Origin of the sequence: Beijerinckia sp. 28-YEA-48 (genome assembly GCF_900104955.1) — a bacterium.
Classification (GTDB): Bacteria; Pseudomonadota; Alphaproteobacteria; order Rhizobiales; family Beijerinckiaceae; genus Terripilifer.
In genome coordinates, this window is record NZ_FNSI01000001.1 from 389823 (window position 1) to 839594 (window position 449772).

A 449772-nucleotide genomic window follows, 5' to 3' on the forward strand; every position below is an offset into this window, starting at 1 on the left:
CCGGCAAAGTGGTGCCGACGTGGAATTATGTCAGCGTGCAGGCCCATGGCCGCGTCGAGTTTTTCGACGATGTGGAGCGGCTGCGCGATGTTGTCACCCGCCTGACTGATTTGCATGAGCGGGAGCGGGTTGAGCAGTTGGACAGTGCGCCTGGGGCAGAAGCGCCCTGGAAGGTAAGCGATGCGCCCGCCGACTATCTTGCCAGTCAGTTGCGCGCCATCGTCGGCTTGCGGCTGCCCATCACGCGCCTCGAAGGATCGCGCAAGATGAGTCAGAACCGCAGCGTGGAAGATCGGGCCGGGGTGGCTAAGGGCCTTGCCGCCAGCCCGCGTGAGGGCGAAAGGGCGGCGGCAAAGCTGGTGCCGAAGTAGAGCGGATGAAGCTCGCCTAGATTGGACGATCTCTTGTCTCGCTGGCGATGATGACGGCCGCGAGCGAGATGGCTGAGACGACGGCGAAATAAATCAGCACATAGGTCAATCCACCGCCCCAGGCCAGCAGGCTCGCCGCGACGACGGGCATGATGCCGCCGCCGAGGATGGTGCCAAACTGACGACCGAGAGACACGCCACTGAAGCGGACGCGACTATCGGAAAACAGTTCCGGATAGAAGCTCGACGTGACGCCGATCTGCATCGGCTGCAGAAGAATGCCGGGGATGGCTATGGCGAGGGCGATCTTGAATGTATCGCCGCTTTGCAACAGCGGAAAGAACAAGAAGCAGACATATAGCGCTGCAAGCAGGAAACTGGCGCCCAGAATGAGGCGGCGGCCAACTCTGTCGGAGAGGGCGCCCATGAACGGCACCATGGCGATGGCCAGGACATTGCCGATCAGGACGCCGTGCAACAAAGTCGCCTGGTCGATGCCCAATGTTCTGCCGCCATAAGAGAGGCCGAAAATCGAGGTCAGATAGAACACGCCGGATTCCGATAAGGCGCAGCAGAAGACGATGAGAGCCGGTTTCTTGTATTTGGCGAGCACCGTCATCAGAGGCACCCGCAGTGGCGCCGTTGTAGAGCGGAACACCGGAGATTCCTCGACTTTGAAGCGCACATAGACGCCAAGCCCGACGAGAACAACGCTTAACAGGAACGGAATCCGCCAAGCCCAGGCGAGCAGGTCGGTTTCAGGCAGGCTGGCAACAGCTGAAACCGCGATCGTGGCAGCAACGACACCAGCGAAATTTCCCGATTGGGCAATCGATGAAAAAAAGCCACGCTTTCCTTCAGGCGCGCTTTCGAGCATCAGCACGGGCGCGCCAGTCGATTCGCCGCCGAGCGCGAAACCCTGCAAGAAACGCAAGGCCAATAGCAGTACCGCCGCCCAGATGCCGAATGTTGCATATGTTGGCAGGAGGCCAATAGCGGTGGTCGACAGGCCCATCAGGATCAAGGTTGTGGCCATCACCGGCTTGCGACCGATCCGGTCGCCAAAATGGCCGAAGAACAGGCCCCCCAACGGCCGTGCCACAAAACCCACCGCGAAAATGCCGAGCACAACGATGCTGCTGACCACCGGATCAAACTTGGGGAAGAACAGTTTGTCGAAAACAATCGGCGCGAGGAAGCCGTACAACATGAAATCGTACCACTCTATCGCCGATCCGAGGAAGCAGGAGAGAGCGACTTTCACGCGAGAATGGCTATCGCCAGCGATCGCTCCTTGCGCAACCTCAATAGTCATGTGCTTCTTCCCTCCCGATTCATTGTGCGCAGCCTTGTTGTGCCCAGCCTTGCCTGGCTCAGTCGCCAAGGACGGCGGGCGGGAACATGAGGAGCGGTGGTTGGCGTGTCGATGACCATTTGGGCAAGCGGTTTTGTCTTTCCGGCAAATGGGTGACGTGCCGCCGGCGCGAGGACCGCTATGTGTGGTGGCAATGGTCTTGATTTAAAAGGGGGACGGGTGCTTGATCGGCGCCCGCCGGGAAGCTGCGAAGGCCATGATTTGGCTGGGCCTGGTCTGTAGACCGATGTGGAATTTGGAGGGGAGGCGGGCTTGAAATGGGAAGCTCTGGACGATCAATTGACGCCCAGAACGTTGCGTCTGATCGCAGCCATCGGCCGCTTTGGCCATCTTTCGCGTGCCGCCGAGGAATTACACATCGTACCTTCAGCTGCGAGCCGAAGGGTTAGTAAACTCGAAGATGTTTTGGGTACGGATATCCTCAACCGCCAGTCGAACACGTTGAGCCTGACCAATGTTGGCTTGGCGATAGCCGAACTCGCCCGCCATCGCGCCGAAGAGATCGACGCTTTGCAGGCTGATATTGCCCGTCTCAAGCGCGGTTCGACTGTCGATCTCAAGCTTGCCGTCAGCGGACCGGTTATCTTCGGCGGGCTTCCTGAGCAGTTGCGCGGCTATTTGCGTGCCAATTTTCAGGTCCGTTTGTCCGTCATAGAGCAGACCACCGACACCATTATTCAAGGCTTGCTCGCGGGCGATGCCGATATTGGCATCGTGCTTGGTTTCCATCCCTCTCCCAGCCTGGATTTTGTATTGTACCGAGCTGACCGGCTTGGGGTCGTGGTGCCACCCGATCATCCTCTGTCCCGCAAAGCGGCATTGCATCTGAAGGATATTGTGAGCGAACCCCTGATCGTCCCGCATGCGTCGATGATTGCCGATCTGCTGGAAGCGAAAGCCAGCGAAAGTGGCGTTGGACTGCAACACGGTATCGCGGTCAGCGATTTTGCCTCGATCTGCCGGGTAGTCGAAGGTGGCCTCGGGATCACTGTGTTGCCGATGGGCATATCGGCGAGCGAGGTTGCTAAGCGGGGACTCGTCTGCATTCCAATCGACGAAGACTGGGCGCGTTGCGATATCTATCTGGTCACTCGCAACAATGTGGAGGCGGGCAGTGATATCGCTGGCCTGAAGCAGACGCTTCTTGCGTAACGTGCTGCACAGCGGCCCCTCGGCGAGTTTCTTGCTATTTTAAACTGATTGGTTTACTTTTTGCTGGGCCTGGGAGGGCTTGTCTGGCCTATGCAACGGCGGAGGGGTTGATGCCTGTTACTTTGCTCAATGTGTTCATTGTGCCGGAAGACAAGGAAGAGGAGTTCCTGCAGCATTGGCGCAGGACCACGGAAGTCTTTCGCAAAAAGAAAGGCTTCATCGAGACGCATCTGCACCGCAACACTGGCGTCGGCAATCAGACTTTTCAGTTCATCAACATAGCGAAGTGGGAGAGCGCTGAAGCTTGGCGCTCGACGCATGACGACTACCGGCCGACCGAATACACCATCGAGGGTGTGCGGGGACATCCCGCCATATTCGAGGCCATCGTCAACCTTCACTATGATGGCGAGGCGCCGCAGCCGAGGACAGACTGGTCGTGGTGATTTAACGACGAGGCAGGCGTTCGCTCGTTGTTCTCGCTATTTACGCTTCAGCGAGCCGCCTGTCGCTTTTTTGATGAACCGAATTTTCTCGCGAGGGGAGAGGCGCTGCCAGTGGCCGGCGCGCACGACGAGATGGACGCGTGAAACCCACTCGAGCTTAACGCCGCGGATCGGCGGGGCGTTGTAGCTCTCAAGGTCGAATGTACCTTTCTTCTGTCCCTGTAGAATGCGCTTAAGATAGCGCCTGCCGTCGGATGTACGCACCGCGGCTTCCCAGCCGACAATTTCATTCGTACTCGTGGGTTCGCCCCAGCAGATCACCACGTCGCCGGCGTCATAGCGCGGGAACATGCTGTCGCCTTCCACCTGTAGCGCGACAGCGCCCTCAGGCACAGGCACCAGCACGTCGATGTCATACAGCCCGTCTGGAATCTGCTCGTAGTCGGGCATGATTTCCGCACCGGCCCCGACGAGGCCGGCGACACGCACCACGGTTTTGGAGGGGGGCGCGGGATCCGGCCTTATCTCTGCGTCCTCCCACGACAATTCGTCGAGCGAAACCCCGAGAAACTCCGCGAGCTTCATCACCTTTGGATATTCGGGCGTAGTTTCACCCTTTTCCCATTGCGAAACCGCTTGCACCGAAACGGCGAGCGCTTCGGCGATGTCCTTCTGAACAAGGCCACGATCCTTGCGCAGGCGTCTGAGGTGGGCGGAAAAGTGACTCGCGTTCATGGGATGATTGTAAAGCCTAACTTGAAAAGATAAAGCAAGCATTACTTGACTTATTAATCAAGTTGCGCTTGAATATGGTTATGGACGGATAGCGATGCGAATCTTCCTTATCAGGGCCTGAGCCGCCGCGGCGGCTAGGCCAGCGCTCACCAAACAGCAACGAAAACAGCGACGCGGAAGCGGCGCATGGACCGGCTTTGCCCGGCGAAGCGGAGGCACATGTTCACCCACGATTTGCGCTATGAAGACGCCTATCACGACCCAGATCGTGCCCGTGTAGGCGACGGCGATCTCGTTACCGTCAGCGGCTGGGGCTGCGGCGAAGATATTCGGCCCGGCGATTACATTCTGATCGGCAGCGATGGGGCTGGCCTGCGCTACAAGGTGGTGCGGATTACCAGCCGATTTGCGCGCGGCCTGTTCTTCTGGACGGCCGCTTGTTTGAGCGCAGGTGGTCCGCAGGATCCCGATCCGGAGCGGATGGCCCTACATCTGGTGCCGCGATGAGCGCGCCGGCCAATGCGCGCTGGGGCGTCGATGAGGATGCGATCCTGCGCACCCTTTGGGCCGAACATCTGCCGACGGCTGAAATTGCTGCGCGGCTTGGATGCAGCCGCAATGCGGTGATCGGTCGGGCCAGCCGGCTTGAGCTCCCAGCGCGTCGCGCGTCGAACAAGGTGGCTCGATCAGTTCAATCGGAGGGAGATGACATGCCGCGTCCACGCGTTCCTATTCCGATTGCCAAGCCGCGTCGCGAGGAGGTCGAGGATTCTATACAGCTCCCGGCGGCGCGAGCCTCTGGGATGCCGACACGTTGGGCTGATATGGCGCCCGGCCAATGTCGCAACATCATCGGCGAAGAGGAGGATGTGTTCGACCGCTTGGTCTGCGGCAACGTGGCGGTGCTTGGTTCGTCCTATTGCCCAGCTTGTCGATCGCGCATGTGGTGCACGCCCGACCAGGTGTTGAGGGTCCTCAAACGAGCCTCCACGCGTAGCAGTGGAGGGACTGCATGAGCCTCGATGCTGACCGGCCACCCTACAAGATTGCCTACAAGCGTCCTTCGTTTTCCGTGCAACCGGTGATGCGTGAGGGGCGGCTGATGATGGTGCGTATTGAGAAACGCATCATTCCCTCTGCACCGAAGCCGGAAGCCGAGCCTTTTGTTCGGTCGTCCAAGAAATCCGCACGTCTACAGGGCCGTCTGGCGCAAGACGTCGCGCATCTGCTGCGCACGAGACCGAGCGCGCTGTGGGACAATAAGACATGAAAGGTCCGGTGGTGAACCAACAAACATTGCCGCAGGAGGCGTCTTTGGCTCCACCGGTGGAGGCACATCCCATATCGCGGCGCTGGCCGATGCGGCGTATCGCCTGGGCCTGCTTCCTTTGCGGCCAGGGCGTTTCCTATGAGGCGATTGCGACCGATCCTTGGGTCCGATCTTCCGCAGCTTCCGTCCGCCGCCAGCTCAATCGTCTTGGCGTGCGTATCCGCGACGTCGTCGGTGGCGACGTCCGCTTCAATGCGTCGAAGGCCGCGTTTGCCGTGTTCGAGGTGGCGGCTGCGCGCCGTGGCGTCACCCCTGCGGAGCTGATGCGTCGCACGGTCGAGATTCTCGGCCGTGATGCTGCCTTGCTCGACAATGTTCTCGATGACCAGAATTGAGGAGACAATATGCGTGCTTATTCGGTCTCTGAACTCGCAGCCCTTCGGGTCAATAGTCTTGAGTATCCTTACGTCGCACAGGTTGAGCCGATTCCGGAATTGTGGACACCTGATCATCTGTCGCGCCGACTTGTGGAGGCTTTCGCGGTTCTTCGTCGTTTGCCGCGGGTGAAAGGCCCACGCGTGCCCGGCAATCATGGCCCCGCCTATATGCACGACTGGGCCGATCGGCTGGCGCAGGTGGAGGATCCAGAAATCCTGAAGGAGCATCAGGCTGAGCAAAACCGCGATCGCTCGCAGCCGTCTGCTCTGGAAATCCAGAACATGGAACAGTGCAACGAATTCTTGCGCGCCTTCCGCGACCAGGACGCGCTGGGCGCGCAGGTTCTGGCCCGCTGGGCCATGGCCTCTGCCTTCGGTCAATCCGTCGCCAAGAAGGCGCAGGCGTTGGGAATGGCGAAGAGCTCTTTCTATGCGCGTCGCGAAAGCGGATTGAAGGCTTGTGCAGCCATGCTGAACCGGCGCGGAATAGGGGTGTTCTGAAGGGGAAGGCTTTTAGGATATTGCCGCTTTGGCCCGGGAACGTTGATCAGAGGGCGGTCTGGCGTTTTGCCAGCTGGCAAATCCGGTTATAGGCTAGACAGTCCCTCCCGTCCCCCTGACAACGATGCGCACCGCCAAAGTCGTAAAGAAAATGCCGTCAATGCCTGCCGATGTGGCTGCGGTTTTCCGGAGCTATCCGTCGCAGGTCAGTACCTGCCTGATGGAGGTTCGGCGGTTGATCTTCATCACGGCTGCTACGATTGAAGGCATCGGCGTGCTCACCGAAACCCTGAAATGGGGTGAGCCGGCTTATCTGACGGAGGCCTCCAAAAGCGGCAGCACCATCCGACTTGGGCGGGTCCCCAAGCAGCCGGACCGGTGCGCCGTCTATTTCAATTGCAAGACAACATTGCTGGACAGTTTTCGGGCCCAGTTCGCAGATACGCTCACTCTGGCTGGTGACAGGGCGATCATTCTTGATCCAACACGCAACCTGCCAGAGACACCGCTGCGGATATGTTTGGCGATGGCGCTGACCTATCATCGCGCCAAGCGAGTGATGCTGGTACCCGGTTAGCGCCAGATTTCGTCCGCGTCCTCGCTTCTCGTCGGTGTATCGCTGCGGCTTACCGCGACGATGCTGAGGATGGAAGCCAGAAGCGCGATGGCGACACGCAGCCAATGCAGGTTCAGCCATGTGTCGAGCATGGCGGGTACCTTATCCGAGGTCATGGTCCGCGACAGAAGCTGGCTGCTTACGGGAAGATGCCAGGCAAAGGTGATAATAAAAATACCGATCATGCAGGCGTAGACACCGAGCCACAGGCCTCGACGCCATGAATCATTCCAGTCGTACCACAGCGAGCCAGCGAGGCCGATGAAGCTGACAATGACAAAAAGCGGGATTGTGCGGCCGACGAACGGTGCATAGGCAGCGAACCATTCGAGAAAGGTTGTCGGTGGCAGACTCTGCCAATAAGCGCCAAAGGAAAAGCCAATATGCGCCATGATGCCTGCGAACATGGAGATGCCGCCGACGGCGAAGACGTTGAAGACAAGACGCGCGGACACGGGGCTCTCCTGCGGCGAATCGCGCTGCTGCCGATAGCGGGGAATGAAAGCACTAAAAGTGCAGGAAGCCGGGTTGGCCGTCAATGGGACGGTCTCGTCAAAACGCGAATATATTCGCAGCCGTAGGGGCCTCTCGTGGGGTCGGAAACGGGACATCTGCGCCCCAATGCGGGCGGCAGGTGGGAAAGGGCTGATGGCCGGAAAGCTCAATCGCGGGTCGATGAAGAGAGCCCTAAGGCATTGTATTGCAAGCCCTGTCTTCTTTTGCCAGGCTGATCAGTTGGAGCAATGAGCTACGATCGGAGCTGGCCGGGGCGTTGACGACGGACGGGTCTGGAATGCTATACGTGCGGGGGTGAGAGGCGCACTGCGTTCGCGCTGACGACGCTATCAAACAAGTCTCATTTATCAATCTGTCCTAATGGATTGCCTGATCCGCGTGAAGAAGCGCGCGGCGATATCGGCAGCAATTTGGCAGCGTGATGCACCAATCTTTCCGTACTGTGCCATCATGATGTGGCTGAAGGACGCTTGCGAATATATTCGTGGCCATCGGCTGAACGGAGCCTCCAAGGGAGGCTTCGCGAAGGCTGTGATGAAGCCAGCGGAGCAGAGCGATAAGCTCACTATAAGATGGATAAAAGTAAGAGAAGTCGCTGTATCGCAGTGTATTTCTTCATCATCTCATAACCCCGGTTTGAGCAAAGTGTCGCGGCGGATATGCGCCATGGCGTTGACGATGGACCGGGTTGGAATGCTATACGTGCAGGGGGTGAGAGGCGTACTGCGCGCCGCGCCGGGCACGGTTGATTTCACTCAGAGGTGCCCATGAAAGACGAATGCACGTCCTGCCGGTTCTGGCGTCGTTTCCGTGAGACTCATGTGGATGGCTCTTGCCGGCGGCGCAGCCCACAACCATCGATGCTGATGGTTGAACATATCGCCGATATGCTGGGGCACATTTCGACTGCGCAATATACGGCTGTTGGAACCAATCCCGACGAGGTCGACGACTATTATCCGGTGCCGAGCGAAAGCAGTTATCAAGCCCAGTGGCCCACGGTCCACCAATCGGATTGGTGCGGTGAGTTTGAAATGGCGCCCTTAGATGCCGCGTAAGCGTGCCGCAGTTGCTGCCGCGCCGACGCAAGATCGTGTTCCGCTTGATCCTGCAACGCAGGGTCTTTCGCCTCTGGATGTCATGCTGCGCGCCATGCGTGAGCATGCGGCTCGAGGCGATTGGGATACGGCCGCCGCGCTCGCCAAGGATGTCGCGCCCTATATGCATCCTAAACTTGCCTCGTTGCAGCATTCGGGCGCCGATGGCGGCCCGATTCAGACCCTCGATTTGAGCCATGCGACGGAAGAACAGCTCGCGGCGCTCGAACAACTCTTCGGTCCGATTGTCCAAGATTTTGAACAAGACCTTGCCTTCGCCGAAGTCGGTGATGGGCGCGGTGAGGGCGGAACGGGTGCGTCGGGCAGCCGAGAAACAGAATGATCATTGGCAGACCGAGATAGCGACCTGTGGCGCCGACATCCTGCATTGGTTCGACCATTGGGTGTGGACCTATGATCCACGCCTCGTCGGCAAGGCCGGTGGCGCTTTTGTACCGTTGAGGTTGTGGCCAAAACAGCGCGAGATCGTGTTGTGGATGCTGGCGCGTATTCAGGCTGGGGAAGAAGGACTCCTCGAAAAGAGCCGTGATGTCGGCGCGACCTATCTTTGCGCTGGCGTCGCTTTGCATCAATGGCTGTTCATGCCCGGCTTCAAGGCGACCTTCGGTTCACGCAAGGTCGATTATGTTGATCGGCGTGACAACCCAGACAGCATTTTTGCCAAATTGCGTCTGATGCTGCGCCGCCTGCCCCGGGCGATGCTGCCAGAGGGGTTTAACTTTGCCCGGCACGATACGTCCATGCGCTTGGTCAATCCGGCCAATGGCGGGGTGATTTCAGGCGAGGGCGGCGAGGACATGGGGCGCGGCGGGCGCTCGTCGGTTTATTTTCTCGACGAGGCTGCCTTCGTGCCCCATGCCGATACGGTGGAGCGGGCGCTGTCTGGCAATAGTGATTGCGTGATCTGGGCGTCGTCGGTGAATGGCATGGGCAATCTCTTTGCCCGCAAGCGTCATTCGATCCTCAAAGCGCATCAGATTGCCCGGCTGCATTGGCGCGACGATCCCCGTAAATCGGAAAGCTGGGCGTTGGCAAAGCGGGCGAGTTTCGCCGATCCTGCCGCCTGGGCGAGCGAATATGACATCGACTATGCCGCCTCACTAGAGGGGGCATGCATTCCAGCGGTTTGGGTTGAAAGCGCCAAACGGTTGGGGCTGCTTGAGCCGGGGCTCGTCGCTGAAAGCGCCATTGTCGGTCTCGATGTGGGGGCCGGCAAGGCAAAGTCGGTGGCGGTCACGCGGCGTGGTGCTTTCGTCGATCCGCCTATTTCACGCGATGATCCGGATACGACCGACACGGCCTTGTGGGCGCTCGATATCGCTCGGTGCGCCGATGCGCGGGTTCTGAGTTTCGATGCGCCTGGCGTTGGCGCCGGGGTCGCCTCTACTCTGATGAAGCAGGATGTATCGGGTCGCCTTGCCATTGCGCCGATCAACACAGGCGCCTCACCATCGCGCCGGCGCTGGCCGGACGGGCGTCTGTCGAGCGAGATGTTCGGCAATCTGAAGGCCGAGATCTGGTGGTTGTGCCGCACGGCTTTGCAGCGCACCCACGAACACGTGCAGTTTCTGCAAGGTAACAAGGGGAGGGCCCATGCCCGCGCTGATCTCCTTGCTTTGCCGAGTGGTGACGCGGAATCGGACGCGCTCTGCTTGCAGCTCTCCCTGGTGAAATGGGAGCGCAACGACAAAGGACGCATCGTCATTGAGGGGAAGCCGGCATTGCGCCAACGCGGCATTGCCAGCCCCGATCATGCCGATGCGCTGATGCTTACTTTTGTGGAACCCGATCTTTATGGCATGCTGGAGGTGGTTTGAGCGATGCTTTTGTTTGACCGCCTCAGTAATCTGGTCACCGGGCTTGGCACGGGTAAGGACAAGTCGACGGCGCAGGCCTTCAGCCTTAAATTGCTCGGCCGTGACGAACTCGATGCCATGTACCGCTGTGATTGGTTGTCGCGCAAGATTGTCGATATCGTCGCTTTCGACGCGACACGGGAATGGCGTTTGTGGCAGGCGGCGCAAAGCGAGATCGACCGGATCGAGCGCGAGGAACAGCGACTGAATCTGCGTGAGAAATGTACCAGGGCCTTGCAGTTGGCGCGGCTCTATGGTGGTGCGGCGGTCTATCTCGGCACCCGCGATGGCGATGTCGCCGCGCCGCTTGATGTCGAGCGTCTCGGTCTTGGCGGGCTCACCTATCTGCATGTGCTAACGCCATTTCAAGTGCGTTGCGGTGAGATCGACCGTGATCCGCTGTCGGCTCACTTCGGCGAGCCGCTTTACTATGAGCTCGCTGACGGGCGCGGCCAGGCGGTACGGGTCCATCCCTCGCGCATGGTGCGCTTCGTCGGCGCCCCGCATCCTGAGCCGATGTCCTCTCTGTCGGCGGCGGGTGCACAGGGCTGGGGCGATCCGGTGTTGCAGATCGTCTATGATGCTGTGTGTAACGCTGCATCGTCGCAGCAGCATGTGGCGGCGCTTTTGCCGGAGCTGAAGATCGATATCGTCAGCGTTCCGAACCTGCAGAACACGCTGGCGACGGAAGAGGGGACGAACCGGCTGGCGGCGCGCTTCTTCAATGCCAATCTGCTCAAGAGCCTGCATAGCGTGCTGCTGCTGCAAGGTGGCGACGAAGCGGTCGCCGAGCAATGGCAGCAGCGCCAGATCGATTTCACGCAATTTCCAGAGCTGCTACGCCAGTTCCTGCAAGTGGCGGCCGGTGCCGCCGACATTCCAGTGACGCGGCTCGTCGGCCAAGCGCCAGCCGGCCTCAATGCCACGGGCGATGGTGACATCCGCAATTATTACGATCGCATCGCCGCCCATCAACGTGTCGATCTTGCGCCACGCCTGGAGCGCATCGACCAATGCCTCATTCGCTCGGCGCTCGGCTCACGTCCATCAGGCATCTACTACGAATTCACGCCGCTCTGGCAACTTAGCGCCGTCGAGAAAGCCGATATTGCGCTGAAACTCAGTCAGGCGGTGACTGCGCTTAAAGAGAGCGGGCTTGTCCCGACTGAAGTGTTAGCCCTGGGACTGCGCAATCGCCTGATTGAGGACGGGATGTTTCCGGGGATTGAGGCGGCCTACGGGAACGCGGCCGTCGGTCGAAATTAATTCATAGGACTCTTACATCATGCATCTGACAGACAGAGTGCCGCTCGGCGACGTGCGGGAGACGGTGGACGGCTATCTGGTCGGCGACGCCAAAATCGCGCGGGCCGGCGTGCAGATCTATGCTGGCCACGAGGTCGGGCAGCCGAACCGTGAACGGGTTCGTGTCTGGCGGCCGGAGGCGGAAGTGTTTTCGGCTGCCGCCATGACCTCTTTCGCGCACCGGCCGGTCACTGACGATCATCCCGATGAGCCCGTGTCGGCGTTGAATTGGAAGCGCCATGCGGTCGGCATGACCGGCGACCAGGTGGCGCGCGACGGTGGTTTCATCCGCGTGCCGATGATCCTGATGGACCGGGCGGCGATATCAGCTGTGCGCGGCGGTAAGCGCGAACTCTCCTGCGGCTATTCCTGCGATCTGCGGTTCGAGACAGGCACGACGCCGGAAGGCGAACCCTATGACGCGGTTCAGCGCAACATCAGAGGCAACCATCTCGCGATCGTCGCCATGGGTCGGGCGGGTGCTGCCTGCCGGCTCGGCGACGGACAGGAGCGGCAATCGGAAGAAGAGGATCTGATGAAATTACAAAGGGTGATCCTTGACGGCGGTACCGTCGACCTGCCGGAGGTCGCAGCAATCGCTGTGGCCGCTCTTCGGGACGGGCTTGAGGAGGCACGGCGCACCTTGGCGCTGCATGACAAAGCGCTGGCCTCGCGCGATGCCGAGATCGAGAAGCTGCGCGCCACACAGATTGATCCGGCGCGCTTCGACGCGCTCGTCACTGAACGGGCTGAACTGATCGGGCGCGCTCGCGCCATCGTCGCCGACCTTGACGTCAATGGCCTTGATGCGTCCGCCATCCGTCGCGTCGTGGTGACGCGGGTGTTGGGCGATGGCGCGGTGGCGAACCGATCCGACGACTATGTCGAGGCACGCTTCGATCTTATCGGCGAGCGAACTGGAGATCCGGTTCGTCCCGTCATTTCCAATGGCATCCAGAGTGATGCTTCCACCGTCGGCAAGGCCCATCGCGGCATGGTCGATTTTGTTCAGAGCGCCTGGAAGGCGCCATCGCAGAAGGGAGCGGCTTGATGCCCGCAGTTCAAACCACTTATACCGCCGTCCATGCCGCCGCAGTTGAAGGCATGATCGCCAATTCGGAACCGACCATCATCGTCTCGAAGATCGTCGAGGATGCGGAAGGCGTCGGCTTTGGTAAGGTCTGCGTGCAGGGCGACCAGGACAATACGGTGACCGATGCGGAAGCGGCGAAGAAATTCGTCGGCATTGCGGTACTTGATCCGACGCAGGCCGGCGATACTTATGCTCAGAACGCCACCGTCGCGGTGATGAAGAAGGGCGTGATCTGGGTCCAGGCCTCGGTCGCTGTCGCTATGAACGACCCGGTCTATTTCGTGCCGGCGACCGGCGTGCTCACCAATGTCGCCGCGTCCAACACGCTGATCGCCAATGCAAGCTGGGACTCTTCGGCTGCTGGCGCTGGCCTGGCCAAGCTCCGCCTCGCCTAAGCATCGCCCTTTCGAAAGGATCCTTCATGACCATGCATATTCTCGACGCGCCGCAGAAAGCGCTGGCCTTTCTCGTCGCCCAGGCGGCACTGATCGAGCCGACCATCTATGAGGCGCGTTATCAGGACATCCAATATCCGGCGCTGCTTCCCGTCGATATTTCGGCACCGGAGTGGATCAGTTCGGTCACCTATTTCTCCATGGACGGTGTTGGCAAGGCGGATTGGTTTTCCGGCAAGGCACAGGACGTGGCGCATGTGGAGCTGACGCGCGAAAAATTCGAGACGACGGTGGCGATGGCCGCCATCGGCTATCGCTATGATCTCGATGAACTCGGCAAGGCGCAATTGCTGGGCATGAATCTCTCCGCCGATAAGGCCAATCTCGCCCGCCGTGTTGCCGAGGAGAAGATCGAGCAAGTGGCTTTCGCTGGCGACACGGCCAAGGGCTTCACGGGCCTCGTCAATGCCACAACGCCGACGGCGACGACAGCGCCAGCTGACGGCACCGGGTCGGCCACCACCTTCGCGTCGAAATCACCGGATCTGGTGTTGCGCGACATCAATGCGCAACTCACCGGCATCGCCAGCGGCACATTGGGGCGTGATCTCGCCGACACGTTGCTCTTACCTTACACGGTGCTGCTCGATCTTTCGACGCGCCGGCTCGACATGGTCAGCCCGACGACGATCCTTGATTGGATCGAGCGCAACAATATCTATACCCGCTCCACCGGGCAGCCGCTTACCGTGCGCGGCATGTTTGGCTTTCTCGACACAGTGGGGGCTGGTGCCACCAAACGTATGGTCGCTTATCGCCGCTTGCCGGAGGTGGTCAAGCTGCATATGCCGATGCCCTTCCGCTTCCTGCCGGCCTGGCAGGCGGGGCCGATGCTGTTCGAGGTGCCGGGCATTTTCCGCCTCGGCGGCGTCGATATTCGCCGGCCGAAGTCAGTGCGCTATCTCGACGGCATCTGAGGACGCATCATGCTTGTGACGAACCTGCAGAAGGGCCCGCGCGGCTTTTACGCGCGGGACGAGTTGGTGTTGTTGGAGCCGGGCGAACAGCGCGAGGTCGCGCTGTCGGCAGTGGAGCTCAAAGTCGCCAGGGCGACGGGCTGGTTTCAGTTCGATGTCCAGGCATCGGATGCCGGGACGAACGATAACAAGCCGAAGGGCCGCAGGAACAGCGCCGGTTCTTAGTAGGGCTTGCTGTCGGCAGCGCGGACGAGGCCGCGGATGACGCGATACAAGTGCCAAACCGCCAGAAGGAACAAGATGACATAGCCGATCAGAGCAAGTGCCGTGATGACACCGACGATAGCGACGCCGAGGCTGATCCAAAATGTGCTGATTGCCGACCGCATATGCGATGCGAACGGTGTGCCTTCCAGATCTTTCCGCTTCATATAGGCAATGACCAGTCCGACCAGATAGGTCAGAAAGAACGTCACATAAGAGGCGAGATACAGGCCCCAAACAATCAACGCCCATGTTCTCGGCTTGACCGACGTTTCGGCCACTTCAGTACTGTCTGTCACTCTATTCCCCCAGGATTTCGTCAGCCCTCCACTCAAGCACAAGTGGTGAGTGCGTGACAATGCGAAACGGGGGCATCCTATCGACATTCTCGCAGGAGCCATTCCATGCCGCTGCCTTTCATCAGCGCCGCCGATCTAGCGGCGCGCTATCCGGCCTTTGCCGGCGTCGATCCGGCTTTGGTCACGCTGGTCCTCGACGAAGCCCGTTCAGCGGTCGCCGACACTTGGATTGCAGCCGATCAAAAGCCGGCGTTATTGGCCTATACGGCGCATCGATTGGCGCTGGAAGGCCATGACGGTGGCCTGGGTGATGGCGGTGGCCATAGCGTACCCATCGGCGAAGAGACGATGAGCGTCTCTGGGCCGGTGGAGACGGTGGAGGTTGGCGACACCAAGGTGAAGTTTGCCGATGCGAATGGCGCGACCATGCCGGGCGCTGCCGCCGTCACGGGCAGCGGCTTCGAGGCCACCATATATGGCCGCTATTATCTCGAACTGCTGCGCCGCTCGCAGCCGGCGGTGTGGGTCGCATGATCTCGATCACCACCAAAATCCAGCGCCGTGGCGATGCCGACAAGGTGCTGAGGCAGCTGCGGGCGGCGCTGGAAGGCGCCCAGACCGTCAATGTCGGCCTGATCGATGCGCCGCCAGCGGTGATGGAGGTCGCCCAGCGTCTTCACGAGGGCGCGGGCGCCGACAACCCGCCACGGCCTTTCATCAGCACAGCGATGTTCGACGGTCGCTCGGCGCTCAAGGCGCAGCTGCGAGCGCAGGGCAGGGCCATCCTGGCGGGCGACGAAACGCTGGCTGACGCGCTCCCCAAGCTGGGTGAGGCGGCGCAGCAGATGATCCGGGATCGGATCGCCGCCGAGAAGGTGGCGGATAGCTTGGCCATCGCCGCCGTCGTGACCTGGAAGATCGAACCATGAGCGCCACCGCTCTGTCAGCCCTGGCGCTGCGCTTCTATGCCCGGCCGGCGACGCGCGAGCGTATCGATGGCTCCTGGCAGGGGGGACGTTGGACCGAGGGCATCCCCGTGCGCGAGCCGATCCGCGCCGTCCTGCAAAGCACCCAAGAAAAAGATTTATCGCAACTGCCGGAAGGCGAGCGGGCCGAGATCTACCGCGTCATCTGGAGCGAGGCCGAGCTGCGCACCAGCGACGACGGCAGCGCCCGGGCCGCCGATATCGTGATCACCGAACAGGGCGATCGCTACCGCATCATTCAGAGCGTGCCGCGCCGCGAGGGCGGCTTCACCCGCGCCATCGGAGAAAAGGTGGATGACCGAGGACGACGTATCGGCGGCCGTTGAAACCTATCTGATCGCTATCAATGACGAGCGCCGTTTCATCGATCCGCTCTATCAGCCGCTGGTCGGCATCGTCAGTGCCTTCCAGAGCGCGCCGCGCCCCGATGGCCCCTATGCGCTGGTGACGCCGCTTGGCCTCATCGACAATGGCGAAGCCGATCATGTCACCTATGGCGAGGCGGTGATCCTGTCCCGTTCGCATGGGGCGACCAATCCAGCGTTGCAAGCGCAGCCGGTTGTCACCGAGCGGCGTATCCGATCGATCCTGGCCAAGGTCAGGATCGATGTCTTTGCCGCCAAGGCCGTCGATTATGCGCAGGTTCTGCGCAGCGCGTTCCTCTCCTGCCGCGCCTCGACGGATCTTGGCGGCATCCTGCCGCGCACGGTCGGCAATATCGATTACCAGCCGCAGCTCATCGGCCAAGAGTGGGAAGGCCGGGCCAGTTTCGAGGTCGAACTCGCCGGCCTGACTGGCGAGGCCAATGCCATCGACGTGATCGAAAGCGGCAGTGTCGGCGTCGAAGCCGCCGGTTTCTCGCTGCGCACCGCACCATTCACCTACCAGAAGGATTAGCCTATGGCCCGCATTCCCTATAGCCGCGTCGTCGATGTGACGGTGACGCGGGAAGATCGCTTTGCCTCGGCGCAAGGCTTTTCCACGGCGCTGCTGCTGACGCCGACCACCATTACCGGCCAGCTCGATGCCACCCGCCGCACCAAGCTCTATGCGACGATCGAGGAAGTCGCCGTGGATTGGCAGCCCACCACCGAGGAATACAAGGCGGCGCAGCGCTTCTTCCAGGCGCGCGTCCGCCCGCCGGCGCTGAAATTCGGCTATTTCAATCCGGCCGGCACCTTTGCTGCTGAACTCGACACGCTCTATGCCGCCGACCCCGATTGGTATTGGGGCCTGCACCTGAAGGCGCTGAACGATACGGTGAACCAGCGTGCGCTCGCCGATTGGGCCGAGAGCCGCAACGTCATCTTCGGCCTCGATTCCAACGATATCGACACCGAGACACCGGGCACCGTGGCCGACAGCAGCGCCACGGTGACAATGACCATCGCCTCGCCTGGCGTCGTCACCTGGAACGCTCATGGCCTTGCCGCCGGCGACCTCGTGCGCCTGGCCACCACGGGTGCGCTGCCGACGGGCCTCCTCGCCGGCACGCTCTATTATGTGGCGGCCACTCCCACGCCCACCGCCAACACCTTCTCTCTCGCCGCCACCCTCGGCGGCACGGCCATCGCCACCACGGGCACCCAGAGCGGCACGCATACGGCAACAGCGCCGAAATTCGGCGGCTCCATCGCCGAATATTGCGAGAGCAAGAGCTATGATCGCTCGCCGGTGTTCTATCACACCGATCCCGACAGCTATCTGGCCGCCGCCGCCTGGGGCTATGCCGCCGGGCGCAATCTCGACCGCTCGAACTATGCGCTGGCGCGGCGCGGGCGCATCGACAGCGGCCAAGCCTATACGTTGAAATTCAAGAATCTGCCTGGCGTCGTCGCGCTCAACAAATCCTCCGCCGTGGTGCAGGCGATCACCGGCTTCGTGCCCTCGCTCGGCGTGCAGGGCGACGCGGGCCATGCCGCCAATTGCTATGTCAACATCGGCGGCCTCGACATGCTGCTCGAAGGCACGGTGCCGAGCCGCGCCTTCATCGACGAAATTCACGCCACTGACTGGATGCGGGCGCGCATGCAGGAGAGCGTTCTGTCGCTCCTCGCCAATGCGCCGCGCGTGCCGATGACCAATACGGGCGTCGGATATCTGATCTCGGGGGGCGTGGAGCCGCCGCTGCGCCGCGCCTTCGCCGCCGGCATCATCGCCGACACGGTCGATCCCGCTTCCGGCGATCTGGTGCCGGCCTTCGAGACCGAGGTGGACGACGTTCTGTCGATCCCCGTGGCGCAGCGGCGCAACCGCATCGCGCCCGACATCAAGGTGCGCTTCCGCTATGCCGGCGCGGTTCATTTCGCGTCCGTCACCATGACCATGCAGTTCTAAGTTTAAGGAGAAGAGGCAATGGCCCAGGATAGCGCGCCGTTTGGCACGTATAGTATGGACAATGTGGCGCTGCACATCGATGGCGCCCGCGTCACCGGCTTTGGCGATGGCGACGATGTCATCAACATCGAGCGCAACACCGATCTCGGCACGCCGCAGATCGGCGCCGATGGCGCTTCGGTGCTGTCGATCTCGGCCGATCGCAGCGCCAAGCTCACCTTGAAACTTTTACAGACCAGCCCGATGAACCAGTTTCTGCAGAACAAAGTGGCGCGCATGCGCGCCGGCGGCCTGACGGCGCTGACCTTTCCCGTCGGCTTCGTCGACATGTCGAACGGCGAAAGCGGCGGCTGCACCCAGGCCCTCGTCATGCAGGAAGGCATGCCGCAGAAGGGCAAGAACGCGAGCGAGCGCGAATGGGTGCTGTTCTGCCCTTGCTGGGAACCGGGCAGCGTTGACGTGGTGAGGGGCTGATGGCTGAGAAGCGGATTGGGAAACACGTTTATAAGTTCGATGAAATCTGCGGCTGGGACGCGTTCGATCTGGCCGATCTGGCCGTAGAAATTCTGGTGCCTTTCGCCGATATCATCGAGTCCATGGTGAAGAACGACAAGGCCTCCGCCCCGGAGGGGGAGGCCGCCTTCGTGCGCGCCTTCTCGCTGGCGATCCGCAATCGCAACACCCCGGCGATCCGGCAAATCATGGAGCGTCTGCTCGCCGATTGCCGGGTCGATGGCGAACCGGTGGTGGTGGGCGTGAAGCCGGCGACCTTGGACGAGATCATCGCCGTCAGCGCCTTTGCGGCGGAGGTGCAGTTCTCCCGTTTTTTCGCCGCCGGCGCGCTCAACAAAGTGCTTCAGCAGGTGGGGAAAGCCTCCTGACGGCCGATGAAGCGCGCCGGATCGCTCCGAACGCTGCCCATCGCATCATGGCCTGGCGGCCGATCATGGCCGATCCGCCGCTCTACAGCGTGGCGGACGTGCGGACATTGACGTTGAGCGAAATGCTCGACGCCAATGAAATCCTCGATCTCCGCAATGCCCTGTCCGCGCGGGCGATGGAACGGGCGCAGCGAAAGGGATGACTTGATGACGTGTGAACCTTGCGCGCGCGCCCGTCGGGCCTTGGCGGAGGCTGGCCGCCACGCCAAGGCGGGGCATTTGGGGCAGGCCTTGCGGCACGTGCCCGAGATTGCCGATGCCTTGGCGGAGAAGATCGAGGCTCAGCGCGTGCGAAGCCAGTTGCGGCAACTGCTCCGTGATAAGCGGTAAGGAAATAGGAGCGGCAGGTGGTCGTTGAAGAACTCGTCGCCAATGTCGGTTTCAAAGTTCAGGGCTTGGGCGAGCTCAGGCAATTTGAAGATGCGTTAAAGTCGGTCGCGAACCTGGCGAAGGGCCTTTCGGGGGCGTCGGGCTCCGGTGGATCGAATTCCGGCTTTGCTGGATTGAGCCAAAAACTTCAGAAAATTGGCGCGGCGCTGGACAAGTTTGATGTCTCGGCAATCACCGGCCTCGCGGGGCGCCTCCGAAACGATATTACTACGATCAAATCTGCATCCGGCTCTTGGGCTGGAATTGGCAATATTGCGGGGCAGATCGTCCAAAGATTTGGTCCTGGCGTTGCGGCGGTGACGCAACTCGTGACCGAGCTTACGCAAGCGGGAATCGAAGCGGCGACCCTACGTAGTCGGTTGCAGATCAGCGCTCAAGGCAAGGGCACAAGCGCTGCCCAGCTCGATGCTCTGTCTCGCACGTATGAGTCGATGGGGCTGACGGCGGCCGATGCCGAGAAGCAGTTTGGGAGCTTCGCGAGTGAGCTAAATCAGAGCCTCGATAATGGCAATATACCCGACTTCCTATCGAATTTGGGCATCGATCCGCGAAGCGGAAATGAGCGGCGCGATACCGCTGAAGTGATGAAGGAGACGCTTTCTGCTCTAGCCGATCGTATCGCTAAGAATCAGGAAGCTTCGGCTCGTCCCCAATCGGCCGAAGAAAGCAAAAGACTTGCGGACGAACGAGACAAGCTTTGGAAACTCATACGCTCGAAGTTCGGTGAAGAAACGCTCGGGATAATGAAAAAGGGAGGAGGGGCTGCCGCTTGGGAGCAAGCCAGGAAAGAAGGAACATCTCGTCGGCCGTCAGAGACAGAAGCGGACAGGGAGCAGAACGCCCGTGTCAGCGCAGCGGCAGCGAAGTTGCAGCAACAATTGGGTGCGTTCGCTGACGCGTCGCAGAGATTTGCCATTACGATCGCGGACAATCTTCTACCGCCTGTTATTGCTGTTATTGATAAGGTGACGTGGGTAGCCAAGAAGCTGGGATTGCTTCGCGAAACCGAGGAAGAACAAAAAGCCGAACGAGAAAGAAAGGTAACAGAACTGCAACGCAGAGATAATGTTGGTGCCGCGGACGTAGAATATTCTGGAGCGGTGGGTCTCGCGCGGAAACTCTGGGGAACGCGTGAGACCGGAGCAAAGGAAGCCAGCGCAGTTGTTGATGCAGCAAGGCTGGTTGATCAAGCGAAGCATCAGCTAACGTTCTTTGCAAAAACTCCTGAAAAACGCGCCGAGCGAGAGGAAAATTTGCGTAGCTCTCTCCAGACACTTCAAAATGCGATTGAAGTATTTCGCTCTGTTCGGCCAGACGCAATTCGGGGCATTAGTCAAGACACGATCGGTAGGAAGGCTGAGGTGAGCAACAGCGATTTTGCTAACGATCAGCGCGTTACAAGTGTAACCGTAACAGCCAACTATAATGAAAAGGATGTTGCGACGGCCGTACAACGCGTGGTTATGGCGAGTGGCGCCAACATTCCCAAAGGCTGGAATGTCGCGACGCTCGGCAGCAGTTTGACAGCCTGATCCGCACTGTCCTTCCGCTTCGTCGAGCCGTCGTTCGGTATCGATCGTCGCTGATGTAGTGAAGCGTAAAAAAGCCTTTCCGTTTACAGTGGTTCGCGTTATGTTCTTCTGGGGCTTGGAGGGCTGACATGCGCGGAATTCTTGCGGTCGTTTTCATCTTGGCGGCGTTTGGGGCTGGCACTGCCCGAGCGCAACAACCAGTTCCGAAAGAGGAACTGAAGGTATTGTTGAGTACCTTGATGATTACTGTTGTATTTTCTTCCTCACAAAATAGCGAGGCTGATGCTTGTCTCCGGAAGACGTCTGAGGTGGGTAAAATCGTCTGCTTGAAAGAAAAGATTGATGGAGACAAGGCGCAGTACGCGGTGATGTTGGAAAAAGTTGCGAAGTCTAAGCAAATATCAATATCGAACTCGGGTCTTCTGAAGGGCGCTTCTGAGGCGGTGAACGAGATTTTTGCAGGCGCCAAAGATGTTCGAGAAGAATTGGAATTTTGTCTCAAAAAACTGGTGGCTAGGGACCAGCTTGCGTGTGTTGAGGAGACGAGCGCCCAAGGTTTTGTTGGTACCGTGTTCAAGCTGCCCTTGGCTGTGTCGATCGCCACTATGCTCGAGTCTCTTGTGCAATAAAGACATTCATGAGCGGATGTTGATACGCAACAACTTGGGGGCTGACATGCGCGGAGTTTTGGTAATCGTTTTCATGTTGACGGCGTTTGGATCTGGTTCAGCGCAAACGCAACGGTCTGTGCCAACACAACAGATTCTCTTTACGAGTTTAATAATCGAAAAGATGGTCAATGAAGCTGAGAAGTTTCGATCATCGATCAAGACGTGTTTGGACCTGAAGTCAGTAACGCCAAAATTCGAGTGTCTTCAACGTTTCGTTCTAGCAAGCAAGCTTGTTGTTGATCAAGCTGATCAAGCGATCGATGCATTCTTTGAAATCTATAAACCGGAGAAGATTTTTCCACGAGCCTCGTTGGATGTCATCACCGACTCGCAGGCAGCGGTTTCCACCTGGCGTGACTGGGTCGCAGATTGTTTGCGAGGTTCTTCAACGATTGAAGTGAAATCGAGCTGCGTAGATCTTCTTTGGCAAAGTCAATCTTCGGTCATGGAACAGCGAGCGGAAGGGGCGAAAACTGTTTCCAGTATTTTGCAGGAGCTAGCGAGGCAGTAGTTCGCCTGTCTGTTGTGTTAGACGACGGAATCCCATTATATTTCAATAAGATTGTGCTTAATCTTATACTATCGAAAATGGGGAGCTGGGATGCGAGTATTGGTGGGCTTGGTCTTTGGAATACTGGTGGCATGTTGGATTGGCGTGGCTCAGGCGCGTGACGATTTCGGCTGGACGCTGGACGACGCGAAAGCGCTGGTCAAAGATCTCACAGGCAGAGCGTTGGAGTTGAAGGGCTGTGTTCCAGGAGTTGTGCATGACGGACAGGATTGCGCCTTCTTTGGCAAAGGCCCAAGTCAGTATCAGACCAATTGGGAATTTGAAGTGTCGCCTGAAGGAAACGTTGCCGGTGTAGTATTACGTTATTTTACCGACGATGGATTAGATTTGGGCAGACCCAGCGATGCAAGATTCCCGGGGCAGGCGATCGCGGGAGTGGTCGCCGTTGCCGCAGGCAAGGTGATACGGGTGCGCTTTTGAAGTACCTTCTGGCTATGTTTAACAAAGAGGTGCTTCCGCCGAAGCCGGCGGGTCTGATGATCATGCCGCAATTTTTAGGGGATGGGCTTCGGCTATCGATCAAGACCCCATATTTTGGCTCGTCACGCCGATAAATGATCGTCTCTTACATCTCTGCCGTGCTCGAATGCGCCCATTCGGGCATGATTTGGTGCCGTGATAGCAAGTGTCACTCTTCATTGAGGCTGTTGAGTATCTGCAAGATTCACTTTTCGCGATATTCGTCTCCGGCCGTTTCAACCACCGTAGGCGCACGTGCGCCAATCCATAAGAGGTCTCATGCCCTGCGTCATCTTGCGTGACATTGGCGGCGTCGTGGTCGATGTCGTGCTGAAAGAGAGCATCGAGGCGGCCATGGAAGTACCGGAACATCCGGTCGAGAGTGGCGCCAAAATCGCCGATCATGCGTGGCGGACGCCGACTTCGGCGAGCCTGGAATGTGTCAGCCTCGACGTGATGGGCACCTATGAAGCCCTCTTCGCCGTGATGAAAGAGGCCGAGCCGTTTTCCATCGTCACTGGCTTCACCGTTCTCGACAATATGCTGATCAACAAGCTGGCGCACGAGCGTGAGCCGGCCACGGGGCAGGTGCTCAAGTTCACCTGTTCCTTGAAGGAAGTGATCCGCGTTTCCTCGCAACGCACGCAGGCAAGCGGTGGCGGCAGCAAACGCAGCGGCACCCCAGGGCCTGGCAGCGATCCGCGTGGTCAGCGCCAGAACAATCGTGGCCAGGTGCAGGCGCTGGATATGACGGGTGCCTCTCAGACACTCGCTGGACCGCCGCGCGCCTTTGCCTGATCCGAACATCGGAAGGGTTTCATTGTGAGCAGCTACGAGATACCGATCATCGATGTTCCCTATCAGCGCCTGAAAACCTTTCTCAATGGCGTCGACGTGGCGCTGTCGCTGAACTGGAACGACTGGCTCGGCCGCTGGTCGCTCGATGTCGAAATCGACGATGAAACGCGGGTCGCCGGCCTGCGCTTGGTGCCAGGCACCGATCTTGTGGCCGGCTTCAATCTTGGCATCGGCCGGCTCGTGCTCGTCGACTGGGCGGGCCGGGGCGGCAATCCCGGCCGGGCGGATCTGCCCTCGGGCACCTTTCGTTTAATTTCGATGGCGTAGCGGCGGGCCGTAGGCTGTTGCAAGGTCTTCCGTGTCATCCTCGACGCGCCGCAGGCGCGAGCGAGGATCCAGGGGCGAGTGGTAAAGCGTTGCGCTAGATGCTGCCGCGCAGCCTTCCGACACTCTACCGCTCGCCCCTGGATCCCCGCTCAGCCGCTGCGCGGCCGTCGGGGATGACACTGAGGCCCTTGCAACGATCTGCTAGGGAACCTTGCCCGCCTTTCCGACTAACGCGGGGTCTCATGCTCAAATGGAAACGCAAGGTGCGCCTGACCATCTCAGGCGTCGGTGGCGGCGCCGTGTTCGAAGGCTCGCAGGCGCCAGAGGATGGTTTCAAGATCGATTTCAGCGTCAAGAAAACCTTAGGCTCAAAGCAGAACAGCGGCACGGTGACGATCTGGAATCTGACCAAATCGAACCGCGAGAAACTGGGCGAAGAATTCAAAAAGCTCACCCTCGAAGTTGGCTACGAGGACGGCGGCATGGCCGTTTTGGTGGAGGCCGACATTCGCGATGTCGAGCACGACAAATCTTCGCCCGACATTTCCTCGCAGATCTCTTTCGGCGATGGCGACAAGGGCGTGAACAAGGGCGCGGTGTCGAAGACCTTTCCCAAGGGCACCAAGCCCAAGGAGGTCATCCAGCATGTGGTCAAGCAGATGCCCGGCGTCGAACTGGGCAAGACCAAGGGGCTTGACGATCTGCCGGCCTATAAGCGGCCGATCTCCGTCTATGGCTGGGCCTTCCGCGCGCTCGACGGCGTTGGCCGCGAGCAGAAGCTTTATTGGAATATCGACCGGGGCAAGCTGAACATCGTCAAGAACGACGAGCACCTGGGCCAATGCGCCGTGATCTCGAAGGAGACCGGCATGATCGGCGTGCCGCAGGAGACCGACAAGGGCGTGAAGGTGAAAGCCCTGATCGAGCCCGATGTGGTGCCAGGCTTCATGATCAAGGTGGAAAGCAATTTCCTCGACCTGTCGTCGGGCCGCGACAAGCGCCAGTCCGACGCGGGCGGTGGCGAATTCCGCGTCAATGCGGTGACCTTCACCGGCTCGACCCGCGACGAGGAGTTTTACATGGAGATCGAGGGCAACCGGGTGCAAGGCGGCAAGGTGGTCAAGTAATGGCAGGCTATCAGGGAACCGGCACGCGCTTCGACGAGCATGAAAGCCTCGGCGCGATGATTGAGGCGGAGCGGCGCGAGCACAATGGGCCGACGCTGGGCAAGGTCATCGCCTACGACGCCAAGCGTCAGAAGGCGACCATTCAGCCGCTGCTGACGCAAAGTTTCGACGGCGTGAAACTACGGGCGCCGGAATTGCAGGAAGTGCCCGTGCAGGTGCCCCGCGCCGGCGGTCTCGTTTTGCATAAGCCGCTGAAGGCCGGCGACGAGGTGATGCTGCATTTCGCCGGCCGCTCTATGGACGGCGCCTGGGACGATGGCAGCGATGTCGATCGCCACCCCGGCCGCATGTCCGATCTGTCCGATGCCTATGCGGTGCCGACCTCGACCTCCAAATCGAAGGAGATGGCGAACCTGCCGGGTGATCGCCTGCACATTGGCACCGAGGATGGGCAATCGGGCTTCCAGATGAAGGATGACGGTTCGTTCGACATCAAGAAGGGTGGCGACACGTTTCTGTCGATCTTCGTCGATTTCCTGAAGGCCTATAAGGACCACAAGCACGGCGGCGTGCCGATGGATCCGCCTGATATCGAAAAAGCGAACCTGCTCCTCCAGCGGGCGCAAGCCATGAAGGCGTCTTGATATGCAACGCGTCGGCATCGCCATGATCCCGCATAACGACATCGGCCTCGACGCCAGCGGCAATCTGGCGCTGGTTCGTGACGCTGAAGCCGTGGGCCAGCACGCCCGTCAGCGGCTCTCGTTCTACAAAGGCGAATATTTCCTCGACACCAATGTCGGTGTCGACTGGCTTGGCACTGTTCTGGGGCAACAGCCCCGCGCTGTTGTTATCGCCGAGGCGATGGCCAAGAAGGTCATTCTCGATACGCCTGGTGTCACCGGCATTCTCGAATTGCAGTCGGATTTTGATCGCTTGCAACGCGGCGTTTTCGTCCGCCGCTGCCTGATCGAAACCGAATACGACGCAATCTCACTCCCGATCTGAGGTTCCATGACCACCTATGGTGTGACACCCGCCGGCTTCGTCAGGAAGCCGCTGGCGGCGATCCTTGACGACCTCGAGGCGCGGGCCGCGTCGCCCGACGTGTTCGGCGCTGGCGTGATCCAGACGCCGGAAAGCCCGCTCGGGCTGCTGAATGCGCATCTGGCCTCGATCGCGGCCACCGCTTGGGAAATCGCCGAGGCGACGTATCAAAGCTTCGATCCAAACCAGGCGGAGGGCGCGCGCCTCGACATGCTGGCCAAGCTGCGCATTCTGGCGCGCGCTGACGGGGAGCAAGATGTGACCCTGCGCGCCGACATGCTGAATGCCGGCCGCGCCAACATCGACATCTCCGATCTGGTGCGCGCCGTGCGTGGTGTGGCCGATGTGATCTGGTCGCAGGTGTGGGTGAACGACGGCGCTTATTTGGACACGAACGGCCAGGAGCCGCATTCCATCTGCATCGCGGCATTGGGCGGCGCCGATGATGCGCTGGCGGCCATCTTCCGCAGCTATGTCGCGCCGGGGATCAGCTCGCATGGCAATAGCCCGATTCAGACGGTCGTGGACGGCTTCTGCCAGACCTTCCGGCTGATGCGCCCAACAGAGCTGCGCATTGGTCTATCGATGCAAATCCGGGCCTATGTCGACCGCAACGGCTGTTCGCCGCCCTCCAATGCTCAGATCGCACAGACGCTGGCCGCCTTTTTTGCCAGCGCCGACCGGCCGGCGAACGGGGCCGATATCACTTTGCCTCTGCTCAATCAGGTCATCGCGCGCCTGTTCGCCAACATCGAGATCGTCGCGGCGCATGTAACCTATCAGGACGTTTCCTATCCACTCCCCTATGTGATCGCCTTCGACCAAATCGCGTCCGTCGGCTTCGACAATATCGCCTTGTCACGGAGCTGATCCATGATCCAGGCGCGCTATGCCTTTGGCGAGGACTTCCGGTTCTCGCGCTTCCTAGACCTGCCGTTTGGCTATGTGTGGCGTGCGGCCGCGACGTTGCGCGATGAGACCGGCGCCGCCATCGGGCCACTGAACTGCCAGATAACGGGCATCGAGCCGAGCGAGATCGTCGTTTCAGCCACGGCCGCCGCGGTTGCGAGCTGGCCTCGGCCGGCACCAAGCGGCGAGCGGACGTTCTATTTCGACTATGAGGTGTCCGAGACGGATGGCGGTACGGTCATGTCGTCGGAAACCGCCCAGCTGCTCGTCGAATATAACACGGCCTTCGTAGGGGACATCGTTTCGCGCGAGTTCCAAACCATCCCGACCGAATACCGCGAGGCGCACAAGCTGCTCGGGTATATGCGGGCAGTGTTGGCGGAAGTCGAGGCGGCAGCGCAGGCCACCGCACGGATCCCGACCTTCTTCGATATCGACAGCGCCGTCGGCGATCAGTTGACGATCATCGGCAAATGGCTGGGCTTCCCGCGCTGCCACTGCATCTGCATTCCCAATCCGGTGTTCGGCTTCGATTGCGGCGGAGCGGATGCCTTTCCTGGTCCCATCGTCGGCTTCTGCGACGGCGGCAACTGGCTCGGCTGCGATGGTGGTTCCCTCGGCGAGTACTGCATCGCCGATGACGAGGTCTATCGTGGCTTCCTGAAGGCCCGGCGCTATCAGATGCTCGGCTTGTTCGACCGCGAGAGTCTGACAGCGGCTATTCGTCATGTGTGGGGGCCGAGCGCCTACATTATTCAAGCCGATCGCTGCCGCGTCGTCGTGGCACCCGGCCGGCCGCTTGGCCCAGACGAAGTGACCCGCAATCAGATCCTCGCGCGCATCCTGCCTGTCGCGCCGGGACTCTCGCTGGCCTTCTGGATTGATCAGCGCCCGGTGTTCGGCTTCGGCGACGGCTGGGCCGGCATGTGCGACCCGCCCCAGAACCCGACGAAGGTGTTCGGTTTCGATTGCGGCGGCGACTACGCCTACAACATCACCGGTTTCTGCGCCACAGGCAGCACCTGGGCGAACTGTGTTCCGCCGGCCGCTGGCCGGGGCGTCTGGCTTTGTCCGGACGATGCCAAAGCAACCTGCTGAAGGACATCCAAATGAAAGCAGCCTTTTCCAGCCCGTGGGCCAATGTGCCCACGACGCAGCGCCGTGAGCCGACCAGCACCGAGATTGCCAACGGCTTCCCCTGCGGGCCAGCCGACCAGCAGCTTTTCAACGAGCTGTTCTATCGCGAATCTCAGATGATGAAGGAGATTGAGAACGTCATCGCAGGCGCTGGAATGGCACCGAATGATGCTGTTCTGACTCAGCTACGTGATGCGATCCGGACGGAGATCGGCACTGCGGCGGGGACAGCCATTTTCTATATTCACGCGGCGAGTGGCAACGATGCGAACGCAGGCACGAATGCTGCGCCACTTCAAACCCTTCATGAAGCGTTCAATCGCGGCAAACGCTATCGTGCTGTCACCTGCCTTTTGAAGTCAGACATTACTCTGTCGACACGTTTACCACCCATGATGGGTTCTCAGATTTACATTTATCCAGACGCTCCAGGTATGCGCACGCTGACCTTTGGATCAACGGCCTGGGGCGAAGACGGGGACGGCATATATTACTCTCTTCGCACGATCGGTGCGGCCGACATTTACTTCGACAGAATGAACATTGTGAACAACATCACTGAGACATCGGTCACGGCGCTGATGATGCTTGGGGGAGGGCAAATCGCGGTAGGAAATGGCAGTTACTCCGTGGTCTCAGCTGCCGCTCGTCCCCTCATTCGTGCGACGAACGGCTTCAGCTTCAACTGGGTATCGATGTCGTACAATACGATGGCTGGCGATAAGTTGCTGTTTGGATTGTCTAGCGGACAGAATCCAAATGTCTGGCCAATTCGCAGCAATCTGACGTCGATCTGATGCAGGCTGTCCGCTTCAAAGCCGGCGACACTTTCTCGTTTGTCGGGCAGGTAAACGTCGCCGATGGCGTCTCCTGGGCCGGGCGCGGAAAAATCCGCAAGGCCGACGGCGACGAAGTGGGTAGCCTCGACGTCTATCTCACAGGCGACCTGCAAAAGTGGGTCGTGATCGAGAAGACCGCGAGCGCCACGGGCGCCTGGCCAAAACCCACAACGCCCGGCGCCACCGTCGAACTATTCTTCGACTATGAATTTCTCGACCCGCTTGGCGACACAGTGTTGTCGTCGGAAGCCGTGCGCGTGATCGTCGAATATGACCCTACAAGAGGATAACGATGGCTGATCTTGCCCCGCAGCTCCTGGCCGCCATGAAAGGTGACAAGGGCCTCTATCCAGATGGCGTGTTCACGCTGATCAAGTCCTATCGCAAGGACTCCATCGTCAAATGGGATGGCAGCCAGTGGCGTGCGCTGCAACTCGTTCCGGCAGGCACGATGCCGGTTGTCGGTGCCTATTGGGAACGCTGGATCGATGGGACGCCGGTGGCCGATGCTGCCCAGGTCGCCTCCGATCGGGTTCTGTCTCAGGCTGCCGCGGCGACGGCCTCGGCCGCGATGGACAGCGTCTCGGCGCTCGCGCTCCAGGTCGCCGGCTATACCAGCGCCGCTCAAATCGCGGCGCAGTCGGCGGCGGCCGTGTCTGGCCTCGCGAACTTGTCGGCGGCCTTGCGCGCGATCCTTCTCGATCCGAATACGGTTGCAGTCCATGTCTATGACACTCGCCGCGACGCGGACGGCGGCGGGTGGGTCCGCGTGCTTAACAACTCGATCATCAACGAGCCTTTGAATACCGCGACTCGTGGATCGCGCAGAGACCTGCCGACCCTGATCTATGTAGTGGTGACGAGTACGGCGGTTAATATCTTGGATGGGGATGACCCGAGCGCGCCCATGTGGGCCATTTGGCAGGCACTTGGTGCCGGTGCTACAACCAACTTCTTTTCGGGCGGAGGGCTCAGCGGCGGAACGGTCAGTGTGACGGCTTGCCAAGGTGCAATCGGCATTGGTCACTCAGCTTATGGCCTTTGGATCATCGACTTGATTTCCGAACGTTGCTCGCGCGTTGTTGCGGGGTCGAGCGCGGTAGTTGGACTGTATCTCGGAAATCTAGCCGATAGGAATGCTGGTAAGGGCTTTGATGGAGTGAACGGACTTCACTTTGAGGGCACCCGCATTGCTCTCACCAGTTTTAATGTGAATCATGTCGCGATGACGGTTATTCCCCAGACGCTACCAAATTCGAACCGCTTCGGTTTGCCGAACCCGACGATTTTTGTGGCGACGGAGTCCGGGACGAATGTCATTCGTCCGGACGGCACCGTAGTGAATTCGGTCAACACGGGTCAGGTTAAGCGTGTTGCTATTACCGACGATAGCACTTTGTACATGAAGTTCGGCGGCGGCGACACGTCACTCATCATGATCCCGTACCCCAACTATCTAACCGCGTCGTTCACGGGGACTCTTCTCTCGGCCGGCACCGTTCCAGCCACCATGTACAATCTTTGGAGAGTCGGAAATAACGGCGCGATGGTACCGTTGAGCAACGGCCGAGTTGCCTTTGCAGCAAACACGTCTGGAGGAATTAGTATCTTCGATCGTGACAAGGGCTCTATCGTCAGGAGTCTTGTCACCTATATCGATGATTATAGGAACTCTGGTTGGCTCCCCACTGGGATCAAGGCTGCCTTTGCGGAGAGCACGAAGGTGTCGGCTCAGCTAACCGGAGCAACGATCTTCTTCGACTATTTCAGTGATAATGATGCGTCAGATTGGTCGTCGACGTTCGGCGCTGTTATCTCCGGTGTGGGAGGAGAACTAAGCGTCGCCGTCGGCAGCATGTCGGCGACCAACTATGCTCGAAAGACTATCTCGGGGTTCACTATTGGGCAGTCATATGCAGTCATCTTTAAATATAGAACTGACGGAACCCATGGCGCACGTTTCAGCGTCTTCGATGGGGTCAATACCAGCCTTGGGCTGGCGACCGGTGCCACCTCATCGGTCACATATGTGACCGGCCGCTTGTCGTTTACGGCTGTGTCCACCAGTGTTGAGCTTCGCTGCATCGTTGATCACCCCACTCCGACGATGGGAGCGAAAACGAGTTTCGGCGATATTGTGGTCAAGGAGGTTGTTGGAGACCGATCGGTTGCACGCATTGATCTGCCCGGCAACTTCGCCGAACTCGCCGGCTCGGTGAACCGGGCCGCTGTTGCGGTAGGTGCGGAGCTGGCTTGCTACAGCAACTTGAACGCGAGCAATGGCTATCTGTTTGTGACGAACACAGGTGGCATGTTTAATGTCGGAACAGGGGATTTCTGCGCAGCTGTCTGGTTCCTCCGTACAAACGGTGCTGCCAGCGAAAGCATTTTCCATTTTACCGATCAAGCCGGTGGCGCGAGCGACGGCCGAGGGCTTAATACAAATTGGAATCTGTACATCCCAAATACCGGGGTAGTCACCTGCGCCACCCGAGATCAAGCCGGAGTAATTGGCGGCGGTGTAATCACAGACTCATTGGTCGTCGGTGCTTGGTCCTTCATCGTCATGCAGAAGCGCGGGACGCGCCTCGAATGTTACGTCAACGGGCGACTCGCCGGCTTCTGGAGCGTTTCAGGAAACCTCACAAACTCAGCCGCCAACCTGCTTATTGGCGCTATGTTTTACAATGGAGTTGTCGGATATCGTCCGCAGGGTTCAATTGCCCTGCCGCGCGTATCGATTGGAAGCGCCCCGTCATCGGATCAAATCGTCGCAATGTATCGCGACGAGATTGGACTTTTTCAACCGAACGCCAAGTGCCTGCTACAGGGGGGCTATGTGGTTCAAGATCTTTCCCGTGATCGCGATACAGATCTTCTTTATGTCGCCAAATCGATCGGTGGGACGGACGTATTTCAGGGTCTGGTCAACAAAGGAACGATCCTCAGTACGGCGTCGAGCAATCTTATCCCCGGTTCGGGTAGACTCGCTTGCTGGACCACCACCAGCGGCTCGTCAATAGGCGTGCCTGTCGCGAGCAATATCAATTGGGGCTCCGGCAAACTACTGCCGCTGATCGAAACGTCGGCGAATGTTGCCCATTATATTGCTGTTGAGAACGTTACGATTCCCAATGTCGTCTGCGCCATGATCATACCTATCAAGTCTGCCGGACGTGGGTTGGCCTGGGTGTCCTCCACTGCAATCCCCGCGTCCTTCTGGGTCAATTTGGCGACAGGAGCACTCAGCAATCTAGCAGGATGCACCGCGTTGCCTACTATCGACCTCGGCAATGGGATCATGGGCGTTCAAGTTAACGTGACGGGCAACGGGGTGTTGGGCTCAATCCGTACCGGTGCCTCCACCATTGTCAATGCAACTATCTATGCCGGCGTGGACGGTCAGACAGCAACTCTCGTTGGCGATCCAGTGATCCGTACCGGTGCGGCTGCATTCACTGCCAACGATTTCGTCCCATCCTTGTCTAGGAGCGACAATCACAAGTTCGTCTCAGCTCATGACGGCAACGTCCTGATCGGTACCGCTGCCGGCGCAGACATCATCATGCCCGCTTTGCCGCTGCGCAGTGGTGTCCGTGCCCGGCGTGCTGTGGCGTCCTATGATCCTAACTTCAGCGAATTCGATGGTCGTGGGACGTCTGATGTTACGCCGACATACCTTGGTAATCCGTTCTATGTGCCGGAGGGAGGTAAGGTGCATTTTCATATTAACATTAACGGAATGGTCCCAGGTGGTACGGCGACTGATCGCGCTACACGCCCTGTCGTGGGGTATGCCTATCGAAACGTTGGCGATGCCAACGCTACCGTGGTGATCCCAACTGGTGGAATCCCAATCGATAAGACCTCCGGCACCATGGACGCAGGTGTGGTCGCGGGTTCGGGAGGTTGGGTCTATCCTTATGGCAGCGGTAAGGCTGCAACCCAGCTCGAATGGTTCGGCAACCAGCGGCTCAAGAGGGGAGCGGCATGATGGATATGATGGACCTCACCAGCGGTGGCCTCGTCTATCGCTGGACCCTTGTTGCTGGCTATCCGCGCTGTATCGAGGACGCCATCCGACCGACCGACGCCGCCCTACCGGCGCTACAGCGCAACGCGGCCATCCGGACCGCGTTGCCGGTGGTCACAGCCTATGAGGTCGCACAGGCGTTCGTGGTGCGCGGTGAGCCGGACAATGGCGAACCGAAACTGATCCAGGCGACCGGCGAGGACGGCGAGCTTGACTTTGACGAGGACGGTAGGGCGATTCTGATCGACAACCCGACGTGGGCGTTGGCGGCGCGCACCGTAACGCGCACGGACGCGGAGGGCCAGGAAACTGAGGAGCCGGAACCGCGCTGGGTCGTCTACGACGCAGCTGTGGCGTTGATCGCCGGCGCAGCGCCGCTGACGGTGGCCTGGGCCACCTGGCGCCAGCCGGAGCCGTCCGAGGACGATCCTGATCGTCTCGATTGGCTAGCTGCCGGCCAGCTCGTCGAAGCCTCGATTGACGTTGCGGCCGAAACGCCACTTGCCGATGATCCGCGTCCGCTGCCGCTGTCGGTGACGGTTCGGCAGTTTGCGCAGGCGAGCGCGATGCTGGGGCATATCACCCAGACCGAGGCCTTGAACTGGGCAACGCGGCGTTCGCTGCCGGCGCAGATGGAGGACATGCTCGACAGCGTTCCGGAGCAATATCGTTGGGATGCGCGGATGCTGGTCGAGGGCGCGTCGACCTATGAGCCGAGCAACGATTTCATGTCGATGTTCGCCATCGTCGCGAACATTTCGGAAGACCAGCAATTCGCTATCTGGCGCACCGCAGCTGCGCTGGCCTAAGCAAAAAGGGGTCGCCGCTAGTTTGGGTACGACGGGACGCGGCGGCCTCCCTTAAGGGGGCCCATCTTCTCTGGCATTTGAAGGCTAGCGGCATCGCGCGTTGCCGAAAAGCGGTTCCGCTGCAGACAGTTTCCCATCCGTAAATCCAAAGGACGAAAGACCATGAACGTTGAAGCGATTCAGCGCGCGCTTGTGCGCGCCGGTTTTGAGCCTGGTCTGATTGACGGGAAGCTCGGCCCCAAAACCATCGCGGCCATCAAGGCTTTCCAAAAGGCGCACGCTTTGCTGGTCGACGGCATCGCCGCCCAGATAACGCAGGCCGCTTTGTCCGCATATGCGGTGCCGAGTAACTCCATCCCATCGACCCTGCGCCTGAGCCTTGTGCCGTCCGAATGGATGCCGGCGGCGACTATGAAGCGGGTCATCGTCCATTGGACGGCAGGTGCTCATAAGGCGTCGGCGCTCGACATGTCCCATTATCACGTGCTGATCGAAGATGACGGGCGGCTGGTTCGCGGCAAGCCGTCAATCGTGCTGAACGATGCTCACGGCACCAAGGCCGGCTACGCGGCGCACACGCTCAACTGCAACACCGGTTCGATTGGCGCTTCGCTCTGCTGCATGGCTGGCGCGATCGAAAGCCCGTTCAAAGCTGGTTCGGCGCCGATGACCCGCGTGCAATGGGAGCAGCTTCCCCATGTCGTGGCTGATCTCTGCCAGCGATATCAGATCCCGGTGACGCTGCAGACAGTGCTTTCCCATGCCGAGGTGCAGGGCAATCTTGGCATCAAGCAGCGGGGCAAATGGGACATCTCGCGTCTGGCGTTCGATCCGTCGCTGGTCGGCGCCAAAGCCTGTGGCGACGCGCTTCGCACGGCGGTTTCGGTTCTTCTTGATTAAGCGCACCGGCGGCTTCCGGCAGTTCCAAATAGCAGGTGGATGATGACACAGGATCAATTCCTGGCTGTCTTGCGACAGCTTTTGAGTTTTGCGGGTGGCTTTGCTGTCGCGCGCGGCTGGCTGACCAATGAGCAATTGACCGCTGTCGCCGGGCTCGTTCCACCGCTGGTTGCCATCTGGTGGGTCTGGCGTCGCTCGAGCCCAGGTGGCCAGATCGCAGCCGTCGCCGCCAATCCCGATGTGAGCCAGATCGTCGCCAAGGCGGAAGTGGCCAATGCGTCGCCCTCAGTAAAGGTGGTGCCGCAGTGAAGCGATTGATCATTATCGGTGCACTGGCGGCTATGCTCGGCGGCTGTTCCATCACGCCAAAGTCAATCCTCGACGATCCCGCTTTCGCAACCGCGGTTGGCAAGGCCACCTCCGTCACAAAGACCGCTGCCGAAAAAGCCAACGAGACGCTCGATGGCATCTGTGCAAACTACAAAACCGCCGACGCCGCCTTTCAGCTTGTGGTCTTTGTGGTCGGTGATCGCATGCCGAAGAACGTCATCGAGTCTGAGAGCGCTGCGGTCGCTTATCTCAATGACCTTTGCGCGAATCGACCGACCGATGCTCGCACCGCCTTGGAAGCAGCGCAAAAGGCATATGGCGTGATCGACACTTTGCGCACGCGCTTCAAGTCGTAGCAGGGGAGGGCGGCACCTTGAGCGATCCACAATCCGAACTCAGGGCGATTGAAAAGCTCAAGAACGCCGCCGACTGCGGCCTTCCGGTCTCTTTCACGCCAGAGGAGGCCGAAATCCTTCAGCGGTTTGCACGCACCCTTATGGGCTTTGAAGCCTTGGGGCGTGTTGCCAAGTTGCTGCGGGCTATTCTTACCTACATCGGCTGGGCCTTCGCCGCTTATCTGGCTTTCAAAAGTGGGTTGTTTGGTTGGATCAGAAGTGGCCTCTAGGGAGGCCTATTCGAATGAAATTGATGTTCGATGTAGCTTGATCCAGGCTCGCGCAGAAATTGAGCAGCGAATATTGCGCGCTAAAGCCCCGCTCCGGTTCGCCGGAGCGGGGCTTTTTTGCGTTGATCTAGCTATTTGCCGAGTTTACCAAACCAATCGTTGATCTCTTTGTCGGCCTGTTCCTTGGTGTATCCGTAGCGCTCCTGAAGGCGTCCGACGAACTCGGTCTGCTTTCCTTGGATCACGTCAAGATCATCATTGGTCAGTTTGCCCCATTGCTGCTGGGCTTTTCCGCGAACCTGGTTCCAGTTTCCTTTGATCTGATCCCAATTCATGATTGTTCTCCTTCAGTGCGTTGAGACGTTGAAGTGCATGGCTTGCAGGATTAACGTCGGCAGCGTGAGGAGGTTCCACACGATCTGGGAAAGCCGTTTCGCGGGCCAAAGATACGCCCATTTATTCAATGTGTTCATACGTGCCTGGATGATGATTTCTATCAATATGCAACGATGATATTCGCGATGAGAGCCGATACCGAGCTGTTGAATTGGGGTGTTGTCCATTTGATAGTTATGAATGTTGGGCCAGTGCCGGTGCGGCGGCGGTCTGTTTCGCTCTCATGGAAGCGAAGAGTTCGGTGATGGAGCGGGTGCCAACTTCGACAAGACCGAATTCTCTGCCGAAAGTAAGCCAGTCTGCCCACAGCCCGCGCATCATGGCGCCAAAGACATGGGCTGCGGTTTCCGGTGTCCAGTTCTGTGCCAGTTGCTTTTTCATATGGGCCATGCGGAAGAGCTGGGCGATATGGAGGCTCATTTTCTCGCTGGCTTGTTTTTGGCGCTCAAGGGCTTGCGTCATATCTCCGACGTATTCGCAGCGCATCAGCAATATTGTGTAGACGTGTTGCATGCGCGTATCGCTGGCAAGCGTGTGGACGCAGTCGATCGCTATATCTTCCAGGAAACGTAGCGGATCTGGGTGGCCTTCGTTGGCCGTGTTCAGAATAATGTCTTCTTGGGGCAGGCGGACGCGCTGATGCATGGCCTGAAAGAGTTCGATCTTGTCGGCAAAGTGCCAATAGATCGCGCCACGCGTCACGTTGGCCTCCTCGGCGATGCGTTCAAGCGATGTCTGGGTGACACCGAGCTCAAAGAACAGTTTCTCGGCGGCGTCGAGGATTCTGCTCTTGGTCTCTTCAGCTTCGGCTTTGGTGCGGCGCGCCATTCTGCCTGCCCCTTTACATACGTTCATGTATGTATATATAATCTGTCCCAACTATAAAACCCCCAAAAATCCATTTTTGACTGGCGCCGCTATGTGCTTGAAAGCCAACGCATTCCGTATTGTATCTGTGCTGACTGCCACATTTATGCTGGCGGCCTGTAACAACGCAGCAAGCCCGCCGGCGGCTCCTCCGCCGCCCAGCGTGTCCGTGACGGAAATCAAGCCGCGCGAAGTGCCGCTGCGCTTTCAATATGCTGGTCGTGTCGCGGCCTTTCGTGAGGTGGAGATCCGTGCGCGCGTCTCCGGTGTACTGAAAGAGAAATCCTTCATTGAGGGCTCGACGGTAAAGGCCGGGCATGTGCTGTTCCGCATCGATCCGGTGTCGTTCGAGATTGAGGTGGCACGGGCCAAGGCGCAATTAATGGAAGCTCAGGCGCAGGTGTCGCGCACTCAGCGTGACGCGGAGCGTGCCAAAACGCTTTACGACCGACAGGTGGGCACGCTGAAGACGCGTGACGATGCGCTTTCCGCCTACGAGCAGGCGCAGGCCGCGCTGGCGGGCGCGCAGGCGCAACAACGCGCCGCCGAGATCAATCTTGGTTATACGACCATCGCTGCGCCGATTTCCGGCGTCACCAGTTTGCGGATCTTGCCCGAAGGTAGCCTTGTCGGCACGGGCCAGAACGACAGTCTGCTGACGCGCATCAGCGAGATCGAAAAGGTTTATGTCCACTTCTCGTTTCCTGAAAGCGAGTTGACGGAAATTCGTCGGATGATTGATAGCGGCGAAGCCAGTGGGCCGACTGGCGGTCGTCTGTTAGCGACGATCATGTTGAGCGATGGTACCCGCTACGAGCATCAGGGCTATGTTGATTTTACCGACAGCGGCGTTGACCTGCAGACGGGCACGGTACGCGGGCGCGCGCTGGTTCCCAATCCGGACTTGAAGTTACGGCCGGGGCAGTTCGTGCGTATTTCCGTCGAAGGCGTGACGCGCAAGGATTCCGTTGTCATTCCGCAGGCAGCGGTGATGCAGGGGCCGCAGGGCCAGTTCGTCTATACGATTGATGACAAGAGTATGGCTTCGGTCCGCCCGGTTTCGGTCGGCCGTGATGTGGCAGGTGGCTGGATTATTGAACAGGGTCTCAAGTCCGGCGATCGCGTTGTGACAGAGGGCGTTATCAAGGTGAGGCCGGGGTCGCCGGTGTCGGCCACCATTATGAAGGCCGACGGCACCGATCCGGCGTCGAAAGTGACGCGCTGATGGCCATCAATCCATTCATCAATCGTCCGGTTTTCGCGGCGGTCATTTCGGTCGTTCTCGTGCTCGCCGGACTGGTCGCCATGCGTGTTCTGGCCGTCGAGCAATATCCGCAGATCGTTCCGCCACAGGTCGTCGTGCAAGCGACCTATCCGGGTGCCAGCGCCGAGACCGTGGCACAGGTCGTTGCCGCGCCGTTGGAACAGCAGATCAACGGCGTCGAAAACATGCTGTATATGCAGTCCACCAATTCCAGCGCGGGCACGATGCGGCTGACGGTGACGTTCCGGATAGGCACCAATCCGGATCAGGCCACCATCAATGTGAACAACCGCGTGCAGCGTGCGGTCTCGATTCTGCCGGCAGAGGTGACGCGCCAGGGATTGATCGTCAACAAGCAGTCGAGCGCCATTCTGGCGCTGGTGACCATGTCGGCGACGGATAAACGCTACGATTCGATTTTCGTCAGCAATTATGCGCTGCTGAATGTGATCGATGAGCTCAAACGTGTGCCGGGCGTTGGCGATGCGTCGCTGTTTGGCGCCAAAAATTATTCCATGCGGATCTGGCTGCGGCCGGACAAATTGGCGCAATATAATCTGACGCCTGGTGACGTGGCCGCCGCCATTCGCGAGCAGAATGCGCAGTTCGCCGCAGGTCGTTTTGGCGAGGAGCCATCGCAGAACGATCTGGCTTTCACTTATTCGGTGAATACGGAAGGACGTTTGCCCGACGCAAAGGCCTTCGAAGACGTCATCATTCGATCCGATGAGAACGCCGGGACGCTGCGACTCAAGGACATCGCGCGTCTTGAGCTCGGTGCTCAGAACTATGCCTTTAACGCGACCCTTAACAGTGAGCCGGCAGTGCCGATCGGCATCTATCTGCAACCGGGTGCTAATGCACTTGGTACGTTCGCGGCCATTCAGACCCGTATGGCCGAACTACAGAAGAGCTTTCCAGCCGGTATCGACTATGCCATTCCCTTCGATACGACGCGTTTCGTGCGTGTCTCGATCGAAGAGGTCGTTAAGACGTTCGCCGAGGCGATGGTACTGGTGATCGTCGTCGTCTTTGTTTTTCTGCAGAACTGGCGTGCGACCCTGATTCCGATCCTCGCCGTTCCGGTCTCGATCATCGGGACTTTCGCTGGCATGTATGCGCTGGGCTTTTCGATCAATCTCCTGACGCTATTTGGGCTGGTTCTGGCCATCGGTATCGTCGTCGACGATGCGATCGTCGTTCTGGAGAATGTCGAACGTATTATGATGCAGGACAAGCTTCCACCGAAGGAAGCGACGATCAAGGCTATGTCGGAAGTGACAGGCCCGGTCGTGGCCATTGTTCTCGTGCTCTGCGCCGTGTTTGTGCCGGTCGCCTTTATGGGCGGTCTGGCGGGCGAAATGTATCGACAGTTCGCGGTGACCATCGCCATTTCGGTGACGATCTCGGGCATTGTCGCGTTGACGCTGACGCCGGCTTTGTGCACGCTCATCTTAAAACCTGGCCATCACGAGCCGATGGCGCCGTTCCGTTGGTTCAATCGCGGTTTCGACGCATTGACCAGTGGCTATACGGCAGGGGTTCGCTTCTTTCTGAAGCGCGCCATATTGGCCGTTACCATGTTCGGGCTGCTGCTGGGAGCCACCGGCTATCTGTTCATGCGCCTGCCGGGTGCCCTGGTTCCGGAAGAAGATCAGGGCAGCGTCTTCACGGTGGCGATCCTGCCGGCGGCGGCGTCCCTGTCGCGCACGCAACAAGCCATGGACACGTTGAATAAGTGGATCATGGACAAATCGGCCGTCGCCGATGTGATCTCTTTCACCGGCTTCGACCTTTTGGCAGGTGTGCAAAAGTCGAGTGCCGGCGCATCCTTTGTTCAGTTGAAGGATTGGAAAGAGCGTCCTGGCGCGGCTGAAAGCTCGGCGGCATTGGCGCGCAGTTTTTTTGCCTTCAACGGTCCGATCAAGGACGCCAATATCCTTGCTTTCACGCCGCCGCCCATCATGGGCATGAGTAATACTGGCGGTTTCGAAGCTTTCGTGCAGGATCGCGGTGGTGCCGGTTCGCAGGCGCTTGCGGATGCGGCGCAAAGGCTCGTCGAAGCGGCGTCGAAGCGACCGGAACTTGCAGGCGTTCGGTCGACTTTCGTGACCGATGTTCCTCAATATCGGGTGCTTCTCGATCGCGAGAAGGCAAAGGCGCTCGGCGTGCCGATCTCGGCAATTTTCGAGACAATGCAGAGCACGTTCGGCAGTCTTTATGTCAACGACTTCACCTTGTTTGGGCGCAATTATCAGGTCAACCTGCAGTCGGAAGCGAATTTCCGCGAGCGGCCTGAGGATCTGAAACAGGTCTTCGTCAGATCGAGCTCCGGCAGCATGATTCCAATCGATACGCTGCTGCGTGTCGAACGTATCGTTGGTCCCGATCAAGTCGATCGCTTCAATGCTTTCGGAGCGGCCAAGGTCATGGGCAATCCGGCGCCTGGATTCTCGTCCGGGCAGGCGATCAATGCGATGCGGGAACTCGCGGGCGAACTCCCCGCAGGGTTCCAGCTGGCATGGACCGGTTCGGCCTTTCAGGAAATCGCCACCAGCGGCACGGGCAGCCAAGCGCTTATATTCGGCCTGATCATGGTCTTCCTGATCCTGGCCGCGCAATATGAGCGCTGGTCGCTACCTCTGGCGGTTCTTCTCGCGGTTCCCTTCGCACTGTTTGGCGCGTTGGTGGCCATCTGGCTGCGCGGTCTCAACAACGACGTGTATTTCCAGATTGGCCTCGTGACCTTGATTGGCCTGGCGTCGAAGAATGCCATTCTCATCGTCGAATTCGCGGTGTTGAAACGGCAGGAGGGTCTCAGTGCGAAGGATGCGGCCGTGGCTGCAGCCACCTTGCGCTTCCGGCCGATCATCATGACGTCGCTGGCCTTCATCCTTGGTTGCGTGCCGCTGGCGATCTCCACGGGTGCTGGTGCGGCGAGCCGTCATTCGATCGGCACCGGCGTGATCGGCGGCATGCTGGGCGCGACATTCATCGCGATCTTCTTCATTCCGCTCTTCTACAGTCTGATCTCAGGACGCAATCGACCGGCAGCGCAGACGGAACCGGAGAAGGTGCATAACATCATCGCTTAGGATATCGGCGGTCGCTTAGGCCTCTCCGAAACAAATTGGCCCGCTATCGGTTCGCCGGTAGCGGGCCCTTTTTCGTTGGCGCGAAGCCCTTGAGGGCCGCGATTCCAGCGATTGTTCCAGTTAACCAAGCAAAAGAATGGCTTGCTTATCGGAGATCCAAAGGCTGGAGGTTCCCTCCTAGGTGTTGCGCCAGGGCGAGATTTGCGGGAACCGCTTTCCATTACCGGGAGGCGATGGGCGTGTGGGCGATGGAACTTGCGGGAACCAATCCGTAAGCGTTTTGGGCCATGCTGGTCGCTTGGCGCGCCGCGAAACTCGCACATGGGAACCGGTCGCATATTTGTTCGTTATCCGGTTGAGAGGGTGGGGTTTCGTGAGGGCGTGTTCTTTTAGGAACTGGCCTTCTAGGAACCAGAGTGTGAGAGCGCAGTCGCATCATGGATAAGAGCGCGGGATACACGGCGGAGAATCGATTGGAGACGGAGAGGCCCTCCGTCGGCTCCGGAACCACCTCCGTTGTCCTCGTGGTTGAAGACGAGCCCTTGCAGCGTATGATGGCTGTCGACATGGTCGAGGAAGCAGGTTTCGCGGCGGTGGAAGCTGTGGATGCTAGTGAGGCAGAGCGCATCCTTGAGAGCCGCTCAGGTATCCGCCTGGTTTTCAGCGATATCGATATGCCCCATGGTATCGACGGCATGCAGCTCGCGGCGCGCGTTCGGGATCGTTGGCCGTCGATCCATATCATTCTCACGTCAGGTCATGTCTTGCGTCGCGACGTGGTGATGCCATCCGGCACCATCTTCTTTCCGAAGCCCTATCGGCCAGCCGATGTTGTGGCCCAGATCCGGCGGTTCATGACGGAGGATTAATGTGGATCAATTGGTGGTTTCGATCGCCGATCCGTCGTCGCTGTTGTCCATCCAGTAGGGGATCGCTCCGGCCAGAGCTGCAACGGCGATAACCGCAGCCAAGAGCAGGATCAGGGATCGAGAGAGGCGGAACGGCCGGAACATTGGCTTGTGGTGGAAATAGCGCATCTAGCCTCACAACAGATTGCGATCAGCGACGGTGCGAACCATCCGCAGTTTACGGGCCAATGTGGCATTTTAATGCGCTGGTTTTTAATGCGTCTGTCAGGCCTTGAGCGCCACGAGCACCGTGCCACTGGCGATCAGCGCTACGCCGAGCCAGTTGATGCTGGAAAGCCGCTCGCCGAGGAAGACGACGGCGAATATGGCCACCAGCACCACGCTCATCTTGTCGACGGGTGCCACCCTTGCGGCATCGCCCAGTTGTAGGGCGCGGAAATAGCAGATCCACGATGCGCCGGTGGCAAGGCCGGACAAGACCAGAAAGCCATAAGTCCGGCCGGAGATCGTTGCGGGTGATTGCCAGTTGCCGGTCGCAGCCAAGATGATCGCGAGGACACCGATGATCACCAGGGTGCGGATGAAGGTGGCAAAGTCGGAATTGACGTTCTGCACGCCGACTTTGGCGAAGATGGCGGTTAGCGCCGCGAACCCGGCCGACAACAGGGCCCATATGATCCAGGATGTTTCCGATTTCATGCCACGCTCCGCTTCTGGTCGATGCCCTGATTCTAGCGCATCTAGTGTCGTGATGGGCGATTTTGATCGGAAGTTGCGGGACTGACCGGTGCAAGGAATTGGGCTAGGCTGCGGCGGAAGACAGGAAACGGCGCGTGGAGCCTACGTGATGACCGGATCATTCTCATCCACTTGGCAGGCTCAGTCGCAGCGGCTTGATCTGGGCGCCTGCACCGTTGAGCTGGTGACAGCCAGGTCGCTCAATCGCCATCGTTTCTTTTACGAGGGCGAGCGGGCGCTGGTGGCGATCGGTCTGTCAGGGGAGCGGCGGGGCGGCGAGACACGGACGCGGCATTTTTCCTCGTCCCATCGGGCTCTCGGCGGCTATGTGATGGCCTTGCCAGCGGGGGCGAGCGTCTCGAGGGATGGAGCGAGCCGGCGACCCGTTGTTCGTGGCTGATCCTGTATCTGCGCTCGGATTATCAGCTTGGGGGCGGGCTAGCTCTGCAAGAGCTTCTTAACCGGCCCTATGTGCGCAGCAACGCCTTTGAACTGGTGTCGTTGGCGCGCCGAGCCCAAATGCTGATGGCGCGCGGATCAGATCGTCTGGCAGCTTATCTGCAAAGCCTGATCACGCTCATCCTTCTCGACGAAGACGATGACGTGGCAGTACCGGCCGATCCAACTGACGGGCCGCTTGGCAAAAGCCGGATCGATCGAATCAGACGTTATGTAGATGCGCGCGCGCCTGGCACCGTGACGGTGAGCGATCTCGCCGGTGAGCTGGATATGTCGCCCGATGGCTTCATTCGCGTCTTTCGGCGTACCTATGGCGTCACGCCGCACCAGTATTTGCTGACGCGCCGGCTGGCGGCCGCGGGAATGTTGCTGCGCACCACCGATCATTCTTTGACACGGATCGCGATGGAAACCGGCTTTGCCAGTTCCAGCCATTTCTCGGCGGCATTTCGAGGTGAATTTGGCCTGACGCCGAGCCAGTATAGGCTGGCGCGCTGCTGAGCAGCTCGCTTTTCACAAGTCGCTTTTTCGCAAGCGGCGTCGATTTCATGAAAGCGCCAGTTGCCGTTGTCTGCGCAACCTCCGGCAGGAAGCAATCTCCACGGAGGTTATGTCATGCCGCAGTATAATGCCGACCTACAGCGCCCACGGAAAGACCGTCCAAACGGCAGCTACGAAAAATACCAGGTCATCGACAATGTCGTTCAGCAGACGCGCTCGGGCGCGCCAGGCGCTGCCGAGATGGCGCTGGCCATGGGGCTCGAAAGCGCCTTCCGCGATGGGGTTGCGACCCTGCCTGCGTTGGTCTCCCATTTGAATGCTGCTGCCCTTGTTTCGCCTGCGGGCCAACCGTGGGACGAGATGTCGCTCGTGCGCTTTCTCGAACAGAATGGAGAGTTGGCGTGAGCATCAGCGTTACGACGGAGGTGCGAGAAGCGCGGATCAATCTTGGCTTGCGGCAACTTTGGTATCCAGTTCTGGCGAGCTGGCAATTGGGCCATGAGCCGCGTGGCATCCTGCGCCTTGGTCAAAACATCGCGGTGTGGCGCGATGGGACGGGCGGTATTCGGGCGATCGAAGACCGATGTCCGCATCGCGGCGCGCGGTTGTCGCTTGGCTGTCCGCGTGGCGAGCGGCTGGCGTGTTGGTATCACGGTGTCGAAGTCGACGCGGATGGTGTAGTGACCGATGTGCCAGCCACGGATCAGTCGGCCATGCGCGGTAAGAAGATGCTACGATCTTATCCGGCGCAGGAGGCCCAGGGCGCGATCTTCCTGTGGTTCGGTGATGGACCAGCACCGCCGCTGCGGCTGCCCGAACAACTGACATCAGAATCCTTTTCCGGCTTTTTGTGCACGGCGGTCTGGCGCTGCAATTACCGCTATGCTCATGACAATCTGATGGACCTCATGCATGGCGCCTATTTGCATGCCGTGTCGCATTCGATGGCGGGCGGCGCGAAACAGGCGCGCATGGAGGTCGCCGACACGCCCGATGGTTTTCTGTTTCGTAAGACTGATCAGGCCGATCTCAACTTCGATTGGGTCGAGTTCTTGGACATCGACGCGCATTGGATGCGCGCAACGGTTCCTTACAGCCCTGAAGCGGGGCCCGGCGGCCCGTTCTGGATCGTCGGCAATGTCGTGCCGATCGATACCGACACCTGCCAAGTATTTTTCTGGCGCTTGCGCGAGGTCTCCGGCTGGCAACGGGCAGCTTGGCGGTTCTCGTATCGTACAAGGTTGGAGCTCAAGCACTGGAACGTGCTCGAACAGGATAGGGAGGTGCTGGAGGGGCTGGTTTCCGGCGCTCGTACGCAGGAGACGCTCTATTCGCATGACGCCGGTCTTGTCCGTCTGCGCCGCCTCCTCAATCAGGCGGCAATGCGGGAGTTGGACAAAGTTCTCTAAAGTTCTTCCTGTCTGACGCTGTTGCTATCGGATTTGAATAGCCGCAGGATGGCGAGCGTTGTGTTCGCCATCCCAAGGCCAAACGGCCTTGTGCTGTCTCACGCAACGGCGGTCACACAATCGCCGCAGCAGGACTGGCTAATCGCACGAGGCGATGATGCTGGATCTGGCGACAGAATGGAGAGCCGATGACAACCGTTGATCTCCCCCATAAAGCGTATCTTCTGGTCTGTGATGGTGCCAAGGCTCTGTTCTTGTGCAATGTCGGCAATGCGCTGCGGCCGCAGCTTTCGGTCGAGCGCGAACTGCATGGGGATACGGCGCGGAACGGAGAGCTCGCCAGCGATAGGCCAGGGCGGATGAGCACGCCGGCGGGGCCCAAGAGCGCGATGGAGCCGACAGACCTGCAAACGCTTGAAGAAGAGGCGTTCGTGAAAAATGCTGTGGCAGAGTTCGAGATCCATTGCCGCGCGCATAAAGTTAAACAGGTGATCATCGCGGCGCCGCCGAAATCGTTGGCGATCATCCGCCAGATCGCCTCAAAGGAATTGATGGATCGTTGCGTGGCGCAGGTGGCGAAAGATTATGTCAGCCACCCGATGTCGGACCTCGTCCGACTTCTGTCACGCTGATCGAAAGGAACGTGTCATGAGCAATGACGATAAACGCAAGGCGGAGAAAGCTGAAGCCGACCGAGAACTGACGGAAGAGTTGAAACAAACTTTTCCGGCGAGCGATCCACTGAGTATCACGCGTCACCCGGCTGACCGGCAGCATGTGGAGAGCGAGACGGCGGAAAAGAAAAAGAAGAAGCACTAGCGTTGGCGGCCTTCAGCCCATTCTGCGGATGGAATGGGGCTGCCGACACTGCTTCCCACTTCGCGCAACCGCATGGTGACGAAGTCTAGAAACTGGCTTGCCGCCGCGCTGAGTGCGCGCCGGCTCGGGAACAGAGCGAAGATGTTGGCGTCCGGCGGGCTCCACTCGGGCAGGATGCGGACCAGCCGCCCATCGGCAAGCTGATCTTCGCAGCCGGGCAGGGGCAGGGCGGCAATGCCAAGGCCGCGTAGCGAGGCGGTGTGCAGGGCCGACAGTTGCGTACTGGAAAAGCGCGGCGCGAAGCGCACGCTTTCGGTCTTGCGGCCCTTGGTCAGGCTCCAGCGCCAGTCCATGGTCTTGCTGCCGAAGCCGAGGCAGTCACACTTCGTCAAGCCTTGCGGATCGCTAATGAGGGGCTGGCGCGCGGCACAGCCCGGGCTGGCGACAAGGCCATAGGGTGTCGTCAAAAGTTTCTTGGCGGTGAGGTCGGAATCGGGCAGCTCCGACAAAGCACCGTAGATGATCATGTCGGCGGCAACGGCGCGGGGATCGAAAATCGCCGTCGTCGCATCGAGATGCAGATGCACTTTTGGGGCGATCTCGGCGAACTCGACCGCCCATTGCTCAATGAACATGTGGCTGAGCAGTGGTGGACAGATGACATGCAGGGAGCCGGAGGGTTCGGCCGCGTTGCGATCGGCGAGGGCGAAAATGCCATCGGCCTGTTCCGCCAGCTTGACGCAATGGGCATAGCATTCCTGACCGAAGGCGGTCAGTGCGAAGCGTTTGCTGCTGCCGCGGTGCAGGAGTGGTGAGCCGAGCTGGCGTTCGAGCTCGGCGATGCGCCGCGCGACCGTCGATTTGGGCTGATGCAGGCGTCGGCTGACGGCGGCGAAACCGCCGTTGTCGACGACGAATTTGAACAGATAGAGGTCATCCAACCCGCGCATCATCGTCCCGATTTCGGTTCAAAATCGTCCCGAAATTAGTCCGATTGCGCCGAAACATCAATGTTAGGCTCCACTCAACTCAAAGGGTGGGGAGCAAGCGGGTGGATCCGACGATCGTTGAAACGCCGTTCGGGACGGTGAAGGGTGCGAAAACTGGCGATGCCATCGCCTTCCGCCGGGTGCGTTATGCGCCGGCCCCCACGGGCACGGCGCGTTTTGCCTTGCCGGGTGAGCCGGTGTCGTGGACCGGCGTTCTCGATTGCACAGCGCCAGGGCCAATCCCGCCGCAGAGCCCGTCGCGGCTCGCTAAGGTCATGGGCGATTATCCGGCGGCACAGGACGAGGATTGCCTGCATCTCGACATCTGGGTGCCGGCTGCGCGGCCACAGAAGGCGGCGGTTCTCGTCTTCATTCATGGCGGCGCCTTCATGACCGGCGGCGGGTCGGTTTCTTGCTACGACGGTGCGGCGCTGGCAGCTCGCACCGGTGTCGTTGTTGTCAATATCACCTATCGCCTCGGCGCTTTGGGCTTTTTGCCAATGGAGCCGGGTTCGCCGACCAATCTCGGGCTGCGTGATCAGATCGCAGCGCTGCGTTGGATCCAGCAGGCGATTACCGCGTTCGGCGGCGATCCGGAGTGTGTGACGGTCGCTGGTCAGTCGGCCGGTGCTTACAGTATCGCCGTGTTGATGGCGGCCGGCGCGAAACTGTTCAAGCGCAGCATCGTGATGAGCGGCCCGCTCGGACTTGCGGCGCCAGATGGCGAGAAGGTCGCAGGCCTCCGCCATGCCTTTCTGCAGGCGCTTGGATTGGGCGCGAACGATGGCGCCAGATTGCGCGATGTTCCCATCGATCAGATTTTGCAGGCGCAGATCGCACTGCTGCGTCGCCCGGCGAGTGCTGCAGGTGACGTCACGCCGCCATTCGTGCCGATCCTCGACGACGATCTCATGCCGCGCGATCCGTTGCCGGCGCTTCTCGATGGCGCCGGAAAATGGTGCGAGACGATGATCGGCTGGACCCGCGAGGAGATGGCCGCTTTCTATGTCGATGACGAACGGCCGAGAGCGCAAGTGGACGAGATCGTCCGTGCCGCTTTCACGCAGCGTTTCGGCGACAAGGGGCTGACGATCTATCAGCAGCTTCTCAACAGCCGCGCGCCGTCCTCGCCGCTAGCGGCGCTCGGCGATCTGCGCGCATCGGACATGTTCATCGCGCCGAGCCTTGAAGTGGCGGCGGCGCAACGCGCACACGGCCAGCCTGCCTATGTCTATCAGTTCGACTGGTCGGCCGCGCAGAGCGGTGTCGAGGCCTGTCATTGTATCGACCTGCCATTTCTGTTCGGCGATTTCGGACACTGGGATGCACGCATGCTGAAGGGCGCGTCTCTCGAGGAGATGCAGGCTGTGAGCGCCGCCTTCCAAGACGCGTTGACAGGCTTCGCAAAAACGGGGGCTCCCAATGCCGCGGATCGGCGGGTCTGGCCGACGCATGGAGATGTGGGCGAAGTGATGCATTTTGGTCGGCTGATCGCCGCGACGCCCGTGCGTGGCGCAGATCTGGCCGTCACGGGGAGGGGGATCGATGGCTGACCATATGACCGCACATCTTGCCGGCGAAACTGCATCGCAGGCGCAGAAGATCGCAACACTCGCGGTCTGTTTCACCATCGTCACGCTCGATGGTCTCGACACCACGTCCATTGCTTTCGTGGCGCCGGTGCTGTCGCGGGCCTGGAATATCACGCCGGCGGCGTTCACTCCGGCCTTTGTGGCCACCAGCGTCGGCGCGGTCATCGGCTATATGCTGAGCGGCCCGGTGGCGGCGCGTTGGGGCAAGCGCCAGGCGGCGATCTGGAGCGTGCTGGTCTTCGGCCTGGGCACTTTGGCGACGGTATTGGCGACGGATATCGTCAGCATTTCGATCATTCGCCTCATCACGGCCATCGGCCTTGGCGGCTGTCTGCCGATCGCGGTTGCAGCCGGCGCCGACATCATGCCGTCGCGCTATAAAGAAACTGCGGCGATGCTGGTGGCGACTGGTCTGTCGGCTGGCTCGGTCATCGGTGGCTTGATCGCCTTGCCGCTGATCCGCGACCATGGCTGGACGTCGATCTTTATCGTTGGTGGCATTGCGCCGTTGCTGATCCTGCCATTGTTTGTCTGGATCTTGCCGAAAGAAACCGAGGTGGCGAAGGGCGGCAATCCGGTGCTGGCTTTGTTCAGCGACGGATTGGCGACATCGACCATTCTCCTGTGGGCCTTTGCCTTTCTGGTGTTCATTGACGCTTATGCGCTGATGTTTTGGATTCCGACGCTGCTGGTCGATTTCGGCTTCGAACCGTCACAGGCGCCGCTGGCGACAGCGGCGTTTGGTACCGGGGGGTTGGTTGGGAACATCATTCTGATGTTGCTGGTGGCGCGCTTTGGCATCAAGCCGCTGTTGATCGCCATCTGCCTGTTCGCCATCGCTTGCATTGTCGCCTTGAGCAAGGCTGCCACCGCTTCGATGCTGCTGCCGCTGATCGCCGGGCTTGGCGCCGGTTTCATCTGTTGTTGTGTTGGCCAAGCCGCGCTTGCGGTCTCGCTTTATCCGCCAGCGCTACGCACCACCGGCGTCGGCTGGGCATCGGCGAGCGGTCGTGTTGGTTCGATCTTCGGCCCGGCGCTGGGTGGTTTGATGGTGTCCTTGGGCTGGGCGCCGCGCGACATCATCCTGACCGCAATCGCGCCTGCGGTTCTGGCCATCGTGGTTCTGCTGGTGATGCGTGGCATCGGGCGCCGGACGGCGTGAGAACGTCGATTTTTATCGTTCGGCCTGTTCGCGTCCGATCTCGGTGAGACGGAAGACGGACAGGCCGACGCGTATTTCTGAAGTATCCTCGATGATGTAATCCCAGCGCAGCAAGTCGTCGAAAATATCCGCTGCCACATAGACCACCGTGCCGCTGACCAGTATGGGTGCCCAATCGGTGGTGCAGACGGAAATCAGGTTTTCGTCGAGCATGAGGAAATTGCCCTCGTGGTCGGCGAGTAGGCGCAAGATGTCGGCGGACGAAAGCTGCATCGACGCTCTCCTGTGAGCGGCGTCTCCAGAGCGTTTTGACGTTTGACGGAATCGTCAAACGTCACAAAGACGCGTCCAAACAAAGACCCCAGGCAAAATTGCATTTCTGCCGAAACGCAATTTGCTCTTGGGCTGGGGGCCGGCGCGAGACCGCGTTCGGGCGGGCTGGCACCCTAAATCATGAGACTGACATTATGTCGTCTTCGCGGCGTAAGTGCTTGCCGGGGTGGTTCCAGGCACCCGACTGACTTCACATTCTGGCCGGGATGGCGCATGGGAGGGGGAATTTCGACCGCCGGAGCTCCCATGGCCCTCGACCCGCATATCGTGAAGACGCTGAAAGGCGTCTCGACCGCGACGATCACCACCGTGATGCTGAAAAAGGGCCTGCGTAACCTTTGGATTCGCGGTGCTATGCCGCTGAAATCAGATCAAGAACGGTTGGTAGGGCCGGCCTTCACTCTACGCTTCATCCCGGCGCGAGAAGACCTCGCCACCCCAGAATCCTGGGGCAATCCGATCTCGACCCGCACTGCCGTCGAGGCGATGGAGCCTGGCGATATCGCGGTCATCGATGCGATGGGCGTCACCGATGCGGGTTGCTATGGCGACATCCTCATCGCTCGCATGGCCAAGCGCAAGGTTGCCGCTTTGGTGACCGACGGGGCGGTGCGCGACATTGAGGGGATCACCGGCACCGGTCTGCCGGTCTGGTCCCAGGGCTGGGCCGCGCCGTCCTCGGTGCAAGGACTCACCTTCGTCAATTGGAATGAGCCGATCGGCTGCGGTGGTGTCGCGATCTTTCCGGGCGATGTGATTGTCGCCGACAAGGATGGGGCCATCGTCATCCCAAAAGCTTTCCTCGACCACGTGCTCGACACGGGGCCGGAGCAGGAGCGGATGGAGGCGTGGATCATGGGTGAGGTCGAACGCGGCGAAAAATTGCCGGGCCTCTACCCGATGAATGCGGAAACCAAGGCCCGCTACGACGCCTGGAAGAAGTCACAACACGATTAGCCTCAAAGGTTTATTCTATGTCTTTCGATCAAAATGCGCTTGAAAATGCCTTTGGTGTTTACGCAATCGCTGCTACGCCGTTTCATCCCGATGGTCGGCTCGACCTGGCTTCGGTCGCGACGATGACCGATTTCTATCTGCGCTGCGGCGTTTCCGGCCTGACCATTCTTGGCATCATGGGCGAAGCGCCGAAGCTTGATCCTGATGAATCCATGGCCGTGGTGAAAAGCGTTATCGCGCATGCCGCAGGTATTCCGATCATTGTCGGCGTCTCTGCGCCGGGCTTTGCGGCCATGCGGGCTTTGGCGCGCTCGTCGATGGAGGCGGGGGCTGCCGGGGTGATGATCGCGCCGCCGCCGCATCTGCGCACCGACGATCAGATCATCACCTATTATCGCCAGGCGGCGGAGGCGATCGGCGCTGACGTGCCTTTCGTCATCCAGGACTATCCGCTGCTGCTTGGTGTGGTGATGACGCCGAAGGTCATTCGCCAGATCGTCATGGATCACCCCTCCTGCCGCATGCTCAAGCATGAGGACTGGCCGGGGCTGGAAAAGATCAGCACGCTGCGTGGCTTCGAAAAAGACGGGTCGATGCGGCGCACGCCGATCCTGTGCGGCAACGGTGGCCTGTTTCTCGATTTCGAGATGGACCGTGGGGCCGATGGTGCGATGACCGGTTATTGCTTTCCCGACATGCTGGTCGACGTGGTGCGTCTGGCTCGGGCGGGCGAGCGCGACAAGGCGCATGATCTCTTCGATGCGCATTTGCCGCTGGTGCGCTACGAGCAGCAGCAGGGCGTTGGCCTGGCGGTGCGCAAATATGTGCTGATGAAGCGCGGCGCCATCGCTTCCGATGCGCAACGTAAGCCCGGCAGCGCGCTCACCGCCCAGGCGCGGGCTGAGATCGATTATCTGCTGCAGCGCCTGGCCCGGCAAGATCCCCGCGCGGCCTTGTGACTGTCTCTTGGCGCGAATCAGCGGTAGATTCGCACCCGAGGACGAAACGATGAGGATTGAACGCGCGGCGTTGGAACAATCGGCCTCGGCTCCTGGCCGTGGGGCGGGTTGGTCTGCGCCGGCGGCCGAGGAGGCGGGATTGCCGCGTTTCTTTGGTCTGGCGCGGGCGGCCTTTGTGGTTTTCTGCATCGCCATCGTGCTGCGCGTGATGATCGGCGACGGCATCCTCAATCTGGTCGAGCGCTATACCAGCGAGGGTGGTAGCCTGATCGAAAAGATCCATCCGGCCGTCTATGTGATGCTGCTGTGTGGCTTCGTCATCTATGCAACGGTGGGGTTGCGCTTTCTGCCGCAAGAGCGTCCGGAAGTGCGCGCGTTCCTGATGTTGGCGGGGCTGTTGGCTCTGATCGGGACCATTAACATTCTGGTGGGCCGTGGTTCCTCGGCCGGCTATGTCATCGACAGTTATATTACGACACTGCTGATCGCCGTCTTGCTCTATGCCATGCCGCACAGCTGGCGTGGGACGGTGGGCCTGTTGGTCATTGGCGCCATCGCCTTCAACTCCGCCTTCATGATGCTCGAGTTTGGCCTTGGTCGGACTTTGGTACCGGCAGCGATGGAAGCAGCGGAATTCCGCCCCGCTGGCTTCCTTGGCACGCCGCTCACGGTGGGTGTGCTCAATCTTGCGACGGCGATCCTGGTGGTTTCCCTGCCGATCAACACATTGATCAAGGCGGGTACTATCGCGCTGTTGGTTTTGGGTATCCTCATTGCCGGCGCGCGCACCGCTATGCTGTTGACGAGCGTGGTGATCCCGGTGGCGCTCGTCCTTGCTGCCTGGCAGCGGCGCTCCGGAATGAGTGCGGGCGTAACGGCAGTGACGATCCTGCTGGTGGCGATTATCGCTGGCCCGCTCATCTTCGTCGCCGCCAACGAACTCGGCTTTCTGGCGCGCTTCCAGAGCGGCTATATCGACGACAGTGCCCAGACGCGCATCGAAATCTACCGTGTGTTCGACTATGTGAGCTGGAAAGAGATTCTGTTCGGCAGCGATCTGCTGACGCTGAAGAAAATCGTCAACGATAAGCTCGGCATTCAGTTCATCGAGAGCGCAATTGTCTTTTTTATATTCGATTTTGGCCTGATCGGCTTTATCGCTTTTTCGATTTTGTTCGGCTGGCTGCTCTATGTGCTGAGCCGCGGTTCGCACATTCTGCTGCCGCTGGCGACGCTATGTTTTCTCGGGCTTGCTCTCACCAACAATACGCTGGCGACCAAAGTACCATCGCTTTTTGCGATGCTCGTCATGCTTATCGGTGTTCGGGCTATCCACCTGCGTAGCGACCGGGGGCAGCTCGACTGACGCTTGTGCTGGCGGTCGGTTGCCGGTGATTGACACCAGCTGCGGATGCAAGCTGCTAGCCCGGCTGACGGCGTCGAACACGGCTTCGATTTTCGTCGCGTCGGCCTCGTTGGCATCGGTGGCGATGATACAGTCGGACGCCGCTTCCGCCAGAAGTCCAATGAACGGATTGGAGACAGCAAGGCCGGCGTCTATGACGAGCATGTTGACGTTGGCGCATAGCCGTTCGAGCCGATCCACCAGGTCACGCCGCACTTCGCGGGACACGGGCTTGTCGTCCGCCATGGCGGCGGACAGGAGATGTGGCAGGCCATTGCGCTTCCACTGCACACTGCCTTCGATGTTCATACCCTGGTCGAGCTGGTCATAAAGGCCAGCCTTGCCGGCGGAACCGCTCAACTGCGACAGGCCCATTGTCGTGATGTCGCCATCGACGGCGATGACGTCGAGACCCTCCCAGGCGAAGCTGCTGGCAAGCGCCAGGCTGAATTCGCTGCCGATCTCGCTATCGTCGACGGAGCAGACGAGGATAATGCGCAGCGGGTCATCCGGCGCGAGGCGTTTGATGAGGCCGGCGACTTCGTTCAAAGCCGGCGGTGGGGCCAGGGCGCGCTGGAATTTGCGCTTCGCTACGTATTGATGGACGTAAGCGCGATCGATTTCTGCGAAAATCGGAATCGTCGTGCGCTGTGTCTGCTTCAGGAGGGGCGCGCCCGGTCGCGGCCTAGAGCCGCTTACCGCGCCGCCTGCTGCACCACTTGCTGCACCGCCTGCCACACTGGCTGCGAAGAAATGCGTCAGCAAGGCCAGGCCGACGCCAAGCGGCAAGCCGGCAATGCCGCCGAGAATGGTGAGCATCGGCGCCGAAAGGCCGGTCGGCGCTGCCGGCTCGTTGGCCGGGGAGATGATGCGCGTCTGATTGGGCTGGAAGCCCGCCTGCTCGGTGATTTCCCGAGCGCGAACCAAGAATTGTTCATAGACCTTGCGGTTGGCGTCGGCGGCGCGTTCAAGTTCACGGATGCCGATGAGCGATTGGCCAGCGTCGGTGGTTGCCTTTTGGGTTCGGTCGAGCTGGGCGACGATGGCCTTCTCGTTGTTGAGTGATTGGGTGAGTTCAAGTTCAGCCGCTTGCCTGCGCCGCGCGACTTCCTGATCGATGGCGCGTCTCGCTTCGGCGACGCGGGCGGTCGCGGTCGCCAGTTCCGGATGCCGCGGACCCAGGCTCTGGCGTAAATCATTTTCCTGCCGGGTCGCTTCAGCGAGGCGCAGGCGCAATTGCACGATGGCGGCGGAATCGAGCACTTCGGCCGCTGCTTCTTGCGAGGCGCGGCTGCCGAGGCTGCGGATCTGGTCGACCCGGGCGCGGGCGCGAGCGGTGCGGCCGCGCGCTATGTTGAGCTGGGTAGTGAGTTCGCCAGCATCTTGGTCGAGCGTCAGTTTGCCGTTGGAAAAGACGAGGTTGTTCTTGGCCTTGTAGTCCTCGACCCGCTTTTCCGCAGCTTCCACTTGGGTGCGTAGATCCTTCAGGCGCGCAGCAACTTCCTCGCCGAGACGCTTGGTGACGAGTTGGCGGGTGTTGACCTGTTCGTCGATATAGGCTTCCGAGACAGCCTGGGCGAGGCGTGCCGCCTTTTGCGGTGTGCTGGCGGCGACAGCGACGTCGACGACGAAGCTGCGTTCCGAACGCCGCACGGTCAGCGCCTTTTCTAGAACGGCGGCGGCCATCGCTTCCGGATCGGCGGTGCCTGCGGGCCGTCCCAGAACCATTGCGCGCAAGCGGCCGAGAAGGCCGGGGCGTGGCACGTAATCGGGATCGTTGGTGAGATGCTCGCGATCGACGACCGTGTGCAGCACCGCATTGGACGTTAGAATGCGAAGCTGGCTTTCGAGGTCGGCATTCAGAGTATCGGCGTTTTCAAAACGCTGGTTGATGTCGCCCTCGATCACCTTGAGGCCGCGCGTGTCGATCAGCAATTGGGTCGTGGCGATATAGCGCTTTGGTGCGGTGAGGCCGTAAATGCCGGCCGCGATGGCCAGAGCGGCGACGCAGAAGGCGATCAGCGGCCAGCGGAGCCGCAGGATATGGAGCAGTTCGCGCAGTTCGAAGATCGGGGCTGGTGCGGACGCGGCAGCCGTCCGCACAGGTGCGGCGTCGGCTCGCGTGGCGCGAAACCAATCCTTCGCACCCAGATAGGCCGGCCCATATCTGTCATCCATGGTCGAAACCGATGTCCGCGATTATCGTGAAAACGCCGATGGTTACGCGCCCCAGGCAATGGGGTCGTTAATAATCCAGAAAGGTTAATTTTTATTTCTGAATTACGTCGGAGACGGGGCGAACCGTGGCCGGGTCCAAGAGTACTGTCATGACGGCCTCAGCGGCCTCGGCCGAGCGGGGCCAGGCGTAGCGGGCCGCGTTATGACGGGCGGCGGCGGACAGGCGGCCGTAAAGGGCGTCGTCCTGGACAATGGCGCCGATGGCGTCGGCCAAGCCTGCCGGATCGCCCAGGCTAACCAGGAGCGAGCCTTCCGGGGCGACCTCGCGGAAGGCTGGAATGTCGGTGGCGATGACCGGCGTGCCACGATCCTGGGCCTCGATCAGGGGCAGGCCGAACCCCTCATAGCTGGAACAGGAGACCAGGGCGCGGGCCTTGCTCAGGATCGTGTCCAGCTCGGCATCGCCAATCGCCCCCAACGGGGTGATGAGGTCTGCGGCACTGGCCAACACGTGATCGGGGTCGCGGCCGACATGGTAGGCGGCGACCGGGGTACCGCGCTGGCGCAATTGGTTCAGCGCTTCGATCAACAGGCCGGCATTCTTGTTGGGCGTCAGATTGCCGAGCAGCAGGACATAGGGTTGGTGCAAGCTTGCGGGCAGGGGCGCTTGCGGCTCGAAATGCGCCATCACGCCGGCGCCGGGCACCAGCCGCGTCTTGTGCGCAGCGCCACGATGAAACCGCCGGACGTCGTTTTGCGTGTTGTGTGAGACGCAAGCAATAGCGTCGGCGCCGCGTGCGGCGAGGCCGAAGAACAGCGACCACCACAGGCGATGGCGGAAGCCATACATCTGCGGCAGGGTCTTCATGTAAAGATCATGCGCCGTAACGACGGTCGGAACGCCGGCTGTCGGAGGACACATCGGGTTGATCGCGTAGACGAGGCTGGCGCCTGTCGTCGCTACCGCCTGGCGCAGCATGGTACGCTGGCGCAGGTAATTCAGTGGTGTCGACTCGATCAAAGGAAAGGTCAGGACCTTTTCGAGCCGGGACGCGATCGATGCGGGCAGTTGTTCTGCGGTGAAAGTGGAGGCGAGCGCATAGCGATAGGTGCCGCGATCGAGCAGCGCCTCGATCAGGCCGAAAGCATAACGGGTGATGCCGGTGATGCGGTCCGCCGGTTCGACTAGATGATTGACCAGAACAAGGGGACGGGCGGTGAATGTCCGCGGTGCGGGCGCGCTGGCCGAAGAGGGCGGTATGGTGATCGCACGGCTTTCGAAGGCGAGCGTCATGGCTGCTGCCCCGCGAACAGATGGTGCTCCCACGGGGCGGCGATGAAACGGCGCAGATCGAACCGAACGATCGCGACCAGCAAGGCGAAATAAGCGCCGCCGTAAATGACGCCGCCGACGACGAGTTGCAGCCAGGCGTTTTGCGGCAGCAGCGCCTGGGCCGCAAACACGATGGCGGTAGCTGTGATGGTGCAGGCAAAGACGCGCAGGATCGACTGCACGGGAATTTGGAACGGCCATAGTCCACGCGAGACCAATGCCGACGCGAGAACCGCGGCGCAACTGCCGATCATGAAGGACACGGCGGCGCCGACTGGGCCGTACATTTTCACCAGGGTGATGGACAGGGCGAGTGTCGCCAATGAGACGCCGCTCAGATAGGCGAGCAGCAACCAGTTGCGTCCATAGGCATGGAAAATATTGTCGAAGACGACATGTTTGATGCCCAGAGCAACGGCGCCGATGGCAATAGGTCCAATGAGTTGGACCGCGATCGCACGGTCAAAACTGGGCAGCACGCAATCGACGATGGGGCCTGCCAGCGCAATGCAGGCGCCGGCGGCGCCGAAGCCGAGGATGCAGCTCGCGACCAGATAGCCAGCGATCTTGCGGTCACCCTCGCCGCCTCGGTCCTGGGAGAGGAGCGCGGGAAAGGCTTGTTGATTGAGGGCGAAGAGAACGAGGTCGACCGGCTGCCGGGCGACGGCGGTGGCCGCCACATAAAGGCCCACCATGCTGGGGCCAAGCCAGGTTTGCAGGATCAGGCGATCGACCCAGCCGAACTGGAAGGTCAGCGCGGTGACGAGAATGGTCGGGATCGCGATGGCCTTGAACGTGCCGGCAGCGAGGTGTTTCGACAGGATTTGGCGGAAACTACCGCCCAACACGGGCAGGGAGATCAGGATCGAGAGGCCGGCGGCCAGCGAAAAGGCGATGGCGGTATGGAAGAAGCTGCCCCAGCCGCCGAGAACGGTGCCAAACACCAAAACCAGCATGGCGACGCCGCGAATGCTTTCAACCAGGCCAAACAGGCCCTGCCGGTTCAGCGCCTGCAACAGGGTCAACACCAGGCGCAGGATGGCGAAATTGACCACATAGATCGAGACCGCCACGCTCAATTCGAAGTCCGGTGCATCCGGCATGAGGGGCGCGATGAAACAGGTGGCGATGACGCCGATGAGGATCGTGCCGATGGCCAGGGTCGAAAAACTGAAGCGGGTTGTGGGCACCTCTGGTGCAGCCGGCGCGCTGCTCTGGACCGACTGGCGGATGAGCAACAGGCGGAACCAGTTCGCCGCCGTCATCTCGATGATTTCGCCGAGGGTGATGACGAGCGCGAACAGGCCGTAATTATGCAGGCCGATATAGGAGGGCAGCAGAATGAGGACCGCGAGGGTAGCCAGCCGCGAGCTCACGCTGCCTGACAGCGTGAACAGGTATTGAACGCGTTCAATGCGTTCGAACAAACCGTGGCGGCCTGAGATGAGGGCCATTGTCATGGTCAGCCACGCGGAGCGGGCTTGCCTCCTACATTCGGCAGGTTGGAACGGGAGCGTGCCAGCGTGCGCGCTATCATATCCTTCACCAACAGGCCCGCGAAGATAGTATTGGTCGTTAGGTAACGTTTCCACATACGCCGGGGCTCTTGCAAGAGCCGATAGAGCCATTCGAAGCCGGATTTCTGCCAAGCGATGGGCGCGCGCTGCACGAGCCCGGCGGCGACATCCAGAGTCCCACCAATGCCCATCACGAAGGGCACGTTCATTTCGGTGCGGTAGGCGGCCATGAACCGTTCTTTCATCGGGGTCGGCATGGCCAGGAACAGGCAGTCGGGCTTGGCGGCCTTGATTGCATCGACGATTTCGCGCTCACGGCCCTTGAAGTAGCCATTTTGACGGCCAGCGATCTGGAGGGTCGGATGGCGCGCTTCGATCCGGCGGCAGGCTTCCGACAGCACTTCTTCGGTGGCGCCGAGCAGATAGGGGCGAAAGCCCTGGGCGGCGCAGGCGGTCATCAGGTGATCGAAAAGGTCGACGCCGGTGACGCGCGGGACATTGCCGTGACCGGCGAGTTTGAGCGCCAGCGCGATGCCGGCGCCATCGATGCCGATGATGTCGGCTTGGCGCACGTCGCGGTCGAGCTCTTCGTTGGAGCGTGCCGACACGAGTTTGGCGACGTTCAGCGCCACATGTTGCACAGGCTGGCGCTCGCGCATGGCGGTGGTCGCCGCGTTGATCGTCTCGTCAAGGGTCAGGATATCGACCGGGCAGTTCAGAACCGTCGTGCGCATGCTGAGCCTATTTTTCCATAACCGCGACGCATTCGCCGCAATAGCGGCGCAGGCTGGGGAACGCGCCGAGCAGGACATCGTCAGCGCCTTTGAGTGCGCGCAAGCCGGCGCGTACCACCGGATTGCCGGTATGGGCTTGGACGATCCGCTTGCCCATGAACAAGAGCGACATCTGTTCGAGCCGATAGGAGCGAAAACCTTTGCTGAAATCGGCGATATCGGCGGGCTCGAGAATGACGTCGCCCTTGGCTTCTTCACCACGCATGCTGACCTTGCGCATCATATCGAGAACGGCATTGCCGCGCAGGGTTTCGCTGATGATCACTTGACCGCCGGGCTTCAGCACGCGCAGCGTTTCCTCACGCACACCCGGGTATTTGATGGCGTGATGCAGGACTTCGTGGAAGAGGATGATGTCGAATTCCTCATCCGCATAGGGCATGGCTGTCGCATTGGCGACCTCGAACCGGCAGGTGTCGGCGACGCCATTCTCACGCGCCAGTGCATTGCCAGCCTCGACGCCGACCGGCGACAAGTCGAAGCCGCGCACGTCAGCGCCTTTCAGCGCGAAAAAAACACCATACTGACCGATGCCACTGCCGACATCGAGAACCTTCTCGCCCTTGAGATTGTCGACATCCATCAACTCGAAAACCCGCCGCGTGCGGTGACCGCGATCGGGACGGGCTCCCGGTTTGAAACAGTAGTCTTCCCATTTCAGTACATGAGCAGGATCGATCCGGCGCGAGCGCTGGCCGAAGGGCATCATACCGTCATAGACACGGTCATGTTCCTCGCGCTCGATGCGCTCCCATTCATCGGGGGAAATCGCATTGATATCAGCAGGACTGGCACTCATTAGATCGACTCCGGTTCCTGGCTCTGGCCAGGTTGAATGACGGGGCGGCGCAGGAGCAGGGGCGCCTTGCCATTCGGTTCTCTTACTGGTCGATCTACGAGCACGAAGCGTGCCGGGATGTCAGGGGGGAATTTCAGGGAAAGATTGCTCTTGATCGCCGCGATCGTGGCCGGGCCATAGCCCTCGCTCGGGGCGATATAAAGGGTGAGGCTCTGGTCCCGCGTATAGTGAAGCTGGATCGAGGCGGCGCCGCGCACGCCACGCTGAATATGGTTGAGACCGATGATGCGGCGGCCGTTCGGTAGATCGATATATTCGCTGTTGCGCCCGTCGATGGCTTCAAATGCCTGATGCCCGGCAGCGATCCGCGCGAGAACGTCGGGGTCATGGCTCGGCACGCGGACCCGATCGCCTGTGTCATAGCGCACGAAAATCTGGCCATGGTCCCAGAGCGAGGTGGCGATGATGCGGGCCAAGCCTTCTTCGTCGGGCACCAGTTCCACATGGCCGTAGAAGGGCAGGAAGCGGCAGCCCTCATTGTCGATGTCGGCGGCGGCGACGATGCGCTCGGCATGGCCGTAATAATTGACGATACGGGCGCCGAGCATTTCGCGCGCCAATTCGGCGGTCGCTGGCGGCAGCGTTTCGGACGATGCGAAGATCACCGGGATGTGCAGGCCCGAGTCGATGGGCAGAGCGTGCAGCAGCGCGCCGAGCGAAGACGGGTAGCAGAACAGGATATCGGGCGCGAAGTCATGCAGCGCGCGGATATAGGCACCGATACTGTCGCGGTTGAGATGATGCGCCGAGAACAGGCGTTTGCGCCGTCCTTCGTCGACCCAGAAGGGCGGCGACATATCGACCGGATTCTTGATGGAATCGCCGCGCAGCACGGCGACGCGCGACAGTGCGCAATCGGCACCGGCCTTGCGGCACAGCATGTCGATGGTGGCTTGCTCGAAGACGACGCCAGCGGCGGTACGCGTCACCTGCATCGGCTGGCCGGTGGTGCCGCCGGTCGCGCCGTTGGCGCGGGGGAGGACGCCACGGGTGGCGAAGAGCTTCTCGCGTCCGATCAACTGCGGCTTGGTGAGGATCGGCCAATCCTGCAGGCGCTGGCTTGTCGATGCCGGCGTATAGCCGGGCAGGGTGCGCGCTCGGTTGAGGATGGCGGTGATGCGCGTTTGCGCCCAGGCGGCCTGTTCTTCAGGCGTAAGCGTGGACACACGCGTGATGGTGCGTCGCGCATAGTCATAGAGGCCGGGCGGCCGGCGCAAAAGCCGGTCGGTGAGCGCCGTATGCTTGAGCGTGTCAATAATGCTCATGTCTGTCACGCGATCGCCCGGAGGGCTCGAACATTATGCTCGAGTAGATAGAACGCCCACAATTTGTCGGGAATATTGGCGCGGCCGCTGAGATGCCAATCCACCATCTTGTCGAGGGCGCCGGGGCGGAAATAGTCGCGCTGCCAAGTGCTGGCGAGGGAATCCATCAGCCGCTCCTTCAACGAGGTGCGGAACCAGCGTGACAGCGGCAGATCGAAGCCGACTTTGCGCCGGTCGATGCAGGAGGCCGGAATGTGTCGGCGGGCCAGTTTTTTCAGGATTACCTTCTGCGAGAAGCCGTTGATTAGGTGGTGATCTTCGAGGCCGGCGGCGAAATTGGCGACCGAGCGGGTGACGAAGGGCACGCGCGCTTCGACGGAGGCATGCATGGTGGCGCGATCGGCCGCCGTCAGCATGTCGTCGGGCAGGCGATACTCCTGGTCGAGCAGCAGGGCTTTACTCAAGGATTTGGCGAAGGGTGCTTCACCCACTGGCACCGCGAACAGCTCCGGCGCGAGCCAGGGTTCGACGATCATGCTGGTGCCATGGAAGGTGCAGTCGCCGGTGGCGAGCCGCGCCGCATGGACGAGACGGGTGCGGTGGGGCGCGAATCTTTCCAGGCCGTGGGCGATGGCGGAAAAGTGGCGCGCCGCTGGATTGAGCTTGCGTGCCATGGCGAAGCGCCACTGCTGGTGATAGCCGCCGAAAAACTCATCGGCGCCTTCGCCGGCCAGCAAGACTTTGTAGCCAGCTTCGCGGGCGAAACGCGACAAGGCGTAGAGCAGGACGGTGGAGGGATTGGCCACCGCATCATCCATGATCAACGGCCAGTCGGCGATCAGGCCGATGAACTCATCGTCCTCGCAATACATGACGTGGTGGCGCAGGCCGTAGCGTTGCGCCACGGCGGCGGCATGCTGGCTCTCGTCATAAGTCTTGTCGCGGAAGCCGATGGTGAAGGCGGCGAGATGATTGGTGTGGCGCGCGGCGAAGGCCGTCATCAGGCTGGAATCGATGCCGCCGGAAAGGAGAGCTGCGACCGGCACATCGGAGATCAGATGGCGCTTTACCGAGGCATCGAGAATCTGTTCAAGCTGATCGAGCAGTTCGGCTTCGGTTCCACGCACCGGATCGAAGCGGCGCGGCTCCGCCCATTTCAGGCTTTCCAGGGTCCAGGTTTCGAGATCGAGCACGAAAGCATAGCCGGGGGCGACCTCGACCACATCCTTGAAGATGGTGTGTGAGGAGCGCATGCCGCGCGAGGTGTAATATTCGACGAGCGAGTCAGGGTTGATCTCCTTCTTCGACAGCGCCATCAGTGGCGGCAGGGTCGAAGCGAAGGCGAAACGCTCGTCGTCCTTATAGAAATAGACCGGTTTGATACCGAACTCGTCGCGGGCGATGACCAGGCGCTTGCGGGCCTCGTCGAGATAGCCGAAGGCGAACATGCCTTCCATGCGGTTGAGCGCCGGCAGACCGCCGGTGCCCATGGCCTGCAGCAGGACTTCCGTATCCGAGGTTGTGCAGTAGCTAAAGGCGGGGTCGCGCTGTTCGCGGAAATTGTAGATCTCGCCGTTGAAGACGATCGCGCCTTTGGTGTCAGCCATCGGCTGCGCGCCGCCGGCAAGGTCGATGATCGACAGCCGGGTGTGGATCAGATCGACCTCGACGCCGGGCAGCGGGCGATAGGTCTCGTGGCCATGGGCATCGGGACCGCGCAAGGCCAGATGGTTGAGGGACAGGCGGACGAATTTGTCGCGCAAGACCGGATCAGGTTTGCGCAGCGCCAATCCCGCAATTCCACACATGCCCACAATCCCGTTTGGCTTCTTGACCGGAGGCATGCCCGTTCGGCGACGGCGGACCAGTCCACCCCGCTTTTACACACACCCTGTTCCCGGAGACCTGTTTCAAAATGAAACACGGTTTGGTCTCCTCGTTTTTCTTCCAAGTGTTGTGCCATACCTCTCATTTACAGAATGCTTCTACGATCTGAGAAAACAGGCCCTTTTGGCCCTGACGAGGATTTTTGGGCCGATGTGGGATCGATTGCGTTGGTATGGCGCGCGGCTTTCGACGATGAGCGTGCCGGAAATTGGCCATCGCGTTCTTGAACTGGGCCGTAAATCCCGGTTTCGTGCCGAAAAGCGCGGCTGGGATGCTATTGCTGCCGGCTCCGACGCGCCGTTTGCCGTGCTGAGCGAGCTGCAAACGCGGCTGCGTCAGGTGCCGGCGTCCTGTGGCGTGGGCTTCGATCCGGCGTTGGCCTTGGGCCGGCGCTGGCCAGCCTCTCATTTCGATGGCGCGCGACCGCGCGACAGCCTGTGGCGTTTCGATCCCATATCGGAACGAGCTTGGCCCGGCGCGGAGCAGGCGGGTTTTGACATTGATGTTCGCTCCACCAACGCCACGCCGGATGATCGGCTTCGCACCGGCGACGTTAAATTCGTCTGGGAGCCGGCGCGACTCCAGGCCTTGCAGTGGCTGGCGGTGCGTGCGGCGCAGGGAGATCGCGCGGCTTTCGAAGATGGCATGGCCTGGGTGCAATCGTGGATGTCGGCCAATCCGCCGTGGCGGGGCGTGCACTGGACCTCGGGCATCGAGATCGCGCTGCGTATTGTTTCCGTCGTCTTGCTGATTGCGGGCGACGGCACGGCGGCTGCAGAGGCACCGCATCGCTCAACCTTGCTGCGCTTTCTCAAGGCGCATGCCATTTGGCTGGTTCGCTTTCCTTCCCTCCATTCCTCGGCCAACAACCACCGGGTCGCCGAAGGGCTCGGCCTGTTTTTGGCCGGCATGGTTCTGCCTGCCTCGCAGGAGGCCACGGCCTATGCGCGGGAAGGGCGGCATATTCTAGAGGTTGAGGCGTCCCAGCAGATTCTGCCTGATGGCGTTGGCGCCGAACAATCGCCGACCTATCAGGGCTTCACCATGGAGATGCTGGCTTTGGGCCAGCTTGTGGCGCGTGCGCTCGGCGTGCCGCTGGCAGCGGTTGTCGACGAGCGGTTGCGTCGGGGGGCTGCCTTCCTGGCTGCTTTGCAAGACGACGCGGGGCGGGTGCCGGCGATTGGTGACGATGATGAAGGCCGGGTCGTCGCCAGTTCGGGTGTCGCCGAGCCGCTTTACGTCGCCTCGATTATCCATGCGGTCGCGGGTCTTCTGGGTGAACCGAGCCAGTCCTGCGTTGCGCCTGGCTATCTGCGCGAGGCTTTGTTCGGCGCTCTTGATGTGGTCGCGTCCGCGCCGCGCCGGTCGTTCAAGGATTTTGCGGCAGGTGGTTACGTCGTCGTTCGCGACGAGGCGGCGAACCATCGCTATCATTTGATCTTCGATCGCGGGCCGCTGGGCTATCTGTCGCTTGCCGCCCATGGACATGCCGATGCGCTGGCGATCTGGCTAAATGTCGATGGCCAGCCGCTATTCATCGACGCCGGCACCTGGCTTTATCATTCCGGCCGAGAAACGCGGCGTGAGCTGCGCCGTTCGCAAGCGCATAATACTGTGTCAGTGCAAGGCGGATCGCAAAGCGAGCCGTCGAGCGCGTTTTCGTGGAAGAACGCCGCCAAGGCCGAAGCCTTGTTCACCTCGCCGCAAGCTTGGTCGGTGGAAGGGGCGCATGATGGCTATCTGCGTGCCCTCGGTGTGCGCCATGCGCGGCGGATCACGCGTGCCGCCGATGGCTTCGTCATTCAGGATCGTTTGATCGGTGCGAAGAGCGCTCTTCCCTGCACTTGGAACTTCCTTCTCGCGGAAGAGGTTGAGGCTGAAATCGTTGGCGATAAAATCCTGCTGTCGCAGGCGGGGCGTTTTCTCGCTTCGATCGCTGTGCCGGCCGCGTTAACCGCGTCTGTTGAACGCGGGCGTTATGCGCCGCAATTTGGCATGTTGCGCGATACCTGGCGTATTGCGCTCGCCGGTGACATCGGCGAAGAGGGATGTATGATCGCCGTTTCATTTGTCGCGACGACGGAAAATTCATGACCGAAGCCGCATCCGCTTCCCCGAAACGCCTGCTCATTGTCTCGCCTGTCGGCCTTTTCGGGCAGGGCGGGATCGATAGGCTGTTATTCTATTTCCTCGATGATTTGCGCGAAAGAGGTCAGGACATGACCTTCGATCTCGTGGGCGCGCGCGGCGATGCCAAGGGTTGGCGGTGGGTGCCGCATTTCTGCCTGGCGCTCGCGCGCTTCGCCTGGCTGCTGATGACCCGCAGCTATGGCCTTGTTCACATCCATGTCTCGACCGACGGCAGTGCTCTGCGCAAACAGGCGTTTGGCGCCGTCGCTCGATTGTTCGGCGTGCCCTATATCATTCATTTTCACGGCATGATCAGCAATGAGACGATCGAACGCAATCCTCCATGGTTGCGCGCGCTCGGTCGTCTGGCGCGCGGCGCCGATAGTGTGATTGTGCTAGGCGAAGCCTTTCGCCGGCCTTTCCGGGATGTACTTCGCGTCGACAATCATTGTATCGAAGTCATTTACAATGGCGTGCCCGATATCCGCTCGGATGCAGTCATCCCGCGTCCCTATGACGGTGTGCTGTCGCTGTTGTTCTGCGGCGAGATCGGCAATCGTAAAGGCATGGACCTGTTGATTGGGGCTCTGTCGCTGCTCAAATCCGACGGTTGGGAATGCACGATCGCCGGTAATGGATCGATGCAACCTTATGAAGCGGCCATTGCAGCGGCCGGGATGAGTGATCGCCTGGATATCAGGGGGTGGTTGACCTTGCCCGAGGTGCATCAGCTGATGCAGCAAGCGGATGTCGTCATTCTGCCGTCTCGCGCTGAAGCGCTGCCTCTGTCTCTCATCGAAGGCGCTTGCGCTGGAACAGCGCTTATCGCCACCAATATAGGGGCGGTGGCGGAAGTGGTTCAGGAGGGCGTCAACGGCCTGCTGATTCCACATGATCCGGCCACCATTGCTCAAGCGATCAAGCAACTCATGCAAGAGCCGATGAACCTGGCCGGGATGCAGGAGCAGTCGCGCGTTCTCTATGAAAAAAGATTCACCGTGCCCGTTTTCGTCAATGCGATCCTGGCGATCTATCGCCGCTATGGTGTCGTCTGACGCGGCGGGCGTGATGATAGCCCCAACGCGCTGAGCGTGCCGTCGTGCAGCGGCAATCGATTGCGCTGCTCGACGAGGCCCATCTGGGTATCGTTGATATCCCATAAGGCCCAGCCGAAACCGCGACGTTCCGCGGAGGCGCGAATGGCCCGCATCCAGGCTTCGCGATCGTGGGATTTGGCGCCTGGCTGTTCCGGCGTCTCGCGCATGATGCCGAATTCGCCGAGATAGATGCGCTCGGATGCGATACCGTTGTCGCGCGCCCAAGCCTCGACCTTGCCAAAATCGGCTCTGATACGATCCTCGGAGAATTTTGACTTTTCGTATTGTTCGACCGCGTCGAACGCTTCTTGCTTGAGGCGCTCACGATCGGCGATCGGCGGGCGCGGATCGACGTCGATCTTGGCGGCGATTAACGTCGTCACAGCTTGAACATTGGTGCGATCCGCTGGCCAGGCGAGACCGGAGAGATAGCGGAAGTAGAGCATGTTGGATTGGGATGTCACGACGCCCTGATGGGTGAAGACATGCGGATCGTAGTAGTGGAAGGACCAGAACAGATTGGGATCGTTGAAGTCACTTGGCTGGAGCGACAAAAGCCCGGGGATGCCGCCGCCGGCAGCGCCGGAGATCACCAGTGGTAAAGCCGGATTGACCTGCCGAATGGCGCGATGCATGGCAGACAGCATGCGCCGCCAGCGTGCCGCTGTGAAACCGTCGTAGCCGTAGGGCGGCTCGTTCATCAGTTCAAGCGCGACGCGGGTCGGATCAAGTTCCTTCATCGCCTCGGCGACCGAGGCGAGGACGACGACGTAAGCTTTGAACAGGGCGCCGGTCTCGTTGGCGACGATGCGTTCGGGCCCGAAGCGCTCGACCTGTTGGGTCGGATGGAAATCGACCACCACTTGCAGGTCCTCGGCCAGGATTTGCCGGCAGCGTTCTAGCAGGATCTGGTTCGCCTGTTTCAACTGTTCCGGATCAGCCTGCAGGAAGGGGCCGGAATCGATGGTCATGCGGATGTGATCGAGGCCGCATTGCCGGTAGGCCCGCAGCAGGCCGGCACCGATGTTGAAATGCGGAGTGCTGAAGGGCGGCCAGGCATAGCGTTGCGGATCACCGGGCTCGACATCCGCCCAGTTCATCATCGTATGGATTGAACCGCCGCGGCGCAGACGTGGCGCGGGCGATGCGGCAAGCGGCGGACCAGCGCCTATCAAAGGCAATGCCGCGACGCAGGCCGCGCCGGCGGCGGAGGCCAGCACAATGCGGCGCGACAGGAGCTTCTTGTTTCTCATCTGTCCACTTCCCGGATCGGCATCATGGTGAATGTTTTGAAATGGCACAGATACGTGCCGCTTCCCATATCACTGGCCGCTGTTCCCCAGAGGGAGCAAGGCGCGCGCCGTTTGGTTCTACCTTAATGAGAACCGAGAATTTAGGTTACCGGCCGATCGGCGAGCGCTGCCTTTTGCAACAAGCTCCTGCGGCTGCCGCGCTCGAAACGGCTCATCAGCATATAGATTAAAGGTGTCGAATAGAGCGTCAGGATTTGCGAAATCAGAAGTCCGCCGACGATGGCGATGCCGAGCGGCCGGCGCAGTTCGGCGCCGGGGCCATGGCCGAGCGCCAGGGGCAGAGCGCCGAGCATGGCGGCCATCGTGGTCATGAGGATTGGGCGGAAACGCTCGCGACAAGCTTCGACGATCGCCTCGGTGGGCGTGAGGTCGCGAGCGCGGCGGGCGGCGATGGCGAAATCGACCATCATGATGCCGTTCTTCTTGACGATGCCGATCAGCATGATGATGGCGATGAAGGCGACGAGCGATAGTTCCGTCTTGGTGACATTCAGCGCCAGCAGCGCGCCGAGGCCGGCCGAGGGCAGGGTTGAAATGATCGTCAACGGATGGATGAGGCTCTCGTAGAGAATACCGAGAACGATGTAGACGCAGACCAATGCGGCGACGATGAGCCAGATCTGGCTTTGCTGGTTCTCGCGGAAGGCCTTGGCGTCCCCGGCGAAGTCGGCGGTGATGGTATCGGGCAAATGCAGTTCGGCAACGGCTTGGCGCAGCACCCGCGTACCTTCGTCCAAGGTCACACCTGCCGCCAGATCGTAGGTGATGGTGATGGCGGGGAAGGGGCCTTGGTGGTTGACGGACAGCGCGGTCTCGCCGCGATGAACGCTGGCGACCGCCGAGAGGGGCACTTGGGTATTGTTGGCGCCAGGCACGTAGATGCCGGAAATGTCGCTCGGGTCGCGTTGGCGCGAGGCTGTTACCTCGAGAATGACTTTATATTGATTGCGTTCCGTATAGATCGTCGCGATCTGGCGTTGGCTGAAGGCGTTGGACAGCGCAGCGGTGATGCTCTGGATATTGACGCCCAGGCGCGCGGCGGCGGTACGATCCACCGCGATATTCGCCTGCAGGCCACCGTCGTCGCGGTCGCTCTCGACATCGACCAGTTGTGGTGTCCGGCGCAAGCGCGTCAGCACTTGTTCGGCGGCGGCGTCGAGCGCGGTGAGATCGCTGCTCCAAAGGGTGAATTGATAGGTCGAGCGCCCCTGCCGCCCGCCGATGCGCACATCCTGCTGGGCGATCAGAAAGGTTTGCATGCCGACGACGCGGGCCAGTTGCGGGCGCAGGCGCGCGATGACCGCCTGGGACGAGGCGCTGTTCGGTCCGCTGGTGCGCACGGAGATGTTCAACCGGCCTGAACTTGCGGAGCTGCCGGTGCCGATGAAGGAGGCGACGGCCTCGACCGCTGGATCGGCCTTGATGATCTCCGCCACGCGCTGCTGCAAAGCGAGCGTGGCTTCGAAAGAGGAATCGTCGGAGGCGCTGGTCCAGCCGCCGAGCAGGCCGGTATCGTCCTGGGCCAGCCAGCCCTTTGGCGTCGTGCGATAGAGGTCCACGGTGAGGCCGATGACGACGAGAAAGACCAAAAGACCGGTGATCGGATAGCCCAGGGCGAAACGCAGGCTGCGCTCATAGGCGCGTAGCACCCAGGCGAAGAAGTCTTCCATGGCCTGATCGATGCGGCCGCGTTGGCCATGGATCGGTGGCATGGTGTGAGCGCAGAGCATTGGCGTCACGGTCAGCGACACGATCATCGAAACGACGATGGCGAAGGACAAAGTCACCGAGAATTCGCGGAACAAGCGCCCCGGAATGCCGCCCATGAACAGGAGCGGGATGAACGCGGCGATCAGCGATATGCTGATCGAGATGATGGTGAAGCCGATCTGCCCGGTGCCGGCGAGCGCCGCTTCCAGCCGGCCCATCCCCGCTTCCATGTTGCGGTGGATATTCTCGACCATGACGATGGCATCGTCGACGACGAAGCCGACCGCGACCGTGATCGCCATCAGCGACAGATTGTCGATGGAAAAGCCGCAAAACCACATGGCGCCGAACGTGCCGGCGAGCGACAGCGGCACCGACACGGCGGCCGCCGCCGTGGATGAGACGCGGCGCAAGAACAGGAAGACCACCATCATCACCAGGCCGATCGAGATGGCGAGGGTCAGCTGCAGGTCGAAGATCGAGGCGCGGATGGTCTTGGAGCGGTCCGACATGATCGAGAAGTCGACGCCTGCCGGCATCCATTTGCGCAGTTCTGGCAAAACCTCCTTCACGCCCTCGATCGTGTCGATGATATTGGCGGCCGCTTCCTTGGTGACGTTGATGATGACAGCGGGCTGGCCATTGTACCAGCCGGCGGTGCGACTGTTGCGGACGCCGGGCGCAACAGTGGCGACGTCGCCGACGAGCACCACCCGGCCGTTCTGCAGGCGGAGAGGAATGCGGGCATAATCCTCGCTGGTCTCGAGTTGGCCGGCGATGCCCAATGTTTCCGCCCGTCCCTCGCTGTCGAAGGCGCCAAGCGGCGAGGTGACGGACGCATTCACGATGGCGGTGCGGATATCGTCGAGCGCGATACCCATGGCGGCCAGGCGTGCGGGATCAGCACGGATACGGATCGCCGGTTGTTCGGCGCCGCTGACCGTAACCCCACCGACGCCGCGCACCTGGGCGATCCGCTGGGCGACCAGCGTGTCGGCGATATCATAAAGTGCCGATGGCGGCAGATTGTTCGACGTCATCGCGAGGATCAGCACCGGCTGCGAGGCCGGGTTGAACTTGCGCATGCGCGGGAAGCTCGGCAGGTCGGACGGTAGATTGGTGGCGGCGGCGTTCAAGGCCGCCTGGACGTCGCGGGCGGCGCTCTCGACTTTCCGGTTGAGGTCGAACTGGACGACGATGTTCGAGGATCCGAGCGCACTGGTCGACGTAATCTCGGTCACGCCGGCGATCGAGCCCAGCGCGCGTTCGAGCGGCGCGGCGACGGACGAGGCCATGGTTTCTGGATCTGCGCCCGGCCGGTTGGCGCTGACGACGATCGTGGGGAACTCAATTGACGGCAGGCTGGCGACCGGCAGGAAGGCATAGGCGACAAGGCCGGCTATCATCACCGCCACGGCCAGAAGCGATGTGCCGATGGGGCGGGCGATGAAGAGGGTGGAGGGGTTGAGGCCGGAAGTCATGTGGCTGCCTCGCCCTTGCGGGCTTCCGCCAGAGCCGTCTCGGCACTGATCTTACGGCTGCCGCCGAGGCGCAGGCGCAGGCCCTCCACCGCCAGATAGACCACTGGCGTTGTGTAAAGCGTCAGCAGCTGGCTGAGCAGCAGGCCACCGATGATCGAGATGCCCAGGGGCACGCGCAATTCGCTGCCGATGCCCGTATCGAAGGCGAGCGGAATGGCGCCGAGGAGGGCTGCCAGCGTGGTCATCATGATCGGGCGAAAACGCAGCTTGCAGGCGCGCACGATCGCATCGGTCGGCGACAAGCCCTGTTCGCGCTCCGCCGATATGGCGAAGTCGATCATCATGATCGCGTTTTTCTTGACGATGCCCATCAGCAGCACGATGCCGATGAGCGCGATGACCGACAGATCATGTCCCGTCAGAATCAGGGCGAGCAAAGCGCCGACACCGGCCGAGGGCAGGGTGGTCAGGATCGTGAACGGATGAGCCAGGCTCTCATAGAGGACGCCGAGAACGATATAGATCGAGATCACGGCGGCGAGGATCAGCCACGGCTGGTTGGACAGAGCGCTTTGGAATTCTGCCGCATCGGCGTGGAAGCTGGCCGAGATATTCGTCGGCAGATCTATGGTGCGCTGGGCGCGGGCCATCGAGGTCACCGCATCGCCCAGCGAGGCGCCCGGGCGCACGTTGAAGCTGATGGTGGCGGCCGGGAACTGATCCTGGTGGGCGATGAGCAGCGGTGCGGTGGTGCGGACGATGCGGGTGAAACTGTCGAGCGGCACCTGCACGCCGCCGACGCCCGCCACATAGAGCCGCGACAGCGACGAAGGATCGTCCTGATAGGCGGGCGCTGCTTCGAGAATGACACGATACTGATTGGCCTGGCCGTAGATGGTCGAAATCTGTCGCTGGCCGAACGCGCTGTTCAGCGTGTCGGCGATCGACTGGATGGAGATGCCGAGGCGCCCCGCCTTTTCACGGTCGATGTCGACGAAAGCGCGCAGGCCACCGTCCTGGCTCTCGTTGGCGGGATTGCGGATGATCGGATCGTTACGAAGTGCGTTGAGCAGGCGCTGGCTCCAGCGGTCGACTTCGGCCGGATCGGCGCCAGACAACGTATATTGGAATTGCGACCGGCTGCTGCGTGTCGAAATCTGAATATCCTGGACCGGCTCAAGATAGATATTGGCGCCGGCGACTTCGGTGACGGAGGCACGCAGGCGCGCCGCGATCTCCGTGGCGGAGTTGGTTCGCTCCTCTTTCGGGCGCAGGACAACGGTCATTCGGCCGGTGTTGCCGGTGGCGTTCAGCGGCCCGATGCCGAGCACGGACACCACATCGGCGACATCCTTGTCATCGCGCAACTTGCGGGTGACGACAGCCTGTAGATTGGTAATTTCGCGGAACGAGGTGTCGGGCGCGGCTTCCAGCACGGCGCTGATCAGGCCGGTATCCTGGGCCGGAATGAAGCCCTTGGGCATCACTGCGTAGAGATAAACGGTCAGCCCGAGGGTCGCGATCGTGATCAGGATGATCAGCAGCTGATGCTGCAAGGCGCGATCGAGCGTGCGTTCATAGACATTCGACATCCATTCAAGCGGCGCCTCGACCAGGCGCATGAAGGCATTGTGCTTCTCGTCGTGAGCGCCGGCTTTCAGCAGTTTCGCCGACAACATGGGTGTGATGGTGAGCGAAATGATCGCCGAAACGACGACGGCGATGGTCAGCGTCAGGGCGAATTCGCGGAACATGCGCCCGACAAGGCCGGTCATGAACAGAAGCGGGATGAAAACGGCGATGAGCGAGAAGGTCAGCGAGACGACGGTGAAGCCGATTTCGCGCGCACCATCCAGCGCCGCATCGAGCCGATTCTTGCCCTGCTCCAGATTGCGGACGATATTTTCGATCATGACGATGGCGTCGTCGACGACGAAACCGGTGCCGATGGTGAGCGCCATCAGCGTGAGATTGTTGAGACTGAAGCCCGCCAGATACATCACGCCGAAACTGGCGACGATCGACAGCGGCAGGGTGATGCCAGCGACGATGGTGGCGCGCAGCGAGCGCAAGAACAGCAGCACGACGAGCACCACCAGGCAGATGCTCAGCACTAGAGTGAACTGCACTTCGTTGACGGACGCCCGAATGGTTTTGGTGCGATCCTGGACGACGGCAATTTCAACCCCGGCCGGGATCAGCCGCTGCAGGCGCGGCAGTTCGTGGGTGATGCGGTCGGCGGTCTCGATGATATTGGCGCCGGGCTGTTTCTGTACGTCGAGGATGACGGCCTGGCGGCCGTTGTACCAGCCGCCGACCCGGACATTCTCCAGGCCGTCGACCACCTCGGCGACGTCGCGCAGGACGATCGAGACATTGTTGCGCGAGGCGACGACGATGTTGCGATAGGCCTCGGCTGTGGCGATCTGGTCGTTGGCGGAAATGATCCAGGATTGCGAGGCGCCGTCGAGCGTGCCTTTGGAGCCGGCGACATTGGCATTGGTGATGGCCAGGCGCAGATCGTCGATGCCGATCTTATAGGCGGCAAGCCGGGCGAGATCGGCGCGGATGCGCACGGCCGGACGCACGCCACCTTGGACGGAGACAAGGCCGACGCCGCTGATTTCCGATAGGCGCGGCGAGATCAGCGTATCGGCCAGATCGCTCATGACGCGCAGTTCGACGTTTTCCGACACGAGCGCGATAGAGACAATCGGCGCGTCGGCCGGATTCACCTTCGAATAGATTGGCGGATAGGGCAGGGTTCTGGGCAGCAAGGCCGAAGATGCGGAGATGGCGGCCTGTACGTCCTGCGAAGCGGCTTCAATGTCGCGATCGAGGTCGAACTGCAGGGTAATCTGGCTATAGCCGAAGGAGGATTGCGAGGACATTGAGACGAGCGAAGGGATCTGCCCGAACAGTCGTTCGAGCGGCGCCGTCACGGTGGAGGCCATGGTCTCCGGGTTGGCGCCCGGCAACTGCGTCTTGACGAGAATGGTCGGGAAATCGACCTGCGGCAGCGATGAGACTGGAAGCCGCGCATAGCCGAGCAGGCCGCACAGCAGGATGGCGACGGCCAGCAGGCCGGTCGCGACCGGTCGCAGGATGAATGGCGCCGATATGTTCATCTCACCATCGCGAAGTTGTTGCCTTTGGGTGTTGGTTCTGTGTCGTTAGTCCAAGTCAGCCGCAGTCCAAGTCAGCCGCAGTCTACCTCAGCCGCGGCGGCCGCCGCGTCGCCGCTGTTGCTGCGTTTCTTCAGCGGCGGGTGTTGGCTGGACTTCGTCGGCGTTGGTGGCCGCGACCTTTGCTTGATCGGTCAAACGGCCGAAGCCGGTGACAACAATCTGGGTACCGGCCTCGACGCCTTTTTCGATCACCGCCAGCTTTTCGTCCTGCCGGGAAATGGTCACGTCGGTCATTTTCACCGTGCTGTCGTCGCGCAGCACATAGACATAAGCGCCGCGCGGGCCGCGTTGGATTGCGGCGGAAGGGGCTGTCGTCACGCCGCGCAACACGTCGATATAAGCGCGCACATTGACGAACTGCCCAGGCCACAGGCGGAGTGCTGGATTGGCGAATTGCGATTTGATGCGCACGGTGCCGGTGGCCTGATCGACCTGGTTGTCGATGACTTCCACGGTGCCGGTCTCGATCACCGTTGTATTGTCGGGTTCCAGCGCCTCGAGCACGATCTTGTCGCGCGCCTGGGCGGCATTGAGGGCGCGCAATTGCTGCTGCGGCAGGTTGAAGAAAATGCTGAGCGGACGCAGTTGCGTCAGCGTGACGATACCGGTCTGGTCGGATGAGCGGACGATATTGCCGGTATCGACCAGACGGATGCCGGTGCGCCCGTCGATTGGCGAACGGACTGACGTATAGTCGAGGGTGATCTTGGCGCTGTCGATCAGAGCCTGATCGACGCGGACCTGTGCTTCGAGCTGGGCGACGAGGGCGCGCTGCGTGTCTGCCTGTTGTTTCGAGCCGAAATTGGTCTGCGCCAGCCGGGTGTATCGTTCGAGATCGAGACGAGCATTGGCGAGCTGTGCTTCGTCCTGCGCCTTTTTGGCGACGGACTGATCATATTGCGCCTGATAGGTGCGCGGATCGATGCGCGCGATAACGTCGCCGACTTTTACGTCCTGGCCTTCGCGGAAGGCGATCTCCATGAGCTGGCCGTCAACCTGCGCCCGCACGGTGACAGTGTTGAGCGCCTGTACGGTGCCAACCGCGTCGGCCGTGACCGGGACGTCCTCGGTCTTGACGCGGGTGACGAGGACAGGGATCGGCTGGCCGCTCGCGCCGCCAAAGCCACCCCGCCCGCCGCTGTTGGACGCTTGTTGGCTACGTTGTGGAAGCCAGCCGCCGAGCGGGGCCGGCAGCTCGATCCAGCGGGTGAAATGCGCGTAGACAAGCCCGATGGCAATAACCACGGCGATGGCGATGAACCGTTTCATGGCGTCACCGTCGCGGCCTGGTCGATGAAGCGGGGGGAGGCGGTCATGGCGGGGTCGGCGGCCAGCATCGGGTCGCTATATTCACGGGTGAAGCCGCCGCCGAGCGCCTGGTAGAGGCTGACAACAGCTAGCAGACGCTGATAGCGCACAAGCGTCAGCGCGTCCTGCGCCGAGAACAGATTGGTCTGAGTGGTGAGCAAGACCACGATGTCGATAACCCCTTCGTTCAGGCGTTGCTGGCTGATGTCATAGGCGCGACGCGCCGCCGTCACCGCCATGGCTTGCAGGCGCTCCTGCTCGGCATATTTGCGCACCCCGATCAAAGCATTTTCGACGTCGGTCAGGGCGCTGACGATGGATTTGCGATAATTGGCCAGCATTTCATTGCGCTGGCCGCGCCGGTTGTCGAGCTGGCCTTGCAGATTGTAGCCGTCGAAGATCGGTTGGGCGAGGCTGTCGGCGACCGAAAGCGCGAGTGCATCGGCGCGCAGCAAATTCTTGAGTGCCAGGCTGGCGAGGTTGGCATTGCCTGTCAACGTAATCGACGGCAGGAAGGCGGCGCGGGCGGCGACGATATTGGCTTCGCCGGCGAGAAGGCGCGCTTCGGCGGCGGCAATGTCTGGGCGGCGCAGCAGTAATTGCGAGGGCAGGCCGGGCTTTACCTGCGGCAGCGCCAAGGCATTGAGCCGGCCGCCTTTGACGTTGACGCTTTCGGGTGTGCGGCCGAGCAGGAGGGCGACGATATTCTTCTGCTGCTGAGCTTGGCGTTCCAGCACCGGAATATTGACGCGCAGATTAGCGAGCACGCTTTCCTGCTGCGCGACATCGAGCGCCGTCGCGGTGCCGACATCGACGCGGGCGCGGATGGCACCCAGCACATGTTCGGCGGCGCGGATGTTGTCGCGGGCGTAGAGCAAGCGATCCTGTGCCACCAGAATCTGGAAATAGGCATTGGCCAATGTGGCGAGGGTGGTCACCACCAACGTATCGTAGTCAAAACGGCTGGCCACTGCGCCGATACGTCCGGCTTCAGCAAGGGAGGCATTGCGGCCCCAGAAATCGACCACATAGCTCGCCGACAAGCCGACGTTGAAATTGCTATTGTAGTTGGGCGAGAACGGGCCGGTCGAGGACCCCAAAGTGCCGGGCGAGCGGCTGCGCGAGGCGCTTTGGCCGCCATTGATTTGTGGATAGAGCGCCGCACCGGCGATCATCATCTGTGCTTCCGCCTGGGAGAGGCGTGCGAGCGCGGCGTCGAGATCGAGGTTGCCCTCTAGGGTCATGGAACCGAATTGGGCCAACTCGTTCGAGCGAAAGGCGGCGAGCCAATCCTGGCTGATGGCTTTGGCGGAGCGTTCCGGCGCGGCGCGATACCGTGCGGCGAGTTCCGGGCCCGCGGCACCAATGCGCTCAGAATCGAGCGCACAGCCGGAAACCAGAGAGGCCGACAGCATGATCATCAATGGCCCCACGGGACGCGCGCGCCTTTGGAAGAAAGACCTAAAAAATCGCCACACCACGCCTGAACCTGTCCCCTTTGGACCGCCGATGCCTACTTCGAACGCCTGTTCGATTCCCGGTGCAGCGAGATTAGTCTTAATGGAAGCGAACTTGCCGCGAAACTGATGGGGTGCCCGACCGCTGACAAGTTACAACTTGGTCATGCATCCGCCTGTCAGCCGGTATGCGACTTTGTCGTCAGTGTTGTGACATTGCGGCAACACTGAGTGGCGATTTTCCCCCGATCCTCATCAGCACAACCTAGGGCGTAGGACTGCCTAGAGGCGATGCCGCAGAAGCGCGTCCGAGAATGTCCTTGTTTCGCAGGGCGCTGAAGCTCTGATTCAATTTAGAAGAATTATAAAAAAGGCATTTCCGGGGCGTTCAAATTTAGAATCAGAATAAATATGATCGTGGCCCGCTCCATTGACAGTAAAACCTGACTCAAACTAGGTCGAATTACGTCAAAAATACGAAAATACTAGTGTTTTTGCTTTGATTCTAAATTTTGGAGGCAAGAAAGTCGATGAGCGCGCCGTCAATTCCCGCGTCGTTACGTCCACTCCCACTCGTTACAGGGGTTAAATCGAAGCGGAAAATGGATATTCCGGCGCGCGCCATGACTGCGGCCGCGATTATTGCTGCAGCACCTGTGGCTCCGGCCCTGGCGCAGCAGGCCGGAAGCTCGGCCTTGCCCTCCGTCACTGTTGACGCACCCCAGCAGCGCGCCCGTCCGGCTGCCGTGCAGGCGACCCAGCGTCCGAGCCGTGCCGCAGCCGCGCAGCGCCGGCGTGCGCCGCGCGCCACGGTGGCCGCTCCGGTCATCGCTGCGCCTAATCCTGCGGGCGCCGGCGCGCCGACCGTCCCCGTTGAGGCTGATGCCAATCCTTATGCCCAGCCGGGCGTGCCCTATAAGGTGAACCGGCTGGCCTCGCAGAAGTTCGTCGAGCCGATCGTCAACCAGCCGCGCACCATCACGGTCCTTTCCAAGGAAGTCCTGGCCGACAAGGGCGCGACGTCGTTGCGCGATGTCGTCCGTTCGACCCCTGGTCTGACGCTCGGCACCGGCGAAGGCGGCAATGCTTTCGGTGACCGTATCCTGATCCGCGGCTTCGATGCCCGTTCCGACATCTTCATTGACGGCGTGCGCGATCCCTCGATCGGCATTCGTGAAAACTTCAATGTCGAGCAAATCGAAATTCTCAAGGGGCCGGCCTCGAGCTTCGCCGGTCGCGGCACTGCCGGTGGCGCGCTCAATCTCGTCACCAAGAAGGCGACCGATGAGAGCTTTCGCCGCGTCGATGCCACGTTCGGCAATGGCCGGACCAAGCGCGGTACGATCGATATCAATCAGGTGATCACGCCCGAATGGGCTGTGCGCATGAACGTGATGGGTCAGAAGTCCGGCGTTGCCGGCCGCGATTTTGTCGAAGACGATCGGCATGGCGTCTCGCTGTCGACGACTTTCAAGCCAAGCGATCGGCTGAAGTTCGTTGCCGACTACACCTATGTCCACTTCGATGGCTTGCCCGATTGGGGCGTCCCGTACAATCGCACAGCTTTGACGCCGTGGACCGAAACCGGCGTTCGCCGCAGCAACTACTATGGCCTCGTCAACCGCGACTTCCAGCGCTACACGACGTCCGCTGGCTCTTTCTCCGCCGAAGCGAAGTTGACCGACTGGATCACGCTGAACTCGCGCTTCCGCGCTGGCAAGTCGATCCTTGATTATGTCGCGACGCCGCCAGAATCGGTTAACACCAGCAATCCCAATCCGCTGCTGTGGACCACTCAAGGCAACCCGAAAAGCCGCTATCAGCGCACGAACTTCTACACCAATCAGACGGATGTGACCTTCAAGTACGATACTGGCGGCGTACGCAACACGACGATCGCCGGTGTCGAATATTCACGCGAAGAGACCATGCGTGATAGCTATACCGGCTTGGCATCGGAGGCGTTCCCGTCGCCGACGACCGCAACTGGCTCGTATACGTTCAACCTCTTCAATCCTTATAACAGCGCGCCGTTCCCGAACGCGCCGCAGCGCGCATTCGCGCCGACGGCGATCAATATCGATACCAAGGCCGCCTATATCATCCACAACGCCAACTATAATGATTACATCATTGTGAATGCTGGCGTGCGTTACGACGACTACACAGTTGCTCTCCAGCCACCGCTGGCGGCCATTCCCGCGCAACAGCAGCCGCGGTTGTCGCGTCATGACGGCCTCGTCAACTACAATGCCGGCATCACCTTCAAGCCTCTGCCGAACGGCAGCATCTATGCGGCGATCGCGACATCGTCCAACCCGGTTGGCGCTGACGTTGACGGTGGCGCCAACGACTACGGCGGTCTCGTTGCTGGCAACGTTGCGGCCGGCCCAGAGCGCAATACGGCGCTTGAAGTCGGCACCAAGTGGGAGTTCTTCAATCAGAAGCTGCTCGCCACCGCAGCCTTGTTCCAGACAACCAAGGACAACGCGCGTGAGCAGATCAATGCTACAACTGTCGTAGGCTCGGGCGCTTACCGTATCCGGGGCATCGAGCTCGGCCTGAACGGCAAGATCACCGATGATTGGAGCATCTACGGCGGTCTCGTCTTGATGGACTCGAAGGTGACGAAGACGGCGATCGCGGCGAATCTCGGCAAGCAGCTCGCCAACGTTGCGCATCAGTCGTTCAACCTGATGACGAAATACAAGATCAACCAGTATTTCGAAGTCGGCGGCCAGGCGACGTATATCTCGAAACAGTATGGCGGCACGCTCGCAGCGACTACCGGCAACGTCTTGCCGTCCTCGTGGAAGTTCGACGTCTTTGCTGACGTCCACATCAGTAAGATGTTCGCGCTGAAGTTCGCCGTCTACAATATATTCGACTCGCGCGTGTATGACGGTTTCTACCGCAGCAATGTGCCGTTCACGTATATCGCGCCTGGACGTCTGGCGACGGTGACCGCGACGATGAAGTTCTGATTTTTCGCGACAACCCTATTGGACGCCGGGCCTCACCGCCCGGCGTCTTTTTTATGGCGCGCGCAACGCCTGTTCCATATAGGCCTCGACCCGCGACCAGGCGCCACCCGCGCTCAGCGCGTCGCGATAGGATGCGACGATCTTGGCCGTCAGAGGGCTGGCCTTCGCCTTGTTGTCGAGGACGATGGCTGTTTTCTCGCGCGCGTCCTTGATGAAGTCGGCCGGGAAGGGCGTGATCTTGGCGCCGAGCCTTGCGAGTTCGACTATGGCAATCGCATTCAGCTGTTCAGCTTCCGCAAGGCCAGCGGAATGTTCGGCGGCGCAGGCGGTCTCGATGATGCGCTGTAGATCGATCGGCAATTTGGCGAAGGCCGAGAGGGAGATCAGCGCTTCACCGGCGCCATTCGGTTTGTTGAAACCGGGCATGTAATAGAAGGGGGCGATGCGGTGCAGGCCAAGCGGCAGATCGTTCACCGGCGCTAGAATTTCCACCGCGTCGATGGCGCCCTTTTCCAGTGACGTATAGATGTCGCCAGGCGGAATATTTTGCGGTGTCGCGCCCATGGCGGCATAGACTTCGCCACCCATGCCGGAAACGCGGATGCGCATGCCGGCGACATCACGGCTGCTTTCGATAGGCTTGCGGAACCAGCCACCCATCGACGGCCCGGTATTGCCGGCAAGCAGGCCACGCACGCCGCGCGGCCGGTAAAGCTCATCCCAAAGCTGTTGGCCGCCGCGATGTTCAATCCAAGTCTGATGGGCGAGGGGGCCCAGGCCAAACGGCGCGGTGGTGAAGAAGGCTGCGCCGGGTAATAGACCGTCCCAGAAGAAAGAGGCCGTATGGCCCATTTCGACGGCACCGGAGGCGACGCCATCGAAGACGCCGAAGGCGGGCACGATGGCGCCGGCGGGAAAAACGTCGATGCGCAACCGGCCGCCGCTCATCGTCGTGATGCGCTCGGCCAGTCGATCGGCGGAGACGCCAGGGCCGGGCAGGCCTTTCGTCCAGGACGTCGCCATGCGCCAGACGATCGGTGTCTGCGCGCGCACGATGGCTGGTGCGGCAAGTGGCAGGCTGGCGGCGCCGGCGAGGAGGCGTCGTCGTGTGGCGGACATGGATGCAATCTCCCTAGGGCCTGAGTGCGGGCATCATCCGGCTCGGCTCGTTATTGGTGGTTCGCATGCCCGGCCGGTGCCGGGCATGCGTATATTTTATTGCTCGACGTAAAGCTTGCCGCCGCCTTCGAGGAATTCGCGGCTCTTTTCGGCCATGCCTTCCAGCGCCGCCTTCTCGTTGTCGAGCATGGCCGCAGCTTCCACCCGCAGATCCTGCGTGATTTTCATCGAGCAGAATTTCGGGCCGCACATCGAGCAGAAATGCGCTGTCTTATGCGCGTCCTTCGGTAGCGTTTCGTCGTGATAGGCGCGTGCCGTATCGGGATCGAGGCCGATGTTGAACTGGTCATCCCAGCGGAACTCGAAACGCGCCTTGCTCATCGCGTCATCGCGGATCTGTGCGGCCGGATGTCCCTTGGCGAGATCGGCCGCATGGGCGGCGATGCGATAGGTGATCACGCCGGTCTTCACATCGTCGCGGTTGGGCAGGCCGAGATGTTCCTTCGGTGTGACGTAGCAGAGCATGGCCGTGCCGAACCAGCCGATCATCGCCGCGCCAATGCCCGAGGTGATGTGATCATAGCCCGGCGCGATGTCGGTCGTCAGCGGCCCGAGGGTGTAGAAGGGGGCCTCGTGACATTCCTTGAGTTGCTTCTCCATATTCACCTTGATCTTGTGCATCGGCACATGGCCGGGGCCTTCGATCATCACCTGGCAACCCTTTTCCCAGGCGATCTTGGTGAGTTCGCCGAGGGTTTCCAGCTCGCCGAATTGAGCGGCGTCATTGGCATCGGCGATGGAGCCGGGGCGCAGGCCGTCACCCAGGGAGAACGACACATCATATTTGCGCATGATGTCGCAGATGTCGCCGAAATGCTCGTAGAGGAAGCTTTCACGATGGCCGGCCAGACACCAACGCGCCATGATCGAGCCGCCGCGTGAGACGATGCCGGTGACGCGCTTGGCCGTCAGCGGAACATATTTCAACCGCACGCCGGCGTGGATGGTGAAATAATCGACGCCCTGTTCAGCCTGTTCGATCAGCGTGTCCTTGAACACTTCCCAATCGAGCTTCAGCGGATCGCCGCCGACTTTTTCGAGCGCCTGATAGATCGGCACCGTGCCGATCGGCACCGGCGAATTGCGGATGATCCAGTCGCGGATGTTGTGGATGTTGCGGCCGGTGGACAGGTCCATCACCGTGTCGGCACCCCAGCGGATCGACCACACCATTTTCTCGACCTCTTCCGCCACCGAGGAGGTAACGGCTGAATTGCCGATGTTGGAATTGACCTTCACCAGGAAGTTACGCCCGATGATCATCGGCTCGACTTCTTGGTGATTGATGTTGGCCGGGATGATGGCGCGTCCACGGGCGATCTCGTCGCGGACGAATTCTGGGGTCACGAAGGCAGGAATCGCGGCGCCGAAGCTTTCGCCGTCGGCGAGCTTCTCTTCCGCGCCGGCGAGCATTTTCTCGCGACCGAGATTCTCACGATGGGCCACGTAGACCATTTCTTCGGTGATCAGGCCGGCGCGAGCGAATTCATATTGCGTGACATATTTGGCGTTCTCGCCGGAGAGCGGCTGCGTGTTGGCGGGGCAGGCCGGCACCAGTTTGTCGCCAGTGACGCCGCCGTTATCGACATCCAGAACGCTTCGGCCTTGATAAGACGAGAAGCCGCGTCGCGCCATCCACGGCTGGCGAATTTTCTTCAAACCCTTCGATAGGTCGACGCCAATATCGATCTCCGTATAGGGGCCGGAGGCATCATAGACGCGCAGGGTTGGTTCATTGGGGTCGGTCAGGATGATCTCGCGCAACGGCACATGCACATCGGGATGACCCTGCGGCGTATGATAAATCTTGCGCGAGCCGGGCAGTGGGCCAGTGGTCACGGTTTCTGGAATCAGCGAATTGGGTTTGGGCTGGATGTTCATGCGGCGTCTCCGTGACGCCAGACCACGGGCGTCTTTTGTTCTCAACGAACCCGGAGGTAAGAAGGAGTCCTGCCCTGAATAGGCTTCGCCCGCTCGCCGTCCCTCCGCTGGTGCAAACCAGATCAGGTTCTAAGGGTGTGATCTCAGCCGCCGGCAATCCGGCAGCACCCCTGGCTGGCGCAAAGCTAGCGGGAAAGCGGGGCGGGAGCAAGAGTGGCGTATTTGAGGCCTGCATCCGATCACGCCGGTTTGACGAGCTATGGCCGCGATGGTCCCGTAAGGTGACGCGCATGGGCGGAAAAGCCTCGCGGCAAATGCTGCGATTAAACAATGAGAAGGCATAATCCATGACGACCAAATCCATGTTTCTTGGGGCGCTCCTCGCTCTCACAATGACGCCTGTGCTGGCGCAGGGCAGCAATGCCATCAACGTTTCCGGTACCGTGGACAAAATCGACGCTAATTCGCTCGTGATCACGGTCGATAGCGGTACGCCGCAGACCTTCGCCTTGTCGCCGAACCTTGTCGTTCTGCAGAACAAGGCAGCCACCCTCGCCGATATCAAGCCGAACGATTTCGTGGCGAGTGCTGCAGTGCCGAAAGAAGATGGCAAACTGCACTCGACCGAACTGCGCATCTTTCCCGAAGCCTTGCGAGGCTTGGGCGAAGGCCAGCGTCCGATGAATGATGCGCGTCAGCAGACAATGACCAATGCGACGGTTACCGGCGCGGCGGTGGTCAACGGCAGCAACAATATTAAGGTCAAATTCGCGGGCGGCGAGTCCGAGCTTGTGCTTGATCCGGGCGTTCCGGTGACGCGGATCGATGCGGCCGATAAAAGCCTGCTGAAGAGTGGCGTGAAAGTCCGTGCCCAGGGCGTGCGCGGGGCCGATGGTGCAGCCATTACTCGTATTACGATTCTGCAGTAGGCGTTGACGATGTTTGAATGGCGCGCCTGGCCGCCGCTCGTTCAATATCAGACGACCGCTATTTCTTTTTCTTCCGGCCGTAAGGCGGGGCCGGGATGTTGAGATGCGCCTGCCGCAGCGCCGTCGACCAGCGATCGCGCAGATCGTGGAAATAGGGATCGGTATTGTCGATGCGGGTGTCGAGCTCCAGTTCGATGGCGTCGCGTTTCAGCACCGCCATGTCGATGGGCAGGCCGACGCTGAGATTGGAGCGCATGGTCGAGTCCATCGAGATGAGGCTGAGCTTTAGGGCGTCGCTGACATTGGTCTCGTAGTTGACCGCTCGGTCGAGCACCGGCTTGCCGTATTTCAACTCGCCGATCTGCAGGAAGGGCGTGTCGGTGGTTGCCTCGATGAAATTGCCGGCGGAATAGATCATGAATAGGCGCAGGCGCCGGTCTTTCATCTGGCCACCGAACAGCAAGGTGGTGCTCGACGAGACATTTTCCTGTTCGAGCATTTCGCCGTTCACCTGGCGTACTTTGCGCACGGCGCGCCCGATCATCTCGGCGGCAGCGAACATGCTGGTGCAATCGAGCAAGCGCTCGATCTCCTTGGTTTCCGGGTTTTCCATGCCGTCGGTGATGTAATTGACCACCGTCTGCGTCAGCGACAGGTTGCCGGCTGTGGCGAGCATCATCACCTTTTCGCCGGGCTCTTGGAAAATATGCAGCTTGCGGAAGGTCGAAATGTTGTCGATGCCCGCATTCGTGCGGGTGTCGGCGATCATCACGAGACCTTCGCGAACGAGTACGCCGCAGCAATAGGTCATGGCGAAACCTCCGGACCGCGATGGGCCTGAAACTATTGGTTTTGGCTATCGACGACGTTGATGCGTACGTCAAGGGCTTCGCCCACACCGCCGGTCTGGGCGCCGCGCACGGAGGCGGCCCCGAGATAGTCGAGGGCGCAGGCGACACGCACATGACTTTCTTCCGGGCATTTGCCGAGGGCGGGGTCGAAACCGACCCAGCCATATTCGGGAATATAGGCCTCCGCCCAGGCATGGGCAGCGTGGCGGACGCCGCTGTCCTCGGGCAGAGCAATATGGCCGCTGACATAGCGGCTCGGCACGTTCATCTCTCGGGCGCAGGCAATGAAGATATGGGCGAAATCGGCGGCCACGGCCGCGCCGGCGGCATAGGCCTTGGCCGCGGTGGTGACGCTATGGGTCGGGTCGGTGTCGAAATCGAGCTTTTCGTGCAAAATATCGAGAAGCCCATGCATTCGCGCGAGATCGCTGTCGCCCTCGATCGACGCCGTCAATGTTCTCAGATGTTCGTCGGCGATCGCGAGCGACGATGAGCGCAGATAGAACTCCGGCGGAAACCGTTCGATCGTGTTGCGGACGAAACCGGAGGTGTCGAAGGTCTCGACCTCGCCTTCGGCGCTAACCGCAAGCTGAAGAATGGGGCCCATGGCGGAGAAGGTGTGGACGAGATTGCCGAAGCCATCCTCGGAGCGCTTCAAGACGCAGTTGGCGTCGACGTCGAGCCGCCAGTCGATCACATGCTGGCCTTCATGGTTGCGCGGTGTCATCCGCAGCACCTGGATCACCGAACGAGCCGGCGTCGCATATGTGTAAATCGTCTCATACTGGATGCGGATGCGCATGGTGTCTCAATGATGCAGATATTGCTCGGCGACCAGAGCGGCGAGCCGGTTGTTGTCGTCGATGAATTTGGTCACGAATTCATGAAGTCCCTGCTGGAAAATACTTTCCATCGATGAACTGTCGATGCGCCGCAGGACGTTGCGGGCATGGCGCTGAGCAATGCCCTGCTTGCCATAGGCTTTGCCGAGGTTGTCGAGGAAACGCGTCAGGCCATCATAGCAATAGGCGAGCGAGCGCGGCATTTCCTTACGCAGGATCAAGAGGTCGGCGATCAGCCAGGGTTTGACGCTCTCGCGATAGACCCAGTGATAGGCGGTATGGGCGGAAACCGCGCGCAGGATCGCCGTCCACTGGAAATAGTCGAGCGAGCCGCCGACCTCCTCGGTTTTCGGCAAAAGCACGTTGTATTTGACATCCATTAAGCGAGCGGTGTTGTCAGCGCGTTCGCAATAAAGGCCGATGCGGTTGAACCAATAGGCGTCGTTGCGCAGCATGGTCCGATAGGAGGCGCCGTCGAAATCGAGCGAGACGGCTTTCACGAATTCCAGGAAGGGTTGGATGCTGTCGGCGCCCGAGTATTCGCCACCGCGCCGCTTTTCCTCCATGGCCTTCAGCTCAAGCCAGCCGGCATTGATCGACTGCCACATTTCCGCTGTTAGCGCCGTGCGGATGGTGCGCGCATTGATGCGGGCCTGTTCCAGGCAACGGCGGATCGATGACGGATTGGCTTCGTCGAAGGTCAGGAAGAAGACAACATTGCTTTCGGTCGCTTCGGAGAAGCTGGCCTTGAAACTGTTGAGGGCGCCGACGGCGGCCAGTGCGCTTTCCCATTCTCCGCCGGTGCGGCGATAATTCTGCGGCAGGGCGGCGAGGCGCGCCGTGACTTCGATGACGCGCGCGGTGAAATCGGCACGCTCCACGTAGCGCGCCAGCCAATAGAGATTTTCTGCGGTGCGAGCGAGCAAGGATCACGCTCCCTTTTCTGAGGGTGTGTCCTCGATGATCCAGGTGTCTTTGGTGCCGCCCCCCTGGCTTGAATTGACGACGAGTGAGCCGGCACGCATCGCCACTCGCGTCAGGCCGCCGGGCACCACGTGCACGCCATTGGCGCCTGAGAGCACGAAGGGCCTGAGGTCGACATGGCGCGGGACGATGGCATCGTCGACGAAGGCGGGGCAAGTGGACAGCGCCAGGGTCGGCTGAGCGATATAGTTGGCCGGATCCGCCTCCAGCCGCTTAGCGAATTCATCAATCTCGGCGCGGCTGGCGTGGGGGCCAACCAGCATGCCATAGCCGCCAGAGCCGTTCACTTCCTTGACGACCAGTTCGTCGAGATGTTCGCGCACATATTTATAGGCGTCGGCCTCACGACAGCGCCATGTTGGCACATTGGCGAGTCTCGCCTCCTGGCCGGTGTAGAATTTCACAATCTCCGGCATGTAGGAATAAATCGCCTTGTCGTCGGCGACACCGGTGCCGACAGCATTGGTGATAGCGACATTGCCGGCATAATAAGCGTTCATCAATCCGGGTACGCCGAGGGCGGAATCCGGATTGAACGAAAGCGGGTCGATCCAGTCGTCGTCGACACGGCGATAGATGACATCGACACGCTTTGGGCCTTCAGTCGTGCGCATATAGACGACCTCGTCGCGCACCGAGAGGTCGTGACCTTCGACCAGTTCTATGCCCAGCCGGTCGGCCAGGAAGGAATGCTCGTAATAGGCGGAATTGTACTGACCGGGGGTGAGTAAGACTACGGTCGGCTCGCCGCGCGTTGACAATGGTGTCACCGAGCGCAGGGCGGCGAGCAGGGCGTCGGCATAGTTGTCGACTGGCGCGATGCGATAGGCCGAGAACAGATCCGGCATCAGCCGCATCATCACTTCGCGGTTTTCCAACATGTAGGAAACGCCGGAGGGGGTGCGCGCATTGTCCTCGAGCACGAAGAATTCGCCTTCGCCGGTGCGCACCAGGTCGATGCCCGCGATATGGACCCAGATGTCGTGAGGCACACGGCGCCCGGCCATTTCCGGACGAAAATAGGCATTACGATAGATGATATCGGGAGGTAGCACGCCGGCTTTGAGGATTTCACGTGCGCCGTAGATGTCGGACAGGAACATGTTGAGCGCATTGACCCGCTGAACCAGGCCGATTTCGAGCGCGGACCATTCCGACTGGCTGACGATGCGGGGAATGATGTCGAAGGGGATCAGGCGTTCGGTGTCGTCATTGCCGCCGTAAACGGCGAAAGTGATGCCGATGCGGCGAAACATCAGTTCCGCCTGGGCCCGGCGCGTGGCCAGAATATCGGCTGGGGTTTTCTTCAGCCAGTCGGCGACACCAGCATAAAGAGCGCGGGTGGTGTCGCCATATCCGTTCATCTCGTCAAAAAATCTGGTCTTGCTCATGCGCGCTGGAGACCCCCGTGACCGTTGGTTCGGCCGGAGCAATCATCGTACCAGCAGCGCGTGAGCGCAATATCCGCAATTTGATGAATGCGCGGGCGTTTGTGCCCGCGCAATAGCCAAGTCGCCTAGGGTGAGTGCAATTCTTCGGGTGGCGATTACTCGGCGGCGGCGCCGGCGACTTGCGGGCGTCGCGTGCGCTGACGACGGCGGAAGGTGCGTCGGCCCCAAATGATCAGGCCGGTGGTCAGCAGCAGAGCGAAAGCAAGCGACAGAATCAAATTCATCACGCCGCCCCACATGCCGAAGAAGACACCTTCGTGGAACGTGCGCGGCAGGTTGAGCGGCGCCGGCTTCAACCCTTCCGGCGTGACGAGATACGTGCGTTGGGTCGTGCCGTCGCTGATCCGCGCCATTTGGCGGCCGCCGCGTTCGCGAATGAAGTCGAGGCCGGAGAGATCGTGTTTGGCGGCCAGCATGCGCACGGCGTCACTGATTGGCACCGGTTTGCCACGCGGCAACGGATCGGAGAAGGTCAGGCCAAGCGCCATGAACAGGCCGCTCAGGGCACTGAGGGCGAGCAGTGGCAGCAAGATCCAAGCAGTGATTTTATGCCAACCCGCCATGGTGTTAGCCATGCGTGGCAGGCCCATGAATGTGCCGATCACAATGATGAAGAGCATCGCCACCGTGGACCAGGTGACGACCCAGCGCTGGTCGAACAGGAAATGTTCGTGGAGGCTGCGCGACGAGCGGATGATCTCGCTCAGAGTATCCCGGTCCGCCGTTTCGGCACCAGTGCGGGTGTCGATCACGGTGCCTCGGTCGCCTCGGCCGCCGCCGAGCGTGAGAGTGCTATTGTAGGTGTCGATGGAAAGCGCCCGCGCCTTGCCGTCCGCATCGTATTTCTGCATCCAGCCCTCGATCTTGTCCAAGGTGATCGAGGCGGGTTTGACCGAGGCGGCCTGGAGAAGCGGCTGGAGCGACAACAGCAGGCCAGTCACGATGATGATCGCCAGCGGAATGGCGAAAATCACCGCGATCCAACGGTGCAGGCGCAACAACAAGGCTTTCGACATCGGGACCTCCGGTTCGGTCTCCCTGGATGCCAGAGCTGATAGGTCTGTGCAAATAACTAATATGTAATTTTACCCTTGTATTTCCTCAGTTTAGAGCGATTCAAAATTATTGATCTCGGTGCCAATTGAGCCCGCGCGGAGGTCGTGCTGTCGAGAAAATTGGCTTTCGCCGACGGATGGGATATGGCAAACGCCTTCCCTGGCTGCCCTCCGGCACCTTTTCCCATTCACTTTCAAGCTTTTGTCATGACCGATCCCGTCAGCCGTCGGCGTACCTTCGCCATTATTTCCCATCCTGATGCCGGTAAAACCACGCTGACTGAAAAGCTGCTGCTGTTCGGCGGCGCCATTCAGCTCGCCGGTGAGGTGCGCGCCAAGGCGAACCGCCGGCAGACCCGTTCCGACTGGATGGGTATCGAGCGTGAACGCGGCATTTCGGTCGTCACTTCGGTGATGACGTTCGAATATGGCGATTGCGTCTTCAACCTGCTCGACACGCCGGGCCATGAAGACTTCTCCGAGGATACCTATCGCACGCTGACGGCGGTCGATTCAGCTGTCATGGTCATCGACGCCGCCAAAGGCATCGAGGATCGCACGCGCAAACTGTTTGAAGTCTGCCGCCTGCGCGATATTCCCATCGTGACCTTTATCAACAAGCTCGATCGCGAGACGCGCGACCCGTTCGATCTGCTCGATGAGATCGAGAAGACCCTGGCACTCGACGTGGCGCCGATGACCTGGCCGATCGGCCGTGGCCGGTCGTTCGCTGGTACCTATGACATCCAGGCCAGCGCGGTTCGCTTGGTCGAGGGCGAGCAGGAATTGCGGCCGGTCAACGGTCCGGAAGACCCCTCCATCGCCGCATTGTTACCAGGACATGAGCGCGAGGCTTTCTCCGAGGAATTGATGTTGGCGGTGGAAGGGCTCAAGCCGTTCGACAAGCAAGCCTTTCTGGAGGGGCATCTGACGCCGGTCTATTTTGGTTCGGCGCTGCGAACGTTCGGCGTCAAGGATCTTATCGATGCGATGGCCGCTTTCGCGCCGCCGCCGCGCGGGCAGGAATCGGCAACGCGTGTCGTTGCGCCGCGTGAGCCGAAAATGAGCGGCTTCGTCTTCAAGATCCAGGCGAACATGGACCCGAACCACCGCGACCGCATCGCCTTCATGCGCGTCTGTTCCGGTAAATTGGCGCGCGGCATGAAAGCCAAGATTGTGCGCACCGGTAAGCCGATGGCGCTCAATTCGCCGCAATTCTTCTTTGCCCAGGAGCGTGCCATCGCCGATGAAGCCTATGCGGGCGACGTGGTCGGCATTCCTAATCATGGTGTGTTGCGCATTGGCGACACGCTGACCGAGGGCGAGGACATCGTGTTCCGCGGCGTGCCGAGCTTCGCACCGGAAATCTTGCGTCGGGTCAAGATCGGCGATGCGATGAAGGCGCGCAAACTACTCGAGGCTCTGCAGCAGATGGCGGAAGAAGGTGTGGTGCAGCTCTTCCTGCCAAGCGACGGTTCTGGCGCGCTCGTCGGGGTGGTCGGCGCCTTGCAGCTTGACGTTCTGAAGGAGCGGCTGGCGGCCGAATATGGTTTGCCCGTGAGTTTCGAGAACAGCCGGTTTGAGCTTTGCCGCTGGGTTACGAGTGAAGACAAAACCGAACTCGAAAAATTCATCCGCGCTTTCCCCTCGTCCATGGCTGCTGATTTTGACGGGGCGCCGGTGTTCATGGCCGCCTCAGCCTGGGCCTTGAATTACGAGCAGGAGAAATGGCCGAAGATCGCCTTTTCTGACATTAAAGATTATCAGAAGAAGGCTGCTTAGTGCCGGACGCGAGAGTGGGCGAGAGTGGTATGACTCAAATTTTACCAGTCGTGGTGTGTGGTGGCTCGGGCACGCGCATCTGGCCATTGTCGCGTGAAAGCCTGCCGAAGCAATTCCTGCCGCTGGTCGGTACGCAATCGACCTTCAAGACGCTGCTGTCGATCCTGGCGTCGGATGAGGCTTTCGCGCCGCCGGTGGTGATTTCCAATCACGACTATCGTTTTCTGGTGGCCGAGCAGATGGCCGAGGCGGGGGTCGAGGGCGAAATTGTTCTCGAAACCACGCAACGCGATACCGCAGCCAGCGTTGCTGTGGCGACCGAACTGGCGTTGCGCCAGGCGCCGGAGACGATTGTCGCGGTTTTTGCCGCCGATCACGCGATCGCCGATGCACCGGCTTTTGCGGCGCTGTGCCGCCGGGCGGCGGCTGCCGCATCGACCGGGGCGCTTGTCCGGCTGGCGGTGAAGCCAGCCTATCCGGCGACGGAATATGGCTACATGCAACCTGTCGGTCCGGTGGATGCCGGCCTTTGCAAGGTTGGCGCCTTTGTCGAAAGGCCCGACACGGCGACGGCCACTCGTCTTATTGACGAGGGCTATCTGTGGAACTCCGGCGACCTGTTTTTCCGCGCCGATGTGATGGCCGGCGAAATCGCCGCCCATACGCCCGCGCTTGCTGAGGCGGCACGTGTCTCGCTCGACCTCGCCAAGCCGGATCTGCAGTTCTTGGTTCTGCCGCGCGAGCCGTTCGAGACAGCGAGCGCCGAGTCGATCGATACAGCGGTGGTGCGCAAATCCGCCCATGCGGTGATGATCGCCGGTGATTTCGGCTGGGCGGATACAGGCAATTGGCCATCCGTCCATGCGCTGTCGCCGCGCGATGAGCATGGCAACAGCGTGCGTGGCGACGGTATCGTGCTCGACGCCTCGAATGTCTTCATCCGTTCCGAGGAAGGGCTGACGGCGGTCATCGGCGTCGACAATGTGGTGGTGGTGACGACGGGCGACGCGGTTCTGGTGACCAATGCCGAACAGGCCGGCAAGATCCGTGACCTTGTTGAGCAGATGAAGCGCGCGGGCCGCCGCGAGCCGCTGGAGCACAAGCGCATCTATCGTCCGTGGGGCTATTATCAGAGCGTCGATCATGGTGCCCGTCATCAGGTCAAGCGCATCAGCGTTAAGCCCGGTGGGAAGCTGTCGTTGCAGAAACATTTCCACCGCGCCGAACATTGGGTGGTGGTCAAGGGCGTCGCCGAGGTGACGCTCGACGACAAGATCACGCTGCTGCAGGAAAATGAATCGATCTATCTGCCGATCGGCTGCGTGCATCGCCTCGCCAATCCCGGCAAGATCGACCTCGAAATCATCGAGGTACAGACCGGCGGTTATCTCGGCGAGGATGACATCGTGCGGATCGAAGATATCTACAATCGCAACTGATCGGTTTCGAACGTTTGTGGTCCGGCCTGCTTCCTGCGCTCGCTATGGCGGTCGTCCGTTCGCGCAGGCTCTAGCCGGCGTTGCTATAGGCCTTGCGCGAGAAGACGGTCAGCAACATGATTTTGACGTCGAGCCATAGCGACCAGTTGTCGATATAGGCGAGGTCGTGCTCGACGCGGGCGCGCATCTTTTGCTCGGTATCGGTTTCGCCGCGATAGCCGTTGACCTGAGCCCAGCCGGTGATGCCAGGTTTGACATTGTGGCGACGGGCATAGAGCGCGATGTGATGAATATAATGCTGGTCATGCGCCATCGCATGCGGCCGTGGGCCGACAAGCGACATGTCACCACGCACCACGTTGAGCAGTTGCGGCAGTTCATCGATGTTACAGCGGCGCAGGATACGACCGAGACGGGTGATGCGCGTGTCGTTGGCGGTTGCCTGCTGGATGCTGCGGCCATTGTCCATGGTCGTCATCGAGCGGAACTTGATGATGTTGAACGGCATCTGATTGAAACCGTAGCGGCGCTGCAGAAAGAAGGCAGGGCCGTTCGAGTCCAACCGGACCGCGATTGCTACGAGCAGCAGGAGCGGGCTCAACAGAACCAGCGCCAGCGAACCGGCGACGATATCGAACGCGCGCTTGGTGACGATTTCCAGGGTTGAAAGCGGCCGGCGCACCAGATGCAAGGTCGAAATATTACCGATCCGCTCGATGTGCACGTCGCGGAAACGATCGAGAACGCGTTCGGGGCCAAGATGAATGGCAGCTGGCACGAGCATGAAGGAACTGATGCATGCCTCAATGGTTTCCCGGTTCGACCAGGGTACGAGGATGAAGACTTCTTCTGGCCGCAGGACGCGGGCCGAAGCGGCGGCGAGCGCCAAGTCGTCTCTGAGGCTATCGGGGCCGCGCAGGACAGAGGCGGCAACGACCCGCATGCCGATGTCGCTGGGTTTGTAGGTTTCGTTGAAGCGCTCGATCTCTTCCTCGAAGCCGACGAGATAGATTCGCTTCTGGGCGACGCTGCCGTTACCCGAACGATCGGCGACAATGCGCACCAGGGCGAGGCGCATCAGCAACACCGAGCTGAGGCCGCCGACGTAGAAAAACACCATGGCGCCGCGCGAAAAATCGGCGCTGGTCTTGGCCAGAAAGGCCAGCATGATCGTGCTGGCGAAGGCAACGTTCCACAAAACGACAGTACGTCGCAGATGGCTGCGGAAACCGAGGTAGTTGGAGAACATATATTCGCGCCGCATCATGTTGGACACGATGAACAGCGCCGCCATTACATAGCCCTGCGCGCCGAGCGGGGGGATGGCTTGGGCGTGCGGATAGGCCAGGTAATGATACAAAACCCAGGTGACGACGGCGCTGGAGAGGATCGCCAAAGCGTCGCACGCGCCGGCGACGACGGAGAAAACGATTCGCACCACCGCCGGAGAAACGATGGAACGCGTCGCGCCGCGCCAGCGGACCAGGGAGCCTGTCTCCCGATGGAATGTCGCATAATCCTGCGTAGACACCGATGCCTGCCTCAAAATGACACACCAGCGCTCCGTCCTGACACAATCGGACCTGCTTTCGCCGGGTTTGCGCCTTTGGCTGCAAGGCGCGCGCCCTGGGTGGGTGTCGGGGCGTGAAAAACCGGGGTTGAGGCTGCGTTTCTCTTGACCAGCTGGCGCCAGTAGCGGCATCGTCAGGCATCATTTCAGCGGTTTGCGCAGGGGTTTTGCGATGGCATTCACATTCGGAAAGCTTGCCGGAAAGTTTGTGTTGGCGGGCGCGGTGCTCGCGGTCCTGGGGACGGTGCAGCCGACCCTGGCGCGGCCGCAATTGCCGGCCGAATATCGCTTTCAGCCCTACACGGGTTCGCTGCCGGCCTGCGAGGACGGGGGGGTGCTGGGCACCATCCAGAGCCGTTTTAGCTCCAAGGAATCGGAATACTGGAATTCGTCACTGCAGATCGTCGGTTACGACCGCATCCGCGAGACCGGCTATCGCAGTAATGGCTCCGACTACATCCCTCGCCGCTATTGTACCGCGCGGGCCTATATGAACGACGGTCGCTGGCGCCAGGTGACCTATTGGGTCGGCGAAAATCTCGGCTTCATCGGTTGGGGCTGGGGTGTTGAATGGTGCGTCGCTGGTGTCGACCGTAACTACGCTTATGGACCGGCCTGCCGGGCGGCGCGACCCTGACCATCCGGTTGATGCTCATGCTGGTGCGGTCGATTTTGATCCTGCTGCTGGCGGCATTTAGCTTGCCAGCATCCGCCCAGTTTCGTGGCGGCAACGACGATTGCGTTCTCGATCGCTGTCAGGATCGGCAGGATAACGGCAATCGCACGCAGGGCCGTGGGCGCTCTGGCCCGGATGACCGCAGCCAAGATAATAGTCAGTCGCGTGGCTGGTTTGGTGGTCCGCGCCGCGATCAGGCGACGACGGTGGCGCCCGGACGGTTCGACTTCTACGTGCTGGCGTTGAGCTGGTCGTCCAGCTTCTGCGCTTCGGGCAATAATGACGATCGCGACCAGTGCCAGATCGGCTCGAGCAAAGGGTTCGTCGTTCATGGCCTTTGGCCGCAATACGTGCGCGGCTTCCCTTCCGATTGTCCGAGCTCGGTGCGCAATCCGCCGGCCAGCGCCATGCGGGACGCCGAGGGTGTGTTCCCGGATATCGGCCTGGCCCGCTATGAATGGCGCAAGCACGGCACCTGTTCCGGTCGGTCGCCGGTGGATTATTTCGCCGACGTGCGCCGCGCCCGTGACAAGATCGAAATTCCGCAGGAACTGCAGAAGCCGCGTTCAGCTCAGACCATGTCGCCGCTCGATATCCAACGTGCTTTCATCGACGCCAATCGCGGCCTGCGTCCCGGTATGATGGCGGTCGCCTGTCAACGCGGCCAGTTGCAGGAAGTGCGCATCTGCCTGAGCAAGGACCTGCGCGATTTCACACCTTGTCCGGAAGTGGCACGCCAAGCTTGTCGCACGCAGCAGATCAATGTTCCACCAGTGCGCTAGAGCTGGTATGAACCGCATTGGCCGCGCGCCATGAACTATCGCCACGCTTTTCATGCAGGCAATTTCGCCGATGTGTTCAAACACGCGATCGTTGCGCGCATCCTGCTCTATTTGATGCGTAAGGATGCGCCCTTGCGCTATGTCGATACGCACGGCGGCACGGGCCTCTACGATCTTGGCGACGAACGCGCCGTGCGCACGGGCGAGTGGCGCGATGGCATTGCCCGCGTTCTCACCGCCGCGCGAACGCCGGTCATTGAGGCTTTGCTGGCGGACTGGCTTGCTGCTGTCGGCCCTGGCGACAAGGAAGGGCGTCCTCTCGTTTATCCTGGCTCGCCGGCCTTGGCGCAGCGGCTGTTGCGCGCACAGGACCGCCTCACCGTGTGCGACCTGCATGAAGAGGACGTGCGCACGTTGGCGCGCAAACTCGGGCGCGATCGCCGACTGAAGGTGATCGGCATCGATGGGTATACGGCGTTGAAAGCCTATGTGCCGCCGGCTGAGCGACGTGGTCTGGTTCTCGTCGATCCGCCGTTTGAGGCGACGGACGAATTCAAACGTATGGGCGCGGCGGTCGCCGCGGCTTGGCACAAATGGCCAACCGGCACTTATGCGCTTTGGTACCCGGTGAAGGACCAGAATGTCGTCGATGACTTCTACGCTGGTCTGGCAGAGGCGGGCGTGACGCGCCTGCTGCGGGCGGAGCTTGATGTCGGGCGTGCGGACCAGACATCGACGCGGTTGTCAGGCTGCGGCATGGCGATCATCAATCCACCGCACACCTTGCCGGCGGAGATCGAGGCTTTGGCGCCATGGCTGGCGCATGTGATGGCGCAGGGAAAACCGCGCTGGACGTGTCGGTGGGCTGTCGGCGAGACAGCGTGATCGCAAAGAAAAACCGGCGGCCGAAGCCACCGGTTCATCGTGTTTAACAGTGTTATCAGAAGCGATAGTTCAGGCCGGCGCGGATGATCGAGCCGCGATAACCAGCGTTGCTGACGGTCGGAAGCGTCCCGCCGTTGTTGTTGTTGCCGACCTGCGTGTAGAGATATTCGGCCTTGGCCGAGATATTGCGGTTGATGGCATATTCGACGCCGCCACCGATCACCCAACCGTTACGCCAGGAATTGGCGGAATAAGCGGCCGGCACGGTGGTGTCGGTGATTGTCGAATTGATGTTGCCGCCCGCGTAACCGCCGGTGATGTAAAGCAGCGTGCGGTCGAAGGCGACGACGCCGGCGCGGGCACGCACCGTGGCAAAGCTGTTCATCTTGGCGCGCATGAAGATCGGTCCGGGCAAGGTGTGATTGCCGGTCATGCCCGCCCAGCTCATGTCGCCTTCGAGGCCGACGACGAACATATTGTTGACCTGATAATTATAGCCGACCGTACCGCCGACGAGGCCGCCATTGGCGGAGCCGAAATCATTGGAGCCGCGACCGAGACGGCCAAATGCGCCGCCACCGGAGAGACCGGCGTAAAAACCTGTCCATGTGAAAGCGGGCTGCTGCGTGAAAATGGGTGCCGGCGGCGGGGGCGCTTCCGAGCGGCGTGGCAGGTCGGCGGCCAGTGCAGCACCGCTGATCATCACAAGTGCGATCGCAGCCGTCGCAACCGAATATTTTTTCATCGCAAGTCTCCAATTCCGAATCCACATGTGGCCCGTCTGCACCTGTCATTTGGCCTGTTGAATGTGTCGCTGAATCGGTCGCAATCGTGCGGGTTCGAGGAGATTTCGTGCCACCTTCGCCTTGGATGGGGCCGCTGGCCTCACATTTGTCGCCCTGCAAGATGGGAAAAATTGCCATAGAGTGACATCCTGCCCATCTTCATTGTCGAATTCACCGCGCTTGCCGCTATTGTGGCTCCGTGATGGTGGAAGATGGGAAGGCGTTAGGAGCATTTTCGAGCGTCGGTTCGCGCGAAGAAAATGCGTCGAGGCAGAAAAGGGTGATTGTGGAGCAAACAACTTCGGCGGGCGTGGCGCTCGTCACGGGCGCGGCACGACGGATCGGCCGCGCTATTTCAAAACGGCTGACGCAGGAGGGGTACGCCCTGGCGCTGCATGCCTCGCAACGTTCGCGTGAGGAGGCGCAGCTGTTGGCGCGCGAGATCGCCGACGCGGGCGGCCGTGCCGAGGTGGTCATCGCTGATCTGATGGACATGCAAGCGCCGGCGCAGCTGTTCGAGGCGGCGCGTCGACTGGGAGCGGTGACGCTGCTGGTGAACAATGCATCGTTGTTCGAGCAGGATACGCCTGACACCTTTGACACGGATTTCTTTGATCGCGCGATGGCGGTCAATCTGCGTGCGCCCTGCGCGCTCGCGGCGCTCATGGCGCGGGCCCTGCCGAAGGGCGCGAGTGGCGCCATCGTCAATATTGCCGATCAGCGCGTGTGGCGTCTTAATCCGCAGTTTTTCAGTTACACGCTGACCAAAGCAGCGTTGTGGACGGCGACGCAGACCATGGCGCAGGCTTTCGCGCCGCGTCTTCGCGTCAATGCGGTGGGGCCTGGTCCCGTCCTGCCGAACACGATGGATGGTGATGATGGCTTTCAGCGTGAAGCCGCGAACATCCCGCTCGAACGGGCGGTGGCGCCGGAGGAAGTGGCTGAGGCCGTGGCCTATCTGGCGCAGGCACGTAGCGTGACCGGGCAGATGATCGCCGTCGATGGTGGCCAGCACATCGCCTGGAAAACGCCCGACGTGATTACCGACCTTTAGAGCTGTCCGCGTCGCGCCAGCCGATGCTGCGTTCCGGCGATAAGGCGCGGCGACCGCGGATCCGTTCGAGGATCAGCGCTTTATCGGCAGGCGCGGCGGCGCTCTCGGTGAAGGATAGGAACATTTGTTCCAGAAGGTCTTGTTGCGCGTGGCTGCCGCCGAGCCGGTGCATCATGCCCAGGACCGGGCGCATCAGGTCGAGCGCTTCGATCGGCCGTTTGTCGGCCTGAGCCAGGATCGCTTTGCAGATCGGCAAAGCGATATCGCGCACCAGCGGTGACAGATCGCCAAGATTGCGCAGGGCGAAATCCTCTATTCCCTTGATGAAATGCACGGCCTCGCCGTGGTGGCCGGCACGGGCCAGTGCCAGGACCCAATGGGGCAGGGTGAACGGACTCCGGCCATCCCCGATGCGCGGTTGCGCCTTTGCCGCAATCTCCTGCCAGCGATCACCGACGTCAACACCGTGGCGCTCGAGACGCCAGAGTGCCGAGGCGGCATTCTGGATATCGATGTAAAGATCCGGCATGGCCGTGGTGGTGACGGAGTTGAGATCACGGAAGCGGCCGTCATAGAGTTTGAGCGCCGTCTCGAATTCCTCGCGCTCGATATGATACAGCGCGCGGTGCCACCACAGATGATGCAGCAGATTGTTGCCGCCTTCCCAATGCGGCTCCATCGCGGTGAGGAAGGCGATGCCCTCAGTGCGGCGGCCCTGCATTTCGAAAACATGGGCAAGGGCATGGGTCGCCCAAACATCGGATGGGTCGATGGCGATGGCTTCGCGGGCGCAATTCTCGGCCACCAGATAACTGCCGCATTCCTCATGGGCGAAAGCGCGGCAGGCGAGTACTGTGCCATAGGCTGGGAGCTCCCGGCCATAATGCGCCAGAGTCGTTTCCGCTTGGGCCAGCAGTAATTCTGGCTGGCCGCACCAGAAGCCGAGCAGGTGATGCATGCGGAAGGCGAGAATGTCGTGCGGCCATTGCGTGGCGATCGCGCCCCAAGCCGCCAATGTGCGGGCGTGTTCGCCCGCGATCCAGTGCGCCAGGGCGGCCACATGAGCTTGCTCGCGCGGACTGGTGCGCGGGGCGAGCGCTTGCGCCTTGGCAAGCGAGGTGCGGGCGAATTCGACGTTGGCCTCATTGAAGGACATCATCGAAAAGGCGCTGCGCAGCACATGCGCCATGCAGAAATCGGGGTCTTCGGCGAGGCAGGCTTTCAGCCGCTGCGAAACGTTGAAGCGATTAAGCAGATAGCCGTCGATGGTATGGTCATAGGCCACTGCGGCGGTGGTGGAAGCGCAGGTGAGTTCGAGCCCATGCGAATCGCGGAACATCCGCTTTAGTCCGCTGTCGGCAGTCGCCGAATGGTGAATTCGATACGGCCGTCGTCGAGTTCGCGCCAGAATTCGATCTCGGTCATATAGGCGGCCTTGGGGAAACGGTCGAACCATTCGCGCGCTTTGGCGCGCGCGTCGGAGCGGGGCATGGTGAAGGTGTCGCGCCGCCAACCGCCGGCGCCTTTCGACCGATCGCCCAGCGCGCGGGCGATCTCGCCCGGCGACTTTCGCTGTACCCGCATACTCAACTCCGCGTTCAACGTCGCAAACATAGCGTGCCTCACCGGTTGTTGCGAGTCGCAGCAGGGTGCGAGACCGATACGACCGGGGCGTGACGCGCCTGGCGCGTATTTCCTGGGAACGGAAAACCGATTCGCCTGAAGAAAGGGTGTCAAAACGGAGAATCGAACCCGGTCGGAATTGGGCTCTAGCGGCGCGAATCAGCGATCGATTCGTCGATAAGGCGGGCCAATGTTTCCGGATCCTGCGGAAAACCCGCGCGAATCCAGCGGGCTTGCAGATGTTTCAGGGTGACGCCGATGGCGGGCCCTGCGTCGATACCGCGCGCCAGGATATCGGCGCCGCTGACGGGCAGGCGGATTTCTGGGGTGTCGCGCAGGAAATGCAGGGCCGAGCGCCAAGCCGAATCGTCCGCCGGTGCCGGGCTTGCTGCTTGCGCCAGCATCAGGCCGTCGAGGGCGGCCCGTCGTCCATGGACGTAGAGGAAAGCGCCGAGTTCGTTGTGGGGGGGCGGCGCCAGGCGCCCGTGCAAGGCCGTTGACGCGGCCGCGGCCTGGGACAGGCGTGTCTCCTGCTGGTTCGAGAGCCGTAACCGGTCGCGCAGCCGCGCGGCATCCTCCGCGATGAGAACGCAGGCGGCCGCGAGACGGAGGGTGGCATCGCCCGGCAAGTCATGGAGCTGTTCGATGGCGATGAAGCGGGCGAGCGGCGTCGCGTTGACGACACCGGCAACAAGGGCTCCGAAAATGCCGGCCTGCGTCATCTCGGCCACCACATCGGCGGCGCGCCGGGTGAGCAGCAGTTTCAGGATCTCGGCCTGGATGCGCTCACGCGACAAGCGCTCAAGCCCATGGCGTTCGGCGATGGCGGCCGCCATCGCTTCCCGGTCTGGCGGCCCCTCGCCATAGGCGGCGTGAAAACGGAACAGGCGCAGGATGCGCAGATAATCCTCGCGGATACGCTGCCTTGCCACGCCGATGAAGCGCACATGACGGGCGCCGATGTCACTCACCCCATCGGTATAATCGTGCAGCTTGCCGGCGGCATCGACGGACAGGGCATTGATGGTGAAGTCGCGGCGCAGCGCGTCGGCGCGGAAGTCGCGACCAAAGCGCACGACCGCATGGCGGCCATCAGTCGCGATGTCCTCGCGTAGGGTCGTCACCTCGAAAGTCGTGCCCTCGATGAGGACGGTGACCGTGCCATGTTCGATGCCGGTCGGGATGGTGCGGAGCCTTGCCGCATGGCACCGCTCCTGCACGACAGTTGGCAGCGCCGTGGTCGCCAGGTCGAGCTCGTGCACAGGCTCGCCCATCAAAGCATTGCGCACAGCACCGCCAACGACGCGGGTTTCCTCGCCATCGCCATTCAGAATGTTGAGCAGGTGCTGCAATTTCGGATCATTTAGGAAGGCAGCGCCTTCGATCCGGCCGTTGACGATCAGTGCCGCTGGCTTGGCATTGGCATGGTTGGTACTCGCGTGGTCGGCGCTCACGCGTAAAGCCTTTCGTAGAAATTATACATGATGCCGGCAGTCGCGCCCCAAATGTAATGTTCGCCGAAGGGAATGGCATAGAAAGAGCGCATGATGCCTTCGAATTCGCGATGGTGCAGCTTGCGGTTGCCGGGCTCCATCAGGAATGCGAGCGGTACTTCGAATGCGGCGTCCACCTCATCGGGGTTCAGGACATAGGTCAGGTCCGGTTTGATAATGGCGACCACCGGTATGATGCGATAGCCCGTGCCGGTCTGATAGGGATCGAGATAACCAACTGGTGTCGCATCAGCCGGCTGCAGGCCGATCTCCTCATAAGCTTCGCGCAGCGCCGTATCGATCGGTGTCGCGTCTTCCGGGTCCATGCGGCCGCCGGGAAACGCGACTTGTCCGGCGTGGGCGCGCAATTTGCTGGTGCGCTGGGTCAGCAGAATGGTGGCGCCCTGTTGATGGGCGATCACTGGCACAAGGACAGCGGCGGGTTTGCCGAGGCCATCATAACTGAAGCTCTCGCGGTTGAGGTTGTGATCGCCTCGTCTTGGTAAGGCGCGCGTGAGGGCGTCGTGGGGCAGATCCAGACTCAGCTTGTCACGTCCGCGCGCTTCAACCTCCGCCGCCGTGAAGGCGGCGATCTTTTGCGCCTGTGCCTTGTCGATGTGGTCGTCCATCCAACGTTCGCTCACACCAAATTCTCGATCTCTTGCGCCGACGCCATCGGAAAGAACGCCCCGGCCGAGGCGACCCCGAACATGGCCCGGCCATCGATATCGCGGGTCTCGCCCCGTTCGACAAGATCATAGAAAATCGGCCGAGTGACCAGTGCCCAGAGGCCGCCACGCACCAGCACATAGGGTTTGACCCCTTCCGAGGGCCCACGTTCGAAACGCAGCGGATGGTCGGCGTCGGCGTTGACCCAGTCGTCGACATTGGTGCGAAACGCCAAGGCGCCGTTGCTTTCGGTGCATTCGACAGCCAGGAATGGTGCATCCTCGACCGCGACGGCGACCTTTTCGACCGGGGTCACCAGCATATGGCCTTCCGGGTCCTTGCGCAGGACTGAGGCGAAGAGTTTCACCAGGGCGGGGCGGCCGATGGGCGAGTTCTGGTAGAACCAAGTGCCATCGCGGGCGATGCGCATGCCGATATCGCCGCAATAGGGCGGGTTCCACAAATGGACCGGGGGCAAGCTGCGTTTATCGCCGCTATCGCCGGCCAGGCGCGCGGCGGCTGCCAGATTGTTCAATCCCGCCGCTGTTTCGCCGCCTGTTATTGCCTTCTCCGCCATATTCCCGCGCGCTTTCAGTGAACACTGCCAGTTGAATCACGATTTGGCTTGGATGCCCAATCCTGGATGTCCAATTGGGAACCAATCTTGCTAGCAGAATATGCTGAGAATTCGATCTATCGCATTTTCCTGTGGCAAAGGGCGCAATGCCGGTGGTCGCGCGCTACAACTGCCGGGATTGTGAAGTCCCGGTCATCGACAACCGGGAGCGGGCCTCTAAACTGGCCTAAATCTCGTATCCGGTGGGCCAATCGCGGTCCGCTTTGTCTGAAGGAGGCACAATGAGTGCGGTGACGGAACAGCAGCCGGTCTCCATCGAAGAGGCAGCGGTTCGGCAGGCCGAACAGGCGCTCGAAAAAGTCGCCGCCGCCCGCGCCGCCATTGGGACGGTCATTTTCGGCCAGACCCAGGTGGTGGAGGAGACGCTGGTGACTTTAATCGCCGGCGGCCATGGCCTGCTCGTCGGCGTGCCCGGTCTTGCTAAGACCAAGCTGGTCGAGACCTTGGGGACGGTTTTGGGCCTGGATGCGCGCCGCGTGCAGTTCACCCCCGACCTGATGCCGGCGGATATTCTCGGTTCCGAGATCATGGAAGAGGCGGCTGACGGCAAGCGCGCCTTTCGTTTCGTGCGCGGCCCGATCTTCGCGCAATTGCTGATGGCCGACGAGATCAACCGCGCCAGCCCCCGCACCCAGTCGGCGCTTTTGCAGTCGATGCAGGAATATCACGTGACGGTGGCTGGCGAGCGTCATGATCTGCCGCGGCCCTTCCATGTGTTGGCGACGCAGAATCCGCTGGAGCAGGAAGGCACCTATCCGTTGCCGGAAGCCCAGCTCGATCGCTTCCTGATGCAGATCGACGTGTCTTATCCTGATCGCGCCGCCGAGCGCCGCATTCTCATCGAGACGACGGGCGAGAGCGAGACGACACCGCGCGCTGTCATGACCGCTGACGATTTGATGGCGATACAGCGGCTGGTGCGCCGGTTACCGGTCGGTGATCGCGTCGTCGAAGCCATTCTCGATATCGTCCGCGCCGCCCGTCCTGGCGAAGGCGATAAGGAAATCACCCAGCACGTTGCCTGGGGGCCGGGACCGCGCGCCGCACAGGCGTTGATGCTGGCTTCGCGTGCCCGGGCCCTGGTCGGCGGCCGGCTGGCGCCGTCGCTCGACGACATCAAGGTGCTGGCCGAGCCGGTGCTGAAACACCGCATGGCGCTGACCTTCGCTGCGCGGGCGGAAGGCGAAACGGTGACCGGTGTGATCAAGCGCCTCGTGGAAAGGATCGGCTGACGGATGGTCGATGCCCGCCTCCTCGACAGGCAGGAGGGCGCGCTTAGCGCCATGCACAGCCACGACGCGCTGTCCCTGGCGCGGCGTCTGCCCAGTCTCGTCGTTGCCGCCAAACAGGTCGCGGCGACAGTGATGCATGGCGTGCACGGACGCCGGCGCGCCGGTATCGGTGAGACGTTCTGGCAATTCCGGCCCTTCGTCTGGGGCGAATCGACGACGCGTATCGATTGGCGCCGCTCGGCGCGTGACGATCGGATCTATGTGCGTGAGCGCGAATGGGAAGCGGCGCACACGATGTGGATCTGGGTCGATCGCTCAGCCTCCATGGCCTATGTCTCGTCGCTGGCGGCGCAGTCGAAGATCGATCGTGCCGTGGTTCTTGGCCTTGCCGCTGCGGATCTTCTGGTGCGTGGTGGCGAACGGGTCGGCATTCCCGGTCTCATGCGGCCGGTGGCGGCGCGTAATGTGGTCGATCGTTTCGCCGAGACGATGATCGAGGAAGAAAAGCGCAAGAGTTATGTCGCGGCCGAACTGCCGCCGCATGACGCGCTGGCGCCGCGTTCGCAGGCGATTGTCATTGGTGATTTGTTGTCGGACCCCGCTGAAATCGAAGCCAGTGTGCATGGCATGGCGGCTCGTGGCGCCATGGGCCATGTGGTGATGATCGCCGATCCGGTCGAGGAGACCTTTCCTTTCGCTGGCCATGTGGAATTTCTCGACGTCGACAGCTCGGCGCGGCTGCGCGTCGGCGAGGCACAATCGTTCAAGGCCGATTATGTGGCGCGGCTGGCTGCTCATCGCGACAGGGTGCGCGCTATTTGCATTTCGCGCGGCTGGAGTTTCGCCATTCATCGCACCGATGGCCCGGCATCGCAGGCACTGCTCGCTTTGCGGCTGCGCGTTGAAGCGGCGCAGGGAGGCGGCTGATGCTCGGTCTGCCGCTGGCTTTCACCGCACCGCTGGTTCTGGCTTCGCTCGCGCTGCTGCCGTTGCTTTGGTATCTGCTGCGCATCACGCCGCCGCGGCCAAGGCCGATTGCTTTTCCGCCGCTGAAACTGATCCTCGATCTGCAGCCGAAAGACGATACGCCGGCGCGCACGCCCTGGTGGCTGATGTTGATGCGGCTCTTGTTGGCTGCTGCCATCATTTTCGCCATGGCTGGGCCGATCTGGAATCCGCGCCCGACGACGGAGACCGGCAAGGGGCCGCTTCTGGTGATCGTCGACGACGGCTGGCCGGCGGCGGTACAGTGGAATTTACGCGTGTCGGCGGCGAGCGAGGCGATCGCTTCGGCGACGCGCCAGGGCCGGGCAAGCGCCGTTGCCGCCGTGTCGGAAGGGGTGCGCGATATCGCCATCAGCGATCCGGCCAAGGCGACGGAACGGTTGCGCGCCATGAAGCCGGTTCCCTATATGCCGGAACGCGCAGCTGCGCTGACGGCCATCCGCAAATTCATCGCGGCTAATCCGCAAAGTGACATTTTCTGGATCGCCGATGGCGTCGCCACCGGCAATGCGCGCGGCTTTGCCGAAGGTTTGATCGATGCTGCAGGCGACAGCGCCAGCGTGCGGGTGCTCACCGCCACACAGACGCCTTTGGCGCTTGGTGGGGCGCAGAATGCCGCCGGTGCACTTGACGTGCGCGTGCTGCGGGCAGGGCCAGCCGGCGCGCCGCAGGGCCAGTTGCGCGCCTATGACCTCAAAGGCTTGCCAGTCGGCGAAGCCGGATTTGCTTTTGCCGGCGGTAGCAATGAAACCAGCGCCCGGTTCGAATTGCCGATCGAATTGCGCAATGAGATCGCGCGGATTGAGATCGATCAGGAGCATTCGGCAGGCGCCGTGACCTTGCTCGACTCGCGTGCCAAACGGCGGCGTGTCGCCATTGTCACCGGCGTGACGGCCGATGTGGCGCAGCCGCTGCTGTCGCCGTCTTATTATGTCATGCGGGCGCTGGGTCCGTTCGCCGATGTGCGCGAGCCGCGCGCCGGCACGCGCGATCCGGTGAGCGCGGCGTTGGACGATCAACCCTCGGTTCTGGTTTTGGCCGATGTCGGTGTTGTCGGTGGCGCGGTGCAGGAGAGGCTGCGTCAATATATCGAAGACGGCGGTGTGCTCTTGCGCTTTGCCGGCAGCCGTCTGGCGGCTTCGACCGATGAGTTCGTGCCGGTGCGGTTGCGCCGTGGCGGCCGCGTGCTGGGCGGTTCGTTGTCGTGGGACACGCCGCGCCGGCTGGCGCCCTTTGATCGCGAGTCGCCGTTCTATGGCCTGCCGGTCAGCGAAGAAGTGACGGTGAGGCGGCAGGTGCTTGCCGAGCCCGAGGCTGGTCTGCCGGGCAAAACATGGGCGGCGCTGGAAGACGGGACGCCGATGGTCACAGCGATACGGCGCGGCAAAGGTATGGTGGTTCTGGTGCACGTCACAGCTGACACGACATGGTCGAACCTGCCGCTGTCCGGTCTGTTCGTTGATATGCTGCGCCGGATCGTGGCCATGTCGGGCGAGAGCGCGGCGGGTACGGAGAGCGGTACAGCTTCCGGCGAAGGGCAAGTGAACCGCGCCGAGACGGCGGCGCCGACGCGTACCCTCGATGGCTTTGGCGTGCTTGGCAATCCGCCTATCACCGCCAAGCCGATCGCGCTCGATCATGATGGCATTGGCAGCGCCGATCACCCGCCGGGTTTCTACGGCCCGATCATGGCGTTGATCGCGGTGAACACGTTGTCGCCGAAGGACAAGTTGGAGGCCGCGAATTTCAGCGGCCTGCGGCTCGAAACCCAAGCCTTACGGCCGGCCGATCCGGTGGATCTGCGGCCCTGGCTCATCGCGCTCGCCTTTGCGCTTTATTTGGCCGATGCGCTGGCGTCGATCTGGCTCGGTGGCGGTCTCGCCGCCTTGCGGCGCGGCGGCAAGAAAGTCGGCGGTGCGGCGGTCGCCAGTTGTCTGCTGCTGCTTGCCCTCGCGGCGATGCAGATGGTGCAAAGCGTGCCGGCTTCGGCGCAGGCGCAGTTCAGCCCGTCGCCATTTCCTCGACCTGATCTGCGCTTTCCAAGCCAACGGATGCAGATGCCGGCCACGCTCGGCGATATTCATCCGGCGCTGGTCACACGTCTCGCTTATGCGGTCACGGGTGACGCGCGGGTGGACGAGGCCAGTCGCGCCGGACTGATGGCGCTGTCGCGGGCGCTGGCGGCGCGCACGGCGTTGACGCCAGGCGATCCGATGGGCGTCAATCCGGCCAAGGACGAACTTACCTTCTTCCCGCTTATTTATTGGCCGGTGGTTGCCGCGGCGCCGCAGCCTTCTCCGGAAGCGGTGGCGCGTATTTCCAACTTCATGAAACAGGGCGGCACGATCGTTTTCGACACGCGCGATGCGATGACCAGCCGCCCGGGGGAAGCACCGACGCCGGAAACGCAATGGCTGCGCACGCTGCTGGCCGGCGTCGACGTGCCGGAGCTGGAAGTGGTGCCGCGCGATCACGTAGTGACGAAGACGTTTTATCTGCTCGACAATTTTATCGGCCGCACGACGGTGGGGCAGACCTGGATCGAGGCTTTGCCGCCGCCGACGGAAGATCCGGCGCAGCGCCCGGCGCGAGCTGGTGACAGCGTGTCACCGATCATCATTACCTCGAACGATCTGGCGGCTGCCTGGGCGATGGATAACAGCGGCCAGCCGCTCTATCCGCTTATTCCCGGCACCAACCGGCAGCGGGAAATGGCGATCCGGGGTGGTGTCAATCTGGTCATGTATACGCTGACCGGCAATTACAAATCCGATCAGGTGCATGTGCGCGACCTGCTTGAACGACTGGGGCACTGACCATGACCCAGTTCAACATCGCCCTTTCGCCTCTGGTTCCGACCCTCGTTCTCGTGCTGTTGGCGCTTGGCGCCATCATCGTCATTGGGCTGAGCTTTTGGGCGCGGCGCAAGGGCGCGTGGCTGCGTGCGCTGGGACTCGGGCTGATCCTATTCTCGCTCGCCGATCCCTCGCTGGTGCGCGAAGATCGCGATCCGCTGAAAGACGTGGTCGCCGTTGTTCTGGATCGCAGCGCCAGTCAGTCGATCGGTGAACGTACCGCGCAGACGGACCAAGCCAAGGAGCAGATCGAAAAATCCCTCGCGGCGCTCGGCAATGTCGAAACCCGGGTCGTCGAAGCCGGCGGCGGCGATGCGGATGTCGACGGCACGCGCTTGTTCTCGGCCCTGTCGTCGGCGCTGGCCGATGTGCCGCCGGAACGCGTCGGCGGCGCCTTTATCGTCACCGATGGTGTCGTGCACGATATTCCGGCCCATCCGGATCTGCTAGGCTTTAAGGCACCGGTGCATGCGTTCATCACCGGTCATGAGGGCGAGCGCGACCGGCGCATCGAACTGGTCGAGGCGCCGCGGTTTGGGCTTGTAGGCAAGGATCAGACGATCACCGCGCGCATTCTGGACTCCGCCGACCGTGGCGAGCCGGTCGAATTGGTGGTGCGCCGTGATGGCGCCGAAATCTCCCGGCAGCGGGTGCGTACCGGCGCAACGATTCGCGTCAACGTGCGCGTCGAGCATGGCGGCCCGAACGTCGTCGAGCTGGAAGTGGCGACGCTCGACGATGAACTGACGGCGCTCAACAACAAGGCCGTCGTCACCATCGAGGGCGTGCGCGACAAGCTGAAAGTGCTGCTCGTTTCGGGCGAGCCGCATGCGGGTGAACGGACGTGGCGCAATTTGCTGAAGGCCGACGCCAACGTCGATCTCGTGCATTTCACCATTCTGCGGCCGCCGGAAAAATCGGGCCTCGATGGCACGCCGATTTCGGAGTTGTCGCTTATCGCCTTTCCGACCGCTGATCTGTTCGGCCGCAAGATCCGCGAGTTCGACCTGATCATCTTCGATCGCTATTCGAACCAGACGGTATTGCCGCCAGTTTATTTCGAGAACATCGTCCGCTTCGTGCGCGAAGGGGGCGCGCTGTTGATCGCCGCCGGGCCTGATTATTCAGGGCGCGATGGCCTGTTCTTCTCGCCGCTGGGCAAGATCGCGCCGGCACGGCCAAGCGGCGATGTGATTGAGCGGGCGTTTCGGGCCCATATCACTGCCATGGGCAATAAACATCCGGTGACGCGCGGCCTGCCGGGCGGCGCGCAAACGCCGCCGGCCTGGAGCGAGTGGTTCCGCCAGGTCGATGCCGAGCCGTTGCGTGGCACGTCGGTGCTGTCGGGCGTCGACGACAAGCCGCTGCTGCTGCTGTCTCGCGAGGAGAAGGGCCGCGTCGGCCTCTTGCTCAGCGATCAGATCTGGCTGTGGGCGCGTAACTATCAGAACGGCGGTCCGCACCTTGAATTGCTGCGCCGGCTGGCCCATTGGCTGATGAAGGAGCCGGAGCTCGAAGAGGAGGCGCTGCGCGCCACGGCGCGCGGGCGGGAAATTTCGATCGAGCGTCAGAGCCTGAAGGATGTGATCGAGCCAGTGACGGTGACGTCGCCCTCGGGCAATTCGCAGATCGTGACCTTGAAGGAAGGCGAGCCCGGCCTGTCGCGGGCGCAGGTTCGTGTCGGCGAGCCGGGCCTTTACAAGCTCACCGATGGCGAGCTGACGGCGCTGGTCAATGTCGGCGCCGAAAATCCGGTCGAATTCCGCGAAGTGGTTTCGACCATGGATAAGCTGCGGCCCCTGGTCGAGGCGACGGGCGGCACCATCAGGCGCATCTCTGCCGGCAGTGGCGATGCGATCAGCCTGCCACGCTTCACGAGCATGCGCGACAGTCCGCTTTACGGCGGCTCTGATTACGTGGCGATCCGGCGCACGGGCGCCAGCGTCGTCACCGGCATCGGCGTCGCGCCGCTGGCTATCGGCTTTCTGGGTCTGCTGGCGCTGCTTGGCAGCGTGTTGATCGGCTGGCTGTGGGAGAGCCGTCGGCGCGGGCCGGCATAATCGGCATCTGGCCGGTTTCGGAAACTCAAAGAGCCGCCGCTGGCTGTAGCCGGAGAGTGCCCATTTGACTGAGATATAAGTTATGACTTATATAAGTGAAATCTTCAGTCTGAATGGTCGAGGTATCCACGATGTTTGAGGTTGCCAATCTATTGGGCGCGGAAGTGCGGACGGTGGTGAAGCGCGAGCATCAGGGCAAGCCGGCCAATGTGGTCATCGCGACCGTGACCTATGACACCGATGTGGAGGATCTGTGGGATGCGATCACCACCGCTGAACGTATTCCACGCTGGTTCCTGCCCGTCACAGGAGACCTGCGGTTGGGCGGCCGCTATCAGCTGGTTGGCAATGCTGGCGGCTCGATCGCCGAATGTGAAGCGCCGAAGCGGCTGGCCCTGACTTGGGAACATGGCGGAACGGTAAGCTGGGTAAATGTGGACCTCGCTGCCCTGAGCGACGGCCGTGCCTCCCTTCGTCTTGAACACATCGCCGAGGCCACAGGCGATTTCTGGGATAAATATGGGCCGGGTGCCGTCGGTGTCGGGTGGGACCTCGCATTGAGTGCGTTGACCAAACATCTTGCCAGCAAGGCGGCGGTTGATTCCGCTGCGGCTCACGCGTGGATGGCGAGTGCTGAAGGCAAGGCTTACATTACGGCGAGCAGTCTCGCCTGGCGTGACGCGGCTCTCGCTGCCGGCACGCCACGTGCGGCGGCAGAGGCCGCCGCCCAAGCGACGACCGCCTTCTATACGGGCGAAGGATAAGACGATCGATGCACGCGTTCGATGTTCTGGGGGACCCGGCGCGCCGGCGAATTTTGGAATTGCTGGCGGATGGTGAATTGACCTCCGGCGCGGTGGTGACGGTCATCCAGAGGGAGTTTGGAATCACCCAGGCGGCGGTATCCCAACATCTGCGGGTGTTGCGCGAGAGCGGCTTTGCCGTCTCGCGTCCCGAAGGCGCGCGGCGCCTCTATTCTGTCGATCCGGCGCCATTGCGGGAGGTCGATGCCTGGCTCAATCAGTTCCGACATTTCTGGACGCGCCAGTTGTCGGCGCTGTCGACAGAAATCGCCCGTGGCAAGAAACAGCGTGCCGAAGACCCGAAGCCCTAGACAGCTCGTCCGATCCTGCCGCTCAACGCGGCGAAGGCGTCGGGCTGCAATTCGCAATAGAGCAGGCGTGCCGGATCTACCGGGCCTGGCAGGGTGATCTTGCCCATGGGCGCTGGCTTAAAGCCAAGACGGGCATAATAGGGCAGGTCGCCAACCAGGACGATGACGCCGTGGCCGGCGGCGCGGCACGCCTCGATCGACTGAAGAGCCAGGGCCTCACCGATGCCGCGCGAGCGATAGGCGGGTTCGACAGTCAGCGGCCCGAGCAGAACCAGTTCCTGATCACCACAGCGAGCCAAGGTCATCAGATTGGCGCCGATGAGCAGGGAGCCGACATAGGCGACGCGGGACAGATTGAAATCCGGCGCTACGCCTTCGCGCAGGCGGTAGGCGGAGCGGGTGAAGCGGCCAGGACCGAAAACCCGCTCGTCCAGGCGCTCGATGAGCGGCAGGTCAGCAGGGCGCAGAGGCCGCAGATCAAGGGCGGCAAGGTCAGGCGGCGGAACGGAAGGGGTGGCGGAGCCGAGATCGGACATGCGGTTCCCATAGAGCAATTTAGGGCTCGATAGAACCGCCAATTGCTCTCTCATCTTTGTTTTAAAGCGTCTTTACGACGCTCGCGCCGTCAAGCGCTCTGGAACATTTCGGTAGCGAACGGTAATCGTTACCAGTATGCCGCCGGCGGCTTGCCTTGGAAAATCTCATCGAGGCGCTCGCGGGTGCCGCGCGTCGTCGCTTCAGGCAGGTCGTCGAGGGGGAAGAAGCGGGCCTCGACGATTTCCATGTCGGGCAGGCGGGGGCCGATCACAGTGAAGTCGCGCACGATATAGAGCAGCACATGATCGCGGCGTGAGGCCCGGTTGTTGAAGAAAATGCCGTGCAGGACTGGGGGACCGTCGAAGCGGATATTGCCTTCCTCAAGCACTTCGCGGCCGAGCGCGTAGAGGGCAGTTTCGCCGGCTTCGACGCCACCGCCGGGCATATGCCAGCCGGGAACGTAGGAATGGCGCACCAGAAAAATCCGCCCCTCCGCATCGATGATGGCACCACGCACGCCTAGGGTGATGGGCCGGGAGAACCGAAAGAAAAGATGAAAAAGCCGGCCTCTCAGGGTGTTAAGGCGATTTGTCCAAGTCATGATTCATCTGCTGCGTGCGGAGCCCTATGCCATCCGCCCGAGATTCGCGGCGAGAGCAAGTCATAAGCGCAAATCATGAACCGGGTTTCTCCTGCACAAGGCTATGGCTCCCATTCTATCTTTGAATTAGAATTATTCTAAACTATAGATGGTGCGTCGACCAAAAGTGGCTGCGTGTGCGGCTTCCGGTCTGAAGCGATCCTGTTGGAGACTTGATTTTGAAAGCTTTTGCCGAGCTCAGCGAGCGTGAGCTGCTCGCGGTGGCCATTTCTTCGGAAGAAGAGGACAGCCGGATTTACATGTCCTTCGCCGAGGATCTGCTGGAGCGCTATCCCGCGACCGCCCAGGTCTTTGTCGACATGGCGGAGGAGGAGAATCAGCACCGCCGGCAGCTCCTCGATATTTATGAGGATCGGTTTGGCCTGCATTTGCCGCCGATTCGGCGCGAGGATGTGAAGGGGTTTCTGAAGCGTCGCCCGGTCTGGTTCAGCAAGAATCTGCCGCTGGAAACCGTGCGCAAGGAAGCCGAAACGATGGAATTGCAGGCGTCGCGCTTTTACACCCGCGCCGCCGAGCAGACGACCGATGTCGGCATCCGCAAATTGTTGGGCGATTTGGCGCAGGTCGAAAAGGAGCACCGTCAGATGGCGAGCCGGCTTGAGCGGGCTCATCTCACCGAAGCGGCCATCGCGCGGGAAGACACGACCAAGCGACGGATGTTCGTCCTGCAATATGTGCAGCCGGGCCTGGCCGGCTTGATGGATGGTTCGGTTTCGACCCTGGCGCCGCTGTTTGCGGCCGCTTTCGCGACCCATAGCAATTGGCAGACATTTTTGGTCGGCCTCGCCGCGTCGATCGGGGCAGGCATCAGCATGGGGTTTGCAGAAGCCCTGTCGGATGATGGCTCGATCACCGGGCGGGGCTCGCCCTGGCTGCGCGGTGGCATCTGCGGCCTGATGACGGCCCTGGGGGGGCTTGGCCACACCTTGCCTTATCTGGTGCCGGACGCGTGGCCCAATGCATTCTGGATCGCCACCGGCATCGCCAGTTTCATTGTCATGATCGAGCTTTGGGTGATCGCTTGGATCAGGGCGCGTTTCATGGATACGCACTTCCTGCAGGCAGCCTTCCAGGTGGTGCTGGGCGGCGTCATCGTGCTGATGGTGGGGATATTGATTGGCGGGGCCTAAAGCCGTTTTTCGTTTTGCTGGAATCGGAACGAGGCTTTTGTTCAGGCGGCTTGTGAAAACGCCGGCGCATTGGCGCCGGCGTTGGAGAGTGTGCTGAGCGCTTGCTTTAGTAGCAGACGCGGACCGCCCGGCGGACCATCCCATAGGGCGACGGCACCATGCGGTATTGAATCGTGCAGCGTGGCGGCCGGGGACGCATCATCGGCGGTACGAACTGCGGGCGTCCGGGGCCCCAATTGCCTTGCGGAGGCCGCGGCTGCTGCCACTGGCCCGGCGGGCGGCCGGGATAACTAGGGGTCGGCCGGGTGACTGGACCGCCCGGTCGCATGCCCGGCTGACCACCCGGACGCATCCCGGGCTGACCATATTGCTGCGTGGTCGGATAGCCCTGGGCGAAGGCATCGCCCGCCACGGCCAGTCCGCCTGCCACGATCGCGGCGGCGAGAGCCAATTTGCGAAATTCGATAGCCATTCTGCCAACTCCTTGATTCTCTTCTCATCTCTGAGCGTACAGCAACAATGTCGATGTTCGACTGAATAAGGGTTGAATTCCCCGTTCAACTCCTGTTCATATATGTTAATCAGGCGCTTAGAAGTTTTATCCCGAGCGGGTGGAACTCCTTCATTCTTCACGCGTTTTGTCTTTAACAGGGGCTTTCAGGCGATCACAGGTCGCCCTACGAACAAAAAGCGCAAAAGCCGCTTTGGCTGGCAGTCAGGAGCAGAAGATGACGATAGCAGGACTTACTGCTGTTCTCCCTCTCCAACGTTGGGCGCGGGCGTCGCAGAAGGCGACGGCTGAAGCAGACCCTCCGTTGCACGATTGCGCCACCACCTATGTGCTGCGGTTTCTCGGCGCCATGACCGTAGCCATCGTCTTTCTGGGTGTCGCGGCCTTCTTCGTCTAAGGGCCGCGTGGGAGAAGGCATTCCTACAGGGTCCCCAAATCGACGCGCGCTTCGCTGCCAGTGGAGCGCGCGTTGCCGTGTCTGGCCGCGGCTCACGAATTCTAGGGGAGGGGCAAGCGCTGGTGCCGGATGAGGGGATTGAACCCCCGACCTTCGGTTTACAAAACCGCTGCTCTACCGCTGAGCTAATCCGGCTGCCGGAGCGATCAGCTAGCAGTGCTTGGCCGCCGGTGCAATCGGGGGTGAGGCAGTTTTTCCAAAGCCATTTGAGAAATCGAAACCCTCCGGCTTGCGGCGGCAGCCGGAGGGTTCTTCGTTGAGGCGGGAGGAGAGGGCAGTCTGACCCGCCGTCACGAAATCAGTAGCAGACGCGCACCGGGCGGCGGTAGCCGACGACTTCGCCCCAGGAATTGTAAATCGGGCGCTGGCGCAGTTCGCAGCCGCCGTAGCCGTAGGCGGGAGCGGCATAGGCGGGCTGGGAGGCGGCGATGGCGCCACCGACGATGGCTGCGCCGAGCAGGCCGACAGCAAGACCGCCGCCATAACCGTAACCGTGATGCTTCCAGCCGGCCGAGGCCGGGGTGGAGGAAACCGCGAAGGTGGCAGCCAAAGCGAGGGCGCCGACGGTGGCGGTGAGGGTCTTCTTCGAAATCGCGTTCATGATGCTCTCCCACAAATCTTGGCGTTGAGATCAATCCCGAGCGCCGATGATTGCAGGATAGGCGTCTTGTGGGCCGGTGAATGTGCGGGCGCGCACGCAACAGGCATAACACGCACGTTGCAGGCGCAAACAAAAGCCCCGCGGTTTCCCGCGGGGCTCTCGCTGCGCTGCCGTTTGCTTGCGGCGATTACCGCTTGCCGTCGTCCGCGTAGATGTCGCGGTTCTTCGTCTCCGGTAGCAGGATGAGACCGATCACGAAGGTCATGAGTGCGACGATGATCGGATACCAGAGGCCGGCGAAGATATTGCCGCTGGCCGCCACGATGGCGAAGGCGGTGGGCGGCAGGAAGCCACCGAACCAGCCGTTGCCGATGTGATAGGGCAGCGACATGCCAGTGTAACGGATGCGGGTCGGGAACAGTTCGACCAGCAAGGCTGCGATCGGCCCGTAGACCATCGTCACGAAGATGACGAGGATGAACAGGATGCCGGCGGCTGCGAGAGCTCGGCTACTGCCGAACAACTCGCCGATCGACGGCGTCTTCAGGATGGTCGGATCATTGACCGTGGGATAGCCGGCCTTGATCGCTGCCGCGACCAGATCGGCTGGGGCCGACGGAGCCTCGGCGCCATTGATCGTTGCTTTCATCGGCGAGCCGGCGGGGCCTGGAACAAGATCGTAATGGATCGAGCTTGTCGCCAGGGTCCGGCGCACCACGTCGCAGGGCTTGGTGAAAGTGCGCACACCCACCGGATCAAAGAGCAGGCTGCACTCGGCCGGATCGGCGGTGAGGCTGAGTCTGACGTTCTCCGTCGCGTTGATGAGCTTCGGATTCGCTGTTTTGGCGAGCATGCCGAACAGCGGGAAGTAACTCAACGCGGCGATGAGGCAGCCGGCCAGTAGGATCGACTTGCGGCCGATCTTGTCCGACAGCCAACCGAAGAAGATGAAGAATGGCGTGCCGACCAGAAGCGAGAGCGCGATCAAGAGATTCGCCGTCGTGCCATCGACCTTCAACGTCTGGGTGAGGAAGAACAGAGCGTAGAATTGGCCCGTGTACCAGACCACCGCTTGACCGGCGGTGCCGCCGAACAAGGCGATGAGGCCGATCTTGGCGTTTTCCCAGCGGCCGAAAGCTTCCGTCAGCGGCGCCTTGGAAGCGGTGCCTTCGGCTTTCATCTTCTGGAAGGCCGGCGATTCAGCGAGCTGCAGGCGGATCCAGATCGACACCCCGAGAAGCAGGATCGAGACCAGGAACGGAATGCGCCAGCCCCAAGCGTTGAAGGCCTCCGGCGTCATGCTGAGACGCAGTGTCAGAATGACGATCAGCGAGAGGAACAGGCCGACGGTCGCCGTCGTCTGAATCCACGATGTATAGAAGCCGCGCCGTTCTTGCGGTGCGTGTTCGGCGACGTAAGTCGCGGCGCCGCCATATTCGCCACCGAGCGCGAGGCCCTGCAGCAGGCGGCAGATGACGAAGGCGGCGGGCGCGAGATAGCCGATCGTATCGTAACTCGGCAGAAGGCCGATGACGAACGTGGCAAGGCCCATGATCGTCATGGTGACGAGGAAGGTGTATTTGCGGCCAATTAGGTCGCCCAGGCGCCCGAAGAACAGGGCGCCGAACGGGCGCACGGCGAAGCCGGCGGCGAAGCCGAACAGCACGAAGATGAATTTCGCGGTGTCGTTGGTGCCAGGCACGAAGGTTGCCGCGATATTCGCGGCCAGCGAGCCGGCCAGATAGAAGTCATACCACTCGAAGACGGTACCGGCGGAGGAGGCGACGATGACCTTTCGTTCCTCCTTCGTCATCGGCCGGGCCTTTCCATCGGCCGCGATGCTCGCTGTGCTCATTTTTAGCTCCACTTTCTTTCGCGCAGGCGACGGCTGGCTTGGTGTGTGCGCAGGCTGTCGCGTGCGGGCCCTCCACTTGAAATTCGGCGATGGCGCCGGAACGCCGTTTCAACTGAAGCGAAGCGGGGGCGGCGCTGGTGCGCCGCGATCCCGAGACCTTCGATTCAACCCAGCCTTATGACGCCGGGCGTCATCTGCTTTACGACTGGGCTGCGCGAAGTCCATGCATCACGATTAAATACTTCGTCTAATGCGCGTATGATTTGTCCGGCGACGAGGTAATTTTATCGCTGTGGCGCAGTCCTATTTTCGATTCACTCGACTTTTGTCGAGTGTCAGGTCGGAACCAAGGCTTCAGGCCTATTCTTGGGGGTGGAATAGAGCGCCGGCCTGTTCTTGTTCGCCTAAAGTCTAGGGAGACGACAACTATCAGTAGATCGATTGTGGCGTGATCGCGCGGGGGTATCCGACCTTCACGGATTGCTGCCCATGGGCATGGCGAAAAGATAATTGCCAACAGGGCGGTTCATCGCGCTAGAATGGTGTCGAGGAGGCCACCTCGCGTCGGAGTTTGCAATGCGAACCTCTTCCACGATGGCTACTGCCATGGGCGTGATCGTGCTCGCCCTATCCGGTGCCGTAGGGGCGAAATCCGCTCCAGCCGCGCCCATGGCCGCGCCTCGTCCCGCACCCGCCCTTCTGCCGCGCATCGGGCCGGCGCCGGCGCTCCATGTCCAGCCGGCCCATCGGCCGCCATCGATGCAGGGCCAGTTCCGCCCGCCAATGGGTGGTCCTCATAGGCCGTGGCCAGGGCGTCGATTCGTCTACGGCGCGCCTTTCCCAGCCTATGGCGTCTATCCGTCCGGATTGGCTGAGCCACCGCTGGAGATGTCTTCAGAGCCGCCGCTCGATGCGGGCTTGCAATATGGCGGGTACTACAAGGTCCCGACGCTTTGCGTGCCGCCGACCATCATCATTATCGGCAGCGGCATGAAGGGCGCCATTACGCCGCCGGTGGCGCGTGCCGGCGGCTGCACCGCGCCGCAGGTCGTCTATCAAAAACGCGCCGACATGCGGCCGCAGGCGATTGAACGCGAACCGCGTCGTGGCAAAAAGCGGGCGCGCTAATAGGCAAATCGCGTTTCCGTAGAAACGCTTTTTACTTCAGCGAGAGAGGCTGACACGTATCAAGGTCAGCGCCACTGCGCAGGCATTGGAGACGTTCAGGCTGCGGATCGCACCGGGCATGTCGAGCCGGGCGAGGACATCGCAGTTCTCGCGGGTCAAACGACGCAGACCCTTGCCTTCGGCGCCCAGCGCCAAAGCGATCGGCGTGCGCAGCGGCGTTGCTTCGAGCGAGGCGGGGCCGTCGGAATCAAGTCCGACGCGCAGAAAACCCTCGCGACCGAGATATTCCATCGCGCGGGCCAAATTGACCACGCTGACAATCGGCACATGTTCCAGAGCGCCCGAGGCAGCCTTGGCGAGAATGCCGGTCATCGCCGGGGAATGACGCTCGGTGGTGATCAAGGCTTGGACGCCGTATGCAGCGGCCGTGCGCAGGATGGCGCCGACATTGTGCGGATCGGTGACCTGATCGAGTATGAGAACGATGCCTTCCGGCACCAGATCGGTGATGTCGAGCGGCTCGAGCGCGCGACCCTCCACCAATATGCCCTGATGGACGGCATCGGGCGCCAGCCGGGCGGAAATCTCTTCGGCCTCGACGACGATCGGCGTCAGCTTGCGGGCCGACAGCTCCTGTTCAAGGCGCTGTGCTGCTGCCGCCGTGGCATAGACGCGGACGATTTTACGGCGCGGGGCCTTCAGGGCCTCGGTCGCTGCGTGAAATCCGAAAATCTGGACGATATCGGGATCGGGGCGGTGGCCTGGCGGGTGCGACCGGCTGCCGCGCTCCTGATGGCCGCGGCCCTGGCGCGCAGGAGGGCGGCCCTCGGGATTCGGGCCGCGTCGGCCTTCACCGCCTTTGGAGCCGCCTTTATTGCCGCTGAAATTTTTAGCCAAACCGTCCTCGCACTGTGAATTCGGTGGGTCTCTTCTCATGGGCGGCCCGGATAAGCAATGGAAGGCCCGCGAGGGGTTGACAGGCGCGGGTCGTCTTTCCATAAGCGGCGCACACGGAGACGCCCCGTTCGCGGGGTCCGTCAGCCGGCCTAGGCCGGCACGCCAGTCCCCCGGGACAGGATGGCTCCGGGGGAATGTCCCGAGCGGCAAAGGGGGCGGACTGTAAATCCGCTGGCTATGCCTTCGCAGGTTCGAGTCCTGCTTCCCCCACCACCATTCTCAAGAGCTTCGGCTGTGAATGGATCGGCGGTTTACATCAAGCTGCGATGCCGGCGAAGCGTTTGCGATACTCTGCAGGCGTGACACCGACGTGCCGCGCGAAGGCGCGTCGTAAGGTGTCGGCATCGGCAAATCCGCAATGCGCAGCGACCTGCTTGGGCGCCTCACTCCCTTGTTCGAGAAGCCGCCGCGCCGCGCTCACGCGCGCTTCTTCAACCCAGGTTGCCGGTGTGATGCCGACCTCGCTGCGAAACAGACGCGAGAAGTGGCGCGGGCTCAGATCCATGCGCTTGGCAAGGTTCGCCACGCTGTGATCGAGCGCAGGGTTGGCAGCGACCCAGCGCTGAAGCTCCTGTAGCGCGGCCCGACCAGCCGGCATGGCTTCGCCCTTGCGGCTGAACTGCATCTGCCCGCCGGGCCGCTTGAAAAACATCACGAGCTGGCCGGCGACTCGCATGGCGATGTCGCGACCGAGATCTTCCTCGACGAGCGCGAGCGCCAGGTCGAGCCCCGCTGTCACGCCTGCCGCGGTGCGCAGCGGCCCGTCGCTGACCAGGATCGCGTCCTCATCCACGGTTACGTTGGGGAACTGCTGCGCGAGCCGCTCGGCAACCGCCCAATGCGTCGTTACGCGCCGACCATCGAGCAAGCCCGCCGCAGCAAGGAAGAAGGCGCCACTGCAGACCGAGCCAAAGCGCCGGGTCATTGGTGCCCGTCGCCGCAGCCAGTCGATAACGAGGCTATCCGCCGGGACCTCGGCCGCGTTCGGGCATCCGGCGACGAGAAGAGTGTCGATAGCCTCTTCGAAGTCGCGGTCTAAAATCCGGTCCGGCATCAGTTGAACACCAGATGAGCTGCGCATCGGACCCGGCGCGCCAGCCGCGACGATAAGTCGATAAGCCTCATGGCCGGTCTGTGCGTTCGCTTCGGCGAAGACGTCGAGAGGCCCGCAGACGTCGAGTAGCTGCACGCCAGGCAACGCCACCATCACAATCGTTTTTGCCTTCATGCGCATTCGCGTCCGCCTCGGTCTGGTTTTGTCCGTTTATGACGTATTCAGTTGATTGCAGACAACGTACCCCGATTTTATCCTGCTGACGACTGAAAAATGCAGGAGAAAGCAATGGGGACTATCGTCAAAGACGCTGCGATTCCAGATAGTAAGCTGGCGCGGATTATCACCGAGTTCATCCGCGACAACGAAACGGAATTGCTCTTCAATCATTCGAGCCGCGTCTATCATTTCGGCGCCCTGGCCGGCATCCATCGCGGCCTGAAGTTCGATCGAGAGCTGCTCTATGCAGGCGCGATGTTTCACGACATCGGGCTGATGCCTAAACACAGCAGCCAGGACGAACGCTTCGAGGTCGACGGCGCCCATGCGGCGCGCGCCTTCTTGCAGAACCACGGGATATCGGAGGCGGACGCCACCACGGTATGGACCGCGATCGCACTCCACACCACACCGGGGGTGCCGCAGCACATGCACCCCGTCGTCGCCCTCGTCACCGCCGGTGTCGAGATGGACGTGCTCGGGCTCACTTACAAACAATATTCCGATGCCGAGCGCGAAGCCGTCGTCCGCGCCTTTCCGCGCACACCGAAATTCAAAGAAGATATTATTCAAGCCTTCTATGACGGCATCAAGCATAAGCCGGACACCACCTTCGGCAACGTCAAGGCCGACGTCATCGCCGACAAGGAGCCGCATTTCCATCGCGGCAATTTCTGCAGCGTCATCCGCTGCTCGCACTGGCACGGCTGACCCTATCCGCCACCCGAACCGCGCTTCATCGACGCGTGTGCAGCGCCACCAGAAGGAGTATGTTCATGACTGATAAACAGCCAAATCTGACTCATGCGACCGGTGCACCGGTCGGCGACAATCTCAATATTCTGACGGCGGGGCCGCGTGGCCCAGCACTCTTGCAGGACATCTGGCTGATCGAGAAGCTTGCGCATTTCGATCGCGAAGTGATCCCGGAACGGCGCATGCATGCCAAGGGCGCAGGTGCCTTCGGCACGTTCACCGTGACCCACGATATCACCCGTTACACCAAGGCGAAGATCTTCTCCGAGATCGGCAAGGTGACGCCGATGTTCGCGCGCTTCTCGACTGTCGCGGGCGAACGCGGTGCGGCCGATGCCGAACGCGACATTCGTGGCTTCGCGTTGAAATTTTACACGGAGGAAGGCAATTGGGACATGGTTGGCAACAACACGCCCGTCTTCTTCTTCCGCGATCCATTGCGTTTCTCCGACCTCAACCATGCCATCAAGCGTGACCCGCGCACCGGCATGCGCTCGGCCGACAACAATTGGGATTTCTGGACGCTGCTTCCCGAGGCACTGCATCAGGTCACGATCGTCATGAGCGAGCGTGGCATTCCAAAAAGCTTCAGGCACATGCATGGTTTTGGCAGCCACACCTTCGGCTTCATCAACGCCGCCAATGAGCGCACCTGGGTGAAGTTTCATTTTCGCACCCAGCAGGGCATCGACAATCTGACGGATCAGGAAGCGGAAACCGTCGTTGGAAAAGATCGCGAGACGCATCAACGCGACCTCTTCGAAAGCATCGAACGCGGCGATTTTCCACGCTGGACGCTGTTCGTCCAGGTTATGAGCGACGAGCGGGCGAAGGCATTTCCCTTCAATCCATTCGATCTGACCAAGGTGTGGCCCAAGGCGGACTTTCCGCTGATCGAGGTCGGTATTTTCGAGCTGAACCGGAATCCGGAAAATTTTTTCGCCGAGGTTGAGCAAGCAGCGTTCTCACCGGCCAATATCGTGCCGGGAATTGGCTTCTCGCCGGACAAGATGTTGCAAGCGCGGTTGTTTTCTTATGGCGACGCGCAGCGCTATCGTCTTGGCGTCAACTTCAATCATATTCCCGTCAACGCACCGAAATGCCCATTCCATAGCTATCACCGCGATGGTGCCATGCGCACGGACGGCAATCTCGGTCGCACCTTGAATTATTTCCCCAACAGCCGAGGCGAATGGACGGACCAGCCCGATCTCAATGAGCCGCCGCTCGAGGTCGATGGCGCGGCTGCCCACTGGGATCATCGTGTCGATGACGATCATTATCAGCAGCCGGGCGATCTCTTCCGCAAGATGAACTCCGCCCAGCGCCAGCTGCTGTTTGACAACACTGCTCGAGCGGTTGGTGGGGCTGCGATCGATATCCAAGAGCGTCACATCGTCAACTGCACCAAAGCCGATCCTGCTTATGGGGCCGGCGTCCGCGAAGCTCTGTCGCGCCTGGCCTCCATCCGTCCCGTGAAGAATGACACGGCGGCTGAATGACGGTCCTGATATCTATGAGATGGCCGGGAGCGACTGCCACCACAATGCGTTGATCGGCGGTCGCTCCGTCCTACGATCGGTTCAATAGCTAGCCCGCGGAAGCCTCGACGGCCTCGGCTGCAGCCTCGATCAACTCCGCGACCCCACCGGGGTGGGACATGTAGATCGCATGGCTGCCGTCGAGTTCCACGACAATGGAACCTGCGCGCTCTGCCATGGCGCGTTGAGCATCGGACGGGATCATTCGGTCGTCTTTGGCGACCAGATACCAGCTCGGCTTCGTCTTCCAGGCCGGAGCTGTGGTCGCATCATTCAGAGCTTCAATGCCCCAAGGACGCTGGGAAGCAGCCATGAAGGTTGCCTTGTCAGGGTCGATATCCGCCGCGAAGGCATCAGTGAATTTCGCTTTGTCTAGCAGAAGAAAGCCATTTCGCTGCGACACAATCGGAGCGACAGGCGCGCCCGGCGAAGGATTTGCGATCAGTATCGCGACGGACTCGCCGGCTTCAGGGATGAATGCCGTGACATAGACCAATCCGGCTACCTTTGGATGGTTGCCTGCTTCCGTGATGACAACGCCACCGTAGGAGTGGCCAACGAGGAGGACGTCGCCGGAAGCGGCTGCGATGGCGCGTTTGACGCCGGCAACATCGTCGGCCAGAGAGGTCGTTGGATTTTGGACGACGATTACTTCGTAGCCGTCGCGCTTGAGGATGGAATAGACGGCCTGCCAGCCCGATCCATCGACAAAACCACCATGCACGAGGACAATGGATTTCACCCCCACAGTGTCCGTCTTCGGAACAATCGGCATCTGATAACCCCTCCCGAAACGTTTCCGGCGGGGACCATAAGATCTAGACGTGCCGGATTCTCATGGCGCCCAACTACCGCATAGTCGCGCGTCGGCGCTCGCTTCCAAGTGTCACCTTTGCAAGTGTTTCGTCTTGCAAATGTTTCGTCTTGGTCACGAGCGCCGACATAGCTTCGGTCTGGCCGGTTACTTGGCTTCGGCGGCAGCGGCTTCAATGAGTTTCGCCACCGCTGCGGGCTGCGAGACGTAGACGGCGTGGCTGCCTGCCTGATCGATAGTCTTGGCGCCGGCGCGCTTGGCCATCATGCGCTGTGCGCCGACAGGGATCATCTTGTCGTCGGTCGCCACGAGATACCAGCTGGGTTTGCTCTTCCAGGCGGGCTCGGTGACCGTGCCATTCAAGGCGTCAAGGCCCCAGGGAACCTGGGAGTCGGCCATGAAGGCGGCCAGGTCAGGCTTCACATCCGCAGCGAAAGAAGCAGCGAATTTTGTCTTGTCCAGATACAGGAAGCCATCCTGCGGCGGGAGGATCGGCGGTACCGGCGCCCCGGGAGGAGGATTGGCAATCAGCGACGAAACAGATTCGCCCTTATCGGGCGCAAACGCGGTTACGTACACCAGCCCGGCCACTTTGGGGTCGGTCCCGGACTCGGTAATGACAACGCCGCCATAAGAATGACCGACGAGGATGACGGGTTTTGTTTGGGCGCTGATGGCGGCTTTGGTCGCCGCGACATCTGCTTTCAGGGTCGTCGTCGGGTTTTGAACGATGGTGACGTCATAACCCTCCTTTTTCAGGATCTTGTAGACTCCCTCCCAGCCCGATCCGTCGACAAAGCCGCCATGGACGAGGACGATCGCCTTATCTGTTCCTTTGGCCTGGGCCGATCCGAGTGCGGAGATCGCTGCCGCTGTCATTGTCGCTCCTACGAGTAGTTTGAGTATCGTCTTCACGCTTCCCTCCATCGGGTGGGGCTGCTGACCGGCGGAATGCTGCCCAGTTCTCACTTGCGGCGATCAGCCAAGACATCGACTGGGTGCGCTGCTGAATGGAAAGGGCGAACGGTCGTAACGTGAAGGAGTGTGGCGATGGCGACCGCTGGCGTATTGAAGGGGCGTCGAATAATATCCGAACAATTCCCGAAGCCGTTGCGGTTCAAAGTCATATGCAGGGACAGCGTTTCACCTTCGGTCCATTTTTACTTAATCTCGACAATGGAACGCTGCTGCGGAAAGGTGGGCGCGTGGCGGTTGGGCGCCGCGGCATCTTGCTTCTGGAAACACTGCTCAAGCGGCAGGGTGAGATTGTCACCAAAACTGAGCTGATGGATGCGGCATGGCCTGGGACGGCTGTCGAGGAGAGCAATCTCTCGGTTCAGATCGCTCTGCTGCGCAAAGCGATCGACCCCGCGCCCGACGGGGAAGAATGGATCACCACCATTCCGCGCATCGGATATCTTTTCAAAGGTTCCGCTGGTGCGGCTGAGGAAGCTCTCAACGCTCCTGCGCCAAGGCCGTCACTGGCAATCCTGCCGTTCGCAAATCTCAGCACCGATCCCGATCAGGATTTCTTCGGCGACGGGCTGGCCGACGAGATTATCACCACCTTGTCGAAGATCCCGGGCTTGGTCGTGATCTCTCGAAGCTCCAGTTTTGCCTATAGAGGCATGGCGACAGACGTGCGTCGCATCGCCAGCGATCTGGGCGCCCGCTATGTCGTAGAGGGGAGTATTCGCAAGAGCGGTGCCCGTCTCCGCGTGGCCGCACAATTGAGCGATGGTGTCAGTGGTAATCATCTGTGGGCCGAACGGTATGATTTGGAACCTCACGACCTCTTCGCCGTCCAGGATGAGGTCGCTCGCAAGATTGTTGCCGAACTCAGTGCTGCGCTGAACCCGGTTGACTTAACTTCATGGCCCGGCATTGCGCCGAGTGGAACAACGCATGTCGAAGCCTATCAGTCCTTCCTACGGGGGCGGGTGATACAGCGTGGCGTGACGCAGAATGTTGCCATCTTCGAGCGAACGCGTGACCTGTTTCGGCGAGCGATCGCCCTCGATCCGGGCTATTCGGCTCCCTATGCCGCTCTCGCCATGGCACTCGCCCATGCTTACTACAATCGCTGGACCGACGATCCCGAATGCGCGCTCGCGGAAGCCGACGCACTGGTCAATAAGGCGATTGAGCGTGATCCTGGCGAACCGTTCGCGCATGGCGTGGCTGCATTGGTCGCGATGTACAGGAAGGACTTCGGACGCTGGGCTTGCGAAGTCGACAAGGCGCTCTCGCTCAATCCGAACTTCGCCCCCGCGCTGTCGTTGCGTGCGACACTCAATATCTATTCGGGCTTTCCCCGTGCGGCCATTCATGACCTAGAGCGGGCCATGCGCCTCGACCCGTACTTCACTCAGGCCTACCTGCATCATCTCGGTGTGGCCTATATCGTGGCCGGCGAATATGAAACGGCTGCCGCGATCCTCAAGGAACGTATTCTTCTTGTTCCAGAGACGGATATGAGCCGGCCCTATCTCGCTGCGGCGCTTGGCAACCTCGGCTATCTTGATGAGGCAAGGCACGTCTGGGATGAACTTATGACCATCAACCCAGGCTATTCTTTTGCCGATCGCGTTAGCGCTATGCCGTTCAAGAATCCGGAGGATCTCGCCCGGATCACTAAGGGCCTCGAGAGGGCCGGATTGTTCATTCGTTCCGAAGCTCTTCCCTAAGGTTGTGCGGCACAGCTGGGGCCGTATAGCCGCTTCCAGCCGTTTGAGACGGTGGCTCCCCGAGCTTTACCTGGGGACGTAATGACGCTGCCACGAAGCCAGGCGTTCCTCGAATATAGCCTGTAGAATCAATGCGCTCGCTTCAAACGAGGAACGCATTCGATCGGCCTCGAAATCCATTCCAGCCATAATTGCCACGCCGGTTGAGGGCGGCATTCTATTTTGTGCATATAAATATTATTTTGCGCAAAATAATTTTTGTGCAAATATATCTTGATTTTGCCGGAAACCGGCAAGTCGGCGGGCTCGCTTGCTCGTTTTTCCTGGGGAGGCAAAACTTATGATGCTTATGAGGGGGTTATTGTTGGGCTCGTCCGCGGCTCTGGTGGCGGCGACGGGCGCGCAATCTGCGGATCTACCGTCGCGGAAGGCCGCACCGGTGGAATATGTGCGTGTCTGCGACGTCTATGGCGCAGGCTTCTATTGGATTCCTGGCACGGACACCTGCTTGAAAATCGGTGGCCGTGTCCGTGTTGATGCTTGGTACACGCCGGCAAAGAGCGCAGTTGTTCATCGCTCGACGGCAAGCGCTGCCGCTGCGGCGAATACCTACGTGAGCTCGAATGCCGTTGACCAAAACGGCTGGTTTGCCCGCGGCATCGTGAGTATGGACGCCCGTACGCAATCGGCTTGGGGAACGGTTCAGACCATTTTCACGCTGCGTTTGGCTGCGGCGTCGGGCCTCTCCAACAGCCCGCCGGGCTACACCGGTGGTGTTTTCTCAGCTGGAAATGCCAACAGCTCGACGGTCGAGGCGGCCTACATTCGCTTCGCGGGCTTCACGGCGGGCCAGGCGGCTTCCAACTTCACCTTCTTGGCGCCGCTTCAGTATCACTCGATGTTTAACGCCGGTTTTGTGAACGGCATTCGGCAATTGGCTTACACTACAACGTTTGGTGGTGGCTTCTCGGCCACCCTCGCTTTGGAAAACGCGGGCGAGTTGGCCAATGGAACCACAGCGAACACGCTCGGCGCCAATCCGTTTACCGCTACAGCGGCGACGACTGGGCCGATTGCGACGCGTTTGCCGGCCTTGGTCGGAAACGTCCGTGTCGACCAGTCTTGGGGCGCCGCCATGCTCTCTGGCGTTGTCCTCGAGAACACGGCCACATTCGGCAATGCCAATCTCGCGGTTGTCGGCAATGCCGGTCCGCAGATTCGCAGCACCGGTTGGGCGATGAGTGCCGGCCTCAAAATCAATCTGCCGATGCTCGCCGCTGGCGATAACATCCAGGTGTGGGCCGTCTATGGCGCTGGCGCGCTCAATTATGTGGTCAATCAGGGCTTCAACTCGAATCCGGTCGTTACGAGCAACTGGCTGGGTGGGTTCCTGCGCGTCGACCGCAATCTCACCCTGTTCTGCGTGAATGCCGCTTGTACGGTTGGCGGCTCCGAGCAGACCAAGGCTTGGTCAGTCGCCGGTATCTTCACTCATTATTGGTCTCCGACCATCCGGTCCGACCTGATGGCCTCATATGCACGCGTGACACCAGGCGCCGTGACTCGCAATACAGCCTGGTCACAAGGCGGTCTGTCCGAGGCGTCGGTCTGGGGCGTTCTAGGCAAAGTGGTTTGGTCGCCAGTGCGCAATTTCGATATCGGCTTTGAATTGTCGTACGCGAAGCTGACGCAGAGCCTGCCTTTGGGTGTTGCTGGTTTCGCGCCGGCGCAAGCGCTTCTCGCCTCTTCGGCGAGCGTCAGCCCAAGCAACTGGACCGGTCGTGTTCGTTTCGAGCGCACGTTCTGAGTTCATGAAGTTCCGGCCAGGAGCCCCAAAATCCTGGCCGGAATGGCCGTCAATCTGCATCCAGGCGCCATCGGTTGAAATCCTCCCTTCCTTCAATCGGTGCCTTCTGGACAACAGATCTGGAGCGATTGACGGCCTCAATCTTTTAGGCGCGGAGCCGTCCAAGTCAGTCGTCCAAGTCACGGGGAATGAAATGACGATGTTGCGTAAAGCGATTGCGGTAGCTGGTCTTTGGTTCGTCTTCTGTGCACAGCAAGCGCCAGCGCAGACAGTCAATGAGGTTAAACCATTCTCACTGTCCTCACCGAGCTTCGAGGATGGGGGCTATCTCGCGCTCAAATATGGCGGGAACAACCCGAGAAGCCCGAACTGCTTGGGCGCGAACGTGTCGCCTCCGCTCCACTGGAGCAATGCTCCGGCCGGAACCAAGAGTTTCGCGCTGATCATGGTCGATCTGCAGGGGCGGGCAGGTCAGGGACTGACGCACTGGACCATCTACGGCATTCCAGCTTCCGTCAGTGCGTTTCAGGAAGGCGAACTCGGCAAAGCCTCAGGAAAATTCGTGGGTGGAAAAGGGCTGACAACGGATGGCACTTATATGGGCCCCTGCGCACCTCCCAATTCCGTACGCCACTATTCCTTCACGCTGATCGCTACGGATCTTGAACCGTCAGCTCTTGCGCCCGGACTCACGCGGGAAGAACTGCTCGCGAAGCTTGAAGGGCATGGCAAGGAAGCGACGGTGTTGATCAGCGTCGCCAAACATCCCGGATCGTAACCTCTGACGTATCGGAGATAGCATGCACTCTCAGTCAAATACGCAAGCGCATATCGTTGAATATCTCAGTATCAACGGCAGAAATGTTGACGGATCCGATCGTATTGAAGTCAGAAATCCTGCACGGCCGGATGAGGTTGTCGGAACGATCGTTCGTGGGACACCGGATCACGTCAACGAGGCGGTCGCTGCGGCGAAGGCGGCTCAACCGGCTTGGGCCGCTCTGACCTTTTCGCAGCGAGCATCTGTCTTGCGTCGGGCCCTGGCTCGACTGGAGAGCGATATCGATCGGCGGGCAGCTGTGTTTGTGCGCGAGAATGGCAAACCTCTGGCTCAGGCGCGCGCCGAGCTGTTGGGTGTGCCGCAGCGTCAGAGCATGGCGCTCGACTATGCTGCGCAACTCGACGACGAGCGCAGATATGTCGCTGCCAATGGCAGAACATTCGTTGCGAATCGGCCGTACGGTGTTGTCGTTTCCATCGTACCTTGGAATTCGCCGGATTCTCTAGCCTTTACCCAGATTGTGGCGGCCCTTCTTGCCGGCAACTGCGTTGTCCTCAAGCCGCCGGAAAGCTGCCCACTGACGCTGACTCAGTCGGTTCGGATGTTTGCGGAGGAACTCCCAGCGGGTGCGATCAATATCGTCACGGGATTGCCGGCCGAGATCGGCGATACGCTGACGATGCATCCAGATGTTGGCAAGATCGGGTTTACGGGCAGCATTCCGTCGGCCAGACATATTATGTCCAACGCAGCCCAATCGATCAAAGGCTTGACGCTGGAGCTAGGCGGCAACGATGCCGCGATCGTTCTCGACGACGCGGAGTTTAATTCCGCCATGCTGTCGCGCATGTTCGGGGCGACATTCAGGATGAGCGGCCAGGTCTGCATGGCCATCAAACGCATCTATGTTCCAGAAAAACGGAGTGCGGAGTTTCTCGAAAAGTTTGGCCAAGTCGTTGATTCCATCGTCGTGGGTGATGGGCTTGAGCCTTCGGTCACGATGGGACCGCTGCATACGCAAACGGCGCGTGCCCGGGCCGGCGACCTTGTCGAAGACGCAAAGCGCCGTGGCGCGACGGTGCGGGCGCTCGGCAAGGTCGCGGATGAAGCAGTCTTTTCGGCGGGATATTTCATGCGGCCAACGGTCGTCGCCAATCTCGCCGACGATGCTCCCCTGATGAGCGAGGAGCAATTCTGTCCCGCGATTCCGGTTGCCACTTATGGCTCGGTGGACGAGGCGATTGCCCGCGCAAACAATACGGCGTTTGGGCTGAGCGGCTCTGTATGGGGCGGCGATACCGAAAAGGCGGTTGCCGTAGCCCGGATGATCGAAGCCGGGCAGGTTTGGGTCAATACTCATGGACCTCAGGCGATCAACCACCTGGCGCCCTACGGCGGGGTTAAACAGAGTGGCATCGGCAGGAAGTCGGGAATCGAGGGCATTTTAGAATATCTGCAGAGCCAGACGATCACCACACACGAAAATGCGTAATGACAAGGCCCATCTCGAATTTCGGGATGGGCTCACCAAACCTGTCAGGATCTGACACGCTGCCTCAAGTCTGAAGGCGTCATGTCGTGCGCCCTTCGAAATACGCGATTGAAGGTCACAAGGTTACGAAAGCCGCAGGCAAAGGCTATGTCGATGATGCGGTGATGTTGAAAATGAGGATCACGTAACATGGCTGTGACCTTCTCTAATCTTTGTTCGCGGATATAGCGCCCAATGGTGAGACCGCCGCGCTCAAAATCCTTTCGCAACTGGCTGACCGACACGCAGAGATGGGCAGCAATGTCTTCCTCGTCCAGATAGGGATTGCCAAGACATTGGGAAATATATCTGCGGGCAGATAGCAGGCGCCCGCGACTTAGAACTCCAAAGGAAGAGTTGTCCTTCTCCAGCACGTTGTCGCTGGGCGAGATGGCCGCAGCTATGAGATCCGCCATATGTTCGGGCGCAAATTGCTGTATGAGGGGAGAGATGGATTGCTGCGATCCAATCAAGACGTCCACATAGGCTTGCACCAGGCTGCCTGCCATCGAGGGGCTAGGCACCACCATCATCAAACGATTTTCGAAGCTGGCGCACCGTTGGCGAATTCGCTCGCGTTCGGTCTGGACGGCGATGAGATCGCATTTGCCGTCAGTGACTCTAATCAGTGAGGGTTCACACTGCTCGATCAGTACGGATGCCCCAGAAACGAGCTCAACACTGCGGCCGGATTGATCAACACAGAGGGGCGATTCCCCCGCATTCGAGAGCAACACCACATTGTTGGTATTCTGCGCGGCGATATTATCAGCGGCGCGTGATATTGATTTTACCGAGCCCCGGATTGTTCCGACGGCAACTTCGTTGGTTCGAGCGATTCTCAGTTCCCCTCGGAATAAGATGTCGTCCGTGGGGTCGGCGTGCAAATGAACATACCCAGACGACAGCGAAGAAATCCATTGCTCCTTGCGCAACGCTTCGTCGCCGATCAGGTCATGGGAGCTGTAGACGATTTTTTGCACAGATCACATCTGCGTCGCAGATGCAGCATCTGCTTGGAGTGAGACCTGAATATATCGGTCAAAATCCATAGGCACGATCGTCAAAACCTCACTGCGACACCGCAACTGGACAGGGCAACCAGGGCCGGAAGTGTGCGTGTCACTCCCAAGCTAGCAAAATCGCGGAAACCCCTCAACTGACCGCTCCAATCGCGTGGCCGCGGTACAGCAGGGGCTGCGCAGAGGGTCATGACTGGCGCCGCGATGGGTACAGGACGACTGGCATGATCCCAAGAAGTGGCAGTTTTGACTATTAAGTTTGACGTTTTCGATAAGATTGCTCGAGCGCCATTTTCTATCGTCCTGCGGCAACGGCGATCCTTTTGGGGCGAGGGCGGCTCGATGTTTCTGTGCTCACAGCGCCCGGCTTTGCCCGGATGTGCAATCGTAACCTTTACCATTGTTCCGTTGTCTTACGGCTTAGCTTCGACGGCCGGCCACACGATCGGAACGGACATCGCTGGCGCGCTCAATACCATCGTCACCATTCTCTGCGGCCCACCGATAGGTGAATCGAGGACTTTTTCTATTGCCTGAGAAGACGATCTTTTCTTCGAAAGACTTACCGCAACATCTTAACGAGAGCGCGCGGTTCGCTCTTTGGCAAGATATTCACGTTGCTGAGATATGGTCGGTTGAATACGACATATCGAATAATCTGCCCTTCGAGGCACAGATCGAAGCCACCGCCGTTGGCGAACTTGTTTTGGGTCAGATGGCCGGGACGATCCAAAATGCGACCCGGAAGGCGCGTAACATTGCCGATGATGGGCGCGATGGCTATCTGCTGTTGGTCAATCGGGCCGATACGGTCCTTACAGGAAAGCAGGCCGGCCGAGAGTATGGCGTCGGCCGTGGGGAAGCAGCTCTCGTATCGGCATCAGAACCTCTGAGAATGATTGGCGCCGAAAAGAATGTTTGGACGAACGTGGTGATTCCGCGTGCCATTCTTACGAAGGCCTTTCCCAACATGGATGACCGGCTGGCGTTGCCGATCGATGCGCAGAACGAGGCCCTGACACTGCTGACACGATATTGCCATCTTCTTGAGACCGGTCGTCCGCTCATCTCGCCGGTTCTCATCGCGCACGCGACCGACACAATCGTCGATCTGGTCGGTTTGGCGACGGGTGCCAAGGGCGAGGCCGCTGAACTCGCCGGCCTGCGTGGTTTGCGTGCCGCCAGACTGCAGGCTGTTATAGCAAAGATGCAGGAAAGTTTCACCAATCCCGCCGTCTCCGCGCAGGGCGTCGCACAAAGCCTGGGATTATCTGTGCGCTATGTTCACGATCTTCTGCAGGAGACAGGGCTAACGTTTGCCGAGCACATTCTCGAACTTCGCCTGCAACGCGTTCTCCGGATGTTGTCCGATCGACGATATGATCGAAATCGCATCAGCGAGATCGCAATGATCAGCGGGTTCAGCGACGTGTCCTATTTCAATCGCTGTTTTCGCCGCCGTTTCGGCTGTTCTCCTGGCGGGGCCAGATAGAGATCTTTCTTCTTCTGCTTCGGCGATAGTTTCTAAGCCGCCGGCCGCGTTTCCGAGCCTGCGATCCGCTGATTCGATAACGGCTGTGATCAGCGACTTGCCTCTGCATGATGGTTACAAGGCGTTGCCGAAGACCAATGGGTGAGCTGATGGCTCGCTCCTGCTGGCGCTCACCGTCGCAAAACGACAACAGCCCGTGGAAAAATACGGCAGCGCGTTCCACGACAATTGCATTGCACTCCGGCCCAAGACGATGGCGACGGACTCTGCGACACACGAAGCGATTGCTATCAAATCGCTGGGGTACATTGATGTCGTTGAATACCATTGGAGAAAACGCGACCGCAGTTGCTCGGCGTCAGTGTCATTTAAATAGCTCAAGCTATCTGGTAAATAGCTCAAGCTATCTGGCAATGACGCTGGCGATCGGTGCTACCGCGTTTCTTGGTGCTGTGTTGTCGACATCGGCAGAAGCGGCCGATTGGACGGGAGCAACCTCTAACGATTGGTTCACGGCCGGAAACTGGAGCACCAGCGCTGTTCCCACATCGAGCATCAATGCCATCATTGATACGACATCGCCAAATCCGACGTCGGTGGATGGAGCCAACGCAGTCGCGCAAACTCTTGATATTGGTCATGCCTCGGGTGGTGTAGGTTCGCTGACAATTTTGAACGGCGGCACGATCAACAACGGTAAGGGCTCGATCGGCGTGAACGCCGGCTCCAGCGGTACTGTGACGGTCGACGGTGTGGGCTCGGCATGGGTCAACAGCGGTATTCTATCTGTCGGGGACTTTGGCACCGCGAAACTGGACATCCTCAATGGCGGGGCAATCTCCAGTAATCAGGGCTTTCTTGCTTTTAATGCCGGCTCGAACGCCACGATGACGGTCGATGGCATCGGCTCGACTTGGACCAACGCGGACTATGTTTATGTCGGCGCCAATGGTGTGGCTTCTCTGACAATTTCGAACGGCGGAAAAGTTCAGAACACGTTTGCCTTAGTCGGTGCAGGGAATGGTTCTGGAACAGTCAACGTCACGGGAACCGGATCGACCTGGACAAATAGTGGCGATCTAACCGTCGGCGCGCTCAAAACCGGAGCGCTGGTGATTACGAGTGGCGGTACGGTCAGCAGTACCAATGGCGTCCTGGGCAATGTTGCGGGTTCGACCGGCACAGCGACGGTCGACGGCGCGGGGTCGATCTGGACCAATAGCGGTAGTCTTATTGTCGGTAACGTCGGTGTGGGTACGCTGACGATCTCGAATGGTGGCAAAGTCAGCAATAGCTGGGCCCATCTTGGCGGTTCGGCCGGCTCGACCGGCACGGTGTTGGTGGACGGCGCCGGCTCAACCTGGACAAACAGTTCCAACCTGTTCGTTGGCAATCAGGGCACGGGGACGCTGACCATCTCGAGCGGCGGTGTGGTCAGCAATGCCTCGGGTCTTGTAGGCGCGTTTTCGGGCTCGATCGGAACAGTGACGGTCGATGGTGCGGGTTCGGCTTGGGTCAACAGCTCGGACGTGTTCGTCGGTGGTATCGGCAAGGGCACGCTGACGATCTCGAACGGTGGCACGGTCAGCAATGGCTGGGGCTATGTTGGTGAGGGAGCCGGCTCGACCGGCACAGTGTCGGTGACGGGCGTTGGCTCAGCCTGGGCCAATACTGGAGATATTACTGTCGGCAACAATGGTACTGGCACGCTGTTGATTTCTAATGGCGGTATGGTCAGTAACAATTTTGCTATCCTCGGCAACGTTGTGGGCTCTCAGGGGACGGTGGTTGTCAATGGCGTCGGCTCAACCTGGGCCACTAGCGCGGATCTTTCCATCGGTTGGAATGGTGTGGGCGCACTGACAATCGAGAATGGCGGTACGGTAAGCAGCGCTTTTGGTGGTCTAAGTGTGAATATCGGCGCTGTCGGAACAGCTGTCGTCGATGGCGCTGGTTCGACTTGGACTAACACTGGCAATCTCATCGTCGGTGTCCGCGGGATTGGTATTTTGACGATCGCGAACGGTGGTGTAGTTAGCAACGCCGATGGCATTTTGGGGTACGATCCAGGCGCGACCGGAACGGTCACGGTCGAGGGATCGAATTCGGTCTGGACGAATAGTGGCAACCTCACTGTTGGTCGCGACGGCGCGGGCACGCTGACGATCGCGAACCGTGGCGTCGTCTCGGCGAGTGGCGTGGTGCTGATCGCGAGTCAGGCCGGTTCGATCGGCACGCTGAACATTGGTGGTGCGGTCGGAGCACTGGCAACCGCCGCTGGCACTCTGAACGCCGCCAATCTGGTGTTCGGCTTGGGCACCGGGGCGATCAACTTCAACCATACCGATACCAACTACACCTTCGCTCCGGCGATCAGCGGCGTCGGCACGATCAACCAGGTCGCCGGCAACACGGTCCTGACCGCCGATTCCAGCGGCTTTGCTGGCGCAACTACTATCACCGGTGGCCGGCTGGCGGTGAATGGCTCGCTCGCCAACTCGTTGGTGACGGTTTCTGGCGGCGGCATTCTGGGCGGTAACGGCATCGTTGGCGGCATCGTCGCCAATGCAGGCGGCATCATAGCGCCGGGCAATTCGATCGGTACGCTGAACGTCAACGGCAATATCTCTCAAGCGGCGGGCTCTACCTATCAGGTCGAATTGACCTCGACCGGGCTCTCCGATCTCGTTAAAGCGACCGGCACCGTGACGATTGCCAACGGCGCGACGCTTAATGTGATCAAGCTGGACGCCGCGCCCTATGCGCTTGGCACCCACTACACGGTGCTGCAAGCTGATGGCGGTGTCAGCGGCGCCTATACGCTCACCGGCGACACATCGCTCTCAGCCTTCATCGGCCTGATCGCGAGCTATGATCCGAGCCACGTCTATCTCGACGTAGCGCAGACCAAGTCGTTCGCGTCGGCGGGCCTCACGCCCAACCAAGTCGCCACCGGCGGCGGGGCCGACAGTCTTCCGCTTAGCAACCCGCTGTTCAATGCAATCGTCTGGCTGCCGACGAACGCGGTGGCGCGCTACGCCTTTGACCAACTCTCAGGCGAGATCCATGCCTCGGCACGGACCGCGCTGATCGAGGATAGCCGCTTCGTCCGCAATGCGGCGAACGACCGACTGCGCGCCGCCTTCGACAGCGCTGGGAGCTCGACAGCCACGGTGGTGACCTATGATGCTCATGGCCGTCCGCGTGCGACCGCCGCTAACACCGACCGCTTCGCCTTCTGGGGGCAGGGTTTCGGCTCCTGGGGACGCACCAATGGTGACGGCAATGCGGCGCGGATCGAGCGTTCGACCGGCGGCTTCCTGATCGGCGCGGATGGCCAGCTGCCAGACACTTGGCGCATTGGTGTTCTGGGTGGCTACAGCCGCACAACGTTCAACGTGAAGGACCGCCATTCGTCGGGGGCGAGCGACAACTATCATCTCGGCCTCTATGGCGGTACCCAGTGGGGCGATTTCGCCTTGCGCACGGGCATGGCCTACACTTGGCACGACATTTCGACGTCGCGGAGCGTGATATTTCCAGGCTTTGTCGACAGCCTGAAGGGTAACTACAATGCTGGCACGACGCAGATCTTTGGAGAGCTCGGCTATGGTATCCGTGCCGGCAGCTTCGCCTTCGAGCCCTTCGCCAACCTCGCCTATGTGAACCTGCATACCAATAGCTTCCGGGAGACGGGCAAAGCGGCAGCGCTGACTGGGGCTGGGGCATCTACAAGCACCACCTTCACCACGCTCGGCCTGCGCGCTACAACCAGCTTCACGCTGGGCGGCACCACCGCGGCGCTCAGAGGGATGCTGGGCTGGCGTCACGCTTTCGGTGGCACTGTTCCGCTCACGACAATGGCCCTTGCCGGAAGTGGCAGCGCCTTCACCATTGGTGGCGTGCCGATTACCCGTGATGCTGCGGTGATGGAAGCCGGCCTCGACTTCGCGCTCTCTCCCAACGCCATCCTCGGTGTGTCCTATGGCGGCCAGTTCGGCTCGGGCCTCTCTGTCCAGTCCGTCAAGGCCAACTTCAATCTGAAATTCTGAGGGAGTCGCGGCGTTAACGAAAAGGTCCATCTCGCATTCTCGAGATGGACCTTTATCTTCTTGAAAAGACCGCTGCACAGTGGTCATTCGCCTCGGCGATGATGGCTATGCTTTATATATTGAGCTGATAGCTGTGGGGAACCCAGACATGCCCGCTTCCCCTTCGCTCGATCAATCCGATGCCGGGGAAGGGCATGTGATAGCCAAAGACGAAAAGCTCGTCCGCCGCCGCCATGTTGAGCAGTCTGCCGCGCGTTGTGGCGGCTTTCTCTTTGTCATCGTCGACATCAAGATAAAGATCGGGCCGTTGGATTGATATGGCGTAGTGGCCGCAGGTGTCGGCCCAATTGAGAAGGCGTTTTCCGCCGCTTTCTATCAAATAGGCCATCATGCCGGCAGAGTGACCGGATGCATCCACAGCGCGGATACCGCTCACGACGTCCTCGCCCGGGGATATGAAGCTCGTTTTTTCGGCCAATGGGCCGACGATTTTCATAAAGAGTTCCCGGTTGAATTTGCGGGCATCGCTGACATTCTCGCCGCGCTTCCAAAAATCATATTCGGCGGCGCCGACAACGTAGGATGCCTTTGGGAAGGTTGGCTGTCCGTCCTGCATCAGGCCACCGATATGATCGAAATGGCCATGGGTGATCACGACGACATCGACGTCTTCAGGGGCGTATCCGATCTTGCGCATTCTCTCGACAAGGGCTCCTGCGGGTAACCGGCCGCGGAGTGGCTCATAATCGCGGGATAAGGTGCCGCTGCCCGTATCGAACAGGATCACCTGCTTGCCTGTGTCCACGACCATCGGGGTGAAGGGATGCTCATACCGATCCGGATCGATGTGATTGAGCTTTGCCAATGCTTGCACGGTTTCGGAGGCATCTTGGCCTGAGTAGCTCAGGCCAAGCCCTTTCCGAATGACCGTACCGTCGAGAAAAATTGTGATTTTGAGTTCTCCAAAGGAGAACTGATAGCGATTGGGTCTGGTGTCATCTGTGGTTGATGCTGACATCCGATGGGTTCCGTTTTCCACTTGTTGTTTGCTGTGTGACCGGCGGCTCAGTCGATTATTATTGATCGGCTTTCCTAGAGAAAACCAGGAAGATTGCGAGCGACAGTGCTGCGAGCAGGGGAGCAGCGGAGCTGATCTGGAACAATTGTGCCGGGGAAAAGCCCGCTGCAACCAGAGAACCGCCCACAAGCGGGCCAATGAGTGATCCGCTTCGTCCAACGACCTGCGACCAACCGATGCCGGTGCCGCGAATGGCGGTTGGATAGTAGCCGGCGATCACTCCCTGCAGCGAGAGTTGAACACCGATGACCAGGAAGCCGCTTAGGAAAACTGTAGCCATGATCGCGCCAAAAGTCGGTCCGACCAAGCCGATCGAGGCCACGGCAATCGCGCCCAGGAAATAAACCGCGATCAATATGATCAGCCCTTGTTTTCTGTTGCGGTCGATAAGCCAGCTGCAGGCGATGCTGCCGAAAATGCCGGCCAGGTTGAAAATCACCGTGCCGAGCAAAGCATTTTGTAAGGACAGCCCCGAAGCGCGCAGAAGCAGGGGAATCCAGTTTAGAAAGAGGTAGACGAGGAGCAGGCTCATGAACAACGCCAGGCACAAGAAGATGCTTCCCAGGGCTAAACCATTCTGAAAAATGGCGGATATTTTTGCTTCCGAGAGTTTCTCGTTGCGAACGGTATAGGTATCGTCCGCGCTATAGGTGCCCTGCGGATTGATCCTGCGGACGATCGCCGCGATGGTTGAATTGTTCTTGGGCGACAAGCTCAGGAATTTCACGGATTCGGGAAGCTTCCAAAGGATCAGCGGCGCCAGGATCAGTGGCAGGAGGCCGCCCAACACGAACACGGCATGCCAGCTTAAGGCCGAGATCAGCGGAATGCTGACAAGGCCACCGAGCACTGCTCCGAGCGCAAACCCAGCCCACGTGACTGAAATGAGAGTCGCGCGTCTCTTCTCAGGCGCATATTCCGACACCATCGCAACGACATTGGGTATGGCGCCGCCGAGGCCCAGCCCGCAAATGAACCGGAAGATCACAAAAGTATCCGCGGTCGTGGCGAAGGCGGTCGCCAGGTTGAAGATACCGAACCATGCGACACAGGCCGCCAGGATATTCCGACGTCCCAGCCTGTCCGATATGTACCCCAACAAAAAGGCGCCGATAATGGCGCCGAGCAGGACTGAGGAAAACATCGCGCCCAAGGTTCCGGGGCTCAGCTTCCATTCGGCCATCAATGTGGGAGCGACGAAAGCCGCGGCTTGCGTATCGAAGCCGTCAAGCATCATCACCAAAAAGCAGATTGCAAATATTCCGCCGCGAAAGCCATTGATGGGCGTATTATTGATGATCTCTCCAACATCTCGCACGTTACCGGTCATGTTACCCCTCCAGTTATCATTATGAACGTGTTGCGATAGAGCGCGACACCAATTGATTTCTTGTCGTTGCAGAAGCGTCGGTCGCCGAGCAGTTGTTTGCTAGATTCAAGGCCGATCATTCATGGCGTCTTGTGGAAAAGCTGGGACGAAGCCAGGTGCAAGTGGCAGGTTCATCGCGTATAGGCGTTCATAGACGTGCTCCGCGAAGCGCCAGCGCCCGTCGTGACCGCGACGGCAAAGCGCGCGCAGATTGCCGACCCACATCTGTACCTCGGTCTCGCTGACCCGTGGTTCGAAGATATAGTTTGTCAGTACGGCGCGAAGGCTTACTTCATCTTCATTAGCTGCTGTCCGTTCGACATTGGACCAAAGGTGGCGGGCGATCCGGCGTGGGTCGGCCAATCTGGTTTCATAGAACGCTAGAATCGCGGGCCGACCTCGCAGCTCCGGCGCGCCTAGCCGGAACACGCCGTCTTCGGTGAACAGTTCTGCGATGGTGTGTGGCTGACGCCAGTCCACTGCGTCGGCGAACCGGTACAACACCAGTTGCGCAGCTTCGGCCCCGCCAATGGGTGCGATGCTATCGACGGCCATCGGAGACCGCGGACTTTGATGCAGGAGGTGTGCGGCCGGTGTAGCGAAGAACCCAGATGCCTTTCTTGCTGCCATCGCTGACGAAGGCATTGCCGCGCGTATCGACGACAACATCTTCAAGGCCGCGATCACCGGTTTCCCAAGCGCCGACGAAAGGCAGGAACCAGCCGGCTTCGCGCGGCTCGTAAGGGTTGCTCACGTCATAGACCCGCACGCCGGCAGTAAAGTAGGTCATGTAAATAAGTGGCCCAGGCGTTTGCAGGGCGGGGGCGTGGATTTCTCCGTTGACATTGTGTGGGCCGAAGCGGCCGCCTTTGTCACAGAAGCTGCGATAGGGCGCGCCTTTCGGCGGCACAGGACGGGGATAATAGGAGACCAGCCGAGGATGGCTGGGGTCGTTGTTGTCGACGATCGCCGCGAAATGCGCGTTTTCTTTATCGCACCCTTGTTTCGACGGCTCGGTGTTGACATGAACCATGCCGCCTGGAAGCGGAATGCCGGTGTGCAGAGCCTGGGCGCCAACCTGGGCCAATGGCGAGAAATCCAGTTTGCCGATGAGCTTGGGCTGGCTGGGATCACTAATGTCAAGATTGACGAGCGACGGTGTGTAAGCCGTCGTCAGACGTTTGCCGTCAGGGCTTATCGTTGCGGGCCCATGATAGCCGTTGGGGGGAGCGCGATCAGGCTCGCCGTCTTTCTGACCTGGTTGCCACCAATGCCCGACCTCGACCGGCTTGCGTGGATCCGACACGTCGAGAATTGTCAGTGTGGCCTGGCCTTTGTAGCCAGGAATCCATGCCGACATGTAAGCATAACGCCCGCCGGGATAAACATTGCGATGGGAGGCCCAGCCTTCTCGTTCCCAGCTCGATAGCCGCGTCGGCTGACGTGGATCGCTGATGTCGAAGAACGTGGCGAGGCTGCGGGTTTCATTGGGAACGCCAGCGAAGGCGTTTTCCTGCGGCGAGTTCCGCGCATAGGGCACTTGCTGCGCGATGATCAGGAGATTGTCGTGCAGTGTCAGCTGGCCGTTGCTGCCGGGGACTTGAACGGCGGTGACGCGAACGGGCTTGGCAGGATCGGTGACGTCGATGACTTCGAAGCCACCGCCGTCGCGACCGCCGGTGGCCGCGAACAGGTACCAGCGATCGTCGACGCGCTTCATGCTCATCTTGAAAGCGCGAGTGCTGTTGGGGGCCGCCTGGATATAGGCGAGTGGCTGCATGTTGCTGGCCTGCCAACCGGCCGGAAGCGCGTTCGTCGCGCGGGACTTGGTGAGTGGCGCGGCATTGAGATTGAACGAACTGCCCATAGACACCGCAGCCATCAGCACCGCAGCGAAGCAAATCTTGGTCTTGTTCCCCACTTGTCGCCCTCCCAGGCCCGTATTGATACTAGATAACTGGTGTCTCGATCGTGAGGCTATTTCTATGGAATATTTGGCGCCATGGCAAGATATCAGATAACTGTTGATTTGCGGGCTGCGTGGGATATCTGAATGTCCGCTGCGCGGGATCAGGGTTTCCGCGCTCGTCAGAAACCATCGATCTTCAGAGGCGTCCTATGTCGTCCGCCCACGTCCTCCGCAGCCTTCTGTTTGCTCCAGGCAATCGGCCTGAATTATTCGCCAAGGCCACTGCCAGCCCCGCCGACGCGGTGATTTTGGACATGGAGGATTCCGTGCCGCCGGCCCAGAAGGCGCTGGCGCGGGACCATGTTGCCGCCGAACTCGCCGCGCGAACTGATCGATTGACCTTCATCCGCATCAATCATCCCGATCGAGGAGAACTCGCGGCTGATCTTTCGGTGCTCGCCGGTCATGAGAATCAGGCTCTCATGATTCCGAAAATCTCGGAGCCTTCGCAGTTGGAGGAGATCGACCGGCAGCTCGCCGCGTTCGAGGCACGGGCCGGGTTAGCCCGCGATGTCTTGAGCATGATGCCGGTCGTTGAAACAGCACTTGGCGTGCGCAATCTATTCGACATTCTAAGCCGCTTTCCTCGCGTGCGCGGTGCAGGGCTTGCCAGCGCTGAGCAAGGCGATCTGATGGTCGAGCTCGCAGGTCAATGGACTCCGACCGGCGAAGCCATGAGCTACGCCCGAGGCAAGTTCGTTTGCGATGGGCGCGCCGCGTGTGCCCGATGGTTGATTGATGGCGCCTTCATGAATCTAGCTGATGACGCGGCCCTTGAAACGGAGACACGGCTCGGGCGCGTCATGGGATTCAACGGCAAAATCGCTATCCATCCCCGCCAGCTTGCGACCATCAATCGTGTCTTTTCGCCAACGGTGGATGAGGTAGAGCGCGCCAAGGCGGTTATTGCTGCGTTTCGCGAAGCCGAGGCCGGCGGTCGCGCCGCGGTGAAAGTCCGGGGCATGATGGTCGACTACGCCAACGTCCGTTGGGCAGAGCAGGTGCTTGCCCTCATCGATGTCCGTATCGACTAAACAAGTATGATCTCGTAAGCCACGGCATATTGGTTCATCGCTCCGTCGATCATGGTCTTTAGCCGAGGATATTCGGTATCCTCGGCTAAAACTCTGATGGACACGAGCGAGCCATGGGTCGCGTGCGGCTGTACGACGACTTGCAGGTTGGTATCGGGACAGGCGTCGGCCAGCGCCGCGCGAAAAGCGCGCTCCGCCGCGTCTTGCCGCAACGCTGCCTTGATGGGCTTGCCTACGTCGGTCAGCGGCATCTTTTCAAGAATGATGACTTCTTTCGGCACGGCAGGTCGTTCGTTCACGCGAGCGGCGGCGAAGGCGATCAATTCCGCCTCTGTGGCGGTCGCGCCGGGAACGAGTTGCACATAGGCGATTGGCAGTTCACCCGCATAGGCGTCCGGCTTGGCCACGGCTGCCGCGTGAAGGACGGCGGGTGAGCGCAGAAGTGCCTCTTCGATCGGCCCTGGATCGATATTGTGCCCACCACGAATGATCACATCCTTGGCGCGGCCCGTGACGTAAAGCATGCCGTCTTCATCGATGCGGCCGAGATCGCCGGTGATGAGCCAGCCATCGCGGGTACGGCTGGCGGCCGTTTGCACGGCGTCAAGATAACCCAGAGTGATGCCTGGGCCTCGCACGTGAATCATGCCCGTCTCCTGCGGGCCGCTGAGACGCAACGTGTCATTGCTTGCGCCAAGCGCCACAATGCGGACCTCCGTGTAGGGAACTCGCATGCCCGAACTACCTTGCTTGGGGATGCCATCGCGAGGCTCGACGGCGACCGTGGCGGTATTTTCGGTCAATCCGTAGGAATTGAGAATACGAACGCCGGAAATCCGCTCGAACTCTTCACGCACTGCGAGAGGCAAGGCGGTTGAGCCGGTCATGAAATTCGGCTGCAAGGATGATAAATCCTCTCCTTGCGGCGGCGCTTTGGCGAGCGCGGCAAACATGGTCGGCACACCCGACAGCCGTGTGATGCGGAACTGTTCGACGAATTTCCAGTAGTTCGCCATGTAGCGCTTGTCGCGCGCGCCGAGGATGCTGGGGATCACCAGGCTGGCGCCGCTCGCCAGCATTGGTAGGGAACGTCCTGCCAAACCGCCCACATGAAAGATCGGCGTGTCCTGCAGCATCACCTCGCCGAACTGGATTTGCTGGGCAAGCTGCAATGTCCAGTGACGATAGGAAATATTGCGATGGGCGAGGCGGACAATTTTCGGCAGGCCTGTCGTGCCGCCAGAATGCAGATAGGCGGCGACGTCTTCTCCCGTCGCCGGTATTGATACGTCTTCAGTGGCACTGGTCGCGCCCAAGCGATTGATCGCTAGAGCGAGATCGCTCCCGGGCAGAACCTCGCCCCCAGGACCCGGCACGGTCCAGATGGGCAGATCGGGCGGCAGCCGATCGCGGATCGCCGACAGCGATTCCCAGATTTTGAATCCGGGCGTCGGCCCGAGCGCGATGACGGCTTTCACGCGCGCTTGAGACAGCAGATCAAGAACGTGATGCGGTTCAAGCATCCAATTAAGAGGGAAGGGGATGGCGCGCGACATCGTTCCGATGATCGACCAATAGATCGCTGGCACGGTCGGCAGGAGGATGGCGACGACATCGCCACGGCCGATCCCATGGTCGCGCAGCAACGTTGCTGTCAGCGCGATGTTGCGACGGAGCTCACCAAACGAAACCGTTTCCGACACCGCTTGGGGATCGCCATCGGCTACAAAGGAAATTGCCGTGCGGCCCGGATCGTGCGCCTCGAGTGCCAAGGCGATACGGCGATAGAAATTCACAACTGATAGCCGCTCGTCGAGCGGCACCCGCTCAATCTCTTCGATATCGGCAGCGCCGCGCAAAGGGCGCGCCAGAAGTTCAGCGTCGGCTGTTTGTGCGACCACCGGCATAGATGGAATGGTGGTCTCGGTCGATTTTTTCATCATCCTTCCCCAGTGGCCGTCGTCGGCCACCGCCCAGGTTCCGGACGGTTCAATGGCTTACGATTGACAGAGCCGGACGCTAGGATCACAACAGATATCTGTCAACTGGTCACTTGGGTAAGATGGAGATTGGGGTGAGTGACTTCGGGCGAGGATCGGCTTGTGGATGCAGCCGGATCGACGTGCATCATCATTTTTTGCCGCCGGCGTTCGCTAAAGCGGCAAGCGAGCGCAGTTTACTGAATCCGATGCTGCGTTCTCTCGATATTGCCCGCTCGTTGGAGGAGATGGATCGAAATGACATCGCAAGCGCAGTACTGTCCATTCCCAATCCTGGCGCTTGGTATGGTGAGGCCTCGTTTGCAAGATATATCGCGCGAGATGCCAACGAGTATGCTGCCCGTGTCGTCGACGAGCACAAGGGGCGCTTCGGCTTCTTCGCCACGTTACCGCTGCCCGACGTGGAAGGGGCATTGAGCGAAGCGGCTTATTCTCTCGATGTCCTGCATGCCGATGGTATCCATATGTGGACGAGCTATGGCGATTTCTGGCTCGGCGATCCGCGCCTCTCGCCCTTGCTTGAAGAGCTGAACCGGCGACATGCGGTGGTGTACACCCATCCGACCATGCCTGGATGCTGCGGATGCACCGTGCCGGAAGCGCCGATCACCATGATTGAATATGGCACCGACACGACGCGGGCGATCGCCAGCCTAGTGCTCTCGGGGGCGGCCAGCCGTTATCCGGATATTCGTTGGATATTCTCTCACGCCGGCGGAACGATGCCGTTCCTTCTCGAGCGTTTCCTCCTGCAGGAGAAAGTTCAATCGCGCAGCCCCGAGGGCGCTACCAAAATACCGAACGGCGTCCTCTATGAATTGCAAAAGTTGCACTACGACACGGCTCAGTCGTCCAACGCCAATGCGCTAGGGCCGTTGCTGCGCATTGCGCCGGTTAGCCAGGTTCTGCTCGGGAGTGACTTCCCGTATCGGGAGATAGCTGACAATGTCAGCGGTCTGGCCGCGTGCGGTCTGTTCGATGCGGTTGCGTTGCGAGCGGTGGAACGCGACAATGCGGCACGTCTGCTGCCGCGTCTGATGTGCAACTAACGCGCCTGCACGCGTTTCACCGCGCGTCGCATGGCCGCGTCGGCGTCTTTCGGGCCAGCCGCCAGCCCGTCGGCGACCAGCTGCTTGGTATGGGCATGATATTCGGTTGTGAGTGCCGTCGCGCGGGCAACGTCTCGGCTACGCAGCGCCTCAGCCAAAAGGTGTCGGCGCGGGCCCAGTTGTGCGGCGACTTTCTTCCAGCGATCGCCTAAACCGATCTGCTCATCTTGAACGATCTCGATCAGCAGGTCGGACAGGAAAGTAACGAGTGTTGAAATCAGCGCATTGTGCGAGGCCTGGGCCATCAACTTCAGGAACTTGCCGAGATAGGCCGCCAAATTCTCATTGGTCTGCGCCTTGTCCAAGTCATCCAGCACGGTCACGAGTTCGCTTAACTCTTCGTCCGTGCCGTTCTCGCAGGCCAGAACGGCGGCCTTGCCCAGCAGTGCTTCCATGATATCGAGAATGTCGAGCAACCGAACGCGTTCGAGCTCGATCAAAGTGCTGGCCGCCATCGCGAACATCATGTCGGCGGCGGCCGTTACGTAGATCCCCGTGCCGTGCCGTGCTTCGACCAAGTGGACGGCCGATAAACCGCGAATAGCTTCGCGCACGGTCGGGACGCTGACCTTGTACCAGGCGGCGAGCTCCCGTTCCGAGGGAAGCTTGGAGCCTTTCGGATAGCGGCCTTGAAGGATTTGGTCGCGCAGATCGGCGATGATCTGCTCGGCCGCATTGCCTCGGGCCAACGGGATTGGAGATGGCTGCTTCGAAGACTCGGTCATTCAGCTCTCGTATCAAATCCACGCCGGCGGATCAGAAAAAAATAGCTCTAACTGGCTAGTTACTCGTAAATCACCACCACACCGCCGGCTCCCGCCTGCCTTCTTGGTCCAAAACCGCGCCAGCCGGCAACTTGCCGGCTGGGCGGTTGTGGCGGCTCAGCCTATGGGCTGAGCCGCATTCGCCCTGGCCAACCTCGGCTTGATGGTCAGGACCGCGAGGGCGGAACCCAAAGCGACGGCGGCTGCTACGAGAAACAGCGCCTGAATCGATATCTGCATGCCGATCAGAATGCCGCCGGCGATCGGTCCGACAACAGCGCCGACCCGACCTATGCCGAAGGCCCAGCCGACCCCCGTCGAGCGGATAGAAGTCTCATAGAGGTGGGACGACAGGGCGATGGCACACATCTGGGCACCGACCGTGAACAATCCGGCCAGGAAGGTGATGACGAGCAAGCCGAGATTTGAGTGACCGATCATGCCGATGAGCGAGATCGCCACGGCGCCCAAGACATAAGCGGCTGCGATCGGCTTGGCGGAGGCGGTGCGATCACAGAGCCGGCCAATGACAAAGCCGCCGATGATGCCGCCCACGTTCAAGGAGGTGATTGCCAATACGGCGGCCTCCATGCCGAGGCCGGCCTCCCGGGCTAGCAACGGCAGCCAACTGGCCAGGAACACGGTCAGCAGCAGGCTGAGAAACAGAGTCGCCCACATCAGCGCCGTCATCCAGGCACGGCCTTGCCGGAAGAGCGTGAACACCGAAGCCGATTGTTCCTGAGCGCCAGACTGAGTGGCGCCGCTCCACGTCAAGGCGCTGCCCATTCTTTCAAATATTCGCCGCACCGCATCGCGCTTGCCGCGCAGGGCCAGGAAGCGTGCCGACTCCGGGACGAAGAACAGAAAGAAAGGGAGGAGAAGCAGGGGAAACAGTCCTCCGCCCCAGAAGAGGCTCTTCCAACCCAGGAGAGGGATGATCTTGGCTGAGATGATGCCACCGATCGCCGATCCCAAGGGGAAGCCGCAGAACATGAACGCCACGATATTGGTGCGATGGCGCTTGGGAGAGAATTCCGAGGCGATGGAGATGATGATGGGCAAGGCGCCGCCCAAGCCTAAGCCTGTGATCAGTCGCACGATCATCAGCTCGGTAACATTTTGGGTCAGACATGTGGCCAGAGAGCCCAGCGAGAAGAGCAAGATCGCGGCGATCAGGACAGGCTTGCGGCCCCAGCGATCGCCCGCCTGGCCCATCATGAGGGCGCCGATCATGCCGCCAAACAGCCCGGACGAGAACACAGGGCCGAACAAGGTGGGATAGACATTCCATTCCGCGGCGATGGCGGGGGCGACCATGCCGATCACCTGGGTGTCGAAACCATCAATCATGGCCACGATGGCGCAAAGCGCGACGACGCTGATCTGAAAGGCGCCAAATGGAGCAGAATCAATGACCTCGTCGAGGTCTGCCGTTTCTCGCATAGGGGCTTCCTTCCCTCAAAGAACTCTGTTAACTGGTGACTAGCCCACTTAGCCGCGGTTGTCTACCAATGTTGCCAGCGCGCGAAAACACTTGAGAGGGGGAAGGAGACGAGAATGGCGAAATGGAAACGCTACGTGCTGACATCAAATGCGGAGGGGCGCTCCTATGTGAAGTCCAGCGAAGCCGATATGGTGAAGGAGGAAGCTGGCGCCTATTACCGGGTCGAGCTTTGGACGACGCGGGAGATGCCCGTCGACAACAGTATCGAGGATGACCGGGCGCGATCCTCCGTTTCGCGGGAGCCTCCCCCTGGCGGCTCGACATTTCGGATGCTGGAAATTTTTCCAGACCTCGACGATCCGCAGGAGCAGCGCCGCAAGATCGAAAAACTCCACCGGGAGACCCAGCAGAAACACGTGCCGACCGAGCAAGACTACGCGCGGCATCCCTCGATGCATCGGACCGATACCTGTGACGTCATCTTCTGCGTCAGCGGCGAGATCTATCTGATGACCGACACCGATGAGGTGCTGATGCGGCCTGGCGACTCGACGGTCATTCGCGGCGTGAACCATGGCTGGAGCAACCGTTCCAACGCGCCTTGCCTGCTGGCCGTGACCATGCACGATGCCAGCTTGCCGCCAGCTTGAACTCGAACGACCTGAAGCTCCGCCCCGTGACCAGCTTAACTGGCGCGGGGCCAACTCAAACCCTCACTCAGATCACCGCGCTTTATCTTTGCGGAGCTGGCGGGCGGCATGGCGAAGCTCGCGAATGGCATACCGCGCTGCGGTGGATGGCGTGCTTTTCGCGCGTCTTATAATGCCGGTTGGCTGACTGGGAAGCTTGAGCCCGAGATCGAGCGTCACGAATGTTTGCTGCAACCAGCCGATACGAAAGAGTTCATGCGGCGCCACGCCAAGGAGATCAGTTTGTGAGATGACCGTTAGCATCGTCATGAAGCTATCGCTGTCCATGACACATTTAGGTGCGAGGCCGGTCTTCTCATAAAACGTGCGCTGCAATGCGGTTCTTGCTGGGCTATCGTTGCCTGGCAGGAACCATTCGTATTTTTCCCAATCAATTTTGGACAATCGCTTTTCTTTGGTCAGCGGATGGTCTCGCCGTGCAAAGACAACGAGGCTATCATTGAAAAGAACATCGATGTTGAATTCATGAGGATCGACATCATCGAAGATGCGTCCGAAAGCGAAGTCGAAATCTCCTTGCCGCAATCGGTTCAAGAGGCCGGCGCCGATGCCGTCGCTGACGGTGACACGCAGGTTGGGCCGCGCTTTCTTGATTTGAGCTAACACCATCGGCAGAAGGCTGAATGCCGCCACCGGGGTGGCGCCGATCCGTAGATCGCCCTGCGTCGCAGCGCGTAGATGCGCGATGTCGTCGCGCGCCTGGCGCAGCTCGGCCTCGACAATTTTGCTGCGCAGGATCAAAGCCTTGCCATAGACGGTCGGCTCGACCCCGAGAGCCGTGCGATCGAGAAGTTTAACGCCGACCTCGAGCTCAAGCTCGCGAATGCTGCGACTGAGGGCTGGTTGCGACAGGTGCATCTTGTCGGCTGCGCGGCGCAAGCTCCCCGTCTCAGATGCGACCACAAGGGCCGCCAGCTGGTGTAATTTCATAAATCCACCCGATAACTAGACTCTATCACGTTCTACCTTTTTCTCATGCTCTCATCATCACCATAAAACCGTATACTTGCAACCAAGTGTGAAGCGATGGGAGTGATGAAGTGAAGATCGTCTCCGACGATTCAGTGCCGTGGTTGAAAGATCACCCGACTGGATCTCTTGCCTTCAAATATCTGCTGACCGGTGACGAAGACGCGGCGGACAATTTCGTTCTGCTTCTTGCGCGCCAGGACGCGGACTTCACCACTGAACGCCATCGTCATAACTTCGATCAGTTTCGCTTTCCCCTGTGCGGCGACATGAATGTCGGCCAGGGGATTAAATTGCGCGAAGGTCAGCTTGGATACTTCACCGAGGGTGCACCCTACGGCCCGCAAGATGATCCACTTGGGGCGAGCGAGCCCGGCAGCCGGTTTCACTTGACCCTGCAGTTCGGCGGATCTTCAGGTTATGGCTATCTCGGGCCAGACCGCTTGCGTGCCTGTCGCGAGGCTTTACGCCAGGAAGGTGAATTCATTGACGTTCTCTACCGCCGACGCGATGGCAAAATGATGGGCGGCCTTGATGCGGTCTGGCAGCATGCCTTCGGTACGCGGCTCGAATATCCCAAAGCACGATATCCAAGTCCTATCATCATGGACCCAAAATCTTTTCGTTGGATTCCCGATCCTGGTTTAGCCGGGGTCAATCACAAACATCTGGGGACCTATACGGAACGTGGGACTTGGGCGGAAATCGTCCATGTTCAAGCCGACGCACGATGGATCGCGCAGCGAAAAGATGCGCGCGTTCTCATCACGGTTCTATCGGGAACGGGACGCTGCGAAAATACGAGCTTGTCGCGCCTTTCCACCATTCAAGCCGAGCCGGGCGAGCTTGTCGACGTCGTCGCCGAGAGCGATCTGGAACTGCTCATCTTTGGCTTGCCTCTACTGAACAACGACGCTCGTCGGGCTGCGTGAAAAGATTCATCGAAAATTGTGCCTGGGGGAGGGCATCATGCTTATAGTTCGAGTTATTACGGGTCTCGCGATGGGACTGGTGGCGACATCGGGTTTTGCTCAGGACTATCCGAGTGCCAACGTAAGGCTGATCGTCAACGTGGCGGCCGGCGGAGTGACGGATGCGGTTGCCCGCGTCATCGGGCAGGGCTTGTTTGAGAAGTGGGGCAAGCCGGTCATTGTTGAGAATCGCGTCGGAGCGAATTCCGCTGTTGCCGCCCAAGCCGTGGCTCGCGCCCCCGCCGACGGCCATACGCTCTTCGTGACCGCGGATGCGCCATTCACATCGACCCCCTTTATGGTCAAAGAGCTCAATTTCAATGTGAGCGAATTTGCGCCCATAGCGCTGATCTGCCGCCTGACGCCGGTCATTGCCGTTCAAGCGTCGCTGAAGGTCAAAACATTGGAAGAATTCTTGGCTCTCGCGAAGTCCAAGCCGAACGTACTTAACTACGGTTCTCAGGGCCTGGGTACTTACGGCCATTTGGGCATGGAGGATTTCATGCGTCGCGCGGGTATCCGCATGACCCATGTACCTTATCGCGGTGGCGCTCCGGCTATTGAAGGTCTGGTCCGTAATGATGTGAATGCTCTCATCATCAACTACTCGAATATTTCTCCGTTCGAGCAGTCCGGTGATGTTGTCATCCTGGCCGCAGCGAGTGAAAAGCGAGCATCTGTTCGCCCGAACCTGCCGACTGTCAGCGAATCTGGTGTGCCAGGTTTTTCAGTGAGCTCCTGGTTCGGTATTTTCGGACCCTCGCAGATGCCTCCAAATCTGATCAATAAGATCCGCGATGGAGTGGGAGAGGTATTATCTAACGAAAAGTCATCCGGCTTCTTGGGGCTCAATAGTTGCGAACGTGAAACCGCAACACCGCAGGAATTCGCACGTCTGATCGCCGCGGATGCCGAACATTGGAAAGCGGTCATTCAATCGGTTGGCATCAAGCCAGAATAGGTTCTGATCTGAAGACTACGGTTTCGAAGAACATCGAGTGGCGAAATATTTTTTAACATGACTCAAATGGAGACGAGCTAGGCGTCGTGTATATCTAAAGTTCATCCGCCGATTGTCGAAAGTGGATCATGATTGTGAAGCCATGAATCACAAGATTCTCATCATGGGGCTTCCGGGTTCGGGCAAGACCACTCTTGCCCGTAAATTGGCGCCCCTACTTCATGCCGTGCACTTCAACGCTGATGACGTGCGGCAAAATCTCAGCAGAGATCTTGGGTACAGTCTTGATGATCGCATTGAGCAGGCCCGTCGGATGGGCTGGCTGTGCGATCAGGTTGCGAAGGTCGGCGTCTGTGCTGTCGCCGACTTCGTCTGCCCGACGCCCGAAACGCGGACCGCGTTCGATGCACGGGGAAAGGCCTTCATCATATGGATCGATCGTATCGAAAAAGGTCGGTATGAGGATACCAATCGCATGTTTGTCCCGCCGGATCGCTTCGATACACGTGTCACGAGCGAAGGGACGGCGGAATACTGGGCTGATTTTATCGTTGAGCAACTGGCAAGCTTGATGGTCGACAAACTGCGAGCCGCAACCAGTCGCGAGAAAGTTTATTCAGATCCGCTCCTATGGTGACATTCGCGGTTTGCTTGGCAGTTTGATATGCACGCGCAATCCGTGTGGCTTGCGATCGCAGAGATCGATCTGACCGCCATGGGCCTGAATAATATCGCGAGCGATTGAAAGGCCGAGGCCGAAGCCGGTTCTATTGAGGCCGGATCTCGAAGGGTCTCCCTTGAAGAACGGCTTGAATACCTTTTCCTTTATGTCTGGAGAAATACCAGGTCCATTGTCGGCAATCTCAATACAGACATCGCTTTCCAGGTATTTCAAACCGACGACAACCTCGGAACTATACTTTGTTCCATTCTCAATGAAGTTTGTGATGGCTCGCTTCAACGAGGCCGCGCGGCACACATATATTGCTCGATCGATTCCCTGATAGGACACATTAAATCCTGAATCGATATAGGCCGTGCAAATGGTTTGCAGAAGGCTTGGCAGATCCACCGAGCTGAGTGGTTCGGAATGACTGTCATCTTTTAGATAGGCAAGTGTGTCGCTGAGCATATTGTCTATGATCGTGATCTCGCGAACCATTCGATTCCTTATCACAGCGGAATCGACCTGCTCCGCATGCAGCCTCAGTCTGGTAAGCGGCGTGCGGAGATCGTGGCCAATGGCGGCGAGCATCAAAGTTCTTCGTTCCACAAGCTCGCGGATACGGTCGCGCATTTCGTTTAATGCGCGCGCAACCAACGCGATTTCGCGGGGGCCATCTTCGCTCAACGCATAGTCCGATTTCGGAGAGCGGCCAAATGCCTGAGCGGCGGCGGCAAACGACGAAAGCGGCGCGATGACCCACCTTGCTGCATAGAACAGCAGAACAACAGAAAAGGTGGTGACGGCGATGAGAACGAACATCAGAGGCACCCCCATAAATCTCGGTACCCGTCCTGGTGGTGGCGTCCAATTGGCGGGCATTCGGAGTTTGAGGGAAACCTTATCCAGGACGACGATGAGGGCGTTGTCGCGAAATGCGATTTTTTCTATTCCGTGGATGTCCAGGGGCCCACCAAGACGGCGAAAATATCTCGCCAAAACCGACCGTCCCTCGTCGCTCAGGTTCTCCAGGGATTTCGGTGTATCGATCTTTTCGACAGGGATCCCCGCTCGATTTGCATGGGCGAGAAGGGCATCGATCTCGGCATCGGATTCTGAACGTTGCGCCAGCTGCACGATTGTCGTTGCTCTAACGAGTGCGCTCGCTTGCCCCAATCTCGCCAGCGGCTCCGGCTGGATGAAGTGGAGAGCAATAGCCGTCATTATGCATGAGAGCGTGAGCGAGATCGCAATCAGAACGGTAATCTGTGCCACGATTGTCCGAGGCCAGGCCCGCGCGATCTGCTGCCTCATATCAGCTCCACCAGTGGGGTGAATATATATCCGGCGAGCCGGACAGTCTTGATCAGTTGCGGAGCGGCTGGGTCCAATTCTATTTTTTGCCGTATCCGGCTGATGTGAACGTCTATGCTGCGTTCTATTGGACCGGCGAGGCCACCATGGGTCAATTCGAGCAATTGTTCGCGGGACAGAATCCGCCTCGGATTAAGGCAAAGGGCGGCCAGAAGATCGAATTCGGCGCTGGTCAATGTCACCATCGCACCCTCCGAGTTATGGAGCTGGCGAGCGGTGGGATGAATTATCCAGCCGGCGAAACGTCTGGGGGCGTTTTCGGAACTGGCTACAGGTTGGCGAATATTGGACCGACGTAAGAGAGCTCTGATTCTAGCGATCAGCTCACGCGGATTGAAGGGCTTCGTGATGTAGTCGTCGGCACCTATTTCAAGTCCTATGATGCGATCGATGTCTTCCTTCAGCGCGGTCAGCATGATGATCGGAATTGTTGATATCGATCGCAAGCGCCGACAGATGCTGAGGCCGTCTTCGTCAGGGAGCATGATGTCGAGAAGAACGAGATCGATCTGTTCTGTTTCGAGAGCGGCGTCCATTCTCTGACCAGAAGCCGCAGAAACGATTGTGAACCCGGCGTCTTCGAGTACATCCGACAGGATGGCGGATATTCCGGCATCATCTTCAACAAGTAGGATGGTGGCTGAAGAATTCGGAAGCGAAGGCATTGTATCCATTTGTTCTAAGACCACTGGTCAGCGCCCGGATAGGATGATGTTGCGACCGAATATGGCGGCAAGTTGTCGTATTTCACGACTGGCCTGACTTCGCGGAAAGTTTCGTATCCCGCAATATTTCTTAATATCACTTAATCCTGCTGCACGGCTGGTGAGAGTACACATAGGCTCGGTTAGGCTTCCGCCTATCTCGGTTTAGAAGTCAAAATCTCTGTCCACTGATGCATGATCAATGCCATCAGGCGCATGCAGCGCGCCTGTGCTTGGGCGGTCTTGACGTTCTCGAGCCGATGAAAATGGAGGCAGAATTCTTGAGGCAATTTGATGGGTTCGGCAGCTGTGTATTTCCTACCACACGTCCCGAAGTGTGCAGGGTCGACGATCATCAACCATATGCGTCTACATCGTGATCAGGTCGTGATCATAACTGAGAAGTCGCAGCGCCATTCCGTTGACATCAGCGAAAGATCCACATTGGAGAATGTCCGGTTCTTCGCGGGGCACTATCTTCCGAGAACCGCAGTCAAGATCTTTCTGGGGCAAGAGATTCGAGAAATTGGGCTTCTGAGAGATCCAGTTGGCTACTTCCAATCTCTGTATGCGTTCAACATCAGGACATCAGCTCGCCGCGATCGGGCCATGACGATGGATTTTGACTTCTGGTATCGGTGTCATCGCAAGAATCCGATCAGTCATTTCCTGCTTTCCCGATATTTTCGCATGCCTGCAGTCCAGGAGCTGCTCATGTCGCAGAACCAAACCTTGGATTTCCTGTCCCGGCAATTGGATCGGTTTTGGTTCGTCGGCTCGTATCGCCACTGCAACCTTCTGCTCGATGCTTTGTCCGAGGAGTTTCAGATCGGGCATGCGGTTGAAGACAAGAACGTGAGCCGGGACAATTTTGTTTTATCGCGCCGGCGTCGGGATATGATCCGGGACGATAATCGCCTCGATCAAGCCCTCTATGAGATATGGGCCGATCGATGTTGGCGCGGCGGTAATGTAGCGCGGAGCGCGGTCGGTTTATCATCGTGGAACAGAAAAATGGTGGATGAAGCGTCTGTGTGCGTGGCGCGAATTGAGCGCCATCTGATCGCGTGAAGACTGTACAGTTGGCCGGGTTATAAAGGGCACAAAACGGCCGGGCATTTACCCGGCCGTTTCGTTTTGTTCGGTGTGGTCGGGTCGAGGGAATGCGCCACGCGTTAGCGGACGCCACCGGTGTTTACCACGGGGCCCGTATACTTCTCGAAACGGGCCCTCAGTTCGGTCATGAGCGCGTCATTGGAGACGAGCTCGCGATAATTGTTTGCCAGGCGATAGGACGAAAGCGGCTGGAAGCCTTCCGGCGGTCCGACATCGGTGCGCGCCGAAAAGCTACCTGTCCGGCGCTGTTGCTCGGGCGCCATATACCAGTTGAGAAAGAGCTTCGCCGCATTGGTATGGGGCGCATCCTTGAAGATGCCGGCGGTCAACGTAAAGGCCGGCGTTTCGTCCTGTTCGGATACAAACATTTCGACCGGCTGGCCTGCCTTTCTGAGGTCTTCAACGTTGATCGTCGCGTCAAATGTTGCGGAGCTCGAGCCATCGGCGAGGCCACGAGCAACACCGAGATGGCCCTGAACGAACTTCGGCTTATTGGCCATATAGCGATCCATATAGTTCCAGCCGTATTTTTGAACGATCGTGTAGAAGACGTAGAGCGTCGCATCATCATCGGCGGGATAGCAGGTGATGAGCTTGCCGTTGTATTTCGGATCAAGGAAGTCGAGCGCGGATTTCGGACGCGCGTTTCCCGCGATCAAGTTTGTGTTCGAGCCGTAAGTCAGCAGGCTCACGCGTGTCGTCGTGAATGCGCCATCGGGATCGCGCAAGGCAGGAATAATCTGCTCGTATCCATCGGGCTTGAAGTTGAGGAGGACGCCGTCCTTTTTCCAGCCTACAAGATCCTGCACGGTCTGAAAAATTGCCAGGTCCACTTCCAGCTTCTTCGCCTTGATCTGGCTGTTGATTTTCTCGTTCAGGACGTTGCTGAAGCCGCCGACGACGGTCACGGAAATGCCCGGATAGGCTTTCTCAAACTCGCGCGCGAATTTTTCGTTTGGGGCAACGGGGCCGCCAGCGTAGATCACGAGCGATTTCTCTTGCTTAGCTGCTTCGTAGCGCTCGGCATCGGTCTCTGCGTGGAGAGTGCCTGAGGTCAAAACGCCTAACGCTAAACAAAGAGACTGAAATAGTGATGCTTTCATCTTACCCTCCACAGATGATCGACGGTGTGACTGACTTCATCGCTATTGGGGCGTCAGTTGCGCAGCGGCGACGAGCGGAGGCCAAATCGCGATTTCGTCGGCCAGGCGTTTGCTGGTCTCTTGTGGTCCGCCTAGAAGTGGATTCGCCGCGATTTTGTTGAGAAACTCTCGCGTTTCATCGCTCTTGGCAATTTCCTCGAACCATTTCGACAACTGGTCGACAATGGGTTGAGGTGTGCCGCTCGGTGCCCAAGCCGCCCACCATGGCGCAAAGGACACGTCGATATTGAGTTCTTGCATTGTTGGGACATCGGGGAGAAGGGCCACACGATCGTTCGATGTGACCGCGACCGCCCGCAAATTGCCGGATCGCACCTGACCTGCCGCAAACGTGCTATCCATGAACATGAAGTCCAGATCGCCATCGATGACGTCGCGCAACCCGTCCGGCGAGGTCTTGTAGGCGACGCCGCTGGCCTCGATCCCGCTCACTCGCTTGTAGAGTTCAGCACATATGATGCTGGTCGGGTTCGTATAGCCGAAGGTCGCCGTCTTCTTGGTTTTGAGTGCGGTCGTCATCTCGGCCAGGTTGCTTTCCTTCCTGCGTGGTGAAGTCACAAGCACGAAGGCAAGTTGAGCGATGGTCCGTATCGGTACGAAGTCCTTCCGCGGATCGAATCCTGGGTCTTTGAGAAGAAACCCCGGGCCGATCATGCTGGAGCTTGAATTGAGGCTGATCGTATAGCCGTCTGGCTTCGCGCGTGCCGCGTAGACCGTGCCGATGTTGGCGCCGGCTCCAGGCTTGTTCTCGATGATGACCGGTGATTTGCAGGCGATTTCGAGTTGTCGCGCATACCACCGGCACATGACGTCGGCACCGCTGCCAGCAGGGAAGCCGACAACGATGCGTATATGCCGATTGGGATAGCTGTCTTGAGCCCTCAGCAAGTTGGGCAGGGAGGTCGCGACGCCAACAGCGGCGACGGCCTTCAACATTGTACGCTTGGAAAGCATGGAAAATCCTCGATATCGAAGAGATTTCTCTCTCAGTCCGTTGTGACCGGTTTGAGGTTTCGCAGGTATCCGATGAGCGCTGTCAGATCTTCGTCCGTCATGGCGGCATACATTTCGAAGTCCATGACCGGGACAAGCGGCGTTCCATCCGGCCGTACCCCTTTGGTGATGATTGTCTTCACCTGTTCATCCGTCCACTGAACAATGCCGTGCTTGTTGCCGGGTGTCAGATTGGCGGCCACCATGGTTCCGCCGCCCGGCACCGCATAGGGCGTGCCGCCGGCTCCGGCGCGCGTCATATCCGGCGTGAGGCCGACGCGCGGCGTGTGGCATTGCATGCAATGAGCCACTGCCTCGGCGAGATATTTCCCGCGTTCCGCAGGAGCTGGCTCGGGTATGGTTGTGGTCAGATCATAGCTCTGATCGGGCCGGGTCGACGGAAGCCGCTCCACGTGGTTTTTGATTGGCGGGATGCTTTTGAGGTAAGCAGCGATCGCGTGGGCGTCTTTATCCGAGAGGTGTCGGTAGAAGAAGATGCCCATCGGAAAGCGAATGGGCTCGCCGCTTGGCCGCTTGCCATTTCTTAACGCGTCGACAATCTGTGCCTCGGTCCAGCTACCAAGACCCGTTTCTACATCGGGTGTCAGATTTGCCGTATTGTATGGACCGGACCGTTTTCCGCCTGCCAGATGCATGCTTTGATTAAGGTGGCCGTCAGCATTCGGCTTGGTATGGCACGAGGCGCAGACGCCGATCTCAACCAGATACCGGCCGCGTTCGACGTCGCCCTTCTCTTGCGCCCAAGTTCCGTTCGCCCATGCCGATACCGCGGTTAAGATAAACAACGCAGAGAAATGCGTCCCTGTCACTCCCATGGTTCCCTCCCTCTCAGTGCGTTATGCTGCGGCCTTGGCGTCCTGGCAGGCGCCGATCAGACGATCGATTGCCGCCAGAGCGAATGTGATGCTTGCCGCGTCGGCGAGCCTGTCTTCCTGAATCTTGGTTGCGATGCTGCCGATGACGACTTGCGGACCAGAAACAATATTGGCCTGACAGGAAATCAACGTCTCGTTGGCTTGCGTGTGAGCGCGGGCGCCCCCGGTGAAAGCCGTCGAGTTCGAGATGACAAGAACGGGTTTGTCCTTGAGGCAGGACTTGCCGTTGGGCCGCGACGCCCAATCAAGCGCGTTCTTTAAAACACCGGGAATGCCGTGATTATATTCTGGCGTCGCAATCACGACGGCATCGCTGGCCATGATCCGGTCGCGTAGATCACGCACGCTTTGCGGTGTCGCGGCGCCGTCGTGATCGAGGTTGTAGAGAGGCAGATCAAGATCAACGATATCGAGCTTGATGCTGAGTCTGAGAGCCGCCTGTAGCCCTAGGAGAACGGCCCGCGAATGAGACTGCTTTCGCAGGCTCCCCGTCAGTCCAATAAGTTGGATTTGTACATCGGAATTCTGTCGCATCGTATATTCCGTACTGCTTTCTAGTTCTGCCAATCGCGGGAGAGTGATCGCTCACGGGCCTCCGCAGACCACGTTAAGAACGACTTGGCGCTTCTCATTGCCGATGACCTTGAGGGAACGCTCGAGCGCTGCTTCCATATGCGCGGGATCCTCGACAGTTTCGCCGTAGCCGCCGGCGATTTCAGCCGCCTTGGAAAAATCGAGTGCTGGGTCGAAATAAGTTAGGGGTTCACGATTGCTGCGCGCGGCGAAGCCGTCGGGGTAGACTTCTCGTGTGTTACGCTTCACGGCGCCCCACATCTGATTGTTGAAGACGACGGTGAGGATCGGCAATTTTTCGGCTGCGGACACGTAGTGAGCCGGAATTGGATTGCCGAACATGTAGGCGCCGTCACCGACAGTGCAGATAACCAGTTTGTCCGGTGCCGCCGTCTTGACGCCTAACGCGGTTCCGAGCCCCCAGCCGAGGCCGCCCGCTGCACCAATTGAATACATGGTCCCGGGTTTGGTGAAACGCATCTGCTCGAGCTGCAGCGGCGATTCCTTGATGACAATTCCATCTTCGCCCTTCACGGCATCAATGCAATGACTGATCCAGGCTGGTGACATCGGTGTATTGTTGCGGGCTCGCTTCAGTGCTTCCCGCCACTTGTCGCGCTGGGCCGTCCGCTGCTGTATGAGCCGAAGACGTCGCTCTTCGATACTATCGATCGCTGCAGTTTGCCGTGTGGCGAGCGCTTGCGTCAGTTGCGTCAATGTTGCGCTCAGAACGCCTGTAATGGCGAGGTCACAATCAAATGCGCGCATCGGATAATGGGAAAAGAGCGGATCGACGCCGATATGGATGATCTTGGCGTCCTTCGCCGGGCTCTGCTTGAAAGGAACCCACGGAACATCGCATTCGATCACGATGACAAGGTCCGCCGCCGCCAGCATGCTGTCGGGATCGTAGCCAAGATGCATGGCGTGATCGGTGGACAGCGCCGTGTAACGAGGCTTGCGTTGGGTCACGGGGATGGCAAAAGCATCGGCGAGGGCGGCCAAGCGCTCCGCATCGCCTTCGTCACGACCGGCGCTGGACGTAATGATCAACGGATTCTTAGCTTTGGCGATCATATCCGCCGCTTCGTCGATGGCGCGAAGATCCGGAAAGGGCGGGGAAGCCGTGCGGTGGCGGCTTGGTGAATGATAGCCGATGCCGTTCGCAGGCGCGGCAAGAACCTCACGGGGCAATGTCAGATAGATGGGGCCCTTCGGCTCGGCGCTCGCCATATTGATCGCGCGATCGACCGTGTTTTCCAGAACCTTACCGTTGGGAAGCTGATAATCCCATTTGACGAATTCACGCAAAATCGACGCCTGATCGCGCATTTCCTGCGGCCAATGGATTTCGCCTGACCTTCCCCCGGGCACATCGCCGCTCTCGGTAAACGGCGTGCGACCGGCGGAGAATAGAACTGGAATGTTGGCGCGCGAGGCATTCATAACGCCGCAAACCGAATTGGCGGTTCCGACATTGACATGCACCATCACCAATTGCGGCCGGCCCGACTTCAGATAGTGTCCCATGGCCATGGCGACCGCGACATTCTCATGCGGTACCGTCACCGGCTTTGGCACCTTCGCGCCTTCGGCTTCAGCCTTCGCATAGGCTTCGATCAGCGGCGCGAAGTCCGTTCCAGCATTGGCAAACAAATATTCAACGCCACGATCGGCCAGTATGCGCAAATATACGTCAGCAACGGTGGTGTCATTTTCCAAAGTCTGCACGTTCTCACTCCTACGGAGGCTTGAAGCCGGGAATAAAGGCAAAGGGGTTCCATCACGCGGCTTGGCCGCGCGTTCACAGTTCACTGGTTGGTTCGTTTTAGTTTCTGGCTAAGCGCTTTACTGAATGCCCGCTGCTCGCAGATACTCCAGGTCGATAAATCGCTCTGGGGCTGGCAGCGGCTTCTGCAGCAGGCTTGCCGTACCGAGAAGTTCGATCACCTTGGCGACGCCTTCGACATTGATTTCGCCGCGCTTCGGCATCACGCCTTTATTGGGCTCGTAATAGAGTTTGTAGATTTCACGGGAATCCTCGGCTGAGGCGCCGGTGGCTTCAACGACGATTTTGACAACTTCCTCGCGATTGGCGGGGTTTGCCGTGAACGCGTAGGCCTCCTCGATGGCTTTGGTAAAGCGCACGACTACGTCCTTGTTCTTCGCAGCCCAGGGCTTGCGCGCCGCAAAGACGGTGAATTGCATCGTCGGGGTAACTTCGTGGGAGTTCCCTAAAACGCGATAGCCTTTGCGGAGAAAGCTTAAATCCTCCGGCTGGCTGAGCGGCGCGGCAGCGCATTCCGCGCTCTCCAGACATTTTGATCGAAGGGGCGTACCGATCAGCTCCTTGCCGGCATAATCCTTCTCCTGAAGGCCGTGCTTCGCCAGGATCATGCGCGTCGTGATGGAGATCATGTCCTCAGGCAGGGATAGGGCAACGGTTTTGCCGCGCAACTGTTCCATGGAGGTGACCTCTGGCCGACCGACGATGTTGTAGATCGTATTGGCCGGTCCGCCGATGATCGCGGTTGCGTCGGAGCCATTCAGAACGGCTTTGACCAGATAGGGCGTTGCCACCATGCTGATATCGACGGTGTCCTTGTCCAAAGCATTGGTCATATGCTCGACGCCGGGTAGGGGAACGACGTCTACCTTCAAGCCCTGTTTTTCGAACATGCCCTTGCGTTGGGCGATATGAATGCCCGCAGACTGAAAGAGCCGCATGGAGGCTGCTATCACGCCGAATCGAACGGTGGCAGGTTCTGCCGCGATCGCGATCGATGGCAGCGCCAACACCAAAGCTGTTGCATATAAGACGGCTGTGCCGTTCTTCATGACGTCCTCCACTCGAACTGAAATCTATTGCGAGGCATCGGATCTTGACGCCCGATGCCTCGATCGATCATTTAAGGATAACCTTCGAAATTGCCGTGAGATCCGAAGCCCCATTGACTGCGCAGGGTCGACTTGTCCCAGACTTTCGGGCGGAGCGGTCGTTCTTGATGCCAGGGCCGCGGCTCCCAATAGCCGAGGTCCTCGTCCAGCATCATATCAAGCTCGGTGAAGAGCTCGACGCGGATATGGTCGGGATTGCGGTGATAGGCGGCGATGTTGTGGCCGACAATATGTCGGAGCGGCCCCCAGACGAGCGGGATCTTCTTCTTGTCCAAAAAGTCGCACGCGTCGCGGATGGAGCCCCAGTCGCGGAGTTCGAAGGCGATGTGGTGCAAAGCTTCTTCTTCGTAGCGAACGAAATTGATCGTATGGTGATCGACGCCGCAGCGCAGAAACGAGAAATGATCACCAAGCCAATCGGAGGCGCGAAAGCCGAGGACATCGCAGTAGAAGGCGGAGAGCTTCTGAACGTCTTTAACTCGATAGGCAACGTGACCGAATTTCTGCGGCTGAATGCCATTGTCCAAGTTGTCACTCGGCGCAAAATTATAGTCGGCGTAGACCTCGATCAGCGTGCCTTTTGGATCGTAAAAGGCGATAGCGTTGGATACGCCAGGTGAAATATCCTTGCGCATCTCGCTTTTGACGCCATGTTTTTGAAGGTTGGCCGCCAATTCGCCGAGATCGCTGCCAGGTTTGACCTGAAAGGCGAGGCGCTGAAGATGACCTTTGTCCTGACCGCGCTCAAGCGCAATGGATTCCTGTCCCAGGCGGGTGGCGAGAAAGGCATGGTCCTTGCCGCGTTCAACAAGCGAAAGGCCAACGACTTGGGTCCAATAGTCGATCTGCTGCTCAAGATCGGGCGTGCTGAACGTAGCGTGCCCGAGACGCTTTACCTGAATCATCCCAATTTCCTTTTTTTAAACTGTTAGTTGAGAGTTTTGGCCAAGAGGTCGATGACGTTCTGTGGCACTTTGTCGACTTCGGTCACGAGGTCGGCAATGGCTTGGCCCGATACCGGATCGACTTCGACGCCGATGCGCCGAGAGTCCTCGATGAATTGCTTGTCCTTCATGGTTTCCATGAAGGCGGCACGCAGCGCTTCGACGCGATCTTTCGGAACTTCCGGCGGCAGCATGAAAGGGTAGGCCGCTTTGAATTTGACCGAATAGGTTCGCAGCGCTTGCTTGATGTTTTCATCCGTCGCCAGCTCGATAGCTGTCGGAACATCTGGTAGCTCCGCGATGCGGTCGGCACCGAACTGGATGAGGATTCGCGCCTTCTTGTCGCGCATCCAATCGCTCTTGCCGGCGATGCTTGAATAATTGACGGTTCCCCCGTCCAGTTCACCGCGTTCACCAGCGAGGAAAACATCGTTGACGGCTTTGTAGCCGGTCACCACGTTGAATTTCGTGCCGAGAAGCGCATTGGACATGACCGGCAGGATGTAATTGTCGCCGCCGAACGATGTCGCGCCGACAATTGCCTTTTGGTTTCTGAGGTCGTCGATGCCGGTGAATGCGCTCTTGTGCCAGACCCAAAGAATTTGAGGCTGTTGAGTTGGAGAGCCAACAAAGATCATCTTCCGAACGTCGAAATTTGTTGCGCCGCCTTCGCGGGACAACAACTTCAGGCGGGGTTCTAGGACAATGCCATTGATCGGAAGACCCATCACAGTGCCGTCGCGGGGCGCCCTGTTGTAGAGCGTGTTCACGGCGACGAGGCTGCCGGCGCCTGGCATGTTCTCGACTACGATGCTCGGCGAACCTGGGATGTACTGGCCCAGATGGGCCGCCAGAGCGCGGCCAACGAAATCATATGCGGCTCCAGGGGCAGCGGCGACGATAATCTTGACCGTTTTGCCACGAAAAAACTCGGCTGGAGTCTGAGCTTGCGCTGCAGCGACGCAAATCATGAGCGAGGTACAGAAACTACCCCACTTGATAGCCAGCAGCCGGTCTTTATGTCTGTTCGTAAGAGCCGACGAGTTCGTTCGCTCGAGCCAGGACAAACGCATGGACATCCTCTGAGGTTCGTTGAATGTGCTTCTTGATGAGTTCGCTGGCCAGGTCGGCGTCGCGTGCCAAAGCTGCTTCCATGAGAGCCTTGTGTTCGCCGCCGGTATCGCGGGCCTCGCGACGCTTGACAGCGCAAACACGGCGGTAGCGCTCGGCATGATCGAACAAATTCCAGCTCTGCATGAACAAGCGCTGGGACGGGCATTGCGAAATGAGCGCCATATGGAATTTTTTGTGGCGGGCCGTCCAATCGTCGTCGAACCAGATCTCGGGCCGTGGAACTCTTTGCTCCGTGCGCTTCAGCCCATGAAACGTTGCAACAATCCGTTCCTCCCACTTGTCGTTGGCGGCAGCAACGGAACTTGCCATGGCGGCGGGCTCGACAAGGAGGCGCATCATGGTGACGTCGTGGAAATCTTCTTCCGACATCGGCGCAGCACGAAAGCCGCGATTCTCGTCCATCGTGACGAGGCCTTCAGCGGCCAATCTGTTCAAGGCTTCGCGCAGGGGGCTGCTTGAGAAGTCATACTCGCGCTGCAGGACATCCATCTTCAACTTGCTTCCCGGCTGAATGACGCCGTGAAGGATCTGTTGTCGCAACAAGCGAAACGCGCGCTCTGAAAGCGACGCCGGTTCGCCGCTTTCTGTCTTCGCTATCTGCATTTCGTACGCGTTCATTGGATTGAGACCTCTGTTCTGGGGCGGTGGCAGCATCGCTTCCGATTGCGCACATTGTTTCCTCTTCTCCACATGCGCAACCGCTCCGCAGAGTTGTTTCATCTACGCATAAAAATATTTTTGTGCAAGATATTATTTTTGTGCAAATTATCTGGAAATATGCTATTTGCGCAAAATGAGATTTTCTCCCGCATAGGAAAAGCGGGATGAAACCATTTTAATTCAAATGGTTGTGTTGAGTTAAGGCGCTCAGCCAAGGGGAAGCGAGATGGAGAGCGCGGTACAGGAGCAAACCCGCAGTCATCCGAAATCGAACAGGGATGGCCTTCGGGATTTGCTAGTGGACTTCGAGGCCATGGGAGAATTGGCTCACGTCAACGGCGCCGACTCACATTTGGAAATGAGCGCCCTGGCTGAAACTGTCGCCGCCCTGCGTCCAGGCGAGGAGCCCGCGCTGCTGTTCGACAATATTCCAGGATATCAGCCGGGCTTTCGCGTGCTGGCTGGGGCCGCCAATTCCTATAAGCGCTTGGCTCACGTCCTTGGCCTGCCGGCACCGCGCGAACGCCTCGATATTGTCCGCGCTTATAAAGCGCGGATGAAAGAGAAATTCGAGATGACGCTTCCACGGGTCGTCTCCACGGGGCCGGTGTTAGAAAACACTTGGCGCGACGAACAGATCGATCTGACGAAGTTTCCCGCACCCTTCGTGCACGAGCTTGATGGCGGGCGCTATATCGGCACCGAAGATATCGTGATCATGCGTGATCCAGATAGCGGTTGGGTCAACGTTGGTACGTATCGGATTGCTGTCCACTCCAAGAACACAGTTGGAATTTGGATTTCGCCGGGCAAACATGGGCGCATGATCCGCGAAAAATATTTCGCGCGGGGCCAATCCTGTCCGATCGTTATCTCGTGTGGCCAGGATCCCTTGCTGTTCCTCTGCGCGAATGCCGAAATGGCCGAGGGCGTGTCGGAATATGACTATGCCGGTGGCCAGCGTCGCCAGCCGTTCGAGGTGATCGAAAGCGAACTCTACAAACTGCCATTCCCCGCGGCGTCGGAGATCGTCCTTGAAGGCGTCATGCATCCGGGCGAAACGCAGCTTGAGGGGCCTTTTGGCGAGTTCATGGGCTATTATGCCAGTGAAGCCAGTCAGCAACCCGTGGTGCACATTCAGCGGGTCCACTTCCGCAACAATCCGATTCTGACACTTGCTATTCCCTCACGGCCGCCATCGAACTTCACTGTCGCGCGTGCCGTCGTCAAAGCCTCGATGATCTGGGACGAGTGCGAGAAAGCCGGCCTTGCCGGCATTCAAGGGGTTTGGTGCCATGAGGCGGGCGCTGGTCGTCTGTTCAATGTCATCTCGATCAAGCAAAAATATCCCGGGCATGCGAAACAGGCGGGCATGCTGGCCGCGAATTGCCAGTCTGGCGCTTATGCCGGGCGTTGGGTTGTCGTTGTGGATGACGATATCGACCCTTCCAATATCCACGATGTGATCTGGGCCATGGCGACGCGGTGCGACCCGCCCAATGACATAGACTTTGTGCGTCGCCATTGGAGCACGCCCCTCGACCCTATGCTTTTTGGGCCGCCCTGGGAGAACAACCGGGCCGTGGTTGATGCCTGCAGGCCGTGGGGAGCGCCATTCCCACCGGTTGCCGAGGCAAGCCCTGCTTTGAAACGGCAAGTGATGGAGAAATGGCCGCATCTCTTCGGCTTCTGAGCTGGAGATGAGGCATAGCGCGATAGCGGGCGGCGACATCGCAGGCTTGCTTGGCACTGACCCCGCCCGGTTCGCCGTGCCACAGAAGATCTGCTGACGAAACGAAGTTGCGAGGGGAGAACGCGATGGCAACCTACGAACTTTCCATCAATGGCCAGTCAATGAAAGTCGATGCGCAGCCTGACACGCCGCTTTTGTGGATCGTGCGCGAGCATATCGGCCTGACGGGTACGAAATTCGGCTGTGGAGCAGGCCTTTGCGGTGCCTGCACAGTGCATGTCAATGGCGAGGCTGTACGCTCCTGCCAGACCCAGGTGTCGCAACTTGCCGGCAAGAAGGTGACGACCATCGAGGGACTATCGGCCAATGGTCTGCATCCTATGCAGAAGGCCTGGATCGCTGAACAGACGCCGCAATGCGGCTATTGCCAGTCAGGCCAGATCATGCAGGCGGCAGCCTTGCTCACCAAAACGCCGAAGCCGACGCGCGAACAGATCGTCGAACATATGGATGGCAATCTTTGCCGTTGCGGCACTTATCCACGGATCGTTCGCGCGGTGGAACGCGCTTCGCGGGAGGGTTAGGCTCATGAAGACGAGACCGCACAACGATCGACAGGTTCTGGAAGTCTCCCGCCGTGGCATTCTCGTGGGCGCAGCTGGATTGTCCTTTGGCTTCGCATTTCAGTTGGCCCCACAAGCGGCGGCCCAAAGCGGCCCTTTGACCTTCAATGCCTTTGTCCGAATTGCACCCAATGGCACGATCACCATCGTGTCGCCGGCCATCGAAATGGGGCAGGGGGTGAATACGTCTCTGCCGCTGATTTTTGCTGAAGAGCTCGATGCCGACTGGTCAAAAGTGGTGATTGAAACGGCGCCGGTGGCGGAGGTTTACAATCACCCTGTTCGACAGACGCAGGTTGTGGTGGGCAGCCTGACGATCCGCGGCTATTGGATGGCGGCTAGGACAGCGGGGGCGCAGGCGCGCCAGATGCTTATCGAGGCGGCGGCTACGCAGCTCGGCGTGCCAGCAAGTGAGTTGAAGACCGAGCCGAGTCTCGTCGTCCACGGTACGAGCGGTCGCAAGCTCCCTTATGGCGAAATTGCCGCAGCGATGAAGCTGCCGGAGAAACTACCCGACATTAAACCGGACCAGCTCAAGCCCGTCGCCAATTTTCGTCTGATCGGCGCCGACATCCCGCGTATCGATATCGCGGAAAAATCAACGGGCCGCATGATTTATGCCATCGACGTGCGCGTTCCGGGCATGGTCTATGGTACGATCGCGCGCTCGCCGGTGCGCGGCTCGGGGCCAGTCTCCTTCAATCGAGAAGAGCTCAAGGGCCTGCCGGATATTATCGAAGCTGTTGCTTTTGATCATGGTGTCGGCATCGTTGGTCGGACCGTGGAAGCGGTTTTCTCGGCGCGCAGCCAATTGAAAGCGCAATGGCGCGCGGCGCCGGGGTCGAACACCGATTCCGATACTGCGATGCAAATCGCGTTGGATCGTGCGCGCGACCCGAAGGTGCAAGGCGTGATCGGCCGTTCCGCCGGAGACATCGCAGCCGCTTTCGTGGCAGCGGCGAAAGTCCATTCCAGCGAGTATATGACCGACTATGTCTATCACGCGCAAATGGAGCCACATGCCTGCGTCGCTTCCGTTGAAGCGCAGAGCGTTGAAGTCTGGTCGGGAACGCAATGGCCGACGCAGGCCCGAGACGAGGCTGCGAAGGCGACTGGCCTCGGCAAGGAGCAGGTGAAATTCCATCTCATGCAAATGGGCGGCGGCTTTGGCCGGCGCGTCTCAGTGGAATACGTCATCGATGCGATTATGCTCTCCAAGGCTGTCGGCAAACCGGTGAAAATGCTGCTGAGCCGCGAGGACGATGTGGCAACCGGCCGCCTGCGTCCGATGACGGCGCAGCGCATTGACGTGGCTCTCGACAATGCGGGCAAGATCACAGGTTGGCGACATCGTATTGCCGCCGACACGGTCGTTCCCTACCTTTATGGCAAGGGCCGGCTGGAAGCGCAGAAGGGCGTCGACCATATTGTCATGGCCGGCGCCGAGATGCCGCACTACGACATCTCGGCGATGACCGCCGAACATATCTATGAAGAGCGCGGCATCCGCACGGCGGCTTTTCGGGGCATCGGCGCTGGTCACAACAATTTCGCTATCGAAGCGGTGATCGACGAGCTGGCCCGTGCGGCAGGGAAGGATCCGGTCGACTATCGACTTATGGTTCTTAAAGACCCGCGCGCCAAAAAGATTATCGAACATGTCGCCGGCATGGCTGATTGGAAGAAGAAGCGGGATGGACGCGGCCTGGGGGTCGCATTCGCAAAGTTGGGAACGGCTCAAACCGGCTTTTCTGTCGCGGGAACGGTCGTGGAGGTATCTATCGAGGCGTCCACTGGTAAGCTAGCCATCCATAATCTTTGGTGCGCCGTTGATGTGGGCTTACCAGTTCAGCCGCGCAACGTTATCGCGCAGATAGAGGGATCGCTTCTCTACGCTCTGGGAAGTGCGTTGAAGGAACGCGTGACCATCAAGGGGGGGGCCGTCGAGCAGCAGAACTTTCATGATTATGAATTGATCCGGCAATCCGATGTGCCGCCGATGCATGTCGAGATCGTTCGCAGCGGCGATATTCCAATGCCGGTGGGTGAGCTTTCGATCTCAGGTGTCATACCGGCGATCTCAAATGCGGTTTTTACGCTCACTGGGAAGCGGTTGCGTCATGCACCGTTCAGTCCGGACCGCGTCAAGGCTGGGCTTGCCTAACGGAGTTTGGCTGGCGCTCAGGCCGGTGTTGTGTACGAAACGATCCAGGGGGAGAAAGTAATGGAACGGCAGTCTACAGAAAAAATTATGATTTTGTATTTTCGCGTCGTTATGGCCTGGACCTTTTTATATCCAGGCATTCGGCAGGTGCTGGCTCCGGAATTCAGTGTTTCTGGCTTTCTCAGTCACACCAAGACATTCAACGGGCTGTTCTCGCTATTGGCCTCCCCACCTGTCTCTTCAATTGTGTCCTTCCTCGTCGCATACGGCCATCTTCTCATTGGTGTGTCGCTTTTGCTCGGCTTTATGGTCCGCATCAGCGCGCCTTTGGGCGCGCTGATGATGATCTTGTATTGGATGGCCCACATGGACTGGCCCTATATTGAGAACAAGACGAACTTCATCGTCGATCAGCATCTGGTTTTTGCAGGATTGCTGATTTTCCTGGCTATCGTTCAAGCCGGCCGATTTTGGGGGCTCGATGCCATGCGAATGCAGGCGAATAAATCCGGCGCGCCTCAGAGCTGATACTTTGCAGCATAATGAATGGAACTTCGCCCGCTAGAGCGAAGCCACTGGCAGGCCGGTGACTTGCTGTCTGGGCATCGGCTCTTTCGATGCTCGGTTCCATCTACTAACTTAACCCGCTGTCTGGCCTGGCCGGCGGCGGGTTTTTCATGCAGGATCGGTTGATCCTAACGATCGAGTTCGCGAGCCGTTTCGAGCATGAAATTGCGCATCCAGATCGTCGATTTGTCGTGATGGCGCAAACGATGCCATTGCAAATTCTCGACCAGCGCTGGCACTGCGATAGGAACGGGAAAAATCTTTAGCGGCAGGGTGGGGGGTAGAAGGCGCGCCATTCTCTCATGGATCGTCGCCAGATAGGGCGTGCCGACGATGCATTCGGGCAGGAGCACGAAGTTCGGCAGCGCCACGGCCACTTTCAGTTCGATATGATGTTCTTTGATGAAACGCTCGAAATGGCTGTCGCGGCCCTGCACGCCGAAGGCGGTGGTGATGTGCGCTTGAGCGAAATAGGTCTTCGCATCCAAGGTGTCGCCGATATCAGGATGATCGCGCCAAGCGATACAGACGAATTCGTCGCGAAAGAGCGGCGCATAAGGATGCTCGGTATCGAGCACCATGTCGGGCGCGACACAGAAATCGATCTCGCCGCGCGCGAACATGGCCTCCGAAGCGGTATCGATCATGATGAAGCGCAGGCTGATGCCGGGGGCTTCCACCGCCAGGCGCGGCAGCACCTTGGTGAACAGTACGCGGATCACGAAATCCGATGCGACGACCGTGAACTCCCGCTTGGCCGAACGCGGGTCGAAGTCCGGGCGGATCTGCGCGAAGCTGCGCGTTTCATTGAGTAGACGGCGGGACAGTTCGAACAGGTGTTGACCGAACTCGGTCGGCACCATCTGCCTGTCCGTCAGAATGACGATGCGATCATTGAAATGATCGCGCAGCCGGCCGAGCGCCCGGCTGATCGCCGGCTGGGTCAGGCCGAGCTCTTCGGCCGCGGCGCTGACAGAGCGATGGCGGACGATGGCTTCGAGCGCGACGATGAGATTGAGATCGAGATTATCGATGCGCATGGCATAGCATTACCAAAAATCATTTAAAATATTAAGCCTATTCATTTGACCTATACAAGCCTCCCATTCACCTTGCGCGCGAAGGGGCCGCAGGATGCTGCGGCGTACCGGGAGGACGTGGTGTTGAAATCCGCCAACGCGCCGTCGGCTATCGAGTCCCCGATAGTCGATCTGGTGACGCGCCAACCGATGACGCCGGGGAAAGCAGAGGCTAAGTCTCTGGTTTCCTTGCGTCAGGTCGGCTTGAACTTCGGCCCGATTGAGATTTTGCGCGGGATCGACCTCGACATCCGACAAGGCGAGTTCGTCTGCGTGGTGGGCCCCTCAGGCTCCGGCAAGACGACCTTGCTGCGTATCCTGGCCGGTCTTCTGCCGGCAACCGCTGGGTCGGTTACCTATCGCGGCGTGGCCCATGGGGCGCCGGCGCCCGACATCGCCATCGTCTTCCAGGATTATGCCAATGCGTTGCTGCCGTGGCGAACGGCGGCGGGCAATATCTCGCTGGCGCTGGAGGCCAATGGCGTGCCGCGCCGGGAGCGCGACGGGCGGATCGCCGAACTTCTCGGCAAGGTCGGGCTGTCGCGCCATGCCGAACGTTTTCCAGGCGAGATGTCGGGTGGCATGCAGCAGCGTTTGCAGATCGCGCGCTGCCTGGCGCAGGAGCCAGCGGTACTTTTGATGGACGAACCGTTCGGCGCGCTCGATGCCATGACCCGTCAGCGCCTGCAGGATGAAGTTCTCTCGATCGTCAGCGACGCGGGTGTCACCGCTTTCTTCGTCACCCACGATCTTGAGGAGGCGATTTATCTTGGCGACCGGGTCATCGCGCTGGCGCCGCATCCTGGCCGCATCGCCGAGGTCTTCGACGTGCCGTTGCCACGTCCGCGCAATCAGTTGGCCACCCGCGAAATGCCGGAATTCCTGCAATTACGCCGGCAGCTGTTCGATTTCATCCAGCGTTACGAATAACGATGATCACCTCCGCCAAAGCGCTCGCGCTGCCGATTGGACTGCTGCTGCTGTGGCAGGCGATCTGGGTTGCCGTCGGCGTACAGAGTGACACGCTGGCCGCGCCAAGCGCGATCCTGGTCGCGCTCAGTCATGGCTTCGCCGATGGCTCGCTGCTGTCGGCAACCGGTGAGACGCTGGCCGCTGGCGGCATTGGCCTCGCGCTCGGGACGGGGCTGGGCATGATCTTCGGTGTTGTCTTTGGTCTGATCCCACCCGTGTCACGGCTCATGGGACTGACCATCGAAATCCTGCGCCCGATCCCTTCGATCGCCATCGTGCCGATCGCAATCCTGATCTTCGGCTTTGGTTATGCGCTGGAAATCGCCATTGTCGCCTTCGCCTGTTTCTTTCCGATCCTGCTTCTGACGGAAGCGGCGATCCGGCAAATTACGCCACGTCTCCTTGAAGTGGCGCGCGTGTTGCGTCTGTCGAGCGCGCAACAGGTCTACAAGATCGTTCTGCCGGCAGCTCTGCCGCGCATCTTCGTGGCGTTGCGGCTGGCGGCGGGGATTGCTTTGATCGTCGCCGTCACAGTCGAAATCGTCGCCAATCCCATCGGCCTTGGAACGCGGCTGATGCAGGCTGGATCGTCGCTGCGGCCAGCTGACATGTTCGCAACCTTGCTTTGGGTTGGCTTCCTCGGCTGGTTTCTCAACTGGATCTTGGTCAAGGCCGAACGCGCCCTCTTTCCATCTTATGCAATGAAAGGGCCGGCCCAATGATAAGGAATGGCCATCGCCTCCTTTGGCTCGCCGGCAGCCTCGTTGTTCTAGTCGGCATAGTGGGGCTTTGGAGCGCCTTCTCCAACTCCGGCATTCTGCCGCGCGCTTTCTTTCCGGGTCCAGAGCGAGCCTGGGCCGCGCTTGTCGCCGGCGTGATGCAAGGCACGATGCTGGTCGAGACAGCTGAGACCATTCTGCGCATGGTCTATGGCTGGGTGCTGGCCTCCTTCATCGGGATCGCGCTTGGTAGCATCATCGGCATCTCGCCTTGGGCGCGCACTTATGTTGCGCCGATGCTGGAGGCAATCCGGCCGCTGCCGGCTTCGGCCGTCGCACCGGTTCTCATCGTGCTGTTTGGCATGACCAATGAGATGATCGTCATTCTGATCGCCTTCGGCTCACTCTGGCCCATGCTGCTCACCACGGTTCATGGTTTCGCCAACGTGCATCCGCGCTTGCGCGAGGTCAGCCGGTCGCTGGCCATTTCGCGCTGGGATTTCGTGCGCAAGGTGGCGCTGCCCAATGCTTTGCCCGACATCATGACCGGGCTACGGCTTGGTCTGACGATCGCGCTCATTCTGGCGGTTGTTGGCGAGATGATCACGGTGCAGGGCGGGCTCGGCAGCCGCATTCTCATGGCCGCCCGCAGCTTCCGTTCGCCAGATATTTTCGCCGGTGTGCTTCTGCTCGGCCTCATCGGCCTTGCCAGCAATGTGCTTCTGACGGTCGCGGAACGCCGTCTTCTCCGCTGGCGGCCCCACTGACCATTCTTAATCAAAACCATACAGAGCGAGGGGAATCGTGATTTACAAGGCTCTTCTGAAAGTGATCGTATCGGGCGTCGTCATGATGCCCCTGGCAACCTTCGCCCAAACGAAGGTCAGTCTGATGTACACGGCGGCGGCGCCATTCGTGACGGCATTCGTGGCCAAAGATCAGGGCTTCTTTGAAAAGAACGGCGTCGATGTCACCTTACAGCTTGCCGCCAATGGCTCGGTGATTGTGGCCGGTCTGGTCTCTGGCTCAGCGCAGGTGGGGTTGCCCACACCCACGGTCGCTTTCCAGGCGATCGAGAACGGGTTGGAGCTGAAAGCCTTCGCATCGAGCAATATCTTTCCGGACACGACAGCCGCTGGCGTCGTTGTCGGCGCTGACAGCGGTATCAAGACCGCCAAGGATCTGGAGGGGAAGAAGATCGGCGTGCCGGGTCTTGGCGGCCTGCTCGATGTGACCATGCGCAAGTGGCTGACTTCCAACGGCGCCAACTTGTCGAAGGTCAATATCGTTGAAATTCAGTTGCCGCAGACAGCGGATGCTTTGCGCGCCAAGCAGGTGGATGCGGTCGCGAGTCTCGACCCGTTCGTTTCGCGCGCCGTCGATACGGGCGTTGGCGTGCTCATCGGCAATTATTTCGACATTATTCCGGATGGCACCGCGGCTGGTATTTTCGCCACCTCGACTGCCTGGGCCAAAGCTAATCCAAAAGCGATCCAAGGCATGCAAATCGCACTCGATCAGGCGGTGGTCTTTATCACGGCGAATGAGAAATCGGCGCGCGACAGCATCGCCAAATATACGACCTTGCCGCCGCCGGTCGTTGCCAACATGCGCATCACCAATCTCAGCACGCATCTCGATCCGCAGAAGAGCTTGGGCTTCTGGAACAGGCTTGCCAAGGAGCAGGGGCTGATTAAGAGCGATATCGATCTCGACGCCTTCGTCATCAAATACCCGGGCGAATAGCCGCCCTCACATCCTTAGTCTTCGATCAACGCTCAGGAGATTGCCTTGGCGCGCCATTTTATCGACATTTCCGTGGCTATCAAAAATAACGTCAAGTCGGACCCGCCCGGTTTGGTGCCGAAGATCGTTTATCGCGACCATGTCTTCGGTGCCCGCGAATTCGAGGACATGGCGGGCATACCAATCGACAAGCAGATCGACGGCGAGGGCTGTGCAGCAGAGGAATGCGTGCTCACGACCCACTCCGGCACCCATCTCGACGCGCCCTGGCACTATCACTCCACCATGAACAATGGCGAGCGAGCCTGGACGATCGACGAGATTCCGCTGGAGTGGTGTTATGGGCCTGGGGTCAAGCTCGACTTTCGCGATAAAGCGGATGGCTATGTCTGCACGGCTGGGGATGTGGAGGCGGAGCTCATCCGGATCGGCCATGTGCTGCAACCAGGCGACATCGTACTGGTCAACACGGCGGCCGGCGCGCGCTATGGCCAGGATGATTTTCTCGATCGCGGCTGCGGCATGGGGCGCGAGGCGACGCTCTATCTCACCCGTCGTGGCGTTCATGTGACAGGCATCGATGGCTGGAGCTGGGATGCACCATTTTCCTTCACCCGTAGGCGTATTCAGGAGACCGGTGATTATTCGTTGTTCTGGGAAGGGCACAAAGCCGGCATGGAGCGTGCCTATTGCCACATGGAAAAGCTCTCTAACCTGGAAAAGCTGCCCTCGACCGGCTTTGAAGTATCCTGTTTCCCGGTGAAGATCGAAGGCGCGTCCGCCGGCTGGTGCCGCGCCGTGGCTATTCTAAACGACTGATGTCGTTGGTTGCTGATCGCCTTGGGGGAGATATGAACATGGTTGAATCCGCGCGATCGCCCCTGCCGACCGGCCCGCAGGCGCGTGCCGCAAACACGCGCATTATCGACATTCATGGGCATACCTTCGCTCCCGAAGTTGAAAAGCTGATCGCCGACCGGCCGGAGCGCGCTGCCGAGATGGCGGCCATGGCCGTGGCATCGGGGCCGGACTCGCACCAGCATAATCTCACCGACATGCTGCCCAAAGCGGCAGAGCGGATGGCATCGCTGGAGAAGCGCCTGCGGGACATGGACTGGATGGGCATTGATCTGCAGCTCGTCTCGCCATCCCCCACGCAATATGGCTATTGGGCCGACGCAGTGCTGGCAGACGAGATCGTCGCAGCGACCAATGCGGCGGTCGCCGCTTTGGTGGCCCGCAGTCCCGACCGATTGGCAGGGCTCGGCACAGTGTCATTGCAACATCCCGAACGCGCCGCGGCGCAATTGTCTGTTCTGGGTGATAGACATGGTCTCAAGGGCATCCAGATCTCGGCTTCGGTCGGCGAACGCGAGCTATCGGATCCTAGCTTCGAACCGTTCTGGCAGGCCGCCAATGCCAGAAAGCTCCTTGTTTTCATTCATCCGATGGGATCTTCGCTCGGGGCGAGGCTCGATCGGCACTACCTCTCCAACACCGTGGGTCAACCGATCGAGACGACAATCGCGCTCTCCCATCTGATCTTCTCGGGCGTGCTCGATCGCTATCCCGATATTCGCTTTCTTGGCGCCCATGGTGGTGGCTATCTGCCGGCCTATATCGGCCGCTCCGACCATGTCTGGAAGGTCAGGCCGGAGGCGCGGCGCTGTCGCGAACGCCCCAGCGCGTATCTGCGACGCATCTGGGTTGATACCGTCGTTTTTGATGGCGATGAACTGACACGGTTGATCGATGTCATGGGGGCGGACCGTGTTCTGTTCGGCACGGACTATCCCTACGACATGGGCTCTTACACGCCTGGTGCGCTGCTGAAGCAGGCCGGGTTGGACGATACCGCGCGCCGAGCCGTTCTGGCAGATAATGCGATGGCATTGCTTGGCTGATGATTTCGGCGCGATGCGCCGCAGGAGAAGACAGATGAAACTTTCCACCATGAGTGACGGCAGCAAAGACGGCCGGCTCCATATTGTCAGTCGCGACCACAGGTTCTGCGCGCCGGCAGCCGCAGCCAAAACCATGCAGGAAGCGCTGGAGAGGTGGAGCACCGTCGAAGGAGCGTTGAGCCAAGAATATGAGGCGCTGAATAAGGCCGGCGGTGCCGCTTTCGACCCGGTGCGGGCGCTCGCGCCGCTGCCGCGCGCCTGGCAATGGCTCGATGGTTCTGCCTACGACAGCCATGGTAAATTGATGCAGCAGGTCTTCAAGCTTCCGCCGGTCGATACGCAGGGGCGACCGCTGATGTATCAGGGGATCAGCGATCGCTTCTATGGACCGCGCGACGATGTGCGGCTGCCGTCGGAGGATGACGGGATCGATTTTGAGGGTGAGTTCGGCATCATCACGGATGCTGTGCCGATGGGGATCAGTGCCGGCGACGCGGGCCAGCACATCCGCCTCATCGTTCAGATCAACGACTGGAGCTTGCGCCGGATCGCTCCGATCGAAATGAAGACCGGCTTTGGCTGGATCCACGCCAAGCCCGCCAGTGCCATGGCACCTGTCGCGGTGACGCCTGACGAACTCGGTGCCGCCTGGCGCGATGCGCGCGTTGACTTGCCCCTGAACGTGGAATTGAACGGCGGCCGCTTTGGCGCAGCGAACGGCTATCACATGAGCGTCGGGTTTGACGAACTTGTCGCGCATGCTGCTTATTCGCGGGATCTGGTCGCTGGAACCGTCATCGGCTCAGGAACGGTTTCAAACGAGAATTACCGAGAGGTTGGATCGTCCTGTATTGCCGAACGGCGCGGGATCGAATTGCTCGATCTTGGTGAGCCAAAGACGAGCTTCATGTCGTTTGGTGATCGCGTCCGTATGGAGGCGATCCTCCTGGATGGCACACCGCTTTTTGGAGCGATCGACCAGAAGGTCGTGAAGCACTAGCTGCTTCGGAAGAGCTGCGAGGGGCGGGAGCTATTGCATTTCGCGGTCGGCGTCGCCTTGGATCCAGTCGCTCGGAGAAGCACGTAATTTCGAGAGAGAGTTAGCTCGCTCGATGGCTCGGGCCTTTTTGAACGTGGCGATGCGATCCGGTGCTGGTCGATGAGACGCGTTTCGGCATGGTGGTGGCTTTCCTCGCCATGCTGTTCCTGACCAGTCTGACCGGCTCGCGCTTCCCGTGTTCCGTGCAACGTCAGCGATGGGACCGCTGCTGGCCGTGCTTCTTGGCGTCGTCTTCGCGCTGTTCTTCATTATGCCTTATGGGAAATTCGTGCTCGCCTGTCATATCCGCCGGGCTATACCCACTCCCGAAAGATCATATGGCGCGTGTCGCAAACTAACGCGCTGTTTGATTGACGTTGCCGAAACAGAATGCGCATGATGTGAGCGGAACAGTCCGCTGATATTCAAAAGAAGCATTGTGGGGAGGCGATGGCATCACACCGCAAAATATCCGACGGCCGCGTCATCATTCTTACCGGCGCCGCCGGTCTGCTCGGCAATGCCATGGCGCTAGCCTTGTTGGAGGCAGGGCATCGCGTGCTACTCACCGACCTGAATGAAGCGCCGCTGCGGCAGTTAGCTGAGGCCAGTGGCGCAGACCAGGAGAAGGTCGCGGTTTGCGCTGTGGATGTGACGACGGCATCGGGGCCCAAAGCGATAATGGGTGCGGCTCTGGAGGCTTTCGGTCAAGTCAACATGCTGATCAATAACGCGGCGCTCACGGCCTTCGCGGCCTGGCCAGAGGGCAATACGCGGCCGAAGCCGTGGGAGCTGGAGACCGCCGCGGTACGTCGCTTTTTCGAGATCAACGTTCTTGGACCGCATGCGCTGACCAGCCTGGTCGTGCCTGGCATGATCAAGCAAGGATGGGGCAGAGTGGTCAATGTCACCTGCAGTTATGATACGATGCAGGCCATTTTCCCTTATGGATCGACCAAGGCGGCGCTCGAAGCCTATACGGCGGCGTTGCAGATTCAGCTCGCCAACACCGGCGTGACCGCCAATACGATCAATCCCGGCGGTCCGGTCGCGTTTCCAGCGCATGTGGCGTTGAATCCCGGCCGCAAATGGGTGGAGCCCGAGGTGATGAACGCGCCGATCCTGTGGCTCGCGTCGGAAGCGTCCGATGGGATCAACGGTCGCCGCTATATCGGGCTGAAATGGGATTCCGCTGCGCCTTGGGAGACGGCCTTGCAGCAGGCAGGCGGCCCCATGACGTGGAAAGGCGGCGATGAGGCGCTGAAATAACTCTGCGAACCGTCAAGCCAGGGGGTTGCCTTCGGCCTGTTCGCTCAGCCCTGTTTCTCGATATTGGCGATCCGAACGAACTCGCCCCAGTCCTTGATCTGATCGCGCATGAAGGCCTGCCCCTGTTCAGGAGTCTGTAGCCAGGGATCGGAGGCAATGCTGGCGAGGAATTTTTTGCCGTCCTCACTAGAGACGACTTCGCCAAGCAGCTTGTTGAGTTCATCGATGATCGGTCGCGGTGTGCCGCTCGGCACCAGACCAGCCCACCAGCCGACCACGCTCATAGGATAGCCGAGTTCGGTCATAGTCGGATAATTGGCCGCCGCCTGAATGCGCTGCGGTGTGCTGACGGCGAGAACGCGCATGCGGTTTTGACGTTCCTGTGTGACAGCGAAAACATTGTCCGCGATGACGAAGTCGATCTTGCCGCTGGCGAGATCGTTGAGGTAGTCGAAACTGGCGCGATAAGCGATCTCGACAGCCTTCAGGCCAGCCTTCTCCAGATAGAGCGCGCCAACGACCTTGACGGCGCCGCCGGCAGCGAAGCCATAGGTTGCCTGATCGCCCTTTTCCTTCATCGCGGCGGTCAGTTCGGCCATCGATTTATAGGGCGAGTCATTGCGAACCGAGATCATATAAGGCGATTTGTTGATGGTCCCAAACACCTGCAGCGCGTGGGTGACATCAACGGTCGGGGTCTTTAAGATGTGTTCGTTGGCGGCCAGAACGCCGGCGCTGGTGACATAAAGTGTGTGTCCATCGGGCTTGGAGCGGGCGACATATTCGGTCGCGATATTGCCGAGCGCGCCGACCCGATTTTCGACAATGACGTTGCGGCCGAGCAACGGGCGCATTTTTTCGGCGAAAAAGCGCACAGTGATGTCGGCGCCGGAACCCGCCGCGAAGGCGCAGACGAACATCACGTCCCGGGTTGCGTAAGATTGTGCCCGCGCGCTGCGAACACTTATGAGGCCCGTGCCGATGGCCGCCGGTAAGCTGGCGTTAAACGTGCGTCTGGAAATTTTGCTCAAGACGTCCTCCCCCGAGAACTATATGGCGCCTGACGTGTGACGCACGCCGTTGCGTTCCCTCTCGCAACCGACGGTCCAGCCGTCGGTGTGTTCCCCCAAAATTTTCGCGCACTTAATACGGTGCGATTGGCTACCGCCCTTCATTGTGAGGCTGAATATAGCGGTGCGTCCATGCTCGACCACCCCTTTATTACCTATACCCGTTCTGCCTGTCAGATATGGCGGTGCCCCATTGATGAGGCGACCCTGTTGAATTGGCTATATCCCGCTTTCCGAATCATTCGTATCGGTCGATGTGGTCATCTCCTAGAATGCGTCGATGCGCTGGTTGGCGCCGTGCGGCTTTGGGAGGGCTGGTCCGATGAGCAATGACTTTACGTCGCGTGAGCGCGCGAACATGTACAGCGCCAACAGATTCAAAATCGGCTTGTTCGCCGCCAACAGCTCGTCGGGACGCGCGGTCACCTTGGTGCCTGAGCGCTGGTCGGCAAGTTGGGAAGATAATGTGCGGCTGGCGCGTATCGCTGATACAGCTGGGCTCGATTTCCTGCTGCCGATTGCGCGTTGGAAGGGCTATGGTGGCGAAACCGACTTCCAAGGCGCCTCGCTTGAAACCTTCACCTGGGCTTCCGGCCTTCTGGCCTCGACCCAGCGGATCACTGTGTTCGCCACCGTGCATGCGCCGCTCTTTAGCCCCGTGATCGCCGCCAAGGCCTGTGTGACAGCCGACCATATCGGCAATGGCCGCTTCGGGCTCAACATGGTGGTGGGCTGGAACGAAGGTGAATTCGAAATGTTCGGCGTGCAGCAGCGCGAGCACGAGAAGCGTTACGAATACGGTCAGGAATGGCTTGATGCGGTCAAGCTGATGTGGTCGCCCGAGAACGACTTCGATTTCGAGGGGAAGTATCTCAATCTCAAAGGTATCCGCCTTAAGCCAAAGCCTGTCGGCGGGGTTCGGCCGTTGATCATGAATGCGGGTGCGTCTGGCGTCGGCCGCGCCTTCGCGGTGCGCAATTGCGATGCGTTTTTCATCCAGGCCTCGCGCGTTGCGAACGAGGAGACCGCCAGCAATGTGCAGGCTGCCAAAGATCTGGCCAAGGAACAGGGACGTTCTCTCGACGTCTACTCGGTTGGCTCGATCACCTGCCGGCCGAGCCGAAAGGAAGCGCAGGACTATTATCATCATGCCATTATCGAAAACGCCGACTTCGGTTCGATTGACGGCCTGCTCGCTCTGCGCGGTGTCACACCGCAGAGCAAGGGCATTGAGGAGTTCGAGCGCCAGCGGCGGTTCTTCGCCAATGGGATGAGCGGCCTGCCGCTGATCGGCGATCCTGATGACATTGCTGAAGCTTTGGCGCAGCTCAGCGCAACCGGCCTCACGGGCATTGGATTGTCGTTCATTAATTATCTCGATGAACTGCCGTACTTCTGCGAAGAGGTTCTTCCCCGGCTGGAGCGACTGGGATTGCGGGAGCCCGGGCGAGCACGAGCATCGATCGCTTAAGCTGCGTGCAATGGCGACGTTAGCACCCTATAACAGGTAGCCTATATCCCCCTCGCTAGATCAACAGTGCCGTTATGGTGATTTCCAGATACGGTCGATGGAATTTTCTCGCTTCGCTGCGGCGGAAGCTGATGGCGAGACGCAGAAAAACGAAAGGCACGTCTGGCGCCATTGCGCCGCCTTTCGTCGAAGATCAGGGGAGGGATGGATGAAATACGGCGCTAGCATCGCACTAGGCCTTATCTTCGCGTTCTCGCAGACCATACCAGTTTACGCGCAGCCAAAGCCCAGTCTAAAGACCGTCGTGCGTGCGACGGTCTCGACCACCGCCGTGGAATGGCCGGATATTATCGCCAAAGACAAGGGCTTCTATGAAAAAGAAGGGCTGAACGTCGAGCATATCATGACGTCGCCGACGACCATTACGCCAAGCTTGATCGGCGGCACGACGCAATTTGGCTTTATCAACGCCTCGCAACTCGTCTTGGCGATCGAAGGCGGGGCTGATCTCGTCGCGATCGGCCAGGGAGCGGATCCTTCGCCTTATTCCTTGATGGCGTTGTCCTCGATCAAGAGCGTCAATGATCTTAAGGGCAAGACCATTTCGCTCGCCGAGCCTGGGGATGTTTATGCCGAGGCAACCAGGGACATTCTCAGAAAGGCGGGTTTGGATCCGGCGAAAGACGTTATCTTTCGCTATGGCGGCAATTCAAACCAGCGCATGGCAGCGATCATGGCGGGCGCCGTCGATGCAGTTCCGGTGGTTCCGCCGCAAGATCGCATGCTGATCGACCGGGGCTTTAACGCGATTGCCTTTTATCCAGACTACTATCCAAGATTGGCATTGAGCCTGACAGCGGTCCGGCGTCCTTGGGCGCAGCAGAATCCTGAATTGGTCAAGGCTTTCCTGCGTGCCCAGGCTGCAGCCATTCAATGGCTCTATGATCCCGCTAACAAGAAAGAAGCGCTGGAGCTTTTAGCGAAGGAAACGCGCAGCGATGTTGTGGCCGCGGAACATGGCTACAACGTCTATGTGACTAAGCTGCGGATGTTTCCGGAGAACGGCTGTATTCAAGCGCCGGGCATGGAAGTCTTGATGCAGGTGCTGAGCAGGGTGAATAAGAACGTCAAAGCGGATCAGCCAGTTAATAAATACATTGATACGCAATGGTGCCCGTGACTGGCTATCATGTGCGTCGCGCGGCAATATTCATTCATGTGGCCTAACAAAGGACCTATATCCCCCTTCGCTAAATCGCCACTTCCGTTATGGGGACTTCCAGATACGGTCTTTGAAACAGTCTCATCTGCTGCCGGGAGGTTTCCTGTGGAGCGATGAGATGAAGGGAGGCAGCGCATAGGCGGCGTCACGCGCCAGGCCGTCCTGAATTTCCTTCGCGGCAATTTCCATAACCGCGCTGATGAGGTCCATCCATGCTGACGCAAGAGCAAAATGAAATTCTGACGCGGGTGGGGCCGGGCACGCCGATGGGTGATCTCATGCGGCGCTATTGGCACCCGGTTGCGGCGAAGGGGCAGTTGCTGGAGCGCAAGGTGATGTCGGTGCGGATCTTCGGCGAAGACCTTGTTCTTTTCGTCGATGAGCAAGGGCGGATGGGCCTGGTCGGCGATCGCTGTGCTCATCGTCAGGTCAAACTCGATTGCGCTTACACCACGGACAAGGGGATTAAATGTCCCTATCATGGCTGGACTTTTGATGCGCAGGGACGTTGCGTCGATCAGCCAGGTGAGCCGGCCTCGAGCCGGCTCAAGGATCATGTGGGCATTCCCTCCTATCCGGTGGAAGAGCTGGCGGGGCTGATCTTCGCTTATCTCGGCCCGCAGCCGGTGCCGTTGCTGCCGCGCTGGGACCGGCTTGTCTGGGACAATGTTTACCGGGTCATCGGCTTTGTGAAAATTCCCTGCAACTGGCTGCAGTGCATGGAGAACACGCCCGATCCAGTGCATGGCGTCTATCTCCACGGCCATTACTTCAAGCATTGGCTGAAAGAAAATGGGATCGAGGAGGAGAAGCTTCATCGCCTTGCTGATGGCTTTTCCACGCCCGTTATCAAACATGAATATGCGATTGGAAAATATGGCGTGGACCGGCGTTGGTTGCTGGAAGGCCAGACCGCCGAAAAGGATGTTTGGTCGGAATCGCTGCCGCTGGTGTTCCCCGATATTCATTGCACCTCGGGCAGTGGCCGTCACACGTTTGGCTGGCGCATGCCGATCGATGACTACAATACGATGGAAGTGTTCGTGCGCGCCTTCGATCCGGGACAGGATATCGATATCCCGAAGCAGGACCCGGTGCCGTATTGCGAAATTGAGATGGTCGATAAAGACGGTAGGTATACCGCGTTGCAGTCGGTCACCGGCCAGGACGTGATGGTGTGGGTGGCGCAGGGGCCGATTATGGATCGGACCAAGGAACATCTGGGCACCAGTGATCGTGGCATCGCCATGTTCCGGCAATTGCTGTTCAAAGAAATCGAGCGCGTTCAGAACGGCGAAGACCCGCTGAACACGTTCCGTGATCCGACGGAGAACCAATGTATTGCTTTGCCGGTTCCATGGGACCGTGGCTATGCCTGGGGCTATGCCAAGGATGGTTCTTATAAGCGGGGATCGGCGACGGCCGCCGATATGATCCCGCAACACATCAAGGACGAGGTCGAAGAGCTGTATATGCGCGCGGCGGAGATCCGGGCGCGTGCGGAACCCGCAGGTGTTAAATGAAGTTTGGTTGCATCGCGCCGTCCGTGATTCAGCTTCCGTGGGATCTGCCCGCGCTGTTGCCGGACGAGGTGCAGGCGCTGACGGTAACGCTGAACGTGCGCAACGGGCTGCCAGGGGAGCATGAACGTGCGCTGGACGCCATGCGCCGCGCCGCCGATGTTTTGATCGATGAAGGCGCCAAGGCGATTGTCGTCATGGGCGTGCCCGTGGCGGCCCGCCGTGGGTTTGGCCCGGATCGCGCGGCGCTCGCTGCCCTGATGGCGGAGCGCGGTGCCATTCCCATTATTTCATCGCTTGCGGCATCGGCGCTGGCGCTGGCCCATGCCGGCGCGAAGCATCCACTTTTCATCACACAATATAATGCCGAGGTGAATGCGCAGATCGTGGCCTATTGCCGTGAAGCCGGCGTAGAGGCAGCTGGTATCGTTGGCCTGGGGGCAAGCAATGCCGCGCAAGTCAATGTCCTGACGGTTTCCGATTACGATACCCTCACCAAACGGGCGCTTGAGGAGCATCCGGAAGCGGATGGCATTTTCTTGAGCGCGCGCGGAAACCTGCTGAACCTGTCGCGGGAGCTTGCAGTGTCGTTTCAGCTTCCCGTCATCGAACAGATCAAGGCCAGCGTCTGGTGGTCGCTGTCGCAGCTTGGTGTTGCACGAGATATCATTCTCGAGGATCGTCATCATGTCCGACGCACGTTCAAGACTGCTCGATAATTTCGCCCATCGCCCGGCGATCGAATCCTTCACAATTGAAAGTGGGCCAGCCTTTTTTGAGACGACGAAAGGCGAGCGCACCACCGGATATGCCACGGTGCTGGTGTCACGATCGTCCATGACGATCCGCTTTGCCCCAGACGCATTCTTGGCCGTCACCAAAGCCGCCTATGGCGAAGCCAATGGCCGGATCGGCGCCGTGAACGGCGCCTGGCTGGCCCGACGGGTGAATGATGCCAGGCGGTCCGCCGCCGGGGATCAGTTATTTGTCACCCAGGAAGTGGCGATGGACAAGGGCGCTGCGCAGGACGCGGTTGCCACTCGCCTGATCTTCGCCGGCGCAGCCTGGCGGGGAACGGAGCTTCTTGACGGCCGCAAGGTCATCATCACACCGCTCTCCAAGGAGCCGGTGAACCATCATGATGCCAGGGTCTCGATCACGGTCGAGGGCAGCCTTGACGAGGCGACGATTGAAACGATCGGACGCGCCAGCAGTTTTGTGGCGGGGATTGATCTCGAGCTTTTGCGGGTTGAGACAATCTCGGCGCAAGGAGACGTGGTTGGTGTCCGGCATCTACGCGGCTTCCGCCGCGTTGGCCGTGGCCCGCATTGCCCCTTCACCGATGTGGCGGACGAGCATCGGATGCGGGCGTGGGTTGCTCTTGTGCAAACCATACCGCGGCTGGAGAAAGAGGGCTTTCCGATCGTTGCGATGATCAACTACATCGCTTCGCACAACCTTGTCGCCGAGATCAATTCGTCAGCACCGTTGCTTTTGCTCGCCTCTCATGTCGCGGCCTACCATTTCGGGCATGGTTCGGCGCTGTTGGATGGCGCCATTTCCCGCCGGCCGGAAATGCAGCTTTTGAATCGCGAACTGAATCTGGGTCTCAGGGACGAGGATTTGGATCGGTACGAGAAGCTACGCATTGAACTTCTCGATGCGGGCTATTTTCATAAGCCAGGTTATGAAACCGGCCGGCCGCAGAAGGATATCAAGTTCTTGCGTGATATCGCGCACAAGACCGTGCTGCGGCTGTGCGGCTACTCAGGTCCGTTCTACGGCGCGGAGACATTCGTCACGCAGGTTCTGGCCGAGCAAGTGTCTTAAGCCTGTTCAGCTTGCCAATCCGACGAGATCGCTATCCGCTGATGGTACGGATCTCGCGACGGCACGTGCGGTTTCGATGAAAATTTCGGCGACCGAACTCAAGCGTCGATTTTTGAGCTTGATGATGCCGATGGAGGCTGGCTGCTGAGGCAGAGATACGGGCAGTATCTGTAGGGACGCCGTCTTCGTCAGTGAAGGCAGGACGGAAGCTGGTAAAAGCGTGATGAAGGGGCCTTCTTCCAGCAGTTTGTGAGAGAGTTGAAACGACGAGGTCTCGACGGTACAGCGCGGCACATCGAGCCCGCTCGCCCGGAACACTTCCGCCATGCGCTGCCCGCGTGCGCCCGTTGGAGAGGGCAGGATCCAAGGCTCGTCGATCAGTTCGGCCAGTTCGATCCGGCTGCGGCGGGACCAGGGATTGTGCCGGCCTGCCACCAGGAAATAGCGCTGCTGGAACAGCAGTTCGGTTTCAAAATCCCGATCCGACGAGGCTTCCGTTATGCCGCCAATCGTAAACTCTATTTTGCGCTCATAAAGCTCCCGGCGCTGCTCGGTGAAGGTGTTGACCAGGGTCAGCTGGATGAAGAGGCGCGGGTGTTTGCGCCGGATTTTTTGGATAATGGCGGGAACAATCCCCAAGGTCGAAGCTTCGTTGCTGCCGATTGAAAGCTCGCCGGCGGCGGGGTCGGTCAGATGTTCGATGTCGATCACGCCCTGGCGCAGTTCATCGAAGATCGCGTAGCTGGAGGCGAGAAGCCGGCGCCCGTAGATCGTCGGTTCGACGCCGCGTGGGCTGCGATCGAGCAGGCGAACACCGAGCATTTGCTCCATGTCAGCGATGACTTTCGACATGACGGGTTGCGAGACGGATAGAAGCGTGGCCGCCTTGGCCATGCTGCCGGCCTGGACCACCGTCAGCAGATAATGCAGGTCGCGCAGCTTCAGGCGTCGGCCTATCTGTGCATTCCACCGCATGTGGCGACACTCCTCTCAGGACGTTTCTCGTATTTCGATCGCAACAATCAGTTGCTTCCCAATCTTTCGGCGCTCGGCGAAGCGTGCGCATGCACCGAGCGGTCTTGTTCGCTTCTCCCCTGCATGGCCGGGCTCCCCGCTGTTCTTCATTTGGCGCTAGCGGGACCCTTCAATAATTCCTACTATAATTTAAAGAGCTGGCAAGGCGCCATCGCCATTGCAGCCGGGTTATGATCGGAGAGGTCATGGACTGGGAGGAACGTATCGGCCGCCGCTTGACGTTGCGGGATTTGAGTATCCTGCTGACGGCGGTCGAGACGGGCAGCATGTCGAAGGCAGCCGATCAACTGCGGATGTCGCAACCGGCGATTTCGAAAACCATTACCCAGCTCGAGCAAGAGATCGGCGCGCAGCTGGTCGTGCGCAGCTCCCGTGGCATCGAGCCGACGGAACATGGGCGTGCTCTGCTCACGCGTAGTCGTGCGGCACTGGATGAGTTGAAACATGCCGTTGAGGCGATGGATGTGCTCGCCGATCCGAAACTCGACAAACTACGCATCGCCGCGAATGAAGTCGGGTTATCCGGGGTGGTGGGGACGGTCATCAACAGGCTGCACGCGCGCTATCCGGGCATCGTGGTCGAAGTCGTCCCGGCCTATACCCATGCGACTCAGATTCATGAGCTTGAGCAGGGTCATGTTGAACTGGTGGTCGGCCATCTCGCGTGGTCCCATGATGAGCCTGGCCTGGAAGCGGATGAGCTGTTTCAGGAACAACTTGTGATTGGTGTGGGCGCCCGCAACCCTTGGGTGCGTCGCAAGAAGATCGAACTGGCCGAGCTGATGGATCGGCCCTGGGTTTTCCCGCCGCTGAACACGATCAGCGGGCGGTCGATCGAGCAGGCGTTCCGCGCCCATGGTCTCGAACTGCCGCAGATCATGGTCGTTGCTTCCTCAATGCAGTTCTCCCGCCGTCTGATCATGGACAATGAATTCCTGGCGGTCTTTCCCAATTCCGTCGTCCGCTCTACGCCGGGGATTTACGCGCTTCCCGTGAGTATCAACGCGCAGTGGCCGCTTGGCATTCTCACCGTCAAGCACCGCACCTTGAGCCCGCTGGCGAAACTGTTCATCGAATATGCTCACAGTGCCGTGCGCGACGTCGGCGGTTCCGGGGGCACGCGCTACTAGCGTTCAACGCGGGCAGAATTTGAACTGGCAAAAATGCCGGTTCCGGAGCTCTCTCGGAGAGATGAGGCGCTGCTCCTTCGGCATAACGAAAGAGCTATAGCACCCCCCTCGCATTTGCGGCTTCCGTCATGACCCCTACTTGCATTTAAAGTTATTAAAACCAATGGGAGGAGGGTTTGTCTGGTGAATAGGCGCATCAGCGACTCGGACCTTGTTCACACCGGGCCAGACACCATCGGCGGCCAATATATGCGCCGCTTCTGGCATCCGGTTTATCGTTCACAAGACTTGCCGGCGGGCCAGGCCAAGCCGGTTCGCATTATGAGCACCGACTTTACGCTCTACCGGGGCGAGACAGGCACGGCGCACGCGGTGGATTTTCGCTGTTCCCATCGCAAGGCGCAGTTGTCGATTGGTTTCATCGAAGGCGATTGTATCCGCTGCTTCTACCATGGTTGGAAGTTCGACGCGCAGGGCCACACGGTGGAACGCCCTGGCGATGTCGAGCATGAGCGGCCAGCGACGCGCATTCGCGGCTATCCGACGGAAGAGTATCTTGGCCTCATCTTCGTCTATTTCGGCGAAGGCGAGCCGCCACCATTGCCGCGCTTCAAGGAGATGGAGGAGCCGGGTATTCTCGATGCCATCGTCGACGAGCTGCCGTGCAATTTCTTCTTTTCGCTCGAGAACGATGCGGTTCACTTTGCCTTTGCCCATCGCGATCTGCTGCCGGAACGCAATCTGAGCGGCATTCCGAAGGTTTGGGCGGAAGAAAGTGATTGGGGCGTCACCATGTTCGACCAATGGCCGAACAGCAATCGCATAGGCATCGCGCAAAAGGGCATGCCCAACGTCGGATATATCGTGCCGACAGCCATTCTTCTGGCCAAGGGTGCCAGACATGCGTTCCATGTATCGTGGCGCGTGCCTGTCGATGACACCAAGCACGTGACTTTCCGCGCTAATCTTCTCACCGTCACCGGGGAGGAAGCGCGTCAGGTGCTCGAAAGCCGTTCGCCGAGTTATTACGACCGCTCGAATCTTGGCAAGTTGGGGGATGCGATACTGGCGGGTGAGATCCGTCTCAGCGACATTAAAGACCGCACCCATATCGAACATATTCAGGACTATATCGCCCAGGTCAGCCAGGGCGACATCTCCATGCGGCAAAACGAACAGCTGTCGCCCGCAGATATCTGTGTCGTCACGTTTCGACGGGTCTGGAAACGCGAATTGCAGGCCCTGGCTGATGGGCATGAATTGAAGCAATGGCGGCTGACCGAAAAGGTCGTGCCTCCCTTGTCGACGATCTAAAGAATCGTGCTTGTGCCTCGGACGGAGCGCTGAGGCAAGACGTGGTTGGGCGAGACGTGATTGGGGAGGAGATCGCCGGTGGCAAGTCTGACTGTCGTAAAATCCAATCGCCCGACGCGCTTCCGTTGGAAGGTGAAGCCCGCTTTATGGCGCGGTGTTCTCTCCCTGATTTCAGCCGCGATTATCTGGGAGCTTACCGCCACCTATCTGATCAAGAACCGGCTGTTCTTCGCGCCCTTGTCGGCGGTCGCGGTGCGGCTGGTCGAGATGTATCAGGAGGGCATCCTTCAGACCGATATTCTCGCCAGCATGCAGACATTTGTCGTCGGCTTCGTTCTGGGGTCGACCGTGGCGATCTTGCTTGGCGTGCTGATGGCTCTTTCGGATTGGGCCCGCGACTTCCTCGATCCGTGGATATCGGCGATGTATGCGACGCCCTATATCGCATTGGCGCCGCTGTTCGTCCTGTGGCTAGGCATCGGCCTGGCTTCCCACGCCGCCGTGGTGTTTTTGGGCGTGTTCTTTCCGGTTCTGATCAACACCTATAGCGGCCTCGCGACGACCGACCGGATTTTGCTGGAAGTGGCGCGCTCCTACAATGCCAATGAGCGGCAGCTGTTCACCAAGGTGCGCTTCCCGGCCGCCTTGCCCTATATCATCACAGGCCTGAGGCTTGGCGTGGCGCGCGGTCTCGTCGGCGTTGTCGTCGCGGAAATTTTCGGTGCTAGGGCCGGCCTCGGCTATCGCCTGCTCATCTCCGGCAACTCCTTCGATACCGCAGGTCTGTTTGCCGGCATCTTTTTGTTCGCCTTTGCTGGCGTCATCAGTGTTGAGATTTTGAAGATCGTCGAGCGGCGCCTCGCTCCCTGGCGGTTCCAGGCGAATGAGGAGTGACATCGTGGCCGTTCCCAAGCTGACGACATCGCAAATATCCAAAGTTTTTCGCAAGGGCGAAAACGAGATTGAGGTGCTGCGCGACATTAATTTGTCGATCAATGACGGCGAGTTCGTCAGCATTGTCGGTGCGTCAGGGTGCGGCAAGACCACGCTGTTGCGCATCTTAGACGGTCTCATCCGGGCGACGTCCGGCTCTGTCATTGTCAACGATAAGGAAGTGACGGGACCCGGGCCAGAGCGCGCCTTCGTGTTCCAACAAGATGGATTGATGCCGTGGCGGACGGTGGAGGCGAACGTCTGGCTCGGTCTTGAGATACGTGGCGCATTGGACGAGGCAGCGCGGAAACTTGCCCATGATCATATCCGCCTCGTCGGATTGGCCGGATTCGAAAAATACTATCCGCATGAACTCTCCGGTGGCATGCGCCAGCGCGTTAATATTGCGCGCGCCCTGACGGTCAATCCCGATATCCTCCTTATGGACGAGCCGTTCGCGGCGCTCGATGCTCAGACGCGCGAGATCATGCAGGCAGAGATGATGCGCATCTGGCAGCAGGCCAAGAAAACGGTTTTGCTCATCACGCATCAGATCGACGAAGCGGTCTTCCTCTCCGATCGCGTCATCGTGTTCACGGCCAGGCCTGGCCGCGTCAAGGAGGAGATCGTGGTCGATCTGCCGCGACCACGCGAGCTGTCGGTCAAACGCACGCCGGAATTTACGCAACTGACGGAGCGGATCTGGAATTTGATCGAGCAGGAAGTTCGCGAAGGCATTCGACATGAAGGCCTTGCTGCCCTGAAAGCTCGCGCCGGGTGAAAGACGCGCCGTCTTGATGCGGCGCCACTAGGCGCCTCCCGCTATCCCATTCGAAATCAGGCGGAACTGGCGCAGCGTGCGGCCAGGACCGTGCAGGCCGAACTTTGCTTAAGGAGATCATGATGCCCATCGACGAACGTCAATGTTCCCCCATCTCGCGTTCCGAGCTCGAACGCCGTTGGGCGCTTGTTCGTGATATGATGCGCGAACATCGTATCGATCTTCTGTTGTGTCAGGCCGCGAACATGATCACCGGCATGGGCGGGCATTTCCGCTGGCTGACCGGCATTCCGGTGCAGAGCTCATACCCGCAAACGGTCATCTTTCGGCGCGAGGGGTTGAGCACGATCGTGATGCATGGCGATTTCGATGCTGTAGCCCAGCTCGATGACAAGGACCCGGCATCGCCGGGTGTTGGGGTTCGGTTCACGGCCCCGAGCTTTCCAGCCGTCAATTATGTTGCCGACTATGACGCGGAACTGGTCGCCAAGGAATTGCAGAAGAGCAAGCTCCAGCGTATCGGCATTCTGGCGCCGAACACGTGGTTTTCCAGCATGACGACTGGGCTTCGAAAACTTCTCGGTGATGTCGAGTTCGTCGACATCACATCGCAAATTGACGAAGCGAAGGCGACCAAGAGCGCCGAAGAGATCGAGCTGATCCGCCGCACGGCCGCGATGCAGGACGCGATCCTTGAGAAGGTGCGGACTCATATCAAACCCGGTATGCGGGACTTTGAAGTGATGGCTTATGGCCAATATGTCGGTCAGATGATGGGCAGCGAGGCCGGTTATTTTCTGGGATCATCGGCGGCCGAGGGCGATCCCATTCTCATTCGCCGCCGAATCGAGCATGGCCGCGAGCTGCGCGAAAATGACGTTATGTATTTTCAATGCGAGAACAGCGGGGCAGGGGGCGAGTTTACCCATGTCGGGCGCTATTTTGCCTTGGGCAAAGTGCCTCGTGAACTTGAGGATGTATTTAGCGCGATCATTGAGGCGCAGGAGTTCACCATCAGTCTTTTGAAGGTTGGCGCGTCGTGCAGCGAGATATTCGCGGAGTACAATGCCTATATGAAGGCGCGCGGCTTTCCGCCAGAGCGCCGTGTTCATTGCCATGGCCAGGGCTATGACGTGGTGGAGCGGCCGCTGATTAGGCAGGATGAGACCATGAAGCTTGGGCCCAGCATGAATATGGGTCTGCATCCTCTAGTGATGCGCAAGGGCTTGTTCGTCACTTGCAGCGATAACCTATTGATCACGCCACAGGGCAAGGTCGAACGGTTGCACAAGACGCCGCGTGAGATATTTCGTCTGGGATGAATGACAGAACGGGATTTTCGGTTGGACATGCGGTTCACATGGCAGGATAGGGACAGGATATGAGTATCGATCAGGATGCGCAGCGGAAGGAGGATCTCGTCACGGCTTACCGGGTTCTCGTGAACGAAGGCATTCTCGACAGTTTCGGCCATGTCTCTTTCCGTTCGACCATGGATCCAAATGTTTTCCTGGTCCCGCGTGCGATGCCGCCGGCGCTTGTCGAGAAAGACGATATTCTTGAATTACGCGTGGCGGACAGCCAGCCGATCGATCCACAGGGGCGCCGCGTGAATGGCGAGCGCTATATCCATGGTGAGATTTATAAGGCCCGGCCGGATGTGATGTCGGTGATTCATTCCCATTCGCAGGCGGTGATCCCGCTCAGTCTGACCGACATTTCGATGCGGCCGGTGATCGCACAGGCCGGCTTTCTGCCGCCGGAGACGCCGAATTTCGAGATCAGGGATGCTTGCGAGCCTGGCTATCGCGGATTGCAGATCACGGATATGGCGAGAGGCGCAGCGCTGGCCCGTACCTTGTCGTCGCATCCAGTTGCCTTGCTGCGTGGGCATGGCAATGTGGTCGTCGGTGGTTCGATCAAACAGGCCGTGGTCTATGCCGCCTTTGTCGACATCAATGCCCGCATGCAGATGCAGGCGATGATGCTGTCCCCCAGTATCGTTCCTATGAATGCGGCGGAATTATTCACGCCGGAGGAGTTCGATATCAATCGGCCGTGGGAGCATCTGCGGTTGAAGGCGCTTGGGACGGAGAACCGCGACAAAGTCGATCGCGCTCAGTTCGGCCTCGATCAGACCCAGGCGAAAAAATAGCCGCTTGTTGTCTTCAAACAAAAGACCATGGATCTGGTCGATCCAAAGTCTCATTAGGCGTTTCAGATTTGACCGGCGCTGCAGGCCGGTTCCGCTTAGCGGGGTCGGACCAGCATCATGCCGTCACCGACAGAAATGAGGACGCGGTCGACCCGTTCATCGGCTGCGATCTTGGCATTGAGCGCGCGGATACTGGTCACGCTGCTATGGTCGACGGAAGGGTCGGCGACGCGACCTTCTCGGAACATATTGTCGAGAACGATCAAACCGCCCTGACGTACCAGAACGAGGCAGCTCTCATAATAGACATCGTAGCTTTCTTTGTCCGCATCAATGAAGGCGAGGTCGAAATGGCCGGTCTTGCCTTCCGCCTCGAGCTTCTTCAACGAGTCGACGCCAGCGCCGAGGCGCAGCTCGATCTTGTTGGCCACGCCACCGCGCTTCCAGGCATCTTCGGCGATGCGGGTCCAATCGGCACTGCGATCGCAGGTGACGACTTTGCCGTCCGCAGGCAGAGCGAGGGCCATGGTTAGCGAGGAGTAGCCGGTGAACGTGCCGATTTCGAGCACATTGCGCGCTTGAACCAATTTGACCAGGAAACTCAGGAAATGGCCTTGCTCGGGTGCGATCTGCATGCTGGCGCGCGGCATTTCTTTGGTCGTGGCGCGCAGGTGAGTGAGTTCCGCATGTTCCGGCGGGCAGCTGTTCACGATGTAGTTGAGCAGAGTGGAATCGATGGCAATAGACGCACGGGTCATATGGAACCTCCCAGTGTGGCGACTATAGTTTCTTAAAAGGCGTGGGTGATCGCACAATCCCGATATATCGGGCATAACATTGGCGTTATGGGGCTAAAATCTGTCGTCTCGCGCGAATGGAACTCTGACGCGCGTTCCGCTCCGATTTTTCCGATAGGTATGTGACGAAAGTCATAGTGGCACGGCAACTATGTAATGTTGGCGTCAGCTCTCGATGTCATGAAGGGGCGATATTATTCTGGCAGAATCGACAGTTGTGCCGCTGCATGAGTGGCGCGGCGCGCGGATTGATACTTGTCAAAGTCAATTTGCATGGGAGCACGAGTTTCGCAGATATACGACCTCGGAAATGCGGTGCGAGCGCGGTACTCCGTGGATTTTCACTTTTGGTTAAAAGGCCGAGCCTATATGTTGCGATGATGATGCATCACGTGCTCGTTCCCAATTGCGATAAGGATCAGCCATGAGAAATCTGAACGACGACAAACTGATGTGGCTCTGCGTCGTTGTGTTGGGCGGTTTCGCGCTCACGTTCATTTCGATCCTCTACATCTATCCGCTTGAGTTCTGACAAAGTCAGTCACTGTCCGACGAGATAGGGAATTCCAGCCGCATTGAACTCCGCTGGCGACGGCACGCCCCAGAGATTGCGCACGAGGCTGGTCTGCAGATCCCAGGTGCGCGGTTCGTACAATTCATCATTCTCGATCCGGGCCAATCCTACCGAAGTTTCGACGGCGCAGCCGTTGGGATCGCGATAATAGGAGAAGATGTTGTCGCCGGCGCCATGTCGGCCGAGGCCCCAGAGTAGCGTGCGGCCTTTCACCGACAGATTATCGGCGATGCCGGAAAGATCTTCCAAGGAATGAGCGTCGAAAGCATAATGATGCAGATTGTTGCCACGGCCGGCAGCGATCGTGTGATGAAAGCCGTCCCAGCCGCGAAACCAGATCAGCTCGTCATTGCTCGTGCGGTCTGAGATCTTCATGCCAAGTGCGCTGGTGAGAAAATCGCGAAAGCCGGGCATGTCGGCAACGCGTACATTCACATGTTCGAGGCGGCGCGGACGGTTGCCTGGTCCAATATAGCGTGCGGCCTTGTTGCGCGGCACGGGCGTGTGGATCTCAAACACCGGGCCGAAAGGCGTGGCGAAGCGGAAGGCGCGGGCAATACCAGGCAACAATGGCTTATCGTCGAGGATGCGGAAACCCGCAGCCTGCACACGCCGCTGTGCCTCCCCGACGGCGGCAGCATCCATGGCTTCGAGACCAATTGCCATCACGCCCGCTTCTTCGGCCTGTCGATAGACCACCTCATACTGGCGCTCATTTGAGGACATATAGACCGTGTCGGCTTCACTATGGGTGACGCGCAATCCGACAATGTCCGAGAGATCAGCGGCTGACTCTTTCAGCTTTGTCGTTGCCATCAGGATATGACCCATTTGGCGGATCAGATGTGCCATGTAATTTCGTTCCCCATCTATCGCGGAATAATTGTGACTGCACCCAACGGTGCTATCGCTTCTCGATCTGCTGCTGTTCGACCGTTCGGGTCCACAAGGCGATCTCTTGCTCGATCTGGTTCCGCATTTCGTCCGGGCTCGAGGGATCGGGCATGACGCCGAGGCGGCTGAATTGCGTTTCGATTTCCGGCATGGCGAGCACGGCGCGCGTCTCGCTATTGACCAAATCAATGATCGCCGGCGACGTTCCCGGTGCCATGGCGAAGCCGAGCCAGGACATGGCTTCGACGCCGGGCAGGGTTTCGTTCATGGTCGGGATATCGGGCGCCAGGCGATAGCGCGTTGGCGCGGAGAGCGCGAGTGCGCGCAACTCGCCTTCGTGAATGCGCGCGAAAGACGATGTCGCGGTATCGAACATCGCATCGATACGGCCACCCAGCAGATCGAGGATCGAAGGCGGACTGCCTGGATAGGGCACAGAGACGATCGAAATGCCGGCTTCGTTGCTGATCAATTGCGCCAGCAGATAGTGAATGCTGCCGACAGTGTTCGTGCCCCAGGACAATGTGCCGGGTCCCGCTTTGGCGCGGACGATGAGGTCGTCGAAGGATTTGATAGGCGAGTTCGGTTTGGTCAACAGCACCATCGGATAGGCGACGACCTTAGTGACCATGGCGAAGTCATTCACGGGGTCGTAAGGCAGGGACTTCCGTGTCGCGACCGTGCCGGGGTGGGACGCCGTCAACATCAGCAGCATGTGGCTGTTCGGTGGCGCCTTGGCGACCATGGCATTGGCAACGGTGCCGCCGCCTGCGGGCACGGATTCGACGACGATGCGCTGGCCGAGGCGGGGCCCGAGTTTGTCGGCGACGATCCGGCCGATGATGTCGGGGCTTGTCCCGGGGATAAAGCCGACGATCAGACGGATGGGCTGCGTCGGCCATTCCAGGGCTTGCGCGGTTTTAGTGAGCCCGGTGGTGGCGGAAAGGATCGCCAGTGCGGTCAAAGAGCTGCGCAGAAAGTGGCCTACCGAACGGCGATCGCGTGCCATGGATTGTCCCTCCCTATGTGTGATGTGCTTGTCGCAGTGCGCGTTTGTCGGGCTTGCCAAGCGGCGTGAGTGGAATTTCCTCAACCACGGCCAGAGACTTCGGCGCATGCACCGGGCCCTTGTGCTGGCGCACAAGCGCGATCAGTTCGGTGGTCGAAACCGTGGCGCCGGCATGCAGCCGCACGCAGGCGGTGACGGCCTCGCCCCATTTTGGGTCTGGTATGCCGTAGACGGCCGCAGCGGCGACATCGGGGTGCTGGGTCAAGACATCTTCTATTTCACGCGGGTAAACATTGAAGCCGCCGGAGATGATCATGTCCTTCTTGCGGTCGACGATGAAGTAGAACCCGTCGGCGTCGCGGTAGCCGACATCGCCGGTGTGCAGCCAGTCGCCTTTAAGGGTTTCGGCTGTCTGCTCCGGTTGTTGCCAATAGCCGCTCATCACCAGGGAGCCGCGCACGCAGATTTCGCCGGCCTGGCCATCGGCAACGGGATTGCCGTCATCATCAAGCAGCGCGACCTGCACACCCGGATAGGGTTTGCCGGCGGAGCTGAGACGCGCGATGTCGCCGCTGACGTGATCGTTCTGGTTCAGCATCAGCACCGTATTGGGCGCTTCTGTCTGGCCGTAGGACTGGATCAGCACGGGGCCGAGCATGTCGAGGGCCTCGCGCAAGCGGGCGGGCGCGGCCGGCGCTGCGCTATAGACGAGGGCACGAATGCTGGCGAGGTCGCCAGCGCGGTCTTTGGCCTTGTCGATGAGGTCATAGATCATGGTTGGCACAAGCCAGGTCAGTTCCGGCTGATGCTTCCGCGCGGCGTCGACGAATGTTTCGACGTTGAAGCCGCGCAGCAGAATGGCGCAGCCGCCCCGTGCCAGCGTCGAAAAGACCAGCGAGCCGGCGCCGTGTGACACCGGAGCCGGGCAAAGATAGCGCACGCCATCAGGTAGCGGGATGCCGGCCAGCCAGCTCAACGTATTGGTCATCAAGGTGCGATCCGACAGCATCACACCCTTGGCGCGTCCGGTCGTGCCACCCGTATAGGCGAGGCGTATGATATCCTCGGATGATGTCCGCGCTTCCAAACGTGTGGTCGGGCAAAGGGCTGCCTCGTGCCAGAAGCTGGGAATGGAATCGTCAGCGTCGTGCGAATACCAATGGGGGATCTGCGGGCTCTGCGCCTGTAGATTGCGCACACGTTCCGCGTAGTATTTCTCGCCGATGAACAGTTTTGGGCCGCAATCGGCGAGGACATGCACGTGGTCGGCGATGCCGGCTGTGGCATGCAGGGTCACGGATCGCAGCCCATAGATATAAGCGGCGGCGATAATGGCGACCACGTCCGGCCGGTTGCCGGAAAGTTGCGCCACGGGGTCTCCTGGTTGCAGACCGAGTTTTTTGAATAGGCCGATGGCCTTGGCAATCTGAGCGCCAAGGTCGCGATAGGTGATCGATCGATCATCCTGGATGAGGACGATGCGCTCGGCATAGCGCTCGATACAGTCGACGATCAATGCGCCGATGGTGCCATTACTACGGATCTTCGCCCAGTCCATGGTCAGGCCCTCACGACCGGCTCAGGATGGTGACAGCGGCGACCGCTTCCTCGCCATCGTAGAAACCGCCGCCGTTTTCGGCAATGGCGATGCGGGCATTGGGCACTTGGCGTTTGTCCGCTTCGCCGCGCAATTGCGTCACCAGTTCATGCAGCTGGATGGCGCCGGTCGCGCCGATCGGGTGGCCCTTGCAGATCAGGCCGCCGGAGGTGTTGACGGGGATGCGCCCACCAAGCTTGGTTTCGCCGCGCTCGGCGCACCTGGCGCCTTCGCCAATCGCGCACAGGCCCAGATTCTCGACATGGCGGATTTCGGCGAAGGACGTGGCATCGTGTACCTCCGCGACCGAGATGTCGGACGGGCCGACACCGGCCTGTTCATAGGCTTTCTTGGCGGCGATGCGGCCGACGTGATTTTCGTAATCGTCAGGTGCGCGCTTGCGGCCGCTGGCAAGCTGCGTCGCTAGAACGCGGATGGCGCGCTTGCGATCGAAACGGTCGAGGGCGCTTTCGGCGCACATGATGATGGCGCCCGCGCCGTCGGAAATCGGTGCGCACATGGAGCGGGTCAGCGGCCAGCTCACCATCCGGTCGGCGAGCACTTCGTCGGCTGTCATTGGATGGCGATATTGCGCCAGTGGATTGAACTGCGAGACCCAGTGGTTCTTGGCGGCCACCGCTGCGATCTGTTGTGGGCTGGTGCCGTAGAGCTTCATGTGATGGCGCGCCATGGCGGCGTAGCTATCCATAAAGATGCTGTGCTCGCCCGTATTGGCCAGCGGTGCCGGTGCACCTGGGAGGTCCGCCGAGAGCGCCAGGAGTTGTTTGATCTGATCGCTGGCGATCTCGCGGTCCATACCGCCGAGGAAGGCTTCGAACATCAGCTCGCGCTTTTCCGGATAGTTCATCTTCTCGGTACCGACGACGAGGGCAACCTCGCTCAGGCCGGCGCTGATGGCGGCGAATGCCTGATTGACGCCGGTGGAAGAGCTGGCGCAGGCATTGTCGCAATTGACGATCGGGATTTCCTCAAAACCCATGGCACGCAGGGCGCATTGGCCGCGAATGCCATGTTGTCCCTCCATCACCCCTTGCCGCGTGTTGGAAAACCATGCTGCTTCAATCTGGTCTTGCCGGGCGCCGGCGTCAGTGAGGGCGGCGTTCACCGCCATGGCAGTCAATTGTTTGACCGATTTGTCGAGATGCTTGCCGAGAGGCGTCATGCCGACGCCGATGATGTAAACATTGCTCATGGTTCTGTCCGGCCATCCATGTCGGTGGGGGAGGGATGATCCATGTTCTAACCTTGCAGGAGCTTTGGCAACCACAGAGCGATTGCCGGAAAGAGCGTTAGAAGCAGCAGCAACAGAAGATCCGCGGCAATGAACGGTGCGACGCCACGATAGATGGTCGAGAGCGAAATCTGCGGCGCCATGCCGTGCAGGATGAAGACAATGATGCCGATCGGCGGGATGATCATCCCCAGTTCGATCACCACCACATTGATCACGCCCCACCAGATCACGTCATAGCCGAGCTTGTCGATCACCGGCAGGACGAAGGGCAGAGTGATGAGCATGGCGGCAATCTCGTCGAAGACCGAGCCGAGGATGAGATAGACCACCAGCAGCGACAGGATGATGGCGATGCCGGGCATTTGCGCGGCATTGATCATCTCGATCAAAGCTTCGGGCACGCGGGCCAGGGAAATGAAATAGGAGAAGATCGAGGCGCCGATGATGATCGTATAGATCATCGCCGTGGCGCTGGCGCATTCGCGCATGCCGAGCCATATGGAGTCGAGGCTCAAGCGGTTGCGCATGAGGGCGAAGGCGAGCGACAGCACCGCCGCGACGGAGGCTGCCTCGTTGACCGTGAAGATGCCGCTATAGAGCCCGCAGAAGATGATGAGCATCAGCAGGCCGACAGGGGCTGCGCGGCGGATCAGCGGCCAACGTTCCGACCACGGCATTTTGGCGGAGACCGGCGCGATCTTTGGTTGCAACCGCACAATCAGCGTGATGGTGGCGACGTTCAGGGCGATGGCGAGCAGCGCCGGCACGAGGGATGCGACAAAAAGATCGAAGATGAAGGCTTTCGCGGCGATGCAATAGAGGATCATCACGATCGACGGCGGGATCAGTGATTTCAACGTTCCGCCGGCCGCGATGGTGGCGGCGGAAAAGCCTGGCGCGTAGCCGCGCCGGATCATTTCGGGCAGGGCGGCTTTGGCGAAGGTCGCCGCTGTCGCGGTTGATGAGCCGCAGACGGCGCCGAAGGTGGCGCAGCCACCTATGGTTGCATAGGCGAGGCCGCCGCGCCGATGGCCGACGAGCGCTGCCGCCGCATTATAGACATCGGCCGAGAAGCCAGCCGCGGTGGCGAAGGTGCCCATCAATAGAAATAGCGGCACCGAAGCGAGATCGAGGCTCGACAGTAGGCCGGATGGTTCGCTGGAGAGAAAAGTCAGCGCCGGCGCCCAGCCAGCCTGTAGCGCGAAGCCGGCAACGCCGACCACGATCATAGCGATGCCGATGGGGATTTGCAGCAGCATCAATACGAGCAGCGCGGCGAGCCCCAAAGCGCCGATGGCGAGCGGACTCAAAGCACGGCCTCGGTGGAATCGGTGTGATTGTCCTTGCGGGGTGTGCCGATGTGGTAGACCTCGAGGACAATAACGATCGCTTGGACGCAAACCGAGAGCCATAGGATGGCTGCGACCACATACCAGAACGGCGCCACGGGGATTTTCAGCACCCAGGTCGTCTCATGCGCCTGCGCCATTTTGCCGGCGAAGGACGTGAACTGCCAGGCGAGCGCGATATAGACGACGCCGGTGACCAGAGCGGCAAAGGCGTCGAGAATCCGGCCGATCACAGGCGCGCCGAGCGAGTTGAGGAAGTGCAGCGTGATATTACTGCGCTCCATCAGTCCGACGGGCAGGCAGGCGGCGACACCGATGGCCACCGCCAGGCCGCCCATGTCGCGCACACCGTCGATCGGTGCATTGGCCAGCCAGCGCAGCAGGCCATCCGCCAGCGTCATGACCGCGAGGAACATCAACGCGGTCAGGCCGGCAATCGAAATCATCCGCGTGATACGCAGACCAAACTGCTCGATACGGTCGAACAACAGCGACCTCCGCTATTTGCCGGCGCGATAGGCGGCTGTTTCCTTGCGGACGAGGTCGAGCAATTCCTTATTGCGCGGCTGTTTGGCCACCCAGGCGTCGATCACTGTGTTGAAGATGGGTTGCGCTTGATCGAGTTCTGCTTGCGGCGGGATGACCACCGTGCGCTTGGGGTCGTCGGCCAAACGCTTCATCAGCAGGTCGTTATAGGCGGTAATGCCATCGTTGAAGCGCTCCGCCGTCCAGTCGCCGCTGTATTTGCGGATGACGTCCTGGGCCGCTTTCGGCAGGCTGTCGAATTTGGCGCGGTTGAGCAGGATCGCCAGCGGCACGACGCCGAGGCGGATGAAATAATGCGCGTTGGTGACGCGGGCGATGCCGAAGTCGAAGAGCGGCGAGGGATGAGACGTGGTGCCGTCGATGGTGCGGCGGCTGATGGCTTCCGGGATCTCGACCGTGGTCATGCCGATGGGCACGGCGCCAAGTGCCTTGACGGTCTCGCTCTCGATGGCGCCAGCGGCGCGGATTTTCTTGCCCTTGATGTCGGCGAGGGTGCGGATCGGCTCACGGGTATGGATCGAATAGGGCGCGGTGCCGAATACGCCGATCGGGAAGAACTGATCATAGCCCTTGATCTGGCCTGAGTTGATCAGCCGGTTCATGACGATCGTCGACTCTTTCAAATCGCGGAACAGGCCGGGCAGTTCGAAAACTTCGTTCTCTTGAAAGCGCCCTGGTGTGTAGGAGGCAACGACCCAGGCGATGTCGGCGACACCATCGAGCACCATCTGCGCTTGCTGCGCTGGATTGCGGCCCAAGGCGCCATTGGGAAAGAGCTCGATTTCGACGCCGGCGTTTTCCTTGTTCACCGCTTCGGCGAAAGGTTTGAAGACCGTGAGATAGGTCTGCTCGGTGTCGGGGGAGAAGATTGCGAAACGGAGTCTGACCGTTTGCGCTTCGGCAAATGCGGTCATGGCGATCAAGCCGGCGCAAGCTGGAATAAGCGCCTTCAGCGCACGTCGCGTGATGTGCATGGCTCCCCCCTTTGAATATCTCGCCGACAAAAGGGCTCCCCTCGAGCGCTTGGTCAACGATCTGTCGTCAAAGATAGACAGGAATCATTGAATGTCAAATAATGATACTGAGGAACAAAATTGACTTGACGATTGCGAGTTGAGAGATTGTATTATCAATATATGAGACAACGAAATAAGTCGTCAGAGGAAACGAAAGCTGTTTCGCCGCCGCGGGATGAGCGGCCGGCTGCGCGGCGCGAGCGGCCATCGAGCAGTTTGTCGCGCACCTTTGCCTTGCTGGATTTGTTCACGCCTGCGCGCATGGTGTGGAGCGCCGAAGCGATGATCGACCATTGCGGTTATTCGCGCCCGACAGGCTATCGCTACATTCGCGAACTGGTCGAGACCGGGCTGCTTGTGCGTTTCGGCGACGGCTTTTATTCGCTCGGGCCACGAGTGGTCGAACTTGATCTGCTGATCCGTCAGGCCGATCCGCTGTTGTCGGCGGGCTTGCCGATCATTCGCGACATCGTCGCGCGCACGGGCGTCGATATCAATCTGATCCGCCGCTATGACGAGCGTATCGTGACGATCCATCAGGAAAGCGGGGGCGATCATCTGCTGATTTCCTTCGGGCGCGGGCGGCAGTTGCCGGCGCTGCGCGGAGCGGGATCCAAGGTCATCATCGCGCATCTGCCCCGGGGCCGTTTGAAGCGCATCTATGACAGCGATCCGGAACTGGCGGCCCAGGTCGGCTATGGCGAGAACTGGCTGGAATTCCGCAACACGATGAGCGCCATCAGGCGGACCGGATTTGCCTTGTCCTATGGTGAGCTTGATGACGGTCTTGCCGGTGTTGCAGCGCCGATCTTTGGTATCGATGGGGTGGTTATCGGCTCTATCGTCGCGGCTTTGACGCAGCAGCGCCTGGCGCTGATCCAGATCGACAAGCTGACCGATACGATCAAGACGGGTGCGGCGCGCATCAGCGAGGAAGTCGCCATTATCAGCGATCCGGCGCGGCACATTGGGGAAAAGATGGGGGCGGAGATTTGAACGCGCCAGAGGCCTCCACTCCATCCATGGTCGATGTCGCGCTTGTCGGCTACGGGCCGACGGGTGTTGCGCTGGCCAATATGCTGGGTCTCTACGGGCTGTCCGTCGCGATATTCGAACGCGAGGCGGAGCCGGCCCATCTGCCGCGTGCGGTCCACTTCGATGGCGAAGTGATGCGGATATTTCAGTCGATGGGGGTGGCCGACGCCTTGGCGCCCCATGTTCACATTTCGAAAGGCATCAAATATTTCAACACCGAGGGGCAGTTGCTCCTGGAGCGCAAGCCAGCGCATGAGATCGGCCTGCATGGTTGGGCCAACAATTTTCTTTTCCATCAGCCGGATCTGGAGCGCATTCTGCGCGCGGGCGTTGCTCGTTTTCCTTCTGTTCGCGCCTATCTCAATCACGATGTCTTGCAGGTCGTCGACAGGGAAACCCATGTCGAGTTGCGGACGCAAGAGACGGTCAGCGGGACGACGTCCACTCACTTGGCCCGTTGGGTGGTCGGTTGCGACGGCGGCCGGTCGATGGTCCGGCAAGCGATTGGCCCTGACTTCGAGGATTTCGGCCTGCATCAGCTCTGGCTGGTCGTCGATGTTCTGTTGTCGAGAGATATCAACTTACCCGATGCGACGGTGCAGTTCTGCGATCCGGCGCGACCGATTACCTGCGTGCGGGGCACGGGGCGTCGGCGCCGATGGGAGATCATGGTCATGCCCGGTGACGATCCGCAGACGATCGATCGTTCGGAAAATGTGTGGCAACTGCTGTCGCGTTGGGTCACGCCTCAGGATGGCGAGCTGGTGCGTCGGGCACTCTACACTTTTCATTCCCTGATCGCCGAGAAATGGCGCGGCAACCGCTTGTTGATTGCCGGCGATAGCGCTCATCAGACGCCGCCGTTCCTGGGCCAGGGATTGTGCGCGGGCATTCGCGATGCAGCGAATCTCGGCTGGAAACTGGCGCGTGTGGTGAATGGCGCCTCCGAAGGCTTACTCGACAGCTATCAAAGCGAGCGCCACGCCCATGTCCGCGCCTACATTCAGGAGGCGGTGCGGCTCGGTTCCATCATTCAGACGACCGATCCGCAGGTTGCCGCTGCCCGTGACAAGGCGCTGCTCGAAACCGGACCAGAAGAAATGGTCAACCTCTCACCACCGCTCGGGCCAGGCCTGCATCAGGGCAAAGGTGTTGCCGGCACAATCTTGGCGCAGCCACGGTTGAGCGATGGCAGACTGATCGACGATGTCGCTGGAAAAAATTTCGCGTTGGTCGGTGAGGCAGCGATCCCGCCGCATCTGTTCAAATCCGTTGAAGACATTTGCGCGGCTGTCGGCATGGTGTCTATCGCCGATGCTGCGCTCGCCCCATGGCTTGCGCAGGCCGGAGCGCGTTGGATCGTCCTGCGGCCGGATCGATATGTTTTTGGAACGGCCAACAGTCCTGACGAACTGGATGAGCTTGTCAGGTCGCTGCCGGCGGCCCTTGAAGCACGGACGTTGCAGCACGTCTTGAACTAATGGTCCGCAGATCTTGGAGGGAGAAAGCGATGAACCGTAAGCCACTCAACGACATTAGCGAAAGTGATATCAAGAAATTCAACGAAGACGGCGTTATCTGTCTTCGTGGCATGTTCGATCAGGATTGGATCGAACGCATGAATACGGCGATCAACCGGACGATGGATGCGAGCCATCCCGATGCCCGGCAGCGCGAAGTCACCAAAGCCCTGGGAGGGGACAAGGGACGTTTTCACATCAATTCTTTCGTCTGGCGCTGGGACGATGATTTCCGCGCCTTCGCGCTGGACTCGCCGTGTCCGCAGATCGCGGCTCGGCTGATGGGCCTCGACAAGGTGTCGCTGTTCTACGATCAGGTTTTCGTCAAGGAACCGGAGACGGCGGAGAAGACGGACTGGCACCACGATCTGCCGTTCTGGCCTCTGCGGGGCGCCAATATCCTATCGGTCTGGGTGGCGCTGACCTCGGTCAACAGCGAGAATAGCGCGCTTGAATATATTGCGGGCTCCCATAAATGGGGCAAATTCTATCGCGCCGCGATCCCCGACAACGATCCGCATTTCAAAAGCGACTTTGAGGAATGCCCGGATTTCAGCAAGGAACGAAGCGATGGCAAACACCGCTTTCTGAGCTGGGAAATGCAGGCCGGTGATTGCCTCGTACATCATCCGCTGACCGTGCATGGCGCCGAGGGCAATTTCTCGCCAAGTCGGCGACGGGCGGCGATCTCCGTGCGCTATATGGGCGGCGATGCCGTGTGGGATCCGCGCCCGGCAACGATGCGTATCCCTGGCGATCCGCAATATCCGGCAGGGCAATTTCCTGACATCCCGGACGTGTTTCCGCAGGCCTGGCAGGCTCGCTAGTCAAACATCGAAGAGCGGACGGGTTTGTTCCCGTCCGCCTCATGAACGCTGCGGCGCATCGCCGTGGCGCGGGGAGTTCTGTCATGCAACCGCACACGAAATCGCACGTAGGCATTTTCGATGATCCGCGTGAAAGCTACGGGATCTTCTCGGCGGAGGCCGTGCAGAATCCCTATCCGGTCTATCAACGTTTGCGCGAAACCGAGCCGGTCCATTGGTCGGAGCGGGCACAGGCCTGGTATTTCACCCGTTACGAAGATGTCTTCGCATTGCAGACGCGTGGCGATCTCAGTGTCGATCGGCTGGAAACGCTCTATTCCTATCTGCCGCGCGCCAATTCCGAGCGGTTCAGTGCCATTGTCGAGCACTATAATCGTTGGTTGCTCTATCGTGATGATGTCTATCATGATCGCCTGAAGGCGCTGTTCATGAAGGCGATGACGCCGCGCGCGGTCGACCAATTGCGCCCGAAGATCGAGGCGCGGGTCGATGCACTTTTTGACAGTCTGGCCGAGCAGGATGGCTTCGACGCTTATCTCGACTTTGCGGCGCGCATTCCCGTCCAGGTAATGCTCGATCTTCTCGGCCTGCCACAATCGGACGAGGCGATGGTCCGGCATTGGAGCGACCGTTGCTCGAATTTTCTGTTTCAGCCGGTCAATCCAGACTCTGAGGCACTAGCCGAGGAGCAGCGACAGATTCTCGATGCGCAGCAAGACTATTTGATGCCGATCATTGCCCAGCGGCGGCAGCGGCCGCGCGCCGACATGATCAGCGCCATGGTGCAGGCCACCGTCGATGGCGAGAATCTGTCAGATCTCGAAGTGCTGGCGACTTGTAATATGATGCTCACGGCCGGGGGCGGAACCTCGCGGAGCGCCATTTCCATGGCGCTGTGGCGGTTGCAGCAATTTCCCGATCAGCTCGAAAAGCTAAAGGCCGATCCTTCCCTGATCAACCTCGCTGCGGAAGAGTTCTTGCGCTACGAGGCACCGACGCAGCGGGGCATTCGTACCGCGCGAACGGGCTTTGAGGTCGATGGCCATCGCATTGAAGCGGGCCAGACCCTGCATTTGATGCTGGGCGCCGCCAATCGCGACCCGGCGCAGTTCGAGGCACCAGATGAATTGCGCGTTACGCGGAATCCCAACCGGCATGTCACGCTTGGGCATGGCGTTCACTATTGCCTCGGCGCCAGCCTGGCGCGCATGGAGCTTCGGATCGCTGTCAGCAAATTCCTGGCACGCTTTCCGAACTATCGATTGGTGTCCGACAAGGTCGTTTTCATGAACAGAACCGCCAGCCGCCGGCTGGAGGCTTTGCCGATCATGACGCAGTGAGGAACTGTATGTCGAAGCGTGTGCGGATCGAACAGTTTGACCGGGAAATCGTCGTCGAGGATGGCGATACCATCCTGCAGGCGGCGCTCGATGCCGGGCTCGACTATCCGTTCATGTGCCAGCAAGGGCAGTGCGGGGCGTGCAAGGCGCAGCTGATCAGTGGCCAGGTCGATTTGGGCACCTATTATAATCCGCTCGTGCTGACCGAGGAGGAGCGCGTCGGCGGACAGATTCTCGCTTGCCAGGCCGAACCGCAGACTGACTGCGTCATCTCCATCGGTGTTTTGGATGGCGAGGTCAGCCATGTGCTGCGAGATCTCGATTATGAGGTCCTATCCGTTTCGCCATCGACCGATTTTATTGCGCTTCGTTTGCGCAATCGCTCCGCCGAGCCGTTCCATTTTAGCGCTGGTCAGTTCGCGCGACTGTCGTTCGATGGTTATCCGCCGGTGGAAGCGGGTATGGTGAACCGGCCAGATGACGAGGAGTTGCTGTTTCACTTGCCCCATGTTTCCGGCGATCTGTTTTGCCAGTTCGTTGCCGGTCTGGCTGAGGGCGCGATCATTGGCGTAGAGGGGCCGTTCGGCTCGGCCTATCTGCGCGAGGAGCATTTCGGGCCGATCCTGCTGGTGGGGCTCGGTGCCGATCGCGGCAAGTTGCTCTCCATCGCCGAAACAGCTTTGAAAAGCGGCATGGCGCAGCAGATTGTTTTCTTCGGGGACGCTCGTGCAGATGCGTCGACGGCTTCCAGAGTGTCGGATTTACAAAACACGTACCGTAATTTTCAGTGGCGCGCTGTTGCCATTGATCTGGCAGCCAGCGCTTCCTCGCAAACTGGGGAAATGCGGACGTCAATTGGAAATACCTTCGATGATTTCCAAGGCTTTCATGTTTATCTGGCCGGGTCGTCAAGCTTCTGCGCTTCGATGTGCGAAAGTTTGGTCGCGCAGGGGCTCGAGCCCGGCAATTGCTATTTCGACCCGATCGAAACACATGCCTGACGCAGCTGTTAGGGCGGCTTTGCGCTCGTGGGGAATTTCCGCATAATTGCCAGACTCATCCGGGAAGAAACGTCTGGGGCTTGGTGTGTCGGGAATTCAGCAGGCAGTTTGCCGGCTTCTGGTTCTGGTTTGCGGGTTGTGCTGCACGCCGGCGTTCGCTGCCGAACCGCAGCTTGATGGTCGAGCCGTTGGCGTTGTCTGGGTGCTGCCTTTCGTTGGCATGCTGCTGTCTATCGCCTTGATGCCCTTGGCGCTGCCTACTTTCTGGCACCATCATTATGGCAAGGTTTCCGCCTTCTGGGCGCTGGCCTTCCTGCTGCCTGCTGCCGTCCTTTTTGGTCCGGGTCTGACGGGGCATGAGCTGCTGCACACGCTGGCGCTGGAATATATCCCCTTCCTGATCCTCATCGGCACCCTCTATTGCGTGACGGGGCATATCCATATTCGCGGCAATCTGCATGGATCGCCGCTGTTAAACACCGGTCTGCTCGCGCTTGGTACTGGGCTGGCGAGTGTCATGGGGACGACGGGTGCCTCCATGCTGTTGATCCGACCGCTGATCCGCGCCAATGACGACCGCCGCTACAATGTGCATGTGGTCATCTTCTTCATTTTCCTGGTCGCGAATATCGGTGGATCGTTGACGCCGCTTGGCGATCCGCCGCTGTTCCTGGGGTTTCTTCAGGGCGTCCATTTTTCGTGGACCTTGGTGCATCTGTTGGCGCCCATGGCATTCACCTGCGCCATTCTGCTGGCGCTCTTTTTTGTGATCGATTTCTATCTTTATAGGAAGGAAGGCCGCACCCGGCCGGACCCGACGCCGGATAGCGCGCTGTCGATCGAGGGCACCCGCAACCTGTTGTTGATCCCAGCCGTTCTTGCAGTGGTGCTGGCGAGCGGCAGCTTGAAGCTGGGCGAACTCCATTTTCTGTCGGTGACATTGGAGGTGCAGAATGTTCTACGCGACGTACTGTTGTTGCTGATCGCCTATGTCTCCTTCGCGACCACACCGCATGGCACACGTGTGGCCAATGGCTTTGATTTTGAGCCGGTGGTCGAAGTGGCGAAGCTGTTCGCGGCGATCTTCATCACTATTGTGCCGGTGATCGCCATGTTGAAGGCCGGGCGCGAGGGCGCTTTGGCCACCGTCATCGGGTTGGTGACCACGCCGGACGGACTGCCGATCAACGGCATGTATTTCTGGCTGACGGGTGCATTGTCGAGCTTCCTCGACAATGCACCGACCTATCTGGTGTTCTTCAACGCTGCCGGCGGCGATGCGCAACAGCTGATGGGACCTCTGGCCTCGACCCTGACAGCGATTTCCGCTGGTGCGGTGTTCATGGGCGCCAACAGCTATATCGGCAATGCGCCCAATTTTCTGGTCAAGTCCATCGCCGAGAGCCGCGGCATCCCGATGCCAAGTTTCTTTGGCTATATGCTGTGGTCTGGCTGTCTGCTGTTGCCGATCTTCGTGCTGCTGACGCTGATCTTCTTCAGCTAGGCATTGGCAAGCAGTTTGGGCGAGCAGCTTGCGGCTGCTTCAGCTCACTTCTTGCCCGAACGCTTGATCGATTTGATGATCCGGGGCGGCTGGCCAGATTGAGCCGCGATTTCCCGATCCTGGGCCTCGATAATGGTTTTGGCCGGGCTGTCGCCGTCGAGGCCGCCCACAGCGGACGAAGGGACGCGACGGTTCGAGCGGATGGCGCCGTCCTCATAGGTGACGTCGAACAGTACGAATTCGCTGTCGCTCGATTTTTTGTTTTTGCTTGCCAAGGTGGAGCTTCCAGAAAAGACGACCGCAGGAGCTGTGTCGTACAAGGATTGAAGGGAAGGCGCTCGCGCCGCCGGGGAGAGGTGTAGGCCTGTCCCGTCCGGCGAGCAAGCGGCCTGGTGTTCCGGTGTGCAGCGGGACGATATCCTCCAGCCTGCCAAGGTACAGCGATCAACCGACCAGAACATAGTCTAATGACAGTAATTTGTTTTATTTCAGTCTATTGAGCTATTTTGTGCACCGCCGTGCGCAGGGACTGAATCCGCCGGATTGGGACTTGCTGAATCGGTTCGGCAGGCGCATGTATAGGGGCATGACTAATCTTCCTGAACTGAAACTGATCGAGGCGCTGAAACAGGTCGATGCGCACGGTGACGTTGCGCCTCCCCATGTTCAGGACCCGACCACGATGGTGATCCGTCAGCTCGCCGTGCAGGCCGACCTGATGCGTTGGGATGGCGACCGCGGCCGCTTCGTGCTGACCAGCACGGGCCGCAGCCGCATCAGCAAGCGCGCCAGTTCGACCGGAACCGTTCTGCGCTTCCGAAGCCGGGAAAAAGACGGCTCGTCGGCCCGCCAGAAGGTCTGATCCGGCTCGTTACGCTCGGCCATTGTGCTCGATCGTCGCCCGTGGCTGGCTCGCCTTGAGGCGTCCGCCAGTCTCCCAAGTTTGCTCGTGAATTGCCAGCAGGCGTGCCGCTCTGCATAGTGCTGTCGATGCGCATGGAGGGTGGGCGTCGATGGGTGAGATTGTTCTCGCGGCGAAGATCACACACGTACCTTCGATCCTGATTTCGGAACGCCCGGGGCCACTGTTTGGGCAGCGTGCGGAGGCCATCCATTCTTTGCGCGAACTGGGCACACGGGCCCGCGCCCGCACGGCCGATACCTTCCTCATTTTCGATGTGCATTGGATCTCGAATTTCGGCTGTCACATGAACGCCAATGCCCGGCATGTCGGCACATACACCTCACATGAGGCGCCGCACATGATTCAGGACATGGCCTATGATTATCCCGGCAATCCTGAGTTGGGGGAAGCGATCGCGGCGGAAGCCAAGAAGGATGGGCTTGACGTCATGGCCCATCATGTGCCGACCCTGCCGCTGGAATATGGCACGATCGTTCCGATGCACTACATGAACCAGGACGGGCACTTTAAAGTGATTGCCGTCGCGGCGCCGATCTTCTCCACATGGCAGGAAAATCGAAAGTTCGGCATGGCGGTGCGGCGGGCGGTCGAAGCCTCGTCCCATCGGGTGGCGGTGCTTGCCAGTGGCTCCCTTTCACACAAGCTCGTCAGCAACGAGCAGGTGGGCGACGGCCAATGGGATGTGGTCGGCAGCGAATTCAACCGGCAGGTTGATCTGCGCGTCCTCGATCTGTGGCGCGAGCGCCGTTACGCCGAGTTCTGTCGGATGCTCCCGGACTATTCGACCAAGTGCAACGGCGAGGGCCTGATGGTCGACACGCATATGCTGTTTGGTGTGTTGGGTTGGGATAAATATGCCGGGCGAGCTGAAGAGCTGTGCCCGTATTTTCCCTCAAGCGGCAGCGGCCAGATCACCGTCGAATTTCATCTCGACGCATAATTCCAGTGCGGTTTTCAAACGCAATTTGCTTTAGGCGGCGACGATCGTGCCGAAACCGCGGGCTTGCCGAGTGGCGATGCAGTTGCGGCCGGCATTCTTGGCTTCGTAGAGGCTGAGGTCGGCGGCTTCGAGCAGTTTGCGCGCATCCCAATTGGTGTCGGCTTTGTCGACTGTCGCCACGCCGATGCTCAGCGTCAGCATGCCGGTGACGCCATGGCTATGCTGGATCTGCTGTTGGGCGAGGGCATCGCGAATGCGCTCGGCCACCGCACAGGCGCCATCGGCATCGGTGTCGGGCAGGATCAAGGCGAATTCCTCGCCGCCATAGCGGGCCGCGACATCGATCTGGCGGCGTGCTTCGGTTTCGATGATACGCGCGACGCGGGAGAGCGTGCCGTCGCCAGCGGGATGGCCGTAGTGATCGTTATAGGCTTTGAAATGATCGATATCGATCAACAGGAGCGAGAAGGGCGTGCGCTCGCGGTGGTGGCGCGCCCATTCCCGTTCGAAGGCGAGGTCGAAACTGCGCCGGTTGGCGAGACCAGTGAGGCTGTCCGTCAGCGACAGATGTTCGAGCTGGCGAGCGGCTTTCTGCAACGCCAGTTCTGCCTCCCGGCGCCGGTCAAGTTCACTGGAGAAGCGCAACAGCAGAATCGCGGCAAGGGTGAGGAGCAGCACCATCGCCAGCACGATGATCATGGCGCGCCATTTCCAATCGGCCAGAATCTCTGACTTGGATTCTGAAATGGCCAGAACGATGGGCAGTTTATCCAGCCGGGCATAGGCATAGAGGCGATCTTCGACGGGTGATTTGACTTCGAAGACGCCGCGGCTTTCGCGGGCGACGATTTGCAACAGATCTTTGGCGGGAAGGCTGATCGTGGTGTCGGCGATGTTCGGCGAGCGCACTAGCAAAGTGCCGTCGGTGCGCAGCAGCAAGACGCTGCCGCGCCGTCCGAGATCAAGCCGGTTCAAGAGGTCTTGCAGGTAGGACACCTTGAGGGCGCCAGCAACAACCCCGCCAAAGCCACCATCGGCGGCAGTGACGCGCTGGGAGAACATGATGACCCATTCTCCCGTCGTGCGACGCTGGAACGGCTCGCTGACATAGAGTCCAACATCGTCTCGCTTGGCGTGAACCTCGAAGAAATTTCGATCCTGCAATGTTGCTGTGGCCAATTCTCCTTCGCCCAGGCCCAAGGCTTCGTTGCGCGAATTCATGATCACGCGCCCGTGCGCGTCGAGGATGGTGATCCCACCGAATTGCGGCGCCAGTGCCGACCGATCGAATAGAATCGCGCGCTGAACGGCTGGCGGATAACTGGTGATGTCGAACTTCTCCAGCCCAAAGACGACAGCGTCGAGCGAGAGTTCGAAGGAGTGAATGAGGCTATCCAGGCTGGTCTCAGCGGTCGAGCGCAGATTGCTCAAATGCAGCTTGGCGCGGTCGACAGCATCGGACCGTTCCTGAATCAGGATGAGGCCGATCAAGCCGACGAAGCTCGCGAACAGCAAAATCACCGCTATGATAAGCAGTGCTGTTTTACGTAGCTTTGTGAGACGTTCCATCGGCAGACCTCAGAACCGTCAACTTAAAGCAATCGCCGCTTGTATAGGTTAAAGGAAATCAACTACGTAAGAACATCGAAAATGAACTGTTACCGCAATGGCCACACTATGCGGGCTGGCCTGTGCCCGGCAGGGTCAGCGCGGAGGGGTGCTCAAGCAATTCCTTGATGGCTGAAACGAAATCCGTCCGGTCGGCTTCCGATAGCGGACTCAGCCCATGCATTTCAAGTCCACGCAGGCCCTCGACGGCTAGCCAAGCGAGCAGGACCGCCTGGGGGTTCTCCGCGTCAGCCATGAGCTGGCCGTAGGATTCCTCAATGGTGTGACGGACGGGAGACAAAAGTTCGCGCCTTTCGGCCGAGGCCGCCAGAATTCCCAGGGCCAGATCTTCGGTTTCCGGCTCCTGCAGCTCCAAAAGCACGGTCGTCACCACGCGCGCTTCAAGATTTGGCCCAGATTTCAACGTACTGCGCAGATGGTTCTTGCGCGCGCAGACTTCGTCGACGATTCGCTGGATCATGCCCTGGAGCAGGGCATCCTTGGAGGGGAAATTATATAAGAGTCCGCCTTTGCTGACTCCCGCGCGCTGGGCCACAGCGTCGAGGGTGAGCCGGCCCGCGCCAACCTCCCGGATGATCTGGGCGGCGGCGTCGAGTATTTTTGTGCGCGAGTTGATACGCTTAGCGGTGGGAAAAGGTGGCATCGGTCCCTTGTGGCTTTACCGTCCGGTCGGTATAGGAACCGCTCTGTGCTCGGTCAATAACGTTCCTGTCCAATCAAATTCAACGTTACCTCTGGAGTTGCGACGGCTATGAAGCGGCGTCTTGTTGTATCCGCGGTTTTCCTCCTTGTAGCGCTGACCTGCGGCGGGCTGATCTGGTTCAACTTCTTCAAAGCGAAGATGATCGCCCAATTCTTCGCCAATATGCAGCCGCCGGCCCAGGTGGTGGCGACGGCTAAAGTCGACCGGAGTGCCTGGAATCCGGTCATTCCGGCCATTGGTACGGGCCGCGCGTGGAACGGCGTCGATCTGGCGGTACAGGTCCCCGGCGTTCTCAAGAAAATCAACTTCAAACCGAACCAGCGCTATAATCAGGGCGATCTGCTGCTCCAGGTTGACGACACGGTCGATCAGGCAGACTTGGCCAATGCGCTGGCGTCCGTGAAGCTCTATGAAGCCAATTACGAGCGTTCCAAGACCCTGTCTAATCGCGGTTTCGCTTCGGATGCGACCCTCGATCAGGTGGCTTCGCAACTGGCGACGGCCCGTGCTCAAGAAGCGCGCGCTCGCGCCGTTATCGATCTGAAGGCTCTGAAGGCGCCGTTCCCCGGCGTGATCGGCATTTCGCGCGTCGATGAAGGGCAATATCTGCAGGCTGGCACCAGCGTCGCGACCTTCCAGAATCTTGATTCGATGAGGATCGACTTTACCGTTCCGGAACAATCGGCGGAGCAAGTGAAGCTCGGGCAGCAGGTTCGCGTCGGCACCAAGGAAGGCGATCTTCCCTATATGTCCAAGGTCATTGGTATCGATCCGAAAGTCGATCCGAAGACGCGGCTCGTCTCCGTGCAGTCGCTGATCGAGGACAATCGCAAGATCGGCATTCTGCCGGGCCAGTTCTTGCAGGTTGAAGTGGTGTTGCCGGAGCAACCCAATGTTCTGACGGCGCCGCAGACAGCGGTCGTGACCTCGCTCTATGGCGACTACGTCTTTGCTGTCGTCGAAGAAGATAAGAACGGCCAGAAACAGCTGACAGCGCGTCAGATGTTCGTGAAGACCGGACGTCGGCAGCGTGGATCGATCGAAATCATTTCGGGAATCGAGCCCGGACAGCAGGTGGTTGCGGCCGGTCAGAACAAGATCCAGTCGGGAGCGCCGATCAAGATCGACAACTCCGTCGACGTGACCAAGTTCAATCCTGACTCCTTGCAGTCAGCAAAGTAGGCCCAGCATGAGCCCGATCGAACTTTTTATTCGCCGTCCGGTTCTGGCGACGGTCGTCAGCCTTCTCATCCTGCTGCTGGGCGCACAGGGGTTGAAGAGCGTTCAGATTCGCCAATATCCCGAAATCAAGGAAACGACGGTCACGATCACCACGGCTTACGTGGGCGCGAGCGCCGACCTGATGCAGGGCTTCATCAGTAATCCGATCGCCAAAGCGGTATCGAGCGCGGAAGGCGTCGACTATGTGACGTCGTTGAGCCGGCTTGGTACCAGCACGGTGTCGGTGCGTATGCGCCTCAACACCGATCCCAATGCGGCGCTGACGGAGGTGATCGCCAAGGTTCAGCAGGTGCGGGCCTTGTTGCCGCCCGACGCACTCGATCCCGTGGTGGTGAAGGGCACCGGCCAGACCTTCGCGCTGATGTATCTGACCTTCGCCTCGACGGAGATGAATCCCGAAGAAGTGTCGGAATATCTGACGCGCGTCGTGCAGCCACGCTTCGCGACGCTGCAGGGCGTTGGCTCCGCCGACATCCTTGGCGGCCGCGACTTCTCCATGCGCGTTTGGCTTGATCCCGTGCGTCTGGCTTCGCTGGGCGTCACCGCCACCGACGCGGTCTCGGCGATCAACACGAGCAATTTCCTCGCCGCGCCGGGCAAGACCCAGAACGAATATGTCGCCTATGCGCTGCAAATGCAGTCGACCTTCCAGACACCGGAAGCCTTTGGCGCGCTCCCGGTTCGCTCCGATGGCGACAAGGTGATCCGTCTGCGTGATGTGGCTGACATCAGCCTCGGGCCGCGCAGCATCGATGTGCGCGTCGCCTTCAACGGCAAAGAAGGCACGTTCATCGGCATCGTGCCGTCGCCGTCAGCCAACCCGCTCGACGTGGCGAAGGAAGTCACGCGCTCGATCAACGAAATTAAGAGCACCTTGCCGAAAGGCATGTCGGTCGAAATCGTCTATGATGCTTCAAGCTTCATTTCGGCATCAATCTATGAAGTGTTCAAGACCATTGGCGAAGCGGCGCTCATCGTCGTTTTCGTCATTCTCTTGTTCCTGGGATCGTTTCGATCGGTTCTGATCCCGATCGTGACCATCCCGCTGTCGCTGGTCGGCGTCTGTTTCGTCCTTTTCTTATTGGGATATTCGATCAATCTGCTCACCCTTCTGGCCATGGTGCTGGCGATCGGCCTTGTCGTCGACGACTCGATCGTCGTCGTCGAGAATATCCATCGCCATATCGAGGAAGGCTTGACGCCGGTTGACGCGGCGATCGTCGGTATGAAGGAAATTTTCGTACCAATCGTTTCGATGACGATCACGCTGGCGGCGGTCTACGCGCCGATCGGCTTCGTGCAAGGCCTGACCGGTTCGCTCTTCCGAGAGTTTGCCTTCACGCTGGCCGGCGCCGTGATCATATCTGGCATCATCGCCGTTACTTTGTCGCCGATGATGTCGTCGCGCTTGCTGAAGGCGCATAGCGCTGGCGTTCAGACCGGCTTTGCTGGGACAGTGGATCGTTATTTCACCAAGCTGGAAAGCTGGTATGCGCGCCGCCTCGCGGGCTCGCTGGTCTACCGCTGGGTGACATTGGCGATGGTCGGCATCCTCTTGGGGACGACCGCTTTCTTGTTCATGAAGACGCCATCCGAGTTGGCGCCGGAGGAAGATCAAGGCGCCTATTTCGGTCTTGCTCTCACCCCGCCTTACGCGACGGTCAATTACACGGCTGCTTTCGCGGAAAGCCTGCTGCGGCCGTTCGAGCGTATTCCGGAGGTAGATGCGACCTTCTTGATCTCGGGTATCAATGGCGATGGCAGTGGCTTCATCGGCTACAAGCTGAAGGAATGGAGCCAGCGCACGCGTAAAGGTCCGGCGATCAAGCAGGACATCCAGACCATGTTGAACGAGAACCCCGGTATCCAGGCGTTCGTGTTCGCACCGCCGTCGTTGCCTGGCTCGAGCGGTGGTCTGCCGATCCAATATGTGCTGCGCACCACCAACGATCCGTCGCAGGCCTATGAAGTGGCCGAGCAGGTTCGCCTGAAGGCGATGGCCACCGGCAAGTTCATCGTCGTGCAGAACTCGGTGACCTATCAGACGCCACGGGCGCGTATCATCGTCGATCGCGACCGTGCTGCGGCACTCGGCGTGCAGGTGCGCGAAATCGGCAATACGCTCAACGCCCTGGTCGGCAACGTGTTGACGGCGCGCTTCGACCGCGATAACCGCAGCTACGACGTGGTGACCCAGGTCGAGCAGATCGATCGTCTCAATCCGGAGCAACTCGGGACTTATTATGTCCGGTCCGCGAGTGGCACGATGGTGCCTCTGTCGGCGCTCATCACCGTGCGGACGGATGCTTCCCCGGCGGCGATCGAGCAGTTCAACCAGCTCAACTCGGCGACGCTCTCGGCCTTGCCTTTGCCTGGCTTGACGACTTCCGAAGGTCTGGCGACGTTGCAGCAGATCGCTCGCGAAATCATGCCGACCGGCTTCTACGAGGATTATGCTGGCCAGTCCCGTCTGGAGGTGCAGGAAGGCAGTTCGCTGCTGATCACCTTCGCGCTGGCCATCATCATCATCTACCTGGTGCTGGCGGCGCAGTTCGAGAGCTTCCGCGATCCTTTCATCATCATGATGTCGGTGCCGCTGTCGGTGTTCGGGGCGATGGTCTTCCTCAATTTGGGGCTTGCCACGTTGAACATCTACACGCAGGTGGGTCTCATCACCCTCGTCGGGCTGATCACCAAGCACGGTATTCTACTGGTGGAGTTCGCGAACGAGTTCAAGCATAAGCACCGCGTCTCGAACATGCAGGCGATCCAGGAAGCGGCACGTGTCCGTCTCCGGCCGATCCTGATGACGACGGCGGCCATGGTGCTTGGCGTCGCGCCGCTCATCTATGCCTCGGGGGCGGGCGCGGCGGCGCGCTTCTCCATGGGCCTGGTGATCGCGTCGGGCATGTCCATCGGCACGATCTTCACGCTATTCGTGGTGCCGATGTTCTACACCTTCATCGCCCGCGAATTGCCGGCGGAGGAATTGCGCAAGGGGCCGTTGGCCGATCCGGCCCCGGCGCATTGAGATAAGGGAGCCGTCAGTCGATCTTAAAGTCTGACGGCTTCCACGGCATTTTGGGATATTTCAGACCCATATTTTCCAGCGTATCGCGGACGATAGCGGCGATGATCACGTTGCGCGCCCATTTGCGGTCGGCTGGTACGACATACCAGGGTGCGTGCTTGGTCGAGCAGCGCGCCAGCGCCACTTCATAGGCAGCCTGATAATCGTCCCACAATCCACGGTCTTCGAGATCGGCTGGATTGAATTTCCAATTCTTGGTCGGATCGTCGAGGCGGTCCCGCAGGCGTTCGCCTTGTTCCTTCTTGGAAATATGCAGCATGAATTTCAGCACCGTGGTGCCGCTTTCAACCAGCAGTTTCTCAAACGCATTGATCTGATCGTAGCGCTGCTCGATGATCTCCTTCGGCGCCAGCTTGCGGACTTTCCCGATCAGCACGTCTTCATAGTGAGAGCGGTTGAAAATGCCGATCGAGCCGCGACGCGGGCACGCCGCATGCACGCGCCACAGGAAGTCATGCGACAACTCAAGATCGTTCGGCTTCTTGAAGCCGTTGACCGACATGCCGAGCGGGCTTGTCTTCGAGAATACGGCGCGGATCGTTCCGTCCTTGCCGCTTGTGTCCGTCCCCTGGAGGATGACGAGGAGCGACTTGCTGCCGTCCGAGAACATATGGTCCTGCAGCGCGTCGATCGCGACAACATCCTCATCGAAACGCGCTCGGGCGTCCTTTTCGGGCCCAAGAAAATCGACATCGCGCTGGTCGATTTTCTTTAGAGCCGGCTTGGTGCCGGGTTTGACACGTATCTGCTCGGTGATCTTGTCGGCGAACTTTGACATAACAGCCTCCTCGTCGATCAAGCGGGGTCCCAACGGTCTTGTGCCTGAGCTTCGCCGACGGCGATGGCCGTCATATTGACGATGCCCCGCACGGTGACCGAGGGCGTCAGGATATGAGCGGGCTTGGCCGTGCCCATCAGGATCGGGCCGACGGGCAGGGCGTCAGCCAGCACCTTGACCAGCTGAAAGCCGATGTTGGCTGCTTCAAGCGAAGGGAAGAGTAGAACATTGGCTTCGCCCTTGAGGCGCGAGTTCGGCAGCACATGGTCGCGGATGGCCTGCGACAAAGCACTGTCCGCCTGCATTTCGCCGTCGACTTCGAGTTCGGGCGTCGCGTGGCGGATCATGCCGAGGGCCTCGCGCATTTTCAGCGCGCCGGGTGAGTTGAGCCCGCCGAAATCGCTGTCGGCGAGCAGGGCCATTTTTGGCTTCAGGCCAAAGCGCTTCACATGTTCGGCCACTTGGAGCGCCATCGCCGCGATCTCGTTGGCGGAGGGATTAGCCGTCACATGGGTGTCGGCGAAGAAGAAATGGCCGCGCGACGTGATCAGGAGAGAGAGTGCTGCCATGGCGCGGGCGCCCGGCGCCAGGCCGATGATATCGCGGATGAGGCGCAAGCGCGTATCGAACCGGCCTTCGAGGCCACACAGCATGGCGTCGGCATCGCCGCGCTGCACGGCCAGCGCGCCGATGACGGTCATGTTGGTGCGCACCATATTGCGCGCCGCATCGGGCGTGATGCCTTTACGTCCGGCGATCTGCTGCAAGGTTTGCACATAGTCGCGGTAGCGATGGTCATCCTCTGGATTGATGACTTCGAAGTCGCGACCGGCAACGATGGACAGGCCGAACCGTTTGATGCGGCTTTCGATCACCTGCGGGCGGCCGACCAGGATTGGCACCGCCATGCGCTCTTCGAGAACCGCCTGGGTGGCGCGCAACACGCGCTCATCCTCGCCATCGCAATAGATGACGCGGCGGGGATCTTCCTTCGCCTGGGCGAAGATCGGCTTCATGATGAAGCCGGAGCGGAAGACGAAGCGGTTGAGGCTGTCCTCGTAGGCGTTGAAATCGGTGATCGGCTTGCGGGCGACGCCGCTGGCCATGGCCGCCTTGGCGACGGCAGGCGCGATGCGCAGGATGAGACGCGGGTCGAACGGCGAGGGGATCAGCGAGGCCGAACCGAAGAGCGGCGCGGAGCCGCCATAGGCCTTGGCGACGACGTCGGAGGGGGCTTCACGGGCGAGCTGGGCGATGGCCTCGACCGCTGCGAGCTTCATTTCCTCGTTGATCGCCGAGGCCGACACGTCGAGTGCGCCACGGAAGATGTAGGGGAAACACAGGACGTTGTTGACCTGGTTGGGATAGTCAGAGCGGCCGGTGCAGATCATCGCATCGGGGCGCGCTTCCTTGGCGACTTCCGGCATGATCTCGGGTGTCGGATTGGCGAGCGCCATGATCAGCGGCTTCTCGGCCATGGCCTTCAACATCTCTGGCTTCAACACGCCAGCGGCAGAGAGGCCCAAAAATACGTCGGCGCCAGGAATGACATCGGCGAGGGTGCGCGCCTTGGTGTCTTGCGCATAGACCTCTTTCCAGCGGTCCATCAGGGTGTTGCGGCCCTTGTAGACGACGCCGTCGATGTCGCTGACGAAAATATTGCTGCGCGTGGCGCCAAGGGCAACGAGAAGATTGAGGCAGGCGAGCGCTGCAGCGCCAGCGCCAGAGCAGACAATCTTCACATCGCCGATTTTCTTGCCGGCCAGTTCCAGCGCATTGCGGACGGCGGCGGCGACGATGATGGCGGTGCCGTGCTGGTCGTCATGGAAGACGGGGATCGCCATGCGCGCGCGCAGCTTTTCCTCGACCTCGAAACATTCCGGGCCCTTGATATCTTCAAGGTTGATGCCGCCAAAGGTCGGCTCAAGGGCTGCGATCACATCGACCAGGCGGTCGACGTTCTTTTCCGCCACTTCGATGTCGAACACATCGATGCCAGCGAATTTCTTGAACAGAACCGCCTTGCCTTCCATGACGGGCTTGGAGGCGAGGGGGCCGATATCGCCCAGGCCAAGCACGGCCGTGCCATTGGTGATCACGGCGACGAGATTCTGGCGGATGGTGAGGTTGGCGGCCTCGGCTTCGTCGGCAACGATCGCCTCGCAGGCGACGGCGACGCCAGGGGAATAGGCCAGTGCCAAGTCGCGCTGGTTGCCCAGGGGCTTGGTGGCTTGGACCTCGAGTTTTCCAGGTTTCGGTAAGCGGTGATAGACGAGCGCGCCGGTGCGCAGGTCGTCGGAAATGTTGTTCGCCATGGTCTCCTCATGCGCCGCTTTTGATCGCGGTAAAACGCGATCGATTCCATCGTGTAGAGCGGGATTTTCCGCGAAGAATCGGTACCCGCTTTTCGCATCCCGCCCTGGCGGCTGCGGGCGCAGTTAAGGCGAGGTGGGCCGGAGGTACAAGGCCTCTTTTCAAACGCGGGTTTGAGGTGGCCGAAGGGAGGATTCTCGGAAGGTTATATAAAACAGCTGTTTAGCTTGGCTGAGAGGTCTTGCGCCAAGTCCAGAGCCAGTAGAGCGCCGCACTGGCCGCGACAATAAGGATATTGGGCGGCCATTTGCCTGGATTGAACGAACTGAGGGAGGGCATGTGCAGCACATAATAGGCAAGTGCGACGGCGATCGCCAAAGCGATAAAAGTAAGAAAGCGCGAGATATCGAGAACGCGAGCGAAAAACCAAATCACGATCAGAAATGCGACCGTCGCCCAGATGCTCGCCAACGATCCGAGTGCGAAAATGTAGAAAACCTCTCGCAGCACGAGTTCGCCGTCAGCGATTTGCCTGAACAGCATTGTCAGAAGTGAGATCGGCATCACTCCAACGGCGATCAGAACAATGGGTGTCAGAACGATCTGCGCAAGGCTCGCGGCCAACAGGGCCGCGAAGGACAGAGGGACACCACGGTTCTGCGTTGCATCGACAAAGGGCCACATCGCATTTCACCCGCACTTGCGCGTTTTGGGTTGCTGAGCGTCGCGAAGAGCTTGCTTCACCTGCGGTCCAGAATTCGGGCCAAAATCGGCGGCCGACAGATAGCCTGTCTCGATCAAGTTTTTTAGATTTTCGAAGGCTTCTACGTCCTCGGGGCCATCCCAATTGGGGTGAAGGTCTGCAAAGAAAGGCTGATCGGCAGCCAAATTCCGGGCCTTAGTATGCTCGTAAAATGCATAGAAGTTGACGAGGTCGGCACGTTGGGCTGCGTCGCACAATCTTTCGACCTTTTTCGCTGCGTGGCAGTTGAGAAAGGCTACGACGTCTTTGTGACGGCCGCTGACAAAGCCCGATTGAATACTGTTTTCGGACGCTCGAGGTCTTTCTTCTTCATTTTTATTTTTGGCGCTGATCACTTCGGAGGTGCAGTACTGCATCATTTCTGCTTGCGGGCTGCCGAGCATCATGCGTCCGCCAAAGGTCGCCATCGCGAATTTGGGGTCGCCCCCCGAGCGATGAAATTGCGCGGCCGACTTCGCGATAGAGTCCCAGACCCTTTCAGTGTCAAGGTTTCTGGCCCTATTGGCATCTTCCGTTTTCGGGCTTGGGGGGCCGAATTTGGATTCGACGTCTGAAAATTTAGATTGAACGGTTGGAAATGAAGCCGAGGAAGCAAGCAGCCAGCTCGTGATCACGTAGCCGACGATCACTAGAGCCACAAACTGCATGAAGACGACTTTGAATGCGCTACCGGACATTTGCTTCCTCGGAGCCAATGTCTGGGCAGCTTAGAGGTTGGGCCGTTAATAGGTCGCCAATCGACTTCCTTAACAAAGCGCAATCGCTTTGCTTCTGCTTTGATGTTTTCGGGTGAATGGCGTCGCTTTGTCTGAGCGCGCAATCAGACCGGCGCGGGCTTAAACCACGCCCCCAGGCGAATGGCTGTCAAAAGGGACAGGCCATGGACGACGAAGCCGATGGCGATCGCGACAAACAGCCACGTCAGCGAGCCTGTCAGGCGCAGCGCGATCCAGCCGCCGAGTACGGCGATGGCGAGGCGGAAAAAGCCTGTGGCGAGCGGCCAGAGCAGCCGGCCCGCACCCTGCGAGGCGAAATAGAGTCCCATGGCCAAGCCGAAAAAACCATAGGCCGGGCCGACGATGCGCAGATAGGTCGCGCCGGTCTCAATGACATGGGGGTCTTGGCTGAATTGTGACATCCACGCTTCCGGCCAGATCGCCGCCGACAGGCCGACGATTTCCGTGGCCACGAAGGTGATGGCGCCGCCGATATAGGCGATGCGCAGCGCGCGTTCCTTTTGGCCCGCGCCCATATTGACGCCGACCATCGCCACCAGCGGCGCGCCAAGGCCGAAGGAGAGCGGGACCAGCAGATATTCAAGCCGTGCGCCGGTGCCATATCCCGCTGCTGCCGCGGCGCCCGCCGTGCTGGCAGCCAAAGCCGTCGTCAGCGCGATGATGACATTGGTTTGCAACGACGTGATCGAGGCCACGGCGCCGACCGACAGAATAGCCTTGAGCATCGGCCAGCGCAGGCGTGTCCAGCGAAACCGCGCCGGATTGCGGCCCGACAGGACATACCAGCCCAGCGCGATGACAGCGCCGACGTAATACAGGGTGAATGCCAATCCACCACCGGCGACACCGAAGGCGGGGATCGGTCCGAAGCCGAAAATCAGCACTGGCGACAGGGGCACGAGAACGATCACGCCGAAGCCCGTCACCATGGCGGGGACCACCATGTTGCCGGTGCCGCGGATGACGCTGGCGAGGCCATTGGTCAGCCAGAGCAGAATATTGCCGGCGAAGATGACGTTGGAATAGGCGAGCGCCGCATCGAGTTCAGCTCCAGAACCGCCGAGCAGACGATAGATGTCGCGGCCAAAGAGCAGCATGGTCACGGTGAAAAACAGGCCGATGGCGGCATTGATGAACAGGGCGTGCAGGACGAGCGCGTCGGCATCGTCATGGCGGCCGGCGCCCAGGGCCCGGGCGATGGCGGAGGAGATGCCGCCACCCATGGCGCCGCCCGAGATCATCTGGGTCAGCATGACGCCGGGAAAGACCAGGGCCATGCCGGCCAGGGCGTCAGTGCCGAGTTTGGCGATAAACCAGGTCTCGATCAGGCCGGTGGCGGCCTGGGCGATCATGACCACCAGATTGGGGGCAGCCATCATCAGCAGGGTCGGCAGAATCGGGCCGTGCAGCAGCCGTTGGGTGCGGGCGTCCATGGTCCGCGCGGCTGGAGCGGCGGCGATTTCGCGGGGGTGAACGGTCATGCCGGACCTGCGGAACGCGACTTTGTCTCGCCGGTGGACAAGTTTTTGACGAGATAATGAGGCGCCTGGATCGGCTCGCGGGTCGCCGGATCGACGAAGATGGGCTCAACCGGCTTGCCGGTACGGGTGTCGATGACGGTCACTCTGGGGCCTTCAGGTGCGAAATGGCGGTTGCCCCAGGACATCAGGGCGAGCAGGACGGGGCGGAAATCGCGACCACGCTGGGTCGGCGCATATTCGTGGCGCAGGGGTCGCTCGCTATAGGGCCGACGTTCCAGCAGGCCGGCCTCGACGAGGGCATTGAGCCGACGCGTCAGCATGTTGGGGGCAATCCCGAGGCTGGACTGGAATTCGTCGAAGCGGCGCAAGCCGTTGAGGGCATCGCGCATAATCAGCATGCTCCACCATTCGCCGACGTGTTCCAGGCCACGGGCGATCGGGCACGACATATTGGCGAAGCTTTTGTGTTGCATGAAGCCTGGTACGCCACTAACTAGCATCATGCAAGTCACGAAGGGGTGAGACCATGTCTCAGGCTAAGTTGGAGCCTATGTCGGGTATTCGCGCGCCGTATTATCTGGACGATTTCCAGGTCGGCCAGCGTTTCGTCACCGAGAGCCATGCGCTCGATGCAGCGCAGATCAAGGCTTTCGCGGGTGAGTTCGACCCGCAGCCTTTCCACCTCGACGAGGAGGCGGCGAAGAACACTCTGTTTGGCGGCTTGGCGGCGAGTGGCTGGCACACGATGGGCATCACCATGAAGCTGCTGGTTGGGTCTGGCGCGCCGATCGCTGGTGGCATTATCGGCGCCGGGGCGGAAGTCGCCTGGCCGCGTCCGACACGCCCAGGCGACGTGCTGACCGTGGAAAGCCACGTTATGGAGGTCACCCCGTCGAAGTCGCGCCCCGATCGCGGCATGGTGTTGATGCGCAACGAGACGAAGAATCAGAAGGGCGAGATCGTTCAGGTGATGACGGCGAAGCTCGTCGTGCCAAGACGGTCGCAATAAAGGCGGCAGGAATAACGGACATATAGTTCACCCTTGACCGCTGCGGTACGTGTCCTAGAACGGCGCCAGCAAAGCTGGTGTCGCGAAACAAGAATTGGAGGAATACGCCGTGGTGGAGAAGGTTCTCGCAGCTGTCAGAACTGCGCCAAGCAAGACCGAGATTCTTGAATATCCTATGCCCGACGTGCCCGTCGACGGCGCCTTGATGAAGATGGAAGTGGCTGGCATCTGCGGCACGGACGTGAAGCTCTATGCGCATCCGCCGACCAAATCGCCGGTGATCATGGGCCATGAGAACATCGGCTACATCGCCAAGGCTGGGCGCGAGTTCACCAGGCGCAAGGGTTTTAAGGAAGGCGATCTCGTCTTCGTCGAGCATTATGTCATGTGCGGCAAGTGCGAATGGTGCCATCGCGGCGAATATCGTCATTGCGAGAACACCGATTGGCGCAACAATCCCGACAGCATTCGCTATGGCTATACCTCGGCCGAAAAGGCGCCGCATCTGTGGGGCGGTTTCGCGCAATATGTCTATCTGCCGTGGAATTCGGTGGTTCACCATGTGCCCAAGGGCGTCTCGCCGGAACTCGCTGGCCTGGTAACGCCCATGGCGAACGGCATTGAATGGTCACTGTTTGAGGGCGGCGTCGGCTATAATTCGACGGTGCTGATCCAGGGGCCTGGCCAGCAGGGCTTGTCGCAGACGGTGATCTGCAAGCAGGCGGGCGCCAAGAACATCATCATCACCGGCACGTCGAAGGACGGCGCGCGTCTTGAAGTGGCCAAGAAGCTCGGCGCCGATCATACGATCGACGTGCAGAAGGAAGATCCGCTCGAAAAGATCATGCAATACACTGAAGGCAAGGGCGTTGATGTCGTGCTTGATTGCACGGCGGGCGCGGGCACCGTGCCGATCCTGCTTGGCATCGAAGCGTTGAAGCGCAAGGCCGGCGTCATGGTCGTGCAGGGGGAAATGCCGGAGTTTCCGAACTTCCCGATCGGCAAGATGACGACGAAATACATCACTTTGCGCAGCGCCCGTGGCCACAGCTACCGGGCTTGCGAACTGGCGCTGGAGCAGCTTGCTTCGAAGCGCTTCCCGCTGGAACTGGTGACGACCCATAAGTTCGGCCTGAAGGATGTCGATCTAGCCATCCGGTCCGTCGGCAACAAGGACGGCGCCGTGAAGGATGTGATCCATGCTTCGCTGATGCCGTGGATGTGATCGACTGAATTTATCCAACTGGCTCGAACCACCGTTCACAGGTGGTTCGAGCCTATCTTGATATCTGTTTGGTTGAGGAAACCCATGTCCGAACCCGTCACCATTCCGATGCTGCAGCAGATGAAGCGCGACGGCAAAAAGAGCATCGGCGTTGTCGCCTGGGATTATCCGACGACACGTTTCGCTGAACGGGCCGGGGTCGATTTTATCTCGATTGGCGATTCCGTCGGCGCCAATCTGTGGGGCCACAGCAATCCACTGCAGGTGACGCTCGATGAAATTCTCGTCTGCTGCAAGGCGGTGCGGCGCGCTGCGACCCGCGTGCTCGTGTCCTGCGACATGCCCTATGGGCCGCTGCAGGAGGGGGTCGACAGTGCCCTGAAGGCGGCGGTGCGCATCGTCAAGGAAGGCGGTGCCGATATGATCAAGCTCGACGGCGCGGCCGATTATCCGGAGGCGGTCGACGCGTTGACGCGGGCTGGGATTCCGGTGTTCGCGCAGTTCGGCCTGACGCCGCAGACGGCGCTGAAACTTGGTATTCCCTACAGTGCGCAGAATTCCGCTGATGCACAGGCGAGCGCCGAAGCGGCGACGCGTCTGGTCAAGGAGGCGAAAATGCTCGAAGAGGCCGGCGCAGCCCTTCTTGACTTCACCAATTCCGGCCCGATGGCCGGCAAGGCCGTGGTGGACGCGGTGAAGATCCCGGTGATCGGTGGTTTCGGCGGCGGGCCGTGGCTCGATGGTCGTGTGCGTTTGGCACAGACCGTTCTCGGCTATGGCGAGAAATGGCTGACCTCGAAGACCGATACCTATTTCAACACGGCACAAGGCACGGTCGATGCCTTCGCGGCACTGGTTGCCGACGCTCGGGCGGGCAAGCAGATCAAGGGTTGAAGGCAGGGGTTGAATGAATGCATACCGTACTCATTGACGGCATCGCGACGCGTTATCAGGTTATCGGTTCCGGAGATCCCCTGCTGATGTATGCGCCCGGTGGCTTCGATGCCACCTTGGAAAAATGGTCGACGCAGGGTGTCTATGCGAAGATCAAGCCGGTCGATCATCTGTCACGCCACTATTCCTGCATCATCTTCGATCGCCGCGAATGCGGCCAGTCGGGCGGGCGGGTCGAGAAGGTCGGCCTCGCGAGTTACGTCAAACAAGGCTTGGGCCTGCTCGATCATCTCAAGATCGACAAGGCGCATCTAATGGGCGGCTGCATGGGCTGCTGTCCGGTGGCGGCTTTCGGTGTCATGCATCCTGAACGCGTGCGCAGCATGGTGCTGTTCTGGCCCGTCGGTGGCGCGAAATATCGTCTGTCGAGCCAGCAGCGCTTCGCCGATCATCTGGCTTTCGTGCGTGCCAACGGTCTGCAAGCTGTGGTCGATCTGGTGAAAGCCGACGGCAAGGCCTTCAATGCCGATTCACGTGGCGGCCCTTGGGCTTCCGTACTCAAGCACGATGCGAAATTCGCTGCCGACTATGTGCAGCAGGATGTCGGTCGCTATGCACTGATCGTCGAAGCTTTCGGCCGCACCATGTTTGATCGCGATACCGCGCCCAGCGCTGAGCCGGAAGAGCTGTTGGCCTGCCAGGTGCCGGCGCTGGTCGTGCCGGGTCATGATGCCGCCCACGCGACATCGGCCGCATGGTATCTGCACGAATGTCTGCCGAAGTCGGAATTCTGGAACGTGCCGGTGTCCGAGCAGACCGAAGAGGCGACCAATCCGGTTCTGCTCGACTTTCTGAAGAAAGCCGCTTGAGAGACGAAGGCTTAAGCCTTCGTCTCCGGTAGTCCCAGAGCCGCGAGCGCCGCCTGGGCGACGATCACGTCTTCTTCCGGCTTGGCGCCACCGGCGCCGATGCCACCGATCACCTGGCCGTTGACAACTATCGGAAAGCCGCCGGGCATATTGGTGAAATCGCCATCCATGCGAATCTGCATGCTGAGCACCTGATCTGGTGGCGCATAGCCGCTCGGTAGGCGCTGTGACGCCGCCGTCATGGCTTTTTTGGTGGTGGTCCGGGCGGCGAAGAACCGCGCGCCATCCATCACCAGATAGCCGAGAAGCTGGCAGCTTTGATCGCAGACCGCGAGGGCGATCTTGACGCCGATCTCGTCGGCCTTGGCGACACCGGCGGCGAGCATTTTCATGGTCGCCTCATGGGTGAGGCGATGGGTGGGGACGATATCTGGCATTATCCGACAAGCCCGGTGGTGCCCTTGGCGAACAGGTCTTCGGCTTTGACCTTCTGCTTGATGATGCCTTGCGTCAGTGCATGGTCGATGAGGGTTTCGATGACCTTGCGGTTCGGCTCGAGGCCATAGGGCAGGGGCTCGCCGGTGATGTCGAGGACGCGTTTGTGGACCTCATCGACCTCGGTCATTTTCTCGATCTGCCCAGCTTTCAGTTTCTCGACATAGAGCCGCTTCGACTCAGCAAAAGCGTTGAACACGTCGGTCGCGAGTTCCGGATGTTGTTCCAGCAGTTCGTCCTTGATGACGACAAGATGGTTGATGGGATAGTGACCGCGCTCGCGCAGGGCCTTCAGGCCCGCTTCCAAGGCATTGGGAATAAGCGGTTGGACATCGGGATGTTTGACATCGACGCCGATCGCAGCAGTGAGTTCGCCCGAGATCAGCATGTCTTCCATTTTCTTGCCGGCTTCGATCGGCACCACATTGGCTGGCGCCACATATTCAGCCACATGCTCGTCGCCGGAGAGAACCCAGGTGATCTTCGACAGATCGACGCCATGCTCTTCCTGCAGGATGGCGCGGGCCCACACGCCGGTGGTCACCGTATAACCGCGATTGACGCCGACCTTTTTGCCTTCGAGATCTTTCGGCGTTTTGATGCCGGCCTTGTTGTTGACCAGGATGGCGCCGTGATGGAAGGCGCGCACCAGCGGTGTTGCCACCGCGGTCATCTTTTTCCCGTGCGCCTTGGCGCAGATATAAGTGGTGATCGCCATCTCGCAGATGTCGAATTCCGAGGCGCGGACCATGCGGCGGAAGCCGGCAATCAGCGGTTCCACTTCGACAAAGTCGAATTCAAAGGTCTGCGGCCTCACCGTGCCGTTTTTGACGGCGGCATTGTTGCCTTGGAGGCGGGTGACGGTTTTGAGTTTAGGGCCGGTCATCGGGCGTTTCTCTCCATTTGTCTGTTTTTTGCTGTGTGGCCGGTGTTTTATGTCAAACATGGCCATGGGGAAAGGGGTTCCGGCGGCGGTTTTGCCTGGATAGCAGTTCATGCTAGGAGGCGCGCACCCCTGATTTTATGGAATCCCGATGTCTGAAGAACTTCCCGACCACCTGTCCACCAATCCGCAGAGCCCGTTCTATAATGAGGCCGTTTTGTCGCGCGACGTGGGAATTCGCTTCAACGGTGTCGAGAAGAACAACGTTGAAGAATATTGCATTAGCGAGGGCTGGATCCGCGTCTCCGCCGGCAAGGCCAGAGATCGCTACGGCAATCCGATGACCATTAAGCTGACCGGGACTGTCGTGGCCTATTATCGCGAAGCAAAGTCCGAGAGCTAAGGCTCGTTAACAGCAATCGCAGCCGAAACTGTCGTGGATGATGAGCGCCTTCTTCATCCAGCGCGGCGGTAAGTCGTCCTCGGTCACGTCGAGCGCTGGTTTGAAAATCTTGATGTGATGGCGGTCGGCGCCGTCGTTCGTCCAGAAAGCGATGACGGTTTCAAGCGGTGGGCAGCCGGGCTGGGCGCAGGCGAGTTCGGCGACGACGATGGTTTCGTCTTCGCCGAGCTGGAAGCGCTCGCGGGTCCATTGTTTGATGTGCCGCAAAGCGGAACGCTGCGCCGGGTTCTTGCGCAAAGACATGCCGCCGCCGTGGCCGGTCGGGTCAAAGCCTTGCCACAGCGCCAGTTTCTCTCTGTCCTTGCTTCTGTCCTCGACCAGATCGTCCAACTTCTTTCTCCGACGAAAAGCTACAGCAAATCGCGTTTCGGTAGAAACGCGATTTTGCTTCGAATCTCCATTTCGACGCGTCTTCGTGGCGTTTGATGCTTCCATCAAACCACGAAACGCTATGCCTGCTTTTCGTCGAAAAAGCGATTTGACGGGCGCGGCAAGTCGAGATTTTCGCGCAAGGTCTTGCCTTCATATTCCTTGCGGAAAATGCCACGCCGCTGCAGTTCCGGGACGACCGTGGTGACGAAGTCTTCCAGGCCGCCCGGCAGATAGGGGAACTGCACGGTAAAGCCGTCGGAACCTTCGGTGACCAGCCATTCTTCCATGGCATCGGCGATCGTCTTGGGCGTGCCGATAAACTGCAGGCCGGTGTGGCCACCGAGCCGTTGGGCGAGTTGGCGCACGGTCAGGTTCTCGCGGCGGGCGAGTTCGATGGTGCGCTCGCGGCCGCTCTTGCTGGCATTGGTGTCTGGAATGTCCGGCAGGGGGCCATCGAGGTCAAAGCCAGAGGCGTCATGGCCGAGCGCGATCGACAGCGAGGCAAGGCCGCTGTCGTCATGCACCAGGCTGTCGAGCAGGGCGCGTTTGCGCTTGGCCTCGTCGACCGTCTCGCCGACGACGACGAAGGCAGCGGGCAAGATTTTCATGTGATCGGGTGAGCGACCGAATTTGGCCATGCGGCCCTTCACGTCCTTGTAAAAAGCCTGGCCGACCGCGAGGCTTGATTGCGCCGTGAACACCGCTTCGGCGGTTTCAGCGGCGAGCTGGCGGCCGGGTTCCGAAGAGCCGGCCTGGACGATGACCGGCCAGCCCTGGATCGGCCGGGCGATGTTAAGAGGCCCGCGCACCGAGAGAAACTCACCCTTGTGGTCGAGCACATGCATTTTGTCGGGATCGAAGAAGACGCCGTTTTCGACATCGCGTACGAAAGCGTCGTCAGCCCAGCTGTCCCACAGGCCAGTGACGACGTCGATGAATTCACGGGCGCGGCGATAGCGGGCGCCGTGTTCCATGTGTTCGTCCATGCCGAAATTCAGCGCCGCATCGGGATTGGACGTAGTGACGACATTCCAGGCCGTCCGCCCGCCGCTGATATGGTCGAGCGAGGCGAAGCGCCGGGCGATGTGATAGGGCGCGTCAAAGGTGGTGGATGCGGTCGCCGCGAGGCCTAGCCGTTCGGTCGCCTGCGACAGGGCTGAGAGCAGGGTGAACGGCTCGAACGAGGTCGACGTATGGCTGCGCTTCAGGGCCTTCGTCGGCATGTTGAGGACGGCCATGTGGTCGGCCATGAAAAAAGCGTCGAACTTGGCCTGTTCCAGCCTTTGCGCCATCTGCTTGATCTTGGCGAAATTGAAATTCGCATCGGGCCAGCCGCCGGGATAGCGCCATGCACCGGTATGGATGCTTGCTGGGCGCATGAAGGCGCCGAGGCGCAGCATTTTCTTATCAGTCATAAGATTTCACCGTAAGAATCTGGAGGTTTGATCGTTAGCCAAGCTCCACACGGTGAAGCTGTCAATGCGTGCGTAAGCGCCATGACGGCCGGTGGTGCGTGAGGATGATATTCAAGGCCGATCAAATCATGTTGAAGGCGCGCCTTCATCAGCTGTCCCGCAGTGTGGGCATGGTGTTAGGCAGGACTTGCCGCGTTGATTGGTCGTTCGAGGGCGTCACTTTCCGCTTTGCGGACCGTCGCCAAATTCCGCCTTGCGGCTCATCCCGGAAAAGTGCCAGCATGCCCGAGAGGGCAGGCTGCGCGAGCGGCCTGAGAGGGAGGGCGCTGGGAAACCGTCATCTGCACGGGGCGTCCTTAAGGGAGAAGGACATGCTTCCAGTAAAATTGTCATCGGGAAAATTGCTATTTGCCCTGGCGTCGGTGGCGACGCTCGGATCCGCGACCGTTGCCTCGGCGCAAACCATCAAGATCGGCTGGGTCAACAGCTATTCAGGCTTTCTCGCCCAGGCCGGCGATCAGATGGAAAAAGGCCTGAACCTTTATGTGAAATTGCATAGCAAGGATTTACCGCCGGGTGTCAAGGTCGAGTTCGTCCGCCGCGACGACACCGGTGCGCCGGAGGTCGGCAAGCGCGTCGCGCAGGAACTGATCACGCGCGAACGGGTGCAAATGCTCATGGGGGTTGTCGCCTCGCCGGTGGCGGCGGCGATCGCGCCATTGACGGCCGAAGCCAAGATCCCATTCGTCATCACCAATGCGGGCGGCGTCTCGATCCCGCGGATTTCGCCTTACGTGGTGCGCTTCTCCTTCACGCTCTGGCACACCGCTTTGCCGATCGGGACATGGTCGGTGAAGCAGGGGTGGAAGCGCGGTTTCTCAGCCGTGGCAGACTTTATTCCCGGGCACGATGCGGAAGGCGCCTTCATCAAGGGCTTCACCGATGCCGGCGGCCAAATGCTCGGCTCGATCCGCTTCCCGCCCGCTTCCGCCGACTATGCGCCCTTCATGCAGCGCATCAAGGATGCAAAGCCGGATGTGGCCTTCGTTTGGGTGCCGGCGGGACCGGCCGCGACTGCCATTATGAAAGCGATTAAGGACCTTGGTCTGCGTGAGGCGGGGATCAACATCGTCTCGGCCCACGATCTTCTGCCGGACGAGGAACTGCCGAATATCGGTGCTTTCGGCGCTGATATCGTGACGGCGGGTAATTATTCGACGACGGGCGTTCGCCCTGCCAACGCAGCTTTCCTGAAAGCCTGGGACGAGGAATATAAGGGCAAGGCTATTCCCAACTTCACGTCGGTTGCCGCCTGGGATGCCGCGCACGCCGTTTTTGAGATGATCAAGACGACGAAGGGCAAGTTTACTGGTGATGAAGCGATGAAATTCTTCAGCACCTGGAAGGATCCCGATAGTCCGCGTGGTCCGATCGCCATCGATCCAGCGACGCGCGACATCATCCAGGACATCTATATCCGACGCAGCGAAATGAAGAACGGCAAGCTGGTGAACACGGATATCGAGACCATCAAGGCGGTCAAGGATCCGTGGAAGGAACTCAATCCACCGAAATAATTGCTGCCGAAATAATTGCCCTGCGGCTGGCGGATCCATTGCGAACCGCCAGTTTGCCACCTGCTTGGCCGGTTGAGAACATCCATCGAATGGCTGATCTTGTTTCTTCGATTGTCAGCGTCGGCTTCCACGGCCTTGCCCTGGCCATGGTGCTCTATCTGATCTCTGTCGGCTTGTCGGTGACGATGGGGCTGATGGGCTTCATTAACCTTGCCCATGGCGCCTTCGCCATGCTCGGCGGCTATCTGATGACCTGGCTGATGAGCCGCTACAATGTGCCGTTCGCTCTGGCGCTCGTCTGCGCAGTCATCGGCGTGGTGCTGATCAGCATCATTCTCGAGCGTCTGTTGTATCGGCGCTTTTACGGTGGCGAGGAGCTCGATCAAGTGCTTCTCACCATGGGCCTGATCTTCATCTCCATCGCCTCGGTCACGTACATCTGGGGGCCGGTGACGCAGCCGATGCAGCCGCCGGCGGCGCTCAGTGGGCAGATCGATCTCGGCTTTCGCACCTTTCCAACCTATCGCAGTTTCCTGATTGTCTGCGGCGCCGTGCTTGTCACTCTGTTGTGGCTGGCCTTGGAGCGCACTCGCTTTGGCGCGCAGGTGCGGGCTGCCGTGGACAATCTGCGCATGGCGCAGACCATTGGCATCAATACGTCGCGGCTGTTCGCCAGCACGTTTGCGCTGGGCAGTGGTCTTGCCGCACTTGGTGGCGGGCTGGGCGCGGAAATCCTGCCGATCACCACCTTCTACGCGCTCGATAATCTCGTCTATTTCCTGATCGTCGTTGCCGTTGGCGGTCTTGGCAGTATTCGCGGGCCGTTCGTCGCGGCGCTTTTGGTCGGCATGTCCGACACCGCCTTCAAATACATCGCGCCCGAATTCGGGGCTTTCTTCATCTACGCGCTGACCATGGCGATCCTGCTGTGGTTTCCACGCGGTTTGTTTGGTCGCACCTGATGTCGCATGTCACGCCTTCCGCCGCTCAGCGCGCGGCCGATATCGCTGCCTTCTCGACGCGGCACCGCTTCCATTGGTTCGAGGCGCTGCCCTGGCTCGTCGCCATCGCCGCCTATTTCATCTTTCCCAACTATCTGGCGCTGGGATCGCAGATTCTGGCGATCATTCTGTTCGCGCTCTCGGTCGATCTGGTTCTGGGTTACGCCGGCATCGTCACGCTTGGCCATGCCGCCTTCTTTGGCGTTGGGGCTTACAGCGCCGGCCTGCTGGCGGCGAATGGCTGGGGCGAACCGCTGACGGGCCTGCTGGCTGCGGCGATCGTTGCGGCCTGTATCGGCTTGGCCTCGGGCTGGATCGTTTTGCGCACCACGGGTTTGACCTTGCTGATGCAGACCCTCGTGGTCGCGGCCATGCTCTATGAATTGGCCAACAAGGCCTATCGCTTCACGGGCGGTGCGGACGGTTTGCAGATGTCGGTCTGGCCGATTTTTGGCACGTTCCGCTTCGATATGTTCGGCAACACCGCTTATTTCTATTGCCTGATCGTGCTGTTTCTTTGCTGGCTTGTGATGCGCAACACGGTCAATTCGTCGTTTGGGCGATCCTTGACGGGTATCCGCGAGAACGTTGGGCGTATGCATGCTATCGGCGCGCCGGTCGGCCAGCGCCGACTGATCGTCTACGCGTTGTCGGCGGCTATGGCTGGCGTTGCCGGCGCGCTGACGGCGCAGACGGCGCAATTCGTCGGGCTGAACGTGCTCAATCTTGAGCGCTCCGGCACCATACTTGTGATGCTCATTATCGGTGGCGTTGGTCGACTTTACGGCGCGTTCATCGGCGTGCCGCTCTATATGATCGCGCAGGATCGGTTCGCCGAGGCCGATCCGACCTATTGGTATTTCTGGATTGGCCTCGCCATGGTGTTCATCGTCGTATTTCTGCGCGGCGGGATTTTCGGCGTTGTCGAGCGGCTCTTGGCGCGGAGCCGCAAGCGATGAGCGGAAGCGGCCTTCAGACGATCGCGCTGTGCAAGAATTTCGGCGCTCTTACGGTCTCGAACAATGTGGATTTTCGTCTCGAAGCGGGCGCGCGCCATGCGCTGATTGGCCCCAATGGCGCGGGCAAGACGACATTCGTCAATCTCGTGACCGGCGTACTGCGGCCGACCTCCGGCCAGCTTCTGCTCGATGGTGCTGATATTACGACACTGCCGCAGGCGCAGCGCGTCAAGCGCGGGCTGGTGCGCACGTTCCAGATCACGGCTTTGTTTCGCAAGCTCTGCGTTCTTGAAAACGTCGTGCTCGCGATTTCCGAGCGCGAAGGTATCGGTGGCGATTTCCTGCGGCCCGCTGGCCGGCACCGCGCCATTATCGAAGAGGCCTATGACGTTCTGGAGAAGATGGGGTTGGCGGGGGATGCCATGCGGCCGATCACCGAATTGGCCTATGGTCGCCAACGCATGGTCGAGATCGCGCTGGCACTGGCGCTAAAACCGTCCGTGTTGTTGCTGGATGAACCGGCCGCTGGCGTGCCGGAAGGCGAGAGCGTAACGATCATCGAGGCGATCGAACGGCTGCCGGAGCGGATCGCCGTTCTATTCATTGAACATGACATGGAGCTGGTCTTCCGGGTGGCACAACGCATCACCGTTTTGGTGCAGGGCGCGGTGCTCGTCGAAGGCACGCCGGCCGAAATCGCCGCCGATCCGCGTGTGCGGGAAGTCTATCTTGGGGAGGGGCGGCATTGACGGACGCAGCTCCCAATCGCGGTCTGAGCCTCCGCGGCGTCAAAGCCGGCTATGGCGAGACGGTGGTGATCGACGATATCGATTTCAGCCTGCAACCAGGCGCTACGCTCGCTGTGCTGGGCCGCAATGGTGTCGGCAAGACCACTTTGCTGGCGACGATCATGGGGCAGACGGCGCGCCATGGCGGCCAGATCCACTTCAATGGTGCCGATATCTCCACTTATCCGATCTACCGCCGCTCGGCCGCTGGCCTTGCGCTGGTGCCGCAGGAGCGCGAGATTTTCCGGTCGTTGACGGTTGAGGAAAACCTCATTGTCGCGGCGCGGCCAGGACGCTGGACCTTGGCGCGCGTCTACGAGTTTTTTCCATCGTTGGCCTCGCGCCGGCGCAATGGTGGCGATCAGTTGTCCGGTGGCGAGCAGCAGATGCTGGCGATCGGTCGCGCGCTGATGGGCAATCCTACATGTCTGTTGATGGACGAGCCGATGGAAGGGCTGGCGCCGGTGATCGTCGATGCGGTTTTGGCGGGTCTCGATCGGCTGAAGCGCGAAGATGACATGGCGATGATTTTAGTCGAACAGCATGCGCGGTTGGCGCTTGAGTTTGCGCAGGAGTGCATTGCGTTGGATCGTGGCCGTATTGTTCATCGCGGGCCGAGCCGGGCTTTGCTTGACGATCCGCAATTGCTCGCTGAGCTGGTCGGCGTCGGTGGCGGTGATCGCAAGCCTTGACGTGTTGCAAGCCTTGAACGTGTTGTTAGACCCGGCGGCTTGCGCCGCCGGGTGTTTAATCGCTCAGTTATAGCGAGAGAAGTCGTAACCTTCCTTGGCAGCGATTTCGAGCAGGAAGGGTTTGCCCTTCTGCGTCTCTGCGATGGCTTCCTTGATCTTCGGTGCGATCTCGGACGGCTTTTCGACGCGATAGGACGCAACGTTCAGGGATTCCGCCAGCTTCATGTAATTGCCGCCGATATCGAGCGCGTCATATTTGGCGGCTGACTTCGGCAGCGATACCCGTTCGCAAGCCATCATGGCATTGTTGAACACGACCGTCAGGATGCCGATGTTGTTGCGGGCGGCGGTTTCGATATCCATGCCGCTCATGCCGAAGGAGGCATCGCCCATCACGTTGATGCAGAGCTTTTCAGGCGCCGCCAGCTTGGCGCCCATGGCGAGGCCTAGGCCATAACCAAGCTGCGTGGTCTTGCCCCAGCCGAGATAGCCGAAGGGTTTGGTTGATTCCCACATCGGCAGCAATTGCTCACGCGGGCTGCCGGCTTCGTGGGTGATGACGACATTGTCGCGATCGGCAGCCTTCATCATCTCGTTGATGACGCGATACTGATTGATCGGCGTTTCATCGGAGTTGAGCTGCTTTTCCCAATCGGCGCGCCATTCCTTTTTGGAGGCGGCGATCGTCGCTTTCAGATTTTCCAACCGCGTCGCATCCGGCTTGGCGCGCAGGCGGCCGATTTCTTCGATCAGCGCCGCGATGATGAGCGCGGCATCGCCGACGAGGCCGAGATCGGCGCGGATGTCCTTGTTGATATCGCCGGCATCGTTGGTGGCGTGGATGATCGTCTTGCCGACCGGCAGCGCCGGGCCGAAGGGCGTGCGTGTCAGGCTCGAGCCGATGGCAAAGACAAGATCGGCGGCGTTCATGCAGTCGGCATACATTTTCGGCCGCGATGCGGTCGACGCGCCAAGCGCCAATGGATGGCTTTCAGCGATGGCGCTCTTGCCGGGATTGGTTGCCGCGACCGGCGCGGGGATGAGCTCCGCCAGTTGCGTCAACAATTCACCGGCTTCCGCATAGTGGATGCCCTGGCCGGCCCAGATCAGCGGCGACTTGGCGGCGAGCAGCATGCGCGCGGCAGCTTTCACCGCGTCGGGATCGGGCGCCGAGCGCAGAACGGGAACCGGCTGATAGTCGATCGCACCGGTGAATTCGGCGGCGAACACTTCGTTGGGAATTTCGAGCAGAACGGGACCGGGCTTGCCAGAGCGCATGGCTTGGAAAGCGCGGCGCATCAGATCGGGCAATTCTCTGACATCATGAGCGAGCGCTGACCATTTGCTGACCGGTGCGAACACATCGGCGGCGCGGAACGTTGGGCGGGTATATTGCCGCTCGAGGCTCGACGCGGCGGGGATCACCAGCACTGGCACGTTTTCGGAAAAGGCCTGTGCCATGCCCGGAAATGCATTCTCGATGCCGGGGCCATGTTGGGCGGCGAAAACGCCGTTCTGGCGGCCACGACGCACACGGCTATAACCGTCCGCCATGGCGACGCCCATCCGCTCCTGACGGCACAGGATCGGACGAATGTTGATGTCAGCGCAGGCTTCGATCAGCGGATTGCGTGGATAGCAGGCGAGGAAATCTGTTCCTTCGCGCTTGAGGATTTCGGCAACGACATCTGCACCGTTCATGTGGGCTTCCTACCAGCTATTTGAATTATGCTGGCAAGGGCGCGGATGAAGCACAGGTTGTCAAGCCGGATATTCTGGGGGCATGGCGAATATCCGGCTGTTTGCAAAAATGGCAAACCTTAGCTGGCCAACAGATAGCGAATGGGCCGACCGATGGTCATAGCTTGAGCAGCGGCGATGATGCCGTGGGTATCGATGCCAAAATAGCGATAGAGTTGCGCGATCGATCCCGTCTGTCCAAATCTGTCGACGCCGAGCGCGCGCGTGCGATGGCCTCTGACCGCGCCCAACCAGGCCAAAGTGGCGGGATGCCCATCATGGACGGTGACTATGGCGCAGTGGGACGGTACACGGGCCAGCAGCTGTTCGATATGCGAGGTGGCGGCCATGTCGCCGTCCTCGCGTGCCTTGGCCGCCTCGGTCCAGCCCGCGTTCAGGCGGCACGGCGAGGTGACGGCGAGGAGCCCGACGTCGCGGCGATCCTCGGCGAGCCTACCGACGGCGGCGATGGCTTCCGGCGCCACGGTGCCGCAATAGGCGATGACGATTTCAGCATTGGGGCCAGGCTCGCGCATCCAATAAGCCCCGTCGATGATATCGGCGGTTTTTTGTGCATCGAGCTTACGCGTCGGCTGTTCCAAGGTGCGTGTCGACAGACGCAGATAGAGGGCGCCGCCCTTGTCGTTGTGCATCCATGAGGGGCGCGCACTGTCGCGCTGCTCGGGCGTCAATGCTTCCCATTGCAGATAGTGGAAACCAAATCGCATGATGGCGGCGAGTTCATCGACAAAGGCGGGCTCGTAGCTGGCTAATCCGTCCTGCGCCATGCCGATGAGCGGCGTCGACATTGATTGATGGGCGCCACCTTCACCGGCGAGCGTGATGCCCGAAGGGGTTGCCACCACCATGAAGCGGGCATCCTGGTAACAGGCATAGTTCAGCGCATCGAGACCGCGTTGAATGAACGGATCGTAGAGCGTGCCGATCGGCATCAGGCGTTCGCCGAACAGGGAATGCGCCAGACCGAAGGCTGAAAGCGCGAGGAATAGATTCATCTCGGCGATGCCGAGTTCCAGATGTTGGCCTTTCTCAGAGAAATGCCAGTTGAAGGTCGAGGGAATGCGCTCGGTGCGGAACGTGTCGGCCATCTCCCGGTGGGCGAATAGGCCGCGCCGGTTCACCCAGGGGCCGAGATTGGTGGAGACCGTCACGTCGGGCGATGTAGTCACGATCCGTGCTGCAAGCGGGTCGCTGCCTCGTGCAAGTTCGTTAAGCAAAAGGCCGAAGCCTTGCTGGGTCGACAGTTCAGCCTGGGAGAGCGGGGCCAGTGCATCGGGGATAGTGATGGCGGGCGCGGCATGCCGCCGACTTTTGCCGGCGTTGAACGGCACATCTTTGAGGAAGCGCGTCAGCGCCTTGTGATCGATATCGAGACCTTCGAACTTCTCCCACTCATGGCCTTCGCGGATGCCGGCTTCCGTTCTAAAACCTGCCATCTGTGTCGGAGTCAGCATGCCGGCGTGATTGTCCTTGTGGCCGGCGAGCGGCAGGCCAAAGCCCTTGATCGTATAGGCGATGAAGACGGTAGGGCGGTCATGGTCGATCCGCTCGAAGGCCTCGACCAGGCTCGGCAGGTCGTGGCCGCCGAGGTTGGTCATCAGGCGCGCGAGTTCCTCGTCGCTCCGCTTTTCGATCAAATGGCTGACGTCGCCCTGATCGCCGATTTCGTCGGTGAGGCGCTTCCGCCAGGCCGCGCCCCCCTGAAAGGTGAGCGCGGAATAGAGTTGATTGGGCGCATTCTCGATCCAGGTTCGCAGCTTGTCGCCACCCGGCTCGGCAAAAGCGGCTTGCTGCAAAGCGCCATGGCGCAGGACAACGACATCCCAACCGAAGGCGCGGAAAATGTCTTCGAAGCGGGAGAACAGACCCTCGTGGATGACAGCATCGAGACTCTGGCGATTGTAGTCGATTACCCACCAGACATTGCGGACATCATGTTTCCAGCCTTCGAGCAAGGCTTCGAAAATGTTGCCTTCGTCCATCTCGGCATCGCCGAGCAAAGCGACCATGCGACCAGGAGGCGTGGCCGCCGCACCATGGCTGCGCACATAGTCCTGGGCCAGGCTGGCAAAGATCGTCTGGGCGACGCCGAGGCCGACGGAGCCGGTGGAGAAGTCGACATCGTCCGTATCCTTGGTGCGTGACGGATAGGACTGGGCGCCCCCAAAGCCGCGAAAGTTTTCCAGCTTGTCGCGCTCGATCAGGCCGAACTGATAATTCAGCGCATGGAAGGCTGGGCTGGCGTGGGGTTTGACGGCGACGCGATCTTGCGGGCGCAGCACTGCGCCATAAAGCGCCGTGAGGATCGCCGCCGAGGAGGCCGAAGAGGCCTGATGACCGCCGACCTTCAGACCGTCGTCGTTCGCTCGCAGATGATTGGCGTTGTGAATCATCCAGGTCGACAGCCACAGGGTCTTGCGGGCGATGGCGTCGAGGAAGGGCAGGCGGTTGTCGAATTTGGTTGGCACGGGCGCTCTCCTCGGTATGGCTGCCATAAAATGCCAAAAAGAGCGGCGATACTTGCTAAACTGAGCCTTATTTCTCCTTTCTTTGGCTATTTATTTCGTATTATAATCAGGAAATGGCAGAAAATACCAAAAAGCGGCTGGATGAAATCGATCGCAAGATTCTGGCGAATCTGCAGCGCGACGGGCGGCTCACTGTGCAGGATCTGGCGGCGCGTGTTGGACTGACCATTTCGCCCTGTCTGCGACGGGTGCGGATGTTGGAGGAGGCTGGCGTCATCCGCGGCTATTCCGCTGTGGTCGACCAGGCCAGTATCGGCCTGCCGATCAGCGTTTTTGTTCAGGTTAAGCTAGAGCGCCAGCGCGAGGAGGAACTGCAGCGTTTCGACCGGGCGCTGGGACGCTTTCCCGAAGTGGTCGAAGCCTATCTGATGACCGGCGTGTGCGATTACCTATTACGCGTGGTCGTGGCCGATCTGCCTGCCTATGAAGCTTTTCTGCGCGACAAGCTTACGCGTGTCGAAGGCGTGCGATCGATTGAATCGAGCTTTGCGCTGAAACAAGCCAAAAGCACCCTGGCGTTGCCGATGGGATGACCTGTCAGTGCGACGCATGCGTGAGGCTTAGGTTTTCGCGGGCTCCCCTGGCTTCTGCGCGCTTGACCTTCACGCCCAACAGAAGCAGTTCACCTTCGATCGCGCCCTTCAGCAGTTGCATGCGAAACTCCAGCGGGGCGTGTGTTCGCGTGACTTCGAAGGAGACGTCGATGGCGTAGGTGCCGCGACGAGGCAGGCGCAAGGAAACGGCCCCTAGGATCTCGCCGTCGAATACATCCACCATGGCCATCGTATCGGTCCGGCAATCGTTGAGTTCGATCTGGATTTCGCAATCCCAGCGGCCTGGCGGCAGGTGTGCGTGTGGGCCAAAAAAGAGTATGCGGGCAGGGCCGTTAAGAGTTTTAGGGCCCGTCAATTGACGATCTGACGCGTCGCCATCCTGGAAGCAGCGACGCGTCCAGTTCACCGCCTCCATGGGGTGTCTTTTCGTCAACGGGTCATAACCTTTGGCAACGCTCTCCAGGGCGAGCCGGTCCTCGTCGGAGAGTGTTTCTATGAAGCCGGCGGTCGACTGCCATTGTGGAAATTCTGCGGCGATGAAATCGCGGAGTGTTTTGCTTTTGTCATTCCCCAATCGGGTCTGAAGCCTTTCCCATTGTTGGGCGTCTTGCCGAATGTTGAAGAAACGCATGATCTCTTCAGCAAGCTCTGTGATCGGGGCATCATAGCGGTCGGGGCCTATGAAGAAATTCCTGGCATGTATGAGCTGTGACCACTGCACCACAGTGTACGTCGCTAGCCGCAAGGCAATCATAAATTCCTTGCTGCCATTGAGCATGTCGAAAGCAAATATTTCTTCGAAATTGTCGTTGCTGAGGACGATGGGAATATCTGAATCAATCAGTAATTTAATCATCGATGCTTGCGGTGCATCACTATATAAAAGCATAGATGTGCGTTTTTCTTGGGGTATATTTTTCCATGCGTCTCTGAGCTGTCCTACTTCGACGGCATGGATATGCTCGGGCACGCCGATCGTTTCTTCGGCGATGATGGAAACAAGCCGTCTTGTCGCTATTGAAATCGGCGACAGAGTGCCGCAAACACTCAAAAGCATAGGAATATTATCCTTGTATTCCGCGAATCGCGCGAATGAGGTGGTGTCGAATTATGGGCGATTCAGGCACGGACAGGTGCCATATTCCAAATTGCCAGCGATTGCCGACGCTTTCACACGATAGTGTGTCTGAAGTTGGTTTCCATAATTTGGCGCAAAGCCTCAATATTTGGCCTTAGAAACGAGGTTTTACCCCCTCCGGAGCCTTAGATGGAATTTTGCCCTAATTGGGGGTAAAAGAAAGGGTATCAAAACCTTGCGACAATCATTTTGGAACAATAGCTGTTTGGCGGCGCGATATGGTTGCCAAAAGTTGCAGGCTGCCGTTCGCATGCCTCCAAAGGAAGCCGACTGAATGAGCCTGAATTTGCCAGATGTGGTTGCCGGCTTTTCGAGGCCAAAGGCGCTCCTCGCGCCTGGTTCCGTCAATCAGATTCTGAATAAAGCGGAACGTCGGGCCCGACTCATCAAGAAGCTCATTCTGGCGGTCATGTTCGTCCCGCCGATCTTCGCCGTTTTCTACTACGGGCTCTTCGCGGCGGATCGGTATGTCTCGGAGACGAACATCATCGTCCGAAGCGTCTCCAGCAAGAAAGCGGCTGGCGGCTTGGATATGGTGCTTCAGACGTTCGGTATTTCACGAGCTGTCGACGATACCAACGCCGTTCAGAACTTCATGCTGTCGCGCGACGCGGTGCGCGCGCTCGAAAGCCGGATCCCGCTGCGCGAAATTTTTTCCAATTCCAATGCCGATATTTTCACGCGGTTTCCGCGCTTCTGGCTATGGAAGAACGATAGCTTCGAGCGGCTTTACGAATATTACCTCGATCGGGTGACGGTCGTCCAAGATGCTTCGAAGGGTATCACGACGGTTAAGGCTGTTGCTTTCCGGCCCGAAGATTCTCTGCTCATCATTCAAGGGCTGCTGAAAATTTCCGAAGAGCTGGTCAACCGCATGAACGTGCGGGCGCAGTCGGACACTGTTAAATCGGCCCAGATCTCGGTTGATGAGGCGGGCAACCGATTGATCGAGGCGCAGAAGGAGCTGACCCGGTATCGCAATCGCGAATTGATTGTCGATCCGGCAAAGTCGTCCCAGTCACTGCTCGAAACGATTACAGCGCTTGCGACCGAATATGCGCAGACGCAAGCGCAGGTTCAGGAAATGACCCGGTTGGCGCCCAACAATCCGGCTATTGCCTCGCGTCAGGCACGGGCGGACGCGCTGCGGGGGCGCATCGCAGACGAGCGGAATAAGCTTGCCGGCGGCGATGCAGCCTTGGCCAAGAAGATCGAGGGCTATGAGCAATTGTCGGCTCGGCGCGACATCGCGGAGAAAGCTCTCGCGAACGCCAGCAGCTCTCTGGAAACGGCACGTCAGGAAGCGCGTCGCCAACAAATTTACATCGAACAGATCGTTTCGCCGAATCTGCCCGATCAATCGACGGAACCAGAGCGGTTGCGAATGATCCTGACCTATCTTGTCGTTTCGTTCATGCTGGGCGCCATCTTCTGGTTGCTGAATGCCGGTACGCAGGAGCACGCAGGCTGATGTTTTCGGATGTGCTCTCTGCTTTCGATAAGCGTTCTCGTAAGGCCTCTCTCTTCGTCGGTGCCAAGGTGCAGGCGCGGATTATTTCGGCCTTGATGATCCGTGAGGCCATGGGGCGCTACGGGCACGACAATCTCGGCTTCTTCTGGGTTATCGGTGAGCCGCTGCTGTTGACGTCGGGCGTCATGGTGTTGTGGAGCCTTACCCACGTGTCCCATGATGCGTCGGTCGGTGTCGTGCCCTTCGCTCTGACGGGCTATTCCATGTTGACGTTGTGGCGCATGATCGTCTTCCGCTCGCTGCATGGCATGCGGTATGGAGCGGCGCTGACGTTCCATGCCAACGTCAAATATCTCGACATTCTGTTGGCGCGTTCACTCCTGGAAACCGTAGGCATCATATCGGCATTCACGGTCGCTTATGTACCCTTGTATCTTCTGGGCGCTTTGCCACCGATCAACGATCCGCTCCTGCTTTACGGCGGGTGGCTCTTGACAGCCTGGTTTTTTACCGGCTTTGGACTGATCATCGCCGCCCTGACAGAACTCAGCGACATCCTGGAGCGGTTCATCCATCCGGTCATGTATCTGACGCTGCCGATTACAGGCACGTTCTATATGGTCGATTGGATGCCGCTGAAGCTCCAAAAGTATCTTTTGATGTCTCCTTTGGTGCACGGAATTGAAATGTTTCGAGCAGGTGTGTTTCCGCCAAGCGTTGTCACCCACTATGACCCGTTGTTCCTGGCGCTGTGTGCCCTGATTTCGACGGGGATTGGCTTTCCGTTGATGCTGTATGCTCAGCGTCATGTCGAGCTTTGACCTTTATGACTGATACCAAAACTGATACCCCTCTCGTCGTCCGTCAGATCGAATTGCGACCGTTGGAGTCGCGGGGCTATCTCACGCCTATCGATGAGATTTGGGTCGAACCTAAGCCGCAATCGTTCTTCCGCCGCCATGCGCTTTTCCTGCTGACGGTGGTCGTGCCGGTTTTCCTTGCTTTTGTGTATTTGTTCTTCATTGCGTCCGATCGCTATGTTTCCGAGGCGCGCTTTATCGTGCGTACATCGTCCGGCGGTTCGGGATTGGAAGGATTGGCGTCGCTTGTCTCGACACAGGGCATGTCCCGCGCCAATGATGAAACCTTCGCCGTCAATGAATACATCATGTCTCGTGATGCGGCTGACCTCTTGATCGCTCGCAACGGGTTGCGCGATGTTTTGAGCCGGCCGGAAGCCGATATCTTCAACCGCTTTCCGAATTTCTTCACGCGCGACAGTAAAACCAAGCTGTACAAGCAATATGAGAACATGGTGACGGCCGAGATCGAAGGATCGACCGGTATCAGCACCCTGGAGGTTACGGCCTTTCGGCCGGAGGATGCGCAAGTCCTGGCGCAGGCTCTGCTGAAATACGCTGAAGAGCTGATCAATCGCCTGAACGAGCGCGCTCATCGCGATGCGCTGCGCTATGCCAAGAGCATCGTGGACGATTCCAAGTCGGACTTTGTGCAGCTTGAGCGCCGTATCTCAGAATGGCGCAATCAGTCCGGCACTGTCGATCCAGGTAAAGAATCCATCGCGGGCTTGGAACAGATCGGTAAAATGAGTATGGAGCTGGCGACGATGGAAGCCAGCCTGGCTCAAACGATTGCTGTAACGCCGGCCAATCCTTCCATTCCGGCTATGCGCGAAAAGGTGACGTCGTACCGAAACACAATCGATAAGCTCCGTCAGAGCATTGTTGGCAACGACGCTTCGGTTGCCAACAAGTTGGCCGCTTACGAGCAATTCACCGTTGAGAAGGAAATCGCTGGCAAGGCCATGGCTGCAGCGGAGCTGAATTATCTGAAGGCCCGCCAGGATGCGGAACGGCAGCAGCTTTATCTGCAGACGATTGTCGAGCCCAATTTACCCGATCAGCATACCTATCCGCGCCGGTTCCTCTATTTACTCGGGGTGATCGGTATCTTTGGTCTCATCTATATGATCATACGTTCGCTCACTCAGATCGCGATGGAGCACTCGGCGTGAGCATGATCGGACGCGTTCGCGATCGGCTGATGCCGCAGGCCATTCGGGGCGGGCGACGGATGTACGAGTGGGCGGAAAACGAGATCGAAGCGGCCGGCTTTGCGATGCGTCAGCGCCGCGAGGAGCGGGCGGCGGTTGTAAAACCGCGAGATCGCGCGATCCGGTTAACCAATATTGTCAAGGAATATCATACCCCGATTGGTCTTCGCAGGGTGCTCGACGACGTCAACTTCGAAGTCAATCCGGGCGAGAAGGTTGCCGTTCTAGGTCGCAACGGCGCTGGTAAATCGACCTTGGTCAAGTTGATCGGCGGCGTCGAGCCCCCGACTTCTGGCGATATTTACAAGGGCCTTTTTATGTCTTGGCCGCTGGCGTTCAGCGGCGGCCTCGAAGGTCAGATGACGGGGATCGACAACATTCGCTTTATCGCGCGTGTCTATGATCGGCCGGTCCAGGATGTGGTCGCGTTCGTCGATAATTTCGCCGAGTTGGGCAAGCAGCTGTTCGTGCCGGTTAGAAACTATTCGTCGGGCATGAATATGCGTTTGGCGTTCGGGCTTACGTTGGCGATCGACTTCGAGTGTTTTTTGATCGACGAGGTGTTGTCCGTCGGCGATCAGCGCTTCCACCAGAAGTGTTACGATGAACTGTTCGTCAAACGCGCTGATACGGCGATGATCCTCGTCAGCCACGACGTCGCCATTCTGAAGAAGTTTTGCGATCGTGCCGTGATCCTAAAAGGCGGCCGCAGCCGCGTCTTCGACGACGTCGATTTCGCGCTGAGCATCTATCACACCTTATGAAGTGGGGTTAGAGGGCCTCGGTATCGCGCCAGGAAGCGAGAAGATTCTCGAGTGTCTGACGTAGCGGAATTACCGGTTTCCATCCGGTTCTCTCGCGCAGCCTGCGGGACGTTCCACTTGCCTTTGGAATGTCGGAGGGGCGCAGGCGTGCCGGGTCTATCTGGATTTGGAGCGAAGCGTGGGCGGCGCTTCTGAGGAGGGCCAAAGCCTCTTCGATAGCTAGCGGCGCTTCGGAGGAGATATTGAGGATATCGCCGGTGGGGAAGGCTGCGGGATTGGCGAGGATCGCGATATAGGCCTCCACCACATCGCGAACATCAAGAAACTCCCGCACTGCCGAGAGATTGCCGACTTTGAGGATCGGCGGCTGCCGGCCCTGTTCGATTGCCGCGATCTGAGCGGCAAAGGCTGGCAGGACGAAGCGCTGATCCTGTCCAGGGCCAGTGTGATTGAACGGGCGTACCGTGATCAGTTTCGTCGCTGGCGGTAAAATGTCGGCGAGAGCCATTTCCGCGGCAAATTTTGAGCGGCTGTAAGCGCTCATCGGGCGCGGTGGCGTATCCTCCGATGCTGGTCCATCACGAAAGCTGGCGCCGTAGACTTCGGACGTGCTGACATTCAGGAAGACGGCGTTCGGCACGTGCCGTGCGCTGGCCATGGCAAGGTTGATGGAGCCGCCGAGATTGGCATCCCAAGTCAGGGCGGATTGTTCGAAAGAGGATCCGACCGAAGCCTGGGCAGCAAGATGTATGATGAGGTCGGGGCGCGTTTGGGCCACGGCCTCGTCAAGACTATCTCGATCACCGAGATCGCTGATGATGGGCGTCCAACCGTCTCGTTCCACCTTGTCGGCGGACCGGCGCAACAGAAACAGTTGCGCCTTGGGCCATTGCTGCGCGAGACGGGGCGTTAACCAGCCGCCAACGAAGCCGGTTCCTCCGGTCAGAAGGATGCGTTGATAGCTGCCACCCGACGATGCGTCCGCCGACATTGTCCTAGTTGTCCACGGCTGTGCGCCAACGTTGTAGATCGGCGTCGACCATTTCTTGGATCATATCCTCGAGCGAGGTTTCAGCGGACCATCCGAGCTTCTGATTGGCCTTGGCAGGATTACCAAGAAGAACGTCCACTTCCGCCGGCCGATAGAAGGCGGGATCGATGACCACATATTTGTTCATGTCGAGCCCGACATGCTCGAAAGCGATTCTGCACATGTCACGTACCGTCGTGGTTCGGCCGGTGGCAACGACATAGTCGTCGGCTTTCTCTTGCTGAAGCATGGCCCACATGGCTTGCACATAGTCACGTGCATGGCCCCAGTCGCGCTTGGCATCGATGTTGCCGAGCCGCAGTTCCTGCGCCTTGCCGAGTTTGATCCGGGCGACACAGTCGGTCACCTTGCGTGTCACGAACTCTGTCCCGCGCAGCGGGCTCTCGTGGTTAAAGAGGATGCCGGAGGAGGCATGAAAGCCAAAGCTCTCTCGGTAATTGACGGTGATCCAGTGACCATAGAGCTTGGCGACCGCGTAGGGTGAACGCGGATAGAAGGGGGTCTTCTCGCTTTGCATTTCCTCTTGGATAAGGCCGAACATTTCCGACGACGAGGCCTGGTAGAAATGCGCGTCGGGTTTGGCGATGCGCATAGCTTCCAACATGGTGGTGACAGCTACCGCCGTGATGTTGGCGGTGAGGAGCGGTTGCTGCCATGAGGAAGCAACGAAAGACTGGGCCGCCAGATTGTAGATTTCGTCAGGCATCACCTGCTGCACGATGCGAACTATGCTGGAAAGATCGGCCAGATCACCGTCGAGCAGCGTGACTTTGTCGGCGACCCCGAGCCAACGCAGACGATGGTCCTCAACGCCGCGGTGCGACGAGCGGCGGATGACGCCGAAAACCTCGTAACCTTTCCCGAGCAGGAATTGCGACAGGTAGGCGCCGTCCTGTCCGGTAATACCAGTAATGAGCGCGCGTTTAGCCATGGTAAAGGTGCCTTGTTAGACGGTTAGACAGCAAAGAAACGAGACGCCGAGGCTTGGCCTCTCAGGCGGGAGAGATATATCGGTCTGTGATATAATCTGGCACTTGCCGCGTAATATCGATTTTTCAACCCTGAGCGCCACTGAATGATGCCCGGCTTCCTCAATAATCTGCCAGCGGTGCCCCGGTTGGCGCGGACCTGCAGATTTTCAAGAGTCCCTTCGGACATGGCATGATCGGCCTCGATCGCATCTGATCCGAAATCTGCCTTATTTTCTGGCACCATTAGCCCGCAATCTTCTCCTATAGGAACCTGACGGGAAGCGCGCCAAGTCAGGGCGTTGGTAGACCATGAGGTCATTTTTGTCTATTTCTGAGCTTCACGATTTTAGGTGATTTGGGTGCCCTTTCAGATGTTTGATGCCTATGATTCTTGGCGAAATGCATTGTTTCGGCTAGGGATCGGCCGGCACGCTGATTTTCGCCGGCAGGCGGAGGCGTTTTGGCGGGCCAAACAGTTCGGCAAGGCTGCGACTTGCTACCGCTTGCATCTGTCCCATCATCCAGAGGATTTTACCTCCTGGTTGGATCTCGGCTTCTGCGAGGCGTATAGCGGACGACGAGACCGTGCAGAGCAGGCTTATGCCGCCGCCCGATCGGCCGCCCCGCAGTCAGTGACCGGGATTTTATCGGTGGCGCGTGAGCGGGCCATCAGCGAACGTCCTTTGAGTGCCTTTGCCTATTATCGACAGGCGGTCCTCGCAGATCCGCAGCGTGAGATGGGAACCGAGGATCGGCCCTTTGTCGGCGAGGGCTTTCTGCCAGAAGCGCTGTCTGATCGTTCTCTCGTCGGTCGCCGCATGTTGCTGGATGTCACCGATCTCTTGCGGTACCTGCGATACAATCCGCACGGAACCGGAATCCAGCGCGTTCTGCTGTCGATGATTGCGGCTTGGTTTCGAAAATTTCGCTATCAAGATGTGGTCTTCGTCTTCTGCCGCGAAGGTCGAAGTGAGGTTTTCGAGATTGCTGAACAGGAGCTAGCTGCTCTGGTCGACGCGACCGAAGACCCCGCCACTACGGTCAAAATCTATCAGCCTTACATTGACAAAATTTATGCGGAATCGCCGCGCGTCGAATTTAGGCCCGGTGATGCCTTTGTGGTGATGGGGGCATTCTGGAGCTCCATCGATTATCTTCGAACTCTTGTCGACCTGCGTGCGCGTGGTGTGCTGGTAGGAGCCTACATCTACGATCTCATTTCGATCACGCATCCCGAGTTCATCAACAAATCTGATTTGAATAGCGTTCTTGATCGCTTTGGCGACCTTCTTTCCGAGGTCGATTTCGTCTGCGCCATTTCCGAATTCGTGGCGGAAGAGGTGCGGGATGTATTACGTGATCGGCTGGGACGTTCCGTCCCTGTGGTTGCAGTGCCTTTGGCGCACGATCCGCCGCGCAGCGGAGACGGGCAAATCGAAAGCACGTTTCTGAAAACTCTTCCGGCCGAATATGTGCTGTGCATCTGTACGATCGAGGGACGCAAGAATCATCTTCTGTTGTTCGAAGTCTGGCAACAGCTTCTGGCGAAATATGGCGATGCAACGCCGCCATTGATTGTCGTTGGACGATGGGGATGGCGCGGCGAAGCGTTCAAAAAGCGACTCGAAGAGACGCAATCGTTGTCGGGTAAAATCATTGTTCTCGGCAATCTTTCGGACGCGAAGATCGATTATTTGTATCGTCATTGTCTGTTCACGGTTTTTCCGAGTTTCGTCGAAGGCTGGGGTTTGCCGGTCGGCGAAAGCCTGGCGTGCGGCACGCCCTGTATCGCCTCAAATGCGACTTCGATCCCTGAGGTCGGTGGCGATCTTGTTCGCTACATCGACCCGTACGATGCCCAAAGTGCATTCGCTGTTATCGAAAAGCCGTTGATAGATCGGCAGAATCTTGCGGAGTGGCGCTCGAAAGTGGCGTCAACGTTCCAGCCGAGAACCTGGATTGATGTCGTCGACAATTTCCTAGTGCAAGTGGAGTACTGTGCTCGGTCGGTGAAGCCGCAGCAGGCGACCGAGGTCGTACCTTTGATTGCGGGGCGTACTTACCATTTCAGCACAGATACAAACGATTCTTTGGCGAACTGGCGCGATCGTGCGCATAAATTTATATTTTTGGACGGTTGGCATGGCATCGAAAGCTGGGGCATATGGTCTTCGAAGCCAATTGCGCAATTGTCCATTTTAACGGAGCTGGCTTCTGAATCTCGGGTGCGTGTCCGTTTTTTGATCCGAGGCGCCCCTCCCAAGCGCGAAGCTCGGATCGGTCTCAGAGATTTGCTCGGAGGCGCGATGAAGTGCATCACCGTTCCAACCGATAAGGCTGTGTGGGTAGAGACAACAGCGGTTGTCGATGAAACGCATAAGCTCCTGTTGAACCTTGAACGGATTGACGGCGATTATGCTCAGGCAGAGCTCGAACGTGATCTCTATCTGGGGTTATGTGCCATGGTTTACGATGCCGAGCAGACGACAAACACCCCTGTCTTGTTGAGTTCAAATGATCTTGAGCGAGCGGCGCAGCCGATTAGTGGTGGGGCCTCCTCGTCATGAAAATCTCTCTCATGGTGCCTCTACGAGCAGTCCGTAGACAAATCGTGCATCAAGCGCTCAGACTTTCGGGAGAAGGTGTCGAGCGTGGTGATAAGCGCTACCAGGCCGGCGATTGGCGGCGTGCGTATCGCGCCTATCGGACACATCTGGTCGATCGTCCGCAGGATGGCAAAGTTTGGGCGAAAGCGGCCGATTGCGCCAGGCGCGCGGGTGATTTTTCCGGCGAGTTCTACAGTCTGCGACAGGCACTCCTTTTGGAGCCGAATGACGTTGCCATTCTCGTTGACGCTGCCCGTCAATACAAAGATCGAGGTTATCTACTGACCGCGCGCGCCTGCCTTGCATCTGCGCGGCGCGTAGATCCGATGCTTCCGTTTGAGGCCTTTGAACGTGCGGTCGCGCCTTTGTCGGTAGAGAGCGGACATCGATTGTTGCTTGATGTGACCGATATGTTTGCCTTCTTTCGCTTGAACGTGCGCAAGACTGGCATGCAGCGCGTGCAGGCGCAGGTCATGACCTCTCTCCTCGAGCGTCATGTCGGCGGTGATATTATTTTCACTTTTTATAATGAATTACTCCGCGAGTATAAAATCGCATCAACTCTTCTGGCTTGCGAACTCGTTGATGCATCAAATGCGGATGAGGTAACGGTTGAGCAGCTTGCCGTCATTCTCAATCAGATTTTCATCGATGCTGAACCGCTAAAGTGCAGGAAAGGTGATTTCTATCTTGTGTTGGGGGCATTCTGGTTCGGTAACGACTATCTGGCGCGCCTCGAGGATTTGAGAAAAGACGGCGCTACGGTTGGGATTAATTTTTTTGACCTCATCCCGTATACGCATCCAGAATATGTCGACGTGGCAACCCAGCGCGACTTCACGGGTAAGCTTGAAGAGGCTCTCGCCAGTATCGACTATGCTTGTACCAATTCGGCCTTTGTCGCCGACGAGTTGCGGAGACTTCTGGCATCTCTAGGGCGCGAGAATGTTCCTGTTGGGCCAGTTCCATTGGCGCATGATATTACCGCTTCGGATAGCGAACAGGTTGTATCTGACACTTTCAAACAATCCGTTCCGAAGGACTATGTCCTTTGTGTCGGCACGATAGAGCGCCGCAAGAATCATGCGCTTCTTCTTGAGATTTGGAAGCGCCTGTATGCCCAGCATGGAGATAAGACGCCTTCGCTCGTCATTGTCGGGAAGTGGGGGTGGCGTATCGAGGAATTTCGCGAGGAACTCGCCGCGTCCAAGAATGTCCATGGGAAGATCATGATAAGAGAAGGGCTTGCCGACAGCGAGCTCGAATATCTTTATCGCAATTGCCTTTTTACCGTCTTTCCGAGCTTCACCGAAGGCTGGGGCTTGCCGGTTGGCGAAAGCCTTTATTTTGGCAAGCCGTGCATTGCTTCGAATTCAAGCTCGATCCCAGAGGTCGGCGGCGACCTTGTCCGTTATTTCGATCCCATGAACACCAACGAAGCCTATCGGGTCATTGACGCGGCTTTGTCGGATCGTTCCGATCTTGCGGTCTGGACCGAGCAGGTTCGCAACCATTTCAAGCCGCGTTCATGGGATCAGGTGACCGACGACCTCATGCAACAGATTTTTAAACTGTCAGCGATTGCTAAAAGTCTTCCCATGGTCTGAAGACGAGTATGCCGGCTGCGCAGCTGTCGGGGATGAGGCCTAGGTTCTTCAACAACCTGCTAGGCGGACTTCCGCTCTCTCGATAATGTTGGTTTACCTGCGACGACCGATCTCGTCGCAAAGGCCAAATCGGAGAGGGCGGATGCAGGGTGGGGCAGCATTGGACGAGGAACGTCTGCGATCCTATCTGGAAGTGGCCATCGCACTGCGCGGGCCGCTGCAGCTTCAGCCGATCGCCGGCGGACAGTCCAACCCGACCTATTTTGTCACGGGTCCCGAGCGCTCCATTGTTTTGCGCAAACAACCAGACGGGCCTCTGCTGCCATCGGCGCATGCGATTGACCGGGAATATCGCGTGCAGCGGGCGCTCGCGGAGGCCGGTTTTACAGTGCCGCGCATGCTGCATTTCTGCACCGATCCAGCGGTCATAGGCACGCCGTTTTATGTGATGGAGCGGCTCGACGGCCGCGTACTCCATGATTGCCGCTTGCTTGACGTCGCTCCGGATCAGCGCCGGGCGATGTATCGATCGGCGGCAGAAACCTTGGCGCGGCTGCACGCGATTGACTGGCGGGCGATAGGCCTTGGTGATTTTGGCCGACCGGAAGGCTATTTCGAGCGGCAGGTGGCGCGTTGGTCGAAGCAATGGCAGCTCTCACGCACACGCGAAATTCCTGAGATTGATTTTCTGCAGCAATGGCTCCCCCAGCATATGCCTGCGGCCGGCCTGGCGACGATTGCCCATGGCGACTATCGCATCGGCAATCTGATGTTCCACCGGGAGGAGCCGAAGGTGATCGCGGTTCTCGATTGGGAACTGGCGACGCTGGGAGACTCAGCTGCCGATATCGCGCACTTTGGGATGATCTGGTACAGCGCGCCGGAAGAATATGGTGGCCTGCTGGGCGAAGATCTGGACGATCTTCGTCTGCCCGACTTTCAGGAGTTTCTCGCGACCTACGAGGAAGCGGCACAGCGGAGCGTCGGCTTCGTGCCTTTCCATATGGTGTTCGCGCTGTTCCGCTTCGCCGTGATCTTCGAGGGCGTGGCGGCGCGCGCTAAGGCTGGCAATGCCGCAGGCGAGAATGCCGCCGCTGTGGCGCATCTGGCGATCAACTTCGCCAGGCGCGCAGCGGCACTCGCGCGGCAGAGCTAGTTGTGGGCTGGGATGGGCCGCTGTCCGCCTATTTGGCTCGGGCGGCGGCGATCCGATCGGCGATTTTTTTCTGGTAGTCGGCGATGGGCATATAGCCTTCACAGGAGCGGCAGAACTGCTCCGATTCAGCTCGAATGTCTGCCGCCGGCTTGGACAGATCGAGATCGTCGATCCGCGGCTGCGGGATGTACCATTCAGAATCGGCGAAAACCTCGACCCGATTGCCCTCCGGGTCGAAGAAATAGGTCGACCAGGCATTGCCGTGATTGGTGGCATAGATGCGGCCTACGCCAGGCGCATCCTTGGCGCGCCGCCACGCTGCCTGCACATCTTCCAGCGCCGGGACGCGGAAAGAAATCTGATTGATCTGCGAGAAGGAGTCTTTCGGCCGCCCGCCGACCAGGACGAGCTGGTGATGTTCGCGTGGGTCGCCACTCAGGAAGACGAGGGGATTGCCGCGGGCTTCGCCCCGGTCGGTCACGATGAAACCGAGCATCCGGGTGTAAAACTCTTCCATCATGGGCAGGTCGGTGACGTAGATGCCGAGGTGGCTGAAGCTCATACGGCCGGTTGCATCTTGCTGGGCCACTGTATCCTCCGTCTTTACCGGGTCTGACTGTCCCAATAGGCAAGCGGTAGCGTGGGCGCCGGGACAAGGCAATATCCGACAATTGACAGCGCCGCGGTCGTTGGCGCAAGAGCCTGTCTGGGCGGCTCGATCTTGGATCAAACCAAGCGAGCCTAAGCGAATGGCGAGGAAACACGATGGCGGAAGGCATTATCGTCAAGAAATCGGACGATCTCCTGGAAATCACGCTCAATAATCCGGAGCGGGGCAATGGCCTCTCCGATGAGCAGATTGTTTTTCTAGGCGATACGTTCATCAATGAGCACGACAAGGTGCGCCTGATCGTTCTGCGCGCCAATGGCGATGATTTCTGCATCGGCCGCGCCGGAATGGGGACCCGACCGCAGACGCGGCCCGAGGCGCTGGCTCTGCGCAAGATGAGCGATATCGTGTTTCGCTGCTACGGCGCGGTGCGGGCATCCAAGGCGCCGGTCCTGACCATGATACAGGGCAGGGCGCTGGGCTTTGGCTGCGCGCTCGCCTGCGTGTCTGACATAACGATTGCGGCGGAGAATGCCTCCTTCGCCATTCCAGAATTCAGCCATAACATCATGCCGACAATGGTGATGTCGTCGCTGGTCGATCGGGTGCCGCTGAAGTCGCTGATGTATCTGGTCTGGACCAGCAAGGTGATTTCGGCTCACGAGGCCCAGCGGATCGGCGCGGTGAGCGACGTGGTGCCGCGGGCCGATCTTGAAAAGACGACCCAGGCGCTGATCGACAGGCTGATGAAAGCGCCGCGTCCGGCGGTTCTGGCGGTCAAGGAATATGCCCATGGCTCCATGACCATCGACACCGCGAAGGCGATCGACTTTGCCCGCAACATCCACAGTCTGATCAATTCATCCAGCGAGATGGACGTCAAGAAGTAGGCAAAATCGCGTTTCTCTCGAAACGCGATTTGCTCTAGCGCGCGGTGGCTCCACCATCGATGGGAATGACCTGTCCGGTGATGAAGCTGCCGGCGCCCGATGCCAGGAGCAGTGCCAGCCCCTTGATCTCGGAGGGGTCGGCCATGCGCTTCAAGGGCACGGAATCGCCCATGGCCTTGGCGCGCTCGGGCTCGCGAAACAGGCGGCCGCCGGCGATATTGGTCATGAATGGTCCTGGCGCGACGCCGTTCACGTAGACATTGAACGGCGCGAGTTCGAGCGCCGCCAGGTGAACCAGATGGATTACGGCGGCCTTGGTGACGGTATAGGGATAGCCTGAGACTTCCGACGTTCGCAGGCCCGAGATTGATGCGGTGACGATGATCCGGCCGCTGCGTTGCTGCTTCATGATCGTAGCGGCTGCCTGCAATGTGGCGAAGACACCGGTCTGGTTGATCTTCACCACGTTGTTCCAGACATCGAGATCAATGTTTTCAATATAGCCGGCTTCTTCGCTGATCGGGGCGCCGCCGGTGATCCCGGCATTGGCGACGACGATGTCGAGCTTGCCATAGTGATTGGCGGCATTCTTCACGGCTGTGCGGATCGCGGTCGGTTCGCGAACGTCGAGTTCGATCGCGGTGGCCTGGTGTCCGGCGGCGTTGAATTTGGCTAGGGCCTTGTCTAGGCCGGCGCGATCGGCATCGGCCAAAGTGACGAGGGCGCCATGCTCAGCGAAGCCCTCGGCCATCGCATAGCCGAGGCCGCTCGCGGCTCCGGTCACGAAGGCGGTCTTGCCGGTGAGATCAAACAGTTTGCTCATAAATATTTCCTGGGATTCTTTTGCGAGGTCTGACAATTCAATTAGTGCATCACGCTGCCGCCATCGACGACGAGGGTTTGCCCGGTCATGAAATCGCTATCCGGGGAGCAGAGAAATACCAGCGTTCCAGTTAGATCTTCCGGTTGCTGCTCTCGCTTGAAGGCGCGGCTGTTCACGGTGGCGTTGAAGCCTCCGCTGTTCATGTCGGGATTAGCCAGCACGCCCTCGCTCATGGTGAAGCCGGGTGCAATAGCATTGACGTTGATGTTGTAGTCGCCGAGTTCGCGCGCGACACAACGGGTCAGGGCAACAATGGCACCCTTTGACGCGACATAATGGGTGATGCCGGTCTGTCCTTTGAAAACCGTGCCCGAGGCGATGTTGACGATCTTGCCGGACTTCTGGCGCATCATGATCGGCGCCACGGCTTTGCATAGCAGGAACGGGCCGCGAACGTTCACGGCCATCACATCATCCCATTCTTTCTCGTCGATCTCGAAAAACTTCTGCCGCTTCAGATTGGCGAAAATAGCGGCATTATTGACTACGGCGTCGATGCGGCCGTGGCGTTTGACAACTTCTTCCACGAGGTCCGTGGTGGATTTCGCCGAGGCGACGTCACAGGCGATGAAAGTGGCGCGTCCGCCGGCGGTTTCGATCTCCTGCACCGTGCCGATGCCGTCGCGCACGTCGGAAACGATGACGATGGCGCCCTCGGCTGCGATCGTTTTGCAGAAGGCCGCGCCGATCCCGCGCGCGCCACCTGTCACAATGATGATTTTGTCTTGCAGGCGTCCCATGACCGTTTCCTCATTTGTTCTTTGACCGAAGCCGGCGCCAACTTATGTGGATGTCCAGCTGAATTCAATGTCTTCGGCCGGGCATTGACAGTGGATGTTCCACCTGGTGGGCCGCTAGACGGTCCCGCGAGCGCATGGCAAGAACCGCTTATAGGCGTCGATCAAGAACGGAATGAGGAGGGCTTGATCGACGGGGCCGTCATAAAGGGGGAGGTTATGAACGCAATCGCCGAACGGATCGTCGCGCCAATTTCGACGGGCGAGCTGGAAAGACGCTGGAAGCTCGTGCGCGGGGCGATGAAGGCGCGCAACATTGATGTTCTGATCATGCAGAACAACAATGATTTCATGGGCGGCTATGTCAAATATTTCACCGATATTCCCGCGACAAACGGCTATCCGCTGACCGTGATTTTTCCGCGTGACGATGAGATGACCGTGATTATTCAGGGTCCCTTCGGCATGGATACTCCTGTTGCAGCTGGCGATCCATTGTATCGCGGTGTCAAACGCCTCATGGGCGTGCCCGGTTATGCCAGCGCATCCTATTGCAAGCACTATGACGCGGAACTGGCGGAGAAGGCGCTGTCTGCCCACACGCGCGCCACGATTGGGCTCGTGGGCACGTCATCCATGCCCTATGCCTTCGTCGACTATCTGCAGCGCGGCAAGCTGTCGAATTCGGTCTTCGTCGATGCAGCCGATCTGGTCGATGAAATCCGCGCCATCAAAAGCACCGAGGAAATCGCCGTAATGCGGGCGACCTGCGCCATGCAGGACATGCAGATGGAGGCGGCGTTCAAAGCCGTCGGGCCAGGCAAGAGGGACATCGAGGTGATGTCGGCGGCCCGCCACGCGGGCACATGCGTGGGCAGCGAACAAGGCTGGTATATGAGCGCGTCGGGCCCGGTGGGGACGGCTGCGGTGATGTCGCCACCGCATTTGCAGAACCGCATCATCAGGGCCGGCGATCAATATACGATCCTGATCGAAAACAATGGTGCCGGCGGTTATTACACCGAACTGGGCCGGACTTGCGTGCTTGGTAAAGCCTCTCAGGAGATGAAGGACGAATTTGCCTTCGTCCTGGAGGCGCGCCAGCACACGTTGAACCTGCTGAAGCCAGGCGCCTCCTGCAAGGACATCTGGGAGGCGCACAACGCCTTCATGAAGAAGAATGGCCGGCCGCCGGAAGAGCGGCTTTACTGTCACAGCCAGGGCTATGACATGGTCGAGCGGCCGCTGGTACGCTTTGATGAGACCATGACCATCGAAGCCAATATGATCGTGTCGGTGCATCCTACCTATGTGACGTCGACGACCTACAGCTGGGCTTGCGACAACTTCCTTGTCACCGACAAGGGCACTGAGCGTCTGCATAAATCCCCGGAGAAGATCACCGAGCTCGGCTGAGCTCGGTGGGATTATTTAACGAGCAGCTTTTTCATGCGTTCGCGGAAGTTCAGCAGCGCCTGTTCAAGGACAGGCCGCTGCTGGGCAAAACGCTGTTCCGGGACCGGGATTGAAATGGCGACTGGGCGACCGAAACTGTCGAGCAGAGCGGTGCCGACGGCGTTGATGCCTTCGCCATGCTCGCCGAGGTCATAGGCGAGATGGCTTTTACGCGCGCGATCAAGTTCGCGTAGCAACCCCTTGCGATCTGTAAGGGCGTAGTTTGTATGTTCGGCGACGCTGCGATCGATCAGGTCGTTCATGTCTTCGCCAGCGAAACAAGACAGAATCGCCTTGCCATTCGACGTGCAATGCAGGGGGAAGCGTTCGCCCACAGCTGAGAGGGCGACAAGCCTCTGCTTGCCTTGCACCTGATCGACGAACATCGCCGATGCACCTGACAGAACCGAAAGATCGACGGTCTCGCCGACCTCATCGCCCAACGCGCGCAGATGCGGCGCGATGATCTCGGTTGTCGTGGAGCCTGCTGTCGCCGCCAGGCGAACGAGACCGGGGCCGATGCGGACACCTGAACCAGTGCTGCTTGTTGAAACGAAACCTTCCGCGGCGAGAGCGCCGACGATGCGCTGTACCGTGGAGCGGGCCAGGCTGACACGCTTGGCGATCTGTCCGAGGCTCAGGCCATCGGGCTTGTCTTCGAGCGTGCGCAGCACGTTCGCCGCGCGGGCGATAACCTGAATGCCACCATGCGAGCGTCGCGCGGTCGCCGGGCTTGTTCGGCCAAAAGACACAGTGGGCATTCCGTTCCTCAGTCATGTCGCGTTGTTGAGTTCATGTACCGCATAGCGAGCGGCAAAATCTGCATGAACCGCTTCGTGGTCATTGACCACTATATGATACACTTGTATCGTATTATGAAAATCGGCTAAACGCCAACTGCATTTTTCAACTCGCGCCAAGAGGGCGCCGTGCAGAGAGGGAGGACTGATCGATGTCGATCACGGTTCGCGGCATTAAGTTCGACAGCAATCTCGACAATCCGATGGGCTTGAAGTTTTACAACCTGTCTCATCGCTTCGGATATCAGTCGCCGAACTGGCCGTATTTCGAAGACGTGAAGATCGAGCGCATCCATTACATGGCGAAGTCGGGCGTGCTGTCGCAGCGCATTACCACCAGCATGCACAATACCACTCACATCGACGCCCCGGCGCATGTGGTGGCGGGCACGCCCTTTATCGATGAAGTGCCGTTGCCGCATTTCTTCGGCTCGGGCATCGTCATCTCGCTGCCGAAGAAGCAATGGGAATCGATCACCTATGACGATCTCGAAAAGGCAGCTGGCAAGATTGTCCGTCCCGGCGATGTGGTGATCGTCAACACCGGTTGGCACCACATTTACGAGGACAACGAAGATTATTTCGCGCGTGCGCCGGGCTTCGTTTCGTCGGCCGGACATTGGTTCGTCGAGAAGAAGGTGAAGGTTGTCGGCCATGACACCCAGGCCAACGATCATCCGTTGGCCACCGCCATCGGCCCGCACCGCAATGGTCCGCTGCTGCCGCACCTGGCTGAGGAATACAAGCAATGGTCCGGCGGTCGCGACTGGAAGGATGACTTCCCGGAATGGGAGCCGGTGCATCGCATTCTGTTCAAGAATGGCATCCTCGGCATTGAGAACGTCGGTGGCGATCTCGACGCGGTGACCGGCAAACGCGTCACCTTCGCGTTCTTCCCGTGGAATTGGGATCGCGGTGACGGCTGCATCATCCGTCTCGTCGCCATCACCGACCCGGGCCAGGCTTATCGGATCGAGAAGGGGGAGGCCTTCTAATGCTGGTCAAGCGCTATCAGGACGCCAAGCCCTATGAGGCGGCCAATCACCGTGAGGTGAAAGGCCTACGCCTGCAAGGATTCGAGAAAGGCGGGCCGACCAATCAATGGGTCGGCCTCTCCCACTTCCTTCCTGGTGGCGGCGCCGGGCCAGATTCGACGCCGTTCGAGAAGATCTATGTGGTCGTCGAAGGCGAGATGACGGTGATCATCGGCGGGCAGGAGACCGTGCTGAAGAAGTTCGACTCTTGCACGATCGCACCCAACGAAGTGCGCGAGATCATCAATCGCACGAACCATGTCTGCGTGATGATGGTCGTCATTCCCTATCCGCCGGGGTACAAGCATGAGTGATTATCTCAAGAATCCGCTGTCGCTCTTTGACGTGAAGGGCAAAGTTGCCGTCATCACCGGGGCGTCGGGCGCCTTCGGTGCGTTGGCGGCGCAGATTTTGGCGGGAGCAGGCTGCAAACTAGTGCTCACCGCCGGCAAGAAAGCCGATCTCGACGCAGTAACGAAAGGCTGCGTCGAAGCCGGTGCCGAAGTCGAGGCGCTCAACGTGCGTCCCTCGACCGAAGCGGCCTGCGACGGCATTATTGCCGCGGCGGTCAAGCGTTTCGGTCGGGTTGATATTCTTGTCGTCGCTTCTGGCAAGAATGACGTGGCGAAGATCGTCGATATGGCGCCCGAGCGTTTTCTCGACGTCATGGATGCCAATGTCACGCAATCCTGGCTGATGGCGAAAGCCTGTTCCAAGCAGATGCTGGCGCAAGGGCAGGGCGGCAAGATCGTGCTGATGTCTTCAGCCCGTGGTCTGCTCGGCCATCCGGCTGGCTATACGGCCTATTGCGCGTCCAAATCGGCGGTCGATGGCATGACCAAGGCGCTCGGCTGCGAATTGGGGCCAACGGGAATCACTGTCAACGCTATTGCGCCGACGGTGTTCCGCTCGCCGCTGACGGCGTGGATGTTCGAAGACAACGACAACGCCAAGGCGGTGCGCAGTGGCTTCCTGTCGCGTGTGCCGAAGGGACGTCTGGGCGAGCCGGAAGATCTCGCCGGTCCGCTGTTGTTCCTAGCGTCGAAGGCTTCGGATTTTTACACCGGGCACATCCTTTACGCTGATGGCGGCTATACGGCGGGGTAGGTCATGGCAGCCAAGCAAAAGATCGCGGTGATCGGTGCTGGTCTTATGGGCCATGGCATCGCGCAGGTATTCGCCGTCGCCGGCCATCAGGTTGCCATTACCGATCCGGTGCCGGCGGCCTTGCAGCTGGCGCCGGAGAAGATCGTCCGCAATCTGAAGGATATGAAGCTTGATCCGTCGGCGGTGGAGCGTATCTCGCTGCATACTGCATTAGCGGATGCGGTTGCGGGCGCTGATGTGGTTTTCGAGGCGGCGCTCGAAAACATGGAGTTGAAGCAGAAGCTCTTTGCCGAAATCGAAGCGGCCGCGCCGCCGGATGCGATCCTGGCGTCGAACACGTCGGTGATGCCGATCACGCAGATCATGGCGAATATTCGCAATAAGTCGCGGGCGCTCGGCACCCATTGGTGGAACCCGCCTTATCTGGTGCCGCTGGTCGAAGTGGTGCGCACCGTCGATGTGTCGGACAAAGTGGTGGCGGAGATGATGGCGCTGCTCGCTTCGGTCGGCAAAACGCCAGTCGAAGTGAAGAAGGATGTGCCAGGCTTCGTCGGTAACAGGTTGCAGCATGCGCTCTGGCGCGAAGCTATTGCCATTATCGAGGAAGGCATCTGCGATGCCGCCATGGTCGACCAGGTGGTGAAAGCCAGTTTCGGTCGCCGCCTGCCGGTGTTGGGTCCGATCGAGAATGCCGACATGGTTGGCACCGATCTGACCTTGGCGATCCACCAGCAAGTGCTGCCCTATATCGACAGCCGGCCGGCGCCATCGCCGCTCCTGGAAGAGAAAGTCAAGAATGGTCAGCTTGGTTTCAAGAGCGGGGAGGGATTCCGCTCATGGACCGAAGCCGAACAGAATGCGCTGCGCAAAAAAGTGCTGGACCATCTGATGGAGATGGACGCGAAGGAGCGCACCGTCAAGGAAGAGTAACGCTAAGCAAGCATAACACTGGTGGCGCTGTCACAAGGAGGGTGGGATGAGGGAGAACGATAAGACGAATACGACGGGCGGCGCGACGCGGCGTCAGGTTGTCCGTGCCGGAGCCGCGGTTCTGGCGGCGCCCGCGATCTTGCGGGCGATTCCAGCCAACGCGCAGAGCCGAACCCTGAAGATCGGTTTCGTCAGTCCGCGCAGCGGGCCACTCGCTGGTTTTGCCGAAGCGGATGAATTCATTCTGGCGCAGGTGCGCCAGATGATCGGCCAGGGCATTACCAACAATGGTGTGCGCTATCCCGTCGAGATCATCGTCAAGGATAGTCAATCTAACCCCAATCGCGCCGCTGAAGTCGCAGCCGAACTGATCAATGGCGACAAAGTCGATATCATCACCGCCATTGCCGCGCCGGAGACGACCAATCCTGTTGCCGACCAGGCGGAAGCCAACGAGATTCCCTGCATCACGACGAACTGCCCATGGCAGCCGTATTTCTTCGGCCGTAACGGCGATCCGAAGAAGGGCTTTGATTGGACCTATCATTTCTTCTGGGGGCTGGAAGACGTGATCGCGGCTTTCCTGAGCATGTGGGATGAACTGCCGACCAACAAGGTTGTCGGCGGCATCTTTCCCAACGATGCGGATGGTAATGCTTGGGGCGATCCCAAGATCGGTCTGCCGCCAGCTTTGGCCAAGGCTGGCTATAAGCTGATCGACACCGGCCGCTATACGCCGATGTCGAACGATTTCACCGCGCAAATCTCGGCCTATAAGCAGGCCGGCTGTGAGATCGTGACCGGCAATATGATTCCGCCGGACTTTGCAACGTTCTGGGCGCAATGCGCCCAGCAGGGCTTCAAGCCGAAGATTGTCACCATCGGCAAGGCGCTGCTGTTCCCCTCTGTCGTCAACAATCTTGGCGACCGTGGCGATGGCTTGTCTTCGGAAATCTGGTGGGGGCCGACGCATCCGTTCAAGTCGAGCCTCACCGGGCAATCGGCCAAGGACCTGACGGATGCCTATATGGCTGCCACCAAGCGGCCGTGGACGCAGCCGATCGGCTTCACCCATTCGCTTTTCGAGGTGACGCTCGACGTGCTCAAGCGTGCCAAGGATCTGAAGAGCCCCAAGTCGATCCTCGCCGCGATCACCGAAACGAATGTGAACACGATTGTTGGCCCGATCAAATGGGGCAATGGTCCGGTGAAGAATGTCACCAAGACGGAGTTGGTCGCCGGCCAGTGGGTCAAGGGGCCGAATGGCTTTGATCTGGTGATCACCACCAATAAGCCGGCGCCGGATATTCCGGTTGGCGGCAAGTTGAAACCGCTGGCCTGACGAACTTGCCGGACGAACAGGAAACGGTGGCGTCGCCATGACTGCTATTCTCACGCTCGAAAAGCTGAGCAAGCGCTTTGGCGCCGTCACCGTGGCGGACGCTCTTGATCTGACCTTGGCTCCGGGCGAGGCGCTCGGGATCATTGGGCCGAACGGGGCCGGCAAGACCTCTTTGTTCAATATGATTGCCGGCGCGATCAAGCCGAACAGCGGCCGTGTTCTGTTCGAGGAACGGGATATCACGGCGCTATCGCCAGCGCAGCGCTGTCGCATAGGTATCGGCCGTTCATTCCAGATCCCGCAACCGTTTTCGGGCCTGACGGTGTTCGAGAATCTTTGCGTGTCCGGCTTCTTCGGCAATACGCGCTCGAACATCGATGTGACCCAGCGCTGTGTCGAGGTTTTGGAACTGACCGGTCTTCTACCAAAAGCCAATGTGGTGGCCGCTTCGCTCTCCTTGCTGGAGCGCAAGCGGCTCGAACTGGCGCGGGCGTTGGCCGGCAACCCGAAGCTCCTTCTGCTCGATGAAATCGCCGGTGGCCTGACGCCGCATGAATGCGAGGAATTGGTGATCGCCATTTTGAAAGTGCGTGAGACCGGTGTCGCCATCATCTGGATCGAACATGTGGTGCATGCGCTGTTGGCGACCATCGACCGGTTGATGGTCCTAAACCAGGGGCGCAAGCTGATGGACGGCGATCCTAAGATGGTCATGGGCAGCCGCGAAGTGCGCGAAATCTATCTCGGGGTCGAGGCCGATGCCTGAGACTAAATTGCTCGAAGTCAGAAACCTCGATGCGTTTTACGGGGCATTTCAGGCGCTGTTTGGCATCAGCCTGTATGCGGCGCGTGGTGAAACATTGGCGATCATCGGCGCCAACAGCGCCGGCAAGTCGACCCTGATGAAGGCGATCGTTGGTCTCGTGACGACCCGCAATGCGGAAATCTGTTTTGGCGGGGGGGAACTCGCCGGCCGGCCGACACAGCAGATCGTGCGTCAGGGCATTGCCCTGGTGCCGGAAGGGCGTCGTTTGTTTCGCTCGCTCTCGGTGGAGGAGAACCTGCTCGTTGGCGGACATCTGCATCGCCCCGGGCCGTGGTCGCTGGCTGCGATTTATGATCTCTTTCCAGTGCTTGGAGAGAAGCGTCATCAACCATCAACGTCGCTCTCCGGTGGCCAGCAGCAGATGGTCGCCATCGGTCGGGCGTTGATGGCCAATCCGGATCTGGTGTTGATCGACGAATTGAGCCTTGGTCTCGCGCCGATCGTCATCCGCGATATCTATGCGGCTCTGCCGCGCGTCACGGCGGCGGGAACCTCCGCCATTATTGTTGAACAGGATACGTCGCAGGCGCTGGCGGTGGCCAATCGCGTCTATTGCTTGCGCGGCGGACGGATCACGCTGGAGGGCACGCCAGCTTCCTTGACGCGCGATGCCATTTCTGCAGCCTATTTCGGGGTGTGATGATGGAATGGGCTAATGTGATCTTGCAGGGCATTCTGGTAGGCGGGCTCTACGCGCTGTTTGCCACCGGCCTGTCGCTGATCTTCGGCGTCATGCGGCTGGTCAATATTGCCCATGGCGATTTGATTGTTCTGGCTGCTTATGTGGCGATGCTGTGTGTGACGCAGACCTCGATCCACCCGCTGGTGGCGATCTTTCTGGTGGCGCCGGTGATGGCGGTCGCCGGTTATGGCTTGCAGCGAATCTTGTTCAATCGGACGCTCGGCGCCGACCTGCTGCCGCCGCTACTGGTCAGTTTCGGTCTGTCGGTGATCATTCAGAACGTTCTGTTGCAGGTCTTCACCGCCGATAGCCGCAAGCTGAACGCCGGCGCCATCGAAACCGCCACTCTGCCGCTCGTCAATGGTCTGTCGGTGGGGGTTCTGCCATTGTTGATGTTCGTCGCTGCGGTTGTGATCATCGCCGCTTTGCAGTTCATGTTCTATTCGCTGCCGATTGGGCGGGCGCTGCGCGCCACGTCGGATGATCCGGAGGTGGCGCGGTTGATGGGCTATGACAATCGCCATCTCTTCGCAGTGGCGATGGCGCTGTCGCTTGCTGTCGTCGCTGTGGCCGGTGTCTTTCTAGCTGTGCGCTCCAATTTCGATCCGGCGCTCGGACCGTCACGATTGATCTATGGATTCGAGGCGGTGATCATCGGTGGTCTCGGCAATCTGTGGGGCACTTTGGCGGGTGGCGTTATCCTCGGTGTTGCCCAGGCCATCGGCGCCAAGATTGATCCGGGCTGGCAATTGCTGGCGGGCCATTTGGTTTTTCTCGCTGTCCTGGCATTTCGGCCGGAAGGGCTATTTCCGAAGGTGGAAGGATGAGCGCGCCGTCCTTTCGTATTTCCCGTTCGACGCCGGAAAGCCGTGTCGCGCTGGTGCTCGGTATCCTCGCGCTTGTGGCGCTGATTGCGGGTCCTTATTGGATCGACCGCAATGGCATGCGCATCGTCGGCGAGTTTCTGATCTATCTCAGCCTCGCCAGCATGTGGAATCTGCTCGCCGGTTATGCCGGGCTCGTCTCCGTTGGGCAGCAAGCTTATGTCGGTTTCGGCGGCTATTTTCTTTTCGCCTGGGCGATCTTGCTCGGATGGCCGCCGCTGCTCGCCATTCCTTTCGCCGGCATTGCCGGTGCGATTGTCGCGCTGCCGGTGTCGCTGCTCGTCTTCCGGCTGAAGGGGGCTTACTTTGCCATCGGCACCTGGGTGGTGGCGGAAGTCTTTCTGCTGCTGGCGGCGCAGATTTCTGTGCTGGGCGGCGGCTCGGGCATCAGCCTGCCGATCGCGGTGGTGCGTTCCATCGCCGAGAGCCGCGATGGCCGCGACATGGCGATTTATTGGTCGACCCTTGGGGTTGCGGTCGTGATCCTGATCGGCACCTACCTCCTGCTGCGTTCGCGTTGGGGATTGGCGTTGCAGGCGATCCGCGATGGTGAACTGGCGGCGGCGACGTCCGGCGTCAGCGTCGCGGCGGCGAAACGACTGCTCTATGTGGTCGCTGGCGCTGGTGGCGCGATGATCGGCACGCTGATTTTTCTCGCTAAGCTGCGCATTTCGCCGTCGGCTGCTTTCAGCGTCAACGATTGGACGGCCTTTGTTATCTTCATCACCGTGATCGGGGGGATCGGGCGCATCGAGGGGCCTATTGTGGGAACCTTCGTCTATTTCCTGTTGCGCGGTGTGCTGTCCGATCTCGGCCCGACCTATCTCATCATTCTTGGCGCCGTTGCTGTCGGCGTCATGCTGTTTGCGCCGAAAGGCCTGTGGGGGCTGGTGGCCGATCGTTTCGGCTGGCAGCTCTTCCCGGTCAGCCGTCGCCTCGTTCTTGACCCATCCGTATCTGTCGTAACCTCAAAAGGAGCATGACATGGCGAAAAAGCCGTCCAGCAACAAAGTCATCATTACCTGCGCGGTCACGGGCGGTATTCATACGCCCACCATGTCGGAATATCTGCCGATTACGCCCAACGAAATAGCCGAACAGGCGATCGCTGCTGCGGAAGCTGGCGCCTCGATCCTGCATTTGCATGCGCGTGACCCGAACGATGGCCGGCCGACGCCAGATCCGAAAGTGTTCATGCAGTTCCTGCCGCGCATCAAGCAGGCCACCGATGCGGTGGTGAACATCACCACCGGTGGTGGCCTACAGATGACCGTCGAGGATCGTCTCGCCGCGCCGTTGCAGGCGTCGCCGGAAATGTGCTCACTCAATATGGGATCGATGAACTTCGCCCTTCATCCTTTGGCGGATCGTTACAGCAATTGGAAGCATCCCTGGGAAGAACCCTATCTGCGCTCGTCCAAGGGCGGCATCTTCCGCAATACGTTCGACGATATTGAGAAGATTTATCGCCTGCTTGGCGAGGGCCATGGCACGAAGTTCGAGCATGAGTGCTACGATGTCGGCCATCTCTACAATCTGGCCCATTGCCTCGACGCGGGCCTGTTCAAGCCGCCGGTGTTCCTGCAGCTTATTTTCGGCATTCTCGGTGGCATCGGCACCGATCCGGAAAATCTGATTTTCATGAAGCAGACGGCTGATCGGTTGTTTGGCGATGAATATCGCTGGTCGGTTCTCGCTGCTGGTCGCTTCCAGATGCCGTTCGCCACGCAAGCGGCGATGATGGGCGGCAATGTGCGCGTTGGTCTTGAGGACTCGCTGTTCATCGGGCGCGGCAAGCTCTCGACGTCCAACGCGGAGCAGGTGAAGAAAATCCGCCACATCATCGAAGAGCTGGGCTACGAGGTCGCCAATCCGACCGAGGCGCGTGCCATGCTCGGCCTCAAGGGTGCCGATCTGGTGAAGTTCTAGAGCATTTTCGAGCGAAGTGGACGCCGGTTCGCGTGAAGAAAATGCGTCAAAATAGAAAGCTAGAGCTCGGTTCTGGACCGAGCTCTAGGATTACTGGCGGTCCGCGGTGCCATCATCGCGGACCGCTTTGACATAGCGGGCGACAGAGCTGCGCACCGCCTCTTTACCGCCTTGCTTGATATCGCGCTCGAAGAAAGCGCCGTAGATGACATCGAAGGCGAAAGGTTCGAGGGCGCGGCCGATCCGTTCGACGGAGGGGGCGGAGAGCGGCAGATAATTGGGATAGCTGCGCATGAAGGCCACGTGCTTGTGGTCTGCAGCCACCTGGGCGATGTCACCGGTCAACAGCGCGCCGCGTCCCGCGCCCCCTTTGGCCCAATGCAGCACCGCGCCGCCAGCGAAGTGACCACCGCAGTGGATCAGGGTTACACCCTCCGCCAGGGCGAGCGTTTCGCCTTCCCAGAAACGGATGGCCGGATCGGGCCGCATCACCCATTGGTGGTCCGCCTGGTGCAGATGGATCGGCGCGTTGAAGGCATGGCTCCAATCCACCATCGTCGAATAATAATGCGGATGGGAAATGGCGATGGCGGCGAGGCCGCCGAGGCCGTTGACGATGTCGATCGTCGCCTGGTCGAGCAGGGGCACGCATTCCCACAAAATATTGCCGATCGATGTGCGCAGGATCTGGGCGCGCTGGCCGATGGCGAACACCGGAGTGGTGGCGAGGCCGAGTAGGCCGTCTTCCAGGGTGCGGAAGGCGTTCATGTGGCGCCGGCCGATCGCCTCTATCACCGTCCATTGCTGGCCGGAGAGGGGAACATATTGCCGCTCGTCCTCGCAGATCGGGCAGTTGCTGGGTTCCCTGTCGCTTGGCGGGAAGCCGGTGCCGCAGGTGATGCAAATAAAGGACTGCATGGAACCCCTTGTCGTTGAGCGAACCGATAGTGCGATGTTGCCGCGGATTTCCCAAGAATTGGTTCTGAAAGAGTTGGTTTCAAAGAACTGGTTTTCAAAGCGCGGATCCGCAGGCTAGAAGGCACTGACGGGTCGATGAACAGACTCAAGAGGAAACGCGAGGCAGGGTTCCATGCGACAGCTGAAGCTGACGATTGCGACGACGGACTATGACCATTTTCGGGATTTTCGCACCGGTGCGGTGCAGGCGGAGGGGATCGACCATACCTGGCTGACGCTCGGCCACCATGAGGTCTTCGCCCGTTTCACGCTCAACCGGGAATGGGATGTCTCGGAATTGAGCTTCGCCAAATTCATGACGCAGGTGACGCGCGAGGATAGCGACATCGTCGGCCTGCCGATCGTCTGTTCGCGGCTATTCCGCTTCAGTTCGTTTTACGTCAACAAGAAGAGCGGCATCAAAACCGTCCAGGACCTGAAGGGCAAACGGGTGGGATCGCCGGAGTGGGCGCATTCGGCCGCCGTCTATATGCGAGGATGGATGCACAACGAGGCCGGGGTCAAGCTGCAGGATGTGCATTGGTATCAGGCCGGCGCCAATGCGCCGGGCCGGGTGGAGAAGGTCGAGCTGAACCTGCCACCTGGTGTCGAAATCACCCGCGTGGCCGACAAATCACTGTCGCAGATGCTGGCATCCGGCGAGATCGATTGCGCCATCATCGCCCGGCCGCCGACTTGTTTCCTGGAAGGCCATCCGGATGTGGTGCGGCTCTATCCTGACTATCTCGGGATGGAGGAGGAATACTACCAGCGCACCAAAGTCTGGCCGATCATGCACATCATCGCTGTGCAGAAGCACATTGTCGATGAAAATCCGTGGGTTGCCCGCAATCTGGTCAATGCTTTCGAGGAATCGAAGCGGCGCAGCGTCGAGCGCCTGCTCGATCCGGCGGTCTCGCGCTATCCGCTGGCCTGGCTGCCGACCTATGGTCGAAAAATGCGCGATATGTTCGGCGGCGACCCGTTCCCGTTCGGAATTGAGGCCAATCGGCCGACTTTCGAGCAGATGCTCCTCTACACTTACCAGCAGGGGATCGCCCATAAACACGTGACGCCGGAGGATCTGTTTCCGAAGGGCGTGATGACCAAAATTGTAGTTTAGGAGGCGTAACCCTTTGGTCGGTCAGCGAAAGAGGGATGTTGATCTGGATAATTACGTTATAAAAGCGTAATATTATATTTTATCCTAAACATAAAAGTGAATTGACGTTATAGTCGTCGGCGCTTAGATGAATGGAACAATTCCAGATTATCTCTGGATTATGGCGTTCCTCAGCCCAGGAGCCTTCGACTATGTCTAATCCGAAGCGGGTGCCGCTTCCGGCCATGCTGTTGGCCAATGACCTGCTGGACGGCGATGTCGTCTTCAGCACCGGTGCTGGCTGGACGCGCGATCCAGCCGAGGCGGTGATCGCTTACGACGATGTGACCGCCGACAAATTGGAAGCTCATGCCAAGGCGGCTTTCGCCGCGCAGCTGGTCGTCGACGCCTATCTCGTTGACGTCGACATTGACGCGGAAGGGCGGCCGACGCCGCGCCATTTCCGCGAACGTTTCAAGACATTGGGGCCCAGCAACCGGCCCGATCTCGGCAAACAGGCGATCTACCGGACGCAGTAATGTGTTCGAACGCTATTGCGCCCGAGATATCAGCCGATCGCAAGGATTGAAAAATGTACCGCTATGATGAGTTCGATGAACGGTTTGTCCGCGAGCGCGTCGCGCAGTTTCGCGATCAGGTCGCGCGCCGGCTCGACGGATCGCTGAGCGACGATGAGTTCAAGCCGCTGCGGCTGAAGAACGGCGTCTATCTGCAGTTGCATGCCTATATGCTGCGGATTGCCGTGCCTTACGGCACCTTGGCCTCGCGCCAACTGCGGCAGCTGGCTTTGATCGCCGATCGTTACGATCGTGGCTACGGTCATTTCACCACCCGGCAGAACATGCAGTTCAACTGGCCGAAACTGCGTGACGTGCCCGACATTCTGGGCCTGTTGGCCGATGTGGAAATGCATTGCATCCAGACTTCGGGCAATTGCATTCGCAACGTTACCGCCGACCATTTCGCGGGCGTCGCTGCCGATGAGCTGGAAGATCCGCGTCCGACCGCCGAACTCATTCGGCAATGGTCGAGCCTGCATCCGGAATTCAGCTATCTGCCGCGCAAGTTCAAGATCGCGGTGACGGGCGCTGAGCATGATCGCGCTGCCGTGAAGGTGCACGACATTGGTTTGCGCATTCTCAAGCATCCGCAGACCGGCGAGATCGGCTATGAGGTCATCGTTGGTGGCGGCCTGGGACGCACGCCGCTGATCGGCAAAGTGATCCGCGAATTCTTGCCGAAGGACGAGCTGCTCGCCTATCTCGAAGCGGCGATGCGCGTTTATAATCTCGAAGGCCGCCGCGACAATAAATATAAGGCGCGGGTGAAAATCCTGGTGCACGAGATCGGCGCCGAGGAATTTCGCAAGCGCGTCGAGGCCGAATACGCCAAGCTCAATGGCCCCTCGATCAATGCCGATCCGGCCGAGGTCGAGCGGATTGCTGCTTATTTCGCGCCGCCGACCTATCAGAAATTGCCAGGCGACTCGAAGGCCTATGCGGCGCAGCGCGCCGCCAACACGGCCTTCGCACAATGGGCCGATGCCAGCGTGTTTCAGCATCGCGTTCCCGGCTATGCGGCGCTGACGATTTCGCTCAAGACCATCGGTGAAGCGCCTGGCGATATCACCTCGGCGCAGATGCGCACCGTCGCCGATCTGGCGGAGAAATATTCCTTCGACGAATTGCGTGTGACCCATATGCAGAACGTGGTTCTGCCGAATGTGAAACAGTCCGACCTGTTCGCGATCTGGAACGCGCTGCGCGAAGCGGGGCTGGCCGAAGCCAATGTCGGGCTTGTCACCGACATCATCGCTTGCCCCGGCCTCGACTATTGCGCTTTGGCGACGGCGCGGTCGATTCCGATTGCCCAGGCCATTGCCAAGCGGTTTCAGGATCAGCAGCGTCAGCGCGAGATCGGTCCTCTCGGGATCAAGATCTCCGGCTGCATCAACGCCTGCGGCCACCACCATGTCGGCAATATCGGCATTCTCGGCCTTGAGAAGAACGGCGTCGAGAATTACCAGATCACGCTCGGCGGTGACGCGACGGAGAATGCCGCGATCGGTGATCGACTGGGGCCTGGCATCGATGCGGACGAAGTGCCGGACGCGATCGAGAGGCTGGTCGAAGTCTATCTGAGCGAGCGCCAGAAGGACGAACCATTCATCGATACGGTGCGGCGAGTTGGTGTTGCTCCATTCAAGGATGCGTTCCTGGCCAAAAGCAAGGAGGCTGAACATGCCGTTGCTTGATCGTTCCGGCTTGAAGCCGGAGACTTTTGCGCGGGCCGAAAGCCTGATTGATGCGGCCGGTGACGTCATCGTGCCGTGGGCGAATGTGCAGGCCGTGATTGAAATTGGCGCGGGCAATCATCGCCTGGGCGTCGATGTGCCGAACAACCTTCCTGTCGATGACATTCTGCCGTTGGCCGATAAGTTCGATCTGATTTCGGTACCTTTCCCGTCCTTCGCGGATGGTCGCGGTTTCAGCATCGCCAGGCAATTGCGGGATCGTGGCTATCGCGGTGTGCTGCGGGCGCAAGGCAAGCTGATTGCCGATCAGTTCGCCTATGCGCTGGCCTGTGGCTTTGATGAGGTTGAGCCGGCCGACGATGTCTTCGCGCGCCAGCCGGTCGAGCAATGGTTGGCGGCTGCGTCGCGCATCACCGCTGTGTATCAGCGCGGGTACAACGGCGCGGCGAATATTCTTGACCAGCGTCGCGCCGCGCGCGCCGCCAAGGTTGCCGAGGTCAGCCATGTCTGAGCCGCGCATCGCGCTTGCCGCGCAACTCGATGAAAGCTTTCGCGCTCTCGATACGCTCAACCGGTTGCGGCTGCTTTGTGATGAAGTTGGCGGTCGGATCGTCTTTACTTCCAGCCTCGGGATCGAAGACCAGGCGCTGACCCATCTGATCCTGGCGAACGATCTGCCGATCGAGGTGGTGACGCTCGACACCGGCCGGCTGTTCCAGGAAACCTATACCGTCTGGACCGAGACTGAAGCGCGTTATGGTCGGCGCATCCGCGCCTATTATCCGCGCCATGAAGCGCTGGAAGAACTTGTCGCCCGTCAGGGCATCGATGGTTTCTACGAGTCCGTCGCGGCGCGCCACGCCTGCTGCGATGTGCGCAAGGTCGAGCCGCTGAAGCGAGCGCTTGAGGGCGCCAGTGTCTGGATCACCGGCCTGCGCGCCGGGCAATCGGCTGGCCGCAGCGCTGTTGGCTTCGTTGCTTTCGATAGCGGCCATGGTGTGTTGAAGGCGAATCCGTTGCTCGATTGGGAGCGGGAGCAGCTGACCGACTTCATTGCAGAGAACCATGTTCCGGTGAATGCGCTGCATGCGCGGGGCTTTCCCTCGATCGGCTGCGCGCCCTGTACGCGGGCGGTGGCGCCGGGCGAGTCGGAACGGGCCGGGCGCTGGTGGTGGGAAAACGAAGACCAGAAGGAATGCGGTCTTCACGTCGATGACAGCGGCAGGCTGGTGCGCGCCAAGGCGCCCGCTACGGCCGAAGGACCATTCAGATGATACAACTGACCCATTTGCAGAAGCTGGAAGCTGAATCGATTCACATCATTCGCGAGGTCGCGGCCGAATGCGAAAAGCCGGTGATGCTGTATTCGATCGGCAAGGATTCCGCCGTGATGCTGCATCTGGCGATGAAAGCCTTTTATCCCGGCAAACTGCCGTTTCCGTTGTTGCATGTCGATACGACCTGGAAATTCCGGGAGATGATCGAATTCCGCGACCAGCGCGCCAAGGATCTTGGTCTCGACCTGATCGTCCATATCAACGAAGAGGGCGTCAAGGCGGGTATTAATCCGTTCGACTCCGGCTCGCGTCTGCACACCGACGTGATGAAGACGCAAGGGCTGAAGCAGGCGCTCGACAAATATGGTTTCGATGCCGCCTTCGGTGGCGCGCGTCGCGACGAAGAGAAGTCGCGCGCCAAGGAACGGGTATTCTCGTTGCGCTCGGCCGAGCACCGCTGGGATCCGAAGAATCAGCGTCCGGAACCGTGGCGGCTTTACAATACGCGCAAGCGGCCGGGCGAAAGCTTTCGTGTTTTTCCGCTGTCCAATTGGACCGAGGCGGATGTGTGGTCCTATGTGGCCTTGGAGAATATCCCGGTCGTCCCGCTTTATTTCGCCAAGGAACGGCCGGTCGTGCGCCGCGATGGCGCCCTGATCATGCGTGATGACGAACGGATGAAGCTGCGACCGGGTGAGGTCGTCGAGAATATGAAAGTCCGGTTCCGCACGCTGGGGTGCTATCCGCTGACAGGCGCCATCGAGAGCGATGCGGAAACCCTGGGCGAAGTGATCGAGGAGATGCAGCAGTCGCGTTCGTCTGAACGCCAGGGCCGCATCATCGACCATGACGGCAATGGCTCCATGGAGCAGAAGAAGCAGGAAGGTTATTTCTGATGGACGCGTTGATCGATGTGCGTCCTCGGGACGAGAACAACCTGGCTTTGGCCGTATCGGAGCTTCCGGCGCAGAAGTCGTTGCTGCGCTTCATCACCTGCGGATCGGTGGACGACGGCAAGTCGACGCTGATCGGGCGCATCCTGCACGATACGGGCGGTGTGTTCGACGATCAGCTGGAGACGTTGGAAAACGACTCCCGCAAGTTTGGCACCCAAGGCGCACGCGTCGATTTCGCTTTGCTCGTCGATGGCCTTTCGGCCGAGCGCGAGCAGGGCATTACGATCGATGTCGCCTATCGCTATTTTTCGACGCCGCGCCGGTCCTTCATCGTCGCCGATACGCCGGGCCATGAGCAGTATACGCGAAATATGGCGACGGGCGCCTCGACCGCCGAACTGGCCATCATTCTCATCGATGCCCGCAAGGGCGTGTTGCCGCAGACGCGCCGCCATTCCTTCATCGTCTCGATGCTGGGTGTGCGCGAAATCGTCGTCGCCATCAACAAGATGGATCTGGTGGCCTGGAGCCAGGAGGTCTACGAGCGCATCGTTGCCGACTACCGCGAGATGGCGAAGCATCTGGGCTTTACCAATGTGGTTTTCGTTCCGGTTTCCGCGCTTGAGGGCGACAATGTCGCCGCCGCTTCGCAGGCGATGCCTTGGTATCGCGGCGTGACGCTGCTGGGGCATCTTGAGACCGTGGTGCCGCAGGTGGCTGCCGCGCGCGACGATGGTTTTGCCTTTCCTGTGCAATGGGTCAGCCGCCCCAATCTCGATTTCCGTGGTTATGCCGGTTGGCTGACCCGTGGCCAGGTCGCGGCGGGCGATGACGTCGTTGCTCTGCCGAGCGGACGGCGCAGCCAGGTGCAAAGGATTGTCACCGCTGACGGCGATTTGCCGACGGCTGTTGCCGGCCAGGCGGTCACCCTGACCTTGGTCGATGAGATCGACATTTCGCGTGGCGACGTATTGGTTTCCGCCGCCTATGCCGGCAAGCCGCGCTCCGAACTGACGGCCAAGCTTTTATGGATGTCGGAACGGTCGCTCGCGGATGGATCGACTTATCTTCTGAAGGTCGGTACCACGACGGCACAGACCAAAGTGAATGTCTCGCGCACCGTCGATATTCATACCTATGAAGAAGCGGCGACGCAGCGTCTCAACATGAATGAGATCGGCATCGCCACGCTGACGCTCGATCGTCCGATCGTCGTTGACGATTATCGGGATGACCGGGAGCTCGGTGGTTTCATTCTCATTGATCGTTGGACCAATGAAACGATGGCGCTGGGCTTGGTCGATTCGAGGCTCGCTGCGGCGCCGCCGGTTGCCGATGGTGAAGCAGCGACGACCGTCTCGCGGTCCTGGCTGGCGCGCACGTTCGACGTGCGTCTGCCACTCAGAAGCCAGGCCAGGCGCGATCTGATCCGGCGCTCTCTCATCGGCCATGGGCCGCTGTCGGTCCTGATCGGCGCGGTTATTTTCGGGCTGACCGGAACCGTCAGCGTGGCTGTTGGCGTCGCCCTGATTGATCTGGTGGCGCGCAATTTGCTTGCCTTTTATGTCGCCGGTGCGGGTCAGCAAGTCACGGACCTGAGCGAAGTCCCGAGCGTCAACGTCGATGGCGACGGCATTTGAACGGACTGTGGTCATGAGTAACAGCACGTGGGCAGATCTTCCGGAACAGGGGCGGCGCATTGATGCGCTGAGCAGCCTGCCGCTGTTCCACAAGTTGCAGGGCGCTTCGGTTCTGCTGGCCGGGCAGGGCGATGCGCTGACCTGGAAAGCCGAACTCCTCGCTGCCGCCGGCGCCCATGTGGTCGTCGTCACCGACGAGACGTTCACGTCACCATCGCTGGTAGACGGGGCGTTGGGCCGGATCGAATGGCGTGAGTACACTTGGTCGGATGAAGACTTTTCCGGCATGCGGCTGGCGATCGGCGCCTTTGACGCGGCTGCCGAAGCCAAGGCCTTTTCGGATGCGGCACGGGCGCGAAATATCCCGGTGAATGTTGTCGATCGACCGGAGTTCTGCGACTTTCAGTTCGGCGCGCTGGTCAATCGCTCGCCACTGGTTGTTGCGATTTCGACCGATGGCGCCGCGCCGGTTTTCGCGCAGGCTTTGCGGGCACGGATCGAGGGATTGCTGCCGAACGGATTCTCCGACTGGGTCAGCACGGCGAAGACCTGGCGGACGTTGCCGGCCTTGCGTGAGGCGAGCGCCAGCTTGCGCCGTAATTTCTGGAGCGCCTATGCGCGGCTCGCCTTCTCGCGCCCGCAGACAGCGCCGTCAGAGGAAGATCGGGAAGTGCTGATGTCTCAGGTTCTGTCTGGCGGTGGCAAGACGGGTCGGGTCAGCCTGGTTGGGGCGGGTCCTGGCAATCCGGAACTGCTCACCCTGAAGGCCGTGCGGTTGCTGCAAGCCGCCGACGTGATCCTCTATGATCATCTGGTCTCGCAAGAGATCCTCGACTTCGCGCGTCGCGAGGCCAAGCGCATGTTGGTCGGTAAGACCGGCTATGGACCCTCCTGCAAGCAGGATGACATCAACCGGATGATGGTGTCGCTGGCACGGGAAGGTCGTCATGTGGTGCGGCTGAAGGGCGGCGATCCCGGTATCTTCGGGCGGGCGGGCGAGGAAATCGCGGCGTGCCGGGCGGCCGGTATCGCAGTCGAGATCGTGCCGGGCATTACCACCGCGCAGGGCGCGGCAGCGGATCTGGGAATCTCCCTCACGCATCGCGATCATGCGCAACGCGTGCAGTTCGTCACGGGTCATGCGCGCAGCGGCACGCTGCCCGAGTCGATTCGTTGGGAGGCCATCGCCGATGGTGCGGCGACGACGATCATCTATATGCCGCGCAAGACCCTTGGCGGATTGCGGGACGCGGCGCTGCAAGCTGGGCTTTCGCCTGACACGCCGGCGGCTGCGGTGTTCTCCGCCACCCGCGAGAACAGCCGCACCTTCATTGCCACGATCGCGACTTTGCCGGAACAGCTGGAGGCGATCGATCTCGACGGCCCGGTGATCGTGATGATCGGTTCGGTGCTGAACGAGGTCGCGGCCTTGGCCGATGATGTGACTGAGTCTCTCGTTGAGACCGTGCCGCAACGGTCCGCGGGCGCGGCATAACCGACTCACAGCTCGGCCAGGAAAGCCTCAATCCCGGCGAAATAATTTGCCCAGGTCGGTGCGACAAAGCGGCGAGCCAGGGCCTTTGCGGCCTGTGTTGCCGCCGAATTCTCATCAGTCAGTTCAAGGATTGCCCTCTGCCATCCGGGGCCATCGAGCGGCGAGAGCAACGTTGCGCAGCCTTGCGCGATTTCTCTGAAGACTGGGATGTCTGAAGCGATCGCAGGCGTGCCGACGGACATGGCCTCGACGATCGGCAAGCCGTAGCCTTCGCCAAAGGTCGGCATCAGCAGGGCGCGGGCATTGCGCACGAGCTGCTGCAGGTGAACCGATGGAACACCGGAGACCTCGGCCACATGGGTCTTGAGCGCCGGCGTGCGCTCAAGCATATCGACCACCTGTTCGCATTCCCAGCCGCGACCGCCGACAATCAGAAGGCGCGGAGCATCAGGGCTTTTTTCCACCATCTCGCGCCAGACCTGCAGCAACAGCAGATGGTTTTTGCGTGGTTCGATGGTGCCGACGATGACGAAATAGGGGTGGCCTCCAGCGATGGTGCTGGTGCTTTGCAGCGCGGCTGTTTCAAGCGGCGAGGGAAAGTGCCCGACATGGATCGGCCGCTGCCGTGCACCCATGCGCGTCAATTCTTCCTGCAGGCGCTCTTTGACGACTTCCGCGGACACCAGAAACGCGTCGGCGTGATGACTGGCTGTCTGCAGACGGCGCCGGAACAGGTCGAGATTACCGGGGCGGAAATATTCAGGAAAGTCGATCGAAAGCAGATCGTAAATATAGAAAACCTTTTTCAGGTCCGGGCGGCTGTCGAGCCAGCGCAATTTCTCCGGCTTTTCGAGAATGTGCTGGGCGATGTTGAGATAGACGGTACCTGGCGGAATCTTGACCTGGGGGCTGTGGGCCAGACGATTCATGGTCATCAGTGCCGAGCGCTGATGTTTGCGCAGGTAAGACTGTCGCGGCGGTTCCCCCTGGGAAATAGCCAGGGGCGCGCCGGGCTTGGAGGCGAGCCATTCCGTCAGGAGGCGGAGGGTATTCTCGTCGCCGGCCCCGGGCTTTTCCTGCCAAAAATGTTCGGCCAACTCGACGAGCCGGTTGGTCCGGCGCAGGGAATGGCGATGAAACGGCCCAAATAGCCCGTAATGCAGCCCTCCGGCCACGTTGGCCTGCCGACCGGGCACATGTTCGGCGGCGAAATGGCGTGCAAAGGCGAGGTCGATCCGGTCGATTCCGGTTGGTGTCGGCACGGTCAGGCGCGAAACCAGGTGGGTGACGTCAAATGTAACGTGGAAAGGAGGGGGCAAGGAACCGTCTTTGGCGCGTGGAATCACAGTCGGAACAATAGATTGCCAGAGAAACTGGTGATTGGCGACCGGGATAGGAGGTAAACTATGGTCATGATTTTTGATGGCCGGGAAGAAGCTGATCGTGTCACTCCAGTAGGCCTTATCTGGACCGTTCGGCAATCTTTTGGTAACGAAAGTTTGGTGGAGATAGGCTGCGTGCAGGGCTACTCCCGCGTGTTTTTTTATGTGTCTTGAAAAGAGGTCTGGGTGCAAAGTCCAGCCGTGCACGTCCGTCCGGCAGCCATAAAGGGCACTCCTTTCAAGCTGTCGCACGCCCTTCCGTGGCTCAAAGACACTGCGTTTGACGTTTGGTCGAACGCGGGCCGCGATCCCAAAGGCGGATTTTTCGAAAGCCTCGACCTGTCGGGGCGTCCCATTGTGGAACCGCGTCGGGTGCGGGTTCAAGCCCGTCAGGTCTACAGCTTTTCCCAGGCCGGGGATTTAGGTTGGGAAGGCGACTGGCAGGCCCAGGTTGAGCATGGACTTGACTATATCGCCCGGCATGGACGCGATGAACAGGGTTACCTGCGCGGCACGATCGCGGCTGACGGAAAGGCCATCGAGGCGGCGCCGGATCTTTACGACCAGGCTTTCTATCTGCTGGCCCTGGCACACGGCTTCCGCGTCACGGGCGATGTGAAATACCAACGCTTGGCGCTCGATCTCTTGCGCCAGCTGCGTCGTGATTTCAGCCATCCGCTGGGTGGTTTCTACGATACGCCCGTCAGTCGGGAGCGACTGTGCGCCAATCCGCACATGCATCTGCTCGAGGCGGCTTTGGCCTGGATCGAGGCAAGCGATAGCCACGCCTGGCGGCAATTGGCGACAGAGATCGTCGACCTGTGCAAGGCCCGCCTGATCGATCGCAAGACTGGTGCGCTGCTGGAACATTTCAATGCGGATTGGTCGCCGGTAGATATCGGCCCTTTGGCATCTATCGAGCCTGGACATCAATTCGAATGGTGCTGGCTGCTGATCCGCTATGAAACGCTGGTAGAGGAAGTTGATGCGTCGGTTTATCGGACGCTCTTCGACATCGGCCGGCACCACGGCGTCTGCGCGGAGCGCGGCGTCGCGATCGACGAATTGCGCCGCGATCTGACCTGGAAACGGGCGCAGGCACGGTTGTGGCCGCAAACCGAGCGGTTGAAAGCAGCTGTTGCTTTGGCTCAATTGTCGTCTGGCGCGGTACGCGCCGCTTATGTGGTTGAAGCGCGCGAAGCCGTTGCCGGGCTTGGCCTCTATTTCAGCGGCGTTCCGAAAGGATTGTGGCGGGACAAGCTTTTGCAGGATGGCACGTTCGTTCAAGAACCGGCACCGGCGAGCACGTTCTATCATATTGTCTGCGCCATCACGGAACTGTCGCGCAGCGATCTGGGCTTTGACAGTCAATCGGCGGACTTGAAGTCCCCGTTCGAGCTGGCGGCATCGACCTTCCGCTGATGAGCGGTTGATTGCGCAGCATTATCCTTTTACGTGGATCGATGTAGTTTACCCAAGGCGCGCCGGGCCTGTCGTGCTCAGCGCTATTCATTGCCGATTTCGTGGAGATAAAAGTGACGATAAGCGCCGCCCAGATCATTCCGGTCGTCCTGAGCGGTGGCAGCGGCACGCGACTGTGGCCGCTTTCGACACCGCAGAAGCCGAAGCAGTTTCATCGTCTCATCGACGACAATACGATGTTCCAGCAGACGTGTTTGCGGGTATCGCCCAGTGTGGACCCGCGCTTCGGCAGTCCCATGGTCATCTGCAATACGCGCCACGAAGACTATGTCATCGCGCAGCTTGAGGAAGCTTCGATCACGACGGGCACGGTGATTGCGGAGCCGACCGGGCGCAACAGTGCTCCGGCGATCGCTATCGCCAGCTTGCATGCCCATGCGAAGGATCCTGACGCTCTCTTGCTTATTCTGCCGTCTGATCATGCCATTCCCGATGTCGAACGGTTCCGGGACAGCATTTTCCATGGCATCGCGGCGGCGCAGCGCGACTTCATCGTGACGCTGGGCATTCGCCCCACCGGCCCCGAGACCGGTTATGGTTATATCAATGCGGGCGAGAAGTTCGACGACCACGCCGCGAAAGTGAAGCGCTTTGTCGAGAAGCCGGATCGCGAAACCGCCGAAGGTTATCTCGCCGCTGGCGACTATCTGTGGAACGCTGGCATGTTCCTGTTCAAGGCGTCGGCCATGCTGGCGGCTTTGCGTCAACACGCACCTGATCTGCTGGCGCAGGCGCAGGTGGCCTATGCGTCGGCCAAGCCCGGCGGCCGACATATTCGCCTTCCGCTTGATCAATTCAGCAAATGTCGCTCGATCTCCATCGACTACGCGGTCATGGAAAAGGCCGACAATGTCGCGGTTGTTCCGGTCGATTTTGCCTGGAGCGATCTTGGATCCTGGGCGTCGATCTGGGAACAATCGAGCCGCGACGGCGAAAACAACAGTCTGCATGGGGCGGCCGTCGCGTCCGACAGTCGTAACAATTTGATTTTTGCTGAGGGTATTTCTGTCGGGGTTATCGGGGTGGAGGGGCTGGTCGTCGTTGCTACGCCCAATGGCGTCCTGGTGGTCCCACGCGATCGCACCGAGGAGGTGCGCAAGATCGTCGATGCGCTGATGCCCAACAGCTAGAGCAAATTGCGTTTCGGCGGAAACGCAATTTTGCCTGGGATCTTTGTTTGGACGCGTCTTTGGGTCGTTTGACTCGGTCAAGGCGCAGACCCTGATAAACCGCAATATTTTGCACTAAACTCTATCCCTCCTTCACGAAATTACGATTTCGCGAGCTTCCACATTCAGGTTAGTCTCATTCCAGAGAGCGCCGGATAAGTCATTGCCGGCGCTCGACCTAGGGAGAGACCGGCATGGCGACGTTGAACGTCAATGGGAAATCGTATGACGCGGATGTTGATCCGCGCACGCCGTTGTTGTGGGTGTTGCGCGATTCACTTGGGCTGACAGGCACGAAATATGGCTGCGGTATCGCCCAATGCGGCGCCTGCACCGTCCATATCGATGGTGTCGCGATGCGCTCCTGTTCCGTCCCGGTGAATATGGTGGCCGGCAAGAAGGTCACCACCGTCGAGGGCCTGGCTGTCAAAGGCGCGCTGTCGAAAGTGCAGAAGGCCTGGCTCGACAATGAAGTGCCGCAATGTGGCTATTGCCAGAGCGGTATGATCATGGCCGTCACGGCTCTGTTGAAGGACAAGCCGAAGCCGACCGACGCCGACATCGATGCTGCCCTCACCAATATCTGTCGCTGTGGGACCTATCAGCAGGTCCGCCAGGCGATCCATGCAGCAGCGAAAGCGTGAGGAGGCGGACATGAACGACATGCTCAGATTCGATCGTCGCAGCTTCCTGGTTGGCACCGCTGCTGTCTCCGGTGGCCTCTCGCTCGGCTTCAGAACCGATGGCGCGTTTGCCGCTGGTGAAACGCCCGAGGTCAATGCCTGGGTCGTGGTGAAACCGGACGACACGGTGGTCATTCGCATCGCGCGCTCCGAAATGGGGCAGGGCTCGCTCACAGGCTTGGCGCAGATGGTCGCCGAGGAATTGGAATGCGACTGGTCGAAGGTCACATGGGAATATCCGTCGCCCGCTCAAAACGTGGCGCGCAAGCGTGTGTGGGGGAATTACAATTCCACCGGCAGCCAGAGCATTCGCCAGTCGCAGGACTATGTGCGCAAGGGTGGAGCGGCGGCGCGCGAAATGCTGATTCAGGCGGCTGCCAATGAGTGGAAAGTGCCGGCTGGGGAATGCAGCGCGGCCAACAGCATCATCACGCACAAGAAGAGCGCTCGTAAGATCAGCTTTGGCAAGGTTGCCGCGGCCGCGGCGAAACTTGAACCGCCGAAAGAGATCGTCCTCAAGGATCCGAAGAACTGGAAGCTGATCGGTAAGGGCGTCAAACGGCTTGATACGCTCGACAAACTCACAGGCAAGCAGGTCTATGGCATCGATATCCAGCTGCCCGGCATGCTGATCGCTACCGTGCGCGCCTGCATGGTCAATGGCGGTAAGTTGACGTCGTTTGATGCTGACAAAGTGAAGGGCATGCGCGGCGTCAAATCGGTGGTGCGTGTCAGCGACGACAGTGTCGCTGTCGTTGCCGATACGTTCTGGAACGCGCGCACGGCTCTGGCGGCTTTGCCTGTGGTTTGGGATCTCGGCGAGAACGCCAAAGTATCCAGCGCCAGCATCGCCGACATGCTGAAGGAAGGGCTGTCTGCCGAACAGGCCTATGTGGGCAATAAACAGGGTGATGCCGCCGGCGCTATCGCCGGTGCGGCGAAGAAGGTGGAAGCCGTCTACTCCTATCCCTACCAGCATCACGTCACCATGGAGCCGATGAATACGACGGCGCTCTATACGGCGGAAAAGTGCGAGATCTGGTGCCCGACGCAGAACGGGGAAGGAGCGCTGGCGGCCGTGGCTGAGGCGTCAGGTCTCCCGGTCGATAAATGCGACGTGCATAAACTCCACCTGGGCGGGGGCTTTGGCCGGCGTGCACGAACGGACTTCGTGAGCCAGGCGGTCAGCATCGCCAAGCAGATGCCTGGCACGCCGGTGAAGCTGATCTGGACGCGTGAAGAGGACATGGGCCATTGCGCCTATCATCCTGTCACGCAGTGCAAGTTCAGCGCCGGTCTTGATGCGGATGGCAAGGTGACAGGCCTGCATATGCGTATCTCGGGTCAATCGATCCTGGCTTCGCTCTTGCCGCAAGCCCTGCAAAACGGCATGGATCCGGCGGTGTTCCAAGGTCTGACTGCGAACAGCCCGGAAGGACATATCGGCTACGATATCCCGAATGTTCTGATCGATCATGCCATGCGCAACACGCATCTTCTGGCGGGTTTCTGGCGCGGCGTGAACTTGAACCAGAACGCGCTCTATCTGGAATCGTTCATGGATGAGCTGGCGAAAGCGGCGGGGCAGGATCCGCTGGAGTTTCGCCGCAAGATGCTGAAGCCGAAACATCGCGCGGTGCTCGATGCGGCGGCCGCTAAAGCCAACTATGGCAAGGCGCCGAAAGGCATCTACCAGGGCGTGGCGCAGATCATGGGTTTTGGCAGCTATGTCGCCGCCATCGCCGATGTTTCTGTGAGCGACGGTGGGCAGCTGAAGATCCATCGTATCGTCGGCGCTACGGATTGCGGCTATGCCGTCAATCCAGCGCAGATCGAACGCCAGATCGCCGGTTCCTTCGTCTACGGTCTCACGGCGGCGATGTATGGTGAAATCACGGTCAAGGATGGCGCTGTCGAACAGACGAACTTCGACAGCTACAACATGATGCGCATTGATGAGATGCCGAAGATCGAATGCGTGATCGTGCCGAGCGGTGGCTTCTGGGGCGGTGTCGGCGAGCCGACCATCGCCGTTGCGGCGCCGGCTGTTCTCAACGGGATCGCGCTGGCGACGGGTAAGCGTATCCGCGACATGCCGTTGATGAACCATAGTTTGAAGAAAGCGTGAACCAACAGGAGGCAGGCCGATGGTCCGCCTTTCGCAATATGTAAAAGTAAGCCTGCCGTTGGCGCTCTTCATGGGCGCCACGGCAGTAACCTCGATCCCGGCGGCCGCCCAGTCCCTGGTGCCGCCGCCGGGAGCCTTGTCGTGTTCGGGCTGTCATCCGATCGATCCTTCGGTCGACAGCCCGGTGACGCGCCTCGATGGTCGCGATGCCAATGAGATTACTGATGCTGTTATCGCCTTCAAGAGCGGCAAAGCGCCGGCGACAGTGATGGATCGGATCGCCAAAGGATTCACTGACGACGAGATCCGCGCCATCGCCGGCTGGTATGCGAAGCGGAAGGAATGAGCGACGCATGACACACGCGATGGACCGGCGAAAATTCGTGACGGGCGCGGCGGCTGGCGCGTCGACGGCGTTGCTGGCGCGCCCGGCGGTTGCCCAGGGCGTCAACGGAAATGTGGTGATCATCGGCGGCGGTTTTGCCGGTGCGACCTGCGCGCGGGTTTTGAGTAGCGTTCCCGGCAACCTGTCGGTGACGTTGGTCGAACCGAACGAGACTTACACGGCCTGTCCGTTCAGCAATCTGGTGATTGCCGGGCTGCGTGACATTCACGATCAGGAGTTCGGCTATGAACAGCTCGCCTTTCGCGGGGTGAAGGTGCTGCAGGCCAGTGCGTCCAATGTCGATGCCGATAAAAAATTGGTTACGCTGTCTGATGGGGCATCGCTCACCTATGACCGTCTCATCGTCGCGCCAGGCATCGATATCCGCTGGGATGGCTTGCCGGGCTATAATGAAGCGGCAGCCAATGTGATGCCCCATGCGTGGAAGGCGGGCGCGCAGACATTATTGCTGCGCAAGCAGCTGGAAGCGATGGACGACGGCGGCCTCGTTGTCATGTCCGCGCCGGAAAATCCGTTTCGCTGTCCGCCAGGGCCTTATGAGCGCGCCAGTTTGATCGCGCATTATCTGAAGACCAAGAAGCCAAAATCAAAACTGCTGCTCTTGGATGCCAAGGATGTGTTCTCCAAACAGCACCTGTTTCAGGATGCCTGGAAGGCGCTCTATGGCGATATGCTTGAATGGGTGTCGCTGTCGTCTGGTGGCAAGGTCATCTCCGTTGATCCGCAGACGATGGTTTTGAAAACCGATTTTGCCACCCACAAGGCGCAAGTCGCCAATGTCATTCCACCGCAGAAGGCAGGCAAGATCGCTGAACTGGCTGGCGTGACCGATCGCAGTGGTTGGTGTCCTATCGATCCGGTGTCGTTTGAATCCCGGTTGCGGCCGGGCATTCACGTGGTTGGCGATGCGGCCATCGCAGGCGCCATGCCGAAATCGGCCTTTGCGGCCAATGCCCAGGCCAAAGCCTGCGCGGTCGCCGTCGCGATGATGCTCGCGGATAAGGCGCCCGTGGAACCACGTTTGATCAACACCTGTTACAGCCTCGTCTCACCCGACTACGGCATCACCGTTGCCGGTGTTTACAAGCCGACCAATGGCCAGCTCATGGATATTCCAGGCGCAGGCGGCACAAGCCCACTCAACGCGCCGGCGGAAACGCGTCGGCAAGAGGCGGTTTTCGCGAATGGCTGGTTCGAAACCATCACGGCGGAAGTCTTTGGCTAGGATCGCGATCAGTCTGACGATGGCAATTGGCATGGGGGCGATTGGCTTGGGCGCGACGGCCGCGCGGGCACAGGAGGTGGTCGTGCCGTTCAAGATTGAGGGCGATGCGATTCCCTTGTCCCTGACGGGTCAGCCTGGCGATCCGATGCAGGGACGTGGTTTGGTGGTGAGCCGGCAGACCGGTCTGTGCCTGCTGTGTCATTCCGGACCATTTCCGGATGAGCGTTTCCAGGGCACACTCGCGCCGAGCCTGGCGGGGGCGGGAACGCGGTTGACGCCGGGCCAGTTGCGCTTGCGGCTCGTCGATGGGAAGCGGTTGAAACCGGACACGATCATGCCATCCTATTATGACCTTGATGGCCTGGATCGTGTGGCGCCAGGCTTTGCGGGCAAGACGATTTTGAACGCGGCGCAAATTGAAGATGTCGTGGCTTTCCTGTCCACGCTGCGCGATTGAGAACAACTGCATGATCGAGACGCGACGCATTTTCCTTCTTCGCTCGGCGGGGTTCGCCGTGGCCGCGAGCGGCGTTGTTTTAGCCGGTGGGCAAGGTCAGGCAACGCCGGAGGCGATGGCGCAGCTCATCGCAGAAATCGCTGCAGGCCGTCCGATCACGAAGGGTAAGGTGACGCTTGATCTGCCGCCGTTGATCGACAATGGCAATGCCGTGCCGATGACGGTGACTGTCGACAGTCCGATGACCGAGCAGAATTATGTGAAGTCCATCCATGTGGTGAATGAGAAAAATCCGCAGCCGCATGTCATCGTCTGTCACCTCGGCCCACGCTCCGGCCGCGCCGCATTTTCGACTCGTATCAAGCTGGCGGATGCTCAAGTCGTCACGGCAATCGCGGAAATGAGCGACGGAACGCTGTGGATGGATTCCGCCAATGTCATCGTCACGCTGGCGGCCTGCCTGGAGGATATTCTCTGATGGCCCGCGCGCTGATCAATGTGCCGCAGCAAGCGAAGCCCGGCGAGATTATCGAGATCAAGGCGCTGATCTCGCATCCGATGGAAACCGGTTTCCGTGTCGGGACGAACGGTCAACTGATCCCCCGCAACATCGTGCAGAGCTTCACTTGCACATATGGCGGTGAGGAGGTGTTCAAGGCTGACTACTCCCAGGCGATTGCTGCCAATCCGTTCATCTCCTTCTTCACGCGGGCGACGCAGAGCGGGGACATCGTTCTCACCTGGCGCGGAGACAATGGTTTCGAAGCGTCCGAAACCGTCCACATTCAAGTCGAATGAAAGCCGCTCTCGTCTTCTCTCTGGTGCTTGCGTCGACGGTGCTTGCTCTTGCAGCGGAGATCGCGCCAAGCGAGCGTAAATCCGGCTTTGAGTTCATGGGGCGGGATACGCAGGCCATGCAGCAAGACGACACGTCCAATCCGGGCATGCTGTCGGTCCTTGATGGCGGTGCGCTTTGGGATCGGCCTGATGGTGCCGACAAGAAAGCCTGCGCTTCCTGTCATGGTGATGCGAGCCGGAGCATGGAGGGTGTCGCGGCGCGCTATCCGGCTTTTGATCCGGCCGTGGGGAAAGTGATTGATCTCGAACAGCGGATCAATCTTTGCCGGAGCGATCACCAGAAAGCGCCAGCATTCGCCTATGAGAGCCCCGATCTTCTGGCGCTGTCGGCCTTTGTCGCACGCCAGTCGCGCGGCCTGCCGATCGCGATTGCATCTGACGCGCGCAATGCTGAAGCTCTGGCGGAAGGGCGCAAACTGTTCACCGCGCGGGTGGGGCAGCTCAATCTGTCCTGCGCGATCTGCCATGACGACAATTGGGGGCAAAAGCTCGGCGGCACGTCGATTCCGCAAGGACATCCCAACGGCTATCCGCTCTATCGGCTCGAATGGCAGGCGATGGGATCGCTGCAGCGCCGGCTGCGCAATTGCATGATCGGTATGCGGGCCGAACCCTATTCCTATGGCTCGACGGAGTTCGTCGCCCTGGAACTGTTCCTGATGCAGCGCGCGCAAGGCATTGCGATGGAATCGCCCGCCGTGCGGCCCTAGAGGGCGACGATTTTCAATCCTGATGTCCAAGGCCGACACGCGCCAAGTTTCCCGGTGCGTCCGGGTTGGCGCGGCTGGCCTTTTGGTTTAACTAGGATATAATTAGCCAATTAAGCGGGCTTGCGGTTCGGCGCATTGGTCCGGAAGTCTGGGGGAGGGATCAGGGATGGGTGTGCTGCAACGACGCCTGTTCCCGCGTTCTGATAAGTCTCGCCTATTCGGCTTAGAAACCGTCCGCACAGGTCTGGCGGAATGCCGGCCGTGACGTCAGATATGGCCTTCGAACACCAGGCTCTTGGCGGACGCGGAGACGGCGACCTCACCGGCCGAGTTCACCATTTCACCTTCGAAACCAACGATATAGCCCTTATGGCTCGGCTTCGGCGTGACCGAAGCCACGGTCCAGCGGATGTGCATGGGTTCGTCGGCGAGAACCGCCCGGCGAAAGCGGTAGTACAAGTCGAGGCCCAGGCTCGCCGTCCGCTGTGTGACGATATTGGCCGTGCGGCCGATCATGATGCTCGACGTTTGGGCGCCGCAGGCGATCAGCCGGCCGAAACGGCTTTGGCGCGCGAAGGCTTCATCGTGGTGCAGCGGATTGGTGTCGCCGACCAGGGTGGCGAAGCTGCGGATGCCCGCCGCGTCGAACGTGACGTCGCTCTCGAACGTCTCACCCACCGCAAAGGGGCAGGGCCAGACCACGTCGGATGTCGCAACCTCGGATTCGGACATCGGAAACCTTTTCAAACTGTCGCGGGAGCGTTGCCCAAATTGGAAGGTGATCAACCTAGCGCCCTGAACGAGCAAGCTCTACTGCTTCCTGGCTCTCAAATATTGCTTAGCTTTAGCTTTGTCGTCAACGGAGGAAACGCATGATTATTGACTGCCATGCCCATGTGAGCGCGCCTGCGGCTCTCTGGGCGTACAAAGCCTCAATTCTGTCGCATCGCGGCGCCCATGGGCGCGGCAAGGTCGAAGTGACCGACGAGGAGATCAAGGCCGCTTATTTCAAGAAGGAAATGGGTCCGGTCGGGCACATTCCGATGATGGAAAAGAACGGCATCGACAAGCAGCTGATCTCGCCGCGGCCGTTCCAGATGATGCACAGCTTCCAGCCGCCGCGTGTCGTGCAGTGGTTTACGGAAGAGACGAACGACGTCATCGCGCGCTCCGTTCAACTGTTTCCGGACAAGTTCTTCGGCGTTTGCGGCCTGCCGCAAGCAGCCGGCGAGCCGATCAAGGCGGTTCTGCCCGAACTGGAACGTTGCATCACCAAGCTCGGCTTCAAGGGCTGTCTGCTCAACCCGGATCCTTATGAGAACGGTGGCCAGGAAGCCCCGGGCCTCGGCGACCACTATTGGTATCCGCTCTACGAGAAGCTGTGCGAACTGGACGTGCCGGCGCACATCCACGCGACTGGTTCTAAGTCTGATCGCACGCCCTACACGCTGCACTTCATCAACGAAGAATCGATCGCCGTTTACAACCTCGTGAAATCCGACGTGTTCAAGGATTTCCCGAAGTTGAAGATCGTTGTTTCCCATGGCGGTGGCGCGATCCCGTATCAGATCGGGCGCTTCATGCGCGGCGGTGATTTCCTCGAAGGCTTGCGCAAGCTGTACTTCGACACCGTGCTCTATACGGAAGCCGGTCTGCGGCTTTTGATCGAGACGGTCGGGGTGGATCGTTGCATCTATGGCGCGGAATGCCCTGGCGTTGGCTCAGGCCTCAACCCGAAGACCGGCACGACCTGGGACGATATCGTGCCGATCATCAATCGGTTCGATTGGCTGAGCGACGCCGACAAGAAGACCATCTTCTCGGAGAACGCGACCAAGGTGTTCAAGCTTTAAGCCACGAGATCGAACCGAATGCGTTGACGCCGGCCGGAATTTTCCGGCCGGCGTTTTTCTTACTCGAGCCGGAAAAGCTTCGCCGCATTGCTCCAGGCGACGGCTGAACGGACGTCTTCGGGCACCTGGACATCGTCCATGAATTTGCCGGCCGTTACCCAATTCTCGAAGGGATAGTCGGCCGAGAACATCACGCGCGATTGGCCGAGCGCCGCGATCGAGCAATTGAACGGCTCGGCCGAATACATGCCGGACAAGGTGGCGTACATATTTTCGCGGATGTAGTCGGATGGCTCGCGCTTCAGTTTCACGCCATAGAGCTTGGCGCGGCTGTCGAGCCGCCACAGCAGGAAGGGCATGGTTTCGCCCAGATGTCCGACAGCAAGAATGGCCTTGGGAAAGCGATCGAACACCCCGCCGAACACCATGCGTAGAACATGGGTGCCGGTCTCAACCGTCCAACCCCAGGTGGCTCGGCGCAGGGCGTCGTAGCCATCGAAGGACTTGTACTGCACTGGCGGATCGGCCGGATGCAGGTAGACGGGCACTTGCAGTTCCTCGGCCTTGGCCCAGAACGGATCGAATTGGCGCTCGTCCAGATAGTGGCCGATGCTATGGCCGTTGATCAAAGCGCCCTTAAAACCGAGCTGCGTGACGCAACGCTCGAGTTCCTTCGCCGCCGCATGGGCATCCTGCAGGGCGATGTGGGCGAAGGCGTAGAGACGATCTTTGTTCGGCGCGATCTGCGCCGCTAGATGATCGTTGGCCTCAGAAGCGGTTTTCAGCGCTGTCGCGGTGTTCGTTTCAACCTGCACGCCGGGGCCGGCAACCGAAAGGATCGATTTGGCGATGCCGGCTTCGTCCATTTCGCGCAGGCGCATTTCGCCATAGTCGAACAGGCGGGTGCGGATGCGTTCATAGATCTCCTTGGGCACGTCGGCCATCGTGCCTTCCCAATAGGCGGCGAGGCCTGGAACCATGCAATGCTCTTCGAGCGCAATCTTCTTCAAGCCCTATCTCCCTCGGTGGGTCCCTCAAACTCCGTGGGCCCGTCAAAATCGGCGCGATTATGCAGCGGGGCGGCCATCTGTCTAGAAGACCGCCATGCGGTGCAGAGACGAAACTGCCACGCTACCAGGCGCAGATCCGCGTGCGGCTTTCGTCGTTGAACCAGCAGGCGAGGTCCTGCTTGTTGCGTTTGAATTTGCCCGGCAGGGAGACGTTGCGATCTGTGCCGAGATTGACGAAAGCGGAGGCTAGGCCGGGCTCCTCCATGACCAGAATATAGCGCGGCTTCCTTTTCGCGCTGATCTCGAAACTACCGTCCTTATCGGTCGCGCGGAAATCGCAGTCGTAATATCCGTCGCTTGTCGTGAAGCAGCGCGCCAGTTTCGCTTCCGCGATCGCGGGCAGAAGCAGCAGGCTAACGGCAGTGCTCAATCGAGAAAGAAGACGAAAGGACATGAGTTCCCCGGACCTCTCTTCGCTGGCTAGAGTAAATCACGTTTCGCTAGAAACGTAATTTTGCTTAGATCCTCTTATTTGGACGCGTCTTCATTGCGCGACGTTTTTGTCGAGCTGTGAAACGCTATAAAGCAATTGAAATAGGAAGTGCGGGGGGAGATCAATAGAGCGGAATTGTGCTGGCGTGGGCCTACGATGGGTCCTTTCGCCGCCGCGGGCGTTAAAGTCTGATGAAACCGCGCGGTAGCTGATGCATCCGCTCGATACCGGTTTCGGTGATGAGCACCATTTCGCCGCTCTGTACGCCAGCCTTACCATCAAGCGTCACCACATTCGGCTGGATGACGACAAGCTGTCCGGCGGCGAAAGGTTGCTCGGGAATCGGCCCGTTGGAGCGTGAGCGGGCGCCGAGCACAGGCGGGAAATAGCCACCGCCATAGCCATGCAGAATATCGTCGATGACAGTGAAGCCGGCGTCTTCGATCAGTCCGGAGGCTTTGACGACATCAGCCGGCAGAGCGCCGGCGCGCAGCACAGCAGCCATCGCGTTGAAAGCGGCCTCCGCCACCGTATGGAGCTCGCGATAAAGCGGCGCCGGTTCTTCGCCGATCGTGAACGAACGCAGGATTTGCCCGGAATGGTCCCAGAACGTGGCGGTGATTTCAGCGAAGACGATATCGCCCATTTGCAGCCGACGCGTTGAGCAATATTGCGTCGGCACGGCCACCTGCGGATCGTGCATCGACGTGGTGCCGATGTAATGGATGACGGTCTGTCCGCCGAGGCCGACATAAGCTCGCTCGATCGCATTAGCGAGTTCACGCTCGCTGACACCTGGTTGGGCTGTATCACGCAAGGCCGCCATGCCGAGATCGGAGAAATAGGCGCCGAGCCTGAACCAATCGAGTTCTTCCGCTGATTTGATGCGGCGCAGATTGACGTAAGCGCGATTCAGATTGACGAGCGGACCGAAACGAGTGCTGAGCACCGCATGGGCATCGAAGCCCAAGGGGCCGATGACGCCGACGCGGCCCGGCTTGGCATTTCGCTTCGCCAACTCTTCGACAAGATTGGCCGCCGTGTTTTCTCCGGCCCAGCGCATATCCGCTTGCGGCGCCATCCGTCGCGCGAGGGGCAGGTGATTGTAATAGTGGATGAAGACCTTGTCCTGTTCGCCGGGCGTGAAGATGCCGGCGGCCTCGTTCGTCACCATCCAATGGGTTAGCCATTGCACGGATGAGCCGGCACGATTGGCGCCATAGAAGATCAGATGATCGACATTGTTCTCAGCCATCGCCTGGGCAACGGCGGCGCGCCGCCGCTGCATTTCGTTGTCCGAGGCGCGGGGATAGTCGGTCTCCAGCAAAGGCCGTAGGCGTTCAGGCAATACAGGCATCATCGGTCGTCTCGCCCTCTGAAGGCTGCTGGATCTCAGGTTCGGTCTTTGACCGTGCGGCGGGGCACCTTGCTGGCGATATCCTGGGGCGGCGCTGTCGAGTTTCGCACCACGAGATCGACCGGCAGAACGATATGCTGCGGCACGGGGCGGCTCGACAGCTCGCGCATCTGCTCGAACAGCAATTCGGCCGCCACATAACCGACCTTGTGCTGCTGAATGCGAATCGTCGTCAGCGGTGGATCGATGCGATCGACCATCGGCATGTCGTTGAAGCCGGTGACGGAGACATCGGTCGGGCAGACAAGGCCACGGCGTCGCAGCGCTGAAATGGCGCCGATCGCCAGGCGATCGTTGGAGCAATGCACAGCGGTGAATTCGATCCCGCGCGCCAGTAATTCTTCCATGCAACGTTCGCCTGAGCTTTCGTTGAAGTCGCTGGCAAAGACGATATTGGACGCATCGGTCTGGATGCCGAATTCAGGGGCGATTTGCAGAAAGGCCTCATGACGGCGCTGGCCGGTGGAGATCGTTTGATCGCCGGCGATGGTGCAAATGCGGCGATGACCGAGCGCTGCAAGATGGGTGAGCATGCGGCGCACGCCATCTTCTTCATCGCTAGTGACGGAGGGAATGGTGGGATCGTCCATACGTCGGTTGACGGTGATCACGGGCGTGCCTTGGGTGGCGAGATCGCGGATGCGGCCATCGTCACGATGCACGGAGGCGATGACCAGACCGTCGACGCCGCGCGCCGCCAAGGCATCGATCATCGCGGCTTCGCGTTCCATGCCGCCATCGGTGTTGACGAGCACGGTCGCATAGCCGTGTTCCATCAAGGCGTCTTCGACGCCACGGATGATTGGTGGGAAGATCGAGTTGGTGATGTCGGGCACGACGACACCAACGATCTTCGTGCGCGTGGTGCGCAGGCTGTAGGCTGCGGTGTTGGGGATGTAGCCCAGCGCACGGCTGGCGGCGGCGATCTTACGGACGATGTCCGAGGTGATGAGGTGGCGCGTTTCTGGATTGAGCGCGCGGGAAACGGTCGACACATGGACGCCGACACTTTCGGCCACGTCCTTCAGGGTTGCACGCCGGCGTTTCAGCATCTGAATCCTGTCATGCTTTGGGGAAACCAGAATAAGCGCGTATGCAAACGTTTGCCAAGTGTGTTTGTAATTTTTGCACCGCACACAAAAAGTTCTCTATTGACAGGGAAGGAGAGGGCATCAAGAATATGCAATCGATTGCACAATAGATCGCGTTGTCGATCAAGCCAGGCTCGGCGTAGCATCGCCGTAGCGGAGGAGAGGCGGCTATGAACATTGCGAACGCGCTGCGGCCCAATATCCTGAAACCCGAGGATCTGTCGCCGAACTGGCGCTGGGAGCGCGCCATCCCCGCCTATGGGCACACCTCCGTCGATTTCGAGCGACGGGTCGATCACGACCGGCTCCGTAAATATCGCCTGGCGCGGGCGCGGCAGGCGCTGAAGAACTCCCAATGCGGCGCGCTGCTGCTCTTCGACGTCAACAACATCCGCTACGTCAGCGGCACCAAGATCGGCGAATGGGAGCGCGACAAGCTCTGCCGCTTTGCTTTGCTGGCGGGCGATAATGAGCCGATCGTCTGGGACTTCGGCTCTGCCGCCATCCACCACAAGGTCTATTGCGACTGGCTGCCGGAGGCGAGCTGGCGCGCTGGTATGCTCGGCATGCGCGGCACCGTGCCGCCGTCCGTCGGGTTGATGAAATTCCACGCCGAGGAGATCATGGATCTGCTGCGGCAGGCCGGCGTCGCCGACATGCAGGTGGGCGTCGATCTGGCCGAGACGGCGATGTTCTTCGAGTTGCAGAAGGTCGGCATGAAGGTCGTCGACGGCCAGCAGATCATGCTGGATGCGCGCGAGATCAAGAACATCGACGAGATCGTGCTGCTCAATCAGGCGGCCGCCATGGTCGATGGCGTCTATCACATGATCCACACGGAGCTGAAGCCGGGCATCCGCGAGAACGACATCGTCGCGCTGGCCAATAAGATGCTCTACGAGATGGGTTCTGACGACGTCGAGGCGATCAACGCCATTTCCGGCGAACGCTGCAACCCGCATCCGCACAATTTCACCGACCGCATCATTCGGCCGGGCGACCAGGCCTTCTTTGACATCCTGCAGTCCTATCAGGGCTATCGAACCTGCTATTACCGCACGTTCAACGTCGGCCGCGCCACCGATGCGCAACGGGATGCCTATAAGAAATGTCGCGAGTGGCTCGACAATGCGATTGCGCTGATCAAGCCGGGCGTGTCCACCGATACGGTCGCGAAAGTGTGGCCGAAGGCGGAAGAGTTTGGCTTCCCGAGCGAGCTGGCGGCTTTCGGCCTGCAATTCGGCCATGGCCTGGGGTTGGCGCTGCACGAGCGCCCGATCATCTCGCGGCTGGTCTCCCTCGACAATCCGATGGAGATCAAGACCGGCATGGTCTTCGCGCTCGAAACCTATTGTCCGGCAACGGACGGCTATTCGGCGGCGCGCATCGAGGAAGAGGTGGTCGTCACCGATCGCGGCTGCCAGGTGATCAGCCTGTTCCCGGCCGAAGAACTGCCGATCGCCAATCGCTACTAAAAACAAGCCGGGAGGTGCGCCGCATGACCGTCGCAGAAGCCATCGTCAATGATGATATCGGCCTCGACAAGCGCCGAGAGCTGTATCGTTCGCAGCTTGAAATCAGACTGTTCGAGAAGCGGGCCTATGATCTGTTTCTGCAGAATCTGGTGAAAGGCACCAGCCATCTGTCGCTTGGACAGGAGGCGATCGCCGCCGGCTTTGCCGGCGCGATGAAGAAAGGCGATCTGTCGTTCTGTACCTATCGCGGCCATGCCCATACTTTGGCGCGTGGCGTTTCGATGGAGAAAGTGCTCGGCGAGCTGATGCAGCGCGACAACGGCCTGATGCGCGGCAAGGGCGGCTCGATGCATCTGACATCGGTCGACCACGGCGTGATGGGCTCCTATGCGATCATCGGCGCGCATTTGCCGATCGCCTGTGGCGCCGCCTGGCGGGCGCAATATCTTGGCCAGGACGATGTGACCGTCTGTTTCTTCGGCGATGGCACAACCAATATCGGGGCGTTTCACGAGGCGGTTAATTTCGCCAAAGTGTGGATGCTGCCGGTGGTCTTCGTCTGCGAAAACAATCTCTATATGGAATATACGCCGATCGGCGATGTCACGGCTGTGGAACATCCAGCGGCTGATCGCGCCGCGGCCTATGGGCTCGAAAGGATTATCGTCGATGGCAATGATGCGGACGCGGTCTATCGCGTCGCGCAGACAGCCTTCGCGAAAGCGCGCGCCGGGCAGGGGCCGTCGCTGATCGAGTGCATGACCTATCGCCATTCCGGTCATTCCCGTGCCGATCCCGGTGCCTATCGCCCCAAGGGCGAGTTGGAGAAATGGCTCAAGCACGATCCGATCAAACTCTATCGCCAGCGGCTCGGCGAGTTCGGCATAGCCGAAGCCGATATCGCCGCCATCGATACGGACGTTGCCAAACAGGTCGATGAGGCGACGGAGGCGTGCAAGGCAGCTGGCCTGCCGCCGGAATCGATCCTCTGCACAGATGTTTATGCCGATGGAGGCTGGGCGTGGCGGAACTGAGCTATCGGGACGCGGTTGCACGCGGCATCGCCCAGGAAATGGAGCGCGACGAACGCGTTGTCTTTCTAGGGGAGGATGTCGCCAAGGCGGGCGGCGTGTTTAAGGCGACGGTCGGGCTTTACGATCGTTTCGGCCCGAAGCGCGTGCGCGATACGCCGATCTCCGAACAGGCCATTCTCGGCGCGGCCATGGGCGCGGCGATGACGGGCTTGCGGCCGATCGCCGAAATCATGTTCTCGGATTTTCTGGCGGTCTGTTTCGACTTCATCGCCAATGAGTTTCCGAAAGTGCGCTACATGACCAACGGACAGCTTGGCTGCCCTCTGGTGGTGCGCACGGGCAATGGGGCTGGATCGCGCTTTGGCGCCCAGCATTCGCAATCGGTCGAAAACTGGTCGATGATGATTCCGGGCCTGAAAGTGGTGGCGCCATCGAGCCCCGCCGATGTGGTCGGACTTCTGGCGGCGGCCGTGCGTGATCCCAATCCGGTGATCTTCTACGAGCACAAGTCGCTTTATGCCGTCAAAGGCGAGGTGCCGGATGGCGAGATCCTCGACACGCTGGGTACGGCGAAAATCCTGCGGCCGGGTCGTGATGCAACGATCGTCGCGCTGGCGCTGATGGTGCCGCGCGCCCTGGAAGCAGCCGAGATTCTGGCCCGCGATCATGGCATTGATTGCGAGGTGATCGACGTGCGCTCGCTGGTGCCGCTCGACACCCAAACAATCCTGGGTTCCATCGTCAAGACTGGCCGTCTGTTCACGGTCGAGGAAAATCCGCGTCTTCTGGGTTGGGGCGCCGAGATCGCCTCAATTGCGGCCGATGAGACCTTCTATGATCTCGATGGACCGATCGTGCGGATCACGACACCGCATATTCCGCTGCCGGCTGCCGATAATCTGGAAGATATCGTGCTGCCGACGCCGGCGCGGATCGTCGAGAAAATCGTTCGCGCGATGAATTGAAAGCGAGGACCCCATGGATGCGAAACCGATCATGGATGTACCCACCGGCCTGTTCATCGGCGGGAAATTTGTCGATGCCTCCGATGGCGGCCGTTTCGACGTCATCAACCCGGCGACCGAGCAGGTTCTGACCTCTGTCGCCAGCGCCACGGTGGAAGACGGCCTGAAGGCGCTCGATGCGGCGGAAGCCGCGTTCGCCGGCTGGGCGCAGCAGACGCCGCGTGCGCGCGCCGAAGTGCTGCGCAAGGCTTATGAGTTGATCATCGCTGATCAAGACCGGCTGGCGCGGATCATCACGCTGGAAAATGGTAAAGCGCTGTCCGATGCACGCGGCGAGATCGCTTATGCAGCGGAATTCTTCCGCTGGTATGCGGAAGAGGCGGTGCGCAATATCGGCGAGGTGATGCGAGCGCCGTCGAGTGGCGCGCGCATTCTGGTGCAGCACAAGCCGATCGGCATCGCCGTTCTGGTGACGCCGTGGAATTTCCCCGCCGCGATGGCGACGCGCAAGATCGGCCCGGCTTTGGCCGCCGGTTGTCCGGTGATCGTCAAGCCGGCTTCGGATACGCCGCTCACGATGCTGGCGCTGATGCCTATTCTGGAAAAGGCTGGCGTGCCGGCTGGCGTCGTCAACGTGCTACCGTCGCGCAAGTCGGGGCCCCTGGTCGATAAGCTTCTGCATGATCCGCGCGCGCGCATCGTCTCCTTCACTGGATCGACTGGCGTTGGACGCACGTTGCTGCATGCAGCCGCCGACAATGTGGTCAATAGCGCCATGGAATTGGGCGGTAATGCACCGTTCATCGTCTGCGCCGATGCGGATATCGATGCCGCGGTCGAAGGCGCGTTGATCGCCAAGATGCGCAATATGGGCGAGGCTTGCACGGCGGCCAATCGCTTCTATGTGCACCACGACGTCCACGATACCTTCGCCGCCAAACTGGCCGAACGTATGCGCAAGATGAAAGTCGGCAATGGCCTAGAGGATGGTGTTGAGGTCGGTGCGTTGGTCAATGCGGAGACGCGCAACAAGGTGGAGCATTTCGTTGGTGATGCTGTCGCCAAGGGCGCAGAGATCGTTACCGGCGGCGAGGTGACGCCTGGCAAGGGCTATTTCTATCCGCCGACGGTATTGGTCAATGTGCCCGATACGGCGGAATGTCTGCGCGATGAAATCTTCGGTCCCGTCGCCGTGTTGCAACGTTTCACTTCGGAAGAGGAAGTGGTGCGCCGCGCCAACGACACGGAATATGGCCTAGTCGCTTATCTTTATACGGCCGATTTGAAACGTGGCCTGGCGCTGAGCGAGAAGCTCGAGTTCGGCATGGTCGGCCTCAACCGCGGCCTGGTTTCCGATCCAGCGGCACCATTTGGCGGCGTGAAGCAATCGGGCATTGGGCGCGAGGGCGCGCACGAAGGCCTGATGGAGTTCTTGGAGACACAATACATCTCCGTTGCTTGGTGATCAGAACTTGGTGATCAGAGAGACAGGGCTGGTTCTATGGACGTTTTGATGCCGCAGTTGGGCGAGACCGTGCGCGAGGGTAAGATCTCGTCGTGGTTCAAGGCGGTCGGCGATCAGATCGTCGCCGGTGATAACCTGTTCGAGATCGAAACCGACAAGGTGTCGATGGAAGTGGAAGCCATCGAATCCGGCATTTTGTCGGAGATCGTCTATGCCGTTGGCGAGACCGTGCCAGTCGGTGCAACTGTCGCGGTGATCGGCAACGGCGTTGCGACAGGAGAGAAGCGCGCCAAGGCGAAAGCCGAAGCGTCTCCGGCCAAGAAAGTGTCGGCGACACCAGCACCGGTTGCGCCAACGCCTGCCGCGCGAAATTCTGCTGTGTCCGCACCCACCGGTGCTCTCGCGACGCGCGGCTTCGCGCCCTTCAATGAAGTGTTCACGCCGACGCGCAACTACGGCAAGGCCCAGGTGGCGCCGGACTTGCGCGCCACACCCCTCGCTCGCCGCTTGATGGTGCAGAACGGGCTCGATCCGGCTCAAGTGGCGACGCACGTGCGCCAGCGTGGTGGCACGCGCGTGGCTGCGGCTGATGTGCACGCGGCAATACAGGCTGGCCCTGCAAGCGGTTTTGCGCCGACAGCGGCTTTGCCGCCGCTGCCAATCACCGGACCGCGCGACCGACACCCCCTTAATAAGGTGCGGCAGCAGACGGCAAAACATTTGACGCGCGCCTGGCAAAGCATTCCGCATGTTCTGCAAACGGTGGAAGTCGACTTTGGTGTGGTGGCCGAGGTGCGCGCGGCGCGCAAACGCGAGTTTGAACAGCAGCACGGCACGAGCCTGAGCTATCTGCCGTTCATCGCCCGGGCGGTGTGCCTGGCAATCCGGCAATGGCCGAAAGTGAATGCGTCGGTCGATGGCAATGAGCTACTGGTGGCGCAGGAAATCAATCTTGGCATTGCGGTTGATCTCAGCCACGAGGGGCTAGTGGTTCCGGTGCTGCGCCATGCGGATCGGCTGAACGTCGTGGGTCTTGCGGCCGGCATCGCCCGTCTGGTTGACGTGGCCCGCGCGGGTAAATTGCGGCCTGACGATCTCGAAGGCGGCACCTATTCGATTTCCAACAATGGCAGTTTCGGCACCTTGTTCACGGCGCCGATCATCAACGCGCCGCAGGTCGCTATTCTGTCGACGGATGCCATTCGCAAGCGACCGGTTGTGGTCGAGACGCAATACGGTGACGCCATCGTCGCGCGTCCGGTCGGCATGTTGGCGCAGAGCTTCGATCATCGGGCTTTCGATGGCGCATATTCGGCGTCGTTCTTGAACGCGGTGAAAACCATCATCGAGACGCGCGACTGGAACGCGGATTTTTAAGAGCCAAAATCCTAACGGCAAGAATCCTAGAGGAATCCCAATGGAGGGGAATATGATTGCGAGCAAAGATCGTTTGGGCTGGATCGGCATGGGCCGCATGGGGACGCCAATGGCGGAGCTTTTGCTGAAGGCCGGCCATGATGTGCAATTGTGGAATCGCACCAAGGCGAAAGCCGAGCCGCTGGCCGCCAAGGGCGCCAAGCTCGTCGATCGGCCGATCGATCTCTCGGGCACCGACATCTTGTTCACCATGGTTTCGACGGGCAAGGATCTCGAGCAGGTCTATTTCGGCGAAGGTGGTGTTGCCACGCGTGGCAAGAACGCTTTGCCGAAGATCTTTGTCGATTGCTCGTCGATCGGCGTTGAGGATTCGGCCAAGATTTCGGCGCGGCTCGGTGAGATGGGCGCGCAGTTTCTGGCGGTGCCGGTGTCGGGCAATGGTAAATGCGTGAAAGCCGGCAAATTGTCGGCGGTGGCCTCTGGTCCGCGCGCGGCTTTCGACGCGGCCAAGCCCTATATCGAAGCGTTCGCGCGCTCGGGCCTGTCCTATGTCGGCGAGGGTGAGCTCGCCCGCATCTGCAAGATCGCTCACAATGTCATGCTGGGCGTGGTCATTCAGAACCTGGCCGAGATCACCATTCTGGCGCAGAAACATGGCGTGCCGCGCCACGCCTTTCTCGACTTCATGAACAACAGCGTCATGGGCTCGACCTTCACCCGCTATAAGAGTAACGCCCTCGTCAATCTCGACTGGACGACGACGTTCACCATGGAACTCTTGCGCAAGGACATGGATCTCGGCCTGACGGCGGCGCGCAAATATGATGTGCCGATGCCGGTCACGGCGGCGACCCGCGAGGCGATCCAGTCGCATTTCGGCGTGGCGACCCTGAAGGCCGATCCGAAGGCCTATCTCGACATGGATTTTGCGACGCTTTTGGAAACCCAGGCATTGGCGTCGGGCGTGTCGCTGAAAAGCGAAGGCGTGCCGGTGCCGACAGGCTTGGAAGTCGACCACTGACTTGCTAGACCCGTCCTGTTGGTCCGCGAGAGCAGGGGCAGGATATGTCGCAACAAGGCGCAAGACTGGCGACGTGCCGTATCGACGGCACGTCCGCATGGGGGCTGGTGCGCGACGACGGTTTCGTCAATCTCGGCGCGCGCCTTGAGGATCGCTATAGGTCCCTGAAGGACGTGGTTGAGGCGGACGCCTTACAGGCGGTCGTCGACAGCGGCCTTAAAGTGGCCGCCGATTTTCCGCTGTCGGCGCTCACCTATCTGCCGCCCGTGTCGCTGCCGCAGAAAATCATCTGCATCGGCGTCAATTATCCTGACCGTAATGAAGAATATAAGGACGGCCAGAACGCCGCGACTTATCCGAGCATTTTCCTGCGCTTTCCAGGTTCCTTCGTCGGGCACGGACAGAATCTGGTGCGCCCGCCCGAGTCAGAGCAACTGGACTATGAGGGCGAGGTGACGCTGGTCATCGGCAAGGCCGGGCGACGCATCGAGCGGGCTCAGGCTTTCGATCACATCGCCGCTGTCACACTTTGCAACGAGGGTACCTTGCGTGACTGGCTGCGCCATTCGCGCTTCAATGTCACGCAAGGCAAGAATTTCGATCGCAGCGGTAGCCTCGGCCCATGGATCGTGCCGTTTTCCGGCGAAGCGCAGATTGCCGATATTCGGCTGACGACGCGGGTGAATGGCGAAGTCCGGCAGGATGATCGCACGTCGCGCATGATCTACGATTTCCGTTATCTGATCTCCTATGTCTCGACTTTCACCACTCTGGTTCCAGGCGATCTGATCGTCACGGGCACGCCGACTGGCGCGGGTGCGCGGTTCTCGCCGCCGATCTGGCTGAAGCCGGGGGATGTGGTTGAAGTGGAGGCCGAAGGCATCGGCCTGCTGCGCAACGGCATCGAGGACGAGACGATCTGAAGGACCGACAATGCTGACACAGGATCAGGTCAAATCCGCCGCTGAGCGTCTCGAACAGGCGGAGAAGACGCGCCAGCAGATCCGCATGATCAGCCTTGATCATCCAGGCATGGATATGGCCGATGCCTATGCGGTGCAGCAGGCCTGGATCGAGATGAAACGGAAGCAGGGCCGCACGATCAAAGGCCACAAGATCGGTCTGACATCCAAGGCCATGCAATCGGCGCTCAATATCGACATGCCGGATTCAGGCGTGCTGCTTGACGACATGTTCTTCCCGGACGCGGGCGATATTCCGACGGATCGTTTCATCGCCACGCGCATCGAAGCTGAATTGGCCTTTGTCCTGAAGTCGCGGCTGGAAGGTCCACATTGCACGCTCTTTGATGTGATCAACGCAACGGATTTCGTTACGCCGGCGTTGGAAATTCTCGACACACGGATTTTGCGGGTCGATCCGCAGACCAAGGCGACGCGCACAGTGTTCGATACGATCGCTGACAATGCCGCCAATGCGGGCATCGTACTGGGCAGCCGGCCGTTCAAGCCGACGGATGTCGATATGCGCTGGGTCGGCGCCATTGTCTTCAAGAATGCCCAGGTCGAGGAGACGGGGCTTGCCGCCGGCGTGCTCAATCATCCCGCCATGGGGATCGCCTGGCTTGCCAATCGCCTGGCTGAGCGCGGCGGGACGCTTGAGCCGGGAGACGTGGTGCTTGCCGGGTCCTTCATTCGCCCCATCGAAGCGCGTAAGGGTGATACGTTTCATGCCGATTACGGTCCGTGGGGGACCGTCAGCTGCCACTTCGCGTGAGGATGCCATGCCGTCGATGACCAACACATTCAAAGCCGCGATCAAGGCGAAAAAGCCGCAGATCGGCCTCTGGCAATCGCTGGCGAGCCCCTACACGACGGAATTGTGCGCCGGCGCTGGCTTCGATTTCCTCGTCATCGATGGCGAACACGCGCCCAACGACATCCCCTCGATCATGGCGCAGCTGCAAGCGATGAAGGGATCGTCTTCCCACGCGATCGTGCGCCCGCCCGTGGGTGAAACCTCGCTCATCAAACAGGTGCTCGATATCGGCGCGCAGACCATTTTGGTGCCGATCGTCGAGACGGTGGAGCAGGCTCAGCAACTGGTCGCGGCCGTGCGCTATCCGCCGCTCGGCGTGCGCGGTGTCGCCGGCCTGACGCGCGCGACGCAGTTCGGCAAGGCCACCAGTTATCTGCAGCGGGCGAATGACGAAGTGTGTTTGCTGGTGCAGGTGGAGACCCGCAAGGGGCTGGATAATCTCAATGAGATCGCGGCGGTCGACGGCGTCGACGGGGTGTTCATTGGCCCGGCCGATCTTTCGGCGGCGCTCGGGCATCTTGGCAATATGTCGCATCCGGAGGTGCGGGCGACGATCGAGGATTGCATGAAGCGGATTGCCGCTGCGGGCAAGGCGCCGGGCATCTTGATGGCTGACGAGGTCTTCGCCCAGCGTTGCCTCGATCTTGGCGCGCTGTTCGTCGCCGTCAATACGGATATCACGCTGTTCGCGCAGAGCGTGTATGCAACAGCGACGAAATACAAACGCGGCTGATCATATCGTTGGAGCCATTTGCGTTTCGAAACGCAAATGGCTCTCTCGCTTGACTAAATCTATGGCGAGAACATCGGCGTGCCGTTGCGTACCGCGTCGGTGATCGCGGCATCAGCTTCCCAGCCCGGACCATCGCGCGTCTGCATGGCCTCGATCTCGGCGAGGATGCGTGGCGCGCCAATGCGGTCGGCCTGGAACATCGGGCCGCCCAACCAGTTCGGCCAGCCATAGCCGTTGACGAAGACGAGATCGATGTCGGAGGCGCGCTGGGCAATGCCTTCGCGCAGCACCTGCGCGCCTTCCTTGGCCATGGCGGCTACGAGGCGGATGCGGATGTCCTCAGTGCTAAACTGGCGCTGCGGCAGGCCACGGGCCTTGGCGGCCTGATCGATCAGGTCGCGGACGACCGCATGCTCCTTGCGTTCGTTGTTTTCATAAAGATACCAGCCAGCGCCGGTCTTCTGGCCGAAATGGCCGGCTTCGCAAATGCGGTCGGCAATGCTGACATAGCGCTCGCTGGGGTCACGCGTCGGCGCGAGCCGTTTGCGCTGCGCCCAGGAGATATCGAGGCCGGACATGTCGAAGACGCGGAACGGACCCATCGGCAGGCCGAAGCTTTCCATGGCTTCGTCGATCTGCCGCGGCGTCGCGCCTTCTTCCAGCATGTATTCGCACTGGCGGCGATACATGGCGTAGATGCGGTTGCCGATGAAGCCCGGGCAGACGCCCGAGACGATCGGCAGTTTGCGCAGCTTCTTGCCCAGAGCAAGTGCTGTGGCCAGAACATCGGGCCGGGTGCGGGCGCAGCGCACCACTTCCAGCAGCCGCATGATGTTGGGCGGCGCGAAGAAATGCATGCCGACCACGCGGTCGGGGCCCGGCGTCACATCGGCGATCAATTCGGGGTCGAGATAGCTGGTGTTGGTGGCAAGGATCGCGTCCGGCCGAACGATTTTCGCCAGCGTCTTGAACAGCGTGCGCTTGACCTCGAGATCGTCGAACACGGCTTCGACGATGAGGTCGCTCGGGGCCAGCGCTTCGAGCGTGTCGCGCACGTCGATGCGTGACAGGCGCTCGGCCGCAGCAGCTTCGCTCAAGCGGCCGGACTTGACCGTGCGGGCATAGATGCCGTCGATGCGGCCCTTGCCGGCTGTCGCCGCAGCCATGTCGCGTTCGGCGACGATCACTTTGTAGCCGGCATCGGCGAAGGCAACTGCAATGCCAGCGCCCATGGTGCCGGCGCCGGCGATGCCGACGGTCGTCACGGGCAGCGCCGCCACACCGTCCAAGCCATCGACCTTGGCAGCGTCGCGCTCGGCAAAGAAAATGTGCCTGAGCGCCATGCCCTGTTCGGAGTGAGTGAGGCGCAGAAAGGCTTCGCGCTCCAGCTTCACCCCGTCGGTCACGGAAACCAGCGGAGCGGCGAGGACGAGGCTTGCGGCTTCCCTGGGGGATTTTTGGCCGCGTGCCTTGCGTTCGATCTCGTTCAACTGGCGCTTGGCTGCTTCAGTGTCGAAAGCCGGCACCGGCCGATCGCTGGTTCGCGTTGGCGCGGTGCCCACACGGCTCTTGGCCAAATCAATGGCGGCTTCAAGTACATCGCCATCCGTGAGAGCGTCGGCGATGCCGAGCGTCTGCGCCTCTTTCGCATCGATCATGCGACCGCTGGAGACAATCTCCATGGCCTTCTCGACACCGGTGAAGCGCGGCAGGCGCTGGGTGCCGCCGGCGCCTGGCACGACGCCGAGTTTAACTTCCGGCAGGCCGAGCTTAGCGTCTTTGCGCAACACACGGGCGTGGGAGGCGAGCGCGATCTCGCAGCCACCGCCCAGCGCCGTGCCATGAACGGCGGCGATCACCGGTTTGGGGCAGGCTTCGATCGCGGCGGTGACTTCGAACAGGATTGGCGAAAGCGGCAGCTTGCCGAATTCGCGAATGTCGGCGCCAGCGACGAAGGTGCGACCGGCGCAGGCAATGACGATGGCATCAACGGCGCTATCGGCGCCGAGACGTTCGATCGCCTCTTTCAGGCCGGCGCGCACCGCCTGCGAGGCGGCATTGACGGGCGGATTGTCGATGGTCGCGATCGCGATGCGATTGCGCGTGCTGACGGAAACGGGTGCGGTCACTGGCCGGCTCGTGAAATCGCGGCCAGAAGATCGCCGGTGCTGCGTTCAAGGGTGGCGCCTGATGTGTCGATCGTCGCATTGGCGCGGGCGTAGAGCGGCTCGCGATTGGTCAGAATGGCGATCAGCTCCTGCATGGCGGTGCGATCGTTCCGATCGCTGGCTGTCGGTCGTAAATCACCCTGATCACGCACGCGTTTCATATGTTCCTCGGGAGTGGTTTTGACCCATACCGTATAGAAAGACGACAGCAGGAGTTCGAAGGACAGGGGCTCGGCGACGATGCCGCCGCCGGTGGCCAGGACCATCGGTTCGTTGGTGTTGATCAGTTCGCGCAGGGCCGCCAGCTCGGCGCGGCGGTACCCATCCTGGCTGTAGAGCCGATAGATTTCGGTGATCGTCAGGCCGAGAGAGCGTTCAATCACCTTGTTGAGTTCGACGAATTTCCAGCCGAGCTTGCGGGCGACGATCTCGCCCAACGTGCTTTTGCCGGCGCCGCGCAGGCCGATCAAGGCGATGCGGTCGGACGGCAGCTTCTCCGCCTGCATGTTGAGCGGCAGGCCCTGGCCCGCGAGGATCGAGCGGGCGCGGGCGATCCGCTCCGGCGCGGCGGTGCGCAGCAGCTCACGCACGGCGAGCCAGTCGGGCGGCGTGTCCATGACGAGATCTTCGACCGGCATGCCCAAAGTGCGGGAGATGCGGCGCAACAGAACAATGGAGACATTGCCGGTGCCGCCTTCGAGCTGGGCGATGTAGCGCTCCGAAATGCCTGATGTCTTGGCGAGCACCTTGCGCGACATGCCGCGAATGGCGCGGATGCGACGGACGCGTTGGCCGAGATCGTTGAGATAGGTTCCATCCGGCACGGTCGCGACCGTCAGCACCGCGGAGGCCGCCGAGGACAAGGACGGCGCGCTGTCCTCTGCTTTCGCAGCAGTCGGGCTACGGGACTGCCCTGGTTTGGGCGGCGCGGAGGAGGGGGAGGAAGGAGGGCTCATGTGCTCAGAAAAATAATACATGTTCAGCCCGGCAGCAATCGACATGTTTGTGTATTATAGTGCGTATCGTCGGTTGCGCGGCGCCGATGTCAGCTCTCCGTTTTGGGCTTTGGATTGTCCGTTCCCGGCTTGAACACATTTCACCTCCCGCCTATAAGCCGGTCACTGCCTCGGCAGATGCGGGTGTAGCTCAATGGTAGAGCAGCAGCCTTCCAAGCTGAATACGAGGGTTCGATTCCCTTCACCCGCTCCAATTTATCTCCATAATTTTAAATGATTTTATCGTCTGGCGGCTGGGGCCGGACGTAAGATGTTTTGCGCCAGGGCGGCACGGCCTTCCGAATCTCTGAGCGGTCTGACATCTCCGCGCGGTCTGGCGAACTCGGCCGACATCGGAGTGTGTGTCCGCTACTGGCCATAGGCGGGTGCGGTCGCGAAAGAGTGACAGCGCTCACGCATCTATTTCTTGCTTTCGCGAGCCATGTCGCCGAGCCTGCGCTCGCTCGGGGGGCACAGGAAGACGGCGCATCATGGTTCTCTCGCCCCGGAGGCTGCTGGCCGGGGGCATTGCCTTGGCCCTGTCGGTACCGGCGTTGGCGGCAAGTCGTTGGAGCATCGATCCCGCCCGCACCACCATCGGTTTTGTGATCGATTCAACAGCTTGGCCACGCACACAAGGCACCTTTAATGCCTTTTCGGGCCGGATTTCGCTTGATTTCGAACATCCCGAGCGCAGTCGGGTCGATTTCACCGTCCAGGCCGCGTCGGTCGAGGTTGGTTCAAACGCCATGAACGATTACTTGCGTAGCGAGGTCTTCTTCAATGCAGCGCGCTATCCGGCCATCAGCTTCGCCTCCACCCATGTCGAGAAACTCGGTCCCCGTCTCGTCCATGTCACCGGCAACCTGACCCTGCTTGGTGTCACTCGGCCGATCAACATCAATGTCGAGGTCGATCAGCGCAAGGGCGGAGAAAGGGTCGGGTTCAGCGCGACCGGCAGCCTGAGCCGCTCCGCCTACGGCATGAATTCGGGCGTGCCAATTATCAGCGACACGGTCCACATCACCGTCGTCACCGAAGCCAGGCAGGATTAACAGCAGCATGCAGTGGCGCAACACCACCGGGCAATGGGGGGCGCTGCCGAAGGGCCAGCATTGGCTCGGCGCCGCGCTGATTCTCGCCATGCTCTATCTCGGCTACGACATGACGCACTGGATCGCCGGTTCGGCGGCGCGCTTCGATGCCTACCAATTGCACAAGTCGATCGGTTTCTGCCTGCTGGCGCTGACGCTACTGCGCGGCCTCTGGTTGCTTTGCGATCCGGGTCCGGTCTTGCCTGAGAGCATCCCGGCCTGGGAGCGTCGTGCCAGCCTTATCGGCCATGGCACGCTCTACGCCTTGGTTTTTGCCATGCTCCTGTCGGGCTGGCTGATGGTCTCCGCCGCGCCGCTGCCGGTCCCGAGCCGGGTTTTCGGCCTCGTCACCGTGCCTAACCTCGTTCGGCCGAATGCGGCCCTGTTTACGTGGAGCAAGACGGCCCATGAGCTTCTCAGCCAGCTGCTGATGACAGCGATCATCCTGCATGTAATAGCCGCACTCAAGCATCACTTCATTGATGGCAACGATATACTCAAGCGTATCCTGCCCTTCGGGGGCCCCGGCGGGGCAGGCTGAGCCGTGACGTCGCCGGCAATCAGCCGCCGAACATTGTCGGCCTTGCGCAAGAGGGGAAAGTTTTCTCGATCCGGTCTGGCACGCAATCAGCCCTTTGCCCTTGAGCAAAAGGCTGCCGATCGGTCATCCATTCATTCGGCTGTCGTGGTTAGTGAGATGGCGTTTGGCCGTGCCATATCACGGCTTCTTCCCTTGAGGCGTTTGGATCTTCGACGACGCGGGCGCAGCGCGCATATAGTTTTAAAACGCTATCGACTTCGTTGTCGTCGGCTCCGATCAGATAGCCCATGAGCTTGAAGGCGATTTCTTCTCTTTTGGTGTTGGCTTCCGGTTCGGCATCGTAAGGCATTAGACAGGCCCCCGATGGTTGTTGGCATTGAAGTGCAACACAAGCTTCCCAGATTCGGCGCGCTCATGGGCGGCTCTTTTCTGGTGGGCGCCAGGCCTGCGTGAGAGGCGACACGTTCCAGTGGCGCATCACGGTCTTGGCCTGAGAGCGGCTCGGTCAGCCCACTCTCATATTTTCAATACATTAGATCTGTTTTGGCCTTTAGCCGGACAACAGCTCACTTTTGAACGCTGTGATAGGCAATAAGGACGGCAACCGCAGTTGCCCCGCCGATGAACAGGAAGGAAAACAGGTAGATCGCGAAATCCGTTTCGGCTGAAAAATGCATTTGCGCCACTCTCATGCGCAATCCCCGCTTCTGAAGTCCCTTTATCGGTGGCGGTTGCATAGTGCCGAAGGTCATAGGATCGGGAACTGTCGAAAAATGACCGGATGCCAGTGGAATGTTGTCGAAGGCACTTGCGCCTTCGCACCGATGCGGCAGAATGGGGGTATGATAAAGCTCTCGATCGCCGTCAGCATCATCGCGCTCACGCTCACTGGGTGCGCGTCGTCCCCCCCACCCGCGTCTGCGCCAATCCAAGGTCAGGCCAAGCGGATTCAGCGCGATGGCGGGCAGCTCGTGCTGCCTGACGGTGCGCGTGTGACGCCCGATGCCAGCGGCGGTTTCACCCTGCCGAATGGCGATCGGGTGAATCGCGACCGGAGCGGCGCGCTGGTCCTGAAGACAGGCGCGCGTTGCTTGCCTGATCCGGCGGGCTATAGCTGCCCCTGATCCGCTTCACTCTTCAGCTTCGGACGGGCGCCGCATAGGCCGGCGCTTTGCGCAGGCGTTCCATGGGAAAGCCTGCGACCTCCTCACATAGTTTGAGTAGCGCATCGGACGCGCGGTCCATCAGGATTTCGCCGCGCAGTGCATCCGCTGCCGTGGCATCGCCACAGGCGCCTTCCGTGCAGAGATCCTGCGCTTGCCAGCCAAAGCCGACCGCGCCTTCCGGCGTCAGCAGGCCACCGGCCTTTTCCAGTTCGACGGAGAGAGGCACGAAGTTTTTCGCATATTCCATCCGTACCAGACCGGGATGGATGGCGAGCATGACGCTGGTTTCGATTTCGCCACCATGAATGCCGTGGGTGCGTTCGTGTTTATCGAAGAGATCGTTCTCTTGCGTGATCCGGCCCCACATGGTGCCGACCGCCAGCATGCCATGGCGGATGCGCAGTTCGCGGCAAACCATTTCAACCAGTTGCGGCTGGCCACCATGGGCGTTGACGATCAGCAGGCGCTCGATGCCGGCGCGGTGGACCGAAGCGCCGATTTCCAGCCACATATTGGCGAGTGTTTCCCGAGTGAAGGTGAGGGTGCCCGGAAAGGCGGTATGTTCTTGCGATAGGCCGACGTTCAATGCCGGCAGAAGCAGCACCGGCGTCGTCTCGCTCATCTTGGTGACTGTGCGTTCCACCACGGCATTGATGATGGCGGCATCGACCCGCACCGGTAGGTGTGGGCCATGCTGTTCGACGGCGCCGACCGGGAGCACGGCGACGATGCGGGTCATATCGAGGCTGGCGAAATCGCGCGTGGAAAGATCCCACCACCAATGCGACGGCAGTTTCTGCCTGAGCGGCTGGTTCATGCCATGGCTCCCGCCGCGACAAGCGCCTGAAGATCGGCCTTGGAAATCTTGCCGGTCGGCGTCATCGGCAATTCGTCGACGATGCGAATCTCAAGCGGCGACAGATCGTAGTCGACGCGGCCGGCGATCGCGGCCTTGAGGCTCTTACCATCGGTCGAGGCGTCGTCGGTCACTGTCACGAAGGCGGTTGGCAATTGGCCACTGCCATTGGGGAGGCCGATGAGCGCGGCCTGGCGCACGCCGGCTTGTTCGCACAGAGCTTCCTCGACATCTCGCGGATACCAGGCGATGCCATCGACGGTGATGAGTTCGGCGCGGCGGCTGCGCAGGGTGATGTAACCCTCTGTGTCGATGACGCCGAGGTCGCCGGTGCGCAGCCAGCCGCCACGGGTCGCTTCGGCGGTTTTTTCCGGGTTGCCCCAATACCCTTTCATGAAGCCGCCAGTCAGGGCGATATCGCCGATTTCGCCAGGCTGCGCCGGCTTGTCGTCGGGGCCGAAGATGCGCACTTCCTTGTCGGGCAGGGGCGGGCCGATGCGCACGAGATCGGCGCCATCGGGCACGAGTTCGGGATAGCCCAGCGCCACGAAGCCGCCGAGCTCGCTTTGGCCATAGCTTTCGACGATCGGCAGGCCGAGCTTGTCGCGCCAGGCTGCCTTCAGAGTCGGCGGCAGCGGGCCGCCGCCGGTCAGAGCCATGCGCAGCTTGCCGGGCGAGCGTCTGCGCTTTTCCGATTCACGCAGCACTTCGTCGAGCAAGGTTGGATTGCCGACGAGCACGGTGGCAGCGGCAGCATCGACGGCATCCCAGCCTGTTGCCGGTGTCCATTTGCCCATCACGTGGATGCTGGCACCAGCCGACAGCGGCGGCAGCAGGTTGCCGACAAGCTGGTAAGAGCTGGAGAGCGCCGTCGGCCCAAAGGAAACATCATGGGCGCGGATTTGTAGGCGCTCGGCGATGCAGCGGGAGGCGCGGATCGTTGGCTCATGGCAAAGGCAGGCGCCCTTCGGCTTACCGGTGGTGCCGGAGGTGTAGGAAAGATGAGCGATGGCGCTCTCGTCGCCTGGATCCGGCGGTGGTGCGAAGCCGGCGGCCATCAGCTCAGGTAGCGACAGGGCGCCGGCCTGCGGACCATCCATGCAGATCAGCGTTTTGACGGCGGGCACGGCGCGCTGGGCGCGCAGCACCACGTCATGCAGGTCATGGGTGTAGATCACCACCTTCGGTTCGTGATCGGCCCAATAATATTCGAGATCGTCGGCGAATTTGACATTCACCAGCGCCGCGATCGCGCCGATACGCCAGGCGCCAAGCATGGCGAGGAGATAGTCCATGCCGTTATGGGCGAAGACGCCGACCCGGTCGCCCTTGCGCACGCCGCAATCGTGCAAGAGGCCGGCCATACGCTCCATCTGCGTGACGGCCTGCGCATAGGTAAGGGATTTGTCGCGATCGACCCAGCGCAGGGCCAATTTGTCGGGAGTGCGTTGAGCGGTGTCGCTCACAAGTCGATGCATCAGCATGTGGAATTCGACCCAAGTTAAGCCAGCGCAAAATGGCGCGCGTTCTTACCTCAACCGAAAACCGGGGCTTTTCGCCATATCGTGGCGCCTATAGGCACTATTAAGCACTAGCTAGACAGTTTTTGTTGGCGTTCTCCGGTGGATTTGCGACAACAGGGACAAGCAAGGACGAGGAACCAAGGTCACTGTCATGGGCATTTTGATCAACGGCGTATGGACGGGCGAACGATTGGCGCAGGAGACCGGTAAGTCCGGTGAATTCCTGCGGGCGGACAGCGCCTTCCGCGACCGGATCAGCGCTGATGGCAGTTCTGCTTTCCCGGCCGAGGCTGGGCGCTATCATCTCTACGTGACCTATGGCTGCCCGTGGGCGCATCGTACTTTGCTTTATCGTGCCGCCAAGGGGCTTGAGGAGGCGATCAGCGTCAGCTGGGGGCTGCCCGACGAGCGCACCTATGGCTGGACCTTCGGTCGCCCGCAGCGCTGGCCGGAGTGCAATGGCGATGAGGTGAACGGCTTCACCTATCTGCATCAGGCCTATACGGCGGCGAAGCCTAGCTATACCGGCAAGGTGACGGTGCCGACCCTGTGGGACAAAACGACGGGGCAAATCGTCAACAATGAATCCTCGGAAATCATCCGCATGTTCAATACGGAGTTCCGTGGCACTGCCGGCAATGACAAGGATTTCTATCCGGTGCATCTGCGCGACGCGATCGATGCGATGAACGCGAAGGTCTATGCTAACGTCAACAACGGCGTTTATCGCTGCGGTTTCGCTCAATCACAGCAGGCCTACGAACAAGCCTTCGACGATGTGTTCCGTGTGCTCGACGAGTTGGAAGAGCTGTTGGACAAGCAGCGCTATCTCTGCGGCACGGAGATCACCGAGGCGGACTGGCGGCTGTTGCCGACCTTGGTGCGCTTCGACGTTGCTTACTTCCCGCTGTTCAAGTGCAACCGCCAGCGCATCGCCGACTATCGCAATCTGTCGAATTACATGCGCGAGCTTTGCCAATATCCAGGCGTTATGGCGACCGTGAAGCCTCGTCACTATATCGCCAATTACTATTCCATCACGCGGCTTAATCCGACCGGCATTATCCCGAAGGGAACGCCGGTGGATTACGCGGCGCCTCACGATCGGGCCCGGTTGCCGGGCTGATCTTATTGAAGGATCGTTCATATGGCGGAGCGGAAATCGGCTCTTATCGTTGGGGCGGGAAGCGGGCTCAGCGCCTCGCTGGCACGGCTATTGGCGCGCGAGGGGTGGGCTGTCGGTCTTGCGGCGCGCAATGCCTACAAATTGTCGGCGCTTTCAGCGGAAGCGGGCGCGCGCGCCTGGAGTTGCGATGCGACCGATCCAGCGGCGGTGGCCAAACTGTTCGACGAGGTCGATGCGACGCTCGGGCCGCCCGACGTGGTTGTTTACAATGCCAGCGCGCGGGCGCGGGGCACAATCGCTGAACTCGTGCCGGAAGAGGTGCGCCAGGCGATCGAGGTCTCGGCTTTTGGCGGCTTTCTGGTGGCGCAGCAGGCGGCGCGGCGCATGTTGGCAAAAGGGCAGGGCTCGATCCTGTTCACTGGCGCTTCGGCCAGCGTGAAGGGCTTTCCCCAGTCGGCGGCATTCGCCATGGGCAAATTCGCTTTGCGCGGATTGGCCCAGAGCATGGCGCGGGAACTGGCGCCCAAGGGCATTCACGTGGCGCATTTCGTTATCGATGGCGGTATTGCGCGGGACGGTCGCACGCCGCCTTCGGAGGCGCCCGATGCGCTGCTTGATCCCGATGCGATCGCGCAATCCTATCTGCAGATCATTCGCCAGCCGCGCAATGCCTGGACTTGGGAGATTGAGTTGCGGCCGTGGGTCGAGAAATTCTAACGCTCAGAAAGCGGGTGGCGGCACGTGTCGCGCCGCCACCGTATTCGATTAGTGGGCGGTGGTGCCCCACACGTCCTGCGCCACTTCGGCAACGAGTTCGAGCTTCTTCTTCTCGATCTCTTCGGTAAGGCGATTGCCGGGCGCGCTGGAGGCGAAGCCGCATTGCGGGCTCAGGCACAGCTGGTCGAGCGCGATATATTTCGAGGCTTCCTCGATCCGCTTCTTCAGCACGTCCTTCGACTCGAGCGCTGCTTCCTTCGAGCTGATCAGGCCGAGCACGAGTTTCTTCTTGCCCTTGGGGAAGAAGCGCAGGGGTGCGAAGCCGCCGGCGCGCTCGGTGTCATATTCAAGGAAGAAGCCATCGACTTCGGTGACGTTGAACAGCGCGTCGGCGACAGAATCATAGCCGCCTTCCGCCATCCACATGCTGTTGTGATTGCCGCGGCAGGTGTGCAGCGTCACCGTCAGCTTGTCGTCGCGGCCAGCGATCAGGCCATTGATGATGCGGGCGTAGGTTTCCGGCAGTTTGTCGGGGTCGAGCCCATCGGACACCATCTGCTTGCGCACGCCAGCGTCGCACATGGTGGCGAAGGAGACGTCGTCGAGCTGTAGATAGGTACAGCCGGCGGCGACGAGATCGGCGACTTCGGCGCGATAGGCTTTGGTCATATCGGCCCAGAACTCATCTTGATTGGGATAGGCCGCATCGGCGATCACCTTTTTGCCGCCGCGCATATGCATATAGGTCGGCGAGGGGATGCAGAACTTCGGCGTCTTGGTCGTCACCGACTTCAGGAATTTGAAGTGATCGACCATGATCGGCTTTGAACGACCGACCTTGCCGGTGACGGCGATCATCGAGCTCGTGCTCTCGGTTTCGCCCGCGGTACCCTTGAAGCTGACAGCGTAGTCGCTCTTGGTCGCCTCGATGCCGTCGAAACCGGTGAGGAAATCGACGTGCCAGATGGCGCGGCGGATTTCTCCGTCGGTGATGGCGTGCATGCCGGCGGCTTCCTGTAGTTTCACCACATCGCGAATGGCGTCGTCTTCGACCGCGCGCAGCGCATGGGCGTCGATCTCGCCACGCGCCTTCTTGGCGCGGGCTTCCTTCACCGCCGGCGGCCGCAGCAGGCTGCCGACGTGATCAGCGCGGAATGGTCCTTGAGACATATCAGTTCTTCCCTGTGAGAGAATGTTTGGCGTGAAGCATCACGGCTTCTGGTTCGGATAGGTGGCGAATTCCGCGTGATAAAGTTCGCCATCCTTACGTTCGACGCGGCGGATATAAATGTTCTGTACCGGCTCGCGGGTCTGCGCATCGATGGTCAGCGGACCGCGCGGGCTTTCCCATGACAGGCCCTTGAAGGCTTCGATGAGTTTCGGGCCTGCGCTGTCGCCACTGGTCTTGGTCAGAGCCGCATAGACCGCATGCAGGCCGTCATAGCCGCCGACGGCGATGACATTCGGGCGCGCGTCATTGTTGGCCTTGCGATATTCCGTGACAAACTTCTTGTTTTCGGCTGAGTCATGGGCGGCCGAATAATTGTAGGAGGTGACGGAGCCGAGTACGCCGTCGCCCATAGCATTCAGCTGTTCGTCATCGAAGGCATCGCCCGGGCCGATGACCTTGATGCCAGCTTCCGGCAAACCGCGATCGAGCACCTGGCGCATCACCGAGCCCGCCACGGGCGCCGGTACGAAGAGCATCAGTGCATCAGGTTTCAGATCCCTGGCGCGTTGCAGGAAGGGCGCGAAATCCGGATTGACGAGTGGAGCGCGCAATTGCTCGAGCACCTTGCCGCCCTTCTCCTCGAACTTCGCCTTGAAGGCGTTCTGCGCGTCGAGCCCGGGGCCGTAGTCGGAGACCATCGATACGACGGTCTTGATGCCATTGGCGGCGGCCCATTCGGCGCCGGGTGCAGTCTGTTGCGGCAGAGTAAAGCTGACGCGCACGAAATAGGGCGAGGCGGCGACAATGGAGGCGGTGCCTGCCACCATGATGACAGCTGGAACCTTGGCCTGGGTGATGAGCGGGCCAACGGCGATCGCCAGCGGCGTCAGGCCGAAGCCGCTGATGACGGCGGCCTTGTCGTTGACGATCAGTTCCTGGGCGAGGCGGCGAGTGACATCGGCCACGCCGGTATCGTCGCGCACCAGAAGTTCGATCTTTTTGCCAGCGACCGTGTCGCCATGGAGCGCCATGTAGAGTTTGGCGCCGGCAACCATCTGCCGGCCTGCGGCGGCCTGCGGGCCGGTCATTGGCGCGATCAAGCCAACCTTCACCACGTCTTGTGCTTGCGCCGTTGCACCTGCGGCAATGAGGCTGGCGGCTGCCAGCACAGGGGCGATCATCTGTTTCATCATAGTCCTCGTCTTGGTCAGGGGTATTGTTGTGGAGAGTGTGCGCCGATCAGTCTTCTTCGGGCTGATGGCGCGGTGAAAGGTCGGCGCTGCGCGTCGTTTGGCTGCGCGTCAGCCGCATGCTGCGTTTCTGCGAATAGATATGTTCGCGGAACAACGCTTCGGCGCGGCTGCCTTCGCCAGCGTCGATGGCATCGACGATGGCGTGATGCTGGCGATGCGCATGCCAGAGCGCGTCGAACATTTCCGGCAGGCCGTGTCGGTCGAAGGCTATTGCCGCCGGGGAGGCGAAGGGGATGCGATCGATGCGTTCCAGCGTGTCGCGCGCGAAGCTATGTTCGGCGGCGTCGGTGATGCAGCGATGGAATTTGAGATTGACGCGGCTGTAGGTCGCTTCATCCGCTTCGATCAGATGACGCTTGGCGAAAATCTCGTCGCCCTCGGCCAGGCTGTCGCGCAGGGTGCGCATCAGCGCGCGGGAAGCGCCGCGCTCGGCCACGATGCGCGCCGCCAGGCCTTCGAGCGCGCCGCGCACTTCGACGGCTTCGAGAATTTCCAAAGTGGTGAAGGCGCGCACCGAATAGCCGCGTGCGCCGGCAGGAACGAGCAGGCCTTCTTCGGCGAGAACCGGCAGGGCTTGGCGAACAGGTGTGCGGGACAGGCCGAGCATGTCGGCGACGCCGGCCTCAGCCAGGCGCTCGCCCGGTGCGAGCTGGCCCTGGAGGATCATCTCACGGATTTTCATCACTGCTTGGGACTGCTGCGTCATAGCGCTCCCTCCAGGCCCCGCCCTTTGTTGACGCGACCCTAGGCAATGGGATCCCATTTTGTCAAACGGGGTCCGAATAGGGCGCATGGCCTGTGGACGGGCGGATGGACGAAGCTTGGCGGGAGGGCTATCACGCAAGACAAATCGGGAGGATGTCGTGACCCCAGTCTTATCGCTGCCCCGCCTTTTCCTTAGCGTCGGCGCCGTGCAGGCCTTGCCGCAGGCTTTGATCGAACTTGGCGTGAGCCGGCCGCTCTTGGTCAGTGACCGTAATCTCGCTGCCTGCGGCGTGCTTGGCCATGTCGAGGCCGTGCTGAAGGGCAAGAGCGGCTATGCGGTGTTCGATGCCATCCCGGAAAATCCCACGTCGGCCGGTGTTCTCGCGGCGCTCGCCGCCTATCGCGACAACCGATGCGATGGCGTCGTCGCCATTGGCGGCGGGTCGGTGATCGATAGCGGTAAAATGCTGGCGCTTCTGGCGGTTCAAGGTGGTGTGCCGGAGGATTATCTGGGCGCTGCCGACAAGGTGAAAGCCGTTGCGCCACTGATCGTTCTGCCGACCACGGCGGGCACGGGCAGCGAGGCGTCGCCCGCGTCCAGCATCCATCCGACCGCGAGCGAACGCGGTCTCGGGGTCGCCTCGCTCTTGCTGGTGCCGAAGGTGGCGATCTGCGATCCGGAACTCACCTACACCCTGCCACGACGCCTCACCGCGGCGACGGGCATGGATGCGCTCTCTCACTGCATTGAGGCGCTGTTCGCGGCGCCCGAAAACCCCATAGCTGAGGCCATGGCTTACGACGGGATTCGTCGCGTCAGCGGCTATCTGCGCCGGGCGGTTGAAAATGGACGGGATCCCGAAGCCCGGCTGCAGATCATGGCGGCGGCTTTCATGGGGGGCGTCGCTATCCACAAGGGGCTCGGGCCGGCCCATGCGATCGCCATTGCCTGCGGCGATCAGGACGTCAATCACGGAATTCTCAGCAATATCGGCGTCGTCGCCAGCCTCGATTTTGTGGCGACTCATGCGCCGGAGCGGGCCCGGCGCATGGCCATCGCCATGGGGCTGGCCGATGGGGTCTCCCTGAAGGCGGGTGTTATCGCTCTGTCACAAGATATTGGCCTGCCGCTGACCTTGAGCGCGGCCGGCTACACCGTGCGTGACATGAAAGAGGTTGCCCAAGCGGCTCTGGATACCCATTTTAACCGAACTGCGGCCCGCAAACCGACGCTTGATGATTATCGGGCGATGATCGGTTCGGTCACGTAAATGTCGCAGATCGTGTGGATTGCCCGTTTCTCGGTGGTACGGGTGAGGCGGAAATATCATTTTCCTTGCGATCCGCGCGAAAACTGCCTATCGAACCGCCGCCTTTCCGCCGCGCTCGTGCCATGGCGGATTTTAACTTTTGGGAACACCGGAAAGTACCATGGCGAAGGAAAAATTTGAACGGAACAAGCCGCATTGTAACATCGGCACGATTGGTCACGTTGACCATGGCAAGACGTCGTTGACGGCAGCGATCACGAAGGTTCTGGCCGAGAGCGGCGGAGCGAAGTTCACGGCGTATGATCAGATCGACAAGGCGCCGGAAGAAAAGGCGCGTGGCATCACGATCTCGACGGCGCATGTCGAATACGAGACGAAGAACCGCCACTACGCCCACGTCGATTGCCCGGGCCACGCCGACTATGTGAAGAACATGATCACGGGCGCGGCGCAGATGGACGGCGCGATCCTGGTCGTGTCGGCCTCCGACGGCCCGATGCCGCAGACCCGCGAGCACATCCTGCTGGCGCGCCAGGTCGGCGTTCCCGCGCTGGTCGTGTTCATGAACAAGGTCGACCTTGTTGATGATCCGGAACTGATCGACCTGGTCGAGATGGAAGTGCGCGAACTGCTGTCGAAGTACGACTTCCCGGGCGACGACATTCCGATCACCAAGGGGTCGGCGAAATGCGCGCTGGACAACACCAACCCGGAAATCGGCCATGACGCCGTTCTGGCGCTGATGCAGACGGTTGACGACTACATTCCGCAGCCGGAGCGTCCGATCGACCAGCCGTTCCTGATGCCGGTTGAAGACGTGTTCTCGATCTCGGGTCGTGGCACGGTGGTGACCGGTCGCGTCGAGCGCGGGATCGTGAAGGTTGGCGAAGAAGTCGAAATCGTCGGCCTGAAGGACACCGTGAAGACGATCGTGACGGGCGTCGAAATGTTCCGCAAGCTGCTCGACTCGGGGCAGGCTGGCGACAACGTCGGCTGCCTGCTGCGCGGCACGAAGCGCGAAGACGTCGAGCGCGGCCAGGTGCTGTGCAAGCCGGGTTCGGTGAAGCCGCACACGAAGTTCAAGGCCGAAGCCTACATCCTGACGAAGGATGAAGGTGGTCGCCATACGCCGTTCTTCACGAACTACCGTCCGCAGTTCTACTTCCGCACGACGGACGTGACGGGCATCGTGACCCTGCCGGAAGGCACGGAAATGGTGATGCCGGGCGATAACGTGACGATGGACGTGGCGCTGATCGTTCCGATCGCGATGGAAGAGAAGCTGCGCTTCGCCATCCGTGAAGGCGGCCGCACCGTTGGCGCCGGCGTCGTCGCCAGCATCGTTGAGTAACTGCATCGTCGAATAAATTCGACGCAAGAATGCCGCATATCGCGGATTAAAAGGGGGGCCTTCGGCTCCCCTTTTTGTTTGTTTTGGCGTTGAATGGGGCGGCGGCAAGGGGTCTTCATTTTGAGGCGTCTTTGGGGCGTTTGACACAGTCAAGCGGCGGAACGCTATAGTGGCTGACGGGCAGGAGCTTGTGATGATCGTTTCGACTACCAATGACATTTCCGGTTACAAGGTTGTCCAGCATCTGGGTGTCGTGCGTGGCATCACCGTGCGGTCGCGCTCTGTCGTCGGCAATTTCGTCGGTGGCGTGCAGTCGCTCTTCGGCGGCAAACTGTCGGTCTATGTGAATTTGGCCGAAACCGCCCGGCAGGAGGCTTTCGACCATATGGTTGAGCATGCGACCCAGGGCGGCGCCAATGCCATCATCGGCATGCGCTACGATGCCAATGAGATCATGGATGGAATCACCGAAGTGCTGGCCTATGGCACGGCGGTGCGGGTGGAACCGGCCTGAGCGTGGTTGTGACCCTGGGGGGACTGGGGTAGAGATGCCACTTGTGCAATGCACACGTCATTCGATCGTAGGACCGATGCAGACTGATTTTTTTCGCATGCCGGGACAGGATCCGCACAAGACGCGGGCGCGCGCCATTCTTGCAGCACATCCCGAGGTGCGCAGTCTGTTCGGCCGCAATCCCTGGACGGCGGCGATTACCTTAGGGATCGTCGCGGCGCAGACGGTTATCGCCTGTTACCTGGGCACGTTGGGCCTATCCTATTGGTGGCTGGCTGTGTTGGTGGCGCTGGTGATCGGCGTGTTCGCCAATCATGCGCTCTACGTGGTGATCCACGACGCGACCCACGAAACAGTCTTTCGCAGCCGTTTCCTCAACCGGATCGTGCTGATCGTCGCCGATCTGCCCAATGTGGTGCCAGGCGCCATGGGCTTTCGCGGCTATCATAAGCTCCATCATTCCGGCCGCAGCCACTATGACGGCGATCCCGATCTGCCGAACGAGTGGGAGGCGCGGCTGGTGCGCGACGTCTGGTGGCGCAAGGCGATCTGGCTGTTCTGCTTCCCGTTCCTGCAGATTTCACGGGTGCACCGGGTGCCGCCGGTCAATCTGTTCAGCGCCTGGTCTATCGCCAGCTATGTGGCCGCCGCTGCCTACGCGCTGTCGATCTGGTATTTTTTTGGCCTGAATGGTGTGGTCTATCTGTTCGCCTGTTTCTGGTTTTCGACCGGCCTTCACCCTCTGGGTGCGCGCTGGATTTCCGAGCACTACACGCTCGATCCGAATCAGGACACGTCGAGCTATTACGGGCCGATCAACAAAGTCGCTTTGAATATCGGCTACCACAACGAGCACCACGATTTTCCCCGCGTGCCGTGGAATCGGTTGCCGCAATTGCGGGCCATGGCGCCGGAATTTTACGACAACCTGGCTGTCCACACCTCTTGGACCCGGCTTTTCATCGATTTCCTGTTCGACCCGCGCTACACTTTGTTCGCGCGGGTGGTGCGCTCCGGCTAGCCGACGGTGGTTTTTGGGATCGTCGCGGCTGAAAATGCGCTGGAGCGGCCGCGATCCCCGTTGCAATCCGTCGGCGAATGCGGCAAGAGAAGCCGCCTGACGGCACACAGGAGTGTAGCTCAACTAGGTTAGAGCGCCGGTCTCCAAAACCGGAGGTTGCGGGTTCGATTCCCTCCACTCCTGCCATTGGCTTCTTGCCATTGATATAGTTAAGCTTTCCGCTGATTTTCGTCTCGTAGGTTGGCCCAAGGCCTCGCCAGCATTTGCCGGCGAGGAGCGAGCCTTCGCATCGAGGCGCTTAGTGGTGCCGGTGACCACCGAAAGCGCCACGGGACGGCATGGCCGGACGGACGACGCCACCACCGCGCCAGCCACCACCTCGCCATCCACCGCCATAGACCCGGCCGCCGTAGGGCCGATAGATCGGGCGGTAGCCGCCGTAATATCCATAGCCATATCCGGAACCGTAGACCGGATAGACCGCAGGCGAAGGGCCATAATACCCATAGCCGTAACCAGTACTGTAGCCGCCGTAACCGGGGCCTGCCGGAACGCAGCCGGTGAGGGAAAGAGCGCCAGCGGCGACCAAGGTTACAATGGCGGCGGATTTGATCAGAGACGATTTGATCAGCGGCAATTTGTTCAGAGACATGGCAACGCCCTCACGAACCAAATTAAGACGCTGGGAGCATGATCCCGTGCCGCCACCATGTCCAGCTTGTTGCGCTCGCTGGTTGTTGCAACGCGCGGACGTCGCCGTTCGAGTGTCAGTCTGTTTGGCGACAGAACGCGCCCTGCGGGTTAAAGTAGGGCCGCCATCGCCGAGCTTTCACAAAGCTCCTTGATCAAAAAGGGCCACGGTCATGGGCGGAAAACGCATTCTCGCAAAGCTGGTCTTTGTTGGGGTTTGCCTGGCTTGGTTGCCGGAGGTTTTCGAAAACGGTCTCGCGGCGGCCCCGCTTCACAAGGTCGTGACGTGTCCCTATTTGAAGGCGCCGGATTTGCAGTTCGACGTTCCTGCGAAACTTGGCGACGTGCCGAATATCGAATTTGATTATCCGGCGAAGGTTACACGATTTAGCTTGCGCGACGGAAGTCTCTTGTTGGTGGCTATGGATGAGGGCGAGCCTTCCCGCGTTAGGATCGTGGTTTCAGCTCAGCTCAACAAAGCCAAGAGCACCTATGACGGCCAGATCATGGTCGATATGGGAGGCAATCAGTTGCAGCTCTACAACGGCCCCGTCAGATGCAAGGTCGATGCGTCTGCCCGGTAGAGCGGGGCGGAGTTCTTGCGTTTTTGAAGGGTGCTTTTGTCACGCGAACCGCACCTCTTCACGGCAATCGCACATCGTTCTACGATGCTCTAATCTTCGTCGCCGTCGTCATCTTCATCGTCTTCGCTGGTGAAGTTTTGCGTGTAGGCATTACAGCCAGCGCGGAAGGCGTCGTCGAAGCTGTCGCAACGGTAGCCTTCGGTAACGTGATTGCGCAGTGCCCAGAAGTATCCAGCGGAGAATCCGTCGCCTTGTTCTGGTGCCCACTGGGCGGATGCGGGTTGTACAGCGCTCAAAAGAAGGGACATCGCGGCCGGAGCGAAAACTTTCATCGAGAACCTCAATTGACTTGCCCGCACAGCGATTCTTTAGAGGACCACTAGGGCAACACGATGTCGCTTCGCTGACGGCAGGCTGAATGTATGGCTGTGCCTGCCGAGGTTTCAGGCAAATGGTATTTCTCTCGAAACGCAATTTGCTTTAGTCGCGCTCGTCCCCTCGGACGCGCCGAATGAGTCCGCGACAACTGACAAATAGAACAAAGAAAAAGGTCACAAGCAGGCCCAATATGCCGATGCTTGTGCACACGAACATCAATGTTTCTTGCACTAAGACCACGCGTACTCAAAATCTCGGTGGGGTTTTGGGACTGGGCGGTCGAGAATCAAAATAGCCAAGCGCCCCATGATTGCATGCCTCTTGAACTATGGTCTTCTTGGCGAATGTGTGTCCAGTCGGGGCAAACGAACCTGTGGGGCCGGTCGGTTCGGCGCGGGGGCGTGGATTTAACACCAGCCCGCTGAGCCTCCATCGTGGCGCGAAAGCCAACAATTTTAGTGATTTCGATTTCGCGGTGTTGACGGGTCCTGGGGCATGGTCCAGCGACGACGGAGTTTCTGAATGAAAACGCTGATCTTGCTTGCCGCTGCCGCCGCCCTTGTGTCTGCCACCGTCGCTGAGGCGAAAGGTGGGCGAATCCGGTTCGGTGGACCGCGGGCCTCCGCGCCGGCGCCCAAGCCGCAAGCTTTGCCGCAGCCTGTCCAGCCGCGTGCGTCGGGTTCGTCCGGTGGGTTGATCATTGTGCCGGTCATGGGGTCCAGCCGGGCCTCGGCCGCGCCGTCTGATCAGCGCCGCGGGCTGCAGTCACAGGATTGGCGGGCGCCTGAAGCACGCCAGCAGGCGACACCGGAATGGTTCAAGGCCGCCGCCGCCGAGGCGGCGCGAAGTGCCTCTTCGCGCGAGCAATCGGCGCTTGTGCCGCGCCCGCAGAAGGCGGGTTTCCAATGTCCGCCTGCGCAACTCGCAGGCGGCTTCTGCGTCTTGAACTGACCTCGCCAGCGGCATCGCTGAAATCCTTCTCATCTGGCATGATCGACACAGAGTCGTCGTGCCCGCCATATCTCATGGCGGGGAGAAGGATTGTGCCGGCGCATGGAAATTTTTGAGTGGATCATCATCCTGCTGCTTGGCGCGGCGCTGCTGACCATGTTGGCGCGCCGACTGGGCGCGCCTTATCCGACATTCCTCGCCATCGGCGGTGTCCTGATCGCCTTTGTGCCCAACAGTCCGCAATGGACGCTTGATCCGCACCTGGCGCTGGCGCTGTTCGTGGCGCCGGTGCTGGTTGATGCTGCTTTCGATACGTCGCTGCGCGATCTGCGTGACAATTGGCTGCCAGTCGCCGGACTCGTGCTCATGGCGGTGGTTCTGACGACGGTCATTGTCGCCGTCACCGTGCGTTGGTTGACGCCTGGCATGTCGTGGCCCGTGGCGATCGCCTTGGGCGCCATCGTCGCGCCGCCCGATGCGGCGGCAGCTGCGGCGATCATGCGCCAGGTCAACCTGCCGCATCGGCTGTTGAAAATTCTTGAAGGCGAAAGCCTGCTCAACGATGCAAGCGCCCTTCTGATTTACAAGCTGGCTCTGATGGCTGTCGTTGCCGGCGGACTGTCGGCCAACAGTTTCACGCCTGTTCTGCTGCTGACGCTGTTAGGCAGCGTCGCCGGCGGCTTTCTCTGCGCTGTCGTCTTTCGCCCGTTGACGAGCCGGATCGAAGATGTCCCGACGGCGTTGATCGTTCAATTCGTGGCGACTTTCGGCATTTGGATTTTCGCCGAAAGAATCGGTCTCTCCGGCATTCTGACCATCGTCGTCTATGCGATGACGATCGCGCGGATCGGTGGTGTGCGCATGCCGGCGCGACAGCGCGTGCCGGTCTACGCTGTTTGGGAAACGGTGGTCTTCATTCTCAATGCTTTCGCCTTCGTCCTCATCGGCATGCAGTTGCGGCCGATCTGGGAGCGGTTGTCGGCGGATCTGCGTTTTGAATATGTGGTGACAGCCGCGACTGTTCTACTTGTCACCGTTCTCGTTCGCTTCGCCTGGGTGATGAGCTACAACAAGCTCATTCGCATGCGCATCGCCCGCCGTGGCTTTCATCCGCGCCGGCCGATGGCGGAGCCGACCTTGGGCGGTGGCATCGCCATCTCCTGGGCCGGCATGCGCGGCATCGTCACCCTGGCGGCGGCTTTCGCGATCCCCGAGACCTTGCCCGGTGGCGCACCGTTTCCTTATCGCGATCTGATTTTGCTGACGGCTTTCGGTGTGGTGCTTGGCACGCTGGTGATCCAGGGGCTGACGTTGAAGCCGTTGATCCGCTGGCTCGGCCTCACCGACGACGACCCTGTCGGCCGCGAAGTCACGCTGGCGCGGACGCAGGCCTATCAGGCGGCTCTACGCACGATCGAGGGCGACAAGACGATGCATGGAGCGATCCTGCGCAAGGAATACAATGCCGCTATTGAGTTGAACGAGACCAATTTCGACGCCTCCGGTGAGAGACCTGGCGGACCTTTGCGTCGTGAGGCAATCGCGGCGGCGCGCGAACGCGCTATTGCGCTGCGCCGTCAAGGCGTGATCGGCGACGACGCCTATCACATCCTCGAAGAGGAGTTCGACTGGGCCGAGATGAGCGCCGGCAGAGCTAGAGCAACTTAAAACGTGAGAGGCGGGAAAGTTCCTTTGATTTGCCCTTGCATGGGGTTGTTCCTCAGAATCTCGCGAGCCCCCCCTCTGAACGCGATCATGGGCCCCTCGCCAGCGGTTGCTCCCTAATAGCTCGGCTTTCGATAGTCCGTCCGATCCAAGAGCCTTTCTCCCATGCCGGCCCACGACGCTTGCCGCAGTGAAACCGTGTCCAAAGATACGAAAGGAGGGCGGCGGAATTATGCCGTTATTCTTTATCGAGGTGTCTGCGGCGTGACGCTCTAACGAGCAGTCAGTGCCGCCGACAGATCGAGACCCTTGCCGAGCGCATAGACCGTCCGGCTCACAGGCACGGGCTCGCCGAGCCGATCGGCGATCTCGACGATGCAGCCGAGGAGGCCGTCGATCTCAAGCCGCCGGCCAGCGTCCGCATCTTCGAGCATGGAGGTGCGAAAATTGCCGAGCCTGGCGGTGATGATGAGGCGCTCGGCGGCAGGCATCTGCGCGGTCATGCCAAGGCGACGGCCAACGGCTTCGAACTCGGCCATCATCGCCAGCAGGAGCTCGCGCAGGACCGGTGTTTCCAGCAGCGGCGTCGCCGACAGACGCGTCAGGGCGCTCAGCGGATTGGTGTTGGAATTGCCGGCGAGCTTCATCCAGATCTCAGCGCGGATATCGCTGGTGATCGGACAGGGGGCGCCGCCACGTTCGACGATGGCCGCGAAGGTGCGCGTGAGGTCCGAGGTCTGGCGTGTGGCATCGCCGATGATGAGCCGATCGATTTTGACTGCACGGATCACGCCCGGGCTCTCGACACGGGTCGAGGCATGCACGACGGCGCCGATGGGGTGGCACGGGGCGAAGGCCGTGGCGATGGCGTCATCGGGATCGATGCTGCGCAACGGATCGCCCGCCAATGGGCCGCCGTCGAGAAACCACCAGGGCAGGCCGTTCATCGCGGTCATGATCGCTGGCCCTTTGGCCAGGACGGGGGTGACGCTGCGCGCGGCCTCGGCCAGCGCATGGGTTTTGACGCTGAAGAGGATGAGGTCTGGCGTCGGCAGTTCTGTCGGATTGGCGGCGGCCGCCAGTTGATAGGTTGAGGTCGCCTCGCCCTCGCGCAACGTCAGGCCTTGCCGCCGCACCGCGTCGAGGGTGGCGCCGCGCGCCAGCAGCGAGACATCGGCGCCGCCGCGCGCCAGAACAGCGCCCAGCCAGCCACCGATGGCGCCAGCGCCGACAATCATGATCTTCATGGTGGGCCTATTGACGGTAGCTGTGATCGACTTTGTCGATCTGGCGCACGAGCGCATTGAAAACATCGACGCCGGCGCCATAGGCGGCATCGAACTGTAGGGAGACCCGTGCGCATTGTTCGAGGACGTTGTTTGGGATCGGAAGCAACGGTCCCAACGCTTGCGCGGCGACCTGGATGTCGCAGGCGCGCTGTACGGTCCACAGATAGGAGAAGGCTTGCGGCAAGGTTTCGCCCCAGGCCAGAAGGCCGTGATTGCGTAGGATCAGGACGGGCTTGCCGTCGAGGCTCGCCAGCATGCGCGGCCCCTCGTCGGCATTGACCGTAATGCCCTCGAAATCGTGGTAGGCGACGCGGCCGTTGAGTTGGGCTGCGTAAAAATTGGTCATCGACAGGCCATCTTGGAGGCAGGCAACGGCCGAGCCGGTGGTCGTGTGCGTGTGCATGACGCAATGCGCCGTATCGATATGGCGATGGATGGTCGAATGCGGGGCAAGGCCGGCCGGATTGATCGGATAATTCGAGTCGGAGAGCTTGTTGCCGTCGAGATCGATCTTGATGAGGTTCGACGCCCGGACCTCGGAATAGTGCAGGCCGAACGGGTTGATGAGGAAATGCCGCTCGGGGCCCGGCACGCGCAAGGTGATGTGGTTGTAGATCAGCTCGGTCCAGCCGAGATGAGCGAAAATGCGATAGCAAGCTGCGAGCTGAACGCGCGCGACCCATTCCTCGCGGCTCACGCCTTTCAGTCGTGTCTCGCCATAATCAATACTGATCTCATGCCCAGCCATGCGCCCTCCGTCGATCTGTCTGCTCATAGTTTCACATTTGCGCGCTGATTTCGATGACCGCCTGAGGTCAATCTCTCCTTGCGTCTCGCAAACGTGATGAAAGGCAGGGGATGGCGGCCTGTCGGCATGTTGCATGCTTGGGTGTAGGGACCACATGATGTTGTGGAGGGGCGGTTGGCAGGTGAGTCATGTGCTGCCTGCCCAGACACGAGCGAGGTCGCGAGATGACGCTGCCCAGAATCGCCGCCGTTGCCGCGGCCGTGCTTATGGCTGCCATGCCGGTTCGCGCCGGCGCCATCGAGGGCACGTATCGGGTGGAAGGCAAAAACCCTTCCGAGGGCAGCAGCTATTCCGGCGAGGCGCAGATCAAGCAGACCGGGCAAACCTTCGCGGTGATCTGGCGGATCGGCCAGTTGCGCCAGATCGGGACCGGCGTGGTGATCGATAATGTGTTTTCGGTGGTTTTTCAGTCGATCGTGCCGGGGAGGCCGGCCGGACGACCGGGAATCGCCGTGTTTCAGATCGATAACGACCAGATTCGCAGCGGCATCTGGTCAACCCTGGGGGACGACGTGACCGGGCAGGAGGTCTGGACCGCGTCCGACCGGCATTGATCCGGGAGTGTCGATTCTGGCGCTCAGAAAAGGCGTTCAGAAAAGGCTTGGCGTCGTCCGTAAGTGCCGCTATAAGCCCTCCGTTGTGGCGCGCGACCTCCCGGTCCCGCGCCGCGATCATTTTCGGGAGTCGGCGCGTCAGCACTGGCGTAAAGGCTTCCGGCAGCAGAGATAAGCAATGGCCAATCCGTTTGAATTTCTTCAGCAGGTCCGCTCGGAAGCGTCCAAGGTCACGTGGCCGACGCGCCGGGAAACGCTGATTACGACCGGCCTCGTGCTCTTGCTGGTGGTCGCGTCGAGTTTGTTTTTCGTCGCCGTGGATCAGAGCATCCGTCTGATTCTGGCCTTCATTCTCTCTCTCGGCAAGTGAGCTGGATTTAACCCATGCCTATGCGTTGGTATATCGTTCACGCCTATTCGAACTTCGAGAAGAAGGTCGCTGAATCCATCCGCGAATTTGCCGCTCAGCGCGGTCTCGCGGATAAATTCGAGGAAATTCTGGTTCCGACCGAGAACGTCGTGGAAGTGCGTCGGGGCCGCAAGGTCAACGCCGAGCGCAAGTTCTTCCCCGGCTACGTTCTGGTGAAGTGTGACCTGACCGACAACGTGTTCCATCTGATCAAGAACACGCCGAAGGTGACGGGCTTCTTGGGCGCCGACAACAAGCCGATGCCGATTTCGGACCTTGAGGCCGATCGGATCAAGGGGCAGGTTCAAGAGGGTGTCGAACACCCGAAACCGTCGATTTCCTTCGAAGTCGGCGAAACCGTGCGGGTGGCGGACGGTCCGTTCGCCTCCTTCAACGGCATTGTCGAGGAAGTCGACGAGGGCCGCTCGCGGGTCAAGGTCGCCGTGTCGATCTTTGGCCGTGCAACGCCGGTCGAATTGGAATTCGCGCAGGTCGAAAAGACCTGAGCGGAAACCCTGCCCAGTCGGGCAGGGCAGACGTGGCGGACATGCCTGGAGGCCATCCGGGAGATCATGTCGGACCACGGACTTCAACCGTCGCACGGCCGTGCCGTGACGACATTGTGTGGAGACTATTATGGCAAAGAAGATCGCGGGTTACGTGAAGCTTCAGGTGCCGGCCGGGGCGGCCAATCCGTCGCCGCCGATCGGCCCCGCGCTGGGTCAGCGCGGCCTGAACATCATGGAGTTCTGCAAGGCCTTTAACGCAAAGACCGCGCAGCTGGAGAAGGGGACGCCGATTCCGGTCGTCATCACCGCCTACCAGGATCGTTCGTTCACCTTCGAAATGCGGCAGCCGCCGGTCACCTTCTTCCTCAAGAAGGCGGCGAATCTGAAGATGGGCAAGAAGCCGGCTTCCGGTTCCAAGACCCCGGGCCGTGGTTTCGTCGGTCAGGTGACGAAGGCCCAGGTGCGCGAAATCGCCGAGAAGAAGATCGTTGACCTCAACTGTCACACGATCGAATCGGCGATGTCGATGATCGAAGGTTCGGCGCGGGCCATGGGCCTGCAGGTGGTGGAGTAAGACGATGGCTGATGGAAAGCGCATCAAGAAGGCGCGCGACGGTATCGATCGCGTCAAGCTCTATCCCCTCGACGAGGCGATCAAGCTGGTTAAGGACCGGGCCGCCGCCAAGTTCGACGAAACCGTCGAAATCGCGATGAACCTCGGCGTTGATCCGAAGCATGCGGACCAGATGGTTCGTGGCGTCGTCAATCTGCCGAATGGCACGGGCCGTACCGTGCGCGTGGCGGTGTTCGCCCGTGGCGCCAAGGCTGACGAAGCCAAGGCGGCGGGTGCCGACATCGTTGGTGCCGAAGAACTGGTCACCATCGTCAACGGCGGCACGATCGATTTCGATCGTTGCATAGCCACCCCGGACATGATGGGCCTGGTCGGTCGTCTCGGTAAGGTGCTGGGCCCGCGCGGCCTGATGCCGAACCCGCGCGTCGGCACGGTGACCATGGATGTGGCCGCGGCCGTCAAGGCCTCGAAGGGCGGCGCTGTTGAGTTCCGTGTCGAGAAGGCCGGCATCGTGCAGGGCACGGTCGGCAAGGTCTCGTTCGGCGCTGAAAAGCTGTCCGAGAACGTCAAGGCCTTCGTCGATGCGGTCGCTCGCGCCAAGCCGGCAGGTGCCAAGGGCACCTATATCCAGCGTGTCGCAGTGTCCTCGACTCAGGGCCCGGGCGTGAAGGTCGATCCGACCACCGTCGTGACCCAGGGCACCGTCGGCGCCTAAGGCAAGATGCGTTTCCCCGGAAACGCATTTTTTGACCCATTGTTCGATCTCGCATCTTTTCCGGCGCCACCCCCTTGTGGAGGCGTCGGAATAGGTCTAGATAGGCAATCCGGGGCCGATCGCGATTTGCGGCCCCTTTTCAGATTCAGCTTCCGTGCGTTCGCGCCTTTCCAAAGGACAGGTTCGTGCGCGCGGTGGATAGGCCGGCGGATATCAGGCGATAAGCCAGGTATCATGTTCGGCCATGTCCTGTCCGAGACTGCCGGCGCGGCGAGGTTTACCTAGCTGCTTAATTTCACGACGGTTTCCCCGGATTTTTCCGGAGAACGGTGAGGCCTGCATAGACGGGGAAGACCGGATTTTTGGGCTGCGGCTTTGCTGCAGTCGATGTGATTTGGTTCGAACCTTCTGTCCGGTGGCGAGACCATCGCTCCGGGGACAGGCATCGGATGCCGGATTGATCCATTGCGGGTCGTTCGGTTCATGCAACCGGCGGGGTTCGCCCCGCCAACCGGAGAGTGCAGAGTGGACAGAGCGGGTAAGAGAGAGCTCGTCGCGGAACTCGGCGGTGTCTTCAAGAAGACTTCCGTCGTGGTCGTGGCGCACTACTCCGGCCTGACCGTCGCCCAGCTTCAGGATCTGCGTAAGCGGATGCGTGCAGCTGGAGCCTCGGTGCAGGTCGCCAAGAACCGCCTCGCCAAGATCGCCCTCGATGGCACTGACGTCGCCTCCATCGCGCCCCTGCTCAAGGGGCCGACCCTGATCGCCTATTCGGAAGATCCGGTGGCGGCGCCAAAGGTCGCCGTGGCTTTTGCTAAGGATTTCGACAAGCTCGTAATCCTCGGCGGCGCTATGGGAACGACCGCCCTGAACCCGGATGGTGTGAAGTCGCTTGCGACCATGCCGTCCCTGGATGAACTGCGCGCCAAGATCGTTGGGCTCATCAATGCGCCCGCGACGAAGATCGCTCAGCTCTCCACCGCGCCTGCTGCCAAGCTGGCGCGCGTATTCGGGGCTTATGCCAAACGAGACGCGGCCTAACGAGGCCATCGCCTATTCATCAATGGTTTGAACCAATCTAGTCAAGGAACTGAAATATTATGGCAAATCTCGAAAAGATCGTCGATGACCTGTCGAGCTTGACCGTCCTCGAGGCGGCTGAACTCGCCAAGATGCTCGAAGAGAAGTGGGGCGTTTCGGCTGCTGCGGCTGTGGCCGTTGCTGCGGCTCCGGCCGGCGCTGCCGCCGCCGCTGCTGAAGAGCAGACTGAGTTCACCGTTGTCCTGGCTTCGGCCGGCGACAAGAAGATCGAAGTCATTAAGGAAGTCCGCGCCATCACCGGTCTGGGCCTCAAGGAAGCCAAGGACCTCGTCGAAGGCGCTCCGAAGCCCGTCAAGGAAGGCGTCAGCAAGGACGACGCTGCCAAGCTCAAGGCTCAGCTTGAAAAGGCTGGCGCCAAGGTCGAGCTCAAGTAATTCGACGGGGATCGCCAAAGGTTTTGCCGCAAGGCTTACCTCGCGCGGTCTCCTCTGAACGTCGACGGTCCCGGGGCTTTGCCGCCGGGGCCGTTAATCCTTTCTGGAAAACGCCTTATTCCCGGCGTATCCGGAGCTAAAAGACCGCTTCACCGCGGTGATTCCCGGGGTCCAACCCCAGCCGTGTGCATCTGGCATGCGGGATGTGCGCGGCCTCTCCCAGGCTGCCAACAGACGAGGTACGAGGAGCGATATGGCTCAAGCGTCGGCTCAAGCAACTCAGCAATCCTTCACTGGCCGCAAGCGTATCCGCAAGTTTTTCGGGCACATCCGCGAAGTAGCGGAAATGCCGAACCTGATCGAAGTCCAAAAGGCTTCCTATGATCAATTCCTCATGGTGGACGAGCCGCAGGGTGGCCGTGGCGATGAGGGTTTGCAGGCTGTGTTCAAATCGGTCTTCCCGATTTCGGATTTTTCGCAGACGGCCCTTCTGGAGTTCGTGCGCTACGAATTCGAGGCGCCGAAATATGACGTTGACGAGTGCCGTCAGCGCGGCATGACCTTTGCGGCGCCGCTGAAGGTCAAGCTGCGTCTGATCGTGTTCGACGTCGATCCCGATACCAACGCCCGTTCCGTCCGCGACATCAAGGAGCAGGACGTTTACATGGGCGACATGCCGTTCATGACCTTGAACGGTACGTTCATCGTCAACGGCACCGAGCGCGTTATCGTCTCGCAGATGCATCGTTCGCCTGGCGTGTTCTTCGATCACGACAAGGGCAAGACCCATTCGTCCGGCAAGCTGCTGTTTGCCGCGCGCATCATTCCCTATCGCGGTTCCTGGCTCGATATCGAATTCGACGCCAAGGACATCGTCTATGCGCGTATCGACCGTCGCCGTAAGATTCCGGTGACGTCGCTTCTGTTCGCGCTCGGCATGGACGGCGAGGAAGTGCTGAACACCTTCTACAAGAAGGTGAACTACACCCGTATCACCGACAAGAAAACCAAAGAGCATTACTGGCGCGTGCCCTACGATGCCGAGCGCATGAAGGGCGTGAAGGCGACGGTCGATCTGATCGACGCGGACACCGGCGAAGTCGTTATCGAAGCCGGCAAGAAGATCACCGTGCGCTCCGCACGCCAGCTCGCCGAGAAGGGCGTGAAGGCGCTGCGCCAGCAGGACGAAGATCTGTTCGGCCAGTATCTCGCCGAAGACATCTACGACCCGAGCACCGGTGAGATTTTTGCCGAAGCGGGCGATGAGATCACCGCCAAGACGCTTCCGCTGCTCATCGAGCATGCCGGTAGCGAGTTGGTGCTGCTCGACATCGATCACATCAACATCGGTCCCTACATCCGCAACACGCTCGCGGTCGACAAGAATTCGAACCGCGAAGAAGCGCTGTTCGACATCTATCGCGTGATGCGTCCGGGCGAGCCGCCGACGATCGAATCGGCGGAAGCGATGTTCCACTCGCTGTTCTTCGACTCCGAGCGTTACGACCTGTCGGCCGTCGGTCGCGTCAAGATGAACATGCGCATGGACCTCGATGCCGAGGACACGGTGCGCATCCTGCGTAAGGACGACATCATCGCCGTCGTGCGCGCGCTCGTCGACCTGCGTGACGGTCGCGGCGAGATCGATGACATCGACCATCTCGGCAACCGCCGCGTGCGCTCGGTCGGCGAACTGATGGAAAATCAGTATCGCCTCGGCTTGCTCCGCATGGAGCGCGCCATCAAGGAGCGCATGTCGTCGATCGATATCGACACGGTGATGCCGCAGGACCTGATCAACGCCAAGCCGGCGGCTGCCGCCGTGCGTGAGTTCTTCGGTTCCTCGCAGCTGTCGCAGTTCATGGATCAGACGAACCCGCTGTCTGAGATCACCCACAAGCGTCGCCTTTCGGCGCTTGGCCCGGGCGGTCTTACCCGCGAGCGCGCTGGCTTCGAAGTGCGCGACGTGCATCCGACGCATTACGGCCGTATCTGCCCGATTGAAACGCCGGAAGGCCCGAACATCGGTCTGATCAACTCGCTGGCGACCTTCGCTCGCGTCAACAAGTACGGCTTCATCGAGGCGCCTTATCGCAAGGTGCACGACGGTCAGGTGAGCGAAGAAGTCGCTTACCTGTCGGCGATGGAAGAGCAGAAGCATTACGTGGCGCAGGCCAACGTCGTCATGGACAGCAAGAACCAGCTGACCGAAGATCTCATCGTTTGCCGTCATGCGGGCGATGTCATCATGGTGCCGCGCGATCGCGTCGACTACATGGACGTCTCGCCGAAGCAGCTCGTTTCGGTCGCCGCGGCGCTGATCCCGTTCCTTGAGAACGACGACGCCAACCGCGCGCTCATGGGCTCGAACATGCAGCGTCAGGCCGTGCCGTTGGTGCGTACCGACGCGCCGCTGGTCGGCACGGGCATGGAAGCTGTCGTGGCGCGCGATTCCGGCGCCGCGATCGCGGCACGCCGGACGGGTGTCATCGATCAGATCGATGCGACGCGTATCGTTATTCGTGCCACGGAAGATCTCGACTCGGCTCGTCCGGGCGTCGACATCTACCGGCTGATGAAGTTCCAGCGTTCGAACCAGTCGACCTGTATCAACCAGAAGCCGTTGGTGAAGGTTGGCGACTTCGTGCGCAAGGGCGACATCATCGCTGACGGTCCGTCGACCGATCTCGGCGATTTGGCCCTTGGCCGCAACGTGCTCGTCGCGTTCATGCCGTGGAATGGCTACAACTTCGAAGATTCGATCCTGCTCAACGAGCGGATCGTCAAGGACGACGTGTTCACGTCGATCCACATTGACGAATTCGAAGTCATGGCTCGTGACACCAAGCTTGGTCCCGAGGAAATCACCCGCGACATTCCGAACGTTTCGGAAGAAGCGCTGAAGAACCTCGACGAAGCCGGCATTGTCTACATCGGCGCCGAAGTTCAGGCGGGCGACATCCTCTGCGGTAAGATCACGCCGAAGGGTGAAAGCCCGATGACGCCGGAAGAGAAGCTTCTGCGCGCCATCTTCGGCGAGAAGGCTTCGGACGTGCGCGACACCTCGCTGCGGGTGCCGCCGGGCGTGCAGGGCACGATCGTTGAGGTGCGCGTGTTCAATCGACATGGCGTCGATAAGGACGAGCGCGCTCAGGCGATCGAGCGTGAGGAAATCGAGCGTCTCGCCAAGGATCGCGACGACGAACAGGCGATCCTTGACCGTAACGTCTACGGGCGTCTCTCGGAAATGCTGAACGACAAGAAGGCGATCAGCGGTCCGAAGGGCTTCAAGAAGGAAACCGTGCTGACGCGCGAGATCTTCGAGGAGTATCCGCGCTCCCAGTGGTGGACGTTTGCCGTCGAAGACGATCACGTGATGAGCGAGATCGAAGCAATGCGTAAGCAGTACGACGAAGCGAAGAAGGGGCTGGAAAGCCGCTTCCTCGACAAGGTCGAGAAGCTGCAACGTGGCGACGAACTGCCGCCGGGCGTGATGAAGATGGTCAAGGTCTTCGTCGCTGTGAAGCGCAAGATCCAGCCGGGCGACAAGATGGCCGGCCGTCACGGCAACAAGGGTGTCGTGTCCAAGATCGTTCCGACCGAGGACATGCCGTTCCTGCCCGATGGTACCGCTGTCGACATCGTGCTCAATCCGCTCGGCGTGCCGAGCCGCATGAACGTCGGTCAGATTCTCGAAACCCATCTGGGTTGGGCTTGCGCCGGTCTCGGTAAGCAAGTCGGCGACACGGTGAATGCCTATCTTAAGGATGGCAACGTCAGGCCGCTGCGTGACAAGCTCACGGAGATCTACGGCAAGGACGAGACCGTCAAGTCGCTCGATGACAAGTCGCTGGTCGAGCTCGGCCAGAACCTGCGTCGTGGTGTTCCGATCGCAACGCCCGTCTTCGACGGTGCGCGCGAGAAGGATATCGTCGAGATGCTCGGCCAGGCCGGTTTGGCTTCGTCGGGGCAGGTGACCCTGTTCGACGGCCGCAGCGGTGAGCCTTTCGATCGTCAGGTGACGGTTGGCTACATCTACATGCTGAAGCTGCATCATCTTGTCGACGACAAGATCCATGCGCGCTCGATCGGCCCGTACTCGCTCGTCACGCAGCAGCCGCTGGGTGGTAAGGCGCAGTTCGGCGGCCAGCGCTTCGGTGAGATGGAGGTGTGGGCGCTCGAAGCTTACGGCGCGGCTTACACCTTGCAGGAAATGTTGACGGTGAAGTCCGATGACGTTGCCGGCCGCACCAAGGTCTACGAGGCGATCGTGCGCGGTGATGACGCGTTCGAGAGCGGCATCCCGGAGAGCTTCAACGTGCTCGTCAAGGAAATGCGCTCGCTCGGCCTCAACGTGGAGCTGGCTGTGACCAAAAAGATCGAGGGTTCGACGGCGGAAGCCGCGGAATAACGAACCCGTACCGGTGGCGGCCTTGGCCGCCACCTTTCACGACGCAATATGCTGCGGTCGCCAGGAGATCAAAGAGATCATGGCTGGTCGCAAGTCAGGAGACAGGCAATGAATCAAGAGGTCATGAATCTCTTCAGTCCGGTCGTACAGCCGCAGGCTTTCGACCAGATCCAGATTTCTATTGCGAGCCCCGAGAAGATTCTGTCCTGGTCGTTCGGCGAGATCAAGAAGCCCGAGACGATCAACTATCGTACGTTCAAGCCGGAACGTGACGGTCTCTTCTGCGCGCGTATTTTCGGGCCGATCAAGGACTACGAGTGCTTGTGCGGCAAGTACAAGCGCATGAAGTACAAGGGCGTCATCTGCGAGAAGTGCGGCGTTGAAGTGACGCTGTCGCGCGTGCGCCGCGAGCGCATGGGCCATATCTCGCTGGCGGCTCCCGTCGCGCACATCTGGTTCCTCAAGTCGCTGCCGTCGCGCATCGGCCTGCTGATGGATATGACGCTCAAGGAACTGGAGCGCATCCTCTATTTCGAATCCTACATCGTTCTTGATGCCGGCCTGACGCCGCTCAAGGACCGCCAGCTCCTGTCCGAAGATGAATATCTGCGGGCGCAGGATGAGTATGGCCAGGACAACTTCACCGCTTCGATCGGCGCGGAAGCCATCCGCTCGATGCTGAAGGGGATGGACCTTGAGAAGATCGCGGCGCAGCTGCGCGTCGAGATCTCCGAAGCAACGACGGAACTGAAGCCGAAGAAGCTCGCCAAGCGTCTGAAGATCATCGAAGCCTTCATGCAGTCCGGCAACAAGCCGGAGTGGATGGTGCTGACGGAAGTTCCGGTCATTCCGCCGGATCTGCGTCCGCTCGTGCCGCTTGATGGTGGCCGTTTCGCGACCTCCGACCTCAACGATCTGTATCGCCGCGTCATCAACCGCAACAACCGCTTGAAGCGGCTGATCGAACTGCGTGCGCCCGACATCATCATCCGCAACGAAAAGCGCATGCTGCAGGAAGCTGTCGATGCGCTGTTCGACAACGGCCGTCGCGGCCGCGTCATCACCGGCGCCAACAAGCGTCCGCTGAAGTCGCTCGCCGATATGTTGAAGGGCAAGCAGGGCCGGTTCCGCCAGAACCTGCTCGGCAAGCGCGTCGACTATTCCGGCCGTTCGGTCATTGTCGTCGGTCCCGAATTGAAGCTGCATCAATGCGGCTTGCCGAAGAAGATGGCGCTCGAACTGTTCAAGCCGTTCATCTATTCGCGTCTCGACGCGAAGGGCTTCTCGGCAACCGTGAAGCAGGCGAAGAAGCTCGTCGAAAAAGAAAAGCCGGAAGTGTGGGATATCCTCGATGAGGTCATCCGCGAACATCCGGTGCTGTTGAACCGCGCCCCGACCCTGCATCGTCTTGGCATTCAGGCTTTCGAGCCGGTGTTGATCGAAGGCAAGGCGATCCAGCTACATCCGCTGGTCTGCGCCGCGTTCAACGCCGACTTCGACGGCGACCAGATGGCCGTGCACGTTCCGCTGTCGCTTGAAGCGCAGCTGGAAGCGCGCGTGCTGATGATGTCGACCAACAACATCCTGCATCCCGCCAACGGCCAGCCGATCATCGTGCCGTCGCAGGATATCGTGTTGGGTCTCTATTACCTGACCTTGATGCGCGACGGTGATGTCGGGCAGGGCATGGCGTTCAGCAACATGGCTGAAATCGAACATGCCATTGCAACGAAGGCCATCACGCTGCACACGAAGATCAAGGGGCGGGCCTGGACCTTCGATGCCAATGGCCAGCGCGTTTCGAAGGTGTTCGATACGACGCCAGGTCGCATGATCCTCGGCCAGCTGCTGCCGCACCACGTCAAGGTGCCTTTCGACGTCGCCAACAAGCTGATGACGAAGAAAGAAATCTCGGGGATGATCGACACCGTCTACCGCAACTGCGGTCAGAAGGAGACGGTGATCTTCTGCGATCGCATCATGGCGCTGGGCTTCCGCGAAGCCTTCAAGGCGGGCATTTCGTTCGGCAAGGACGACATGGTCGTGCCGGAGACGAAGCCGAAGATCATCGCCGACACGTCGGCTTTGGCGAAAGAGTACGAGCAGCAGTACAACGACGGCCTGATCACCCAGGGTGAGAAGTACAACAAGGTCGTCGATGCCTGGGCGAAGTGCACGGATAAGCTCGCTGAAGAGATGATGGCGCGCATCTCCACCGTCCAGAAGGACGAAACGGGACGCGACAAGCCGATCAACTCGATCTTCATGATGTCGCATTCAGGTGCGCGCGGTTCGCCGCAGCAGATGAAGCAGCTCGCCGCTATGCGCGGTCTGATGGCCAAGCCGTCAGGCGAGATCATCGAAAGCCCGATCATCTCGAACTTCAAGGAAGGTCTGACCGTTCTTGAATACTTCAACTCGACCCACGGCGCCCGTAAGGGTCTGGCCGACACCGCGTTGAAGACGGCGAACTCTGGTTATCTGACGCGTCGTCTCGTCGACGTTGCGCAGGATTCGATCATCACCTCCTTCGATTGCGGCTCGACGGGCGGCATTCGTATGCGGGCGATCATCGATGCCGGTCAGATCGTCGCGTCCTTGGCGACGCGTATTCTGGGCCGCACCACGGCCGAGGATCTGAAGGAGCTCGACGGCAAGATCATCGTGCCGGCTGGCGAGATGATTCAGGAATGGCATATCGATCGCATCAACGCTGCCGGTATTCAGGAAGTGAAGATCCGCTCGGTGCTGACCTGCGAAGCGACCAATGGTGTCTGCGGCAAGTGCTACGGACGCGATCTGGCGCGCGGGACGCCCGTCAATATGGGTGAAGCGGTCGGCGTCATCGCGGCGCAGTCGATCGGTGAGCCGGGCACGCAGCTGACGATGCGCACGTTCCACATCGGCGGCGCGGCGCAGATCGCCGATCAGTCGTTCATCGAGTCGAACTTCGATGGCACGGTGCGCGTGCGCAACCGTCATCTGGCTCGCAACGGCGATGGCGATCTGATGGTCATGGCGCGTAACGTCGCCATCGCGATTGTCGGCCCGGATGGCACCGAACGTGCCGTGCATCGCGTCCTGTATGGCGCGCGGCTGAAGGTCGACGAGGGTGATGTCGTCAAGCGCGGCCAGCGTATTGCCGAGTGGGATCCCTACACCCGTCCGATCCTCACGGAAGTGGATGGCGAGGTCGCGTTCGAAGATCTGGTCGAAGGCATGTCCATGTCGGAAACGGCGGACGAATCGACCGGTATCTCGAAGCGCATGGTCATGGACTGGCGCCTCAACCAGCGCTCGGCGACGCTCAAGCCCTCGATCATCATCAAGGGTAAGGACGGCAAGGTGGCCAAGCTGCTGCGTGGTGGCGATGCCCGCTACGCACTGCCGGTCGACTCGATCATCACCGCCGAACCAGGCGCGCCGATCAAGGCCGGCGACATCCTGGCGCGTATCTCGCTCGACTCGGCGAAAACCCGTGACATCACCGGCGGTCTGCCGCGTGTCGCGGAATTGTTCGAGGCACGCCGTCCGAAGGATCACGCGATCATCGCGGAGATCACCGGCACGGTGCAGTTCGGCCGCGACTACAAGAACAAGCAGCGCATCTCGATCATTCCGACCGAGGAAGGCGCTGAGCCGGTCGAATACCTGATCCCCAAGGGCAAGCACATCCATCTGCAGGATGGCGACGTTGTGGAGAAGGGCGACTATATCGTCGACGGCAACCCGGCGCCGCACGACATTCTGGCGATCAAGGGCGTGGAAGAGCTTGCAGCCTTCCTCGTCAACGAAATCCAGGAAGTCTACCGACTGCAGGGTGTGATGATCAACGACAAGCACATCGAGGTGATCGTTCGCCAGATGCTGCAGAAGATGGACGTCTCCGATCCTGGCGAGACGGACTTCCTGCCGGGCGACCAGGTCGACCGGCTCGAGTTCGAGGAAGCCAACGAGAAGGCTGTGGCCGAAGGCAGGAAGCCTGCCATCGGTACGGCGGTTCTGCTCGGCATCACCAAGGCGAGCCTGCAGACCCGCTCGTTCATCTCCGCCGCCTCCTTCCAGGAGACGACGCGCGTCCTCACCGAGGCCGCCGTCAACGGCAAGGTGGATACGCTCGAGGGCCTGAAGGAGAACGTCATCGTCGGCCGCCTGATTCCGGCCGGTACGGGCGCGGCGATGACCAAGCTGCGCACGATCGCAACGAATCGTGACGAGCTGATTCTTCAGCAGAAAGCCCAGTCGTCGGAAGGTGAACACGTGCAACTTCCCGCCGCCGAATAAGCGGATCGAAGCTGTAACCTGACTATCAAGGGCCGCCTTCGGGCGGCCCTTTCATTTGCAATCAGCGTCTTAGCAGGGGCAACACGGAACAGCGCGTCGCCAGAAAAACACGAGTCGATTCAATTACTTTTTAGCTTTGAAGGGGTTGACGACTCCATCGGTTGCGACTAATTTCCGGCCAATTCGACAGGCAGTAGTTTTGCATCGTTACGAACGCCTCGTTCCTAACACATTGAAACTAAACGCTGTTGGCCTCTACCGCGACCTTTAAAGTCACATCCTGAATCTCGTTTTTCGAGGGGATGGATTCACGGGGCAAGATCCGGGTTCGTCCTGGGTCCTCTGCCGAATTGCGCGCCGAAGCCTGTAGAGGGCTGAAGGCGTGAATTCGTTTTGCGTACGGTTTCGGCCGTGCGGAAGGCGGAATTGGGACTGAAAAACCCTTTTTCGTCAATGTTTTGGTTCAATTTTCGCTTGTCTGGAAAGGCGAAGGATGCCGACGATCAGCCAGTTGATCCGCAAACCGCGGCAACAGAAAGTGTACCGGGAAAAAGCGCGCCATCTGGCGCAGTGTCCGCAGAAGCGCGGCGTGTGCACGCGCGTCTATACGACGACCCCGAAGAAGCCGAACTCCGCCCTGCGCAAAGTCGCGAAGGTGCGTTTGACGAATGGCTTCGAGGTCATCGGTTATATCCCGGGCGAAGGGCATAACCTGCAGGAGCATTCGGTGGTCATGATCCGCGGCGGTCGCGTCAAGGATCTTCCGGGTGTCCGCTATCACATTCTGCGCGGCGTGCTCGACACGCAGGGCGTTAAGGATCGCAAGCAACGCCGTTCGAAATACGGCGCGAAGCGTCCGAAGTAAGGGGAATTTGCGATGTCGCGTCGTCACAGCGCCGAGAAGCGGGAAGTTATCCCCGATGCTAAGTTCGGTGATATTGTTCTCGCCAAGTTCATGAATTCGATCATGTACGAAGGCAAGAAGTCGGTGGCTGAAGCCATCGTCTATGGTGCTTTCGATCAGATTCAGGCGAAAGCCAAGGCTGATCCGATCGGTGTGTTTCGTTCCGCGCTCGACAATGTCGCGCCGGCGATCGAAGTGCGCTCGCGTCGCGTCGGTGGTGCCACCTACCAGGTGCCCGTCGAAGTGCGTCCGGAACGTCGTCAGGCGCTCGCTATCCGCTGGATCATTTCGGCGGCGCGTGATCGCAACGACAAGACGATGGAAGATCGTCTGTCGGCCGAACTGATGGATGCCGCCAACAATCGCGGTAACGCGGTTAAGAAGCGCGAAGACACGCACCGGATGGCGGAAGCCAACCGAGCTTTCGCTCATTATCGCTGGTAGTTGAACGGCTCGCGCCGACGAGGACAAGACAATGCCCCGCCAATATCCTCTGGAAGATTATCGTAACTTCGGCATCATGGCTCACATCGATGCCGGTAAGACGACGACGACCGAGCGGATTCTGTATTACACCGGCAAGAGCCACAAGATCGGCGAAGTGCACGATGGCGCTGCGACCATGGATTTCATGGAGCAGGAGCAGGAGCGCGGCATTACGATCACGTCTGCCGCGACGACCGCTATCTGGAATAACAAGCGCCTGAACATCATCGACACCCCCGGCCACGTCGACTTCACCATCGAAGTCGAGCGTTCGCTGCGTGTGCTCGACGGCGCGGTGTGCGTGCTCGACTCCAACCAAGGTGTTGAGCCGCAGACGGAAACCGTTTGGCGCCAGGGCGACAAGTATAAAGTGCCGCGTATCGTCTTCGCCAACAAGATGGATAAGACTGGCGCGGATTTCTACAAGTGCCTCGACGACATCAAGGTTCGTCTCGGCGCGCGCCCGATTGCCATCCAGCTGCCGATCGGTGCTGAGGCCGAATACAAGGGCCTCGTCGATCTCGTGCGCATGCGCGCCATCGTCTGGGAAGAAGAGCAGCTCGGCGCCAAGTTCAACGAAATCGATATTCCTGCCGATCTCGTCGACAAGGCACTCGAGTATCGCAACATGCTCCTTGAAGCCGCCGTCGAACTCGACGACGCCGTCATGGAAGCTTATCTCGATGGCAAAGAGCCGGATGAAGCGACCTTGAAGCGGATGATCCGCAAGGCCGTTCTGACCGGCGCCTTCTATCCGGTGCTGTGCGGCTCGGCGTTCAAGAACAAGGGCGTGCAGCCGCTGCTCGACGCAGTTGTCGATTATCTGCCGTCGCCGATCGATCGCGGCGCGATCAAGGGCATCGACTATAAGACCGGCGAAGAGACCGATCGTAAGCCGAGCGATGATCAGCCGTTGTCCGTCCTGGCGTTTAAAATCATGGACGATCCGTACGGCATTCTGACCTTCGCACGTGTTTATTCGGGCACGCTGGTGAAGGGGCAGGCTTTGCTCAATTCGACGCGTGACAAGAACGAGCGCGTCGGCCGCATGGTGCTTATGCATGCCAACAATCGCGAAGAAATCGCCGAGGCTTATGCCGGCGACATCGTCGCGCTGGTCGGCATGAAGGATACGCGCACGGGCGAGACCCTGTGCGATCCGAACAAGGCAGTCATTCTCGAGAAGATGGAATTCCCGGACCCGGTCATCGAGCAGGCTGTTGAGCCTAAGACGAAGGCCGACCAGGAAAAGATGACCACGGCGCTTCTCAAGCTCGCCAACGAAGATCCGTCGTTCCGCGTGACGACTGACCAGGAATCTGGCCAGACGATCATCAAGGGCATGGGCGAACTGCATCTTGACATTAAGGTCGACATTCTCAAGCGCACCCACAAGGTGGAAGTGAATGTCGGCGCCCCGCAGGTTGCTTATCGCGAGAGAGCGACCCGCGACGTCGAATACGACTACGTGCACAAGAAGCAGTCGGGCGGTTCCGGTCAGTTCGCGCGCATCAAGTTCGTGCTCGGCCCCAATGAAGTGGGCAAGGGGACGGAATTCGAGTCGAAGATCATCGGCGGCGCGGTGCCGAAGGAATACATCCCGGGCGTTGAGAAGGGCTTCAAGTCCGTTCTCGGTGCGGGCGTGGTTGCCGGCTTCCCGGTGGTCGATATCAAGATGTCGCTGGTTGACGGCGCCTATCATGACGTTGACTCCTCCGTGCTGGCCTTCGAAATCGCGGCCCGTCAGGGCACGCGCGAAGCGCTGCAGAAGGCGGGTTGCGTGTTGCTCGAGCCGGTCATGAAGGTCGAGGTGGTGACGCCGGAAGAACACACCGGTTATGTCATCGGCGATCTCAACTCCCGCCGTGGCCAGATCCAGGGCCAGGACATGCGCGGCAACGCGGTTGTGGTGAATGCCATGGTGCCGCTCGCCAATATGTTCGGCTACGTGTCGAACCTGCGTTCGGGTACGCAGGGGCGCGCCAGCTACACGATGCAGTTTGATCATTACGCGGAAGTGCCGCGTAACGAAGCCGAAAAGATCCAGGCGAAGTACGCCTAACACAGTCAACGAACACGATAGGTTTGTAAGGAGCTCCGCGATGGCGAAGGAAAAATTTGAACGGAACAAGCCGCATTGTAACATCGGCACGATTGGTCACGTTGACCATGGCAAGACGTCGTTGACGGCAGCGATCACGAAGGTTCTGGCCGAGAGCGGCGGAGCGAAGTTCACGGCGTATGATCAGATCGACAAGGCGCCGGAAGAAAAGGCGCGTGGCATCACGATCTCGACGGCGCATGTCGAATACGAGACGAAGAACCGCCACTACGCCCACGTCGATTGCCCGGGCCACGCCGACTATGTGAAGAACATGATCACGGGCGCGGCGCAGATGGACGGCGCGATCCTGGTCGTGTCGGCCTCCGACGGCCCGATGCCGCAGACCCGCGAGCACATCCTGCTGGCGCGCCAGGTCGGCGTTCCCGCGCTGGTCGTGTTCATGAACAAGGTCGACCTTGTTGATGATCCGGAACTGATCGACCTGGTCGAAATGGAAGTGCGCGAACTGTTGTCGAAGTACGACTTCCCGGGCGACGACATTCCGATCACCAAGGGTTCGGCGAAATGCGCGCTGGACAACACCAACCCGGAAATCGGCCATGACGCCGTTCTGGCGCTGATGCAGACGGTTGACGACTACATTCCGCAGCCGGAGCGTCCGATCGACCAGCCGTTCCTGATGCCGGTTGAAGACGTGTTCTCGATCTCGGGTCGTGGCACGGTGGTGACCGGTCGCGTCGAGCGCGGCATCGTGAAGGTTGGCGAAGAAGTCGAAATCGTCGGTCTGAAGGACACCGTGAAGACGATCGTGACGGGCGTCGAAATGTTCCGCAAGCTGCTCGACTCGGGGCAGGCTGGCGACAACGTCGGCTGCTTGCTGCGCGGCACGAAGCGCGAAGACGTCGAGCGCGGCCAGGTGCTGTGCAAGCCGGGTTCGGTGAAGCCGCACACGAAGTTCAAGGCCGAAGCCTACATCCTGACGAAGGATGAAGGTGGTCGCCATACGCCGTTCTTCACGAACTACCGTCCGCAGTTCTATTTCCGCACGACGGACGTGACGGGCATCGTGACGCTGCCGGAAGGCACGGAAATGGTGATGCCGGGCGATAACGTGACGATGGACGTGGCGCTGATCGTTCCGATCGCGATGGAAGAGAAGCTGCGCTTCGCCATCCGTGAAGGCGGCCGCACCGTTGGCGCCGGCGTCGTCGCCAGCATCGTCGAGTAATAAAGGTTTTCGCCGCGGCGTCGCGAGACGCCGCGGAGAGTTCCGGGGGCCTCAATGCAGGCCTGCTGTCCCGGTTGTTTTGAGAGAAGCGCCGGGACTGACGGCTGCAAAGGAATGAGAAGATGAACGGCCAAAATATCCGCATACGCCTTAAGGCGTTTGATCACCGGATTCTCGATACGTCGACGAAAGAAATCGTTTCGACGGCGAAGCGGACCGGCGCGCAAGTGCGCGGCCCGATCCCGCTGCCGACGCAGATCGAGAAGTTCACGGTCAACCGTTCGCCGCACGTCGACAAGAAGTCGCGCGAACAGTTCGAAATTCGTACCCACAAGCGCGTCCTCGACATTGTCGATCCGACGCCGCAGACGGTCGATGCACTCATGAAACTCGACCTCGCGGCCGGTGTGGACGTCGAGATCAAGCTCTAAGGTTAAACCGGGCACCTCTTCAAGAAATGTGCCCTTAAGGACAAGAACAATGCGTTCAGGTGTCATTGCACAGAAGGTCGGCATGACCCGCGTCTTTACAGACGCAGGCGAACATGTGCCGGTCACGGTTCTCAAGCTCGACGGCTGTCAGGTCGTCGCGCATCGGACCAAGGATCAGAACGGCTATACCGCCGTGCAGCTCGGCTTCGGCCGCGCCAAGGTGAAGAATGTTCCGAAGGCGGAGCGCGAGCGCTTTGCCCGCGCGCAGGTCGAGCCGAAGATGAAGCTCGCCGAATTCCGCGTGCCGGAAGAGCAGCTGATCCCGGTTGGTGCGGAGATCACCGCCGATCATTTCGTTGCCGGCCAGTACGTGGACGTCAGCGGCACGACGATCGGTAAGGGCTTCGCCGGTCCGATGAAGCGTTGGAACTTCGCCGGTCTGCGTGCCACCCACGGCGTGTCTGTCTCGCACCGTTCGCACGGTTCGACCGGTCAGCGTCAGGATCCGGGCAAGACCTTCAAGCAGAAGAAAATGGCCGGCCATCTCGGCGCCGAGCGCGTGACGACGCAGAACCTGCGGGTTGTGCAGACGGACGTTGCTCGCGGCCTCGTGCTGGTTGAAGGCGCCGTCCCGGGCCATGCCGGCGGTTACATCTATCTGCGTGACGCGGTGAAGAAGCCGCTGCCGAAGGATGCGCCGCAGCCAGGCAAGTTCAAGCTGCCGGAAGCAGCCCCCGGCGAAGAAAAGAAGGAGGGCTGAGCCGTGAAAATCGACATTCTGTCCATCGACGGCGCCCAGTCCGGCTCGATCGAGCTCAACGACGAAATTTTCGGTCTTGAGCCGCGTGCTGACCTGATCGCTCGCATGATCCGCTACCAGCTGGCGGCGCGTCGCGCCGGTACGCATGCGGTGAAGAACCGTGCGGACATCAACCGCACGACCAAGAAGATGTACAAGCAGAAGGGCACGGGCGGCGCTCGCCACGGCTCAATGCGCGTGCCGCAGTTCCGCGGTGGTGGTCGCGCCTTCGGCCCGGTCGTTCGCAGCCATGCGCATGATCTGCCCAAGAAGGTCCGTGCCCTGGCCCTGCGTCATGCTCTGTCGCAGAAGATGCGCGACGGCGGCGTGGTGATCTGGCAGTCGGCTGATATCGCTGAAGCGAAGACCAAGGCGCTCGCCGCGTCCTTCGCCAAGGCCGGCCTCAACTCGGCTTTGATCATCGACGGCACCGAGCCGCAGCAGAACTTCTGCCTGGCGGCCCGCAACATCCCGAACATCGACGTGCTGCCCGTGCAGGGCATCAACGTCTACGACATTTTCCGCCGTGAGAAGCTGGTGCTGACCAAGGCGGCGATCGAGGCGCTGGAGGCGCGATTCAAATGAGCCAGGCAGCGCGTTTCGCCGATGCTCGCCACTACGACGTGATCTTGTCGCCGGTTATTACCGAAAAAGCGACGATGGCGTCCGAGCAGAACAAGGTGGTCTTCAAGGTCCGCAAGGAAGCCACGAAGATCGAGATCAAGCTCGCAGTCGAGCGGCTTTTCGACGTCAAGGTCGAAAGCGTGAATACCAATGTCCGCAAGGGCAAGAATCGCGTATTCCGCGGCCGCCGCGGCACGCAGAGCGACGTCAAGCGCGCCGTTGTGACCCTCGCCGAGGGCCACCGGATCGACGTGACGACCGGTCTGTGAGCGGAAAAGGATTGGATCGATGGCACTGAAATCATTCAAGCCCGTCACGCCTAGCCTGCGCCAGCTGGTGATCGTTGACCGCTCTGACCTCTGGAAGGGCAAGCCGGTCAAGACACTGACGGAAGGCAAGTCGCAGAAGGGCGGTCGCAACAACCACGGTCGCATCACGGTGCGGTTCCGCGGCGGTGGCCACAAGCAGACATACCGTCTCGTCGACTTCAAGCGTCGCAAGCTTGACGTCGCGGCGAAAGTCGAGCGGTTGGAATATGATCCCAACCGCACGGCGTTCATCGCGCTGATCAAGTATGCGGACGGCGAGCTGTCTTACATCTTGGCGCCGCAGCGCCTGGCGCCGGGCGATGAAGTCATCTCCGGCAAGCAGGTCGACGTGAAGCCCGGCAATGCGATGCCGCTGTCGAACATCCCGGTGGGCACGATCGTGCACAACATCGAGATGAAGATCGGCAAGGGTGGTGTTCTGGCCCGTTCGGCTGGCACCTACGCGCAGATCGTCGGCCGCGACCAGGGCATGGTGATCATGCGCCTGAACTCGGGCGAGCAGCGTTTGGTTCACGGCCAGTGCTTCGCCACGATCGGCGCGGTGTCGAACCCGGACCACATGAACATCAACCTCGGCAAGGCGGGTCGTAACCGTTGGCTCGGCCAGCGTCCGCATAACCGCGGCGTTGTCATGAACCCGGTCGACCATCCGCACGGCGGTGGTGAAGGCCGTACCTCAGGTGGTCGTCACCCGGTGACCCCGTGGGGCAAGCCCACCAAGGGTAAGAAGACCCGTTCGAATAAGTCGACGGATAAGTTCATCGTGACCTCGCGTCACAAGAGCAAGAAGAAGGGCTAAGCCATGACGCGTTCGATCTGGAAAGGTCCGTTCGTCGACGGCTATCTGCTCAAGAAGGCAGAAACGTCGCGCGCCTCCGGCCGCTCCGAAGTTATCAAGATCTGGAGCCGCCGCTCCACGATCCTGCCGCAGTTCGTCGGTCTGACGTTCGGCGTCCATAACGGCCACAAGCATATCCCCGTGAACATCAACGAGGACATGATCGGTCACAAGTTCGGCGAGTTCTCGCCGACCCGTACTTTCCATGGCCACGCCGCCGATAAGAAGGCGAAGAGAGGCTGATATGTCGAAGCCGAAAATGGAACGTAAGCTCGGCGAGAACGAGGCCAAAGCGGTGGCGCGCATGCTGCGCGTCAGCCCGCAGAAGCTGAACCTCGTTGCCCAGCTCATCCGCGGCAAGAAGGTCGAGACGGCGCTTGCCGATCTTGAGTTTTCGCGTAAGCGGATCTCCGTCGAAGTTCGTAAGGCGCTGCAGAGCGCGATTGCGAACGCCGAAAACAATCATTCGCTCGATGTGGACGATCTGGTCGTCTCAGAGGCGCATGTTGGCAAGGCCATGGTCATGAAGCGCTTTCATGCCCGTGCTCGTGGTCGCGCCGGCAGCATCGAGAAGGCCTTCTCGAACCTGACGATCGTGGTTCGCGAAGTTCCTAGCGAAGCGAAGGCCTGAGGAGAGAACGATGGGTCAGAAAGTCAATCCGGTCGGTCTGCGTCTCGGCATTAACCGCACCTGGGATTCGCGTTGGTTCGCAGGGCGTGGCGAGTACGCCAAGCTGCTGCACGAGGACCTTGCCATCCGCGCGGCGCTGATGAAGGCGCTGAAGCAGGCTGCGGTCTCGAAGATCATCATTGAACGCCCGCATAAGAAGTGTCGCGTGACGATCCACTCCGCCCGTCCGGGCGTGGTGATCGGCAAGAAGGGCGCCGATATCGACAAAATCCGTAAGTTGGTGTCTAAGCTGACCGAATCGGAAGTCGTCATCAACATCGTCGAAGTGCGCAAGCCTGAGATCGATGCAACCTTGGTGGCGGATTCGATCGCTCAGCAGCTCGAGCGCCGTGTTGCCTTCCGCCGCGCCATGAAACGCGCTGTGCAGTCGGCGATGCGTCTGGGCGCCCAGGGCATCCGGATCAATTGCTCGGGCCGTCTTGGCGGTGCTGAAATCGCTCGTCTCGAGTGGTATCGCGAAGGCCGCGTGCCGTTGCATACGCTGCGCGCCGACGTGGATTACGGCGTTGCTACCGCGCATACGGCTTACGGCACGTGCGGTATCAAGGTCTGGATCTTCAAAGGCGAGATCCTCGAGCACGATCCGATGGCGCAGGATAAGCGTCAGAGCGAACTGGATGCCGGTGGTGGTGGCGGTGAACGCCGTCCGCGTCGGGAAGGTCGTGAGGGCCGCGAAGGCCGCAATAACCGCGACGCTGCGTAAGCGCCGGACGGACATCGAGAGCTTTAGTCATGTTGCAACCCAAGCGCACCAAATTTAGAAAGGCCTTCAAAGGCCGCATCCATGGCAATGCCAAGGGTGGCTTCGAACTCAATTTCGGCCAATTTGGCTTGAAAGCTCTTGAGCCGGAGCGTATTACCGCGCGTCAGATCGAGGCGGCCCGCCGCGCGATGACTCGCCACATGCGCCGTGCTGGCCGCGTGTGGATCCGCATTTTCCCGGACGTGCCCGTGTCGAAGAAGCCGACCGAAGTGCGCATGGGTAAAGGCAAGGGCGCGCCGGAATTCTGGGCCGCGCGCGTCGCGCCGGGCCGTATCATGTTCGAGATCGACGGCGTCCCCGCTGATCTCGCCCGTGAGGCGATGACTCTTGCGGCGGCCAAGCTGCCGATCAAGACGCGCTTCGTGCAGCGCATTGCCGAATAAGGGGAACGAGATGAAAACGAATCAACGCGTCTCCGATCTTCGCGCGATGACCGAGGATCAGTTGGTCGACGAAGTGATGAAGCTGAAGAAGGAGCAGTTCAACCTGCGCTTTCAGCGCGCTACCGGGCAGCTCGACAATACGTCGCGCGTCCAGGTCGTTCGCCGTGACATCGCCCGCGCCAAGACTCTAGCGGCGCAAAAGCGCAGCGCCGCAAAGTAAGGACATACGAGATGCCGAAGCGAATTCTCCAAGGCGTCGTCGTGAGCGACAAGCAGGCTAAGACGGTTGTCGTCAAGGTCGAGCGCCGTTTCACGCACCCGCTGCTCAAGAAGACCGTGCGCCGCACTAAGCACTACCATGCGCACGATGAGAATAAGGCTTACAAGGTCGGCGATACCGTCTCCATCGTGGAGTCGAAGCCGATTTCGAAGCTGAAGCGTTGGGCCGTTGTGGAAGCGGCGCCAAAAGCTTAAACGACTGGTCGAGGGAGCTTTGGCTCCCTTCAGGCGTAGTCCGGGGCAGGCAGCTGGTCCGGAAACCGATCTGAGAAGGAAGGCTTGAAGCCATGATTCAGATGCAGACCGCCCTCGATGTGGCGGATAATTCAGGTGCACGACGTGTAATGTGCATCAAGGTGCTCGGCGGTTCAAAACGCCGTTACGCCGGTGTTGGCGACATCATCGTCGTCTCCATCAAGGAAGCCATTCCGCGCGGTCGCGTGAAGAAGGGCGACGTGATGAAGGCGGTTGTCGTTCGTACAGCCAAGGACATCAAGCGCGCCGACGGTTCGGTGATCCGCTTTGATTCCAACGCCGCCGTTCTGATCAACAATCAGAGCGAGCCGGTCGGGACCCGTATCTTCGGGCCGGTTCCGCGCGAGCTTCGCGCCAAGAACCACATGAAGATCATCTCGCTCGCGCCGGAGGTGTTGTAATGGCCGCTAAGATCAAGAAGGGCGACAAGGTCGTTCTGCTCGCCGGTCGCGACAAGGGGCGTTCGGGCGAAGTCGTGCGCGTGATGCCGACCGAAGAGCGCGCCATCGTGCGTGGCGTCAACATGGTTCGTCGTCATCAGCGTCAGACCCAGACCCAGGAAGGCGGCATCATCTCGAAGGAAGCCTCCGTCCATCTGTCCAACCTCGCCGTGGCTGATCCGAAGGACGGCAAGCCGACGCGCGTTGCGTTCAAGATTCTCGACGACGGCCGCAAGGTTCGTGTCGCCAAGCGTTCCGGAGAAACGATCGATGGCTGAAGCTACGACCGAGAAGCCCGCCAAGGGCAAGGCGAAGCGCGGCGAAGCCGCAGCTCCCGCCAACCTGGCGACGGCTGAATCGCTGGCAGTGCCGAAAGGCTATCTGCCGCGCATGCGCAAGCATTACGACGAAGTCGTACGCAAGCAGATGATCGAGGAATTCGGCTATAAGAATCCCCTCGAAGTGCCGACGATCGAGAAGATCGTCATCAACATGGGCGTTGGCGATGCCGTCAACGACACCAAGAAGGTGACGACCGCTGCGGGCGATCTGGCGCTGATTTCCGGTCAGAAGCCGGTGGTGACCAAGGCTCGTAAGGCGATCTCGACCTTTAAGCTGCGCGAGAACATGCCGATCGGCGCCAAGGTGACTTTGCGCAAGACGCGGATGTATGAGTTTCTGGACCGTCTGGTGACGATCGCGCTGCCGCGCATTCGTGACTTTCGCGGCCTGAATCCGAAGTCGTTCGATGGCAATGGCAACTATGCCATGGGCATCAAGGAACACCTGGTGTTCCCGGAGATCGACTACGACAAGATCGACTCGGTTATTGGCATGGACGTGATTGTCTGCACGACGGCCAAGACCGACGACGAGGCGCGCGCCCTGTTGCGCGCATTTAACTTCCCGTTCCGGCAGTGAGGCCTGGGAAATCCCTTTCGGGTCTCAAACGCGGAATCAAGAGGTAGGCTCATGGCAAAGAAGAGCGCAGTACAGAATCAGAAGCGCAAGGAAAGGCTGGTCAAGAAGTTCGCTGGCCGGCGTGCGCGTCTGAAGGAAATCGTGAATGATGAATCCCTCAGCATTGAGGAGCGTTTTGACGCTTCTCTCAAGCTGGCGCAGGTGCCGCGTAATTCGTCGGCAACGCGTTTGCGCAATCGCTGTGAAGTGACGGGCCGTCCGCGTGCTTTCCATCGCAAGATGAAGATGTCGCGTATCGCCGTTCGGGAACTAGGCTCCAAGGGCCTGATCCCCGGACTCGTCAAGTCGAGCTGGTAAGGGAGCGAGATCATGAATGATCCTTTGGGCGATATGCTCACCCGTATCCGTAACGCACAGATGCGTCGCAAGGGCTCGGTCAATACGCCGGGTTCGCGCTTGCGCGCTAACGTGCTGGAAGTCCTCAAGGATGAGGGCTATATCCGCGGTTATTCGTCCACCGATTACGGCAATGGCCGTTCGGAGTTCGAAATCGAACTGAAGTACTACGAAGGCGAGCCTGTGATCCGTCAGATCCAGCGCGTCTCCAAGCCCGGTCGGCGTGTTTACGCCGCCGTTTCGCAGATGCCCCGCGTCGCCAACGGCCTCGGCATCACCATTGTTTCGACTCCGAAGGGCGTCATGGCCGATCATTCTGCTCGCGAGCAGAACGTCGGCGGTGAAGTGCTCTGCCGGGTCTTCTGAGCGAGGACGGATCAACATGTCTCGTGTCGGCAAGAAGCCCGTCACCATCCCGTCCGGCGTCACCGCGAAGGTCGATGGCCAGAACGTCGCCGTCAAAGGCGCCAAGGGCGAACTGAAGTTCGCGGCTCCTCCGGAGATCGCTGTTACCCTCGATGGTAGCGCGATCAAGGTCGATCCGCGTGGCAATTCCAAGCGTGACCGTGCCATGTGGGGCATGTCGCGCGCCATGATCGCCAATCTGGTGACCGGCGTGACCAATGGTTTCGAGAAGAAGCTCGAAATCACCGGCGTCGGTTACAAGGCGGCCGTGGTTGGCAAGACCCTGCAGCTGTCGCTTGGCTACAGCCACGACGTCAACTATCCGATCCCCGCTGGCATCGCGATCGTGACGCCGCGTCCGACCGAAGTGGCGATCTCGGGTATCGATCGTCGTCAGGTTGGCCAGGTTGCCGCTGAAATCCGCTCGCTGCGTGGTCCGGAGCCCTATAAGGGCAAGGGCATCAAATACGCTGGCGAATTCATCTTCCGCAAGGAAGGCAAGAAGAAGTAAGGAGACGCAGCGATGGCGAATACCAATCAGGTCGCCGCCCGCCGCAAGGCGCGCGTCCGCCGCTCGATCCGTGCCCGGGCTTATGGCAAGCCGCGTTTGTCCGTGCATCGCACGTCCAAGCAGATCTATGCGCAGATCATCGACGACGAGAAGGGTGCGACGCTCGTCGCGGCCTCTTCGCTCGAAAAGGATCAGCGTTCGGCTCTCAAGACCGGTGCGAACGTGGATGCCGCTAAGGCGATCGGCAAGTTGATTGCCGAGCGCGCCAGCAAGGCGGGCATCAAGGAAGTCGTGTTCGATCGCGGCTCCTATATGTTTCACGGCCGCGTCAAGGCGCTGGCCGAAGGGGCGCGCGAAGGCGGCCTCGACTTCTAAGTGTTTCCCGCGCCAGGTGGTGCGGGCGATCCCAGCGAGCGGTTCAATGAGAACCGCGCAAGTGACGGAAAGAGAATATGGCAAGAGATTCTGAAGGCGGTGGCCGCCGCGATCGCGATGACCGCGATAGCGAGTTCGTCGACCGTTTGGTGCACATCAACCGCGTCGCCAAAGTGGTGAAGGGCGGCCGTCGTTTCGGCTTCGCCGCGCTGGTTGTTGTCGGCGACCAGAAGGGCCGGGTCGGTTTTGGCCACGGCAAGGCGCGTGAAGTGCCGGAAGCTATCCGCAAGGCGACGGAAGCCGCCAAGCGTGGCCTGATCCGCGTGCCGCTGCGCGAAGGTCGTACTCTGCATCATGACGTGCGTGGCCGCCACGGTGCGGGTCGCGTTGTCGTGCGTGCCGCTCCGGCTGGTACCGGCATCATCGCCGGCGGTCCGATGCGCGCTGTTTTCGAGACGCTCGGTGTGCATGACGTTGTCGCCAAGTCGCAGGGGTCGTCAAACCCCTACAACATGGTGCGCGCCACGTTCGATGCGCTGAAGCATGAAGATTCGCCGCGCACTGTTGCCGCGCGCCGCAATCTGAAGGTTTCGGTTCTGCAGTCGCGTCGCCAAGGCGTCGACGCCGACGCAACTGACGCGTGAGGAGGGCAGTCACATGGCAAACTCTTCCAGCAAGCAAATCACGCTCGAACAGCTTAAGAGCCCGATTGGGCGTCCGCTCGAACAGCGCGCGACTTTGAAGGGCCTCGGCCTGAATAAGATCGGCCGTCGCTCTTCGGTTGAGGACACTCCGGCTGTTCGCGGCATGGTCGCAAAAGTTGCGCACCTCGTGCGCGTCGTCGACGGCAAGTAAGGAGTCCGGGCGATGAAACTCAACGACATTCGGGACAATCCCGGTTCCTCTCAGGAACGCACCCGCGTCGGCCGTGGTATCGGTTCCGGCAAGGGCAAGCAGGCCGGCCGCGGCGGCAAAGGCCAGACCGCACGTTCAGGCGTGCGTATCAAGGGCTTCGAAGGTGGTCAGATGCCGCTGCATCGGCGCCTGCCGAAGCGCGGCTTCACGGCTCCGTTCAGCACTGATTACAACGAGGTCAACGTTGGCCGCGTGCAGCAGGCTATCGAAGCTGGCAAGCTCGATGGCGCCAAGACGGTGACCCTCGAGGCGCTGATCGCGGCGGGCGTTTGCTCGAAGGCGCGTGACGGTGTGAAGCTGCTCGGCAGCGGCGAATTGAAGGCGAAAGTGGCCTTCGAAGTGGCCGCTGCGTCGAAGTCCGCCATTGCGGCCATCGAAAAGGCGGGCGGCAGCGTTAAGCTCTTGAACGAAGCCCCGGCCGAAGGCGCTTGATCCGCAGTTTTGCGGGCTTTTCAATCAAGCTCAGAACCGCCATATGAGTTCGGACGGGGCGTAAGGTTAAGGCCTTTCGCCCCGTTCCCGTGTTCTAGGGTAGATCACGTTTCGATCGAAACGCGATTTGCCGAGAATCTCGAGTTTGACGCGTCTTCATTGCGTTTGGCGATTCCGCCAAACTTTGAAACGCTATAGAGACAAATGCATTTCGACGCCTGTCCTGGCGTCATCGGAGCGAAAATATGGCATCGGCAGCCGAACAGCTCGCAGCCTCCATCAACTTTTCGGCCATCGGCAAGGCCGAGGAACTGAAAAAGCGAATCTGGTTCACCCTCGGCGCGCTGATTATTTATCGGCTCGGCACGTATATCCCGCTACCCGGCATTGATCCGGTCGCTTTCGAACAGAGCTTCACTGGCCGCCAGCAAGGCGTGTTGGAACTGTTCAATATGTTTGCCGGTGGCGCTGTGCAGCGCATGGCTATCTTCGCTCTTAACATCATGCCTTATATTTCGGCATCGATCATTCTGCAGCTTCTGACGTCAGTCGTACCCTCGTTCGAGGCGCTGAAGAAAGAAGGCGAGCAGGGCCGTAAGGTTATCAATCAATACACGCGCTATCTGACGGTGGTGCTGGCGGTTTTCCAGGCCTGGGGTATTTCCATCGGTCTGCAAGGGCAGGAGGGCGTGGTCGCCCATCCCGGTCTGTTCTTCCAGATCTCGACGGTGATTTCGCTGGTCGGCGGCACCATGTTCCTGATGTGGATTGGTGAGCAGATCACCGCGCGCGGCATTGGCAACGGTTCTTCGCTCATCATCTTCGCCGGTATCGTCGCGGCTTTCCCATCGGCCATCGTTTCGACCTTGGAATTGGGTCGGCAGGGCGCTTTGAACACCGGCCTGATCATCTTCGTGATCTTGATGGCGCTGCTCGTCACCGCGTTCATCGTCTTCATGGAGCGGGCGCAGCGCCGGTTGCTCATCACCTATCCGAAGCGTCAGGTCGGCAACCGCATGTACGAAGGTCAGACTTCGTTCCTGCCGCTGAAAATCAACACCGCCGGTGTCATCCCGCCGATCTTCGCCTCGTCGCTGCTGTTGCTGCCAACGACCTTGGCGAATTTTTCAACGCCGGACGCAACCGGCTGGCTGGCGACGGTCAATGCTTATTTTGCCCATGGCCGGCCGCTCTACATGCTGTGCTATATCGGCCTGATCGTGTTCTTTGCCTTCTTCTATACCGCCGTCGTGTTCAATCCGACCGAGACCGCGGACAATCTGAAGAAGCATGGTGGCTTCATTCCGGGCATCCGGCCGGGCGAGCGCACCGCTCAATATATCGACGAAGTGCTGACTCGAATCACGGTGATCGGCGCCGCCTATCTCGCGGCTATCTGCCTGTTACCTGAAATGCTTATTTCCTACGCAGCGCTGCCGTTCTATTTCGGTGGAACGTCGCTCCTGATTGTCGTCAGCGTGACGATGGATACAGTGGCGCATATCCACGGACATTTGCAGGCTCAACAATATGAGGGCCTGGTGAAGAAGGCGAAGCTGCGGGGTAGAAGGCGATGAGATTGATTCTGCTTGGTCCGCCTGGAGCCGGTAAAGGCACGCAGGCTGAGCGGTTGATGAAAAAGCACGGAATCCCGCAGCTCTCGACAGGAGATATGCTGCGGGCGGCCGTGAAAGCGGGGACGCCGGTTGGCCTGAAGGCTAAGGCCCTCATGGATGCGGGCAGTCTGGTGCCCGACGAGATCGTGGTCGGCATCATTGCCGATCGGCTGAATGATGACGATGCTCACAAGGGCTTCATTCTTGACGGCTTTCCGCGCACGGTCGCGCAAGCCGAGGCGCTCGACAAAATGTTGGCGCAAAAGGATATGGCCCTCGATAGCATTGTTGAGCTGAAGGTTGACGAGGCCGCTTTGCTGGCCCGGATCGAAAAGCGGGCTCGGGAGACCGAGGCAGCGGGTGGCACGGTGCGCGCCGACGACAATCCGGCAGCCTTTAAGATCCGGCTGGACGCCTATCGCGATCTGACGGCTCCGGTTTCGGCCTATTATGCCAGTCATGGTGCGTTGAAGGTCGTCGACGGTATGGCCGCTATCGACAGTGTGTCGCAGGCGATCGACGAGGCCCTGTCGGCCAAGGCTTAGTCTGTCTGGCATAACCCGGTTTCCGGGCTTGACAGCCGGCTTTTTGCGTTGACGAGGGCGCTCATAGTCCTTATATGAGCGCTATCATCGAAACCGAATGGTCCGGTGGCCTCTGGCATGAGGCTGCGGGACCGTTTGCACGTTGGAATCCCCTGCATGGGCCGGCCTCCACCGGACGCAGGATAACCCAGTGCCAGCTACGGCTGGCCGATATGGAGAGAGCAATGGCGCGTATCGCCGGTGTAAATATTCCCACGAACAAGCGTGTTATCATCGCGCTGCAGTACATTCACGGTATTGGCGCCAAGAACGCCGGTGAGATCTGCGAGAAGGTCGGTATCCCGGCCGAGCGTCGCGTGTCGCAGCTGACCGACGCGGAAGTGCTCCAGATTCGTGAAACCATCGACCGCGATTACATGGTCGAAGGCGATCTGCGTCGTGAAGTGGCCGTCAACATCAAGCGCTTGATGGATCTGGGTTGCTATCGCGGTCTGCGTCATCGTCGCCAGCTGCCGGTTCGTGGCCAGCGCACGCACACCAACGCCCGCACCCGTAAGGGCAAGGCGAAGCCAATCGCCGGCAAGAAGAAGTAATTTCGTTTTAGCGGCGCCTTTCACGGCGCCGCTTTTTGCCGGTTTACGCCGGCCAACATTGAGCCCTAGCGCCTGGAATCACGGGCGCGCCAGAAGGACAGAGAGTATCCATGGCTAAAGAAGCAACGCGCGTTCGTCGTCGTGAACGCAAGAATATCGCGTCGGGTGTTGCCCACGTGAATTCCACTTTTAACAACACCATGATCACCATCTCGGACGCGCAGGGCAACACGATCGCCTGGTCGTCGGCCGGCACGATGGGGTTCAAGGGGTCGCGTAAGTCGACTCCCTATGCCGCGCAGATGGCGGCCGAAGATGTGGCGCGCAAGGCCTCTGAACACGGCGTGCGCACCGTGGAAGTCGAAGTGTCTGGTCCGGGCTCCGGCCGTGAATCGGCTCTGCGCGCTCTGCAGGCCGCTGGCTTCACCGTCACCTCGATCCGTGACGTGACGCCGATCCCGCATAACGGCTGCCGCCCGCGCAAGCGTCGCCGCGTCTGATTCCAATCTGGCTGCGCCACCGACGGGTGGCGCGGTCTTATTCCCGACACCGTGAGGCCATGGTCGACGGACCGATATGCCCACGGGCCATAGAAAGGCGCAGTCGTGATTCAGAAGAACTGGCAAGAACTCATTAAGCCGACCAAGCTCGACGTGACGCTCGGTGATGATCCGAAGCGTTTCGCGACGGTCGTTGCCGAACCGCTGGAACGCGGCTTCGGTTTGACGCTCGGCAATGCCCTGCGTCGCATTCTGCTGTCGTCGCTCCAGGGCGCGGCCATCAGCTCCGTCCACATCGACGGCGTGCTGCACGAATTCTCTTCGATCCCCGGCGTGCGCGAAGACGTGACCGACATCGTCCTCAACATCAAGGACATTGCCGTCAAGATGCAGGCCGACGGCCCGAAGCGCATGATCCTGAAGAAGCAGGGTCCGGGTGCTGTGACCGCTGGCGACATCACGCTGACCGGCGACGTCCAGGTGCTCAATCCTGAGCTGGTGATCTGCACGCTCGACGAGGGCGCGGAGATCCGCATGGAATTCACCATCAGCGGTGGCAAGGGCTATGTCCCGGCCGACCGCAACCGCGCCGAGGATTCGCCGATCGGTCTCATTCCGGTCGATAGCCTGTACTCGCCGGTTCGCAAGGTCAGCTATCGCGTCGAAAACACCCGCGAAGGTCAGATCCTCGACTACGACAAGCTGACGATGACGATCGAGACCAACGGCGCCATCAACCCGGAAGATTCACTGGCCTATGCCGCGCGCATCTTGCAGGACCAGCTGAATGTCTTCGTGAACTTCGACGAGCCGAAGCGCGAAGAAGCGGCTCCGTCGATTCCGGAGCTGGCGTTCAACCCGGCGCTGCTCAAGAAGGTCGACGAGCTCGAGCTTTCGGTGCGTTCGGCCAACTGTCTCAAGAACGACAACATCGTCTACATCGGCGACCTCATCCAGAAGTCGGAAGGCGAGATGCTGCGGACGCCGAACTTCGGCCGCAAGTCGCTCAACGAGATCAAGGAAGTGCTGGCGCAGATGGGCCTGCACCTCGGCATGGAAGTGCCGGGCTGGCCGCCGGAAAACATCGAAGAGCTCGCCAAGCGCTTCGAAGAACATTACTGATCCCTCTCCACGCAAAGGGCGTGGGGCATAAGGAACGGCCGACCCTTGGCACGGCGGCCGTAAAAACGAAGGAGTAAGCCATGTATCACGGACGCGCTAAGCGCCGCTTCAACCGGACGGCCGAACACCGCAAGGCGATGTTCGCCAATATGTGCCAGGCGCTCATCAAGCATGAGCAGATCGTCACCACGCTGCCGAAGGCTAAGGACTTGCGTCCGGTCGTCGAGAAGCTGGTCACGCTCGGCAAGCGGGGCGACCTGCATGCCCGCCGCCAGGCGATTTCGCAGATGAAGGATGTCGAACTCGTCAAGAAGCTCTTTGACGTGCTCGGCCCGCGCTACAAGGCCCGTAACGGCGGCTATACGCGCGTCCTGAAGGCCGGTTTCCGCTATGGCGACAATGCGCCGATGGCTGTGATCGAATTCGTCGATCGTGATCCCGATGCACGCGGCAAGGACTCCGGTCCGGTCGAGGGCACGCGTGAGAACGCGACGGCGGCTGCCTGATCCAAGTCGATATTGAAGTCGACATGATTTGAGAGAGCGGCCGCTGGCCGCTCTTTTCATTTGAGGAGCGAGCGATGCTGATCAGGCCAGCGCAGTCGAGTGATCAGGCCGATATCTGGCGCATCCTCCAACCGGTCATCCGGGCCGGCGAGACCTATGCTTTGCCGCGCGACATGAGCGAGGCTGATGCCTTGGCCTATTGGCTCAGCGCTGATCGCAAAACCTTTGTAGCGGAAGACGAGGGCGCCATTGTCGGCACCTACTATCTGCGCGCCAATCAGATGGGCGGCGGCGCCCATGTCGCCAATTGCGGCTATGTCACCGATGCTCAAGCGACAGGGCGGGGGATCGCCCGGCGCATGTGCGAACATTCACTGCAGCAGGGGCTGGATCTTGGCTTCCGCGCCATGCAGTTCAACTGTGTGGTCAGCACCAATGCAGGCGCGGTGCGCCTCTGGCACGCCATGGGTTTTGAAACCGTGGGGCGTTTGCCAGGTGCGTTCTCTCATCCGCTTCATGGTTTTGTCGACGCACTTGTGATGTTCCGTGCGTTGTGAACGTCGGGTCGCGATGCGATGATCTCGCTTCGGAGGGACCTGATGAAATTTGTGATCGCTTTCCTATCGGTCCTGTTCGCGCAGGCGGTGATGGCACAACCCGTTTCAACCCAGAGATTGCATGAGGCGGTGACGCGCGGCGACACCAAGGCAATCGCTGCTGCGCTCGACAGCGGGACGGCGGTTGATGCGGTCGATCGCAACGGCCAGACAGCGCTACTGCTTGCCGTTGCTGCCGGGAAAACCGAGGCGGCACGTCTGCTGTTGCAGCGTGGCGCCAACGTCAACGCGCAGGCGGCCAATCAGGATACGCCATGGCTGTTGGCCGGCGCTTTGGGCCGCACTGCCATTCTGGAGCTTATGCTGTCGCACAAGCCGGATCTGTCGCTGCGCAATCGCTTTGGCGGCAGCGCCCTGATCCCGGCTTGCGAGCGGGGTCATGTCGAAACAATCCGTCTTCTCACGACAAAATCTGGTATCGATGTAAACCACGTCAACAATCTCGGATGGACCTGCCTGCTTGAGATCGTGATCCTGGGCGATGGCGGGCCGCGGCATGTGGAGGCGACGCGCCTTGTTGTTGCGGCCGGGGCTAACGTCAATCTGGCCGACCGGGACGGTGTGACCCCACTGACCCATGCCCAACGCCGGGGCCAGACCGTCGTGGCGCAGGTGCTGGCGGCGGCTGGGGCCAAATAGAACCGTTAAGTAGCACCTTCGAGCCCGAACCTTCTTCCTTCCAAGGGAACGCATTTTGCGGCTCCGCGATTGAGCGGGGAGGGGTTCGAACCTATATTTTCACAATCGCTGTTTTTAGGAAGCTGGTCATGTTGTTCCGCGTCGCTTTGCTCCTCTCCCTGTCTTGCGTTGTCTTGCCTGCTCACGCCCAGGCGCCAACGCGCCAGGTTCCAGAGAGCCGCCAGCAATTGGTTCTCTCCTATGCGCCGGTGGTGAAGCGCACGGTGCCGGCGGTGGTGAACGTCTATGCGTCGCGCACCGAGCGGACGCCGACCAACCCGTTGTTCGATGATCCGTTCTTCCGCCAGTTCTTCGGGCAGGGCGGCCGTCCGCAGACCCAGCAATCCCTGGGGTCTGGTGTGATCGTCGATTCGGCAGGACTGGTCGTCACCAACAACCATGTCATCGAGGGCATGACCGATGTGAAGGTGGCGCTGTCCGACCGGCGTGAGATCGATGCCGAGATCGTGCTGCGCGATCCACGTACCGATCTCGCGATCCTGCGCCTAAAGACCGGCAAGGATTTCCCCTCCCTCGACATTGGTGATTCCGATGCGTTGGAAGTGGGAGACGTGGTGCTGGCTGTCGGCAACCCCTTCGCTGTCGGTCAGACGGTGACGCAAGGCATCGTCTCGGGATTGGCGCGGACGCAGGTCGGCATTTCCGACTATGGTTTCTTCATCCAGACCGACGCGGCCATCAATCCGGGTAATTCCGGCGGTGCGCTCGTTGATATGGATGGGCGGCTCGTCGGCATCAACTCGGCGATCTATTCGCGTTCCGGCGGTTCGGTCGGCATTGGTTTCGCTATTCCGGTCAACATGGTGAAGGTCGTTCTCGCCACCGCCAAGGGTGGTGGACGACAAGTGCGTCGCCCCTGGCTAGGTGCGACCCTGCAGAGCGTTTCACGCGAGATCGCCGATTCCATCGGCCTTGATCGTCCGTCTGGTGCTCTGGTCGCCGATGTCATCGCCAAGAGCGCGGCAGAGGACGCGGGCCTGAAGCGGAGCGACGTGATCGTGGCGGTCGATGGTCAAGCCGTGGTGGATCCGGAAAGTCTCGGCTTCCGCCTCGGCACCAAGCCAGTCGGGGGAACCGCTTCCTTGAGCATTCTGCGTGGCGGCAAACCGCTTACTCTGCCGATCAAACTTCAGGTCGCGCCGGAAGATCCGCCGCGTGAGGAAGTCAAGATCAGCGCGGGACGCTCGCCTTTCGTTGGCGCGACCTTGGTCAATTACTCGCCGGCGATCGGCGAAGAGTTCTCCGTGCATGGCGTGCGCGAAGGTGTGGTCGTCATCGATATCGAGGATGGTTCCAACGCGCAGTCGCTCGGCCTGCAGAAGGGCGATGTCATCGTTTCGATCAACGATGTGAAAATGGCTCGCACCAAGGATATGCAGAACGCGACGTCGCAGCGCCGTCTGTTCTGGCAGATCACTGTTGGGCGTGATGGTCAGCTCTTCACCACCGTCATCAACGGTGGCTGAAAAGAAAAAGCCCGGGCGATTAGCCCGGGCTTTAAGCTTTAAGGCTTGAAGCTTACGCCGCCCGGCGGGACGACGCGGTCTTGCCGACGCGCCGCTTGAGCGACGTCCAAAGCTTGCGGATCTCTTCGGCGGCTTCGCCGGAAGGATGCAATTCGGTGACGCCGAGACCGAGGCGAGATGCCTCCTGATAGTCGACGCGCGAAGCGATCATCGGATTGAGCAGGCCGCCCATGGCCTCCAGCGCCTTGGCACCCTGTTCAACACGGGCGCTCTGCTGGGACGGCGGGCATTGATTGAGCAGGAACGCATATTCCTTGCGCAGGGCGCGCAACTGCTTGCGGGTCGTCTCGCTGGCCCACAGATCGAAGGCATTGGGGCGAGCCGGGATGACGCAGAGGTCAGCGACTTTCATCGCCGCTTGCGAGGCGATCGAGTCGGTGCCGGGCGTATCGATGATGACGGTGGTGACGCCAGCCTTTTCCATGGCGGCAACGGCGCTCGACAGTTTGCCGGGCGTAAAGGTGGTGACACCGATGTCTTTTTCTTCACGGACCTTGGCCCAGCGCGCGAGCGAAGCCTGCGGATCCATATCGACGACAATGACCTTTTCGCCACTTTCCGCGGCCGCAACGGCGAGCGAGGAAGCAATCGTACTCTTACCGGATCCGCCCTTTTGGGTGACCAAAGCAATAATTCGCATATTATGTCCCCTGTTTCCTAACATCCCTTGGCGCTAGGTCCCTGGGAGACGGCGCCGCTTCTTTTCGTTCGCACGGAAATGAGCGAAGGAAATATGGTTAACTTGATTAAAGAATCTAACTGAAACGTTAACGAATTGTCGCAAAATGATCCAGCTCCGGTCAAGCCATGTCTGATCTGTTCGCGAAGCCTTCGTCAGAAAGCCTTGCGCCACGGCCACTTGCTGATCGCATGCGGCCGAAGAAGTTGGCTGAGGTTGCAGGGCAAGATCACCTTCTTGGCCCCGATGGCGCGCTGACGCGACTGATTCGCTCCGGCTCTTTGGGCTCGCTGATCTTCTGGGGGCCGCCTGGAACGGGCAAGACAACAGTGGGGCGTTTGCTGGCGCAGGAGACGCACGCCGACTTCGTTCAGATCTCGGCGATCTTCTCTGGCGTTGCCGATCTGAAGAAAGTGTTCGAGGCGGCGCGTCGTTCTCATGGCGCTGGGCGGACGACATTGTTGTTCGTCGATGAGATCCATCGTTTCAATCGGGCCCAGCAGGATTCGTTTCTGCCGGTGATGGAAGACGGCACGATCACGCTGATCGGCGCCACCACCGAGAACCCGTCGTTCGAACTCAACGCGGCGCTCCTGTCGCGCGCGCGGGTGATGACGTTTCGCTCGCTCGACGAGGAAGCGATCGGCAAGCTTCTCGCCCGAGCCGAGAGCCTTGAAGGTAAGGCGCTGCCGCTTGATGAAGGCGCGCGCCACAGTCTGGTGCGGATGGCGGATGGTGATGGCCGCGCCGCGCTCACATTGGCTGAGGAAATCTGGCGTGCGGCTGGCGAAGGCGAGATTTTCGACATCGAGCATCTGGGCGAGATCGTCCAGCGTCGCGCCCCGATCTACGACAAGGGGCAGGAGGGGCATTACAATCTGATCAGCGCCCTGCACAAATCGGTGCGCGGTTCAGATCCCGATGCGGCGCTTTATTATCTGGCGCGCATGCTCGATGCCGGTGAGGATCCTTTGTTCATCGCCCGGCGCGTGGTTCGCATGGCGATCGAAGACATCGGCCTGGCTGATCCGCAAGCGCTTCTCGTCGCCAATGCGGCGAAGGAGGCCTATGATTTCCTGGGTACGCCCGAAGGTGAACTGGCGCTGGCCAATGCGGTTCTCTATGTCGCCTCGGCGCCGAAATCGAACGCCGCCTATGTCGCCTGGCAGAAGGCCACCGCCCTGGCCAAGACCTATGGCTCGCTGATGCCGCCGCAGACCATTTTGAACGCGCCGACCAAGCTGATGAAGGACGAGGGTTATGGCGCCGGCTATCGCTATGACCATGACCAGCCGGACGCTTTTTCCGGCCAGAACTACTGGCCCGAGAAACTGGGGCGGCGGAGCCTTTATGAGCCGGTGGAACGCGGTTTCGAGCGCGAAGTGCGCAAGCGGCTGGAATACTGGGCCAAGCTGCGCCAGGAACGCGGCGAATCCTGACATTCATTCCCGGATTCATTCCTGGATTCTTGCCCTTTTGAAGTGATGACGGGGCCGGTTCCGCCCTCTATAGAGGGGGCATGATGGGTTTTTTGATCGTATTTTTTGGCGCCGGACTTGGGGGCGCGCTCCGCCATGGGGTGAATTTGGGCTGCGCACGCCTGTGCGGGACCGATTTTCCCTGGGGGACGCTGGCCGTCAACGTTCTGGGTTCTTTTGTCATGGGCGGGCTGGTGGCCTGGCTGGCGTTCCGCGCCAGCGAGAGCTGGACGCAGCATACGCGGCTGTTCCTGACGACCGGCATTCTTGGCGGCTTCACGACATTTTCGGCGTTTTCGCTGGATACCATGCAGCTGTGGGAGCGGGGCGAGGTGGCGACCGCCGGGCTCTATGCGCTCGCTTCCGTGGGTGCGTCGGTTGCGGCGCTGGCCATAGGCCTTGCTTTGGTTAGGGCGCTGTCATGAGCGATGGACAGAGCACAGCCGTGCAGACATTGATCGTCAGCGCCGACGAAGACGGCATGCGGCTTGACCGCTGGTTCCGCCGGCACTTTCCCGCGCTTTCGCTCGCCCATCTCAACCGCATCGTTCGCAAGGGCGAAGTGCGGGTTGATGGCAAACGCACCGAGACGTCGACGCGCATCGCCGATGGCAACACCATCAGGGTGCCGCCGCTGAAGCTCGATGCGCCGCCGGCCGCTCCGGCGGTCAAGAAGGCACGGCCGGCTTCGCCCGACGACGTGCGCATGCTGAAAGAGCTTGTCCTGTTCGAGGACAAATATCTGATGGCGATCAACAAGCCCTATGGGTTGGCCGTGCAGGGTGGTTCCGGAACGACGCGCCATGTCGACGGCATGCTGATGGCCATGGCCAACGAGAAGGGCGAACGCCCGGTGCTCGTGCATCGTCTCGATCGGGACACGTCGGGCGTGCTGCTGATCGCCAAGTCGCGCAAGATCGCCTCGGACCTCGGCGAAATCTTCCGCTCGCGCCAGGCGCGCAAAATCTACTGGGCGGTTGTCGAAGGCGTGCCCAAGCCGTTCCAGGGCCGTATCTCGTTGTTCCTGGCCAAGGGGCCGGGCATGGGCGACAAGCGCGGTGAGCAACGGCCCGCTTCCTCCGCGCGCATTGATCCCGAGAAGATGCGCGTCGCCAAACACGGCGAAGAGGACGCGCAGCATTCGGTGACCTTCTATGCCACGGTGGACAAGGTGGCGCCGCGGCTCGCCTGGCTGTCGATGAAGCCGATCACCGGCCGCACCCATCAGTTGCGCGCCCATGCGGAGGCCATCGGCCATCCGATCATCGGCGATCCGAAATATGGGCTCGATCTGAAGAGCAATGATCCGCGCCGCACCGATCCGATGCGCGCCATCCCTGCTGAGATCGAACGCAAGCTGCATCTGCTGGCGCGGCGTCTCGTCCTGCCGCATCCGCGCGGTGGCACGCTCGATATCACCGCGCCGCTGCCGCCGCATATGCAGAAGACCTTCGATTTCTTCGGCTTCGACGTGAAGCAATATGATCCCATCGAGGATGCCCCACAGGAGTAGTTCGTGAGCGAATGTCGTCTGCCCCCACTCGCTGAAAAAGACTTCACGCCCGAGCAGAAGCAGGCGCATGACGAGTTCGTGGCCGAACGCAAGGTTGGATTTTCCGGGCCGTGGCATGTGTTCATCCGTTCGCCGGAACTGCTGACCCGCACGCACCGCGTTGGTGAGTTCCTGCGTTATCGCTGCTCGCTGTCGGGCCGGTTGAGCGAGTTCACCATTCTGATGGTGGCGCGGCACTGGACACAGGATTTCGAGTGGGGCGCCCATCGCAAACATGCACTGGCCGCTGGCGTCACCGAAGAGACGGTGGCGGCGATCCGCGACGGACGCCGGCCGGTGCCGCTGACCAAGGAAGAGCAGATCGTCTGGGATTTCGTTTCCGAATTGCTCGCCACGCGCCGGGTCAGCGATGCGACCTATGAGCTCGCCAAGGTGCAATTCGGCGAGACCGGCGTGGTCGAGCTCTGCGGCCTTGTCGGCTATTATTCGCTGCTGGCGATGACGATGAATGTGGCGCGCGTCGCGCCGCCGTCTGGCGAAACGGCGTTGCCGCGCTTTCCGGAGTGATGATGGGCGACGATCCCAAGCGTGATCCCGAGCGCGATCTCTTGCGCGACCTGCTGCCCACCACCGGAGAGAATATCGATCCGGTGGAAATGGCGCGGCGCGATCAGCGTAAGGCCTTGCCGCGCCGCTTCTACAAGAACGCCGACACGCGCGAAGAAGATGGCCAGTTTACGCTGGTGCTCGACGGCCGTCCGGCGCTGACCCCGGCGCGCAATCAGCTGGCGGTGCCGGATGCCCGGCTCGCGCAATTGCTGGTGGCTGAGTGGGAGGCGCAGAAGGAGGTCATTGACCCGTCCGCAATGCCGCTGACTCGTCTCGTTAATTCGGCGCTCGATGGTGTGGCGCGCGACATCGCGGCCGTGCAGGCTGAAGTGGTCAAATACGCTGGCTCGGACTTGCTGTGTTATCGCGCCGGCGAGCCGGAGACGCTTGCCGCCGCACAGCGCCAAGCCTGGGATCCTGTCATCGCCTGGATGCGCGAGACCCATGGTGCTCGCTTTGTCCTGGCTGAAGGGGTGATGCATGCGGCGCAGCCGGAAGAAACGCTCGCGGCCGTTCATGCGGTGGTGGCGGATCTGACCGGGCAGGGCGTGGCGGCGCCTTTGAAGGCCGCCGCCTTGAACACGGTGACGACCTTGACCGGCTCGGCGCTGCTGGCGCTGGCGCTGGCATCAGGTAAGCTCGCAGCCGATGAAGCCTGGGCCGCGGCGCAGGTGGATGAGGATTATCAGATGCGCGTCTGGGGCGCCGACGCCGAGGCCGTTGAGCGCCAGGCGCGACGCAAGATCGAAATGGATGCAGCGGCCGCGGTGCTGGCCGCGCTCGCCTAAACACCGGGCCCACAGATTAGCCGGAGGATGCTCGTGAAACATATTATTGCTGATCTGAAAGAGCGGCGGGGGAAAGCGGCTCTGGGCGGCGGGCAGGCGCGGATCGACGCGCAGCACAAGCGCGGCAAGCTTACGGCGCGGGAGCGGATCGACCTCCTGCTCGATCACGATTCCTTCGAAGAATTCGATATGTTCGTGCAGCATCGCTCGACCGACTTCGGCATGGACAAGGCCGAGAAGATCCCGGGCGACGGTGTCGTCACCGGCTGGGGCACGGTGAACGGCCGCACGGTCTTCGTCTATGCCAAGGATTTCACCGTGTTCGGCGGCTCCCTGTCGGAGACCCATGCGCAGAAGATCATGAAGATCCAGGATATGGCGCTGAAGAACCGCGCGCCGATCATCGGGCTCTTCGATGCTGGCGGTGCGCGTATTCAGGAAGGCGTTGCAGCACTTGGCGGCTATGCGGAAGTGTTCCAACGCAACGTTCTGGCTTCGGGCGTTATCCCGCAGATCTCGGTGATCATGGGCCCCTGCGCGGGTGGCGACGTCTATTCGCCGGCCATGACCGATTTCATCTTCATGGTGCGCGACACCAGCTATATGTTCGTCACCGGACCCGAGGTGGTGAAGACCGTCACCAATGAAACGGTGACGGCGGAGGAGCTGGGCGGCGCTTCGGTGCACACCACCAAGTCTTCCGTTGCCGATCATGCCTATGACAATGATGTAGAGGCGCTGCTGCAGATCCGGCGGCTGATCGATTTCCTGCCGTCGTCAAACCGCGACGATGTGCCGGAATGGCCGGCATTCGACGCGGTGGATCGCTTCGATTATTCGCTCGATACGCTTGTCCCTGACAATCCCAACAAGCCTTACGACATCCGCGAGCTCATTTCGAAAGTCGCTGACGAAGGTGACTTCTTCGAAATCCAAGAAGCGCATGCGCGCAATATCGTCACGGGCTTCGGGCGGATCGAAGGGCGCACGATCGGTTTCGTCGCCAATCAGCCGATGGTGCTGGCGGGTGTTCTCGACAGCGATGCATCGCGCAAGGCGGCGCGCTTCGTGCGCTTCTGCGATGCGTTCAACATTCCCATCGTTACCTTTGTCGATGTGCCAGGCTTTTTGCCGGGCACGGCGCAGGAATATGGCGGCCTGATCAAGCATGGTGCGAAACTGCTGTTCGCCTATGCGGAAGCGACGGTACCAAAAGTCACAGTCATCACGCGCAAGGCCTTTGGGGGCGCCTATGACGTGATGGCGTCCAAACATCTGCGGGGCGATTTCAACTATGCCTGGCCGTCGGCGCAGATCGCGGTGATGGGTGCCAAGGGCGCGGTCGAGATCATCTTCCGGGCTGATATCAAGGATGCCGAGAAGATCGCAGCGCGGACCAAGGAATATGAAGATCGCTTTCTGTCACCCTTCGTTGCCGCTGAACGCGGCTATATCGATGAGGTGATCATGCCGCATGCAACGCGCAAACGTATCGCGCGCGCATTGGCCATGCTGCGCCACAAGGATCTGGAAAATCCTTGGAAGAAACACGACAATATTCCACTGTAGAAGTCTTAGAAACGCATCATCGCCCCGGCGCGCATGGCGAAAATGGCATTCTTGTCGTTGTGCCATTCGCCTCTGAGATTGGCGAACAGGCTGTAGGCGCCCTGGCCGCGCCATTCGAGGCCGGCAACAGCGAACAGGCCGAGCGTCGTGCGCGGGCCGGTCGGGTCGATACTGACAGCGGAGCCGGCGAGTTGGGCCAACACATCCGAGCCATTGCTTCGGCGTGAGATGACGCCCAGTGTTTCGTAGACATGCAAGGTGCCATCGAGATAGCGATAGATGTGGCTACCGGTGATTTCGGCGCGCATTTCGCTGGTGCGCGTGCTGCGGCCGCCAAGCGTCATGCCGGCGACGGGATCGTTCTCGGTCGTGCCGTTCCATCCGGTCACTGTATAGCGATAGTGGATGGAAGGTTTGATGCTCGTGGTGTCATTGACAGCGATGTCGACGCCAGCGCCAATCTCCGGGCTCAAGAATTTGCCGCTGGTATGACCGGTGACGGTGGCCTGGCCCGTGGCGAGCATGTTGCTGACGACGGTGCGCGTGCTCTGACCTGAGGTGATGCCGCCCGTCACCGCTGCTTCGACGAAGAAGATGTCTTGCGAATAGCGTCCGTAGACACCGGCGACGCCATAGGTCGCCTGGTGCGAGAGTGGGTCGGTGCCGCTGGCTTTCGAATTGCCCATGGCGCCACCGACGAAGGCGCCGATGCGCAGGGGCGCCATCTGGGCGCTTTCGATGCCAATGACCGCGCCAGTGCTGGTTGCCGTATAGCCCGCGGTCCTGGTGGTTTCGCCTTGTCGGCGCGCGCCGCCGAACGGCTCGATGTAAAAGCCGGTATTGCTTTGCCGGCGATTGACGGGTTCGCTGATGCGGCCGAGCGTGATGTCGCGCACCGCGTCGGTTACGTCGCTGACACCGCGATCGGCCATCTGCTGGGTCGTCGTGTCGACCACGACGATGGCATTGCCAGTGCGCTGCCACCCCGGCGCATTGCTGACGTTGATCTGCGCACCTTGCAAGGTGTCGAAAACCAGAACCTGCGAACGATGGCCGCCGGCATCGAGATTGATCGTGTCGCCGCCACCGCCGATCGCGATCAGGCCGCTGATGCGGGAGTTGCGGCCGATGGTCAGCGTATCGGCCGCGCCGGTGAGCTGGATCGCGACGCCTGACGTGCCGATAATCGTGCCATTGTTGTTGATGACGGAGCCAGCGGATGGCGTCGATGACGCATTCACCTGAACGCCGGTGGCCCCAGAGATGGAGCCGCCGTTGGTGATGTTGACGGAGCCGCTGGCGCCAACGCCGACCGCTGCCCCCGAGACCTGGCCGCTGTTGTTGAGATTGGCTGTATTGCCCGCGAAGAAGCCGATTGAGCCGGCGCCCGTGGCGAGGACCGCGCCAGTATTGGTCAAAGTCATATTACTGGCGCCGGCCACGGCCACGGCGCCATTGCCGGTTGCCGAGATGCGGCCTTGATTGGTGACGGTGCTGTCGCCGGTGCTGTAAACGCCATAAGCGGCTTGGCTGCCATTGCCACCAGCCAAGATCACACCCGTATTGGTGATGGAGGCGCTGTTGCCGATGGCGACGCCGATCGAGGGTGTCGCGGCGCTGGTCGATACGTCGGCGGAAATCTGGCCGCTGTTGGTGATCGTCGCGTTGCGGCCGATGTTGACGGCGACACCGTTGTTGGCCGCCGAGATCAAGCCGTTATTGGCGACCGAGGCATCGTTGGTGACGCGAATGCCGGTCGAGCCGTCGCCGCTGGCCGAGACCTGGCTGTTGTTGGTGAGCGACAGGTTGGTGGCTTGGATCGCCGTGCTGCCGGCGCCTGATGACAATATGGCGCCGCCATTGGTGATACTCGCAGAGCCATCGACGGCGATAGCGCCTGTTTTGCCGGTCACCGTGCCGTTGTTGGTCAGGTTGAAAGCGCCGATACTGTAGAAAGCCGCGCCCGCCTGGCCATCGATCGTACCGGTGTTGGTGGCATTGACGCCGAAGGCGCTGATCCCGCCAACAATCCGCGCCCGGTTGGTGAGCTCTAAATTGCCGGCAGCGCGAACGGCCAATCCAGACGTGTTGCCGACGGAGATCGTGCCGTCGTTGACGACTTTGGCGTTGCCCGCGGCATTGCCGGTCACGTCAACGCCGACATCGAGAGCATCGATCGTGCCATTGTTCGTCAACTGCAGGCTCTGCGACTGTGTGCCGATCCGGCCGGAGATGCGGCCATTGTTTTCCAATTGCAGGGATGAAGACGTGGAGATGCCGACGGTCTGTCCCTGGATCAGGCCATTGTTGGTTCCGTTTATGCCGCCTTGGCCGGCAACGCCGCTCGCCCCCGTGCCACGAATGACGCCGTTGTTGTGGAGGATCAGCAAGTCCTCGCCGGTGACGCCGTTGGTATTGCCGGTTATTGAGCCGTCGTTCAGCAAGGTGCCCGATGGGCCCATGGAAACACCGGCATTGGTGCTCGCGGTGCCGCCGATAACCGTGGTGCCATATTGGATGTGGACGTCGCCGATGAGGCCGGCGTTATCGACACCATTGGGGCTGATTGCGCCGGTGCATTCCAAAGTGCCATTGCCAGAGAGCGTGCAATCGGCGTGAGCGACATCAAGCGGGAGGGTTGCGGCCAGAAAAACGGTGGCGCAGCTTGCAAGCGGCGCAACGCCTTTTCTGCCGCGCCGGCGCTGACCAGCCCTAGAACCCGAATTCATTCCCAATCCCCGACGCCGTCGCGTCCCAATGGCTCACACTCTGCAGCTCGCAAACTGGGGTGTCGGGCTTAACGGACTTATAAATCAAGGCTCTTCGGATTGTAGTGATCGCGGATTCAATTTGTTTACGTAAACAAGGTGTTACGGTTTTAGCTGGTGGCGAACCGGTTATGGAATCGGCAACCAAACCTGTTGCGTGGCCTTTAACCCTGTGCCGCGAAGCCTGCGGCGCGTTCATCGGATGGCAACGGCCATGACCTAGAGGTTAACGTCATCAAGACGGCGTCGTTAAAGAAGCCGCAGAACGGGGTCGAGCAAATGGACATGAACAGGACTGGTCTTGGTGAACATCTTGATCGCGGCCGCGCCGCTGTCGTTTCACTGACGAATGCCAACGAAGTCACGACGGAAGATGTGGTGCGGTTGCGCCGATTGATCTTCTCGCAAACCAGTGTCGGGCGTGACGAAGCCGAGGCGCTGTTTCATCTTGAGCGTAGCAGCGCGGTGAAATGCCCCGAATGGACGGCACTGTTCGTCGAGGCGATCACCGATCACGTCGTCTGGCAGGCGCGTCCGACCGGCGTCGTCAACACACCGCAAGCCGAATGGTTGATCCAGCAGGCAGACAAGACCTGCACGCTCAACACCTTCGCTTTGCTGGTCAATGTCCTGGCCGAGGCGCATCGGGTACCGGCTTGGTTGCCGGCGGCGGTTCGCGGTCGCGCGGGCGCAGGCTGGCAAGGGCTCGGAAATGTCTTGGAAAAGGCCGTGCAGAAGGCCGCTTGAGCCGTATTTTCTGTAAAATTGACCTATAGACGGCTGTGCGTGCCCCTTTTAGAACAGTCGGGCCGGCGCTTTCCTTGCCGGCCGTCGGGGCATGAATGTTCAAGAAAATTCTGATCGCCAATCGGGGCGAGATTGCTTGCCGTGTCATCAAAACCGCCCGCCGCATGGGAATTGCCACGGTTGCGGTTTATTCGGACGCTGATCGTGATGCCCTGCATGTGGCGATGGCCGATGAGGCCGTCCACATCGGCCCAGCGCCCGCCGCCGAATCCTATCTCCTGATCGACCGGATCGTCGCCGCCTGCCAGCAGACGGGGGCCGAGGCCGTGCATCCGGGCTACGGCTTCCTATCGGAGCGCCAGGCCTTCGCCGAGGCGCTAAAAGCGGCCGGCATCATCTTCATCGGCCCCAATCCGCGCGCCATCGCCGCCATGGGCGACAAGATCGAGTCGAAGAAATTCGCCAATGCGGCCAAGGTTTCGACCGTGCCGGGGCATCTGGGCGTGATCGACAGTCCGGAACATGCGGTGCAGATCGCCGACGAGATCGGCTATCCGGTGATGATCAAGGCGTCGGCGGGTGGCGGCGGCAAGGGCATGCGCATTGCCAACTCGCGCGATGAGGTGGCGGAAGGATTTGAACGGGCGAAGTCCGAGGCCCTGTCGTCCTTCGGCGACGATCGTGTCTTCATCGAAAAGTTCATCGTCAATCCACGCCATATCGAAATTCAGGTGCTTGGCGACAAGCACGGCAATGTCATCTATCTCGGCGAGCGCGAATGTTCGATCCAGCGCCGCAACCAGAAGGTGATCGAGGAAGCGCCGTCACCGCTGCTCGATGAGGAAACGCGCCGCGCCATGGGCGCGCAAGCCGTCGCTCTCGCCAAGGCGGTCGATTACGATTCCGCCGGCACCGTCGAATTCGTCGCCGGCCAGGATCGCAGCTTCTACTTTCTGGAAATGAACACCCGTCTGCAAGTCGAGCATCCGGTGACCGAACTCGTCACCGGCATCGATCTGGTGGAGCAGATGATCCGTGTGGCGGCCGGCGAAACGCTGGCGATCCGCCAGAGCCATGTGCATCTGCGGGGATGGGCGGTGGAAAGCCGCGTCTATGCGGAAGACCCAGTGCGCGGCTTCCTGCCGTCGACCGGCCGCCTGGTGAAATATCGGCCGCCGACGGAAGGCCATTACGATGGCGTCACCGTGCGCAATGACACGGGCGTGCAGGAAGGCGGCGAGATCTCGATCTATTACGATCCGATGATCGCCAAGCTCGTCACGCATGCGGGCGATCGTGAGGCGGCCATCGACGCGCAAGCGCGGGCACTCGATGAATTCGTCATCGATGGCATCCGCCACAATATTCCGTTTCTGTCGTCGTTGATGCAGCACAAGCGCTGGCGCGAGGCCCGCTTGTCGACTGGCTTCATCGCCGAGGAATATCCGCATGGCTTCGCCATGCCGATGCCGGAAGGGGAAGCGCGCTTCGCTCTCACTGCCATCGCTGTTCATGCCGACCATGTCGCCAATGAGCGCAAGCGGCAGATTTCCGGCCAGATGCAAACGCAAAATCCGGTGGTGTTCCTGCGCGAACGCGCCGTCATTCTGCATGGCGAGCGCATCAACATTGTCGTCGACGAAGCTGACGATGGTTTGCTGGTTCGGATCGACGATGCGTCGGCGCGGGCGCTGCGCGTGCAATCGAGCTGGGTGCCAGGTGAATTGGTGTGGCGCGGTATGATCGACGACACGCCCTATGCCGCGCAGCTTCGTCCTGTGCTCAACGGTATGGCGTTGACCAGCCACGGCACCGCCGCGATCATTCATGTTTACACACGGCGAGAGGCCGATCTCGCGGCGATCATGCCGGAAAAGAAACAGGCCGACACGTCGAAGGCATTGATCTGCCCGATGCCCGGGCTGGTGAAAACGATCTTCGTCACCGAAGGGCAGCAGGTGAGCGCTGGCGAGCCGCTCTGCATCGTCGAGGCGATGAAGATGGAGAATGTGCTGCGGGCCGAGCGCGACGTGACCGTGCGCAAGTTGTTGGCCAAGGCCGGCGACTCGCTGGCCGTCGATGCGGTGATCATGGAATTTGCTTGAGGGTCTTCATAGCGTTTCACAGCTCGACGGACTCGTCGAGCGCCATGAAGACGAGTCCAAATAAGAGGATCTAAGCAAAATTGCGTTTCTACCGAAACGTGATTTGCTCTAGTCGCGGGTCCGCAAATCCTCAGGCATCGGCTCGTCGGGGCTTTCCGTGTCCCAGGCTTGCGCGACGATGCGCCAGGCTCCGGCGTCTTTGATCAGAAGCATCATTTCGACGCCGTGGCTTATCTTCTCGTTGTTTTCGGTGATCCGACAACCCGCCGCCGCAATGGCGACATTGCCGAAAATGCGAATGTCCACGCCCAGGACGTCTTCATGGAAGGCGCGAAGGTTGGTCTGGGCCAGGCCCTTCATACGAGTGACGAAATCCTCGACGCTCTGTGATCTGGCCGGGCGCACTGCTGCAAAGAGGGCGGCGCCGGGAAGAAAATCTCCGGCAAAGCCGGTCCAGTTGCCGGAGGTTCCTGGTGTCCAGGCGAGGCTGGCGAATTGCCTGGCAATAATGGCATCGATGGCTTTACGATCATCGCTCATGGCGGCTCCGATGGCTGCCTATTGGTGAGACAATAGTGAGCGCAGTGGCGGGCTGGACGCAAGCCAGCGAGGGCGTTATCGCTTTGTTGATCTGAAACTTGAGGCCGTTATGCCGCTTTATTTCGCCTATGGCTCGAACATGGATGTGGCGGCGATGCAGGTGCGCTGCCCGCGTTCGCGGCCGGTAAGCCGGGCAATCCTGCCGCGCCATCGCTTCATCATCATGGCGGAAGGCTATGCCTCTGTGCAGCGCGATGGCACGCGCAGCGTGCATGGCGTGTTGTGGGACGTGGCGCTGGGCGATATGCGGACGCTCGATACCTATGAGAGCATTGGCAGCGGTCTCTACACCAAGATTTCCCAGCCGGTGTTGCGCGATGCGGGGGCGTCGGTGCGCGCGCTGGTTTATGTCGGACGTGGCAAAGGCGGCGGTCGCCCGCTCGATGGCTATATGGAAGCGGTGATCGCGGCGGCGAAATCCTGGCAGTTGCCGGAGAACTACATGCGCGAATTGTCCGCGCTGGCGCCAGGTATGGGGCAGACGACGACGTCGCAAGGTTTCACGCAACCGACGGTGGCGCCGAAAGTCAGGCCGCGTTTCGCGACGCCGTTGGATCGGCGCTGATTTGAACCGTCGCGGGGTTGAGCCGCGGCGGTTCCCTATCGAAGTCCGATCAATTGATGACGGTGTTGGATTTTTTCACCACGTCGGACCAGCGGGCCGACTCTTCGATCATCATCTTGCGGAAGTCTTCGCCGCTCGAGCCGATCGGATCGGTCCCTTCGCTGGCGAAGCGCTCACGGACGAACGGGCTGCTGACTGCATCGATGCTGGCCGCCCGCAGCTTTTCGACCACGTCTTGCGGCGTTCCCTTCGGCACGACGAAGCCATACCAGGCGCCGGTCGCATAATCCTTGATGCCGGCTTCCATCAAGGTCGGCACGTCGGGCAGAGCCGTGATACGCTTGTCCGGGCTCACGGCCAACGCCTTCACCGTCCCTGACGAAATCAGCCCGGTGACGGATGGCAGGCTGGTGATCATGAAATCGGTCTGTCCACTGACAAGATCATTGAGGGCAGGGCCAGCGCCGCGATAAGGCACATGGGTGACATCGAGATCGCCGAGCTGAGCCATCAGCATGACCGCCAGGTGGCTGGCCGATCCATTGCCGGCGCTGCCGTAGCTGAGTTTCCTGGGATTTTTTTTCGCGAAGTCGATGAACTCGGCGACCGAATTAAACGGCGATTTCTGCGGCACGACGAGCACCAGCGACACCGAGGCCAGAAGCGTCACGGGTTCGAAAGCCTGCAGCGGGTCGACTTTCAGATTTTTGAACAGATGAGGGTTGACCACCATCGGACCTTGGTTGGCCATGAGCATCGTATAGCCGTCGGCCGGTGCGGCTGCGACGATCTGCGAGGCAAGATTGCCGCCGCCCGTGCCGTTGTTTTCGACGATCACGGCTTGTCCCATTCTCTCGCCTACGGCCTGCGCCACGATGCGCGCGACCGCGTCCGTGCCGCCGCCGGCCGCATAGGGAACGAGCAATTTAATAGGACGTGCAGGGAAGTCCTGCGCGAACGCGGGTGGGAGTCCAAGAAGCGCCAATGCCAGGCCGGCTTGAACGAGACGCTGTTTGAACATGTTACCTCCTCCAAAATTCAATACTGTTTTCATCGCATCTCACGCGGTAAGCGTGCTTCGTCGGTGCTGATCGGCATGAGCACACGACCCTCCATCAAACGGCGCGCCGTGCGAAAAACGATGGCTTCTTCAGCAATGCTTTCATCGCCGTCCTGTCGTACCGTCGCGTCGACAGGCAGAATGCCGCTTGGATGTCCGATCCGCAGTTTGGAGCGGTCGGCCGGCTTCTGAGAGAGTTGGTTTGCGATTGTGCCGGGGATTTGGGACGCGACCGCAAGACACATCGCAGCCGTCAACGGTGTCGCCTTGTGCGGCTGACCGGCGGAGATCATCCGCGCCGTCAGATCCATCTGGGAGGCTTGGACGATATCTCCCGAGCTCATGGTCGTCTGTTGGGGTGGGCTCAAAATGCCGACGATTGGCAAATTCTTCAGTTTGGTGCGCGCTTCCTGCGGATCGCTCACCAGCCCCATGGCCACGGCAGCGGCGACGCGAATGTCCTCGAAGGCCGTCATGGCGCGGGCATTGTTGGTCAACGCCTCCGGCGTCTCCGTGCCACTCAGGCCAATCGTCTCGGCTTTGACGAAAACCGCCGGATTGGCGGCATCGACGAGCGACATCTGGATCCTGCCGAACGGGGGAATATTCAAGTCATCGATGGCTTTGCCGGTTGGCAGAAGTTTGCCGGTCGTCGCGCCGCCGAGATCGGTGAACGCCAGTTCGATTTCAGCTCCCGTGCCGCCAACACCCTGAATGGCGCATGCGCCATTCACCGCCGCCTTGCCATCCTCGACAGGAAAGTGCGCGACAATGATCTTGCCGGTATTGGTATTGTGAATGCGCACGGTGGCGCGGTCACCATCGGCTTTCACCAGGCCTTCATCGAGCGCGAACGGGCCGACAGCGGCTGAAATATTGCCGCAGTTTCCACGATAGCCGACAACCGGCTGTCCGATCGCGACCTGCGCAAAGGTGTAATCCACGTCCGCATCAGGGTGGGTCGGCGGTCCGATGACCGCGATCTTCGACAAGGATGAAATACCTCCGCCCAGGCCGTCGAGCTGGCGTCCGTTGGGGTCGGGAGAGCCCAGGGCCGCCAGAAACAGAGGATCCCACGGCCGGTAGTCTTTCGGCGTCGTGATCGGCGGCAGGTCGCGTTGATGAAAGAACAAGGCTCGGCTCGTTCCACCGCGCATATAAACGGCCGGAATGGCTATCTGGCCCATGTAGAACTCCTTGGACACACTTTGCTTGGGGCACGCGGCCGCAACGGACGAAACTGGGTGACGGATCGCGCCTAGGCCATTTCGCGCGTTTTCTCGATCAAGCCGCTGGTTTGCGGCCCTGTCCATACAGTCGATGGCACATAGACTTCTCCTGCCATCAGCCGGCGGGCGTGCCGAACCAGAGATGCCTGTTCCACCACGACGGAGCCATCCTTGTCTTGGACTTTGACATCGACGAACATCTTTCCTTGCGGATGTTCAATCGCGATATGCGTGACGCCGTCCGCGGCTTGCGACAGGGCGGCGACGTCGTAAGCGACCGTGCCGGGTATGCAGCTTGCTGTCGAAAGGCAGACGCCGCCGGTCACGGCATAGGCTGTCGCGATCGCGTGGGGCATGAAGTAGCGCGAAGCGATCGTGCCCCCTGCGCATGGTGGAGCGACCAGGGCAATTTTGGGAATGACGCGACCAGTCACGTCGCCAAAGCCCATCCGCTCTCCAGCGATCAGCCGAATTTTCTCCAGCGTCGCCAACAGTTGCCGATCGGTATCGAGTTCGATCTTGGTTTCGTAGCCGGTCTTGCCGACCTGTTGGGCGGGCACGAAGACGATCGGCATGGCCATGTCCACGCAGGACACGCGGACGCCATTGATCTCTTCCGCGCGCTGGCCGGTCGGGAAAAGCTTGCCGGTCTTGGCGCCGACCATTGCTTTAAAGTCCAACTGAATGGGCGCGTAGGCATCGTTCACGCCATCGATCCGGTGGGTGCCTTCGTAATCGACGCGGCCTCCAGGCGTTTGCACCACAGCCTCGACCAATGAGTTGGTGTTGACGTCGAATATGCGAACGCGTGTTTCGCCGTCTTGCGCGGCCACCAAGCCTTCGTCGATCGCGAACGGCCCTACGCCGGTGAGAATGTTGCCGCAAGAGGGCGACGTATCGACTTCGGCGCGATCGACCCAAACCTGGCTGAACAGATAGTCGACATCCGCGTCGGCGCGCATCGACTTGCGGACGACGGCGACCTTGCTGGTCACGGGATCGGAGCCGCCGATGCCGTCGATCTGGCGGATGTGCGGGCTACCCATCACGCGCAGGAGAACCTGTTTCCGCGTTTCCATATCGGCGGGAAGATCCCCGTCCTTGAAATAGGGCCCGCGTGAGGTTCCGCCACGCATCAGAACGCATTTGATGGGTGTTTGCATATCTCGCGCCTCTTGGTCGTCAGAAGTTGGGTGGTTTTCAGCGGCCCTGTGTCCGCAATGGTTCCCATGCGCTTGCGCACCGGAGGTCGATGCTTTGCGTTACAAAGCTGCGGGAACGACGGTTTTCACGATCGAGGCATCCAATGCCTCGAACGCGTGGTAATTAATCAGCTCGTAGAGCTCCTCGCGGGTCTGCATCTTGCCGACTTGTTCGCGCGTGCCGCCATGAGCTTTGATCGATTGATACAGCTCGCGATGGGCGGCGGCTGCGGCACGCAGAGCACTTACGGGCCAGATCACCATGCGATAGCCCATCGCCTCAATGTCCGCGGCGCTGAAGAAGGGCGTCCGGCCGAACTCCGTCATATTTGCGAGCAAAGGTACGCCCGGCATGCGACGGGCGAATTCTTTGAACATCTCGGCATCGGTCAAGGCTTCCGGAAAAATTCCATCGGCGCCAGCTTCCAGATAGAGCTTCGCCCGCGCCACAGCACCGTCCATGCCTTCGCTGGCGACTGCATCGGTGCGAGCAATAATGTAGAGGTGGCGTCTTGCCTTGCGGGCGGCAGCGATCTTGGCCGCCATATCGGTTGGATCGGCGAGTTTTTTATCGTTCAGATGACCGCACTTCTTGGGAAGAATCTGATCTTCGAGGTGAACGGCCGCCGCGCCTGCGTCCTCGAACGTGCGCACCATATTCATGACGTTGAGAACTTCGCCGTACCCCGTGTCGCCGTCGACGAGCAAAGGCAGTCCGGAGGCCCGGGTGATCTGTTGAATGAAGAAGGCAACTTGCTCGACCGTGATGATGCCGGTGTCCGGCAATCCCATCGAGGCGGACATCGCGGCGCCCGACAGGTAGAGAGCTTCAAAGCCTGCTGCCTTCGCTTCCAGCGCGGAAAGACCATTGTAAGCGCCAGGCAATCTGACGATGTCGGGCCTTGCGAGCAGCGCCCTGAAGCGATCCCCCGCTGGCACGGCGCTATAGGTTTCTCCCACGAGATAGGTCACGGCTTCGTTGCTCCTTCACAGCAGTCAGCTACGCCTACGGTGCTGATTTCTTGATGTGAATTGCAATTTTTGCTATGATAATTGCATAATTTGCAATTATAGGTGGCCCGTGTCGACCGACTTTGAATCGCTTCGCTCATTTGCGGTTGTGGCTGAGCTGGGCTCGTTTCATGACGCAGCGCAAACGCTCAACATCTCCGCGCCGGCGCTGACGCGACGCATCCAGAATCTGGAGAAGAGTCTTGGGATCGAATTGCTGGAACGCACGACGCGCAACGTTCAAGTGACGATTCCCGGGCGGGAGTTCCTGCCGAAGGTGCACAGGCTGCTCGATGATTTCGACGCGTCCCTGGCATCGATCAAAAACCTATCGGCGCAGCGAACCGGCCGCCTCGTGATCGCCTGCATTCCAACGGTCGCGCACTATTTTCTGCCGCGCGTCATCGCTCAATTCAATGCGCATTTTCATCAGGTCCGGATCCGGATCGTCGACGAAAACGCCAATGCGGTGATCCATCGCGTGAAGCGGCAAAATGCCGATCTTGGGATCACCTTTCTCGGCGGACGTGACTCGGATCTCGAATACATCAACCTCATCGAGGACCCTTATGTTCTGGCATGCCGACATGATCATCCGCTGGCATCGAGCAAGCGCATCGCTTGGCGTGATCTGGCGCCATATCGTTTCGTCACCGCCAATCGTCTGAGCGGAAATAGGCTCGTGATCGATCGCGCGCTGCAGAATGCGGGATGGCATCCGAACTGGTTTTATGAAGTCCAGCACCTGCCGACATCGTTGGGCCTCGTTGAAGCTGGTCTGGCTGTCGCGGCTTTGCCGCGGCTGGCGTTTCCGACCGAACCGCCGCCCACATTGACCAGCCGGCCGCTGATCAAACCGCAGGTCCATCGCACGATCAGCGTCATCCGCCATCGCGGCGCTTCGCTTTCACGCGTCGCGGAAGCTTTCCTGGATATCTTGCGGGAAACCGTGAAGCAGAAGGATTTCGTTGGCTAGATTAAGCCGTCGGCCCGAACACGGTTTCGAATGTGCGGCGCATGACGCTGTCGACTTCAGGCATGGTCACGGGAATGCCGAGATCAACGAGGCTCGTCACGCCGTAGTGGGCGTTGGAAATGCCGCAGGGCACGATGCCGGAAAAATGCGACAGGTCCGGCTCGACGTTCAGCGAAATGCCGTGGAACGTCACCCAGCGGCGCACGCGAATGCCGATGGCGGCGATCTTGTCCTCGGCCATCGCGCCGTCGAAGCCGCGTGGCTTGTCGGGCCGCTGCACCCACACGCCGACGCGGTCGGCGCGGCGTTCGCCACGGATGTTGTAGGCGGCGAGGGTGGCGATGATCCAATCTTCCAGGGAGCAGACATAGGCGCGGATATCGGGCCGGCGCCGGCGCAGGTCGAGCATGGCATAACCGACGCGCTGTCCTGGCCCGTGATAGGTGTACTGGCCGCCACGCCCGGTGTGGTGGACCGGGAAGCGGGCATCGATCAGGTCGCCGTCCTTGGACGACGTGCCGGCTGTATAGAGGGGCGGGTGCTCGACCAGCCAGACGCATTCCGGGGCGGTGCCGGCAGCGATGGCGTCGGCGCGCTGTTCCATGAAGGAGATTGCGTCGTCATAGGCGGTGAGACCCTCGGAAACGATCCATTCGACCGGAGGGGCGCCGGCGGGGGCCTGCATCAGGTGGGAGAGGCTGCCGCGTTCCGGAGCCACAGGGCAGGCGGCGGCGGGAATAGGGGCATCCAAAACGCTATTTTGCATGGTTCCATTTTGCCACGAATGCCGGCCGGCCGCCAGAAAAGCGATAACAGCTCTCAGAACCGTGATTTGCCCCCAGGGCGCGCTTGTCACCCGGCAATTGATTTGTTAGACGGCTGCCTGTCGCGCGCCCCGGAGTTCCGGCGGCACGCAGCCGGGCTCGCGCCCGGTTTTTTCTACCAGCGGCCATGGCGGAATTGGTAGACGCGCTAGCTTGAGGTGCTAGTGGGGAGACCCGTGGAGGTTCGAGTCCTCTTGGCCGCACCAATCAACGATCTGCCAAGTGCAGGTTGTTGATTTTGTTGGTAGAAAAGCCCCGTAGGGGGCGCGGAATGCGGGTGAGGGACGAAACCGTTCACTCACCGTTTCGCAGCCATCTCCGAAATTACTCCTTTGGTGATCGACGGTCTTCTTAAGGAGGGCAGCCATATTGCTGTCTTCCCGGCCAAGAATCACCTTGGACTTAGCAGTAGGCCGCCCTTATTCGCCGCCTGAGTCGCGGCGATCTTGCGGGCACCAGGGATTCTGGCTGCGTTACGGACTTCCCCGAATGATTCTTTGGTGAGTGGCAGACCGTTCTCTCCGACAATCCACATCAAGTCGCCGACTGGGTCGGCATCTGGGGAAGGCGGCTAATCTCCCTCAGCCCTATGTCGGCTGATCGGGCGCGGCCCAAGAGAATGACGATCGCTGCCTGCGGTAAACTCAATTCACGACTGCGCGATTGTTCATCATCGCCGCGAGAGCTGTAATGCCAAAAATGACTGCGACACAGCGATAAGTTTTTTGGCTTCCGCGATTGCATTACCGAATGTTCATCCACCGTGGCGAGTCTGCCAAAATTAGGTCGGATTGCATTCGCAATTGCAGAGCAGTGAAGGCCAAGGCATCTTTTAAGGGAGGATCGCCATGTCTGATGTCCTTAAAGGGCTTGTTCCAGTCCTTGCTGCGGCGGCTTTGATCTCCGGTTTTGCAACCTCTTCAGCTTCCGCGGCCCATGTCGTTGTCCATCAGCGCGCCCACTACGTTACGCCCGTTGAGCAGCAGCCGGAACAGCAGTCGTCAGCCCACAATTCTGGCCTGCCTGCGGCCTGCTATCGTAGTCGTCTCGTCGAACCGGTGGTTGGCGCTGGTCTGGAATGGGAAAACCTCGTCACTTGCTATTGAGGCATGACGAGGCCCGATCAGCCGTCACCGCTTAGCGCCTGACTCGCTTCATATTCCAGATTCGGGTGAGTTCCGGATGTTCCGGTTCCGTCGGGGTGCCGTCGGACGTGTCGCCCGATCTTTGCTCGGAGACCCTGATGAGGACCTCGTGACCATGTCTGATGGCCAGCGAGGCGGCCGGGATGGCTGCCTCGAAGGCCGCTTCCTTGGTGACATATTCGCCGGTGGTCTCACCGTCATGACGGACGCCCCAGCCATGGGCATTGGGGACAATATCGTAGAACGCTCGATTCATCGTGGCATTCCTTCGTGGAAAAGGCTGTGCAAGACGATTGATGCTGCCGATGGCGACCTATCAAACCCCAAAATTCCGGCCTCTAGGAATGCTCAACCGGCCGCTACCAGTAAGGTTCCGCGGGATCGTTTGCGCCGGAGGAAATTATCTCTCGGCGTGTTCGCTTGCGTGGCTTCAATAAGCCGACAACTTGCGCAGTTCCTTGACGATATTTTCGCAGCGCGCCTGATCGTCCGTGTACTTGCAGCGAACTTTGTCGACTTGAGCCCAGTTGTGTCGCCGAAAATGCTTGTCTACCTCCTTATCCGTCATGGGACGCTCGCGGCCACGTTCGGTGATGGTGCATGAGTCTCCGTCGCACATGGTCATTTGGGCGATCGCTCGCTCCAAAGGCGCGACGGACGCCGTGATTGAAAAAAGTATGAAAGTTATCGCGAGCGCTTTCCCGGTAAGCGAACTGCCTTTTGCCATCTCTTTCCCTCAGCCGAATGTTTGATTTCGTCCCCAGGCGAACTTATCGGGTGATATTATTTTCTGTCGAGCAGTCGCTGCCCGTCCCCGTAAAAAAGTTTTCGGACAAGGACTTGAGTGCCATTCGGACTGTGGCGGAAGGTTAGAGCGGTTGCTTGCATCATCGGGCCGCCTTGCCTTTTCGCGGCGCATCCCTATTCTGGCGCGCATCATGATGCGTCTGTTCCGCTCACTGGTGATGTTCCTGGCGCTGCTTGGCCTTTCGGCTGGCGGCATGTGGGATGTTGCCAATGCGCATCCCATGAAAACTCATGGAATGCCAATGACGCAGGCCATGAGCCATCACCACGGGATGGCGGAAGCCGCCAAGGCTGATCTTAAAGCCGATCATAGCACCCATCATCAACATCAAGTTGCTGACACCAAGCCCTGTCTTGATGCATCCGCGCGTTGCGGTGGCGATATGCCCGATCACATGGGCAGCATGTGTTGCGCCGCCATGGCCTGTCACATGGCCGTATTACCGCAAATCTGCCTCAGCGTTTCCGCTGTCGCGATCCGGGCCGCCAATCCTCTGCCGCTCGAAACCGATGTCGAGGGTACGCTCGGTCCGCGCCTCGAACGTCCGCCCAGATCGCTCGCCGTCTAACCGTCGGCGAGACACCTGAGCGGAGCTCAAGCTCCGTCCCCACTCTTTCTCTCGGGTTCGCGCCGGCGATCCCTGCCGCTTGATTTCTCGCGGCAAGGGCACGCTCGACGACACGCGGCAGTGCCGCTGAGGCCATAGGCCTGTTCCGAGGAAGATGATGAAATTCGCTGTTATGACGGCTGTGGCCGTCACGCTTGCCGGCGCCCTGGCTGGGTGTTCCGCCTGGCCAAATCTCGATGCTGTCCGCGATCCCGCCGATCCGACGGCGAAAGTGCCGCGCCAACGCGTCGCGCCGGTCATGGCCGGCACGGTCGATTATCGGCCAGTCCAGCCGAAATCCTGGATCGACAGCAATCAGCGTGTCGCGCCCAAGAGCAGGGGGCACTGATGGCTCCTTCGCTTTCTCGCACCTCGTTTTCTCAGCGCAGCCGTTTGCTTGCTGTCGGTTTGAGCGCGCTGACACTCGGTGGCTGTGCCTCGTTCACGCCCGATGGGGGGATGGAGGCCGTGGCGACGCAGGTCTCGGCCACGCTCGGTGCCGATGCGGTCAAGATCAACTCGCAATGCGAAGCCGCATCCGCCGCGGCACGCGTCAAGGCACTTCTTGCCAAACCGCTCACCTCGACGAGCGCGGTGCAGATCGCGCTTCTCAACAATCGTGGACTGCAGGCGGAATATAATACGCTGGGCCTGTCGGAAGCCGATTTTGTCGAAGCCAGCCTGCCGCCCAATCCAACCCTTGCGTTGGGTCGAACGGTGACCAACGGCGGATTGGACATCGAGCGGCGCATCATCGCCAATCTGCTGTCGCTCCTGACCCAGCCGACACGGCGGGAGATCGGCGAACGACAGTTTGAGGCGGCGCGCTACCGCGCCATCGATGCGACGTTCCGCACGGCCGCCAATGCGCGCAAGGCTTATTACGCGGCGGTCTCCGCGCGACAGAAAGTGACTTATCTCGAACAAGCGCGGACAAGCGCCGATGCGGCGGCCGACCTGATGCGCAGCCTGGGCGAGACGGGCGCAGCCAAAAAACTCGACCAGGCACGTACAGCGGCCTTCTATGCCGAAGTCTCCAATCAGCTTGCGGCGGCACGTCTCGAAACCAGTACGACGCGGGAGGCGCTGACGCGCAGCCTTGGCGTTTGGGGCAGCGACATCAATTACAAACTGCCCAGTCAGCTGCCCAATCTACCGCGCGGCTTGCCGTCGACACAGCAGGTGGAGACGCAGGCTATCCGCCAGCGTGTCGATCTCATCGCCTCGCGTCTGGAGCTTGACGCGCTTGCCACGTCGCTGCGCCTTTATGAAGCCACCCGCTATGTCTCGGCCTTCGAGCTTGCTGGCTTTTCGAAGTTCGAGCGCAGCAAAAGCGACGGCGTTGTCGAAAAGAAGAGGTCGGCGGGCAATGCGCTCGATTTGGTGATCGAGATTCCGATCTTCGATTTCGGCGAGACGACGCGGCGGCGCGCGGCCGAAACCTATATGCAGGCGGTCAATCGCTTCGCCGAACAAGCGGTAAATATCCGCTCCGAGGCACGCGCGGCTTACCTCACCCATCGCGGATCTTATGAGATCGCGCTGGCCTATCGCAACAAGATCGTGCCGCTGCGACGCACCGTCAACGAGCAGTCGTTGCTCGAATACAACGGCATGCTCATCGACGTGTTCGTGCTGTTGACGACCTTCCGCGAAGGCATCGACAGCAATCTCGCCGCGATCTCGGCGCAGCGCGATTTCTTCGTCGCCGGTGTCGATTTCGATACGGCAATTCAAGGTGGCGGCTCCGGAGCTGGCGCGGGTGTCCGCGTCGCTTCAGGCAGCGGCGAGTGATCGGAGAACATCATGTCAGTTTCACGTCGCAATTTTCTCAATGCCGCCGGCGGTGTCACACTCGTTGGTGCGGCGGTTTCCGGCCGCACCGCCTTCGCTTCGGTGCCCGAGGCGCCAACGATGAAGAGCGCGGAGATGCATCCGCCGCTCGTGCCCAAAACGGGGCCGGATTACAATCCTGTGGTGACGCTCAACGGCTGGACCCTGCCGTGGCGCATGAACGGCGACTGGAAGGAATTCCATCTCGTCGCCGAGCCGGTGTTGCGCGAATTTTCGCCGGGCATGGTCGGTCATTTGTGGGGCTATAACGGCCAGTCGCCGGGGCCGACCATCGAGGCGGTGGAAGGCGACAAGGTGCGCATCTTCGTCACCAACAAACTGCCGGAACATACGACAGTCCACTGGCATGGGCAGCTTCTACCCTGCGGCATGGATGGTGTCGGCGGTCTCACGCAGCCGCAGATCCCCGTCGGCAAGACCTTCGTCTACGAGTTTCAGCTGCAGAAGAGTGGCACGTTCATGTACCACCCGCACGCTGATGAAATGGTGCAGATGGCGATGGGCATGATGGGCTTCTTTGTCGTCCATCCGAAAGACCCAGCCTTCCGCCGGGTCGATCGTGACTTCGTTTTCTTGATGGCGGCCTATGACATCGAGCCCGGTACCTATGTGCCGCGCGTCGCCGAGATGACCGATTTTAATATGTGGACATGGAACACCCGGGTGTTTCCCGGCATCGACCACATCGTCGCCGCCAAGGGCGACAACGTCCGCATCCGCTTCGGCAATCTGACCATGACCAATCATCCGATCCATATGCATGGCTATGATTTCAAAGTGTCGTGCACGGATGGTGGCTGGGTGCCGGAGCAGGCGGCGTGGCCAGAGGTGACGGTCGATTGCGCGGTCGGGCAGATGCGCGCTTTCGATTTCGTCGCCGACAAGCCGGGTGACTGGGCGATCCATTGTCACAAGTCGCATCACACGATGAATGCCATGGGGCATGACATGAGCAATTTCATCGGCGTCGACAAGAAGAAGGTGTCGCAGAAGATCAAACGCCTCGTCCCGGGCTACATGCCCATGGGCACGGCTGGTATGGCCGATATGGGCGAGATGGAAATGCCGCTGCCCGAGAACACCTTGCCGATGATGACCGGTTGGGCGCAGTTCGGCGCGGTTGAAATGGGCGGCATGTTCTCGGTCGTCAAAGTACGCGAGGGCCTGGCGTCCGGCGATTACAAAGATCCCGGTTGGTACAAACATCCGGAAGGAACCGTCTCCTTTGAATGGAAGGGCGACGTCAAGAAGGCCGAGCGCCCGTCGCAGCCCGTATTCGACAAATCGAAGACCACCGAGGTCACCGTCGTGAAACCCGGTGCGAGATCCAAACACGGCAATCATTGAAAGGTATGTCCATGACCATCAAAACCTTGATGATCGCGTTTGCGGCGTTGCCCCTTGCAACGGCTGCCCTCGCGGATCCCGGCCATTCCCATGGCGGCGATCGCGCCTATGGCGTGCCGGGCGATCCGAAGAAAGCGTCGCGCACGGTCGCAGTCGTCATGCGCGAGGCAGACGGCAAGATGGAATTCGTTCCCAACAAGATCGAAGTCCGGCGTGGCGAGCAGATCAAGTTCGTTCTGAAGAACGACGGTGTGCTCGATCATGAACTCGTCATCGGCACGCTGGCGGAGAACCTCAAGCACGCCATTGAAATGCAGAAGAACCCGGACATGGAACACGACGATCCGAACGCCAAACGCCTGGCGCCGAACAAAGCCGGCAACATTGTCTGGAGATTCACAAAAAAGGGCGCGTTCGATTTCTCGTGCCTGATCCCCGGACACCGGGAAGCCGGCATGTCCGGCAGCATCACCGTCAAATAGTTTCAAACACAGGAATGGAGAAGAATATGCGTAAACTGATCGCTGCCGCCACGGTCTCGCTGGTGGCCACCATCGCACTCGCGCAAACAGCCCGCGTCTCGGGCGAGGTTACAAAGATCGACGAGGCGCAGGCCAAGATCACCCTGAAGCATGGGCCGATCAAGAATCTCGACATGGACGGCATGACGATGGCGTTCGCCGTCGCCGATCCGGCGGCCCTGAAGAAGCTGAAAGTCGGCGACAAGGTGATGTTTGAGGCCGACCGCGTGAACGGGCGCATTACCGTCACCAAGATCGACAAAGCCAAATAGGCCTGCTGGTCAGGCGCCCAATTTGGAGCAGAAATACGGACGGAGACCTTCGGGCCTCCGTCATGATATTGATCCGAAAATCTTTTTTGAGGATGGGGCGCGTTTTGGCGCCAGGGCGGGGCGCCTGGCCGGTTGCTCGCTCGCCTGATTCACCTTGATCGCTAAAATTTGGCGTCGTTTACGAGCCGTTACCAAGCTGTGGTTTATTTAGCGTGCATGCGATTTAAGTTTGAACGATTGGGCCTGAAGGCCATTGCACCGGTGGCGGCTTTAGCCGCGGCGTTGATGCTGGCTGCCTGCGGCGGTGGCGGCTCTGCCATTCCCATGCTCGATGGGGTTGGCGATGGCGGACGGGCTGGGGCGGGCAACGAGCATTTCGTCGGTCTGCACCCGAACAATTTCACCATTCATGGCATCGACGTTTCCAAATACCAGGGTGACATCGACTGGCAGGCGGTGCGCGCCTCGGGCGTCAAGTTCGCCTGGATCAAGGCGACCGAGGGCGCCGATCATGCCGATGCCAAGTTCCGGCAGAATTGGGATGCTGCGAAGGCCGCCGGTGTGCCGCGCGGCGCCTATCATTTCGTCTATTGGTGCCGCCCGCACCATGAGGAGATCGGCTGGTTCAAGAGCACCGTGCCGGTCGATCCAGAGGCGTTGCCGCCAGTGCTCGATGTCGAGGCGACGCCGACCTCACGGACCTGCAAGCGCACCCTCTACAAAGACGAAGTCGTCCGTGAGATGCGCGAAATGCTGCTGGATCTGGAGCGTCACTACGGCAAGCGGCCGGTCATTTATGTGACGGTCGATTTCTACCAGTCCATTCTGGCCGACGGCGAGTTCAGCGATTATCCGATGTGGGTGCGCTCGACGAAACATCCGCCGCAGGTGCCCTATGGCAGCCGGCGTTGGGTGTTCTGGCAATATCAGTCCGACGGTTATGTGTCCGGCATTCGCGGTAAGGTCGACAAGAACGCTTTTGCTGGTAGCGAAGGGCAATGGCGGGCCTGGCTTGCGGGCAAGCCGTATTGAGTGACGGCGCAGGTTGGTTCTGGCCAATTCTTTCTGGCCAGTTCGTCTTACTCGTTAACCCCGGCTGTCGGCCTCGGCTTTTTGAAGTTTGAGGATGCGCAGCCGGAAGGCCGTGCAGAGGCGAATACGCAGAACAAGCTCTGTTTCGATTTCGACTGTCGTTGCACGAGATGTATCTTCGAGCTTGTTGGCGATGATTTCCAAGATGTCGTGCGCTTCAAGCGCATTGTCCAATTCGCGCCGCGTTATAATGACGTCTGGTTTTTGCACGTCTGATTTTCGCATGCCGGTGCCCGCAATCCCTCAACGGATCACATCGACTCTTTATCGTGAATGATCGAGCGATGCCGGTGACTACGTTTGGCGGGTCAGGCAAGGCTAGGTGCCTTTGGTCATATGCGACGAACCGCCTCGAACGGTCAGCGTTTGCTGCTGCCGTCGGCGCATAGCGTCGTGCGGGCCGAGCAGACGCGCTCGGCATAATGCCCAGCATTGCATTGCCGCGAAGGCTTTTTGGGCAGGCGTCCGCGCGTAAAGCTTAAAGCCAGCGGCGGACGGCGTTGGCGTAGTCGCGATAGGCTTCGCCGAAGTTCTCGGCCAGATCAGCCTCTTCCGGTTCGATGGCGAGTTTTTGGACCGCCAGCACCGAGATGATCAGGGCCAGAAACGGCCAGAAGGAATCGGCGACGAAGCCCAGGCCGAATAAAACCAGCGCCAGACTGAGATAGATCGGATTGCGTGAGAAACGGTAGGGGCCGCCTGTCGCCAGCGCGCGGGCCGGTTTGTCCGGGCTGACGGGCGCATTGGCTGCTTTCAAGGCCAGGTCGGCCCAAAAGGCGATTCCTATGGCTGCCGCGACGATGAGCCAGCCGAACATGGCGCCGGTCTCGCGACCGGTGCCCGCGCCGAGGAAGCGCAGGGGCACGATCAGCTTCAAGATCAGGGCGACGACCAGGGAGCCGAGAAAAATCTTCTGCGGAAGCCAACCGGCGGCATAGTCTTTTGGTTGCATGGCTCTCATCCGGCTGGGCGTTTCAACGACAGGCTATCGCGTGCCACAATGGCTGTCCACGCCGGGGCAGACACCCGGATGTCTGGAGGGATGAATGATCGCCAACCAGGGCCCCATTTTCAATTTCGACCTCGGCGAAACCGCCGACATGATCCGCGCCACCACCCGCGATTTCGCCCAGGATGAGATCGCGCCGCGTGCCGAGGAGATCGACCGGACCAATACCTTCCCCCGCGACCTCTGGCCGAAAATGGGGGCGCTCGGCCTGCATGGCATTACGGTCGAGGAGGACTATGGCGGGTCGGGGCTCGGCTATCTGGAGCATTGCATCGCGATGGAAGAGGTCAGCCGGGCCTCCGCCAGCGTCGGTCTCAGCTACGGCGCCCATTCCAATCTCTGTGTCAATCAATTGCGTCGTAACGGCAGCGAGGACCAGAAACGGCGTTATCTCGGCAAGCTGATCTCGGGCGAGCATGTGGGGGCGCTGGCCATGTCGGAACCCGGTGCAGGCTCCGACGTGGTGTCGATGAAGACACGGGCCGACAAGCGCGGCGATCGTTTCGTCCTCAACGGCAACAAGATGTGGATCACCAATGGGCCGGTGGCGGAAACGCTGATCGTCTATGCCAAGAGCGATCCGGGCGCTGCGTCGCGTGGCATCACCGCCTTCATCGTCGAGAAGGGCATGAAGGGCTTTCGCACGGCGCAGAAGCTCGACAAGCTCGGCATGCGCGGGTCCGACACCTGCGAACTGGTGTTCGAGGATTGCGAGGTGCCGGAGGAGAATGTGCTGGGCAGTCTTGGCAAGGGCGTCAATGTATTGATGTCGGGGCTTGATTATGAGCGCGCCGTTCTGGCGGCGGGGCCGCTTGGCATCATGCAGGCGGCAATGGACGTGGTGTTGCCCTATATCCATGACCGCAAACAATTCGGCCAATCGATCGGCGAGTTTCAGTTGGTGCAGGGCAAGGTCGCCGACATGTATGTGGGCATGAATGCCTGCCGCGCCTACGTCTATGCGGTGGCGAAGGCCTGCGATCGTGGCGAGACGACGCGCGAGGATGCCGCTGGCGCCATTCTCTATGCGGCCGAAAAAGCGACCAAGATCGCGCTTGATGCGATCCAACTTCTCGGCGGCAATGGCTATATCAACGATTACCCGACCGGGCGGTTGTTGCGCGATGCCAAGCTCTATGAGATCGGCGCCGGCACGAGCGAAATCCGCCGCATGCTGATCGGCCGGGAGTTGTTCGCAAAATCCGGCTGAGACTACCGATCGATCTTTGCCAATTGACCTTTAGCAGGGGGGCAAATACCTCTGATCCAGAGCAAATTGCGTTTCCATGGAAACGCAGTTTTGCCTAGGGCCTTTGTCCTGACGCGTCTTTGTGACGTTTGATGATTCCATCAAACTCCAAAACGCTATCGCGCATGGAGAATAAAGATGATCAAGGTCTGGGGCCGCAACAATTCGCTCAATGTTCAGAAGGTGTTGCTGACCCTGGAAGAGATCGGTCTGCCCTATGAGCGGACCGATGCCGGCTTGCATTTCGGCGTTGTCAATTCGCCGGAGTATCGGGCGATGAACCCGAACGGTCGCGTGCCGACCATCGACGACATGGGTTTCACCTTGTGGGAATCCAACGCCATCGTTCGCTACCTCTGCGCGCGCTATTCGGAGGGCAAGCTGTGGCCGCTCGATGCGCACCGGCGTGCCGACGCCGATCGCTGGATGGACTGGCAGCAGACGACCTTTCTCGATCCGATCAATGCGATTTTCCGACCGCTGATTCGTAAGGATATCGAAGCGAAGCCGGCGGCGATCGAAGCCGCCCGGGTGACGGCGGAAAACAATGCGGCCGTGCTGGACGCGCTGTTGTCGCAGCAGGCCTGGATGTCTGGCGGCAGTTTCGGCATGGCCGATTGCGTGCTCGCCACCGTGGCGCATCGCTGGATGCATCTGCCGATCGAGCGGCAGCCGCGTCCCCATCTCGAACGCTGGTATAAGGCGATCTGCGAGCGCCCGTGGGCCAGCAAGGTACTGATCCTGCCGCTTACGTGACGGCGTTCCGATGTTCTTCTACCTGTCCAAAATCTTGTGGTTCTTCGCCGCGCCCTCGAACCTGATGGTGGTGGCCACCGCATTGGCGTTGCTGGCGCTCTATGCCGGGTTTCAGCGCATCGCCCGCTGCGTTCTTCTGGCGGTCGTCGTGCTCGCTATCTTTTTTGGCCTGGGGCCGGGCGGCCAGATCTTGCTGTCGCCGTTGGAAAACCGCTTTCCGCAGCTGCCGGACGATTTCCCAGCGCCGACCGGCTTCATCGTGCTCGGTGGTGGCGTCGACGAAGTGGTGAGCACCGCGCGCGGCAGCTCCGAATTGTCGGATGCCGGCACGCGCATGACAGCTTCGGCGGCGCTGGCCTATCGCTACCCCAATGCACGGATCGTCTTCAGCGGCGGCTCAGGGCGCATTCTGGGCGGTGACGTCAGCGAGGCGGAGGTTGCCCGCCGCATCTATACGAGCCTGGGTATTGCCGCTGACCGCATGACCTTGGAGGAAGAGTCCCGCAACACCTGGGAAAACGCGGTGTTCACGCGCGATCTGGTCAAGCCGAAGCCCGGCGAGGTGTGGTTGCTGGTCACGTCGGCCTATCATATGCCGCGTTCCATGGGCCTGTTCCGTCAGGCTGGATTTCCGGTGGTTCCCTGTCCGGTCGATTATTCGACGCGCGGGACTTGGTACGACTTTATCCGGCCGTCGGCGGAGACGTCGCTTGGCCTGCGCCGGACCGACCGTGCCGTCCGTGAATATATCGGGCTCGTCGCCTATTATCTGTCTGGCAAGACAGACGCGCTGTTTCCAAAACCGTAAACGACTCTGAGCGCTTACTCGCTGCGCGGCAGGCCGAGGCGGTAGACGCCGCGGAAATCGTCCGGATCGGCCGGCTTGCCCTTGCGGTAGATCACCAGATCGCCCTTGCGGGCCATGCCGATGGCGGTGGCGCGGACGCGGGTCAGCCAGGAGCGCCAGGCCAGATCGTCCCCGCCCTTGGCGGCGGCGATGGATTTGGCGGCGTCTGTCGGGCAGATGCTCTTGCCGGGGCCGGCTTCGATGCAAAGATCGAGAATGGCGGCTTCGAGGGTCTTGTTGGGGGCCGAATCTTCGGGGGCCGTTGCCTGTATCATCCCGGGCCTATGGGGCGCAGAGCGCTTTACGTCAACCGGCTTGACGTTAATGGGTTTGGGATCACGTTTACGAGGCATCGGCGTCGGACACGTGTTTGGAGGGGTCGATGGCGTCATGGGCCTCGGAGCGATATTGGCGCGACCACATGAAGAACAGGACGACCCCGGTCGTCACCATCAGCACATAGGGGCCGAGGAACCAGCCAAGATAGGCGAGGGCGAAAAAGAAGGCGCGCTGGCCGCGGGTGAACTGCCGCGCCGCCGCGATGTTCATGCGGCCGGCATAGGTGGCGATGCGGCGGCGCTCGTCGTCGTTTTCGGATTTGGCCGGCGGCGTGGCGCCGATGAGAATGGCGCAATAGTTGAACAGCCGGTAGGCCCAGGCGAATTTGAAGAAGGCGTAGCCGAACAAAATCAGCAGGCCGATGACCTTGATCTCAAACATGGCGCGGGTCGGCACGAAGCCGAACGGAAAGTCGGTGGCGACGCGCATCATGTCGTCGCTGGAGCGTAACAGGGCGGCGGTGCCGCCCAGCGCCAGCAGCGAGGTCGAGGCGAAAAAGGCGGTGCCGTTCTGTAGCGAGGCGATGATGGCTGAATCGACGATCCGCACGTCGCGCCCGGCCATCTCCTGCATCCAGCGCAGGCGGTAGTAGGACATCTGCGCGTTGAGCGCCGTGCGGGCATGAGTACGGAGCATGTGGTGATAAATCACCCAGGCGGCCGCGAAGAGGCAGATGGCGATCAGGTCGGCGAAGACGAATCCGGACATGGCGCAAGTCTACCGCGCCTGTCGCGCGCCGTGAATGTGCCAGTTTCGCCTCGTTCGCTCTTTTGCTACTCATAAAATCCAACAAACGTCGGGTTCAGATGCAGATTCGTCCCCCCATTCCCCAGGATGAGGCGCGCTGGCGCCAGCTCTGGGCCGGCTACACCAGCTTCTACCGGGCCGAGGTGTCCGAGGCGGTCACCGCCGATCTTTGGGCCAGGCTGCTGCACGGCGATGGCCCGGTGCGCGGGCTGGTCGCTGACGCCGAGGGCGAAGGGCTGATCGGCTTTGCCACCTTCCTGTTCCATCCTTCCACCTGGAGCCTGCAGCCAAGCTGCTATCTGGAGGATCTGTTCGTCGATCCACAGGCGCGCGGTTCCGGGGCGGGGAAGGGCCTGATCCTGGCGGTCGAGGCGGCGGCGAAAGAGGCCGGCGCCTTCCGGCTCTATTGGCACACCCAGGAATTCAACGCGCCGGCGCGCTCGCTCTATGACACGCTGGTCAACCGTTCCTCCTTCATCGTTTATCGCAAGGCGCTCTGACCCATGCTGACACTGGTCATCGGCAATAAAGCTTATTCGTCCTGGTCGCTGCGGCCCTGGATTCTGCTGGCGACCCTGCACATCCCGTTCGAGGAGAAGCAGGTCAATCTCTACGACGAGCCCGGCAAGAAGAAGCTGAAGCGTCTGTCGCCGACCGGCAAGGTGCCGCTGTTGATCGACGGCGAGATCGAAGTCTGGGAATCCACCGCCATTCTCGAATATCTGGCGGAAAAATATCCGGCCAAGAATATATGGCCGAAGACCCGCGCGGCGCGCGCCCATGCGCGGGCGCTGGTGGCGGAAATGCACGCTGGCTTCATGGCCATGCGCCGCCATCTGCCGACCAATTTCCGCCGCGAGGTGCGCTTGCGCGAGCTGACGCCGGAGGTGCTGGCGGACGTGGCGCGGATCGAGGCCGTTTGGGCTGGCGCGCGTCGTCAATTTGGCAAGGGCGGGCCGTTCCTGTTTGGTAAATTCAGCGCCGCCGACGCCATGTTCGCCCCGGTCGTCAACCGTCTGCATATCTATGACGTGAAGGTGAAAAAGGACACGCGGGCCTATATGGACGCGGTGATGGCCCTGCCGGCCTGGCAGGCCTGGATCAAGGATGCTTTCACCGAAAAGCAAACCCACGAGATCTATGACGCGATATGATCGGGTCCGTCTAAGGGCTGGTTTGCTTCAGCGGCGTTTCGCGCCATAGTCGCCGAAATGGCAGACGGGGGCGAGACACGTGGCGGTCCTGAAATCGAATTTCGATGCGGTCGGACCTGACGCCACGACCAATCGGCAATCCTGGGCGGAGCTTGTGGCGCAATTGCAGGCGCGCCGCGCTACGGCGGCGTTGGGCGGCCCCGAGCGGGCGCGCCAACGCCATGTCGATCGCGGCAAGCTGTTGCCGCGCGATCGGGTGCAGGGCCTGATCGATCCGGGCTCTCCTTTTCTGGAGATCGGGGGGCTCGCTGCCTTCGGCATGTATGAAGGCGATATCCACGGCGCCGGCATGATCGCCGGCATCGGCCGCATCGAGGGGCGTGAGGCGATGATCGTCTGCAACGATGCGACGATCAAAGGCGGCACTTATTATCCGATCACCGTGAAGAAACATCTCCGCGCACAGGAGATCGCGCAAGAGAACAATCTGCCCTGCGTCTATCTGGTCGATTCCGGTGGCGCCAACCTGCCGCATCAAACCGAGGTGTTTCCTGATCGCGACCATTTCGGCCGCATCTTCTTCAACCAGGCCAATATGTCGGCGCGCGGCCTGGCGCAGGTGGCGGTGGTGATGGGCTCCTGCACGGCAGGCGGCGCTTACGTGCCGGCCATGTCGGATGAGACGATCATTGTCAAAGGGCAGGGGACGATTTTTCTCGCGGGGCCGCCGCTGGTGAAGGCTGCGACCGGCGAAGTGGTTTCGGCCGAGGATCTGGGCGGCGCCGATGTGCATACGCGGCTCTCTGGTGTTGCCGATCATCTGGCGCAGAATGATGAACATGCGCTGGCCCTGGCGCGGCGCGCCATTCGCAATCTCAATACGGCGAAACGTTCGCCGCCGGAGCGCCGTGCATCGCAACCGCCGCTGCATGATGTCGCCGAGCTCGACGCCATCGTGCCGACCGATCTGCGCAAGCAATATGACATTCGCGAAGTGATCGCGCGTCTGGTCGATGGGTCCGATTTCGATGAGTTCAAGGCGCGCTACGGCACGACGCTGATCTGTGGCTTCGCCCATATCGAGGGCATGATCGTCGGCATTATCGCCAACAACGGCATTCTGTTTTCCGAAAGCGCGCTGAAGGGTGCGCATTTCGTCGAGCTGTGCTGCCAGCGCGGCGTGCCGCTCTTGTTCTTGCAGAACATTTCTGGGTTCATGGTCGGCCGCGAATATGAGACCGGCGGTATCGCTAAGGATGGCGCCAAACTGGTGACGGCGGTGGCCTGTGCGCGGGTGCCAAAGATCACGGTGATCGTCGGCGGTTCGTTCGGCGCCGGCAATTACGGCATGTGCGGGCGGGCTTACGGCCCGCGCTTTCTCTTCACCTGGCCCAATGCGCGCATCAGCGTCATGGGGGGCGAGCAGGCGGCGAGCGTGCTGGCGACGGTGCGGCGTGACAATATCGAGGCCGAAGGCAAGCAGTGGAGCGCCGCCGAGGAAGACGCCTTCAAGGCGCCGATCCGCGCCAAATATGAGGAAGAGGGCTCGCCTTATTATGCGACGGCGAGGCTCTGGGACGATGGCATCATCCTGCCTTCGGAAACGAGGCGGGTTCTGGCGCTGGCGCTGTCCGCCACATTGAACGCGCCGGCCGAGACAACGAAATTCGGCGTGTTCCGGATGTAGGGCGAGGGGCCAGCCATGTTCAACTCCGTCCTGATTGCCAATCGCGGTGAGATCGCCTGCCGGATCATCCGCACGGCGCGACGTCTGGGGCTGCGCACCATCGCCGTCTATTCGCAGGCGGATAGGAATGCGCTGCATGTGCGCCTGGCTGATGAGGCGCATGAGATTGGCCCTGCGCCAGCGGCGCAGTCTTATCTGAATGGCGATGTCATTCTCGAGGTGGCGCGCGCCGCCAAGGCTGAATGCATTCATCCAGGCTATGGCTTTCTGTCGGAGAATGCCGGCTTCGCCGAGGCCTGTGCAGCGGTTGGCGTGGTCTTTGTCGGCCCGCCGCCTGCTGCCATTCGCGCCATGGGCCTAAAGGACGAAGCCAAGGCGCTGATGCGCAAGGCCGGTGTTCCCGTTGTTCCTGGCTACGACGGCGCCGAGCAGGCCATTGCGCATCTGGCTGATGAGGCCCAGCGCATCGGCTATCCCGTGCTCATCAAAGCGGTGGCCGGCGGTGGCGGTAAGGGCATGCGCAAGGTGGAACGTGCTGCTGATTTCGCCGATGCCTTGGCCGCCGCGCAACGCGAAGCGCAATCCTCTTTCGGCAATGCGCGTGTGTTGATCGAGAAATATGTCAGCACGCCGCGTCATATCGAGATTCAGGTTTTCGCCGACAGCCACGGCAACACCATTCATTTGTTCGAGCGTGATTGCACCATGCAGCGCCGGCATCAGAAGGTGATCGAGGAAGCGCCAGCGCCGGGCATGAATGAAGAGACGCGGCGCGCGATGGGTGAAGCAGCTGTCGCTGCGGCGCGCGCGGTGGGTTACGCCGGCGCTGGCACGGTCGAATTCATCGCCGATGGTTCCAGGCCGCTGTCGCCGGAGAGTTTCTGGTTCATGGAGATGAACACGCGGCTGCAGGTGGAGCATCCCGTGACGGAAGCGATCACCGGGCTCGATCTGGTGGAGATGCAGTTTCGTGTTGCCGCGGGCGAGACGCTATCGCTGCAACAAGCGGACGTCAGGCACTCCGGCCATGCGATCGAAACGCGGCTTTATGCGGAGGATCCCAACAGCGGCTTTCTGCCCTCGACCGGGCGCATCCTGGCGCTCGATCTACCGCAAGGAGAAGGTGTGCGCGTTGATGCCGGTGTGACTGATGGCAGCGAGGTGACGCCGTTCTACGATCCGATGATCGCCAAGATCATTGCTCATGGGGCGACCCGCGCGCAGGCGATCCAGCGGCTAGCCGATGCCTTGGCGGCAACCAAGGTTGTAGGCCCTCGGTCCAACGCGGGTTTCTTGCATCGGCTGGTGACGCGGCCGGAGTTTGCCAGCAACGCGTTCGATACGGGATTCATCGAGCGACATCTCGATGATCTCGGTGCGGCGCCGCAGCCTTTTGACGATGCGGCGGTGGCCTTCGGTGCAGCGGTGGCGCTGGCGGATCACCGTGAAAGTGTGAATGGCTTTGCCGATCCGTGGGCGCGTGCTGATGCTTTTCAGCTGGGGGCGCCGCGCAACCAGAAGATTGCCATTGCTGTCGAAGGTGAACGTCAGACGGTGCAAGCGAAGTGGCATGAAGGTGAAATGGCGGTAGCCTTCGCCAGTGCTCGGCTATCGGCGCGTTGCGAAAATAGCAAATGGATGTGCGCCGATCCGCTGCTAAGTGCTTATCGGGATAACAGCGGTGTGTTCGTCTTGCGCGAAGGGCGGCAGGTTCATGTGAGCCTGTTCGACGCGCTCGATCATGCCGATGAAACATTGGCTGTCGATGGCAACGTCGTGCGTTCGCCGATGCATGGCAAGCTTGTCGCGCTCTTTGTTGCTGCGGGAGAAGCGGTGGAGAAGGGCGCGCGGCTGGCTATTGTCGAGGCGATGAAAATGGAGCATGTGCTAGTGGCGCCGGTCGCGGGCCGTGTTGGTCCGATTGCTATTCACGCCGGCCAACAGGTGGCGCAAAATGCCACGCTGCTGATAATCGAAACAGAAACGGGAGACGCCTGAATGTCTGATCAGAAAATCGCCTTAGTCACCGGCGGTGGCACCGGCATCGGCCGGACGGCGGCGCTGGCACTCGCCGGCATCGGCTATACGCTGGTGGTGACCGGCCGGCGCCAGGAGCCGCTGGATGAAGCGGTGGCGGCGATCGAAAAAGCTGGCGGCAAGGCGATTGCGGTGGTCTGCAATGTTGGCGACCCGAAACAAGTCGACGCATTGTTCGCCAAGATCAAGGGCGAGTTCGGCCGTCTCGATCTGCTCTTCAACAATGCCGGCATGGGCGGTGCGCCATCGCTGTTGGAAGACCTGCCGTTCGAGAGATGGCAGGAGGTGGTCAGCGTCAATCTCAATGGCGTGTTCCTGTGCACCCAGGCGGCGTTCCGCATCATGAAGGATCAGAAGCCGCAGGGCGGGCGCATCATCAACAATGGCTCGATCTCGGCCCATACGCCACGGCCGAATTCGATTGCTTATTCGGCGACGAAACATGCGGTGACGGGCATCACCAAGACGGCGGCGCTCGATGGCCGCAAATATGACATAGCCGTCGGCCAGATAGACATCGGCAATGCGGAGAGCAGCATGGCCGACAAGATGAAGAAGGGCGTGCCGCAGCCGGATGGATCGATCCGGCCGGAAGCGACCATGGCGCTGGATCATGTCGGCCGGGCGATCGTTGCCATGGCCAGTCTGCCGCTGGAGACGAATGTGTTGTTCATGACCATCAAGGCGACGAAAATGCCGTTCGAGGGACGCGGATGATCCGCTCCGCTGTCATTGCAACGGGGGGCGCTTTCCTTTCGCTGCTGGCGCTGACGGAGCAGGCTTCGGCCTGCTCCTGCGCCAAGCAGACACGCGAACAGGCGGCCGCTCAGGCTTCGATCGTGATCACCGGCCGGGTGCTGAACGTGCGCCGGGACGGCGCCAACATCTATGCGCGCATCGAAACGGTGCAGATGCTGAAAGGCAGCGCGCCGCCGGTGGTCGAAGTGATGACGCCCGTTTCGGCGGCGGCCTGCGGCTATAATTTCGAGCGCGGCAAGACGCTGGCCATTGCGGCGCAACTGGCCGAACAGCAGTTCCGCACCAATACCTGCCTGATGAACGCCATCAATAGCCCGGCCCATAAATAAGGCAGCCGGGCTGTGCCTAAGACGCACGGCTTTGATTCCTCAAGGCAAATGGCGACGGCATTGGCCTGGGACCAGCATTATTGCATGTTGACGATGCGCAGGGGCCGCTTGTTCCGCACCCGCTGCAAGGCCAAAATGGAGCCATGGCGCTACATTTAATCAAATTGTCGGTCGGATCGGAGTCGATCCGCGATCACGAAGAGTGGGTCCAGCAGCGGATGGCCGCCAAGAAGCAGGCTGGCGAGCCGGCGGAGTACACGCATCGGACCCGCATGGTGCCCAAGCGCGTCGCCGAGCTGCTCGATGGCGGTTCGATGTATTGGGTCATCAAGGGGCAGGTTTCGGCGCGGCAGAAGCTCATCGATATCCGGCCGTTTACGGATGACCAGGGCATTTCGCGCTGCTTCATCGTGATGGAGCCCGACGTGGTTCCGATCATGCCACGATCTTGCCGGCCGTTTCAGGGCTGGCGTTATCTCAAGGATAACGAGAAGCCGGAGGATGTGACAGCCGGCTTCGGCGAACTGGCGCAAATGCCGGAAGATCTGCGGCGCGAGTTGCGCGAGCTCGGGCTGCTATAGCGAGGCGAGGCTGCCCGACCGGGCAATCGCATCGAGAACATTCCAGCGGCTTTCGTTGAAAACTTCCGTTGCATCAGCCTGCATCTCCTCGGCAATCCGTTGCGCAACGTGCCGACTCATCTTTTTCATATGGAAAGATTGACTGATCTCGGGTGCAGCGCGCTGGTTGAAACCTGCGCCGTGAGATCGACATGAGCGACACGATGAACTGTCGCGATGGCTGGCTGTTCTCGAATCGAGAGAAGGCAGATCGCTCAATAGTTCTTGTATTGAGGGTTCATCAAAACGTATTGCAACTTTGTCGCGATGACTCAACGGTAATTTTCGCGCGCGACTCCTACGAGTTTGTAATGCGAAAAACTTTTCGGCTTGTCTGCCCAAAGCGATTGTGACGAGACACGTCGCGTAAAATCATAAGTCTAAATCGATCGACGATGTGATTGCTCTGCATTGCAAGGCTTTGTGACAGATCGTCTTGCGATCTCGTCACATGAATGAAATTTTAGATTTCTAGTTCCGCGCCCAGATTTGATCGCGTGCGTTTCGCGCGTCAAAGGGGGCTATCAATGCGGAATTGGCCGGTACGGCATCAAAGACGCGTGCGCATCGAAATCATTCCGATGATCGATGTCATGATGTTCTTGCTCGTCTTCTTTGTGCTCATCAGCGTCAATGTTCTGCCTGCGCTTGGCTTGAAAATCACGCCGCCCAGTTCGGCTCAGCCTGACAAAGTCGTCGAGCGAACACGGGTTCTGATCGGCATAGATCGTGAAGGCAAAACCTTCATCGATGGTCAACCGCTCGCATTGGATGCGATCGCCGAGAAGCTCAAATCCCTGCCTTCCGACAAACCGACATCGGTTGTTGTCTCCGGCGATGAAGGCGCCTCCCTGCAAAATCTCATTAGCGTGATGGACGCCCTTAAGTCGGCCGGGGTGACGAGCATGCAAATCGTCACAAGGCCGAAATAGGTGCGAAGACCTAATGAAAACAGATCGAACAGAAGTGTTGAGCACGTCGATTTCGGCCGTGCTCACCGCGAGCCTGCTCTGGGCGTGCTGGCATCTGCCAGCGATGACAACGCCCACGCCTGTGCCAGTGCTGGATGTGTCTGCGATGGAAGTCGCTCTCGAGGCTCCGCCGGCAGAGCCCGCGCCTGCCGCGCCGCCTGTCGAACAACCCACCGAGCCTCCTGTCGAACCGCCGCCGCCGGAGCCGCAGCAGGAACCACCGCCGCCAGAGCCGCCAACAGCGATGGAGGAGAAGCCGCAAGAGCCTCCGCCTGTCGAAGAACCGCCTCCGCCAGTGGTCGAACCTCCGCCACCTGTCGTCGAGCCTCCACCACCGGTGATCGAACCGCCGTTGCCGGAGATCGAAACGCCACCACCTTCGCCAGTCGGCGAATTGCCGCCGCCAAAACCTGCCGTTGTGCCGCGTCCACACCCAGAGCCTCGTCCGCAGCCCAAGCCGGAGCCGAAGCCAGAGCCGAAGCCGCGACCGGAGCCAAAGCCGCAACCCAAACCTCAACCCAAGCCCCGGCCGGAACCCAAGCCTCTCAGAGACCACACGCCCGCGGTGGCGCGACCGGCGCCAGCGCAGGCGGCCGCGCCCGCACGCCCCGCCGCTGGAAATGCGTCGGCTTTCCGCAGTTGTCTTGCCGGTGCGCCATATCCGCAATCGAAAGATGCGCGCTTACAAAAGCCCTCTGGCAGCGTCGGTATTTCGATTTCTGGCGGCAGCGCCAGCATCACCCGCAGTTCCGGATCTTCGATCCTCGATCAAGCGGCGCGTTCTCGAGCATCAGCCTGCGCAGCTTCGGCTGGCGGCGGAACGCTGAGCGGCGTCGTCAACTACATCCCCCGATAACCGTTATCTCTTGAAAGGAATAAACTCGTGTTCTTGCGTCATCTGACTATCACGTTGCTAGCTGGTACATCTCTCATCGCCACCGCCGTGGCGCAAACCGCTCCGAATGAAACGGCAAACGCCCGTGCGGCGCGCAATGCGCGTGCTGCCGCTCAGCAGAGCGCACCGCCGGTTCAGCCGCACGAGGCCGCACAACGCCGGCGCGATGGGGCGGCTCAAAGCGGATTGACCGCCGCGCCAACGGACTTCGGTCGCATCGATATTCGTGAAGGCGGCGATGGGGCCACGCCCGGTGGTGTGACGCGCCAGGATATCGGCGGCGGCTATATGATTCAGGAAGAGACGCCGAAGACACGTTCCACGGTCACGCGCGATGCCATCGACAAGCTGTCGCCGACGGCCAATCCCTATCAGATGATCGAAATGCTGCCCGGCGCCAACGTGTCGAGCCCCGATGCGGCAGGTCTGAACGGTGGCAACATCACGATCCGCGGGTTTAACTCGGATCAGATCGGCATGACCGTCGAAGGCGCGCCGGTCAACGATTCCGGCAGCTATGCCCTGTATCCGCAGGAATATGTCGACGGCGAAAATATCTCGCAGGTGTCTCTCGCGCAGGGTGCGCCTGACATTGACTCGCCGCATATCGGTTCGACCGGTGGCGTCATCAACGTCTACATGCGCGATCCTTCGAAGACGTACGGTGGCCTCGTCAAGACGACGCTGGGCTCCTACAATAAGCGCCGGATTTTCGGCCGCATCGAAACCGGCGATATGAATGGCCTGCGCGGCTATGTTTCGTTTTCGCGCTATCACGCCGACCATTGGGCCCAACCCGGCCAGGACGACCGCACCCATATCGATACGAAATGGGTTTACGATATCAGCGCCGGCAACCGGATCAGCGCGTCGCTGATTTACAATCAAGCCATCAACAATAATTACATCAACCCGACGCTGGCTCAGTTTCACACACTCGGCTTTAGCCCGGCCTATGCGGGGAGCCTGCCGTCCACCTTCATCACTGGTCCCGATCAGAGCGCCGGCAGCGCTTTCAACTACTACAAGATGCGCATCAATCCATTCCGTAACCTGATCGCCAGCGCGCCGTCGGTCTTTACGATCACGGACAAGCTGACGTTCGATACGGTTCCTTACTTCTGGTACGGCTACGGCAACGGCGGCGGCACATCGACCCTGACCGAAAATCCGATTGGAACGGTGTCTGGTCCCGGAACCTTCTGGGGCAATCAGCGCATCACCGGCGTCGACTGGTTCCCCAATGGCATCATTTCGAGCACCAACAAGGGACTGCTCTTTAACCCGTCGATCACCGAAACCTATCGGCCGGGTATCATCAACAAGCTCACCTATCAGTTGGATGATCATAAGATCATCTTCGGCCATTGGTTTGAGCGCGCCACTCACAAACAGACCGCGCCCTATGCTTATCTCACGGCGGCCGGTGAGCCGGTCGATCCCTATGGCTCGGGCGGTATCGTTGTGCCCGCCGGACAGCCGGGCGCTGGTTCGCTGATCCAGCGTCGCGATACGATGACGACGACGATGAGCAATACGTTCTTCCTTGGCGATACGTGGTCGCTCTTCAACGATCGTTTGAGCATCGAATACGGTCTCAAGCAGACCTTCATCAATCGCCGTGTCGAGAACTTCCTTCCCGGTGCGACGCCGGTCGTCACCCGCAATGACACGGCGACACTGCCGCAGATTGGCGTTCGCTACCGTCTGACGGACGAACATTCGGTGTTCGCGAGCATTAACACGACGTTTCGCACAACGCCGAATTTCGCGCTTGCCGACGCCTTCAGCAACACGACAGGCCTTAAGACCACGGCGGCCAACAACACCCAATCGCCGGAAAAGGCCATTACGTTTGAAGTTGGTCATCGCTATCAGGGCGAGCTGATCAACACGTCGCTGTCGTTCTTTGCGACGCAATATCGGAACCGCCAGGTCACGACGAATACGGTCGATCCGAGCGGTGGCACGGCGCTTCTTACGCAGAGCATCAACGCCGGACGCGTCAACAGCTACGGTGTCGATTTCGAAATCGGCACGAGGCCGATCTATAATTTCCGCCCCTATCTGTCGGCGGAATATCTGCGCACCCGGCTTATGGACAATCTCCCCGTCACCCTCGCTGGCGGTGCTCAGGATTATCTGCCGGTGGCGGGGAAGGAACTGCCGCGCGCGCCGCGTTATCAGCTTGGTCTCGGCCTCGACTATGATGACGGCAAGTTCTTCGCCAACGTCCGCTACAAATTCTACGCGCGTCAATATTCGACCTTCACGAACGATCAGCAGATCGGTCCTTATGGTTTGATGCATGCGGGCTTCGGTTACCGGTTTGACGATTTCCTCGGTGTCAAAAAGCCGGAGATCAAGGTCAATCTCTACAATCTCTTTGACCGCCGCACGCTTGTTGGCGTCAACGGCGTTCAGACGAATGCGCTGGCGACGCGAGGTGTCAACGGCGGCATCATCTCCGGGTCCGCGCCGACCTATTACCAAGGGCAGGGCTTCGCGGCCAGCCTGACAATGCAGGTTGCTTTCTGATGCCACACATCGACAACACGCTTCTGCATCATATCTGCATCAACATCCTCTACGGCGCTCTGGGGCTGATGGTGTTTGTCATCCTGGAACGGATGATCTTCTACGGGATGCTCGGGATCAAGACGCAGCAGATGCGCTCCGTCCTGCGTCGATCCAGCCTTTCGGCGGGGGCTGCACCGTATTTTCCGGGCCGCGACGTTCTCAGCACGAGCGTCATGGAGTTCCTGAACAAGCAGAGCAGGGAGGGTGGCATCACGCGCGCCCAGGTCGAGGACTTGTCCTCGGCTCTGTTCCTGCGGGTCAGCGGCAAGGTGAATGCCCGGCTGTGGCTGCTCGATACGATTGTCACGGCAGCGCCCTTGCTGGGTCTTTTGGGCACGATCCTTGGCATCATGGATACGTTTGATGCGCTGTCGTCGGGCGGTATCTCTGATCCTGCGGCGGTTAGCCGTGGCATCGCTGCGGCGCTTTTGGCAACGGCCATCGGCATCGGTACGGCGCTTCTCGGTCTCGTCGCCTTCAATGTTTTGCACAGGCAGGCCGACGTGATTACCGAAGGCTTCAAGGAAACGCTGCTCACCGTGACGCACTAGTCGATTGTTCGCCGCTGTCACCCCGATAGCCGCAGCGCGGCTGTCGGGGATGACACCGAAATATAATAAAGAGATCGGGATAGTTTCATCATGCGTATTTCCCGCCGTCATCTCATTGGCTCGGCCGGCGCGACGGTTGCTTCCGGCGTTCTGGCGCAGGTTCCTGAACAGCCGACGCCTTTGCGCCTGCGTGTTCTGGCGACGTCCGATTTGCATATGTTCGCCCTGGATTGGGATTATTACCGGGCGCGACCTGAGCCCACCGTTGGCCTCAACAAGGTTGCGGCCCTGATTGCCCAGGCGCGCCACGAAGCCGCGAACGTCGTGTTGCTCGACAATGGCGATCTCATTCAGGGCAATCCGCTCGGCGACTATGTGGCCGCCAAGCGCAAATTGCATCCCGGAGAGAGCTCACCCAATCTCCACCCGATGATCCGGGCTCTGAACGACCTGCGTTATGACGCGGCAACGCTCGGCAATCACGAGTTCAACTACGGTCTCGATTTTCTGCACGCGGTACTCGCCGGTGCGAAGTTTCCGTTTGTGTGCGCGAATTTCCAGAACGCGGATGGCAGCACCTATCTGCCGCCTTTCCATGTTCTTGAGCGTAGCTTCGTCGATGAAGCGGGGCACGCGCAGCCGCTGCGGATCGGTGTGATCGGATTCGTGCCGCCGCAGATCATGACCTGGGACAAGTCTCACCTGGATGGGCGAGCGATCTGTGGCGACATTCTGGAGTCCGCCCGTCGCTTTGTTCCGCTCGTGCGGAAAGACTGCGATGTGCTGATCGCTCTGTGCCATTCCGGTATCAGCACGTCGCCCATGCTGACGGGAGAGGAAAACGCCTCCTTCCACTTGGCTGCGATCCCTGGCATCGACGCGATCATCATGGGCCATTCGCACCGGGTGTTTCCTGGGCCTGACTATGAGGGACGCCCCGGTGTCGATGCCTTGCGCGGCACGCTTGCTGGCGTTCCCGCGGTCATGCCCGGATTTTGGGGCAGCCATCTGGGTCTGATCGATCTGACGCTGACGCGTGATGGCGGGCGCTGGCGTGTCGGCGATTTTCGTTCCGAGGCGCGGCCGATCGCCCGCCGAGACGGCAGCAAGGTCGTATCGCTGGTGGAAGGGGAAAAGTCGGTCGCGGCTTCCATCGAACCTGACCACAGCGAAACGCTGGCATGGGTCGAGCAGCCGGTCGGCGTCTTCGCCGAGCCTGTGCATAGCTATTTCGTGTGGGCAGGCTACGATCCTGCCGGCGCCATCGTTAATGCCGCGCAGACGAGTTACGCCAAACAACTCTTGAGCGGGACGGAACATCGCGACGTTCCGGTGCTGTCAGCGGCGGCGCCGTTCAAAGCGGGCTATACGCCGGATTTTTATGTCGACATCAAAGCCGGGAAGGTGGCGCTGCGTGAGGTCGCGGATCTTTATGTCTTCGCCAACACGCTGACAGCCGTGCGGCTGAGCGGCGCGATGGTGCGCGAATGGCTGGAATATGCGGTCCGTCTCTTTAATCGGATAGATCCCGCCGTCGCGACCTCGCAGGTGCTGATGGATCGCCGCGTCCCGTCCTATAATTTCGATGCGATCTCGGGTGTTTCCTACCAGATCGATCTCACCCAACCCTCGCGTTATGATCAGAATGGGCGTGTCATCCATCCCGATGCCCACCGTATCGCCGATCTCAGCTTTGCCGGCACGCCGATTGATGTGAACCAGGACTTTATCGTGGTGACGAATAACTATCGGGCGGACGGCGGTGGAAAGTTTCCGGGCCTTGATGGGCGCAACATCGTGTTGCGCGCCCCAGATACAAATCGGGACACGGTTATTCGCTATATCAGCGAAGCCGCCGCGCCTGTTCGACCTGGGCGGGCGCCGTGGACCTTTAAGCGGTTCGGCCAAGGCGTGACGGTCAGTTTTGAAAGCGCGAACGCGGCCGCCAGTCATGTGGGCGAGATCGCGGGCCTAAGCTATGTGGGGCCGGCGTCCGAAGGTTATTCGAAATACGAGTTGAAGCTGGACTGAGAACTGGCAGAGGCAATTAGGCCCTTGCCCTTTCCCGCATCCGGAGGATGAAGGGGATCGCGCCGAAGAACAGGCAGAGCAGGGCGCCGACGCTGGTGACGATGATCATCGGCCTCAAGCTGCCGTCGGCCATCGTGCCGTAGATCTGGGTGAAGATCGCGCCGAGGAAGCTTTGCGTGAAAATGGCGACGCCGGCGGCGGTGCCGGCGAGGCGTGGCGCGATCTGCATGGCGGCGCTCTGCGCATAGGGCATGGCGATGCCCTGGGCGAAGGGATTGAAAAAGCCGGGCAGAAAAATCGCGAGCGGATGCAGATAGCCGAGCATCAGCAGCGAGAGAATGGTGACGACGGAGGCCATCAGGATCAGCGAGCCAGCGAGAACCATGACCTCGTTGGGAACCCGGTTGCCGATGCGGCTGGAGATAAAATTGCCGCTAAAAAAGCCCAGGGGGAACAGGAAGAAATAGAGGCCGAACTCCGTCGAGGGCCGGTGCAGCATGTCCTTCATGACAAAGGCGGAGGCGGCGGAGATGGAGAAGAAGACAGCGGTGCTGAAGCCCGGTTGCAGAACATAGGCGATGAAGCGCGGATGCGCGAAGAGTTCGCGATAATTGCCGAGCACGCTCTGGCCAGGCGCGAGTTTCACGCCTGGCCGCGTTTCCGGCACATAGAGATAAGTGCCGAGCATGATGATGGCGCCGGATGCAAAGGAGAAGATCATCACGGCGCGCCAGGTGAAATGGTCGAGCAGCAGGCCGGCGACAGTCGGCGAGACCATCGGCCCCAGCGTGTAGAACATGGTCAGGTAGCTAATCACCTTCACCAATTTGTCGGGGCCATAGGCATCACGCGCGATGGCGCGCACCAAGGTCGTGCCGCAGCCGGCGCCGACCGCCTGGACGACACGGGCGATAATCAGAGTGGTGATCGAATTGGCCAGCATGCCGAGCAGGCTGCCAATGAGGAACAGAGCCAGGCCCGACAGCAGCACCGGGCGGCGGCCGTAGCGGTCGGCCAGGGCGCCATAGACCAGGTTGGCGAAAGCCATCACCAGCAGCGGCAGGCTGAAGCTGATCTGCGCCAGGGCGTCGGAAATGCCGAAGGCCTCTTTCAAAACCGGCGTCACCGGCAGAAAAAGGTGGATAGCGAAGGGCGTCAGCAAGCCAATCGAGGCAAGCGCCAACGCAAATATTCTACCCGGTTGAAATGCCATTCGTCAGCCTCCGCGCGCCTTCTCACACGTGGGTCGCCGGCAGGCAATCGATGCGGCGACATGGCCGCTGTGCACGAATATTTGTCACGAAAGAGCAACCATTCGTTGACAATCTTGGCCGTACAAACACAATATATGGTGTTCACGGTCCGCAGATTCGCCTCTGCGGTGAAAAGGGAACCCGGTGTAATTCCGGGGCTGCCCCCGCAGCTGTAAGTGGTGAAGCTTTGTTCGACTATGCCACTGACGCCAAAGGCGTTGGGAAGGCCGGGCATGGCGATGACCCACGAGCCAGAAGACCTGCCGGGAACATGGATCGACCACCGGCGGGGTGCCGCGTTGGCCGTTGCGACATACCAGTCGAGGCTGTGCTTCGTCGGGCGTCGCTGCGCCAACGCAAATCCCGGATCGAGCAGCGACGGGAATTTCGCATGGGGCAGGCAGCTTTCGACTTCGACAGAAATGGTCATCTGGTTCCGCTTCCGGAGCCGGCCCAGCGCACGATCGTGCGCGAGACGTTACGCACGGTGGAGCCGCAGCGCGAACTGCACGCCCCGCCGCCTTATCCGCTGGCGCCGCGTCCGCAGCCGGCGAATCTGAAACTTGATCGCTCGCGCGACAGCCTGCTGACGGCGTTCGGCAAGGCGACCCTGGATGATCGCTACCTGATGCCCGGCGAGAGCTATCAGGACATGTTCGCCCGCGTGTCCTGCGCCTATGCCGATGATGTCAGCCATGCGCAGCGCCTCTATGATGCTATGTCGCAGCTGTGGTTCATGCCGTCGACGCCGATCCTGTCGAATGGTGGCACGACGCGCGGCCTGCCGATCTCTTGTTTCCTCAATACCGTTCCCGATTCCCTCGATGGCATTGTCGAAACCTGGAACGAGAACGTGGCGCTGGCCTCGAATGGCGGCGGCATCGGCACCTATTGGGGCCAGGTGCGCTCCATCGGCGAGCCGGTGAAGGGCAATGGCGCCACGTCGGGCATCATCCCCTTCATCCATGTGATGGACGGGCTGACCTTGGCGATCAGCCAGGGTTCGCTGCGTCGCGGCTCGGCTGCCGTCTATCTCGACATCCACCATCCAGAGATCGAAGAATTTCTGGAAATCCGCAAATCCTCCGGCGACTTCAATCGCAAGGGGCTGAACCTTCATCACGGCATTAATGTCACCGATGAGTTCATGGAAGCGGTGCAGGCCGGCGCCAAATTCGCGCTGAAGAGCCCGAAGGACGGCAAGGTCATGCGGCATGTGGATGCGCGCCAGCTCTGGCAGCGCATTCTGGAAACGCGCATGCAGACCGGCGAGCCCTATCTGCTCTTCATCGACGCGGTGAACCGCGCCATGCCGAAGCATCAGCGCGAACTCGGCTTGAAAGTCTCGACCTCCAATCTGTGCAGCGAGATCACGCTGCCGACAGGCAGAGACCATACCGGCGAAGACCGCACGGCGGTGTGCTGCCTCGCTTCGCTCAATATCGAGACCTGGGATCAATGGGCCGACGATCCGGGCCTGGTCGAAGATGTGCTGCGCATGCTCGACAATGTGCTGACGTCCTTCATTGAGAACGCCCCTGACAGCATGGCGCGGGCGCGCTATTCGGCCCTGCGCGAACGCTCGGTCGGCCTCGGCGTCATGGGCTTTCACTCTTTCTTGCAGTCGCGGCGCATTCCGCTTGAAAGCGCGATGGCCAAGTCGTGGAACTTCCGGATCTTCCGCAAGATCCGGCGCGAGGCGGATTCCGCCTCTGTGCTGCTCGCCAATGAGCGCGGCGCCTGTCCGGATGCGCAGGAGCGCGGCATGCGCGCCCGTTTCAGCCACAAGATCGCGATCGCGCCGACGGCTTCGATCAGCATCATCGCTGGCGGCACCAGCGCCTGTATCGAGCCGATCCCGGCCAATATCTACATGCATAAGACCCTGTCGGGGGCCTTTGCCGTACGCAACATCCATCTCGAAAAGCTATTCGAGGAAAAGGGTCTCAACACCACTGAAACCTGGCAGTCGATCGTCGCGCAGGAAGGTTCGGTGCAGCATCTCGATTGCCTGACCGATGACGAGAAGACGGTGTTCCGCACCGCCTTCGAAATCGATCAACGCTGGATCGTCGATCTGGCCGCCGACCGCGCGCCCTATGTCTGTCAGAGCCAGTCGATCAATCTCTATCTGCCCGCCGACATCGACAAATGGGATCTGCACATGCTGCATTGGACGGCGTGGAAGCGTGGTATGAAGAGCCTGTATTACTGCCGCTCCAAGTCGATCAGCCGTGCTGCCTTCGCCGGCGATGGCCAGCAGAAAGCCGCGCTCACCACCTCCGCCAGAACCGACTATGAGGAGTGCCTGGCATGTCAATGATTGATCTCGGCCAGGCTCTTGGCCATGCGCCGCTTCCGCTCGATCTCGGCAAAGCCGATCCGCGCCAGTTCATCGGTACTGGTCAGATCGGGCTGCTGACCGCGACCGGCACCTATAACGTCGATCGTTACCCGTGGGCCTATGAGTTCTGGAAGCGTCAGCAGCAGACCCATTGGATGGGCGAGGAAGTGCCTTTAGGCGCCGACATCAAGGATTGGGCTTCCGACCGGGTGACGGAAGGCGAGCGCAATCTGTTGACGCAGATTTTCCGCTTCTTCACCCAGTCGGATGTGGAAGTCGGTGACAACTATCTCAAGCGCTATATCCCGCTTTTTCAGCCGCTTGAAATCCAGATGATGATGGCGGCCTTCTCCAATATGGAGACCGTGCATATCGACGCCTATGCGCTGCTCCTGAAGACGCTGGGCATGCCGAACACTGAGTTCGCCGCCTTCCGTGACTATGAGGCGATGCGCGCCAAGGCCGATTACATGCACACCTTTGGCGTCGGCACGGTCTCGGACGTGGCGCGTACTCTGGCGATGTTTGGGGCTTTCACCGAAGGCATGGCGCTGTTTGCCAGTTTCGCCATGCTGCTCAACTTTCCGCGCCACAACAAGATGAACGGCATGGGCCAGATCGTCAGCTGGTCGGTGCGCGACGAAAGCCTGCATTGCGAGGGTGTGATCAAGCTTTATCATGAATGGCATCGCGAGACCGGCGCGGTGACGCCGGCTGTGCGCGATGACATCATCGATGTGGCGCGCACCATGGTCGGGCTCGAGGAGCGCTTCATCGATCTGGCCTTCGGCCTCGGCGATATCGCCGGCATGACGGCGGGCGATATCAAGTCCTATGTGCGCTACATCGCCGATTGGCGGCTGTCGCAACTGCACCTGCCTGGTGTCTACGGCTATTTCAGCGAGACGGCCAGCGGCCACAAGCAGGTCAAGCCGCATCCGCTGCCCTGGCTGGTCGAAAGCCTCAATGGCGTCGAGCACGCCAACTTCTTCGAACAGCGGGCGACGGAATATTCCAAAGGCGCGACCTCGGGCTCCTGGGATGGCGAGGACGGCGTTTGGGCGGCGTTCGATCGAACGGCGCGGGCCGAGAACCCGGCGCATTAATTTGCTTCGCTGCGGCGGAGGCGCTGTCCTCCGCCGCGGTTGGCTTCTATCTGATGAAATAGTAGCTCACTGCGCCACCTGTCGAGCCGGCGGCGTTGATCGTCTTGGTCGAGCTGGCGAACATCCAATTGATGGTGTTCAGGATCAGTTGATTGACCACCATGGTGATGTTCTCGGACGAGACGGTCGAGACCGAATTGAAAGTGATGTTGCGGCTGGGCAGATAGATCAGTCCGTTAAAGCTATGCCCGGCTGAGCCGTTGACGGAGAAGCTCGACTTCGACAGGCCAACCGGCTCGTACATCAGGAGATTGGCGTAGGTGCCGGTGGTCGGTGCGGCAATGTTGATGGCGACGCCGCTGTTCACCTGAATATAGGAATTGGAATCGGCGAAGTAGAAGGTGACGTCGGTGCCCTTCACCGTCCAGCCGCTATTGAGATTCCAGCGTGTGTTTTTGAACACATAGACGCCGGGCTGCAGGTTCAGCGTGCCGGAGCCGTTGAAGTTGAAATTGCCGCAATAGACGCCGGGTTGCAGCGTGTTGGTGCCGCTGTAATTCTGGTTGCTGACCGTGCAGGTGGCCGAGGCGGGGGGCGGCAAGGTGCCAGCGAAGGGGTCAGTCGCGGTTTTACATCCTGTCGAGAGAGATGAGACGGCGCCACCGTTCTGAATCACATTCGTCCCGGCGACGCAGATCTTCGAAACCTGGAAGTTTCCGCCCGAATTGAAAATGGCGGCGGGGTTTCCCTTGGAGGCGACGTCGATCTGGCACTTCGGCGCATTGATGGTGACGCCGCTGTTGACCAGCAGGGATTGGCTCGAGGTGGGGTCGAGCACCAGGATGCAGACATTGTTGGTCGTGGCGGAGCCTTGGGTGGCGACGACCGACTTCGCCGAAATCGTCACGTCGGCGCGGTTGATGAGGCTCAGGAAGGTGGTGGCGATTCCGGCTGTCGCGGTGCCCGTGACGGTTCCATCGGTGATCTTTCTGGTCCATGTGCCCGAAAGAGCGGAATAATGGCTGCTGGCGACCGCGGCGTTGAGCGCGGCCGAGCCGATGGCGGTCGCATCTCCAGCGGTGTTCTGGGCGACTGCCATGGTGGCGCTGTCGAGCGCGTTTTGCAGGTCGGCTTTGGCGGCGAGGCTGCGGCTGTAGTCGACGGCGACACCCGTGGCGATCAGTACGGGGACGAAGGCGAGCGCGAATGCAACGGCGATGGCGCCCGACCGATTGCGTTTGAAACGGACGATTTGATCGGCGAGCAGGCGAATGAGTGGGCCGCGTATTCCCGTCTTGCGCATCTATAGCTCCGGACACAGGTCAAAATGTTGGCCTGTGTTCTGCACGGCGCGGCATAAAGGAGTCGTAAGCGGACCGCCTTGAAAAGCCTAAAAAGGCATTAATTTTTGGCGGATGGTTTTAGCGATCGGGGTGGGGGCTTGTGCGGCCAGAAGAGGTGGCCGGCCAGTGCAACTCCGAGGAGGCCACTCCTGAATCGCGCCCGGCCGGCCTGCCCCACGGACCCAGGAGATGCGGCGGACCTGAGCAACCCGTAGGGTGTCTGAATAACGTCAGAGACTCATCGCTGACGGAGGGGACGTTATCGTGACAGCCAGCCTGAGCGCAATCGCTCAAAGTTCCATCCGGCTGTTAAACGCTTGTTTACCTAAAGGAATGGGGTTAACGGTCAAAGACTTAGCCTTGACTTTAAGGTCGCTTCGTCGCTAGGCCGCGTCCGCGGTGACGCGATTGCGGCCTTCGTTTTTGGAGCGGTAAAGCGCCTGGTCGGCCCGGCGGAACAGCGTGTCAGGATCGGCATCGTCGATGGATTGGGACAGGCCGATCGAGACGGTGATGGGAATCAGCTTGGTGCCGTTGCTGATGCCAAACAGGCTCTCCTCAACGGCGCGGCGTACCCGTTCGGCGATTCTGCGGGCGACCACCATGCTGGTGTCGGGCATGACGACGACGAATTCTTCGCCGCCGAGACGGCAAATGAGATCGGCGCTGCGAATGACATTTTTGACGCGGGCAGCGAACCCCTTCAGCACGTCGTCGCCGGCGTCGTGACCATGGGTGTCGTTGACCGTTTTGAAGTGGTCGATGTCGAGGATCATCAGCGCCAGCGGGCGGGCGCGCGTGGTCGCTTGAGCCAACATCTCAGCCAGATGCATTTCGAGATAGCGCCGATTGTAGAGGCCGGTGAGGGCATCGATCAGGGCCAGCTCAATAGAGGCCTGGACGTTATTGTTGAGCGCGTCCGAATAGCGTTTGCGGCGCACCTGGGTGCGCGACCGGGCGATGAGTTCGTTCTTGTCGACGGGGCGGCTGATATAGTCGTTGACGCCAAGATCGAGGCCGCGCAGCACCTTCGCCCGGTCATCAAGGTCGGCCACCAGCAGGATCGGCAGATGGCGCGTGCGTTCCAGTGAGCGCAGCTGGCTGCACAGGCGCAGGCCATCGAAATCCTTCAGCGACAGGCTGACGACAATCAGCTCATATTCGCCTTCGGCGGCGCGGAACAGGGCGTTCTGCGGTTCGTGTTCGAGATCGACGAAGTGGATCTTCTCGAAGGACCGGGTGATCCGCTCGGAGGAGCTGGCGCGGTCGTCGACCACCAGCACGCGGGCGCCGGTGCCCTGGTCGGCAATGGCGGCGGCCAGGCCGCTGCTGGCGCCCATGCTGGCGGCGGTGCGCGCCCGGTTGCGCAATTCGTCGACGGTCACCTTCAGGCGCGCCAGTGAACGGACACGGGCGATCAGCGCCACTTCATCGACGGGCTTGGTGAGGAAGTCGTCGGCGCCCATTTCCAGGCCCTTGACCCGGTCGGCGGGCTGATCGAGCGCCGTCACCATGATGACGGGTATATGCGCGGTCGCGGGATCGGCCTTCAGTCGGCGGCAGACCTCGAATCCGTCCATCTCCGGCATCATGACGTCGAGGAGGATGATGTCGCATTGGCTGTCGGCGCAGAGGGCGAGGGCGTCCGCACCGTTGGTCGCGGTGAGCACGTCAAAATATTCGGCTGTGAGCCGCGCTTCCAACAGTTTGGTATTGGCCAAAATGTCGTCAACGACGAGAACGCGCGCGGTCATCCGGGTCCCTCTACTTGTCGCCCGTATAGTTGCGGATCGTTTCCAAAAACTTCACGACGGAGATGGGTTTTGAGAGATAGGCCTCGCAACCGCCCTGGCGAATCTTCTCCTCATCGCCCTTCATGGCGAAGGCGGTGACGGCGATCACCGGAATATCGCGCAGGGTTTCGTCGTCCTTGATCCATTGGGTGACCTGCAGCCCGGACACTTCCGGAAGCTGAATGTCCATTAGAATCAGGTCGGGATGGTGTTTGCGCGCCAATTCGACGGCCTCCACACCATTCCGCGTCTGGACGGTCAGGTAGCCATGGGCTTCAAGCAGATCGTTGAAGAGCTTCATATTGAGCTCGTTGTCTTCTACGATCAAAACCGTTTTTGCCATCTTGGATGCATGTCCTCGGGCGCCGGCTCGCCAGGTCGCGAGACATGTGCTCACCCTGACGCTCTTGTATCCCATGAACATTTACGAAAAGAGAATCCAACCTTCAAATGCCAGGGCAAATGACTCGTCAAATCAATCGCCAAATCAGTCGACAAGCCGCTGAAGCCTTAGCTGTGGAAGCCCTGGGCTTCCTGGCTGCGGACGAAGAGCGCCTGTCGCGATTCCTCGCGCTCAGCGGCATCGATCCAGCCAATATCCGGGAGGCGGCCGCCGATCCGGGCTTCTTTCCGTCGGTTCTCGAATATCTGGCAAGCGATGAGCAATTGTTGCTGGTTTTCGCCAGCAACGCTGGTCGTGATCCTGGCGACGTTAATAAGGCTTTAATCCAGATTTCGTCGCATTCCTCTGATATTCCTTAGGCTTGCCCGAATCTATTGGATTCCGTCCTGATCGTTTGGGGCCAGCTTTTGGCTGCGAGCGGACTGGAAACGGTTGGTTTGCCAGCCGTCCGCATTGAAAAATGAGACAGAGTGGATTAGCTCCACGTCATTGCTGCGGTCGAGAAGATCGCGCTTATTGGAGAGCAAGTGAGTAATTTTAGAGAACCGGACCTGAGACAGCGCCAGAACATGGCCGCTGCTGCGAAAAAAGCGACACTGGATAAAATCCGTGCCTTGGCCAGCGACCCCGCCATTGAGGAACGTCGCGCCGAACGCGAAGCGGTCATCAAAGCCCGTGCCGTGCGTGAGGCCGAACGGGAAGCCGCTAAGAAAATCCGCGATGCCGAGCTCGCTGCCCAGGCCGCTCGCGATCTCGAATTGGCCAAGCAGGCCGAGGCGAAAGCCAAGGAAGAAGAAGAACAGCTCAAGGCCCAATTGGCAGCGGCCGATGCCGCGCTGAAGGCCGAGCAGAAAGCCGCCCGCGATCTGCGCTATGCCGAACGCAAGGCCGCCAAGAAAGAACGCCGCAAGGGCTGATTTCGATCGGCTGCGTCATGGCAGCCGTCAGTTTGAGCCCCGCTAGCCGGTGATCCCGGCGGCGGGGCTTTTGCGTTTTTGAGGGGTGGCCGGAACTCTGATGCAATGTTGCGTCGGTGCCGTTTGGCAGCGGCCGTGGATCAGTGGCAGTGGATCAGCGGAAAGCGTCGTTGCGGAACTGCAAAAAGGTGGCGATGGCTGCAGCGCCGATCATGCCCCCAATCGTCAGAAACCAGCAAATGCCTAGCAGAACCGAATCCATCTCACCTGTTCCCTTGAGTGAACTTGGGCGAGATGTGTCGCTTCGGGCCGCGCTGAAATAGTGCCGAAAGTCATTGGGCCAGCAGGCCAAGCCTCGTTATCCGTCACGATACTGTTGACCACTTTGGACCTTGGCGGCCCCAGGCGGGCGAACTACACCTGGGACGCTTCAAGCCAATCAATGGCGAAATAATCGGGAGGAATGCATGCGCCTGTTCAGGGGCCTTTTTGGCATGGCTGTCTTACTGCATGTGCTGATGGGATCCGCCCTCGCGCAATCGCCGACCGAGGCGGTGCGCGAAAACCGCCAAATGGCGCCAGACATCAATCCGGACTCGCTGTCGCGCCTGCCGCTGGTGAAGCGGGAAGACCTGGATGAGGCCGGAAAGAAAGCCTTCGACGTCGTCACCGATCCGAAAAGCCGGCTGCGCGCGGCGCTCGCCGGGCCCGCTGGCATTTGGATGCATGTGCCGGAGTTGTCGCCCCATATCCGGGAAATCAACTGGTACCTGCGCAATCGGATCAGCCTCGATCTGCCCTTGGCGGAGCTCGCCATTCTGGCGACCGTCCGCGAGACCGATGGCGAATTCGAATGGGCTTCCCATGAACCGGCGGCCCTAAAAGCCGGTATCAGCCAGAATGTGGTCGATATCATCAAATATCGCCGGCCGATCGAGGGTGCTTCGCCAAAAGAGGCGATGATCATCAAATTTGCGCGCCAGCTATTGGGCGAGAAGCGGATGCCGCCGGACACCTATGCTGAGGCGCTGAACCTGTTCGGACAAAAGACCCTGGTCGAACTCGTCCTGCTGATGGCCAATTATTCGCAGACATCGGTCATTCTGCGCGCCTTCGATCAGCAATTGCGCCCGGATCTTAAGCCGATGCTGCCGGTGGCGAAGCGTTAGTCGATGACGAGCCTGGCGGGAGCGCCGGGCTTTTGTCATGATCTGTCAGGAGACCCGATCTCGGAGGCCGGGAGGCGGGGGAAATGTCGGGCGGCATTCTTGCCGGTTCTCGCTTTGTCCGCCAATGTCCCAAAGCAAATCGACGCGTCTTCGTGGCGTTTGATGATTCCATCAAAATGCGAAACGCTATGAGCGCCATGGACAACACCCTTTTGTGCCGCGACTGTCACGCAAGAAGCCCGGCGGGCGGCCGGCGTTGCGCGGCTTGTGGTTCGCCGCGCATTCTCGTCCATGACGAATTGGATCAGCTGAGCGTCGCCCATATCGATTGCGACGCTTTCTATGCGGCCGTCGAAAAGCGCGACAATCCGGCGTTGCGCGACGAGCCGTTGATCATCGGCGGCGGCAAGCGCGGTGTGGTGTCGACCTGCTGCTATATCGCGCGAACCTATGGCGTGCGTTCGGCGATGCCGATGTTCAAGGCATTGGCGCTGTGTCCCCATGCCAAAGTCGTGTCTCCCGACATGCAGAAATATGTCGCCGTCGGCCATCAGGTGCGCGAGCTGATGTTGGAATTGACGCCGCTGGTCGAGCCGCTGTCGATCGACGAGGCTTTTCTCGATCTCGGTGGCACCGAGCGCTTGCATCAGGCGAGTGCGGCCGCGGTTCTGGCGCGATTTGCCGGCCGGATCGAACGCGAGATTGGGATCACCGTGTCGGTCGGCCTGTCTTATTGCAAATTCCTGGCGAAAATGGCGTCCGATCTCGACAAGCCGCGTGGCTTCGCCGTGATCGGCGTGGCCGAAGCGAAAGCGTTTCTGGCGGCGCGCCCGGTTTCGGCCATCTGGGGTGTCGGCAAGGTGGCGCAGGAGCGTTTCGAGCGTGAGGGGCTGAAGATGATCAGCGATATCCAGGCGCTCGAGGAAATCGAAATGTTTCGGCGCTTTGGCCCGGAAGGGCGCAGACTGTGGCGGCTCTCGCATGGGCTTGATGATCGCATCGTCTCGCCGGAGCGCGAGCGCAAAAGCGTGTCTGCCGAAACGACATTCGAGGAAGACATATCGGATATTACGACCCTGTCGCGGAAGCTGTTCCTGCTCAGCGAGAAAGTGTCGGCGCGCTTGAAGGCGCAGGAGATTTCCGGCGACAGCCTGACCCTGAAACTGAAGACGGCGGATTTTCGCATTCTGACGCGGGCGCGCATGCTGTCCGAGCCGACGCAACTGGCCGGCCGCATCTTCGAAGGCGCGCGCGATTTGCTCTCCAGGGAACCGCAAGGGCGGCGCTATCGTCTGATCGGGGTTGGTATTTCCAATCTGGTCGAGGGCGCGCAGGCCGATCATGGCGATCTTGAGGATACCCGGGTGGTTCGCGAGAAGGCCGCGGAAACGGCGGTCGACAGTCTGCGCGAGAAGTTCGGCCGTGCTGCCGTCATCAAAGGCATTGTCTTTGGCAAGACCACGCGGCGCTAAGCGCTATCCCGTCATTGCGAGCGCAGCGAAGCAATCCAGGGGTCAAGATGTGGAAATAAAAAATATGCCTGGACCATAGGCATTTCTAGACATCTTATCACACGTTCCTGGATTGCTTCGTCGCTGTGCTCCTCTCAATTGTGCATGTTCACATGCACAATTGAGAGCAATGACGGTACTGCGCTCGGCGATTCCGTCGAATTGTGAAACGCTCTGGCGGGCTTGAAACTCTCCGTTGTCATTCCCGACGCACCGAAGGCACGAGCAGGAATCCAGAGCCACCGCACGAATGCTGAACTTGGTGCTGTCGTAAGTTGGCGCAGCATTTTACCGCTTGCTCTAGACGCTCGCCATGCCCTTTCCACGCCGGGCGCCAGGGGATTGTCCGGTCGAACGTTTGAAAGCCCGGCTGAAGGCGGCCTGCGAAGCATAGCCAAGCCGCTCGGCGACCTTGTCGATCGACATGTGATCACGTTCGAGCCATTGCGCGGCAAGGCGCATGCGCAGGTCCGTGGCGTAACGCAAAGGTGTTTGCCCGACGATGGCTTGGAAGCGTTCGGCGAAGACCGAGCGCGAGGTGCCAGCTTCCGTCGCGAGATCGGCGACGGTCCAGTCACGGCTCGGATTGCGATGGAGAGCGGCGATGGCGCGGCCAAGGCGCGGGTCGTGCAGAGCGACAAACCAGCCGGTGCCGTTGAGACAATTACATTCGATCCAATCGCGCACGATGGAGGCGGCGACGACATCGGCAAGGCGGGCGGTGATGCCGACCGAACCGGCGCGCGGCTGACAGGTTTCCCGTTCCATCGCGTGGAGCATCGGCCTGATTTCGGGTTGCCGGTTCAGCAAATCATCGACCTGCATCACATCGGGCATCTGATCGATGAGGGGACGCATGCCGCCGAGATCAAAGTCCATACAGGCGCTGAAAATCAGCGCGTCGGGATGGTGCCCGGTCTCGTCAAGGCAGGCCGATGTAACGCTGATGTTTTCGCAGAGCGGCTTCGTCGCGAAGCTTTCGACGGGGCGGCTTGGCTCGTCCGGTGCCGAAACGAGATCATGAGGGCCGCCGCGTGGCATGAGCAGGGCGTCGCCGCTGCGCAGGTGGATCAGCTCTGTCCCATGGCCGCGCAGAAACAGGTTGCCGTCCGCCACGAAGTGAAACTGCGCCCGTCCGGCTGTGGTGTTGAAGCGTAGGCCGAACGGCTTGCTCACCTGCGTGCGCCGGTAGGTGACGCCCAGAAGCCGCATGCCCAGCATGATTTCGCTCATCAAGTCATGGGCGGTGTTCATCACGTATCCGGACGAATGATCAATAGTTCCAGATTTTATGGCATATATCGTCCGAGTTGTCGATCCTATTTATGTTGCAACGCAGCGTGAATAGGAGCTGGACGCAAAATGAGTGCGAATGCCGACATCAATATAGAACCTTTTACGGCTGTGCCCAAGCCAGCCGTCTGGGCCGGTGTGATCGCCATGATGCTGGGCGTCACGTCCCTGCTAACGGCGGAATTGCTGCCGGCGAGCGTTCTGACGCCGATGGCGCAGGGCTTGGGCGTGAGTACCGGGGTGGCTGGGCAAGCGGTGACGGCGACCGCTTTTGCCGGCTTGATCGGGGCGCTCCTGAGCGCAACGGTGACGCGCCGCTTCAATCGCAAGCCGGTCTTGCTGGTGTTCTCGCTGCTTTTGATCGTCTCGAACCTTCTGGCGGCGGTCGCACCGAGTATAGAGTTTCTGCTGGCGGCGCGGATCGTGCTCGGACTTGCCATTGGCGGTTTCTGGACCATGGCGGCGGCGACAACGATCCGCATGGTGCCCGAGGCGATGGCGGCGCGTGCCATAGCGATCGTCATGAGCGGCATACCGGCGGCGATGATCATCGCCATCCCTGTCGGCGGCTATTTGAGTGATCTCGTCAATTGGCGCGTTATTTTCGCGCTGGCCGCGGCTCTGGGCGCCTTGGTGCTGGTTTTGCAGATGTTGTTTCTGCCGCGTGTTGCGCCCAAAGGACATGCCAGTCTTGCGGTGTTTGGCGACATCATTTCGCGGCCGGGAATCGGTTTTGGATTTGCGGCGGCGATCTTGGTCTTCACCGGGCACTTCGGTTATTTCACTTATATCCGCCCTTATCTTGAAACCGTGACCACCGTGAACGTTGGCACGATGGCGATAATTCTCTTCGTCTTCGGTGTCGGCAGCTATGTCGGAACATTTGTGAGCGGCGCGGCGGTCGAGCGCAGTCTCAAAGGCACGTTGATCGTGGCGGCATTGGGCATGGGGGTGCTTGGTCTGCTGCTTGCCGCGTTCGGCGGTGCGCTCGCTTTCGATACGGCGATGATCGTGATCTGGGGCGTTCTCTTTGGCGCCGTGCCCGTGGCCTTTACCACGTGGATCACGCGCGCGGTGCCAGACGAGATCGAGAGCGCCACGGGGCTCCTCGTTGCGTTGATCTTTGTCGGTATCGCCGCTGGCGCTGCCGGCGGCGGAGCGATCTTTGATCTGAACGGCGTGCGTGGTGTGTTTCTGGTCGGCGGTCTTGCCTTGCTCGGTGCAGCGGTGCTGGTCGCGACCCGCGTGCAAACCAAGGAAGTGTGAAAAGCCAAGGAAATACGAAAAACAATGTCAGGGGCAGTTTGCTGCCCCTGACAAATTAAGGGCAGGGGCTCTTTAAGGATAAGGGCGCTTTAAGGACAGGGGCTCTCGGGCAGCATTTCCAGTTTCGACATGGTGCCCTTCAGAGCGAAGTCGCCATAGTCGAGAACGAGATCGCTCGAAATGCCATTGTCCCACATCTGGAAGGCCATTTTGTAGCTCGGGTTGGCGTCGGCCTTGGCATTGTCGAAATAGCTGACGTTGGTGCGCCAGCGCGCCATGCCCTTCATCGCCGCCACATCCTTTGTCGGATCGGTGAGCGGCTCCTGCGAGCGATGACCGAAGATGTTCAGCGTGTGATAGACTTTATCGCCGCCGTCGGAGCCGTCGTAGATTTTCATCTCCATCGCCGTTTCTCCGGCCCGCGCCGCGATGATCGAATGCAGCATCTGCGCCGTCGGGAAGGTGACGTCCACGTCGGCATCGGATCGCTTCGGCATGGGCTCTTTGATATTGATCGATAGGGCGCCGTCGCCCGAGCGGGTGGCCTCGCCCTGATTGGTGCTGACGACGCGATCGCCGATCATGTTCTCGATGCGGAAGTTCAGCGTCTTGCCGTCGCCGCTTTCAAAGGTGGTCGAGCGCGTGTCGGTCATGCGCGGCTCGCCTTCGGACGGGGTGATTTCGGTGATCTGGCGAAAGGACACCTCGTAGCCTTTGCAGGCCGATCCGTTGAATTCGTAGACGATGCGACCGCTCACCGCGACCGGGGCCGAACTGCCGTTGCCGCGCAGCAGCGACAATTCGTAGACGGCGAGATGGGGCGACATGCGGACCGTTTGGGCGGCGGTTTCGGCGCTGGCCATCCCGGCACTGGCTTGCAGAAAAACCGCGGCGCCGGCGAAACCTGCGAGCTGGGATAAACGGGCGGAACGATACTGTGTCATTAAGCGCCTCAAAGCAGAATCGATGCCGGATAGGGGTCTCTCATGGCGAAATTAGGGTTTCGGTGGGGGGCTGCAACCGGCATACTCATCAATTCGACGTGCTGTCCGCCAGATGCGCCCGTCGATCCAGAGATTCGTCTAACGATCCGTCGCGAGGTTTCTATGTCTACGGTTGAGGGGCGTCTGAAAGCATTGGGAATTGAGCTGCCGTCGCCGGCCGCGCCCGTCGCCAATTATGTCCCTTGGACGATATGCAGCTCGATTTTAACGATCTCGGGACAATTGCCCTTCGGCGCGGACGGCAAGCTGGCGCCGCAGTTTCTCGGCCGCGTGGCGGGAGAGGTTTCGCAGGACGACGGCCGGGCAGCGGCGCAGCAATGCGCCGTCAATGTGCTGGCGCAGGTGCGCGCGGCGCTGGGCTCGTTCGACCGCGTCAAGCGCTGCCAGCGGCTCGGCGGCTTTATCGTCGCGGCGCCCGATTTCTTCGGTCTGCCGGCCATCATGAACGGCGCGTCGGACCTGATGGTGGCGGCGTTGGGCGATGCCGGCCGCCATGCCCGCTCCACGGTCGGTGTGGCGCAACTGCCGCTGAATTCTGCCGTCGAGGTGGAAGCCTCATTCGAGATCGTTGCCTAGGATGCCGCGTCCATCGTGGCTCGTGGCCCATCCGATTGCCCATCGCGGTCTGCATGATCGCACGGCAGGGGTGATCGAAAATTCGCTCTCGGCTGCCCGCCGCGCCGTCGCCGGCGGCTATGCGATGGAATGCGACGTGCAGCTGACGGCCGATGGCGAGGCCGTTGTCTTCCACGATTTCACGCTCGATCGGCTGATCGGGCGCGCCGGCCGGGTGATCGAGACGCCCTCTGTTGAACTGACGCAGATGCATCTGCGTGGCAGTGCCGACACCGTGCCGACGCTCGCGGCTCTGCTCGATGTCATGGGGGCCGGCAACACGCTTGTCGTCGAGATCAAGAGCGCTTTCGACGGTGACATGAGGCTGGCGGAGCGCACGGCGCGGATCGTCGCGCGCCATGGCGGCCAAGTGGCGTTGAAAAGCTTCGATCCGCAAGTGATGACGCATTTGCGCGTCAACCGGGCTGCGCTTGGCATCACGGACGTGCCGCTCGGCATGATCGCGGAAGCCCATTACGACGATGCGGAATGGGCCTTTCTCACCGATGCCGACAAGCAAGCGCTTGCCAATTTTTTGCATTGGGACGCGACGCAACCGGATTTCTTGTCCTATTACGTCAACGATTTTCCCCATGCGGTGCCGCATCTGTTGCGCCGGGCGCTGGGCCTGCCAGTGATGACCTGGACGGTGCGGACGACGGCGCAGAAACAGGCGGCGGCGCAATGGGCCGATCAGATCGTCTTCGAGGGGAACATCGCTTAGATGCTTTATCCCTTTGCCCTGTGTGCTTTGGCTTCGGCCATTTCCAACAGGGCGATCGATCCTCTCATCACGCTCATCGCGCGCGAATTTTCCGTGCCCGTCACGACAGCGGCGCTGGCGGCGTCGCTCTATGCGCTGCCCTATGCGTTCGGTCAGCCGATCCTTGGGCCGATCGGTGACTTCTATGGCAAGATCAAGGTGCTGCGCACCTGCCTGTGGCTGCAGACGGCCTGCCTGGCGCTCGTCGTCCTCTCGCCATCGCTGACGATCCTGCTGGTGGCGCGGGTGATCGGCGGTTTTGCCGGCGGTGGCATCATGCCGGTGACCATGGCGATCGTCGGCGACAAGTTTCCGCCAGCGACTCGCCAGCTCGCCATGGCCCGCGTGCTTTCCGCCGGTATGACCGGCACGATCTTCGCCACGACGGCGGCGGGACTGCTGGCGCAGTTCGTCAACTGGCGCACGGTTTTCATCATCGGCATGGTGATTGCGCTGACGGCGGCGCTGATCATGACGTTCAAGGCTGATGAGCCGACACCCGACAGGCAGGGCGGGCGCCTCAGCTTCGCCCACGCCATTGCGGGCTATAAGAAGGTCTTCGCCAATCGGCGCTCCTTCATCTGCTATGGCGCGGTCTTCGTCGAGGGCGTCGCGATTTTCGGCGTCATGCCGTTTATCGGTGAAATCCTAGAGCGCCGCGGCCTTGGCAGCGTCAAGGAAGCGGGCATTATCATTGCTGGGATAGGGATTGGCGGCTTGTTCTATACGCTGATCCTGAAATGGTTGTTGCAGATGTTCAGCCGCTATCAGTTGATGTTCATGGGCGGTCTATTCTGCGCCGGAGGCATGTTCACGCTGGCCTATGGTCTCCCCTGGGAAATCACCGCCGTCACCTTCTGCGCCACGGGCTTTGGCTACACGCTGATGCATAACTCGATCCAGACTGAAGTGTCAGGATTGAGCGCGAAAGCGCGCGGCTCGGCCTTTTCGCTGCATTCGTTTTCGCTGTTCAGCGGCCAGGCGCTCGGACCTTTGATCTTTGGGCCGTTGATTATCGGCCTTGGCCCGACCACGGCGCTGATCTGCAGTGGAACGATCCTGCTGCTGCTGGGGCCGACGATCTCATTCCTGTTCGCGCGGCAGCGTCGCCAATCCGGAACAACGGGCTTCTGAGCGGTCTGTTCAGACGGCGCCGCGCATTTTTGCCAGCCACCATCTCAAGCCGACGAACAGGAAGCGCCAGTCGCGGAAAAACTCGGGCGGTTTGTGTTCGTAGAGATGGCCGACGAATTGCAGGATCCAGCCGAGGATGAAAAGGGCCGCGGCCCAGATCCAAAGATGGCTGACGAACGGTGAGAGAATGAACATCGCGATCGCGACGACGATCATTGGTATGCCCCACGTGTGGCATAGCCGATTGCGGGGATCGCGATGGCTGGTCTCGTATTCGGCGATCCATTCGCTCCAGGGGCGACCGAAAAACATGACGACCTCCTCAGGCAGGCGTAACCGTAGGCTCCCACAATGGCAGCAGTGGGGTCAATTGGGCCTTTGGCTGGAATGGCTTGCGCTGGCCCCGGCAGGGGCTCGATCCAAGGCCTGAATTTTAGGCTTGGCTTGCTCTGGGCGCTGCCGCCAGTCGCGCCTATATTCGTGCCGATGTCCGATCCTGTCTTCCAGATTCGCATTGCCCGTTCCATGGCCGATATCGATGCGGCCGCCTGGGACGCTTGCGCCAATCCGCCCGGTGTCGACTGCGATCCGGACGATCCGCAACGGGAGCGGTTCAATCCGTTCCTGAGCCATGCTTTCCTGAATACACTGGAAACATCCGGCTCGGCGACATCGCGAACCGGTTGGTCGCCAGTGCATCTGGTGGTCGAGGATCAGGCGGGCGCCATCCTGGCTTGCGCGCCGTGCTATCTGAAAAACCATTCGCAAGGCGAATATGTCTTCGACTATGCCTGGGCGGACGCCTTCGAGCGGGCCGGCGGACACTATTATCCCAAGTTGCAGGTCAGCGTGCCGTTCACGCCGGCGCAGGGGCGGCGGCTGTTGGTGGCGCCCGGCACCAATGTCGCCGCCGCGCAGGCGGCGCTGGTCGAAGGCTTGCGCGCCTTGCAGCAGCGCACGGGCGCATCGTCGACCCACATCACCTTTCCCTTGAAGCAGGAATGGGAGGCGCTGGGGCAAAATGGCTTCCTGCGTCGCACCGGCAAGCAGTTCCATTTCTTCAATCGTGGCTATGATGACTTCGACGGTTTCCTGGCCGATCTTGCCTCGCGCAAGCGCAAGAACATCCGCAAGGAACGAGCGGAAGCCATTGTCCACGGCATCGACATCGAATGGGTGACGGGCCGCGATATCACCGAAGCCCATTGGGATGCGTTTTTCGCGTTCTACATGGACACCGGTTCGCGCAAATGGGGCCAGCCCTATCTGACGCGGCGTTATTATTCGCTGGTGGGCGAGGCGATGGCGGATCGCATTCTGCTGGTGATGGCCAAGCGCAACGGGCGCTATATCGCCGGCGCAATCAATTTCATCGGTGACGATGCGCTCTACGGTCGCAATTGGGGCGCGATCGAAGAGCATCCGTTCCTGCACTTCGAGGTCTGTTATTATCAGGCGATAGACTTCGCCATTGCTCGCAAGCTGTCGCGTGTTGAGGCTGGGGCGCAGGGCGAACATAAGCTGGCGCGCGGTTATGGGCCGGTCGAAACCTATTCCCTGCATATGTTCGAAGACCCACGGCTGGCGCGTGCCGTCGACGGCTTTCTGCAGCAGGAGCGGGAAGCGATCAGCCAGTCGATCGAAATCTACGGCGAGCATGTGCCGTTCCGGCGCGACTTGGAACGTGAGCTGGATTAAGCTCGCTTTGTAGGGGATACTGAGCGCTGGCTAAATCCTGAAAAGCGAGCTTTTTACACAGATGACTGACAATCACCCGAGTCAGAGCGCTGATCTGATCAGCGCCAATATTATCGTCAACTTGCCCGCTGATGTTCCGGTGCCTGAAATATCGGAGTTTGCGCTCTACAAAGAGGAAGTGGTGAATGGGTATCGCCACGCCTATTACGCGAGTTCCATCGGCGACCAGGATGATCTTGCCGTTCAGGATGGACTTGAGCTTCTAACAGGAGCGATTGAGAGCGCGCGCGACGATCTTCAGACGGTTCTCAAGCTCGAGGGCTGCACTGTGACGTTGGATATTGCGATTTTTCCGAACCTTGGTTTCTCCACGGTTTCTTATGCGCTGCCGCCGGCTTTGGCGCGTCAACTCGTCGAGCTGGGCATCGTCTTCAGCGTCATGATGATTATGCCATCGGATCTGTCCGAATGAGGCAGGCGGTTGTCAGTTCATAGAAACAGACACGCTTGCCGCGTCGGAACGCGGCAAGCAATACTATCCAGAGCAAATTTTGACGCGTCTTTGTATCGTTTGACGATCCCGTCAAACTCCGAAACGCTATTGCGGCTTCAGTTCAAGAAGAACTCATGGTCGCACATGCGCAGTTCCGCCGGTTTGATCAGGCGGGCATGGGCGACCCGAACCGCATAGAGCTGGCCATCGAGCTTGGTCGTCCAGAAGTCCAAGAACTTCGTCAGCTCTGGAAAACGGGGATGTAGGTCGTAATCCTGCCAAATGTAGCTTTGCAGGATCGCTGGATGATCCGGCAATCGATACAGGATTTCCGCCGTCGTCAGGCCGTAGCCAGCAAGCTGAAGTACAAAATCACGAGACGCCATCTGGTCCTCCGCGATAATGCTGAGGTGAAGATGATACGCGTCAGCGTGTCACAACAAAGTTAAATATTAATAAAATCCTCGTGAAAACAGTTTGTTAGCAGCGCTCCTCAGTGAGTGCCAAAAATCCGTCGATGACCGATTGTCTTGACGCGTGCCAACGGGCAGGTTTGAGCTTGGCGCGGAGAATTTTCATGTCGTACCGTCTTGAATATCAACCCGATAATATCTTCGCGAAAATGCTACGCGGCGAAATCCCATGCCATAAAGTGTTCGAGGACGATGTCGCCTTGGCGTTCATGGACATCATGCCGCGCGGCGATGGCCATACGCTGATTATTCCCAAGATGGCGGTGCGCGGCCTCCTGGACATGCCGGCCGAAGCGCTGGGCCCGTTCATGGAGCGAGTGCAGCGTGTCAGCCGTGCCGTGGTGAAGGGCATGGATGCTGAAGGCCTGACCTTGCAGCAGTTCAACGAGACGGCCGGCGGGCAGGTGGTGTTTCACCTCCACTTCCATGTGCTGCCGCGCTGGGAAGGCATTCGCCTGCGCCCGCACACGGGCGAAATGGAGAAGCCCGACGTGTTGCGCCAGAACGCCGAGCGTATCCGCGCCGCGCTTTAGAGACCCGTCCAAAACACGGCTTTCGGCAAAGTCGCGTTTCTGTCGAAACGCGATTTGCTCTAAGGCGCGAACCACCAAGCCGCGCCGACGATGGCGATTTCGCCTATGGCGACGCCGGCGATGACCGAACGGCGGGTGAGGGCAAAGGCCGTCAGGCCGATGGCCATGGCGCCGAAGCGAGCCAGCAACGGCACTGTGGCCAGCGCCCCCGAGGGCGTCAGCAAGATGTTGGCGACCACCCCGGCGAGGAGCGCCGTGGCCACGGCGCGCACCCATTCCAGCAGTTCCGACTTCTCGTCGATACTGTGGCCGACGAGGACGGATAGCATGCGCCAGACCTCGCTCGGCAGGAAGCCGAACAGGATGAGGGCGAAATAGGGCCACAGGCCACCGCTCCAGGCATCGGGCGTCATAGGTGGGCTCCGTGTCGGCGGATGCGCTTCTGCCAAAGCCAGGCGGCGGTGCCGCCGACAAGGCCGATGATCATCAGGTCGAGCCCGGCGCCGACGATTCCCTTGAGCAGGGGGGCCAGCACGAAGCCTGACGAGAGCGCGATCCAGTCGATCGGCTCGCGGGCGTTTCGCGCCAGCGTCGAGGTGAAATAGATCGGTGTAATGAACAGCAGGCCGGCAGCGAGGGCATGCGGCAAGGCCGCGGCGAGGGTGTAGCCGATCCATGTGGCGATCAGCGCTGCAAAGACGAGGCTGTGCGCGAGACCCATGAACCAGGGAAGGCGGCCGGCCGGCGGAATGTGACGGATGGCTTGGATTGATTCCGCCCAGACCGTTACCGCCACCTGATGCATGGCGTATAACAAAATGGGGCGCGACCTCGCTGATTTGCGCAGGGTCGGCAGCAGCGACACGCACATCGGCAGCAGGCGGATCGACGAGAGCGAGATCGACAAGGCGATGGCGGGCAGGGCGACGCCATTGATCAGCGCGCCAAAATAAATCACCTGCGCAGGCCCGGCCCAGATCGTCAGCGTCGAGAGCAACGCCACGCCCAGCGGAACACCGGCTTCCCGCGCCAAGCCGCCGATGCCGAGGAAGGTGAAAGCCATGACGAAGATCGGCAGGCGGGCGGCGACCATCATGCCGCGGCGCAGCCAATAGGGCCAGCCCTCCTTGCCTAAGGGATCGATCTCTTGCACGGACATGCCGTGTTAGGTGCATATGCGCCGATTCATGTAAAGTCAGCTCATAGTCAAACAACAGCAGATCGCCAGCAGGCGGATCATCAACAGGGAGCCGGATCGTGACTCATGCCCGCATTTTTTCTCCAGTTCGAGGATGGATGGCGGCGTTCGCTTTCAGCCTGGCTGCGACTGGCGTCCTCGCGGTGACGATGGGCCAGGCCAGGGCGCAATCAACCACCGATCTGTTTAGCCGGGCGAGCACTCAGCAGATGCTGATGCGTATGGAAGTGGCGCTGGCGCGCGTGCAAGCGCGCCGTGGCATCATTCCGAAAGCGGCAGCGGACGAGATCGAGCGGACGGCGAGCATCGATTTCGTTTTGCCGCAACGGGTGGCGGAAGAGCAGCGCCGTGTCGGTCATCCGCTGGTGGCGCTGATCAATGTCTGGGCGAAAGTGACCCAGGGCGACGCCGGTGAATATATTCACTACGGCGCGACGACACAGGACATCTACGACAGCGTGCAACTGGCGCAATGCCGCGATGCGGCCCGCCTCTTCATCGCCGATCTGCGCAAGGTGGAAGAGGGGCTGTTGAACCTGGCGCAGGAGCATCGCGCCACGCCGATGATTGGCCGCACCGTTGGCCGTCACGCGCTGCCGCTGACTTTTGGGGCGAAGGTTGGCAGCTGGCTTGCCGAGAACCGGCGCAATATCGAACGGCTGAAAGGCTGGATCGAACGCTCGAACACCGCGATGCTCTCGGGCGCTGTGGGCAGCTATGCGGCGCTGGGCGCGGATGCTTTCGCTGTCGAAGGCGAGGTGGCCAAGGAGCTTGGCGCCGGCACGCCGTTCACCGCCGATTGGAAAGGCGCTCGCGACATGCATGCTGAATATGGCGAGCTGCTGGCGATCGCCGCGCGCTCGCTTGGCCGCATGGGACAAGAGGTGTTCCTGCTGCTCGGCGATGACTTCGGCGAATTGGAAGAGCCGACGGAGAATGTCGGCTCTTCGACCATGCCGCACAAGGTCAACCCGAGTTATGCGCGCACGGTGGTGCAGATGTCGCGGGTGGTGCCGGCGCAGGCGCAAATTCTGCTCGATTGGATGATCACCATCTATGAGCGCGACCAGATCTCCAATGCCGATACGTTGGGCGATATTTCCATCGCCATGGAGCGGGGCACCAAGGCGGCTGTGCGAATGGTCGCCGTTCTCAAAGTTCATCCGGAGAATATGGCCCGCAATATCGATCGCACGCGCGGGTTGATCATGGCCGAAGAGGCGATGTTCATCCTGGGCGAGAAGATCGGCAAGCATACGGCCCACGAAGAAGTGCGGCTTGCGGCGCGTGCCGCCTGGGAGAAGGGCACGACCTTGATCGAGGAGATCAATGCGCGGCCCTCTTTGGCGGGTGCAGCCAAGGAACTCAATCTGGAAACGCGTCTCGACCCGAAGAAATATATCGGCCTGTCGGCGGAGGCGACTGACCGGACCATCGCCTTCATTAAGCGGGCCCGAGAAACAGACGCTCCGGCGTTGAAGCCGGAGCGTGGGTAGTCAGCAAAGTATTTTCCGGTTCTGATTTTGATCAGAACCGGAAAAGTTTAGCTCTTCAGCGGCTCCGGCGGCGGCTTGATGTCGCTTTCGGGCGGCTCGTTGGTAGCGCGCTGCTTGGCGCGGCGCACTTCCGGCTCTTCGCGCGGGGCGCGCTTCTTGCGGCTGGCCTCGACCACTTCGCGGTCGGGCTTCGGCAGAACCGGCCCTTCCGGATAGATGAAGGCCAATTTCTTCTTGCCGTTCTCGTCGTCCTGCACGACGACCTGCACCGTGCCACCGCCCTTGAGACGGCCGAACAGCACTTCGTCGGCCAGCGGCGTCTTGATGTGCTGCTGGATGACGCGTCCCATCGGCCGGGCGCCCATCGCCTGGTCGTAACCATTGTCGATGAGCCAGCTGCGTGCTTCGTCGGACAGTTCGATCGTGACATTGCGGTCGCCGAGCTGGGTCTCGAGCTGGGCGATGAACTTGTCCACCACCTGAGCGATGACTTCGCGGGGCAGGTGGCCGAACTGGACGATGGCGTCGAGACGGTTGCGGAATTCCGGCGCGAACAGCCGGTTGATCGCTTCCAAATCCTCGCCCTCACGCTTGCTGCTGGCAAAGCCGAAGGCCGCACGGGCCATGTCGGCGGCGCCGGCATTGGTCGTCATGATCAAGATGACGTTGCGGAAGTCGATCTGCTTGCCGTGGTGATCGGTCAGTTTGCCGTGATCCATGATCTGCAACAGGATGTTGAACAGATCCGGATGGGCCTTCTCGATCTCGTCGAGCAGCAACACGCAATAGGGATGCTGGTCGACCGCGTCGGTCAGCAGGCCGCCCTGGTCGAAGCCGACATAGCCCGGAGGTGCGCCGATCAGACGGCTCACCGTGTGGCGCTCCATATATTCGGACATGTCGAAGCGGACGAGCTCGACGCCAAGGGCGACGGCGAGCTGGCGTGCCACTTCGGTCTTGCCGACGCCGGTGGGGCCCGAGAACAGATAGCTGCCGATCGGCTTCTCGCCGTCGCGCAAGCCGGCGCGGGCCAGCTTGATCGCCGCCGACAGGGCCGCGATCGACTTGTCCTGACCGTAGACCACGCGCTTCAGCGTATCTTCGAGATGCTGCAGCACTTCCGCATCGTCCTTCGACACGGTCTTGGCCGGAATGCGCGCCATCGTCGCGATGGTGGCTTCGACTTCCTTCGTGCCGATGGTCTTCTTGCGCTTGTTTTCGGGCAACAGCATCTGGCTGGCGCCGGTCTCGTCGATCACGTCGATCGCTTTGTCCGGCAGCTTGCGGTCATGAATGTAGCGCGCCGAAAGTTCGACGGCGCTCTTGATCGCGTCGTTGGTGTAACGGACGCGATGGAACTCTTCGAAATAGGGCTTGAGGCCCTTCATGATCTCGATCGAGTCCGGGATCGACGGTTCGTTGACGTCGATCTTCTGGAAGCGGCGCACGAGTGCCCGGTCCTTCTCGAAATACTGGCGGTATTCCTTGTAGGTGGTCGAGCCGATGCAGCGCAGCGCGCCCTGGGACAGGGCAGGCTTCAACAGGTTCGATGCGTCCATGGCGCCGCCCGAGGTGGCGCCGGCGCCGATGACCGTGTGGATCTCGTCGATGAACAGAATGGCGTTCTTGTGCTGTTCGATTTCCTTGATCACCTGCTTCAGGCGTTCTTCGAAATCGCCGCGATAGCGGGTGCCGGCGAGCAGCGTGCCCATGTCGAGCGCGAAGACCGTGGCGCGGGCCAACACGTCCGGCACCTCGCCCTTGATGATCTTGCGCGCCAGACCTTCGGCGATCGCCGTCTTGCCGACGCCGGGGTCGCCGACGAGCAGAGGATTGTTCTTCTGCCGGCGGCAGAGGATCTGGATCGTGCGCTGTACCTCGGCTTCGCGGCCGATCAGCGGATCGATGCGACCGTCGCGGGCCTTCTTGTTGAGGTTGACGCAATAGGCTTCGAGCGCGCCTTCCTTCTTCTTGCTGTCGCCTGGTTCGCGGCTCTCGTTGCGCTCGCGCTGGCTCTCTTCTTCCTCAGCACCGCGCGGCGCCTTGGTCGCGTCGGACATGCCGGGGCGCTTGGCGATGCCGTGGCTGATGTAATTGACGGCGTCGTAGCGCGTCATGTCCTGCTCCTGCAGGAAATAGGCGGCGTGGCTTTCGCGCTCGGCGAAGATGGCGACGAGCACGTTGGCGCCGGTCACTTCTTCGCGACCAGAGGACTGCACGTGAATGACGGCGCGCTGAATGACGCGCTGGAAGCCGGCCGTCGGCTTGGCTTCATCGCCGCGCCCGTTGGTGGCGAGATTGGCGAGTTCGTGGTCGATGTAATTGACGAGGCTCTTGCGCAGGGCTTCGAGATCGACCGAGCAGGCGCGCATGACGGCCGAGGCGTCGGAGTCCTCGATCAGGCTGAGCAGCAGATGTTCCAGCGTGGCGTATTCATGGCGACGCTCGTTGGCCGTCGCCAGCGCCCGGTGCAACGTCTGTTCGAGATTTCTTGAGAACGACGGCATTGGCGCTCCTTACTTCTTTTCCATAATGCACTGCAGCGGATGCTGATGCTTGCGGGCGAAATCCATCACTTGAGTCACTTTGGTCTCGGCTACTTCGTAGGTATAAATGCCGCATTCACCGACGCCGTGTTGATGCACGTGCAGCATGATGCGCGTAGCCTCATCGTTATTTTTGTTGAAATAGCGGCGCAGCACCGAGACGACGAATTCCATCGGTGTGTAATCGTCGTTGAGCAGCAGCACGCGATACATGCTGGGTTTGCGCGTCTGGGTGCGCGTGCGCGTGATGACTGCCGTGCCGGTGCCGTTGTTGTTCGCGCCGTTGCCGTTGCCGTTGTTGGCCTCTTCCGCCGCCCGGGTGGGGCTGGCGCGATCCTGGCCGTTAGCCGGGTCAGTATAGATCTGGCGACCGGCGTGCCGATCGGTGGCCTCGCCGTCAATCGCGGAAGCGCGGAATGCCGATATCTGCCTCGCCGGTAAACGCAAGAAGCCCTCCAAGGGATTCGACCCTGAAAGTCTACCTTCAATCCCAGGGTCGTCTGCAACACTTATTCGATGTTTCACCCGAGTAATGTAGGAGCGATGCAGGAGTTGCGCCAGTGGGGGGAAGGTTATCCGCACCATTAAGGTGGTTGTTCACAAATCCGCCCCATTCCGCGTCGTCTTGCAGCGCCTTCTTGCGCGGTGATTTGCCGCGAACCGTGCGTCTTGTCTGGAATAAGAATGAAAAAAGGCCCGGCAATCAGCCGGACCTTAACGCTCAGAGATTAATAACGCGCGCGCTGATTGCGCTGCATCACGGCGTGACGTTCACGCCGAGTTGACGCGTCCGTTTTACTTGGCTGCGGCCTGAACCTTGGCGACCGCCGTTTCGACGGGCTTGAAGGCATCCTTGGCAAGGGCGGTGTAAAGCTCACCCATCTTCGTCGACTGAGCGACGAAAGACTCATAGGCGGACTTGGCGTATTCGCTCTGCGCCTGGAAGGCGACATCGACTGACTTGGCGGTGACGATCTTTTCGAAAGCCGCGGTGGCGGCTTCGAGCGACTTCTTGGAATAATCGGTCGCTTCGGTGGCGATCTGCTGGAAGCCCTTCGACAGGGCCGAGCTGGCGGCCGTAGCGGCCTCGAACTGGTCTTTGCCGAACGACTGGAAGTCTTCCACACTCTTGAACATAGGTTGCCCCTCGAATTTTGGCCGACGTGCGACGCTGTCTCGCGGGCGGCCGGGTTTGGCTGGCGTGCAGCCTCTTATATGTGCGGTGCACAATAAAAGTCAATCAAAAAATTGTGCGGTGCAAAAATATTTCGCACGCCAGCCGGCCGATCCGCGGCCTTATCGTCAAAAACGCCTCAAATGCGGTCGCCGGCGTCAGGACCTGATTAACCGGCGCGTAACCGCATTCCATTACGGTCGCATTCTGTTGTGCGGCGGCAACACGGCGAGCTGCCTTAAAAATTGGCATCGCCCGAAGGTAGTGGGACATTGTGATGGCATTGCGTAGCGTTTTTTTGACAAAGCCAGTTCTTCACCTCGCTATCGGCCTCGGAATTGTGACTATCGCCGGCAGCCTCGTGTCCACCGCCGAAGCCAGGCCGCGGCATCGCCGTCATGCCGCGGCGGCGGTCTCGACCTATTCGCCGCCCTATGCGGCGATCGTGGTCGACGCCAATAGCGGGCGAATTCTGCACGCGGTTAATGAAAACGCGCTGCGCCACCCGGCTTCGTTAACCAAAGTCATGACGCTCTATATGCTGTTCGAGCAGCTTGAGCGTGGCAAGCTCCGCCTGGACAGCGAAATTCCGATCTCGTCCTATGCCGCCGCGAAGCCGCCGACCAAGCTTGGCCTGCGCCCAGGCCAGTCGATCACCGTCGACAATGCCATCAAGGCTGTGGTGACGCGCTCGGCCAATGATATCGCCACGGCGATCGGCGAGGCCATCGGTGGCGACGAAGCGACCTTTTCCGACATGATGACCCGCAAGGCGCGGTCTCTGGGCATGACGCGTACCCGTTTCGTCAACGCGTCCGGACTGCCCGATCCAGATCAAGTGACCACCGCTACGGACCTGAGCATTCTCGGCCGGGTGATCCAGGAACGGTTCCCGCGCTACTACGGTTATTTCCAGACCCATACCTTCTATTACGGCCGTCAAGCCATTCGTAATCACAACCGCCTTTTGGGCAGTGTCGAAGGCGTCGATGGCATCAAGACGGGCTATACCCGGGCCTCCGGCTTCAATCTTCTGACGTCGGCCAAGCGCGATGGCCACCGCATCATTGGTGTGGTGCTCGGCGGCAAGTCGGGCGGGGCGCGTGATCGCGTCATGGCCGGCCTGGTTGAGGATTATATCGACAGCGGTTCACGGACGCGTAGCGCGCCGATGATCGCCGAACGTCCGGTCGAGCGGGATCCGGCGCCGGTGGTGGTCGCCGCGCTGCCGCCGCCGCGCCCGGAGCCAGTTCAGGCCGTACTGCCGCCGATGCGCGCGGAAACGCCGGCACCGCGTCCGGTGGGTTTGGTGACCGCTGCCTATGCAGCTGAGGAAAGGCCGCGTCCGGCTGTGATTTCCTCGGGCACGAAATTCGAAGAGCGGGTCGCGACGGCGACCATTCGCAGCGCCACGCCTTCTGTGCTTGATGGCTCGACGTCATCGCGTCCGGTTGCGGCCGCGGCGGCGACACCGTCCAACATGCGCTGGATCTCAGGACCGCGCGGCGTCGAGACCGATGCGCGGACCAAGGCTGCTTTCGTCGCGCCGATCAAGCCGAATGAGACCAAGGCAGAAACCAAGGTCGCCAAATTCACGCCGCCGGCGGCGATCCCCGCCGCCCGCGAAGCGGCGTCCCGTCCGGTCGTCGCCAGTGCCAAACAAGGCCTGATGATTCAGATCGGCGCCACCGACGATCAGAGCAAAGCGCAGGATCTGTTGAGCCGCGCCAAGGCGCAGGGACGTTCAGTGCTCGGCGCCGCGCAGCCCTTCACCGAGAAAGTGCAGAGGGGCAAGGACACGCTGTGGCGTGCTCGCTTTGCCGGTCTTTCGGAAGACGGCGCGGAAGCCGCCTGCAAAACTTTGAAGCGGTCAGGCTTCGCTTGTTTCACCACGCGCAACTGAGTTGGCTTTCACCAGTTTGGCGTAGAGTTGGGTACGGAGTTTAGGCATGGCGGCGGATCAGAATATCCTTGGCCTCATTGACGCGAGCGGCGAGGGACGTCGTGCCCCCCTGGTCGGGGTGGATTTTCTTCATCAGATTGCGATGCGCCCGCGAAATGTCTTCGGTGCTCGCTCCCTTCTGAAGCCCAAGGACTTCGTAGGCTTCATCCTCGGTCATCGTAGCCGTGCGGAGACTGTTGGCGCTCCTGTCGCCATTAGCCTGAGCTGCGTCACGCCAGCCGGGGAACCGGCGGTCGAAATACGCTTCAAGTAATCGCGCGCCGTCGGGATCGCTTTGCAGGCAGAGGCGAAACAAGGCCTCCGCATCGCTGCGCGACAAGTCCGCGAGCCGGCGTCCGGCGTAAGGACCAGCCGTCACCGAGCCTTCGATCGCGCCGGTGTCGTGATCGAGCTGCATCGCGATCGTTGCCGAACTGACGTTTGAGGTTTGGCTGTTCGAAGTTCCGGTGTTGCCGGCATTCTTGCCGATGTTCTTGGCCCAGTCCGGTGGCTGTGCCCAACCCATCAGCCAAAGTCCGACGCCGCCAGCCGCGACAGCAATTTCCCAGTGTCCGCGCATGAATAGAAAGGCGGCGATCGCGAGCGACCCCATGCCGCCGACGCGTTTGACGGTTTTGGCGACGACGGCGGGGGGCGCATTGGCAAAGCTGCGGAGCAGCCAGAGGCCACCGAGAACTCCGGCGAGGACGATAAAGAGGATGGGCAGATTCATCGTGGCAGCTTACTTCATCTGTCGCAGAAGCGCCTGCGCCGTCTGACTGCCTTTGCCAGCGATTTGCTCAAGTGCTTTACGGCCACCGGCGGCATAGGCGGCCGCAGCGGCGAGCATTTCGCCAAGGCGATGGGCCGCCGAGGCATCGAAGTGGGCATAGGCGCCGCCGGTCAGCCGGGCGATTTCCCGGAAGGTGGCGTTGGCCGCGGGGTCATTGCCTTCGTGAAACATGAAGGCTTTGACGCCGAGAAGGCCGATCTCGCCGGCCAGCTGGCAGAGTTCGTCGGGATTTTCCTCCATCGCATCGCCGATATAGATCAGCGCCGCCACGCGTTTGCGGCGGCTTTCCTCGGCGACGTGGCGCAGCACTTTGGCGATCTGCGTATTGCCGCCGGCGACCGAGATCTTGGTCATCAGCTCGGCGAGGCCGACGCCGTTGGCGATGAAGCGGGAGGCGCGGCATTCAGCCAGCCCGCGAAAATAGAGCAATTGCACGTCGAGCCCGCCGAGGCTCGAGGCCGTCTGGAACATCTGGCTTTGCAGACTCAAGGCCAGATCCCAGGTCGGCTGCCGACTCATCGTTGCATCCAGCGCAAAGACGAGTCGCCCGCGATCGGCGCCGGCATGGGCGGCGGGCAGGCGATTCACCTGGTCGAGAAAAGCGTCGACGGCACCGGTGGCAGCCCCCTTGGAAACGACAGGCTTCTGATCCGAGGATTGGGCCAAGATTTCGAACTTCCCGTGTGCGAGGCGGTGGCGCGTCGGTTCAAAGATCGGAACAGCCTGGCGAAATAACAAGCGCGATGAATCGGATCGGCCGCAAGACTGAGGGGTTGATTCCGATTATCAGGCTAACGGCATGAAATACATGCGCTAATTTTAAGGTGAGGGCGGTGGCGTGCCGCCTCTGGAAGCTCAGAGGTTGATTCAGGGCGCTGACATTCTGATTCAGCTGGTGATGGTAAGTCCATCATGTTTTGAGTCCGGATATTCTACTAACGCATTGTGATTTAAATATAATTTAAGTTCGTCTTGTGTTTCGCTGCGGCCAAACAAAAACGGGGCGCTAGGCGCCCCGTTTTTCGTGCAAACCGAAAGATCGCTTACTTGATCTTGGTTTCTTTGAATTCGACGTGCTTCTTCGCAACCGGGTCGTACTTCCGGTAGGACAGCTTTTCCGTCTTGGTGCGGGCGTTCTTCGACGTGACATAGAAGAAACCGGTGTCAGCGGTCGAGAGGAGCTTGATCTTGATTGAGGCGGCCTTGGCCATGGCATAATTCCTGAATTTGAATTCGCCGGCAAAATACGGATCGGGGGCGCGAAGTCAAGGAACGCCGGCCAGATTTCGGAAAAAGCTGCGGAATCCATTTCGGGGCAGGTCCGGCGGCAAGCTCCCTGGCCGGGAAAGCTCTCTCTAACTCTCTCCAGCTGCCAGCCTCCTAGGGCGCCACCCCTTTACGGCTGCCTCGATATATGGTTCCCTTAAATCGTTCGCAATCGAATGAATTGGGAGGCAGTCGATGGCCACGAGCTTTCTGCGCAACTGTTGGTATGTCGCTGGATGGGCGAGCGAGGTCGGCGAGCGGCCGCTGGTGCGGACCATCTGCAACGAGCCTCTCCTGTTCTTCCGTGACGCGGAGGGGGCGGTGAGAGCGCTTTCGGATCGTTGTCCGCACCGCAAGGCGCCGCTGTCGACCGGCTCGATCGAGAGCGGCGAAATCACCTGCGGCTATCATGGCATCCGCTTCAACGCCGAGGGCCGCTGCCTGCATGTGCCGGGTGGGCTCTCGTTTGGCAGCAATTTTGCCGTGCGGGCCTATCCGGTTGAGCAGATGCACGGGTTCATTTTTATCTGGATGGGCGATCCGGCTAAGGCCGATACGGCGCTCATTCCTGATTTCAGTGAGAACGAGAAGCCGGGCTGGGGGGCTGTGCGCGATACTTTGCCGGTCGCCTGCAATTACCAACTGTTGACCGACAATCTGCTCGACCTCACCCATGTGGTCTTTGTCCATAAAACGACGCTGGGTGGCAGCCAGGTGGCTGATACGCCGCTCGACGTCACGGTGGACGGCGATGTGGTGCGGGCCGAGCGCTTCATGAAGAATGTCGATACCGCGCCGATCTACAAGGCGGCGCGCGGTCTCCACGACAAGATCGACCGCTGGCAGATTTTCGAATGGCGGGCTCCCTCCTATATCCGGTTGACGCTGGGCGCACGGGCGGCGGGCACCGATCTGCCCTATGGCACGCCTGTGCATCGGGTGCTCAATGCGCTGACGCCGGAGACGGATACGACGACCCACTATTTCTGGTCGACGGCGCGCAACTGGGCGCTGGACGATCCGAAGATCGACACGCTCTATTTCAACATGATCACCGAGGCTTTTGCCGAGGACAAAGTGATCGCCGAGCACCAGCAGCGCTACATCGACTCGGACACGAGCGGCACGCCGCTGATCGCCTTCAGCTTCGATAAGGCGGGTCAGTTGGCGCGGCGCATCCTACGTGCCAAGATCGAGCAGGAGCAGGCGGCGCTATTGGCGCGGGCTGGCTAAAAGGGTGCGGGGGGCAGCCATATGGCGATGGGAACGATCGCAGGCGACACTGCGATTGAGGATTTGGGCGAGATTGCGCGCCAGCAAAGTAACCTGCCTTCGGCATCGCTGCCGACCAGGCTTGTTCGCTTCACAGCCGATAGTGCGCGGCTAGGGCTCGCGGCTGCCGCCATCAACTACTTTACGGCGGCCCGCAAGCCTGTCGGAGCGGAAAAGACCTGGCGTTTCTTCACGCGTAGGTCTCCGGCTCTGCTGCAGGCCGTGATCGATGGCTATCCTTTTCCGGCACAGCGCCGGCGCGTGATCGACGAGATTTTTCGCCGCTCAAGCGCCGATGGGATCGAATACCATTACGATGTGTCGAACGATTTTTATGAATTGTTTCTCGACCGTCGTTTCATGTTTTACTCCTGCGCCGACTTTAATGCTCCCGGCGACAGCATCGAAGATGCGCAGCTCAACAAGGCCAACCACATCCTTGGATTGCTCGATCCAAGAGCCGGCGAAAAGATCGTCGAGTTGGGCTGCGGCTGGGGTTCGATGTTGCGCCATGTTTACGCAGCTACAGGCGACCGCGACAACCTCTCAGGCATGACGCTGTCGAAAGATCAGCTGCAGCATATCCGCACCAAGTTTGGTTTCAACGTGATGCTGGCCGATTTCATTCGGGCTGATCATGGGGTTGAGGCTTACGATAAAATCTATTCGATCGGCTCGATGGAGCATGTGCGGCCTGACGATGTCCTGCCGCTTTATCGCCGCCTCCACAAAGCGCTGAAGCCCGGCGGACGAGTCGTTCAGCATTTCTTCTCGCTGAACGGGACCGACAGATTGCCGACCTCGATGATGGGCGCGCAAGCGATCTTCCCGGGCTCGATCCTGTCGCTGCACAGCGATCATCTGGAATGGGCGCGGCAGGCGGGCTTCCGATTGACGCACGATTCGCTTCATGACTACCGGCCGACGTTGCGGGCCTGGTTCGATCGGCTTGTTGAGAACCGCGAGCGGGCACATGAGCTCGTCGGCGTTCAGACCACCAACAAGTATCTGGCTTATTTTGCCGCGTCCTGGAGCTTTTTCGACCTTGGTCAGGGAACACTTCATCGCCTCGTGCTGAGGAAGGATTGAGCCCGATCCATCGTCTAGCCAGCTAGATTTCCGTGCGGATCCAGCCCTTGGGGCCGACGCGATACCAGGGCGCCGGCAGGTAATGGCCCATGCCGGCGGCGATGCGGCGGTCGAGTTCGTAGAGGACGACGCTGGTGATCAGCGGCAGTTCCAGAGCATGAGCCTGGGACAGGGGCACCCAGACCAGCTCGACCAGCTCGCGATCCGGGCCGACGGCCCCTTCGATGGTGGTGGCGATGTCGCTGACGTCTGCTGCCAGGAAAATCGTGTCGAAGCGGCGGGACTGGCGCGGCGGCGTCGTCGCCCGGGCGATGAAGTGGATATTGTCGATGAGGGGATAAAACCCTTGGGCGGCGAATTTCTGCCATTCGCCGGCGGGCGCTGTTTCCGGCGCCCCCATGTCGGCGGCGCCGAGCACGATGCCGGTTTCCTCGAACGTCTCGCGGATGGCGCCCAGCGCCAGGGCGCGGGGCAGGGAATGGGATTTCGGGTCGATGCGGGCCAGCCGCTCTTCGACCGGCAAGGGCAGGGCACCGGCGGCATTCATCTTGCGGTCGCCGGGCTCGATGCGTCCGCCGGGGAAGACGAACTTGCCAGGCATGAACTTGCTGGCTGGATTGCGGCGGCCCATCAGGACCTTGGGCTCGGGCTCGCCACGATCAAGCAGCATCAGCGTTGAAGCAAGCCGGGGTTTGACCCCGGTTGGCGGCTGACGCTGGAGACGAGCCCAGATCTCTTCGTTGAGGACGGTCGTTAGGTCGGTATTGCTATCGATCGTGCGTGTCACATCTGCCCCGGACGTCGGGCCGGCATGGCGGTCCCGAATCCGTGCATTTTGAGCGCCCATTGCAGACCGATCAAGGCGCCTTTCACCGAGGGCAGCATGATCAGACTGAGGACGACCGACAGGGTCGTCCACATGGCCATGTGAAGCCACATGGACAATTCCGGATAACGCTGGTCGACCACCATCAGCAATCCGACGACGATATGCCCGACGATGACGATGGTCACGTAAGGCGGTGCGTCGTCGGCACGATGATGATGCAATTCCTCGCCGCAGTTCGGGCAAGCATCGTTGGGCTTGAGATAGGCGCGGAACATTTTGCCTTCGCCGCAATGCGGGCAGCGCAAACGCATGCCGCGTTTCATTGCAAGCCACCAGTCGCGCGGCGCTTCCAAAGGCGCTTTCAAGACGGCGTCGAAGGGAACACTCATATCGGCCTCCTCGGTCCAGCCTTTCGATTAACGACCGGAACGCCTTTTATTTGAGGCTTGCGCCTTCTTTCGGGAAGGAGGCTTCTTGTCGCGCCTGGGGGTTGCGTGCGCTTTTGTCGCGTGCATGCCGCGCCTAACATGACCTTTGCTGATGATTTCAAAGCGCAATGCGCCAGCCAGTGGCGCGGCTTCGACAAGCTTCACCTGGATGTGATCGCCCAGCCTAAAGCTTTCGCCGGTGCGATTGCCGACAAGCGCATGTAGGTTTTCGACATAACGATAATAGTCGGCACCAATGGTCGCAGCCGGAACGAATCCATCGGCGCCGGTGTCGAGCAGTTTGACGAACAGACCGGCGCGGGTGACGCCGGAGATCCGTCCTTCGAAGGTGGCGCCGATTTGCGTCGACAGGAAACTGGCGATGAGCCGTTCGGTGGTTTCGCGTTCGGCGGCCATGGCACGACGTTCGGACGCGGAGATGCGCGCCGCGACTTCGGCCAGTTCTTCGGGCTCCATATTCGGCAAGCCATCTGAGCCAAGCTTCAACGCACGGATCAGCGCGCGATGCACGATAAGGTCGGCATAGCGGCGGATCGGCGAGGTGAAGTGCGCGTAGCGCTTCAGGTTGAGGCCGAAGTGACCGTAATTGTCGGATGAATATTCGGCCTGCGCTTGCGTGCGCAACACCACTTCATTGACGGCATTCTCATGCTCGCCATCCTTCACGCGGTCGAGAATACCGTTGAACTGCTGCGGCCGTAGCACCTGGCCTTTGGCGAGCTTTACGCCGATGGTGGCGAGAAATTCGCCGAGCGCATGCATCTTCTCGACCGACGGTTCGTCATGGGTGCGATAGATGAGCTGCTGGCCTTGCGTCTCCAGCGTCTCCGCAGCGGCGACATTGGCGAGGATCATATACTCCTCGATCAGCCGATGCGCTTCGAGACGTGGGGGGATGATCACCCGGTCGATGCGGCCATCGGCGGTGAGCAGCAATTTGCGTTCCGGCAGATTGAGATCGAGCGGGCTGCGCTTGCCGCGTGCTTCATCAAGCGCATGCCAGGCGGCCCACAGTGGCTTCAGCACCGTGTTGAGCAAAGGCGCTGTGGTGTCGTCGGGCGTCCCGTCGATGGCCGCCTGGGCCTGCGGATAAGCGAGCTTGGCGGCCGAGCGCATGAGGATGCGGTGAAAGGTATGGCGCAGTTTGTGGCCATCACGCGCGATCACCATGCGCACGGCCAAGGCGGGGCGATCTTCGTGCGGACGCAGCGAGCAGAGATCGTTGGAGATGCGCTCGGGCAGCATCGGCACGACGCGATCGGGGAAATAGACCGAGTTGCCGCGCTCCACCGCTTCGCGATCAAGCGACGAGCCTGGTTGCACATAGGCGGCGACATCGGCGATGGCGACGGTCAGCACGAAGCCGCCGCTGTTGGTGGGATCATCGTCGGCGACCGCATGGACGGCGTCGTCGTGATCCTTCGCATCGGCGGGATCGATGGTGACGAGCGGCAGCTTACGCCAGTCCTCGCGTCCGGCCAGCGTTGCCGGCCTCGCCGCCTCGGCCTCTTTCAAGGTCTCGGGGCGGAAGACATGGGGAATGCCGTGCGCGTGCAGGGCGATCGTGGTGATAGCGCGTTCGTTATCGATGGCGCCGAGCCGTTCGCGCACGCGGGCTTGCGGCAGGCCGAAGCGGCCTTCGCGTCCGGCTTCCACGGCGACAAGATCGCCGTCACGCGCTTCGCCTTGCGCGCCTTCGGGGATAGACCATTCCTTGCCGCGCGACTTCTTGTCGACGGGGATCAGGCGTCCGCCGCCACCGGGCAGGGTGCGATAGACGCCGATGAGCTGGGCGCGGGAGCGCGACAGCAGTTTGATGACCCGGCCGTGATATTGCGGTTCCTTCTTGCCGGCATCGGGATCGCGCTCGGTGCGCACCAAGGCGCGGTCGCCGACACCTGGTACGGGATCACCGGGGCGGCGCTTGCGTGGCATGTGAATGGCGATACGGGGCGGTGCGCCTGCGTCCTCGTCCCATTCAACCGGCGTGGCGATGAGTTCGCCGTCCCTGTCGCGAGACAGAATATCGGCAACGACGACTGAGGGCAGGCGGCCCTGTTCAATGATTTGGCCGTGGCGGCGCTCGACGACGCCATCAGCCTCAAGTTCCTTGATCAGCTTTTTAAGGGGAATCCTGTCGGCGCCTTTGACATCGAAGGCGCGGGCGATCTCGCGTTTGCCGATTTTTCCCGAGGTCACCTTGCCCGCTTTGGTCGCTGCCTCGTTCTCGCGTTTGATGAACGCGATGATGTCTTCGCGCGTGGGCAGGGAAGGTTGGGTGTCGGGTTTTTTCGTCAATGCCTGCAGGTTTCCGTTGATGGCCGCGGCGCGTGGGAATGGGTCGTTTCGGGTCCGCTCACCTCCATATATAGTAGTCTCCGAATCTTTTCATGGGGTATGGAGAGCAAATTGCGCTCGCTTTTTGACAGTCTTTTTCCGCTGGCGGGCCGTGCCCTAATCAGCTTCATCTTCATCCTGGCCGGCTATAACAAGCTGGTCGGCTATGCGGGGACGGTGGCCTATATGCACAAGGCCGGTCTTCCGGGCTATCTGCTGCCGGTCGTCATCGCCGTCGAACTGGGTGGCGGCTTGCTGCTGCTGACCGGCTTCTTGACCCGGATCGTGGCGTTTCTCCTGGCCGGATTCGCCCTCCTGACGGCCTATTTCTTTCATTTCAATTTCGGCGATGCGGGCCAGTTCGTGCAATTCCAGAAGAACCTGGCGATTGCCGGCGGGCTTCTGTTCGTCGTTCTCAATGGCGCTGGCCGCTGGTCGCTCGACGCCAAATTGCGTTAACGGCCGCAAGATCAGAATCAAAAGAGCGGCCGCGTGGGAACGCGGCCGCTCTTGTTTTCTAAGGGCCGTGCTTAACGCGGCCGCTCGCTGGCGCGCCGCAAGGCATCAGCCAATGCACCACCGCTGCCGCTGGTCTCCTTGCCCGAGGAGAAGTTTTTAGCGGCGGGACGGGGGCCGCCCTGCGGGCGATTGGCCGAGGCGCCGGCGGTATTGATCTCGTCGTCGAGACGCATGGTCAAAGCAATGCGCTTACGCGGCTTGTCGACCTCCAGAACCTTCACGCGGACGATCTGGCCGGGCTTCACCACGTCGCGGGGATCCTTGACGAAGGTCTTCGACAGCGCCGAGATATGCACCAGCCCGTCCTGGTGGACGCCGATGTCGACGAAGGCGCCGAAGGCGGCGACATTGGTCACAGCGCCTTCAAGCACCATGCCGGGCTTGAGATCATTCAGCGTCTCGACGCCTTCCTGGAACTCGGCGGTCCTGAAGGCCGGGCGCGGATCGCGGCCGGGTTTCTCCAGCTCCTTGAGAATGTCGGAGACGGTGGGCACGCCGAAGGTCTCGTCGGTGAACTTGCGCGGATCGAGGCCGCGCAGGGTCTTGGCATTGCCGACCAGCACTTTGATGTCTGACTTGGTGGCGTCGAGAATGCGGCGAACCACCGGATAGGCTTCCGGATGCACGCCGGAATTGTCGAGCGGATCGTCGCCGCCGAGAATACGCAAGAAGCCCGCCGATTGCTCGAACGCCTTGGGGCCGAGCCGCGCCACTTTCTTGATATCGGCGCGACTGCTGAACGGGCCATGGGTGTCGCGATGCATGACGATGTTTTGCGCCAGGCCTTCGCCGATGCCCGACACACGCGCGAGCAGGGGGGCAGAGGCCGTGTTGACGTCGACGCCAACCGCGTTGACGCAATCCTCGACGACGGCTTCGAGCGAGCGCGACAGTTTGAACTCAGCGATGTCGTGCTGATACTGGCCGACGCCGATCGACTTGGGATCGATCTTGACCAGTTCGGCGAGCGGGTCCTGTAGACGCCGGGCAATGGAGACGGCGCCGCGCAGGGTGACGTCGAGGCCCGGTAATTCTTGTGAGGCAAAGGCCGAGGCGGAATAGACCGAGGCGCCGGCTTCCGACACGATGGCTTTGGTCAGCTTCAGTTCGGGAAACTTGCGCAGCACTTCGAGGGCAAGCTTCTCGGTTTCACGCGAAGCCGTGCCGTTGCCGATGGCGACGAGATCGACCTTATGGCGCAGGCACAGCGCAGCCACGGTGGCAATCGACTCGTCCCAGCGGCGCTGCGGTTCATGCGGATAGATGTTGGCCGTATCGACGACCTTACCGGTGGCATCGACCACGGCGACCTTGACGCCGGTGCGGAAGCCCGGATCAAGCCCCATGGTGGCGCGGGTGCCGGCGGGCGCTGCCAGCAGCAGATCGCGCAGATTGCCGGCGAAGATTTTCACGGCGTCATCTTCGGCCTGCTGCCAGAGGCGCAGACGCAGATCGACGGAGAGGCTCGACGACAAGCGGAAGCGCCAGGCGGAACGCACGGTGTCCGTCAGCCATTTGTCGCCGGGGCGGCCGTTGGGCTGGATGTTGAAGCGCAGCGCGATCTTGCGCTCATAGAGACCGGGGATGGTCAGGTCGGTGCGGCCGGGCTCGGCGTCGAAAGTGAGATCGAGGAATTCTTCCTTCTCGCCGCGGAAGAGGGCCAGCACGCGATGCGAGGGCATCTTGTCCATCTTCTGCGAGAAGTCGAAATAATCGGAGAATTTGGCGCCGTCGTTTTCCTTGCCGGCCTTCACCTTCGACAACAGCATGCCTTCGTTCCAGAAGGTCTCTCTGAGGTCGCCGATCAACTCGGCATTTTCCGAGAAGCGTTCGGTCAGGATCGCCTTGGCGCCGTCGAGGGCTGCTTCCGGCGTTTCAATGCCCTTGGTCGTATCGACGAAAGCCTCGGCCACATCGCGCGGCGTGTTCTGCGGCTCGGCGAGGAGTTTGTCGGCCAATGGTCCCAGGCCGGCTTCGATGGCGATCTGCGCCTTGGTGCGGCGCTTCTGCTTGAAGGGCAGATAAATGTCTTCGAGGCGTGCCTTGCTGTCGGCTTCCATGATCTGGCGACGCAGCGGATCGTCGAGCTTGCCCTGGGCGTCGATGCTGTCGAGGATCGCCTTACGACGGTCTTCCATCTCGCGCAGATAACGCAGCCGCTCATCCAGCGTGCGCAATTGCGTGTCGTCCAGGCCGCCGGTCACTTCCTTGCGGTAGCGTGCGACGAAGGGAACCGTGGCGCCTTCGTCGAGGAGGCCGACGGCCGCCTTGACCTGGCTCTCGTTGACACCGAGTTCGTCTGCGATGCGCGCGTCGATCGATTTCATATGTCTTCCTGATGCAGAACTTGCTGATGCAGAACTTGCCGATCCCGGACTCGTCGATCCCGGACCCAGCGCATCTATGAAGATCAGACCGCGCCCGTCAAAGGCTTGACAGGCGCGATTCTGTGGAAACGCCGACCGTTATTTTTTCGCGGCGGCTTTCTTCGCGGCCGCTTTTTTGGCAGGCGCCTTCTTTACTGCTGCTTTCTTGGCCGGTGCTTTTTTGGCGGCAGCCTTGGCTACCGGCTTGGCTGCCGGCTCGTCGTCATCAAAAGGCGCTTCGTCGGAGTCCTCGACAGCCACCTTCTTCTTCGCCGTTGTTTTGGCCGGAGCCTTCTTGCCGGCCTTGGCGCCGCCCTTCTTGGCTGCTGCCTTCTTCGGCGCCGCTGGTCCCCCCTTTTCGTCGATCAGTTCGATCGCTTCCTCAAGGGTGATGGCGTCGAGGGACGACGACTTCGGAATGGTGGCATTGACCTTGCCGACGCTGACATAGGCGCCATAGCGGCCTTCGCGCGCGACGATCTTGCCGCCTTGCGGATGGTCGCCGAGCACACGGCCGTCTCCGTCGCCGCCAGTGCCCGATTGTTTCGCGGCAATGCAGGCGATCGCTTCTTCAAGCGTGGTCTTTTCCGGGTCCGATCCCTTCGGCAAAGTGGCGTTGATCTTGCCCCAGCTGACATAGGGGCCATAACGGCCGGCCTTGACGCTGATGGCGCCGCCTTGCGGATGATCGCCGAGGGCGCGTGCCGGCGTGGCATTGCCGAAGCGGCCGCGTCCGCCGCCTTGTTCCTTGGTGACGATGAGATCGATGGCGCGATTGGCGCCGACTTCCAGCACGTCGTCGTCGCGGGTCAGACTCGCGTACATCTTGCCGTGCTGCACATAAGGACCAAAGCGACCGATGCCGGCGACGATCGGCTCGCCGCTGGTCGGATGTTTGGCGACTTCGCGTGGCAGCGACAAAAGGCCGAGCGCCTTTTCCAGTGTGACTTCGTCTTTCGGCAGACCACGGGGCAGGGAGGAGCGTTTTGGCTTCTCGCCTTCGCCCTGCTGCACATAGGGGCCGAAACGGCCTTCGCGCAGGGTGATCTCATCGCCGGTCACGGGATCGATGCCGAGAACACGGACGCCGGGGCGGCCCGCATCCTCGCCCTCAGCCTGATCGCCATTGGGGGGCGTCAGGGTGCGGGTGTAGCGGCATTCCGGATAGTTCGAACAGCCGATGAAGGCGCCGAACTTGCCGAGCTTCAGCGACAGCTGGCCATTGCCACAGGACGGGCAGCCGCGCGGGTTGCCACCGTCGGCCTTGGCCGGGAAGATGTGGGGGCCCAGCAGATCGTTGAGATTGTCGAGAACCTCCGTCGTGCGCAGGTCCTTGGTGCCAGCGATCGCGGTCGAGAAATCCTTCCAGAAA

The 449772-nt window shown here is 60.3% G+C and carries 441 protein-coding genes, 5 tRNA genes, 3 pseudogenes and 2 riboswitches (2 of these 451 running past the window's edge); of the genes and pseudogenes, 295 read left to right on the top strand and 154 right to left on the bottom strand.

Going from position 1 to position 449772, the window contains the following annotated elements:
* Positions 1 to 371, top strand: partial view of an FMN-binding negative transcriptional regulator gene (locus BLW50_RS01770; RefSeq protein WP_090708552.1) — the 3' portion only. It extends 292 nt beyond the left edge of the window; 371 of the gene's 663 nt are visible here — the last part of the coding sequence; its start codon lies beyond the left edge, outside the window; its stop codon occupies positions 369 to 371.
* 16 nt (positions 372 to 387) lie between these two features.
* Here the strand turns inward: BLW50_RS01770 and BLW50_RS01775 are convergent, their stop codons facing one another.
* Positions 388 to 1686: an MFS transporter gene (locus tag BLW50_RS01775; RefSeq protein ID WP_090696630.1), complete on the bottom strand. Its 1299-nt coding sequence runs from the start codon at positions 1684 to 1686 to the stop codon at positions 388 to 390.
* 312 nt (positions 1687 to 1998) lie between these two features.
* Here BLW50_RS01775 and BLW50_RS01780 point away from each other — a divergent pair, with 312 nt between their 5' ends.
* Both BLW50_RS01780 and BLW50_RS01785 read left to right on the top strand, forming a co-directional pair.
* Positions 1999 to 2898, top strand: a complete 900-nt coding sequence (locus BLW50_RS01780) for a LysR family transcriptional regulator (protein WP_170849929.1) — start codon at positions 1999 to 2001, stop codon at positions 2896 to 2898.
* Between the two features lie 110 nt (positions 2899 to 3008).
* Positions 3009 to 3344 carry an antibiotic biosynthesis monooxygenase family protein gene (locus BLW50_RS01785; RefSeq protein WP_090696635.1) on the top strand — a complete coding sequence of 112 codons (336 nt, stop codon included), beginning with the start codon at positions 3009 to 3011 and terminating at the stop codon, positions 3342 to 3344.
* Positions 3345 to 3380: 36 nt separating this feature from the next.
* Here the strand turns inward: BLW50_RS01785 and BLW50_RS01790 are convergent, their stop codons facing one another.
* Positions 3381 to 4079: an XRE family transcriptional regulator gene (locus tag BLW50_RS01790; protein ID WP_170849930.1), complete on the bottom strand. Its 699-nt coding sequence runs from the start codon at positions 4077 to 4079 to the stop codon at positions 3381 to 3383.
* A gap of 219 nt (positions 4080 to 4298) precedes the next feature.
* Between BLW50_RS01790 and BLW50_RS01795 the strand changes: the two genes are divergently transcribed.
* The 6 genes from BLW50_RS01795 to BLW50_RS01820 all read left to right on the top strand — a co-directional run bounded on the left by BLW50_RS01795 (position 4299) and on the right by BLW50_RS01820 (position 6864).
* Positions 4299 to 4586: a hypothetical protein gene (locus BLW50_RS01795; protein ID WP_090696639.1), complete on the top strand. Its 288-nt coding sequence runs from the start codon at positions 4299 to 4301 to the stop codon at positions 4584 to 4586.
* Positions 4583 to 5095: a GcrA family cell cycle regulator gene (locus tag BLW50_RS01800; protein WP_090696641.1), complete on the top strand. Its 513-nt coding sequence runs from the start codon at positions 4583 to 4585 to the stop codon at positions 5093 to 5095. The genes BLW50_RS01795 and BLW50_RS01800 overlap by 4 nt, the downstream gene beginning before the upstream one ends.
* Positions 5092 to 5349: a hypothetical protein gene (locus BLW50_RS01805; protein ID WP_090696643.1), complete on the top strand. Its 258-nt coding sequence runs from the start codon at positions 5092 to 5094 to the stop codon at positions 5347 to 5349. The genes BLW50_RS01800 and BLW50_RS01805 overlap by 4 nt, the downstream gene beginning before the upstream one ends.
* 44 nt (positions 5350 to 5393) lie before the next feature.
* Positions 5394 to 5744 carry a hypothetical protein gene (locus tag BLW50_RS01810; RefSeq protein WP_139267424.1) on the top strand — a complete coding sequence of 117 codons (351 nt, stop codon included), beginning with the start codon at positions 5394 to 5396 and terminating at the stop codon, positions 5742 to 5744.
* A 9-nt stretch (positions 5745 to 5753) separates the two neighbouring features.
* Positions 5754 to 6287 (top strand): hypothetical protein, encoded by a 534-nt coding sequence (locus BLW50_RS01815; RefSeq protein WP_090696647.1) that lies wholly within the window; start codon positions 5754 to 5756, stop codon positions 6285 to 6287.
* Between the two features lie 160 nt (positions 6288 to 6447).
* Positions 6448 to 6864: a DUF1801 domain-containing protein gene (locus BLW50_RS01820; RefSeq protein WP_210186015.1), complete on the top strand. Its 417-nt coding sequence runs from the start codon at positions 6448 to 6450 to the stop codon at positions 6862 to 6864.
* Here the strand turns inward: BLW50_RS01820 and BLW50_RS01825 are convergent.
* Positions 6861 to 7358: an anthrone oxygenase family protein gene (locus BLW50_RS01825; protein WP_170849931.1), complete on the bottom strand. Its 498-nt coding sequence runs from the start codon at positions 7356 to 7358 to the stop codon at positions 6861 to 6863. The genes BLW50_RS01820 and BLW50_RS01825 overlap by 4 nt on opposite strands.
* Before the next feature lie 828 nt (positions 7359 to 8186).
* On the opposite strand from BLW50_RS01825, the gene BLW50_RS01835 reads away from it, so the two are divergent.
* The 8 genes from BLW50_RS01835 to BLW50_RS01870 are packed head-to-tail and all read left to right on the top strand — an operon-like array spanning position 8187 to position 14388.
* Positions 8187 to 8477: a hypothetical protein gene (locus BLW50_RS01835; RefSeq protein ID WP_139267425.1), complete on the top strand. Its 291-nt coding sequence runs from the start codon at positions 8187 to 8189 to the stop codon at positions 8475 to 8477.
* Positions 8467 to 8859, top strand: a complete 393-nt coding sequence (locus tag BLW50_RS01840) for a hypothetical protein (RefSeq protein WP_090696656.1) — start codon at positions 8467 to 8469, stop codon at positions 8857 to 8859. Before BLW50_RS01835 ends, BLW50_RS01840 begins: the two co-directional genes overlap by 11 nt.
* Positions 8807 to 10354 carry a hypothetical protein gene (locus BLW50_RS01845; RefSeq protein WP_090696658.1) on the top strand — a complete coding sequence of 516 codons (1548 nt, stop codon included), beginning with the start codon at positions 8807 to 8809 and terminating at the stop codon, positions 10352 to 10354. Before BLW50_RS01840 ends, BLW50_RS01845 begins: the two co-directional genes overlap by 53 nt.
* Positions 10355 to 10357: 3 nt before the next feature.
* A complete protein-coding gene (locus BLW50_RS01850) occupies positions 10358 to 11659 on the top strand; it encodes a DUF1073 domain-containing protein (protein ID WP_090696660.1) in 1302 nt (433 codons plus the stop codon).
* Between the two features lie 19 nt (positions 11660 to 11678).
* Positions 11679 to 12749, top strand: a complete 1071-nt coding sequence (locus BLW50_RS01855) for a DUF2213 domain-containing protein (protein WP_090696662.1) — start codon at positions 11679 to 11681, stop codon at positions 12747 to 12749.
* Positions 12749 to 13186, top strand: coding sequence for a structural cement protein Gp24 (locus tag BLW50_RS01860; RefSeq protein ID WP_090696664.1), 438 nt, complete (start codon positions 12749 to 12751; stop codon positions 13184 to 13186). Before BLW50_RS01855 ends, BLW50_RS01860 begins: the two co-directional genes overlap by 1 nt.
* 32 nt (positions 13187 to 13218) lie before the next feature.
* Positions 13219 to 14163, top strand: coding sequence for a DUF2184 domain-containing protein (locus BLW50_RS01865; protein ID WP_090708556.1), 945 nt, complete (start codon positions 13219 to 13221; stop codon positions 14161 to 14163).
* A gap of 9 nt (positions 14164 to 14172) precedes the next feature.
* The gene (locus BLW50_RS01870) at positions 14173 to 14388 is read left to right on the top strand and encodes a hypothetical protein (RefSeq protein WP_090696665.1); all 216 of its coding nucleotides are present in this window, start codon (positions 14173 to 14175) and stop codon (positions 14386 to 14388) included.
* On the opposite strand, the gene BLW50_RS01875 is transcribed toward BLW50_RS01870, so the two are convergent.
* A complete protein-coding gene (locus BLW50_RS01875) occupies positions 14385 to 14726 on the bottom strand; it encodes a DUF4870 family protein (protein ID WP_139267426.1) in 342 nt (113 codons plus the stop codon). The two genes, BLW50_RS01870 and BLW50_RS01875, sit on opposite strands and share 4 nt — an antisense overlap.
* A gap of 105 nt (positions 14727 to 14831) precedes the next feature.
* Between BLW50_RS01875 and BLW50_RS01880 the strand changes: the two genes are divergently transcribed.
* The 28 genes and pseudogenes from BLW50_RS01880 (at position 14832) to BLW50_RS02010 (ending at position 35494) form a co-directional block, all read left to right on the top strand.
* Positions 14832 to 15260: a DUF4054 domain-containing protein gene (locus BLW50_RS01880; protein ID WP_090696669.1), complete on the top strand. Its 429-nt coding sequence runs from the start codon at positions 14832 to 14834 to the stop codon at positions 15258 to 15260.
* On the top strand, positions 15257 to 15655 hold the full coding sequence (locus tag BLW50_RS01885) for a hypothetical protein (RefSeq protein WP_090696671.1): 399 nt from the start codon (positions 15257 to 15259) through the stop codon (positions 15653 to 15655). Before BLW50_RS01880 ends, BLW50_RS01885 begins: the two co-directional genes overlap by 4 nt.
* Positions 15652 to 16038: a hypothetical protein gene (locus BLW50_RS01890; RefSeq protein ID WP_090696673.1), complete on the top strand. Its 387-nt coding sequence runs from the start codon at positions 15652 to 15654 to the stop codon at positions 16036 to 16038. Before BLW50_RS01885 ends, BLW50_RS01890 begins: the two co-directional genes overlap by 4 nt.
* Positions 16007 to 16609 (top strand): phage neck terminator protein, encoded by a 603-nt coding sequence (locus BLW50_RS01895; protein ID WP_090696675.1) that lies wholly within the window; start codon positions 16007 to 16009, stop codon positions 16607 to 16609. The genes BLW50_RS01890 and BLW50_RS01895 overlap by 32 nt, the downstream gene beginning before the upstream one ends.
* Before the next feature lie 468 nt (positions 16610 to 17077).
* Positions 17078 to 18049 (top strand): annotated as a pseudogene (locus BLW50_RS30970) (DUF3383 family protein); the annotation flags it as partial.
* An 18-nt stretch (positions 18050 to 18067) separates the two neighbouring features.
* Complete coding sequence (locus BLW50_RS01905) at positions 18068 to 18523, top strand: phage structural protein (RefSeq protein ID WP_090696698.1); 456 nt, start codon at positions 18068 to 18070, stop codon at positions 18521 to 18523.
* Positions 18523 to 18930 carry a phage tail assembly chaperone gene (locus tag BLW50_RS01910; RefSeq protein ID WP_090696701.1) on the top strand — a complete coding sequence of 136 codons (408 nt, stop codon included), beginning with the start codon at positions 18523 to 18525 and terminating at the stop codon, positions 18928 to 18930. The genes BLW50_RS01905 and BLW50_RS01910 overlap by 1 nt, the downstream gene beginning before the upstream one ends.
* Positions 18931 to 18995: 65 nt before the next feature.
* Positions 18996 to 19133 carry a hypothetical protein gene (locus BLW50_RS30575; protein WP_170849932.1) on the top strand — a complete coding sequence of 46 codons (138 nt, stop codon included), beginning with the start codon at positions 18996 to 18998 and terminating at the stop codon, positions 19131 to 19133.
* Positions 19134 to 19137: 4 nt separating this feature from the next.
* On the top strand, positions 19138 to 19320 hold the full coding sequence (locus BLW50_RS01915; protein ID WP_139267427.1) for a hypothetical protein: 183 nt from the start codon (positions 19138 to 19140) through the stop codon (positions 19318 to 19320).
* A gap of 17 nt (positions 19321 to 19337) precedes the next feature.
* Entirely contained in the window at positions 19338 to 20912 is a 1575-nt protein-coding gene (locus BLW50_RS01920) for a hypothetical protein (protein WP_090696706.1), read from the top strand.
* 128 nt (positions 20913 to 21040) lie between these two features.
* Positions 21041 to 21541 (top strand): hypothetical protein, encoded by a 501-nt coding sequence (locus tag BLW50_RS01925; RefSeq protein ID WP_090696709.1) that lies wholly within the window; start codon positions 21041 to 21043, stop codon positions 21539 to 21541.
* Between the two features lie 46 nt (positions 21542 to 21587).
* On the top strand, positions 21588 to 22094 hold the full coding sequence (locus tag BLW50_RS01930) for a hypothetical protein (RefSeq protein WP_139267428.1): 507 nt from the start codon (positions 21588 to 21590) through the stop codon (positions 22092 to 22094).
* A 90-nt stretch (positions 22095 to 22184) separates the two neighbouring features.
* Positions 22185 to 22574 (top strand): hypothetical protein, encoded by a 390-nt coding sequence (locus tag BLW50_RS01935; RefSeq protein ID WP_090696713.1) that lies wholly within the window; start codon positions 22185 to 22187, stop codon positions 22572 to 22574.
* Between the two features lie 318 nt (positions 22575 to 22892).
* Positions 22893 to 23411 carry a phage baseplate protein gene (locus tag BLW50_RS01940; RefSeq protein ID WP_090696715.1) on the top strand — a complete coding sequence of 173 codons (519 nt, stop codon included), beginning with the start codon at positions 22893 to 22895 and terminating at the stop codon, positions 23409 to 23411.
* A gap of 24 nt (positions 23412 to 23435) precedes the next feature.
* Positions 23436 to 23738 (top strand): phage baseplate plug family protein, encoded by a 303-nt coding sequence (locus BLW50_RS01945; protein ID WP_090696718.1) that lies wholly within the window; start codon positions 23436 to 23438, stop codon positions 23736 to 23738.
* Between the two features lie 242 nt (positions 23739 to 23980).
* Positions 23981 to 24865: a phage protein gene (locus BLW50_RS01950; RefSeq protein WP_090696721.1), complete on the top strand. Its 885-nt coding sequence runs from the start codon at positions 23981 to 23983 to the stop codon at positions 24863 to 24865.
* Complete coding sequence (locus tag BLW50_RS01955; protein ID WP_090696724.1) at positions 24865 to 25509, top strand: Gp138 family membrane-puncturing spike protein; 645 nt, start codon at positions 24865 to 24867, stop codon at positions 25507 to 25509. Before BLW50_RS01950 ends, BLW50_RS01955 begins: the two co-directional genes overlap by 1 nt.
* Before the next feature lies 1 nt (position 25510).
* Complete coding sequence (locus BLW50_RS01960) at positions 25511 to 25873, top strand: contractile injection system sheath initiator (protein ID WP_090696727.1); 363 nt, start codon at positions 25511 to 25513, stop codon at positions 25871 to 25873.
* A 6-nt stretch (positions 25874 to 25879) separates the two neighbouring features.
* The gene (locus BLW50_RS01965) at positions 25880 to 26782 is read left to right on the top strand and encodes a hypothetical protein (RefSeq protein ID WP_090696730.1); all 903 of its coding nucleotides are present in this window, start codon (positions 25880 to 25882) and stop codon (positions 26780 to 26782) included.
* Positions 26783 to 26785: 3 nt separating this feature from the next.
* Positions 26786 to 27919, top strand: coding sequence for a baseplate wedge 1 family protein (locus BLW50_RS01970; protein ID WP_090696732.1), 1134 nt, complete (start codon positions 26786 to 26788; stop codon positions 27917 to 27919).
* 11 nt (positions 27920 to 27930) lie between these two features.
* On the top strand, positions 27931 to 28755 hold the full coding sequence (locus BLW50_RS01975; protein WP_090696735.1) for a hypothetical protein: 825 nt from the start codon (positions 27931 to 27933) through the stop codon (positions 28753 to 28755).
* On the top strand, positions 28755 to 29087 hold the full coding sequence (locus BLW50_RS01980) for a hypothetical protein (protein ID WP_090696738.1): 333 nt from the start codon (positions 28755 to 28757) through the stop codon (positions 29085 to 29087). The genes BLW50_RS01975 and BLW50_RS01980 overlap by 1 nt, the downstream gene beginning before the upstream one ends.
* 2 nt (positions 29088 to 29089) lie before the next feature.
* Entirely contained in the window at positions 29090 to 32791 is a 3702-nt protein-coding gene (locus BLW50_RS01985) for a LamG-like jellyroll fold domain-containing protein (protein ID WP_090696741.1), read from the top strand.
* Positions 32788 to 33639, top strand: a complete 852-nt coding sequence (locus BLW50_RS01990) for a hypothetical protein (RefSeq protein ID WP_090696744.1) — start codon at positions 32788 to 32790, stop codon at positions 33637 to 33639. The genes BLW50_RS01985 and BLW50_RS01990 overlap by 4 nt, the downstream gene beginning before the upstream one ends.
* Before the next feature lie 162 nt (positions 33640 to 33801).
* Positions 33802 to 34539 (top strand): peptidoglycan recognition protein family protein, encoded by a 738-nt coding sequence (locus tag BLW50_RS01995; protein ID WP_090696746.1) that lies wholly within the window; start codon positions 33802 to 33804, stop codon positions 34537 to 34539.
* A 42-nt stretch (positions 34540 to 34581) separates the two neighbouring features.
* Positions 34582 to 34848, top strand: coding sequence for a Pam3-gp28 family putative phage holin (locus tag BLW50_RS02000; protein ID WP_139267429.1), 267 nt, complete (start codon positions 34582 to 34584; stop codon positions 34846 to 34848).
* Positions 34845 to 35225, top strand: a complete 381-nt coding sequence (locus BLW50_RS02005; protein ID WP_139267430.1) for a hypothetical protein — start codon at positions 34845 to 34847, stop codon at positions 35223 to 35225. The genes BLW50_RS02000 and BLW50_RS02005 overlap by 4 nt, the downstream gene beginning before the upstream one ends.
* Before the next feature lie 17 nt (positions 35226 to 35242).
* Complete coding sequence (locus BLW50_RS02010) at positions 35243 to 35494, top strand: hypothetical protein (RefSeq protein WP_090696753.1); 252 nt, start codon at positions 35243 to 35245, stop codon at positions 35492 to 35494.
* Between the two features lie 131 nt (positions 35495 to 35625).
* Here BLW50_RS02010 and BLW50_RS02015 read toward each other — a convergent pair whose 3' ends face one another.
* Together BLW50_RS02015 and BLW50_RS02025 are read right to left on the bottom strand one after the other, a co-directional pair.
* Entirely contained in the window at positions 35626 to 35829 is a 204-nt protein-coding gene (locus BLW50_RS02015) for a CsbD family protein (protein ID WP_090696755.1), read from the bottom strand.
* Between the two features lie 235 nt (positions 35830 to 36064).
* Positions 36065 to 36718, bottom strand: a complete 654-nt coding sequence (locus tag BLW50_RS02025; protein WP_170849933.1) for a TetR family transcriptional regulator — start codon at positions 36716 to 36718, stop codon at positions 36065 to 36067.
* On the opposite strand from BLW50_RS02025, the gene BLW50_RS02030 reads away from it, so the two are divergent.
* The 3 genes from BLW50_RS02030 (at position 36681) to BLW50_RS02040 (ending at position 41985) form a co-directional block, all read left to right on the top strand.
* Positions 36681 to 37982 (top strand): efflux RND transporter periplasmic adaptor subunit, encoded by a 1302-nt coding sequence (locus BLW50_RS02030; protein ID WP_244544107.1) that lies wholly within the window; start codon positions 36681 to 36683, stop codon positions 37980 to 37982. The two genes, BLW50_RS02025 and BLW50_RS02030, sit on opposite strands and share 38 nt — an antisense overlap.
* 5 nt (positions 37983 to 37987) lie before the next feature.
* Positions 37988 to 41116: an efflux RND transporter permease subunit gene (locus tag BLW50_RS02035; RefSeq protein ID WP_090708558.1), complete on the top strand. Its 3129-nt coding sequence runs from the start codon at positions 37988 to 37990 to the stop codon at positions 41114 to 41116.
* Positions 41117 to 41589: 473 nt separating this feature from the next.
* Positions 41590 to 41985, top strand: a complete 396-nt coding sequence (locus BLW50_RS02040) for a response regulator (RefSeq protein WP_280141446.1) — start codon at positions 41590 to 41592, stop codon at positions 41983 to 41985.
* A 6-nt stretch (positions 41986 to 41991) separates the two neighbouring features.
* Here BLW50_RS02040 and BLW50_RS30580 read toward each other — a convergent pair whose 3' ends face one another.
* Both BLW50_RS30580 and BLW50_RS02045 read right to left on the bottom strand, forming a co-directional pair.
* Positions 41992 to 42153 (bottom strand): hypothetical protein, encoded by a 162-nt coding sequence (locus tag BLW50_RS30580; protein WP_170849934.1) that lies wholly within the window; start codon positions 42151 to 42153, stop codon positions 41992 to 41994.
* 96 nt (positions 42154 to 42249) lie between these two features.
* A complete protein-coding gene (locus BLW50_RS02045) occupies positions 42250 to 42684 on the bottom strand; it encodes an EamA family transporter (protein WP_090696768.1) in 435 nt (144 codons plus the stop codon).
* Between the two features lie 148 nt (positions 42685 to 42832).
* Here BLW50_RS02045 and BLW50_RS30185 point away from each other — a divergent pair, with 148 nt between their 5' ends.
* The 6 genes from BLW50_RS30185 to BLW50_RS30585 all read left to right on the top strand — a co-directional run bounded on the left by BLW50_RS30185 (position 42833) and on the right by BLW50_RS30585 (position 45911).
* A complete protein-coding gene (locus BLW50_RS30185; RefSeq protein ID WP_139267431.1) occupies positions 42833 to 43123 on the top strand; it encodes a hypothetical protein in 291 nt (96 codons plus the stop codon).
* Between the two features lie 125 nt (positions 43124 to 43248).
* Positions 43249 to 43683, top strand: a complete 435-nt coding sequence (locus BLW50_RS02050; protein ID WP_170849935.1) for a helix-turn-helix transcriptional regulator — start codon at positions 43249 to 43251, stop codon at positions 43681 to 43683.
* A gap of 114 nt (positions 43684 to 43797) precedes the next feature.
* The gene (locus BLW50_RS02055; RefSeq protein WP_090696773.1) at positions 43798 to 44088 is read left to right on the top strand and encodes a recombinase-like helix-turn-helix domain-containing protein; all 291 of its coding nucleotides are present in this window, start codon (positions 43798 to 43800) and stop codon (positions 44086 to 44088) included.
* On the top strand, positions 44085 to 45092 hold the full coding sequence (locus BLW50_RS02060; RefSeq protein ID WP_348272761.1) for an aromatic ring-hydroxylating oxygenase subunit alpha: 1008 nt from the start codon (positions 44085 to 44087) through the stop codon (positions 45090 to 45092). Before BLW50_RS02055 ends, BLW50_RS02060 begins: the two co-directional genes overlap by 4 nt.
* 188 nt (positions 45093 to 45280) lie before the next feature.
* Complete coding sequence (locus BLW50_RS02065) at positions 45281 to 45724, top strand: host attachment family protein (protein ID WP_090696775.1); 444 nt, start codon at positions 45281 to 45283, stop codon at positions 45722 to 45724.
* Positions 45725 to 45740: 16 nt separating this feature from the next.
* A complete protein-coding gene (locus tag BLW50_RS30585; RefSeq protein ID WP_170849936.1) occupies positions 45741 to 45911 on the top strand; it encodes a hypothetical protein in 171 nt (56 codons plus the stop codon).
* Here the strand turns inward: BLW50_RS30585 and BLW50_RS02070 are convergent.
* A complete protein-coding gene (locus BLW50_RS02070; RefSeq protein ID WP_170849937.1) occupies positions 45908 to 46861 on the bottom strand; it encodes a LysR substrate-binding domain-containing protein in 954 nt (317 codons plus the stop codon). The two genes, BLW50_RS30585 and BLW50_RS02070, sit on opposite strands and share 4 nt — an antisense overlap.
* Before the next feature lie 101 nt (positions 46862 to 46962).
* Here BLW50_RS02070 and BLW50_RS02075 point away from each other — a divergent pair, with 101 nt between their 5' ends.
* A complete protein-coding gene (locus tag BLW50_RS02075; protein WP_170849938.1) occupies positions 46963 to 48453 on the top strand; it encodes a carboxylesterase/lipase family protein in 1491 nt (496 codons plus the stop codon).
* On the top strand, positions 48446 to 49654 hold the full coding sequence (locus tag BLW50_RS02080; protein ID WP_210186016.1) for an MFS transporter: 1209 nt from the start codon (positions 48446 to 48448) through the stop codon (positions 49652 to 49654). Before BLW50_RS02075 ends, BLW50_RS02080 begins: the two co-directional genes overlap by 8 nt.
* Positions 49655 to 49666: 12 nt before the next feature.
* Here BLW50_RS02080 and BLW50_RS02085 read toward each other — a convergent pair whose 3' ends face one another.
* Positions 49667 to 49927: a hypothetical protein gene (locus BLW50_RS02085; RefSeq protein WP_090696783.1), complete on the bottom strand. Its 261-nt coding sequence runs from the start codon at positions 49925 to 49927 to the stop codon at positions 49667 to 49669.
* Positions 49928 to 50233: 306 nt separating this feature from the next.
* On the opposite strand from BLW50_RS02085, the gene BLW50_RS02090 reads away from it, so the two are divergent.
* From BLW50_RS02090 to BLW50_RS30975, 3 genes are read left to right on the top strand one after another with little or no spacing between them, the layout of a single operon-like run.
* Complete coding sequence (locus tag BLW50_RS02090) at positions 50234 to 50944, top strand: ribonuclease activity regulator RraA (RefSeq protein ID WP_090696786.1); 711 nt, start codon at positions 50234 to 50236, stop codon at positions 50942 to 50944.
* Positions 50945 to 50961: 17 nt separating this feature from the next.
* Entirely contained in the window at positions 50962 to 51903 is a 942-nt protein-coding gene (locus BLW50_RS02095; RefSeq protein ID WP_090696789.1) for a dihydrodipicolinate synthase family protein, read from the top strand.
* Between the two features lie 49 nt (positions 51904 to 51952).
* Entirely contained in the window at positions 51953 to 53269 is a 1317-nt protein-coding gene (locus tag BLW50_RS30975; protein WP_244544108.1) for a VpsF family polysaccharide biosynthesis protein, read from the top strand.
* 1845 nt (positions 53270 to 55114) lie between these two features.
* On the opposite strand, the pseudogene BLW50_RS30980 reads toward BLW50_RS30975, so the two are convergent.
* The 7 genes and pseudogenes from BLW50_RS30980 to asnB all read right to left on the bottom strand — a co-directional run.
* Positions 55115 to 55486 (bottom strand): annotated as a pseudogene (locus BLW50_RS30980) (Wzz/FepE/Etk N-terminal domain-containing protein); the annotation flags it as partial.
* A 91-nt stretch (positions 55487 to 55577) separates the two neighbouring features.
* Positions 55578 to 56780, bottom strand: a complete 1203-nt coding sequence (locus BLW50_RS02105) for a glycosyltransferase family 4 protein (RefSeq protein ID WP_090696796.1) — start codon at positions 56778 to 56780, stop codon at positions 55578 to 55580.
* Positions 56777 to 58279, bottom strand: coding sequence for a polysaccharide biosynthesis C-terminal domain-containing protein (locus BLW50_RS02110; RefSeq protein ID WP_170849939.1), 1503 nt, complete (start codon positions 58277 to 58279; stop codon positions 56777 to 56779). Before BLW50_RS02110 ends, BLW50_RS02105 begins: the two co-directional genes overlap by 4 nt.
* A gap of 2 nt (positions 58280 to 58281) precedes the next feature.
* Entirely contained in the window at positions 58282 to 59070 is a 789-nt protein-coding gene (locus tag BLW50_RS02115; RefSeq protein WP_090696801.1) for a WecB/TagA/CpsF family glycosyltransferase, read from the bottom strand.
* A gap of 7 nt (positions 59071 to 59077) precedes the next feature.
* Positions 59078 to 59929, bottom strand: coding sequence for a class I SAM-dependent methyltransferase (locus tag BLW50_RS02120; protein ID WP_090696804.1), 852 nt, complete (start codon positions 59927 to 59929; stop codon positions 59078 to 59080).
* Positions 59929 to 61254: a phenylacetate--CoA ligase family protein gene (locus BLW50_RS02125; protein ID WP_090696807.1), complete on the bottom strand. Its 1326-nt coding sequence runs from the start codon at positions 61252 to 61254 to the stop codon at positions 59929 to 59931. The genes BLW50_RS02120 and BLW50_RS02125 overlap by 1 nt, the downstream gene beginning before the upstream one ends.
* A 5-nt stretch (positions 61255 to 61259) precedes the next feature.
* On the bottom strand, positions 61260 to 63062 hold the full coding sequence (gene asnB / locus BLW50_RS02130; RefSeq protein ID WP_170849940.1) for an asparagine synthase (glutamine-hydrolyzing): 1803 nt from the start codon (positions 63060 to 63062) through the stop codon (positions 61260 to 61262).
* A 229-nt stretch (positions 63063 to 63291) separates the two neighbouring features.
* Between asnB and BLW50_RS30190 the strand changes: the two genes are divergently transcribed.
* Positions 63292 to 65235: a heparinase II/III family protein gene (locus BLW50_RS30190; RefSeq protein ID WP_170849941.1), complete on the top strand. Its 1944-nt coding sequence runs from the start codon at positions 63292 to 63294 to the stop codon at positions 65233 to 65235.
* Complete coding sequence (locus BLW50_RS02145; protein WP_170849942.1) at positions 65232 to 66326, top strand: glycosyltransferase family 4 protein; 1095 nt, start codon at positions 65232 to 65234, stop codon at positions 66324 to 66326. The genes BLW50_RS30190 and BLW50_RS02145 overlap by 4 nt, the downstream gene beginning before the upstream one ends.
* Here BLW50_RS02145 and BLW50_RS02150 read toward each other — a convergent pair.
* The 5 genes from BLW50_RS02150 to BLW50_RS02170 form a co-directional block, all read right to left on the bottom strand.
* Positions 66311 to 67621, bottom strand: a complete 1311-nt coding sequence (locus BLW50_RS02150; RefSeq protein WP_090696818.1) for a glycoside hydrolase family 5 protein — start codon at positions 67619 to 67621, stop codon at positions 66311 to 66313. The genes BLW50_RS02145 and BLW50_RS02150 overlap by 16 nt on opposite strands.
* 140 nt (positions 67622 to 67761) lie before the next feature.
* A complete protein-coding gene (locus BLW50_RS02155) occupies positions 67762 to 70872 on the bottom strand; it encodes an efflux RND transporter permease subunit (protein WP_090696821.1) in 3111 nt (1036 codons plus the stop codon).
* On the bottom strand, positions 70869 to 74000 hold the full coding sequence (locus BLW50_RS02160) for an efflux RND transporter permease subunit (RefSeq protein WP_090696823.1): 3132 nt from the start codon (positions 73998 to 74000) through the stop codon (positions 70869 to 70871). Before BLW50_RS02160 ends, BLW50_RS02155 begins: the two co-directional genes overlap by 4 nt.
* Before the next feature lie 87 nt (positions 74001 to 74087).
* Entirely contained in the window at positions 74088 to 75329 is a 1242-nt protein-coding gene (locus BLW50_RS02165; RefSeq protein ID WP_090696825.1) for an efflux RND transporter periplasmic adaptor subunit, read from the bottom strand.
* Positions 75326 to 76789, bottom strand: coding sequence for an efflux transporter outer membrane subunit (locus BLW50_RS02170; RefSeq protein ID WP_090696828.1), 1464 nt, complete (start codon positions 76787 to 76789; stop codon positions 75326 to 75328). The genes BLW50_RS02165 and BLW50_RS02170 overlap by 4 nt, the downstream gene beginning before the upstream one ends.
* Positions 76790 to 77427: 638 nt before the next feature.
* On the opposite strand from BLW50_RS02170, the gene BLW50_RS02175 reads away from it, so the two are divergent.
* Entirely contained in the window at positions 77428 to 79809 is a 2382-nt protein-coding gene (locus BLW50_RS02175; protein WP_090696830.1) for a TonB-dependent receptor, read from the top strand.
* Positions 79810 to 79860: 51 nt separating this feature from the next.
* Here BLW50_RS02175 and BLW50_RS02180 read toward each other — a convergent pair whose 3' ends face one another.
* Entirely contained in the window at positions 79861 to 80928 is a 1068-nt protein-coding gene (locus BLW50_RS02180) for a TRAP transporter substrate-binding protein (protein WP_090696832.1), read from the bottom strand.
* Positions 80929 to 81024: 96 nt separating this feature from the next.
* Positions 81025 to 82869 carry a phosphomethylpyrimidine synthase ThiC gene (gene thiC, locus BLW50_RS02185; RefSeq protein ID WP_090696834.1) on the bottom strand — a complete coding sequence of 615 codons (1845 nt, stop codon included), beginning with the start codon at positions 82867 to 82869 and terminating at the stop codon, positions 81025 to 81027.
* An 82-nt stretch (positions 82870 to 82951) separates the two neighbouring features.
* Positions 82952 to 83051: riboswitch (TPP riboswitch) on the bottom strand.
* Positions 83052 to 83216: 165 nt separating this feature from the next.
* On the opposite strand from thiC, the gene BLW50_RS02190 reads away from it, so the two are divergent.
* Positions 83217 to 83798 (top strand): hypothetical protein, encoded by a 582-nt coding sequence (locus BLW50_RS02190; RefSeq protein ID WP_090696836.1) that lies wholly within the window; start codon positions 83217 to 83219, stop codon positions 83796 to 83798.
* A gap of 58 nt (positions 83799 to 83856) precedes the next feature.
* Here BLW50_RS02190 and BLW50_RS02195 read toward each other — a convergent pair whose 3' ends face one another.
* The 5 genes from BLW50_RS02195 to BLW50_RS02215 form a co-directional block, all read right to left on the bottom strand.
* Positions 83857 to 84609: a proteasome-type protease gene (locus BLW50_RS02195; RefSeq protein ID WP_090696838.1), complete on the bottom strand. Its 753-nt coding sequence runs from the start codon at positions 84607 to 84609 to the stop codon at positions 83857 to 83859.
* Between the two features lie 32 nt (positions 84610 to 84641).
* On the bottom strand, positions 84642 to 85451 hold the full coding sequence (locus tag BLW50_RS02200; RefSeq protein WP_090696840.1) for a transglutaminase family protein: 810 nt from the start codon (positions 85449 to 85451) through the stop codon (positions 84642 to 84644).
* A 6-nt stretch (positions 85452 to 85457) separates the two neighbouring features.
* Positions 85458 to 86417: an alpha-E domain-containing protein gene (locus BLW50_RS02205; RefSeq protein ID WP_090696842.1), complete on the bottom strand. Its 960-nt coding sequence runs from the start codon at positions 86415 to 86417 to the stop codon at positions 85458 to 85460.
* A gap of 3 nt (positions 86418 to 86420) precedes the next feature.
* A complete protein-coding gene (locus BLW50_RS02210) occupies positions 86421 to 87866 on the bottom strand; it encodes a circularly permuted type 2 ATP-grasp protein (protein WP_090696845.1) in 1446 nt (481 codons plus the stop codon).
* Between the two features lie 155 nt (positions 87867 to 88021).
* Positions 88022 to 88942: a PepSY-associated TM helix domain-containing protein gene (locus tag BLW50_RS02215; protein ID WP_090696846.1), complete on the bottom strand. Its 921-nt coding sequence runs from the start codon at positions 88940 to 88942 to the stop codon at positions 88022 to 88024.
* A gap of 246 nt (positions 88943 to 89188) precedes the next feature.
* Here BLW50_RS02215 and BLW50_RS02220 point away from each other — a divergent pair, with 246 nt between their 5' ends.
* A complete protein-coding gene (locus BLW50_RS02220; protein ID WP_090696848.1) occupies positions 89189 to 90763 on the top strand; it encodes a peptide chain release factor 3 in 1575 nt (524 codons plus the stop codon).
* Positions 90764 to 90792: 29 nt separating this feature from the next.
* A complete protein-coding gene (locus BLW50_RS02225) occupies positions 90793 to 92202 on the top strand; it encodes a mannose-1-phosphate guanylyltransferase/mannose-6-phosphate isomerase (protein ID WP_090696850.1) in 1410 nt (469 codons plus the stop codon).
* 70 nt (positions 92203 to 92272) lie between these two features.
* Here the strand turns inward: BLW50_RS02225 and BLW50_RS02230 are convergent, their stop codons facing one another.
* Positions 92273 to 93733, bottom strand: a complete 1461-nt coding sequence (locus BLW50_RS02230) for an undecaprenyl-phosphate glucose phosphotransferase (RefSeq protein ID WP_244544109.1) — start codon at positions 93731 to 93733, stop codon at positions 92273 to 92275.
* 211 nt (positions 93734 to 93944) lie between these two features.
* Between BLW50_RS02230 and BLW50_RS02235 the strand changes: the two genes are divergently transcribed.
* From BLW50_RS02235 to rlmJ, 3 genes are read left to right on the top strand one after another with little or no spacing between them, the layout of a single operon-like run.
* The gene (locus BLW50_RS02235; protein WP_090696854.1) at positions 93945 to 94409 is read left to right on the top strand and encodes a hypothetical protein; all 465 of its coding nucleotides are present in this window, start codon (positions 93945 to 93947) and stop codon (positions 94407 to 94409) included.
* A 17-nt stretch (positions 94410 to 94426) separates the two neighbouring features.
* On the top strand, positions 94427 to 95230 hold the full coding sequence (locus tag BLW50_RS02240; RefSeq protein WP_090708564.1) for a ribonuclease T2 family protein: 804 nt from the start codon (positions 94427 to 94429) through the stop codon (positions 95228 to 95230).
* 30 nt (positions 95231 to 95260) lie between these two features.
* Positions 95261 to 96115 carry a 23S rRNA (adenine(2030)-N(6))-methyltransferase RlmJ gene (gene rlmJ / locus BLW50_RS02245; RefSeq protein WP_090696856.1) on the top strand — a complete coding sequence of 285 codons (855 nt, stop codon included), beginning with the start codon at positions 95261 to 95263 and terminating at the stop codon, positions 96113 to 96115.
* A 55-nt stretch (positions 96116 to 96170) separates the two neighbouring features.
* On the opposite strand, the gene BLW50_RS02250 is transcribed toward rlmJ, so the two are convergent.
* Positions 96171 to 96860 (bottom strand): outer membrane protein, encoded by a 690-nt coding sequence (locus tag BLW50_RS02250; protein ID WP_170849943.1) that lies wholly within the window; start codon positions 96858 to 96860, stop codon positions 96171 to 96173.
* Between the two features lie 326 nt (positions 96861 to 97186).
* Between BLW50_RS02250 and BLW50_RS02255 the strand changes: the two genes are divergently transcribed.
* The gene (locus BLW50_RS02255) at positions 97187 to 97954 is read left to right on the top strand and encodes an SDR family oxidoreductase (RefSeq protein ID WP_244544110.1); all 768 of its coding nucleotides are present in this window, start codon (positions 97187 to 97189) and stop codon (positions 97952 to 97954) included.
* Here BLW50_RS02255 and BLW50_RS02260 read toward each other — a convergent pair.
* The 5 genes from BLW50_RS02260 to BLW50_RS02280 all read right to left on the bottom strand — a co-directional run bounded on the left by BLW50_RS02260 (position 97941) and on the right by BLW50_RS02280 (position 102316).
* Positions 97941 to 99293, bottom strand: a complete 1353-nt coding sequence (locus BLW50_RS02260) for a tetratricopeptide repeat protein (RefSeq protein ID WP_090696864.1) — start codon at positions 99291 to 99293, stop codon at positions 97941 to 97943. The genes BLW50_RS02255 and BLW50_RS02260 overlap by 14 nt on opposite strands.
* Positions 99294 to 99298: 5 nt before the next feature.
* Entirely contained in the window at positions 99299 to 99538 is a 240-nt protein-coding gene (locus tag BLW50_RS02265) for a hypothetical protein (RefSeq protein ID WP_090696865.1), read from the bottom strand.
* Positions 99539 to 99723: 185 nt separating this feature from the next.
* Positions 99724 to 101031 (bottom strand): CCA tRNA nucleotidyltransferase, encoded by a 1308-nt coding sequence (locus BLW50_RS02270; RefSeq protein ID WP_244544111.1) that lies wholly within the window; start codon positions 101029 to 101031, stop codon positions 99724 to 99726.
* Entirely contained in the window at positions 101028 to 101714 is a 687-nt protein-coding gene (locus BLW50_RS02275; RefSeq protein ID WP_244544112.1) for a CoA pyrophosphatase, read from the bottom strand. The genes BLW50_RS02270 and BLW50_RS02275 overlap by 4 nt, the downstream gene beginning before the upstream one ends.
* Positions 101711 to 102316: a DUF1285 domain-containing protein gene (locus BLW50_RS02280; protein ID WP_090696870.1), complete on the bottom strand. Its 606-nt coding sequence runs from the start codon at positions 102314 to 102316 to the stop codon at positions 101711 to 101713. Before BLW50_RS02280 ends, BLW50_RS02275 begins: the two co-directional genes overlap by 4 nt.
* 281 nt (positions 102317 to 102597) lie before the next feature.
* On the opposite strand from BLW50_RS02280, the gene BLW50_RS02285 reads away from it, so the two are divergent.
* The 6 genes from BLW50_RS02285 (at position 102598) to BLW50_RS02310 (ending at position 110642) form a co-directional block, all read left to right on the top strand.
* On the top strand, positions 102598 to 103608 hold the full coding sequence (locus BLW50_RS02285) for an AAA family ATPase (protein ID WP_090696873.1): 1011 nt from the start codon (positions 102598 to 102600) through the stop codon (positions 103606 to 103608).
* Between the two features lie 3 nt (positions 103609 to 103611).
* A complete protein-coding gene (locus BLW50_RS02290) occupies positions 103612 to 104535 on the top strand; it encodes a DUF58 domain-containing protein (protein ID WP_090696876.1) in 924 nt (307 codons plus the stop codon).
* Positions 104535 to 107429, top strand: a complete 2895-nt coding sequence (locus tag BLW50_RS02295; protein ID WP_090696878.1) for a DUF4159 domain-containing protein — start codon at positions 104535 to 104537, stop codon at positions 107427 to 107429. The genes BLW50_RS02290 and BLW50_RS02295 overlap by 1 nt, the downstream gene beginning before the upstream one ends.
* Positions 107430 to 107431: 2 nt before the next feature.
* Positions 107432 to 109528 carry a hypothetical protein gene (locus BLW50_RS02300; protein ID WP_090696881.1) on the top strand — a complete coding sequence of 699 codons (2097 nt, stop codon included), beginning with the start codon at positions 107432 to 107434 and terminating at the stop codon, positions 109526 to 109528.
* Between the two features lie 131 nt (positions 109529 to 109659).
* A complete protein-coding gene (locus BLW50_RS02305) occupies positions 109660 to 110292 on the top strand; it encodes an SRPBCC family protein (RefSeq protein ID WP_090708568.1) in 633 nt (210 codons plus the stop codon).
* Positions 110293 to 110300: 8 nt separating this feature from the next.
* Positions 110301 to 110642: an ArsR/SmtB family transcription factor gene (locus BLW50_RS02310; RefSeq protein WP_090696883.1), complete on the top strand. Its 342-nt coding sequence runs from the start codon at positions 110301 to 110303 to the stop codon at positions 110640 to 110642.
* Here BLW50_RS02310 and BLW50_RS02315 read toward each other — a convergent pair.
* Together BLW50_RS02315 and BLW50_RS02320 are read right to left on the bottom strand one after the other, a co-directional pair.
* Positions 110639 to 111178 carry a GNAT family N-acetyltransferase gene (locus BLW50_RS02315; RefSeq protein WP_139267433.1) on the bottom strand — a complete coding sequence of 180 codons (540 nt, stop codon included), beginning with the start codon at positions 111176 to 111178 and terminating at the stop codon, positions 110639 to 110641. The genes BLW50_RS02310 and BLW50_RS02315 overlap by 4 nt on opposite strands.
* Before the next feature lie 128 nt (positions 111179 to 111306).
* Positions 111307 to 111780 (bottom strand): NUDIX domain-containing protein, encoded by a 474-nt coding sequence (locus tag BLW50_RS02320; RefSeq protein ID WP_090696886.1) that lies wholly within the window; start codon positions 111778 to 111780, stop codon positions 111307 to 111309.
* A gap of 218 nt (positions 111781 to 111998) precedes the next feature.
* Between BLW50_RS02320 and mbfA the strand changes: the two genes are divergently transcribed.
* Positions 111999 to 112970, top strand: coding sequence for an iron exporter MbfA (mbfA, locus tag BLW50_RS02325; RefSeq protein WP_090708573.1), 972 nt, complete (start codon positions 111999 to 112001; stop codon positions 112968 to 112970).
* 106 nt (positions 112971 to 113076) lie between these two features.
* Here mbfA and BLW50_RS02330 read toward each other — a convergent pair whose 3' ends face one another.
* Positions 113077 to 113442: a hypothetical protein gene (locus BLW50_RS02330; protein WP_090696888.1), complete on the bottom strand. Its 366-nt coding sequence runs from the start codon at positions 113440 to 113442 to the stop codon at positions 113077 to 113079.
* A 256-nt stretch (positions 113443 to 113698) separates the two neighbouring features.
* On the opposite strand from BLW50_RS02330, the gene BLW50_RS02335 reads away from it, so the two are divergent.
* A complete protein-coding gene (locus BLW50_RS02335) occupies positions 113699 to 113878 on the top strand; it encodes a hypothetical protein (protein WP_090696891.1) in 180 nt (59 codons plus the stop codon).
* Positions 113879 to 113998: 120 nt separating this feature from the next.
* Here BLW50_RS02335 and BLW50_RS02340 read toward each other — a convergent pair.
* The 3 genes from BLW50_RS02340 to BLW50_RS02350 form a co-directional block, all read right to left on the bottom strand.
* Positions 113999 to 114073: transfer RNA gene (locus tag BLW50_RS02340), tRNA-Thr, on the bottom strand.
* 163 nt (positions 114074 to 114236) lie between these two features.
* Positions 114237 to 114539 (bottom strand): hypothetical protein, encoded by a 303-nt coding sequence (locus BLW50_RS02345; RefSeq protein ID WP_244544113.1) that lies wholly within the window; start codon positions 114537 to 114539, stop codon positions 114237 to 114239.
* A gap of 187 nt (positions 114540 to 114726) precedes the next feature.
* Positions 114727 to 116394, bottom strand: a complete 1668-nt coding sequence (locus BLW50_RS02350; RefSeq protein ID WP_210186017.1) for an MFS transporter — start codon at positions 116392 to 116394, stop codon at positions 114727 to 114729.
* Between the two features lie 576 nt (positions 116395 to 116970).
* Between BLW50_RS02350 and BLW50_RS02355 the strand changes: the two genes are divergently transcribed.
* A complete protein-coding gene (locus BLW50_RS02355) occupies positions 116971 to 117522 on the top strand; it encodes a hypothetical protein (protein ID WP_139267434.1) in 552 nt (183 codons plus the stop codon).
* Between the two features lie 36 nt (positions 117523 to 117558).
* Here the strand turns inward: BLW50_RS02355 and rlmB are convergent, their stop codons facing one another.
* Positions 117559 to 118419, bottom strand: coding sequence for a 23S rRNA (guanosine(2251)-2'-O)-methyltransferase RlmB (gene rlmB, locus BLW50_RS02360; protein ID WP_244544114.1), 861 nt, complete (start codon positions 118417 to 118419; stop codon positions 117559 to 117561).
* Between the two features lie 188 nt (positions 118420 to 118607).
* Between rlmB and BLW50_RS02365 the strand changes: the two genes are divergently transcribed.
* Positions 118608 to 118692, top strand: a tRNA-Tyr gene (locus BLW50_RS02365).
* A 43-nt stretch (positions 118693 to 118735) separates the two neighbouring features.
* On the opposite strand, the gene BLW50_RS02370 is transcribed toward BLW50_RS02365, so the two are convergent.
* Positions 118736 to 119707 carry a GlxA family transcriptional regulator gene (locus BLW50_RS02370; RefSeq protein WP_210186141.1) on the bottom strand — a complete coding sequence of 324 codons (972 nt, stop codon included), beginning with the start codon at positions 119705 to 119707 and terminating at the stop codon, positions 118736 to 118738.
* Positions 119708 to 119821: 114 nt separating this feature from the next.
* Here BLW50_RS02370 and BLW50_RS02375 point away from each other — a divergent pair, with 114 nt between their 5' ends.
* Positions 119822 to 120463, top strand: coding sequence for an HD domain-containing protein (locus BLW50_RS02375; protein ID WP_090708578.1), 642 nt, complete (start codon positions 119822 to 119824; stop codon positions 120461 to 120463).
* Positions 120464 to 120528: 65 nt separating this feature from the next.
* The gene (locus tag BLW50_RS02380; protein WP_090708581.1) at positions 120529 to 122010 is read left to right on the top strand and encodes a catalase; all 1482 of its coding nucleotides are present in this window, start codon (positions 120529 to 120531) and stop codon (positions 122008 to 122010) included.
* Positions 122011 to 122098: 88 nt separating this feature from the next.
* On the opposite strand, the gene BLW50_RS02385 is transcribed toward BLW50_RS02380, so the two are convergent.
* Both BLW50_RS02385 and BLW50_RS02390 read right to left on the bottom strand, forming a co-directional pair.
* A complete protein-coding gene (locus BLW50_RS02385; protein WP_090696900.1) occupies positions 122099 to 122824 on the bottom strand; it encodes an alpha/beta hydrolase in 726 nt (241 codons plus the stop codon).
* Positions 122825 to 123010: 186 nt separating this feature from the next.
* On the bottom strand, positions 123011 to 123742 hold the full coding sequence (locus tag BLW50_RS02390; RefSeq protein WP_090696903.1) for an alpha/beta hydrolase: 732 nt from the start codon (positions 123740 to 123742) through the stop codon (positions 123011 to 123013).
* A 131-nt stretch (positions 123743 to 123873) separates the two neighbouring features.
* Between BLW50_RS02390 and BLW50_RS02395 the strand changes: the two genes are divergently transcribed.
* The 4 genes from BLW50_RS02395 (at position 123874) to BLW50_RS02410 (ending at position 129630) form a co-directional block, all read left to right on the top strand.
* Positions 123874 to 125550, top strand: coding sequence for a winged helix-turn-helix domain-containing tetratricopeptide repeat protein (locus BLW50_RS02395; protein WP_090696906.1), 1677 nt, complete (start codon positions 123874 to 123876; stop codon positions 125548 to 125550).
* 361 nt (positions 125551 to 125911) lie between these two features.
* Entirely contained in the window at positions 125912 to 127357 is a 1446-nt protein-coding gene (locus BLW50_RS02400) for a porin (protein ID WP_170849945.1), read from the top strand.
* Between the two features lie 193 nt (positions 127358 to 127550).
* Positions 127551 to 128135: a YbhB/YbcL family Raf kinase inhibitor-like protein gene (locus BLW50_RS02405; RefSeq protein WP_170849946.1), complete on the top strand. Its 585-nt coding sequence runs from the start codon at positions 127551 to 127553 to the stop codon at positions 128133 to 128135.
* Positions 128136 to 128157: 22 nt separating this feature from the next.
* On the top strand, positions 128158 to 129630 hold the full coding sequence (locus BLW50_RS02410) for an aldehyde dehydrogenase family protein (RefSeq protein ID WP_090696913.1): 1473 nt from the start codon (positions 128158 to 128160) through the stop codon (positions 129628 to 129630).
* Positions 129631 to 129674: 44 nt separating this feature from the next.
* Here BLW50_RS02410 and BLW50_RS02415 read toward each other — a convergent pair whose 3' ends face one another.
* On the bottom strand, positions 129675 to 130652 hold the full coding sequence (locus BLW50_RS02415; RefSeq protein WP_090696916.1) for a helix-turn-helix domain-containing protein: 978 nt from the start codon (positions 130650 to 130652) through the stop codon (positions 129675 to 129677).
* Between the two features lie 568 nt (positions 130653 to 131220).
* Here BLW50_RS02415 and BLW50_RS02420 point away from each other — a divergent pair.
* Together BLW50_RS02420 and BLW50_RS02425 are read left to right on the top strand one after the other, a co-directional pair.
* Positions 131221 to 132183, top strand: coding sequence for an AraC family transcriptional regulator (locus BLW50_RS02420; protein WP_090696918.1), 963 nt, complete (start codon positions 131221 to 131223; stop codon positions 132181 to 132183).
* A gap of 413 nt (positions 132184 to 132596) precedes the next feature.
* The gene (locus BLW50_RS02425) at positions 132597 to 136235 is read left to right on the top strand and encodes an autotransporter outer membrane beta-barrel domain-containing protein (protein WP_090696920.1); all 3639 of its coding nucleotides are present in this window, start codon (positions 132597 to 132599) and stop codon (positions 136233 to 136235) included.
* A 112-nt stretch (positions 136236 to 136347) separates the two neighbouring features.
* On the opposite strand, the gene BLW50_RS02430 is transcribed toward BLW50_RS02425, so the two are convergent.
* From BLW50_RS02430 to BLW50_RS30195, 4 genes are all read right to left on the bottom strand, one after another.
* Positions 136348 to 137253, bottom strand: coding sequence for an MBL fold metallo-hydrolase (locus BLW50_RS02430; RefSeq protein ID WP_090696923.1), 906 nt, complete (start codon positions 137251 to 137253; stop codon positions 136348 to 136350).
* Between the two features lie 58 nt (positions 137254 to 137311).
* Entirely contained in the window at positions 137312 to 138643 is a 1332-nt protein-coding gene (locus BLW50_RS02435) for an MFS transporter (RefSeq protein ID WP_090696926.1), read from the bottom strand.
* A gap of 105 nt (positions 138644 to 138748) precedes the next feature.
* Positions 138749 to 139237, bottom strand: coding sequence for a nuclear transport factor 2 family protein (locus tag BLW50_RS02440; protein WP_170849947.1), 489 nt, complete (start codon positions 139235 to 139237; stop codon positions 138749 to 138751).
* The gene (locus BLW50_RS30195; RefSeq protein WP_139267437.1) at positions 139224 to 140603 is read right to left on the bottom strand and encodes an LVIVD repeat-containing protein; all 1380 of its coding nucleotides are present in this window, start codon (positions 140601 to 140603) and stop codon (positions 139224 to 139226) included. Before BLW50_RS30195 ends, BLW50_RS02440 begins: the two co-directional genes overlap by 14 nt.
* A gap of 197 nt (positions 140604 to 140800) precedes the next feature.
* Here BLW50_RS30195 and BLW50_RS02445 point away from each other — a divergent pair, with 197 nt between their 5' ends.
* Positions 140801 to 141685 (top strand): HpcH/HpaI aldolase/citrate lyase family protein, encoded by an 885-nt coding sequence (locus BLW50_RS02445; protein ID WP_090696929.1) that lies wholly within the window; start codon positions 140801 to 140803, stop codon positions 141683 to 141685.
* On the opposite strand, the gene BLW50_RS02450 is transcribed toward BLW50_RS02445, so the two are convergent.
* Entirely contained in the window at positions 141682 to 143625 is a 1944-nt protein-coding gene (locus BLW50_RS02450) for an acyl-CoA synthetase (protein WP_170849948.1), read from the bottom strand. The two genes, BLW50_RS02445 and BLW50_RS02450, sit on opposite strands and share 4 nt — an antisense overlap.
* 122 nt (positions 143626 to 143747) lie before the next feature.
* Here BLW50_RS02450 and BLW50_RS02455 point away from each other — a divergent pair, with 122 nt between their 5' ends.
* The gene (locus tag BLW50_RS02455) at positions 143748 to 144734 is read left to right on the top strand and encodes an amidohydrolase family protein (RefSeq protein WP_090696934.1); all 987 of its coding nucleotides are present in this window, start codon (positions 143748 to 143750) and stop codon (positions 144732 to 144734) included.
* On the opposite strand, the gene BLW50_RS02460 is transcribed toward BLW50_RS02455, so the two are convergent.
* Both BLW50_RS02460 and BLW50_RS02465 read right to left on the bottom strand, forming a co-directional pair.
* Positions 144731 to 145519 carry a FadR/GntR family transcriptional regulator gene (locus BLW50_RS02460; protein WP_090696936.1) on the bottom strand — a complete coding sequence of 263 codons (789 nt, stop codon included), beginning with the start codon at positions 145517 to 145519 and terminating at the stop codon, positions 144731 to 144733. The genes BLW50_RS02455 and BLW50_RS02460 overlap by 4 nt on opposite strands.
* Before the next feature lie 156 nt (positions 145520 to 145675).
* Positions 145676 to 147001, bottom strand: coding sequence for an MFS transporter (locus tag BLW50_RS02465; protein ID WP_090696938.1), 1326 nt, complete (start codon positions 146999 to 147001; stop codon positions 145676 to 145678).
* A gap of 114 nt (positions 147002 to 147115) precedes the next feature.
* Here BLW50_RS02465 and BLW50_RS02470 point away from each other — a divergent pair, with 114 nt between their 5' ends.
* The gene (locus BLW50_RS02470; RefSeq protein ID WP_090696940.1) at positions 147116 to 147652 is read left to right on the top strand and encodes a cupin domain-containing protein; all 537 of its coding nucleotides are present in this window, start codon (positions 147116 to 147118) and stop codon (positions 147650 to 147652) included.
* Between the two features lie 72 nt (positions 147653 to 147724).
* Here BLW50_RS02470 and BLW50_RS02475 read toward each other — a convergent pair whose 3' ends face one another.
* A complete protein-coding gene (locus BLW50_RS02475) occupies positions 147725 to 148642 on the bottom strand; it encodes a LysR family transcriptional regulator (RefSeq protein ID WP_090696943.1) in 918 nt (305 codons plus the stop codon).
* Between the two features lie 110 nt (positions 148643 to 148752).
* Here BLW50_RS02475 and BLW50_RS02480 point away from each other — a divergent pair, with 110 nt between their 5' ends.
* From BLW50_RS02480 to BLW50_RS02490, 3 genes are all read left to right on the top strand, one after another.
* Positions 148753 to 149613 carry a hypothetical protein gene (locus BLW50_RS02480; protein WP_090696946.1) on the top strand — a complete coding sequence of 287 codons (861 nt, stop codon included), beginning with the start codon at positions 148753 to 148755 and terminating at the stop codon, positions 149611 to 149613.
* Between the two features lie 37 nt (positions 149614 to 149650).
* Positions 149651 to 150613 (top strand): Bug family tripartite tricarboxylate transporter substrate binding protein, encoded by a 963-nt coding sequence (locus BLW50_RS02485; RefSeq protein WP_090696949.1) that lies wholly within the window; start codon positions 149651 to 149653, stop codon positions 150611 to 150613.
* Between the two features lie 142 nt (positions 150614 to 150755).
* Entirely contained in the window at positions 150756 to 151250 is a 495-nt protein-coding gene (locus BLW50_RS02490; protein ID WP_139267438.1) for an adenylyl-sulfate kinase, read from the top strand.
* Here BLW50_RS02490 and BLW50_RS02495 read toward each other — a convergent pair.
* Together BLW50_RS02495 and BLW50_RS02500 are read right to left on the bottom strand one after the other, a co-directional pair.
* Positions 151242 to 152591 carry an ATP-binding protein gene (locus tag BLW50_RS02495; RefSeq protein ID WP_090696951.1) on the bottom strand — a complete coding sequence of 450 codons (1350 nt, stop codon included), beginning with the start codon at positions 152589 to 152591 and terminating at the stop codon, positions 151242 to 151244. The genes BLW50_RS02490 and BLW50_RS02495 overlap by 9 nt on opposite strands.
* The gene (locus BLW50_RS02500) at positions 152588 to 153325 is read right to left on the bottom strand and encodes a response regulator (RefSeq protein WP_090696953.1); all 738 of its coding nucleotides are present in this window, start codon (positions 153323 to 153325) and stop codon (positions 152588 to 152590) included. The genes BLW50_RS02495 and BLW50_RS02500 overlap by 4 nt, the downstream gene beginning before the upstream one ends.
* A 324-nt stretch (positions 153326 to 153649) precedes the next feature.
* Here BLW50_RS02500 and BLW50_RS02505 point away from each other — a divergent pair, with 324 nt between their 5' ends.
* Positions 153650 to 154426: a sulfotransferase family 2 domain-containing protein gene (locus tag BLW50_RS02505; RefSeq protein ID WP_090696955.1), complete on the top strand. Its 777-nt coding sequence runs from the start codon at positions 153650 to 153652 to the stop codon at positions 154424 to 154426.
* Between the two features lie 104 nt (positions 154427 to 154530).
* On the opposite strand, the gene BLW50_RS02510 is transcribed toward BLW50_RS02505, so the two are convergent.
* From BLW50_RS02510 to BLW50_RS02550, 9 genes are all read right to left on the bottom strand, one after another.
* Positions 154531 to 155574, bottom strand: coding sequence for an ABC transporter substrate-binding protein (locus tag BLW50_RS02510; RefSeq protein ID WP_090696958.1), 1044 nt, complete (start codon positions 155572 to 155574; stop codon positions 154531 to 154533).
* 42 nt (positions 155575 to 155616) lie between these two features.
* On the bottom strand, positions 155617 to 156588 hold the full coding sequence (locus tag BLW50_RS02515; protein WP_090696961.1) for a Bug family tripartite tricarboxylate transporter substrate binding protein: 972 nt from the start codon (positions 156586 to 156588) through the stop codon (positions 155617 to 155619).
* A 32-nt stretch (positions 156589 to 156620) separates the two neighbouring features.
* On the bottom strand, positions 156621 to 157463 hold the full coding sequence (locus BLW50_RS02520; protein WP_090696964.1) for a c-type cytochrome: 843 nt from the start codon (positions 157461 to 157463) through the stop codon (positions 156621 to 156623).
* A 21-nt stretch (positions 157464 to 157484) separates the two neighbouring features.
* Entirely contained in the window at positions 157485 to 158057 is a 573-nt protein-coding gene (locus tag BLW50_RS02525) for an NADPH-dependent FMN reductase (protein WP_090696966.1), read from the bottom strand.
* A gap of 51 nt (positions 158058 to 158108) precedes the next feature.
* Complete coding sequence (locus BLW50_RS02530) at positions 158109 to 159827, bottom strand: thiamine pyrophosphate-requiring protein (RefSeq protein WP_170849949.1); 1719 nt, start codon at positions 159825 to 159827, stop codon at positions 158109 to 158111.
* 117 nt (positions 159828 to 159944) lie between these two features.
* Positions 159945 to 160934, bottom strand: coding sequence for an ABC transporter substrate-binding protein (locus BLW50_RS02535; protein WP_090696971.1), 990 nt, complete (start codon positions 160932 to 160934; stop codon positions 159945 to 159947).
* A 71-nt stretch (positions 160935 to 161005) separates the two neighbouring features.
* A complete protein-coding gene (locus tag BLW50_RS02540) occupies positions 161006 to 161899 on the bottom strand; it encodes a VOC family protein (RefSeq protein WP_090696973.1) in 894 nt (297 codons plus the stop codon).
* Positions 161900 to 161922: 23 nt separating this feature from the next.
* Positions 161923 to 163005 (bottom strand): Bug family tripartite tricarboxylate transporter substrate binding protein, encoded by a 1083-nt coding sequence (locus tag BLW50_RS02545; RefSeq protein ID WP_170849950.1) that lies wholly within the window; start codon positions 163003 to 163005, stop codon positions 161923 to 161925.
* On the bottom strand, positions 162956 to 163690 hold the full coding sequence (locus BLW50_RS02550; protein ID WP_210186019.1) for an FCD domain-containing protein: 735 nt from the start codon (positions 163688 to 163690) through the stop codon (positions 162956 to 162958). Before BLW50_RS02550 ends, BLW50_RS02545 begins: the two co-directional genes overlap by 50 nt.
* A gap of 268 nt (positions 163691 to 163958) precedes the next feature.
* On the opposite strand from BLW50_RS02550, the gene BLW50_RS02555 reads away from it, so the two are divergent.
* The 4 genes from BLW50_RS02555 (at position 163959) to BLW50_RS02570 (ending at position 168740) form a co-directional block, all read left to right on the top strand.
* A complete protein-coding gene (locus tag BLW50_RS02555; RefSeq protein WP_090696982.1) occupies positions 163959 to 165425 on the top strand; it encodes a UbiD family decarboxylase in 1467 nt (488 codons plus the stop codon).
* Between the two features lie 125 nt (positions 165426 to 165550).
* A complete protein-coding gene (locus BLW50_RS02560; RefSeq protein WP_090696984.1) occupies positions 165551 to 166009 on the top strand; it encodes a (2Fe-2S)-binding protein in 459 nt (152 codons plus the stop codon).
* 4 nt (positions 166010 to 166013) lie between these two features.
* Complete coding sequence (locus tag BLW50_RS02565) at positions 166014 to 168212, top strand: xanthine dehydrogenase family protein molybdopterin-binding subunit (protein WP_170849952.1); 2199 nt, start codon at positions 166014 to 166016, stop codon at positions 168210 to 168212.
* Between the two features lie 60 nt (positions 168213 to 168272).
* The gene (locus tag BLW50_RS02570; RefSeq protein WP_090696989.1) at positions 168273 to 168740 is read left to right on the top strand and encodes a DoxX family protein; all 468 of its coding nucleotides are present in this window, start codon (positions 168273 to 168275) and stop codon (positions 168738 to 168740) included.
* Between the two features lie 167 nt (positions 168741 to 168907).
* On the opposite strand, the gene BLW50_RS02575 is transcribed toward BLW50_RS02570, so the two are convergent.
* Positions 168908 to 169819 carry a LysR family transcriptional regulator gene (locus BLW50_RS02575; protein WP_090696991.1) on the bottom strand — a complete coding sequence of 304 codons (912 nt, stop codon included), beginning with the start codon at positions 169817 to 169819 and terminating at the stop codon, positions 168908 to 168910.
* A gap of 120 nt (positions 169820 to 169939) precedes the next feature.
* Here BLW50_RS02575 and BLW50_RS02580 point away from each other — a divergent pair, with 120 nt between their 5' ends.
* The 9 genes and pseudogenes from BLW50_RS02580 to BLW50_RS02615 all read left to right on the top strand — a co-directional run bounded on the left by BLW50_RS02580 (position 169940) and on the right by BLW50_RS02615 (position 177507).
* Positions 169940 to 170788, top strand: a complete 849-nt coding sequence (locus tag BLW50_RS02580; protein WP_244544115.1) for an ABC transporter ATP-binding protein — start codon at positions 169940 to 169942, stop codon at positions 170786 to 170788.
* Between the two features lie 2 nt (positions 170789 to 170790).
* The gene (locus BLW50_RS02585) at positions 170791 to 171552 is read left to right on the top strand and encodes an ABC transporter permease (RefSeq protein ID WP_090696993.1); all 762 of its coding nucleotides are present in this window, start codon (positions 170791 to 170793) and stop codon (positions 171550 to 171552) included.
* The gene (locus BLW50_RS02590) at positions 171549 to 172316 is read left to right on the top strand and encodes an ABC transporter permease (RefSeq protein ID WP_090696995.1); all 768 of its coding nucleotides are present in this window, start codon (positions 171549 to 171551) and stop codon (positions 172314 to 172316) included. Before BLW50_RS02585 ends, BLW50_RS02590 begins: the two co-directional genes overlap by 4 nt.
* Positions 172317 to 172353: 37 nt before the next feature.
* Positions 172354 to 173295 carry an ABC transporter substrate-binding protein gene (locus tag BLW50_RS02595; RefSeq protein WP_090696998.1) on the top strand — a complete coding sequence of 314 codons (942 nt, stop codon included), beginning with the start codon at positions 172354 to 172356 and terminating at the stop codon, positions 173293 to 173295.
* Positions 173296 to 173340: 45 nt separating this feature from the next.
* Positions 173341 to 174114, top strand: a complete 774-nt coding sequence (locus BLW50_RS02600; RefSeq protein ID WP_090697001.1) for a cyclase family protein — start codon at positions 173341 to 173343, stop codon at positions 174112 to 174114.
* A gap of 38 nt (positions 174115 to 174152) precedes the next feature.
* A complete protein-coding gene (locus tag BLW50_RS02605; RefSeq protein ID WP_090708589.1) occupies positions 174153 to 175199 on the top strand; it encodes an amidohydrolase family protein in 1047 nt (348 codons plus the stop codon).
* A 34-nt stretch (positions 175200 to 175233) separates the two neighbouring features.
* Positions 175234 to 176199, top strand: a complete 966-nt coding sequence (locus tag BLW50_RS02610) for a fumarylacetoacetate hydrolase family protein (protein WP_090697003.1) — start codon at positions 175234 to 175236, stop codon at positions 176197 to 176199.
* A gap of 146 nt (positions 176200 to 176345) precedes the next feature.
* Positions 176346 to 176638 (top strand): annotated as a pseudogene (locus tag BLW50_RS30985) (hypothetical protein); the annotation flags it as partial.
* A 50-nt stretch (positions 176639 to 176688) separates the two neighbouring features.
* Positions 176689 to 177507, top strand: a complete 819-nt coding sequence (locus BLW50_RS02615) for an SDR family NAD(P)-dependent oxidoreductase (RefSeq protein ID WP_090697006.1) — start codon at positions 176689 to 176691, stop codon at positions 177505 to 177507.
* Positions 177508 to 177551: 44 nt separating this feature from the next.
* Here the strand turns inward: BLW50_RS02615 and BLW50_RS02620 are convergent, their stop codons facing one another.
* Positions 177552 to 178538 (bottom strand): Bug family tripartite tricarboxylate transporter substrate binding protein, encoded by a 987-nt coding sequence (locus BLW50_RS02620; RefSeq protein ID WP_139267439.1) that lies wholly within the window; start codon positions 178536 to 178538, stop codon positions 177552 to 177554.
* A 361-nt stretch (positions 178539 to 178899) separates the two neighbouring features.
* On the opposite strand from BLW50_RS02620, the gene BLW50_RS02625 reads away from it, so the two are divergent.
* The 5 genes from BLW50_RS02625 (at position 178900) to BLW50_RS02645 (ending at position 184620) form a co-directional block, all read left to right on the top strand.
* Entirely contained in the window at positions 178900 to 180048 is a 1149-nt protein-coding gene (locus BLW50_RS02625; RefSeq protein WP_210186020.1) for an LLM class flavin-dependent oxidoreductase, read from the top strand.
* A 97-nt stretch (positions 180049 to 180145) separates the two neighbouring features.
* Positions 180146 to 181228: an ABC transporter substrate-binding protein gene (locus BLW50_RS02630; protein ID WP_090697012.1), complete on the top strand. Its 1083-nt coding sequence runs from the start codon at positions 180146 to 180148 to the stop codon at positions 181226 to 181228.
* Between the two features lie 254 nt (positions 181229 to 181482).
* Entirely contained in the window at positions 181483 to 182793 is a 1311-nt protein-coding gene (locus tag BLW50_RS02635; protein WP_090697015.1) for a Rieske 2Fe-2S domain-containing protein, read from the top strand.
* Between the two features lie 23 nt (positions 182794 to 182816).
* The gene (locus tag BLW50_RS02640) at positions 182817 to 183509 is read left to right on the top strand and encodes an aspartate racemase/maleate isomerase family protein (RefSeq protein WP_139267440.1); all 693 of its coding nucleotides are present in this window, start codon (positions 182817 to 182819) and stop codon (positions 183507 to 183509) included.
* Complete coding sequence (locus tag BLW50_RS02645; protein ID WP_090697020.1) at positions 183478 to 184620, top strand: hypothetical protein; 1143 nt, start codon at positions 183478 to 183480, stop codon at positions 184618 to 184620. Before BLW50_RS02640 ends, BLW50_RS02645 begins: the two co-directional genes overlap by 32 nt.
* Positions 184621 to 184626: 6 nt before the next feature.
* Here BLW50_RS02645 and BLW50_RS02650 read toward each other — a convergent pair whose 3' ends face one another.
* Complete coding sequence (locus tag BLW50_RS02650) at positions 184627 to 185595, bottom strand: LysR family transcriptional regulator (protein WP_090697023.1); 969 nt, start codon at positions 185593 to 185595, stop codon at positions 184627 to 184629.
* Positions 185596 to 185840: 245 nt separating this feature from the next.
* Here BLW50_RS02650 and BLW50_RS02655 point away from each other — a divergent pair, with 245 nt between their 5' ends.
* From BLW50_RS02655 to BLW50_RS02680, 6 genes are all read left to right on the top strand, one after another.
* A complete protein-coding gene (locus BLW50_RS02655) occupies positions 185841 to 186785 on the top strand; it encodes a LysR family transcriptional regulator (RefSeq protein ID WP_170849953.1) in 945 nt (314 codons plus the stop codon).
* A gap of 183 nt (positions 186786 to 186968) precedes the next feature.
* A complete protein-coding gene (locus tag BLW50_RS02660; protein ID WP_090697028.1) occupies positions 186969 to 188099 on the top strand; it encodes a Rieske 2Fe-2S domain-containing protein in 1131 nt (376 codons plus the stop codon).
* Between the two features lie 78 nt (positions 188100 to 188177).
* Complete coding sequence (locus BLW50_RS02665; RefSeq protein WP_090697030.1) at positions 188178 to 188993, top strand: ABC transporter permease; 816 nt, start codon at positions 188178 to 188180, stop codon at positions 188991 to 188993.
* Positions 188994 to 188997: 4 nt separating this feature from the next.
* A complete protein-coding gene (locus BLW50_RS02670) occupies positions 188998 to 189813 on the top strand; it encodes an ABC transporter ATP-binding protein (RefSeq protein ID WP_244544117.1) in 816 nt (271 codons plus the stop codon).
* 122 nt (positions 189814 to 189935) lie between these two features.
* On the top strand, positions 189936 to 191135 hold the full coding sequence (locus BLW50_RS02675; RefSeq protein ID WP_170849954.1) for a M24 family metallopeptidase: 1200 nt from the start codon (positions 189936 to 189938) through the stop codon (positions 191133 to 191135).
* 59 nt (positions 191136 to 191194) lie between these two features.
* The gene (locus BLW50_RS02680) at positions 191195 to 191968 is read left to right on the top strand and encodes a class II aldolase/adducin family protein (RefSeq protein ID WP_090697038.1); all 774 of its coding nucleotides are present in this window, start codon (positions 191195 to 191197) and stop codon (positions 191966 to 191968) included.
* A gap of 95 nt (positions 191969 to 192063) precedes the next feature.
* Here the strand turns inward: BLW50_RS02680 and BLW50_RS02685 are convergent, their stop codons facing one another.
* The 8 genes from BLW50_RS02685 to BLW50_RS02720 form a co-directional block, all read right to left on the bottom strand.
* Positions 192064 to 192726 (bottom strand): O-methyltransferase, encoded by a 663-nt coding sequence (locus tag BLW50_RS02685; protein ID WP_090697040.1) that lies wholly within the window; start codon positions 192724 to 192726, stop codon positions 192064 to 192066.
* A gap of 580 nt (positions 192727 to 193306) precedes the next feature.
* Entirely contained in the window at positions 193307 to 194191 is an 885-nt protein-coding gene (locus tag BLW50_RS02690) for a VOC family protein (protein WP_090697043.1), read from the bottom strand.
* Positions 194192 to 194243: 52 nt separating this feature from the next.
* Positions 194244 to 195242 (bottom strand): Bug family tripartite tricarboxylate transporter substrate binding protein, encoded by a 999-nt coding sequence (locus BLW50_RS02695; protein WP_170849955.1) that lies wholly within the window; start codon positions 195240 to 195242, stop codon positions 194244 to 194246.
* A 13-nt stretch (positions 195243 to 195255) separates the two neighbouring features.
* Positions 195256 to 196800: an AMP-binding protein gene (locus BLW50_RS02700; RefSeq protein ID WP_090697048.1), complete on the bottom strand. Its 1545-nt coding sequence runs from the start codon at positions 196798 to 196800 to the stop codon at positions 195256 to 195258.
* 10 nt (positions 196801 to 196810) lie between these two features.
* Entirely contained in the window at positions 196811 to 198052 is a 1242-nt protein-coding gene (locus BLW50_RS02705; protein ID WP_090697050.1) for a thiolase family protein, read from the bottom strand.
* Between the two features lie 47 nt (positions 198053 to 198099).
* Entirely contained in the window at positions 198100 to 199404 is a 1305-nt protein-coding gene (locus BLW50_RS02710; RefSeq protein ID WP_090697053.1) for a TRAP transporter large permease, read from the bottom strand.
* Positions 199401 to 199931, bottom strand: a complete 531-nt coding sequence (locus tag BLW50_RS02715) for a TRAP transporter small permease (protein ID WP_090697055.1) — start codon at positions 199929 to 199931, stop codon at positions 199401 to 199403. The genes BLW50_RS02710 and BLW50_RS02715 overlap by 4 nt, the downstream gene beginning before the upstream one ends.
* 12 nt (positions 199932 to 199943) lie before the next feature.
* The gene (locus tag BLW50_RS02720; protein WP_090697058.1) at positions 199944 to 200963 is read right to left on the bottom strand and encodes a TRAP transporter substrate-binding protein; all 1020 of its coding nucleotides are present in this window, start codon (positions 200961 to 200963) and stop codon (positions 199944 to 199946) included.
* A gap of 258 nt (positions 200964 to 201221) precedes the next feature.
* Here BLW50_RS02720 and BLW50_RS02725 point away from each other — a divergent pair, with 258 nt between their 5' ends.
* The 6 genes from BLW50_RS02725 (at position 201222) to BLW50_RS02750 (ending at position 208232) form a co-directional block, all read left to right on the top strand.
* Positions 201222 to 202001 carry an IclR family transcriptional regulator gene (locus tag BLW50_RS02725; RefSeq protein ID WP_170849956.1) on the top strand — a complete coding sequence of 260 codons (780 nt, stop codon included), beginning with the start codon at positions 201222 to 201224 and terminating at the stop codon, positions 201999 to 202001.
* Positions 201998 to 203521: a bifunctional 3-(3-hydroxy-phenyl)propionate/3-hydroxycinnamic acid hydroxylase MhpA gene (locus tag BLW50_RS02730; RefSeq protein ID WP_210186021.1), complete on the top strand. Its 1524-nt coding sequence runs from the start codon at positions 201998 to 202000 to the stop codon at positions 203519 to 203521. Before BLW50_RS02725 ends, BLW50_RS02730 begins: the two co-directional genes overlap by 4 nt.
* A gap of 29 nt (positions 203522 to 203550) precedes the next feature.
* The gene (locus tag BLW50_RS02735) at positions 203551 to 204387 is read left to right on the top strand and encodes a phytanoyl-CoA dioxygenase family protein (RefSeq protein ID WP_170849957.1); all 837 of its coding nucleotides are present in this window, start codon (positions 203551 to 203553) and stop codon (positions 204385 to 204387) included.
* Between the two features lie 83 nt (positions 204388 to 204470).
* Positions 204471 to 205727 (top strand): cytochrome P450, encoded by a 1257-nt coding sequence (locus tag BLW50_RS02740; RefSeq protein ID WP_170849958.1) that lies wholly within the window; start codon positions 204471 to 204473, stop codon positions 205725 to 205727.
* 20 nt (positions 205728 to 205747) lie between these two features.
* Positions 205748 to 206728 carry a 2Fe-2S iron-sulfur cluster-binding protein gene (locus tag BLW50_RS02745; protein ID WP_170849959.1) on the top strand — a complete coding sequence of 327 codons (981 nt, stop codon included), beginning with the start codon at positions 205748 to 205750 and terminating at the stop codon, positions 206726 to 206728.
* An 85-nt stretch (positions 206729 to 206813) separates the two neighbouring features.
* On the top strand, positions 206814 to 208232 hold the full coding sequence (locus tag BLW50_RS02750; protein WP_244544118.1) for a sodium:proton antiporter: 1419 nt from the start codon (positions 206814 to 206816) through the stop codon (positions 208230 to 208232).
* Positions 208233 to 208276: 44 nt separating this feature from the next.
* On the opposite strand, the gene BLW50_RS02755 is transcribed toward BLW50_RS02750, so the two are convergent.
* On the bottom strand, positions 208277 to 208507 hold the full coding sequence (locus BLW50_RS02755) for a hypothetical protein (RefSeq protein WP_090697075.1): 231 nt from the start codon (positions 208505 to 208507) through the stop codon (positions 208277 to 208279).
* A 311-nt stretch (positions 208508 to 208818) separates the two neighbouring features.
* On the opposite strand from BLW50_RS02755, the gene BLW50_RS02760 reads away from it, so the two are divergent.
* Positions 208819 to 209094 carry a hypothetical protein gene (locus BLW50_RS02760; RefSeq protein ID WP_090708597.1) on the top strand — a complete coding sequence of 92 codons (276 nt, stop codon included), beginning with the start codon at positions 208819 to 208821 and terminating at the stop codon, positions 209092 to 209094.
* 151 nt (positions 209095 to 209245) lie between these two features.
* Complete coding sequence (hpaD, locus tag BLW50_RS02765) at positions 209246 to 210097, top strand: 3,4-dihydroxyphenylacetate 2,3-dioxygenase (protein ID WP_090697078.1); 852 nt, start codon at positions 209246 to 209248, stop codon at positions 210095 to 210097.
* Between the two features lie 30 nt (positions 210098 to 210127).
* On the opposite strand, the gene BLW50_RS02770 is transcribed toward hpaD, so the two are convergent.
* Positions 210128 to 211666, bottom strand: coding sequence for a GGDEF domain-containing protein (locus BLW50_RS02770; protein WP_090697081.1), 1539 nt, complete (start codon positions 211664 to 211666; stop codon positions 210128 to 210130).
* A 106-nt stretch (positions 211667 to 211772) separates the two neighbouring features.
* The gene (locus BLW50_RS02775; RefSeq protein WP_090697084.1) at positions 211773 to 212369 is read right to left on the bottom strand and encodes a TetR/AcrR family transcriptional regulator; all 597 of its coding nucleotides are present in this window, start codon (positions 212367 to 212369) and stop codon (positions 211773 to 211775) included.
* A gap of 108 nt (positions 212370 to 212477) precedes the next feature.
* On the opposite strand from BLW50_RS02775, the gene BLW50_RS02780 reads away from it, so the two are divergent.
* Together BLW50_RS02780 and BLW50_RS02785 are read left to right on the top strand one after the other, a co-directional pair.
* Positions 212478 to 213611: an efflux RND transporter periplasmic adaptor subunit gene (locus BLW50_RS02780; RefSeq protein WP_090697087.1), complete on the top strand. Its 1134-nt coding sequence runs from the start codon at positions 212478 to 212480 to the stop codon at positions 213609 to 213611.
* A gap of 7 nt (positions 213612 to 213618) precedes the next feature.
* Complete coding sequence (locus BLW50_RS02785) at positions 213619 to 216702, top strand: efflux RND transporter permease subunit (protein WP_090697089.1); 3084 nt, start codon at positions 213619 to 213621, stop codon at positions 216700 to 216702.
* A gap of 13 nt (positions 216703 to 216715) precedes the next feature.
* Here BLW50_RS02785 and BLW50_RS02790 read toward each other — a convergent pair whose 3' ends face one another.
* The 6 genes from BLW50_RS02790 to BLW50_RS02815 all read right to left on the bottom strand — a co-directional run bounded on the left by BLW50_RS02790 (position 216716) and on the right by BLW50_RS02815 (position 223307).
* Positions 216716 to 217540 (bottom strand): PPK2 family polyphosphate kinase, encoded by an 825-nt coding sequence (locus BLW50_RS02790; protein ID WP_090697091.1) that lies wholly within the window; start codon positions 217538 to 217540, stop codon positions 216716 to 216718.
* Positions 217541 to 217557: 17 nt separating this feature from the next.
* Positions 217558 to 219855, bottom strand: coding sequence for an NADP-dependent malic enzyme (locus tag BLW50_RS02795; protein ID WP_090697093.1), 2298 nt, complete (start codon positions 219853 to 219855; stop codon positions 217558 to 217560).
* A gap of 220 nt (positions 219856 to 220075) precedes the next feature.
* A complete protein-coding gene (locus tag BLW50_RS02800) occupies positions 220076 to 220537 on the bottom strand; it encodes a hypothetical protein (RefSeq protein WP_090697095.1) in 462 nt (153 codons plus the stop codon).
* Between the two features lie 6 nt (positions 220538 to 220543).
* The gene (locus tag BLW50_RS02805; RefSeq protein ID WP_090697098.1) at positions 220544 to 221293 is read right to left on the bottom strand and encodes a hypothetical protein; all 750 of its coding nucleotides are present in this window, start codon (positions 221291 to 221293) and stop codon (positions 220544 to 220546) included.
* A gap of 143 nt (positions 221294 to 221436) precedes the next feature.
* A complete protein-coding gene (locus BLW50_RS02810) occupies positions 221437 to 222834 on the bottom strand; it encodes an MATE family efflux transporter (protein ID WP_170849960.1) in 1398 nt (465 codons plus the stop codon).
* Positions 222831 to 223307, bottom strand: coding sequence for a winged helix-turn-helix transcriptional regulator (locus BLW50_RS02815; RefSeq protein WP_090697101.1), 477 nt, complete (start codon positions 223305 to 223307; stop codon positions 222831 to 222833). Before BLW50_RS02815 ends, BLW50_RS02810 begins: the two co-directional genes overlap by 4 nt.
* A 53-nt stretch (positions 223308 to 223360) precedes the next feature.
* On the opposite strand from BLW50_RS02815, the gene BLW50_RS02820 reads away from it, so the two are divergent.
* From BLW50_RS02820 to BLW50_RS02835, 4 genes are all read left to right on the top strand, one after another.
* Complete coding sequence (locus tag BLW50_RS02820; protein ID WP_244544119.1) at positions 223361 to 223843, top strand: MaoC family dehydratase; 483 nt, start codon at positions 223361 to 223363, stop codon at positions 223841 to 223843.
* Positions 223844 to 223952: 109 nt separating this feature from the next.
* Complete coding sequence (locus BLW50_RS02825; protein WP_090697106.1) at positions 223953 to 225068, top strand: zinc-dependent alcohol dehydrogenase; 1116 nt, start codon at positions 223953 to 223955, stop codon at positions 225066 to 225068.
* A gap of 84 nt (positions 225069 to 225152) precedes the next feature.
* Positions 225153 to 225962: a 3-methyl-2-oxobutanoate hydroxymethyltransferase gene (locus BLW50_RS02830; protein ID WP_090697109.1), complete on the top strand. Its 810-nt coding sequence runs from the start codon at positions 225153 to 225155 to the stop codon at positions 225960 to 225962.
* 17 nt (positions 225963 to 225979) lie between these two features.
* Positions 225980 to 226831: an alpha/beta fold hydrolase gene (locus BLW50_RS02835; protein WP_090697112.1), complete on the top strand. Its 852-nt coding sequence runs from the start codon at positions 225980 to 225982 to the stop codon at positions 226829 to 226831.
* Positions 226832 to 226842: 11 nt separating this feature from the next.
* Here the strand turns inward: BLW50_RS02835 and BLW50_RS02840 are convergent, their stop codons facing one another.
* Entirely contained in the window at positions 226843 to 227268 is a 426-nt protein-coding gene (locus BLW50_RS02840; protein WP_090697115.1) for a GlcG/HbpS family heme-binding protein, read from the bottom strand.
* Positions 227268 to 228212 carry an ABC transporter substrate-binding protein gene (locus BLW50_RS02845; protein WP_090708602.1) on the bottom strand — a complete coding sequence of 315 codons (945 nt, stop codon included), beginning with the start codon at positions 228210 to 228212 and terminating at the stop codon, positions 227268 to 227270. The genes BLW50_RS02840 and BLW50_RS02845 overlap by 1 nt, the downstream gene beginning before the upstream one ends.
* Before the next feature lie 148 nt (positions 228213 to 228360).
* Between BLW50_RS02845 and BLW50_RS02850 the strand changes: the two genes are divergently transcribed.
* On the top strand, positions 228361 to 228612 hold the full coding sequence (locus tag BLW50_RS02850) for a DUF3297 family protein (RefSeq protein ID WP_090697117.1): 252 nt from the start codon (positions 228361 to 228363) through the stop codon (positions 228610 to 228612).
* 6 nt (positions 228613 to 228618) lie between these two features.
* Here BLW50_RS02850 and BLW50_RS02855 read toward each other — a convergent pair whose 3' ends face one another.
* Together BLW50_RS02855 and BLW50_RS02860 are read right to left on the bottom strand one after the other, a co-directional pair.
* Entirely contained in the window at positions 228619 to 229002 is a 384-nt protein-coding gene (locus tag BLW50_RS02855) for a hypothetical protein (protein ID WP_210186023.1), read from the bottom strand.
* 119 nt (positions 229003 to 229121) lie between these two features.
* Positions 229122 to 230459 carry an LLM class flavin-dependent oxidoreductase gene (locus tag BLW50_RS02860; protein ID WP_090697118.1) on the bottom strand — a complete coding sequence of 446 codons (1338 nt, stop codon included), beginning with the start codon at positions 230457 to 230459 and terminating at the stop codon, positions 229122 to 229124.
* 371 nt (positions 230460 to 230830) lie between these two features.
* On the opposite strand from BLW50_RS02860, the gene BLW50_RS02865 reads away from it, so the two are divergent.
* The 5 genes from BLW50_RS02865 (at position 230831) to BLW50_RS02885 (ending at position 235476) form a co-directional block, all read left to right on the top strand.
* A complete protein-coding gene (locus BLW50_RS02865; RefSeq protein WP_090697120.1) occupies positions 230831 to 232036 on the top strand; it encodes an ABC transporter substrate-binding protein in 1206 nt (401 codons plus the stop codon).
* Positions 232037 to 232125: 89 nt separating this feature from the next.
* Entirely contained in the window at positions 232126 to 232998 is an 873-nt protein-coding gene (locus BLW50_RS02870; protein WP_090697123.1) for a branched-chain amino acid ABC transporter permease, read from the top strand.
* Entirely contained in the window at positions 232998 to 233996 is a 999-nt protein-coding gene (locus BLW50_RS02875) for a branched-chain amino acid ABC transporter permease (RefSeq protein ID WP_090697125.1), read from the top strand. Before BLW50_RS02870 ends, BLW50_RS02875 begins: the two co-directional genes overlap by 1 nt.
* Positions 233993 to 234745 carry an ABC transporter ATP-binding protein gene (locus BLW50_RS02880; RefSeq protein ID WP_090697127.1) on the top strand — a complete coding sequence of 251 codons (753 nt, stop codon included), beginning with the start codon at positions 233993 to 233995 and terminating at the stop codon, positions 234743 to 234745. Before BLW50_RS02875 ends, BLW50_RS02880 begins: the two co-directional genes overlap by 4 nt.
* Positions 234742 to 235476, top strand: a complete 735-nt coding sequence (locus BLW50_RS02885; protein ID WP_244544120.1) for an ABC transporter ATP-binding protein — start codon at positions 234742 to 234744, stop codon at positions 235474 to 235476. The genes BLW50_RS02880 and BLW50_RS02885 overlap by 4 nt, the downstream gene beginning before the upstream one ends.
* 63 nt (positions 235477 to 235539) lie before the next feature.
* Here the strand turns inward: BLW50_RS02885 and BLW50_RS02890 are convergent, their stop codons facing one another.
* Complete coding sequence (locus BLW50_RS02890) at positions 235540 to 237177, bottom strand: thiamine pyrophosphate-requiring protein (protein WP_090697129.1); 1638 nt, start codon at positions 237175 to 237177, stop codon at positions 235540 to 235542.
* Positions 237178 to 237296: 119 nt separating this feature from the next.
* Complete coding sequence (locus BLW50_RS02895; protein ID WP_244544434.1) at positions 237297 to 239630, bottom strand: transketolase-like TK C-terminal-containing protein; 2334 nt, start codon at positions 239628 to 239630, stop codon at positions 237297 to 237299.
* 188 nt (positions 239631 to 239818) lie between these two features.
* On the opposite strand from BLW50_RS02895, the gene BLW50_RS02900 reads away from it, so the two are divergent.
* Positions 239819 to 240298, top strand: a complete 480-nt coding sequence (locus BLW50_RS02900; protein ID WP_090697132.1) for an Lrp/AsnC family transcriptional regulator — start codon at positions 239819 to 239821, stop codon at positions 240296 to 240298.
* Positions 240299 to 240302: 4 nt separating this feature from the next.
* Here BLW50_RS02900 and BLW50_RS02905 read toward each other — a convergent pair whose 3' ends face one another.
* Entirely contained in the window at positions 240303 to 241376 is a 1074-nt protein-coding gene (locus tag BLW50_RS02905) for a hypothetical protein (RefSeq protein ID WP_090697135.1), read from the bottom strand.
* A 355-nt stretch (positions 241377 to 241731) separates the two neighbouring features.
* On the opposite strand from BLW50_RS02905, the gene BLW50_RS02910 reads away from it, so the two are divergent.
* From BLW50_RS02910 to BLW50_RS02925, 4 genes are read left to right on the top strand one after another with little or no spacing between them, the layout of a single operon-like run.
* Positions 241732 to 242928, top strand: a complete 1197-nt coding sequence (locus tag BLW50_RS02910) for a KpsE/RkpR family capsule polysaccharide export protein (RefSeq protein ID WP_090697137.1) — start codon at positions 241732 to 241734, stop codon at positions 242926 to 242928.
* Positions 242928 to 243749 (top strand): ABC transporter permease, encoded by an 822-nt coding sequence (locus BLW50_RS02915; RefSeq protein ID WP_090697139.1) that lies wholly within the window; start codon positions 242928 to 242930, stop codon positions 243747 to 243749. The genes BLW50_RS02910 and BLW50_RS02915 overlap by 1 nt, the downstream gene beginning before the upstream one ends.
* 5 nt (positions 243750 to 243754) lie before the next feature.
* Entirely contained in the window at positions 243755 to 244963 is a 1209-nt protein-coding gene (locus tag BLW50_RS02920; protein ID WP_090697142.1) for a KpsE/RkpR family capsule polysaccharide export protein, read from the top strand.
* A gap of 29 nt (positions 244964 to 244992) precedes the next feature.
* Positions 244993 to 245766 carry an ABC transporter ATP-binding protein gene (locus BLW50_RS02925; protein ID WP_244544121.1) on the top strand — a complete coding sequence of 258 codons (774 nt, stop codon included), beginning with the start codon at positions 244993 to 244995 and terminating at the stop codon, positions 245764 to 245766.
* Between the two features lie 7 nt (positions 245767 to 245773).
* Here the strand turns inward: BLW50_RS02925 and BLW50_RS02930 are convergent, their stop codons facing one another.
* The gene (locus tag BLW50_RS02930) at positions 245774 to 246757 is read right to left on the bottom strand and encodes a GDP-mannose 4,6-dehydratase (protein WP_090697143.1); all 984 of its coding nucleotides are present in this window, start codon (positions 246755 to 246757) and stop codon (positions 245774 to 245776) included.
* A gap of 4 nt (positions 246758 to 246761) precedes the next feature.
* Positions 246762 to 247748, bottom strand: coding sequence for a GDP-mannose 4,6-dehydratase (gene gmd / locus BLW50_RS02935; protein ID WP_090697145.1), 987 nt, complete (start codon positions 247746 to 247748; stop codon positions 246762 to 246764).
* Positions 247749 to 248159: 411 nt separating this feature from the next.
* Between gmd and BLW50_RS02940 the strand changes: the two genes are divergently transcribed.
* The 3 genes from BLW50_RS02940 (at position 248160) to BLW50_RS02950 (ending at position 253157) form a co-directional block, all read left to right on the top strand.
* Positions 248160 to 250355 (top strand): glycosyltransferase family 4 protein, encoded by a 2196-nt coding sequence (locus tag BLW50_RS02940; protein WP_090697148.1) that lies wholly within the window; start codon positions 248160 to 248162, stop codon positions 250353 to 250355.
* Positions 250352 to 252001, top strand: a complete 1650-nt coding sequence (locus BLW50_RS02945; RefSeq protein ID WP_090697150.1) for a glycosyltransferase family 4 protein — start codon at positions 250352 to 250354, stop codon at positions 251999 to 252001. Before BLW50_RS02940 ends, BLW50_RS02945 begins: the two co-directional genes overlap by 4 nt.
* A gap of 142 nt (positions 252002 to 252143) precedes the next feature.
* Entirely contained in the window at positions 252144 to 253157 is a 1014-nt protein-coding gene (locus BLW50_RS02950) for a phosphotransferase family protein (protein WP_170849961.1), read from the top strand.
* A gap of 28 nt (positions 253158 to 253185) precedes the next feature.
* On the opposite strand, the gene BLW50_RS02955 is transcribed toward BLW50_RS02950, so the two are convergent.
* Complete coding sequence (locus BLW50_RS02955) at positions 253186 to 253746, bottom strand: VOC family protein (RefSeq protein WP_090697155.1); 561 nt, start codon at positions 253744 to 253746, stop codon at positions 253186 to 253188.
* Positions 253747 to 253922: 176 nt separating this feature from the next.
* Here BLW50_RS02955 and BLW50_RS02960 point away from each other — a divergent pair, with 176 nt between their 5' ends.
* Positions 253923 to 254657: an enoyl-CoA hydratase/isomerase family protein gene (locus BLW50_RS02960; RefSeq protein WP_090697157.1), complete on the top strand. Its 735-nt coding sequence runs from the start codon at positions 253923 to 253925 to the stop codon at positions 254655 to 254657.
* A gap of 34 nt (positions 254658 to 254691) precedes the next feature.
* On the opposite strand, the gene BLW50_RS02965 is transcribed toward BLW50_RS02960, so the two are convergent.
* Both BLW50_RS02965 and BLW50_RS02970 read right to left on the bottom strand, forming a co-directional pair.
* Positions 254692 to 255480: an SDR family NAD(P)-dependent oxidoreductase gene (locus BLW50_RS02965; RefSeq protein ID WP_244544122.1), complete on the bottom strand. Its 789-nt coding sequence runs from the start codon at positions 255478 to 255480 to the stop codon at positions 254692 to 254694.
* Between the two features lie 41 nt (positions 255481 to 255521).
* Complete coding sequence (locus tag BLW50_RS02970) at positions 255522 to 256280, bottom strand: SDR family NAD(P)-dependent oxidoreductase (RefSeq protein ID WP_090697159.1); 759 nt, start codon at positions 256278 to 256280, stop codon at positions 255522 to 255524.
* 216 nt (positions 256281 to 256496) lie between these two features.
* Here BLW50_RS02970 and BLW50_RS02975 point away from each other — a divergent pair, with 216 nt between their 5' ends.
* Positions 256497 to 257693, top strand: coding sequence for a M24 family metallopeptidase (locus BLW50_RS02975; RefSeq protein WP_090697161.1), 1197 nt, complete (start codon positions 256497 to 256499; stop codon positions 257691 to 257693).
* Between the two features lie 11 nt (positions 257694 to 257704).
* On the opposite strand, the gene BLW50_RS02980 is transcribed toward BLW50_RS02975, so the two are convergent.
* On the bottom strand, positions 257705 to 258493 hold the full coding sequence (locus BLW50_RS02980) for an IclR family transcriptional regulator (RefSeq protein WP_090697163.1): 789 nt from the start codon (positions 258491 to 258493) through the stop codon (positions 257705 to 257707).
* Between the two features lie 191 nt (positions 258494 to 258684).
* Between BLW50_RS02980 and BLW50_RS02985 the strand changes: the two genes are divergently transcribed.
* The 10 genes from BLW50_RS02985 to BLW50_RS03030 are packed head-to-tail and all read left to right on the top strand — an operon-like array spanning position 258685 to position 267266.
* Positions 258685 to 259527: a cyclase family protein gene (locus tag BLW50_RS02985; protein WP_090697166.1), complete on the top strand. Its 843-nt coding sequence runs from the start codon at positions 258685 to 258687 to the stop codon at positions 259525 to 259527.
* Positions 259527 to 259880, top strand: coding sequence for a cupin domain-containing protein (locus BLW50_RS02990; RefSeq protein ID WP_090697168.1), 354 nt, complete (start codon positions 259527 to 259529; stop codon positions 259878 to 259880). The genes BLW50_RS02985 and BLW50_RS02990 overlap by 1 nt, the downstream gene beginning before the upstream one ends.
* A complete protein-coding gene (locus BLW50_RS02995; RefSeq protein WP_090697170.1) occupies positions 259873 to 260673 on the top strand; it encodes an SDR family NAD(P)-dependent oxidoreductase in 801 nt (266 codons plus the stop codon). Before BLW50_RS02990 ends, BLW50_RS02995 begins: the two co-directional genes overlap by 8 nt.
* A 3-nt stretch (positions 260674 to 260676) precedes the next feature.
* Entirely contained in the window at positions 260677 to 261603 is a 927-nt protein-coding gene (locus BLW50_RS03000) for a 3-hydroxyacyl-CoA dehydrogenase family protein (RefSeq protein WP_090697173.1), read from the top strand.
* Between the two features lie 46 nt (positions 261604 to 261649).
* Positions 261650 to 262945, top strand: coding sequence for an ABC transporter substrate-binding protein (locus tag BLW50_RS03005; protein ID WP_090697175.1), 1296 nt, complete (start codon positions 261650 to 261652; stop codon positions 262943 to 262945).
* 37 nt (positions 262946 to 262982) lie between these two features.
* Positions 262983 to 263711: an ABC transporter ATP-binding protein gene (locus BLW50_RS03010; protein ID WP_090697177.1), complete on the top strand. Its 729-nt coding sequence runs from the start codon at positions 262983 to 262985 to the stop codon at positions 263709 to 263711.
* Complete coding sequence (locus BLW50_RS03015) at positions 263704 to 264411, top strand: ABC transporter ATP-binding protein (protein ID WP_090697180.1); 708 nt, start codon at positions 263704 to 263706, stop codon at positions 264409 to 264411. Before BLW50_RS03010 ends, BLW50_RS03015 begins: the two co-directional genes overlap by 8 nt.
* 2 nt (positions 264412 to 264413) lie before the next feature.
* Positions 264414 to 265280: a branched-chain amino acid ABC transporter permease gene (locus tag BLW50_RS03020; protein ID WP_090697183.1), complete on the top strand. Its 867-nt coding sequence runs from the start codon at positions 264414 to 264416 to the stop codon at positions 265278 to 265280.
* Positions 265277 to 266320, top strand: coding sequence for a branched-chain amino acid ABC transporter permease (locus BLW50_RS03025; RefSeq protein ID WP_090697186.1), 1044 nt, complete (start codon positions 265277 to 265279; stop codon positions 266318 to 266320). The genes BLW50_RS03020 and BLW50_RS03025 overlap by 4 nt, the downstream gene beginning before the upstream one ends.
* A gap of 1 nt (position 266321) precedes the next feature.
* Positions 266322 to 267266, top strand: a complete 945-nt coding sequence (locus tag BLW50_RS03030) for a 3,5-dioxohexanoate:acetyl-CoA acetone transferase (protein WP_090697188.1) — start codon at positions 266322 to 266324, stop codon at positions 267264 to 267266.
* 90 nt (positions 267267 to 267356) lie between these two features.
* Here BLW50_RS03030 and BLW50_RS03035 read toward each other — a convergent pair whose 3' ends face one another.
* Entirely contained in the window at positions 267357 to 268184 is an 828-nt protein-coding gene (locus BLW50_RS03035) for an MBL fold metallo-hydrolase (RefSeq protein WP_090697191.1), read from the bottom strand.
* A gap of 172 nt (positions 268185 to 268356) precedes the next feature.
* Between BLW50_RS03035 and BLW50_RS03040 the strand changes: the two genes are divergently transcribed.
* The 8 genes from BLW50_RS03040 to cysG all read left to right on the top strand — a co-directional run bounded on the left by BLW50_RS03040 (position 268357) and on the right by cysG (position 276908).
* The gene (locus BLW50_RS03040) at positions 268357 to 269346 is read left to right on the top strand and encodes an ABC transporter substrate-binding protein (RefSeq protein ID WP_090697193.1); all 990 of its coding nucleotides are present in this window, start codon (positions 268357 to 268359) and stop codon (positions 269344 to 269346) included.
* 191 nt (positions 269347 to 269537) lie between these two features.
* Positions 269538 to 269864, top strand: a complete 327-nt coding sequence (locus tag BLW50_RS03045) for a DUF2849 domain-containing protein (RefSeq protein ID WP_090697195.1) — start codon at positions 269538 to 269540, stop codon at positions 269862 to 269864.
* A gap of 53 nt (positions 269865 to 269917) precedes the next feature.
* Positions 269918 to 271600 (top strand): nitrite/sulfite reductase, encoded by a 1683-nt coding sequence (locus BLW50_RS03050; protein ID WP_090697198.1) that lies wholly within the window; start codon positions 269918 to 269920, stop codon positions 271598 to 271600.
* Positions 271587 to 272111: a DUF934 domain-containing protein gene (locus BLW50_RS03055; RefSeq protein WP_090697201.1), complete on the top strand. Its 525-nt coding sequence runs from the start codon at positions 271587 to 271589 to the stop codon at positions 272109 to 272111. Before BLW50_RS03050 ends, BLW50_RS03055 begins: the two co-directional genes overlap by 14 nt.
* Positions 272104 to 272874 (top strand): phosphoadenylyl-sulfate reductase, encoded by a 771-nt coding sequence (locus BLW50_RS03060; protein WP_090697203.1) that lies wholly within the window; start codon positions 272104 to 272106, stop codon positions 272872 to 272874. The genes BLW50_RS03055 and BLW50_RS03060 overlap by 8 nt, the downstream gene beginning before the upstream one ends.
* Positions 272871 to 273773, top strand: coding sequence for a sulfate adenylyltransferase subunit CysD (gene cysD, locus BLW50_RS03065; RefSeq protein ID WP_090697205.1), 903 nt, complete (start codon positions 272871 to 272873; stop codon positions 273771 to 273773). The genes BLW50_RS03060 and cysD overlap by 4 nt, the downstream gene beginning before the upstream one ends.
* Complete coding sequence (gene cysN / locus BLW50_RS03070) at positions 273773 to 275413, top strand: sulfate adenylyltransferase subunit CysN (protein WP_090697207.1); 1641 nt, start codon at positions 273773 to 273775, stop codon at positions 275411 to 275413. Before cysD ends, cysN begins: the two co-directional genes overlap by 1 nt.
* Positions 275414 to 275426: 13 nt before the next feature.
* A complete protein-coding gene (gene cysG, locus BLW50_RS03075; protein ID WP_090697210.1) occupies positions 275427 to 276908 on the top strand; it encodes a siroheme synthase CysG in 1482 nt (493 codons plus the stop codon).
* A 5-nt stretch (positions 276909 to 276913) separates the two neighbouring features.
* Here cysG and BLW50_RS03080 read toward each other — a convergent pair whose 3' ends face one another.
* A complete protein-coding gene (locus BLW50_RS03080; RefSeq protein WP_170849962.1) occupies positions 276914 to 278542 on the bottom strand; it encodes a glycosyltransferase family 4 protein in 1629 nt (542 codons plus the stop codon).
* Here BLW50_RS03080 and BLW50_RS03085 point away from each other — a divergent pair.
* From BLW50_RS03085 to soxA, 10 genes are all read left to right on the top strand, one after another.
* Complete coding sequence (locus BLW50_RS03085; protein ID WP_280141533.1) at positions 278492 to 279712, top strand: AGE family epimerase/isomerase; 1221 nt, start codon at positions 278492 to 278494, stop codon at positions 279710 to 279712. The genes BLW50_RS03080 and BLW50_RS03085 overlap by 51 nt on opposite strands.
* Before the next feature lie 113 nt (positions 279713 to 279825).
* Positions 279826 to 280902, top strand: a complete 1077-nt coding sequence (locus tag BLW50_RS03090) for a mannose-1-phosphate guanylyltransferase/mannose-6-phosphate isomerase (RefSeq protein ID WP_210186024.1) — start codon at positions 279826 to 279828, stop codon at positions 280900 to 280902.
* Positions 280903 to 281135: 233 nt separating this feature from the next.
* Entirely contained in the window at positions 281136 to 281585 is a 450-nt protein-coding gene (locus BLW50_RS03095) for a (2Fe-2S)-binding protein (RefSeq protein ID WP_090697220.1), read from the top strand.
* Positions 281586 to 281595: 10 nt separating this feature from the next.
* Positions 281596 to 283752, top strand: coding sequence for a xanthine dehydrogenase family protein molybdopterin-binding subunit (locus tag BLW50_RS03100; protein WP_244544123.1), 2157 nt, complete (start codon positions 281596 to 281598; stop codon positions 283750 to 283752).
* A 19-nt stretch (positions 283753 to 283771) separates the two neighbouring features.
* Positions 283772 to 284098, top strand: a complete 327-nt coding sequence (locus tag BLW50_RS03105) for a c-type cytochrome (RefSeq protein ID WP_244544124.1) — start codon at positions 283772 to 283774, stop codon at positions 284096 to 284098.
* Between the two features lie 7 nt (positions 284099 to 284105).
* Positions 284106 to 285383 carry an NAD(P)/FAD-dependent oxidoreductase gene (locus tag BLW50_RS03110; protein ID WP_170849964.1) on the top strand — a complete coding sequence of 426 codons (1278 nt, stop codon included), beginning with the start codon at positions 284106 to 284108 and terminating at the stop codon, positions 285381 to 285383.
* A gap of 82 nt (positions 285384 to 285465) precedes the next feature.
* Positions 285466 to 285840 (top strand): sulfur oxidation c-type cytochrome SoxX, encoded by a 375-nt coding sequence (gene soxX, locus BLW50_RS03115; RefSeq protein ID WP_348272763.1) that lies wholly within the window; start codon positions 285466 to 285468, stop codon positions 285838 to 285840.
* A 10-nt stretch (positions 285841 to 285850) separates the two neighbouring features.
* Positions 285851 to 286318 carry a SoxY-related AACIE arm protein gene (locus tag BLW50_RS03120; protein WP_090697229.1) on the top strand — a complete coding sequence of 156 codons (468 nt, stop codon included), beginning with the start codon at positions 285851 to 285853 and terminating at the stop codon, positions 286316 to 286318.
* The gene (soxZ, locus tag BLW50_RS03125; RefSeq protein ID WP_090697233.1) at positions 286318 to 286638 is read left to right on the top strand and encodes a thiosulfate oxidation carrier complex protein SoxZ; all 321 of its coding nucleotides are present in this window, start codon (positions 286318 to 286320) and stop codon (positions 286636 to 286638) included. The genes BLW50_RS03120 and soxZ overlap by 1 nt, the downstream gene beginning before the upstream one ends.
* On the top strand, positions 286635 to 287408 hold the full coding sequence (gene soxA / locus BLW50_RS03130) for a sulfur oxidation c-type cytochrome SoxA (RefSeq protein WP_090697235.1): 774 nt from the start codon (positions 286635 to 286637) through the stop codon (positions 287406 to 287408). The genes soxZ and soxA overlap by 4 nt, the downstream gene beginning before the upstream one ends.
* 267 nt (positions 287409 to 287675) lie before the next feature.
* On the opposite strand, the gene BLW50_RS03135 is transcribed toward soxA, so the two are convergent.
* The gene (locus BLW50_RS03135; protein ID WP_090697238.1) at positions 287676 to 288140 is read right to left on the bottom strand and encodes a MaoC family dehydratase; all 465 of its coding nucleotides are present in this window, start codon (positions 288138 to 288140) and stop codon (positions 287676 to 287678) included.
* 140 nt (positions 288141 to 288280) lie between these two features.
* On the opposite strand from BLW50_RS03135, the gene BLW50_RS03140 reads away from it, so the two are divergent.
* Positions 288281 to 289261: an amidohydrolase family protein gene (locus BLW50_RS03140; protein ID WP_090697242.1), complete on the top strand. Its 981-nt coding sequence runs from the start codon at positions 288281 to 288283 to the stop codon at positions 289259 to 289261.
* 59 nt (positions 289262 to 289320) lie between these two features.
* On the opposite strand, the gene BLW50_RS03145 is transcribed toward BLW50_RS03140, so the two are convergent.
* From BLW50_RS03145 to BLW50_RS03160, 4 genes are all read right to left on the bottom strand, one after another.
* The gene (locus tag BLW50_RS03145; protein ID WP_090697245.1) at positions 289321 to 290271 is read right to left on the bottom strand and encodes an amidohydrolase family protein; all 951 of its coding nucleotides are present in this window, start codon (positions 290269 to 290271) and stop codon (positions 289321 to 289323) included.
* Positions 290272 to 290392: 121 nt separating this feature from the next.
* Positions 290393 to 290725, bottom strand: a complete 333-nt coding sequence (locus BLW50_RS03150) for a hypothetical protein (RefSeq protein WP_090697250.1) — start codon at positions 290723 to 290725, stop codon at positions 290393 to 290395.
* 220 nt (positions 290726 to 290945) lie between these two features.
* Positions 290946 to 292124 (bottom strand): M24 family metallopeptidase, encoded by a 1179-nt coding sequence (locus BLW50_RS03155; RefSeq protein WP_090697253.1) that lies wholly within the window; start codon positions 292122 to 292124, stop codon positions 290946 to 290948.
* Positions 292125 to 292156: 32 nt separating this feature from the next.
* Positions 292157 to 293233 carry a LacI family DNA-binding transcriptional regulator gene (locus tag BLW50_RS03160; RefSeq protein WP_090697256.1) on the bottom strand — a complete coding sequence of 359 codons (1077 nt, stop codon included), beginning with the start codon at positions 293231 to 293233 and terminating at the stop codon, positions 292157 to 292159.
* Between the two features lie 209 nt (positions 293234 to 293442).
* Here BLW50_RS03160 and BLW50_RS03165 point away from each other — a divergent pair, with 209 nt between their 5' ends.
* From BLW50_RS03165 to BLW50_RS03205, 9 genes are read left to right on the top strand one after another with little or no spacing between them, the layout of a single operon-like run.
* Entirely contained in the window at positions 293443 to 294747 is a 1305-nt protein-coding gene (locus BLW50_RS03165; RefSeq protein WP_090697259.1) for a M24 family metallopeptidase, read from the top strand.
* Positions 294748 to 294770: 23 nt separating this feature from the next.
* Positions 294771 to 295781 (top strand): thiamine pyrophosphate-dependent dehydrogenase E1 component subunit alpha, encoded by a 1011-nt coding sequence (locus BLW50_RS03170; RefSeq protein WP_090697262.1) that lies wholly within the window; start codon positions 294771 to 294773, stop codon positions 295779 to 295781.
* The gene (locus BLW50_RS03175; protein ID WP_090697266.1) at positions 295769 to 296746 is read left to right on the top strand and encodes an alpha-ketoacid dehydrogenase subunit beta; all 978 of its coding nucleotides are present in this window, start codon (positions 295769 to 295771) and stop codon (positions 296744 to 296746) included. Before BLW50_RS03170 ends, BLW50_RS03175 begins: the two co-directional genes overlap by 13 nt.
* Before the next feature lie 13 nt (positions 296747 to 296759).
* On the top strand, positions 296760 to 298211 hold the full coding sequence (locus BLW50_RS03180) for an NAD-dependent succinate-semialdehyde dehydrogenase (protein WP_210186025.1): 1452 nt from the start codon (positions 296760 to 296762) through the stop codon (positions 298209 to 298211).
* 36 nt (positions 298212 to 298247) lie between these two features.
* Positions 298248 to 299588 (top strand): dihydrolipoamide acetyltransferase family protein, encoded by a 1341-nt coding sequence (locus BLW50_RS03185; protein WP_090697270.1) that lies wholly within the window; start codon positions 298248 to 298250, stop codon positions 299586 to 299588.
* 52 nt (positions 299589 to 299640) lie between these two features.
* Complete coding sequence (locus tag BLW50_RS03190; protein WP_090697273.1) at positions 299641 to 300609, top strand: NAD(P)-dependent oxidoreductase; 969 nt, start codon at positions 299641 to 299643, stop codon at positions 300607 to 300609.
* Positions 300610 to 300653: 44 nt separating this feature from the next.
* Entirely contained in the window at positions 300654 to 301532 is an 879-nt protein-coding gene (locus BLW50_RS03195; protein WP_090697277.1) for a fumarylacetoacetate hydrolase family protein, read from the top strand.
* Positions 301533 to 301542: 10 nt separating this feature from the next.
* Positions 301543 to 302346 (top strand): 2-oxo-hept-4-ene-1,7-dioate hydratase, encoded by an 804-nt coding sequence (gene hpaH / locus BLW50_RS03200; protein ID WP_090697280.1) that lies wholly within the window; start codon positions 301543 to 301545, stop codon positions 302344 to 302346.
* A 7-nt stretch (positions 302347 to 302353) separates the two neighbouring features.
* A complete protein-coding gene (locus BLW50_RS03205; protein ID WP_090697283.1) occupies positions 302354 to 303121 on the top strand; it encodes an aldolase/citrate lyase family protein in 768 nt (255 codons plus the stop codon).
* A gap of 59 nt (positions 303122 to 303180) precedes the next feature.
* Here BLW50_RS03205 and BLW50_RS03210 read toward each other — a convergent pair whose 3' ends face one another.
* A complete protein-coding gene (locus BLW50_RS03210) occupies positions 303181 to 305250 on the bottom strand; it encodes a 3-hydroxyacyl-CoA dehydrogenase NAD-binding domain-containing protein (RefSeq protein WP_090697287.1) in 2070 nt (689 codons plus the stop codon).
* A complete protein-coding gene (locus BLW50_RS03215) occupies positions 305247 to 306128 on the bottom strand; it encodes a helix-turn-helix transcriptional regulator (RefSeq protein WP_244544437.1) in 882 nt (293 codons plus the stop codon). Before BLW50_RS03215 ends, BLW50_RS03210 begins: the two co-directional genes overlap by 4 nt.
* 296 nt (positions 306129 to 306424) lie before the next feature.
* On the opposite strand from BLW50_RS03215, the gene BLW50_RS03220 reads away from it, so the two are divergent.
* From BLW50_RS03220 to BLW50_RS03230, 3 genes are all read left to right on the top strand, one after another.
* Positions 306425 to 306498, top strand: a tRNA-Gly gene (locus BLW50_RS03220).
* A gap of 277 nt (positions 306499 to 306775) precedes the next feature.
* Positions 306776 to 307339: a YceI family protein gene (locus tag BLW50_RS03225; protein WP_090697291.1), complete on the top strand. Its 564-nt coding sequence runs from the start codon at positions 306776 to 306778 to the stop codon at positions 307337 to 307339.
* Between the two features lie 7 nt (positions 307340 to 307346).
* A complete protein-coding gene (locus BLW50_RS03230) occupies positions 307347 to 307919 on the top strand; it encodes a cytochrome b (protein WP_090697295.1) in 573 nt (190 codons plus the stop codon).
* 148 nt (positions 307920 to 308067) lie between these two features.
* On the opposite strand, the gene BLW50_RS03235 is transcribed toward BLW50_RS03230, so the two are convergent.
* Entirely contained in the window at positions 308068 to 308268 is a 201-nt protein-coding gene (locus BLW50_RS03235) for a hypothetical protein (RefSeq protein ID WP_090697298.1), read from the bottom strand.
* A gap of 217 nt (positions 308269 to 308485) precedes the next feature.
* Positions 308486 to 308671, bottom strand: coding sequence for a hypothetical protein (locus BLW50_RS03240; RefSeq protein WP_090697300.1), 186 nt, complete (start codon positions 308669 to 308671; stop codon positions 308486 to 308488).
* Between the two features lie 90 nt (positions 308672 to 308761).
* Between BLW50_RS03240 and BLW50_RS03245 the strand changes: the two genes are divergently transcribed.
* A complete protein-coding gene (locus BLW50_RS03245) occupies positions 308762 to 309043 on the top strand; it encodes a hypothetical protein (RefSeq protein WP_139267444.1) in 282 nt (93 codons plus the stop codon).
* 13 nt (positions 309044 to 309056) lie between these two features.
* Here the strand turns inward: BLW50_RS03245 and BLW50_RS03250 are convergent, their stop codons facing one another.
* Positions 309057 to 309902: a creatininase family protein gene (locus BLW50_RS03250; protein WP_090697305.1), complete on the bottom strand. Its 846-nt coding sequence runs from the start codon at positions 309900 to 309902 to the stop codon at positions 309057 to 309059.
* The gene (locus tag BLW50_RS03255) at positions 309899 to 311425 is read right to left on the bottom strand and encodes a class I adenylate-forming enzyme family protein (RefSeq protein WP_090697308.1); all 1527 of its coding nucleotides are present in this window, start codon (positions 311423 to 311425) and stop codon (positions 309899 to 309901) included. Before BLW50_RS03255 ends, BLW50_RS03250 begins: the two co-directional genes overlap by 4 nt.
* Before the next feature lie 190 nt (positions 311426 to 311615).
* Here BLW50_RS03255 and BLW50_RS03260 point away from each other — a divergent pair, with 190 nt between their 5' ends.
* Together BLW50_RS03260 and BLW50_RS03265 are read left to right on the top strand one after the other, a co-directional pair.
* On the top strand, positions 311616 to 312590 hold the full coding sequence (locus tag BLW50_RS03260) for a glutathione S-transferase family protein (protein ID WP_090697310.1): 975 nt from the start codon (positions 311616 to 311618) through the stop codon (positions 312588 to 312590).
* Positions 312591 to 312611: 21 nt separating this feature from the next.
* Positions 312612 to 313307, top strand: coding sequence for an SDR family NAD(P)-dependent oxidoreductase (locus BLW50_RS03265; RefSeq protein WP_090697313.1), 696 nt, complete (start codon positions 312612 to 312614; stop codon positions 313305 to 313307).
* 48 nt (positions 313308 to 313355) lie between these two features.
* Here BLW50_RS03265 and BLW50_RS03270 read toward each other — a convergent pair whose 3' ends face one another.
* From BLW50_RS03270 to BLW50_RS03280, 3 genes are read right to left on the bottom strand one after another with little or no spacing between them, the layout of a single operon-like run.
* The gene (locus BLW50_RS03270; protein ID WP_090697316.1) at positions 313356 to 314477 is read right to left on the bottom strand and encodes a 5-methyltetrahydropteroyltriglutamate--homocysteine S-methyltransferase; all 1122 of its coding nucleotides are present in this window, start codon (positions 314475 to 314477) and stop codon (positions 313356 to 313358) included.
* Positions 314478 to 314516: 39 nt separating this feature from the next.
* Positions 314517 to 315671, bottom strand: a complete 1155-nt coding sequence (locus BLW50_RS03275) for an ABC transporter substrate-binding protein (RefSeq protein ID WP_090697319.1) — start codon at positions 315669 to 315671, stop codon at positions 314517 to 314519.
* 46 nt (positions 315672 to 315717) lie between these two features.
* Complete coding sequence (locus BLW50_RS03280) at positions 315718 to 316437, bottom strand: GntR family transcriptional regulator (RefSeq protein ID WP_090697321.1); 720 nt, start codon at positions 316435 to 316437, stop codon at positions 315718 to 315720.
* A gap of 157 nt (positions 316438 to 316594) precedes the next feature.
* On the opposite strand from BLW50_RS03280, the gene BLW50_RS03285 reads away from it, so the two are divergent.
* The 5 genes from BLW50_RS03285 (at position 316595) to BLW50_RS03305 (ending at position 320779) form a co-directional block, all read left to right on the top strand.
* Positions 316595 to 317707, top strand: coding sequence for an iron-containing alcohol dehydrogenase (locus BLW50_RS03285; protein WP_170849965.1), 1113 nt, complete (start codon positions 316595 to 316597; stop codon positions 317705 to 317707).
* A gap of 160 nt (positions 317708 to 317867) precedes the next feature.
* Positions 317868 to 319058 carry an elongation factor Tu gene (gene tuf, locus BLW50_RS03290; RefSeq protein WP_090697328.1) on the top strand — a complete coding sequence of 397 codons (1191 nt, stop codon included), beginning with the start codon at positions 317868 to 317870 and terminating at the stop codon, positions 319056 to 319058.
* Positions 319059 to 319251: 193 nt separating this feature from the next.
* Positions 319252 to 319572 (top strand): YbjQ family protein, encoded by a 321-nt coding sequence (locus BLW50_RS03295; RefSeq protein ID WP_090708632.1) that lies wholly within the window; start codon positions 319252 to 319254, stop codon positions 319570 to 319572.
* 76 nt (positions 319573 to 319648) lie between these two features.
* Positions 319649 to 320593, top strand: coding sequence for a fatty acid desaturase (locus BLW50_RS03300; RefSeq protein ID WP_090697332.1), 945 nt, complete (start codon positions 319649 to 319651; stop codon positions 320591 to 320593).
* A gap of 108 nt (positions 320594 to 320701) precedes the next feature.
* Positions 320702 to 320779, top strand: a tRNA-Trp gene (locus BLW50_RS03305).
* Between the two features lie 112 nt (positions 320780 to 320891).
* On the opposite strand, the gene BLW50_RS30990 is transcribed toward BLW50_RS03305, so the two are convergent.
* Complete coding sequence (locus tag BLW50_RS30990) at positions 320892 to 321245, bottom strand: hypothetical protein (RefSeq protein WP_090697336.1); 354 nt, start codon at positions 321243 to 321245, stop codon at positions 320892 to 320894.
* A 211-nt stretch (positions 321246 to 321456) separates the two neighbouring features.
* Here BLW50_RS30990 and BLW50_RS03315 point away from each other — a divergent pair, with 211 nt between their 5' ends.
* Positions 321457 to 321867 carry a hypothetical protein gene (locus tag BLW50_RS03315; RefSeq protein ID WP_210186026.1) on the top strand — a complete coding sequence of 137 codons (411 nt, stop codon included), beginning with the start codon at positions 321457 to 321459 and terminating at the stop codon, positions 321865 to 321867.
* Positions 321868 to 321956: 89 nt separating this feature from the next.
* Here BLW50_RS03315 and BLW50_RS03320 read toward each other — a convergent pair whose 3' ends face one another.
* The gene (locus tag BLW50_RS03320) at positions 321957 to 322199 is read right to left on the bottom strand and encodes a hypothetical protein (RefSeq protein ID WP_090697340.1); all 243 of its coding nucleotides are present in this window, start codon (positions 322197 to 322199) and stop codon (positions 321957 to 321959) included.
* A 568-nt stretch (positions 322200 to 322767) separates the two neighbouring features.
* Between BLW50_RS03320 and BLW50_RS03325 the strand changes: the two genes are divergently transcribed.
* Both BLW50_RS03325 and BLW50_RS03330 read left to right on the top strand, forming a co-directional pair.
* Positions 322768 to 323196: a hypothetical protein gene (locus BLW50_RS03325; RefSeq protein WP_090697343.1), complete on the top strand. Its 429-nt coding sequence runs from the start codon at positions 322768 to 322770 to the stop codon at positions 323194 to 323196.
* Between the two features lie 102 nt (positions 323197 to 323298).
* Entirely contained in the window at positions 323299 to 324864 is a 1566-nt protein-coding gene (locus BLW50_RS03330; protein ID WP_090697346.1) for a cation:proton antiporter, read from the top strand.
* A gap of 269 nt (positions 324865 to 325133) precedes the next feature.
* Here the strand turns inward: BLW50_RS03330 and BLW50_RS03335 are convergent, their stop codons facing one another.
* Complete coding sequence (locus BLW50_RS03335) at positions 325134 to 326108, bottom strand: ketopantoate reductase family protein (protein ID WP_170849966.1); 975 nt, start codon at positions 326106 to 326108, stop codon at positions 325134 to 325136.
* Between the two features lie 7 nt (positions 326109 to 326115).
* Positions 326116 to 326898 (bottom strand): class II aldolase/adducin family protein, encoded by a 783-nt coding sequence (locus tag BLW50_RS03340; protein ID WP_090697353.1) that lies wholly within the window; start codon positions 326896 to 326898, stop codon positions 326116 to 326118.
* A gap of 224 nt (positions 326899 to 327122) precedes the next feature.
* Between BLW50_RS03340 and BLW50_RS03345 the strand changes: the two genes are divergently transcribed.
* From BLW50_RS03345 to BLW50_RS03555, 43 genes are all read left to right on the top strand, one after another.
* The gene (locus BLW50_RS03345; RefSeq protein ID WP_090697357.1) at positions 327123 to 327512 is read left to right on the top strand and encodes a hypothetical protein; all 390 of its coding nucleotides are present in this window, start codon (positions 327123 to 327125) and stop codon (positions 327510 to 327512) included.
* Positions 327513 to 327690: 178 nt separating this feature from the next.
* Positions 327691 to 327882: a preprotein translocase subunit SecE gene (secE, locus tag BLW50_RS03350; protein ID WP_090697360.1), complete on the top strand. Its 192-nt coding sequence runs from the start codon at positions 327691 to 327693 to the stop codon at positions 327880 to 327882.
* 14 nt (positions 327883 to 327896) lie between these two features.
* The gene (gene nusG / locus BLW50_RS03355) at positions 327897 to 328427 is read left to right on the top strand and encodes a transcription termination/antitermination protein NusG (RefSeq protein WP_090697363.1); all 531 of its coding nucleotides are present in this window, start codon (positions 327897 to 327899) and stop codon (positions 328425 to 328427) included.
* Positions 328428 to 328557: 130 nt separating this feature from the next.
* On the top strand, positions 328558 to 329004 hold the full coding sequence (gene rplK, locus BLW50_RS03360) for a 50S ribosomal protein L11 (RefSeq protein ID WP_090697367.1): 447 nt from the start codon (positions 328558 to 328560) through the stop codon (positions 329002 to 329004).
* A gap of 4 nt (positions 329005 to 329008) precedes the next feature.
* The gene (gene rplA, locus BLW50_RS03365; protein WP_090697371.1) at positions 329009 to 329719 is read left to right on the top strand and encodes a 50S ribosomal protein L1; all 711 of its coding nucleotides are present in this window, start codon (positions 329009 to 329011) and stop codon (positions 329717 to 329719) included.
* A gap of 525 nt (positions 329720 to 330244) precedes the next feature.
* On the top strand, positions 330245 to 330760 hold the full coding sequence (gene rplJ / locus BLW50_RS03370; protein WP_090697375.1) for a 50S ribosomal protein L10: 516 nt from the start codon (positions 330245 to 330247) through the stop codon (positions 330758 to 330760).
* Between the two features lie 59 nt (positions 330761 to 330819).
* The gene (rplL, locus tag BLW50_RS03375) at positions 330820 to 331194 is read left to right on the top strand and encodes a 50S ribosomal protein L7/L12 (RefSeq protein ID WP_090697378.1); all 375 of its coding nucleotides are present in this window, start codon (positions 330820 to 330822) and stop codon (positions 331192 to 331194) included.
* A gap of 253 nt (positions 331195 to 331447) precedes the next feature.
* The gene (rpoB, locus tag BLW50_RS03380; RefSeq protein ID WP_090697380.1) at positions 331448 to 335605 is read left to right on the top strand and encodes a DNA-directed RNA polymerase subunit beta; all 4158 of its coding nucleotides are present in this window, start codon (positions 331448 to 331450) and stop codon (positions 335603 to 335605) included.
* 108 nt (positions 335606 to 335713) lie between these two features.
* Complete coding sequence (gene rpoC / locus BLW50_RS03385) at positions 335714 to 339889, top strand: DNA-directed RNA polymerase subunit beta' (RefSeq protein ID WP_090697384.1); 4176 nt, start codon at positions 335714 to 335716, stop codon at positions 339887 to 339889.
* 493 nt (positions 339890 to 340382) lie between these two features.
* Positions 340383 to 340754, top strand: a complete 372-nt coding sequence (gene rpsL / locus BLW50_RS03390; RefSeq protein ID WP_090697389.1) for a 30S ribosomal protein S12 — start codon at positions 340383 to 340385, stop codon at positions 340752 to 340754.
* A gap of 12 nt (positions 340755 to 340766) precedes the next feature.
* Positions 340767 to 341237: a 30S ribosomal protein S7 gene (gene rpsG, locus BLW50_RS03395; RefSeq protein WP_090697392.1), complete on the top strand. Its 471-nt coding sequence runs from the start codon at positions 340767 to 340769 to the stop codon at positions 341235 to 341237.
* 31 nt (positions 341238 to 341268) lie between these two features.
* A complete protein-coding gene (gene fusA, locus BLW50_RS03400; protein ID WP_090697395.1) occupies positions 341269 to 343341 on the top strand; it encodes an elongation factor G in 2073 nt (690 codons plus the stop codon).
* 40 nt (positions 343342 to 343381) lie between these two features.
* Positions 343382 to 344572 carry an elongation factor Tu gene (gene tuf / locus BLW50_RS03405; protein ID WP_090697328.1) on the top strand — a complete coding sequence of 397 codons (1191 nt, stop codon included), beginning with the start codon at positions 343382 to 343384 and terminating at the stop codon, positions 344570 to 344572.
* 122 nt (positions 344573 to 344694) lie between these two features.
* A complete protein-coding gene (gene rpsJ / locus BLW50_RS03410) occupies positions 344695 to 345003 on the top strand; it encodes a 30S ribosomal protein S10 (protein ID WP_090697401.1) in 309 nt (102 codons plus the stop codon).
* A 49-nt stretch (positions 345004 to 345052) separates the two neighbouring features.
* Positions 345053 to 345763, top strand: coding sequence for a 50S ribosomal protein L3 (rplC, locus tag BLW50_RS03415; protein ID WP_090697405.1), 711 nt, complete (start codon positions 345053 to 345055; stop codon positions 345761 to 345763).
* Positions 345764 to 345766: 3 nt separating this feature from the next.
* Complete coding sequence (rplD, locus tag BLW50_RS03420) at positions 345767 to 346387, top strand: 50S ribosomal protein L4 (protein ID WP_090697409.1); 621 nt, start codon at positions 345767 to 345769, stop codon at positions 346385 to 346387.
* Positions 346384 to 346695 carry a 50S ribosomal protein L23 gene (locus tag BLW50_RS03425; protein WP_090697412.1) on the top strand — a complete coding sequence of 104 codons (312 nt, stop codon included), beginning with the start codon at positions 346384 to 346386 and terminating at the stop codon, positions 346693 to 346695. The genes rplD and BLW50_RS03425 overlap by 4 nt, the downstream gene beginning before the upstream one ends.
* 19 nt (positions 346696 to 346714) lie before the next feature.
* Positions 346715 to 347554, top strand: a complete 840-nt coding sequence (gene rplB, locus BLW50_RS03430) for a 50S ribosomal protein L2 (protein WP_090697414.1) — start codon at positions 346715 to 346717, stop codon at positions 347552 to 347554.
* Between the two features lie 3 nt (positions 347555 to 347557).
* Complete coding sequence (gene rpsS, locus BLW50_RS03435; protein ID WP_090697418.1) at positions 347558 to 347836, top strand: 30S ribosomal protein S19; 279 nt, start codon at positions 347558 to 347560, stop codon at positions 347834 to 347836.
* Between the two features lies 1 nt (position 347837).
* Complete coding sequence (rplV, locus tag BLW50_RS03440; protein ID WP_090697422.1) at positions 347838 to 348224, top strand: 50S ribosomal protein L22; 387 nt, start codon at positions 347838 to 347840, stop codon at positions 348222 to 348224.
* 10 nt (positions 348225 to 348234) lie between these two features.
* Positions 348235 to 348987, top strand: coding sequence for a 30S ribosomal protein S3 (gene rpsC / locus BLW50_RS03445; protein ID WP_090697427.1), 753 nt, complete (start codon positions 348235 to 348237; stop codon positions 348985 to 348987).
* 29 nt (positions 348988 to 349016) lie between these two features.
* Complete coding sequence (rplP, locus tag BLW50_RS03450; RefSeq protein ID WP_090697430.1) at positions 349017 to 349430, top strand: 50S ribosomal protein L16; 414 nt, start codon at positions 349017 to 349019, stop codon at positions 349428 to 349430.
* A gap of 10 nt (positions 349431 to 349440) precedes the next feature.
* Positions 349441 to 349650: a 50S ribosomal protein L29 gene (gene rpmC, locus BLW50_RS03455; RefSeq protein ID WP_090697433.1), complete on the top strand. Its 210-nt coding sequence runs from the start codon at positions 349441 to 349443 to the stop codon at positions 349648 to 349650.
* Between the two features lie 11 nt (positions 349651 to 349661).
* Entirely contained in the window at positions 349662 to 349904 is a 243-nt protein-coding gene (rpsQ, locus tag BLW50_RS03460) for a 30S ribosomal protein S17 (protein WP_090697435.1), read from the top strand.
* A gap of 92 nt (positions 349905 to 349996) precedes the next feature.
* A complete protein-coding gene (gene rplN / locus BLW50_RS03465; RefSeq protein ID WP_090697438.1) occupies positions 349997 to 350365 on the top strand; it encodes a 50S ribosomal protein L14 in 369 nt (122 codons plus the stop codon).
* Positions 350365 to 350682: a 50S ribosomal protein L24 gene (gene rplX / locus BLW50_RS03470; RefSeq protein ID WP_090697441.1), complete on the top strand. Its 318-nt coding sequence runs from the start codon at positions 350365 to 350367 to the stop codon at positions 350680 to 350682. Before rplN ends, rplX begins: the two co-directional genes overlap by 1 nt.
* A gap of 112 nt (positions 350683 to 350794) precedes the next feature.
* A complete protein-coding gene (gene rplE / locus BLW50_RS03475) occupies positions 350795 to 351325 on the top strand; it encodes a 50S ribosomal protein L5 (protein ID WP_244544438.1) in 531 nt (176 codons plus the stop codon).
* 51 nt (positions 351326 to 351376) lie between these two features.
* Positions 351377 to 351682: a 30S ribosomal protein S14 gene (rpsN, locus tag BLW50_RS03480; RefSeq protein ID WP_090697447.1), complete on the top strand. Its 306-nt coding sequence runs from the start codon at positions 351377 to 351379 to the stop codon at positions 351680 to 351682.
* A 12-nt stretch (positions 351683 to 351694) separates the two neighbouring features.
* Positions 351695 to 352087 (top strand): 30S ribosomal protein S8, encoded by a 393-nt coding sequence (gene rpsH / locus BLW50_RS03485; protein ID WP_090697451.1) that lies wholly within the window; start codon positions 351695 to 351697, stop codon positions 352085 to 352087.
* Between the two features lie 16 nt (positions 352088 to 352103).
* Positions 352104 to 352637, top strand: coding sequence for a 50S ribosomal protein L6 (gene rplF / locus BLW50_RS03490; protein WP_090697454.1), 534 nt, complete (start codon positions 352104 to 352106; stop codon positions 352635 to 352637).
* A 12-nt stretch (positions 352638 to 352649) separates the two neighbouring features.
* Positions 352650 to 353012, top strand: coding sequence for a 50S ribosomal protein L18 (gene rplR / locus BLW50_RS03495; RefSeq protein ID WP_090697458.1), 363 nt, complete (start codon positions 352650 to 352652; stop codon positions 353010 to 353012).
* A 77-nt stretch (positions 353013 to 353089) separates the two neighbouring features.
* Entirely contained in the window at positions 353090 to 353656 is a 567-nt protein-coding gene (rpsE, locus tag BLW50_RS03500; RefSeq protein ID WP_090697460.1) for a 30S ribosomal protein S5, read from the top strand.
* A gap of 13 nt (positions 353657 to 353669) precedes the next feature.
* Complete coding sequence (rpmD, locus tag BLW50_RS03505; RefSeq protein WP_090697463.1) at positions 353670 to 353867, top strand: 50S ribosomal protein L30; 198 nt, start codon at positions 353670 to 353672, stop codon at positions 353865 to 353867.
* 12 nt (positions 353868 to 353879) lie between these two features.
* On the top strand, positions 353880 to 354359 hold the full coding sequence (gene rplO, locus BLW50_RS03510) for a 50S ribosomal protein L15 (RefSeq protein ID WP_090697465.1): 480 nt from the start codon (positions 353880 to 353882) through the stop codon (positions 354357 to 354359).
* A gap of 245 nt (positions 354360 to 354604) precedes the next feature.
* Positions 354605 to 355936 (top strand): preprotein translocase subunit SecY, encoded by a 1332-nt coding sequence (gene secY, locus BLW50_RS03515; RefSeq protein WP_090697468.1) that lies wholly within the window; start codon positions 354605 to 354607, stop codon positions 355934 to 355936.
* Positions 355933 to 356520 carry an adenylate kinase gene (locus tag BLW50_RS03520; protein ID WP_090697472.1) on the top strand — a complete coding sequence of 196 codons (588 nt, stop codon included), beginning with the start codon at positions 355933 to 355935 and terminating at the stop codon, positions 356518 to 356520. The genes secY and BLW50_RS03520 overlap by 4 nt, the downstream gene beginning before the upstream one ends.
* A 224-nt stretch (positions 356521 to 356744) precedes the next feature.
* Positions 356745 to 357113 carry a 30S ribosomal protein S13 gene (gene rpsM, locus BLW50_RS03525; RefSeq protein WP_090697475.1) on the top strand — a complete coding sequence of 123 codons (369 nt, stop codon included), beginning with the start codon at positions 356745 to 356747 and terminating at the stop codon, positions 357111 to 357113.
* Positions 357114 to 357223: 110 nt separating this feature from the next.
* Entirely contained in the window at positions 357224 to 357613 is a 390-nt protein-coding gene (rpsK, locus tag BLW50_RS03530) for a 30S ribosomal protein S11 (protein WP_090697479.1), read from the top strand.
* A gap of 105 nt (positions 357614 to 357718) precedes the next feature.
* Positions 357719 to 358735 carry a DNA-directed RNA polymerase subunit alpha gene (locus tag BLW50_RS03535; RefSeq protein ID WP_090697483.1) on the top strand — a complete coding sequence of 339 codons (1017 nt, stop codon included), beginning with the start codon at positions 357719 to 357721 and terminating at the stop codon, positions 358733 to 358735.
* Positions 358736 to 358815: 80 nt separating this feature from the next.
* Positions 358816 to 359241, top strand: a complete 426-nt coding sequence (rplQ, locus tag BLW50_RS03540) for a 50S ribosomal protein L17 (RefSeq protein ID WP_090697487.1) — start codon at positions 358816 to 358818, stop codon at positions 359239 to 359241.
* A gap of 74 nt (positions 359242 to 359315) precedes the next feature.
* Positions 359316 to 359798, top strand: a complete 483-nt coding sequence (locus tag BLW50_RS03545; RefSeq protein WP_090697491.1) for a GNAT family N-acetyltransferase — start codon at positions 359316 to 359318, stop codon at positions 359796 to 359798.
* A 42-nt stretch (positions 359799 to 359840) separates the two neighbouring features.
* On the top strand, positions 359841 to 360497 hold the full coding sequence (locus BLW50_RS03550; protein WP_210186027.1) for an ankyrin repeat domain-containing protein: 657 nt from the start codon (positions 359841 to 359843) through the stop codon (positions 360495 to 360497).
* 128 nt (positions 360498 to 360625) lie between these two features.
* The gene (locus BLW50_RS03555) at positions 360626 to 362023 is read left to right on the top strand and encodes a DegQ family serine endoprotease (protein WP_090697498.1); all 1398 of its coding nucleotides are present in this window, start codon (positions 360626 to 360628) and stop codon (positions 362021 to 362023) included.
* 52 nt (positions 362024 to 362075) lie between these two features.
* On the opposite strand, the gene BLW50_RS03560 is transcribed toward BLW50_RS03555, so the two are convergent.
* Entirely contained in the window at positions 362076 to 362723 is a 648-nt protein-coding gene (locus tag BLW50_RS03560) for a ParA family protein (RefSeq protein WP_090697503.1), read from the bottom strand.
* Between the two features lie 167 nt (positions 362724 to 362890).
* On the opposite strand from BLW50_RS03560, the gene BLW50_RS03565 reads away from it, so the two are divergent.
* The 6 genes from BLW50_RS03565 (at position 362891) to BLW50_RS03590 (ending at position 368719) form a co-directional block, all read left to right on the top strand.
* A complete protein-coding gene (locus tag BLW50_RS03565; protein ID WP_090697507.1) occupies positions 362891 to 364201 on the top strand; it encodes a replication-associated recombination protein A in 1311 nt (436 codons plus the stop codon).
* An 80-nt stretch (positions 364202 to 364281) separates the two neighbouring features.
* Positions 364282 to 364665, top strand: coding sequence for a fluoride efflux transporter CrcB (crcB, locus tag BLW50_RS03570; protein WP_090697511.1), 384 nt, complete (start codon positions 364282 to 364284; stop codon positions 364663 to 364665).
* Entirely contained in the window at positions 364662 to 365753 is a 1092-nt protein-coding gene (locus BLW50_RS03575) for an RluA family pseudouridine synthase (RefSeq protein WP_090697515.1), read from the top strand. Before crcB ends, BLW50_RS03575 begins: the two co-directional genes overlap by 4 nt.
* Positions 365754 to 365756: 3 nt before the next feature.
* Entirely contained in the window at positions 365757 to 366320 is a 564-nt protein-coding gene (locus BLW50_RS03580; RefSeq protein ID WP_090697519.1) for a carboxymuconolactone decarboxylase family protein, read from the top strand.
* 2 nt (positions 366321 to 366322) lie between these two features.
* The gene (locus tag BLW50_RS03585) at positions 366323 to 367150 is read left to right on the top strand and encodes an ATP12 family chaperone protein (protein ID WP_090697521.1); all 828 of its coding nucleotides are present in this window, start codon (positions 366323 to 366325) and stop codon (positions 367148 to 367150) included.
* 33 nt (positions 367151 to 367183) lie between these two features.
* A complete protein-coding gene (locus BLW50_RS03590; protein WP_090708639.1) occupies positions 367184 to 368719 on the top strand; it encodes an acyl-CoA carboxylase subunit beta in 1536 nt (511 codons plus the stop codon).
* 5 nt (positions 368720 to 368724) lie between these two features.
* Here the strand turns inward: BLW50_RS03590 and BLW50_RS03595 are convergent, their stop codons facing one another.
* Positions 368725 to 371448 carry a beta strand repeat-containing protein gene (locus tag BLW50_RS03595; RefSeq protein ID WP_090697524.1) on the bottom strand — a complete coding sequence of 908 codons (2724 nt, stop codon included), beginning with the start codon at positions 371446 to 371448 and terminating at the stop codon, positions 368725 to 368727.
* 324 nt (positions 371449 to 371772) lie between these two features.
* Between BLW50_RS03595 and BLW50_RS03600 the strand changes: the two genes are divergently transcribed.
* Together BLW50_RS03600 and BLW50_RS03605 are read left to right on the top strand one after the other, a co-directional pair.
* Complete coding sequence (locus tag BLW50_RS03600) at positions 371773 to 372234, top strand: hypothetical protein (protein ID WP_139267445.1); 462 nt, start codon at positions 371773 to 371775, stop codon at positions 372232 to 372234.
* A 95-nt stretch (positions 372235 to 372329) separates the two neighbouring features.
* Positions 372330 to 374339, top strand: coding sequence for an acetyl-CoA carboxylase biotin carboxylase subunit (locus tag BLW50_RS03605; RefSeq protein WP_090697533.1), 2010 nt, complete (start codon positions 372330 to 372332; stop codon positions 374337 to 374339).
* A gap of 108 nt (positions 374340 to 374447) precedes the next feature.
* Here the strand turns inward: BLW50_RS03605 and BLW50_RS03610 are convergent, their stop codons facing one another.
* On the bottom strand, positions 374448 to 374879 hold the full coding sequence (locus BLW50_RS03610) for a hypothetical protein (RefSeq protein ID WP_090697536.1): 432 nt from the start codon (positions 374877 to 374879) through the stop codon (positions 374448 to 374450).
* A 109-nt stretch (positions 374880 to 374988) separates the two neighbouring features.
* On the opposite strand from BLW50_RS03610, the gene BLW50_RS03615 reads away from it, so the two are divergent.
* On the top strand, positions 374989 to 375504 hold the full coding sequence (locus BLW50_RS03615) for a gamma-glutamylcyclotransferase family protein (RefSeq protein ID WP_090697540.1): 516 nt from the start codon (positions 374989 to 374991) through the stop codon (positions 375502 to 375504).
* A 49-nt stretch (positions 375505 to 375553) separates the two neighbouring features.
* On the opposite strand, the gene BLW50_RS03620 is transcribed toward BLW50_RS03615, so the two are convergent.
* The 4 genes from BLW50_RS03620 to prpB form a co-directional block, all read right to left on the bottom strand.
* Positions 375554 to 376525: a Bug family tripartite tricarboxylate transporter substrate binding protein gene (locus BLW50_RS03620; RefSeq protein ID WP_090697542.1), complete on the bottom strand. Its 972-nt coding sequence runs from the start codon at positions 376523 to 376525 to the stop codon at positions 375554 to 375556.
* A 29-nt stretch (positions 376526 to 376554) separates the two neighbouring features.
* A complete protein-coding gene (locus tag BLW50_RS03625) occupies positions 376555 to 377751 on the bottom strand; it encodes a 2-methylaconitate cis-trans isomerase PrpF family protein (RefSeq protein WP_090697545.1) in 1197 nt (398 codons plus the stop codon).
* A 71-nt stretch (positions 377752 to 377822) separates the two neighbouring features.
* Complete coding sequence (locus BLW50_RS03630) at positions 377823 to 378956, bottom strand: 4-oxalomesaconate tautomerase (RefSeq protein ID WP_090697549.1); 1134 nt, start codon at positions 378954 to 378956, stop codon at positions 377823 to 377825.
* 99 nt (positions 378957 to 379055) lie between these two features.
* Complete coding sequence (gene prpB / locus BLW50_RS03635; protein ID WP_090697554.1) at positions 379056 to 379967, bottom strand: methylisocitrate lyase; 912 nt, start codon at positions 379965 to 379967, stop codon at positions 379056 to 379058.
* Positions 379968 to 380076: 109 nt separating this feature from the next.
* On the opposite strand from prpB, the gene BLW50_RS03640 reads away from it, so the two are divergent.
* A complete protein-coding gene (locus tag BLW50_RS03640) occupies positions 380077 to 380982 on the top strand; it encodes a LysR family transcriptional regulator (protein ID WP_090697557.1) in 906 nt (301 codons plus the stop codon).
* A gap of 1 nt (position 380983) precedes the next feature.
* Here BLW50_RS03640 and lipB read toward each other — a convergent pair whose 3' ends face one another.
* Positions 380984 to 381667 (bottom strand): lipoyl(octanoyl) transferase LipB, encoded by a 684-nt coding sequence (gene lipB / locus BLW50_RS03645; protein WP_090708642.1) that lies wholly within the window; start codon positions 381665 to 381667, stop codon positions 380984 to 380986.
* Between the two features lie 260 nt (positions 381668 to 381927).
* Here lipB and BLW50_RS03650 point away from each other — a divergent pair.
* Positions 381928 to 382012, top strand: a tRNA-Leu gene (locus tag BLW50_RS03650).
* Positions 382013 to 382654: 642 nt separating this feature from the next.
* Positions 382655 to 382912: a hypothetical protein gene (locus BLW50_RS30205; protein WP_139267446.1), complete on the top strand. Its 258-nt coding sequence runs from the start codon at positions 382655 to 382657 to the stop codon at positions 382910 to 382912.
* Positions 382913 to 382943: 31 nt separating this feature from the next.
* Here BLW50_RS30205 and BLW50_RS03655 read toward each other — a convergent pair whose 3' ends face one another.
* Both BLW50_RS03655 and BLW50_RS03660 read right to left on the bottom strand, forming a co-directional pair.
* Positions 382944 to 383207, bottom strand: coding sequence for a hypothetical protein (locus BLW50_RS03655; protein WP_090697560.1), 264 nt, complete (start codon positions 383205 to 383207; stop codon positions 382944 to 382946).
* Positions 383208 to 383381: 174 nt separating this feature from the next.
* A complete protein-coding gene (locus BLW50_RS03660) occupies positions 383382 to 383678 on the bottom strand; it encodes a hypothetical protein (RefSeq protein WP_090697563.1) in 297 nt (98 codons plus the stop codon).
* A 211-nt stretch (positions 383679 to 383889) separates the two neighbouring features.
* Here BLW50_RS03660 and BLW50_RS03665 point away from each other — a divergent pair, with 211 nt between their 5' ends.
* The 7 genes from BLW50_RS03665 (at position 383890) to BLW50_RS03695 (ending at position 389392) form a co-directional block, all read left to right on the top strand.
* A complete protein-coding gene (locus BLW50_RS03665; RefSeq protein ID WP_139267447.1) occupies positions 383890 to 384327 on the top strand; it encodes a hypothetical protein in 438 nt (145 codons plus the stop codon).
* Between the two features lie 157 nt (positions 384328 to 384484).
* Positions 384485 to 384715 carry a hypothetical protein gene (locus BLW50_RS03670; protein ID WP_090708646.1) on the top strand — a complete coding sequence of 77 codons (231 nt, stop codon included), beginning with the start codon at positions 384485 to 384487 and terminating at the stop codon, positions 384713 to 384715.
* Entirely contained in the window at positions 384715 to 386160 is a 1446-nt protein-coding gene (locus tag BLW50_RS03675) for a TolC family protein (RefSeq protein WP_090697570.1), read from the top strand. Before BLW50_RS03670 ends, BLW50_RS03675 begins: the two co-directional genes overlap by 1 nt.
* Before the next feature lie 12 nt (positions 386161 to 386172).
* Positions 386173 to 387567, top strand: a complete 1395-nt coding sequence (locus BLW50_RS03680; protein WP_090697574.1) for a multicopper oxidase family protein — start codon at positions 386173 to 386175, stop codon at positions 387565 to 387567.
* 11 nt (positions 387568 to 387578) lie between these two features.
* Positions 387579 to 388049, top strand: coding sequence for a cupredoxin domain-containing protein (locus BLW50_RS03685; RefSeq protein WP_090708648.1), 471 nt, complete (start codon positions 387579 to 387581; stop codon positions 388047 to 388049).
* A gap of 26 nt (positions 388050 to 388075) precedes the next feature.
* The gene (locus BLW50_RS03690; RefSeq protein ID WP_170849968.1) at positions 388076 to 388360 is read left to right on the top strand and encodes a copper-binding protein; all 285 of its coding nucleotides are present in this window, start codon (positions 388076 to 388078) and stop codon (positions 388358 to 388360) included.
* Positions 388361 to 388576: 216 nt separating this feature from the next.
* Complete coding sequence (locus BLW50_RS03695) at positions 388577 to 389392, top strand: glycoside hydrolase family 25 protein (RefSeq protein WP_090697581.1); 816 nt, start codon at positions 388577 to 388579, stop codon at positions 389390 to 389392.
* Positions 389393 to 389446: 54 nt separating this feature from the next.
* On the opposite strand, the gene BLW50_RS30210 is transcribed toward BLW50_RS03695, so the two are convergent.
* Together BLW50_RS30210 and BLW50_RS03705 are read right to left on the bottom strand one after the other, a co-directional pair.
* Positions 389447 to 389677 carry a hypothetical protein gene (locus tag BLW50_RS30210; RefSeq protein WP_139267448.1) on the bottom strand — a complete coding sequence of 77 codons (231 nt, stop codon included), beginning with the start codon at positions 389675 to 389677 and terminating at the stop codon, positions 389447 to 389449.
* Between the two features lie 253 nt (positions 389678 to 389930).
* Entirely contained in the window at positions 389931 to 390404 is a 474-nt protein-coding gene (locus tag BLW50_RS03705; protein WP_170849969.1) for a methyltransferase family protein, read from the bottom strand.
* A gap of 94 nt (positions 390405 to 390498) precedes the next feature.
* On the opposite strand from BLW50_RS03705, the gene BLW50_RS03710 reads away from it, so the two are divergent.
* The 3 genes from BLW50_RS03710 (at position 390499) to BLW50_RS03720 (ending at position 393274) form a co-directional block, all read left to right on the top strand.
* Complete coding sequence (locus tag BLW50_RS03710) at positions 390499 to 391671, top strand: isovaleryl-CoA dehydrogenase (RefSeq protein WP_090697591.1); 1173 nt, start codon at positions 390499 to 390501, stop codon at positions 391669 to 391671.
* A 177-nt stretch (positions 391672 to 391848) separates the two neighbouring features.
* A complete protein-coding gene (locus tag BLW50_RS03715) occupies positions 391849 to 392466 on the top strand; it encodes a glutathione S-transferase family protein (protein WP_090697595.1) in 618 nt (205 codons plus the stop codon).
* Between the two features lie 10 nt (positions 392467 to 392476).
* A complete protein-coding gene (locus tag BLW50_RS03720; protein WP_090697599.1) occupies positions 392477 to 393274 on the top strand; it encodes a YdcF family protein in 798 nt (265 codons plus the stop codon).
* A gap of 14 nt (positions 393275 to 393288) precedes the next feature.
* On the opposite strand, the gene BLW50_RS03725 is transcribed toward BLW50_RS03720, so the two are convergent.
* Both BLW50_RS03725 and BLW50_RS03730 read right to left on the bottom strand, forming a co-directional pair.
* Positions 393289 to 393588, bottom strand: a complete 300-nt coding sequence (locus BLW50_RS03725) for a DUF3253 domain-containing protein (protein WP_090697604.1) — start codon at positions 393586 to 393588, stop codon at positions 393289 to 393291.
* 67 nt (positions 393589 to 393655) lie between these two features.
* Positions 393656 to 394360, bottom strand: a complete 705-nt coding sequence (locus BLW50_RS03730) for a DUF599 domain-containing protein (RefSeq protein ID WP_090697607.1) — start codon at positions 394358 to 394360, stop codon at positions 393656 to 393658.
* Between the two features lie 98 nt (positions 394361 to 394458).
* On the opposite strand from BLW50_RS03730, the gene BLW50_RS03735 reads away from it, so the two are divergent.
* The 12 genes from BLW50_RS03735 to BLW50_RS03790 all read left to right on the top strand — a co-directional run bounded on the left by BLW50_RS03735 (position 394459) and on the right by BLW50_RS03790 (position 408013).
* Complete coding sequence (locus BLW50_RS03735; RefSeq protein WP_090697610.1) at positions 394459 to 394899, top strand: GNAT family N-acetyltransferase; 441 nt, start codon at positions 394459 to 394461, stop codon at positions 394897 to 394899.
* 3 nt (positions 394900 to 394902) lie between these two features.
* Complete coding sequence (locus BLW50_RS03740; protein WP_090697615.1) at positions 394903 to 395553, top strand: glutathione S-transferase family protein; 651 nt, start codon at positions 394903 to 394905, stop codon at positions 395551 to 395553.
* Between the two features lie 79 nt (positions 395554 to 395632).
* The gene (locus tag BLW50_RS03745; RefSeq protein ID WP_090697619.1) at positions 395633 to 397240 is read left to right on the top strand and encodes a carboxyl transferase domain-containing protein; all 1608 of its coding nucleotides are present in this window, start codon (positions 395633 to 395635) and stop codon (positions 397238 to 397240) included.
* A 15-nt stretch (positions 397241 to 397255) separates the two neighbouring features.
* On the top strand, positions 397256 to 399238 hold the full coding sequence (locus BLW50_RS03750; RefSeq protein ID WP_090697623.1) for an acetyl/propionyl/methylcrotonyl-CoA carboxylase subunit alpha: 1983 nt from the start codon (positions 397256 to 397258) through the stop codon (positions 399236 to 399238).
* A complete protein-coding gene (locus tag BLW50_RS03755) occupies positions 399239 to 399994 on the top strand; it encodes an SDR family oxidoreductase (RefSeq protein WP_090697626.1) in 756 nt (251 codons plus the stop codon). It begins immediately after the preceding gene.
* On the top strand, positions 399991 to 400365 hold the full coding sequence (locus BLW50_RS03760) for a hypothetical protein (protein ID WP_090697630.1): 375 nt from the start codon (positions 399991 to 399993) through the stop codon (positions 400363 to 400365). The genes BLW50_RS03755 and BLW50_RS03760 overlap by 4 nt, the downstream gene beginning before the upstream one ends.
* Before the next feature lie 143 nt (positions 400366 to 400508).
* On the top strand, positions 400509 to 400946 hold the full coding sequence (locus tag BLW50_RS03765; RefSeq protein ID WP_090708650.1) for a DUF1489 family protein: 438 nt from the start codon (positions 400509 to 400511) through the stop codon (positions 400944 to 400946).
* Positions 400947 to 401512: 566 nt separating this feature from the next.
* Positions 401513 to 401917, top strand: coding sequence for an ExbD/TolR family protein (locus BLW50_RS03770; RefSeq protein WP_090697632.1), 405 nt, complete (start codon positions 401513 to 401515; stop codon positions 401915 to 401917).
* 13 nt (positions 401918 to 401930) lie between these two features.
* Complete coding sequence (locus tag BLW50_RS30590) at positions 401931 to 402812, top strand: hypothetical protein (RefSeq protein WP_170849970.1); 882 nt, start codon at positions 401931 to 401933, stop codon at positions 402810 to 402812.
* Positions 402813 to 402839: 27 nt separating this feature from the next.
* Positions 402840 to 405389, top strand: a complete 2550-nt coding sequence (locus BLW50_RS03780; protein WP_139267450.1) for a TonB-dependent receptor — start codon at positions 402840 to 402842, stop codon at positions 405387 to 405389.
* Positions 405389 to 405982: a MotA/TolQ/ExbB proton channel family protein gene (locus tag BLW50_RS03785; protein ID WP_090697643.1), complete on the top strand. Its 594-nt coding sequence runs from the start codon at positions 405389 to 405391 to the stop codon at positions 405980 to 405982. Before BLW50_RS03780 ends, BLW50_RS03785 begins: the two co-directional genes overlap by 1 nt.
* Positions 405983 to 406072: 90 nt before the next feature.
* Positions 406073 to 408013 (top strand): bifunctional 2',3'-cyclic-nucleotide 2'-phosphodiesterase/3'-nucleotidase, encoded by a 1941-nt coding sequence (locus BLW50_RS03790; RefSeq protein ID WP_090697646.1) that lies wholly within the window; start codon positions 406073 to 406075, stop codon positions 408011 to 408013.
* Between the two features lie 16 nt (positions 408014 to 408029).
* Here the strand turns inward: BLW50_RS03790 and BLW50_RS03795 are convergent, their stop codons facing one another.
* A complete protein-coding gene (locus BLW50_RS03795) occupies positions 408030 to 409226 on the bottom strand; it encodes a multidrug effflux MFS transporter (RefSeq protein ID WP_090697650.1) in 1197 nt (398 codons plus the stop codon).
* Positions 409227 to 409354: 128 nt separating this feature from the next.
* Positions 409355 to 409549: riboswitch (cobalamin riboswitch) on the top strand.
* Between the two features lie 108 nt (positions 409550 to 409657).
* Here BLW50_RS03795 and BLW50_RS03800 point away from each other — a divergent pair.
* Both BLW50_RS03800 and BLW50_RS03805 read left to right on the top strand, forming a co-directional pair.
* Positions 409658 to 411589 (top strand): ribonucleoside-diphosphate reductase subunit alpha, encoded by a 1932-nt coding sequence (locus BLW50_RS03800; RefSeq protein ID WP_090697653.1) that lies wholly within the window; start codon positions 409658 to 409660, stop codon positions 411587 to 411589.
* Positions 411580 to 412716 (top strand): ribonucleotide-diphosphate reductase subunit beta, encoded by a 1137-nt coding sequence (locus tag BLW50_RS03805; RefSeq protein ID WP_244544126.1) that lies wholly within the window; start codon positions 411580 to 411582, stop codon positions 412714 to 412716. The genes BLW50_RS03800 and BLW50_RS03805 overlap by 10 nt, the downstream gene beginning before the upstream one ends.
* Positions 412717 to 412762: 46 nt before the next feature.
* On the opposite strand, the gene BLW50_RS03810 is transcribed toward BLW50_RS03805, so the two are convergent.
* From BLW50_RS03810 to BLW50_RS03820, 3 genes are all read right to left on the bottom strand, one after another.
* Positions 412763 to 414019, bottom strand: a complete 1257-nt coding sequence (locus BLW50_RS03810) for a TadE/TadG family type IV pilus assembly protein (protein WP_090697662.1) — start codon at positions 414017 to 414019, stop codon at positions 412763 to 412765.
* Between the two features lie 423 nt (positions 414020 to 414442).
* Positions 414443 to 415813: a PleD family two-component system response regulator gene (locus BLW50_RS03815; protein ID WP_090697666.1), complete on the bottom strand. Its 1371-nt coding sequence runs from the start codon at positions 415811 to 415813 to the stop codon at positions 414443 to 414445.
* Between the two features lie 10 nt (positions 415814 to 415823).
* Positions 415824 to 416195 (bottom strand): response regulator, encoded by a 372-nt coding sequence (locus BLW50_RS03820; protein WP_090697670.1) that lies wholly within the window; start codon positions 416193 to 416195, stop codon positions 415824 to 415826.
* 119 nt (positions 416196 to 416314) lie between these two features.
* On the opposite strand from BLW50_RS03820, the gene BLW50_RS03825 reads away from it, so the two are divergent.
* From BLW50_RS03825 to BLW50_RS03840, 4 genes are all read left to right on the top strand, one after another.
* A complete protein-coding gene (locus BLW50_RS03825) occupies positions 416315 to 416614 on the top strand; it encodes a DUF3572 domain-containing protein (protein WP_090697672.1) in 300 nt (99 codons plus the stop codon).
* A gap of 168 nt (positions 416615 to 416782) precedes the next feature.
* On the top strand, positions 416783 to 417172 hold the full coding sequence (locus BLW50_RS03830; RefSeq protein ID WP_170849971.1) for a DUF6481 family protein: 390 nt from the start codon (positions 416783 to 416785) through the stop codon (positions 417170 to 417172).
* Positions 417173 to 417639: 467 nt separating this feature from the next.
* Positions 417640 to 418341 (top strand): carboxymuconolactone decarboxylase family protein, encoded by a 702-nt coding sequence (locus tag BLW50_RS03835; protein ID WP_090697677.1) that lies wholly within the window; start codon positions 417640 to 417642, stop codon positions 418339 to 418341.
* 197 nt (positions 418342 to 418538) lie between these two features.
* Positions 418539 to 419813, top strand: a complete 1275-nt coding sequence (locus BLW50_RS03840) for a DNA polymerase IV (RefSeq protein ID WP_090708652.1) — start codon at positions 418539 to 418541, stop codon at positions 419811 to 419813.
* Between the two features lie 339 nt (positions 419814 to 420152).
* On the opposite strand, the gene BLW50_RS03845 is transcribed toward BLW50_RS03840, so the two are convergent.
* Positions 420153 to 421106 carry an AraC family transcriptional regulator gene (locus tag BLW50_RS03845; RefSeq protein ID WP_090697680.1) on the bottom strand — a complete coding sequence of 318 codons (954 nt, stop codon included), beginning with the start codon at positions 421104 to 421106 and terminating at the stop codon, positions 420153 to 420155.
* Positions 421107 to 421214: 108 nt separating this feature from the next.
* Here BLW50_RS03845 and BLW50_RS03850 point away from each other — a divergent pair, with 108 nt between their 5' ends.
* Positions 421215 to 422411: an MFS transporter gene (locus BLW50_RS03850; protein WP_090697684.1), complete on the top strand. Its 1197-nt coding sequence runs from the start codon at positions 421215 to 421217 to the stop codon at positions 422409 to 422411.
* 89 nt (positions 422412 to 422500) lie between these two features.
* On the opposite strand, the gene BLW50_RS03855 is transcribed toward BLW50_RS03850, so the two are convergent.
* The gene (locus BLW50_RS03855) at positions 422501 to 423355 is read right to left on the bottom strand and encodes a cell envelope integrity EipB family protein (protein ID WP_090697687.1); all 855 of its coding nucleotides are present in this window, start codon (positions 423353 to 423355) and stop codon (positions 422501 to 422503) included.
* Between the two features lie 162 nt (positions 423356 to 423517).
* Here BLW50_RS03855 and BLW50_RS03860 point away from each other — a divergent pair, with 162 nt between their 5' ends.
* Genes BLW50_RS03860 through BLW50_RS03870 form a run of 3 tightly spaced genes read left to right on the top strand, consistent with a single transcriptional unit; the run spans position 423518 to position 425927 of the window.
* Positions 423518 to 423991, top strand: a complete 474-nt coding sequence (locus BLW50_RS03860) for a RidA family protein (RefSeq protein WP_090697691.1) — start codon at positions 423518 to 423520, stop codon at positions 423989 to 423991.
* A 1-nt stretch (position 423992) separates the two neighbouring features.
* The gene (locus BLW50_RS03865; RefSeq protein ID WP_090697695.1) at positions 423993 to 424754 is read left to right on the top strand and encodes a glycerophosphodiester phosphodiesterase family protein; all 762 of its coding nucleotides are present in this window, start codon (positions 423993 to 423995) and stop codon (positions 424752 to 424754) included.
* Positions 424755 to 425927 carry an MFS transporter gene (locus tag BLW50_RS03870; protein WP_090697698.1) on the top strand — a complete coding sequence of 391 codons (1173 nt, stop codon included), beginning with the start codon at positions 424755 to 424757 and terminating at the stop codon, positions 425925 to 425927.
* A gap of 9 nt (positions 425928 to 425936) precedes the next feature.
* On the opposite strand, the gene BLW50_RS03875 is transcribed toward BLW50_RS03870, so the two are convergent.
* A complete protein-coding gene (locus BLW50_RS03875) occupies positions 425937 to 426239 on the bottom strand; it encodes an Mpo1-like protein (RefSeq protein WP_090697702.1) in 303 nt (100 codons plus the stop codon).
* A 174-nt stretch (positions 426240 to 426413) separates the two neighbouring features.
* Between BLW50_RS03875 and BLW50_RS03880 the strand changes: the two genes are divergently transcribed.
* A complete protein-coding gene (locus BLW50_RS03880) occupies positions 426414 to 427625 on the top strand; it encodes a GNAT family N-acetyltransferase (RefSeq protein WP_244544127.1) in 1212 nt (403 codons plus the stop codon).
* A 61-nt stretch (positions 427626 to 427686) separates the two neighbouring features.
* A complete protein-coding gene (locus tag BLW50_RS03885) occupies positions 427687 to 428097 on the top strand; it encodes a hypothetical protein (protein ID WP_090697705.1) in 411 nt (136 codons plus the stop codon).
* Between the two features lie 137 nt (positions 428098 to 428234).
* Here BLW50_RS03885 and BLW50_RS03890 read toward each other — a convergent pair whose 3' ends face one another.
* Positions 428235 to 428504 (bottom strand): usg protein, encoded by a 270-nt coding sequence (locus BLW50_RS03890; protein ID WP_090697708.1) that lies wholly within the window; start codon positions 428502 to 428504, stop codon positions 428235 to 428237.
* A 191-nt stretch (positions 428505 to 428695) separates the two neighbouring features.
* Here BLW50_RS03890 and BLW50_RS03895 point away from each other — a divergent pair, with 191 nt between their 5' ends.
* On the top strand, positions 428696 to 429124 hold the full coding sequence (locus tag BLW50_RS03895) for an HIT family protein (RefSeq protein ID WP_090697712.1): 429 nt from the start codon (positions 428696 to 428698) through the stop codon (positions 429122 to 429124).
* A gap of 59 nt (positions 429125 to 429183) precedes the next feature.
* On the opposite strand, the gene BLW50_RS03900 is transcribed toward BLW50_RS03895, so the two are convergent.
* Together BLW50_RS03900 and BLW50_RS03905 are read right to left on the bottom strand one after the other, a co-directional pair.
* Positions 429184 to 429537: an AzlD domain-containing protein gene (locus tag BLW50_RS03900; RefSeq protein WP_090697714.1), complete on the bottom strand. Its 354-nt coding sequence runs from the start codon at positions 429535 to 429537 to the stop codon at positions 429184 to 429186.
* Entirely contained in the window at positions 429534 to 430283 is a 750-nt protein-coding gene (locus BLW50_RS03905; protein WP_090697719.1) for an AzlC family ABC transporter permease, read from the bottom strand. Before BLW50_RS03905 ends, BLW50_RS03900 begins: the two co-directional genes overlap by 4 nt.
* A 137-nt stretch (positions 430284 to 430420) precedes the next feature.
* Between BLW50_RS03905 and BLW50_RS03910 the strand changes: the two genes are divergently transcribed.
* Positions 430421 to 431818, top strand: a complete 1398-nt coding sequence (locus tag BLW50_RS03910) for a lyase family protein (protein ID WP_090697723.1) — start codon at positions 430421 to 430423, stop codon at positions 431816 to 431818.
* A gap of 47 nt (positions 431819 to 431865) precedes the next feature.
* On the opposite strand, the gene clpA is transcribed toward BLW50_RS03910, so the two are convergent.
* The 3 genes from clpA to BLW50_RS03925 all read right to left on the bottom strand — a co-directional run bounded on the left by clpA (position 431866) and on the right by BLW50_RS03925 (position 435501).
* Entirely contained in the window at positions 431866 to 434325 is a 2460-nt protein-coding gene (clpA, locus tag BLW50_RS03915) for an ATP-dependent Clp protease ATP-binding subunit ClpA (protein WP_090697726.1), read from the bottom strand.
* Between the two features lie 9 nt (positions 434326 to 434334).
* The gene (gene clpS, locus BLW50_RS03920; protein WP_090708658.1) at positions 434335 to 434727 is read right to left on the bottom strand and encodes an ATP-dependent Clp protease adapter ClpS; all 393 of its coding nucleotides are present in this window, start codon (positions 434725 to 434727) and stop codon (positions 434335 to 434337) included.
* A 432-nt stretch (positions 434728 to 435159) separates the two neighbouring features.
* The gene (locus BLW50_RS03925; protein ID WP_090697729.1) at positions 435160 to 435501 is read right to left on the bottom strand and encodes a phasin family protein; all 342 of its coding nucleotides are present in this window, start codon (positions 435499 to 435501) and stop codon (positions 435160 to 435162) included.
* Between the two features lie 398 nt (positions 435502 to 435899).
* Between BLW50_RS03925 and BLW50_RS03935 the strand changes: the two genes are divergently transcribed.
* Positions 435900 to 437441, top strand: a complete 1542-nt coding sequence (locus tag BLW50_RS03935) for a serine hydrolase (RefSeq protein WP_244544128.1) — start codon at positions 435900 to 435902, stop codon at positions 437439 to 437441.
* Positions 437442 to 437481: 40 nt separating this feature from the next.
* Here BLW50_RS03935 and BLW50_RS03940 read toward each other — a convergent pair whose 3' ends face one another.
* The 3 genes from BLW50_RS03940 to rpmG all read right to left on the bottom strand — a co-directional run bounded on the left by BLW50_RS03940 (position 437482) and on the right by rpmG (position 439484).
* Complete coding sequence (locus BLW50_RS03940) at positions 437482 to 438213, bottom strand: DnaJ domain-containing protein (RefSeq protein ID WP_090697741.1); 732 nt, start codon at positions 438211 to 438213, stop codon at positions 437482 to 437484.
* Between the two features lie 9 nt (positions 438214 to 438222).
* On the bottom strand, positions 438223 to 438939 hold the full coding sequence (locus BLW50_RS03945) for a hypothetical protein (protein WP_090708660.1): 717 nt from the start codon (positions 438937 to 438939) through the stop codon (positions 438223 to 438225).
* Positions 438940 to 439316: 377 nt separating this feature from the next.
* Complete coding sequence (rpmG, locus tag BLW50_RS03950) at positions 439317 to 439484, bottom strand: 50S ribosomal protein L33 (protein ID WP_090697745.1); 168 nt, start codon at positions 439482 to 439484, stop codon at positions 439317 to 439319.
* Between the two features lie 250 nt (positions 439485 to 439734).
* Here rpmG and BLW50_RS03955 point away from each other — a divergent pair, with 250 nt between their 5' ends.
* Entirely contained in the window at positions 439735 to 440772 is a 1038-nt protein-coding gene (locus BLW50_RS03955) for an aromatic ring-hydroxylating dioxygenase subunit alpha (protein ID WP_090697748.1), read from the top strand.
* 21 nt (positions 440773 to 440793) lie between these two features.
* Positions 440794 to 441900 carry a class I SAM-dependent methyltransferase gene (locus BLW50_RS03960; RefSeq protein WP_090697752.1) on the top strand — a complete coding sequence of 369 codons (1107 nt, stop codon included), beginning with the start codon at positions 440794 to 440796 and terminating at the stop codon, positions 441898 to 441900.
* A 22-nt stretch (positions 441901 to 441922) separates the two neighbouring features.
* On the opposite strand, the gene BLW50_RS03965 is transcribed toward BLW50_RS03960, so the two are convergent.
* Genes BLW50_RS03965 through rnr form a run of 3 tightly spaced genes read right to left on the bottom strand, consistent with a single transcriptional unit; the run spans position 441923 to position 445476 of the window.
* Entirely contained in the window at positions 441923 to 442687 is a 765-nt protein-coding gene (locus tag BLW50_RS03965; RefSeq protein WP_244544129.1) for an NUDIX hydrolase, read from the bottom strand.
* Complete coding sequence (locus BLW50_RS03970; RefSeq protein WP_090697755.1) at positions 442684 to 443118, bottom strand: DUF983 domain-containing protein; 435 nt, start codon at positions 443116 to 443118, stop codon at positions 442684 to 442686. Before BLW50_RS03970 ends, BLW50_RS03965 begins: the two co-directional genes overlap by 4 nt.
* 27 nt (positions 443119 to 443145) lie before the next feature.
* Positions 443146 to 445476 (bottom strand): ribonuclease R, encoded by a 2331-nt coding sequence (gene rnr / locus BLW50_RS03975; protein WP_170849972.1) that lies wholly within the window; start codon positions 445474 to 445476, stop codon positions 443146 to 443148.
* A 111-nt stretch (positions 445477 to 445587) separates the two neighbouring features.
* On the opposite strand from rnr, the gene BLW50_RS03980 reads away from it, so the two are divergent.
* Positions 445588 to 445974, top strand: a complete 387-nt coding sequence (locus BLW50_RS03980; RefSeq protein ID WP_244544130.1) for a DoxX family protein — start codon at positions 445588 to 445590, stop codon at positions 445972 to 445974.
* A gap of 71 nt (positions 445975 to 446045) precedes the next feature.
* Here BLW50_RS03980 and BLW50_RS03985 read toward each other — a convergent pair whose 3' ends face one another.
* Positions 446046 to 448361 (bottom strand): Tex family protein, encoded by a 2316-nt coding sequence (locus BLW50_RS03985; protein ID WP_090697765.1) that lies wholly within the window; start codon positions 448359 to 448361, stop codon positions 446046 to 446048.
* A 138-nt stretch (positions 448362 to 448499) separates the two neighbouring features.
* Positions 448500 to 449772, bottom strand: partial view of a type I DNA topoisomerase gene (gene topA, locus BLW50_RS03990; protein ID WP_090697768.1) — the final stretch only. 1679 nt of this gene lie beyond the right edge of the window; 1273 of the gene's 2952 nt are visible here — the last part of the coding sequence; its start codon lies off the right edge, out of view; its stop codon occupies positions 448500 to 448502.

Excerpts from the sequence above, each read along its gene's own strand:
- BLW50_RS01775 (WP_090696630.1), bottom strand. The coding sequence starts at position 1,686 with ATGACTATTGAGGTTGCGCAAGGAGCGATCGCTGGCGATAGCCATTCT.
- BLW50_RS01785 (WP_090696635.1), top strand. The coding sequence starts at position 3,009 with ATGCCTGTTACTTTGCTCAATGTGTTCATTGTGCCGGAAGACAAGGAA.
- BLW50_RS01790 (WP_170849930.1), bottom strand. The coding sequence starts at position 4,079 with ATGAACGCGAGTCACTTTTCCGCCCACCTCAGACGCCTGCGCAAGGAT.
- BLW50_RS01795 (WP_090696639.1), top strand. The coding sequence starts at position 4,299 with ATGTTCACCCACGATTTGCGCTATGAAGACGCCTATCACGACCCAGAT.
- BLW50_RS01800 (WP_090696641.1), top strand. The coding sequence starts at position 4,583 with ATGAGCGCGCCGGCCAATGCGCGCTGGGGCGTCGATGAGGATGCGATC.
- BLW50_RS01805 (WP_090696643.1), top strand. The coding sequence starts at position 5,092 with ATGAGCCTCGATGCTGACCGGCCACCCTACAAGATTGCCTACAAGCGT.
- BLW50_RS01815 (WP_090696647.1), top strand. The coding sequence starts at position 5,754 with ATGCGTGCTTATTCGGTCTCTGAACTCGCAGCCCTTCGGGTCAATAGT.
- BLW50_RS01820 (WP_210186015.1), top strand. The coding sequence starts at position 6,448 with ATGCCTGCCGATGTGGCTGCGGTTTTCCGGAGCTATCCGTCGCAGGTC.
- BLW50_RS01835 (WP_139267425.1), top strand. The coding sequence starts at position 8,187 with ATGAAAGACGAATGCACGTCCTGCCGGTTCTGGCGTCGTTTCCGTGAG.
- BLW50_RS01840 (WP_090696656.1), top strand. The coding sequence starts at position 8,467 with ATGCCGCGTAAGCGTGCCGCAGTTGCTGCCGCGCCGACGCAAGATCGT.
- BLW50_RS01845 (WP_090696658.1), top strand. The coding sequence starts at position 8,807 with ATGGGCGCGGTGAGGGCGGAACGGGTGCGTCGGGCAGCCGAGAAACAG.
- BLW50_RS01850 (WP_090696660.1), top strand. The coding sequence starts at position 10,358 with ATGCTTTTGTTTGACCGCCTCAGTAATCTGGTCACCGGGCTTGGCACG.
- BLW50_RS01855 (WP_090696662.1), top strand. The coding sequence starts at position 11,679 with ATGCATCTGACAGACAGAGTGCCGCTCGGCGACGTGCGGGAGACGGTG.
- BLW50_RS01860 (WP_090696664.1), top strand. The coding sequence starts at position 12,749 with ATGCCCGCAGTTCAAACCACTTATACCGCCGTCCATGCCGCCGCAGTT.
- BLW50_RS01865 (WP_090708556.1), top strand. The coding sequence starts at position 13,219 with ATGCATATTCTCGACGCGCCGCAGAAAGCGCTGGCCTTTCTCGTCGCC.
- BLW50_RS01870 (WP_090696665.1), top strand. The coding sequence starts at position 14,173 with ATGCTTGTGACGAACCTGCAGAAGGGCCCGCGCGGCTTTTACGCGCGG.
- BLW50_RS01880 (WP_090696669.1), top strand. The coding sequence starts at position 14,832 with ATGCCGCTGCCTTTCATCAGCGCCGCCGATCTAGCGGCGCGCTATCCG.
- BLW50_RS01885 (WP_090696671.1), top strand. The coding sequence starts at position 15,257 with ATGATCTCGATCACCACCAAAATCCAGCGCCGTGGCGATGCCGACAAG.
- BLW50_RS01890 (WP_090696673.1), top strand. The coding sequence starts at position 15,652 with ATGAGCGCCACCGCTCTGTCAGCCCTGGCGCTGCGCTTCTATGCCCGG.
- BLW50_RS01895 (WP_090696675.1), top strand. The coding sequence starts at position 16,007 with ATGACCGAGGACGACGTATCGGCGGCCGTTGAAACCTATCTGATCGCT.
- BLW50_RS01905 (WP_090696698.1), top strand. The coding sequence starts at position 18,068 with ATGGCCCAGGATAGCGCGCCGTTTGGCACGTATAGTATGGACAATGTG.
- BLW50_RS01910 (WP_090696701.1), top strand. The coding sequence starts at position 18,523 with ATGGCTGAGAAGCGGATTGGGAAACACGTTTATAAGTTCGATGAAATC.
- BLW50_RS30575 (WP_170849932.1), top strand. The coding sequence starts at position 18,996 with ATGGCCGATCCGCCGCTCTACAGCGTGGCGGACGTGCGGACATTGACG.
- BLW50_RS01915 (WP_139267427.1), top strand. The coding sequence starts at position 19,138 with ATGACGTGTGAACCTTGCGCGCGCGCCCGTCGGGCCTTGGCGGAGGCT.
- BLW50_RS01925 (WP_090696709.1), top strand. The coding sequence starts at position 21,041 with ATGCGCGGAATTCTTGCGGTCGTTTTCATCTTGGCGGCGTTTGGGGCT.
- BLW50_RS01930 (WP_139267428.1), top strand. The coding sequence starts at position 21,588 with ATGCGCGGAGTTTTGGTAATCGTTTTCATGTTGACGGCGTTTGGATCT.
- BLW50_RS01935 (WP_090696713.1), top strand. The coding sequence starts at position 22,185 with ATGCGAGTATTGGTGGGCTTGGTCTTTGGAATACTGGTGGCATGTTGG.
- BLW50_RS01940 (WP_090696715.1), top strand. The coding sequence starts at position 22,893 with ATGCCCTGCGTCATCTTGCGTGACATTGGCGGCGTCGTGGTCGATGTC.
- BLW50_RS01950 (WP_090696721.1), top strand. The coding sequence starts at position 23,981 with ATGCTCAAATGGAAACGCAAGGTGCGCCTGACCATCTCAGGCGTCGGT.
- BLW50_RS01955 (WP_090696724.1), top strand. The coding sequence starts at position 24,865 with ATGGCAGGCTATCAGGGAACCGGCACGCGCTTCGACGAGCATGAAAGC.
- BLW50_RS01960 (WP_090696727.1), top strand. The coding sequence starts at position 25,511 with ATGCAACGCGTCGGCATCGCCATGATCCCGCATAACGACATCGGCCTC.
- BLW50_RS01965 (WP_090696730.1), top strand. The coding sequence starts at position 25,880 with ATGACCACCTATGGTGTGACACCCGCCGGCTTCGTCAGGAAGCCGCTG.
- BLW50_RS01970 (WP_090696732.1), top strand. The coding sequence starts at position 26,786 with ATGATCCAGGCGCGCTATGCCTTTGGCGAGGACTTCCGGTTCTCGCGC.
- BLW50_RS01975 (WP_090696735.1), top strand. The coding sequence starts at position 27,931 with ATGAAAGCAGCCTTTTCCAGCCCGTGGGCCAATGTGCCCACGACGCAG.
- BLW50_RS01980 (WP_090696738.1), top strand. The coding sequence starts at position 28,755 with ATGCAGGCTGTCCGCTTCAAAGCCGGCGACACTTTCTCGTTTGTCGGG.
- BLW50_RS01985 (WP_090696741.1), top strand. The coding sequence starts at position 29,090 with ATGGCTGATCTTGCCCCGCAGCTCCTGGCCGCCATGAAAGGTGACAAG.
- BLW50_RS01990 (WP_090696744.1), top strand. The coding sequence starts at position 32,788 with ATGATGGATATGATGGACCTCACCAGCGGTGGCCTCGTCTATCGCTGG.
- BLW50_RS01995 (WP_090696746.1), top strand. The coding sequence starts at position 33,802 with ATGAACGTTGAAGCGATTCAGCGCGCGCTTGTGCGCGCCGGTTTTGAG.
- BLW50_RS02000 (WP_139267429.1), top strand. The coding sequence starts at position 34,582 with ATGACACAGGATCAATTCCTGGCTGTCTTGCGACAGCTTTTGAGTTTT.
- BLW50_RS02015 (WP_090696755.1), bottom strand. The coding sequence starts at position 35,829 with ATGAATTGGGATCAGATCAAAGGAAACTGGAACCAGGTTCGCGGAAAA.
- BLW50_RS02025 (WP_170849933.1), bottom strand. The coding sequence starts at position 36,718 with ATGGCGCGCCGCACCAAAGCCGAAGCTGAAGAGACCAAGAGCAGAATC.
- BLW50_RS30580 (WP_170849934.1), bottom strand. The coding sequence starts at position 42,153 with ATGCGCTATTTCCACCACAAGCCAATGTTCCGGCCGTTCCGCCTCTCT.
- BLW50_RS02045 (WP_090696768.1), bottom strand. The coding sequence starts at position 42,684 with ATGAAATCGGAAACATCCTGGATCATATGGGCCCTGTTGTCGGCCGGG.
- BLW50_RS30185 (WP_139267431.1), top strand. The coding sequence starts at position 42,833 with ATGACCGGATCATTCTCATCCACTTGGCAGGCTCAGTCGCAGCGGCTT.
- BLW50_RS02050 (WP_170849935.1), top strand. The coding sequence starts at position 43,249 with ATGGCGCGCGGATCAGATCGTCTGGCAGCTTATCTGCAAAGCCTGATC.
- BLW50_RS02055 (WP_090696773.1), top strand. The coding sequence starts at position 43,798 with ATGCCGCAGTATAATGCCGACCTACAGCGCCCACGGAAAGACCGTCCA.
- BLW50_RS02065 (WP_090696775.1), top strand. The coding sequence starts at position 45,281 with ATGACAACCGTTGATCTCCCCCATAAAGCGTATCTTCTGGTCTGTGAT.
- BLW50_RS30585 (WP_170849936.1), top strand. The coding sequence starts at position 45,741 with ATGAGCAATGACGATAAACGCAAGGCGGAGAAAGCTGAAGCCGACCGA.
- BLW50_RS02070 (WP_170849937.1), bottom strand. The coding sequence starts at position 46,861 with ATGCGCGGGTTGGATGACCTCTATCTGTTCAAATTCGTCGTCGACAAC.
- BLW50_RS02080 (WP_210186016.1), top strand. The coding sequence starts at position 48,446 with ATGGCTGACCATATGACCGCACATCTTGCCGGCGAAACTGCATCGCAG.
- BLW50_RS02085 (WP_090696783.1), bottom strand. The coding sequence starts at position 49,927 with ATGCAGCTTTCGTCCGCCGACATCTTGCGCCTACTCGCCGACCACGAG.
- BLW50_RS02090 (WP_090696786.1), top strand. The coding sequence starts at position 50,234 with ATGGCCCTCGACCCGCATATCGTGAAGACGCTGAAAGGCGTCTCGACC.
- BLW50_RS02095 (WP_090696789.1), top strand. The coding sequence starts at position 50,962 with ATGTCTTTCGATCAAAATGCGCTTGAAAATGCCTTTGGTGTTTACGCA.
- BLW50_RS30975 (WP_244544108.1), top strand. The coding sequence starts at position 51,953 with ATGAGGATTGAACGCGCGGCGTTGGAACAATCGGCCTCGGCTCCTGGC.
- BLW50_RS02105 (WP_090696796.1), bottom strand. The coding sequence starts at position 56,780 with ATGACGCTCGCCTTCGAAAGCCGTGCGATCACCATACCGCCCTCTTCG.
- BLW50_RS02110 (WP_170849939.1), bottom strand. The coding sequence starts at position 58,279 with ATGACAATGGCCCTCATCTCAGGCCGCCACGGTTTGTTCGAACGCATT.
- BLW50_RS02115 (WP_090696801.1), bottom strand. The coding sequence starts at position 59,070 with ATGCGCACGACGGTTCTGAACTGCCCGGTCGATATCCTGACCCTTGAC.
- BLW50_RS02120 (WP_090696804.1), bottom strand. The coding sequence starts at position 59,929 with ATGAGTGCCAGTCCTGCTGATATCAATGCGATTTCCCCCGATGAATGG.
- BLW50_RS02125 (WP_090696807.1), bottom strand. The coding sequence starts at position 61,254 with ATGAGCATTATTGACACGCTCAAGCATACGGCGCTCACCGACCGGCTT.
- asnB (WP_170849940.1), bottom strand. The coding sequence starts at position 63,062 with ATGTGTGGAATTGCGGGATTGGCGCTGCGCAAACCTGATCCGGTCTTG.
- BLW50_RS30190 (WP_170849941.1), top strand. The coding sequence starts at position 63,292 with ATGTGGGATCGATTGCGTTGGTATGGCGCGCGGCTTTCGACGATGAGC.
- BLW50_RS02145 (WP_170849942.1), top strand. The coding sequence starts at position 65,232 with ATGACCGAAGCCGCATCCGCTTCCCCGAAACGCCTGCTCATTGTCTCG.
- BLW50_RS02150 (WP_090696818.1), bottom strand. The coding sequence starts at position 67,621 with ATGAGAAACAAGAAGCTCCTGTCGCGCCGCATTGTGCTGGCCTCCGCC.
- BLW50_RS02155 (WP_090696821.1), bottom strand. The coding sequence starts at position 70,872 with ATGACTTCCGGCCTCAACCCCTCCACCCTCTTCATCGCCCGCCCCATC.
- BLW50_RS02160 (WP_090696823.1), bottom strand. The coding sequence starts at position 74,000 with ATGAACATATCGGCGCCATTCATCCTGCGACCGGTCGCGACCGGCCTG.
- BLW50_RS02165 (WP_090696825.1), bottom strand. The coding sequence starts at position 75,329 with ATGAAACGGTTCATCGCCATCGCCGTGGTTATTGCCATCGGGCTTGTC.
- BLW50_RS02170 (WP_090696828.1), bottom strand. The coding sequence starts at position 76,789 with ATGATCATGCTGTCGGCCTCTCTGGTTTCCGGCTGTGCGCTCGATTCT.
- BLW50_RS02175 (WP_090696830.1), top strand. The coding sequence starts at position 77,428 with ATGGATATTCCGGCGCGCGCCATGACTGCGGCCGCGATTATTGCTGCA.
- BLW50_RS02180 (WP_090696832.1), bottom strand. The coding sequence starts at position 80,928 with ATGTCCGCCACACGACGACGCCTCCTCGCCGGCGCCGCCAGCCTGCCA.
- thiC (WP_090696834.1), bottom strand. The coding sequence starts at position 82,869 with ATGAACATCCAGCCCAAACCCAATTCGCTGATTCCAGAAACCGTGACC.
- BLW50_RS02190 (WP_090696836.1), top strand. The coding sequence starts at position 83,217 with ATGACGACCAAATCCATGTTTCTTGGGGCGCTCCTCGCTCTCACAATG.
- BLW50_RS02195 (WP_090696838.1), bottom strand. The coding sequence starts at position 84,609 with ATGACCTATTGCTGCGGCGTACTCGTTCGCGAAGGTCTCGTGATGATC.
- BLW50_RS02200 (WP_090696840.1), bottom strand. The coding sequence starts at position 85,451 with ATGCGCATCCGCATCCAGTATGAGACGATTTACACATATGCGACGCCG.
- BLW50_RS02210 (WP_090696845.1), bottom strand. The coding sequence starts at position 87,866 with ATGAGCAAGACCAGATTTTTTGACGAGATGAACGGATATGGCGACACC.
- BLW50_RS02215 (WP_090696846.1), bottom strand. The coding sequence starts at position 88,942 with ATGTCGAAAGCCTTGTTGTTGCGCCTGCACCGTTGGATCGCGGTGATT.
- BLW50_RS02220 (WP_090696848.1), top strand. The coding sequence starts at position 89,189 with ATGACCGATCCCGTCAGCCGTCGGCGTACCTTCGCCATTATTTCCCAT.
- BLW50_RS02225 (WP_090696850.1), top strand. The coding sequence starts at position 90,793 with ATGACTCAAATTTTACCAGTCGTGGTGTGTGGTGGCTCGGGCACGCGC.
- BLW50_RS02235 (WP_090696854.1), top strand. The coding sequence starts at position 93,945 with ATGGCATTCACATTCGGAAAGCTTGCCGGAAAGTTTGTGTTGGCGGGC.
- BLW50_RS02240 (WP_090708564.1), top strand. The coding sequence starts at position 94,427 with ATGCTGGTGCGGTCGATTTTGATCCTGCTGCTGGCGGCATTTAGCTTG.
- rlmJ (WP_090696856.1), top strand. The coding sequence starts at position 95,261 with ATGAACTATCGCCACGCTTTTCATGCAGGCAATTTCGCCGATGTGTTC.
- BLW50_RS02250 (WP_170849943.1), bottom strand. The coding sequence starts at position 96,860 with ATGAAAAAATATTCGGTTGCGACGGCTGCGATCGCACTTGTGATGATC.
- BLW50_RS02260 (WP_090696864.1), bottom strand. The coding sequence starts at position 99,293 with ATGTTCCGCGATTCGCATGGGCTCGAACTCACCTGCGCTTCCACCACC.
- BLW50_RS02265 (WP_090696865.1), bottom strand. The coding sequence starts at position 99,538 with ATGCGGGTACAGCGAAAGTCGCCGGGCGAGATCGCCCGCGCGCTGGGC.
- BLW50_RS02280 (WP_090696870.1), bottom strand. The coding sequence starts at position 102,316 with ATGGCGGAGAAGGCAATAACAGGCGGCGAAACAGCGGCGGGATTGAAC.
- BLW50_RS02285 (WP_090696873.1), top strand. The coding sequence starts at position 102,598 with ATGAGTGCGGTGACGGAACAGCAGCCGGTCTCCATCGAAGAGGCAGCG.
- BLW50_RS02290 (WP_090696876.1), top strand. The coding sequence starts at position 103,612 with ATGGTCGATGCCCGCCTCCTCGACAGGCAGGAGGGCGCGCTTAGCGCC.
- BLW50_RS02295 (WP_090696878.1), top strand. The coding sequence starts at position 104,535 with ATGCTCGGTCTGCCGCTGGCTTTCACCGCACCGCTGGTTCTGGCTTCG.
- BLW50_RS02300 (WP_090696881.1), top strand. The coding sequence starts at position 107,432 with ATGACCCAGTTCAACATCGCCCTTTCGCCTCTGGTTCCGACCCTCGTT.
- BLW50_RS02305 (WP_090708568.1), top strand. The coding sequence starts at position 109,660 with ATGTTTGAGGTTGCCAATCTATTGGGCGCGGAAGTGCGGACGGTGGTG.
- BLW50_RS02310 (WP_090696883.1), top strand. The coding sequence starts at position 110,301 with ATGCACGCGTTCGATGTTCTGGGGGACCCGGCGCGCCGGCGAATTTTG.
- BLW50_RS02315 (WP_139267433.1), bottom strand. The coding sequence starts at position 111,178 with ATGTCCGATCTCGGCTCCGCCACCCCTTCCGTTCCGCCGCCTGACCTT.
- BLW50_RS02320 (WP_090696886.1), bottom strand. The coding sequence starts at position 111,780 with ATGACTTGGACAAATCGCCTTAACACCCTGAGAGGCCGGCTTTTTCAT.
- BLW50_RS02330 (WP_090696888.1), bottom strand. The coding sequence starts at position 113,442 with ATGGCTATCGAATTTCGCAAATTGGCTCTCGCCGCCGCGATCGTGGCA.
- BLW50_RS02335 (WP_090696891.1), top strand. The coding sequence starts at position 113,699 with ATGACGATAGCAGGACTTACTGCTGTTCTCCCTCTCCAACGTTGGGCG.
- BLW50_RS02345 (WP_244544113.1), bottom strand. The coding sequence starts at position 114,539 with ATGAACGCGATTTCGAAGAAGACCCTCACCGCCACCGTCGGCGCCCTC.
- BLW50_RS02350 (WP_210186017.1), bottom strand. The coding sequence starts at position 116,394 with ATGAGCACAGCGAGCATCGCGGCCGATGGAAAGGCCCGGCCGATGACG.
- BLW50_RS02355 (WP_139267434.1), top strand. The coding sequence starts at position 116,971 with ATGCGAACCTCTTCCACGATGGCTACTGCCATGGGCGTGATCGTGCTC.
- BLW50_RS02370 (WP_210186141.1), bottom strand. The coding sequence starts at position 119,707 with ATGAAGGCAAAAACGATTGTGATGGTGGCGTTGCCTGGCGTGCAGCTA.
- BLW50_RS02375 (WP_090708578.1), top strand. The coding sequence starts at position 119,822 with ATGGGGACTATCGTCAAAGACGCTGCGATTCCAGATAGTAAGCTGGCG.
- BLW50_RS02380 (WP_090708581.1), top strand. The coding sequence starts at position 120,529 with ATGACTGATAAACAGCCAAATCTGACTCATGCGACCGGTGCACCGGTC.
- BLW50_RS02385 (WP_090696900.1), bottom strand. The coding sequence starts at position 122,824 with ATGCCGATTGTTCCGAAGACGGACACTGTGGGGGTGAAATCCATTGTC.
- BLW50_RS02390 (WP_090696903.1), bottom strand. The coding sequence starts at position 123,742 with ATGACAGCGGCAGCGATCTCCGCACTCGGATCGGCCCAGGCCAAAGGA.
- BLW50_RS02395 (WP_090696906.1), top strand. The coding sequence starts at position 123,874 with ATGGAAAGGGCGAACGGTCGTAACGTGAAGGAGTGTGGCGATGGCGAC.
- BLW50_RS02405 (WP_170849946.1), top strand. The coding sequence starts at position 127,551 with ATGACGATGTTGCGTAAAGCGATTGCGGTAGCTGGTCTTTGGTTCGTC.
- BLW50_RS02410 (WP_090696913.1), top strand. The coding sequence starts at position 128,158 with ATGCACTCTCAGTCAAATACGCAAGCGCATATCGTTGAATATCTCAGT.
- BLW50_RS02425 (WP_090696920.1), top strand. The coding sequence starts at position 132,597 with ATGACGCTGGCGATCGGTGCTACCGCGTTTCTTGGTGCTGTGTTGTCG.
- BLW50_RS02430 (WP_090696923.1), bottom strand. The coding sequence starts at position 137,253 with ATGTCAGCATCAACCACAGATGACACCAGACCCAATCGCTATCAGTTC.
- BLW50_RS02435 (WP_090696926.1), bottom strand. The coding sequence starts at position 138,643 with ATGACCGGTAACGTGCGAGATGTTGGAGAGATCATCAATAATACGCCC.
- BLW50_RS02440 (WP_170849947.1), bottom strand. The coding sequence starts at position 139,237 with ATGGCCGTCGATAGCATCGCACCCATTGGCGGGGCCGAAGCTGCGCAA.
- BLW50_RS02445 (WP_090696929.1), top strand. The coding sequence starts at position 140,801 with ATGTCGTCCGCCCACGTCCTCCGCAGCCTTCTGTTTGCTCCAGGCAAT.
- BLW50_RS02450 (WP_170849948.1), bottom strand. The coding sequence starts at position 143,625 with ATGAAAAAATCGACCGAGACCACCATTCCATCTATGCCGGTGGTCGCA.
- BLW50_RS02455 (WP_090696934.1), top strand. The coding sequence starts at position 143,748 with ATGGAGATTGGGGTGAGTGACTTCGGGCGAGGATCGGCTTGTGGATGC.
- BLW50_RS02460 (WP_090696936.1), bottom strand. The coding sequence starts at position 145,519 with ATGACCGAGTCTTCGAAGCAGCCATCTCCAATCCCGTTGGCCCGAGGC.
- BLW50_RS02465 (WP_090696938.1), bottom strand. The coding sequence starts at position 147,001 with ATGCGAGAAACGGCAGACCTCGACGAGGTCATTGATTCTGCTCCATTT.
- BLW50_RS02470 (WP_090696940.1), top strand. The coding sequence starts at position 147,116 with ATGGCGAAATGGAAACGCTACGTGCTGACATCAAATGCGGAGGGGCGC.
- BLW50_RS02475 (WP_090696943.1), bottom strand. The coding sequence starts at position 148,642 with ATGAAATTACACCAGCTGGCGGCCCTTGTGGTCGCATCTGAGACGGGG.
- BLW50_RS02485 (WP_090696949.1), top strand. The coding sequence starts at position 149,651 with ATGCTTATAGTTCGAGTTATTACGGGTCTCGCGATGGGACTGGTGGCG.
- BLW50_RS02490 (WP_139267438.1), top strand. The coding sequence starts at position 150,756 with ATGAATCACAAGATTCTCATCATGGGGCTTCCGGGTTCGGGCAAGACC.
- BLW50_RS02495 (WP_090696951.1), bottom strand. The coding sequence starts at position 152,591 with ATGAGGCAGCAGATCGCGCGGGCCTGGCCTCGGACAATCGTGGCACAG.
- BLW50_RS02500 (WP_090696953.1), bottom strand. The coding sequence starts at position 153,325 with ATGGATACAATGCCTTCGCTTCCGAATTCTTCAGCCACCATCCTACTT.
- BLW50_RS02505 (WP_090696955.1), top strand. The coding sequence starts at position 153,650 with ATGGGTTCGGCAGCTGTGTATTTCCTACCACACGTCCCGAAGTGTGCA.
- BLW50_RS02510 (WP_090696958.1), bottom strand. The coding sequence starts at position 155,574 with ATGAAAGCATCACTATTTCAGTCTCTTTGTTTAGCGTTAGGCGTTTTG.
- BLW50_RS02515 (WP_090696961.1), bottom strand. The coding sequence starts at position 156,588 with ATGCTTTCCAAGCGTACAATGTTGAAGGCCGTCGCCGCTGTTGGCGTC.
- BLW50_RS02520 (WP_090696964.1), bottom strand. The coding sequence starts at position 157,463 with ATGGGAGTGACAGGGACGCATTTCTCTGCGTTGTTTATCTTAACCGCG.
- BLW50_RS02525 (WP_090696966.1), bottom strand. The coding sequence starts at position 158,057 with ATGCGACAGAATTCCGATGTACAAATCCAACTTATTGGACTGACGGGG.
- BLW50_RS02535 (WP_090696971.1), bottom strand. The coding sequence starts at position 160,934 with ATGAAGAACGGCACAGCCGTCTTATATGCAACAGCTTTGGTGTTGGCG.
- BLW50_RS02540 (WP_090696973.1), bottom strand. The coding sequence starts at position 161,899 with ATGATTCAGGTAAAGCGTCTCGGGCACGCTACGTTCAGCACGCCCGAT.
- BLW50_RS02550 (WP_210186019.1), bottom strand. The coding sequence starts at position 163,690 with ATGAACGCGTACGAAATGCAGATAGCGAAGACAGAAAGCGGCGAACCG.
- BLW50_RS02555 (WP_090696982.1), top strand. The coding sequence starts at position 163,959 with ATGGAGAGCGCGGTACAGGAGCAAACCCGCAGTCATCCGAAATCGAAC.
- BLW50_RS02560 (WP_090696984.1), top strand. The coding sequence starts at position 165,551 with ATGGCAACCTACGAACTTTCCATCAATGGCCAGTCAATGAAAGTCGAT.
- BLW50_RS02565 (WP_170849952.1), top strand. The coding sequence starts at position 166,014 with ATGAAGACGAGACCGCACAACGATCGACAGGTTCTGGAAGTCTCCCGC.
- BLW50_RS02570 (WP_090696989.1), top strand. The coding sequence starts at position 168,273 with ATGGAACGGCAGTCTACAGAAAAAATTATGATTTTGTATTTTCGCGTC.
- BLW50_RS02575 (WP_090696991.1), bottom strand. The coding sequence starts at position 169,819 with ATGCGCATCGATAATCTCGATCTCAATCTCATCGTCGCGCTCGAAGCC.
- BLW50_RS02585 (WP_090696993.1), top strand. The coding sequence starts at position 170,791 with ATGATCACCTCCGCCAAAGCGCTCGCGCTGCCGATTGGACTGCTGCTG.
- BLW50_RS02590 (WP_090696995.1), top strand. The coding sequence starts at position 171,549 with ATGATAAGGAATGGCCATCGCCTCCTTTGGCTCGCCGGCAGCCTCGTT.
- BLW50_RS02605 (WP_090708589.1), top strand. The coding sequence starts at position 174,153 with ATGGTTGAATCCGCGCGATCGCCCCTGCCGACCGGCCCGCAGGCGCGT.
- BLW50_RS02610 (WP_090697003.1), top strand. The coding sequence starts at position 175,234 with ATGAAACTTTCCACCATGAGTGACGGCAGCAAAGACGGCCGGCTCCAT.
- BLW50_RS02615 (WP_090697006.1), top strand. The coding sequence starts at position 176,689 with ATGGCATCACACCGCAAAATATCCGACGGCCGCGTCATCATTCTTACC.
- BLW50_RS02625 (WP_210186020.1), top strand. The coding sequence starts at position 178,900 with ATGAGCAATGACTTTACGTCGCGTGAGCGCGCGAACATGTACAGCGCC.
- BLW50_RS02630 (WP_090697012.1), top strand. The coding sequence starts at position 180,146 with ATGGAATTTTCTCGCTTCGCTGCGGCGGAAGCTGATGGCGAGACGCAG.
- BLW50_RS02635 (WP_090697015.1), top strand. The coding sequence starts at position 181,483 with ATGCTGACGCAAGAGCAAAATGAAATTCTGACGCGGGTGGGGCCGGGC.
- BLW50_RS02645 (WP_090697020.1), top strand. The coding sequence starts at position 183,478 with ATGTCCGACGCACGTTCAAGACTGCTCGATAATTTCGCCCATCGCCCG.
- BLW50_RS02650 (WP_090697023.1), bottom strand. The coding sequence starts at position 185,595 with ATGCGGTGGAATGCACAGATAGGCCGACGCCTGAAGCTGCGCGACCTG.
- BLW50_RS02655 (WP_170849953.1), top strand. The coding sequence starts at position 185,841 with ATGGACTGGGAGGAACGTATCGGCCGCCGCTTGACGTTGCGGGATTTG.
- BLW50_RS02675 (WP_170849954.1), top strand. The coding sequence starts at position 189,936 with ATGCCCATCGACGAACGTCAATGTTCCCCCATCTCGCGTTCCGAGCTC.
- BLW50_RS02680 (WP_090697038.1), top strand. The coding sequence starts at position 191,195 with ATGAGTATCGATCAGGATGCGCAGCGGAAGGAGGATCTCGTCACGGCT.
- BLW50_RS02685 (WP_090697040.1), bottom strand. The coding sequence starts at position 192,726 with ATGACCCGTGCGTCTATTGCCATCGATTCCACTCTGCTCAACTACATC.
- BLW50_RS02690 (WP_090697043.1), bottom strand. The coding sequence starts at position 194,191 with ATGGCACATCTGATCCGCCAAATGGGTCATATCCTGATGGCAACGACA.
- BLW50_RS02695 (WP_170849955.1), bottom strand. The coding sequence starts at position 195,242 with ATGGCACGCGATCGCCGTTCGGTAGGCCACTTTCTGCGCAGCTCTTTG.
- BLW50_RS02700 (WP_090697048.1), bottom strand. The coding sequence starts at position 196,800 with ATGGACTGGGCGAAGATCCGTAGTAATGGCACCATCGGCGCATTGATC.
- BLW50_RS02705 (WP_090697050.1), bottom strand. The coding sequence starts at position 198,052 with ATGAGCAATGTTTACATCATCGGCGTCGGCATGACGCCTCTCGGCAAG.
- BLW50_RS02720 (WP_090697058.1), bottom strand. The coding sequence starts at position 200,963 with ATGCACATCACGCGACGTGCGCTGAAGGCGCTTATTCCAGCTTGCGCC.
- BLW50_RS02735 (WP_170849957.1), top strand. The coding sequence starts at position 203,551 with ATGAACCGTAAGCCACTCAACGACATTAGCGAAAGTGATATCAAGAAA.
- BLW50_RS02740 (WP_170849958.1), top strand. The coding sequence starts at position 204,471 with ATGCAACCGCACACGAAATCGCACGTAGGCATTTTCGATGATCCGCGT.
- BLW50_RS02760 (WP_090708597.1), top strand. The coding sequence starts at position 208,819 with ATGACTAATCTTCCTGAACTGAAACTGATCGAGGCGCTGAAACAGGTC.
- hpaD (WP_090697078.1), top strand. The coding sequence starts at position 209,246 with ATGGGTGAGATTGTTCTCGCGGCGAAGATCACACACGTACCTTCGATC.
- BLW50_RS02770 (WP_090697081.1), bottom strand. The coding sequence starts at position 211,666 with ATGGAACGTCTCACAAAGCTACGTAAAACAGCACTGCTTATCATAGCG.
- BLW50_RS02775 (WP_090697084.1), bottom strand. The coding sequence starts at position 212,369 with ATGCCACCTTTTCCCACCGCTAAGCGTATCAACTCGCGCACAAAAATA.
- BLW50_RS02780 (WP_090697087.1), top strand. The coding sequence starts at position 212,478 with ATGAAGCGGCGTCTTGTTGTATCCGCGGTTTTCCTCCTTGTAGCGCTG.
- BLW50_RS02785 (WP_090697089.1), top strand. The coding sequence starts at position 213,619 with ATGAGCCCGATCGAACTTTTTATTCGCCGTCCGGTTCTGGCGACGGTC.
- BLW50_RS02790 (WP_090697091.1), bottom strand. The coding sequence starts at position 217,540 with ATGTCAAAGTTCGCCGACAAGATCACCGAGCAGATACGTGTCAAACCC.
- BLW50_RS02795 (WP_090697093.1), bottom strand. The coding sequence starts at position 219,855 with ATGGCGAACAACATTTCCGACGACCTGCGCACCGGCGCGCTCGTCTAT.
- BLW50_RS02800 (WP_090697095.1), bottom strand. The coding sequence starts at position 220,537 with ATGTGGCCCTTTGTCGATGCAACGCAGAACCGTGGTGTCCCTCTGTCC.
- BLW50_RS02805 (WP_090697098.1), bottom strand. The coding sequence starts at position 221,293 with ATGTCCGGTAGCGCATTCAAAGTCGTCTTCATGCAGTTTGTGGCTCTA.
- BLW50_RS02810 (WP_170849960.1), bottom strand. The coding sequence starts at position 222,834 with ATGACCGTTCACCCCCGCGAAATCGCCGCCGCTCCAGCCGCGCGGACC.
- BLW50_RS02815 (WP_090697101.1), bottom strand. The coding sequence starts at position 223,307 with ATGCAACACAAAAGCTTCGCCAATATGTCGTGCCCGATCGCCCGTGGC.
- BLW50_RS02820 (WP_244544119.1), top strand. The coding sequence starts at position 223,361 with ATGTCTCAGGCTAAGTTGGAGCCTATGTCGGGTATTCGCGCGCCGTAT.
- BLW50_RS02830 (WP_090697109.1), top strand. The coding sequence starts at position 225,153 with ATGTCCGAACCCGTCACCATTCCGATGCTGCAGCAGATGAAGCGCGAC.
- BLW50_RS02835 (WP_090697112.1), top strand. The coding sequence starts at position 225,980 with ATGCATACCGTACTCATTGACGGCATCGCGACGCGTTATCAGGTTATC.
- BLW50_RS02840 (WP_090697115.1), bottom strand. The coding sequence starts at position 227,268 with ATGCCAGATATCGTCCCCACCCATCGCCTCACCCATGAGGCGACCATG.
- BLW50_RS02845 (WP_090708602.1), bottom strand. The coding sequence starts at position 228,212 with ATGACCGGCCCTAAACTCAAAACCGTCACCCGCCTCCAAGGCAACAAT.
- BLW50_RS02850 (WP_090697117.1), top strand. The coding sequence starts at position 228,361 with ATGTCTGAAGAACTTCCCGACCACCTGTCCACCAATCCGCAGAGCCCG.
- BLW50_RS02860 (WP_090697118.1), bottom strand. The coding sequence starts at position 230,459 with ATGACTGATAAGAAAATGCTGCGCCTCGGCGCCTTCATGCGCCCAGCA.
- BLW50_RS02865 (WP_090697120.1), top strand. The coding sequence starts at position 230,831 with ATGCTTCCAGTAAAATTGTCATCGGGAAAATTGCTATTTGCCCTGGCG.
- BLW50_RS02870 (WP_090697123.1), top strand. The coding sequence starts at position 232,126 with ATGGCTGATCTTGTTTCTTCGATTGTCAGCGTCGGCTTCCACGGCCTT.
- BLW50_RS02875 (WP_090697125.1), top strand. The coding sequence starts at position 232,998 with ATGTCGCATGTCACGCCTTCCGCCGCTCAGCGCGCGGCCGATATCGCT.
- BLW50_RS02880 (WP_090697127.1), top strand. The coding sequence starts at position 233,993 with ATGAGCGGAAGCGGCCTTCAGACGATCGCGCTGTGCAAGAATTTCGGC.
- BLW50_RS02890 (WP_090697129.1), bottom strand. The coding sequence starts at position 237,177 with ATGAACGGTGCAGATGTCGTTGCCGAAATCCTCAAGCGCGAAGGAACA.
- BLW50_RS02895 (WP_244544434.1), bottom strand. The coding sequence starts at position 239,630 with ATGATTCACAACGCCAATCATCTGCGAGCGAACGACGACGGTCTGAAG.
- BLW50_RS02900 (WP_090697132.1), top strand. The coding sequence starts at position 239,819 with ATGGCAGAAAATACCAAAAAGCGGCTGGATGAAATCGATCGCAAGATT.
- BLW50_RS02905 (WP_090697135.1), bottom strand. The coding sequence starts at position 241,376 with ATGCTTTTGAGTGTTTGCGGCACTCTGTCGCCGATTTCAATAGCGACA.
- BLW50_RS02910 (WP_090697137.1), top strand. The coding sequence starts at position 241,732 with ATGAGCCTGAATTTGCCAGATGTGGTTGCCGGCTTTTCGAGGCCAAAG.
- BLW50_RS02915 (WP_090697139.1), top strand. The coding sequence starts at position 242,928 with ATGTTTTCGGATGTGCTCTCTGCTTTCGATAAGCGTTCTCGTAAGGCC.
- BLW50_RS02920 (WP_090697142.1), top strand. The coding sequence starts at position 243,755 with ATGACTGATACCAAAACTGATACCCCTCTCGTCGTCCGTCAGATCGAA.
- BLW50_RS02925 (WP_244544121.1), top strand. The coding sequence starts at position 244,993 with ATGCCGCAGGCCATTCGGGGCGGGCGACGGATGTACGAGTGGGCGGAA.
- BLW50_RS02930 (WP_090697143.1), bottom strand. The coding sequence starts at position 246,757 with ATGTCGGCGGACGCATCGTCGGGTGGCAGCTATCAACGCATCCTTCTG.
- gmd (WP_090697145.1), bottom strand. The coding sequence starts at position 247,748 with ATGGCTAAACGCGCGCTCATTACTGGTATTACCGGACAGGACGGCGCC.
- BLW50_RS02940 (WP_090697148.1), top strand. The coding sequence starts at position 248,160 with ATGTTTGATGCCTATGATTCTTGGCGAAATGCATTGTTTCGGCTAGGG.
- BLW50_RS02945 (WP_090697150.1), top strand. The coding sequence starts at position 250,352 with ATGAAAATCTCTCTCATGGTGCCTCTACGAGCAGTCCGTAGACAAATC.
- BLW50_RS02950 (WP_170849961.1), top strand. The coding sequence starts at position 252,144 with ATGCAGGGTGGGGCAGCATTGGACGAGGAACGTCTGCGATCCTATCTG.
- BLW50_RS02960 (WP_090697157.1), top strand. The coding sequence starts at position 253,923 with ATGGCGGAAGGCATTATCGTCAAGAAATCGGACGATCTCCTGGAAATC.
- BLW50_RS02965 (WP_244544122.1), bottom strand. The coding sequence starts at position 255,480 with ATGAGCAAACTGTTTGATCTCACCGGCAAGACCGCCTTCGTGACCGGA.
- BLW50_RS02970 (WP_090697159.1), bottom strand. The coding sequence starts at position 256,280 with ATGGGACGCCTGCAAGACAAAATCATCATTGTGACAGGTGGCGCGCGC.
- BLW50_RS02975 (WP_090697161.1), top strand. The coding sequence starts at position 256,497 with ATGAACGCAATCGCCGAACGGATCGTCGCGCCAATTTCGACGGGCGAG.
- BLW50_RS02980 (WP_090697163.1), bottom strand. The coding sequence starts at position 258,493 with ATGCCCACTGTGTCTTTTGGCCGAACAAGCCCGGCGACCGCGCGACGC.
- BLW50_RS02985 (WP_090697166.1), top strand. The coding sequence starts at position 258,685 with ATGTCGATCACGGTTCGCGGCATTAAGTTCGACAGCAATCTCGACAAT.
- BLW50_RS02990 (WP_090697168.1), top strand. The coding sequence starts at position 259,527 with ATGCTGGTCAAGCGCTATCAGGACGCCAAGCCCTATGAGGCGGCCAAT.
- BLW50_RS02995 (WP_090697170.1), top strand. The coding sequence starts at position 259,873 with ATGAGTGATTATCTCAAGAATCCGCTGTCGCTCTTTGACGTGAAGGGC.
- BLW50_RS03000 (WP_090697173.1), top strand. The coding sequence starts at position 260,677 with ATGGCAGCCAAGCAAAAGATCGCGGTGATCGGTGCTGGTCTTATGGGC.
- BLW50_RS03005 (WP_090697175.1), top strand. The coding sequence starts at position 261,650 with ATGAGGGAGAACGATAAGACGAATACGACGGGCGGCGCGACGCGGCGT.
- BLW50_RS03010 (WP_090697177.1), top strand. The coding sequence starts at position 262,983 with ATGACTGCTATTCTCACGCTCGAAAAGCTGAGCAAGCGCTTTGGCGCC.
- BLW50_RS03015 (WP_090697180.1), top strand. The coding sequence starts at position 263,704 with ATGCCTGAGACTAAATTGCTCGAAGTCAGAAACCTCGATGCGTTTTAC.
- BLW50_RS03020 (WP_090697183.1), top strand. The coding sequence starts at position 264,414 with ATGGAATGGGCTAATGTGATCTTGCAGGGCATTCTGGTAGGCGGGCTC.
- BLW50_RS03025 (WP_090697186.1), top strand. The coding sequence starts at position 265,277 with ATGAGCGCGCCGTCCTTTCGTATTTCCCGTTCGACGCCGGAAAGCCGT.
- BLW50_RS03030 (WP_090697188.1), top strand. The coding sequence starts at position 266,322 with ATGGCGAAAAAGCCGTCCAGCAACAAAGTCATCATTACCTGCGCGGTC.
- BLW50_RS03035 (WP_090697191.1), bottom strand. The coding sequence starts at position 268,184 with ATGCAGTCCTTTATTTGCATCACCTGCGGCACCGGCTTCCCGCCAAGC.
- BLW50_RS03040 (WP_090697193.1), top strand. The coding sequence starts at position 268,357 with ATGCGACAGCTGAAGCTGACGATTGCGACGACGGACTATGACCATTTT.
- BLW50_RS03045 (WP_090697195.1), top strand. The coding sequence starts at position 269,538 with ATGTCTAATCCGAAGCGGGTGCCGCTTCCGGCCATGCTGTTGGCCAAT.
- BLW50_RS03050 (WP_090697198.1), top strand. The coding sequence starts at position 269,918 with ATGTACCGCTATGATGAGTTCGATGAACGGTTTGTCCGCGAGCGCGTC.
- BLW50_RS03055 (WP_090697201.1), top strand. The coding sequence starts at position 271,587 with ATGCCGTTGCTTGATCGTTCCGGCTTGAAGCCGGAGACTTTTGCGCGG.
- BLW50_RS03060 (WP_090697203.1), top strand. The coding sequence starts at position 272,104 with ATGTCTGAGCCGCGCATCGCGCTTGCCGCGCAACTCGATGAAAGCTTT.
- cysD (WP_090697205.1), top strand. The coding sequence starts at position 272,871 with ATGATACAACTGACCCATTTGCAGAAGCTGGAAGCTGAATCGATTCAC.
- cysN (WP_090697207.1), top strand. The coding sequence starts at position 273,773 with ATGGACGCGTTGATCGATGTGCGTCCTCGGGACGAGAACAACCTGGCT.
- cysG (WP_090697210.1), top strand. The coding sequence starts at position 275,427 with ATGAGTAACAGCACGTGGGCAGATCTTCCGGAACAGGGGCGGCGCATT.
- BLW50_RS03095 (WP_090697220.1), top strand. The coding sequence starts at position 281,136 with ATGGCGACGTTGAACGTCAATGGGAAATCGTATGACGCGGATGTTGAT.
- BLW50_RS03100 (WP_244544123.1), top strand. The coding sequence starts at position 281,596 with ATGAACGACATGCTCAGATTCGATCGTCGCAGCTTCCTGGTTGGCACC.
- BLW50_RS03105 (WP_244544124.1), top strand. The coding sequence starts at position 283,772 with ATGGTCCGCCTTTCGCAATATGTAAAAGTAAGCCTGCCGTTGGCGCTC.
- BLW50_RS03110 (WP_170849964.1), top strand. The coding sequence starts at position 284,106 with ATGACACACGCGATGGACCGGCGAAAATTCGTGACGGGCGCGGCGGCT.
- BLW50_RS03120 (WP_090697229.1), top strand. The coding sequence starts at position 285,851 with ATGATCGAGACGCGACGCATTTTCCTTCTTCGCTCGGCGGGGTTCGCC.
- soxZ (WP_090697233.1), top strand. The coding sequence starts at position 286,318 with ATGGCCCGCGCGCTGATCAATGTGCCGCAGCAAGCGAAGCCCGGCGAG.
- soxA (WP_090697235.1), top strand. The coding sequence starts at position 286,635 with ATGAAAGCCGCTCTCGTCTTCTCTCTGGTGCTTGCGTCGACGGTGCTT.
- BLW50_RS03135 (WP_090697238.1), bottom strand. The coding sequence starts at position 288,140 with ATGTCCGAATCCGAGGTTGCGACATCCGACGTGGTCTGGCCCTGCCCC.
- BLW50_RS03140 (WP_090697242.1), top strand. The coding sequence starts at position 288,281 with ATGATTATTGACTGCCATGCCCATGTGAGCGCGCCTGCGGCTCTCTGG.
- BLW50_RS03150 (WP_090697250.1), bottom strand. The coding sequence starts at position 290,725 with ATGTCCTTTCGTCTTCTTTCTCGATTGAGCACTGCCGTTAGCCTGCTG.
- BLW50_RS03155 (WP_090697253.1), bottom strand. The coding sequence starts at position 292,124 with ATGATGCCTGTATTGCCTGAACGCCTACGGCCTTTGCTGGAGACCGAC.
- BLW50_RS03160 (WP_090697256.1), bottom strand. The coding sequence starts at position 293,233 with ATGCTGAAACGCCGGCGTGCAACCCTGAAGGACGTGGCCGAAAGTGTC.
- BLW50_RS03165 (WP_090697259.1), top strand. The coding sequence starts at position 293,443 with ATGAACATTGCGAACGCGCTGCGGCCCAATATCCTGAAACCCGAGGAT.
- BLW50_RS03170 (WP_090697262.1), top strand. The coding sequence starts at position 294,771 with ATGACCGTCGCAGAAGCCATCGTCAATGATGATATCGGCCTCGACAAG.
- BLW50_RS03180 (WP_210186025.1), top strand. The coding sequence starts at position 296,760 with ATGGATGCGAAACCGATCATGGATGTACCCACCGGCCTGTTCATCGGC.
- BLW50_RS03185 (WP_090697270.1), top strand. The coding sequence starts at position 298,248 with ATGGACGTTTTGATGCCGCAGTTGGGCGAGACCGTGCGCGAGGGTAAG.
- BLW50_RS03190 (WP_090697273.1), top strand. The coding sequence starts at position 299,641 with ATGATTGCGAGCAAAGATCGTTTGGGCTGGATCGGCATGGGCCGCATG.
- BLW50_RS03195 (WP_090697277.1), top strand. The coding sequence starts at position 300,654 with ATGTCGCAACAAGGCGCAAGACTGGCGACGTGCCGTATCGACGGCACG.
- hpaH (WP_090697280.1), top strand. The coding sequence starts at position 301,543 with ATGCTGACACAGGATCAGGTCAAATCCGCCGCTGAGCGTCTCGAACAG.
- BLW50_RS03205 (WP_090697283.1), top strand. The coding sequence starts at position 302,354 with ATGCCGTCGATGACCAACACATTCAAAGCCGCGATCAAGGCGAAAAAG.
- BLW50_RS03225 (WP_090697291.1), top strand. The coding sequence starts at position 306,776 with ATGGTTCTCTCGCCCCGGAGGCTGCTGGCCGGGGGCATTGCCTTGGCC.
- BLW50_RS03230 (WP_090697295.1), top strand. The coding sequence starts at position 307,347 with ATGCAGTGGCGCAACACCACCGGGCAATGGGGGGCGCTGCCGAAGGGC.
- BLW50_RS03235 (WP_090697298.1), bottom strand. The coding sequence starts at position 308,268 with ATGCCTTACGATGCCGAACCGGAAGCCAACACCAAAAGAGAAGAAATC.
- BLW50_RS03240 (WP_090697300.1), bottom strand. The coding sequence starts at position 308,671 with ATGACCTTCGGCACTATGCAACCGCCACCGATAAAGGGACTTCAGAAG.
- BLW50_RS03245 (WP_139267444.1), top strand. The coding sequence starts at position 308,762 with ATGATAAAGCTCTCGATCGCCGTCAGCATCATCGCGCTCACGCTCACT.
- BLW50_RS03250 (WP_090697305.1), bottom strand. The coding sequence starts at position 309,902 with ATGAACCAGCCGCTCAGGCAGAAACTGCCGTCGCATTGGTGGTGGGAT.
- BLW50_RS03255 (WP_090697308.1), bottom strand. The coding sequence starts at position 311,425 with ATGCTGATGCATCGACTTGTGAGCGACACCGCTCAACGCACTCCCGAC.
- BLW50_RS03260 (WP_090697310.1), top strand. The coding sequence starts at position 311,616 with ATGGGCATTTTGATCAACGGCGTATGGACGGGCGAACGATTGGCGCAG.
- BLW50_RS03265 (WP_090697313.1), top strand. The coding sequence starts at position 312,612 with ATGGCGGAGCGGAAATCGGCTCTTATCGTTGGGGCGGGAAGCGGGCTC.
- BLW50_RS03270 (WP_090697316.1), bottom strand. The coding sequence starts at position 314,477 with ATGTCTCAAGGACCATTCCGCGCTGATCACGTCGGCAGCCTGCTGCGG.
- BLW50_RS03275 (WP_090697319.1), bottom strand. The coding sequence starts at position 315,671 with ATGATGAAACAGATGATCGCCCCTGTGCTGGCAGCCGCCAGCCTCATT.
- BLW50_RS03280 (WP_090697321.1), bottom strand. The coding sequence starts at position 316,437 with ATGACGCAGCAGTCCCAAGCAGTGATGAAAATCCGTGAGATGATCCTC.
- tuf (WP_090697328.1), top strand. The coding sequence starts at position 317,868 with ATGGCGAAGGAAAAATTTGAACGGAACAAGCCGCATTGTAACATCGGC.
- BLW50_RS03295 (WP_090708632.1), top strand. The coding sequence starts at position 319,252 with ATGATCGTTTCGACTACCAATGACATTTCCGGTTACAAGGTTGTCCAG.
- BLW50_RS03300 (WP_090697332.1), top strand. The coding sequence starts at position 319,649 with ATGCAGACTGATTTTTTTCGCATGCCGGGACAGGATCCGCACAAGACG.
- BLW50_RS30990 (WP_090697336.1), bottom strand. The coding sequence starts at position 321,245 with ATGTCTCTGAACAAATTGCCGCTGATCAAATCGTCTCTGATCAAATCC.
- BLW50_RS03315 (WP_210186026.1), top strand. The coding sequence starts at position 321,457 with ATGGGCGGAAAACGCATTCTCGCAAAGCTGGTCTTTGTTGGGGTTTGC.
- BLW50_RS03320 (WP_090697340.1), bottom strand. The coding sequence starts at position 322,199 with ATGAAAGTTTTCGCTCCGGCCGCGATGTCCCTTCTTTTGAGCGCTGTA.
- BLW50_RS03325 (WP_090697343.1), top strand. The coding sequence starts at position 322,768 with ATGAAAACGCTGATCTTGCTTGCCGCTGCCGCCGCCCTTGTGTCTGCC.
- BLW50_RS03330 (WP_090697346.1), top strand. The coding sequence starts at position 323,299 with ATGGAAATTTTTGAGTGGATCATCATCCTGCTGCTTGGCGCGGCGCTG.
- BLW50_RS03335 (WP_170849966.1), bottom strand. The coding sequence starts at position 326,108 with ATGAAGATCATGATTGTCGGCGCTGGCGCCATCGGTGGCTGGCTGGGC.
- BLW50_RS03340 (WP_090697353.1), bottom strand. The coding sequence starts at position 326,898 with ATGGCTGGGCATGAGATCAGTATTGATTATGGCGAGACACGACTGAAA.
- BLW50_RS03345 (WP_090697357.1), top strand. The coding sequence starts at position 327,123 with ATGACGCTGCCCAGAATCGCCGCCGTTGCCGCGGCCGTGCTTATGGCT.
- secE (WP_090697360.1), top strand. The coding sequence starts at position 327,691 with ATGGCCAATCCGTTTGAATTTCTTCAGCAGGTCCGCTCGGAAGCGTCC.
- nusG (WP_090697363.1), top strand. The coding sequence starts at position 327,897 with ATGCCTATGCGTTGGTATATCGTTCACGCCTATTCGAACTTCGAGAAG.
- rplK (WP_090697367.1), top strand. The coding sequence starts at position 328,558 with ATGGCAAAGAAGATCGCGGGTTACGTGAAGCTTCAGGTGCCGGCCGGG.
- rplA (WP_090697371.1), top strand. The coding sequence starts at position 329,009 with ATGGCTGATGGAAAGCGCATCAAGAAGGCGCGCGACGGTATCGATCGC.
- rplL (WP_090697378.1), top strand. The coding sequence starts at position 330,820 with ATGGCAAATCTCGAAAAGATCGTCGATGACCTGTCGAGCTTGACCGTC.
- rpoB (WP_090697380.1), top strand. The coding sequence starts at position 331,448 with ATGGCTCAAGCGTCGGCTCAAGCAACTCAGCAATCCTTCACTGGCCGC.
- rpoC (WP_090697384.1), top strand. The coding sequence starts at position 335,714 with ATGAATCAAGAGGTCATGAATCTCTTCAGTCCGGTCGTACAGCCGCAG.
- rpsL (WP_090697389.1), top strand. The coding sequence starts at position 340,383 with ATGCCGACGATCAGCCAGTTGATCCGCAAACCGCGGCAACAGAAAGTG.
- rpsG (WP_090697392.1), top strand. The coding sequence starts at position 340,767 with ATGTCGCGTCGTCACAGCGCCGAGAAGCGGGAAGTTATCCCCGATGCT.
- fusA (WP_090697395.1), top strand. The coding sequence starts at position 341,269 with ATGCCCCGCCAATATCCTCTGGAAGATTATCGTAACTTCGGCATCATG.
- tuf (WP_090697328.1), top strand. The coding sequence starts at position 343,382 with ATGGCGAAGGAAAAATTTGAACGGAACAAGCCGCATTGTAACATCGGC.
- rpsJ (WP_090697401.1), top strand. The coding sequence starts at position 344,695 with ATGAACGGCCAAAATATCCGCATACGCCTTAAGGCGTTTGATCACCGG.
- rplC (WP_090697405.1), top strand. The coding sequence starts at position 345,053 with ATGCGTTCAGGTGTCATTGCACAGAAGGTCGGCATGACCCGCGTCTTT.
- BLW50_RS03425 (WP_090697412.1), top strand. The coding sequence starts at position 346,384 with ATGAGCCAGGCAGCGCGTTTCGCCGATGCTCGCCACTACGACGTGATC.
- rplB (WP_090697414.1), top strand. The coding sequence starts at position 346,715 with ATGGCACTGAAATCATTCAAGCCCGTCACGCCTAGCCTGCGCCAGCTG.
- rpsS (WP_090697418.1), top strand. The coding sequence starts at position 347,558 with ATGACGCGTTCGATCTGGAAAGGTCCGTTCGTCGACGGCTATCTGCTC.
- rplV (WP_090697422.1), top strand. The coding sequence starts at position 347,838 with ATGTCGAAGCCGAAAATGGAACGTAAGCTCGGCGAGAACGAGGCCAAA.
- rpsC (WP_090697427.1), top strand. The coding sequence starts at position 348,235 with ATGGGTCAGAAAGTCAATCCGGTCGGTCTGCGTCTCGGCATTAACCGC.
- rplP (WP_090697430.1), top strand. The coding sequence starts at position 349,017 with ATGTTGCAACCCAAGCGCACCAAATTTAGAAAGGCCTTCAAAGGCCGC.
- rpmC (WP_090697433.1), top strand. The coding sequence starts at position 349,441 with ATGAAAACGAATCAACGCGTCTCCGATCTTCGCGCGATGACCGAGGAT.
- rpsQ (WP_090697435.1), top strand. The coding sequence starts at position 349,662 with ATGCCGAAGCGAATTCTCCAAGGCGTCGTCGTGAGCGACAAGCAGGCT.
- rplN (WP_090697438.1), top strand. The coding sequence starts at position 349,997 with ATGATTCAGATGCAGACCGCCCTCGATGTGGCGGATAATTCAGGTGCA.
- rplX (WP_090697441.1), top strand. The coding sequence starts at position 350,365 with ATGGCCGCTAAGATCAAGAAGGGCGACAAGGTCGTTCTGCTCGCCGGT.
- rplE (WP_244544438.1), top strand. The coding sequence starts at position 350,795 with ATGCGCAAGCATTACGACGAAGTCGTACGCAAGCAGATGATCGAGGAA.
- rpsN (WP_090697447.1), top strand. The coding sequence starts at position 351,377 with ATGGCAAAGAAGAGCGCAGTACAGAATCAGAAGCGCAAGGAAAGGCTG.
- rpsH (WP_090697451.1), top strand. The coding sequence starts at position 351,695 with ATGAATGATCCTTTGGGCGATATGCTCACCCGTATCCGTAACGCACAG.
- rplF (WP_090697454.1), top strand. The coding sequence starts at position 352,104 with ATGTCTCGTGTCGGCAAGAAGCCCGTCACCATCCCGTCCGGCGTCACC.
- rplR (WP_090697458.1), top strand. The coding sequence starts at position 352,650 with ATGGCGAATACCAATCAGGTCGCCGCCCGCCGCAAGGCGCGCGTCCGC.
- rpsE (WP_090697460.1), top strand. The coding sequence starts at position 353,090 with ATGGCAAGAGATTCTGAAGGCGGTGGCCGCCGCGATCGCGATGACCGC.
- rpmD (WP_090697463.1), top strand. The coding sequence starts at position 353,670 with ATGGCAAACTCTTCCAGCAAGCAAATCACGCTCGAACAGCTTAAGAGC.
- rplO (WP_090697465.1), top strand. The coding sequence starts at position 353,880 with ATGAAACTCAACGACATTCGGGACAATCCCGGTTCCTCTCAGGAACGC.
- secY (WP_090697468.1), top strand. The coding sequence starts at position 354,605 with ATGGCATCGGCAGCCGAACAGCTCGCAGCCTCCATCAACTTTTCGGCC.
- BLW50_RS03520 (WP_090697472.1), top strand. The coding sequence starts at position 355,933 with ATGAGATTGATTCTGCTTGGTCCGCCTGGAGCCGGTAAAGGCACGCAG.
- rpsM (WP_090697475.1), top strand. The coding sequence starts at position 356,745 with ATGGCGCGTATCGCCGGTGTAAATATTCCCACGAACAAGCGTGTTATC.
- rpsK (WP_090697479.1), top strand. The coding sequence starts at position 357,224 with ATGGCTAAAGAAGCAACGCGCGTTCGTCGTCGTGAACGCAAGAATATC.
- rplQ (WP_090697487.1), top strand. The coding sequence starts at position 358,816 with ATGTATCACGGACGCGCTAAGCGCCGCTTCAACCGGACGGCCGAACAC.
- BLW50_RS03545 (WP_090697491.1), top strand. The coding sequence starts at position 359,316 with ATGCTGATCAGGCCAGCGCAGTCGAGTGATCAGGCCGATATCTGGCGC.
- BLW50_RS03550 (WP_210186027.1), top strand. The coding sequence starts at position 359,841 with ATGAAATTTGTGATCGCTTTCCTATCGGTCCTGTTCGCGCAGGCGGTG.
- BLW50_RS03555 (WP_090697498.1), top strand. The coding sequence starts at position 360,626 with ATGTTGTTCCGCGTCGCTTTGCTCCTCTCCCTGTCTTGCGTTGTCTTG.
- BLW50_RS03560 (WP_090697503.1), bottom strand. The coding sequence starts at position 362,723 with ATGCGAATTATTGCTTTGGTCACCCAAAAGGGCGGATCCGGTAAGAGT.
- BLW50_RS03565 (WP_090697507.1), top strand. The coding sequence starts at position 362,891 with ATGTCTGATCTGTTCGCGAAGCCTTCGTCAGAAAGCCTTGCGCCACGG.
- crcB (WP_090697511.1), top strand. The coding sequence starts at position 364,282 with ATGATGGGTTTTTTGATCGTATTTTTTGGCGCCGGACTTGGGGGCGCG.
- BLW50_RS03575 (WP_090697515.1), top strand. The coding sequence starts at position 364,662 with ATGAGCGATGGACAGAGCACAGCCGTGCAGACATTGATCGTCAGCGCC.
- BLW50_RS03585 (WP_090697521.1), top strand. The coding sequence starts at position 366,323 with ATGGGCGACGATCCCAAGCGTGATCCCGAGCGCGATCTCTTGCGCGAC.
- BLW50_RS03595 (WP_090697524.1), bottom strand. The coding sequence starts at position 371,448 with ATGAATTCGGGTTCTAGGGCTGGTCAGCGCCGGCGCGGCAGAAAAGGC.
- BLW50_RS03600 (WP_139267445.1), top strand. The coding sequence starts at position 371,773 with ATGAACAGGACTGGTCTTGGTGAACATCTTGATCGCGGCCGCGCCGCT.
- BLW50_RS03605 (WP_090697533.1), top strand. The coding sequence starts at position 372,330 with ATGTTCAAGAAAATTCTGATCGCCAATCGGGGCGAGATTGCTTGCCGT.
- BLW50_RS03610 (WP_090697536.1), bottom strand. The coding sequence starts at position 374,879 with ATGAGCGATGATCGTAAAGCCATCGATGCCATTATTGCCAGGCAATTC.
- BLW50_RS03615 (WP_090697540.1), top strand. The coding sequence starts at position 374,989 with ATGCCGCTTTATTTCGCCTATGGCTCGAACATGGATGTGGCGGCGATG.
- BLW50_RS03620 (WP_090697542.1), bottom strand. The coding sequence starts at position 376,525 with ATGTTCAAACAGCGTCTCGTTCAAGCCGGCCTGGCATTGGCGCTTCTT.
- BLW50_RS03625 (WP_090697545.1), bottom strand. The coding sequence starts at position 377,751 with ATGGGCCAGATAGCCATTCCGGCCGTTTATATGCGCGGTGGAACGAGC.
- BLW50_RS03630 (WP_090697549.1), bottom strand. The coding sequence starts at position 378,956 with ATGCAAACACCCATCAAATGCGTTCTGATGCGTGGCGGAACCTCACGC.
- lipB (WP_090708642.1), bottom strand. The coding sequence starts at position 381,667 with ATGCAGGCCCCCGCCGGCGCCCCTCCGGTCGAATGGATCGTTTCCGAG.
- BLW50_RS30205 (WP_139267446.1), top strand. The coding sequence starts at position 382,655 with ATGTCTGATGTCCTTAAAGGGCTTGTTCCAGTCCTTGCTGCGGCGGCT.
- BLW50_RS03655 (WP_090697560.1), bottom strand. The coding sequence starts at position 383,207 with ATGAATCGAGCGTTCTACGATATTGTCCCCAATGCCCATGGCTGGGGC.
- BLW50_RS03660 (WP_090697563.1), bottom strand. The coding sequence starts at position 383,678 with ATGGCAAAAGGCAGTTCGCTTACCGGGAAAGCGCTCGCGATAACTTTC.
- BLW50_RS03665 (WP_139267447.1), top strand. The coding sequence starts at position 383,890 with ATGATGCGTCTGTTCCGCTCACTGGTGATGTTCCTGGCGCTGCTTGGC.
- BLW50_RS03670 (WP_090708646.1), top strand. The coding sequence starts at position 384,485 with ATGAAATTCGCTGTTATGACGGCTGTGGCCGTCACGCTTGCCGGCGCC.
- BLW50_RS03675 (WP_090697570.1), top strand. The coding sequence starts at position 384,715 with ATGGCTCCTTCGCTTTCTCGCACCTCGTTTTCTCAGCGCAGCCGTTTG.
- BLW50_RS03680 (WP_090697574.1), top strand. The coding sequence starts at position 386,173 with ATGTCAGTTTCACGTCGCAATTTTCTCAATGCCGCCGGCGGTGTCACA.
- BLW50_RS03685 (WP_090708648.1), top strand. The coding sequence starts at position 387,579 with ATGACCATCAAAACCTTGATGATCGCGTTTGCGGCGTTGCCCCTTGCA.
- BLW50_RS03690 (WP_170849968.1), top strand. The coding sequence starts at position 388,076 with ATGCGTAAACTGATCGCTGCCGCCACGGTCTCGCTGGTGGCCACCATC.
- BLW50_RS03695 (WP_090697581.1), top strand. The coding sequence starts at position 388,577 with ATGCGATTTAAGTTTGAACGATTGGGCCTGAAGGCCATTGCACCGGTG.
- BLW50_RS30210 (WP_139267448.1), bottom strand. The coding sequence starts at position 389,677 with ATGCGAAAATCAGACGTGCAAAAACCAGACGTCATTATAACGCGGCGC.
- BLW50_RS03705 (WP_170849969.1), bottom strand. The coding sequence starts at position 390,404 with ATGCAACCAAAAGACTATGCCGCCGGTTGGCTTCCGCAGAAGATTTTT.
- BLW50_RS03710 (WP_090697591.1), top strand. The coding sequence starts at position 390,499 with ATGATCGCCAACCAGGGCCCCATTTTCAATTTCGACCTCGGCGAAACC.
- BLW50_RS03715 (WP_090697595.1), top strand. The coding sequence starts at position 391,849 with ATGATCAAGGTCTGGGGCCGCAACAATTCGCTCAATGTTCAGAAGGTG.
- BLW50_RS03720 (WP_090697599.1), top strand. The coding sequence starts at position 392,477 with ATGTTCTTCTACCTGTCCAAAATCTTGTGGTTCTTCGCCGCGCCCTCG.
- BLW50_RS03725 (WP_090697604.1), bottom strand. The coding sequence starts at position 393,588 with ATGATACAGGCAACGGCCCCCGAAGATTCGGCCCCCAACAAGACCCTC.
- BLW50_RS03730 (WP_090697607.1), bottom strand. The coding sequence starts at position 394,360 with ATGTCCGGATTCGTCTTCGCCGACCTGATCGCCATCTGCCTCTTCGCG.
- BLW50_RS03735 (WP_090697610.1), top strand. The coding sequence starts at position 394,459 with ATGCAGATTCGTCCCCCCATTCCCCAGGATGAGGCGCGCTGGCGCCAG.
- BLW50_RS03740 (WP_090697615.1), top strand. The coding sequence starts at position 394,903 with ATGCTGACACTGGTCATCGGCAATAAAGCTTATTCGTCCTGGTCGCTG.
- BLW50_RS03750 (WP_090697623.1), top strand. The coding sequence starts at position 397,256 with ATGTTCAACTCCGTCCTGATTGCCAATCGCGGTGAGATCGCCTGCCGG.
- BLW50_RS03755 (WP_090697626.1), top strand. The coding sequence starts at position 399,239 with ATGTCTGATCAGAAAATCGCCTTAGTCACCGGCGGTGGCACCGGCATC.
- BLW50_RS03760 (WP_090697630.1), top strand. The coding sequence starts at position 399,991 with ATGATCCGCTCCGCTGTCATTGCAACGGGGGGCGCTTTCCTTTCGCTG.
- BLW50_RS03765 (WP_090708650.1), top strand. The coding sequence starts at position 400,509 with ATGGCGCTACATTTAATCAAATTGTCGGTCGGATCGGAGTCGATCCGC.
- BLW50_RS03770 (WP_090697632.1), top strand. The coding sequence starts at position 401,513 with ATGCGGAATTGGCCGGTACGGCATCAAAGACGCGTGCGCATCGAAATC.
- BLW50_RS30590 (WP_170849970.1), top strand. The coding sequence starts at position 401,931 with ATGAAAACAGATCGAACAGAAGTGTTGAGCACGTCGATTTCGGCCGTG.
- BLW50_RS03785 (WP_090697643.1), top strand. The coding sequence starts at position 405,389 with ATGCCACACATCGACAACACGCTTCTGCATCATATCTGCATCAACATC.
- BLW50_RS03790 (WP_090697646.1), top strand. The coding sequence starts at position 406,073 with ATGCGTATTTCCCGCCGTCATCTCATTGGCTCGGCCGGCGCGACGGTT.
- BLW50_RS03795 (WP_090697650.1), bottom strand. The coding sequence starts at position 409,226 with ATGGCATTTCAACCGGGTAGAATATTTGCGTTGGCGCTTGCCTCGATT.
- BLW50_RS03800 (WP_090697653.1), top strand. The coding sequence starts at position 409,658 with ATGGGGCAGGCAGCTTTCGACTTCGACAGAAATGGTCATCTGGTTCCG.
- BLW50_RS03805 (WP_244544126.1), top strand. The coding sequence starts at position 411,580 with ATGTCAATGATTGATCTCGGCCAGGCTCTTGGCCATGCGCCGCTTCCG.
- BLW50_RS03810 (WP_090697662.1), bottom strand. The coding sequence starts at position 414,019 with ATGCGCAAGACGGGAATACGCGGCCCACTCATTCGCCTGCTCGCCGAT.
- BLW50_RS03815 (WP_090697666.1), bottom strand. The coding sequence starts at position 415,813 with ATGACCGCGCGCGTTCTCGTCGTTGACGACATTTTGGCCAATACCAAA.
- BLW50_RS03820 (WP_090697670.1), bottom strand. The coding sequence starts at position 416,195 with ATGGCAAAAACGGTTTTGATCGTAGAAGACAACGAGCTCAATATGAAG.
- BLW50_RS03825 (WP_090697672.1), top strand. The coding sequence starts at position 416,315 with ATGACTCGTCAAATCAATCGCCAAATCAGTCGACAAGCCGCTGAAGCC.
- BLW50_RS03835 (WP_090697677.1), top strand. The coding sequence starts at position 417,640 with ATGCGCCTGTTCAGGGGCCTTTTTGGCATGGCTGTCTTACTGCATGTG.
- BLW50_RS03840 (WP_090708652.1), top strand. The coding sequence starts at position 418,539 with ATGGACAACACCCTTTTGTGCCGCGACTGTCACGCAAGAAGCCCGGCG.
- BLW50_RS03845 (WP_090697680.1), bottom strand. The coding sequence starts at position 421,106 with ATGAACACCGCCCATGACTTGATGAGCGAAATCATGCTGGGCATGCGG.
- BLW50_RS03850 (WP_090697684.1), top strand. The coding sequence starts at position 421,215 with ATGAGTGCGAATGCCGACATCAATATAGAACCTTTTACGGCTGTGCCC.
- BLW50_RS03855 (WP_090697687.1), bottom strand. The coding sequence starts at position 423,355 with ATGACACAGTATCGTTCCGCCCGTTTATCCCAGCTCGCAGGTTTCGCC.
- BLW50_RS03860 (WP_090697691.1), top strand. The coding sequence starts at position 423,518 with ATGTCTACGGTTGAGGGGCGTCTGAAAGCATTGGGAATTGAGCTGCCG.
- BLW50_RS03865 (WP_090697695.1), top strand. The coding sequence starts at position 423,993 with ATGCCGCGTCCATCGTGGCTCGTGGCCCATCCGATTGCCCATCGCGGT.
- BLW50_RS03870 (WP_090697698.1), top strand. The coding sequence starts at position 424,755 with ATGCTTTATCCCTTTGCCCTGTGTGCTTTGGCTTCGGCCATTTCCAAC.
- BLW50_RS03875 (WP_090697702.1), bottom strand. The coding sequence starts at position 426,239 with ATGTTTTTCGGTCGCCCCTGGAGCGAATGGATCGCCGAATACGAGACC.
- BLW50_RS03880 (WP_244544127.1), top strand. The coding sequence starts at position 426,414 with ATGTCCGATCCTGTCTTCCAGATTCGCATTGCCCGTTCCATGGCCGAT.
- BLW50_RS03885 (WP_090697705.1), top strand. The coding sequence starts at position 427,687 with ATGACTGACAATCACCCGAGTCAGAGCGCTGATCTGATCAGCGCCAAT.
- BLW50_RS03890 (WP_090697708.1), bottom strand. The coding sequence starts at position 428,504 with ATGGCGTCTCGTGATTTTGTACTTCAGCTTGCTGGCTACGGCCTGACG.
- BLW50_RS03895 (WP_090697712.1), top strand. The coding sequence starts at position 428,696 with ATGTCGTACCGTCTTGAATATCAACCCGATAATATCTTCGCGAAAATG.
- BLW50_RS03900 (WP_090697714.1), bottom strand. The coding sequence starts at position 429,537 with ATGACGCCCGATGCCTGGAGCGGTGGCCTGTGGCCCTATTTCGCCCTC.
- BLW50_RS03905 (WP_090697719.1), bottom strand. The coding sequence starts at position 430,283 with ATGTCCGTGCAAGAGATCGATCCCTTAGGCAAGGAGGGCTGGCCCTAT.
- BLW50_RS03910 (WP_090697723.1), top strand. The coding sequence starts at position 430,421 with ATGGCGGCGTTCGCTTTCAGCCTGGCTGCGACTGGCGTCCTCGCGGTG.
- clpA (WP_090697726.1), bottom strand. The coding sequence starts at position 434,325 with ATGCCGTCGTTCTCAAGAAATCTCGAACAGACGTTGCACCGGGCGCTG.
- BLW50_RS03925 (WP_090697729.1), bottom strand. The coding sequence starts at position 435,501 with ATGTTCAAGAGTGTGGAAGACTTCCAGTCGTTCGGCAAAGACCAGTTC.
- BLW50_RS03940 (WP_090697741.1), bottom strand. The coding sequence starts at position 438,213 with ATGAATCTGCCCATCCTCTTTATCGTCCTCGCCGGAGTTCTCGGTGGC.
- rpmG (WP_090697745.1), bottom strand. The coding sequence starts at position 439,484 with ATGGCCAAGGCCGCCTCAATCAAGATCAAGCTCCTCTCGACCGCTGAC.
- BLW50_RS03955 (WP_090697748.1), top strand. The coding sequence starts at position 439,735 with ATGGCCACGAGCTTTCTGCGCAACTGTTGGTATGTCGCTGGATGGGCG.
- BLW50_RS03960 (WP_090697752.1), top strand. The coding sequence starts at position 440,794 with ATGGCGATGGGAACGATCGCAGGCGACACTGCGATTGAGGATTTGGGC.
- BLW50_RS03970 (WP_090697755.1), bottom strand. The coding sequence starts at position 443,118 with ATGAGTGTTCCCTTCGACGCCGTCTTGAAAGCGCCTTTGGAAGCGCCG.
- BLW50_RS03985 (WP_090697765.1), bottom strand. The coding sequence starts at position 448,361 with ATGAAATCGATCGACGCGCGCATCGCAGACGAACTCGGTGTCAACGAG.